The sequence below is a fragment of the Micromonospora chalcea genome, assembly GCF_028768405.1.
GTDB classification, from domain to species: domain Bacteria; phylum Actinomycetota; class Actinomycetes; order Mycobacteriales; family Micromonosporaceae; genus Micromonospora; species Micromonospora chalcea.
This window is the reverse complement of sequence record NZ_CP118233.1, coordinates 57672-519044: the sequence shown is the minus strand read 5'-3', so window position 1 is coordinate 519044 and position 461373 is coordinate 57672. Positions and strand designations below refer to the sequence as shown.

418 protein-coding genes, 5 pseudogenes and 1 riboswitch (2 of these 424 running past the window's edge) are annotated in these 461373 nt (G+C 73.1%); of the genes and pseudogenes, 191 read left to right on the top strand and 232 right to left on the bottom strand.

Annotated features, from left to right (window positions below):
* Positions 1-262, bottom strand: partial view of a 3-dehydroquinate synthase gene (gene aroB / locus PVK74_RS02395; RefSeq protein WP_043324955.1) — the 5' end (the start) only. Its footprint begins 815 nt before the window's first position; 262 of the gene's 1077 nt are visible here — the first part of the coding sequence; it begins with the start codon at positions 260-262; its stop codon lies beyond the left edge, outside the window.
* Positions 263-354: 92 nt separating this feature from the next.
* On the opposite strand from aroB, the gene PVK74_RS02390 reads away from it, so the two are divergent.
* Together PVK74_RS02390 and PVK74_RS02385 are read left to right on the top strand one after the other, a co-directional pair.
* On the top strand, positions 355-897 hold the full coding sequence (locus tag PVK74_RS02390) for a DUF2243 domain-containing protein (protein WP_043324956.1): 543 nt from the start codon (positions 355-357) through the stop codon (positions 895-897).
* Positions 894-1682 carry a cytochrome c oxidase assembly protein gene (locus tag PVK74_RS02385; protein WP_187693650.1) on the top strand — a complete coding sequence of 263 codons (789 nt, stop codon included), beginning with the start codon at positions 894-896 and terminating at the stop codon, positions 1680-1682. The genes PVK74_RS02390 and PVK74_RS02385 overlap by 4 nt, the downstream gene beginning before the upstream one ends.
* A gap of 223 nt (positions 1683-1905) precedes the next feature.
* Here the strand turns inward: PVK74_RS02385 and PVK74_RS02380 are convergent, their stop codons facing one another.
* From PVK74_RS02380 to PVK74_RS02330, 11 genes are all read right to left on the bottom strand, one after another.
* Positions 1906-2415 carry a shikimate kinase gene (locus PVK74_RS02380; protein WP_043324958.1) on the bottom strand — a complete coding sequence of 170 codons (510 nt, stop codon included), beginning with the start codon at positions 2413-2415 and terminating at the stop codon, positions 1906-1908.
* Positions 2416-2470: 55 nt separating this feature from the next.
* Positions 2471-3649 carry a chorismate synthase gene (aroC, locus tag PVK74_RS02375; RefSeq protein WP_069087703.1) on the bottom strand — a complete coding sequence of 393 codons (1179 nt, stop codon included), beginning with the start codon at positions 3647-3649 and terminating at the stop codon, positions 2471-2473.
* Positions 3650-3806: 157 nt separating this feature from the next.
* Positions 3807-4619 carry a shikimate dehydrogenase gene (locus tag PVK74_RS02370; protein ID WP_064448514.1) on the bottom strand — a complete coding sequence of 271 codons (813 nt, stop codon included), beginning with the start codon at positions 4617-4619 and terminating at the stop codon, positions 3807-3809.
* Complete coding sequence (mltG, locus tag PVK74_RS02365) at positions 4619-5821, bottom strand: endolytic transglycosylase MltG (protein WP_043324960.1); 1203 nt, start codon at positions 5819-5821, stop codon at positions 4619-4621. Before mltG ends, PVK74_RS02370 begins: the two co-directional genes overlap by 1 nt.
* On the bottom strand, positions 5818-6279 hold the full coding sequence (gene ruvX / locus PVK74_RS02360; protein WP_043324961.1) for a Holliday junction resolvase RuvX: 462 nt from the start codon (positions 6277-6279) through the stop codon (positions 5818-5820). The genes mltG and ruvX overlap by 4 nt, the downstream gene beginning before the upstream one ends.
* Positions 6280-6405: 126 nt before the next feature.
* Positions 6406-9087 carry an alanine--tRNA ligase gene (gene alaS, locus PVK74_RS02355; RefSeq protein ID WP_064448515.1) on the bottom strand — a complete coding sequence of 894 codons (2682 nt, stop codon included), beginning with the start codon at positions 9085-9087 and terminating at the stop codon, positions 6406-6408.
* A complete protein-coding gene (locus PVK74_RS02350; protein ID WP_013285491.1) occupies positions 9084-9389 on the bottom strand; it encodes a hypothetical protein in 306 nt (101 codons plus the stop codon). The genes alaS and PVK74_RS02350 overlap by 4 nt, the downstream gene beginning before the upstream one ends.
* 31 nt (positions 9390-9420) lie before the next feature.
* A complete protein-coding gene (locus tag PVK74_RS02345; RefSeq protein ID WP_274478054.1) occupies positions 9421-9882 on the bottom strand; it encodes a DUF948 domain-containing protein in 462 nt (153 codons plus the stop codon).
* 146 nt (positions 9883-10028) lie between these two features.
* Positions 10029-10646 (bottom strand): hypothetical protein, encoded by a 618-nt coding sequence (locus PVK74_RS31120; RefSeq protein ID WP_043330338.1) that lies wholly within the window; start codon positions 10644-10646, stop codon positions 10029-10031.
* A 2522-nt stretch (positions 10647-13168) separates the two neighbouring features.
* Entirely contained in the window at positions 13169-14659 is a 1491-nt protein-coding gene (locus PVK74_RS02335) for a replication-associated recombination protein A (RefSeq protein ID WP_043324963.1), read from the bottom strand.
* A 74-nt stretch (positions 14660-14733) separates the two neighbouring features.
* On the bottom strand, positions 14734-14946 hold the full coding sequence (locus PVK74_RS02330; RefSeq protein ID WP_018785054.1) for a hypothetical protein: 213 nt from the start codon (positions 14944-14946) through the stop codon (positions 14734-14736).
* A gap of 132 nt (positions 14947-15078) precedes the next feature.
* On the opposite strand from PVK74_RS02330, the gene PVK74_RS02325 reads away from it, so the two are divergent.
* Positions 15079-15819 carry a GNAT family N-acetyltransferase gene (locus tag PVK74_RS02325; protein ID WP_274478051.1) on the top strand — a complete coding sequence of 247 codons (741 nt, stop codon included), beginning with the start codon at positions 15079-15081 and terminating at the stop codon, positions 15817-15819.
* A gap of 251 nt (positions 15820-16070) precedes the next feature.
* Here PVK74_RS02325 and PVK74_RS02320 read toward each other — a convergent pair whose 3' ends face one another.
* The 4 genes from PVK74_RS02320 to aspS all read right to left on the bottom strand — a co-directional run bounded on the left by PVK74_RS02320 (position 16071) and on the right by aspS (position 20836).
* Positions 16071-17483, bottom strand: a complete 1413-nt coding sequence (locus PVK74_RS02320) for an MFS transporter (RefSeq protein WP_113973147.1) — start codon at positions 17481-17483, stop codon at positions 16071-16073.
* The gene (locus PVK74_RS02315; RefSeq protein ID WP_104115176.1) at positions 17480-18091 is read right to left on the bottom strand and encodes a winged helix-turn-helix domain-containing protein; all 612 of its coding nucleotides are present in this window, start codon (positions 18089-18091) and stop codon (positions 17480-17482) included. Before PVK74_RS02315 ends, PVK74_RS02320 begins: the two co-directional genes overlap by 4 nt.
* 61 nt (positions 18092-18152) lie before the next feature.
* Positions 18153-18962, bottom strand: coding sequence for a sugar nucleotide-binding protein (locus tag PVK74_RS02310; RefSeq protein WP_274478049.1), 810 nt, complete (start codon positions 18960-18962; stop codon positions 18153-18155).
* Positions 18963-19030: 68 nt separating this feature from the next.
* A complete protein-coding gene (gene aspS / locus PVK74_RS02305) occupies positions 19031-20836 on the bottom strand; it encodes an aspartate--tRNA ligase (RefSeq protein WP_274479238.1) in 1806 nt (601 codons plus the stop codon).
* Positions 20837-20985: 149 nt separating this feature from the next.
* On the opposite strand from aspS, the gene PVK74_RS02300 reads away from it, so the two are divergent.
* Entirely contained in the window at positions 20986-21684 is a 699-nt protein-coding gene (locus PVK74_RS02300; protein ID WP_274478048.1) for a DUF998 domain-containing protein, read from the top strand.
* Positions 21685-21742: 58 nt separating this feature from the next.
* Here PVK74_RS02300 and PVK74_RS02295 read toward each other — a convergent pair whose 3' ends face one another.
* Positions 21743-22789, bottom strand: coding sequence for a S1 family peptidase (locus tag PVK74_RS02295; RefSeq protein WP_069087664.1), 1047 nt, complete (start codon positions 22787-22789; stop codon positions 21743-21745).
* Between the two features lie 261 nt (positions 22790-23050).
* Complete coding sequence (locus PVK74_RS02290; RefSeq protein ID WP_043324969.1) at positions 23051-23524, bottom strand: winged helix-turn-helix transcriptional regulator; 474 nt, start codon at positions 23522-23524, stop codon at positions 23051-23053.
* A gap of 55 nt (positions 23525-23579) precedes the next feature.
* Here PVK74_RS02290 and PVK74_RS02285 point away from each other — a divergent pair, with 55 nt between their 5' ends.
* Positions 23580-24080 carry a PaaI family thioesterase gene (locus PVK74_RS02285; protein ID WP_064448524.1) on the top strand — a complete coding sequence of 167 codons (501 nt, stop codon included), beginning with the start codon at positions 23580-23582 and terminating at the stop codon, positions 24078-24080.
* 122 nt (positions 24081-24202) lie between these two features.
* On the opposite strand, the gene PVK74_RS02280 is transcribed toward PVK74_RS02285, so the two are convergent.
* The 3 genes from PVK74_RS02280 to PVK74_RS02270 are packed head-to-tail and all read right to left on the bottom strand — an operon-like array spanning position 24203 to position 27290.
* Positions 24203-25138 (bottom strand): acyl-ACP desaturase, encoded by a 936-nt coding sequence (locus PVK74_RS02280; RefSeq protein ID WP_274478047.1) that lies wholly within the window; start codon positions 25136-25138, stop codon positions 24203-24205.
* Between the two features lie 51 nt (positions 25139-25189).
* Entirely contained in the window at positions 25190-26530 is a 1341-nt protein-coding gene (gene hisS, locus PVK74_RS02275; RefSeq protein ID WP_113973154.1) for a histidine--tRNA ligase, read from the bottom strand.
* A gap of 40 nt (positions 26531-26570) precedes the next feature.
* Positions 26571-27290 carry an MBL fold metallo-hydrolase gene (locus PVK74_RS02270; RefSeq protein ID WP_030502528.1) on the bottom strand — a complete coding sequence of 240 codons (720 nt, stop codon included), beginning with the start codon at positions 27288-27290 and terminating at the stop codon, positions 26571-26573.
* A gap of 237 nt (positions 27291-27527) precedes the next feature.
* Between PVK74_RS02270 and PVK74_RS02265 the strand changes: the two genes are divergently transcribed.
* Both PVK74_RS02265 and PVK74_RS02260 read left to right on the top strand, forming a co-directional pair.
* Entirely contained in the window at positions 27528-28397 is an 870-nt protein-coding gene (locus PVK74_RS02265) for a peptidylprolyl isomerase (protein WP_064448526.1), read from the top strand.
* Positions 28398-28488: 91 nt separating this feature from the next.
* Entirely contained in the window at positions 28489-29331 is an 843-nt protein-coding gene (locus PVK74_RS02260) for a peptidylprolyl isomerase (RefSeq protein WP_043330340.1), read from the top strand.
* Positions 29332-29402: 71 nt separating this feature from the next.
* On the opposite strand, the gene PVK74_RS02255 is transcribed toward PVK74_RS02260, so the two are convergent.
* From PVK74_RS02255 to ruvC, 8 genes are all read right to left on the bottom strand, one after another.
* A complete protein-coding gene (locus PVK74_RS02255; RefSeq protein ID WP_043324973.1) occupies positions 29403-31874 on the bottom strand; it encodes a RelA/SpoT family protein in 2472 nt (823 codons plus the stop codon).
* A 226-nt stretch (positions 31875-32100) separates the two neighbouring features.
* Positions 32101-32667 (bottom strand): adenine phosphoribosyltransferase, encoded by a 567-nt coding sequence (locus PVK74_RS02250; RefSeq protein ID WP_043324974.1) that lies wholly within the window; start codon positions 32665-32667, stop codon positions 32101-32103.
* Between the two features lie 98 nt (positions 32668-32765).
* Positions 32766-33953 (bottom strand): protein translocase subunit SecF, encoded by a 1188-nt coding sequence (gene secF, locus PVK74_RS02245; RefSeq protein ID WP_166456344.1) that lies wholly within the window; start codon positions 33951-33953, stop codon positions 32766-32768.
* A gap of 1 nt (position 33954) precedes the next feature.
* Complete coding sequence (gene secD / locus PVK74_RS02240) at positions 33955-35856, bottom strand: protein translocase subunit SecD (RefSeq protein ID WP_181373716.1); 1902 nt, start codon at positions 35854-35856, stop codon at positions 33955-33957.
* A gap of 223 nt (positions 35857-36079) precedes the next feature.
* The gene (yajC, locus tag PVK74_RS02235; RefSeq protein ID WP_036343450.1) at positions 36080-36424 is read right to left on the bottom strand and encodes a preprotein translocase subunit YajC; all 345 of its coding nucleotides are present in this window, start codon (positions 36422-36424) and stop codon (positions 36080-36082) included.
* 140 nt (positions 36425-36564) lie between these two features.
* Complete coding sequence (gene ruvB, locus PVK74_RS02230) at positions 36565-37629, bottom strand: Holliday junction branch migration DNA helicase RuvB (RefSeq protein ID WP_064448528.1); 1065 nt, start codon at positions 37627-37629, stop codon at positions 36565-36567.
* Complete coding sequence (gene ruvA, locus PVK74_RS02225; protein WP_043324978.1) at positions 37626-38228, bottom strand: Holliday junction branch migration protein RuvA; 603 nt, start codon at positions 38226-38228, stop codon at positions 37626-37628. The genes ruvB and ruvA overlap by 4 nt, the downstream gene beginning before the upstream one ends.
* Entirely contained in the window at positions 38225-38752 is a 528-nt protein-coding gene (gene ruvC / locus PVK74_RS02220) for a crossover junction endodeoxyribonuclease RuvC (protein ID WP_030502538.1), read from the bottom strand. The genes ruvA and ruvC overlap by 4 nt, the downstream gene beginning before the upstream one ends.
* A 184-nt stretch (positions 38753-38936) precedes the next feature.
* Between ruvC and PVK74_RS02215 the strand changes: the two genes are divergently transcribed.
* Together PVK74_RS02215 and PVK74_RS02210 are read left to right on the top strand one after the other, a co-directional pair.
* A complete protein-coding gene (locus tag PVK74_RS02215) occupies positions 38937-39719 on the top strand; it encodes a 3-hydroxybutyrate dehydrogenase (RefSeq protein ID WP_030502539.1) in 783 nt (260 codons plus the stop codon).
* A 14-nt stretch (positions 39720-39733) separates the two neighbouring features.
* The gene (locus tag PVK74_RS02210; RefSeq protein WP_064448548.1) at positions 39734-41653 is read left to right on the top strand and encodes a helix-turn-helix domain-containing protein; all 1920 of its coding nucleotides are present in this window, start codon (positions 39734-39736) and stop codon (positions 41651-41653) included.
* Positions 41654-41677: 24 nt separating this feature from the next.
* Here PVK74_RS02210 and PVK74_RS02205 read toward each other — a convergent pair whose 3' ends face one another.
* The 6 genes from PVK74_RS02205 to PVK74_RS02180 all read right to left on the bottom strand — a co-directional run bounded on the left by PVK74_RS02205 (position 41678) and on the right by PVK74_RS02180 (position 47938).
* A complete protein-coding gene (locus PVK74_RS02205) occupies positions 41678-42283 on the bottom strand; it encodes a TetR/AcrR family transcriptional regulator (protein ID WP_030502541.1) in 606 nt (201 codons plus the stop codon).
* A gap of 11 nt (positions 42284-42294) precedes the next feature.
* Positions 42295-43863: an MFS transporter gene (locus PVK74_RS02200; protein WP_064448531.1), complete on the bottom strand. Its 1569-nt coding sequence runs from the start codon at positions 43861-43863 to the stop codon at positions 42295-42297.
* Positions 43864-43996: 133 nt separating this feature from the next.
* Positions 43997-44632: a transcriptional regulator gene (locus PVK74_RS02195; RefSeq protein ID WP_223201133.1), complete on the bottom strand. Its 636-nt coding sequence runs from the start codon at positions 44630-44632 to the stop codon at positions 43997-43999.
* Positions 44633-44720: 88 nt separating this feature from the next.
* Entirely contained in the window at positions 44721-45797 is a 1077-nt protein-coding gene (locus PVK74_RS02190; RefSeq protein WP_231915646.1) for an alcohol dehydrogenase catalytic domain-containing protein, read from the bottom strand.
* Positions 45794-47236: an aldehyde dehydrogenase family protein gene (locus tag PVK74_RS02185; RefSeq protein WP_064448532.1), complete on the bottom strand. Its 1443-nt coding sequence runs from the start codon at positions 47234-47236 to the stop codon at positions 45794-45796. The genes PVK74_RS02190 and PVK74_RS02185 overlap by 4 nt, the downstream gene beginning before the upstream one ends.
* 48 nt (positions 47237-47284) lie before the next feature.
* Positions 47285-47938, bottom strand: a complete 654-nt coding sequence (locus PVK74_RS02180) for a TetR/AcrR family transcriptional regulator (RefSeq protein WP_043324983.1) — start codon at positions 47936-47938, stop codon at positions 47285-47287.
* 87 nt (positions 47939-48025) lie between these two features.
* On the opposite strand from PVK74_RS02180, the gene PVK74_RS02175 reads away from it, so the two are divergent.
* A complete protein-coding gene (locus PVK74_RS02175; protein WP_043324984.1) occupies positions 48026-49198 on the top strand; it encodes an acyl-CoA dehydrogenase family protein in 1173 nt (390 codons plus the stop codon).
* Positions 49199-49219: 21 nt separating this feature from the next.
* On the opposite strand, the gene PVK74_RS02170 is transcribed toward PVK74_RS02175, so the two are convergent.
* Both PVK74_RS02170 and PVK74_RS02165 read right to left on the bottom strand, forming a co-directional pair.
* Positions 49220-50257, bottom strand: a complete 1038-nt coding sequence (locus PVK74_RS02170) for an aminotransferase class V-fold PLP-dependent enzyme (RefSeq protein ID WP_069087659.1) — start codon at positions 50255-50257, stop codon at positions 49220-49222.
* A gap of 337 nt (positions 50258-50594) precedes the next feature.
* Positions 50595-51548 carry a hypothetical protein gene (locus tag PVK74_RS02165; protein WP_274478044.1) on the bottom strand — a complete coding sequence of 318 codons (954 nt, stop codon included), beginning with the start codon at positions 51546-51548 and terminating at the stop codon, positions 50595-50597.
* A 754-nt stretch (positions 51549-52302) separates the two neighbouring features.
* Between PVK74_RS02165 and PVK74_RS31180 the strand changes: the two genes are divergently transcribed.
* The gene (locus PVK74_RS31180; RefSeq protein WP_420800529.1) at positions 52303-53253 is read left to right on the top strand and encodes a golvesin C-terminal-like domain-containing protein; all 951 of its coding nucleotides are present in this window, start codon (positions 52303-52305) and stop codon (positions 53251-53253) included.
* A gap of 24 nt (positions 53254-53277) precedes the next feature.
* Here the strand turns inward: PVK74_RS31180 and dnaE are convergent, their stop codons facing one another.
* Positions 53278-56811, bottom strand: a complete 3534-nt coding sequence (dnaE, locus tag PVK74_RS02155) for a DNA polymerase III subunit alpha (protein ID WP_064448535.1) — start codon at positions 56809-56811, stop codon at positions 53278-53280.
* A gap of 184 nt (positions 56812-56995) precedes the next feature.
* Here dnaE and PVK74_RS02150 point away from each other — a divergent pair, with 184 nt between their 5' ends.
* On the top strand, positions 56996-57337 hold the full coding sequence (locus PVK74_RS02150) for a PadR family transcriptional regulator (protein WP_113973159.1): 342 nt from the start codon (positions 56996-56998) through the stop codon (positions 57335-57337).
* Entirely contained in the window at positions 57334-58275 is a 942-nt protein-coding gene (locus PVK74_RS02145) for a permease prefix domain 1-containing protein (protein WP_113973160.1), read from the top strand. Before PVK74_RS02150 ends, PVK74_RS02145 begins: the two co-directional genes overlap by 4 nt.
* Positions 58276-58337: 62 nt before the next feature.
* Here the strand turns inward: PVK74_RS02145 and PVK74_RS02140 are convergent, their stop codons facing one another.
* Positions 58338-58898 (bottom strand): GNAT family N-acetyltransferase, encoded by a 561-nt coding sequence (locus PVK74_RS02140; RefSeq protein ID WP_274478040.1) that lies wholly within the window; start codon positions 58896-58898, stop codon positions 58338-58340.
* A gap of 87 nt (positions 58899-58985) precedes the next feature.
* Between PVK74_RS02140 and PVK74_RS02135 the strand changes: the two genes are divergently transcribed.
* From PVK74_RS02135 to PVK74_RS02120, 4 genes are all read left to right on the top strand, one after another.
* Positions 58986-60275, top strand: a complete 1290-nt coding sequence (locus PVK74_RS02135; protein ID WP_043324994.1) for a sensor histidine kinase — start codon at positions 58986-58988, stop codon at positions 60273-60275.
* Positions 60272-60949: a response regulator gene (locus tag PVK74_RS02130; RefSeq protein WP_274478039.1), complete on the top strand. Its 678-nt coding sequence runs from the start codon at positions 60272-60274 to the stop codon at positions 60947-60949. The genes PVK74_RS02135 and PVK74_RS02130 overlap by 4 nt, the downstream gene beginning before the upstream one ends.
* Before the next feature lie 81 nt (positions 60950-61030).
* The gene (locus tag PVK74_RS02125) at positions 61031-61924 is read left to right on the top strand and encodes an ABC transporter ATP-binding protein (RefSeq protein ID WP_043324996.1); all 894 of its coding nucleotides are present in this window, start codon (positions 61031-61033) and stop codon (positions 61922-61924) included.
* Positions 61921-62982 carry an ABC transporter permease gene (locus PVK74_RS02120; protein WP_113973161.1) on the top strand — a complete coding sequence of 354 codons (1062 nt, stop codon included), beginning with the start codon at positions 61921-61923 and terminating at the stop codon, positions 62980-62982. The genes PVK74_RS02125 and PVK74_RS02120 overlap by 4 nt, the downstream gene beginning before the upstream one ends.
* Before the next feature lie 67 nt (positions 62983-63049).
* On the opposite strand, the gene PVK74_RS02115 is transcribed toward PVK74_RS02120, so the two are convergent.
* The 7 genes from PVK74_RS02115 to pgsA form a co-directional block, all read right to left on the bottom strand.
* Positions 63050-63799, bottom strand: a complete 750-nt coding sequence (locus PVK74_RS02115) for a YebC/PmpR family DNA-binding transcriptional regulator (protein WP_043324998.1) — start codon at positions 63797-63799, stop codon at positions 63050-63052.
* Positions 63800-64033: 234 nt separating this feature from the next.
* Positions 64034-64639: a pyridoxal 5'-phosphate synthase glutaminase subunit PdxT gene (pdxT, locus tag PVK74_RS02110; RefSeq protein WP_274478038.1), complete on the bottom strand. Its 606-nt coding sequence runs from the start codon at positions 64637-64639 to the stop codon at positions 64034-64036.
* Between the two features lie 73 nt (positions 64640-64712).
* Positions 64713-65624 (bottom strand): pyridoxal 5'-phosphate synthase lyase subunit PdxS, encoded by a 912-nt coding sequence (gene pdxS, locus PVK74_RS02105; protein ID WP_043325000.1) that lies wholly within the window; start codon positions 65622-65624, stop codon positions 64713-64715.
* Between the two features lie 125 nt (positions 65625-65749).
* The gene (locus tag PVK74_RS02100) at positions 65750-66253 is read right to left on the bottom strand and encodes a hypothetical protein (RefSeq protein ID WP_043325001.1); all 504 of its coding nucleotides are present in this window, start codon (positions 66251-66253) and stop codon (positions 65750-65752) included.
* Between the two features lie 83 nt (positions 66254-66336).
* Positions 66337-67497 (bottom strand): glycosyltransferase family 4 protein, encoded by a 1161-nt coding sequence (locus PVK74_RS02095; RefSeq protein ID WP_124779022.1) that lies wholly within the window; start codon positions 67495-67497, stop codon positions 66337-66339.
* Positions 67498-67509: 12 nt separating this feature from the next.
* Complete coding sequence (locus PVK74_RS02090) at positions 67510-68442, bottom strand: phosphatidylinositol mannoside acyltransferase (protein ID WP_064448893.1); 933 nt, start codon at positions 68440-68442, stop codon at positions 67510-67512.
* Positions 68439-69059 (bottom strand): phosphatidylinositol phosphate synthase, encoded by a 621-nt coding sequence (pgsA, locus tag PVK74_RS02085; RefSeq protein ID WP_043325003.1) that lies wholly within the window; start codon positions 69057-69059, stop codon positions 68439-68441. The genes PVK74_RS02090 and pgsA overlap by 4 nt, the downstream gene beginning before the upstream one ends.
* Positions 69060-69311: 252 nt before the next feature.
* On the opposite strand from pgsA, the gene PVK74_RS02080 reads away from it, so the two are divergent.
* Positions 69312-71468 (top strand): elongation factor G-like protein EF-G2, encoded by a 2157-nt coding sequence (locus PVK74_RS02080; RefSeq protein ID WP_166456349.1) that lies wholly within the window; start codon positions 69312-69314, stop codon positions 71466-71468.
* 30 nt (positions 71469-71498) lie between these two features.
* Here the strand turns inward: PVK74_RS02080 and PVK74_RS02075 are convergent, their stop codons facing one another.
* The 4 genes from PVK74_RS02075 to thrS all read right to left on the bottom strand — a co-directional run bounded on the left by PVK74_RS02075 (position 71499) and on the right by thrS (position 76058).
* A complete protein-coding gene (locus PVK74_RS02075; protein WP_274479237.1) occupies positions 71499-72500 on the bottom strand; it encodes an aldo/keto reductase in 1002 nt (333 codons plus the stop codon).
* A gap of 264 nt (positions 72501-72764) precedes the next feature.
* Complete coding sequence (locus PVK74_RS02070) at positions 72765-73433, bottom strand: CG0192-related protein (RefSeq protein ID WP_274478036.1); 669 nt, start codon at positions 73431-73433, stop codon at positions 72765-72767.
* Between the two features lie 32 nt (positions 73434-73465).
* Entirely contained in the window at positions 73466-74026 is a 561-nt protein-coding gene (locus tag PVK74_RS02065; RefSeq protein WP_043325006.1) for an HIT family protein, read from the bottom strand.
* A 10-nt stretch (positions 74027-74036) separates the two neighbouring features.
* Complete coding sequence (gene thrS / locus PVK74_RS02060; protein WP_043325007.1) at positions 74037-76058, bottom strand: threonine--tRNA ligase; 2022 nt, start codon at positions 76056-76058, stop codon at positions 74037-74039.
* 202 nt (positions 76059-76260) lie between these two features.
* On the opposite strand from thrS, the gene PVK74_RS02055 reads away from it, so the two are divergent.
* On the top strand, positions 76261-77202 hold the full coding sequence (locus PVK74_RS02055; RefSeq protein ID WP_274478035.1) for a YcnI family protein: 942 nt from the start codon (positions 76261-76263) through the stop codon (positions 77200-77202).
* A 140-nt stretch (positions 77203-77342) separates the two neighbouring features.
* Here PVK74_RS02055 and PVK74_RS02050 read toward each other — a convergent pair whose 3' ends face one another.
* Positions 77343-78272, bottom strand: a complete 930-nt coding sequence (locus tag PVK74_RS02050) for an ADP-ribosylglycohydrolase family protein (protein WP_274478034.1) — start codon at positions 78270-78272, stop codon at positions 77343-77345.
* Between the two features lie 73 nt (positions 78273-78345).
* Between PVK74_RS02050 and PVK74_RS02045 the strand changes: the two genes are divergently transcribed.
* The 3 genes from PVK74_RS02045 to PVK74_RS02035 all read left to right on the top strand — a co-directional run bounded on the left by PVK74_RS02045 (position 78346) and on the right by PVK74_RS02035 (position 80954).
* Positions 78346-79035 carry a response regulator transcription factor gene (locus PVK74_RS02045; protein ID WP_064448739.1) on the top strand — a complete coding sequence of 230 codons (690 nt, stop codon included), beginning with the start codon at positions 78346-78348 and terminating at the stop codon, positions 79033-79035.
* A gap of 29 nt (positions 79036-79064) precedes the next feature.
* Complete coding sequence (locus tag PVK74_RS02040) at positions 79065-80453, top strand: HAMP domain-containing sensor histidine kinase (protein ID WP_176722905.1); 1389 nt, start codon at positions 79065-79067, stop codon at positions 80451-80453.
* A gap of 225 nt (positions 80454-80678) precedes the next feature.
* The gene (locus PVK74_RS02035; RefSeq protein ID WP_113973165.1) at positions 80679-80954 is read left to right on the top strand and encodes a hypothetical protein; all 276 of its coding nucleotides are present in this window, start codon (positions 80679-80681) and stop codon (positions 80952-80954) included.
* On the opposite strand, the gene PVK74_RS02030 is transcribed toward PVK74_RS02035, so the two are convergent.
* Positions 80911-81936, bottom strand: a complete 1026-nt coding sequence (locus PVK74_RS02030; protein ID WP_274478033.1) for an adenosine deaminase — start codon at positions 81934-81936, stop codon at positions 80911-80913. The two genes, PVK74_RS02035 and PVK74_RS02030, sit on opposite strands and share 44 nt — an antisense overlap.
* Positions 81933-82724 (bottom strand): trans-aconitate 2-methyltransferase, encoded by a 792-nt coding sequence (locus tag PVK74_RS02025; RefSeq protein WP_209961139.1) that lies wholly within the window; start codon positions 82722-82724, stop codon positions 81933-81935. Before PVK74_RS02025 ends, PVK74_RS02030 begins: the two co-directional genes overlap by 4 nt.
* A gap of 84 nt (positions 82725-82808) precedes the next feature.
* Here PVK74_RS02025 and PVK74_RS02020 point away from each other — a divergent pair, with 84 nt between their 5' ends.
* Positions 82809-83792, top strand: coding sequence for an aldo/keto reductase (locus PVK74_RS02020; RefSeq protein ID WP_064448742.1), 984 nt, complete (start codon positions 82809-82811; stop codon positions 83790-83792).
* 82 nt (positions 83793-83874) lie between these two features.
* Complete coding sequence (locus PVK74_RS02015; RefSeq protein WP_043325011.1) at positions 83875-84063, top strand: hypothetical protein; 189 nt, start codon at positions 83875-83877, stop codon at positions 84061-84063.
* An 81-nt stretch (positions 84064-84144) separates the two neighbouring features.
* Here PVK74_RS02015 and PVK74_RS02010 read toward each other — a convergent pair whose 3' ends face one another.
* From PVK74_RS02010 to PVK74_RS01980, 7 genes are all read right to left on the bottom strand, one after another.
* Positions 84145-84348, bottom strand: coding sequence for a cold-shock protein (locus PVK74_RS02010; protein ID WP_007075740.1), 204 nt, complete (start codon positions 84346-84348; stop codon positions 84145-84147).
* Positions 84349-84635: 287 nt separating this feature from the next.
* Positions 84636-84908, bottom strand: a complete 273-nt coding sequence (locus PVK74_RS02005) for a DUF4235 domain-containing protein (protein ID WP_043325012.1) — start codon at positions 84906-84908, stop codon at positions 84636-84638.
* On the bottom strand, positions 84905-85246 hold the full coding sequence (locus PVK74_RS02000; RefSeq protein WP_043325013.1) for a DUF3618 domain-containing protein: 342 nt from the start codon (positions 85244-85246) through the stop codon (positions 84905-84907). The genes PVK74_RS02005 and PVK74_RS02000 overlap by 4 nt, the downstream gene beginning before the upstream one ends.
* The gene (locus PVK74_RS01995; RefSeq protein ID WP_043325014.1) at positions 85243-85677 is read right to left on the bottom strand and encodes a phage holin family protein; all 435 of its coding nucleotides are present in this window, start codon (positions 85675-85677) and stop codon (positions 85243-85245) included. Before PVK74_RS01995 ends, PVK74_RS02000 begins: the two co-directional genes overlap by 4 nt.
* 242 nt (positions 85678-85919) lie before the next feature.
* Entirely contained in the window at positions 85920-87116 is a 1197-nt protein-coding gene (locus PVK74_RS01990; RefSeq protein ID WP_043325015.1) for a mechanosensitive ion channel family protein, read from the bottom strand.
* Between the two features lie 78 nt (positions 87117-87194).
* A complete protein-coding gene (locus tag PVK74_RS01985; RefSeq protein WP_043325016.1) occupies positions 87195-88016 on the bottom strand; it encodes a DUF1206 domain-containing protein in 822 nt (273 codons plus the stop codon).
* A gap of 66 nt (positions 88017-88082) precedes the next feature.
* Positions 88083-88442, bottom strand: a complete 360-nt coding sequence (locus tag PVK74_RS01980; protein WP_030499883.1) for a hypothetical protein — start codon at positions 88440-88442, stop codon at positions 88083-88085.
* A 99-nt stretch (positions 88443-88541) separates the two neighbouring features.
* On the opposite strand from PVK74_RS01980, the gene PVK74_RS01975 reads away from it, so the two are divergent.
* On the top strand, positions 88542-89768 hold the full coding sequence (locus tag PVK74_RS01975) for a cysteine desulfurase-like protein (protein WP_274478031.1): 1227 nt from the start codon (positions 88542-88544) through the stop codon (positions 89766-89768).
* Positions 89765-90052, top strand: a complete 288-nt coding sequence (locus PVK74_RS01970) for a GNAT family N-acetyltransferase (RefSeq protein WP_064448745.1) — start codon at positions 89765-89767, stop codon at positions 90050-90052. Before PVK74_RS01975 ends, PVK74_RS01970 begins: the two co-directional genes overlap by 4 nt.
* A gap of 45 nt (positions 90053-90097) precedes the next feature.
* Here the strand turns inward: PVK74_RS01970 and PVK74_RS01965 are convergent, their stop codons facing one another.
* Positions 90098-91597, bottom strand: a complete 1500-nt coding sequence (locus PVK74_RS01965) for a glycoside hydrolase family 3 protein (protein WP_069089896.1) — start codon at positions 91595-91597, stop codon at positions 90098-90100.
* Between the two features lie 139 nt (positions 91598-91736).
* Between PVK74_RS01965 and PVK74_RS01960 the strand changes: the two genes are divergently transcribed.
* The 4 genes from PVK74_RS01960 to PVK74_RS01945 all read left to right on the top strand — a co-directional run bounded on the left by PVK74_RS01960 (position 91737) and on the right by PVK74_RS01945 (position 95296).
* On the top strand, positions 91737-91859 hold the full coding sequence (locus PVK74_RS01960; protein ID WP_255358596.1) for a hypothetical protein: 123 nt from the start codon (positions 91737-91739) through the stop codon (positions 91857-91859).
* Positions 91860-91927: 68 nt separating this feature from the next.
* Positions 91928-93559, top strand: coding sequence for a RecQ family ATP-dependent DNA helicase (locus PVK74_RS01955; RefSeq protein WP_064448747.1), 1632 nt, complete (start codon positions 91928-91930; stop codon positions 93557-93559).
* A 64-nt stretch (positions 93560-93623) separates the two neighbouring features.
* Positions 93624-94127 (top strand): hypothetical protein, encoded by a 504-nt coding sequence (locus tag PVK74_RS01950; protein ID WP_064448748.1) that lies wholly within the window; start codon positions 93624-93626, stop codon positions 94125-94127.
* Positions 94128-94252: 125 nt separating this feature from the next.
* A complete protein-coding gene (locus PVK74_RS01945; RefSeq protein WP_043325022.1) occupies positions 94253-95296 on the top strand; it encodes an AraC-like ligand-binding domain-containing protein in 1044 nt (347 codons plus the stop codon).
* A 170-nt stretch (positions 95297-95466) separates the two neighbouring features.
* On the opposite strand, the gene PVK74_RS01940 is transcribed toward PVK74_RS01945, so the two are convergent.
* Genes PVK74_RS01940 through PVK74_RS01905 form a run of 8 tightly spaced genes read right to left on the bottom strand, consistent with a single transcriptional unit; the run spans position 95467 to position 104163 of the window.
* A complete protein-coding gene (locus PVK74_RS01940; protein WP_274478030.1) occupies positions 95467-96456 on the bottom strand; it encodes a DNA topoisomerase IB in 990 nt (329 codons plus the stop codon).
* Positions 96440-97399 (bottom strand): glycosyltransferase family 9 protein, encoded by a 960-nt coding sequence (locus PVK74_RS01935; RefSeq protein ID WP_069089899.1) that lies wholly within the window; start codon positions 97397-97399, stop codon positions 96440-96442. Before PVK74_RS01935 ends, PVK74_RS01940 begins: the two co-directional genes overlap by 17 nt.
* Complete coding sequence (locus PVK74_RS01930) at positions 97396-98097, bottom strand: SDR family oxidoreductase (protein ID WP_043325024.1); 702 nt, start codon at positions 98095-98097, stop codon at positions 97396-97398. The genes PVK74_RS01935 and PVK74_RS01930 overlap by 4 nt, the downstream gene beginning before the upstream one ends.
* Before the next feature lie 43 nt (positions 98098-98140).
* Positions 98141-99637, bottom strand: a complete 1497-nt coding sequence (locus tag PVK74_RS01925) for a PfkB family carbohydrate kinase (protein WP_274478029.1) — start codon at positions 99635-99637, stop codon at positions 98141-98143.
* Entirely contained in the window at positions 99634-100326 is a 693-nt protein-coding gene (locus PVK74_RS01920; protein WP_274478027.1) for a D-sedoheptulose-7-phosphate isomerase, read from the bottom strand. Before PVK74_RS01920 ends, PVK74_RS01925 begins: the two co-directional genes overlap by 4 nt.
* Positions 100326-101543 carry a glycosyltransferase gene (locus PVK74_RS01915; protein WP_043325028.1) on the bottom strand — a complete coding sequence of 406 codons (1218 nt, stop codon included), beginning with the start codon at positions 101541-101543 and terminating at the stop codon, positions 100326-100328. The genes PVK74_RS01920 and PVK74_RS01915 overlap by 1 nt, the downstream gene beginning before the upstream one ends.
* A complete protein-coding gene (locus PVK74_RS01910; protein WP_064448753.1) occupies positions 101528-102502 on the bottom strand; it encodes a glycosyltransferase in 975 nt (324 codons plus the stop codon). Before PVK74_RS01910 ends, PVK74_RS01915 begins: the two co-directional genes overlap by 16 nt.
* The gene (locus PVK74_RS01905; RefSeq protein ID WP_113973171.1) at positions 102499-104163 is read right to left on the bottom strand and encodes an HAD-IIIA family hydrolase; all 1665 of its coding nucleotides are present in this window, start codon (positions 104161-104163) and stop codon (positions 102499-102501) included. Before PVK74_RS01905 ends, PVK74_RS01910 begins: the two co-directional genes overlap by 4 nt.
* 175 nt (positions 104164-104338) lie before the next feature.
* Here PVK74_RS01905 and PVK74_RS01900 point away from each other — a divergent pair, with 175 nt between their 5' ends.
* Positions 104339-104860, top strand: a complete 522-nt coding sequence (locus PVK74_RS01900; protein WP_307189071.1) for an SRPBCC family protein — start codon at positions 104339-104341, stop codon at positions 104858-104860.
* Between the two features lie 15 nt (positions 104861-104875).
* Entirely contained in the window at positions 104876-105643 is a 768-nt protein-coding gene (locus tag PVK74_RS01895) for a polyprenol monophosphomannose synthase (protein ID WP_043325031.1), read from the top strand.
* Between the two features lie 829 nt (positions 105644-106472).
* Here PVK74_RS01895 and PVK74_RS01890 read toward each other — a convergent pair.
* Positions 106473-108065: a phytoene desaturase family protein gene (locus tag PVK74_RS01890; protein ID WP_274478024.1), complete on the bottom strand. Its 1593-nt coding sequence runs from the start codon at positions 108063-108065 to the stop codon at positions 106473-106475.
* A 72-nt stretch (positions 108066-108137) separates the two neighbouring features.
* On the opposite strand from PVK74_RS01890, the gene PVK74_RS01885 reads away from it, so the two are divergent.
* A complete protein-coding gene (locus PVK74_RS01885) occupies positions 108138-109571 on the top strand; it encodes an aldehyde dehydrogenase family protein (protein WP_274478023.1) in 1434 nt (477 codons plus the stop codon).
* Positions 109572-109631: 60 nt separating this feature from the next.
* Here the strand turns inward: PVK74_RS01885 and PVK74_RS01880 are convergent, their stop codons facing one another.
* Positions 109632-110036: a ChaB family protein gene (locus PVK74_RS01880; RefSeq protein WP_043325033.1), complete on the bottom strand. Its 405-nt coding sequence runs from the start codon at positions 110034-110036 to the stop codon at positions 109632-109634.
* Positions 110037-110178: 142 nt separating this feature from the next.
* On the opposite strand from PVK74_RS01880, the gene PVK74_RS01875 reads away from it, so the two are divergent.
* Genes PVK74_RS01875 through PVK74_RS01865 form a run of 3 tightly spaced genes read left to right on the top strand, consistent with a single transcriptional unit; the run spans position 110179 to position 112193 of the window.
* On the top strand, positions 110179-111201 hold the full coding sequence (locus PVK74_RS01875) for a YihY/virulence factor BrkB family protein (protein ID WP_064448758.1): 1023 nt from the start codon (positions 110179-110181) through the stop codon (positions 111199-111201).
* Between the two features lie 57 nt (positions 111202-111258).
* On the top strand, positions 111259-111675 hold the full coding sequence (locus tag PVK74_RS01870) for a DUF2795 domain-containing protein (RefSeq protein ID WP_043325035.1): 417 nt from the start codon (positions 111259-111261) through the stop codon (positions 111673-111675).
* Between the two features lie 56 nt (positions 111676-111731).
* Positions 111732-112193 (top strand): SRPBCC family protein, encoded by a 462-nt coding sequence (locus tag PVK74_RS01865; RefSeq protein ID WP_030499861.1) that lies wholly within the window; start codon positions 111732-111734, stop codon positions 112191-112193.
* A 17-nt stretch (positions 112194-112210) separates the two neighbouring features.
* Here PVK74_RS01865 and PVK74_RS01860 read toward each other — a convergent pair whose 3' ends face one another.
* Positions 112211-112882: an alpha/beta fold hydrolase gene (locus PVK74_RS01860; RefSeq protein ID WP_274478021.1), complete on the bottom strand. Its 672-nt coding sequence runs from the start codon at positions 112880-112882 to the stop codon at positions 112211-112213.
* A gap of 46 nt (positions 112883-112928) precedes the next feature.
* Between PVK74_RS01860 and PVK74_RS01855 the strand changes: the two genes are divergently transcribed.
* The 5 genes from PVK74_RS01855 to PVK74_RS01835 all read left to right on the top strand — a co-directional run bounded on the left by PVK74_RS01855 (position 112929) and on the right by PVK74_RS01835 (position 115849).
* The gene (locus tag PVK74_RS01855) at positions 112929-113576 is read left to right on the top strand and encodes a winged helix-turn-helix transcriptional regulator (RefSeq protein ID WP_274478020.1); all 648 of its coding nucleotides are present in this window, start codon (positions 112929-112931) and stop codon (positions 113574-113576) included.
* A 164-nt stretch (positions 113577-113740) separates the two neighbouring features.
* On the top strand, positions 113741-114751 hold the full coding sequence (locus PVK74_RS01850; RefSeq protein WP_274478019.1) for a sporulation protein: 1011 nt from the start codon (positions 113741-113743) through the stop codon (positions 114749-114751).
* 104 nt (positions 114752-114855) lie between these two features.
* Complete coding sequence (locus PVK74_RS01845; RefSeq protein ID WP_018788305.1) at positions 114856-115077, top strand: hypothetical protein; 222 nt, start codon at positions 114856-114858, stop codon at positions 115075-115077.
* A 130-nt stretch (positions 115078-115207) separates the two neighbouring features.
* The gene (locus tag PVK74_RS01840) at positions 115208-115471 is read left to right on the top strand and encodes a hypothetical protein (RefSeq protein WP_030270328.1); all 264 of its coding nucleotides are present in this window, start codon (positions 115208-115210) and stop codon (positions 115469-115471) included.
* A gap of 165 nt (positions 115472-115636) precedes the next feature.
* Entirely contained in the window at positions 115637-115849 is a 213-nt protein-coding gene (locus tag PVK74_RS01835) for a hypothetical protein (protein WP_030499856.1), read from the top strand.
* A gap of 1 nt (position 115850) precedes the next feature.
* Here PVK74_RS01835 and PVK74_RS01830 read toward each other — a convergent pair whose 3' ends face one another.
* Positions 115851-116297 (bottom strand): hypothetical protein, encoded by a 447-nt coding sequence (locus PVK74_RS01830; RefSeq protein WP_030499855.1) that lies wholly within the window; start codon positions 116295-116297, stop codon positions 115851-115853.
* A 162-nt stretch (positions 116298-116459) separates the two neighbouring features.
* Here PVK74_RS01830 and PVK74_RS01825 point away from each other — a divergent pair, with 162 nt between their 5' ends.
* Positions 116460-116822: a DUF6401 family natural product biosynthesis protein gene (locus tag PVK74_RS01825; protein ID WP_064448772.1), complete on the top strand. Its 363-nt coding sequence runs from the start codon at positions 116460-116462 to the stop codon at positions 116820-116822.
* Between the two features lie 76 nt (positions 116823-116898).
* Here the strand turns inward: PVK74_RS01825 and PVK74_RS01820 are convergent, their stop codons facing one another.
* Positions 116899-117759, bottom strand: a complete 861-nt coding sequence (locus PVK74_RS01820; protein ID WP_043325037.1) for a mechanosensitive ion channel family protein — start codon at positions 117757-117759, stop codon at positions 116899-116901.
* 200 nt (positions 117760-117959) lie between these two features.
* On the opposite strand from PVK74_RS01820, the gene PVK74_RS01815 reads away from it, so the two are divergent.
* The 3 genes from PVK74_RS01815 (at position 117960) to PVK74_RS01805 (ending at position 122190) form a co-directional block, all read left to right on the top strand.
* Positions 117960-120113, top strand: a complete 2154-nt coding sequence (locus PVK74_RS01815; RefSeq protein ID WP_069089906.1) for an ATP-binding SpoIIE family protein phosphatase — start codon at positions 117960-117962, stop codon at positions 120111-120113.
* 9 nt (positions 120114-120122) lie between these two features.
* Complete coding sequence (locus PVK74_RS01810) at positions 120123-120800, top strand: HAD family hydrolase (protein WP_043325039.1); 678 nt, start codon at positions 120123-120125, stop codon at positions 120798-120800.
* A 100-nt stretch (positions 120801-120900) separates the two neighbouring features.
* Complete coding sequence (locus PVK74_RS01805; RefSeq protein WP_043325040.1) at positions 120901-122190, top strand: cation:proton antiporter; 1290 nt, start codon at positions 120901-120903, stop codon at positions 122188-122190.
* 12 nt (positions 122191-122202) lie between these two features.
* On the opposite strand, the gene PVK74_RS01800 is transcribed toward PVK74_RS01805, so the two are convergent.
* Entirely contained in the window at positions 122203-123141 is a 939-nt protein-coding gene (locus PVK74_RS01800) for an NAD(P)/FAD-dependent oxidoreductase (protein WP_274479236.1), read from the bottom strand.
* A gap of 101 nt (positions 123142-123242) precedes the next feature.
* Here PVK74_RS01800 and PVK74_RS01795 point away from each other — a divergent pair, with 101 nt between their 5' ends.
* Positions 123243-123467: a DUF3072 domain-containing protein gene (locus tag PVK74_RS01795; RefSeq protein ID WP_013474820.1), complete on the top strand. Its 225-nt coding sequence runs from the start codon at positions 123243-123245 to the stop codon at positions 123465-123467.
* A gap of 4 nt (positions 123468-123471) precedes the next feature.
* On the opposite strand, the gene PVK74_RS01790 is transcribed toward PVK74_RS01795, so the two are convergent.
* Both PVK74_RS01790 and PVK74_RS01785 read right to left on the bottom strand, forming a co-directional pair.
* Complete coding sequence (locus PVK74_RS01790) at positions 123472-123972, bottom strand: metallophosphoesterase family protein (RefSeq protein ID WP_274478017.1); 501 nt, start codon at positions 123970-123972, stop codon at positions 123472-123474.
* An 89-nt stretch (positions 123973-124061) separates the two neighbouring features.
* A complete protein-coding gene (locus PVK74_RS01785; protein WP_274478016.1) occupies positions 124062-125852 on the bottom strand; it encodes a glycoside hydrolase family 15 protein in 1791 nt (596 codons plus the stop codon).
* Between the two features lie 112 nt (positions 125853-125964).
* Between PVK74_RS01785 and PVK74_RS01780 the strand changes: the two genes are divergently transcribed.
* Positions 125965-126552 (top strand): general stress protein, encoded by a 588-nt coding sequence (locus tag PVK74_RS01780; protein ID WP_113973176.1) that lies wholly within the window; start codon positions 125965-125967, stop codon positions 126550-126552.
* Between the two features lie 39 nt (positions 126553-126591).
* Here PVK74_RS01780 and PVK74_RS01775 read toward each other — a convergent pair whose 3' ends face one another.
* Positions 126592-127179 (bottom strand): DUF1684 domain-containing protein, encoded by a 588-nt coding sequence (locus PVK74_RS01775; RefSeq protein WP_274478014.1) that lies wholly within the window; start codon positions 127177-127179, stop codon positions 126592-126594.
* Positions 127180-127293: 114 nt separating this feature from the next.
* On the opposite strand from PVK74_RS01775, the gene PVK74_RS01770 reads away from it, so the two are divergent.
* Positions 127294-127776, top strand: a complete 483-nt coding sequence (locus tag PVK74_RS01770) for a MarR family winged helix-turn-helix transcriptional regulator (RefSeq protein ID WP_043325045.1) — start codon at positions 127294-127296, stop codon at positions 127774-127776.
* A gap of 11 nt (positions 127777-127787) precedes the next feature.
* Positions 127788-128774, top strand: a complete 987-nt coding sequence (locus PVK74_RS01765) for a pirin family protein (protein ID WP_069089910.1) — start codon at positions 127788-127790, stop codon at positions 128772-128774.
* 44 nt (positions 128775-128818) lie between these two features.
* Here PVK74_RS01765 and PVK74_RS01760 read toward each other — a convergent pair whose 3' ends face one another.
* On the bottom strand, positions 128819-128947 hold the full coding sequence (locus tag PVK74_RS01760; protein WP_255292629.1) for a hypothetical protein: 129 nt from the start codon (positions 128945-128947) through the stop codon (positions 128819-128821).
* Between the two features lie 139 nt (positions 128948-129086).
* Here PVK74_RS01760 and PVK74_RS01755 point away from each other — a divergent pair, with 139 nt between their 5' ends.
* Positions 129087-130676 carry a phospholipase D family protein gene (locus PVK74_RS01755; protein ID WP_274478012.1) on the top strand — a complete coding sequence of 530 codons (1590 nt, stop codon included), beginning with the start codon at positions 129087-129089 and terminating at the stop codon, positions 130674-130676.
* Here the strand turns inward: PVK74_RS01755 and PVK74_RS01750 are convergent.
* Positions 130625-131362: a hypothetical protein gene (locus PVK74_RS01750; protein ID WP_274478011.1), complete on the bottom strand. Its 738-nt coding sequence runs from the start codon at positions 131360-131362 to the stop codon at positions 130625-130627. The two genes, PVK74_RS01755 and PVK74_RS01750, sit on opposite strands and share 52 nt — an antisense overlap.
* Before the next feature lie 288 nt (positions 131363-131650).
* Here PVK74_RS01750 and PVK74_RS01745 point away from each other — a divergent pair, with 288 nt between their 5' ends.
* Both PVK74_RS01745 and hrpB read left to right on the top strand, forming a co-directional pair.
* Positions 131651-132472: a SigB/SigF/SigG family RNA polymerase sigma factor gene (locus PVK74_RS01745; protein ID WP_043325049.1), complete on the top strand. Its 822-nt coding sequence runs from the start codon at positions 131651-131653 to the stop codon at positions 132470-132472.
* A 139-nt stretch (positions 132473-132611) separates the two neighbouring features.
* On the top strand, positions 132612-135116 hold the full coding sequence (gene hrpB, locus PVK74_RS01740; protein ID WP_274478010.1) for an ATP-dependent helicase HrpB: 2505 nt from the start codon (positions 132612-132614) through the stop codon (positions 135114-135116).
* 3 nt (positions 135117-135119) lie between these two features.
* Here the strand turns inward: hrpB and PVK74_RS01735 are convergent, their stop codons facing one another.
* A complete protein-coding gene (locus PVK74_RS01735) occupies positions 135120-135845 on the bottom strand; it encodes a PP2C family protein-serine/threonine phosphatase (RefSeq protein WP_043325052.1) in 726 nt (241 codons plus the stop codon).
* Between the two features lie 215 nt (positions 135846-136060).
* On the opposite strand from PVK74_RS01735, the gene PVK74_RS01730 reads away from it, so the two are divergent.
* Both PVK74_RS01730 and PVK74_RS01725 read left to right on the top strand, forming a co-directional pair.
* Positions 136061-138667, top strand: coding sequence for a glycoside hydrolase family 9 protein (locus PVK74_RS01730; protein ID WP_274478009.1), 2607 nt, complete (start codon positions 136061-136063; stop codon positions 138665-138667).
* A gap of 44 nt (positions 138668-138711) precedes the next feature.
* The gene (locus tag PVK74_RS01725) at positions 138712-139032 is read left to right on the top strand and encodes a DMT family transporter (RefSeq protein ID WP_043325054.1); all 321 of its coding nucleotides are present in this window, start codon (positions 138712-138714) and stop codon (positions 139030-139032) included.
* A 12-nt stretch (positions 139033-139044) separates the two neighbouring features.
* Here PVK74_RS01725 and PVK74_RS01720 read toward each other — a convergent pair whose 3' ends face one another.
* Positions 139045-139557 (bottom strand): DinB family protein, encoded by a 513-nt coding sequence (locus tag PVK74_RS01720; protein WP_166456374.1) that lies wholly within the window; start codon positions 139555-139557, stop codon positions 139045-139047.
* Between the two features lie 334 nt (positions 139558-139891).
* Between PVK74_RS01720 and PVK74_RS01715 the strand changes: the two genes are divergently transcribed.
* The gene (locus tag PVK74_RS01715) at positions 139892-141211 is read left to right on the top strand and encodes an MFS transporter (RefSeq protein ID WP_274478008.1); all 1320 of its coding nucleotides are present in this window, start codon (positions 139892-139894) and stop codon (positions 141209-141211) included.
* Positions 141212-141234: 23 nt separating this feature from the next.
* On the top strand, positions 141235-141768 hold the full coding sequence (locus tag PVK74_RS01710; protein WP_274478007.1) for a GNAT family N-acetyltransferase: 534 nt from the start codon (positions 141235-141237) through the stop codon (positions 141766-141768).
* Between the two features lies 1 nt (position 141769).
* Here the strand turns inward: PVK74_RS01710 and PVK74_RS01705 are convergent, their stop codons facing one another.
* From PVK74_RS01705 to PVK74_RS01685, 5 genes are read right to left on the bottom strand one after another with little or no spacing between them, the layout of a single operon-like run.
* A complete protein-coding gene (locus PVK74_RS01705; RefSeq protein ID WP_043325056.1) occupies positions 141770-142027 on the bottom strand; it encodes a UBP-type zinc finger domain-containing protein in 258 nt (85 codons plus the stop codon).
* The gene (locus PVK74_RS01700; protein ID WP_187694026.1) at positions 142024-143604 is read right to left on the bottom strand and encodes a Na+/H+ antiporter; all 1581 of its coding nucleotides are present in this window, start codon (positions 143602-143604) and stop codon (positions 142024-142026) included. The genes PVK74_RS01705 and PVK74_RS01700 overlap by 4 nt, the downstream gene beginning before the upstream one ends.
* A gap of 37 nt (positions 143605-143641) precedes the next feature.
* Positions 143642-144607 (bottom strand): TIGR03885 family FMN-dependent LLM class oxidoreductase, encoded by a 966-nt coding sequence (locus PVK74_RS01695; protein ID WP_043325058.1) that lies wholly within the window; start codon positions 144605-144607, stop codon positions 143642-143644.
* A 41-nt stretch (positions 144608-144648) separates the two neighbouring features.
* On the bottom strand, positions 144649-146061 hold the full coding sequence (locus PVK74_RS01690; RefSeq protein WP_064447512.1) for an NADP-dependent succinic semialdehyde dehydrogenase: 1413 nt from the start codon (positions 146059-146061) through the stop codon (positions 144649-144651).
* A gap of 12 nt (positions 146062-146073) precedes the next feature.
* Positions 146074-146337, bottom strand: coding sequence for a DUF6343 family protein (locus tag PVK74_RS01685; protein WP_043325060.1), 264 nt, complete (start codon positions 146335-146337; stop codon positions 146074-146076).
* Positions 146338-146501: 164 nt separating this feature from the next.
* On the opposite strand from PVK74_RS01685, the gene PVK74_RS01680 reads away from it, so the two are divergent.
* Both PVK74_RS01680 and PVK74_RS01675 read left to right on the top strand, forming a co-directional pair.
* A complete protein-coding gene (locus PVK74_RS01680) occupies positions 146502-147095 on the top strand; it encodes an antibiotic biosynthesis monooxygenase (protein WP_043325061.1) in 594 nt (197 codons plus the stop codon).
* 100 nt (positions 147096-147195) lie between these two features.
* Positions 147196-148038, top strand: coding sequence for a GDSL-type esterase/lipase family protein (locus PVK74_RS01675; protein ID WP_274478006.1), 843 nt, complete (start codon positions 147196-147198; stop codon positions 148036-148038).
* 44 nt (positions 148039-148082) lie between these two features.
* Here PVK74_RS01675 and PVK74_RS01670 read toward each other — a convergent pair whose 3' ends face one another.
* The 3 genes from PVK74_RS01670 to PVK74_RS01660 form a co-directional block, all read right to left on the bottom strand.
* Positions 148083-148823: an EcsC family protein gene (locus tag PVK74_RS01670; RefSeq protein ID WP_069089921.1), complete on the bottom strand. Its 741-nt coding sequence runs from the start codon at positions 148821-148823 to the stop codon at positions 148083-148085.
* A 39-nt stretch (positions 148824-148862) separates the two neighbouring features.
* Positions 148863-149009, bottom strand: a complete 147-nt coding sequence (locus tag PVK74_RS01665) for a hypothetical protein (protein ID WP_166456378.1) — start codon at positions 149007-149009, stop codon at positions 148863-148865.
* 93 nt (positions 149010-149102) lie between these two features.
* Complete coding sequence (locus PVK74_RS01660; RefSeq protein WP_064447510.1) at positions 149103-149948, bottom strand: hypothetical protein; 846 nt, start codon at positions 149946-149948, stop codon at positions 149103-149105.
* A 393-nt stretch (positions 149949-150341) separates the two neighbouring features.
* Here PVK74_RS01660 and PVK74_RS01655 point away from each other — a divergent pair, with 393 nt between their 5' ends.
* Genes PVK74_RS01655 through PVK74_RS01645 form a run of 3 tightly spaced genes read left to right on the top strand, consistent with a single transcriptional unit; the run spans position 150342 to position 152437 of the window.
* Positions 150342-151262, top strand: coding sequence for a proteasome assembly chaperone family protein (locus PVK74_RS01655; protein ID WP_043325065.1), 921 nt, complete (start codon positions 150342-150344; stop codon positions 151260-151262).
* 37 nt (positions 151263-151299) lie between these two features.
* A complete protein-coding gene (locus PVK74_RS01650; protein ID WP_043325066.1) occupies positions 151300-152097 on the top strand; it encodes an exodeoxyribonuclease III in 798 nt (265 codons plus the stop codon).
* 25 nt (positions 152098-152122) lie between these two features.
* On the top strand, positions 152123-152437 hold the full coding sequence (locus PVK74_RS01645) for an antibiotic biosynthesis monooxygenase family protein (RefSeq protein WP_043325067.1): 315 nt from the start codon (positions 152123-152125) through the stop codon (positions 152435-152437).
* A gap of 97 nt (positions 152438-152534) precedes the next feature.
* Here the strand turns inward: PVK74_RS01645 and PVK74_RS01640 are convergent, their stop codons facing one another.
* Both PVK74_RS01640 and PVK74_RS01635 read right to left on the bottom strand, forming a co-directional pair.
* Positions 152535-153242 carry a class F sortase gene (locus PVK74_RS01640; protein WP_274479235.1) on the bottom strand — a complete coding sequence of 236 codons (708 nt, stop codon included), beginning with the start codon at positions 153240-153242 and terminating at the stop codon, positions 152535-152537.
* 332 nt (positions 153243-153574) lie between these two features.
* On the bottom strand, positions 153575-154156 hold the full coding sequence (locus PVK74_RS01635) for a hypothetical protein (protein WP_043325069.1): 582 nt from the start codon (positions 154154-154156) through the stop codon (positions 153575-153577).
* 79 nt (positions 154157-154235) lie between these two features.
* Between PVK74_RS01635 and trmB the strand changes: the two genes are divergently transcribed.
* The 4 genes from trmB (at position 154236) to PVK74_RS01615 (ending at position 159782) form a co-directional block, all read left to right on the top strand.
* Entirely contained in the window at positions 154236-154922 is a 687-nt protein-coding gene (trmB, locus tag PVK74_RS01630; protein ID WP_274478005.1) for a tRNA (guanosine(46)-N7)-methyltransferase TrmB, read from the top strand.
* Positions 154923-154983: 61 nt separating this feature from the next.
* Positions 154984-157488 (top strand): DEAD/DEAH box helicase, encoded by a 2505-nt coding sequence (locus PVK74_RS01625; protein WP_064447507.1) that lies wholly within the window; start codon positions 154984-154986, stop codon positions 157486-157488.
* A 120-nt stretch (positions 157489-157608) separates the two neighbouring features.
* Positions 157609-158256: a hypothetical protein gene (locus PVK74_RS01620; protein WP_043325072.1), complete on the top strand. Its 648-nt coding sequence runs from the start codon at positions 157609-157611 to the stop codon at positions 158254-158256.
* Positions 158257-158522: 266 nt separating this feature from the next.
* Positions 158523-159782: an Nramp family divalent metal transporter gene (locus PVK74_RS01615; protein ID WP_274478004.1), complete on the top strand. Its 1260-nt coding sequence runs from the start codon at positions 158523-158525 to the stop codon at positions 159780-159782.
* A gap of 55 nt (positions 159783-159837) precedes the next feature.
* On the opposite strand, the gene PVK74_RS01610 is transcribed toward PVK74_RS01615, so the two are convergent.
* From PVK74_RS01610 to PVK74_RS01595, 4 genes are all read right to left on the bottom strand, one after another.
* A complete protein-coding gene (locus PVK74_RS01610) occupies positions 159838-160782 on the bottom strand; it encodes an ABC transporter substrate-binding protein (protein ID WP_274478003.1) in 945 nt (314 codons plus the stop codon).
* Between the two features lie 32 nt (positions 160783-160814).
* Positions 160815-161657 carry an ABC transporter ATP-binding protein gene (locus PVK74_RS01605; protein ID WP_069089928.1) on the bottom strand — a complete coding sequence of 281 codons (843 nt, stop codon included), beginning with the start codon at positions 161655-161657 and terminating at the stop codon, positions 160815-160817.
* On the bottom strand, positions 161654-162643 hold the full coding sequence (locus PVK74_RS01600; RefSeq protein WP_274478002.1) for a FecCD family ABC transporter permease: 990 nt from the start codon (positions 162641-162643) through the stop codon (positions 161654-161656). Before PVK74_RS01600 ends, PVK74_RS01605 begins: the two co-directional genes overlap by 4 nt.
* Before the next feature lie 152 nt (positions 162644-162795).
* Entirely contained in the window at positions 162796-163842 is a 1047-nt protein-coding gene (locus tag PVK74_RS01595) for a FecCD family ABC transporter permease (RefSeq protein ID WP_069089930.1), read from the bottom strand.
* A gap of 102 nt (positions 163843-163944) precedes the next feature.
* Here PVK74_RS01595 and PVK74_RS01590 point away from each other — a divergent pair, with 102 nt between their 5' ends.
* The gene (locus PVK74_RS01590) at positions 163945-164304 is read left to right on the top strand and encodes a YciI family protein (RefSeq protein WP_274478001.1); all 360 of its coding nucleotides are present in this window, start codon (positions 163945-163947) and stop codon (positions 164302-164304) included.
* 9 nt (positions 164305-164313) lie between these two features.
* Here PVK74_RS01590 and PVK74_RS01585 read toward each other — a convergent pair whose 3' ends face one another.
* Positions 164314-164781: a cytidine deaminase family protein gene (locus PVK74_RS01585; protein ID WP_233607707.1), complete on the bottom strand. Its 468-nt coding sequence runs from the start codon at positions 164779-164781 to the stop codon at positions 164314-164316.
* A gap of 142 nt (positions 164782-164923) precedes the next feature.
* Between PVK74_RS01585 and hrpA the strand changes: the two genes are divergently transcribed.
* A complete protein-coding gene (gene hrpA, locus PVK74_RS01580; RefSeq protein WP_274478000.1) occupies positions 164924-168919 on the top strand; it encodes an ATP-dependent RNA helicase HrpA in 3996 nt (1331 codons plus the stop codon).
* A gap of 36 nt (positions 168920-168955) precedes the next feature.
* Here hrpA and PVK74_RS01575 read toward each other — a convergent pair whose 3' ends face one another.
* Both PVK74_RS01575 and PVK74_RS01570 read right to left on the bottom strand, forming a co-directional pair.
* The gene (locus PVK74_RS01575; protein WP_051611076.1) at positions 168956-170611 is read right to left on the bottom strand and encodes a D-glucuronyl C5-epimerase family protein; all 1656 of its coding nucleotides are present in this window, start codon (positions 170609-170611) and stop codon (positions 168956-168958) included.
* 101 nt (positions 170612-170712) lie between these two features.
* A complete protein-coding gene (locus PVK74_RS01570; protein ID WP_043325079.1) occupies positions 170713-171651 on the bottom strand; it encodes a LysR family transcriptional regulator in 939 nt (312 codons plus the stop codon).
* A 134-nt stretch (positions 171652-171785) separates the two neighbouring features.
* Between PVK74_RS01570 and PVK74_RS01565 the strand changes: the two genes are divergently transcribed.
* The 6 genes from PVK74_RS01565 (at position 171786) to PVK74_RS01540 (ending at position 178599) form a co-directional block, all read left to right on the top strand.
* Positions 171786-172418: a succinate dehydrogenase cytochrome b subunit gene (locus tag PVK74_RS01565; RefSeq protein ID WP_043325080.1), complete on the top strand. Its 633-nt coding sequence runs from the start codon at positions 171786-171788 to the stop codon at positions 172416-172418.
* Between the two features lies 1 nt (position 172419).
* Complete coding sequence (locus PVK74_RS01560) at positions 172420-174357, top strand: fumarate reductase/succinate dehydrogenase flavoprotein subunit (RefSeq protein ID WP_043325081.1); 1938 nt, start codon at positions 172420-172422, stop codon at positions 174355-174357.
* Positions 174354-175106 (top strand): succinate dehydrogenase/fumarate reductase iron-sulfur subunit, encoded by a 753-nt coding sequence (locus PVK74_RS01555; RefSeq protein WP_030499798.1) that lies wholly within the window; start codon positions 174354-174356, stop codon positions 175104-175106. Before PVK74_RS01560 ends, PVK74_RS01555 begins: the two co-directional genes overlap by 4 nt.
* Before the next feature lie 142 nt (positions 175107-175248).
* On the top strand, positions 175249-176433 hold the full coding sequence (locus PVK74_RS01550) for a zinc-dependent alcohol dehydrogenase (RefSeq protein ID WP_274477999.1): 1185 nt from the start codon (positions 175249-175251) through the stop codon (positions 176431-176433).
* Positions 176430-177371, top strand: coding sequence for an SDR family NAD(P)-dependent oxidoreductase (locus PVK74_RS01545; protein ID WP_274477998.1), 942 nt, complete (start codon positions 176430-176432; stop codon positions 177369-177371). Before PVK74_RS01550 ends, PVK74_RS01545 begins: the two co-directional genes overlap by 4 nt.
* 82 nt (positions 177372-177453) lie before the next feature.
* Positions 177454-178599 carry an MBL fold metallo-hydrolase gene (locus tag PVK74_RS01540; protein WP_274477997.1) on the top strand — a complete coding sequence of 382 codons (1146 nt, stop codon included), beginning with the start codon at positions 177454-177456 and terminating at the stop codon, positions 178597-178599.
* Positions 178600-178633: 34 nt separating this feature from the next.
* On the opposite strand, the gene PVK74_RS01535 is transcribed toward PVK74_RS01540, so the two are convergent.
* Complete coding sequence (locus PVK74_RS01535) at positions 178634-180145, bottom strand: deoxyguanosinetriphosphate triphosphohydrolase family protein (RefSeq protein ID WP_043330360.1); 1512 nt, start codon at positions 180143-180145, stop codon at positions 178634-178636.
* A gap of 62 nt (positions 180146-180207) precedes the next feature.
* Between PVK74_RS01535 and PVK74_RS01530 the strand changes: the two genes are divergently transcribed.
* Together PVK74_RS01530 and PVK74_RS01525 are read left to right on the top strand one after the other, a co-directional pair.
* Positions 180208-182646, top strand: a complete 2439-nt coding sequence (locus tag PVK74_RS01530; protein ID WP_274477996.1) for a Tex family protein — start codon at positions 180208-180210, stop codon at positions 182644-182646.
* A gap of 431 nt (positions 182647-183077) precedes the next feature.
* Positions 183078-183512, top strand: coding sequence for a hypothetical protein (locus tag PVK74_RS01525; protein ID WP_043325086.1), 435 nt, complete (start codon positions 183078-183080; stop codon positions 183510-183512).
* Here the strand turns inward: PVK74_RS01525 and PVK74_RS01520 are convergent.
* Entirely contained in the window at positions 183475-184485 is a 1011-nt protein-coding gene (locus PVK74_RS01520; protein WP_274477995.1) for a DUF389 domain-containing protein, read from the bottom strand. The two genes, PVK74_RS01525 and PVK74_RS01520, sit on opposite strands and share 38 nt — an antisense overlap.
* Before the next feature lie 772 nt (positions 184486-185257).
* Here PVK74_RS01520 and PVK74_RS01515 point away from each other — a divergent pair.
* From PVK74_RS01515 to PVK74_RS01500, 4 genes are all read left to right on the top strand, one after another.
* Entirely contained in the window at positions 185258-186445 is a 1188-nt protein-coding gene (locus PVK74_RS01515) for an aminotransferase class I/II-fold pyridoxal phosphate-dependent enzyme (protein WP_338020354.1), read from the top strand.
* Between the two features lie 123 nt (positions 186446-186568).
* A complete protein-coding gene (locus PVK74_RS01510; RefSeq protein ID WP_274477994.1) occupies positions 186569-187612 on the top strand; it encodes an ATP-grasp domain-containing protein in 1044 nt (347 codons plus the stop codon).
* Positions 187605-188828 carry a GNAT family N-acetyltransferase gene (locus PVK74_RS01505; protein WP_274477993.1) on the top strand — a complete coding sequence of 408 codons (1224 nt, stop codon included), beginning with the start codon at positions 187605-187607 and terminating at the stop codon, positions 188826-188828. Before PVK74_RS01510 ends, PVK74_RS01505 begins: the two co-directional genes overlap by 8 nt.
* Positions 188825-189775, top strand: a complete 951-nt coding sequence (locus PVK74_RS01500) for a 1-aminocyclopropane-1-carboxylate deaminase/D-cysteine desulfhydrase (RefSeq protein WP_274477992.1) — start codon at positions 188825-188827, stop codon at positions 189773-189775. Before PVK74_RS01505 ends, PVK74_RS01500 begins: the two co-directional genes overlap by 4 nt.
* A 63-nt stretch (positions 189776-189838) precedes the next feature.
* Here the strand turns inward: PVK74_RS01500 and PVK74_RS01495 are convergent, their stop codons facing one another.
* The 3 genes from PVK74_RS01495 to PVK74_RS01485 are packed head-to-tail and all read right to left on the bottom strand — an operon-like array spanning position 189839 to position 193229.
* Positions 189839-191077 (bottom strand): glycosyltransferase family 4 protein, encoded by a 1239-nt coding sequence (locus tag PVK74_RS01495; protein ID WP_274477991.1) that lies wholly within the window; start codon positions 191075-191077, stop codon positions 189839-189841.
* The gene (locus tag PVK74_RS01490; RefSeq protein WP_274477990.1) at positions 191074-192195 is read right to left on the bottom strand and encodes a polysaccharide biosynthesis C-terminal domain-containing protein; all 1122 of its coding nucleotides are present in this window, start codon (positions 192193-192195) and stop codon (positions 191074-191076) included. The genes PVK74_RS01495 and PVK74_RS01490 overlap by 4 nt, the downstream gene beginning before the upstream one ends.
* Positions 192192-193229: a polysaccharide biosynthesis protein gene (locus PVK74_RS01485; protein WP_274477989.1), complete on the bottom strand. Its 1038-nt coding sequence runs from the start codon at positions 193227-193229 to the stop codon at positions 192192-192194. Before PVK74_RS01485 ends, PVK74_RS01490 begins: the two co-directional genes overlap by 4 nt.
* 288 nt (positions 193230-193517) lie before the next feature.
* On the opposite strand from PVK74_RS01485, the gene PVK74_RS01480 reads away from it, so the two are divergent.
* Complete coding sequence (locus PVK74_RS01480; RefSeq protein WP_274477988.1) at positions 193518-194918, top strand: hypothetical protein; 1401 nt, start codon at positions 193518-193520, stop codon at positions 194916-194918.
* A 20-nt stretch (positions 194919-194938) separates the two neighbouring features.
* On the opposite strand, the gene PVK74_RS01475 is transcribed toward PVK74_RS01480, so the two are convergent.
* The 4 genes from PVK74_RS01475 to wecB (PVK74_RS01460) all read right to left on the bottom strand — a co-directional run bounded on the left by PVK74_RS01475 (position 194939) and on the right by wecB (PVK74_RS01460) (position 200366).
* Positions 194939-196135, bottom strand: coding sequence for a glycosyltransferase (locus PVK74_RS01475; protein WP_274477987.1), 1197 nt, complete (start codon positions 196133-196135; stop codon positions 194939-194941).
* Positions 196132-197511, bottom strand: a complete 1380-nt coding sequence (locus tag PVK74_RS01470) for a glycosyltransferase (protein ID WP_274477986.1) — start codon at positions 197509-197511, stop codon at positions 196132-196134. The genes PVK74_RS01475 and PVK74_RS01470 overlap by 4 nt, the downstream gene beginning before the upstream one ends.
* Positions 197498-198799 carry a lipopolysaccharide biosynthesis protein gene (locus PVK74_RS01465; RefSeq protein ID WP_274477985.1) on the bottom strand — a complete coding sequence of 434 codons (1302 nt, stop codon included), beginning with the start codon at positions 198797-198799 and terminating at the stop codon, positions 197498-197500. The genes PVK74_RS01470 and PVK74_RS01465 overlap by 14 nt, the downstream gene beginning before the upstream one ends.
* A gap of 301 nt (positions 198800-199100) precedes the next feature.
* Positions 199101-200366: a non-hydrolyzing UDP-N-acetylglucosamine 2-epimerase gene (wecB, locus tag PVK74_RS01460; protein ID WP_274477984.1), complete on the bottom strand. Its 1266-nt coding sequence runs from the start codon at positions 200364-200366 to the stop codon at positions 199101-199103.
* A gap of 421 nt (positions 200367-200787) precedes the next feature.
* On the opposite strand from wecB (PVK74_RS01460), the gene PVK74_RS01455 reads away from it, so the two are divergent.
* Positions 200788-201711 (top strand): NAD(+)/NADH kinase, encoded by a 924-nt coding sequence (locus PVK74_RS01455; protein WP_274477983.1) that lies wholly within the window; start codon positions 200788-200790, stop codon positions 201709-201711.
* Between the two features lie 3 nt (positions 201712-201714).
* On the opposite strand, the gene pgm is transcribed toward PVK74_RS01455, so the two are convergent.
* Together pgm and glgC are read right to left on the bottom strand one after the other, a co-directional pair.
* The gene (pgm, locus tag PVK74_RS01450; RefSeq protein WP_210869576.1) at positions 201715-203358 is read right to left on the bottom strand and encodes a phosphoglucomutase (alpha-D-glucose-1,6-bisphosphate-dependent); all 1644 of its coding nucleotides are present in this window, start codon (positions 203356-203358) and stop codon (positions 201715-201717) included.
* A gap of 33 nt (positions 203359-203391) precedes the next feature.
* The gene (gene glgC / locus PVK74_RS01445; protein ID WP_043325096.1) at positions 203392-204624 is read right to left on the bottom strand and encodes a glucose-1-phosphate adenylyltransferase; all 1233 of its coding nucleotides are present in this window, start codon (positions 204622-204624) and stop codon (positions 203392-203394) included.
* A 94-nt stretch (positions 204625-204718) separates the two neighbouring features.
* Between glgC and glgA the strand changes: the two genes are divergently transcribed.
* The 4 genes from glgA (at position 204719) to glgB (ending at position 211220) form a co-directional block, all read left to right on the top strand.
* Entirely contained in the window at positions 204719-205912 is a 1194-nt protein-coding gene (gene glgA / locus PVK74_RS01440; RefSeq protein WP_064447489.1) for a glycogen synthase, read from the top strand.
* Positions 205913-206001: 89 nt separating this feature from the next.
* Positions 206002-206730 carry a class I SAM-dependent methyltransferase gene (locus PVK74_RS01435; protein WP_064447488.1) on the top strand — a complete coding sequence of 243 codons (729 nt, stop codon included), beginning with the start codon at positions 206002-206004 and terminating at the stop codon, positions 206728-206730.
* A gap of 297 nt (positions 206731-207027) precedes the next feature.
* On the top strand, positions 207028-209124 hold the full coding sequence (locus PVK74_RS01430) for an alpha-1,4-glucan--maltose-1-phosphate maltosyltransferase (RefSeq protein WP_166456400.1): 2097 nt from the start codon (positions 207028-207030) through the stop codon (positions 209122-209124).
* Entirely contained in the window at positions 209112-211220 is a 2109-nt protein-coding gene (glgB, locus tag PVK74_RS01425) for a 1,4-alpha-glucan branching protein GlgB (protein WP_274477982.1), read from the top strand. Before PVK74_RS01430 ends, glgB begins: the two co-directional genes overlap by 13 nt.
* Positions 211221-211288: 68 nt before the next feature.
* Here the strand turns inward: glgB and PVK74_RS01420 are convergent, their stop codons facing one another.
* Complete coding sequence (locus PVK74_RS01420) at positions 211289-211648, bottom strand: winged helix-turn-helix transcriptional regulator (protein ID WP_069089950.1); 360 nt, start codon at positions 211646-211648, stop codon at positions 211289-211291.
* An 81-nt stretch (positions 211649-211729) separates the two neighbouring features.
* On the opposite strand from PVK74_RS01420, the gene PVK74_RS01415 reads away from it, so the two are divergent.
* A complete protein-coding gene (locus PVK74_RS01415) occupies positions 211730-212710 on the top strand; it encodes a zinc-dependent alcohol dehydrogenase family protein (RefSeq protein ID WP_274477981.1) in 981 nt (326 codons plus the stop codon).
* Positions 212711-212801: 91 nt separating this feature from the next.
* Here PVK74_RS01415 and PVK74_RS01410 read toward each other — a convergent pair whose 3' ends face one another.
* Entirely contained in the window at positions 212802-213842 is a 1041-nt protein-coding gene (locus tag PVK74_RS01410) for an App1 family protein (protein ID WP_043330371.1), read from the bottom strand.
* Between the two features lie 119 nt (positions 213843-213961).
* Between PVK74_RS01410 and PVK74_RS01405 the strand changes: the two genes are divergently transcribed.
* From PVK74_RS01405 to PVK74_RS01390, 4 genes are all read left to right on the top strand, one after another.
* Positions 213962-215566 (top strand): hypothetical protein, encoded by a 1605-nt coding sequence (locus PVK74_RS01405; protein WP_274477980.1) that lies wholly within the window; start codon positions 213962-213964, stop codon positions 215564-215566.
* A gap of 16 nt (positions 215567-215582) precedes the next feature.
* Positions 215583-216386: a peroxide stress protein YaaA gene (yaaA, locus tag PVK74_RS01400; protein ID WP_166456433.1), complete on the top strand. Its 804-nt coding sequence runs from the start codon at positions 215583-215585 to the stop codon at positions 216384-216386.
* A gap of 109 nt (positions 216387-216495) precedes the next feature.
* Positions 216496-217149, top strand: a complete 654-nt coding sequence (locus PVK74_RS01395) for a hypothetical protein (protein WP_030499746.1) — start codon at positions 216496-216498, stop codon at positions 217147-217149.
* Between the two features lie 54 nt (positions 217150-217203).
* Positions 217204-218145, top strand: coding sequence for a TAXI family TRAP transporter solute-binding subunit (locus tag PVK74_RS01390; RefSeq protein WP_083297126.1), 942 nt, complete (start codon positions 217204-217206; stop codon positions 218143-218145).
* Positions 218146-218155: 10 nt separating this feature from the next.
* Here the strand turns inward: PVK74_RS01390 and PVK74_RS01385 are convergent, their stop codons facing one another.
* Both PVK74_RS01385 and PVK74_RS01380 read right to left on the bottom strand, forming a co-directional pair.
* Entirely contained in the window at positions 218156-219607 is a 1452-nt protein-coding gene (locus PVK74_RS01385; protein WP_064447481.1) for a sensor histidine kinase, read from the bottom strand.
* Positions 219608-219617: 10 nt separating this feature from the next.
* Positions 219618-220274: a response regulator transcription factor gene (locus tag PVK74_RS01380; RefSeq protein ID WP_043325105.1), complete on the bottom strand. Its 657-nt coding sequence runs from the start codon at positions 220272-220274 to the stop codon at positions 219618-219620.
* An 83-nt stretch (positions 220275-220357) separates the two neighbouring features.
* Between PVK74_RS01380 and PVK74_RS01375 the strand changes: the two genes are divergently transcribed.
* Both PVK74_RS01375 and PVK74_RS01370 read left to right on the top strand, forming a co-directional pair.
* Positions 220358-220696 carry a DUF952 domain-containing protein gene (locus PVK74_RS01375; protein ID WP_043325106.1) on the top strand — a complete coding sequence of 113 codons (339 nt, stop codon included), beginning with the start codon at positions 220358-220360 and terminating at the stop codon, positions 220694-220696.
* A 65-nt stretch (positions 220697-220761) separates the two neighbouring features.
* The gene (locus PVK74_RS01370) at positions 220762-221304 is read left to right on the top strand and encodes an acyltransferase (RefSeq protein WP_030499741.1); all 543 of its coding nucleotides are present in this window, start codon (positions 220762-220764) and stop codon (positions 221302-221304) included.
* A 56-nt stretch (positions 221305-221360) separates the two neighbouring features.
* Here PVK74_RS01370 and PVK74_RS01365 read toward each other — a convergent pair whose 3' ends face one another.
* The 3 genes from PVK74_RS01365 to PVK74_RS01355 form a co-directional block, all read right to left on the bottom strand.
* Complete coding sequence (locus PVK74_RS01365; protein WP_274477978.1) at positions 221361-223109, bottom strand: CDP-glycerol glycerophosphotransferase family protein; 1749 nt, start codon at positions 223107-223109, stop codon at positions 221361-221363.
* Between the two features lie 188 nt (positions 223110-223297).
* Positions 223298-224581, bottom strand: a complete 1284-nt coding sequence (locus PVK74_RS01360) for a nucleotide sugar dehydrogenase (protein WP_043325107.1) — start codon at positions 224579-224581, stop codon at positions 223298-223300.
* Between the two features lie 3 nt (positions 224582-224584).
* Positions 224585-226144 (bottom strand): glycosyltransferase, encoded by a 1560-nt coding sequence (locus PVK74_RS01355; protein ID WP_043325108.1) that lies wholly within the window; start codon positions 226142-226144, stop codon positions 224585-224587.
* A 309-nt stretch (positions 226145-226453) separates the two neighbouring features.
* On the opposite strand from PVK74_RS01355, the gene PVK74_RS01350 reads away from it, so the two are divergent.
* Entirely contained in the window at positions 226454-227620 is a 1167-nt protein-coding gene (locus tag PVK74_RS01350) for a hypothetical protein (RefSeq protein ID WP_274477976.1), read from the top strand.
* 9 nt (positions 227621-227629) lie between these two features.
* On the opposite strand, the gene PVK74_RS01345 is transcribed toward PVK74_RS01350, so the two are convergent.
* Positions 227630-229507, bottom strand: a complete 1878-nt coding sequence (locus PVK74_RS01345) for a DUF6311 domain-containing protein (RefSeq protein ID WP_274477975.1) — start codon at positions 229505-229507, stop codon at positions 227630-227632.
* An 11-nt stretch (positions 229508-229518) separates the two neighbouring features.
* The gene (locus PVK74_RS01340; protein ID WP_274477974.1) at positions 229519-230979 is read right to left on the bottom strand and encodes a glycosyltransferase family protein; all 1461 of its coding nucleotides are present in this window, start codon (positions 230977-230979) and stop codon (positions 229519-229521) included.
* 176 nt (positions 230980-231155) lie between these two features.
* Here PVK74_RS01340 and wecB (PVK74_RS01335) point away from each other — a divergent pair, with 176 nt between their 5' ends.
* Complete coding sequence (wecB, locus tag PVK74_RS01335; RefSeq protein ID WP_274477972.1) at positions 231156-232244, top strand: non-hydrolyzing UDP-N-acetylglucosamine 2-epimerase; 1089 nt, start codon at positions 231156-231158, stop codon at positions 232242-232244.
* 75 nt (positions 232245-232319) lie between these two features.
* On the opposite strand, the gene PVK74_RS01330 is transcribed toward wecB (PVK74_RS01335), so the two are convergent.
* From PVK74_RS01330 to PVK74_RS01315, 4 genes are read right to left on the bottom strand one after another with little or no spacing between them, the layout of a single operon-like run.
* Positions 232320-232925 (bottom strand): hypothetical protein, encoded by a 606-nt coding sequence (locus PVK74_RS01330; protein ID WP_064447476.1) that lies wholly within the window; start codon positions 232923-232925, stop codon positions 232320-232322.
* On the bottom strand, positions 232922-234304 hold the full coding sequence (locus tag PVK74_RS01325) for a glycosyltransferase (RefSeq protein WP_030499733.1): 1383 nt from the start codon (positions 234302-234304) through the stop codon (positions 232922-232924). Before PVK74_RS01325 ends, PVK74_RS01330 begins: the two co-directional genes overlap by 4 nt.
* Positions 234301-234864: a hypothetical protein gene (locus tag PVK74_RS01320; RefSeq protein WP_051611092.1), complete on the bottom strand. Its 564-nt coding sequence runs from the start codon at positions 234862-234864 to the stop codon at positions 234301-234303. The genes PVK74_RS01325 and PVK74_RS01320 overlap by 4 nt, the downstream gene beginning before the upstream one ends.
* Positions 234865-234892: 28 nt before the next feature.
* Positions 234893-236107, bottom strand: coding sequence for a glycosyltransferase (locus PVK74_RS01315; RefSeq protein WP_223201138.1), 1215 nt, complete (start codon positions 236105-236107; stop codon positions 234893-234895).
* A 119-nt stretch (positions 236108-236226) separates the two neighbouring features.
* Between PVK74_RS01315 and PVK74_RS01310 the strand changes: the two genes are divergently transcribed.
* Positions 236227-237867, top strand: coding sequence for a glycosyltransferase (locus tag PVK74_RS01310; RefSeq protein WP_274477970.1), 1641 nt, complete (start codon positions 236227-236229; stop codon positions 237865-237867).
* A 41-nt stretch (positions 237868-237908) separates the two neighbouring features.
* On the opposite strand, the gene PVK74_RS01305 is transcribed toward PVK74_RS01310, so the two are convergent.
* The 3 genes from PVK74_RS01305 to PVK74_RS01295 form a co-directional block, all read right to left on the bottom strand.
* Positions 237909-238952, bottom strand: coding sequence for a Gfo/Idh/MocA family protein (locus PVK74_RS01305; protein ID WP_043325113.1), 1044 nt, complete (start codon positions 238950-238952; stop codon positions 237909-237911).
* Between the two features lie 56 nt (positions 238953-239008).
* Positions 239009-240115: a DegT/DnrJ/EryC1/StrS family aminotransferase gene (locus tag PVK74_RS01300; protein ID WP_043325114.1), complete on the bottom strand. Its 1107-nt coding sequence runs from the start codon at positions 240113-240115 to the stop codon at positions 239009-239011.
* A 149-nt stretch (positions 240116-240264) separates the two neighbouring features.
* Complete coding sequence (locus PVK74_RS01295; protein WP_043325115.1) at positions 240265-240897, bottom strand: TetR/AcrR family transcriptional regulator; 633 nt, start codon at positions 240895-240897, stop codon at positions 240265-240267.
* Positions 240898-241051: 154 nt separating this feature from the next.
* Between PVK74_RS01295 and PVK74_RS01290 the strand changes: the two genes are divergently transcribed.
* The 4 genes from PVK74_RS01290 to PVK74_RS01275 all read left to right on the top strand — a co-directional run bounded on the left by PVK74_RS01290 (position 241052) and on the right by PVK74_RS01275 (position 246047).
* Complete coding sequence (locus PVK74_RS01290; RefSeq protein ID WP_166456408.1) at positions 241052-241954, top strand: ABC transporter permease; 903 nt, start codon at positions 241052-241054, stop codon at positions 241952-241954.
* The gene (locus PVK74_RS01285) at positions 241947-242747 is read left to right on the top strand and encodes an ABC transporter ATP-binding protein (protein WP_030499725.1); all 801 of its coding nucleotides are present in this window, start codon (positions 241947-241949) and stop codon (positions 242745-242747) included. The genes PVK74_RS01290 and PVK74_RS01285 overlap by 8 nt, the downstream gene beginning before the upstream one ends.
* Positions 242748-242851: 104 nt before the next feature.
* A complete protein-coding gene (locus PVK74_RS01280) occupies positions 242852-244351 on the top strand; it encodes a bifunctional cytidylyltransferase/SDR family oxidoreductase (protein ID WP_043325117.1) in 1500 nt (499 codons plus the stop codon).
* A 19-nt stretch (positions 244352-244370) separates the two neighbouring features.
* Entirely contained in the window at positions 244371-246047 is a 1677-nt protein-coding gene (locus PVK74_RS01275; protein WP_274477969.1) for a CDP-glycerol glycerophosphotransferase family protein, read from the top strand.
* An 8-nt stretch (positions 246048-246055) separates the two neighbouring features.
* Here PVK74_RS01275 and PVK74_RS01270 read toward each other — a convergent pair whose 3' ends face one another.
* The 5 genes from PVK74_RS01270 to PVK74_RS01250 all read right to left on the bottom strand — a co-directional run bounded on the left by PVK74_RS01270 (position 246056) and on the right by PVK74_RS01250 (position 251071).
* Complete coding sequence (locus tag PVK74_RS01270; protein ID WP_069089958.1) at positions 246056-246802, bottom strand: alpha/beta fold hydrolase; 747 nt, start codon at positions 246800-246802, stop codon at positions 246056-246058.
* 262 nt (positions 246803-247064) lie between these two features.
* The gene (locus tag PVK74_RS01265) at positions 247065-247898 is read right to left on the bottom strand and encodes a C39 family peptidase (RefSeq protein ID WP_064447544.1); all 834 of its coding nucleotides are present in this window, start codon (positions 247896-247898) and stop codon (positions 247065-247067) included.
* A 206-nt stretch (positions 247899-248104) separates the two neighbouring features.
* Positions 248105-248245, bottom strand: a riboswitch (cyclic di-AMP (ydaO/yuaA leader).
* A 300-nt stretch (positions 248246-248545) separates the two neighbouring features.
* Positions 248546-249310 (bottom strand): hypothetical protein, encoded by a 765-nt coding sequence (locus tag PVK74_RS01260; RefSeq protein WP_274477968.1) that lies wholly within the window; start codon positions 249308-249310, stop codon positions 248546-248548.
* A gap of 139 nt (positions 249311-249449) precedes the next feature.
* The gene (locus PVK74_RS01255; RefSeq protein WP_274477967.1) at positions 249450-249782 is read right to left on the bottom strand and encodes a hypothetical protein; all 333 of its coding nucleotides are present in this window, start codon (positions 249780-249782) and stop codon (positions 249450-249452) included.
* A gap of 80 nt (positions 249783-249862) precedes the next feature.
* Positions 249863-251071, bottom strand: a complete 1209-nt coding sequence (locus PVK74_RS01250; protein ID WP_113973220.1) for an acyltransferase family protein — start codon at positions 251069-251071, stop codon at positions 249863-249865.
* Positions 251072-251219: 148 nt separating this feature from the next.
* Between PVK74_RS01250 and PVK74_RS01245 the strand changes: the two genes are divergently transcribed.
* From PVK74_RS01245 to PVK74_RS01235, 3 genes are all read left to right on the top strand, one after another.
* The gene (locus PVK74_RS01245; RefSeq protein ID WP_166456415.1) at positions 251220-252545 is read left to right on the top strand and encodes a polysaccharide pyruvyl transferase family protein; all 1326 of its coding nucleotides are present in this window, start codon (positions 251220-251222) and stop codon (positions 252543-252545) included.
* A 66-nt stretch (positions 252546-252611) separates the two neighbouring features.
* On the top strand, positions 252612-253223 hold the full coding sequence (locus tag PVK74_RS01240) for an alpha-ketoglutarate-dependent dioxygenase AlkB (protein ID WP_064447542.1): 612 nt from the start codon (positions 252612-252614) through the stop codon (positions 253221-253223).
* Between the two features lie 95 nt (positions 253224-253318).
* Positions 253319-254656, top strand: a complete 1338-nt coding sequence (locus PVK74_RS01235) for a uracil-xanthine permease family protein (protein ID WP_043325123.1) — start codon at positions 253319-253321, stop codon at positions 254654-254656.
* A gap of 637 nt (positions 254657-255293) precedes the next feature.
* On the opposite strand, the pseudogene PVK74_RS31115 reads toward PVK74_RS01235, so the two are convergent.
* The 4 genes and pseudogenes from PVK74_RS31115 to PVK74_RS01225 all read right to left on the bottom strand — a co-directional run.
* Positions 255294-257375: pseudogene (locus PVK74_RS31115) on the bottom strand (DNA gyrase subunit A); the annotation flags it as partial.
* A 393-nt stretch (positions 257376-257768) separates the two neighbouring features.
* A pseudogene (locus PVK74_RS31110) lies at positions 257769-258602 on the bottom strand (LAGLIDADG family homing endonuclease); the annotation flags it as partial.
* Positions 258582-259070, bottom strand: a pseudogene (locus tag PVK74_RS31105) (DNA gyrase subunit A); the annotation flags it as partial. The pseudogenes PVK74_RS31105 and PVK74_RS31110, both read right to left, overlap by 21 nt.
* Positions 259071-259102: 32 nt before the next feature.
* The gene (locus PVK74_RS01225; protein ID WP_210868851.1) at positions 259103-261217 is read right to left on the bottom strand and encodes a DNA gyrase/topoisomerase IV subunit B; all 2115 of its coding nucleotides are present in this window, start codon (positions 261215-261217) and stop codon (positions 259103-259105) included.
* Positions 261218-261506: 289 nt separating this feature from the next.
* On the opposite strand from PVK74_RS01225, the gene PVK74_RS01220 reads away from it, so the two are divergent.
* Complete coding sequence (locus tag PVK74_RS01220; RefSeq protein WP_043325125.1) at positions 261507-262763, top strand: SGNH/GDSL hydrolase family protein; 1257 nt, start codon at positions 261507-261509, stop codon at positions 262761-262763.
* A 41-nt stretch (positions 262764-262804) separates the two neighbouring features.
* Here the strand turns inward: PVK74_RS01220 and PVK74_RS01215 are convergent, their stop codons facing one another.
* On the bottom strand, positions 262805-263437 hold the full coding sequence (locus PVK74_RS01215; protein WP_043325126.1) for a class I SAM-dependent methyltransferase: 633 nt from the start codon (positions 263435-263437) through the stop codon (positions 262805-262807).
* Positions 263437-263874, bottom strand: a complete 438-nt coding sequence (locus PVK74_RS01210; protein WP_064447467.1) for an RrF2 family transcriptional regulator — start codon at positions 263872-263874, stop codon at positions 263437-263439. Before PVK74_RS01210 ends, PVK74_RS01215 begins: the two co-directional genes overlap by 1 nt.
* A 155-nt stretch (positions 263875-264029) precedes the next feature.
* On the opposite strand from PVK74_RS01210, the gene PVK74_RS01205 reads away from it, so the two are divergent.
* The 5 genes from PVK74_RS01205 to PVK74_RS01185 all read left to right on the top strand — a co-directional run bounded on the left by PVK74_RS01205 (position 264030) and on the right by PVK74_RS01185 (position 268983).
* Entirely contained in the window at positions 264030-265241 is a 1212-nt protein-coding gene (locus PVK74_RS01205) for a globin domain-containing protein (protein ID WP_274477965.1), read from the top strand.
* A 400-nt stretch (positions 265242-265641) separates the two neighbouring features.
* Positions 265642-266859, top strand: coding sequence for a glycosyltransferase (locus PVK74_RS01200; protein WP_113973412.1), 1218 nt, complete (start codon positions 265642-265644; stop codon positions 266857-266859).
* Between the two features lie 50 nt (positions 266860-266909).
* Positions 266910-267767: an alpha/beta hydrolase family protein gene (locus PVK74_RS01195; protein ID WP_113973226.1), complete on the top strand. Its 858-nt coding sequence runs from the start codon at positions 266910-266912 to the stop codon at positions 267765-267767.
* A 99-nt stretch (positions 267768-267866) separates the two neighbouring features.
* Complete coding sequence (locus PVK74_RS01190; protein ID WP_274477964.1) at positions 267867-268496, top strand: hypothetical protein; 630 nt, start codon at positions 267867-267869, stop codon at positions 268494-268496.
* A 103-nt stretch (positions 268497-268599) separates the two neighbouring features.
* Complete coding sequence (locus PVK74_RS01185) at positions 268600-268983, top strand: hypothetical protein (protein WP_274477963.1); 384 nt, start codon at positions 268600-268602, stop codon at positions 268981-268983.
* Positions 268984-268987: 4 nt separating this feature from the next.
* Here the strand turns inward: PVK74_RS01185 and PVK74_RS01180 are convergent, their stop codons facing one another.
* Both PVK74_RS01180 and PVK74_RS01175 read right to left on the bottom strand, forming a co-directional pair.
* Entirely contained in the window at positions 268988-269197 is a 210-nt protein-coding gene (locus tag PVK74_RS01180; RefSeq protein ID WP_274477962.1) for a GTPase activator, read from the bottom strand.
* Positions 269198-269233: 36 nt separating this feature from the next.
* On the bottom strand, positions 269234-270124 hold the full coding sequence (locus PVK74_RS01175) for a DUF72 domain-containing protein (protein ID WP_274477961.1): 891 nt from the start codon (positions 270122-270124) through the stop codon (positions 269234-269236).
* 145 nt (positions 270125-270269) lie between these two features.
* On the opposite strand from PVK74_RS01175, the gene PVK74_RS01170 reads away from it, so the two are divergent.
* A complete protein-coding gene (locus tag PVK74_RS01170) occupies positions 270270-270962 on the top strand; it encodes a hypothetical protein (RefSeq protein ID WP_113973229.1) in 693 nt (230 codons plus the stop codon).
* A gap of 25 nt (positions 270963-270987) precedes the next feature.
* A complete protein-coding gene (locus PVK74_RS01165; RefSeq protein WP_274477960.1) occupies positions 270988-271704 on the top strand; it encodes a Pr6Pr family membrane protein in 717 nt (238 codons plus the stop codon).
* Between the two features lie 15 nt (positions 271705-271719).
* On the opposite strand, the gene PVK74_RS01160 is transcribed toward PVK74_RS01165, so the two are convergent.
* The 3 genes from PVK74_RS01160 to PVK74_RS01150 all read right to left on the bottom strand — a co-directional run bounded on the left by PVK74_RS01160 (position 271720) and on the right by PVK74_RS01150 (position 274837).
* Complete coding sequence (locus tag PVK74_RS01160; protein WP_274477959.1) at positions 271720-273798, bottom strand: amylo-alpha-1,6-glucosidase; 2079 nt, start codon at positions 273796-273798, stop codon at positions 271720-271722.
* Positions 273795-274169: an SCP2 sterol-binding domain-containing protein gene (locus PVK74_RS01155; RefSeq protein ID WP_064447459.1), complete on the bottom strand. Its 375-nt coding sequence runs from the start codon at positions 274167-274169 to the stop codon at positions 273795-273797. The genes PVK74_RS01160 and PVK74_RS01155 overlap by 4 nt, the downstream gene beginning before the upstream one ends.
* Before the next feature lie 161 nt (positions 274170-274330).
* Positions 274331-274837, bottom strand: coding sequence for a mycothiol transferase (locus PVK74_RS01150; RefSeq protein ID WP_043330388.1), 507 nt, complete (start codon positions 274835-274837; stop codon positions 274331-274333).
* A 100-nt stretch (positions 274838-274937) separates the two neighbouring features.
* Between PVK74_RS01150 and PVK74_RS01145 the strand changes: the two genes are divergently transcribed.
* The 9 genes from PVK74_RS01145 to PVK74_RS01105 all read left to right on the top strand — a co-directional run bounded on the left by PVK74_RS01145 (position 274938) and on the right by PVK74_RS01105 (position 285296).
* Complete coding sequence (locus PVK74_RS01145) at positions 274938-275453, top strand: 2'-5' RNA ligase family protein (RefSeq protein WP_064447458.1); 516 nt, start codon at positions 274938-274940, stop codon at positions 275451-275453.
* A 571-nt stretch (positions 275454-276024) separates the two neighbouring features.
* Positions 276025-277134: a hypothetical protein gene (locus tag PVK74_RS01140; protein WP_274477958.1), complete on the top strand. Its 1110-nt coding sequence runs from the start codon at positions 276025-276027 to the stop codon at positions 277132-277134.
* A gap of 23 nt (positions 277135-277157) precedes the next feature.
* On the top strand, positions 277158-277985 hold the full coding sequence (locus PVK74_RS01135; RefSeq protein WP_043325135.1) for an MEDS domain-containing protein: 828 nt from the start codon (positions 277158-277160) through the stop codon (positions 277983-277985).
* Positions 277982-278944, top strand: coding sequence for an anti-sigma factor RsbA family regulatory protein (locus PVK74_RS01130; RefSeq protein ID WP_043325136.1), 963 nt, complete (start codon positions 277982-277984; stop codon positions 278942-278944). The genes PVK74_RS01135 and PVK74_RS01130 overlap by 4 nt, the downstream gene beginning before the upstream one ends.
* Before the next feature lie 135 nt (positions 278945-279079).
* Entirely contained in the window at positions 279080-280543 is a 1464-nt protein-coding gene (locus tag PVK74_RS01125; RefSeq protein ID WP_274477957.1) for a coiled-coil domain-containing protein, read from the top strand.
* Positions 280544-280667: 124 nt separating this feature from the next.
* Positions 280668-281042 carry an SH3 domain-containing protein gene (locus tag PVK74_RS01120; RefSeq protein ID WP_104115104.1) on the top strand — a complete coding sequence of 125 codons (375 nt, stop codon included), beginning with the start codon at positions 280668-280670 and terminating at the stop codon, positions 281040-281042.
* 64 nt (positions 281043-281106) lie between these two features.
* Positions 281107-282051 carry a prolyl aminopeptidase gene (gene pip / locus PVK74_RS01115; protein ID WP_274477956.1) on the top strand — a complete coding sequence of 315 codons (945 nt, stop codon included), beginning with the start codon at positions 281107-281109 and terminating at the stop codon, positions 282049-282051.
* On the top strand, positions 282048-282869 hold the full coding sequence (locus PVK74_RS01110) for a metallophosphoesterase family protein (RefSeq protein ID WP_274477955.1): 822 nt from the start codon (positions 282048-282050) through the stop codon (positions 282867-282869). The genes pip and PVK74_RS01110 overlap by 4 nt, the downstream gene beginning before the upstream one ends.
* A 165-nt stretch (positions 282870-283034) precedes the next feature.
* Positions 283035-285296 (top strand): catalase, encoded by a 2262-nt coding sequence (locus tag PVK74_RS01105; RefSeq protein ID WP_274477954.1) that lies wholly within the window; start codon positions 283035-283037, stop codon positions 285294-285296.
* A 78-nt stretch (positions 285297-285374) separates the two neighbouring features.
* On the opposite strand, the gene PVK74_RS01100 is transcribed toward PVK74_RS01105, so the two are convergent.
* Together PVK74_RS01100 and PVK74_RS01095 are read right to left on the bottom strand one after the other, a co-directional pair.
* Positions 285375-286352 carry a DUF2804 domain-containing protein gene (locus PVK74_RS01100; protein WP_113973233.1) on the bottom strand — a complete coding sequence of 326 codons (978 nt, stop codon included), beginning with the start codon at positions 286350-286352 and terminating at the stop codon, positions 285375-285377.
* 70 nt (positions 286353-286422) lie between these two features.
* The gene (locus PVK74_RS01095; protein WP_043325141.1) at positions 286423-287181 is read right to left on the bottom strand and encodes a peptidylprolyl isomerase; all 759 of its coding nucleotides are present in this window, start codon (positions 287179-287181) and stop codon (positions 286423-286425) included.
* A 224-nt stretch (positions 287182-287405) separates the two neighbouring features.
* Between PVK74_RS01095 and PVK74_RS01090 the strand changes: the two genes are divergently transcribed.
* The 6 genes from PVK74_RS01090 to PVK74_RS01065 all read left to right on the top strand — a co-directional run bounded on the left by PVK74_RS01090 (position 287406) and on the right by PVK74_RS01065 (position 291057).
* Positions 287406-288539, top strand: a complete 1134-nt coding sequence (locus tag PVK74_RS01090) for an RNA ligase RtcB family protein (RefSeq protein ID WP_274477952.1) — start codon at positions 287406-287408, stop codon at positions 288537-288539.
* Positions 288536-289141, top strand: coding sequence for a peptide chain release factor H (prfH, locus tag PVK74_RS01085; RefSeq protein WP_274477951.1), 606 nt, complete (start codon positions 288536-288538; stop codon positions 289139-289141). Before PVK74_RS01090 ends, prfH begins: the two co-directional genes overlap by 4 nt.
* A 95-nt stretch (positions 289142-289236) precedes the next feature.
* Positions 289237-289401, top strand: coding sequence for a hypothetical protein (locus PVK74_RS01080; RefSeq protein WP_274477950.1), 165 nt, complete (start codon positions 289237-289239; stop codon positions 289399-289401).
* The gene (locus PVK74_RS01075; protein WP_274477949.1) at positions 289398-289574 is read left to right on the top strand and encodes a hypothetical protein; all 177 of its coding nucleotides are present in this window, start codon (positions 289398-289400) and stop codon (positions 289572-289574) included. Before PVK74_RS01080 ends, PVK74_RS01075 begins: the two co-directional genes overlap by 4 nt.
* Positions 289571-290200 (top strand): hypothetical protein, encoded by a 630-nt coding sequence (locus PVK74_RS01070; protein WP_274477948.1) that lies wholly within the window; start codon positions 289571-289573, stop codon positions 290198-290200. The genes PVK74_RS01075 and PVK74_RS01070 overlap by 4 nt, the downstream gene beginning before the upstream one ends.
* A gap of 29 nt (positions 290201-290229) precedes the next feature.
* Positions 290230-291057, top strand: a complete 828-nt coding sequence (locus PVK74_RS01065) for a DUF72 domain-containing protein (protein WP_274479338.1) — start codon at positions 290230-290232, stop codon at positions 291055-291057.
* Between the two features lie 62 nt (positions 291058-291119).
* Here PVK74_RS01065 and PVK74_RS01060 read toward each other — a convergent pair whose 3' ends face one another.
* Entirely contained in the window at positions 291120-291914 is a 795-nt protein-coding gene (locus tag PVK74_RS01060) for a DUF3152 domain-containing protein (RefSeq protein WP_274477947.1), read from the bottom strand.
* 121 nt (positions 291915-292035) lie between these two features.
* On the opposite strand from PVK74_RS01060, the gene PVK74_RS01055 reads away from it, so the two are divergent.
* The 3 genes from PVK74_RS01055 to PVK74_RS01045 all read left to right on the top strand — a co-directional run bounded on the left by PVK74_RS01055 (position 292036) and on the right by PVK74_RS01045 (position 294801).
* Positions 292036-292554: a SigE family RNA polymerase sigma factor gene (locus tag PVK74_RS01055; protein ID WP_223201141.1), complete on the top strand. Its 519-nt coding sequence runs from the start codon at positions 292036-292038 to the stop codon at positions 292552-292554.
* Between the two features lie 5 nt (positions 292555-292559).
* Positions 292560-293279: a hypothetical protein gene (locus PVK74_RS01050; protein WP_274479337.1), complete on the top strand. Its 720-nt coding sequence runs from the start codon at positions 292560-292562 to the stop codon at positions 293277-293279.
* A 475-nt stretch (positions 293280-293754) separates the two neighbouring features.
* The gene (locus tag PVK74_RS01045) at positions 293755-294801 is read left to right on the top strand and encodes a zinc-dependent alcohol dehydrogenase family protein (RefSeq protein WP_274477946.1); all 1047 of its coding nucleotides are present in this window, start codon (positions 293755-293757) and stop codon (positions 294799-294801) included.
* A 64-nt stretch (positions 294802-294865) separates the two neighbouring features.
* Here the strand turns inward: PVK74_RS01045 and PVK74_RS01040 are convergent, their stop codons facing one another.
* On the bottom strand, positions 294866-298096 hold the full coding sequence (locus PVK74_RS01040) for an Ig-like domain-containing protein (protein ID WP_274477944.1): 3231 nt from the start codon (positions 298094-298096) through the stop codon (positions 294866-294868).
* A 209-nt stretch (positions 298097-298305) separates the two neighbouring features.
* Complete coding sequence (locus PVK74_RS01035) at positions 298306-298860, bottom strand: winged helix-turn-helix domain-containing protein (RefSeq protein WP_274477943.1); 555 nt, start codon at positions 298858-298860, stop codon at positions 298306-298308.
* Positions 298861-299121: 261 nt separating this feature from the next.
* On the opposite strand from PVK74_RS01035, the gene PVK74_RS01030 reads away from it, so the two are divergent.
* The gene (locus tag PVK74_RS01030; protein WP_274477942.1) at positions 299122-303522 is read left to right on the top strand and encodes a S8 family serine peptidase; all 4401 of its coding nucleotides are present in this window, start codon (positions 299122-299124) and stop codon (positions 303520-303522) included.
* Between the two features lie 192 nt (positions 303523-303714).
* Here the strand turns inward: PVK74_RS01030 and PVK74_RS01025 are convergent, their stop codons facing one another.
* Positions 303715-304233 (bottom strand): winged helix-turn-helix domain-containing protein, encoded by a 519-nt coding sequence (locus tag PVK74_RS01025; protein ID WP_043330395.1) that lies wholly within the window; start codon positions 304231-304233, stop codon positions 303715-303717.
* Between the two features lie 219 nt (positions 304234-304452).
* On the opposite strand from PVK74_RS01025, the pseudogene PVK74_RS01020 reads away from it, so the two are divergent.
* Positions 304453-304686: pseudogene (locus tag PVK74_RS01020) on the top strand (hypothetical protein); the annotation flags it as partial.
* 30 nt (positions 304687-304716) lie between these two features.
* Here the strand turns inward: PVK74_RS01020 and PVK74_RS01015 are convergent.
* On the bottom strand, positions 304717-305751 hold the full coding sequence (locus tag PVK74_RS01015) for a sigma-70 family RNA polymerase sigma factor (RefSeq protein WP_043325152.1): 1035 nt from the start codon (positions 305749-305751) through the stop codon (positions 304717-304719).
* Between the two features lie 95 nt (positions 305752-305846).
* On the opposite strand from PVK74_RS01015, the gene PVK74_RS01010 reads away from it, so the two are divergent.
* Together PVK74_RS01010 and PVK74_RS01005 are read left to right on the top strand one after the other, a co-directional pair.
* The gene (locus PVK74_RS01010) at positions 305847-306674 is read left to right on the top strand and encodes an alpha/beta fold hydrolase (protein WP_274477941.1); all 828 of its coding nucleotides are present in this window, start codon (positions 305847-305849) and stop codon (positions 306672-306674) included.
* 66 nt (positions 306675-306740) lie between these two features.
* Positions 306741-306968 (top strand): hypothetical protein, encoded by a 228-nt coding sequence (locus PVK74_RS01005; RefSeq protein ID WP_043330397.1) that lies wholly within the window; start codon positions 306741-306743, stop codon positions 306966-306968.
* Positions 306969-307016: 48 nt separating this feature from the next.
* Here PVK74_RS01005 and surE read toward each other — a convergent pair whose 3' ends face one another.
* The 3 genes from surE to PVK74_RS00990 are packed head-to-tail and all read right to left on the bottom strand — an operon-like array spanning position 307017 to position 309033.
* A complete protein-coding gene (surE, locus tag PVK74_RS01000; RefSeq protein WP_140946120.1) occupies positions 307017-307847 on the bottom strand; it encodes a 5'/3'-nucleotidase SurE in 831 nt (276 codons plus the stop codon).
* Positions 307837-308778, bottom strand: coding sequence for a 1-phosphofructokinase family hexose kinase (locus tag PVK74_RS00995; protein WP_247660207.1), 942 nt, complete (start codon positions 308776-308778; stop codon positions 307837-307839). The genes surE and PVK74_RS00995 overlap by 11 nt, the downstream gene beginning before the upstream one ends.
* 42 nt (positions 308779-308820) lie before the next feature.
* Positions 308821-309033, bottom strand: a complete 213-nt coding sequence (locus PVK74_RS00990; RefSeq protein WP_210871059.1) for a hypothetical protein — start codon at positions 309031-309033, stop codon at positions 308821-308823.
* A 178-nt stretch (positions 309034-309211) separates the two neighbouring features.
* On the opposite strand from PVK74_RS00990, the gene PVK74_RS00985 reads away from it, so the two are divergent.
* A complete protein-coding gene (locus tag PVK74_RS00985; protein WP_210871482.1) occupies positions 309212-309916 on the top strand; it encodes a hypothetical protein in 705 nt (234 codons plus the stop codon).
* A gap of 9 nt (positions 309917-309925) precedes the next feature.
* Here PVK74_RS00985 and PVK74_RS00980 read toward each other — a convergent pair whose 3' ends face one another.
* Positions 309926-310114 (bottom strand): hypothetical protein, encoded by a 189-nt coding sequence (locus tag PVK74_RS00980; protein ID WP_043325157.1) that lies wholly within the window; start codon positions 310112-310114, stop codon positions 309926-309928.
* Between the two features lie 67 nt (positions 310115-310181).
* On the opposite strand from PVK74_RS00980, the gene PVK74_RS00975 reads away from it, so the two are divergent.
* Complete coding sequence (locus tag PVK74_RS00975; RefSeq protein ID WP_064447440.1) at positions 310182-310463, top strand: hypothetical protein; 282 nt, start codon at positions 310182-310184, stop codon at positions 310461-310463.
* A gap of 9 nt (positions 310464-310472) precedes the next feature.
* On the opposite strand, the gene PVK74_RS00970 is transcribed toward PVK74_RS00975, so the two are convergent.
* Complete coding sequence (locus PVK74_RS00970) at positions 310473-311012, bottom strand: hypothetical protein (RefSeq protein ID WP_274477940.1); 540 nt, start codon at positions 311010-311012, stop codon at positions 310473-310475.
* Between the two features lie 54 nt (positions 311013-311066).
* On the bottom strand, positions 311067-312011 hold the full coding sequence (locus tag PVK74_RS00965) for an FAD-dependent oxidoreductase (protein ID WP_274477939.1): 945 nt from the start codon (positions 312009-312011) through the stop codon (positions 311067-311069).
* 147 nt (positions 312012-312158) lie between these two features.
* Here PVK74_RS00965 and PVK74_RS00960 point away from each other — a divergent pair, with 147 nt between their 5' ends.
* The 6 genes from PVK74_RS00960 to PVK74_RS00935 are packed head-to-tail and all read left to right on the top strand — an operon-like array spanning position 312159 to position 314988.
* Complete coding sequence (locus PVK74_RS00960; RefSeq protein WP_043325160.1) at positions 312159-312572, top strand: YbaB/EbfC family nucleoid-associated protein; 414 nt, start codon at positions 312159-312161, stop codon at positions 312570-312572.
* Positions 312569-312895: a hypothetical protein gene (locus tag PVK74_RS00955; RefSeq protein WP_274477938.1), complete on the top strand. Its 327-nt coding sequence runs from the start codon at positions 312569-312571 to the stop codon at positions 312893-312895. The genes PVK74_RS00960 and PVK74_RS00955 overlap by 4 nt, the downstream gene beginning before the upstream one ends.
* A gap of 3 nt (positions 312896-312898) precedes the next feature.
* Positions 312899-313393, top strand: coding sequence for a WXG100-like domain-containing protein (locus tag PVK74_RS00950; protein ID WP_043325162.1), 495 nt, complete (start codon positions 312899-312901; stop codon positions 313391-313393).
* On the top strand, positions 313386-313913 hold the full coding sequence (locus PVK74_RS00945; protein ID WP_210871478.1) for an endonuclease: 528 nt from the start codon (positions 313386-313388) through the stop codon (positions 313911-313913). Before PVK74_RS00950 ends, PVK74_RS00945 begins: the two co-directional genes overlap by 8 nt.
* On the top strand, positions 313910-314455 hold the full coding sequence (locus PVK74_RS00940; protein ID WP_166457531.1) for an SUKH-4 family immunity protein: 546 nt from the start codon (positions 313910-313912) through the stop codon (positions 314453-314455). Before PVK74_RS00945 ends, PVK74_RS00940 begins: the two co-directional genes overlap by 4 nt.
* On the top strand, positions 314452-314988 hold the full coding sequence (locus tag PVK74_RS00935; RefSeq protein ID WP_274477937.1) for an SUKH-4 family immunity protein: 537 nt from the start codon (positions 314452-314454) through the stop codon (positions 314986-314988). Before PVK74_RS00940 ends, PVK74_RS00935 begins: the two co-directional genes overlap by 4 nt.
* A 30-nt stretch (positions 314989-315018) precedes the next feature.
* Here the strand turns inward: PVK74_RS00935 and PVK74_RS00930 are convergent, their stop codons facing one another.
* Positions 315019-315633 carry a dihydrofolate reductase family protein gene (locus tag PVK74_RS00930; RefSeq protein WP_069089984.1) on the bottom strand — a complete coding sequence of 205 codons (615 nt, stop codon included), beginning with the start codon at positions 315631-315633 and terminating at the stop codon, positions 315019-315021.
* Between the two features lie 158 nt (positions 315634-315791).
* Here PVK74_RS00930 and PVK74_RS00925 point away from each other — a divergent pair, with 158 nt between their 5' ends.
* Positions 315792-316154 carry a hypothetical protein gene (locus PVK74_RS00925; protein WP_043325166.1) on the top strand — a complete coding sequence of 121 codons (363 nt, stop codon included), beginning with the start codon at positions 315792-315794 and terminating at the stop codon, positions 316152-316154.
* 48 nt (positions 316155-316202) lie between these two features.
* Here the strand turns inward: PVK74_RS00925 and PVK74_RS00920 are convergent, their stop codons facing one another.
* Positions 316203-316940 carry a VOC family protein gene (locus PVK74_RS00920; RefSeq protein ID WP_274477936.1) on the bottom strand — a complete coding sequence of 246 codons (738 nt, stop codon included), beginning with the start codon at positions 316938-316940 and terminating at the stop codon, positions 316203-316205.
* Between the two features lie 144 nt (positions 316941-317084).
* On the opposite strand from PVK74_RS00920, the gene PVK74_RS00915 reads away from it, so the two are divergent.
* Entirely contained in the window at positions 317085-317510 is a 426-nt protein-coding gene (locus PVK74_RS00915) for an iron chaperone (RefSeq protein WP_043325168.1), read from the top strand.
* Between the two features lie 8 nt (positions 317511-317518).
* Here the strand turns inward: PVK74_RS00915 and PVK74_RS00910 are convergent, their stop codons facing one another.
* Both PVK74_RS00910 and PVK74_RS00905 read right to left on the bottom strand, forming a co-directional pair.
* Positions 317519-318472 carry an FAD-dependent oxidoreductase gene (locus tag PVK74_RS00910; protein WP_069089986.1) on the bottom strand — a complete coding sequence of 318 codons (954 nt, stop codon included), beginning with the start codon at positions 318470-318472 and terminating at the stop codon, positions 317519-317521.
* A gap of 92 nt (positions 318473-318564) precedes the next feature.
* Positions 318565-319302: a hypothetical protein gene (locus PVK74_RS00905; RefSeq protein ID WP_274477935.1), complete on the bottom strand. Its 738-nt coding sequence runs from the start codon at positions 319300-319302 to the stop codon at positions 318565-318567.
* Positions 319303-319461: 159 nt separating this feature from the next.
* On the opposite strand from PVK74_RS00905, the gene PVK74_RS00900 reads away from it, so the two are divergent.
* The 5 genes from PVK74_RS00900 (at position 319462) to PVK74_RS00880 (ending at position 321943) form a co-directional block, all read left to right on the top strand.
* Complete coding sequence (locus tag PVK74_RS00900; protein ID WP_208635315.1) at positions 319462-319923, top strand: MarR family winged helix-turn-helix transcriptional regulator; 462 nt, start codon at positions 319462-319464, stop codon at positions 319921-319923.
* Positions 319920-320735: an NAD-dependent epimerase/dehydratase family protein gene (locus tag PVK74_RS00895; protein ID WP_210872542.1), complete on the top strand. Its 816-nt coding sequence runs from the start codon at positions 319920-319922 to the stop codon at positions 320733-320735. Before PVK74_RS00900 ends, PVK74_RS00895 begins: the two co-directional genes overlap by 4 nt.
* 62 nt (positions 320736-320797) lie before the next feature.
* Complete coding sequence (locus tag PVK74_RS00890; protein ID WP_064447430.1) at positions 320798-321130, top strand: ArsR/SmtB family transcription factor; 333 nt, start codon at positions 320798-320800, stop codon at positions 321128-321130.
* On the top strand, positions 321127-321603 hold the full coding sequence (locus tag PVK74_RS00885; RefSeq protein WP_064447429.1) for an SRPBCC family protein: 477 nt from the start codon (positions 321127-321129) through the stop codon (positions 321601-321603). Before PVK74_RS00890 ends, PVK74_RS00885 begins: the two co-directional genes overlap by 4 nt.
* Positions 321581-321943, top strand: a complete 363-nt coding sequence (locus PVK74_RS00880) for a nuclear transport factor 2 family protein (protein WP_043325175.1) — start codon at positions 321581-321583, stop codon at positions 321941-321943. The genes PVK74_RS00885 and PVK74_RS00880 overlap by 23 nt, the downstream gene beginning before the upstream one ends.
* On the opposite strand, the gene ftrA is transcribed toward PVK74_RS00880, so the two are convergent.
* A complete protein-coding gene (ftrA, locus tag PVK74_RS00875; RefSeq protein ID WP_274477934.1) occupies positions 321916-322908 on the bottom strand; it encodes a transcriptional regulator FtrA in 993 nt (330 codons plus the stop codon). The genes PVK74_RS00880 and ftrA overlap by 28 nt on opposite strands.
* Positions 322909-322970: 62 nt before the next feature.
* On the opposite strand from ftrA, the gene PVK74_RS00870 reads away from it, so the two are divergent.
* Both PVK74_RS00870 and PVK74_RS00865 read left to right on the top strand, forming a co-directional pair.
* A complete protein-coding gene (locus PVK74_RS00870) occupies positions 322971-323435 on the top strand; it encodes a rhodanese-like domain-containing protein (RefSeq protein WP_043325177.1) in 465 nt (154 codons plus the stop codon).
* A 55-nt stretch (positions 323436-323490) separates the two neighbouring features.
* The gene (locus PVK74_RS00865) at positions 323491-324069 is read left to right on the top strand and encodes a dihydrofolate reductase family protein (protein ID WP_104115279.1); all 579 of its coding nucleotides are present in this window, start codon (positions 323491-323493) and stop codon (positions 324067-324069) included.
* Here the strand turns inward: PVK74_RS00865 and PVK74_RS00860 are convergent.
* The 3 genes from PVK74_RS00860 to PVK74_RS00850 all read right to left on the bottom strand — a co-directional run bounded on the left by PVK74_RS00860 (position 324051) and on the right by PVK74_RS00850 (position 326267).
* On the bottom strand, positions 324051-324761 hold the full coding sequence (locus PVK74_RS00860) for a helix-turn-helix domain-containing protein (RefSeq protein WP_043325179.1): 711 nt from the start codon (positions 324759-324761) through the stop codon (positions 324051-324053). The genes PVK74_RS00865 and PVK74_RS00860 overlap by 19 nt on opposite strands.
* Before the next feature lie 72 nt (positions 324762-324833).
* On the bottom strand, positions 324834-325346 hold the full coding sequence (locus PVK74_RS00855) for a hypothetical protein (RefSeq protein WP_274477933.1): 513 nt from the start codon (positions 325344-325346) through the stop codon (positions 324834-324836).
* Positions 325347-325373: 27 nt separating this feature from the next.
* Complete coding sequence (locus tag PVK74_RS00850) at positions 325374-326267, bottom strand: sulfotransferase domain-containing protein (RefSeq protein ID WP_274477932.1); 894 nt, start codon at positions 326265-326267, stop codon at positions 325374-325376.
* A gap of 492 nt (positions 326268-326759) precedes the next feature.
* Here PVK74_RS00850 and PVK74_RS00845 point away from each other — a divergent pair, with 492 nt between their 5' ends.
* Positions 326760-327185, top strand: a complete 426-nt coding sequence (locus PVK74_RS00845; RefSeq protein ID WP_166457565.1) for a VOC family protein — start codon at positions 326760-326762, stop codon at positions 327183-327185.
* Positions 327186-327188: 3 nt separating this feature from the next.
* Here the strand turns inward: PVK74_RS00845 and PVK74_RS00840 are convergent, their stop codons facing one another.
* Together PVK74_RS00840 and PVK74_RS00835 are read right to left on the bottom strand one after the other, a co-directional pair.
* Positions 327189-328163: a BtrH N-terminal domain-containing protein gene (locus tag PVK74_RS00840; RefSeq protein WP_274477931.1), complete on the bottom strand. Its 975-nt coding sequence runs from the start codon at positions 328161-328163 to the stop codon at positions 327189-327191.
* An 11-nt stretch (positions 328164-328174) separates the two neighbouring features.
* Positions 328175-329302, bottom strand: a complete 1128-nt coding sequence (locus tag PVK74_RS00835; RefSeq protein ID WP_274477930.1) for a DUF3800 domain-containing protein — start codon at positions 329300-329302, stop codon at positions 328175-328177.
* 93 nt (positions 329303-329395) lie between these two features.
* Here PVK74_RS00835 and PVK74_RS00830 point away from each other — a divergent pair, with 93 nt between their 5' ends.
* Positions 329396-330337, top strand: a complete 942-nt coding sequence (locus PVK74_RS00830; protein ID WP_274477929.1) for an ATP-binding cassette domain-containing protein — start codon at positions 329396-329398, stop codon at positions 330335-330337.
* Positions 330334-331080 carry an ABC transporter permease gene (locus PVK74_RS00825; protein ID WP_274477928.1) on the top strand — a complete coding sequence of 249 codons (747 nt, stop codon included), beginning with the start codon at positions 330334-330336 and terminating at the stop codon, positions 331078-331080. Before PVK74_RS00830 ends, PVK74_RS00825 begins: the two co-directional genes overlap by 4 nt.
* On the opposite strand, the gene PVK74_RS00820 is transcribed toward PVK74_RS00825, so the two are convergent.
* The 4 genes from PVK74_RS00820 to PVK74_RS00805 are packed head-to-tail and all read right to left on the bottom strand — an operon-like array spanning position 331064 to position 336082.
* Positions 331064-334189 (bottom strand): ATP-binding protein, encoded by a 3126-nt coding sequence (locus PVK74_RS00820; protein ID WP_274477927.1) that lies wholly within the window; start codon positions 334187-334189, stop codon positions 331064-331066. The two genes, PVK74_RS00825 and PVK74_RS00820, sit on opposite strands and share 17 nt — an antisense overlap.
* Positions 334190-334242: 53 nt before the next feature.
* Positions 334243-334929 (bottom strand): ABC transporter permease, encoded by a 687-nt coding sequence (locus PVK74_RS00815; protein ID WP_274477926.1) that lies wholly within the window; start codon positions 334927-334929, stop codon positions 334243-334245.
* Positions 334926-335747, bottom strand: coding sequence for an ATP-binding cassette domain-containing protein (locus PVK74_RS00810; protein ID WP_174533404.1), 822 nt, complete (start codon positions 335745-335747; stop codon positions 334926-334928). Before PVK74_RS00810 ends, PVK74_RS00815 begins: the two co-directional genes overlap by 4 nt.
* Entirely contained in the window at positions 335744-336082 is a 339-nt protein-coding gene (locus tag PVK74_RS00805; RefSeq protein WP_174533405.1) for a PadR family transcriptional regulator, read from the bottom strand. Before PVK74_RS00805 ends, PVK74_RS00810 begins: the two co-directional genes overlap by 4 nt.
* 136 nt (positions 336083-336218) lie before the next feature.
* On the opposite strand from PVK74_RS00805, the gene PVK74_RS00800 reads away from it, so the two are divergent.
* A complete protein-coding gene (locus tag PVK74_RS00800) occupies positions 336219-337064 on the top strand; it encodes a hypothetical protein (RefSeq protein WP_274477925.1) in 846 nt (281 codons plus the stop codon).
* Between the two features lie 56 nt (positions 337065-337120).
* On the opposite strand, the gene PVK74_RS00795 is transcribed toward PVK74_RS00800, so the two are convergent.
* The 5 genes from PVK74_RS00795 to PVK74_RS00775 are packed head-to-tail and all read right to left on the bottom strand — an operon-like array spanning position 337121 to position 342753.
* The gene (locus PVK74_RS00795; RefSeq protein ID WP_420800543.1) at positions 337121-338257 is read right to left on the bottom strand and encodes an acyl-CoA dehydrogenase family protein; all 1137 of its coding nucleotides are present in this window, start codon (positions 338255-338257) and stop codon (positions 337121-337123) included.
* A 38-nt stretch (positions 338258-338295) separates the two neighbouring features.
* Entirely contained in the window at positions 338296-339243 is a 948-nt protein-coding gene (locus PVK74_RS00790; protein WP_064447416.1) for a hydroxyacid dehydrogenase, read from the bottom strand.
* An 8-nt stretch (positions 339244-339251) separates the two neighbouring features.
* The gene (locus tag PVK74_RS00785) at positions 339252-340679 is read right to left on the bottom strand and encodes an aldehyde dehydrogenase family protein (protein ID WP_274477923.1); all 1428 of its coding nucleotides are present in this window, start codon (positions 340677-340679) and stop codon (positions 339252-339254) included.
* A 2-nt stretch (positions 340680-340681) separates the two neighbouring features.
* Positions 340682-341719, bottom strand: a complete 1038-nt coding sequence (locus tag PVK74_RS00780) for an ABC transporter ATP-binding protein (RefSeq protein WP_043325187.1) — start codon at positions 341717-341719, stop codon at positions 340682-340684.
* Positions 341719-342753, bottom strand: coding sequence for an ABC transporter ATP-binding protein (locus PVK74_RS00775; protein WP_274477922.1), 1035 nt, complete (start codon positions 342751-342753; stop codon positions 341719-341721). The genes PVK74_RS00780 and PVK74_RS00775 overlap by 1 nt, the downstream gene beginning before the upstream one ends.
* A 120-nt stretch (positions 342754-342873) precedes the next feature.
* Between PVK74_RS00775 and PVK74_RS00770 the strand changes: the two genes are divergently transcribed.
* The 4 genes and pseudogenes from PVK74_RS00770 (at position 342874) to PVK74_RS00755 (ending at position 347487) form a co-directional block, all read left to right on the top strand.
* Complete coding sequence (locus tag PVK74_RS00770) at positions 342874-343404, top strand: Lrp/AsnC family transcriptional regulator (protein WP_030499629.1); 531 nt, start codon at positions 342874-342876, stop codon at positions 343402-343404.
* Positions 343405-343483: 79 nt separating this feature from the next.
* On the top strand, positions 343484-344371 hold the full coding sequence (nikB, locus tag PVK74_RS00765; protein WP_197494923.1) for a nickel ABC transporter permease: 888 nt from the start codon (positions 343484-343486) through the stop codon (positions 344369-344371).
* Positions 344361-345266, top strand: coding sequence for an ABC transporter permease (locus tag PVK74_RS00760; RefSeq protein ID WP_274477921.1), 906 nt, complete (start codon positions 344361-344363; stop codon positions 345264-345266). Before nikB ends, PVK74_RS00760 begins: the two co-directional genes overlap by 11 nt.
* Before the next feature lie 36 nt (positions 345267-345302).
* A pseudogene (locus PVK74_RS00755) lies at positions 345303-347487 on the top strand (thiamine pyrophosphate-dependent enzyme).
* A gap of 63 nt (positions 347488-347550) precedes the next feature.
* Here PVK74_RS00755 and PVK74_RS00750 read toward each other — a convergent pair.
* The 16 genes from PVK74_RS00750 to PVK74_RS00675 all read right to left on the bottom strand — a co-directional run bounded on the left by PVK74_RS00750 (position 347551) and on the right by PVK74_RS00675 (position 366724).
* Complete coding sequence (locus PVK74_RS00750; RefSeq protein ID WP_064447412.1) at positions 347551-348531, bottom strand: D-2-hydroxyacid dehydrogenase; 981 nt, start codon at positions 348529-348531, stop codon at positions 347551-347553.
* On the bottom strand, positions 348528-348728 hold the full coding sequence (locus PVK74_RS00745) for a tautomerase family protein (protein ID WP_018786431.1): 201 nt from the start codon (positions 348726-348728) through the stop codon (positions 348528-348530). The genes PVK74_RS00750 and PVK74_RS00745 overlap by 4 nt, the downstream gene beginning before the upstream one ends.
* A gap of 1 nt (position 348729) precedes the next feature.
* Positions 348730-349596: a tetratricopeptide repeat protein gene (locus PVK74_RS00740; RefSeq protein WP_043325191.1), complete on the bottom strand. Its 867-nt coding sequence runs from the start codon at positions 349594-349596 to the stop codon at positions 348730-348732.
* 64 nt (positions 349597-349660) lie between these two features.
* A complete protein-coding gene (locus PVK74_RS00735) occupies positions 349661-351274 on the bottom strand; it encodes an ABC transporter substrate-binding protein (RefSeq protein WP_158559980.1) in 1614 nt (537 codons plus the stop codon).
* Positions 351275-351305: 31 nt separating this feature from the next.
* Complete coding sequence (locus PVK74_RS00730) at positions 351306-352361, bottom strand: dipeptidase (RefSeq protein WP_274477920.1); 1056 nt, start codon at positions 352359-352361, stop codon at positions 351306-351308.
* 283 nt (positions 352362-352644) lie between these two features.
* Positions 352645-354072 (bottom strand): NAD-dependent succinate-semialdehyde dehydrogenase, encoded by a 1428-nt coding sequence (locus tag PVK74_RS00725; protein WP_274477919.1) that lies wholly within the window; start codon positions 354070-354072, stop codon positions 352645-352647.
* Positions 354069-355346 (bottom strand): iron-containing alcohol dehydrogenase, encoded by a 1278-nt coding sequence (locus tag PVK74_RS00720; protein ID WP_274477918.1) that lies wholly within the window; start codon positions 355344-355346, stop codon positions 354069-354071. The genes PVK74_RS00725 and PVK74_RS00720 overlap by 4 nt, the downstream gene beginning before the upstream one ends.
* A complete protein-coding gene (locus PVK74_RS00715; protein ID WP_274477917.1) occupies positions 355339-356112 on the bottom strand; it encodes an SDR family NAD(P)-dependent oxidoreductase in 774 nt (257 codons plus the stop codon). Before PVK74_RS00715 ends, PVK74_RS00720 begins: the two co-directional genes overlap by 8 nt.
* 179 nt (positions 356113-356291) lie before the next feature.
* Entirely contained in the window at positions 356292-358307 is a 2016-nt protein-coding gene (locus tag PVK74_RS00710; RefSeq protein ID WP_274477916.1) for a nuclear transport factor 2 family protein, read from the bottom strand.
* 274 nt (positions 358308-358581) lie between these two features.
* Complete coding sequence (locus PVK74_RS00705; protein ID WP_274477915.1) at positions 358582-360615, bottom strand: nuclear transport factor 2 family protein; 2034 nt, start codon at positions 360613-360615, stop codon at positions 358582-358584.
* A 369-nt stretch (positions 360616-360984) separates the two neighbouring features.
* A complete protein-coding gene (locus PVK74_RS00700) occupies positions 360985-361755 on the bottom strand; it encodes an IclR family transcriptional regulator (protein ID WP_158559983.1) in 771 nt (256 codons plus the stop codon).
* Between the two features lie 49 nt (positions 361756-361804).
* Positions 361805-362878, bottom strand: a complete 1074-nt coding sequence (locus tag PVK74_RS00695) for an extracellular solute-binding protein (RefSeq protein WP_104115297.1) — start codon at positions 362876-362878, stop codon at positions 361805-361807.
* Positions 362879-363039: 161 nt separating this feature from the next.
* On the bottom strand, positions 363040-364173 hold the full coding sequence (locus PVK74_RS00690; protein ID WP_274477914.1) for an ABC transporter ATP-binding protein: 1134 nt from the start codon (positions 364171-364173) through the stop codon (positions 363040-363042).
* 7 nt (positions 364174-364180) lie between these two features.
* Entirely contained in the window at positions 364181-365038 is an 858-nt protein-coding gene (locus PVK74_RS00685) for an ABC transporter permease (protein WP_104115299.1), read from the bottom strand.
* Positions 365035-365901 carry an ABC transporter permease gene (locus PVK74_RS00680; protein ID WP_158559984.1) on the bottom strand — a complete coding sequence of 289 codons (867 nt, stop codon included), beginning with the start codon at positions 365899-365901 and terminating at the stop codon, positions 365035-365037. The genes PVK74_RS00685 and PVK74_RS00680 overlap by 4 nt, the downstream gene beginning before the upstream one ends.
* A 40-nt stretch (positions 365902-365941) precedes the next feature.
* Positions 365942-366724, bottom strand: coding sequence for an IclR family transcriptional regulator (locus PVK74_RS00675; protein ID WP_274477913.1), 783 nt, complete (start codon positions 366722-366724; stop codon positions 365942-365944).
* Positions 366725-367084: 360 nt separating this feature from the next.
* Here PVK74_RS00675 and PVK74_RS00670 point away from each other — a divergent pair, with 360 nt between their 5' ends.
* The 7 genes from PVK74_RS00670 to PVK74_RS00640 all read left to right on the top strand — a co-directional run bounded on the left by PVK74_RS00670 (position 367085) and on the right by PVK74_RS00640 (position 372948).
* Entirely contained in the window at positions 367085-368008 is a 924-nt protein-coding gene (locus tag PVK74_RS00670; RefSeq protein ID WP_274477912.1) for a DUF6282 family protein, read from the top strand.
* Complete coding sequence (kce, locus tag PVK74_RS00665) at positions 368005-368937, top strand: 3,5-dioxohexanoate:acetyl-CoA acetone transferase (RefSeq protein WP_104115303.1); 933 nt, start codon at positions 368005-368007, stop codon at positions 368935-368937. The genes PVK74_RS00670 and kce overlap by 4 nt, the downstream gene beginning before the upstream one ends.
* 30 nt (positions 368938-368967) lie before the next feature.
* Positions 368968-369885 (top strand): cupin domain-containing protein, encoded by a 918-nt coding sequence (locus tag PVK74_RS00660; protein WP_199496027.1) that lies wholly within the window; start codon positions 368968-368970, stop codon positions 369883-369885.
* Positions 369882-370682 (top strand): HpcH/HpaI aldolase family protein, encoded by an 801-nt coding sequence (locus tag PVK74_RS00655; RefSeq protein WP_113973278.1) that lies wholly within the window; start codon positions 369882-369884, stop codon positions 370680-370682. The genes PVK74_RS00660 and PVK74_RS00655 overlap by 4 nt, the downstream gene beginning before the upstream one ends.
* Before the next feature lie 8 nt (positions 370683-370690).
* A complete protein-coding gene (locus PVK74_RS00650; RefSeq protein ID WP_274477911.1) occupies positions 370691-371149 on the top strand; it encodes an acyl-CoA thioesterase in 459 nt (152 codons plus the stop codon).
* 20 nt (positions 371150-371169) lie between these two features.
* Positions 371170-372147 (top strand): cyclase family protein, encoded by a 978-nt coding sequence (locus tag PVK74_RS00645; protein WP_158559987.1) that lies wholly within the window; start codon positions 371170-371172, stop codon positions 372145-372147.
* A gap of 165 nt (positions 372148-372312) precedes the next feature.
* Positions 372313-372948, top strand: coding sequence for a helix-turn-helix domain-containing protein (locus PVK74_RS00640; RefSeq protein ID WP_245255176.1), 636 nt, complete (start codon positions 372313-372315; stop codon positions 372946-372948).
* A gap of 70 nt (positions 372949-373018) precedes the next feature.
* On the opposite strand, the gene PVK74_RS00635 is transcribed toward PVK74_RS00640, so the two are convergent.
* The 19 genes from PVK74_RS00635 to PVK74_RS00545 all read right to left on the bottom strand — a co-directional run bounded on the left by PVK74_RS00635 (position 373019) and on the right by PVK74_RS00545 (position 395602).
* Positions 373019-374119 carry an alpha/beta hydrolase gene (locus tag PVK74_RS00635; RefSeq protein ID WP_274477910.1) on the bottom strand — a complete coding sequence of 367 codons (1101 nt, stop codon included), beginning with the start codon at positions 374117-374119 and terminating at the stop codon, positions 373019-373021.
* A complete protein-coding gene (locus tag PVK74_RS00630) occupies positions 374116-375114 on the bottom strand; it encodes an LLM class flavin-dependent oxidoreductase (RefSeq protein WP_043325196.1) in 999 nt (332 codons plus the stop codon). The genes PVK74_RS00635 and PVK74_RS00630 overlap by 4 nt, the downstream gene beginning before the upstream one ends.
* Positions 375111-375440, bottom strand: a complete 330-nt coding sequence (locus PVK74_RS00625; RefSeq protein WP_043325197.1) for a TIGR04076 family protein — start codon at positions 375438-375440, stop codon at positions 375111-375113. Before PVK74_RS00625 ends, PVK74_RS00630 begins: the two co-directional genes overlap by 4 nt.
* Positions 375437-376441 carry a zinc-binding dehydrogenase gene (locus PVK74_RS00620; protein ID WP_064447408.1) on the bottom strand — a complete coding sequence of 335 codons (1005 nt, stop codon included), beginning with the start codon at positions 376439-376441 and terminating at the stop codon, positions 375437-375439. The genes PVK74_RS00625 and PVK74_RS00620 overlap by 4 nt, the downstream gene beginning before the upstream one ends.
* Positions 376438-376851, bottom strand: coding sequence for a nuclear transport factor 2 family protein (locus PVK74_RS00615; RefSeq protein ID WP_064447407.1), 414 nt, complete (start codon positions 376849-376851; stop codon positions 376438-376440). The genes PVK74_RS00620 and PVK74_RS00615 overlap by 4 nt, the downstream gene beginning before the upstream one ends.
* Positions 376848-378113 (bottom strand): amidohydrolase family protein, encoded by a 1266-nt coding sequence (locus tag PVK74_RS00610; RefSeq protein ID WP_274477909.1) that lies wholly within the window; start codon positions 378111-378113, stop codon positions 376848-376850. The genes PVK74_RS00615 and PVK74_RS00610 overlap by 4 nt, the downstream gene beginning before the upstream one ends.
* On the bottom strand, positions 378110-379780 hold the full coding sequence (locus PVK74_RS00605; RefSeq protein ID WP_274477908.1) for a hydantoinase B/oxoprolinase family protein: 1671 nt from the start codon (positions 379778-379780) through the stop codon (positions 378110-378112). The genes PVK74_RS00610 and PVK74_RS00605 overlap by 4 nt, the downstream gene beginning before the upstream one ends.
* Complete coding sequence (locus PVK74_RS00600) at positions 379773-381461, bottom strand: hydantoinase B/oxoprolinase family protein (protein ID WP_274477907.1); 1689 nt, start codon at positions 381459-381461, stop codon at positions 379773-379775. Before PVK74_RS00600 ends, PVK74_RS00605 begins: the two co-directional genes overlap by 8 nt.
* Positions 381458-383509 carry a hydantoinase/oxoprolinase family protein gene (locus PVK74_RS00595; RefSeq protein WP_043325203.1) on the bottom strand — a complete coding sequence of 684 codons (2052 nt, stop codon included), beginning with the start codon at positions 383507-383509 and terminating at the stop codon, positions 381458-381460. Before PVK74_RS00595 ends, PVK74_RS00600 begins: the two co-directional genes overlap by 4 nt.
* On the bottom strand, positions 383506-385539 hold the full coding sequence (locus tag PVK74_RS00590; RefSeq protein WP_274479335.1) for an ABC transporter ATP-binding protein: 2034 nt from the start codon (positions 385537-385539) through the stop codon (positions 383506-383508). The genes PVK74_RS00595 and PVK74_RS00590 overlap by 4 nt, the downstream gene beginning before the upstream one ends.
* A 2-nt stretch (positions 385540-385541) precedes the next feature.
* Positions 385542-386429: an ABC transporter permease gene (locus PVK74_RS00585; protein WP_064447403.1), complete on the bottom strand. Its 888-nt coding sequence runs from the start codon at positions 386427-386429 to the stop codon at positions 385542-385544.
* Positions 386429-387439 carry an ABC transporter permease gene (locus tag PVK74_RS00580; protein WP_043325205.1) on the bottom strand — a complete coding sequence of 337 codons (1011 nt, stop codon included), beginning with the start codon at positions 387437-387439 and terminating at the stop codon, positions 386429-386431. Before PVK74_RS00580 ends, PVK74_RS00585 begins: the two co-directional genes overlap by 1 nt.
* Before the next feature lie 15 nt (positions 387440-387454).
* Positions 387455-389110, bottom strand: coding sequence for an ABC transporter substrate-binding protein (locus PVK74_RS00575; RefSeq protein WP_043325206.1), 1656 nt, complete (start codon positions 389108-389110; stop codon positions 387455-387457).
* Between the two features lie 310 nt (positions 389111-389420).
* Positions 389421-390209, bottom strand: a complete 789-nt coding sequence (locus PVK74_RS00570; protein ID WP_274477906.1) for an ATP-binding cassette domain-containing protein — start codon at positions 390207-390209, stop codon at positions 389421-389423.
* Complete coding sequence (locus PVK74_RS00565; protein WP_274477905.1) at positions 390209-391465, bottom strand: alanine racemase; 1257 nt, start codon at positions 391463-391465, stop codon at positions 390209-390211. Before PVK74_RS00565 ends, PVK74_RS00570 begins: the two co-directional genes overlap by 1 nt.
* A 19-nt stretch (positions 391466-391484) precedes the next feature.
* A complete protein-coding gene (locus PVK74_RS00560; protein WP_064447400.1) occupies positions 391485-392465 on the bottom strand; it encodes an ABC transporter permease in 981 nt (326 codons plus the stop codon).
* Positions 392466-393431 carry an ROK family protein gene (locus PVK74_RS00555; RefSeq protein ID WP_274477904.1) on the bottom strand — a complete coding sequence of 322 codons (966 nt, stop codon included), beginning with the start codon at positions 393429-393431 and terminating at the stop codon, positions 392466-392468.
* Positions 393431-394423 carry a phosphotriesterase family protein gene (locus PVK74_RS00550; protein ID WP_274477903.1) on the bottom strand — a complete coding sequence of 331 codons (993 nt, stop codon included), beginning with the start codon at positions 394421-394423 and terminating at the stop codon, positions 393431-393433. Before PVK74_RS00550 ends, PVK74_RS00555 begins: the two co-directional genes overlap by 1 nt.
* 63 nt (positions 394424-394486) lie before the next feature.
* Positions 394487-395602: a substrate-binding domain-containing protein gene (locus PVK74_RS00545; RefSeq protein ID WP_043325211.1), complete on the bottom strand. Its 1116-nt coding sequence runs from the start codon at positions 395600-395602 to the stop codon at positions 394487-394489.
* Positions 395603-395945: 343 nt separating this feature from the next.
* Between PVK74_RS00545 and PVK74_RS00540 the strand changes: the two genes are divergently transcribed.
* The 13 genes from PVK74_RS00540 to PVK74_RS00480 all read left to right on the top strand — a co-directional run bounded on the left by PVK74_RS00540 (position 395946) and on the right by PVK74_RS00480 (position 413498).
* Complete coding sequence (locus tag PVK74_RS00540; RefSeq protein WP_274477902.1) at positions 395946-397133, top strand: ROK family transcriptional regulator; 1188 nt, start codon at positions 395946-395948, stop codon at positions 397131-397133.
* Positions 397134-397486: 353 nt separating this feature from the next.
* The gene (locus PVK74_RS00535; protein ID WP_274477901.1) at positions 397487-398803 is read left to right on the top strand and encodes a CE1 family esterase; all 1317 of its coding nucleotides are present in this window, start codon (positions 397487-397489) and stop codon (positions 398801-398803) included.
* 329 nt (positions 398804-399132) lie between these two features.
* A complete protein-coding gene (locus PVK74_RS00530; protein WP_274477900.1) occupies positions 399133-400608 on the top strand; it encodes an arabinofuranosidase catalytic domain-containing protein in 1476 nt (491 codons plus the stop codon).
* Positions 400609-400658: 50 nt separating this feature from the next.
* Positions 400659-403067 carry a ricin-type beta-trefoil lectin domain protein gene (locus PVK74_RS00525; RefSeq protein WP_274477899.1) on the top strand — a complete coding sequence of 803 codons (2409 nt, stop codon included), beginning with the start codon at positions 400659-400661 and terminating at the stop codon, positions 403065-403067.
* A gap of 124 nt (positions 403068-403191) precedes the next feature.
* The gene (locus PVK74_RS00520) at positions 403192-404931 is read left to right on the top strand and encodes a family 43 glycosylhydrolase (protein WP_113973425.1); all 1740 of its coding nucleotides are present in this window, start codon (positions 403192-403194) and stop codon (positions 404929-404931) included.
* Between the two features lie 11 nt (positions 404932-404942).
* Positions 404943-406067, top strand: a complete 1125-nt coding sequence (locus PVK74_RS00515) for an RICIN domain-containing protein (RefSeq protein ID WP_043325219.1) — start codon at positions 404943-404945, stop codon at positions 406065-406067.
* A 104-nt stretch (positions 406068-406171) separates the two neighbouring features.
* A complete protein-coding gene (locus PVK74_RS00510; protein ID WP_030499597.1) occupies positions 406172-406588 on the top strand; it encodes a PPOX class F420-dependent oxidoreductase in 417 nt (138 codons plus the stop codon).
* Positions 406589-406631: 43 nt separating this feature from the next.
* On the top strand, positions 406632-407222 hold the full coding sequence (locus PVK74_RS00505) for a DinB family protein (RefSeq protein ID WP_166457553.1): 591 nt from the start codon (positions 406632-406634) through the stop codon (positions 407220-407222).
* Positions 407223-407310: 88 nt separating this feature from the next.
* Entirely contained in the window at positions 407311-409122 is a 1812-nt protein-coding gene (locus tag PVK74_RS00500) for a hypothetical protein (protein WP_187692477.1), read from the top strand.
* A gap of 55 nt (positions 409123-409177) precedes the next feature.
* Complete coding sequence (locus tag PVK74_RS00495) at positions 409178-410254, top strand: glycosyltransferase family 2 protein (RefSeq protein WP_223201151.1); 1077 nt, start codon at positions 409178-409180, stop codon at positions 410252-410254.
* Positions 410255-410368: 114 nt separating this feature from the next.
* Positions 410369-411511 (top strand): SPFH domain-containing protein, encoded by a 1143-nt coding sequence (locus PVK74_RS00490; RefSeq protein WP_030499593.1) that lies wholly within the window; start codon positions 410369-410371, stop codon positions 411509-411511.
* A 46-nt stretch (positions 411512-411557) separates the two neighbouring features.
* The gene (locus tag PVK74_RS00485) at positions 411558-412646 is read left to right on the top strand and encodes a TFIIB-type zinc ribbon-containing protein (protein WP_274477898.1); all 1089 of its coding nucleotides are present in this window, start codon (positions 411558-411560) and stop codon (positions 412644-412646) included.
* Between the two features lie 159 nt (positions 412647-412805).
* The gene (locus tag PVK74_RS00480; protein WP_069090016.1) at positions 412806-413498 is read left to right on the top strand and encodes a DUF4386 domain-containing protein; all 693 of its coding nucleotides are present in this window, start codon (positions 412806-412808) and stop codon (positions 413496-413498) included.
* A 5-nt stretch (positions 413499-413503) separates the two neighbouring features.
* Here PVK74_RS00480 and PVK74_RS00475 read toward each other — a convergent pair whose 3' ends face one another.
* The gene (locus PVK74_RS00475; protein WP_104115323.1) at positions 413504-414283 is read right to left on the bottom strand and encodes an SDR family NAD(P)-dependent oxidoreductase; all 780 of its coding nucleotides are present in this window, start codon (positions 414281-414283) and stop codon (positions 413504-413506) included.
* A gap of 86 nt (positions 414284-414369) precedes the next feature.
* Between PVK74_RS00475 and PVK74_RS00470 the strand changes: the two genes are divergently transcribed.
* The gene (locus PVK74_RS00470) at positions 414370-415209 is read left to right on the top strand and encodes a helix-turn-helix transcriptional regulator (RefSeq protein WP_274477897.1); all 840 of its coding nucleotides are present in this window, start codon (positions 414370-414372) and stop codon (positions 415207-415209) included.
* Positions 415210-415230: 21 nt separating this feature from the next.
* Here PVK74_RS00470 and PVK74_RS00465 read toward each other — a convergent pair whose 3' ends face one another.
* The gene (locus tag PVK74_RS00465) at positions 415231-416502 is read right to left on the bottom strand and encodes a cellulose-binding domain-containing protein (protein ID WP_274477896.1); all 1272 of its coding nucleotides are present in this window, start codon (positions 416500-416502) and stop codon (positions 415231-415233) included.
* 413 nt (positions 416503-416915) lie between these two features.
* Between PVK74_RS00465 and PVK74_RS00460 the strand changes: the two genes are divergently transcribed.
* Both PVK74_RS00460 and PVK74_RS00455 read left to right on the top strand, forming a co-directional pair.
* Positions 416916-418421: a TldD/PmbA family protein gene (locus PVK74_RS00460; RefSeq protein WP_043325233.1), complete on the top strand. Its 1506-nt coding sequence runs from the start codon at positions 416916-416918 to the stop codon at positions 418419-418421.
* Complete coding sequence (locus tag PVK74_RS00455) at positions 418418-419791, top strand: metallopeptidase TldD-related protein (RefSeq protein WP_274477895.1); 1374 nt, start codon at positions 418418-418420, stop codon at positions 419789-419791. The genes PVK74_RS00460 and PVK74_RS00455 overlap by 4 nt, the downstream gene beginning before the upstream one ends.
* Here PVK74_RS00455 and PVK74_RS00450 read toward each other — a convergent pair.
* The 16 genes from PVK74_RS00450 to PVK74_RS00375 form a co-directional block, all read right to left on the bottom strand.
* On the bottom strand, positions 419775-420557 hold the full coding sequence (locus tag PVK74_RS00450) for a hypothetical protein (protein WP_064447388.1): 783 nt from the start codon (positions 420555-420557) through the stop codon (positions 419775-419777). The two genes, PVK74_RS00455 and PVK74_RS00450, sit on opposite strands and share 17 nt — an antisense overlap.
* Positions 420558-420568: 11 nt before the next feature.
* Complete coding sequence (locus PVK74_RS00445) at positions 420569-422296, bottom strand: ABC transporter substrate-binding protein (protein ID WP_113973290.1); 1728 nt, start codon at positions 422294-422296, stop codon at positions 420569-420571.
* Positions 422293-424005: an ABC transporter substrate-binding protein gene (locus PVK74_RS00440; protein WP_043325235.1), complete on the bottom strand. Its 1713-nt coding sequence runs from the start codon at positions 424003-424005 to the stop codon at positions 422293-422295. The genes PVK74_RS00445 and PVK74_RS00440 overlap by 4 nt, the downstream gene beginning before the upstream one ends.
* Positions 424002-425234 carry a DUF885 domain-containing protein gene (locus PVK74_RS00435; RefSeq protein WP_274477894.1) on the bottom strand — a complete coding sequence of 411 codons (1233 nt, stop codon included), beginning with the start codon at positions 425232-425234 and terminating at the stop codon, positions 424002-424004. Before PVK74_RS00435 ends, PVK74_RS00440 begins: the two co-directional genes overlap by 4 nt.
* A complete protein-coding gene (locus PVK74_RS00430; protein WP_069090020.1) occupies positions 425231-426931 on the bottom strand; it encodes an ABC transporter substrate-binding protein in 1701 nt (566 codons plus the stop codon). The genes PVK74_RS00435 and PVK74_RS00430 overlap by 4 nt, the downstream gene beginning before the upstream one ends.
* On the bottom strand, positions 426928-428265 hold the full coding sequence (locus PVK74_RS00425) for an aminotransferase class V-fold PLP-dependent enzyme (RefSeq protein WP_043325239.1): 1338 nt from the start codon (positions 428263-428265) through the stop codon (positions 426928-426930). The genes PVK74_RS00430 and PVK74_RS00425 overlap by 4 nt, the downstream gene beginning before the upstream one ends.
* Before the next feature lie 360 nt (positions 428266-428625).
* Entirely contained in the window at positions 428626-429279 is a 654-nt protein-coding gene (locus tag PVK74_RS00420; protein WP_274477893.1) for an NHL repeat-containing protein, read from the bottom strand.
* Between the two features lie 63 nt (positions 429280-429342).
* Positions 429343-430245, bottom strand: coding sequence for a homocysteine S-methyltransferase family protein (locus PVK74_RS00415; protein WP_064447383.1), 903 nt, complete (start codon positions 430243-430245; stop codon positions 429343-429345).
* A gap of 38 nt (positions 430246-430283) precedes the next feature.
* Positions 430284-431423, bottom strand: a complete 1140-nt coding sequence (locus PVK74_RS00410; RefSeq protein WP_274477892.1) for a trans-sulfuration enzyme family protein — start codon at positions 431421-431423, stop codon at positions 430284-430286.
* Positions 431424-431445: 22 nt separating this feature from the next.
* On the bottom strand, positions 431446-432723 hold the full coding sequence (locus PVK74_RS00405) for an aminotransferase class V-fold PLP-dependent enzyme (RefSeq protein ID WP_274477891.1): 1278 nt from the start codon (positions 432721-432723) through the stop codon (positions 431446-431448).
* Positions 432724-432971: 248 nt separating this feature from the next.
* Positions 432972-433676, bottom strand: a complete 705-nt coding sequence (locus tag PVK74_RS00400; RefSeq protein ID WP_043325247.1) for a crotonobetainyl-CoA--carnitine CoA-transferase — start codon at positions 433674-433676, stop codon at positions 432972-432974.
* A 92-nt stretch (positions 433677-433768) separates the two neighbouring features.
* On the bottom strand, positions 433769-435055 hold the full coding sequence (locus tag PVK74_RS00395) for an ABC1 kinase family protein (protein WP_274477890.1): 1287 nt from the start codon (positions 435053-435055) through the stop codon (positions 433769-433771).
* Positions 435056-435060: 5 nt separating this feature from the next.
* Complete coding sequence (locus tag PVK74_RS00390) at positions 435061-435702, bottom strand: NHL repeat-containing protein (protein WP_043325250.1); 642 nt, start codon at positions 435700-435702, stop codon at positions 435061-435063.
* The gene (locus PVK74_RS00385) at positions 435702-436598 is read right to left on the bottom strand and encodes a 50S ribosomal protein L11 methyltransferase (protein WP_043325252.1); all 897 of its coding nucleotides are present in this window, start codon (positions 436596-436598) and stop codon (positions 435702-435704) included. Before PVK74_RS00385 ends, PVK74_RS00390 begins: the two co-directional genes overlap by 1 nt.
* Before the next feature lie 128 nt (positions 436599-436726).
* Positions 436727-437926, bottom strand: a complete 1200-nt coding sequence (locus PVK74_RS00380; protein ID WP_030499571.1) for a DUF6004 family protein — start codon at positions 437924-437926, stop codon at positions 436727-436729.
* 206 nt (positions 437927-438132) lie between these two features.
* Positions 438133-440034, bottom strand: coding sequence for an AfsR/SARP family transcriptional regulator (locus PVK74_RS00375; RefSeq protein ID WP_274477889.1), 1902 nt, complete (start codon positions 440032-440034; stop codon positions 438133-438135).
* 372 nt (positions 440035-440406) lie between these two features.
* On the opposite strand from PVK74_RS00375, the gene PVK74_RS00370 reads away from it, so the two are divergent.
* Positions 440407-442890 (top strand): ATP-dependent Clp protease ATP-binding subunit, encoded by a 2484-nt coding sequence (locus PVK74_RS00370; RefSeq protein WP_113973295.1) that lies wholly within the window; start codon positions 440407-440409, stop codon positions 442888-442890.
* Here the strand turns inward: PVK74_RS00370 and add are convergent.
* Together add and PVK74_RS00360 are read right to left on the bottom strand one after the other, a co-directional pair.
* A complete protein-coding gene (gene add / locus PVK74_RS00365) occupies positions 442881-443858 on the bottom strand; it encodes an adenosine deaminase (protein WP_199496029.1) in 978 nt (325 codons plus the stop codon). The genes PVK74_RS00370 and add overlap by 10 nt on opposite strands.
* Positions 443858-444664 (bottom strand): helix-turn-helix domain-containing protein, encoded by an 807-nt coding sequence (locus PVK74_RS00360; protein ID WP_233514702.1) that lies wholly within the window; start codon positions 444662-444664, stop codon positions 443858-443860. Before PVK74_RS00360 ends, add begins: the two co-directional genes overlap by 1 nt.
* Positions 444665-445077: 413 nt before the next feature.
* Here PVK74_RS00360 and PVK74_RS00355 point away from each other — a divergent pair, with 413 nt between their 5' ends.
* Genes PVK74_RS00355 through PVK74_RS00310 form a run of 10 tightly spaced genes read left to right on the top strand, consistent with a single transcriptional unit; the run spans position 445078 to position 458496 of the window.
* Positions 445078-446049 carry a DUF1702 family protein gene (locus tag PVK74_RS00355; protein ID WP_113973297.1) on the top strand — a complete coding sequence of 324 codons (972 nt, stop codon included), beginning with the start codon at positions 445078-445080 and terminating at the stop codon, positions 446047-446049.
* Positions 446050-446053: 4 nt separating this feature from the next.
* Positions 446054-448006: a CRTAC1 family protein gene (locus PVK74_RS00350; RefSeq protein ID WP_043325262.1), complete on the top strand. Its 1953-nt coding sequence runs from the start codon at positions 446054-446056 to the stop codon at positions 448004-448006.
* Entirely contained in the window at positions 448003-448974 is a 972-nt protein-coding gene (locus PVK74_RS00345; protein WP_043325264.1) for a hypothetical protein, read from the top strand. Before PVK74_RS00350 ends, PVK74_RS00345 begins: the two co-directional genes overlap by 4 nt.
* 32 nt (positions 448975-449006) lie before the next feature.
* Complete coding sequence (locus PVK74_RS00340; protein WP_274477888.1) at positions 449007-454778, top strand: type I polyketide synthase; 5772 nt, start codon at positions 449007-449009, stop codon at positions 454776-454778.
* Position 454779: 1 nt separating this feature from the next.
* Complete coding sequence (locus PVK74_RS00335) at positions 454780-455229, top strand: acyl-CoA thioesterase (RefSeq protein ID WP_030503316.1); 450 nt, start codon at positions 454780-454782, stop codon at positions 455227-455229.
* Positions 455222-455785 carry a flavin reductase family protein gene (locus PVK74_RS00330; protein WP_233514703.1) on the top strand — a complete coding sequence of 188 codons (564 nt, stop codon included), beginning with the start codon at positions 455222-455224 and terminating at the stop codon, positions 455783-455785. The genes PVK74_RS00335 and PVK74_RS00330 overlap by 8 nt, the downstream gene beginning before the upstream one ends.
* Positions 455782-456345, top strand: coding sequence for a hypothetical protein (locus PVK74_RS00325; RefSeq protein WP_051611104.1), 564 nt, complete (start codon positions 455782-455784; stop codon positions 456343-456345). Before PVK74_RS00330 ends, PVK74_RS00325 begins: the two co-directional genes overlap by 4 nt.
* Positions 456342-457037, top strand: a complete 696-nt coding sequence (locus tag PVK74_RS00320; RefSeq protein WP_064447373.1) for a copper resistance CopC family protein — start codon at positions 456342-456344, stop codon at positions 457035-457037. The genes PVK74_RS00325 and PVK74_RS00320 overlap by 4 nt, the downstream gene beginning before the upstream one ends.
* 26 nt (positions 457038-457063) lie before the next feature.
* Positions 457064-457924 (top strand): class I SAM-dependent methyltransferase, encoded by an 861-nt coding sequence (locus PVK74_RS00315; RefSeq protein ID WP_209960939.1) that lies wholly within the window; start codon positions 457064-457066, stop codon positions 457922-457924.
* A 29-nt stretch (positions 457925-457953) separates the two neighbouring features.
* Positions 457954-458496, top strand: a complete 543-nt coding sequence (locus PVK74_RS00310) for an EF-hand domain-containing protein (protein ID WP_030503321.1) — start codon at positions 457954-457956, stop codon at positions 458494-458496.
* A gap of 55 nt (positions 458497-458551) precedes the next feature.
* Here PVK74_RS00310 and PVK74_RS00305 read toward each other — a convergent pair whose 3' ends face one another.
* The 3 genes from PVK74_RS00305 to PVK74_RS00295 form a co-directional block, all read right to left on the bottom strand.
* Positions 458552-459895, bottom strand: coding sequence for a cytochrome P450 (locus PVK74_RS00305; protein WP_043325274.1), 1344 nt, complete (start codon positions 459893-459895; stop codon positions 458552-458554).
* 86 nt (positions 459896-459981) lie between these two features.
* Positions 459982-460527, bottom strand: a complete 546-nt coding sequence (locus tag PVK74_RS00300) for a pyridoxamine 5'-phosphate oxidase family protein (RefSeq protein WP_030503323.1) — start codon at positions 460525-460527, stop codon at positions 459982-459984.
* Positions 460528-460600: 73 nt separating this feature from the next.
* Positions 460601-461373, bottom strand: partial view of a DegT/DnrJ/EryC1/StrS family aminotransferase gene (locus PVK74_RS00295; RefSeq protein ID WP_274477887.1) — the 3' portion only. Its footprint extends 337 nt past the window's final position; only the last 773 of its 1110 coding nucleotides appear in the window; the start codon falls outside the window, past its right edge — the gene reads right to left on this strand; its stop codon occupies positions 460601-460603.

The window sequence follows — 461373 nt, the reverse complement described above, 5'->3', positions numbered from 1 at the left end:
CGAGCCGCTCCCAGCAGGCCGCCGCCACGTCGACGTGCTTGCCCGCCTCGGCGTCCGGCACCTCGATCAGCAGCGGCGTCACGCCGCCCTCGCGGACCGCGTCGGCGAGCCGGTCGGCGAGCGCCTTGAGCGGCGGCGCGTGCAGGAAGGCCACCCGCTCGGCGCCCGCCAGCAGCACCGGCGGCGGGTCCAGCAGGTCACGTCCCACCAGCACGTCGTACGGCCGCTCGCCGCCGACCGGGATCCGGGTCACCTCGTCCATCGCGGGCAGCCTAGTCCAGCGCGCCGCCCCCGCGCGGCCGTTGTCCACTGGCTGGGTGTTTGTCCGGCCACATCGCGGGTAGGGCGGCCGGAATGAGTGAGACGACGGCACACGCGACCCGACCGGAGTCCGCGACGAGCATCCGGCTGCCCGCCACGATCCTCGGCGTCGGGCTCGGCGGCTTCGTCGACGGCATCGTCCTGCACCAGGTCCTGCAGTGGCACCACATGCTCAGCAGCACCGGCAGCGACCGGATCGGCGTGCGCGAGTACCCGGTGGACACCGTGCCCGGCTTGCAGATGAACACGCTCTGGGACGGCCTGTTCCACGTGGTCACCTGGGTGGCGGTGCTGACCGGCCTGGCCCTGCTCTACTCCCGGGTCACACACTCGCGGGGCCGGCTGTGGCGCTCGCCGATGCTGTGGGGCTGGGCGCTGATCGGCTGGGGCCTGTTCAACCTGGTCGAGGGCGTCGTCGACCACCACCTGCTCGGCATCCACCACGTCCGCGGCGGCCCGAACCAGCTCTGGTGGGACCTCGGGTTCCTCGCGCTCGGCGTGGTGCTGATCGCTGTCGGCTGGACGATCCAGCGCCGGGCCCGCGCGGTGGACCTCTGCGCGCCGGAGCGCCGGTGAGCCTGGCTCACGCCGGGCACGCCGACGGCGGCTTCCCGGCGATCGCGCTGATCCCGGCGGCGCTGTTCTGGGCGTACCTGGCCGCCGCGCTGCGGCTGCGGGACCCGGGCGGGCCCGGCTGGCCGCACGCCCGGACGGCGAGCTTCGGGCTGGGCGCGCTGCTGCTGGCGGGCGGGCTGGCGTGGCCGGCCGGCGACTTCGTCGGGCACATGTGGCAGCACCTGCTGATCGGCATGCTCGCGCCGCTGGCGCTGGTGCTCGGCGCCCCGGTCACGCTGCTGCTGCGCACGCTGGACCGGCGTACCGGCCGGGCCCTGGTCCACCTGCTGCGGCATCCGACAGCACGGGTGCTCGGCCACCCGGTGACCGGCCTGCTGCTCACCGCGGGCGGGCTCTGGCTGCTCTACCTCACCCCGCTGTACCGGGCCACGCTGGACAGCCCGGCCCTGCACACGCTGGTGAACGTGCACTTCCTGCTCAGCGGCTGCCTGTTCGCCTGGTCGATCGCCGGTCCCGACCCGGGCCCGCACCGCCCGCGCGTACCGGTGCGGCTGGTGGTGATCGGGGTCGGGGTGGCCGCGCACGCCACCATCGCCCAGCTGCTCTACGCCGGGCTGTTCGTGGACGTGCCGGCGACCGCCGCCGAGCTGCGGGCCGGCGCCACGCTCATGTACTACCTCGGCGACCTGGCCGAGATCGCGCTGGCGCTGGCGCTGCTCGCCACCTGGCGACCGGAGCGGAGCCCTCGCCGCAGGGCGGCCGGGGCCGTTGCGGCAAATACCTGACCGGCCCCTCCCGACACGTTTCCCACGCACCCATGGCGTTCCACCCACCGACGCCATCGACGCCGGCTGGAACGCCACGGGTGCCATAACGCTCGGGAGACACCCACGGCGTTCCACCCACCAACGTCATCCACGCCGGGTGGAACGTCATGGGTGCCACGACACCCCGGAGACACCCACCGCGTTCCACCGAGGGCGGGAGCCGGGCGCGGCAGTGCGGTTGTCAGGGCTTGAGCAGCGCGGCGATCTCCGCAGCCAACTCCTCCGGCGTACGCCCGTCCGTCACCACGGTCGCGGTCGCCACCTCGGCGTAGAGCGGGCGGCGCTGGTCCATCAGGTGCTTGAGCGTGGCGCGCGGGTTCAGCGCGAGCAACGGACGCCCGGCGCCCAGACCGACCCGCTTGACCGCGTCCGGCAGCTCCACCGACAGGTGCACCACGGTGTGGCCGATCAGCGCGGCCCGGTTCTCCTCGGCCAGCACCGCGCCGCCGCCGATCGCGAGCACGCCCGCGTGCGACGCGAGCGCCGCCGCCACGGCGGCCCGTTCGAGGGTACGGAAGTGCTCCTCCCCCTCGTCCACGAAGATCTCCGGAATGGGCTTGCCGGCGAGGTTCTCGATGTCGGCGTCGGTGTCCCGGAAGTCGACGCCGAGCGCCTCGGCCAGCGCCGTGCCGACAGTGGTCTTGCCGGCACCGGGCGCACCGACCAGCACGCAGATCGGCCGGGTGCTCATCGTTGCCACCTCTCGTTCGCGACTGCGGGACTCCGCTGCGCTGCGTTCCTCGCGCTCACCGGATCACCAAGCTGTCGAGGTAACCGGTCAGGTTGCGGCGCATCTCGGCGACCGAGTCGCCGCCGAACTTCTCCACCGCCGCCTCGGCCAGCACGAGCGCGACCATCGCCTCGGCCACCACCGCCGCCGCCGGCACCGCGCACACGTCGGAGCGCTGGTTGATCGCGGTGGCCGGCTCGCCCGTGGTCACGTCGACCGTGGCCAGGGCCCGGTTCAGCGACGAGATGGGCTTCATGGCCGCCTTCACCCGCAGCGGCTCACCGGTGGTGATGCCACCCTCCAGGCCACCGGCCCGGTCGGTGATCCGCCGCACGCCGGTGGCGGTGGGCACGATCTCGTCGTGCGCCTCCGAGCCGCGCGAGCGGGCCTGCTGCCAGCCGTCGCCGATCTCCACGCCCTTGATCGCCTGGATCGACATGAGCGCGGTGGCGAGGCGCGCGTCGAGCTTGCGGTCCCACTGCACGTGGCTGCCCAGGCCCGGCGGCACCCCGTACGCGAGCACCTCGACCACGCCGCCGAGCGTATCGGCGGCCTTCTTCGCGGCGTCGACCTCGGCGACCATCCGGGCGCTGGCCTCGGCGTCGAGGCAGCGCAGCGGGTCGGCGTCGATGCGGGCGGCGTCCTCCGGGGTGGGGCGAAGCCCCGGCTTGACCGCAACCGGGCCCAACTCGACCACGTGGGAGACGATCTCGACGCCGAGCGCCTGACGCACGAGCGCCTTGGCGACGGTGCCCACCGCGACCCGGGCGGCGGTCTCCCGGGCGCTGGCGCGCTCCAGGATCGGCCGGGCGTCGGTGTGCCCGTACTTCTGCATGCCGGCCAGGTCGGCGTGACCCGGGCGGGGACGGGTCAGCGGCGCGTTGCGGGCCTGGCTCGCCAGCTCCTCCGGGTCGACCGGGTCGGCGGCCATCACGGTGCGCCACTTGGGCCACTCGGAGTTGCCGACCCGGATCGCGACCGGGCTGCCGAGCGTCACGCCGTGCCGGAGCCCGCCGATGATCTCGACCTCGTCCTGCTCGAACGACATCCGGGCACCCCGGCCGTAGCCGAGCCGGCGCCGGGCCAGCTCGCCGGAGATCTCCCCGGTGGTCACCTCGATGCCGGCGGGTACGCCCTCCAGCATCGCGACGAGGGCGGGTCCGTGCGATTCACCTGCAGTCAGCCAGCGCAACACGACGGTCAGTGTGTCACGCCCGGTGGTCACCGGCGTACGCCGCCCGCCGCATCCCGCCCACCGGACAGGCCGCCTCCGCGCCGATCTGCCGCCTCGTGGGGCGAGGCGTTAACAAGGGGCCCTTCCTCTACCGGAGGAGTTAATAAGGGGCCCTTCCTTACACCGGCAGGGCAGCGCGCATCGCGGCGCGTGGGGCGGTGACGCCGGTGAAGTGCTCGAACTGGCCGTACGCCTGGGCAAGCAGCAGGTCCAGCCCGGAGACCACCCGGCACCCGGCTGTCAGCGCCGCCGCCGCGAGCGGCGTGGGCCACGGATCGTAGACGACGTCGAAGAAGACCGACTCCGGTCGCCAGTCGAAGTTGTCGGCGAGCGGGTCGGCCACGCCCTTCGGCACCGTGGAGATCACCAGGTCGGCGCGGGCGTGCGCGGGCGCGCCGTCCCACTCGGCCCCGGCCAATGGCACGCCGGCCGCCGCCGCGACCGGGCGCAGCTCGTCGACCGCCTCCGGGCGGCGGGCCACCACAGTCACCTCGGCCGCCCCGATCCGGGCTGCCGCCGCGATGGCCGCCCGGGCGGTGCCACCGGCGCCGAGCACGGTGACGACCGCCCCGGCGACGCAGCCCGCGCCGGTGAGCACCTCGACCATGCCGGTGACGTCGGTGTTGTCCGCGTACCAGGTGCCGTCGGCGCGTCGTACCAGCGTGTTGGCGGCGCCGACGGCGGCGGCGGCCGGTGAGACCTCGTCGGCCAGCGCGAGCGCCGCCTCCTTGCCCGGCATGGTCACCGACAGCCCGGCCCATTCCGGGCCGAGGCCCGCGACCAGGCCGGGCAGGTCGTCGGCGCCGGCTTCGATCTGGGTGTACGACCAGCCGCTCAGCCCGGCCGCCGCGTACCCGGCGGTGTGGATCACCGGGGAGAGCGAGTGGGCGATCGGCTTGCCGACCACCGCGGCGCGGCGGGGATCGGCCATCAGATGATCCCGGCCTCGCGCGCCTTCTGCTCGTTGCGTTGGTGCTCGGCGTAGGTCTCGGCGAACGCGGAGCGCCCGTCCTTGCTGATCGCCACGAAGAAGAGCCACTTGCCCGGCGGCGGGCTGAGCGCGCCCTGCAGGGCGTCCTTGCCCGGGTTGTTGATCGGGGTGGGGATCAGGCCGCGCAGCTTGCGGTTGTACGGGTTCTTCGGGTCGTCCAGCTCGGCGGCGGTCATGTCCTTCGACGCCTTGGTCGGCCGCCCGGTCAACTCCAGGTAGTAGTTGACGGTGACGTCCATCTCCAGACAGCCGCAGTCGAAGTTGCCCTTGTAGACCCGGTTGTAGGCGACCTGAGCGACCTTGCCCAGGTCGACCTTGTTGCCGGCCTCGGCCTGCGCGAGCGAGGCGACGATCAGCGCCTCGTACGGGGTGATGCCACCGCGGTCCTGCTGCACCTTCTCGGCGTACTGCATGTTCGAGGTGACGGTGAGGAAGTTGTTCACCATCAGCTTGAGCACCGTCTCGGCGGTGGCCTTCGGCGGGATCTCGTAGGTGTCGGGGAACAGGAAGCCCTCGATCGACGGCTTGACCTTCTTGCCGTCGGAGCGCTTGAACCACCAGTCCGGTACGCCGAGCGCCTCCGGATCCTTCGCCGCCGCCTCGAAGTCCTTGACCGGGATGTCGGTCTTCTCGGAGAGCCGCTTGTAGACCGTCTTCGCGGTGAGCCCCTCGGGAATGGTGATCCCGTTCACGATCCGGTTCTTCAGGTCCAGCATGGCCGCGACCGCCGCGTCGCCGCTCATCTGCTTGCGCAGCTTGTACGTGCCGGGCTGGATGTTCTTGCTGCGCGAGTTCTCCTCGGCGGCCTCGATGAACGCCTTGGTGCTCTTCACCACGTCGGCGGCGACCAGCGCGTCGGCCATGTCGGCGAGCAGCGCGCCCTGCTTGATCTCGACTGTCACCTCGCCGGTGCCGGAGCCGTCGTAGTCGGGGGTGACGAAGTAGTTCTGGACCCGGTCGAAGCCGTAGAACGCGCCGCCGCCGATGCCGCCCAGCAGGATCAGCGCGAGCGCGAGGGCGAGCAGGGTCTTGCCCCGGCCGCCGCCGGACTTGCCCTGCCGTCGGCGTACCGCGCCGCGCCGGTGCCGGCCCTTCTCCCCCCTGTCCTGCTCGTCGAAGCCCAGATCAAGGTCGTCGATCATTGCGTCCGCCTCCGCTGTGCGTCCAGCCAGCTCTGCAGAATCTCCACCGCGGCGGCCTGGTCGACCACCGCCCGTTGGCGCTTTCCCCGGACGCCCCGTTCGGCCAGCCTACGACTCGCGACGACGGTAGACATCCTCTCGTCCGTCAGCGTCACCGGAATCGGCCTCATTACATCAGCCAATCGGCTGGCATAGGCTGATACGTTCACCGCCGCGGGGCCGTGCTTTCCGGCGAGGTTGACCGGTAGCCCGACGACGATTCCCACCGCCTCGTGCTCGGCGGCGAGCCGGACCAGCTCGGCCATGTCGGCGGGCACCGCGTCCGGTTCGGCGGTCAGGTCGCGGGCCAGCGTGACCAGGGGCGTGGCGAGGATGCCGTGCGGGTCGCAACGGGCCACACCCACCCGGACCTGGCCCACGTCGACGCCCAGCCGGACGCCACGGGACAGCTCGGCCACTATCGGACACCTCCCCGCCGGTACGGGCCAGGGCGGACCGGGTGGTCCGCCCTGGCGTCGATCGGTGCGCTCATGCCGTATCGCCAGGCATGCGCTCACGGCCCTCGCTCCGCTCGGTGCGTTCACTCATGCCGTACCGGCGACCGCCTGCTCGACGGTGACCAGCAGGTTCGGCGCCTCCGCCGCGGGCAGGCCGCCGCCCTGGGCCAGGTCGTCGCTGCCGCCGCCCCGGCCGGAGAACGCCGCCTTCACGAGGTCCTTCGCGCTCAGGCTCCGCCCCCGGGCGGCCTGGTTGACGGCCACCACCAGGGACGCCTTGCCGTTGGCCCGGGCCGCCACCGCGACCACCGCCGGGCGGGCCGGGTCGATCCGGCCCCGGATCTCCTGAGCGAGGGTCCGCACGTCGTTCGCAGCCGCGCCCTCGGGGGCCTCGGTGCCGACGTACGCGACGCCGCGCACGTCCTTGGCCTGCGCGGCCAGGGCGCCGGCCCCGCCGAGCACGAGCTGGGCGCGCAGCTTCTCCAGTTCCTTCTCCGCGTCGCGAAGCTGGGTGACGGTCTGCTCCACCCGGTCGGCGACCTGCTCCCCCGGCACCCGGAACAGCTCGGCCAGCCGGGACACCAGCAGGTGCTCGCGGGCCAGGAAGCCGAACGCGTCCATGCCGACGAGCGCCTCGATCCGGCGTACCCCGGAGCCCACCGACGCCTCGGAGAGGATCTTCACCAGGCCGAGCTGGGCGGAGCGGGCCACGTGCGTACCGCCGCACAGCTCCCGGGCGTAGTCGCCGACCTCGACGACCCGGACCCGCTCGCCGTACTTCTCGCCGAACAGGGCCATCGCCCCGATCCGGCGCGCCTCCTCCTGGCTGGTGACGAACGCGTGTACCTCCAGGTCGGCCAGCAGCACCTCGTTGACCTGCTGCTCCACGTCGTGCAGCACGCTCGGCGCCACACCCGTCGGGGTGTTGAAGTCGAACCGCAGCCGGCCCGGCGCGTTCAGCGATCCCGCCTGGGTGGCCGACTCGCCGAGGAAGTTGCGCATCGTCTGGTGCACCAGGTGCGTCGCGGTGTGCGAGCGGGAGATCGCCCGGCGGCGGGACACGTCGATCTCGGCGTACCCGGTCTCCCCGGAGCGGACCTCGCCGCGCACCACCTTGGCCCGGTGCACGATCAGGCCGGGCACCGGCTGCTGCACGTCGAAGACCTCGACCTGGCCGCCGCCGACGGTGATGAGCCCCTGGTCGGGCTGCTGCCCGCCGCCCTCGGCGTAGAACGGGGTGGTGTCGAGCACCAGCTCGATCGTGTCGCCCTCGACCGCGGCGGAGATCGCGGCGCCGCCGGACAGCAGCGCGCGGACCCGGGACTCACGACTCAGCTCGGTGTAGCCGGTGAACTCCACCGGCCCGCCGCCGTCGAGCACCGACCGGTACGCCGACACGTCGGTGTGCCCGGTCTTGCGCGCCTGCGCGTCGGCCTTGGCCCGGCTGCGCTGGTCGGCCATCAGCCGGCGGAAGCCCTCCGCGTCGACCTGCAGCCCCTGCTCGGCCGCGATCTCCAGGGTCAGGTCGATCGGGAAGCCGTACGTGTCGTGCAGCTGGAACGCCTTGTCACCGGAGAGCGCCGCCTTGCCGGCCGACTTGGTCTCCGCGATCGCGGTGTCCAGGATCGTGGTGCCGGCGCGCAGCGTGGCCAGGAACGCGTCCTCCTCGGCGTACGCGTACTGGGAGATCCGGCCGAAGTCCTCGGCCAGCTCCGGGTACGACGGCGCCATGCAGTCGCGGGCCACCGGCAGCAGCTCCGGCAGCGCCCGGTCCTGGTAGCCCAGCAGCCGCACCGCCCGGATCGCCCGCCGCATGATCCGGCGCAGCACGTAGCCCCGGCCCTCGTTCGACGGGGTCACGCCGTCGCCGATGAGCATCAGCGAGGTGCGCACGTGGTCGGCGATGACCCGCAGCCGTACGTCGTCCGGGTGCGACTCGTTCGCCGCGTGACCGGAGTGCACGCCGTAGCGCTTGCCGGTCAGCTCGGCGGCCTTGTCGAGGATCGGGCGGACCTCGTCGATCTCGTAGAGGTTGTCCACGCCCTGCAGCAGCGAGGCCATCCGCTCCAGGCCCATGCCGGTGTCGATGTTCTTCGCCGGCAGGTCACCGAGGATCGGGAAGTCCTCCTTGCCGGTGCCCGGGCCGCGCTCGAACTGCATGAAGACGAGGTTCCAGAACTCCAGGTAGCGGTCCTCGTCGACCTCCGGACCACCCTCGCGGCCGTAGGCCGGGCCGCGGTCGTAGTACAGCTCGGAGCACGGGCCGCACGGGCCGGGGATGCCCATCGACCAGAAGTTGTCGGCCTTGCCGCGGCGCACGATCCGCTCGGCCGGCACGCCGGTGGCGCGCCAGATGTCGTACGCCTCGTCGTCGTCCAGGTAGACGGTGGCCCAGATCCGCTCCGGGTCCAGCCCGAAACCGCCCGCCTCGACCGACTTCGTCGCCAGGTCCCAGGCGAGCGGGATCGCCCCGGACTTGAAGTAGTCACCGAAGGAGAAGTTGCCGTTCATCTGGAAGAACGTGCCGTGCCGGCTGGTCTTGCCGACCTCGTCGATGTCAGGCGTACGGATGCACTTCTGCACGCTCGTCGCCCGCGCGTACGGCGGGGTCTGCTGGCCCAGGAAGTAGGGCACGAACTGCACCATGCCCGCGTTGATGAACAGCAGGTTCGGGTCGCTGATGGCGGGCAGCGGAGCGGACGGAACCACGGTGTGCCCGTTCGCCTCGAAGTGGGCGAGGAACCGCCGCTTGATCTCCGCCGTCTTCATCGCTGGTGGTCCTCCGGGAAAATCTCTCGGTCGCCGATGCGCGGGTCCTCCCGCAGCTCGGCGAACTGGTCGTCGTACACCTCGCCGCGGGCGAAGGCCTCGTGGATCTCCTGCTCACGCTCGGCCATGCCGACCCGGACGTCGTCCACGAACGCCCGAAGCGACTCGACCAGACCGCCGGCGGACTCGGACAGCCCGCTGGCGATGCCGGCCGGGGTGTACGCCTGCGCGGTCCGGGTGGCCTTGCGCACCACCAGGACGCCCACGGCCAGCCCGATGCCCAGCCAGAACAACCGCCTCATGCTCTCATCCTCCCGCGTACGCCGGTCGGGGTCAGCGGTTGCCGCGCTTGGCGGCGCGACGCTGCTGCTTGATGGTGTCGCGCACCTCGCGCTCGGTCTCGGCGTGCCGGCGCGCGGAGGCGGCGCGGCGCACGCCGTACCCGAACGCGGCCACCTTCACCAGCGGGTTCGCGGCGGCGGCCGAGACCACGGTGGCCAGGTTCGCCACGTTCGCGGTGACGTTCTGCGCGTGGCTGGTCATGGTGTCCACCTTGGCGAGCTGGAGGTTCACCCCGTCCAGCGAGGTCTGCACCTGCTCCAGCGCCACGTTGACGTTCTTCACCGTGTTGTTCACGTCCCCGAGCAGCGGCGCGGTGCGGTCGTTGAGCTCGTTGATCATGCGGGTCGTCGCGTCCACGGTGTGCCGCAGCCGCAGGATCGGCACCGCCAGCACGAGCACCAGCATCAGGAACGCGCCGGCCAGGACCAGCCAAGCGACCTCGCTACCGTTCACGCGCACGTCCTCCTCAAGCAGTGTCCCGGAACCCGACGCCCCGGAACGCGCGACCGTACCTACCCACTTCGCGCCACGCCGACCCGGTCACCGGGCGCGGACGGGCGTGCCAGCCCCAGACCCTACCGTCCGTGATGAAAGTCGGCTCACGACGGTGAGGGAGTCGCCTCGCCCAGCGGGTCGTCGGTCAGCGTCGGGAACGGATCCTCACCGGTGAGTGACGGATCGGTGGTCGGCGTCGGCCCGGTGCGCTCGTCGTCGATCGCGTTGCGCACCTTCACCGACACCAACGAGCCGGTGCACGTCGCCGCTGCGGGCGCGGCCGGCGCGGAGGGCGCGGGCGCGCCGTCGATCGGCGGCGGCGTGCAGGCCGGGTCGCGTACCCACAGGTCAAGCGTGAGTTCGTCGCGACGCCAGCAGGTGTAGCTGCCCTCGACCTTCTCCTCCGGGCAGCGTTCGACGCTCCACCGCCGCCAGCCGTCCTTTGCCAGCGCCTGCTCGTAGACGGCGACCGTCTGCTCCCATCCCTGCTCCGACTCGACCGCGCGTTCCCGCAGCCGGCAGTCCTGCAGGCACCAGCGGCTGCCGCTGACGTTGTCGACTGTCTTCTTCTCGGCCCAGGCGGGCACGTCGAGCGCGTCGAGGGTGTCGAAGACCGGATCGCGGCTGAGCGTCCGCATGCCGAAGTAGAGCGGTACCGCGCCCAGCAGCAGGAGGCTCACCAGCGCGAGGACACCCATCCGCAGGCGGCGCCGCTCGCGCATCTGCCGCCGCAACTCGGACCGGGCGCCGCGCAGGCCACCGGCCTCCGCGTCGGTCTCGTCCACGCCGGGACCGGCGGGTCGCGGCGCGGGCATGCCGTCCGCGCCGGGCCGTGGCCCGGCAGCCTCCCCCGGGGGTACGACAGCAGCCGCCCGCGCCACCGCCGGAGCGCCCGGAGGCGGCGCCACGCCGGCCGGGTTGCCCGGACCGCTGCGGTCCGGCTCCGGTCCGGGGCCGGCCGCCCGGCCGGTGGTCCGCTCGTCCGGCCCGACCGGTCGCGCCACACCCGCCGCCGCGCGGGCGGCAGGCGCCGGTCCGGCGGCCGCGCCCCGGGCGCCGGGCGCCACCGGTGGACGGGGTCCGCCACCGGGCGGAGGTGCCTCACCGGGCCGGACCGGGCCGGACCCGCCGGGCCCCTGCCGGGGCGGATGCGGGCCGGGACCGCCGGGTCCCTGCCGGGGTGGGTGCGGGCCGGGACCGATACGGCCACCGTCGCCGCCGGGCGGACCGGCCGGACGCGGCGGGCCACCACCGGGACGGCCACCACCGATCGGCACACCACCCGTGCGCTCGACGTCGCTCTGCGGGCCGCCACCGGGTGGTACGCCGGGGCGGGCGGCGCCCCGGGCCGGGCCGGGACGGGCGGGGTTCGCGGCCGGGGCGGGCATCGGAGGACCCGCCGGGGGCGCGATCGGGCCGGACTGATCGGGCCGGACCGGTGCAGCCGGAGGGCCTGCCGCCGCGCCACGCGCCGGCCCACCCGGTCCAGCCGGCGCGGGCCGCCGCGACGGCGTACCCGGATCGGCCGGTTCGGGGCGGACCGGTGGGACGGCGGCGCCGGTACGGCCGGTCGGCTCGTCGGCCGGGCGGCGGGTCACCGGCATGGCGGGGTCGGTGTGTGGCGCGCGACCGGCCTGCCGCAACCATTCGCCCGGCCGCTGCGGGCGCGGGTCGCCGGTGTCGTCAGGCGCCGCGCGACGTCCGGGCCGCGCCGCCTCGGCCGCGGCGCCGGGTTCGGCCGGCCCGTCGGGAGCGGCCCTCCGGCCACCCGGCGCGGCGCGGCGCGGCGCGTTCGCCGGGCCGCCGGACACGGGCGCGCCGGGCAGGTCCGGCGCGTTTCCGCTGCGCGGCACCACCGGCGGGCGGTCCGGTTCCGGGGCGGCCCGGCGGCCACCCGCCGGGGGCACGACGCCCTCCGGCGCGGCGCGGCGGCCGGCGCCGGAGACGGGGCGGGTGCCGGGCGGAACGTCGTCCGGCCGGGCACGACGGCCCGCGCCCGACACGGGCCGGACGCCGGGCGCTACGTCGTCCGGTCGCGCGCGACGGGGCCCGCCGGAGACCGGCTGGACGCCGGCGGTGTCGTCGGGCCGGGCCCGGCGGCCGCCGGGCGGCGAGGTGACGGGCGGGTTGGCCGCGGCCTGGTGCGCGCCCTCCGGCACGCCGGCGCCGTGCCGGCCGCGCGGTGTCGGGGGCCGGTGCTCGCCGTCGACGGGCGGGCGGCCCGGCTCGGCGGGTACCCGGCCGGGTGGCGGCCCGGCGGGCGCGCCGGGCGGCGGCGAGACGCCGGTGACCGGCGGCTGCTGGCCGGTGGGGCCGTCCGCGCCCCGGCGGGCGGGTGCTCCCGCCGGACGACGGGCCTCGGGCACGCCGGGCCAGGGGCCGTCGACGGGCGGGCGCGGCGCGCCGCCCTCGGGACCGCCGGGGCGCACCGGCGGCGCGGCCGGGCCGAGCTGGTCGGGACCGCGCCGGGTCACCGGAGGACGCGGACCGGGCCGGCCGCCGGGCATCGGGGGCGGCGCGTCAGCCGGGCGGCCGGGTGGCATCTCCGGACTGGGCCGGGCGGCGCCCGCGTCCGCTGCGGAACGCCCGGCGACAGGTGGTACGTCCGCGCCGGGCCGGACGTGACCGGGCCCGGCCGGTCCTCCGCGGCCCACGCCCGGCGGGGACGCCGGGCCGCCACGACCGGAAACGGGCGGTTGCGTCGGGTCGGTGCGGCCGTCCGGCACCGGCCCGGCCGGTTGGGGACGGCCGGGGGGCGGGGCGGCGGGAGACGACGGACCGGGCCGGGCGGACGACGGAGGCGCCGCCGGGCCGGGCCGACCGGAGACGGGTGGCTGCGGGCCCGGGTGACCGGCCAGGGGCGGCTGCGGGCCCGGGTGACCGGACGCGGGCGGCTGCGGACCCGGCCGGCCGGGTGGTTGCGGGCCCGGCGCCGGGGGCCGCGGAGCGGACCGGGCGGGCATCCCCGGCCCGGCGTCGGGCGGAGGCATGCCGGGCCCGGCGGCCGGGCCCGGTGCTGCTCCCGGCCGGCCCGGCGCGGGCGCGGAGGAATCCCCCTCCGGTCCGAGTTCGCCGCCCTGCTGCTTGGCGGTACGCAGATCGTCGATCCAGCCGAGTTCCTCGCCGACGACGGTCGGGTCGAGCTCGGGCTCGGCCCGGCCGCGTCCCCACCGGCGGCCCTTGGCCCGCGGATCGCGCCGCTCGTCGGGGCCGTCCGCCGGCCGCTCCGGACCACGCGCCATCACTACTGACCCCCCTCGGCGGCGTCGCTGCCGCCCTCACTCGCCCCGCTGGCCTGCTCGCCGCCGCCCACCCGGGCCCCGTTCACGGCGGCCGGGGCGCCGGCCTCCGCCCGGGTCGCCGGTGCCGGCAGCCCACGGACGATCCGGCGCAGCAGCGGCAGCCGGGTGGCCACCGCCCGCTCCGCGCCGTGCCCACTGGGCTGGTAGTAGTCGGTCCCGACGAGGTCGTCCGGAGCGTACTGCTGGGTGACCACCCCCCGGTGGTCGTCGTGCGGGTAGCGGTAGCCGGCCCCGTGCCCGAGTCCGCGCGCGCCGGAGTAGTGGGCGTCGCGCAGCCCGCGCGGCACCGGGCCGCCACGACCGGCGCGTACGTCGGCGACAGCGGCGCCGATCGCGGCGGTGGCCGAGTTCGACTTCGGCGCGGTGGCCAGGTGGATGACCGCCTGGGCCAGGTTGAGCTGCGCCTCCGGCAGGCCCACGTACTCGACCGCGTGGGCGGCCGCCGTGGCGACCGTCAGCGCGGTGGGATCGGCCATGCCGACGTCCTCGCTGGCGAAGATCACCAGCCGGCGGGCGATGAACCGGGCGTCCTCGCCGGCCACCAGCATCCGGGCCAGCCAGTGCAGCGCCGCGTCCACGTCGGAGCCGCGCATGCTCTTGATGAACGCGCTGGTCACGTCGTAGTGCGCGTCGCCGTCGCGGTCGTAGCGCACCGCCGCCACGTCGACCGCCTGCTCCGCCACGGCCAGGTCGATCCGGCCGGCGCCGAGCGCGGTCGCGGTGGCCGCCGCCGCCTCCAGCGCGGTGAGCGCCTTGCGCACGTCGCCCCCGGCGAGCCGGACCAGGTGGTCCTCCGCCTCCTCGGCCAGCACCAGCGCGCCGCCGAGGCCGCGCTCGTCGGCGACCGCGCGGCGCAGCAGCCCGCGTACGTCGTCGTCGTCGAGGGCCTGAAGGGTGAGCAGCACGCACCGCGACAACAAGGGCGAGATGACCGAGAAGTACGGGTTCTCCGTGGTCGCCGCCAGCAGCGTGACAGTACGGTCCTCGACGGCGGCGAGAAGCGAGTCCTGCTGGGTCTTGCTGAACCGGTGCACCTCGTCGATGAACAGCACCGTCGGCGGGCCGCCGGAGCGGCGCTGCCGCCGCGCGGTCTCGATCACCGCGCGGACGTCCTTCACGCCTGCGGTCAGCGCGGACATCGCCACGAACCGCCGGTCGGTGGCCCGGGCCACGAGATGCGCGATCGTGGTCTTGCCGCTGCCCGGCGGCCCCCAGAGGATGACCGACATCGGCGCCGCGCCCTCGACCAGCTGACGCAGCGGCGCGCCCGGTGCGAGCAGGTGCTCCTGCCCGACCAGTTCGTCGATGCCGGCCGGCCGCATCCGCACCGGCAGGGGCGAGTCCGCCCGGGCGTCGGTGAAGCCGTCGGCGCCGCTCGCGCCCGCGGGTGCTCCGGCGGGCTCGCCGAGGGTGAAGAGGGCGTCCGATTCCATCACGAGAACAGTACCGGGCCGGGCCGACGGCGCCGGAATCGCGCCGCCGACCCGACCCGGGTGGTCGTTTCCGGTCAGCCGCGACCCGGCCGCCGGCCCCGGTACCAGCGGCCGCCACCGCCGCCGCGCGGGCCGGAGCCGACGCCGGCCAGGTAGAGCGAGAGCAGCAGGAAGCCGATGAGCATGAGCGTCGAGGTGCTGAACAGATCGGGCGCGCCGAGGTCGGTGTTCATGAAGTCGAGCAGCAGCGCGAAACCGAACACGATGGCCGCGAGAATGGCGAGCATGTCGTTCCTCCGGTGGGGGTTCCCAGCAGGTCGGCGACGGATGTACCCAATCGGTCTGTTCGTCAATCTCCACCCTGGAACAGGAGATGGGCGGCCTCCGATACGGGCCGCGGGTGCTCGTAGGCTGGCGCAATGATCACTGTCGACGAGGCGCTGACCGGGCGCGGGGCGCTGCTCGCCGCGGCCGGCGACCACCCGTACGCCCGGCACGCGCTGCGGCGCGACCAGGCCGTACGCGGATGGCGGCACGGCGGCGCGGTCGGGTGGCTGCTCCCGCCGGGCGAGTGGTCGGCCGGCGGGGCGGTCGGCGCCCCCGGCCCGGCGATCGACGTCTTCGCCGCCCACCGGGCGGACGGGACGCTGCGAGCCGGTCAGTCGATCAACCTGCCCCGCGCCGACCCGGACGAGGTGGCCGCGCGGCTGCCGGTGGCCCGGCTGATCGAGTGGGACTTCCTCTGGACCACCGCGCCGCCGCCGCACCAGCCGGAGCAGGAGCGGGTGGAGCGGCTCACCGCTGCCGACCACCCCGCCCTGACCGCGCTGATCGAGGAGGCGTTCCCGAGCACCACCTCCCGGCCGGGCGAGCCGGGCATCATCGACTGGTACGGGATCCGCGACGGGGACCGCCTGCTCGCCTGCGGCGCGGATCGCAGCCGCGCCGACATCGGCTTCCTGGCCGGGTTGACCGTCGCGCCCGGGCTTCGCGGCCGGGGGCTGGGCGCGGCGCTGACCGCCGGCATGACGGGCGCGCTGTTCGCCCGGTACGACACGGTGGCGCTGGGCGTCTACCCGGACAACGTGGGCGCGATCCGGCTCTACCGGCGGCTCGGCTTCACCGCCACCGAACGCCGCACCTCGATCAAGCTGGCCTGACGCTGCCGGCACCCGGCCAGGGCTGCGATCGGAAGCGGGCGCGTCGAACCGGTGAGTGGAACGTCATGGGTGTCAAACGGGAGCCGAGACACCCATGACGTTCCACCCGCGGGGCGGTGACCCGCACGGCGATGCCGGGAACGTTGCCGCCGACAACGCCGGCACCACTCGGCCGCCGCCGGGCGACGCCCGCCGTCGGGACGCCGGGACGCCGGGACGGCCCAACCACTGCCGGGCGACGCCCGCGGGGCTCAGTCGCGGCCGGGTGACGCCGGCACGACCACCGGCCCGGGCCCGCCAGTGACGGCAGCCGCGTCCGCGCCGACGGCGGCGCCACGGTCCGCCGCGTCGAGGGGCGGCTCGGACGCCAGGCCGGCGTGGCCGGGGCCGCCGCCCGTCACCTCCGGCGTCACGTCGACCGCCGAGGGGGTACGGCGGGCGGCGCGCCAGGCCGGCAGGTAGAGCGGCGCGGCCACGGCGAGCACCACCCCGCCGACGATCATGGCGGTGCTGACGCTCGTGGCGTCGGCCAGCGCGGTGAGCGTGACCGCGCCGAGCGCGCCGGCCGGCTGGCCGGCCATCGAGTTGAGCGACAGCACGCTGGTGCGGTACGGCCCGTCGACCTGCCGGTGCAGCAGTCCCATGTGCAGCGGGTTCGACGCGCCGTGCACGGTGTAGCAGGCCAGGTACGCGATGAGGATGCCGACCGGCCCGGCCAGCAGGCCCATGCCGACCACTGTGACGCCCTGGAGGATCCGCATCAGCGCGGCGGCCGGGGCGGCGCCGAGGCGGCGCAGCAGGAACGGGGTGAGCGCGGCGCCGGCCGCGTTCGCGAGCCAGGCCGCGGTGCCGGCGGGGCCGAGCAGCGCCGCGGCGCGGGCCGGGTCGTCGAGCACCTCGGCGAGGCGTACCGGCAGCAGCGACTCGAAGGTGACCATGCCGAAGCCCCAGAACAGCTCGACGGCGACCAGGGCCGCCAGCACCCGGTTTCGGCGCAGCAGCCCGACGGCCTGCCCGACCATCCGGGGCGCGTCGACCACGGAGGCGCGCAGCGCGGCCGGGCCGGACGCGGGCCGCCGCTCGGCCATCAGCGCGAGCAGCGCCACGATGGACACGGCCTGGAGCACGGCGGCGACGATCACCGGCAGCGCGAGGGCGCTGACCGGGCCGATCGGGCCGAGCGCGACGAGGCCGCCGCTGAGCAGGGCGCCGGCGCCGATGGCGACACCGATCACGGTGCCGGCCCAGCCGAGGCCGCGTTCGTACTCGGCTTTCGGGTCGGCGGCGAGCGTCGCGTCGACGTACCAGGATTCCATCGGGCCGCTGTCGAGCGCCCGGTAGACGCCCTGCAGCGCCCAGACCAGGAAGAACATCCAGAACGAGTCGGCCACCGCCATCAGCGCCAGCGAGCCGAGGCCGATGGCCCAGGCGGCGACCAGCACGGGTTTGCGGCCGAGCGCGTCGGCGAAGCCGCCGGTGGGCAGTTCCAGCGCCAGCACGACGAGGCCCTGGGCGGTGGCGACCAGGCCGATCTGGGACAGCGTGAGGCCGCGCTCCTGCATCAGCAGCACCATCACCGGCATGAGCAGGCCGCTCGGTAGCCAGCGCAGGCCGTACAGCGTGAGGTAGCGGATCCGGATCTGGCGTACGGACAGCGCGGTCACGGCTTCTCCTCGGCGGGTGGCGGGGTGGACCGGGGGAACGCCGCGTCCATCGGGAGGGCGGCGAGGTAGAGCTGGACCGTCTCGGCGTCGGGGTCGTCCGGGTCGGTCTCGTCGCGGTGCCGCTCGAAGACCGCGAAGACCTCCTCCTGGATCGCCTTGAGGCGGTCCACGGGGATGCGCATGAAGAAGTCGCCCATGCCGAACGCGTCACGCCAGGCCGGCGACCACCGGTGCCGCTGGGCGAACCAGCGTTCGGCGTGCCCGGCGAAGAAGCGGACGTAGTCCGCCTCGACCCACTCGATGGCCGCCCGCGAGTCGGGGTCGTCGTCGAAGTCGCTGGACTCCCAGCTGGTGACATCGTGCGCGGCCCGCCAGTAGCGCTGCCGGCCGGTGCCGAGGCTCGGGTCCTCGACCACGAGGCCGACCTCGGCGAGTTGGCGCAGGTGGTAACTGGTCGCGCCGCTGTTGGTGCCGAGCGCCTCGGCGAGGGCGGTGGCGGTGGACGGGCCCACCACGCGCAGCGCCCCGATCAGCCGCATGCGCAGCGGCTGGGCCAGCGCGCGGACCTGACGGTGGTCGATGCGTACGGTGCGCTTCTTCTCCTCCATGAGATGCACAATATCTGTGCACACTTTCGATGCACAAGATACTTGCAAAGAATATGTGCAACTAGCCGTACAGCTCGGTGATCCCGCGCAGCCGGGTCCGCAGCAGTCCCGCGGCGCGGGCGGAGTCCAGCACCACCTCCCCCGGGCGGCGCAGCCCGGCGGCGGCGATCGTGGTCGTCCGCAGCCCGCCCGTATCCACCCCGTCGTGCCGGGCCACCAGCAGCCCCAGCTCGGCGCGGCTCACCGCGTCCGGCCCGGCCACGTTCAGCAGCCCGGCATAGTCGCCCGGCACCAGCTCCAGCACCGCGCCGGCGAGGTCGGCGACGTGCACCGGGCAGCGCAGCTCGTCGGTGAACAGCGTGGCCCGCCCCGCGAGGGCCTCCCGGCAGAGCTGGATCTGCTTGCTGCCCTCCCCCACGATCAGCGAGGTACGCACCAGCGCCGCGCCGGGATCGACCGCCCGCACCGCCGTCTCCGCCGCCGCCTTCGCCGCCCCGTACGCGTGCAGCGGCGTGGGCACGTCCTCGTCCGCGTACGGCGCAGGCCGCCCGGCGTGCAGCGCGTCGCTGGACAGGTGCACCAGCCGGGCGTCCACCTCGGCGGCGGCTACCGCGATGTGGGCCGCCCCGTCCGCCGTGACCGCCCAGTCGTCGTACCGGTAGGGGGTGGCGACGACCGCGTCGGGGCGTACCCGGGTCAGCAGCTCCCGCACGGCGGCGCGGTCGGTCACGTCGAGCCGGTGCGGCGCGACGCCGGGCACCGCGACGGCGGAGCGGTGGTACGTGCCGGCGACCCGGTGCCCGGCGGCGACCGCCTGCCGGCACACCTCGGCGCCGAGGAAGCCGCTGGCTCCTACCACGAGCAGGTTCATGTCGTCTCCCCCGAAGATCGAAAAAGGCCCGCGTCATCATGACGCGGGCCAGTTCCGGAAAGCGAGGATCAGACGGGGTCGGCCACCGGGGCGGCCGGGCCGGCGGTGCCGGCGTGCGGACCGGCCGGGGCCTTCGGCTTGGCGTCGATGCCGGCCTCGGCGCGCTGCTGCCCGGTGATCGGGGTGGGCGCGCCGGTCAGCGGGTCGAAGCCGCCGCGGGTCTTCGGGAACGCGATGACCTCGCGGATCGAGGCGGCGCCGGCCAGCAGCATGCAGACCCGGTCCCAGCCGAACGCGATGCCGCCGTGCGGCGGGGCGCCGTACTTGAACGCCTCCAGCAGGAAGCCGAACTTGTCCTGCGCCTCGTCGGCGGTGATGCCGAGCAGGTCGAACACCCGCTGCTGCACGTCGCCGCGATGGATACGGATCGAGCCGCCGCCGATCTCGTTGCCGTTGCAGACGATGTCGTACGCGTACGCCAGCGCCCGGTCCGGCGCGTCCTCGAACCGGTCCACCCACTCGGCGTTCGGCGAGGTGAACGGGTGGTGCACGGCGGTCCAGCCACCCTCGTCGGTGCGTTCGAACATCGGCGCGTCGACGACCCAGCAGAACGCCCAGGCGCTCTCGTCGATCAGGTTCGACCGCTTGGCGATCTCGATCCGGGCCGCGCCGAGCAGCTCCTGCGCCTCGCGGGTGTTCGTGCTCGCGGCGAAGAAGATCGCGTCGCCGGGCTTCGCGCCGACCGCGTCGGCCAGGCCGGACAGGTGCGCCTCGGACAGGTTCTTCGCCACCGGGCCGCGCGGCTCGCCGGTCTCGGCGTCCAGCACCACGTACGCCAGGCCGCGCGCGCCGCGCGCCTTGGCCCAGTCCTGCCAGCCGTCCAGCTCCTTGCGGGTCTGCGCCGCGCCGCCGGGCATGACCACCGCGCCCACGTAGCCGCCCGCGTCGATCGCGCCGGCGAACACCCGGAACTCGGTGCCGCGCAGGTACTCGGTCAGCTCGGTCAGCTCCACGCCGTAACGCAGGTCCGGCTTGTCCGAGCCGTAGCGGGACATGGCGTCGTGCCAGGTGATGCGTGGGATCGGCCGGGCGATCTCGTAGCCGGCGAGGTCCTTCCACAGCGCCGAGACGATCGCCTCGCCGAGGTCGATCACGTCGTCCTCGGTGACGAACGACATCTCGATGTCGAGCTGGGTGAACTCCGGCTGCCGGTCGGCGCGGAAGTCCTCGTCGCGGTAGCAGCGGGCGATCTGGTAGTACCGCTCCATGCCGCCGACCATGAGCAGCTGCTTGAACAGCTGCGGCGACTGCGGCAGCGCGTACCAGCTGCCCGGCTGCAGGCGCACCGGCACCAGGAAGTCGCGGGCGCCCTCCGGGGTGGACCGGGTCAGCGTCGGCGTCTCGATCTCCAGGAAGTCCCGCTCGTGCAGCACGCCGCGGGCGATCTGGTTGGCCCGCGAGCGCAGCCGCATGGCCTTCGCCGGGCCGCCCCGGCGCAGGTCCAGGTAGCGGTACTTGAGCCGGATGTCGTCCCCGGCCTCGATCTGGTCGTCCACCGGCAGCGGCAGCGGCGCGGCCTCGGAGAGCACCTCCAGCTCGGACGCGGTCACCTCGACCTCACCGGTGGGCAGCTCCGGGTTCTCGTTGCCCTCCGGGCGGCGGGTCACCTCGCCGGTGACCTTGACGCAGAACTCGTTACGCAGCGCGTGCGCGTCCTCCTCGCGGAAGACCACCTGCACGACGCCGGAGGCGTCGCGCAGGTCGACGAAGATGACACCGCCGTGGTCGCGCCGGCGGGCCACCCACCCGGCGAGCGTCACCGTCGAGCCGGCGTCCGCGGCGCGCAGGCTTCCGGCATTGTGGGTACGGATCACGGCTGGCGTCTCCTCAATCTGGTCCACTCACTGCTCCCCCGCATTCTGTCAGGGCGGGCGAGTCCGCTCCCGGGCACCCGTCGAGCCGGTCCGCCCCGGCGGTGGCGAAAGCGCCGTGCGGGCCGGGTCCGGCGTTCTACCGTGGCCGGGTGCGTGCCGTACCGAGCTGGGCCGTGGTGACCGCGGCCGCCGCGCCCGCGCTGCTGGTGGCGGGCTGGACGGTCGCGGGCGCCCGCCAGGGGGCGGGGTACGACCCGGTGCGGGACACGATCAGCGAGCTGGCCGGCGAGGGCGCGACCGATCCGTGGCTGATGGGCGGCGCGCTGGTGCTGCTCGGCTGCTGCTACGCCGCCACCGCCGCCGCGCTGCACGCCGCCGGGCTGCCCAGCCGCTTCCTGCTCGCGGTCGGCGGGGTGGCCACCGTCGCGCTGGTCGCGTTCCCCCGCCCGCAGGTTGGTGGCTCCCCGGCGCACGGCGTGGTCGCGACGGTGGCGGTGCTCGCGTTGTCGCTGTGGCCGGCCGGGACGGCGCTGCGGCTGCCCCGCAGAGTCCCGCGCGAGGTGGCCGCCTCCCCGGCCGGCACGCCGCCGTGGGCGTTCCGCCGGCCGGTGGCGCTGGCCGTGACGGCGGCGCTGCTGGCGTTGTTCGGCTGGTCGGTGGCGGAGGTGACAGGCGGCTCCCGGACCGGGCTGGCCGAGCGGGTGGCAGCGCTCGCGGTGACGCTCTGGCCGCTGGCGGCGGTGCTGTCGGCGCGGCGGGCCCACCGGCACTGGACGGCCCGGCCGTCGGACCCGCCCCGCCCGGACGGGCCGCCGATCGGCCCGGGCCGTCTTGGAGCGGGCGCCTGAGCGGGTACGCGGAACGGGCCGCCGGTCGCCCGGCGGCCCGTTGGATGCGATGCGTGGATCAGAAGACGCTCACGCCGTAGACGCTGAGCGGCTCGGTGACCGGCTGGAAGTAGGTGGTACCGCCGGAGGAGCAGTTGCCACTGCCGCCGGAGGTGAGGCCCAGGGCGGTGGTGCCGGCGAACAGCGAGCCGCCGCTGTCGCCCGGCTCGGCGCAGACGGTGGTGCGGATGAGACCGGAGACGCTGCCCTCGGCGTAGTTCACGGTCGCGTTGAGCGCGGTCACGCTGCCGCTCTTCACGCCGGTGGTGCTGCCGGAACGGCGGACGGACTGGCCGACGTAGGCGTTGCCGGCCGAGGTGATGTCCTGGGTGCTGCCGTTGTAGAGCGAGACGTTACCGGCCGCGTTGGCCGAGTTGCTGTGCCGGACGATGCCGTAGTCGTTGCCCGGGAAGCTGGTGCCGGTCCGGGTGCCGAGCACGGTGGTACGGCTGGAGTTGGAGTACCAGGTCGAGCCGATGTTGGTGCAGTGCCCGGCGGTGAGGAAGTAGTACGTCGAGCCGCTGCGCACGTTGAAGCCGAGCGAGCAGCGCCCGCCGCTGGCGTAGATCGCCTGGCCGCCGGAGATCCGGGTGCTCAGCACGCCCGCCTCGGCCTCGATGCGGATCGCGCCGTTGTGCCGGGCGGCGGCCGCCTTGACCCGCTCCAGCTTGGCGCCGGTGACGGTGCTGTCGACGGAGACGACGACCTGGTTCGTGGCCGGGTCGGTCCACCAGGCGGTGCCGGGGATCTTGGCGGAGCGCTCCAGCTCGCCGGTGGCGGCGTTCAGCTTGTCCGCGCCGCGCGCCACGATCTTCGGGATGGCGCCGGCGTCGCGCACCTGGCGAGCGGTCGCGGTGTCGGTCACCGTGACGATCATCTTGCCGCTGGCGTCGGCGTACGTGCCGGCCGCGCGGGCGCCGAGCTTCTCGACGAGGGTGGCGGCGGCGTCCGGCGAGAGGGCCGCGGGGGCGGCCTGCGCGGGGGCGCTGAGCAGCGAGCCGGTGACCAGGGTGCCGGCAACGGCGACTGCGGCGGCGCGGCGGAGCGTGGACCTCGTGGGTCGCATGTAACAACCTCCGAATGGGGGTGAACGGGCGCTGTCATGGGGGCGCGCCCGAGGACAACCCGGGCGACCTGGGGAAACCGCCCGGGTGCCCAAAGTATTCACACATTTAAGATCGTAAACAAGACATGGCTTTGCCCGGATTCGCACCAGCGCCCGATGTAACGCCCCAGCAACAACATCGACTCAAGGTGTCAGAGCCGGGGATCGACCCGCGTCGACGTGCTGGGGCAGGCGCGGCGAACGGTCAGGCGCGCGGGGCGGTCAGGCGCGGCGGTGGGCGCCGGGGCCGGGACGGGGCAGCACGTCGCGCGCCTCGGTGATCTCGTGCCCCTCGGCGCAGCGCAGCTCGACCCGGACCTCGGCGCCACAGTCACGATGCGCCACGCTCAGCGGGGAGCCCTCCGGGTCGGCCAGGTAGCGGTCACCCCAGCCGAGCACGGCGACGAGCACCGGCCACAGGTCCAGCCCCATCTCGGTGAGCCGGTACTCGTGACGCGGCCGGCTGCCCGGCTCCCGGTACGGCTCGCGACGCAGCACCCCGCGCTCGACGAGCATGGCGAGCCGGTTGGTCAGCACCTGGCGCGGGATGCCGGTACGCACCCGCATGTCGTCGAAGCGGCGTACGCCGTTGAAGACCTCGCGCAGCACGACCAGGGTCCACCGCTCGCCGAGGACCTCCATGGCGCGCGCGATGGTGCAGTTCTCCACCGACCAGTCCAGTGCCGCGGGTCTCATCCGACCAGGCTAGGTCTGATTGACAGACTCAGCAACGCGCTGCCAGGCTGAGTCCATGACGCAGACGCAGGAACGCTCGCGCACGTTCACCTGGTCCGACCCGGCCGCCGGGGCCGCCCACCTGGGCCGGCGCAGCGGCCTGGAACTGATGCGGGCGATGATCGCCGGCGAGCTGGCCGCCCCGCCGATCATGCACCTGATCGACATGTCCCGGATGGAGGCCGAGGAGGGGCGCGTGGCGGTCGAGCTGCTGCCGCAGGAGTTCCACTACAACCCGCTCGGCACGGTGCACGGCGGCGTCCTCTCCACGCTGCTGGACACCGCCGCGGCCTGCGCCGTGCACACCACGCTGCCGCCCGGGGTCGGCTACACGTCGCTCGACCTCAACGTGAAGTTCCTGCGCCCGGTAACAGTCGACACCGGCACGCTGCGCTGCGAGGGCACTGTGCTCCAGCGGGGCCGCCGCACCGCCCTGGCCGAGGCCCGCCTCACCGACCCCGCCGACCGCCTGGTGGCCCACGCCACCTCAACCTGCCTGATCTTCCCCCTCCCCTGACCACCGCACCCCGCGCCCCCGCCGCGCCCGGCGATCTTGCGGTTGCGGCCCCCGCAGCGCCGGTTTCGCGGCATTCGCGGGGGCCGTGAGTGCAAGATCGCGCGGGAGAGAGGGGGGTGGGGTCAGCGGGTTGCGGCCAGGCGGGCTGCTCGGGCTGCGCGCTTCTCCTCGAAGCGGGACGCCTGGGTCTCCAGCATGTCCAGGTGGGCGGCGATCTGGTCGCGGGCGGCCTCGCCGTCGGCGTTCAGGCCGGTCACGTCGAACAGGTTCCACTGACGCAGCACCGGCATCACCACCTCGTCACGGTGCTGGCGCAGGTCGTAGATGCCGGCCAACGCGATCGCCACCGACTTGCGGGCGAAGCCGTCGATGCCCACGCCCGGCATCTGGAAGTTGGCCAGCACGTCGGCGACCGCCCGCATGGCCTGCGACGGGGCCAGCTCGAACGCCGCGCCGAGCAGGTTGCGGTAGAAGACCATGTGCAGGTTCTCGTCCGCCGCCACCCGGGCCAGCAGCGCCTCGCACGTCGGGTCGCCGGTGGCCCGGCCCGTGTTGCGGTGCGAGATGCGGGTCGCCAGCTCCTGGAACGACACGTACGCCAGCGAGTGCAGCATCTCCTGGTCGTGGACGTTCTGGTAGCCCGCCGACATGTGCACCATGCGGGCCCGCTCCAGCGCCACCGGGTCCACCGCCCGGGTCACCGTCAGGTAGTCGCGGATCGCCGTGCCGTGCCGCCCCTCCTCGGCGGTCCACCGGTGCACCCAGGTGCCCCACGCGCCGTCGCGCCCGAACAGGGTGGCGATCTCGTGGTGGTACGAGGGCAGGTTGTCCTCGGTGAGCAGGTTGACGATCAGCGCCGTCCGGGCCACCTCGGGCAGCGTCGAGTCCTCCGGTGACCAGGCCTCGCCGCCCAGCGGGCCGTCGAAGGTGCGGCCCTCGCTCCACGGCACGTACTCGTGCGGGAACCACTCCTTGGCCAGCGACAGGTGGCGGTCGAGGTTCTTCTCGACCACCGGCTCGAGTTCGGTGAGCAGAGCGGTCTGGCTGAGCACGGTCACGACGTTCTCCCTACGGTGGCGTAACTTACGCCACCGTAGGTCCAAACGCCTTCAGACGCCAGTGCCGGCCGGGCCGACCAGCGGCTTCAGGTCCGCCCGGGGCGGCGTCCACTCGCCCGCCGAAGCGGCCACCTGCTCACCGGAACGGATGTCCTTGACCTCGTCGCCGTCCGCGCCGGGGAACCAGACGTACGGGATGCCGCGCCGCTCGGCGTACCGGATCTGCTTGCCGAACTTGGCCGCCGACGGGGACACCTCGGTCGGCACACCGCGCGACCGCAGCGCCGCCGCGACCGCGTCACTGGCCGCCCGGTCCTCCTCGGCGGTGACCGCCACCAGCACACAGGTCGGCACCGAACGGGACACCGACAGCGCCTCGGCGCCGAAGAGCAGGCCGAGCAGCCGGGTCACCCCGATCGAGATGCCCACCCCGGGGAACCGGACGTTGCCGGAACTGGCCAGGTTGTCGTACCGGCCGCCGGAGCAGATCGACCCGAACCGCTCGTAGCCGATCATCTGCGTCTCGTAGACCGTACCCGTGTAGTAGTCCAGGCCCCGCGCGATGCGCAGGTCGGCCACGCAGAGGCCGGGCGCGTGCGCGGCGGCGGTCTCCACCACGGCGGCCAGCTCCGCGACGCCCTCGTCCAGCAGCGGATCGCTCACCCCGAGGCCGCGCACCGCGTCGGCGAAGGAGGCGTCCGGCGCGGAGATCTCGGCCAGCGACAGCACGGCCTTGGCCTGCGCCTCACTCGCCCCGGCGGTGCTCGCCAGCAGCTCCGTCACCCCGGCCGGGCCGATCTTGTCGAGCTTGTCGACGGCGCGCAGCGCCGCCTCCGTGTCGGTCAGCCCGATGCCCCGGTAGAAGCCCTCGCAGATCTTGCGGTTGTTGACCTGGATACGCACCGGCGGGATCGGCAGCGACCGCAGCGCGTCACCGATTACCAGCGGCATCTCCGCCTCGTAGTGCGCCGGCAGCGTGTCCCGGTCGACGATGTCGATGTCGGCCTGGAGGAACTCCCGGTAGCGGCCCTCCTGCGGGCGCTCACCCCGCCACACCTTCTGGATCTGGTAGCGGCGGAACGGGAACTGCAGCTTGCCGGCGTTCTCCAGCACGTAGCGGGCGAACGGCACGGTCAGGTCGAAGTGCAGGCCGAGCGCGTCGTCACCGGCCGGCCCGTCGGCGTCGGCCTGCAACCGGCGCAGCAGGTACACCTCCTTCGAGGTCTCCCCCTTGCGCAGGAGCTGGTCCAGCGGCTCGACCGAGCGGGTCTCCAGCGGCGCGAAGCCGTACAGCTCGAACGTGGCGCGGATCCGGTCGAGCACGAACTGCTCGATCATCCGCTGCGCCGGCGTCCACTCGGGGAAGCCGGAAATGGGCGTGGGCTTGCTCATCACGAACTCCTTGAGAACCCGCGCGGGCGCGGGTGAGGGTCTAGAGGCCTCGGGTGGGCGCGGCCGGGCGCGCGCCGCCGGTGCCCGCCACCTCGACGAGGTACGGGTTGGTCGCGCGCTCGCGGCCGATAGTGGTCGCGGGGCCGTGGCCGGGCAGGACGACTGTGTCGTCGGCCAGCGGGAGCACCTTGTCCCGCAGGCTGGACAGCATCCGGGGCATGCTGCCGCCCGGCAGGTCGGTACGGCCGATCGAGCCGGCGAACAGCACGTCACCGGAGAGGCAGATCTGCTCCGCCTCCCAGGGCGAGCCGGCGCCGGGCAACCGGAACAGCACCGACCCGCCGGTATGGCCGGGGGCGTGGTCGACGGTGATCTCCAACCCGGCCAGCGACAGCGTCGCGCCGTCGGTCAGCTCGGCCACGTCGTCCGGCTCGGCGTACGGCAGCCGGCCGCCGAACAGCTGGGTCAGGTCCATCGACAGCGCCTTGCTCGGGTCGGCCAGCAGCTCCCGGTCGTCCGGGTGGACGTAGGCGGGGATGCCCCGCGCGCCGCAGACCGGGGCGACGGAGAACGTGTGGTCCAGGTGGCCGTGGGTGAGCAGCACGGCGGCCGGGTGCAGGCGATGCTCGGCGAGCACGGCGTCGAGCCGGTCGAGCACCCCGATGCCGGGGTCGACCACCACGCACTGCTCCCCCGGAGCGGTCGCCACCACGTAGCAGTTGGTGCCGAAGGCGTCCGCGGGAAAGCCGGCCACGAGCACGTCGCTCCCCTTTCCGTCCGGTCGTCGTCTGCTTGCAGCCTAGTCGTAGCGGCGAGCGAGTTCCGCCCGCCACCGGGCCCGTCCGCCCCGGCCGGGCTGAGATGACGGGACCTCGTACACGACATTCACAGTCGCTACCCGTACACTCTGGCGGGCGTGTGGCGTGGCGCACCCCGACCGGAACGGCGGCCGGCGCCCGGCGCCGGCGGCGATTCAGGCAGAGGAAGGGGAGCGCACGTGGCTTCCAGCAGGGACCGGCAGCGCAAACTGGCGCGGGCCAAGCTCGACCGGCAGCTCGCCCGGCGGGCGGCGGCCGCGAAGCGCCGCCGGCAGATCCGGGCCGGTGTGGGCGCCGCGGTGGTGCTCGTGCTGATCGTGGCCGGTTCCGCCTGGGCGCTCGGCGCGTTCGACTCGGAGCCGGAGAAGCAGGCCGCCGAGGACGTCTGCCTCTGGACCGCGCAGGACGGCGCCGTCAACACCAACCTCAAGGACGTCGGCGAGCCGCCCACCACGGGCCTGCCCACCTCGGGCACCCGGCCGATGACGATCACCACCAACCAGGGTGGCCCGATCACCGTCGAGCTGGACCAGACCGACGCGCCGTGCGGCGCGGCGAGCCTGAGCTACCTGGCCGGCCGCTCGTTCTTCGACAACACCACGTGCCACGAGATCACCGCCGAGGGCGCGCTGCGCTGCGGCGACCCGACCGGCACCGGGCTCGGCGGACCGACCTACTCGTTCTTCGACGAGAACGTGCCGGCCGCGCCGGAGCCCAGCCCGTCGGCCTCCCCGGCCCCGGGGCAGCCGGCGACGTACCCGAAGGGCACCGTCGCCATGATCGGCAACCCGCCGGGTAGCAACGGCAGCCAGTTCCTGATCTTCTTCAAGGACGCCAGCCCGGAGAAGCCGGCCTACTCCGTGGTCGGCAAGGTCACCGGCGGGCTCGACGTGGTGGAGAAGATCGGCGCCATGCCGACGGAGGACAACGGCAACGGCGCCAAGGTCAAGCCCAAGACGCAGATCCTGGTGCAGAGCGTCACCGTCGGCGAGCCGGGCGCGGCTCCGGCCGACAGTCCCGCGCCCTCGCCGAGCGCCAGCGCGGGCTGACCGACCCAGAGCCGGCGGCAGCCCGCCGGCTCACCCACACGTGACCGGCGGCGCGCGCGCCGACCCCAAACGCAGCAGGTGAGGAGTGACCGTGACGTCCACCAGAGACCGCCAGCGCGCGGCGGCGCGGGCCAAGCTCGAGCGGGAGATGGCGGAGCGGGCCGGCAAGGCCCGCAAGCGCCGGCAGACCCAGGCGATCGTCGGCGCCGCGGCCGTGCTGGTGCTCGTCGTTGCCGGCACGGTGTGGCTGGCCACCTCGCTCGGCGGCGACGACGACGAGCAGACGGGCGGCACGACCACTGCCGACGCCGTGCAGTGCGCGTACACGGAGGTGCCCAAGGAGGGCCGGCCGCCGCAGATCAAGGACGTCGGGCTGCCGCCGACCCAGCAGGCCGGCAAGGGCTCCCAGACGATGACCATCGACACCAACCTGGGCCCGATCACCGCCAAGATCGACCGTGCCGCCGTGCCCTGCACCGCGGGCAGCTTCACGCACCTCGCCAGCAAGGGCTTCTTCGACAACACCAAGTGCCACCGCCTGGTGACCGAGGGCATCAAGGTGCTCCAGTGCGGCGACCCGAGCGCCACCGGCAAGGGCTGGCGGGACACCGACGGCACCGGCGGGCCCAGCTACAACCTGGCCGAGGAGAACCTCCCCACCAACAAGCGCCCGCCGTACCCGGAGGGTGTCATCGCGATGGCCAACTCCGGGCAGCCGGGCAGCACCGGCAGCCAGTTCTTCATCGTGTACGGCGACTCGCCGCTCGACCCGAACTACACGGTGCTGGGCACCATCACCGGTGGCATGGACGTGGTGAAGCAGGTCGCCGCGGCCGGTGACGACGGCGCGTTCGCCAAGCAGGCCGGCGGTGGTCACCCGAAGAAGGAGATCACCATGACCAAGGTGACGATGAGCCCGGTCGAGGGCGGCTGACCGCACCGGTACGACGACGAAGCGCCCGCCGGCTGATCGCAGCCGGCGGGCGCTTTCGCGTACGTGGTGGCTCAGGCCCCGGAGGTGACCCGGTACGCGTCAAACACGCCGTCGACCTTGCGTACCGCGGCCAGCAGGTGGCCCAGGTGCTTCGGGTCGGCCATCTCGAAGCTGAACCGGCTCACCGCCACCCGGTCCCGCGTGGTGGTGACGGTCGCGGAGAGGATGTTCACCCGCTCCTCGGACAGCACCCGGGTCACGTCGGCGAGCAGCTTGTGCCGGTCCAGCGCCTCGACCTGGATGGCGACCAGGAACGTGGACGCCGAGGTGAGCTTCCAGCTGACCTCGACCACCCGCTCGGGCTGGGCGCGCAGGTCCTCGGCGTTGGCGCAGTCGTCCCGGTGCACGCTGACCCCGCCGGAGCGGGTGACGAAACCGAACACCGAGTCCGGCGGCACCGGCGTGCAGCAGCGGGCCAGCTTGATCCAGACGTCGCTGACGCCGCGGACGACCACGCCCGGGTCGGCGCTGCTCTGCCGGCTGCGCGGCGGCCGGGTGGCGACGGCGGTCTCGGCGATGTCCTCCGCCGCGCCCTCCTCGCCGCCGTAGGAGGCCATCAGCTTCTGCACGACCGACTGCGCGGAGACCTGGCTGTCGCCGACCGCCGCGTACAGCGAGGCCACGTCGGCGAGGTGCAGGTCCCGCGCGATCGCCATCAGCGCGTCCGAGGTGAGCATCCGCTGCAACGGCATGCCCTGCTTGCGCATCGCCTTGACGATCGCGTCCTTGCCGGCCTCGATCGCCTCCTCGCGCCGCTCCTTGTTGAAGTACTGGCGGATCTTCGTACGCGCGCGCGGGCTCTTCACGAAGCCGAGCCAGTCCTGCGTCGGGCCGGCCGTGTCGGACTTCGACGTGAAGATCTCGATCACGTCGCCGTTGGAGAGCGTCGACTCCAGCGGCACCAGCTTGCCGTTCACCCGCGCGCCGATGCACTTGTGCCCGACCTCGGTGTGCACCGCGTACGCGAAGTCCACCGGCGTCGACCCGGTCGGCAGCGGGATGACGTCGCCCTTGGGGGTGAAGACGTACACCTCCTGGCTGGACAGGTCGAACCGCAGCGCGTCCAGGAACTCGCTCGGGTCCGCCGCCTCGCGCTGCCAGTCCAGCAGCTGCCGCAGCCAGGTCATCTCGTCGATGTGCGCCGGCGGGCCCACCACCGGCGTGCCCTTGTGCTCCTTGTACTTCCAGTGCGCGGCGATGCCGAACTCGGCGGTGCGGTGCATCGCGTACGTGCGGATCTGCATCTCCACCGGCTTGCCGGTGGGCCCGATGACAGTCGTGTGCAGCGACTGGTACATGTTGAACTTGGGCATGGCGATGTAGTCCTTGAACCGGCCCGGCACCGGCTGCCAGTTGGCGTGGATGACCCCCAACGCCGCGTAGCAGTCGCGCACCGTGTCGACCAGGATCCGCACACCCACCAGGTCGTAGATGTCGTTGAAGTCGCGCCCCCGCACGATCATCTTCTGGTAGATCGAGTAGAGGTGCTTGGGCCGCCCGGTCGTCTCCGCCTTGATCTTGGCGGCCTTCAGGTCGGTGGACACCTTCTGGGTCACCTGGCGCAGCAGCGCCTCCCGCTGCGGCTGGTGCTCCCCGATCAGCCGGTTGATCTCCTCGAACCGCTTCGGGAACAGCGTGCCGAAGGCGAGATCCTCCAGCTCCCACTTGATCGTGTTCATACCGAGGCGGTGCGCCAGCGGCGCCAGGATCTCCAGCGTCTCCTTGGCCTTCTGCTCCTGCTTGGGGCGCGGCAGGAAGGTCAGGGTCCGCATGTTGTGCAGCCGGTCGGCCAGCTTGATCACCAGGACCCGGGGGTCCTTCGCCATCGCGACGACCATCTTGCGGATGGTCTCGGCCTTGGCCGCGTCGCCGAGCTTGACCTTGTCGAGCTTGGTGACGCCGTCGACGAGCAGCGCGACCTCGCCGCCGAAGTCGGCGCGCATCGCGTCGAGCGTGTATTCGGTGTCCTCGATGGTGTCGTGCAGCAGCGCCGCGACCAGCGTGGTGGTGTCCATGCCCAGGTTCGCCAGGATGGTCGCCACCGCGAGCGGGTGCGTGATGTAGGGGTCGCCGGACTTGCGGTACTGCCCCGAGTGCCACCGCGCGGCCGTGTCGAAGGCGCGCTGCAGCAGCCGCGCGTCGGCCTTGGGGTGGTTCTCCCGGTGCGTCGCGATCAGCGGCTCCAGCACCTCACTGACCTGCGAGGTCTGCCAGGGCGCGTTGAACCGGGCCAGCCGGGCGCGTACCCGCCGGCCGGTGGGCGCGTTGGAGAGCGCGAACCCGCCGCTGGTCGCCGCGTCGGCGGCAGCCTCGGTCGGGAACGGCACCACGACCGCCCCGCCGTCGGCCGTCGCGTCGGGCGCGCCGCCGGTGGCGCCGGTCGCCCGGGCCTGCGGGTTGCCGCTGCGCTCGGTCACCGAGCCGTCCGCGTCGCCTGTCGGGTGCACCGTGCCCTCCACCGGAGGGACGACATCGTGGGACACCGGCCTCCTCACCGCTCGCCGGGATGCGCCGGCCGTTCGGCCGACGTCTGGTTCAACCGGCCCGGGGGCCGGTGTTGTTCCGCGCGGTCACCGGGGCCGGGCCCCGGCGCCTTCGCCGCCCCGGACACCTCGGCCGGGTCGGGCAAAGCGCAATGCTACCCGTACGCAGGGTACGCCACCGCTCCCCCGGACGGTCGGCGCCGACCGGCCCGACGGCCGGGCCGGGTCAAACGGTCAACAGGGCGTGGACCGGACGCGGCGCGAGCCGCTTGCGGCCTTCCAGGAAGCCCAGCTCCAGCAGCACGGTGAACCCGGTCACCGTGCCACCGGCCCGCTCCACCAGGTCCAGCGTCGCCTCGGCGGTGCCGCCGGTGGCGAGCACGTCGTCGAGCACCAGCACGCGGTGGCCGGCGGTGAAGGCGTCCTGGTGCACCTCCAGCGTCGCCTCGCCGTACTCCAGCGCGTAGGAGGCGGAGTGCGTCGCCCGGGGCAGCTTGCCGGCCTTGCGCACCGGCACCACGCCGACCCCGGTGGCGTACGCGACGGCCGCGGCGAGCACGAACCCACGCGCCTCGATGCCGGCGACGGCGTCGAACGAGTCGCGCCCGTGGTACGCGATGATGCCGTCGATCACCTCACGGAACGCCGTACCGTCGGCGAACAGCGGCATCAGGTCCTTGAACACGACACCCGGCTTGGGGAAGTCCGGCACGTCCAGCAACCGGCTGGCGACGAGCTGGGCGACCTCCGGGCCGCTGTCTCCGCGTACGCCCGTGGTGTGGGTCTCCGTCACAGTGCGTCCCATGTCCTCTCGAAACGACGACGGCGTCCGTCATGCCGTGAGTCCAGCATGACGGACGCCGTCGTCGCGACTACGTCCGGGCCCGTGGTTCAGCGGCGCTTGCCGCCGGGCCGGTTGCCACCACCGCCGGCGGGCCGCCCGCCGCGGGCGCCGCTGGGACGCTTGCCGGCCGGGCGGGCGCCGACCTTGGGGGCGGCGCCGGCGAGCGCGGCGGCCTCCGGGTCGATCGGCTCGTCGGCGGCCGGGGCGGCACGCGAGGCGCCCTTCGGGGTGATCTCGCCCCGGGCCAGCGCGGCCCGGCGGGACAGCACCCGCTTGTTGTGCGCGCTGATCCGCGGGTCCATGTTCTTCAGCAGCACCAACAGCGGGGTGGCCAGCACGATCGAGGTCAGGAACGCCACCGCCATACCGACGAACAGCACCAGGCCGAGGTCCTTCAGCGTGCCCGCGCCGAGCAGGCCGGCGCCGATGAAGAGCAGGCCGCCGACCGGCAGCAGCGCCACCACCGAGGTGTTCAGCGACCGCATGAGGCTCTGGTTGAGCGCCAGGTTGGACGCCTCGCCGTAGGTGACGTTGTTGTTCGCGGTGATGCCGCGTGTGTTCTCCTGCACCTTGTCGAAGACCACCACCACGTCGTAGAGCGCGAAGCCCAGGATCGTGAGGAAGCCGATGATCGTCGACGGGGTGACCTCGAAGCCGACCAGCGAGTAGATGCCGGCGGTGAGGACCAGGTTGGTCAGCAGCGAGGTGATCGCCGCGACCGCCATCCGCCACTCGAAGCGCAGCACCAGGTAGATCGACACCACCGCGATGAAGATCAGCAGACCGAGGAAGGCGCGGGAGGTGACCTGGCTGCCCCACGCCTCGGAGACCTGGCTGCCGCTGATCTGGTCGGCCTGGATGCCGAACTCCTCCGCCATCGCGGCCTTGGCCGCGTTGGCCTGCTCGGCGCTGAGCTGCCCGGTGCGCATCTCGTAGAACTCGCCGCTGGTGCTGCCGACCTTCTGCGCGCTCACCACCTCGACGCCGGGCGCCTCGTCGGCCAGCACCTCGTCGACGGTCTGCTCGGCCCGGTCCAGCGTGCCGACGCTGGCCGGCACCTGGAACGTGTTGCCGCCGGCGAACTCGATGCCGAGCTTGAAGCCGCTGATCGCGAAGCTGAGCACCGCGATCAGGACGAGGACGCCCGCCACGCCGAACCACAGGTTGCGGCGGCCGACGATGTTGAGATCCGCCTCGCCCCGGTAGAGCCGGGCGGCCAGACCGTTCTTAGCCATCTCAGGCCTCCTTGACACGCGGGTTGCGGGCGGTGCCCGACTCGGCCGACCGGGCCGGCAGAGCCCGGCCCAGACCGCTGACCCGCGGCGACAGGAACGCCCGGGTGCGGGCGAACATCGTCATGATCGGGTGGCGGAAGAGGAACACGACGACCAGGTCGAGCACTGTCGCCAGGCCGAGCGCGAAGGCGAAGCCCTTCACCGCGCCGACCGACACGATGTAGAGCACCACCGCCGACATCAGCGTGATCGCGTTCGCCGAGATGATCGTCCGGCGGGCCCGGATCCAGGCGCGCGGCACCGCGCTGCGTGGGCTGCGGCCCTCCCGGATCTCGTCCTTCAATCGTTCGAAGTAGATGACGAACGAGTCCGCCGCGACGCCCAGTGAGACGATCATGCCGGCGATGCCGGCGAGCGTGAGCGTGAAGCCGATCGAACGGCCGAGCACCACGAGCGCGCCGAAGACCAGCAGCGCGGAGAGCACCAGGCTCAGGAAGATGACCGAGCCGAGCAGCCGGTAGTAGAAGAACGAGTAGATGATGACCAGCAGCATGCCGATGCCGGCGGCCAGCAGACCCGCCTTGAGGTGGCTGTCGCCGAGCGTGGCGGTGACGTTCTGCTGCTCCTGCGGCTCGAACGTGACCGGCAGCGCGCCGTAGCGGAGCTGGCTGGCGAGCGCGTTCGCGGTCTTGTTGTCGAAGCTGCCGGTGATCTGCGAGTCACCGGTCAGCACGCCCTGGATCTCCGGGGACGAGACGATCTCGTTGTCCAGGACCACGGCGACCCGGCACTTGCCGTCCTGGCCGAGCGCGGTCTGGTCGCAGGCCTGGCCCTCGTTGTTGAACGCCTCGCGGGTCAGCGCGGTCCACTTCTCCTGGCCCTTGCCGGTGAAGTTGAGGCTGACCACCCAGGAGCTGGTCTGGTCGAGCTGGGCGGAGGCGTTCTTGACGTCGGTGCCGAGCACCTTCGCCACGTCGAGCAGGTATTTCGCGCCGGACTCGCAGGCGACCGCCTTCTGCTTCTCGTCCTTGATCGAGGCGGCCGGGCGCTTGTCGAGCTGGGCGCAGGTGATGGTCGGGACGTTGAACTGCATCTCGACCGGCAGGACCGCGACCTCCTGCGGAGTGAGCGTGCCGAACGGCTTGAGCTTGTCGGCGAGCGTCGGGTCGGTGGTGAGGTCGGCCGGGGCCTGCAGGCCCGAGGCGGCGGCCCAGGCGGCCGCGCCGACCTTCTGCTCGACGGCCTTGCGCTGCTGCTCGATGCTCTGCGGCACCGGCTCGGCGCTGGCGCTGGGGGACGCGGCGCTCGGCGAGGCCGACGGGGTGGCCGAGGCGCTGGCGCTCGGGTTCGGGGCCATGCCGCCCTGTCCGCCGGCGCTCGGCGACCCGCTGACCTTGGGGCTCGTGGTCGCCTGCGGCGACGCGCTGCCCGACGGCGCCGGGCTGGCGGTCCCGGACGGAGCGACGCTCGGGGTCGGCGCGGGCGCGGCGGCGGCGCCGCTGCCGTCGGTGGCCTTGAGGACCTTGCGGAAGCGCAGCTCGGCGGCGCTGCCCACGTCGGTCAGGTCCCGGTTCTGGCCGGGCAGGGAGATGACGATGTTGCGGTTGCCCTCGGTGACCACCTCGGCCTCGGCCACGCCGTAGGCGTTGACCCGGCTCTCGATGATCTGGCGCGCCTCCTCGAGGTTGCCGGCGGTCGGCGGCTTGCCGTCCACGGTGTTTGTGGCCTCGAGCGTCAGCCGGGTGCCGCCGACGAGGTCCAGGCCGAGCCGGGGCTCCAGCCGGTCCTTCCAGCCACCGCTGGCGCCGCCCGAGAAGAACACCAAAAGATAGAGGACGACGAAGATGAGCCCGAGCACGGCGAGCTGCCGTCCGGGCCGCATCTGTCCCTGAGGTGGTGCCACGGCTGTCCTGTCTCCCTGTACGGTCGCGCCGCTTCCGCGGCGGCGACAACTGTCGGGCCGGGGGTGTCCGCCCGACTGCTCCGGCGGATCGGCACCGGCCGACGGCACGCCGACCGGGGCACGGCGCGGGGGCACCGCACGGCCTGGCCGGGTGCCGGCGCCGGGCGCCGACCCCAACTATCCACTTGTACCGATGATTCCGCTGCCCCGTCCGGGGCGGCAGTCACTCCTTGACCGGCTCGGCTTCCTCGCTGATCGTCTCGGCAGCCGGCGCCTCGGCGCGCTTGATCACGCGGGCCACGGCGGGGCGGGCGTACCGGGTCTGCACCCCCGGGGCCACCTCCAGCAGGACGGTCTCGTCCTCGACCGCGGTGACAGTGCCGTGCAGGCCGCCGATGGTGACCACCTCGTCGCCCGGGGCCAGGGCGGACTGCATCTGCTCGGCCTCGCGGCGGCGCTTCTGCTGCGGTCGGATCATCATGAAGTACATGACGACGAAGAGCAGAGCGATCATCAGGATCGGCGTCAGACCGCCGGCTCCCCCGCCACTCGCTGCTGCGTAAAGCACGGTGTAGACCTTCCGGTTGGCCTCCGTCCCGGCGCCGGAGGGCGCCGCAGCGGAAGCGGATTCTCACGTCCTGTACAAACCGCGGCGAAGTCTAGTCCCTGCTCCTGAGAAGACCGAATGCGGCACAGATCACGAACGGATCACGGCTGGTCGGTCTGTACCGAGAAGAGATCGGGCCCCGAAGAGGTATCCGCACCAAATGTACCATTCGGCGGGTTGCGGCCCAGATGCCGCCAAGCGGCCTCCGTCGCCACCCGCCCCCGCGGCGTACGCGCCAGCAGGCCGGCCCGCACCAGGAACGGCTCGCAGACCTCCTCGACCGTGTCCGGCTGCTCCCCCACCGCGACCGCCAGCGTGGACAGGCCCACCGGGCCGCCCCGGAACGAGTCGACGAGCGCGGTCAGCACCGCCCGGTCGAGCCGGTCCAGGCCCAGCGCGTCCACGTCGTAGACGGTCAGCGCGGCCCGGGCGGTCTCCAGCGTGACCACGCCGTCGGCCCGCACCTCGGCGTAGTCGCGCACCCGGCGCAGCAGCCGGTTGGCGATACGCGGGGTGCCGCGGGACCGGCCGGCGATCTCGGCCGCGCCGTCAGCGGTGATCGGCACGCCGAGGATCCGGGCCGACCGGTGCAGCAGCGTCTCCAGGTCGGCCGGGGCGTAGAAGTCGAGGTGCGCGACGAAGCCGAAGCGGTCGCGCATCGGCCCGGTCAGCAGGCCGGACCGGGTGGTGGCGCCGACCAGCGTGAACGGCTCCACGTCGAGTGGGATGGCCGTCGCGCCCGGGCCCTTGCCGACCACCACGTCGACGCGGAAGTCCTCCATGGCGCTGTAGAGCAGTTCCTCGGCCGGCTTGGCGATCCGGTGGATCTCGTCGATGAACAGCACGTCGCCCTCGGCGAGGCTGGTCAGGATCGCGGCCAGGTCGCCGGAGCGCTCGATGGCCGGGCCGCTGGTCACCCGGATCCCCGCGCCCAGCTCGGCGGCGACGATGTTGGCCAGGCTGGTCTTGCCCAGGCCCGGCGGACCGGACAGCAGGATGTGGTCCGGCGGCGAGCCACGCCGCATCGCGCCCTGCAGCAGCAGGTCGAGCTGGTCCCGGACGCGGTCCTGGGCGATGAACTCGGCCAGCCGCTTCGGCCGGACGCTCGCCTCCGCGTCCCGCTCGGCGTCGTCGACGTACGCCGAGACCAGGTTCTCCCCGCTCATCGGGTCCGGCCCAGGAGGCGGATCGCCTGCTTGAGCAGGACCGGCACCGGCGGCGTCTCACCGTCCACGGTCTCCGCCACCGCGGCCACCGCCTGCTCGGCCTGGGCGGCCGTCCAGCCCAGCCCGACGAGGGCCTGGCGGACCTGCTCCGGCCAGGCGCCGGCGGTCACCCCGGCCGCGCCGTCGGCGCCCACCGGCACCGGGCCGATCCGGTCGCGCAGCTCCAGCACCAGCCGCTCGGCGCCCTTCTTGCCGATGCCCGGCACCCGGGTCAGCGCCGCGGTGTCGGCGTTGGCGATGGCCTTGCGGACCGCATCCGGCGTGTGCACGGCGAGCACCGCCTGGGCCAGCCGGGGACCGACCCCGCTGGCGGTCTGGAGCAGCTCGAACAGCTGCTTGGCGTCGTCGTCGGCGAAGCCGTAGAGGGTGAGCGAGTCCTCCCGGACGACCAGGCTGGTCGCCAGCCGGGCCGGCTGGCCCACGCGCAGCTCGGCGATCGTGCCGGGGGCGCACTGCACGGCCAGGCCGATGCCGCCCACCTCCACCACCGCGTGATCCGGGCCGGTGGCGGTCACCGTGCCGCGTACGCTCGCGATCATCGCGTCCCTCCTCGTCGGGCCCGCTGCGCGGCCTCGGCCAGCTTGGACCGGGTGCCGCCGCGCCACACGTGACAGATGGCCAGCGCCAGCGCGTCGGCGGCGTCGGCCGGTTTCGGCGGCTCGGGCAGCCGCAGCAGCCGGGTGACCATCGCCGTCATCTGCGCCTTGTCGGCCTGGCCGGAGCCGGTCACCGCCGCCTTCACCTCGCTCGGCGTGTACGTCGTCACCGGCAGCCCGGCCCGGGCCCCGGCGAGCACCGCGACGCCGCTGGCCTGCGCGGTGCCCATCACGGTGCGGACGTTGTGCTGGCTGAACACGCGCTCCACGGCGACCGCGTCCGGGCGGTGCTCGGCGACCAGGTCGGTGAGCGAGCGGTCCAGGTGCAGCAGGCGCAGCGGCAGGTCGTCGGCCGGGTCGGTGTAGACCACGTAGTAGGCCACGAGCGTGCAGGGGCGGCCCGGCACGCCCTCGACCACGCCGACCCCGCACCGGGTCAGCCCCGGGTCGACGCCCAGCACGCGCACGCCGCCTCCTCCCCGAGCCGCCAGCAGTACGTGTGTTCGACACACCCTACTGGTGCCCGCCGACGGCGGGTCGGCCGGACACGCCGGGCGCGGCCGGTGACGCGGCGCACCACACACCCGAGCGGTGGAGTATGTGTCGCCGCCCCATGTGCCAGGGGGCACCCGGCTCGTACGTTCATGCGCCATGACGGCAGAACCCGTGGTGGTCCCCCACGTCGTACACGTCGACCTGACCGGCCGTACCGCGCTGGTCACCGGCGGCGGCAGCGGCATCGGACGCGCCTGCGCCCTGCGCCTGGCGGCGGCCGGCGCGACAGTGGTGGTGCTGGACCGCGACGAGGCGGCGGCCGGGGCGGTGGCCGCCGAGGCCGGTGGCCGGGCCGTCGGGATCGACCTGGCCGACCCGGCGGCGGTGGACCGCCTCGACGTCGACGCCGACATCGTGGTCAACAACGCCGGCCTGCAGCACGTCTCGCCGGTGCAGGACTTCCCGGTCGAGCGCTTCGAGTACATCCAGCGGGTGATGGTCGAGGCGCCGTTCCTGCTGGTGCGCCGGGCGCTGCCCCGGATGTACGCGAACGGCTGGGGCCGGATCGTCAACATCTCCTCGGTGCACGGGCTGCGCGCCTCGCCATTCAAGGCCGCGTACGTCTCGGCCAAACACGCGCTGGAGGGCCTGTCCAAGGTGGTCGCGCTGGAGGGCGCCGCGCACGGCGTCACCGCCAACTGCATCAACCCGGCGTACGTGCGGACCGCGCTGGTGGAGAGCCAGATCGCCGACCAGGCGGCCACGCACGGCATCGGCGAGGACGAGGTGGTCGAGAAGATCATGCTGGCCCGGGCGGCGATCAAGCGGCTGATCGAGCCGGAGGAGGTGGCCGAGCTGCTGGCGTACCTGTGCTCCCCGCCGGCCGCGTTCCTCACCGGCGCCTCGATCGCCCTCGACGGGGGCTGGACGGCGAACTAGTGGCGCCACGCACAATGTCGGTCATGTCGTCGCCGGTCGAGTTCCTGGAGTTGCTGGCGCGCGAGGCCGCCGCGGTCGAGTTCGAGGGTCCGCTGGTGGCCGCGCGCGCCGCCGGGCTGCCCGCCGACCGGCTGGCCGAGCTGGAGCAGGCGAAGGTGGTGGCGCTGCGGGTACGGGCGCTGCTGGCCCGGCGGCGGCGCCGGGAGACCGAGCTGTCCGGCCTGTACGACACCGCGAGCGACCTGGCCGGGCTGCGCGACCTGGACGACGTGCTGCACGCGATCGTGCACCGGGCGCGGATCCTGCTCGGCACCGACGTGGCGTACATGACGCTCAACGACGAGGAGCGCGGCGACACGTACATGCGGGTGACCGACGGCTCGATCTCGGCCCGGTTCCAGCGGCTGCGGCTGGAGCTGGGCGACGGCCTGGGCGGCCTGGTGGCGCAGACCGGCACGCCGTACGTCACCTCGAACTACCAGGAGGACGAGCGGTTCCGGCACACCGGCGAGATCGACGGCGGGGTGGGCGAGGAGGGCCTGGTGGCCATCCTGGGCGTGCCGCTGCGGCTGGGCTCCAGCGTGATCGGCGTGCTGTACGCGGCGAACCGCTCGGCCCGGCCGTTCGCCCGGGAGGAGGTTTCGCTGCTGGTGTCGCTGGCGGCGCACGCGGCGGTGGCGATCGACACCGCGCGGCTGCTGGCCGAGACGCGGGCGGCGCTGGCCGAGCTGTCGGCGGCGAACAGCACGATCCGGGCGCACAGCAGCTCGGTGGAGCGTGCCGCCGCCGCGCACGACCGGATGACCGCGCTGGTGGTGCGCGGCGGCGGGATGGAGGACGTGGCCGCGGCGGTCACCGAGGTTCTCGGCGGCGCGCTGTTGGCGCTGGACTCCGAGGGCCGGCGGCTGGCCCGGGTCGGCGAGATCGAGGAGCCGGACCGGGCGGACATCGTGGAGGCGGTCGCCGCGTCGCGTACCGAGGGGCGCAGCGTGCGCCGGGGTCCGCTCTGGTACGCCGCGGTGGTGGCCGGCGCGGAGAACCTGGGCGCGCTGGTGCTGCGCCCGGACGACGAGCTGGTCGACGCCGACCAGCGCATCCTGGAGCGGGCCGCGCTGGTGACCGCGTTGCTGCTGCTGTTCCGCCGCACGGTGGCCGAGGCGGAGGGGCGCGTGCGCGGCGAGCTGCTGGACGACCTGATCGCCCGGCCGCTGCGCGACGCGGACGCGCTGCGGGCGCGGGCCCGCCGCATCGGGGTGGACCTGGACGCGCCGCACGTGCTGGTGGCGGTCGGCGACGACGCGTTCGCCGAGACCGGTTCGGCCCGGCAGCGGGTGCTGTCCTGGGCCACCACGTACGCCTCGACCCGGGGCGGCCTGGCGGCGGCGCGCGACGGGCGGGTGGTGCTGATGCTGCCGGGCCGGGACGCGGGCGGCGCGGCCCGGGCGGTGGCCCGGGACCTGTCGCGGGTGACCGGGCGGCCGGTGACGGCGGGGGCGAGCGGCCCCTCGACCGGGCCGGCGTCGCTCGCAGTCACGTTCGCCGAGGCGGAGCGCTGCCTGTCCGCGCTGGGCGCGCTGGGGCGGGCCGGGCAGGGGGCGAGCACCGCCGAGCTGGGCTTCGTCGGGCTGCTGCTGGGCGCGGTGGGCGACGCCGGGGACCGGGACGTGGCCGGATTCCTCACCGCGACAGTGGGTCCGGTGGTGGACTACGACGCCCGGCGGGGCACGGCGCTGGTGAAGACGCTGGAGGCGTACTTCGGGGTGGGCGGCAGCCTGGCCCGGGCCGCCGAGCAGCTGCACGTGCACGTGAACACGGTCACCCAGCGGCTGGAACGGGTCGGGCAGCTGCTCGGCGCGGACTGGCAGCGCCCGGATCGGGCGCTGGAGGTGCAGCTCGCGCTGCGCCTGCACCGGCTGCGCACGCCCACTCGCTGAGCGGCCGGGCACTGCGACCCGGTCTCAGCGGACGCGCAGGCCGTCCAGGACGGTGTCCACGATCCGCTCGGGCACCACCCGCTCGTCCCCGGCGTGCCAGTGCAGCATCCGCTGGGTGAGCATCGGCGCGGTGAGCAGCGCCATGGTCACCTCGATGTCGATGTCGGCGCGGAGTTCGCCGCGCTCGATCGCGCGGCGCAGCACCTCGCGCAACGCCTCGCGGCGCGGCTCGACGATCGCCTCGTACGCCTGCCGGTGGGCCGAGCTGCGGTTCACCTCGGGCACCAGGCACGGCATGATCTTGCGGGCCCGGGGGTCGGCGTGCTGGCCGACGGCGCCGACGAGCAGCACCAGGTCGTCGCGGACGGAACGGCCGGCGCAGTGCGGCGCGGGCCCCTTGAGCGTGCGCAGCGCGTCCAGCAGCAGCGCGTCCTTACCCGGCCAGCGGCGGTAGATGGTGGCCTTGCCGACTCCGGCGCGGGCCGCGATCGCCTCGATGCTCAGCGACTCGACGCTGTTGCCCTCGGCCAGCAGGTCGAGTGTGGCGTCCACGATCGCCTCGTCCGCGCGGGTGCTCCGCGGTCGTCCGGGCGACCGCGGAGCATCCGCCGTGGAAGTCATGTCAGACATTGTCCACGAACCTACGCGGCCCCGGCCAGCTCCCGGTCCGTGGCGGGGGTCGCACCACCGGCGGCGGCGACCGGCCGGCCGGGCATCCAGCGCAGCACGATGACGAGGCCGAGCGCGGCCACCACCGCCGAGACTCCGGCGGCCCAGTGCATGGCCGAGACGAAGGAGTCGTTCGCCGCGTCGATGAGTCGCGGCGCGGCCGGGCCGAGCCGGTCGGCGACCGCGTACGCCCCGGAGACCGACTCGCGGGCCGCGTCGCGTACCGGCGCGGGCAGGGCGGCCACCGCCGGGGCGACCTGGTCGCGGTAGACGGCGGAGAGCACCGAGCCGAGCACCGCCACGCCGAGCGCGCCGGCGACCTGCCGCACGGTGTTGCTGACCGCCGACCCGACACCGGCCTTCTCCCGGGGCAGCGACGACATGATCGACTCGGTGGCCGGGGGCATGATGTTGGCCATGCCGGCGCCCTGGAGGAAGCCGAGCGCCGAGAAGATCCAGATCGGGGTGTCCGCGTCGATGAAGACGAACGCGCCCAGCGCGGTGGCGGTGAGCAGCAGTCCGACCGCCGCCACCGACCGGCCGCCGTAGCGGCGGACCATCGCCGCGCTGCGCGGGGCGAAGATCAGCTGGGCCACCGCGAACGGCAGGAACAGCAGGCCGCTCTCCAGCGGGCTGTAGCCGCGGACGAGCTGCAGGTAGAAGGCGCCGAAGAACATCACGCCCATGGCGGCGAAGAAGACCAGCCCGACCAGCGCCACCGGGGCGGCGAAGCGGGGCACCCGGAACAGCCGTACGTCCAGCGACGGGTGGTCGCTGCGCAGCTCGTGGGCGATGAACCAGCCGAGCACCGCGAGACCGCCCAGCACCGCTACCCACACCTGCGGCCGGTCGAAGCCGTGCTCGCCGCCGTCGATGATGCCGTACGTGAGCGCGACCAGGCCGACCACCGACAGCAGCACTCCGGGCACGTCGACCCGGCCGGGCTTCGGGTCGCGGGACTCCGGCACCAGGGCCGCGACCAGCACCACGCCGAGCGCCACCACCGGCACGTTGATCAGGAAGACCGAGCCCCACCAGAAGCGCTCCAGCAGCGCGCCGCCGAGCACCGGGCCGATCGCCACGCCGAGGCCGACCGCGCCGGCCCAGACGCCGATCGCCTTGGCCCGCTCGCGCGGGTCGAAGACGTTGGAGATGATCGAGAGCGTCACCGGCATGATGGCCGCGCCGCCGACGCCCATGAGCGCGCGGGCCGCGATGAGCTGGGCCGGGTCCTGCGCGTACGCGGACAGCAGCGAGGCCAGCCCGAACAGCGCCAGGCCCAGGACCAGGAAGCGGCGGCGGCCGAGCCGGTCACCGAGCACGCCGAAGGTGAACAGCAGCCCGGCGAAGACGAGCGTGTAGGAGTTGATCGCCCATTCCAGCTCGCCCTGGGTGGCGCCGAGGCCGTGCACCGGGTCGGCGAGGGTGCGCAGCGCGACGTTGAGGATGGTGTTGTCGAGGACGACCACGAGGAGGCTGATCACCAGCACCCCGAGGATCGCCCACCTCCTCGGGTGTCCGGTGTTCCCGTGTGGTTCCACTGCAGGTTCTCCCCCCGGCTCCCCCGCGTCGAAATACGATACGGGTCAGACTCGTAACGGTGACGAGCGTAGGCGCGAGGATTTCGATACGGAACCGGTTCGTATCGAATGTGTGCCAGGTCACTTCTCGGCGTCAGGCGGCGCTACGCAGGCAGGCCAGCGTGGCCTCGCCGAGCGTGGTGAGGCGCTGCGGCACGGCCGAGGTGGGCGGGAACGGCTCGATCCAACCCGGGCCGGCGGCGAGCACCCGTACCCCCGGCAGGTCCCGCCGCAGCCGGACCAGGCGGTACGCGCGGCCGGTCACCGGGGTCTGCGACCAGACCACCACCACCCGCGGACGGACCCGCGCCGCCGCGCTGGCCAGCGCCGACCAGGGCAGGGCCGGGCCGAGGTGCAGCGCGCCGCGCCCGCGCTCGCGCAGCGCCGCGGCGAGCGCGTGCAGCCCGAGGCAGTGTGTCTCGTGCTCGGCGCCGGCCAGCAGCACACCCTGGGCGGGCAGCGGCCGGGTCGGCTCGCGGCCGAACACGTCCAGCCCGACCCGCAGCCCCTCGGAGAGGGCGTGCTCCATCGCGATCTCGGCGGCGCTGTCGCCGCGCAGCGAGCCGAGCAGCGGCAGGCAGACCTGTTCCCAGGCGGGCACCACGCCGGCCTCGGCGGCCAGGTCGAGCAGCAGCCCGGCGACCTGGTTGTCGTCCAGGTCCTCGGCGGCGGCGGTCAGCCGTTTGCGGGCCGTCTCGGCGGCCCCGGCCGGCATGTTCTCGGTCAGCAACGGACGTACCCCCGGGTAGCTCTCCTACCCAGGGGTTCGCTCGCACCGGCCGATCCGGATGCGCCGACGGCGGATCCGGATCGGCCGGTCAGTCCGGGAAGGTCACCACCCAGCGGGCGCCCTCGCCACGGGACAGCCGCGAGAGTGCCTCGGGCGCCTCCGCCAGCGGCACCGTGCCGCTCACCAGCGGGCCGAGGTCGAGATCACCGGCGGCGAGCGCGGCGGCCAGCTCCGGCACCTCCCGGTCCGGGTCGGTCGAGCCGTACACCGAGGAGCGCAGCGTGCGGGCGGAGTGGAAGATGTCCAGCGCGGAGAGGCTGAGCATGTCGTCCTTGCCGCCCATGCCGACCACGGTGACCGCTCCCCCGCGCCGCGTCGCCCGCCAGGCGGCGCGGATGGTGGCGGACCGGCCGACGCACTCGAAGGCGTGGTCCACGCCGCGCCCGTCGGTGCGCGCCCGGATCTGCTTGCCCAGCGTGTCGTCGGAGCGCAGGAAGTCGGTGGCCCCGGCCGCGAGCGCCAGGTCCCGCTTCGCCTCCACCACGTCCACGGCGAGGATCGGCGACGCGCCGGCCCGCCGCGCGGCGGTCAGCACGGCCAGGCCCACCCCGCCGAGCCCGATCACCGCTACCGACTCGCCGGGCGCGACCCGCGCGGTGTTGCGGACCGCGCCGACGCCGGTGAGCACCGCGCAGCCCAGCACGGCGGCCTGCTCCGGCGGCAGCCCGGCCGGCACCGGTACGGCGGCGCGCTGCGGCACCACCACCTCCTCGGCGAGCGCGCCGAGCCCGAGCGTGACCGCGAGGGGCTCACCGGCGGCCGTCTCACCCCGGGGTGTCGACGGGTTGGGATTGGCCGCGCAGAGCCACGGCTCACCGTGCCGGCAGTGCCAGCAGTCCCGGCAGGCCGGCGCCCAGTTGAGCACCACTGGCGTGCCGACCGCGATCGTCGTGTCCGGCCCGGCCTCGGCCACCACGCCGGTCGCCTCATGACCCAGCACCAGCGGGTACGCGGGCGCCAGCGTGCCGTCCACCATGGCCAGGTCGGAGTGGCAGATGCCGGCGGCGCGGATGCGTACCCGCAGCTCGCCCGGGCCGGGGGCGGGCAGGCGTACCTCCTCGACCGCCGGGGTCTCGCCCCGGCCGCGTACCACCAGCGCCCTCACCGCTGGATCGCCTTCAGCTCGGTGAACTCCTCCACGCCGTACGCGCCCAGTTCCCGGCCCAGGCCGGACTGCTTGTAGCCGCCGAACGGGGCGAGCGGGTTGAACGCGCCGCCGTTGACGTCCACCTGACCGGTACGCATCCGCCGGGCCACCGCCAGCGCCGCGTCGGGGTCGGCGGACCAGACCGCGCCGGCCAGCCCGTACCGGGAGTTGTTGGCGATGGCGACCGCCTCGTCGGTGTCAGCGAACGGGATCACCGCGAGCACCGGGCCGAACACCTCCTCCTGGGCGAGCGCGCTGTCCGGGTGCACGTCGGCGAAGACGGTGGGCGCGACGAAGTGCCCCTGCGGCGGCAGCGGCGCGTCCGGTCCGCCGGCGACGAGCCGGGCGCCGTCGGCGAGCGCCCGGTCCACGTGGTCGCGTACCCGCCGGGCCTGCGCGGCGGAGGCGAGCGGGCCCAGCCGGGTGGCCGGGTCGAAGGGGTCGCCGAGCCGGTAGCCGGCCACCGCCGCCGCGACCAGGTCCAGGGCCTCGTCGTAGCGGTCGCGGTGTACGAGCATCCGGGTCCAGGCGGTGCAGGTCTGCCCGGAGTTGAGCAGCGCGTTGCCGACGCCGACCTTGACCGCGGTGGGCAGGTCGGCGTCGGCCAGGACGATGTTCGCGGACTTGCCGCCGAGTTCCAGCGACACCCGGGCGATCCGCTCGGCGGCCAGGTGGGCGATGCGCCGGCCGGTGGCGGTGGAGCCGGTGAACGAGACCAGGTCGACGTCGGGGTGCGCGGCCAGCGCCTCGCCGACCACCGGGCCGGTGCCGGGCACCAGGTTCACCACGCCGGGCGGCAGGCCGGCGTCGGTGATCGCGTCGAACAGCAGGTACGCGGTGAGCGGCGTCAACTCGCTGGGCTTGAGCACCACTGTGCACCCGGCGGCGAGCGCGGGCGCGACCTTCGCGACCACCTGGTGCAGCGGGTAGTTCCACGGGGTGATCGCGCCGACCACGCCGACCGGCTCGCGGACGACGAGCGAGTTGCCGACCGTGTGCTCGGCGGCCGGGCGGGCGGCCAGGTCGACCATGCTCCGCAGCACTTTGAGCGGCAGCCCGGCCTGGACGCGGGTGGCGAGCTTGAGCGGGGTGCCCAGCTCGGTGGCCACGGTGCGGGCGATCTCGTCGGCGCGCGCGGCGAGCGCGGTGTGCAGCCGGTCCAGGTGCGCGGCCCGCTGCTCGGGGGCGGTTGCGGCCCAGCCGGGGAACGCGGCGCGGGCGGCGGCGACCGCGCGGTCCACGTCGGCCGGCGTACCGGCCGGCACCTCGCCGATGATGCTCGCGGTGGCCGGGTTCTCCACCGGGACGGTGTCGTCCGACGACGGGTCGGCCCAGTCACCGGCGATGTGCAGGTGGCGGCGCGTCAGCAGGGCGGGCGGGGCGGCGGCGAGATCCATGGCGTCCTTCGGGGGCGGCGGTGGAAACTAGCGGTGGGAGTTTGGACGCTACTCCGGACCGCCGACCCGTTCCAGCGGGGCGACGGTGGCCGCGTACTCGGCGGCGAGGCCGTGCAGCAGCGCGTCCAGGCCGAGCGCGAACGCCCCCTCGTCCACGCTGCGCTGGTGGCCGGCGAGGCGGTGCGCCTGGTTGAGGTGCGGGTGCGCGGCGTAGAGCGAGGGGTCCTCGACGAAGCCGCGGGCGAACGAGCCGAGCGCGGACCCGGCCACGAAGTAGCGCATCGCGGCCCCGATGTGGGTGGCCCGCGCGGGCGGCCAGCCGGCCCGGACCAGCGCGCCGTAGACCGCGTCGGCCATGGCGAGCGCGGCCGGACGGCGGCCCGGCCCCTGCGCCAGGTACGGCACGATGTTCGGGTGCGCGGCCAGCGCGGCCCGGTACGAGCGCGCCCAGCGGCCGAGCGCGTCGAGCCACTCGTACTCGTCGAAGACGCCGATGTCCACGGTCGCCGCGACGCCGTCGGCCACCGCGTCGAGGATCTCCTCCTTGGTGGCGAAGTGGTTGTAGAGCGAGGGGCCGCGTACGCCCAGCGCGGCGGCGAGCCGCCGGGTGGAGAGCGCGTCCAGCCCGTCGGCGTCGATCAGCGCCAGCGCGGTCTCGACGATCCGGTCGCGGGTGAGCAGGGCCTGTCGGGGTCGGGGCACCTGATCATCATCCTCCTTTCGACATCGGGTCTGGACGCGGGAAAACTTCCAGCGCTAGTTTATAGCCAGTCGACCTGAGGGGGAACCGTGGACTTCGCACTGTCCGACGAGGAACGCGCGATCCGGGACACCGTTCGCACGTTCGTCACCCGCGAGGTGATGCCGCTGGAGGCGGAGGTGCTGCGCCGCGAGCGCGCCCACCAGCCCGGCCTCGACCGCTCCGAGCTGCGCGAACTGCAGCTCAAGGCGAAGAAGTTCGGCTTCTGGGGGCTGGCCACCCCGGAGGAGTACGGCGGCATGGCGCTGCCGGCGGTCATGCAGTCGCTGATCTGGACCGAGCTGGGCCGCACCTTCGTGCCGTTCCGCTTCGGCGGCGAAGCCGACAACATCCTGTTCCACGCCACCGAGGAGCAGAAGCGCGAGTTCCTCATCCCCACCATCGAGGGGGAACGGATCTCCTGCTTCGCCATCACCGAGCCCGGCGCGGGCTCCGACGCGGCGAACATCAAGCTGCGCGCCCGCCGCGACGGCGACGACTGGATCCTCGACGGCGAGAAGACGTTCATCACCAACGGCAACGACGCCGACTTCGCCATCGTGGTCGCGGTGACCGACCCGGAGAAGGGCGCCCGCCGCGGCGGCGCCACCGCGTTCCTGGTGGACCGCGCGATGGGCTGGCGCTCGGAGTTCATCCAGACCATGGGCGAGGGCGGCCCGGCCTCGCTGATCTTCGACGGCGTACGGGTGCCGCACCGCAACATCCTCGGCGAGATCGGGCAGGGCTTCACGCTCGGCATGGAGTGGATCGGCAAGGGCCGCTACACCATCCCGTCGCACGCCGTCGGCATCGCCGAACGAGTCCTCCAGATGGCGATCGACCACGCCAACACGCGGGAGACGTTCGGCGCGCCGATCGCCACCAACCAGGCCATCCAGTGGATGATCGCCGACTCGGAGACCGAACTGGAGGCGGCCCGCTGGCTGATCCTGCGCTCGGCCTGGACGGTCGACCAGGGCCTCGACCCCCGGCACGCCTCCTCGATGGGCAAGCTCTACGGCGCCGGCATGGTCAACCGGGTGGTGGACCGCGCGCTGCAGATCCACGGCGGCATGGGCTACACCCGCGAGCTGCCGATCGAACGCTGGTACCGGCAGGTCCGGCTCTACCGGATCTTCGAGGGCACCGACGAGATGCAGCGGCTGATCATCTCCCGGGACCTGCTACGCGGCTACACGAAGATCGGCGGCCACCTGGCCTGAGCTGTCACCCGACCGCAGCGGTCAGCCGGTCAGCGCCTCGACCGCCCGGTCCACGTCCTCCTCGGTCGTGTAGAGGTGGAACGAGGCGCGGACCCGGCCCGCCCGTACCGCCGCGCGCACCCCGGCGCGGGCCAGCCGTTCCTGCGCGTCCGGCACGTCCACGGAGACGATCGCGCTGTCGCCGGGCGGGCGGCCCAGCCCGGTCAGGAACCGGTTGGCCAGCCCCACGTCGTACGCGCGCACCTCCTCCGGATCGAGGTCGGCGAGCAGCTCCAGCGCGGGCGCGGCCCCGACGTAGCACAGCCAGGACGGGGAGATGTCGAAGCGCCGGGCGTCGTCGGCCAGGCGAAGCGGCAGTCCGTAGTAGGAGGCGTGCGGGTCCTTGCCCGCGAACCACCCGGCCGCGTCCGGGCGAATCCGCTCGCGCAGCTCCGGCGCCAGGTAGGCGAAGGCCGCGCCGCGCGGCGCCATCAACCACTTGTACGCCCCGACCACCACCGCGTCCGCCCGGTCCGCGGCGAACGGCAGCCACCCGCACGCCTGCGTGGCGTCGACCACCACGACGGCGCCGTGCGCCCGGGCCGCCGCGACGATCTCGTCGTACGGAGCCACGACGCCGTCGGCGGACTGCACCACGCTGAACGCCACCAGGTCGGTGCCGGCGTCGATCGCGTCGACCAGGCCGGCCAGCGGCACGGTGCGGACCCGCACCCCGCGCTCCTGCTGGACGAGCCAGGGGAACAGGATCGAGGTGAACTCGCTCTCGGGCACCACCACAGTCGCACCCTCCGGCAGGCTCGCCGCGATCGGCGCGACCAGCTGCGACACGGCGGAACCGATGCTCACGTCGGCGGCGTCCACGCCGGTCAGCCGGGCGAACGCGGCCCGGGACCGGTCCACCGACTCGTCCCACACCTCGAACGACACCCGTCCGCCCCGCCAGTCGGCGAGCACCCGCTGCACGGCGTCCCACACCGGCTCGGGCGGCAGCCCGTAGGTGGCGGTGTTCAACCAGCCCGGTTCCGGCTGCCACAACTTCCGTGCCTGCTCCAGCTCCATCCCCCGACGCTAACCACCCCCACCCCACCCCCGACACCACCAATCCCACCCCCGTGGCCCCCGCACCGCCCACCCCCACGCCCGCCCCCGGCCGGCCCGCCCGACCCCGGCGATCTTGCACTTTCGGCCCCGGCGAATCGGGGCAAACAGGCCATCGGTGGGGCCGAAGCTGCAAGATCGCGGCAGAACGAGGGCGTTGGGGGCGGCGAGATGTACAAAATCGCGCGGCGGAACGAGGGCGAGGGGCGGAACGTGCAAGATCGCGGGGCCAGGCGGGGCACCAGCGCGCCAACTCCCCGTCCCGTCGATCATGAAGTTGGCGGCGACAAATCGGACGTCAGGTGCCGTCAACTTCATGATCGACGCGGTGGGGTGGGGAGGTCAGGGGGGGTGGGGGGAGGTTGGGGAGTGCGGCAGTGAGCTCCTCGCGGACCCGGGGCAGGGGCCAGGTGGCCAGGTCTCGCAGGGAGTGGTGGCGGCGCAGGTGTCGTACCACGGTCAGGCCGACCAGGTAGCCGCACCGCTTGGGCAGGCCGTCGGCCAGCAGCGAGTCCCGCATCAGGAAGTACGGGGCGTGGTGCTCGACGTCGGTGGCGTCGAGGTCGGCGCGGACCCGGCGCAGGATCTCCGGCCACCGGCGGCGGCACTCGTCGAGCCACTGCCGGTGGCCGGGCCGGCCGAACCAGAGGTACTCCTCGTCCGGCCGCCCGGGGTCCAGCTCCGCCGTCACCTGGGTGGCGAGCCCTTCGGTGAACAGGGCGTTCGCCACGCCGTACTCGGGCCAGTCGCGGATCGCGGCGCCGCGGTCGTGCACCACGTGCGCGGCCTCGTGCCGTACCAGCAGGTCGAGATCCTCGGGCGGGCCGAGCTGTTCCACGGCGAGGAAGAGCGCGTACCTGCCGTTCAGCTCACCGGCCCAGCCGTTGGCCTGGTTGCGCCCGACCAGCACCACGCACTCGACCGGCCCGCCGTCGCCGGACCAGCCCAGCGCGCCGGCCACCGCCGCGACGCCGCCGGGCAGCAGCGCGCGTACCGTCTCGGCTCGTGCCGCCAGCTCGGTGGCGCGGCCGCGGAGCCCGTCCAGGGCGGCGGCCACGCCGGCTGCGTCGGACCAGCCGCCGTCGCGGCGCAGCGCCCGGACCACGTCCGGGTGCCCGGCCAGGTAGCGGGAGGTCCACGGCGGGCCGGACCGTTCGGCGCGGGCCAGGAAGTCGGGCACCAGGTCACGGACGAGCAGCAGGTCGGTGGGCGGCATCCGCACGATGCTGCCCGGCCGCGGCGCGGCGGGCAAGACCGCGACGGTACGGGGACAGCTCCGCATCTGAAGGAAGTCTTCAGCAAACTGCCCTTCGACGCAAGGTATCGACATAGACGAACGTCACGCTATAAGGTGCGGCGAACCGGCGACGGGAGCCAGTCGCCCCATGCAGTCGACGAGGAGTGACGTGACAGTTCGGAGACCCTCGCGCCGGGTGAGCCACCTGCTCGGCGGCGCCGTGATCCTCATGATCGGCCTGACCGGCCAGCCGGCCCACGCCGCGCCTCAGCATGACGCGCAGCCGCTCGCCGCGGCCTTCGACCGGGCCGCCGCCGGCTCCGACGTGCCGCGCGACCTGCTCGCCGCGCTCGGGTACGCCGAGACCCGACTGGACGGTCACGGCGGGCAGCCCAGCGCCTCCGGCGGATACGGCGTGATGCACCTGACCAGCAACCCGAAGGTACGGACGCTGGACGAGGCCGCACGCCGGACCCGGCTGGACCGGGCCGACCTGCGTACCCGGGACGCGGCGAACGTGGCCGGCGCGGCGGCCGTGCTGCGCTCCTACGCCGACGAGGCCGGGCTGACCGCGGCGCAGCGCGACGACGTCAACCAGTGGTACGTCCCGATCGCCCGCTACGGCGGCTCGGCGGACGCGGCCACCGCCCGGCTGTACGCCGACGCCGTGTACGACCTGCTCGCCCGGGGCTTCATCGCTACCACGGCTGGCGGCGAGGTCAGCGTGGACGGCCGTCCGGTCGCGCCGCAGCGGGGCCGGTACGCCGCCGTGGCGCCGCTGGGCACCGGCGACTTCGGCACCCTGAGCACCGACTACGGCCCGGCCGCATGGGTGCCGGCCAACTCGTCCAACTACACGGTCTCCAGCCGCGAGTCGGCGTACCCGATCAACTACATCGTCATCCACACCATGCAGGGCAGCTACGCCGGCTCGATCAGCTGGTTCCAGAACGCCGCCGCCGGCACCAGCGCGCACTACCTGCTCCGCTCCTCCGACGGCGCGGTGACCCAGATGGTGCGGGACAAGGACATCGCCTGGCACGCCGGCAACTGGACCTACAACACCCAGTCGATCGGCATCGAGCACGAGGGGTACGTCGACAACGCCTCCTGGTACACCGACGCGATGTACCGGTCGTCGGCGGCGCTGACCCGGTACCTGTGCGACAAGTACGGCATCCCGAAGACCCGCACCAACATCATCGGGCACAACCAGGTGCCGGGCGCCACGCACACCGACCCGGGGTCGAACTGGAACTGGACCTACTACATGCAGCTCGTCACCGGCGGCACCACTCCCCCGCCGACCGCCTGGTCGACGATCGTGGACAACACCACCGCCGGCCGGTTCACCGCGAGCGCCAACTGGGGCACCTCGACGTACTCGGCGCAGCGCTACGGCGCCGACTACCGGTACGCCAACCCCGTCGCGGCCAGCGACACCGCCTGGTACAAGGTGAACATCCCGGCGACGGCCACCTACCGGGTGGAGGTCTGGTATCCGGCGGTGGCCGGCTACAACACCTCCACGCCGTACATCGTCGCGACGACGAGCGGCAACCAGACGGTAGCGGTGAACCAGAGCGCCAACGGCGGTGCGTGGCGGTCACTGGGCACCTTCACCCTGGCCGCCGGTGACGCCAACAAGGTCGGTGTCAGCAGGTGGTCCGGCAGCACCGGGTACGTGATCGCCGACGCCATCCGCGTCACCCGCGTCTAGCCGGCACGTCCCCGCTCGGCCCGGTCAGCTCACGTTGGCCGGGCCGAGCACGCTCTTCAGGTCACCCATCAGCGCAGTGGTCGGCGCGACCCGGAACGGGCCGAGGCGCAGCGTGGTGACCTTGCCGCCGTTGAGCAGCTTGACGTGCACCTCGGTGTCGCCGGGGTGCAGCACGAGCGTCTCCTTGAGCCGTTCCACCAGCGGCGGCGTGCAGCGGTGCACCGGGATGGTGAGCGTGACCGGCTTGTTCGCCGGGTTGCTGGTGACGTCCGGCATGGACATGTCCATCGCCATGATGCGCGGGGTGTCGTCGCGCCGGTCCACCCGGCCCTTGACCACCACGATCGCGTCCTCGGCGATGTACTGGCCGATCACCTCGTACGTGTTCGGGAAGAACAGCGTCTCCACGCCACCGGCGAGGTCTTCGAGGGTGGCCGACGCCCAGGCCCGGCCCTGCTTGGTGACCCGGCGCTGCACGCCGGAGAGGATGCCGGCCAGGGTGACCACCGCGCCGTCGGGCACCGTGCCCTCCTCCGACAGCGCGGCGATGGTGGTGTCCGCGGCGGCGCCGAGCACGTGTTCCAGGCCGAACAGCGGGTGGTCGGAGACGTACAGGCCGAGCATCTCGCGCTCGAACGCGAGCTTGTCGCGCTTGTCCCACTCTCCCTCGCCGATGACCGGCATGACGGTGGTGGTGCCGCCGGTCTCGGACTCGCCGAAGCCGGCGCCGAACAGGTCGTACTGGCCGACCGCCTCCTTGCGCTTGACGTCGGCGTACGCGTCGATGGCGTCGGCGTGCACTGCGAGCAGGCCCTTGCGCGGGTGGCCGAGCGCGTCGAACGCCCCGGCCTTGATCAGCGATTCGATTGTCTTCTTGTTGCAGACCACGGCGTCGACCTTGGACAGGAAGTCGTAGAAGTCGGCGTAGTCGCCCTTCTCCTCGCGGCACCGCATGATCGAGGCGACCACGTTCGCGCCGACGTTGCGTACCGCGCCGAGACCGAAGCGGATCTCCTCGCCGACCGGGGTGAACGGCCCGGCCGAGGTGTTGACGTCCGGCGGCAGCACCTGGATGCGCATCCGGCGGCACTCGGACAGGTACATCGCCATCTTGTCCTTGTCGTCACCGACGGAGGTGAGCAGGGCGGCCATGTACTCGGCCGGGTAGTGCGCCTTGAGGTACGCGGTCCAGTAGGAGACCAGGCCGTACGCGGCGGAGTGGGCCTTGTTGAAGGCGTAGCCGGCGAACGGCACCAGCACGTCCCACACGGCCTGGATGGCCTCGTCGGAGTAGCCGCGCTCGCGGCAGCCGTCCCGGAACGGGATGAACTCCTTGTCCAGGATCTCCTTCTTCTTCTTGCCCATCGCCCGGCGCAGCAGGTCGGCCTGGCCGAGCGTGTAGCCGGCGAGGATCTGCGCGGCGCGCTGCACCTGCTCCTGGTAGACGATCAGGCCGTAGGTGGGCGCGAGGATCTCGCGCAGCGGCTCCTCCAGCTCCGGGTGGATCGGGGTGATCTCCTGGAGGCCGTTCTTGCGCAGCGCGTAGTTGGTGTGCGAGTCCACGCCCATCGGGCCGGGCCGGTAGAGCGCCAGGACGGCGGAGATGTCCTCGAAGTTGTCCGGCTTCATCAGCCGCAGCAGCGAGCGCATCGGCCCGCCGTCGAGCTGGAACACGCCGAGCGTGTCGCCGCGGGCCAGCAGCTCGTACGCCGGCTTGTCGTCCAGCGGCAGGCCGAGCAGGTCCAGCTCCCGGCCGTGGTTGAGCTGGATGTTCTTCACCGCGTCGTCGATGATCGTCAGGTTGCGCAGGCCGAGGAAGTCCATCTTCAGCAGCCCGAGCGACTCGCAGGTCGGGTAGTCGAACTGCGTGATGATGACACCGTCGGAGTCACGCCGCATGAGCGGGATGTGCTCGATGATCGGCTCGGCGGACATGATGACGCCGGCGGCGTGCACACCTGTCTGCCGGATCAGGCCCTCGATGCCCTTGGCGGTCTCGATGACCTTCTTGACGTCCGGGTCGGACTCGTAGAGGCCACGGATCTCGCCCGCCTCGGCGTAGCGGGGGTGCTTCGGGTCGAAGATGCCGGACAGCGGGATGTCCTTGCCCATCACCGCCGGGGGCATGGCCTTGGTGATCCGGTCGCCGACCGCGTACGGGTAGCCGAGCACCCGGGCCGAGTCCTTGATCGCGGCCTTCGCCTTGATCGTGCCGAACGTGGCGATCTGCGCGACCTTGTCCTCGCCCCACTTGTCGGTCACGTACTTGATGACCTCACCGCGCCGGCGCTCGTCGAAGTCGATGTCGACATCGGGCATGGAGACGCGCTCGGGGTTGAGGAACCGCTCGAAGATCAGGCCGTGCGGGATCGGGTCGAGGTCGGTGATGCCGAGCGCGTACGCCACGAGCGAGCCGGCCGCCGAGCCACGCCCGGGGCCGACCGCGATGCCCTGGCTCTTGGCCCACTGGATGAAGTCTGCGACCACGAGGAAGTACGACGGGAAGCCCATCTGGATGATGACGCCCAGCTCGTACTCGGCCTGGACGACGTGGCCCTCGGGGATGCCGTTGGGGAAGCGGCGCTTCAGCCCGGCGAAGGTCTCCTTGCGGAACCAGGACTCCTCGGTCTCGCCCTCGGGGATCGGGAAGCGCGGCATCAGGTTGTGGAACGTGAACATGCCGGCCGGGTCGACCTTCTCGGCCACGAGCAGCGTGTTGCGGCAGCCCTGCTGCCACAGCTCGGAGGAGTCGACGGCGCGCATCTGGTCGGCGGACTTGACGAAGTAGCCGCCGCCCTCGAACCGGAACCGGTTGGGGTCGGCCACGTTGCTGCCGGTCTGTACGCAGAGCAGCACGTCGTGCGCCTCGGCCTGCGCCTCGTGGGTGTAGTGCGAGTCGTTCGTGACCACCGGCGGGATGTCGAGCTTGCGGGCGATCTCGGTGAGCCCGTCGCGGACGCGGCGCTCGATGTCGAGGCCGTGGTCCATGATCTCCAGGAAGTAGTTGTCCTTGCCGAAGATGTCCTGATAGGCGGCGGCGACCTTGAGCGCCTCGTCGAACTGGCCCAGCCGCAGCCGGGTCTGCACCGCGCCGGACGGGCAGCCGGTGGTGGCCATGATGCCCTGGGCGTGCTCGGCGATCAGCTCCATGTCCATCCGGGGCCACTTCACGTAGTGGCCCTCCATGGAGGCGCGGGAGTTGAGCTTGAACAGGTTGTGCAGGCCGTCGCGGTTGGCCGCCCACATGGTCATGTGGGTGATCGCGCCGTTGCCGGAGACGTCGTCGCTCTTCTGCTCGGGGCGCCCCCACTTGACCCGCGCCTTGTGGAAGCGCGACTCCGGCGCGACGTACGCCTCGACGCCGAGGATGGGCTTGACCCCGGCGTCCATGGCCTGCTTGTAGAAGTCGTTCGCGCCGTGCATGTTGCCGTGGTCGGTGATCGCCACCGCCGGCATGCCGAGCCGCGCCGCCTCGGCGAAGAGGTCCTTGAGCCGGGCCGCCCCGTCGAGCATCGAGTACTCGGTGTGTACGTGCAGATGCGCGAACGAATCGCCCATGCGTGGCGCCCCCCGGGTTGTGGATCAAGCTGCGTCGGAGTCGACCGACCCACCCTACCGAGGTGATCTCGCGGGCTCCACCGTCCGCGCCGGGCGTGGCCCGGGTCTCTCCGGCCGGCCGGTGTGCGGCACGCGATGTTCTTCTCTATTGCAATGGTGTGTGGCACACACTATCGTGTTGAGCATGGTCAGCGAAGAGGTCCTCCGGACCCACCTCCAGGAGCTACGGCGCGGCACTGTCGTGGTGGCCAGCCTGGTCGCCCTGCGCCGCCCCGACTACGGATACGCCCTGCTGCAACGGCTGGCCGCGCACGGCTTCGCGGTCGACGCCAACACGCTCTACCCGCTGCTGCGCCGGCTGGAGGACCAGGGCCTGCTGACCAGCGAGTGGAACACCGAGGAGAGCCGGCCGCGCAAGTTCTACCGGACCAGCGGCGACGGCGAGTCCGTCCTGAACCGCCTGCTCGACGACATGACCGCGGTGCGGACGTCCGTCACCGACCTGATCGAAGGAGCGGAACGATGAGTTCCCTGACCGACCGTTACGTCGCCGCCACCATGCGGGCCGTGCCCGCGCAGCGCCGCCTGGAACTCGCCGAGGAACTGCGCGGCTCCATCGCCGACATGATCGACGACCGGACCGCGGGCGGGCAGGACCACGCCTCCGCCGAACGCGAGGTGCTCACCGAGCTGGGCCACCCGGAGAAGCTCGCGGCCCGCTACAGCGACCGCACGCTGCAACTCATCGGCCCGCGCTACTACCTGACCTGGTGGCGGCTGCTGCGACTGCTGCTCACCTGGATCCCGGCGATCGTCGGCGTGCTCTCCGGCGTCACGAAGGCGCTCGTCGACGGCGAGCCGGGCGCGGCGATCGGCGCGGCGATCGTGGCCGCCATGCAGACCGCGGTGCAGATCGCGTTCTGGGTCACGCTGGTGTTCGCCGTGCTGGAACGCACCCGCACCCCGCTCGGCCTGCCCGAGTGGACCGTCGACCAGCTCCCCGAGGAGACCCGGGAACGGCAGATCAACCACTCCGACAGCATCGCCTCGGTGGTGTTCCTGCTCGCCACCATCGGCCTCCTGATCGGCCAGCACTTCCAGCGCTGGACCACCGACGACGGCACCCGGCTGCCGGCGCTCGACCCGGCGCTCTGGAGCTTCTGGCTGCCGGCCCTGATCGTGGTGCTGCTGGCCACCGTCGGCCTGGAGATCGCCAAGTACCGGTCCGGCCGGTGGACCTGGCCCCTGGTGGCGGTCAACGCGGTGCTCAACGTCGCCTTCGCCGCCCCGGTGCTCTGGCTGCTCGCCACCGACCGGCTGCTCAACCCGGAGCTGGTCGAGCGGTTCGCCTGGCTGCGCGACGGCGGCACCGTCGAGTTCGCCCGGGTGGCGGGCGCGGTGGTCGTGCTGGTCGCGATCTGGGACGTGATCGACAGCGCGGTCAAGGCCGCCCGCGCCACCTGAGCCACGCCCGGCCCGGCACGCCCCGTCGAGGGCGTGCCGGGCCCTTCCGGGTACGCGGGCAGTCAGGCCGCCGCCCGCCACTCCCGGGCCAGCAGAGCGTAGACCACCTCGTCGGTCCACTCCCCCTTGACGAACTCGTTCTCCCGCAGGTGCGCCTCCCGGCGCATGCCGAGCCGCTCCAGCAACCGGGCCGAGGCGGTGTTGCGGGCGTCCAGCCGGCCGACGATCCGGTGCAGGCCCAGCCCGTCGAAGCCGATCCGCAGCAGTTCCCGGGCCGCCTCGGTGACGTACCCGCGGCCGGTGTGCGCGGGATGCGCCACGTACCCGATCTCGCCCTGCCGGTGCTCCCCGCTGGTCCAGCTCAGCAGCACGTCGCCGACGAACTCGCCGGTGTCCGCGACCGTCACGGCGAGGTTGAGCACGTCGCCGGGGGCGCGCAGCGCGGTCCGCCGGACCAGCCGCTCGATCGCGGCCCGGGCGGCGCCGTCGTCGTACGGCTCGTGGTAGAGGTAGCGGGTGACCTCCGGGCGGCCCCGGTAGTCCCGGAGCACGGTCACGTCCGTGGCGGTGAAGGCGCGCAGCAGCAGACGCTCGGTACGCAACGGCAGATCAGGCACGAACACCCCGGCAGGCTACGTCGGCACTGTCGTCCGGCCCACCCGATTACGCCCCGGCCACCGCGACGGCCCGGTCGGTGGCATGGTCGTACGGTGAGCACCGCACCCACCACCGCCTGGCGCCGGCCGGCTCCCACGGCGGCGCAGTTCCGCGCCGACCTCTGGGTCGGGCTCGCGGTCACCGTGCTGGCCCTGTTCGAGCTGACCCTGGCGTACAGCACCGGGGCGTTCCTGCTCGGGCCGCCGCCGAGCGTCGCCGAGCAGGTCTGGTGGACCGTCGCGGTGACCGCCCCGCTGGCCGTACGGCGGCGCTGGCCCGCCACCGTCGCGGTGATCGTGGCCGTCGCCTTCGTCGCCGGGCAGGCCCGGGCGGTCCCGCTGGCCCAGATCCCGTCGGGCGCGCTGTTCGCCGCCCTGTTCACGCTCGGCGCGTGGGGCACCGACCGGCGGCTGGCCGGGCGGCTGCGGGCCGGCATCATCGTGGCGATGTTCGCGTGGCTCTGGCTGTCCCTCGCGTTGCGGGCCGACCAGATCTCCGCTGCCTCCTTCGCCGACGCCGCCGGCCCGGTGCCGCCGGTGCTCGCCGCAGTGGTGAACGGTGTGCTCTACAACGTGCTGTTCTTCGGCTTCGCCTACTACTCCGGGCAGACCGCCTGGGTGGCCGCGCGCCGCCGGCACGAGCTACGCGAACAGGCCGAGCAGCTGCGCCGCTCCCAGGCGGAGGCGCGCGAGCGCGCGGTGATGGGCGAGCGGGTCCGCATCGCCCGCGAACTGCACGACGTGGTCGCCCACCACGTGTCGGTGATGGGCGTGCAGGCCGCCGCGTGCCGGCGCGTGTTCGACCGGGACCGGGACAAGGCGCGTACCGCGCTGGCCGCCATCGAGCAGACGGCCCGCACCTCCGTCGACGAGCTGCGCCGGATGCTCGGCGTGCTGCGCGACCCGGACGCCGCGGCCGGCGCGGTCACCGCGCCGGAGGACACCGCCGGCATCGACCAGGTCCGCGCGCTCGTCGACCGGGCCCGGGAGACCGGGCTACGGGCCGACCTCGGGGTGTACGGGGAGCCGGTGCCGCTGCCGCGCTCGGTGTCGCAGGCGGCCTACCGGATCGTCCAGGAGGCGGTGACGAACGTGGTCAAGCACGCCCACGCCACCACGCTGGACGTGCGCATCCGCTATCTGGCGAGGGAGTTGGAGATCGACGTGAGCGACGACGGGCAGGGCGGCGCGCCGGCGGCCGGGACCGGGCTCGGCCTGATCGGCATGCGGGAGCGGGTCGCCGCCCACGGCGGTGAGGTGGAGGCCGGGCCGCGCCCCGGCGGCGGGTTCCGGGTCCGGGCCCGCATGCCGCTGCCGGTCGAGGCCGCCGGGCGGGCGGCGTGAACGCGCCGGTACGGGTGCTGCTCGTCGACGACCAGCACCTGGTCCGGACCGGTTTCCGGGTCATCCTGGAGGTCGAGGACGACATCGAGGTGGTCGGCGAGGCCGCCGACGGGCAGCGCGCCGTGTCGATGGCGTCCGCGCTGCGGCCGGACGTGGTGCTGATGGACGTGGAGATGCCGGTGCTCGACGGGCTGGAGGCCACGCGCCGGATCACCGGCGACGCGACGCCGGGCGGCCCGGCGGTGCTGATCCTCACCACGTTCGACCGGGACGACTATCTGTTCGCGGCGCTGCGCGCCGGGGCGAGCGGCTTCCTGCTGAAGAACGGCACCCCGGAGGACCTGGTCGAGGCGGTGCGGGTGGTGGCGCGCGGCGAAGGGCTGATCGCGCCGGCGCTGACCCGGCGGGTGATCTCCACGTTCGCCCGGCCCGGCGGGGCGCCGCCGGACCCCCGGCACGACGCGGCGACGGCGGACCTGACCCCGCGCGAGCGGGAGGTGCTGGAGCTGGTCGCGAGCGGCGCCAGCAACGCCGAGATCGCGGACGTGCTGCGCGTCGGCGAGGCGACGGTGAAGACCCACGTCAGCCGCGTCCTGGCCAAGCTGGGGCTGCGCGACCGGGTGCAGGCGGTGGTGTTCGCGTACGAGCACGGGGTGGTCCGGCCCGGCGGATGACGCCGGTCCGTCGCAGGGCGGACCACGTGATCGTTCCGCGGTGGGACGACGGGTGCGGGCGCCAGCCGTAGCGTCGGGATCATGACCAGCGTGCTCCGCCTCGACGGCGTCGACCGCAGCTTCGGCGGCCGTCAGGTGCTCAAAGACGTCTCCTTCGACGTGACCGCCGGGCGCATGACCGGGTTCGTCGGCGGCAACGGCGCCGGCAAGACCACCACCATGCGCATCATCCTCGGCGTGCTCGCCCCGGACGCCGGGCAGGTCACCTGGCGGGGACACCGGCTCACCCGGGAGGACCGGGCCCGGTTCGGCTACATGCCCGAGGAACGCGGCCTCTACCCGAAGATGACGCCCCGCGAGCAGGTGGTCCACCTCGGCCGCCTGTACGGGCTGGACGCCGCCGGGGCGCGCCGCCGCACCGACGCGCTGCTGGAGCGGGTCGGTCTCGGCGAGCGGGCCGACGACCTGCTGGAGACGCTGTCGCTTGGCAACCAGCAGCGCGCGCAGATCGCCGCCGCGCTGGTGCACGACCCGGAGGTGCTGATCCTGGACGAGCCGTTCTCCGGGCTCGACCCGCTCGCCGTCGACATGGTGGTCGCGGTGCTGCGGGAACGTGCCGCCGCCGGAGCGCCGGTGCTGTTCTCCAGCCACCAGCTCGACGTGGTGGAGCGGCTCTGCGACGACCTGGTGCTCATCGCCGGCGGGACGATCCGGGCCGCCGGCGCCCGCGAGGAGCTGCGCGCCGCGTACACGTTGCCCCGGTTCTCGCTCGTGGTGGACGGCGACGCCGGCTGGCTGCGGGACCAGCCCGGCGTGCGGCTGGTCGACCTCGACGGCGCGCGCGCCGTGTTCGAGGTGGACCCGCCCGCCGACGACCAGGCGGTGCTGCGCGCGGCGCTGGAACGCGGCCCGGTACGCGCGTTCGGCCCGGTCACCCCGTCCCTCGCCGAGATCTTCCGAGAGGTCAACCAGTGAACACGTTCCAGGCCACCCGGCTGGTCGCGGCCCGCGAGATCAAGGTCAAGGTCCGCGACAAGACGTTCCTCTACAGCACGCTGATCTTCCTGCTGCTCGCCGTCGTGGCCACCGTGGTGCCTGCGATGCTGAGCAGCGGCCCGTCCACGGTGGCGGTGACCGCGGCCGGCGCCGAACCGCTGCGCGCGGCCGGGCTGGACGTCCTGCTGGTCGCCGACGACGGCGCCGCCGAGCAGGCGGTACGCGACGGCGACGCGGACGCCGCGGTGGTGGCCGGTCCGGTGGTGGTCGCCGACGAGCGGGCCCCGGACGACGTGGTCGCCGCGCTCAGCGCGGCCCCGCAGGTGAAGCTGCTGGACCCGGACGCGGTGGATCCACTCGTCGCGTACCTGGTGCCGTTCGCCTTCGCGTTCGTCTTCTTCTTCATGTCCCAGACGTTCGGGTTGCAGATCGCGCAGAGCGTCACCGAGGAGAAGCAGACCCGGATCGTGGAGATCCTGGTGGCCGCCGTGCCGGCCCGGGCGCTGCTGGCCGGCAAGATCCTCGCCGCGGGCGCGCTGGCGCTGGGGCAGATCACGCTGATCGCGGCCGTCGCGCTGATCGGGATGCGCCTGACCGACGGCGGTGACCTGCTGGGCCTGATCGCGCCCGCGATCGGCTGGTTCGTGCCGTTCTTCCTGTGTGGCTTCCTGCTGCTGGCGGCGATGTGGGCGGCGGCCGGCGCGCTGGTGAACCGGCAGGAGGACATCGCCGGGGCGTCCACCCCGGTGCAGCTCGCCGTGATGGCGCCGTTCTTCGCGGTGGTGTTCCTCAACGACAACGCCACCGCGATGCGGGTCCTGTCGTACCTGCCGATCTCCGCGCCCACAGCGATGCCGGTACGGCTGTTCACCGGTGACGCGGCGACGTGGGAGCCGTTCGTGTCGCTGGCGCTGCTGCTGCTCGCGGCGGCCGGGTTCCTGCTCGCCGGGGCCCGGGTCTACGAGGGCTCGCTGCTGCGCACCAACGGGCGGACCTCGGTGCGGGCGGCGTGGCGGCAGCGCGAGCCGATCGGCTGACGACGGCATACGCCGAGCGCCGGCCACCCCGCAGCGGGGAGCCGGCGCTCGGCACGTCGGACCGGGGTCAGCCGACCGCGGCCATCACCTCGTCGGACACGTCGAAGTTGGCGTAGACGTTCTGCACGTCGTCGCAGTCCTCCAGCACGTCGATCAGCTTGAAGATCTTGCGCGCGCCCTCCTCGTCCAGCGGCACGTTCACGCTGGGGATGAGGGAGGACTCGGCCGACTCGTACTCGATGCCGGCGTCCTGCAGCGCGGTGCGGACCGCGATCAGGTCGCCCGGCTCGGACACCACCTCGTACGCCTCGCCGAGGTCGTTGACCTCCTCCGCGCCCGCGTCGAGCACTGCCATCATCACGTCGTCCTCGGTCGTGCCGCCCTTGGGGACGATCACCACCCCCTTGCGGGAGAACATGTACGACACCGAGCCGGCGTCGGCCAGCGAGCCGCCGTTGCGGGTCAGCGCGGTGCGCACCTCGGTGGCGGCACGGTTGCGGTTGTCGGTGAGGCACTCGATCAGCATCGCCACGCCGTTCGGGCCGTAACCCTCGTACATGATCGTCTGCCAGTCTGCGCCGCCGGCCTCCAGGCCGGAGCCGCGCTTGACCGCGCGGTCGATGTTGTCGTTCGGGACCGAGTTCTTCTTCGCCTTCTGGATGGCGTCGTAGAGAGTCGGGTTGCCGGCCGGGTCACCACCGCCGGTACGGGCGGCCACCTCGACGTTCTTGATCAGCTTGGCGAACATCTTGCCGCGCTTGGCGTCGATGACCGCCTTCTTGTGCTTGGTCGTCGCCCACTTTGAGTGGCCGGACATCTGTTACCTCCGTTGCTACCCGCCGTCTGCATCGACCGCACCACACGCCCCGCTCCCCCGCCGGCGCACGCCGACGCCGAGGTGCCGTGATCTCTGCTGGGAGCCGCGGCGGGCTGATGGCCCTGCCGAATCTCGGCAATCCTACCGGCGGGGGCCGGGTCACTGTCACGCGCCGCACGGCAGCGGCCCGCCCCGGGCCGCCCGAACCGGCACAATCAGGGACGGACCGGCCGCTCAGCGGCTCGCCCGGACCAGTTCCACGAAGTGGCGGTGCAGGCGCAGGTCGCCGGTCAGCTCCGGGTGGAACGAGGTGGCCAGCAGGTTGCCCTGCCGTACCGCGACGATCCGGTCCGCGGCCGGGCCGTCTGTCACCCGGCCGAGCACCTCGACGTCGGGGCCGACGCGCTCGACCCACGGCGCCCTGATGAACACGGCGTGGAACGGGCCGCCGTCGACGCCGGTGAGCGCCACCGGCGCCTCGAACGAGTCGACCTGACGGCCGAACGCGTTGCGCCGCACCGTCATGTCGACGCCCGCGAAGCCGCGCTGGTCCGGGCGGCCGTCCAGCACCTCGACGGCCAGCATGATCATGCCGGCGCAGGAGCCGTAGACCGGCATGCCGGCGGCGATCCGCTTGTCGATCGGCTCGCGCATCTCGAAGATGTCCACCAGCTTGCTGATCGTGGTCGACTCGCCGCCGGGCACCACCAGGCCGTCGACCGGGTCCAGCTCGCCCGGGCGCCGCACCGGCCGGGCGTCGGCGCCCGCGCCGGTCAGCGCCGCGACGTGCTCGCGTACGTCGCCCTGCAGCGCGAGCACGCCGATCACCGGTACGGTCACGCCGCTCCTCCCGGGGTGTTAACAAGGGGCCCCGCCTCTACCGGAGGCGTTAACAGGGGGCCCTTCCTTTCGCTCACCAGCCGCGCTCGGCGAGGCGGTGCGGCTGCGGGATCTCGTCGACGTTGATGCCGACCATCGCCTCGCCCAGCCCGCGCGACACCTTGGCCAGCACGTCCGGGTCGTCGTGGAACGTGGTCGCCTTGACGATCGCGGCGGCCCGCTGCGCCGGGTTGCCGGACTTGAAGATGCCCGAGCCGACGAAGACGCCCTCGGCGCCGAGCTGCATCATCATGGCCGCGTCGGCGGGGGTAGCGATGCCGCCCGCGGTGAACAGCACGACCGGCAGCTTGCCCTGCTCGGCGACCTCCTTGACCAGCTCGTACGGGGCCTGCAGCTCCTTGGCCGCCACGTACAGCTCGTCGTCGGGCAGCGACTGGAGCCGGCGGATCTCCTGCCGGATCTTGCGCATGTGGGTGGTGGCGTTGGAGACGTCACCGGTGCCCGCCTCACCCTTCGAGCGGATCATCGCGGCGCCCTCGGTGATCCGGCGCAGCGCCTCGCCCAGGTTCGTCGCGCCGCACACGAACGGGACGGTGAACGCCCACTTGTCGATGTGGTTGGCGTAGTCGGCCGGGGTCAGCACCTCGGACTCGTCGACGTAGTCGACGCCGAGCGCCTGGAGGATCTGCGCCTCGACGAAGTGGCCGATGCGGGCCTTGGCCATCACCGGGATCGAGACGGCGGAGATGATGCCGTCGATCATGTCCGGGTCGCTCATCCGGGACACCCCGCCCTGCGCGCGAATGTCGGCCGGCACCCGCTCCAGCGCCATCACGGCCACCGCGCCGGCGTCCTCGGCGATCTTCGCCTGCTCGGGGGTGACCACGTCCATGATCACACCGCCCTTGAGCATCTCGGCCATGCCGCGCTTGACGCGGGCGGTGCCGACGGCGGTGGCGGGGGTCGGGGCTGCGGACTCAGACACGGGACATCGCTCCTCGGCGTGCTCGGGAGGTGACTGCGCAGGAATGCTACGACCGTCGCGACGCCGCTCCGAGCGCCAATCGAACCCCCGGTGGCCTGCCGTGTGGCCCCGGTCACGACCGGCGGTCAGCCGGTGGTCACGTCCGCCGGGGAGGCCAGCGTGGGATCGTCGATGTCGAAGTAGCGGGGCCACTCCCGCCCCCGCCCCATCCGGAACAGCCGCACCACCGGGCGGCTGCGCGCCGAGCGGGCGTCCCGGACCAGGTCGGTGTGCACCTGCCGGGCCAGCGCCAGCCGGCGGCTCGCCGCGATCACCGCCGCGCAGCCCGGGTCGTCCGGGTCCAGCCGCACCGCCCGCAACTGCCGGGTCAGGTCGTTCTCGGCCGCCTCGCGCTCCTCCGGGGCGGCGTCGAGCGCGATCCGGGCGGCGGCGTACAGCTCCACGCCGTACCGCTGCTCGGCCAGGACCGCGGCGGCGGCCGCGCGGCGCAGCAGGTGCGCCTCCAGCGCGCGGGCCGCCGAGTCCGCGCGGACCTGCAGCCGCTGCACCCGGCCGGAGGTCCAGATCAGGTACGCCGAGACCAGCCCGAGCACACCGACCGCGCCCACCACCCACCACATGCCCGGCATCGTAGTGCTGCTCCTCATCCCGCCCGCCCGGCGCGGGGCACCGGTCGACGCGCTCGTCACAGCGGCCGCAGCGGCCACCCCGGTCAGCCCAGTCCCGCCCACTCCTGGTCCATGACCCGGCCGTCGGTGGCCTCGATCGCGGCTGCGTATACCTCCAGAACACGGCGGGCAACCACGGGCCAGTCGAAATTCGCCACCACCTGGTCGCCGCAGGCGGTCAGCCCGGCGCGGCGGCCGGCGTCGTCGAGCAGCTCGGACAGCGCGCCGCCCAGCGCCGCCGCGTCGCCGGTCGGGAACAGCCGCCCGGCCCGGCCGCCGTCGAGCACCCGGCGGAACGCGTCCAGGTCGCTGGCGACCACAGTCGTCCCGGCGGCCAGCGCCTCGGTGAGGATCATCCCGAAGGATTCCCCGCCGGTGTTCGGTGCGACGTACAGGTGCACGCTGCGCAACATGCGTGCCTTGTCCGCCTCGGAGACCAGGCCGAGGAACGTGACCCGGTCGCGCAGGGCGGCCGGGAACCGCCCGTACAGCTCGTCGGCGTCGCCCGGCCCGGCGACCAGCAGGCGCAGCCCGGGGCGGTGCGGCGCGAGCGCGACGAACGCGTCCCGCAGGATCGGGAAGCCCTTGCGCGGCTCGGTGAACCGGCCCAGGAAACCCAGCGTGCCGCCGGTGCCCGGCGCGCACTCCCCCGGCCAGCCGGGCAGCGGCGGCACCCCGGCGAACTTCGCCACCGCCACCCCGTTGGGGATCTCCACCGCGCCGCCGTCCATGTGCTCGACCTGCACCTTGCGGGCCAGCGCGCTCACCGCGATCCGGGCGGTGATCCGCTCCAGCACGATCTGCAGCGCGCCCTGCGCGGCCGACAGCACCCGGGAACGGGTCATCGCGGTGTGGAACGTGGCCACCACCGGGCCGCGGGCGCAGAGCACGGCCAGCATCGACAGGCTCGGCGTGAGCGGCTCGTGCACGTGCAGCACGTCGAAGTCGCCCCGGGTGATCCAGCGCCGCACCCGGGCGGTGGAGACCGGGCCGAACGCGATCCGGGCCACCGACCCGTTGTACGGCAGCGGCACCGCCCGCCCGGCCGACACCACGTACGGCGGCAGCGCCGAGTCCTCGTCGGCCGGCGCCAGCACGCTCACCTCGTGGCCGAGCCCGAGCAGCGCCTCGGCCAGGTCCATGACGTGGTTCTGCACCCCGCCCGGCACGTCGAACGAGTACGGGCACACGATGCCGATACGCACTGCGCCCTCCCCCTAGACCGTCCCGGTGGTGGCCGGCGGCGCCGCCGACGTGGGCGTACCGTCCCGGCCCTGGTCCAGCCACATCCGCTGCAACATGTGCCAGTCTTGCGGATGCCGGGCGATGCCCGCCGCCAGACCGTCGGCAATCCGCTGCGTCACCGCGCGGACCCGCTCGTCCAGCGGGGCGCTGTCCGGGTCCGGCAGCGGCAGCGGGCCATCGATCGACGCGCACGCCGCGTCCGGCTCGTACCACATCGAGGCCACGTAGAGCGGCGCGCCGGTGCGGATCGCCAGCAGCGCCGGCCCGGCCGGCATCCGGGTCCGGCCGCCGAAGAAGTCGACCTCCACGCCCCGGGCCGACAGGTCCCGGTCGGCCAGCAGCGGCACCACATAGCCGGCGCGCAGCCGGTCCACCAGCACGTCGAACGCGGGACGCGGGCCGCCGGTGTTGGGCAGGATCTCCATGCCCAGCCCTTCCCGGAACCCGACGAACCGCTCGTAGACGCCGTCCGGGAGCCGCTCGGCCACCGTGGTCATCGGCCAGCCGGTGGCCGCCACCCAGGCGCCGGCCGCGTCCCAGTTGCCGGCGTGCGGCAGCGCCACCACCGCGCCCCGCCCGGCCGCCACGTCGGCGGCGAGCAGTTCCTGCCCGTCCAGGCGGAACCCGGCGAGGATCTGCGCCCGGCTCAGGCCGGGCAGCCGGAACGCCTCCATCCAGTACCGGGCGTACGAGCGCAGGCCCTCGCGCACCAGCGCGTCCAGCTCCGCGTCGGGCAGTTCCGGGCCGACCACCCGGCGCAGGTTGGCGCGCAGCCGGCGCGTACCCCCGCCGTCCTTGCGGTGGGCGCGGTCGGCGCCCGCCCGGAAGGCCGCGGCCGCGACGGGCCGGGGCAGCGCCCGGATCAGGCGCCAGCCCGCGACGAAGCCCGCCTCGGTGAGGTTCACTCGACGCCGACCTGCTGGGCCTGGCGGTACACGTGGGCCATCCGCTGCCCGACGGTGAAGATCGAGACGGCGGCGAGCAGCCAGAGCGCGATCTCCAGCGCCAGCGGTACGCCGAGGCCGGTGAGCAGGCCGCCGACGCCGACGATGAGCAGCCGCTCGGTGCGTTCGGCGATGCCCACGTTGCAGGTCATCCCGAGGCCCTCGGCGCGGGCCTTGACGTAGGAGACCAGCCCACCCGCGGCCAGGCAGATCAGCGCCGCCGCCACGCCCGAGTAGTCGTGCTCGGTGGCCAGCCAGTACGCGACCGCGCCGAACACCGCGCTGTCGGCGACCCGGTCCATGCTCGAGTCGAGGAACGCCCCGAACCGGGTGGACCCGCCGCTCATCCGCGCCATCGTGCCGTCGAGCAGGTCGGTGAGGGCGAAGACCGTGACGATCAGCGCGCCGGCGACCAGATGGCCGCGCGCGCCGAAGCCGAGCGCGCCGACGAGCACGCCGACGGTGCCGGTCACGGTGACCGCGTTGGGGGACACGCCCGCACGCAGCAGCGCACGGGCGATCGGCTCCACGACGCGGGTCATGCCCGCGCGGGCCGTCACTTGGAAGATCTTCGCCATGGCGGTCCCACGATAACGGCCCGCAACCGCCGGGGACACAGCCGGGCACACGACCCGCCCGACGGCCCTTGTGCCCGCCCCCGTGCGGGTGTGAGATCGAGCCAGGAGGTGAGCCAGTTCACCGGATCACCGGTCCGCGTTCCCGGCCAGCAGGAGATCACCGGAAGATATCGCCGCGGCGCCCGTCCCGGGTCCGCTCCCCCGTCGCCCGCGGCGGTCGCCACCACCACCGGTTGAGGGAGGTGCGCCGCGATGGCGCAGAAGAACGAGAAGGGTGTCACCGGCGGCGCGCCGGTGGTGACCGAGCCCGGCAGGGTTCGCAACGTGGTGCTCGTCGGGCACTCCGGCGCCGGCAAGACGACTCTCGTCGAGGCGCTGCTGGCGGCCAGCGGCACGATCGGCCGGGCCGGCGCCGTCACCGAGGGCACCACCGTCTGCGACCACGACCCCGCCGCCGTACGGCAGCAGCGCTCGGTCAGCCTGGCCTGCGCGCCGCTGGTGCACCGCGACGTCAAGGTCAACCTGCTGGACACGCCGGGCTACGGCGACTTCGTCGGCGAGCTGCGCGCCGGGCTGCGCGCCGCCGACGCGGCGCTGTTCGTGGTCTCCGCCGTCGACGGCATGGACGCCGCCACGGCCGCCCTGTGGGAGGAGTGCGCCGCCGTCGACATGCCCCGCGCGGTGGCGGTCTCCCGGCTGGACCACCCGCGGGCCGACTTCGACGAGGCGGTGGCGCTGTGCCAGCGCGTCTTCGGCGACAACGTGCTCCCGCTCTACCTGCCCATGCTCGGCGACGACGGCGAGTCGGTGGCCGGCCTGATGGGGCTGATCACCCGCCGGGTGTACGACTACTCGGCCGGGCTGCCGCCGGAGGTACGCGAGCCGGACCCGGAGCACCTGCCGGCCATCCAGGAGTCCCGCAACGAGCTGATCGAGGGGATCATCGCCGAGAGCGAGGACGAGACCCTCATGGACCGCTACCTCGGCGGCGAGGAGATCGACCCCGAGGTGCTCATCACCGACCTGGAGACCGCTGTCGCCCGCGGCCACTTCTACCCGGTGGTGCCGGTCTGCGCGGAGACCGGCGTGGGCCTGGACGCGCTGCTCGACGGCCTGGTCGCGGCGTTCCCGTCGCCGCTGGAGCACGACCTGCCGGCGGTCACCGGCGTGGACGGCTCGCCCCGCCCGCCGCTGACCTGCGACCCGGACGGCCCGCTCGTCGCCGAGGTGGTCAAGACGACAGTCGACAGGCACGTCGGGCGGGTCTCGCTGGTGCGCGTCTTCTCCGGCACGCTCCGCCCCGACCAGGTCATCCACGTGTCCGGTCACGGCATGGCCGAGCGCGGCCACCCCGACCACGACGCCGACGAGCGGGTCGGCCACGTCTACACCCCGCTGGGCGCGACGCTGCGCGAGGTGGCCGCCTGCGTCGCCGGTGACCTGTGCGCGATCACCAAGTCGGGCAGCGCGGAGACCGGCGACACCATCTCGGCCAAGGACGACCCGCTGCTGGTCGCGCCCTGGGAGATGCCCGAGCCGCTGCTGCCGGTGGCGATCGTGGCGCGCAGCCGGGCCGACGAGGACGCGCTGGCCCGCAACCTGTCCCGGCTGGTCGCCGGTGACCCGACGCTGCGGCTGGAACGCAACGCGGAGACCCACCAGCTGGTGCTGTGGTGCATGGGCGAGGCGCACGCCGACGTGGTGCTCGACCGGCTGCGCGGCGGCGGGGTCGAGCTGGACACCGAGCCGGTCCGGGTGCCGCTGCGCGAGACGTTCGGCGCCGCCGCGCGCGGGCACGGTCGGCACGTCAAGCAGTCCGGCGGCCACGGTCAGTACGCGGTCTGCGACATCGAGGTGGAGCCGCTGCCCCGGGGCGCCGGCTTCGAGTTCGTCGACCGGGTGGTCGGCGGCGCGGTCCCGCACAACTACATCCCGTCGGTGGAGAAGGGTGTACGGGCCCAGATGGAACGCGGCCTGGTCGCCGGCTACCCGGTGGTGGACCTGCGGGTGACGCTCGTGGACGGGAAGGCGCACAGCGTCGACTCCTCCGACGCCGCGTTCCAGACCGCCGGCGCGCTGGCGCTGCGTGACGCCGCCGAGAAGGGCCAGCCGACCCTGCTGGAGCCGGTCGACGAGATCACCGTGCGGGTGCCGGACTCGTCGGTCGGCGCGGTGATGGGCGACCTGTCCGGGCGGCGCGGCCGGGTGCTCGGCACCGAGCCGGACCCGGACGCCGAGGGCCGCACGCTGGTCCGCGCCGAGGTGCCCGCCACGGAGCTGCTGCGGTACGCGGTGGAGCTGCGCTCGATGACGGCCGGCACGGGCACGTTCCGCCGCGAGTTCGCCCGCCACGAGCCCATGCCCGCCCACCTGGCCGACCAGGCCCGCAAGGAGTCCACCTCCCACTGACCCCGCCCGCCCCGCCCACCCGCGGCGGGGTCAGGGGCGGACGGCGGGGACCGGGGGCATCGGCCAGTGGGGGCGGTCGGCGTCCCGGAGGGCTGCCGAGCGTACCGCCGCCAGCTGCCGCTCCACCTCGGCGAAGTGGTCCGGGGCGAGCGGACCCCAGCTCAGCGCTGCCGCGTTCTCCTCGACCTGGGCGACGGTACGGGCGCCGGGGATCGGCACCGCGCGGTCGCTGCGCGCCCAGATCCACCCGATCGCCCCCTGGGCGAGGGTACGGCCGTCGGCGGTCAACGCGTCGCGGACGGCGGCGACCCGGCGCAGCCACTCCGGCGCGGGCCGGCCGCTGCGGAACCACTCCAGCCAGGTCGGCCCGAGTCCGCGTACGTCGTCGCGGGGCAGCGTCGACTCCGGCGTGTACTTGCCGGTGAGCAGCCCCATCCCGAGCGGTCCCCGGGCCAGGCTGGCCAGGTCGTGCTTGTCGCAGGCGTCGAGCATGGCCGGGGCGTCGCGGAGCACCGACAGCGCGTGCTGCACGGCGGCGGCGCCCCGGGCGACCTGGGCGAACGCGGCGGCCCGGTCGGCCCGGTCGGTACTCCAGCCGTACCCCCGGATCAGGCCGTCGTCCATCAGGTCGTCGAGCGTGCCGATGAGCGCCTCGGCCCGGGGCAGCGGCAGGTCACCGAGGTGCAGCTGGTAGAGGTCGATGTGGTCGGTGCCCAGCCGGCGCAGCGAGTCGGTCACCGCCCGGCGCAGGTAGTGCGGCGAGGCGTTCTCCCCGGTGGCCTGCCGGGCGCTCTCGTCGAACGTGTAGCCGAACTTCGTGGCGATCACCGCCTCGCCGCGCCGCCCGGCGAGCGCCCGGCCGAGCACCCGCTCGCCGTGCCCGGCGCCGTACGTGTCGGCGGTGTCGAACAGCGTGACACCGAGGTCGAGCGCGCGGCGGATCGCGCGTACCGACTCGTCGTCGTCGACCTGGCCCCAGCCCAGCGGGCGGGCGCCCTCGGCCCAGGGGCCGCCGATGGCCCAGCACCCCATACCGAGGGCGCTCACCTCGATGCCGCTGCGCCCCAACTGTCGCTTGTCGACTGCCACCGCCGCATCCTGTCATCTTCCCGGCGATCGCGGGCCGGTTCGTAGCCGAAGAGTCCGTGCGCGATCACGCCGCGTGATGCCAGGCGGTGGACGGTCGCGGTGAACGCGATATGCCTGAGAGTCATGAATATGCCTCTGAGGCATATCGGTCCGAGGTCATCCCTCCCGATCCGGCTCTGCGGAGGAACGCCGCCGCCCGGCGAGCCGTCAGCGGGCGTAGGCCAGCAGCACCGGCTCGTCCTGGCCGGACCAGGTGCCGGTGAGCCCACCGGAGCCCGGCACCTCGGCCGGTACGGGCCGCCGGACCACCGCCAGCTCGACATCCCCGACCCGGACCACCGTCACGCCGCCGTCACCCGGGCCGGCCGAAACCGAACCCGTCGACACCGCACCAGCCGACACCGCACCAGCCGAAGCCGGACCCGTCGGCACCGGACGGCCGGTACGGCTGCCGGTCAGCGTCATGCTCGCCGGACGCATCTCACGCTTGCCGTCGACCTCGAAATACTCCTCGGCCTGGCCGGCGTCGGCGAGCACTGCGGCAGCAAGCAGCGGCGGGTACACCGGGTCGCCGCAGGCGTCGTACACCCAGCGGCGGCCGAGCACCGAGTGCTCGACGAGACCCACGAGGAAGTCGTCCGCCCCGGCCAGCGGCGCGCCCCGGTAGGTCAGCGGCACCTGGAGCACCGGGCCGTCACCGGCGCGCACGAGCAGCGTCTCGACGCCCACCTCACCGGCCGGATCGTCGAACCGGTACGCCGCGACCCGGGTGACCTCCGCGCCCGCCTCCCCGGCGAACCAGGACCGGCCGGGCAGCCAGGGTACGAGCAGCTCCAGTTTCGAGGGGCGCAGTTCCGCGCGGTGCAGGAGAGCCATGCGCAAGATCGTACTGTCGGAACGGGCCGGCGTCAGGCCGCCGCCCACGCCTTGGCGAGCAGCTCCCGGGTGTCGGCGAGCAGCTGCGGCAGCACCTTCGTCCGGCCGATCACCGGCATGAAGTTGGCGTCGCCGCCCCAGCGCGGCACCACGTGCTGGTGCAGGTGCGCGGCGATGCCCGCGCCCGCCACGCCACCCTGGTTCATGCCCAGGTTGAAGCCGTGCGCGCTGGAGACGTGCCGGACCACCCGCATGGCGGCCTTGGTGAACGCGGCCAGCTCGACCGTCTCCGGCTCGTCCAGCTCGGTGTAGTCGGCCACGTGCCGGTAGGGGCAGACCAGCAGGTGCCCGGGGTTGTACGGGTAGAGGTTGAGCACCGCGAAGACGTGCTCGCCCCGGGCCACCACCAGGGACTCCTCGGCCGGCAGCCCGGGCGCGAGGCAGAACGGGCAGCCGGCCGGCTTCTCGTACCCGCCCTCGGGCCGGTCCTCGCCGGAGATGTAGGTCATCCGGTGCGGCGTCCAGAGCCGGTCCAGCCCGTCCGCCAGACCGTTGTCGCCGCCGTACCCGGTGTCCCGCTCCGCCCCTGTCACACCGGCGATCCTACGATCCGGCCCGCTCGGCGGCAGGACCGGCGTTGGTGCGCGACTCCACCACCTCGCGCACGTGCGCGACCGCCTCGTCGATCGGCACGCCGTTGCGCTGCGAGCCGTCCCGGTAGCGGAACGAGACGGTGCCGGCGGCCACGTCGTCGTCCCCGGCGATCACCATGAACGGGATCTTCTGCTGCTGCGCGTTGCGGATCTTCTTCTGCATCCGGTCGTCGCCCAGGTCCACCTCGGCCCGGACGCCGTGCCGGCGCAGCGTCGCGGCGAAGTCGACCAGGTAGTCGCCGTGCTCCTCGCGGATCGGGATGCCGACCACCTGCACCGGCGCCAGCCAGGCCGGGAACGCGCCCGCGTAGTGCTCGGTGAGCACGCCGATGAACCGCTCGATCGACCCGAACTTGGCGCAGTGGATCATCACCGGCTGCTGCCGGGTGCCGTCGGCCGCCTGGTACTCCAGCCCGAAGCCCTTCGGCTGGTTGAAGTCGTACTGAATCGTCGACATCTGCCAGGTCCGGCCGATGGCGTCCTTGGCCTGCACGGAGATCTTCGGGCCGTAGAACGCCGCGCCGCCCGGGTCCGGCACCAGCTCCAGCCCGGTCTCCAGCGCGCACTGCTCCAGCACGGCGGTAGCGGTCGCCCAGTCCTCGTCGGACCCGACGAACTTGTCCGGCTTCGAGTCGTCGCGGGTCGACAGCTCCAGGTAGAAGTCGTCGATGCCGAAGTCGCGCAGCAAGCTGAGCACGAAGCCGAGCAGGTGCTTGATCTCGGCCGGCGCCTGCTCCTTCGTGCAGTAGGAGTGCGAGTCGTCCTGGGTGAAGCCGCGCACCCGGGTCAGGCCGTGGATGACGCCCGACTTCTCGTACCGGTAGACCGTGCCGAACTCGAACAGCCGCAGCGGCAGCTGCCGGTAGGACCGCCCGCGCGACCGGTAGATCAGGTTGTGCATCGGGCAGTTCATGGCCTTGAGGTAGTAGTCGCTGCCCTCCATCTCCATCGGCGGGAACATCGTGTCCTTGTAGTAGGGCAGGTGTCCCGACGTGTGGAAGAGCCCTTCCTTGGAGATGTGCGGCGTCCCGACGTAGTCGAAGCCCTCCTCGACGTGCCGCGCCCGGACGTAGTCCTCCATCACCCGCTTGAGCACGCCACCCTTGGGGTGGAAGACCGGCAGGCCGGAGCCAATCTCGTCGGGGAAGCTGAACAGGTCGAGGTCCGCGCCGAGCTTGCGGTGGTCGCGGCGGGCGGCCTCCTCCAGGAGCTTCAGGTACGCCTTGAGCTCGTCGCGGGTCGGCCACGCGGTGCCGTACACGCGCTGCAGCTGCGGGTTTTTCTCCGACCCGCGCCAGTACGCGGCGGCCGAGCGCATCAGCTTGAACGCGCCGATCAGCCGGGTGTTCGGCAGGTGCGGGCCGCGGCACAGGTCCGACCAGCAGACCTTGTCCTCGTTCGCGGCGAGGTTGTCGTAGATGGTCAGCTCGCCGCCGCCCACCTCCATCACCTCGGAGGAGTCCAGCCCCTCCCCCTTGACCTCGATCAGCTCCAGCTTGAACGGCTCGGCGGCCAGCTCGGACCGCGCCTCGTCCAGGTCGGCGAACCGGCGGCGGCGGAACCGCTGGCCGGACTTGACGATCTCCTGCATGCGCTTCTCGAGCTTGGCCAGGTCGTCCGGCTGGAACGGCTTGTCGACGCCGAAGTCGTAGTAGAAGCCGTTCTCGATCGGCGGGCCGATGCCGAGCTTCGCCTCCGGGAAGACGTCCTGCACCGCCTGGGCCAGCACGTGCGCGGTGGAGTGGCGCAGCACGTTCAGCCCGTCCGGGCTGTCCAGCGCGACCGGCTCGACCGCGACCTCCTCGGCCGGACGCCAGTCCAGGTCGCGCAGCTGGCCCTGCGGATCGCGGACCACCACGATCGCCTTCGGCCCGCTCATCGGCAGGCCGGCCGCGGCCACCGCGTCGGCCGCCGTGGTCCCGGCGGCGACGACGACGGGGTCGGCCACGACGGGGGTACGGGGTGCGGACACGGTGACTCCTAGTCGTCGACGGTACGGATCGGCCGGTGACCGGCCCCTGCGATGCTATCGGTCGCCCCGAGGCGTGCCGTCGCCGACGCCGCTGCCCGCCGGCAACGAGTTCGGCCCGCGTTGAACCTTTTCGCCCCGCCGCCCGAACTACCAGGTGGGGCCGGAGCCGGACCGGCCCCGGTCGAGATGGATGGGGGCCACGATGAGGATGATTCGTCAGGGCCGGTGGGCGGCGGCGCTGCTGGCCGCCGCGCTCGCCGGAGCGGTGAGCTGGCCGGGCGCGGCGAGCGCGGCCGGGGTGACGGTCACGACCTCACCCGCCGAGGTACGCCAGGGCGACGCGATCCAGCTGTCTGTGGTGGTGCCGGCGGACCGCCCCGGCACCCGCACCACGAAGATCGAACTGACCATGCCCCCGGACGCCCCGATCGGCGAGGTGTACCCGCTGTCGGTGCCGGACTGGGCGCCGACCATCACCACCCGCACCCTGGACCAGCCGGTCCCCGGCATGCACGCGGCCGAACTGAACCAGGTGACCCATTCGGTGACCTGGCTGCGGGTGCCCGGCACCGGCGCCGGAGCGGCCCGGCTGCCGCTCGGCATGGGTCCGATGCCCGCCACCGACCGGCTCACGTTCACAGTGACCCAGACGTACGCCGACGGCACCGTCGTGCAGTGGGCCGACCCGGCGGGCGGCAAGCACCCGGCGCCGACCGTCGACCTGCTGCCGCCGCTGCCGGGCACCATGACGCACAACGGCGACCCCGGCACGAACGGCGGCGCGCACGGCGGTCACGGCGCGGCGGGCGGAGCCCAGGGCGGGGTGCAGGGCGGTGCTCAGAACGGTGCCCCGAACGGCGCGCCGACGGCCGGCACGGTCGACGACGGGCCGAGCGCGGACCTGCTGCTCGGCGGCGGCCTGCTCGCCGGACTGGCCGGCGGCGCGGCGATCGGCTGGCTGCTCAGCCGCCGCCGGCGCGACGCCATGACCCTGCCGCTCGACGACACCACCGCGGCCCCCGACAGCCGCACACCTCCCGACGCCACCGCGACCCAAGACAGCGTGCCCCGCGTCGGCAACGCGGCCCTCGAGAGCGCGACCTCCGAAGCCGTCACCGCCGGCACCGCCTCCTCGCGCCCCTGACCGCCGCCCGCCCAGAAAGCGGGAGCACCGCGAGACCACAGTAGATCTTGGTACGGAACGGCCCCCAGGAGGGCCGTCCCGTACCAAGATCTCGGACTCCTACGGCGGCGGACCGCGAGCGCGGGTGCGGGTGGGAGGGGTCAGGCGGGGGTGGTGACCCAGCCGGGAAGGGGCTCGCGCGCGGTCAGCCAGTCCTGCGGCACGCCGCCGGGCCCGCCGACCCCGGTGTACGCGGCAACGATCCCGCCCACGATCGCGGCTGTGGTGTCCACGTCGCCGCCCGCCTCCACGCAGACGCGGATCGCGGCGGGATAGTCGTGCAGCAGCGTGGCCGCCACCCAGAGCGTGAACGGCACGGTGTCCTGCGCGGTGACCCGGGATCCGTTGCCGAGCGCGTCGGCCGCCTCGACGGCGGGACGACCGAGCAGCGTGGCGGCCCGGCGTACCCCCTGGTGCACCTCCCCGGCCGGGTCGAGCGCCCCGGCGACGGCGCTGAGCAGCCGGGCCGGCTCGGGCCGGCCGCCGTCGAGGCGGGCGCGGGCGGCGAGCGAGGCGGCGACAGCGACCGCCACCGCGCCGGCGACGCCCTCCGGGTGGGCGTGGGTCACCTCGGCCGACGCCCGGGCCTGCTCGGCGGCGCGCCGGGTGGAGTCGGCGTGCCAGGCGCCGAGCGGCGCGACCCGCATGGCCGCGCCGTTGCCGCAGGAGCCCTGCCCGTCGAACGCGGACGCGGCGGCCACCGGCCACGGCGTGCCGGTACGGATCAGCCGCAGCACCCTCACCGCGCCTGGCCCGTACCCCCGGTAGGGCTCGCAGCGCTGCGCGAACGCCAACGCCAGCCGGTCCCTGTCGATCCGTGCCCCGGCAGCCAGTTCGGCCACCACCGAGCAGGCCATCTCGGTGTCGTCGGTCCACTCCCACGGCGGCGCGGGCAGCCGGCCGGCGGCGAGGTCGTCCGGGCGCCGGCCGGGAACGAAGAACTGGGAGCCGAGGGCGTCGCCCACCGACAGGCCGGCCAGCGCGTCGCGGGCGAGCGTGAGGCGGGTGTCGGGGAAGAGCGTGAACGTCATCGCCGTCCCAGCTTGCCCGCTTCGCCGGACCGCCGCAACGCGACCGGCTTGCCACGACGAGTACGGTGCTGACGTGGCAACCGTCCTGCTGGTCGAAGACGACCACGTCGTGCGCGGCGCCATGCTGCGGTCGCTCACCGACCGGGGGCACGCGGTGCACGCCGTCGGCACCGCGCTCGACGCGCTGCGCCGGGTCGCCGCCGAGACACCGGATTTGGTGGTGCTCGATCTCGGTCTGCCCGACCTGGACGGCTCGGACGCGCTGCGCATGCTGCGTGGCATCACCGACGTGCCGATCATCATCGCCACCGCCCGCGACGACGAGCAGTCGGTGGTGCGTCTGCTGCGCGCCGGGGCGGACGACTACATGGTCAAGCCGTTCACCGGCGCACACCTGGACGCCCGGATCACCACTGTGCTGCGGCGGGCCGGGCGGGCCAGCCGTACCGTCGCGCCGGCCGTGCACACGGTCGGCGGCCTGCGGGTCGACGTGGGTGAGCGCAGCGCGGTGCTGGACGGGGAACCGCTGGCGCTGACCCGTAAGGAATTCGACCTGCTGGCGTATCTCGCCGCGCGTCCCGGCCGGGTAGTGTCCCGGCGGGAACTCTTGGAGGAGGTATGGCGGCAGCCATCGGTCGGCGAGGACCAGACCATCGACGTGCACCTGTACTGGCTCCGCCGCAAAATGGGCGAGTCCGCGGCGAAGCCGCGCTACCTGCGCACCGTGCGGGGGGTCGGCTTCCGGCTGGTGGCGCCGGACTGAGGCTGACGCTGGCCGGGCTCACCGCCGGCATGTGCGGCCTGATCGCGCTCGCCTTCCTCGTCCCGCTCGGGCTCACCCTCGCCGACCGGGCCCGGGAGGCGGAACTGGCCGACGCCGCGCGTCGCGCCGCGCTGGTGACCGGCGCCCTGGCGGTGAGCACCGACACCGCTGCTGTCGAGCGGGCGGTGGCCGCCGCGGCCGGCGACGACCCGGCGCTGCGCCCGGTGGTGCACGGCATCGGGGCGGACGAGTCCGCCGGCCGGGCCGACGCGGCAGCTCTCGCCGACGCCGCCGCGCAGCGGCGTTCGGTGGTGACCGAGGTGGACGGCGGGGTGCTGCGGCTGGACCCGGTGGTGCTCGGCGAGCGGGTCGCCGTGGTGGAGGTCTTCGTACCCGACGAGGCGCTCGACGAGGGCGGGGGCCGCTGGCTGTTGCTGCTCGGGATTGCGCTGGCGCTGGTCGGCGCGGCGGTGGTGGTGGTCGACCGGGTGGCGGCCCGGGCCGTGGACGCCACCGGCGACCTGGTCAAGGCGGCGCTCGCGGTGGGTGACGGCGAGCTGGGGGTACGGGTCGAGCCGACCGGACCGCGCGAGCTGGCCGAGGCCGGGCACGCGTTCAACCGGATGACGGAACGGCTGGTGGCGTTGCGTGCCGACGAGCACGAGCTGGTCGCCGACCTGTCGCACCGGCTGCGGACGCCGTTGACCGCGCTGCGGCTGGACGCCGAGGCGCTGGAGTCCGACGACACGAGCATCGGCACGTTCAGTGAGGCGGAGCTGGACCGGCGGCGTGGCATCCGGCGTATCCGGCAGGCGATCGTCACGCTGGAGGGCGAGGTCGACCAGCTGATCAAGACGACCCGCAAGGCGGTGAGCCAGGAGTCGGCGCCGGCGTCGTGCGACGTCAGCGAGGTGGTGCGGGACCGGATGGTGTTCTGGTCGGCGCTGGCCGGGGACCAGAACCGCCCGCACCGGGTGGTCGGTGCGCAGTTGCGCATCCCGGCGCCGGTGCCGCGCGCCGAGCTGGCCGCCGCGCTGGACGCGGTGATCGGCAACGTGTTCCGGTACACGCCGCAGGGCACCGCGTTCGAGGTGGCGGTGAGCCGCCGGGACGGCTGGGTGGCGATCCGGATCGACGACGCCGGGCCGGGCATCCCGAACCCGGACCGGGCGCTGCGCCGGGGCGAGAGCGACCAGGGCTCCACCGGGCTCGGGCTGGACATCGCCAAGCGGGTCGCGTTGCAGGCCAACGGTTCGGTGAGCATCGACCGGGCCCGGCTGGGCGGGGCCAGCGTGGTCATGTTGCTGGCCGACCCGGACGCGGCGCCCCGGCCGGTGAACCGGTTCGGGCTGGTCGGACGGATGGCCCGGGACGCCCGCGAGCCGCGTGCCGGGCGGCGCTGGCCGCGTCCGCGCTGACGCCTTGACTGTGGGCCGGCGCAAGTTCTCCTTAAAGGTGGTTTAACGACGGCCGGGAAACCGCCGTGAACTGCCAGGATTACCGACAGAACCCATCAGTTCCGTCGGCCGGGACGCCCCGTAACACCTTTCGGCCGACGGATCGGTGCGCGCGGCGGGAGTTCGGTCCCCCCACACCTCGCTCCCGTCGCGCGCTCTCCCGTCGTTCCGGGCGAGGTGACCGTCATGACGCCGACCGTCGGCCGTCTGCTCCGCTGGGCCGCCGTGATCGGCCTGGGCATCGCCCTCACGCTCGCCTTCTGGCAGGACCCGGTGCTCGCCCACGGCCCGGTCCGGCCCGCGGCTGTCGCATCAGGTCCGGCCGCCGCGCTGTCCGCGCTGGCCCTGGCCGGGGTGATGCTGACCGCGCGGCGTCGGCCGCCCCGGGGCTCCCGGCGGCCGACGCCGGTACGGCCGCTCAGCGTGCCGCGCTCACCCGGTACGCGTCGATCTCGGCGCTGATCCGGGCCTGCTCGGCCGGGGGCAGGAACGCAGCGGCGACCGCGTCGCGGGCCAGCGCGGCGACGCCGTCCGGACCGAGTCGCAGCAGCCTGGCGGCCACCGCGTACTCGTCGTTGAGCGTGGTGCCGAACATCGGCGGGTCGTCGGAGTTGATGCTGACCGGCACGCCGGCCTCGACGACCCGGGGCAGCGGGTGCGCGTCGATGCTCGGCACGGCCCGGGTGCGCACGTTGGAGGTCGGGGAGATCTCCAGCGGGATCCGCCGCTCGGCCAGGTAGGTCAGCAGCGCCGGGTCCTGCACGGCGGAGATGCCGTGGCCGATCCGCTCGGCGCCCAGTTCGCGCAGCGCGTCCCAGATCGTCTCCGGGCCGGTGGTCTCGCCGGCGTGCGGCACCGAGCGCAGCCCGGCCGCCCGCGCCTGGTCGAAGTACGGCTTGAACTGCGGCCGGGGCACGCCGATCTCGGGGCCGCCGAGGCCGAAGCTGATCAGCCCGTCGGGTCGTTCGTCGAGCGCGATCCGCAGCGTCTGCTCGGCGGCGGGCAGGCCGGCCTCGCCGGGGATGTCGAAGCACCAGCGCAGCGCGATGCCGAAGTCGGCCTCAGCGCGTTTGCGGGCGTCCTCGATGGCCTCGCAGAACGCCGGCGCCGGGATGCCCCGGTTCACGTGCGAGTACGGCGTGACGGTCAGCTCGGCGTACCGGACCTGCTGGCGGGCCAGTTCCCGGGCGACCTCGTGGGTGAGCAGCCAGACGTCGTCGGCGTCGCGGATCAGGTCCACCACGCTGAGGTAGACCTCGATGAAGTGGGCGAAGTCGCGGAACGCGAAGTAGTCGGCGAGCGCCTCCGGGTCGGCCGGCACCGGGCTGCGCCCCTCGTGCCGGGCGGCCAGCTCGGCGACGATCCGGGGCGAGGCGGAGCCGACGTGGTGCACGTGCAGCTCCACCTTTGGTAGTCCGGCGATGAAGGTGGGCAGGTCGGTCACGAGTTCTCCTCTGCGCGGGCGCCGGTGCGGGCCACCATGAAGATCCGGCGGAACGGGAAGTACACCTGACCCTGCCGCACCGGGTACGCCTGCGCGAGCCGTACCCCCAGCTCGGCGCGGAAGGCGGCCCAGCCGGCGGCGTCCAGCGCGGCGCGGACCGGGCGCAGCGCCGTGCCCTCCATCCAGGCCAGCACCGGGTGGTCGGCGCCGGTGGCGGGCAGCAGATGCACGTACGTAGTCTCCCAGGCGTCGACCGCGCAGCCCGCGCCGGTCAGCAGCGTGGCGTAGCCGACGGGTTCGTCGACCGGCGCCTCGCGCAGCTTGCCGGCGAGCGCGTCGCGCCACGGTTCCCGCGCGGCGACGGAGCGCAGCAGCCGGTGCGACGGCGCGTCGAAGTTGCCCGGCACCTGGAACGCCATCCAGGCGCCGGCCGGCAGTGCGTGCGCCCAGCGGCGGAGCAGGTCGCGGTGTTCCGGCACCCACTGGAGCACGGCGTTGCCGACCAGCACGTCGACGTCGGGCTCGGGCCGCCAGTCGCGGACGTCGGCGACGGCGTAGCCGACCGGTCCGCTCTCGGCGCTCGCCCGGGCGATCATCTCCGGGGAGGAGTCGAGGCCGGTGACGCGGCTGCCGGGCCAGCGGCCGGCGAGCGTGGCGGTGAGCGTGCCGGGGCCGCAGCCGAGGTCGACCACGGCACGCGGGTACTCGGCGCCGACGCGGGCCAGCAGGTCGTGGAACGGCCGGGAGCGCTCGTCGCCGTAGCGCAGGTAGGTGCGCGGATCCCACATGACAGCCTCCAAACCGTACGTACGTCTTGTTAGACCGTACGGCCCGCCGCGCGCCACGGCAAGCGGCTCACTAGGCTCGGCCGGGTGGAACAGCGCAGCTTCGACCGGCTCGGCCGGCACGTCGGCATCATCGGACTCGGCGCGTGGCAGCTCGGCGCGGACTGGGGCGAGGTCAGCGAGGACGCGGCGCTCGCCGTGCTGGCCGCCGCCGTCGACGCGGGCGTCACCTTCCTGGACACCGCCGACGTGTACGGCGACGGCCGCAGCGAGGCGCTGATCGGCCGGTTCCTGCGCTCCCGCCCCGGACACGGGCTCACCGTGGCCACCAAGATGGGCCGACGGGTGGAGCAGACGCCGGAGGCGTACACACTCGACAACTTCCGGGCCTGGACCGACAGGTCCCGCGCCAACCTCGGCGTCGACACGCTCGACCTGGTGCAGTTGCACTGCCCGCCCACCGCCGTCTTCGCCGACGACCGGGTCTTCGACGCCCTCGACACGCTCGTCGCCGAGGGGCGCGTGGCCGGGTACGGCGTCAGCGTGGAGACCTGCGACCAGGCGCTCACCGCCATCGCCCGGCCCGGGGTGGCGAGCGTGCAGATCATCCTCAACGCGGTCCGGCACAAGCCGCTGGAGCAGGTGCTGCCCGCCGCCGCTGCCGCCGGGGTCGGGATCATCGCCCGGGTGCCGCTGGCCAGCGGCCTGCTCTCCGGCCGCTACGACGAGAACACCACGTTCCCGGCGGACGACCACCGCACGTTCAACCGGCACGGTGAGTCGTTCGACGTCGGCGAGACGTTCTCCGGCGTCGACTACGACCTGGGCCTGGCCGCGGTGCGCCGGCTCGCGCCGCTGGTCGGCGACGACCGCACGATGGCGCAGTTCGCGCTGCGCTGGATCCTCGACCAGCCGGGCGTGACGGTGGTGATCCCCGGCGCCCGCTCCCCCGAGCAGGCGCGGCGCAACGCGGAGGCAGCCGGCCAGCCGGCACTGACCGACGTGGAGCTGGCCGCGGTGCGGGCCGCCTACGACGAGCTGATCCGCCCGCAGGTGCACGACCGGTGGTGAGCCGGCCGGTCGGCGCGGCGTCGCCGGCCGCCCGCGCCGCCGGGCATGCTGGAGCGGAACTGTCGTCGTCGGAGGGGGAACGATGAGGGGCTGGTTCCGGCTCACAGTGGGGCTGCTCGCCGTGGTGCTGGGTGCGCTGTGGACGGTGCTCGGGCTCGGGTATGTCGAGGGCAGCGCGCTGAGCGACGAGCGGCTCTGGGCGTACGTGGGCGCGGTGCTGATCCTGATCGGACTCGTCGGGCTGTGGTGGGGCATGCGTGCCCGCCGCTGAGGAGCCGGGCAAGGCGAAGCCCCGCCTCCCGTACGGGATGCGGGGCTTCCGGCACCGGCCGGCGCGGCCGGTGCGGTCAGCTCAGATGGGGCGGACCTGCTCGGCCTGCGGACCCTTCTGACCCTGGGCGATCTCGAACTCCACCCGCTGGTTCTCCTCCAGCGTGCGGTAGCCGCTGGTCTGGATGGCCGAGAAGTGGACGAACACGTCAGCACCCCCGCCGTCGACGGTGATGAAGCCGAAGCCCTTGTCAGCGTTGAACCACTTCACGGTTCCCTGCGCCATGTGTATCTCCTTCTAAAACTGGCGGCCGAGCACGCCGTGCGGCCGATTGGCCGTTTTCGAGCAGCGGCGCCTGAGGCGGCCCCCAGTACCGGAGACTTCTCTCAACCCACGCGTCTCTCAACAGCGTGAGACAGCAAACCACGTACGCAAAAACTTCGCACAGCCTAGCGGACGAAATTCTCCGACATGTGACCTGAAGGTCGCGCCGACGCCGCTGCGCGGCCCCGCCGAAGCCATGCGAAAGGCCCCTTTCCCGCGCTCGGGAAAGGGGCCTTTCCGGCCTTTCGTCAGTCCGGCCAGCGACCGGTCAACCGGCGCACGCCCACCGCTCCACCTCGGTCGACGGCGGCCCGCACCACCGAGAAGATGGCGCCCTGCAGCGCTGCGGCGGCGAGCACCTCGCCCCAGCGGCGGTCCTCGTCGGTGGCGCTCGGCGCCTCGCCGTCGCCCGCTGTCAACTTCCAGACCTGGCGGAAGATCACGCCGGCGACGGTACCGGCGGCCAGGCCGAGCAGCACCCCCACCGGTTTGTACGCCGCCTTGCCGATCTTCCCGCTCACCTGCGCCTCCCTCGGACGATCGCCAGCACCACCACCGTCACCAGGGCCCCGGCCGCGACGGCCGCCCACGGCAACGGGTTACGCCCGACCGCCTCACCCTTCTCGTACGCCTGCGCCCGGACCAGCCGGGCCCGCTCCGCCGCCCGCCCGCGCACCCGGGCCGCGGTCAGCGACGCCTGCTCGCGCATCCGCGCCTTCGCCGCCTCGGCGGAGTGCCGCACCAGCGCCTTCGGGTCGGCCCTGGCCGCGAGCAGCTCCATCGTCTCACCGAGTTCCACCCGGGTCCGGCGGATCTCCTCCCGGAGCGCCGCCACGTCCCCGGTTCCGTTGCCGGTCATGCCCGTCTCCCGTCCTTCACCGCGGCGGTGACCGTGTCGACGTCCGCCCGCACGCTACGGACGGCCGCCTCGGGCACCGGCGGGACGGCACGGCTGACCTGCTTCTTGCCCACGAGCGCCAGGATCCCGGCGAGCAGGAACAACGCCACCGCCACGATCAGGGCCGCCAGCCACGCCGGCATGACCAGCGCCAGCAGCAGGATCACGGTGGCGACCAGGGCGCCGGCGCCGTAGAGCGCCATCACCCCGCCGCCGCCGAACAGACCGATCCCGATCCCGGCGTGCTTGCCCTTCTGGGTCAGTTCCGCCCGGGCCAGCGCCAGCTCGTCCCGTACCAGACGGGTGACCTGCTCGGTGGCGCGCTGGACCAGTTCCGCGGTGGACGGCTCGTTCCCGGTCCGGGACGTGCTGCGACTCGCGACGTCAGCCATGCTGTCCTCCTTTCGTCATCACCGCGCTGTATGCCCGGAGTCGCCGCCCGTCAATCCTGCGCGGCGCGGCCGGTCCGCCCGGCCGCGCGCCGCCGGAACCCGGCGCCGTGAGCGCCGGATCCGGGGCGTGCGCACCACGTCCCCCGCAACCGTCCGGCCAAACCCGTCCGGCCGGAAAGCCGCCCGAACGCGGGAACCCCCGGCGCCGTGGGCAGCCGGGGTCCCCGATCGGGGGTACGGGGTCAGCGACGCGCCTCGGCGTGGTCCTCGCGGCCCACGAACACCTCGCTGCGCGCCTCGCCGTCGTCGCTGCCGCCGAAGACCCGCGCGTCGTCGGGCGCCTCGGTGCCGGCCGGGCGGCGGACCGGGCGGCGCGGCTGCGCCGCCTGCCAGGGCAGCGGGCCGGTGGCGTCGCCCACCTCGGCGCGCAGCCGGGGCAGGGCGGTTGGGCGCTGGTCGCGTACCCAGGTCACCAGGTGCTCACGGACCAGGCAGCGCAGGTCCCACAGGCTGCCCGCGTCGGCGGCGCTGACCAGCGCGCGGACCTTGACCATGCCGCCGGTCGCGTCGGTCACCTGGAGCACGCAGACCCGCCCGTCCCACAGCTCGGTGCCCTCGCACAGGCGGCGCAGCTCCTCCCGCATCGCCTGCACCGGGATGGCCCAGTCCAGGTCGAACTCGGCGGTGCCGAGCACCGCCGCCTCGGTCCGGGTCCAGTTCTGGAACGGCCGGCTGGTGAAGTACGAGGTGGGCAGGATCAGGCGGCGGTCGTCCCAGACCTGCACCACCACGTAGCTGAGCGTCAGCTCCTCGATCCGGCCCCACTCGCCCTCGACCACCACCACGTCGTCCAGGCGCACCGCGTCGCTGAACGCGAGCTGGAGACCGGCGAAGACGTTGCCGAGCAGGCTCTGCGCGGCGAGCGCGGCGACCGCGGCGATCACACCGGCGGAGGTCAGCACACCCGCGCCGACGCCGCGTACGGCCGGGAACGTCATCAGCATGACGCCGACGGTGAGGATCACGATCACCGCGATGGTCAGCCGGCGCAGCAGCACCACCTGGGTACGCACCCGGCGGGCGTGCCGGTTGTTCGGCACGTCCACCCGGAACCGGGCCAGCGCGGTGTCCTCCGCCACCACCAGCAGCGAGGCCACCAGCCAGGCGGTGGCGGCGATCATCGCCAGCACGAGCGTGTGCAGGACGAACTGCCGCCACGGGCTGCCGACCGCGTACAAGGTGGTGAACCGCACCGCGATCTGCACCGCGACCACTGTGGCGGCCACCTGGAACGCGCGGTGCGCGTGCTCGGTCAGCTCGGTCATCAGCAGCGAGCGGCGGCCCAGCCGGCGGGTGACCCGGTGCACCACCTGGGCCAGCACCAACGCGATCGCCGCCGCGGCGAGCGCGGCGGCGATGGTCACGACGTAACTCTGCACGAACTCTCTCTCCCTCCGACCGGGCGGAATCGGGCGCAAAGGCCCAATGGTGCCCGGCGGCCCGGGTATCGACCAGGATCAGACCTTGCGGTACCGGGACTGGAAGAAGCAGTAGACGCCGAACGCGGCGATGCCCAGCGCCATGAGCGCCAGCAGCCACGGCCCGTACGACTGGTCGCGCAGCGTCCGCAGCGCGGCGTCCAGGCCACGCGCCTTCTCCGGGTCGTAGTTGACCGCGGCGACCACGACGAGCACGCCGGCGATGGCGAACACGGTGCCCCGGGAGGCGTACCCGGCCATGCCGAGACGGCGGGTGAGCTGGCGGGTCTTCGGGCTCATCTCGCCGGTCTTGAGGTTGCGCTCGAACTTCTTCTTCAGGCCGTAGATCACCATGCCGACGCCGAGCGCGGCGAGCGCAAGTCCGGCCAGCCCGACCAGCCACCGGCCGCCGTCGGAGGCCATCAGCTTCTCGGAGAACTGCTGCTGCTGGTCCGAGGCGTTGGCGCTGGCGTCCTGGAAGACCTTGATCGCGGTCCAGCCCAGCCAGACGAACACGACGACCCGGACCGCCGAGGCGATCCGTTCGAACGTGCGTTCCTTGCCGGTCCGGGAGACGTGGCCGGAGATCGCCTCGAAGGCCTGCCAGATCGCCATGGCGAACAGGCCGACCGCCATCGCGATCAGGAGGAACTTCCCGAGCGGCTGTTCACCGAGGGTGCGCAGCGCGCCGTTCTGGTTCCCCTCCTCGCCGGACTTGCCGAAGGCGATCTGCAGCGCCAGCCAGGCGAGGAGAAGGTGCACGATTCCGTATCCGATGAAGCCGCCACGGGTCAACAGTTCGAGCCACCGGCTGTTTCGAGCCTGGGCGGCGGTGGCTCCGGCATTCCGGGTGAGAGACATGAGCCCTCAATCTCCCGGCGGGCGATTTTCCAAACGTCCGCGCCCGCCGGGAGCGGCCGAAACGGATCAGCCGGCGAGGTCGCGGGCGACCCGCAGCACCACCTGCTGGTCGGTGACGCTGTCCAGGCTGACCTGGAAGCCGGCGACCTCGGTGGCCTGCTGGCCCACGGTCAGGGAGAGCTGTTCCCCGGCCACCTCGACGGTGACCTGGTCGCCCTGGGCGCCGACGAGCTTCGCCTCGACGCCGAGGATCCGGGCGCTGGCTTCCACGCCGCGGTCGAAGGTGATCGTGCAGGCGTCGAGGCCGCAGTCGGTCTCGGCGCCTTCGGAGCTGCATCCGGCGAGCAGCGCGGCGCCGAGGGCGAGGCCGGCGAGCAGACCGGCGGCACGGCGGGCGGGGGCGGAGGTGGCGCGTCGGATCGTCACCCGCCCAAGGATAGGCGGACTGCGCCAGCGCGCCGTCGCGCCCGGGGCCCGCGACGGCACGCCGGGCGGGGCGTCCGGGGTGCGCGCTAGGGTGCCGGAATGGCTTTCGACGTCGCCCGGGTCCGGGCCGCCTACCCCGCCCTGGCCGAGGGATTCGCCCACTTCGACGGCGCCGGGGGCACCCAGACCGCGGCCGGCGTGATCGAGGCGGTGACCGGCGCCATGCGCGCCGCCACCGGCAACCGCAGCGCCGCTTTCGTACCCGGCCGCCGGGCGCTGGAGCTGGTCGCCGGGGCGCGGGCGGCGGTCGCCGACCTGCTCGGCGCGCAGCCGTCGGGCGTGGTGCTCGGTCCGAGCGCGACCGCGCTGACGTACACCCTGGCCCGCACGCTCGGTGCCGGCTGGCGGCCGGGCGACGAGGTGGTGGTGTCCCGGCTGGACCACGACGCGAACGTCCGGCCCTGGGTGCAGGCCGCGCAGGCGGCCGGCGCCACGGTGCGCTGGGCCGAGTTCGACCCGGTGAGCGGCGAGCTGCCCGCCGGCCAGTACGCCGACCTGGTCACCGAGCGGACCCGGCTGGTCGCGGTGACCGCCGGCAGCAACGCGATCGGCACCGTGCCGGACGTGGCGGCGATCGCCAAGACCGCGCACGCGGCCGGCGCGCTGGTGTGCGTGGACGGCGTGCACTCGGTGCCGCACGGCCCGACCGATCTGGCCTCGCTCGGCGCGGACTTCCTGGTGACCAGCGCGTACAAGTGGTCCGGGCCGCACCTCGCGGCGATGGTGGCCGACCCGGCGCGCTGGGAGGCGCTGCGCCCGGCGAAGCTGCTTCCCTCCGCCGATTCGGTGCCGGACCGGTTCGAGTACGGCACGCCGAGCTTCCCGCTGCTGGCCGGGGTGACCGCCGCGGTGGACCACCTGGCCGGCCTGGATCCGGCCGCGACCGGCGACCGGCGGGAGCGGGTACGCGCCGGGCTGGCCGCCGCGCAGGCGCACGAGGAGGCGGTCTTCGAGCGGCTGTTCGCCGGGCTGACCGGCCGGTCGTTCGTGACCGTCTACGGCGCACCGGCCCGGCGCTGCCCGACGGTGTCGTTCCGGGTGGCCGGCCTGGCCCCGGCGCAGACGGCGGCGGCGCTGGGCGAGGCGGGGCTGTGCCTGTCGCACGGCGACTACTACGCCTACGAGTACTTCCGCACGATGGGCCTGCGCGCCGACGGCGGCGCGGTCCGGGCCAGCGTCTACCACTACAACACGGTCGAGGAGGTGGACCGGCTGCTGACCGAACTGGACCGGCTGGCCGGCCCCGGAGGGAGAATGGCCCGGTGAGCTTTCAGGTCGAGGACAACCCCGCCAAGCGTCGCTTCGAGATCCTGGTGGACGACGCGCTGGCCGGGTTCGCCGCGTACACCCCCGGCGACGGGGTGCTGGTCTTCACGCACACCGAGGTCGACGACCGGTTCCAGGGTCAGGGCGTCGGCGCGGCGCTGGTCCGGGGCGCGCTGGACGAGGTCCGCGCCCGGGGCGGCCGGATCGTGCCGAGCTGCCCGTTCGTGGCCGCGTTCGTCAAGCGTCACCCCGAGTACGCCGACCTGGTGGCCGACCCGGCGTGAGGCCCGGGCCGGCCGGGGGACCTCCCCGCCCGGCCGGCCCGGGAGTCAGCGGGCGCCGCTGAGCACCTCGGCGGCGGCGCGGGCCGCGGCGGCGGTGGCGCCGTGGGTGGCCAGGTGCACCGCGCCGGTGACCAGCTCGGGCACGCCCAGTTCGACCACCACCGCGTCCGGGCGCGCGGCGAGCGCCCGGCGCACCGCGTCCCGCATCCAGTCGTGCCGGTGCAGGTCCCGCACCACCAGCACGAGCGGCCGTCCGGCCGGCAGGTCGCCCGGGTCGGCCGGTACGGCGTCGGCGGCGTAGCGGGCGGTCGTGGTGCCCGGCGCCAGGCTGGCCAGGGGCGCGGCGATCCCCCACGGCGTCTCCTCGCCGATGGCGATGTTGCGCGGCGGCGCGAACTCCACCACGTGCGCCGGCCCGGCCAGCGGCAGCAGCGCGGCGTCGCCGCTGACCCGGACCGCCCGGCGGGCGGCGGCCAGCCCGATCGGTGAGCCGTCGGCCGGTGGCGTGCCGGCGACCCGGCGGGCGCGGGCGGCGACGCTCCAGGCGGCGAGCTGACCGACGCGCTTGGCCGCCTCGGCGAGCCGCTCCTCGGGCAGCTGGCCGCTGATCACCGCGGCGACGATCGCGTCGCGCAGCTCGCGGGCGTCGGCCTCGGTGGCCCGTTCCCCGCCCACGCAGATCGCGTCCGCGCCGGCCACGAGCGCGCGCACCGCGGCGCCGGTGAAGCCGTACCGGTCGGCCACCGCCCGCATCTCCACCGCGTCGGTGACCACCACGCCGCCGAAGCCCATCTCCTCGCGCAGCAGCCCGCCCAGCACGCGCGGGCTGAGCGTGGCGGGCAGTTCCGGGTCCAGCGCCGGCACCAGCAGGTGGCCGGTCATCACCGCCTGCGCCCCGGCGGCCACGGCGGCCCGGAACGGGGCCAGCTCGACCGCGTCGAGGCGGGCCCGGTCGCCGCCGATGCGGGGCAGGTCGTGGTGCGAGTCGACCCGGGTGTCGCCGTGTCCGGGGAAGTGCTTGGCGCAGGCGGCGACGCCGCCGGACTGCAGGCCGCGTACCCAGGCGGCGGTGTGCCGGGCGACCAGGTCCGGGTCGGCGCCGAACGCGCGCACCCCGATCACCGGGTTGGCCGGGTTGGAGTTGACGTCGGCGTCCGGGGCGTAGTCCAGAGTGACGCCGACGGCTGCCAGTTCGGCGCCGAGGTCGCGGGCGACCTCCTCGGTCAGCGCCGGGTCGTCGATCGCGCCGAGCGCGTAGTTGCCGGGCCGGGAGCTGCCCCGGGCGGACTCGATCCGGGTGACGTCGCCGGCCTCCTCGTCGATCGCCACGATGACGTCCGGCCGCTCGGCCCGCAGGTTCGCGGTGAGCGTGGCGACCTGCTCGTGGTCGACGACGTTGCGGGCGAACAGGACGACCGAGCCGAGCCCTTCGCCGAGCCAGCGGCACACCCACGGCGGCGGCGTGGTGCCGACGAACCCCGGTTGCAGGACGGCGGCGGCGAGCGCCGCCAGATCTCCGGTCGATCCCTCGGTCCGCTCGCTCATGTGCTGTCGTACCCCCGTCTCCCCCACGGACCCGCCGGGGCCGGCGGGTGCTGACATGGTCACACCGCGCAGCTAAATAGTCAACAATCCTTACTGTTAGGCGGTGGCGTCCCGCGACCTCCCGTGGGAGAGTTCCCACATGTCCGCCCTGCCGCTCGCCGACGCCACCAGCGCCGCCGACATCCCCGGCGTACGGCTGCTCGGCCTGATCGTCGGCGGCCTGTTCCTGCTGATCGCCATCCGCGCCATGTTCCGCCGCTGATCCGCACCGGGCGGGTGAGCGGCGCAGGCGGTTTCGCGCGGGATCGCCGGGGGTAGCTGAGGCGCTTGATGAAACTGACCACTCACTCCTCCAGCCTGCGCCGGGCGGCACGGAACCTGTTCGGCTGGACCGCGCTGCGGCCCAACCAGCTCGCCGCCATGCGCGCCGTGATGAAGCGCCGCGACGCGCTGGTGGTGCTGCCCACCGGCGCCGGCAAGTCGGCGATCTACCAGATCCCGGCCAGCCTGATCCCCGGCCCCACGGTGGTGATCTCCCCGCTGCTGGCGTTGCAGCAGGACCAGATCGCCGCGCTCAACGAACGGCAGCGTCCGGAACTGCGCGCGGTGCGGATCAGTTCGGACGAGAGCGCCGCCCAGCAGGCCGAGGCGATCGAGGACATCCGGGCCGGGCGGGCGGAGTTCCTGTTCATCACGCCGGAGGCGCTGAGCAACCCGGACCGGCTCGCCGAGGTCCGGGAGCTGAAGCCGGCGCTGGTGGCGATCGACGAGGCGCACTGCATCTCGGCGTGGGGCCACGACTTCCGCCCGGACTACCTGGCGCTGGGCCACCTGATCGACGGCCTGGGCCGCCCGCCGGTGGTGGCGCTCACCGCCACCGCCTCCCCGCCGGTACGCGACGACATCATCGCCCGGCTGCGGCTGCGCGAGCCCGAGGTGGTGGTCTCCGGGCTGGACCGGCCCAACCTCTTCCTCGAGGTGGCCCACTGCCCCACCGACGACTACCGGTGGCGGCGGCTGATCGCGCTGCTGCGCGACGACGAGCGGCCCGGCATCATCTACGTGCCGACCCGGCGCGCGGCCGAGGAACTGGCCGAGCGGCTCACCGGCGCCGGTTTCCCGGCCGAGTTCTACCACGGCGGCATGCCCACCGCGGCCCGGCACGAGCTGCACGAGGCGTTCCTCGCCGACCGGGTGCCGATCATGGTGGCCACGTCGGCGTTCGGCATGGGCATCGACAAGCCGAACATCGCCTGGGTGGTGCACATGGCGCTGCCCGACTCGCCGGACAGCTACTTCCAGGAGATCGGCCGCGCCGGGCGCGACGGCTCACCGGCCCGGGTGCTGCTGCTGTGGCGCGCCGAGGACGTCGGCCTGCAGCGCTACTTCAGCGGCGGGCTGCCGGACGAAAAGGAGCTGACCGAGCTGGCCGCGGTGCTGCGCGGCAAGGCCCGCAACCGCAAGGAGCTGCGCGAGCTGACCGGGCTCGGCCCGCGCAAACTGGGCCAGTACCTGTCCCTGCTGGAGCAGGTCGGCGCCGCCGAGCCGCGCGCCCGGCAGCGCATCGGCGCGCCCCGGTACGCCCCGGCGGCCGCCGAGTCCGGCCGGGCCGCGCTGGCCGAGGCGGAACGGCAGCAGACGGTGACCCGGTCGCGTACCGACATGATGCGCGCGTTCGCCGAGACCACCGGGTGCCGGGGCCAGGCCCTGCTGGCGTACTTCGGCGAGCAGATGCACGAGGTCTGCGGGCACTGCGACAACTGCCACGCCGGCACCAGCGTGGCCGGAGACGGCGCGGTCGGGCCGTTCCCCGTGCACAGCCAGGTGCGCCACCCGGAGTGGGGCGCCGGCCTGGTGCTCAGCTACGAGGAGGACCGGATGACTGTGCTCTTCGACGAGGTCGGTTACAAGACGCTCTCCGTGCCCGTGGTGTCCGAACAGGGACTGCTGGAACTCGACTAGCCTGACCCGGGCGCCGCGGCGGCGCCCGTCGACGAACGACGACCACGGCGAAAGGGGCCTGATCGTGATCGAGCAGCCGGCGTACACCCGGTTCGGCGTCTCCGACGAGGAGTGGGGGCTGCTGGTGGGGCTGCCGCAGTCGGTGCTCACCGCGGCGGCCGCCGCAGAGTCCGACGGCACCCGCCGCACCATGGCCGAGAACGCCGCCGGGCTGCAGACCATTGCCGCCGGCCGCGAGTCGGCGAGCCCGCTCGTCGCGGCGGTGGCCGGCGAGATCGTCGACCGGGTCGGCGACCCGGAGACCGGCGCGGAGCTTCCGGTGCTCACGCCGGAGGACCCGAAGGCGATGATCGAGGACGTGCTGGCCCGGGCCGGCCAGGCCGCCGCCCTGCTCGCCGCCCGGGTGGACGAGGGTCAGGCCGGGGCGTACCGGCACTGGCTGGTGGACATCGCCGAGCAGGTGGTGGGCGCGGCCTCCACCGGCGGCATCCTGGGCCTCGGCGGCGACACGGTGACCGACTCGGAGCGGCGGTTCCGGGACCGGCTGGCCCAGGTGCTGAACGACTGAACGGACTGCTAACAGAAGGCTCCCCGGTCCGTCAATGACGGACGTCACGGCCCCACGGGTGTCGCTTTTCGGCCCCGTGGGGCGTCCTGGTTCTAGCAGGTGTGACGAACCACGGGGGTCGGTTGATGGACGGGAAGCTGCGCCGGCAGGTGCTCGACACGGAGGATCTGCCACCACGCGAGCGCTTCGGCATGTGGCTGGACATGATGGCCAGTACCCCGACGCCGCTGCGGGTGCACACCGCGCACGCCGACGACTTCGTCGCGCGGGCCGAGTTCGTCGAGCTGGGCCGGATGCGGCTCATCCGCTACCGCTACCCGTCGGTGGACTGCGTCCGCACCTCGAAGCTGATCCAGCGCTCCGACCCGGACTACTACCTGCTCGCGCTCACGCTCACCGGGACCAGCCAGGCCGACCAGGCGGGGCAGCGGGCCTGCTGCCGCCCCGGCGACCTCACCTTCTACGACTGCTCCCGCCCGCACGAGGTCAGCCACCACGCCGACCCGGCCGGGCCCGCGTACGCCCGCTCGATCGTGGCCCTGATGCCGTACGACGCGCTGCCGCTGCCGCGCCGCCGTCTCGCTCCCCTGTTCGCCGGGCGGATGTCCGGCTCCGAGGGCGTCGGCGGCCTGCTCGCCGACTTCCTCGTCCGGATCACCGCGCACCCCGAGCAGTACCACGCCGCCGACGCCGAGCGGCTGGGCGGGATCGGCCTGGACCTGGTCGCCACGCTGCTCGGCCGCAACCTGGTCTCCGAGGAGGCGGTCCCCACCGAGATCCGGCGGCGCGCCCTGCTCGCCCAGGTGCGCTCGTACGTGGAGCAGCACCTCGGGGACGCCTCGCTGGACCCGGGCCGGATCGCCGACGCGCACCACATCTCGGTGCGCTCGCTGCACCGGCTCTTCGAGGACGAGGAGACCACCGTCGCGGCGTACATCAGGGACGAGCGGCTGGCCCGGTGCCGGCGCGACCTCGCCGACCCGGCGCTGAGCGACCGCTCGATCCAGCTCATCGCCGCCCGCTGGGGGTTCCGGGACAAGGCACACTTCAGCCGCGCCTTCCGGGCCGCGCACGCGGAGACACCGCAGGCATTCCGGGCCCGTCATCTGGAACCGGCACGGATCGTCAACACCACGGCATCCGCAGTCAACTCGGCGCGGACATACTGAACGCAGGGCTGAGACCGCTCCCAGCGGTGGCCCACTGGTATCGGGGGGCCGTGGCGTGGCGTCCGCGGCGGCCCGGCCGCGGGCGGCCGCCCCGGTGGCGGTCTCCCCGCATCCGCGCCGGACGAGGTTTCCGGCCCCGTCGCGCTTCCCCCCAGGACCGACGGGGCCGGTCAGCCGGCCTCCTCCTCCAGCAGCGCCAGCACCGACTTCTCCACCGCCTCGCGCGGCATCTCCGGCTGCACCGGCGCCAGCACCCCGTCGTGGTAGAGGTCGACCACCCGCGGGTCCACGTAGGAGGCCCGCGCCACCGTCGGGGTGTTGCCGAGCAACTCGGCCACCGACCGCATCACCCCGGCCACCGCCCGCCTGCGGGCGGTGGCGGAGCGCTGCGGGCCCACGTTCGCCAGCTCGGCCGCCGCCAGCACGGTGGCGTGCCAGGTACGGAAGTCCTTCGCGGTCATCTCCCCGCCGCTGGCGTCGCGCAGGTAGTCGTTCACCTCGTCGCTGCGCACGTCGCGCCAGGACCGGCCGTCCCAGTAGCCGAACAGCCGCTCCTGGGCCCGCCGCCGCCGGCGCAGGTTGAGCAGCACCCGGCACAGCTCCGCGTCCTCGATCCGGCGGACCTGCTCGATGCCGCCCTTGGCGGGGAACTCGAAGACCACGCACCCGCCCCGGGAGCGGGTGTGCTCGGGGCGCAGCGTGGCCACCCCGAAGGTCGGGTCGTCGCCGGTGGCGTACTGGTCGCTGCCGACCCGGAAGGCGCCCATGTCGAGCAGCCGGGCGACGGTGGCGAGCACCCGCTCCCGGCGCAGGCCGCGCAGCGCCAGGTCCTGCGTGACCCGGTCCCGTAGCGCGGGCAGCCGGTGGGCCACCTCCAGCACGTGGTCGAACTTCGCCTCGTCGCGCTTGCGCCGCCAGCGCGGGTGGTAGAGGTACTGCTTGCGGCCCGCCGCGTCGATGCCGGTGGCCTGGATGTGGCCGTTCGGGTACGGCGAGATCCACACGTCCTGCCAGGCGGGCGGGATGACCAGCTCGCGCAGCCGGGCCAGCTCCCCGGCGTCGCGCACCGGCTCGCCGGCCGGGTCGAGGAACAGCCAGCCCTTGCCGCGTCGCCGGCGCGCGTACCCCGGCCGGCCCGGATCGCTACGCCGCAACCGCACCGGATACCCGTTCCACGTCGGCCACCGCGGCCACCACCTCGTCGATCCCGATGGCATTCAATGTCGGGTGGCTTCCTACCCCGCGTGACCCGGTCGAATCCGGGTTGACGTGCGTGGGCTCGATCGCACCGAGGGCGCGGTGGCGAGGCCGGTCCGCCGGTGGCCCCCAGTGCGCCGCCGGCACCGGCCCGAACAGCACCACCGAGGCGGTGCCGTAGCCGGTGGCCAGGTGCGCCACGCCGGTGTCCCCGCTGACCACCAGCCGCGCGCCCGCGACGAGCGCGGCCAGCTCGGCCAGCCCGGTCCGGCCGGCCAGCACCGCCTCCGGCGGCAGCCCCCCGTCGCGGGCGACCCGCTCGGCCAGCGCCCGCTCGCCGGCAGATCCGGTCACCGCCACCCGGTGACCGCGCGCGGTCAGCTCCCGGGCCAGCCCGGCGAACCGCCGCGCCGGCCAGCGCTTCGCCGGGATCTTGCTGCCCGGATGCAGCAGCGTCAACCCGGCCGGTACGCCACCCGCCGCCGGACGGCGCAGCGCGAGGTCTCCCGGGTCGGCCGGCAGGCCGTACGCGTGCAGCAGGCGGCACCAGCGGCGCACCTCGTGCTCGTCGTCGTCCCAGGCCGGGCCGTCCGGGTGCCCGGCGTCCGGGTTGCGGTGGGCGAGCAGCCGGCCGGGGCGTACGGCGGCCAGCGCCCGGTGCGACTGCGGCCCCCGGCCGTGCAGGTTGACCGCCACCTCCGGCGGCGGTCCGGTCCACGCGATCCGGTCCGGTCCGGTGGTGGGCAGCACCCGGTCGACCGCCCCGGTCAGCTCCGCCAGCGGCGCCAGCCAGTCCGGCGCGGCGAGCACCAGTTCCCGGCCCGGCAGGCCGGCGCGCAGGCCACGCAACGCCGGCACGGCGGTGACCAGGTCGCCGACGCCGAGCGCCCGCAGCACCAGGATCACGGGTACGAGGACTCCTGCGCGGCGCACACCACCATCTCGCGTACCGCGCAGCCGGCCGGCTGGGAGAGTGCGAACATGACCGCGGCGGCGGTGTCGGACGGCTCGTTGAGCACCGCGTCCGGGCCGGGGCGGTACTGCGCGTCCCGCTCGTCGAAGAACGCGGTCCGCATCCCGCCCGGGATCAGCAGCGTCACGCCCACAGTGCCGGCCAGCTCGGCGGCGAGCGCCCGGGTGAAGCCCACCACCCCGAACTTCGCCGCGCAGTACGCCGTCGCGTCGCTCACCGCCTTCACGCCCAGCGTCGAGGCCACCGTGACGATGTTGCCGCGGGACGCCTCCAGCCAGGGCAGCGCGGCCCGGATCACCGCGGCCGTGGCGAGCAGGTCCACCGTGACGATCCGTTCCCAGGTCTCCGCCGGGATGTCGGCCAGCTTCCCCGGCACGTCCATGCCGGCGGCGGTGACCACGGCGTCCAGCCCGCCGGAGCGTTCCGCGAGATCGCGCGTGGCGGCCTCGGCGGCTCGGGTGTCGGCCAGGTCGCACTCGGCCCAGGGCACACCGTCGGCGGGACGCTGCCGGTCCAGCACCAGCGGGCGTCCACCGGAGCGGGCCACCGCGGCGACCACCGCCGCGCCGAGCCCGCTCGACCCGCCGGTGACCAGGACCGCGGGCCCGGCACCGGGAGCGGGGGCGTTCATGCCGCCGCCCGCGCGACCGCGCCGGATCGGATGCGTCGCTCGTTCATCGTGCTCCCTTCGCCGTGGACCGGACCACCGTCTGCGCGACGGCCTCCGCCGGGTCGAGCGTCGTGGCCGGCCAGCCGCCGCTGCCCCGTCCCGCCCGCGCGGCAGCGATCATGTCGGTGGTCGAGCGCCCGTCGAGGTACGGCACCACCACCGTGTGCCCGCCCCAGCGGGCCAGGATCTCCGACTCGGGCAACGTCTCGGCGCCGCCGCCGCTGGCGTAGTCGCCGCCCTTGACCCAGATGTCCGGACGCAGCCAGGACAGCGCCGCCTCCGGGGTCGGCTCGTCGAAGATCAGCACCGCGTCGACGCAGCCGAGCGCGGCGAGCAGCCGGCCCCGGTCGCCCTGCGGCACGACCGGGCGCTCCGGGCCCTTGAGCCCGGCCACACTGGCGTCGGAGTTGAGGCAGACCACCAGGCAGTCGCCGAGTTGCCGGGCCGCCTGCAGCGTCGCCACGTGCCCGGCGTGCAGCAGGTCGAAGCAGCCGCCGGTGGCGACCACGGTGCCGCCGGCCGCGCGTACCCGGGCCACCACCTCACCGGCCGCCCCGGCGCCGACCCGGTCGCCGCCGCCGGTGACCACCGCCGGGGCCACCGCCCGTACCGGGGCCGGCAGCGCGGCGGCCACGCCACCCCCGGCCACGTACGCGGACGCCTGCGCGACCGCCTCCTGCACCGCCTCGGAGACCAGCGCCCCACGGGCCAGCGCGAGCGTCGCGGTGGACGCGAAGCGGTCCCCCGCCCCGCAGGTGTCCCCCTCGGCCGGTGGCGCCGGCACCACCAGGGGCGTGGATCCGGCGTGACAGAGCAGCGCGCCGTCCCCGCCGAGCGTCACCGCTACCGCGCGCGCCTGCCAGCGGCGGCGCAGCGCCTGCGCGCTGCGGGACGCGGCCGCGAGGCGGGACCCGCCCGGCGGCGTCTTGGCCAGGTCGCGGGCCTCCGGCTCGTTCGGGGTGGCCAGGTGCACCCCGGGTACGGCGGCCGGTCCGCGCGGATGCGGGTCCCAGACCACCGGCGCCCGGGTGGCGGCCAGCGCGGCGCGCAGCGCGGGATGCCCGGCCACGCCCCGGCCGTAGTCGCTCACCAGCACGGCGGACGCGTCGGCGATCAGCCGCAGCACGGCGTCGCTGGGCTGACCGGGCACACCGGCCGCGCCGCCCCGGTCGTGGCGCAGCAGCACCCGGCCGCGTACCCGCAGCCGGACCTTCTCCGGGGTGGCGCCGGCCAGCGGCAGCGCGTACAACCGCACCCCCGCGGCGGCGAGCAGCGTGCCGAGCCGGGCCCCGCCGGCGTCGTCGGCGACCGCTGTGACCAGCGCGACCTCGGCGCCCTGAGCGGCCGCGAACACCGCGGCCAGGCCGGCGCCGCCGGGACGGTCGACGGAGGAGGTCTCGTCCAGCACCGGCACCGGGGAGTCCGGGCAGAGCCGGTTCACCAGACCCTCGACGTCGCGGTCCAGAAGCGTGTCCCCGAGCACCACCACCGGCCCCCTCATGCCCGGCCTCCCGGTCCGGCGGGCGCCGCCGGGTCCGGGTCGCCGAGCACCACCTCGACGCCGGTACGCACCGGTTCGGCCGGCGCCGGGGCGGCGAGCGCCGCCGGCAGCGCCCGTTCGACGTACTCGCAGAGCACGTGCGAGGCCACCAGATGCAGCTCCTGCACCACCTGCCCGTCCGGCGAGTCGATCGCCAGGTGCTCGTGGCAGAGGTCGGCGAGGGGGTTGGGCGCGGGACCGGTGAAGGCCCAGGTGCGCAGGCCGGTCTGGTGGGCGGCGTGGGCGGCGGTGAGGAGGTTGGTGCTGGTGCCGCTGGTGGTGAGAAGCAGGAGGATGTCGTGGGGTCGGCCGTGGGCGCGTACCTGTCGGGCGAAGGTTTCGTCGTAGCCGTAGTCGTTGGCGATGGCGGTGAGGGCGCTGGTTTCGGCGTGGAGGGCGATGGCGGACAGGGGTTGGCGGTCGTGGCGGAGTTTGCCGACGAGTTCGGCGGTGAGGTGCTGGGCTTCGGCGGCGCTGCCGCCGTTGCCGGCCACCAGCAGCCGCCCGCCGGCGGCGAGCCGCTGCGCCAGATCCTCACCCCAGCGGGCCAGCATCCCCTCCGACTCCCGCAGCGGCAGCAGCGCGGCGGCCAGCAGCGCCAGATGGTCCTCCAGCAGCGTGCCGCCGGCGGCCGGCGGGGTCGCCGTCATCAGGCGACCACCCGGGTGGGACGGCCGACGCTGGCCACCTCGCCGTACAACTCGGTGAGGCGGTCGGCGGTGGTGGCCCACGAGTAGCGGGTGCGCGCCCGCTCCAGCGCCGCGGTGGCGTAGGCGAACCGGCGGATCCGGTCACCGAGCAGGCCCCGGATCGCCGCGCCGAGCGCCGCCGGATCGCGGGCCGGCACCAGGTCGCCGGTGCGGCCGGGCACCACCGTGTCGATGAGCCCGCCGACCGCGGTGCCGACCACCGGCACGCCGCACGCCATCGCCTCCAGCGGGGTGAGCCCGAACGGCTCGTACCAGGGGGCGGCGACGAGCACGTCGGCGGACCGGTACCAGCGGCCCATCTCCTCCCGGGGGACCGCGCCGACCAGCCGTACCCGGTCGGCGACGCCGAGCGAGCGGGCCAGCGTCCGCAGGCGCAGCGCGTACGGGTCGGTCTCCAGCAGTCCGGCCGGCGGGCCGCCGACCACCACGCACTCGGCGTCCGGCACCTCGGCGACGGCCCGGATGACGTCCTGGAAGCCCTTGCGCTCGACCAGCCGGCCGACGGTGAGGATGCGGGCCCGGCCGCCGTCACGGTCGGCGACCGGGCCGAGCGGGGCGAACGTGGACAGGTTCACCCCCGACGGCACGACTGTCATCCGGGAGCGGGGCACACCCATCCGGACCAGCTCGGCGACCTCGTCCTGGCACTGGGCGACCACCCGGTCCACCGAGCGGCCCAGCTTCCGCTCGTGCTCGACCCGGCCCGGCGGGCTGGTGTCCTGCGCGCCCTGGTGGCGGCGCTTGACGGTGCCGAGCGCGTGGTAGGTCTGCACCACCGGCACGCCCGCGCGGCGGGCCGCGGCGAGCCCGGCCAGCCCGCTCATCCAGAAGTGCGCGTGCACCACCTCGGGCTGCCAGTCGCCGGTGCGCCACCGGTCGGCCAGCCAGTTGCCGAACGCCGGCATGTACGGCAGCAGGTCGTCCTTGGCCACCGGCTCGGCCGGCCCGGCCGGTACGTGCACCACCTCGTACCCGTCCGGGGCACGCACGCTCACCGGCAGGTCCACCGCGTCGAGCCGGGTGTAGACCCGTACGTCGTGACCGGCGGCCGCGAGCGCGGCGGAGAGCTCCGCGACATGCGTGTTCTGGCCACCGGCGTCCTCCCCGCCGAGGACGGCGAGCGGGCTGGCGTGCTCCGAGATCATCGCGATGCGCATACTTCCTCCTCCAGCAGCCGGTCCCAGTCGGCGAGGAAACGCTCCAGGCCGTAGCGGCCCCGGGCGGCGGCCCGCGCCGCGGCGCCCGCCCGGCGGGCGGACTCCCTGTCGTCCAGCAGGCCACGGGCGGCCTCGACGAGCGTGTCGACCCGGGTGGACAGCGCGCCCGCCTCCGGCGGGACGGCTTCCACCGCTTCGGTGGTGGCCAGCGCCACCACCGGCATGCCCATGGTCATGGCCTCGACGAGGCTGAGGCCCAGTGAGGTCCAGCGGCACAGGTGCAGGTAGGCGCGCCGTTTGGCGAGTTCGGCGTGCATGGCGTGCTGGGGTACGTCGTCGTGGCTGGTCAGCCGGTCCTCGGGCAGTCCGAGGTGAGCGGCGAGACCGGCCACCTTCATGCCGTAGACGTCGAGCGGGGCGAGCGCGGCGAACCGGGCGAGCAGGTCGGTGCCGGTGACGCGCCAGCGGCGTACCGGCTCGTTGATGACCACGGCGAGGCGGTCGAGTTCGCCGGTCCATTCGACGGCGGGCGGTACGACGCCGTGGTCGACCACCGTGGTGCGGGTGCCGCCGTTGTCCCAGAACAGCTCGTTGAACGCGGTGACGTGGGTGAGCAGCAGGTCGTCGCGGTCGGCCATGGGATGACGGGTGTTCGGCACGTCGCCTTTCGGCGTGTTGTGCTCGACGTAGATCGCCGGGACGTCGCGTCCGGGGCGGCGGCCGAGCCACTCGGCGGCCAGGTCGAGTTCCTCCGGGCGCTGCAGGATCACCAGGTCCACGTCGGCGCCGCGCAGGTCTTCCGGCGTGACCTCGACCGCGCTGTCCGGCCACGGGTAGGTGCGCGCCCGGCCCAGCCCGTACGGGCCCCGGTCCGGCGTGACCGGCACCAGGTAGCGGTGCTTGCCGTGCACGAAGGACGTCGTCCACGACCCGTGGACGTGCCACAGCAGGATGTTCATCCGACCACCCCGCCCGCCACCGGCGCCGGCACGCCGAGCAGCCGCAACGCCTCCAGCACCCGGCCCGGCTCGACCGCCGACAGGCACGGGTGCCCGGGGACCGGGCAGACGGTGGCGCGGGTGTCCCGGCAGGGCGCCGCCGCGTCGCCGAGGCGCACTGTCGGCACCCGGTAGGGCCCCCACTGCCCGAACGGCACAGTGGGCGCGAACAGGCTCACCACCGGCACGCCGAGCGCGGCGGCCAGGTGCGCGGGGCCGGTGTTGCCGACCACCAGCGCGCCGGCGCCGGCGACCACAGCGGCCAGCTCCGCCAGCCCGGTACGCCCGCCGAGGTCGACGCCGCCCGCCGCCGCGACCCGGGCGGTCAGCTCCCGCTCGTCCGGCCCGCCGGTGACCACCACCCGGTGACCGGCCGCGCCGAGCACCCGGACCACTCGCGTGGCCAGTTCCTCCGGGCAGGCGCGGGTCTCCACCGAGGACCCGGGATGCAGCACCACGTAGCCGGGCGCCCCGGCCTCGGCCGCGGGCGGCGGAAGCCGGTCGGAGCGGATGCGCAGGGCGGGTTCGTCGTGGCCGGGCAGCGCGAATCCGGCGGCGGCGGCGAGGGACAGGGCACGTTCCGGTTCGGGTACGCCGGCCGGGACGCGGTGGCGCACGTCGAGCAGGCTGCCCGGGTAGTCGTCGCTGATCGCGCTGATCCGGGGCACCCCGGCCAGGCGCAGCAGCAGCGCCAGCGGCAGCGCGGACTGGTGGAAGGAGGTGAAGACGACGGCTTCGTCGGCGCGTACGGCCGCGAGCCGGTCGGTGAGCGCGCGCATGTCGCCCGGGTCGACGGGTGGGGCGGGCGCGTCGATCCACGGCAGCGGCGCTTCGATGATCTCGTCCACGCCGGGCAGCAGTTCGGCCGCCGCCCGGCCGCGTGGCCCGCACAGCAGCACCACCCGCTGCGCGCCGGCCGCCACCGCGCGGATGCCGGGACCGGTCACCAGCACGTCACCGGCGGCGTCGCTGCGGACCACGAGGACCGTGCCCCGGCGGTTACGGCCCGCGCGTTGCGGCGCGGCCGTGAGGCGCATCCGGGCCAGCACTGTGCTCACCGCGTCCGGCAGGTCGGCGGCGACGGTCGGCGCGGCGGCCACCTCGGCGGCCCGGGTGGCCGGCGTGGGCACCATGATCGTGGCAGCGCCGGCCGCCGCGGCGGCGGCCGTGTCCGCGCCGATGTCGCCGATCAGCACGCACCGGGTCGGCGTGGTGCCGAGCGCGCGGGCTGCCTCGTGTACGAGCCCGGGCGCCGGCTTGCGGCAGGCGCACCCGTCGGCTTCCGCGTGCGGGCAGATCGCCCAGTGGTCGAAGGGCCCGAGCAGTTCCTCCACCCGGGCGTTGACCAGCCTCAGCTCGTCCGCGGTGAAGCAGCCGCGGGCCAGGCCGGACTGGTTCGTCACCACGGCGAGCCGCAACCCGGCCGCCCGCAACCGGTCCAGCGCCTCCCGGGCGCCCGGCACCGGCCGTACCTTCTCCGGGTCGCCGTTGTACGGCACGTCCTCGATCAGCGTGCCGTCCCGGTCCAGCAGCACCGCGTCGTAGAGGCCGGACGGGAACCGGTCAGCACCCGGGTCAACCCGGGCTGACCTGCACTGATCCCGCTCCTGGTCCCGTCGCACGGGCGGCGGGTTCCCGAGCCCCCGAGGAGTAAACGTCGACGTCGGCGCCAGGCGTGCCCCGCCGGTGCCGGCGCACACGTTGCCACGACCGTTCCGGTCCGGCGATACCCGCCGCCCCCGAGAAGCTAACCCGCATCGCCGTTAGCGGCGGCCCGGGGCGGGGTACCGGTTGGTGATGGCGGTTGTGGAGAAAGTGATCGACGCGCCTCCGGAGCAGGTCTTCGAGGTGCTCGCGGACGGGTGGACGTACAGCGACTGGGTGGTGGGCACCGTGCACGTGCGGGACGTGGACGACACGTGGCCCCGGGTCGGCAGCAACCTGCACCACCGGGCCGGGCCCTGGCCGTTCTCGCTGCAGGACAAGTCCACCGTGCTGGAGTGCCAGGCGCCGCACCGGCTCGTGCTGCGCGCGGGGTTGTGGCCGGCCGGCGAGGCGACAGTGGCGTTCGCTCTGGAACCGCTGGAGGACGGCCGGACGCGGGTGACCATCGGCGAGGACTTCGCCGCCGGGCCGCTGCGGTGGGTCCGGACCAAGCTCAACGACCTGGTGCTGCATCTTCGCAACCGGGAGACGCTGGCCCGGCTGTCCGACATCGCGACCCGGCAGAAGCCGGAGCGGGATCGATCCCTCGGCGGGGCGTCTGTGCGGCCGCCGCACGGCCCACTGGATACCCTCTCAGATGAACCTGTCCGCTGACCGAGGATGTCCGTGATGATCGAACCCGTGCAGTTACCCTCCCCGTGGGGGGATGCGCGCCTGACCGTCGTCGTTCCGACCTACAACGAGGCGGGCAACCTCCCGGTGCTGGTCGAGCGCCTGCTCGCGCTGCCTCTGCCGGGGCTGAAGGTGCTGGTCGCGGACGACAACTCCCCGGACGGCACCGGTGAGGTCGCCGACAAGCTGGCCATCGAGCACCCGGACCGGGTGACGGTGGTGCACCGCCCGGGCAAGGAGGGTCTCGGCCGGGCGTACGTGGACGGCATCGGCCGGGCGCTCGACGACGGCGCGGACTTCGTCGCCCAGATGGACGCCGACCTGTCGCACCCGCCGGAGGCGCTGCCCGGCATGCTCGGCGCGCTGCTGTCCACGCAGGCTTCGGTGGTCATCGGCTCGCGGTACGTGCCCGGCGGTGAGCTGGACGAGAACTGGCCGCTGTACCGGCGCGCGCTCAGCGGCTGGGCCAACCTGTACGTGCACACGCTGCTGCGCGTGCGCATCCGTGACCTGACCGCCGGCTTCAAGATCTGGCAGGCCGAGGCGCTGCGCGCGATCGGGCTCGACCGGGTCCAGTCGAACGGCTACAGCTTCCAGGTGGAGATGCACTACCTCGCCACCAAGCTGGGCCACACCATCCTGGAGGTGCCGATCCGCTTCGAGGAGCGCCGTGACGGCGACTCGAAGATGACCACCGCCACCAAGATCGAGAGCGCGTTGATGCCGTTCAAGCTGCGCAGCCGGCACCGCAACCTCGACTCCTGATCCGCCCTGCCCTGCCGCGCGCCCGCAACGCGCCCTCACGCCGCTGTCACGGCGCGTGAGGGCGCGCTCGCCCCGCCATGTCCCGCACCCCGCGCCTTTGCTCTGCCGCCACCGGCGCAGCACCGCGTTGACCTGGGGCGCTCTCCCGGCGCCACGGCCCCACCTCAGGCGCAATCAAGCACGCTGCGTAACCAACGCCGCATGCCTCACCGCTCCACCCCGCCACCCCGCCACCCCGCCACCCCGCCACCCCGCCACAGGCGCGATCTTGCAGTTTGGTGCCCGGCAAAGCCTGGCAAAACCGGCACCCCTCGGGCGCCAACTGCAAGATCGCGCGGGACGGTGCCGCTTCCCGCCCTCATCTCGCCAAGTGAGATCAGCAACCCGCATCCCGGGAACTGGCGCAGATCTTGGTACGAAACGGCCCTCATGGGGGCCCTTTCGTACCAAGATCTGCGGGCCGCGCCCGTGCCCGGTGACGTACTGACTGCGGTTAGGTGCCTGATCGTCGCGCGGGTGTGTCAAGGGAGTGTTCGGCCAGCCTGCCCGTGCCGGGTCACCGTGTTCCGAGGGGCGAGACCGCCAGCCCGCCCCTCGCCAGCCGCCACGCCGCACGCCCACCCGCCTGTCGGTGGCGAGCTTCCGGTGCCAGGCGTCCTGCGGTTGGCGGGGTCGGGCGGTCAGCCGCAATGGGTGCGACCGGAGGTCAGCCAGGGCGAGCGGACGTCGGCGGAGGTCAGCCGCAGCGGGTGCGCTGACGCGGGCCGGACCCCACTGCCGCGAGGGCGCGGAGGACGGCAGCGGCGAGGGTGGTGCCGCGCAGACGCGGTCAGCGGTAGACGGCGCGGTGGGCGGCGGCGATCGTGCGGGCGTACACCGCGCCGGTGACGGCCCGGTCGCGGGCCAGCGCGGCCCGCGCCGCGTTCGCCCCCGGCGCGCCGTGCACACCGCCGCCGGGGTGGGCGGAGGCGCTGGCCAGGTAGAGCCGGTCCACCGGGGTGTCGGCGCGGCCCAGGCCGGGGATCGGCCGCAGGAACAACTGCTGGTACGCGGCGGCAGTGCCACCGCCGAGCGCGCCGCCCACCAGGCTCGGCTCGGCGGCCTCCAGGTCGGCCGGGGCGGCCACGTGCCGCCCGACGACCGAGGCCCGGAAGCCCGGCGCCGCCTCCTCCAGCACCTCCTCCATCCGCTCCACGTGCCCCGCGACGTCCTCGGCCCGCCAGTCCCGGCGGAACGGCAGGTGCGTGTAGGACCAGAGCGACTCGGTGCCCGGCGGCGAGTGGTTCGGGTCGGCCACCGACATCTGCCCGACCAGCAGGAACGGGTCCCGGGGCAGTTCTCCGCGGGCCAGTTCGGCCGCGTACGTGGTGAGCCCGTCGAGGTCCGCGCCCAGGTGCACGGTGCCGGCGCCGGCCAGTTCCCGGTTCTTCCACGGCACCGGCGCGGACAGCGCCCAGTCGACCTTGAGCGTGGAGCCGTCCCACTTGAAGTGCGCCAGGTCCTCGACCATCCGGGGCGGCAGCGCCGCCGCGCCGACCAGGTCGAGGAAGAGCGCCGGCGCGGGCACGTCGGCGAGCACCGCGCGGCGGGCCCGCCAGTCGGTTCCCCCGGCGGTACGGACGCCCATCGCGCGGCCCCGGGCGGTGAGCACCCGCTCGACCCGGGCGCCGTACTCGATCCGCCCGCCCCGCTCGACCAGCCGGGCCACCAGCGCGTCGGTGATCCGCTGGGCGCCGCCGACCGGCACCGGCCAGCCCACCTGCTGGCCGAGCATGGCGAGCAGCCAGCCGTACACGCCGGAGCCGGCCTCCTCCGGGGACAGGTCGGTGTGCAGGGCGCAGCCGGCCAGCAGGACCGTGCCGCCCTCGCCCTCAAACAGTTCCGCGCCGAGCTTGCGGACGGGCAGCAGGAGGCGGCGGGCCAGGCGGAGCGCGCCGCCGACCCGGAGTTGCCGCAGCAGGCCCAGCCCGCCGCGTACCGGCGGGAACGGGGTGGTGATGGTCTGCAGCATCGGCTCGGCCACCTGGCGCCAGTCGGCGTACGCGTGCCGCCAGCGCTCCCCGTCGCCGGGCGCGAACGCCTCCAGCGAGGCCGCTGTGGTGTCCAGGTCGCGGTTGACCACGGCGGCCCGGCCGTCTGGAAGCAGGTGCGCCAGCACGTCCGGGGCGTGCGTCCAGGACAGGCCGTGCCGTTCCAGGCTCAGCCCGTCCAGGACCGGAGATGCGTACCCGAGCGGGTAGAAGGAGCTGTAGAGGTCGCTGAGGTAACCGGGCGCTGTCACGTACGCGGAGCGGACGGCCCCACCGGGCGCCTCGGTGGCCTCCAGGACGGTGACGTCCCAGCCGGCGTCCACCAGCAGGTTCGCGGCCACCAGCCCGTTGTGCCCGGCTCCGATGACGACGGCGTCGGCGGTCGAGGTCATCGGATCCGCCTACCCGGCCGGTCACCGGGCGAAACGCGTTTGCCCGGCCCAGGCCGGGGCAAGCAGGGCCGCATGTACACGGTTGCGCAGCTCATAGGTGGAGTGTGGGGTGCCGGCGGCGAGGGCGGCGAGCTTGTCGTCCACGATCCGGCGGACGGGTCACCGGTGACCCGGACGCCGGTGGCGACCGCCGACGAGGTGGCCAAGGCGGTGGAGGCGGCCCGGGGCGTGGCGGCGGAATGGGCCGCGACCCCGACCGCGGAGCGGGCCGCGGCGCTGCACCGGGCCGCGGACGCGGTCGAGGCGGCGGCCGGAGAGCTGGCCGAGGCGACCACCGCGGAGATGGGCAAGCCCCTGGAGGACGCGCGGGGCGGGGTGGCGGCGGGCATCGGCACGCTGCGACAGTACGCCGAACTGGCGCCGGTCCGGGGCGGCCGGACGCTGCACGGCGCGCACGACGCGCTGGACTTCATGGCCCCCGAGCCACGCGGCGTGGTCGCCGCGATCACCCCGTGGAACGACCCGGTGGCGGTGTCGTGCGGCCTGCTCGGCGCGGCCCTGGTCACCGGCAACGTGGTGGTCCACAAGCCGAGCGAGCGCACCCCGGCCACCGGCTGGCTGCTCGCCCGCGCGCTGGACTCGGCGTTGCCGGCCGGGGTGCTGTCGCTGCTCAGCGGCGGCGGCGAGGTGGGGGCCGCGCTGTCCGGGCAGGACGTCGACGTCGTCGCCCACGTCGGTTCCACTGCGACCGGCCGGGCGATCGCCGCCGCGGGCGCCCGTACCGGCGCGAAGGTGCTGCTGGAGAACGGCGGCAGCGACCCGCTGGTGGTGGACGCGGACGTCGACCCGGTCTGGGCGGCCGAGCAGGCGGCGCTCGGGTGCTTCGCCAACGCCGGTCAGATCTGCGTGGCGGTGGAACGCGTCTACGTGCACCGGCACGTCGCCGAGGGCTTCCTGGACGCGCTCGTGGCGCGCGCCGAGGCGCTCACCGTGGGCCCCGGCCGTGACCCGGAAACGCAGCTCGGCCCGCTGGTGGACCGGCGGCACCGGGACCACGTACACGGGCAGGTGACGGCCGCGCTCGCCGACGGCGCCCGGGTACGCGCCGGCGGTGTGCTGCCGGAGGGGCCGGGCGCGTTCTACCCGGCGACAGTGGTCGAGGGGTGCCGGCACGACATGGCGCTGGTCCGCGAGGAGACGTTCGGGCCGGTCGCCGCGGTGGTGGTGGTCGACTCGTTCAGCGAGGGGCTGCGCTGCGCGGCCGACTCCCCGTACGGTCTGGCCGCCACCGTGCTGACCGGCTCGATGAGCCACGCCCAGCGCGCCTGGCGGGAACTGCCGGTCGGCACCGTGAAGATCAATTCGGTGTTCGGCGGGGCACCGGGGGGCGCGGCCCAGCCGCGCCGGGGCAGCGGTCAGGGCTTCGGGTACGGCCCGGAACTGCTGGACGAGTTCAGCACCGTCAAGGCGGTGCACCTTCAGGCGCCGGGCGGCGGCCACTGGTGAGACGGCACGACACGAGCCCGGGACCGAGGCGGTCCCGGGCTCGACGCGTACCCCCAGGGGTCAGCGACCCCCGCGGGCCTTGCGGGTCGCGTTGTTGTTTGCCTTCTCGATCGCCTTGACCAGTTCCGGCTTGGTCATCCGGGACCGGCCGCGCACGTCCAGTTTCTTCGCCACCTCCATGAGGTGGTCCTTGCTGGCGTTGGCGTCCACCCCGCCGGCCGTCGGCGCGCGCCGGGCCGGGCCGCCGCCTTCGGCCTGCTCGTCGCTGGGCCCCTTGCGGCCCTTGGGCTCCCAGTGGTCGCCCACCTTCTCGAACTCGTGCTTGACCGCGGCGAAGGCGGTGCGGTGCGCCCGCTCCCCCTCGCCGTACGTCTCGACCGCCGAGTCGTGCGTCTTCTCCCAGGTCCGCTGCGCCTTCGCCGGGGAGCGCCGCAGCGTGCTGGGCAGTACCTCGCGCCCGGGCATCTCGTCCTCCTCCTGGAGTCTCGATCGGCTGCCTGGTGTGGTTCCCTCCCGTCCGGCGGGCAAACCGGCGCCCCGGTTTGTCGATTTCCCCCCGGGGGTACCGCCCGGCCACGCCCGGTGGCGGAGCCTGGAGGAGGCGGACATGACCGTGACGACACCACAGACGGTCGGCGGCCGGACGCGGTCCCGTCTCCCCCGCCGGATCCGCCAGCTCAACTGGCGTACCTGGCGGGGCGTGCTGGTGCGCAGCGGCAAGGGTTTCGTCACCGACAACTGCGCCGACTGGGCGGCGGCGCTCACCTACTACGGGGTGCTGGCGCTGTTCCCGTCCACGATCGTGGTGGTGGCGCTGGTCGGCCTGGTCTCCGACGGCCCGCGCACCGTCGACACCGTGATCGACCTGGCCGGGGAGATCGGCGCCGGCTCGGTGGTCGGCAACGACGCGTTCGTGGGTGTGGTGCGCAACGTGGTCGAGCAGCAGGGCTCGGCGAAGGTGCTGCTCAGCTTCGGTCTGCTCGGCGCGCTCTGGTCCGCGTCCGGGTTCATCGGCGCGTTCACCCGCGCCTCCAACGCGATCTACGGGGTGCGGGAGGGCCGTCCGTTCTACCGCCTGCGCCCGTTGCAGATCGGCATGGCCGCGGTGACGATCGTGCTGCTCGCGGTGGTGGCCACGGGGTTGATCGTCAGCGGCCCGGTCACCGACGCGGTGGGTGACCTGCTGCACGCCGGCGCGGTGGCCCGCACCACGTGGTCGGTGGCGAAGTGGCCGCTGCTCGCCGTGGTCGCCATGACGCTGCTGTCGCTGCTGTTCTGGATCGCGCCGAACGTGCAGCAGCCGCGGTTCCGCTGGCTCACCCCGGGCGGCGCGCTGGCGCTCGTGGCCTGGGTGCTCGCGTCCTTCGGCTTCGGCCTGTACGTGGCCAACTTCGGCTCGTACGACGTCACCTACGGCAGTCTCGGCGCGGTCATCGCGTTCCTGGTGTGGCTCTACCTGTCCAACTGCGCGTTGATGCTCGGCGTGCAGGTCAACGCCGAGCTGCAGCGCGGGCGGGCGATGCAGGCCGGGGTCGAGGAGCCGGACGACCCGGTGCTGCCGCCGCGCGCCCCGGCCGACGACGAGAAGGCGGACGGGCAGCGGCCGGCCGACCGGTTGCCGCCCGGATGACCGGCTCTCCCGGCCGGCGCCGGTTTACCGGCGGTCCCCCGGGGCATCTCCCAAGGCATGGAACGTGGCAGCAGCAAGCACTCGCCCAGGGTCGACGACCAGATGAGCAGCGAGGTCAGCGGTCTCGTCCAGAGCGCCGGCACCGGCGGTTCGCGGGCCGAGGAGTTCCGGATCCCGGAGCCCGCCGGCGAGGACCAGCCGGAGGCCACCACGGCGCCGGCCGGGGAGCTGCGCAGCGGCACGCCGCAGGGCATGAGCTCCGAGGACGTCGAGGCGCGCAGCCGTCTGGGGCGGTTCATCACGATGACCGCCCTGCCCGGCGACCGGGAGGCGCTGCTGGCGAACGCGCGGGAGAACGAGGCGCCGACGGACATCGTCGCCGCCCTGGAGACCCTGCCCGCGGACGCCCACTACCAGACGATCTCCGAGGTGTGGGCCGCACTCGGGCACAGGAACGAGACGACGCGCTGGTGAGCGGGCCGGCCCACGGCCCGTACGAGACACACCGGCGGAACAGGAGGAACCCCGACATGAGTGGCGTTACCGAGCACGTGGACGTGGACGTCCCGATCCGGACCGCGTACGACCAGTGGACCCAGTTCGAGGAGTTCCCCCACTTCATGGACGGCGTGCAGGAGGTGCGGCAGCTCTCCGACACGATGACCCACTGGACCGTCGAGATCGCGGGCGTGAAGCGCGAGTTCGACGCCGAGATCACCGAGCAGCTGCCGGACGAGCGGGTGGCCTGGCGCTCCACCGGGGGCACCCAGCAGGCGGGCGTGGTGACCTTCCACCGCCTCGACGAGGGGCACACCCGGGTCACGCTGCAGATGGAGTTCGAGCCGCACGGCGCGGTCGAGCAGGCCGGCGACAAGCTCGGCGTGGTCGACCGGCGCGCCAAGGGCGACCTGGAGCGGTTCAAGCAGTTCATCGAGCGGCGCGGTCAGGAGACGGGCGCCTGGCGCGGTGCGGTCGACCGGCCCATCCCCTGAGGCAACCTCCCCCGCCCTCAGCGGTCCAACGCGGCAGCCAGCGCCTCGGGCCGGCTGAGGGCCAGCAGATGCCCGCCGGGCAGGCGCTCGGGCGTGACGCCGAGCCGCTGATGGGCCACCCGGGTCTGGAACTCGGTCGGGAAGAACCTGTCCGCGCCGCCGCTCAGGACCTCGGTCGGCACGTCGGGCCACGCATCAAGCGGCCAGGGCTGCGCGAACGGCGTGCCCGACTGCGGTGACCCACCCGCCATGGCCTGGTCGGTGATGTCCTGCGGCACGTCGTGGAAGAAGTACACCAGCGGATCGAACGGCCCGTCGGGAGAGCGGCCCTCGCGCCTGTCGCACTCCCGGCGGGCCTGGTCCTGCCCGGTGTTGGTCCACCAGTCGCCGCCGGTCTCACCGGGCGCCGGGATCATCGCGTTGACCAGGACCAGCCGTGAGACCGGCAGCCGACTGCAGACCAGTGGCGCGGTCAGGCCGCCCATCGACTGGGCCACCACCACCAGGTCTCCGCGGTCACCGGCCGCCTCGACCACTGTGTCCGCGTACTCAGGCAGTCCCGCGCTGTCGTCCGCGGCCGGGAGGTCGACGGCGATCGCCTCGTGGCCGCGCTGCTCCAGCAGGGGAACCAGGCGGTGCCAGTACCAGGCGTCGCCGCCGGCTCCCGGGATCAGGATGCACGTCGTCACGGTGCGAATTTAGCACCAGAGAGTGCTGTAGCGATACCATCAGCGGATGGCGCGCGCATACGACGATCCCTGCGGTCTGGCCCGGGCGCTCAACCTGGTCGGCGACAGATGGGCGTTGCTGATCGTCCGTGAGTTGCTGCTCGGACCGAAGCGCTTCACCGACCTGCGGCGCGGCCTGCCCGGCGCCAGTCAGAGCATGCTCACCGCCCGGCTCGCCGAGTTGGAGGAGGCGGGAGTGGTGCGCCGGCGGCGTCTCGGACCACCGGCGGGCGTCCGGGCGTACGAGCTGACCGAATGGGGGCGGGACCTCGAACCCGCCCTGCTGGGGCTGGCCAGGTGGGGCAGCCGGGGTCCGCTGACCTCGTCGGCGCAGCTGAGCGTCGACGCGCTGGCCCTCGCCATGAAGACCACCTTCGACCCGGCCGCGGCGCGCGACTTCGCCGTACGGTGTCAGCTTCTTCTCGACGGCGACAGCCTGCTCGTCACCGTCGAGGACGGACGCGTCGACGTGGTACGCGCCGACGCCGCCGATCCCGACCTGGTGATCCGGGCCGGCGCCGGGACCTTCCGCTCGCTCATCTTCGGTGGCGTGCCGTTGCATGCCGCCGACGTCGCCGTCCGGGGCGACGGCGAGGTCGCGGCCCGCCTGCTGCGGCTGTTCCGGCGCCCCACGCCGGCCGATGGCCCACAGTGACGAAGCGAATGCTTTCAGCTACCTCTCAGGTGGCGTTGGTAGTCTCCCCGCGCGGCGTGATCCATTATGGACGCCGTTGATCTCGTTGCGGCACAAGGGTTCCAGGTGAATCTCTCCCCGGATCCCGGGTGCCGCACGTCCGGTGGCCGTCAAGGGAGATGTTCGTGGTGTTCAAGAGGATGCTGGGCGCGTTCGGGGTGGGCGGCCCCGCTGTCGACACGGTCCTGGCCAATCCGGGTACCCGCCCGGGGCTGATGCTGGGCGGGCAGGTGAACCTGACCGGCGGCAGCCACGACGTGGAGATCGACCACATCACCGTCGGGCTGGTCACCCGGGTGGAGATGGAGGGCGCCGAGCAGGAGTACGACGCCCTCGTGGAGTTCCACCGGGTCCAGGTCGCCGGCGGTCTGCGCCTGTCCGAGGGACAGCAGATGTCGCTGCCGTTCCAGGTGGCGATGCCGTGGGAGACGCCGGTGACCGACCTGTACGGGCAGCGCCTGCACGGCATGACGATGGGACTGCGCACCGAGGTGGCGATCCGCGGCGCCGTGGACAAGGGCGACCTCGACCCGGTGTACGTGCACCCGCTGCCGGTGCAGGAACGCATCCTGGAGGGCTTCGGCCGGCTCGGATTCCAGTTCAAGGGCGCCGACCTGGAACGCGGGCACATCTCGGGCCTGCGCCAGAGCCTGCCGTTCTACCAGGAGATCGAGTACTACGCCGCCCCGCAGTACGCCCACGCCGTCAACGAGGTCGAACTGACCTTCGTCGCGAACGAGTACGGCGTAGACGTCGTGCTGGAGTTCGACAAGCGCGGTGGCCTGTTCTCCGGCGGCCATGACTCCTTCGGCCGCTACCACGTCGCGCACACCGACGCCGACCAGGTCGACTGGGCCGCTCAGGTCGACGCGTGGGTCCGCCAGGCCCTCGACGGCTACCAGAGCATGCACGCCGGCCACGGCTACGGGCAGCCCGCCTACGGCGCACCCGGCTACGGGCACGCCGCGTACGGCCACCACAAGGAGGAGCACCACGAGCGGCACGGCGGCCCGGGCATGGGCGCCGTCGCCGCGGGCGTGGTCGGCGGCGCCGCGCTCGGCTTCGCCGGCGGGATGCTCGCCGACGAGGTGTTCGACTCCTTCGGCGACGACGAGGGCGGCGACGAGGAGGAGTGAGCCCCGGGATCCACAGTGGATCTCTGGTACCGCTTCATGATCTAATTCCGTCAGGTTTGTCCGCAACCGGTCGGATTGTCTGGCCGGAACTCGAAGGAGTGTGCATGCCCGTCACCGCCGACCTCACCAAGCTGGTCGACAAGGCCTACCAGGACAAGACCCTCACCGAGATCGTCGACGCCCCGGTGTCCGCCCTCGCCGGGGTCAGCGACGGCGACGCCAAGCTGCTCAAGGACGCCTTCAACATCACCACCGTCGGCGACCTCGGCCGCAACCCGTACTTCCGCACCGCCAACGCCCTGGTGGCCCTCACCGGCGCCAAGTAGCGCCATCGCCGATGCCCGGTGGCCCGGGAAGCGTTCCGGGCCACCGGGTGTCGGGATCGAAACGAGCCGGGACCGCGGCTGTCGCCGTGCCCGGCCGTTTGCGATCATCCGGTCCGGGTACCGCAGGGGAATGACCGACAACGACCGCCACGTGTGGCGCGACGAGGACCGCACTCCCCTGCACGAGCTGGACCAGGCCATCGCCCGGTCGGCCACGGACGGCCAGGGCGACGACGTCACCGCCAACGACGCCGGCGAGGAGGCCGCGTTCGGGCACGGCCCGGAGGCGGTGGACCGGGGCGCCGGCCCGGAGGCCGAGCGGCGCGAGATGACCGATGCGGACCGGGCCTACCGGCCGTCGACGATCGGGCGGACCGGCCCGGACAGCATGTGATCCCCGGACGGCTGCGGGCACCCGCGCCGATGCCCGTGGCCGCCGGATTCATGCTCGGCCGATACGACAAAAAGTGCGGTACGGACAGCCAGGAAAACGGACAGCCCATCCAGAATCGGCCGAACGGCTGACGGCACTCCCCCTGTCGCGCGCAAGACTTTCGGGATGCAACAGGGCTCCGGTTTCCTCTCCAACCGTCAGCGCAAGCTCGCTTGGCTGGGCTTCCTGCTCGCCGCGATCCAGGCTCCGGTCTCCGCCCGGTTCACCGAGGACAGCTCCTGGCTGTTCAGCCTGGTGGTCGCGCTGATGGTCGCGACCGTGATCATCGCCGACGACGGCGCGCGCCGCCGTCCGGCCGACGCCCGCTCCTCCGACTGAGTCAGCGTGTGCCGGGGCGCGCCTCGTGCCCCGGCATCCCCCGGCTGCGGCGGCGTTCCTTCATCTCGGCCTCGTAGAGGTGCCGCCGGCCCTCGACCAGCTCGTCGCGGGCCTGCCGGTCCAGCTCCCGGAAGAGCGCGTAGTACCCGTCGTCGAAGTCCTCGACGATCTGGAACGTCCACCGCCCGGCGATGACGTTGCGCCCGAGCAGCTCCCGGTCGATCCGCTCGGCCAGGCCCGGGTGCCCGGCGCGGCGGAACATCTCCACGGCGTCGTCGAGCATCAGATCGGCGTGGCCGATCAGCTGATGCAGCTCGTAGAGGTGCCCGCGTGCCCGCTCGACGCACTCCAGGGCCTCGCTGAGCCTGCCCAGCGCCTCGACCGTGGCGTCACTCACCCCGTCGGGGCGGCGGTGCGCCCGGTCCGGGCCGTCGGCCAGATGTCCCATGGTGTCCCTCCGTGGGGCTGCTGCGTGCTCCTCGTGCCGGACTTCTGCCCCCGCACGGGCGACTCAATCCCCGCGGACGACGTGGCCGCTCTCCCGGACGACCCCGCAGTCCGCCGGTCGGCCGAGGTCGGTCCGCACCGGGCGGCGTTAGCCTCGGACACCATGCGCGTGCCGAACAACCGGGTCGCGACCCGCTCCGCGGCAGTGGCCGCGCGGTCGACCCTCACCACGCTGACCGCCGCCGTCGGCACCGCCGGCCTCGCCGCGGCCCACGCGAACCCCGGGCTGCTCGCCGAGGTCGACCAGCACGCCGCCGGGGTACGCGACAGCCTCCACGGCGACCGCCACCCGCTCACCGTGGCGGCGCTCGCCGGATACGCCGAGGGGCTGCGCGACGCGGCGGCGGAGCACGGCTGGACGCCGCCGGCCGAGCCGGTGGACTGGTCCGCGCCGGACTGGGTGCTCACCCGCCTGCTGGCGGTCTGCCTGCTGGCCCGCGGACTCGACCCGCGTCACCTGGCCTGACCGGCAGCCGGCCGGACCCGGACACGGTTTCGGGGCGCCCGCCACCATCCCGCGGACACCCCGTCACCCGTTGCCGTCAGCCTCCCGGCCGGCGGAACTGCTGCGTCTCGTCGCCCATCTCGCCGGAGCGGTACGTACCCGCGCCCGACATCGACGACTGCGGCGCGGCCGGCGTCGGCTGCCCGCCCCGGTCGGCCATCTTGCGTTCGTAGTCGCCCCGGCCGGCCTGCTGCGCCTGCCGCTGCTGCCGGATCGCCCGGGACTCCTCGGCGGCCCGGTGCAGCCAGCCGTCCCAGCGGTCCTGCATCGGCTTGACCAGACCACCACCGACACCGACGATCAGGATGCCGGCCACGGTGGCGAGGAAGGCCACGAGCACCGGTGTGGTCACCGTGGTGGCGATACCCACCTGGTTCAGCGCGGCGATGATGCCGAGCGCCAGGATGAAGATCGCTGTCACGTCGGCCAGCACCCGGCCGTACGAGAGCCCGCCGAGCGCGCCGGAGACCAGGTCCCGGACGGCGTTGGCGATGGCGGCGGCGATCACCACGATCACGATCGCCACGAAGGCTCTCGGCAGCCAGGACACCACCCCGCGGATCAGGTCGCTGATCGCGTTCGGCCCCCACACCCCGAAGGCGAACTGCAGGGTGAACAGCAGGACCGCGTAGTAGGCCAGTTTGGCCAGGATGTCGCTGGCGTCGTACTTGGTGCGTTCCAGGGCCCGTTTGATACCGCCCCGTTCCACGGCGCGGTCGAACCCGACCCGTTCCAGTGCCGCGTCCACGATTTTGAGTACGGCTCTAGCGATGAGCCAACCCACGACGAGAATCGCGATGAACGCGATCGCCCGCGGTACGAAGAGCAGCACCGACCTCCAGAAGTCGGTCCAGGCCGCACCGATGTCGACCTGCCCGACCGCGAGGGTTTTCGGCATGATGTCCCTCCTGTCGCGTGAACTGCGCCGCCCGCATACCCGGTGACCTGGGCAGCACTCCGAGCCGGACCGGGCCAATTTCCCGACATGGGTGATCGAACCGGCCGTGACCTGCCCGAACGTCCGCGCCGCCGGAAGCCGGGACCCGCCACGAACGCATGATCGGAACCAGCCCGCCACGCTCCGGTTAGGCTGCGGTCATGCCAGGCACCGTCGGTCGGGTTCCCACACCGCCCGCCCCCGCACCGGGAGCGCCCGCCGATCCCGTCGTCCACGGGCCGCCCGCGCAGACCGGTCATCCGTGGGCCGGCACGCCGCTGGGCGCACCGCAGGGCTGGGATCCGGCAGTACGCGCCGTGATGGACGTGGTGCTCGCCTCCCCGGTGCCGATGGCGCTGCTCCTCGGCGACGACCTCGTCGTCTTCTACAACGACGGGTACGCCGAGCTGATCGGCGACCGGCACCCGCACGCGCTGGGCCGGCCGGCGGCCGAGGCGTTCGCCGAGGTGTGGCGTGATCCCGGCGCCGGCGAGGCGCTGGAGCGCGTCTACCGGCACGGTGAGCCGTTCCTGCAGCGGGAGGCGGTGCTGCCCGCCGACCGGCAGGGTCCGGCCGAGCCGGCCGTGTTCACCCGCGGGCACTGCGCGGTACGCGACTCCACCGGCCGGATCGTCGGCGTGCTCACCGTCTCGGCGCAGACCACCCAGCTGACCCAGCAGTTGCAGAGCCTGAGCGACTTCGCGGCGGCGCTGTCCGGCACGCTCACCCTGGACGACGTGGCCCGGGTGACGCTGCGCTACTGCCTGCACTCCTTCGACGCGGACCGGGTGTCGTTCGCGGTGGACGAGGGCAGCGCCTGGCGGCTGGTCCGCCGCATCCGCGGCGAACTGCTCGACGAGGCCGACGAGCGGCTGCCCCCGCTGTGGCGGCGGATGTCCGCCGAGTCGGCGCTGCCGGCGGTGGTGTCCGCGCGCAGCGGCGTGGCCTCGTTCACCGCCGACGGCCAGCCGCTGCGCGGCGTCGCGGCGGACCGGCACGACGAGAAGATCCGCGCGCTGGCGGCGCTGCCGCTGCGCACGAGAGTGGTCCGTGGCTCGCTCACCATCGGTTACCGGGAGCCGCGTCCCTGGTCCCCCGCGGAACGGGCGCTGCTCGCCGCGTCGGCGGAGCTGGTCGGCCAGGCCGCCGAGCGGGCCCGCCGCTTCGAGACCCAGCACGGCACCGCCCAGATGCTGCAACGCAGCATGCTGCCGGAGCGGCTGCCGGACCTGCCCCGGCTGCGTATCGCCGCCCGGTACGACCCGGGCGTGGACGGCAACGCCGCCGGCGGCGACTTCTACGACGCGTTCCTGCTGCCCACCGGCGCGCTCGGGGTGGTGCTGGGCGACGTGGCCGGGCACGACGTGCAGGCCGCCGCCCGGATGGGCCAGGTGCGCGCCGCGCTGCGCGCGCTCGCCCTGGTCGACCCCCGCCCGGACGCGGTGCTCGACGGCCTGGACCGGCTGGTCGCCAGCCTCGGCGTCGAGGGCGGCACCCAGGAGCTGTTCGTCACAGTGGTGTTCGGCGTGATCGACGCGGACCGGGAACTGGTCACGCTGGCCAGCGCCGGGCATCCCGCGCCGCTGATCCGGCGCGCCGGACCCGACGCGGCGGTGGCCGAGTTCGTCGACGTGCCGCCCGCTCCTCCGCTGGGCCTGGGCGGGCGGGCGCGTACCGCCACCGTGCCGTTCCGCCCCGGTGACACCCTGCTGCTCTACAGCGACGGCGTGGTGGAGCGCCGCTGGCAGGACGTGGCCGCCGGAATGGCGGGGCTGGGCGCGGCGGTGACCGGAGCGGCCGGCGGGGACCCGCGCGCGCTGTGCGCTGTCGCGACCGCCGCGGTGCCGGGCGCCACCGAGGACGACGTGGCGGTGCTCGCGGTGGAGTACGCGGTCCGGCCGAGCCGGTCGGCGAGCATGGAGGTGCCGGCCGAGCCGACCGCGCCGAGCCGGGTCCGGCACTGGATGACCGCGCAGCTCACCGAGTGGCAGGTGCCCGAGGCGGTGATCGGCGCGGCGGTGCTGTGCACGAGCGAGCTGACCACGAACGCGCTGCTGCACGCCGGCACCGCCGCCCGGGTCGAGGTCGACCTGTCCGCGGAGCGGCTGCTGGTGTCGGTGGCCGACTCGGGCACCCGGGGTCAGGTGACCCGCGCCCAGACCGACACGCTCAGCAGCCGGGGCCGTGGGCTCGGCCTGATCGAGGAGCTGAGCGACGCCTGGGGGACCGACCCGACCGTACGCGGATCGACTGTGTGGTTCGAGATCCTCATCCCGGCGGACGGACCGCGCGTCGGCGACGCCCCGGCCGGGTAGGAGCCGGACATGACCGACGACAAGCGCCGCGGTGTCCTCTTCGACGTGGACGGCACCCTGGTCGACACCACGTACCTGCACACGGTGAGCTGGTGGGAGGCGCTGCGCCAGGCCGACCACCGGGTGCCGATGGCGCGGATCCACAGGTCCATCGGCATGGGCTCGGACAAGCTCCTCGACCACCTGCTCGGCGCGGAGCGCGACCGGGACGCCGACGGCCGGCTGCGCGACGCGCACGACGCGCTCTACGGCGAGTACTGGGAGCGCCTCACGCCACTGCCCGGGGCGCGGGAGCTGCTGCGCGCCTGCGCGGAGCGCGGGCTGCGGGTGGTGCTCGCGACCTCGGCCGCCGAGCACGAGGTGACCGCGCTACGGGCCGCGCTGGACGCCGACGACGTGATCGACTCGGTCACCTCGTCGGCCGACGCGCGGGAGAGCAAGCCGGCGCCGGACATCCTGGTCGCCGCGCTGGAGCAGTCGGGGCTGGCCGCCGAGCGGGTGGTGTTCGTCGGCGACTCGGTCTGGGACGTCGCCGCCGCCGGCAAGCTCGACATCCCCTGCATCGGGCTGACCTGCGGCGGCACCGGCCGCGCGGAGCTGGCCGGTGCCGGCGCGGTCGCGGTGTACGACGACCCGGCCGCGCTGCTGGACGCCCTGTCCGACAGCGCCATCGCCTCGCTCGGCTGAGCGGCGGTCAACCGGCGGGCGCGCGCAGGCTTAGCCGGGTCCGCTTCGGGGCACTGCTGGACTCCACCGCCCGGCCGCCGGGCGTCGGAAGGGTGGTGCCGTGGAACCGGTCGATGTCGCGTTCGCTCTGCTGGGCGTCGGTGCGCTGCTGGCCGGGGTGCTGCCCCGGGTCCTGGAGCGACGGCCGCTGTCGATGCCGATCGCGTTCCTCGGGCTCGGCATGCTCGTCTTCGTGCTGCCCACCGGTCTGCCCACACCGGATCCGCTGCGCTGGCCGGAGCTGACCACCCACCTCACCGAGGTCGGCGTGATCGTCGCGCTGATGGGCGCCGGCCTGAAGATCGACCGTCCGTTGAGCTGGGCCCGCTGGTCGTCGACGTGGCGGCTGCTGGCGATCGCCATGCCGCTGTGCATCGCCGCGGTGGCGCTGCTCGGCTGGTGGTGGGCCGGGCTGGTGCCGGCCGCGGCGCTGCTGCTCGGCGCGGCGCTCGCGCCCACCGACCCGGTGCTCGCCTCCGACGTGCAGGTGGGCGAACCGACCGACGTGGAGGACTCCGAGGACGAGGTGCGCTTCGCGCTCACCTCGGAGGCGGGCCTGAACGACGGGCTGGCCTTCCCGTTCGTGTACGCGGCCATCGCGATCGCCACCACCGGGCTCGCGCCGTCCGGCTGGCTCGGCGAGTGGTTCGCCGTCGACGTGCTCTACAAGCTCGCCGCCGGGGTGGGCGGCGGGTTGCTCGTCGGCTGGCTGCTCGGCAAGCTGTTCTTCCGCGCCCCGAGCAAGCTGCGGCTGGCCCGGCACTCCGAGGGGTTCCTCGCGCTGGCCGCGACGTTCCTCGCGTACGGGCTGGTCGAGGTGATCGGCGGGTACGGCTTCCTGGCCGTGTTCGTGGCCGCCCGGGCGATCCGGGCCGCCGAGCGCACCCACGAGTTCCACTCCGTGCTGCACGACTTCGCCGAGCAGGTGGAGCGGCTGCTCACCGTGCTGTTGCTGCTGCTGTTCGGCGGCGCGGTGATCGGCGGGCTGCTCGCGCCGCTGACCTGGCCGGCCGCGCTGGCCGGGTTGGCCCTGGTGCTGGTGATCCGGCCGCTGGCCGGGTGGCTGTCGCTGCGCGGCGCGCCCGGCAAGCCGGCCGAGCACTGGGTGATCTCGCTGTTCGGCATCCGCGGCGTCGGCTCGTTCTACTACCTGGCGTACGCCACCAGCAAGACCGACTTCCCGCAGGCGGAGCTGGTCTGGGCCACAGTCGGTCTCGTGGTGGTGGTCTCGGTGGTGGCGCACGGCATCGCCGCGACACCGGTCATGCAGTTGCTGGACCGGGAGGGTGAACGCACCGGCGAGGACACGCGGGCCGGGTCGGCGGCGCAGCCGGTGGGCGCCACCGGCTGAGCGCGCCCCGGTTCAGCCCAGCCGGGCGGCGAGCGCGCGGCCGAGGTCCCGGCCGGAGCGCCAGGCGGTCTGCACGCGCGGGCGGCCGAACGCGTCGCCGGCCAGGCCGATGCCGTCGTCGTCCAGGTGGAACGTGGCATCCCCGGCGTGCGCGGCCGGGGTCGCGTACGTCCAGCGGTGCACGTGGGTCGACAGCGCCGGCTCGGGCAGCCCGAGCAGGTCGCGGACCGCCTGCTCGATCGCCTCGCGGGCGGCGGTGGGCTGGAGCAGGTGCCGGGCGGCGAACCCGGCGGTGGTGTGCGCTACGAGCACCGGCGCGCCGTCGCCGCGCCGGTCGCCGTCGTCGCAGACCAGGCTGAGCACCGGGTGGTCGTTGACGAACGCGCCCCGGAAGTCCGCCCAGCGGCGGGCCGGGAAGTGCAGCACCCCGGTCAACGCGGACGACCACCGCTGCGCGGCCACCGCCTGGGTCGCCTCGGCCAGCGCCGGGTCCAGCAGCAGCGCGGCCTGCGGGCCGGGCATGGCGAGCACCACCGCCTCGGCCTCGGCGCCGTCGGCCCGGGGGCCCGGCTCGACTGTCATCACCAGCCGGTTGTGGGTCACCGGAAGGTCGCCGGCCAGGTGTTCGACGAGCGAGCGCAGCCCGCGTGGGGCGGCCCACCGCATGGGGCCGGTGACCTGCTCGCGTCCGCCCGGCCCGTACGCGGCGAGCGTGTCGGTCCACTCCCGCGCCAGCCCGGCCGCCCGCCACCGGTCCACCACGGCGGCGAAGTCCGGGTCGTCGACGGTGAAGTACGCGGCGCCCAGGTCGGCCGGGCGGCCGTCGAAACGCTTGCTGGCCATCCGCCCGCCGGTGACCCGGGCGCGCTCGCGCAGCCGTACCGGGATCCCGGCCCGCGCCAACTCGGTCGCGCACGCCACTCCGGCGATGCCCGCGCCGACCACCACCACGCCCGCCCGGTCCGTCGTCACCAGGTGATCGTAGGCGGCGGCCGGCATGAACCCGGCGGCCCGGGGGTAGTGGAACACCTGTTCGAGGAGAGGTGATGAGCATGGCCGACCGCGCCAACACCAACGGCAGGAACGTGAACCCGGACGCCGCCGTCAAGGACCCGGACGACTGGGTCACCGGCGACGAGCCGCCCACCGCCGCCCAGGAGTCGTACCTGCACACGCTGGCGCAGGAGGCGGGCGAGCCGGTGCCGGAGGGCCTGACCAAGGCCGAGGCGTCCCGGCGGATCGACGAGTTGCAGGCGGAGACCGGCCGGGGCCGCTGAGCGGTCAGCGCGGGGGCAGGCGGTGCAGCTCGACCCGGTCGAGCCGCCCCGCCGCCACCCGCGCGGTCAGGTACGTGGCGTGCGGCTGCGCCCGCCGGTCGGTCGGCGAGCCGGGGTTGAGCAGCCGCAGGCCGCCCGGGGCGACGCTGTCCCAGGGGATGTGCGAGTGCCCGAAGACGAGCAGGTCGCAGTCGCCGTACGCGGCGGCGCAGCGCTCCTCGCGGCGGGTCTTCGGGCCGGTCTCGTGCACCACGGCGACGCGCAGGCCGTCCAGCTCGACCCGGGCCACCTCGGGCAGCCGGGCGCGCAGCTCCGGCCCGTCGTTGTTGCCGTACACGCCGACCAGCCGGCGCGACCGCGCCTCCAGCGCGTCCAGCAGCGCCACCTCCACCCAGTCCCCGGCGTGCACCACGACATCCGCGGCCTCCACGGCCGCCCACAGCGGCCCCGGAAGATCCCGCGCCCGCTTGGGCACGTGCGTGTCCGCCATGATCACCAGATCCACCCCCTCATCCTCCCCCACCCCGCTCTTTCCCGCGCCGATCATGAGGTTGGCGGCACTCGGGGAGATCGACTACGCCGTCAACTTCATGATCAACGCGAAGAGGCGGCGCGGGCGGCGGCGTCGGTGATGCGGCCGGCGGCGGTGATCAGGCCGATGTGCGAGTACGCCTGCGGGAAGTTGCCCATCTGCTCGCCGGTGCCCGGGTCGATCTGCTCGGCGTACAGGCCGAGGTCGTTGGTGCGGGCCGCCAGGCGTTCGAACAGCCGCCTCGCCCGGTCCAGTTCCCCCGCCTCGGCCAGGCAGGCGGCCAGCCAGAACGAGCAGATCACGAACCCGGCCGGGTCGCCGTCGAAGCGGCGCAGCAGCCCGTCGCGGGACAGCCGCCGCTCCAGCAGGTCCATCGTGGCGCGCATCCGCCGGTCGCCCGCCGGCAGGAAGCCGACCAGCGGCATGACCAGCACCGAGGCGTCCAGGTCGTCGGAGCCGAACGCACCGGTGTACGCGCCGACCCGCTCGTTCCAGCCCCGGGCGAGCACCGCCGCCCGCACCTCGTCGCGCGCGGCGGCCCAGCGGGCCACGTCGGCCGGCTCGCCGATGCGGGAGCCGAACCGGACCGCCCGGTCCAGCGCGGTCCAGCACTCCACCTTGGAGGAGACGTAGTGCCGCTGCGGGCCGCGCGTCTCCCACATCCCGGCGTCGGGCCGGTGCCAGCCGCGCTCGGCCTGGTCGGCGAGCGTGCGCAGCAGGTCACGCACCTCCGGTGACATGGGGTCGAGGTAGTAGCGCATCAGCCAGGCCGCATCCAGCACCTCGCCCAGCACGTCGTTCTGCCGCTGCCGCCAGGCGTCGTTGCCGACGAGCACCGGCCGGCTGCCGGCGTACCCGGCGAGGTGGTCGAGGTCGTGCTCGGTCAGGTCCCGCTCCCCCTCGACGCCGTACATGATCGGCACCGGCTCGTCGCCGATCCGGCCCATCGCCCGCGCCACCCAGGTGAACTGCCGGTCCGCCTCGTCCGGGCAGGCGGCCCGCCAGAGCGCCTGGAGGGTGAGGCTGAAGTCGCGCAGCCAGACGTAGCGGTAGTCGTAGTTGCGGTCGCCGCCGAGCCGCTCCGGCACCGAGGTGGTGGCCGCCGCGACGACGGCGCCGCTGGGCGCGTACGTCATGCCCTGCACCGCGAGCGCGCTGCGCCGCACCTCGTCGCGGTACTCGCCCTGGTAGTCGTGCAGCGCCGACCAGGACCGCCACCCGGCCACCGTCTCGGCGATCACTTCGGCGGCGTCGGGCAGCGCCGGTTCGGCGCCGGCGTACGTCGGGGCGTACCCGAGGGTGAAGCGGTGCGTGCTGCCGGCGCGGGCGGTGAACCGCCCGGTGGCGGCGCCCCCGGCGATGGTGAGCGGGACGTCGGCGCGCAACTCCAGGCGGCAGGCGCCGGCGGTGGCGCGGATCACGCCGTCGCGTTCGGTCAGGTAGGCGCCGACGCGGCCGTACTCGAAGCGGGGCGCGTAGTCGACGCGTATCGCCACCTCGCCGGTGAGCCCTTCCACCAGCCGGGCCAGCACCCGCGGCGAGCGCATCCCGATGTCGTGACCGCGCGCGCCGGGCTCCAGCGCCAGCGCGTCGGTGACGGCCACCGTGCCGGTCGCGGTGGCGAAGACGGTACGCAGCACGAGCGCGTCGTCCAGGTAGGAGCGCGTGCTCGTCGACTCCCCCTCCGGGCGGATGCTCCAGTGTCCCGCGTCCTCGTCGAGCAGGCGGCCGAACACCGACGGCGCGTCGAACCGGGGCGGGCACCACCAGTCGACCGAGCCGTCGCGGTCGACCAGGGCCGCGCTGCGCCCGTCGGCGAGGAAGCCGTGCTCGCTGATGTGTCGGGTCGGCACGGGTGTGGCTACCCGGCGCGGGGCGTCGGCATGCCTCGCCACATCGGTCCGGGCCGGTGCGTTACCGCTGCCCGGCGAGGGGAACGCGGCGGGTTGACGAAGGAGGATGCTCATGACCAGACCCTCGACTCCGACCACGGCCTGGCAACCCGGCATGCCGGGCAGCGACAACCTCCCGTCCGGCCCGGGCGGTCGCCCGACGCCGCCGAGCGGGGACGGGCACGGACCGCAGACCGGTTCGGCGACCGTCACAATCGGCTCGTACCCGGACTATCCGTCCGCCCAGCGGGTGGTGGACTATCTGGCCGACAACCGGTTCCCGGTGGAACGTACCTCGATCGTCGGTACGGACCTCACGCTCGTGGAGACCGTGATGGGACGGCTCACCACGGGCCGGGCGGCCCTGCTCGGGGCCGGCACCGGCGCCTGGTTCGGTTTGTTCATCGGGTTGCTCTTCGGCATCTTCACCGCCGGCAACTGGCTCGCGGTGATCCTGGTCGGCCTGGTGATCGGCGCGATCTGGGGTGCCGTGTTCGGCGCTGTCGCGCACGCGATGAGCGGCGGTCAGCGTGACTTCACGTCGGCCAGTTCGCTGCGGGCCGCCCAGTACGCGGTGACGGTGGACGCGGAGATGGCCGGGCAGGCCCAGCAGCTGCTCAGCCGGATGCACCTGACACCGACGGGCGCCACCGCCCGCTGACCGGCAGGGCGATGAGGGGAGGGCCGGGCGGCCCTCCCCTCATTCGTGGTACGCGCGCTCGCCGGCGCGCAGCGGCACGTCCACCCGGTTCTCCGGCGGGGCCAGCGGGCAGGCCCACCTGTCGTCGTAGGCGCAGCTGGGGTTGTAGAGGTAGTTGGCGTCCAGCCGGACCCGGTCGCCGGGCAGCACGGTCAGGCCGCGGCCGAACGTGCCCTTCACCGTGTCGGTGAGGTACCGGCCCCCGCCGTACGAGCCGTCGCCGCAGGTGGCGTCACGCACGGGCAGGAAGAGCCCGCCCCCGTACGCCTCGATCCACCAGAGCGTGAGCGGTCCCCACGGCGTCTCCGCGACGGCCACCCGCCGGTACGCGACCACGCCGTCCGGGCCGCCGGTGTCGATGCGCAGCTCGCCGGAGGCGGCGCGCAGCGGCGCCTCGACCACTGCCGACGGGTCGGGCGGGTACCAGCGCAGTCCGGTGAAGCCGGGCCGGTCGGCGGGCGGCACCGGGCTGCTGGGGTGGGTGCGGAACAGCTCGTCGCGGTCGGCCCGGAAGCCGGCCAGGTCGAGGTCGGACAGGTAGAGCGCCGCCACCCGCTCCCGCCAGTCGAGCAGGTCGAGATCGTCCATTCCCCGACCCTAGCCGGGCGGCCCGTTCAGGTTTTAAGAAGCCCCCTAAGGCGCGCTGGTCCGCGCACGCCAGGGCCACTTGTTTAAATTTTAAATAGTGCTACTCTCGGAGCCATGACGGAGAGCCTGGACGCCGAGCGGATGGCCTGCTGGCGCGCGTACATCGAGTCGAGCCAGCGGCTGTTCACCCGGCTCGAGGACGACCTGCGCGCCGACAGCGACCTGAGCTTCGCCGACTACCACGTGCTGGTGCTGCTCTCCGAGGCGCCCGGCCAGCGGCTGCGCATGGGGGAGCTGGCCGACCGGCTGGTGTTCTCGCCGAGCCGGCTGACCTACCAGATCACCACGATGCGCAAGCGCGGACTGGTGGCGAAGGAGGCGTGTCCGGCCGACCGGCGCGGCAGCGAGGCAGTGCTCACCGCGGCCGGCCTGTTCGCCCTGCGCGAGGCCGCGCCGCACCACCTGCGCTCCGTGCGCGCCCACCTGATCGACGACCTCGACGACGCCGAGGTCGCCTGCCTCACCCGGGTCTTCGAGCGGCTCGGCCGGCGCCTGCGCGCCGACCGCACCGCGTCGTCCGTCCCGGCCGACAAGTAAGGAGCCCCGCGATGCCCGCGATCACCGTCGACGACGTCCTCGTCCTGCCCCGCCTGCCGAAGCTCGGCGAGGCCACCGAATACCGCTCCGTCCGCCGGGTCACCACTGCCCCCAGCGGGTACGAGGGCGAGGGCTTCCCGGTCCGCCGGGCCTTCGCCGGCGTGCCGATGACCGAGCTGGACCCGTTCATCCACCTCGACCAGATGGGCGAGGTCGACTACGCGCCGGGCGAGCCGAAGGGTACCTCCTGGCACCCGCACCGCGGCTTCGAGACGGTGACCTACATGATCGACGGGATCATGGACCACCAGGACTCGACCGGTGGCGGCGGCACCATCACCGACGGCGACACTCAATGGATGACGGCCGGAAGTGGCCTGCTGCACATCGAGGCGCCGCCGGAGCACCTGGTGATGAGCGGCGGGCTGTTCCACGGCCTGCAGCTCTGGGTCAACCTGCCCAGCATCGCCAAGATGAGCGCGCCCCGCTACCAGGACATCCGCGGCCGGGAGTCGGCGCTGCTCACCACGCCCGACGGCGGCGGCCTGATCCGGGTCATCGCCGGGGAGGTCGCCGGGCACCAGGGTCCCGGCTCGACGCACACGCCGATCACCATCGCGCACGTCACGTTGCAGCCCGGCGCCGAGCTGAGCCTGCCGTGGCGGTCGGACTTCAACGCGCTGGTGTACGTGCTGGCCGGCCGCGGCACCGTCGGCACCGACCGGCGGCCGATCCACCTCGGCCAGCTCGCCGTGCACGGGCCCGGCGAGGCGCTGCGGATCACCGCCGACCGGACGCAGGACTCCAACGCCCCGGCGCTGGAGCTGTACCTGATGGGCGGCCAGCCGATCCGCGAGCCGGTGGCGCACTACGGCCCGTTCGTGATGAACACCCGCGCCGAGCTGATCCAGGCGGTCGAGGACTTCCAGGCCGGCCGGCTCGGGGTGATCCCGACCGGGCGGGTGCCGCACAGCGACGGCCAGGGCGACCGGCCCTGACCTGTCAGGGGCGCCCCGGTCCGCCGGGGCGCCCGGCCGCGGTCTCAGGAGACGGCGAAGATCCCGGCCACGCCGAGGATCACCATCAACAGGACCGCCACCAGCGCACCCCGCTCCCCCTCCACCGCCTGGTCGCGGTCGTCGGTCACGGTGTTCGTCGTCTCGGCGGGCATGTCGGTGCCTCCTCGGTGTCGCGATCCAGGGGTCCGGCGTACCCCTGGCGCGCGGCACCCACGCGACCTGCTGCTCGCCGTGCGGGGTCCTGCCGGGGGTCCTACCGTGTGAGGACGTCGTCGACCTCGGGGGTGGAACGTGACTCTGCGGGACTGGTTCCTCACCGCACAGGAACGCGCCAACCCGGGGTCTGAGTTACCCGTCTGGACCGATGGAAACCTCGCCGAGCCGTTGATTCACGGAGCCGCGTACTTCGACCGCCTGGTCAGCGAGGTGGAATCGCTCACCGCGGGCGATCATCTGTTCTTCACCGACTGGCGCGGCGACCCGGACGAGCGGATGCGCCCGGACGGCCCGACCGTGGCGCAGTTGTTCGCGCGGGCCGCCCAGCGCGGGGTGATCGTCAAGGGCCTGGTCTGGCGCTCCCACCTCGACACGCTGTCCTACAGCGAGGCGGAGAACCGCGACCTCAGCGAGGCGATCCGGGCGGCCGGCGGCGAGGTGCTGCTCGACCAGCGGGTCCGGCGCGGTGGCTCGCACCACCAGAAGCTGGTGGTGCTGCGCCATCCGGGCGACCCGAGCCGGGACATCGCGTTCGCCGGCGGCATCGACCTGTGCCACAGCCGCCGCGACGACGCCGGCCACGCCGGCGACCCGCAGCCGATCGGCATGTCCCCCCGGTACGGCCCCACGCCGCCCTGGCACGACGTGCAGCTCGCGGTGCGCGGGCCGGTCGTCGGCGCGCTCGACACCACGTTCCGGGAGCGGTGGACCGACCCGATGCCGCTGGACTCGGAGAACCCGATGGCGTACCTGCGGGACCGGCTGCGCGGCTCCGACCTGCGCCCCGACCCGCTGCCCGAACAGCCCGCCGACCCGCCGCCCTGCGGGCCGCACCACGTGCAGGTGCTGCGCACCTACCCGGCGGTGCGGCCCCGCTACTCGTTCGCCCCGGACGGCGAGCGCACCGTGGCCCGCGGCTACACCAAGGCGGTACGCCGGGCCCGGCGGCTGATCTACCTGGAGGACCAGTACCTCTGGTCGACCGAGGTGGCGGAGCTGTTCGCGCAGGCGCTGCACGAGCATCCGGACCTGCACCTGGTGGCGGTCGTGCCCCGGCACCCGGACGTGGACGGCCGGCTCGCGCTGCCGCCGAACATGGTCGGCCGGGAGCAGGCGCTGTCGCTGTGCCACCGGGCCGCGCCGGAACGGGTGCACGTGTTCGACGTGGAGAACCGCGACGGCACGCCGGTCTACGTGCACGCCAAGATCTGCGTGGTGGACGACGTGTGGGCCAGCGTGGGCAGCGACAACTTCAACCGCCGCTCCTGGACGCACGACAGCGAGCTGTCCTGCGCGGTGCTCGACGACACCCGCGACACCCGCGCGCCGGCCGACCCGGCCGGGATGGGCGACGGAGCCCGGGTGTTCGCCCGCGACCTGCGGCTGCGGCTGTGGCGCGAGCACCTGGACCGTGATCCCGGCGGCACGCAGGACGACGACCTGCTGGACCCGGCGGACGCGGTGGCGGCGATCACCGCGGCGGCCGACGAGCTGGACCGCTGGCACGCCGGGGGCCGGGCCGGTCCCCGGCCGCCGGGCCGGTTGCGGCCGCACCGCCCGGAGCGGCTGCCCTGGCGTACGCGGCTCTGGGCGCTGCCCGCGTACCGGCTGGTCTACGACCCGGACGGCAGGCCGCTGCGCGCCCGGCGGGCCGGCACCTGGTGACGGTCGCGCACCTCGTCGGGCACGCTCGGGCGGGCCGGATAGGCGAACGAGACCCGGGGCGAGTAGAACCCCCAGCACACGTGCAGCGGGTTGGCCGGCCGCAGCGCGTGGACCGGATGCTCCGGCGCCGGGAACTCCACCGACTCGACCTCGAACGGTGACACCGGCTCGGCCACGTACGGGTAGTCGGTGACGATCAGCTCGCCGTCGCGGCCGGTGAGGTAGCGGTGGTGGCCGTTGTGGACCTCGGTGCCGGTGTGCCCGACCCGGGCGGTGACCCGGATCAGCAGCGTGCCGTCGCCGGCCCGGGTCTCGGCGGTGAGCCGGTCGCCCCGCAGGTCCAGGCGCGTCTCCCCGGCGGCGGCGGGCGCGCCCCGTGCGGCGGCGTACCGCCGGACCCGCTCGCTGGAGGAGAAGTAGTGGGTCCACCAGCCACCCGGCGTCCCGCCGTCGGGCGGATCCATGTCCGCCAGTGAGACACCCAGGTAGGTGAGCGAGTACGCGCCGAAGCCGGAGGTCTGTGTCTCGTCGTCGACCACGTACTGGTTGACGAAGACCTGACGCTGCGGGTGCGGACGCAGACCGGCGGGCAGCAGGGTCTCGACCACGCCGGGATCCGCCGGGAGCCAGCTGAACAGCAGCGTCCGGGCGTTGATGACGAGTTGCGGCGCGGCGGGATCCAGCACGGTGCCTCCGTTGACGTGTCGCTACGGACGGTACGGGCGGTCCCGTCGGCGGGACAACGACAGAAAGGCGACACTTCGCCCACCTGTCGGATTCCGCGTTGACCGATCGGGGCGCGCTATGCCCGGAAAAACGAGGTCCATACCCCGCCACACCTTAAGTACATCGTACTTTCGGCTAGATTTCGGCAGCACGATCGGGCTATGGTGGCTCCCGAACGTACTACCGTCACCTAAACCTGAGCGTCACGTCTTTTTTCTTCCGCGGACGAGGTGCAGGGAGGACCACCCATGACCGCCCACACGATCAGCGCCCCGGCGACCACGCCGGCCGGCTCCGCGAAGCTCGACCCCCGCTCGCTCACCGACAGCGCCGCCGACCTGCTCGCCGCCATGGCCGCGCTGCCGGCCGGCCACCCCTCGCGGCCCGCGCTGCGCGACCGCGCCATCGAGGCGTGGCTGCCGCTGGCGAACCACCTGGCCCACCGCTACAGCGGCCGCGGCGAACCGAACGACGACCTGGCGCAGACCGCCGCGATCGGCCTGATCAAGGCGATCGACAAGTTCGACCCGTCGCGCGGCGTCGACTTCGCCGGCTACGCGATCCCCACCATCATCGGTGAGCTCAAGCGCCACTTCCGCGACCGCACCTGGGACATCCGCGTCCCCCGCCGGTTGCAGGAGCTGCGCCTGGCGATCTCCGACGCCAACAGCACGCTGCTCCAGACGCTCGGCCGCTCGCCGACGGTCGCCGACATCGCCGCCCACCTCAAGCTCACCGAGGAAGAGGTCCTCGAAGGCCTGGAGGGCGCCCGCGCCTACAACGCGGTGTCGCTGTCCACGCCGACCGGCGACGGCGAGCGGGCCACCGAGCTGGGCGACCTGCTCGGCGGCGAGGACGGCGAGTTCGAGCTGGCCGAGACGCGCGTCGCCCTCGGCCCGGCGCTGGCCACGCTCGACCAGCGCGAGCAGAAGATCCTCACGCTGCGCTTCTACGGCAACCTGACCCAGTCGCAGATCGCCGAGCAGATCGGCGTCTCGCAGATGCACGTCTCCCGGCTGCTGGCCCGGGCCCTGACCAAGCTGCGCGGTCAGCTCGACGGAACGTACTAGCAGGTGGCGGCGGCCGGGTCGGCGGACCCGGCGCAGCGGTCCACCCGGCCCGGTCGGCGGTGCGCCGGCCGGGCCGTTCCGTTTCCGCCCACCGGGGCCGGTGCGACAGCCCGCCGGGGGCGGGTGCGAGAGTGGGTCGGTGCTCGCCGACGTCGCCCTCGACCTGCCGGTCCGGCCGGTGCTGCCGGCACTCGTCGAAGCGCTGCGCGACCGGGGCGCCGCCGTGCTGGTGGCGCCGCCGGGCACCGGCAAGACCACCACCGCGCCACTCGCGGTCGCCGACGCCGTCGCCGGACGGGTGGTGATCGCCCAGCCCCGGCGGGTCGCCGCACGCGCCGCCGCGCACCGGATGGCCGCGCTGCTCGGCGAACGGGTCGGCGACCGGATCGGCTACGCGGTGCGCGGCGAGCGCCGGGCCGGGCCGCGTACCCGGATCGAGGTGGTCACCACCGGTCTGCTGGTGCGCCGTCTGCACCACGACCCGGAGCTGCCCGGCGTGGACGCGGTGCTGCTCGACGAATGCCACGAACGGCAGCTCGACGCGGACCTGGCGCTGGCGTTCAGCGTCGAGGCGCGCGGCACGCTGCGCCCGGACCTCTGGCTGCTGGCGATGTCGGCCACCCCGCAGGCGGACCGCTTCGCCGCGCTGCTCGGCGCTGGCGACCCCGCCCCCGTGGTACGCGCCGAGGCCGCCCTGCACCCGGTCGAGCGGGTGTGGGCGCCGCCGCCGCGCCCGGTGACGCCACCCGGCGGTGGCCGGGTCGATCCCGCGCTGCTGGACCACGTGGCCGCCACGGTCCGCCGGGCGTTGCGCGAACGCGAGGGCGACGTGCTGGTCTTCCTGCCCGGCGCGGGTGAGATCGGCGCCGTCGCGCGCCGCCTGGCCGACCTGCGCGACGTCACGGTGCTGCCGTTGCACGGACGGCTGCCCGGCCCGGCCCAGGACGCGGCGCTCACCCCCGCCGCCGGGCGGCGCGTGGTTCTCGCGACGGCGGTGGCGGAGAGCAGCCTGACCGTGCCGGGCGTCCGGGTCGTGGTGGACGCCGGCCTGAGCCGGGTGCCCCGTACCGACCTGGCCCGAGGGCTGGGTTCGCTGGTGACGGTGCCGGTGTCCCGGGCGGCGGCGACGCAGCGGGCGGGCCGGGCCGGGCGGGAGGCGCCGGGCGCGGTCTACCGCTGCTGGTCCGAGGCGGCACACGAGCGGCTCGCCCCGCAGCCCGAGCCGGAGATCGCCACCGCCGACCTGACCGGGTTCGCGCTGGAGCTGGCGGCCTGGGGCACCCCGGACGGCGCCGGCCTGGCGCTGCCCGATCCGCCGCCACCGGCCGCGCTGGCCGTGGCGCGGGAGACCCTGGGCACGCTCGGCGCGGTGGACGACGACGGCCGGATCACCGCGCGCGGCCGGGCGGTCGCGGCGGCAGGCACGCATCCCCGGCTGGCGCGGGCCCTGCTGGACGGCGCGCCCCGGGTCGGCGCGGACCGGGCCGCCGAGGTGGTGGCGATCCTCGGCGAGAACACGCTGGGCGGGACGGGGGACGACCTGCCCGCCCGCTGGCGGCGGCTGCGCGACGGCGTCGACCCGGCCGCCACCGCGCGCTGGCGCACCGAGGTACGCCGCCTGCGCGCCGCTCTGCCCGCCGACGACGCCGAACGGGAGCGCCTGCCCGACGATCTGGCCGCGGGGCTGATCGCCGGACTCGCGTACCCGGAACGGCTGGCCCGGACGCGGCGGCCGGGCGGGTCCGCGTACCTGATGGCCGGCGGGACCGCCGCGGAGCTGACGCCCGGGTCGGGGCTGGCCGGAGCGGCGTGGCTGGCCGTCGCGGTGGCCGACCGCTCCCCCGGCGCGCCGGCCGCGCGGGTACGGCTGGCCGCGCCGATCGACGAGGCGACCGCCCGGGAGGCCGGGGCGGCGCTGCTGCGTTCCGGACGGGAGGTGGCCTGGACCGGCGGCGACGTGGTGGCCCGGGAGGTGGACCGGCTCGGCGCGATCGAGCTGCGCGAGCGGCACCTGACCGCGCCGGAACCGGAGCTGGTCGCGGCGGCGCTGCTGGACGGGCTGCGGCAGGAGGGGCCGGGACTGCTGCGCTGGACGCCGGAGGCGACCGGGCTGCGCCGCCGGATGGCGTTCTGCCGCCAGGCGCTCGGCGGGGACTGGCCGGACGTCTCCGACGCGGCGCTACTCGACCGCGCCCCCGACTGGCTCGGGCCGGAGCTGATCCGCGCCCGCCGCCGGGCCGACCTGAGCCGGGTGGACGTGGTGGCGGCGCTGCGCCGGCTGCTGGACTGGCGGCAGGCCGCCCGGCTGGACGAGCTGGCCCCGGAACGGCTCGCGGTGCCCAGCGGGTCGCGGGTACGTGTCGACTACGCCGATCCGGGCGCGCCGGTGCTGGCGGTGAAGCTCCAGGAGACGTTCGGCTGGCGGGACGTGCCGCGCATCGCCGACGGGCGGGTGCCGGTACTGCTGCACCTGCTCTCCCCCGCCGGGCGGCCGGTGGCGGTCACCGCCGACCTGGCGTCGTTCTGGCGCACCGGCTATCCGCAGGTGCGGGCGGAGCTGCGGGGCCGCTACCCGCGTCACCCGTGGCCGGAGGACCCGACCACCGCCGAGCCGACCCGCCGGGCCGCTCCGCGCCGCCGGTGAGGGCTACTCCTCGACGACGTCGGCGATCACGACTGTGATGTTGTCCGGGCCGCCGGCCCGCAGCGCCAGGTCGATCAGCCGGGCCGCGCAGGCGTCCCGCTCCATCTGCTCGTTGAGGACCTCGGTGAGCGTGTCCGCGCGGACGACGTTGGAGAGGCCGTCGCTGCACAGCAGCCAGCGGTCGCCCGCGCGGGGCACCATCGTCGCGTACGACGGGGAGACCTGGTCGCCCTGCAACGCCTGGGTGACCACGGCCCGCCGGGGGTGGCTGCTGGCCTGCTCGGCGGTGATCACGCCCTGGTCGACGAGCATCTGCACGAACGTGTCGTCGCGGGTGACCTGCTTGAGCACGCCCTCGCGGAACAGGTAGGCGCGGGAGTCGCCGACGTGCGCCAGCGCCAGGCAGCTGCCGGTACGGGCGAACAGCAGCGCGGTGAGCGTGGTCCCCATGCCCTGACGTTCCGGGTCCTCCTCCACCGCCTGGCGGATCCGCGCGGTGGCCAGCTCGATCGCGCCCTGGAGCGCGGCGACGAGCGCGTCCTCCGGCGTCTCCACGTCCAGCGGGGCGATCGCGTCGATCGCGATACGGCTGGCCAGGTCGCCGGCCGCCATGCCGCCCATGCCGTCGGCCACCGCGACCAGCCAGGGGCCCGCGTGCTGGGCGTCCTGGTTGCCGCTGCGGATCAGCCCACGGTCGCTCGCTCCGACGGAACGAAGCTTCAGGGTCATGGGTCGCAGCCTGCCAGGTCGAGGGCTCGGTTGTCTGTAGGAGATCACCGACATCGTACGTGGCGCGCCGGACCCCTCCGCGAGCGGGCGCTCGGCCGAGCATCGGGCCGGATCGATTGACAGCGACGGAACGCGGTGGAAACATCGGCCTGATATTGGGAGCGCTCCCAGTTCCCGGTCTCCCCCCACCACCCCCGAGCACGGAAGGAACCTCCGTGACCCGATCCCGACGTCGGCTCGCCGCGCTCGCGGCCACCACGCTGGCGCTCACCGGCCTCACCGCCGGCCCGGCCCTTGCCGAGGTGCCGCCGGACGCCCCCGAACAACTCCGCAACGGCGACTTCAGCGCCGGTGTCTCCCCCTGGTTCTCCTACGGCACCGGCGACCTCGCTGTCGTCGACGGCCGGCTCTGCACCACCGTCGCGGCCGGCACCGCCAACCCGTGGGACGCCGGCATCGGCCAGGACGCGGTGCCGCTGATGCAGGGCGCCGAGTACGAGCTGTCCTTCGACGTCTCCGCCACCCCGGGCGCGGCCGTCAAGGCGGTGCTGCAGCTCGGCAGCGCCCCCTACACCACGTACGCGAGCGTCGACGCGACCGCCACCGGCACCTCGAAGCGCGTCACCACCACGTTCACCTCCCCGGCCGAGAACCCCACCGCCCAGCTGATCTTCCAGGTCGGCGGCAGCGCCGAGGCGCAGACGTTCTGCCTGGACAACGTGTCGCTGCGCGGCGGGGAGCCGGCGCCGCCGTACGAGCCGGACACCGGGCCCCGGGTCCGGGTCAACCAGGTCGGCTACCTGCCCGGCGGGCCGAAGCACGCAACTGTGGTCACCGAGGCCACCGACGCGCTGCCCTGGCAGCTGAAGTCGGGCAGCGGCGCGGTGGTCGCCAGCGGCCGGACCACGCCGCGCGGCACCGACGCCGCCTCCGCGCAGAACGTGCAGACCGTCGACTTCTCCGCGTACCGCAAGCCGGGCACCGGCTACACGCTGACCGTGGACGGCGAGACCAGCCACCCGTTCGACATCTCCGGCGCGCTCTACGACCGGCTGCGCGCCGACTCGCTGCAGTTCTTCTACGCCCAGCGCAGCGGCATCGAGATCGACGGCGACCTGATCGGCGAGGAGTACGCCCGCCCGGCCGGCCACCTCGGCGTCGCGCCGAACCAGGGCGACACCGACGTGCCGTGCCAGGCCGGCGTCTGCGACTACTCGCTGGACGTGCGCGGCGGCTGGTACGACGCGGGCGACCACGGCAAGTACGTGGTCAACGGCGGCATCGCCACCTACCAGCTCCTGAGCACCTTCGAGCGGACCAAGACCGCCGAGACCGCCGACGGCGGCGCCGCCCTGGGCGACTCCACGCTGCGGCTGCCCGAACGCGGCAACGACGTGCCGGACGTGCTCGACGAGGCCCGCTGGGAGCTGGAGTTCCTGCTGCGCATGCAGGTGCCGGCCGGCAAGCCGCTGGCCGGGATGGTCCACCACAAGATCCACGACCGGAACTGGACCGGCCTGCCGCTGCAGCCCCAGGACGACCCGGAGCCGCGTGAGCTGCACGCGCCGTCCACCGCCGCCACGCTGAACCTGGCCGCCGTCGCCGCGCAGTGCCAGCGGCTGTACGCCCCGTACGACGCCGCCTTCGCCGCGCGCTGCGGCACCGCCGCGAAGACCGCGTACGCCGCGGCCAAGGCGCACCCGGCGATCTACGCCTCGGCCAGCGACGGCACCGGCGGCGGCGCGTACGACGACTCCAACGTCAGCGACGAGTTCTACTGGGCCGCGGCCGAGCTGTGGCTGACCACCGGCGACAAGGCGTACCTGGCCGACGTCACCGGCTCGCCGCTGCACACCGCCGACGTGTTCGCCCCCAACGGCGCGTTCGGCTGGCAGAGCGTGGCCGCGCTGGGCCGCCTGGACCTGGCCACCGTGCCGAACACGCTGCCCGCCGCGGAGAAGACCCGGATCCGCGAGTCGATCACCGCCGCCGCCGACAGCTACCTGGCCACGATCGCCGGCCAGGCGTACGGGCTGCCGTTCCCGGGCAGCGCCGACGCGTACGTCTGGGGCAGCAACAGCAACCTGGTGAACAACGCGATCGTGCTGGCCACCGCGTTCGACCTGAGCCGGGACGCGAAGTACCGGGACGGCGCGGTGCAGGCCGCCGACTACCTGTTCGGCCGCAACGCGCTGAACATGTCGTACGTGACCGGGTGGGGCGAGCAGCACGCCCGCAACCAGCACAGCCGGATCTTCGGCCACCAGCTGAACCCGGACCTGCCGCGCCCGCCGGCCGGCTCGCTCGCCGGTGGCCCGAACGCCGCGCTGCAGGACCCGTTCGCGGCGAACCTGCTCGCCGGATGCGCGCCGATGTTCTGCTACGTCGACGACATCAACTCGTACGCGACGAACGAGGTGGCGATCAACTGGAACTCGGCGCTGGCGTGGCTCGCGTCGTTCCTGGCCGACCAGGGTGACGCCGGCGCGGTGCCGGCGCCGTCCTGCGCGGTCACCTACACCACGCACGGGAGCTGGCCGTCCGGCTTCACCACCCAGGTGACGGTGCGCAACACCGGCACGACGGCGGTGAACGGGTGGAGCCTGCGGTGGGCGTTCCTCGGCGACCAGAAGGTGGACCACGCCTGGTCGGCGCAGCTCGGCCAGAGCGGCGCCACGGTCACCGCGAAGAACCTGTCCTGGAACGCGAAGCTGGTGCCGGGCGCGTCCACCACGTTCGGCTTCAACGGCACCGCGTCCCGGTTCCCGAACCCGGATCCGGGGCTGGTCACCCTGAACGGGAAGGCCTGCACGGTCTCCTGACCGAGCTGACCGGACGCCATCGCAGGACCGGGTACGGTCCTGCGATGGCGTACCTCTTCCTGCTCGGCGCGATCACCGCCGAGGTGATCGGCACCAGCCTGCTCAAGGCCACAGACGGTTTCACCCGGCTCTGGCCCACACTGGGCCTGGCGGTGGCGTACCTGTCCGCGTTCGGGCTGCTCTCGCTGGCGGTGAAGGACATCCCGGTCGGCGTCGCGTACGCCGTCTGGTCCGGCCTCGGCACCGCCGCCATCATGGCGATCGGCGCGGCGTTCCTGGGCGAGCCGCTGAGCGTGGCGAAGGTGATCGGGGCGGGGCTGGTCATCGCCGGGGTGGTGGTGCTCAACCTCGGCGGCGCGCACTGAGCGCCACCCGGCTCAGGCCGCCGCGCGCAGCAGCCGGAGCTGCCCGATCTCGGCCACGTTCTTCATCAGCTCGGCGTTCACCCACGCGGCCAGGTGCGTCACGGTGAGACCGGCGTCGGCGGGCCAGGGGTACGCGGACGGCCGGTCCAGGTCGGCCTCGGCCAGCGCGCCCGCCCACTCCGTCCGCAGCTCCCGCAGCCAGGCGACCGTCTCCGCGCCCGGCCCGGGCCAGCGGATGTCGTCGCGTTCCCGCGCCGGGCGCTGCCGCACGTGGTCGGTCGCGACCGACCACCACCAGCCGATGTGCCAGGTCAGCCACCCGATCGTGGGTGCCGGGACCGGGTCCGGCTCGGTGTCGGCCCAGTCGGGACGCCACCCGCCGCCCCGGCCGGGGCGCATGGTCCAGCACAGCGCGGCCGGCTCCCAGAGGAAATCCGCCGGCTCCAGCCGGTCGAGGTGGTACTCGGCGAGCGCCCAGGTCAGGTCGAACTGCCAGCGCAGCAGGCCGGTCACGGAGGCAGGCATCGCGCGATCGTGGCACGGCCTGCGCCCGCGGTCGACCGGTTAACCGCTCCCGGCCCGCCTCGCGACGACGCCCCTCGCGACGTGGCGGCCCGGCGTGTCGTGGCGAGAACAAGGAACATCCAAAAAACGATATGACTGTGAGGCATAAATATGCCTGAGAGTCATATCGCTCGAGGCCTCACCTTTCCGGAGGGCCGCCGGCCGCCGTGACGCGCCCGGCCCGGGTCGAGGCCCAGCGCCGCCTCGCGGTGTGACGGGCGTCGCCCCTGGCGGGGCTCCGGGGGCGGGGGAACGGCCCTAGCGTCGATCACATGGCCCTCGCCGGACCCCGCTGATGGGGCGCGTCTCGCCGCTCCCGCCGCCCGGGCCGCTGCGCACCCTCGCGTACGCCACGCTGGTCAACACGGTCGGCGCGGGCCTGTGGCTGGGGGGCGGGGCGCTCTACCTGACCCGGGACGTGGGCCTCTCCGCCACCTCGGTTGGCGCCGGGCTCACCGTCGCCGGGCTGGTCGGGCTCAGCGCGAGCGTGCCGCTTGGCGCGCTGGCCGACAGGTCGGATCCGCGTACGCTCCGGGCCGTCCTCCAGGTGGGCCAGGCGGTCGCCGCGCTCGCGTACCTGCTGGTCGGCTCGTTCCCGGCGTTCCTGGCGGTGGCGGTGCCGGAGGCGCTGCTCGCGACCGGCAACCTGGCGGTACGGGCGGCGCTCGTGGCGGCGGTGGGCGGCCCGGACGGCCGGGTGCACGCCTTCGCCACGCTGCGCGCGGTGGCGAACCTGGGCATCACCGTCGGTACCGCGCTGGCCGGGATCGCGCTCGCGGTGGACACGCACCGGGCCTACCAGGTGCTCGTGGTCGGCAACGCGGCCACCTACCTGCTCTCGGCGGCACTGCTGCTGCGCCTGCCGCCGCAGCCGGCCACCGACGCGCGCCGGGCCACGGCGGCGAGACCGGCACCCGACGCGGAGACGACGCCCGGAGCGATGACGACCGGCGGTGGCACCCGACGCGGACCGGGCGCGCGGCGGCGCGGCGGACCGCTGCGGGACGGACGATTCCTCGCGGTCAGCGGCGCGTCGGCGGTGCTGAGCACGCACGTGACGGTGCTCGTGCTCGTCGTACCGCTGTGGACCGTGGACCGGGCCGGCGCGCCGCCACCCGTGGTGTCGGCGGTGCTGCTGGCAAACACGGTGCTCACCGTGCTGCTCGCGGTCCGGCTGAGCCGGGGCGCCGAGCGGGCCGCGCCGGCCGCGCGGAAGCTGCGCCGGGCCGGGCTCGTGCTCGCGGCGGCCACACCGCTGTACGCGGCGACAGCCGCCATGCCGGTGCTCCCGGCGGTCGTCCTGCTGCTCGTCGCGACGGCGGTGTGGACGGTGGGCGACCTGTGGCACGGCGCGGCCGGCGCGGGCCTCGCCTACGACCTGGCCCCGCCCGGGGCGATCGGGGCCTACCAGGGCGCGGATGGCCTGCTCGCCGGGTTGGCCCAGGCGCTCGGGCGGGGTCTGCTCACGCTGCTGGTGCTCGGCGGCGGTCCGGTCGGCTGGCTGGTGCTCGGCGTGGTCTTCGCCGCCGCCGGGCTGGCCGCCCCGGCGCTGACCCGCCGGGCGATCGCGAACCGGCGGGCACCGGAAACCCGGCCCGCCGGTGTGCCGGGGTGAACGGCGTGTAGCAGCATGACGGGATGACCGACCAGCAGAGCATCACGATCCGCCCCGGTGGACCCGGCGACGCCCCGACGCTGCTGCGGCTGCTCGACAGCGCCACCGCCTGGCTGGCCGAACTGGGGCGTACCGACCAGTGGGGCGCCGAGCCGGCGTCGATCGACCCGCGCCGCATCGCCCAGGCCGAGGAGTGGGCGGCCGGGGACGGCCTGTACCTGGCCGAGATCGACGCGACGGTCGCGGGCGCGCTGGTGGTGGGCGCGGCCACGAACTACGTGCCGCCGGCCACCGAACCCGAGCTGTACGTGAACCTGCTGGTCACCGACCGGGCGTACGCGGGGCGCGGGGTCGGTGCGGCGCTGCTGGCGTACGCGGCGGAGCTGGCCCGCGAACGCGGCGTCGGCCTGCTGCGGGTGGACTGCTTCCGCAGCCCCGACCGGGCGCTCGTGCGGTTCTACGAGAGCTGCGGGTTCACCGCCACCGAGCCGTTCACCGTGGAGCGGCCGGGCCGCCCGACGTGGACCGGGCAGGTGCTGGAGCGCCGGGTCGGCTGAGTCAGCCGATCTCCTCGTCCACGAAGCACCAGCGCCACGACTCCCCCGGCTGGACCGACCGCATCACCGGATGCCCGGCCGACTCGAAGTGCTTCGTGGCGTGCTGGTACGGCGACGAGTCGCAGCAGCCCACGTGCCCGCAGGTCAGGCAGGCGCGCAGGTGCACCCAGTCGGGGTTGCCGATCGCCACGCAGTCCGGGCACTCGGTGGTGGTGGCGGGCTCGGCCGTGCCCGCCTCGGCCAGGTGCCGGCAACTCATTCGACGACCTCCTGTCGCAGCAGTGACTCCTCCAGATCCAGGTCACGATAGGCGCGGGTGAGCACCTCCTCCGGGATCTGGCCGGAGTCGCGGGCGGCCCGGAACACCTCCCGCTCGGCGTCGATCATCTCCTGACGCAGGCGCGCGTACGCCTGGGAGGGGGTTTCCCGTTCGGTGCCGCCGAGCCGTTCCCAGGCCAGGTTGGCCCGGGTGGTGGTCAGCCCACGCAGGCGCTCCACCACCGCTTCCGGCGCGCCCCCGGCCAGTTCGTCGAGGCGTTCCCGGGCCGCCCGGCTCGCCCGCTGCTGCACCCCGGCGGCGGACAGCGCGTCCTGCACCGGGTCGTCCGGCGGCAGCCGCAGCCGCCGGGCCAGCCACGGCAGCGTCGCGCCCTGCCCGACCAGCGTCGCGACGATCACCGCGAACGCCAGCCAGATCAGCAGCGCGCGCGGGTACGGCGTGTCGCCGGCGAGGGTGAGCGGCAGGCCCAGCGCGGCGGCCAGCGTCACCACGCCCCGCATGCCGGCCCAGCCGATGACGACCGGGAACTGCACCGGCGGCGCCGGGTCACGGTGACGGATCCGGGGCACGAGCCGGGCCAGGTAGGTCGCCGGGAAGACCCAGACGAACCGGGCCAGGAAGACGGCGGCCAGCACCGCGGCGGTGATCGCGACGAGCGAGCCGAGCGGCTCCTCCAGGTCGCGTACCACCTCTGGCAGCTGCAGGCCCACCAGCAGGAACACCAGTCCTTCGAGGAGGAACCGGATCAGCCGCCAGAACGCCGTCACCTGCAGGCGGGAGGCGGCCGACATGAGCGTGGGCAGCTTGTGCCCGATGCCGAGGCCGGTCACCACCACCGCGACCACCCCGGAGGCGTGGATCTCCTCGGCGGCGAACACCACGGCGAACGGCACGATCAGCGACAGCGCGTTGTCCAGCACCGGGTCGGTGGCGCGTTTGTGCAGGAAGCCGAAGACCACCACGCCGAGCAGGCCGACCAGGACGCCGCCGCCGGCCGCGACCACCACCTCCCGGGCCACGTCGCCGAACCCGACGCCGCCGGTGGTGGCGGTCGCCGCGACGATCGCGACCCGCAGCAGCACCAGCGCGGTGGCGTCGTTGACAAGGCTCTCGCCCTCCAGGATGGTGACGATCCGCCGGGGCAGGCCGACCCGGCGGGCCACCGCGGTGGCGGCGACCGCGTCCGGCGGCGCCACCACCGCGCCCAGCGCCAGGCAGATCGCGTACGGCAGGTGGGGCAGGAACCAGTGCACGACGGTGCCCACCACGAACGCGGTGAAGATGACCAGCCCGACGGCGAGCAGCAGGATCGGCCGCAGGTTGAGCCGGAACGCCGGCACCGACGTCTCCACCGCCGCCACGTACAGCAGCGGCGGCAGGATGCCCACAAGCACCAGGTCCGGGTCCAGCCGCACGTGCGGGAAGAACGGCAGGAAGGACAGCGCGAGACCGAGCACCACGAGCAGGATCGGCGCGAGCAGGCCGAGCTTGCGGGCCAGCGCCGCGCCGAACGTGGCGATGGCCAGGAAGACCACTACCTCGAACAGAGCATCCACGAGCGTCGAGCCTATGCGCCGCGGCGTCGATGTGTGATCAGGCGGCGGAGCGCAGCTTCGGCAGCACCTCCGCGCCGAACGTGTCGATGAACGCGCGCTGCTCCTGCCCGACGTGGTGCAGCGCGATCTGGTCGAAGCCCAGCGCCACGTACTCCTCCAGCCAGCCGATGTGCCGGCCCAGGTCGGCGGAGACGTTCACGGTCTCGGCGACCGTCGACATCGGCACGTCGGCGCTCGCCACGTCGAAGTGCTCGGGGGTCTCCAGGTCCCAGCACACCGGCGGCGCGAACACGTTGCTGCGCCACTGGTCGTACGCGATCGCCTCGGCCTCGGCCTGCTCGGGCGCCCAGCTCACGTGCACCTGCAGGTGCAGCGGGCCGCGTCCGCCCGCGTCCCGGTAGGCGTCGATCATCCGGCGCAGGTGCTCGACCGGCGCGTTGACGGTGATCAGCCCGTCCGCCCACTCGGCGCACCAGCGTGCGGTGGCGACGCTGACCGCGGCGCCGACCAGCGCGGGCGGCTCCTCCGGCCGGGTCCACAGCTTCGCCCGGTCCACTGTGACGAGGCCGTCGTGGCTGACCTCCTCGCCGGCCAGCAGCGCCCGGATCACGTCGACGCACTCGCGCAGCCGCGCGGAGCGGACGTCCTTGCGCGGCCAGACCTCGCCGGTGATGTGCTCGTTCGCCGCCTCGCCGGTGCCCAGCGCGGCCCAGAACCGGCCCGGGTACATGGCGCCGAGCGTGCCGATGGCCTGCGCGATGATCGCCGGGTGGTAGCGCTGGCCGGGCGCGTTCACCACGCCGAAGGACAGGTTCGTGGCCTGGAGCGCGGACCCGAGCCAGGACCAGGCGAACCCGGACTGGCCCTGCCGCTCGCTCCACGGCGAGAAGTGGTCGGAGCACATGGCCGCGTCGAAGCCGGCGCGCTCGGCGTGGATCACCGCCTCCAGCAGCCGGGCCGGGTGGATCTGCTCGTGGGATGCGTGGAAGCCGAACGCCGTCATGGTGGGCACTCCTACCCGTGACGGCGTCCGGCCAATCGCGTCTACTCGGAGTGCGCGCCGGCGCCCGCGCCGGCCTGGCCCTCGCCGATCCACACGGTCTTGGTGTTGCAGAACTCGCGCATGCCGGCGGCGGACAGCTCGCGGCCGTACCCGGAGTTCTTCACGCCGCCGAACGGCAGCTCCGGATAGGACGTGGTCATCCCGTTGATGAACACGTTGCCGGCGTCCAGGTCGACGGCGAAGCGCTCCTGCTCGGCCGGGTCGTTGGTCCAGGCGTTGGAGCCGAGGCCGAAGCTGGTGCCGTTGGCCACTTCGATCGCCTCGTCGTACGAGCCGACCCGGTAGAGCCCGGCGACCGGCCCGAACACCTCCTCGGACCACATCCGCATCTCCGGGCGCAGGTCGGTGACCACGGTCGGCGGGTAGTACCAGCCGTCCCCGGCCGGCTTCTCACCGCCGCAGAGCACCGTCGCGCCCTGGTCCACCGCGTCGGTGACCTGGGCGTGCACCTCGTCGCGGCCACGCTCGCTGGCCAGCGGGCCGACGTCGGTGCCGTCGTCCATCGGGTCGCCGACGCGCAGCGCCGCCATCCGGGCGGCGAACTTCTCGGCGAACGCGTCGAACACGTCGGTGTGCACGATGAACCGCTTCGCGGCGATGCAGGACTGACCGTTGTTCTGGCAGCGGGCGGTGGTGGCCACCTCGGCGGCGGTGTCCAGGTCGGCCGAGGGCATCACCACGAACGGGTCGCTGCCGCCCAGCTCCAGCACCGTCTTCTTGATCTCCCGGCCGGCGATCTGGGCGATGGACCGGCCGGCCGGCTCGCTGCCGGTGAGCGTGGCGGCGCGTACCCGGGGGTCGCTGAGGATCCGGTCGACCGCGTCGGAGCCGACCAGCAGCGTGGTGAACGCGCCCTCGGGGAACCCGGCCCGCCGGAACAGGTCCTCCAGGTAGAGCGCGGTCTGCGGCACGTTCGAGGCGTGCTTGAGCAGGCCGGTGTTGCCGGCCATCAGGGCCGGGGCGGCGAAGCGCATGACCTGCCACAGCGGGAAGTTCCACGGCATCACCGCGAGCACCGGGCCGATCGGCTGGTAGCGCACGTACGCCCGCCTGGCCTTGACCGCGGCGGCGTCGGCCGGCTCGTCGGCGAGCATCGCCGGCGCGTTGTCGGCGTAGAAGCGGCAGGCGGTGGCGCACTTGGTGACCTCCGCCTTGGCGGCGGCGTACGTCTTGCCCATCTCGGTGGTCATCAGCCGGGCCGTCTCGTCGCGCTCGGCGTCGAGCCGGTCGGCGGCGGCGGTGAGCCACCGGGCCCGCTGCGCGATGGTGGTCTCACGCAACTGCCGGAAGGCCAGGTCAGCCCGCTCGATCGCGGCGTCGATCTGCTCGTCCGACATCGCGTCGTACGTCTTGAGCACCTGTCCGGTGGCGGGATTGGTGGTGGCGATGGGCATGTCGTCCTCCTGTCACTCGAACAGCGAGTGCCGCACGCCCGGCTCCTCCCGGCGGCGCGCGGCGCGGCGGCGCTGGATCACGACCAGGTCGACCACCGCCACCACGGCGAGCAGCGCGCAGACCACGCCCAGCCAGGCGATGCCGGCGGCGAACGCGAGCACCGCGAAGACGGTCATCACGACCAGACCGAACGTCGCCAGCACGAGCCGCAGGTTCAGGGCGCTGTTCGCGTGGCCGACCGTGCCGCGGGCGCGCCGGGGTTGTGATCGGGTCATTCCTGGGGCCTACCCCGGCACGGGCGGGGATAACCGGCCGGGGCGGGAACGCCGGTGATCCGGGACACCCGGCGGGCGGTCGCCGGATGCGCGCTGCGGGCGGGTGCGTTACTTCGGGGTGCCGGTTTCCGGCGGAGATCCCGCGGGCCGGTGGAGAGGATGGCATGACCACGACGCAGGCCGTACCCGTGACCGTCGCCGTGTCCCGGCGCGCCGACCCCGCGCGTACCGACGAGGTGGTGGCGTGGATGCGGGCCGGTACGGCGCTCGCGGAGAGCTTCCCGGGCTTCCTCGGCGCCGGTTTCGTCCGCAGCGCCCCCGGTTCCGGCGAGTGGCACGTGATGTACCGCTTCGCCGACGCGGACACGCTGCGCGGGTGGGAGGACTCGCCGCAGCGGCGCTGGTGGCTCAGCTCGGCGCAGGGCATCGTCGAGCACACCCGGGTCGAGCGGCGCACCGGCATTGAGGGCTGGTTCGACCCGCCGGTGGACCACGTGGTCGAGACGTTCGGCGAGCCGGAGCCGGCCGCGCCGCCGCGCTGGAAGCAGGCGGTCACGATCTGGCTGGCGTTCTTCCCGCTGAGCCTGGCCGCCACGCTGCTGACCGCCCGGTTCCTCGCCGACGTGCCGCTGGCCGGGCGGACGCTGCTGATGACGCTCGTGCTCACCCCGCTGATGACCTACCTGGTGCTGCCCCGGATCACCCGCCTGCTGCACCGGTGGCTGCACGGCCGGCCGGCGCCGACCCGACAGATGTGAACGACAGTGGTCTATGCCTGATAGCCGACAGAACCGCTTCCGGGACCCCGCCGGGGCATAGGGTCGACGCGCCCGTTGCCGCCGCCCGACGGGGGAACCCATGCCTCGACGCTGGATCGCCGCGCTGGCCTGCCTGGCGGCGCTCGTCGCGCTCGCCTGTGACGGCTCCGGCGAGGCGTCGCCCCGGCCCTCCGGCACACCCCGCCCCGGCGAGCCCCGGGTCCTCACGGCGCTCGGGGACTCGGTCAGCACCGGTTACGGCTCCTGCCTGGTGCTGGTGAGCTGCGAACGCAACTCCTGGTCGACCGGGGACGGCCTGCGGGTGGAGAGCATCTACCGGCGGCTGCGCGCCGACGCGCCGGGCCTGCGGGCGTACAACCGGGCCGCGCCCGGGGCCCGCGCGTCCGCGCTGACCGGCCAGGCCCGGTCCGCGGTACGCGACAAGGCCGACCTGGTCACCGTGCTGATCGGCGCGAACGACGCCTGCCGGGGCGACATCGACGACATGACGCCCGTCGCCACCTTCCGCGATCAGGTCGACGCGGCGCTCGGCGTGTTGCGCGACGGCCGGCCGAAGGCCCGGGTGCTGATGGTCAGCATCCCGGACCTGCACCGGCTCTGGCAGATCGGGCACACCGAGCCCCGCGCCGTGCGGGCCTGGTCGCGTGGCGTCTGCCCGGCGCTGCTCGCAGACGCCACGTCGACCGCGCCCGCCGCGGTGGCCCGCCGGGCCCGCGTCCGGGACCGGATCGAGGCGTACGACGGACAACTGCGCGCCGCCTGCCGGGCGTACGGGTCACGCTGCCGCTGGGACGGCGGCGCGGTGCACCGTCACCGCTTCACGCTGGACCAGGTGAACGCGCTGGACTGGTTCCACCCGAACGCGGCCGGGCAGGGCCAGCTGGCCGAGGTGGCCTGGAACGCGTCCGGCTGGGCGAGCTGACCGGCGCGGGCCGCCCGGACGGACGGGCCCGGGGCCGAGGAGGGTCAGGGCTGACGCGGGCCGGGAAGCGGCCGGGGACCACCGGCCCGGTAGAGGGCGCGCGTACGGTCGGCCAGTTCCTTCGTGGCCGACGAGTTGGCCCAGGTGCCGAGCACGATCGCGGCGCCCGGCACGACCTTGGCGAACATCCGCTTGGCGGCGCGTACCCCGGCCATCCGGGCCAGCCGGACACCGAGCTGGAGCATCACCCGGCCCAGCGCCCGATCGGCGGCAGCGCCGAACAACGCGCCGGCCCGCTCCCGGCCGGCGGCCACCCCGAGCGCCAGGCGGGCGGTCTGGGCGGCCTTGTGCACCCGCTGGAGCACCAGCAGATCGGTGGCCCGGTCGACGTGCGTCGGGTCGGCGCCGTACGCGGCCGCCACGTGCAGCACCAGCCGGGCCTGGGTCCAGGCCAGCACGCCCACGTCGATCACCGCGCCGGGCAGCCCGGCGGCGCCGGAGACCGCGCCGGAGAGCCGGGCGTGATTGACGAACTTGCGGACCGCCTGGTCCGCCAGCTGCTCGGGCGGCGCGTCCGGCCGCAGGGCGCGTTCCCGGGCCGCCCACTGCGCGGCCTCCGGCCCGAGCCGGCGTACCGCCTCCAGGGCCAGGTGCTCCGGGGCGTACTGCGGGTCCTCCCGCATCCGGTCCCAGAGCTTGGCCGGTGGCGCCTCGGGCGCGTCCACCGGCGGGGCGGGGGCGGCGGGGACGGCGTCGGGCTCCCCGACGGGGGCGGGGTCGGTCACGAAGGGCTCCGGGGGCTCGTGCGGCGGGGGTGACGCGGGTCAGCGCCGGCGCGACTGCAGCCGGGTCGCGATCTGCCGCAGCCGGGCCTGGTTCTCCGGCTTGGACATCTCACGCCGGCCGCGGTCGACCAACTGCTGGCCCCGCGGCGACCGCAGGAAGGCGGTGATCCGTTGCATCAGCGACATGGTGTCCTCCGTCCCGCGGTCCCCTTCATGTGTACCTGGGACCGGCAAGCCCCGTGATACCCGAATCGACCCTTCGGCAACCACTCGTCCGGCTCAGCCCAGGATCTCGGCCACCACCTCGCCGGCCCGCCACTCGTGCTGGGCGTACGCGTCCGGGAACGCCGAGATCTGCACCGCCTGGGCGGCCACCGACAGCGGCAGGTCCTGCCAGCCGGGGATCTCCTCCAACGCGGACAGGAAGGCCTTCGTCGCGTACTCCGGGTCCATGAGCTGCTCGACGGTGCCCCAGCCGCTGCTCGGCCGCTGCTGGAACAGCCCGACCGAGTCGTGGTCCCAGCCGATGGCCTGGTGCGGGTAGTTCTGCGACTCGGGCAGCACGCCGCTGGCGTAGTTGAGCAGCGTGCTCTCCTGCATGGCGGTCGCCACCGCGATGACCAGGGCGCGGCGCGGCACGCCCATCTCCTTGCCGGCCTGCACGATCTTCTTGGCGTTGTTCATCTGGGTCCGGTCCAGGCCGGCGACCGGGACGATCTGCCGGACCGTCTTCGTCGGCTTCGGCTTGGGCTTGGCGGTCGCCTTCGGGCTCGCCGTCGCGGACGGGGCGGCGGTGGTCGGCGCGGTGGTCGGGCGGGCGCTCGCGCGGGAGGCGACGTCGGCCTCCGCGCGCTCGGCGACCTCCGCCGAGGGCGCCGGGGCGGCGGCGCGCTCCGGCGCGCCGAAGCCGGCCTGGCTGACGCCGACCAGGCCGAGGCAGCAGGCCGCGCCGGTGGCGACCGCGAGCCTGGTCCGGCCGGGCCGGGGGTTCATGGGGGCCCAGAAGCGGGTACGCCGGAAGAGTCCCTGGAGCCTCGTCGAACGGTTGGTGGAGGGGGTATCGTCCGAACGGTCAGCCGGGCGGCCGGGGCCGAACGGGTCGTCGAGGGTGCCGTCGCTACGCATCCGACGAGGCTAGGCAGGGCAAACCGGGATCACCCAGGCCTGTTGAGTGGCCCTCGCCACACTTCGGCCGACCCGGGCCGGACACTCGCGGCCTGCCGCGCCCAGCCGACGACAGACCTCGGGAACCCGGCGAATCACCCGCCGGCCACGCGCCGAAACTCTCCCGGCACGAACCTCGTAGATGTCCCGCTCCCGCCCGATGATCGACTAACTCGTCCGTTCGGACGATCCGGATGTCGGCCGCCGGACCGGGGCGTAGCCGAATCGTGATCACCATCCGGGCATCAGAGGTGTCCGTAACGGAATGGACCACACCCCCCGGTACGTTTGCCGAACCGGGGAGACCGCACGTTCGGCGCTCCCCCGTACGCGTCGACAGGGAGGACCCCACCGGTGCTCGATCCACACGAGCTCTACGAACTCACCGACGAGCTGCCCGAGCTCGGCCAGCCGGTGCTGATCCAGGCGCTCACCGGCTTCGTCGACGCCGGCAACGCCACCCGGCTCGCCCGGGAACAGCTGCTCACCTCGCTCGACGCCCGGACGATCGCCCGCTTCGACGTCGACCAGATCTTCGACTACCGCTCGCGCCGCCCGGTGATGACGTTCGTCGAGGACCACTGGGCCGACTACGACGCCCCGGCGCTGGAGCTGCACCTCCTGCGCGACGACGACGAGACCCCGTTCCTGCTGCTCACCGGCCCCGAGCCGGACCTGCAGTGGGAGCGTTTCGTGGCCGCCGTCGCCGGCCTCTGCGCCCGCCTCGACGTCCGGCTCACCGTCGGGCTCAACTCGATCCCGATGGCGGTGCCGCACACCCGGCCCAGCGGCGTCACCGCGCACGCCACGCGCAAGGACCTGATCGCCGGCCACGAGCCGTGGCTGCAGAAGGTGCAGGTGCCGGCCAGCGTCGGTCACCTGCTGGAGTACCGCCTCGGCGAGCAGGGCCGCGACGCCCTCGGCTTCGCCGCGCACGTGCCGCACTACGTGGCCCAGGCCGAGTACCCGGCCGCCGCCGAGGCGCTGCTGTCCGCCGTGTCCCGCAGCACCGGCCTGCTGCTGCCGGTCGAGGACCTGCGCACCGCCGCCGAGGCGGTCCGGGTGGAGATCGACCGCCAGGTCACCCAGACCGAGGAGGCGGCCACGCTGGTGCAGGCGCTGGAGGAGCAGTACGACGCGTTCGCCCGCGGCCGGGGCGAGAAGAGCCTGCTCGCCGGCGAGACCGGTCCGCTGCCCACCGCCGACGAGCTCGGCGCCGAGCTGGAGCGCTTCCTGGCCGAGCAGACCCGCCCCGGCGACACCCCGGAGCGCTGAGGCGGCGGGACGGGCGGCGATGCGGCAGGCTGGGGCCATGCGCCTGGCGACCTGGAACGTCAACTCGGTGAAGGCCCGCCTGCCCCGGCTGCTCGACTGGCTGGCCACCACGAAACCCGACGTCGTGTGCCTGCAGGAGACCAAGTGCCCCGACGGGGCGTTCCCGGTCGCCGAGGTGGGCGAGCTGGGCTACGAGGTGGCCAGCCACAGCGACGGCCGGTGGAACGGCGTCGCCGTCCTGTCCCGGGTCGGGCTCGCCGACGTGGCGGTCGGCTTCCCGGGCGAGCCCGGCTTCCCCGAACCCGAGGCCCGCGCCATCTCGGCCACCTGCGACGGGCTGCGGGTCTGGTCGGTGTACGTGCCGAACGGCCGCACGCCGGACGACCCGCACTACGCGTACAAGCTGGCCTGGTTCGCGGCGCTGCGCGACGCCCTGGAACCGGAGGTCGCCGGGCCCCTGCCGGTGGCCGTCTGCGGCGACTTCAACGTCGCGCCCACCGACGCCGACGTCTGGGACCCCGCGCTGTTCGCCACCTCCACCCACGTCACCCCGGCCGAACGGGCCGCCCTGGCCGCGCTGCGTGACCTCGGGCTGGAGGACGTGGTGCCGACGCCGATGAAGGGGCCGCACCCGTTCACGTACTGGGACTATCGGGCCGGGATGTTCCACCAGAACAAGGGCATGCGGATCGACCTGGTGTACGCGAGCGCGCCGTTCGCCCGCGCGGTCCGCTCCGCGTACGTGGATCGGGAGGCCCGCAAGGGCAAGGGTCCCTCGGACCACGCCCCGGTGGTGGTCGACGCCGACCTGACGCCGGCCGTCGAGACGTTCTGAGTCCGAGGCTCGTTAGGGTGGACGTATGGCAGTCGTGAAGATCAACGCGATCGACGTCCCGCCCGGCGCCGGCGAGGAGCTGGAGAAGCGGTTCGCGGCCCGGGCCGGCGCGGTGGAGAACTCCCCCGGCTTCCTCGGCTTCGAGCTGCTGCGCCCGGTCGCCGGGGAGAGCCGCTACTTCGTGTACACCCGCTGGGAGAGCGAGGAGGCGTACCAGGCGTGGGCGCAGGGCCCGTCCCGGGCCGCGCACGCCGAGGGCGGCGAGCCGCGCAAGCCGGTCGCCACCGGCGCGAACCTGCTGGAGTTCGAGGTCGTCCAGCAGGTCCCCGCCAAGCCCTGACCCCTCCCCATCCCCCTTCTCCGTCGATCATGAAGTTAGCGGCGCTCGACGTCCGTTTTGTCACCGCCAACCTCATGATCGACGGGGCGGTGGCCCGTCAGGATGCCAGGGATGCGAAGACGATCACGTTGTCCTGGTAGCCGGTGCGGCCGCCGACCCACTCGCCGCCGCACGTGATCAGGCGCAGCTCGGCCGGACCTGAGTCGCCGTAGACCCGGGCGGCCGGCAGGTTCGACTTGTCGAAGTACTCGACGCTGTCCACCTTGAACGTCACCACGCTGCGGTCCGCGCGGGTCACCTGGATCCGCGCGCCGGTTTTGAGCGAGCGCAGCCGGTAGAACACGGCCGGGCCGCTCTTGGTGTCGACGTGGCCCACGATGATCGCCCGGCCGGGATCGCCCGGCACCGCTCCCCTGTCGTACCAGCCGGTCTGGTCGTGCTCGGTCAGCGGCGGCACGTCCACCGAGCCGTCCTTCGCCTGCCCGACCGGGGTGACCGGCGCGTTGACCTTGATGGCCGGCACCGCCAGGCGTACCGGCCGGCTCGCCGGCTTCCGGGCCGGAGCGGCAGCGTTCGCCGGGGCCGCCGCCGCGCCCGAACCGCCCGATCCGCTCGACTCGGTCGACGCGTCGGCGAAGTCGAACGGCCCGGCTGTGCGCCCCAGCCCGGCCCCGGTGGCGAACACACCGACCAGCACCAGCACCACTGCCAGCGGCTTCGACCAGGAGCCCCGGCCCCGGCCCCGCCCGCCCGGCGATGCCGGTGGCGGCTCGACAGGCGGCGGCCCGGCGGGGCGTGGGCGCAGGGCCGGCGGATCGGCCGACGGCGGATACCACGGTCGCGACGCGGCGGGCGGCGGCATCCACGGCCGCGACCCGGAGACCGGCACGGCAGACGATCCGGTCCCGGCGGACGGACCCGTCCCGGCGGCAGACCCACTCCCCGAGCGCGGGCCGGTCCGGGGCGCGGCGGCCGGATCAGCCCTGGAGAACCGGGCGGCGTCGGCGGGCGGCCCGGCCCGGGACGGCCGGGCCGAGCCCGTGGGCGGCGCGGCGGGCGGGGGCAGAGCCACGAACGGCCAGCCGGAGCGCCGGGATGCGGCGGGCGGCGGGACGAAGTGCTCGGCCATGGCGGGCCTCAGCGTCCGGCGGCGCCACGGGCGTGGCGGCGGGACGCGGCCACACCGAGCCCGGCGCCGACCATGGTCACTGCCAGTCCGACCGGCACCAGCAGGCCGCCGAGGCCGGGACCGGCCGTGCCGCCGAACCCGGTCGCCGGGCCGCGGCTGGGCAGGTGACTGGGCGGGTGGGTCGGCTGCCGGGTGGGCTGCCCCTGCTTGACCACCTGGAGCATGGTGGAGGCGGTCTCCCCGCCCGGGCACTCCAGCTTGACCCGGTAGTTGCCGGGCCGGGTGCGCTCGTGCACCATCGGCGTGGCGGTGAGCAGGCCGCGCTGCGGCTGCACCTGGATCTTGCCGAACGCGTCCGAGGTGACGATCGCCGGCACGGTGTTGTTCCGGCAGCTCGCCCGGATGCCGACCAGGTAGCCGGGCGACACGGTGCCCGGGGTGACCTCCACGAAGATCACGTCGGCCGGGGGCTGTTCCGGCACCGGCTCGGCGGCGCGCGGCGCGGCCTGGGCGGGCAGCGCGCCGACCAGCGGGGCGGCGCACGCGGCGACCGCGACCAGCAGCGCCTCACGTACCCTGAACGACCCCATGACCCCTCCCGGCGTACGGGATGAATCCTCTCACCCCCGGCCGCACATCACATCCGATCCGGGCTAGGCTCGGCTCGTTGTGACCCTCACCGACCTTCCCGCCGCCCGCATCCGCACCTTCCATCCGCGTCGCGGGCGGATGAGCGACCGGCAGCGCGACGCGCTGGACCGGCTCTGGCCCGCGTACGGCCTCAGGATCGCCGCCCTCGACGGGCCGTGCGATCCGGCGGCGCTGTTCGGACGGCGGGCGCCGCTGGTGCTGGAGATCGGCTCCGGCATGGGCGACGCCACCGCCGCCATGGCGGCGGCCGACCGGGACCGACACTATCTGGCGGTCGAGGTCCATACGCCGGGAATCGCCAACCTGCTCGACCTGGTGGAACGCCACGGTCTGGACAACGTACGGGTGGCCGAGGGCGACGCCCTGGACCTGGTCCGGGCCATGCCGGAGGGCTGCCTGGACGCGGTGCACGTCTTCTTCCCGGACCCGTGGCCGAAGACACGCCACCACAAGCGGCGGATCATTCAGCCGGCGCACGTGGCGCTGCTGCGGTCCCGGCTGGCGCCGGGCGGCACGTTGCACTGCGCGACGGACTGGGCCGAGTACGCCGGGTCGATGCGCGAGACGCTCACCGCCGACCCGGAGCTGGTCGACGTACACGGCGGCTACGCGCCGCGTCCGGCGCACCGGCCGGTGACGAAGTTCGAGCGCCGCGCGCTGACCGCGGGCCGGGAGGTCTTCGACCTGATCCACCTGCGGCGCTGAACCCGTTGCGCTGAACCCGGTTGGCGCGGCGCGGTGTGATCCAGGCACGATGGGAGCCGCCATGACTCTCACCGCCGCGCTGCCGAAGACCGCCGATCCCGACACCCTCTACGACGCGTTCGCCTCCTGGGCGTCCGAGCGCGGCCTGAACCTCTATCCCCATCAGGAGGAGGCGGTCATCGAGATCGTCTCCGGCGCGAACGTGATCATGAATACGCCGACCGGCTCGGGCAAGAGCCTGGTGGCGATCGCGGCGCACTTCGCGGCGCTGGCCGACGACCGCACGACCTTCTACACCGCGCCGATCAAGGCGCTGGTCTCGGAGAAGTTCTTCGCGCTCTGCGAGGTCTTCGGCGCCGAGAACGTCGGCATGCTCACCGGCGACGCCAGCGTCAACGCGGACGCGCCGATCATCTGCTGCACCGCGGAGATCCTGGCCAACCTGGCGCTGCGCGAGGGCCGCCGCGCCGACGTCGGCCAGGTGGTCATGGACGAGTTCCACTTCTACGCCGAGCCGGACCGGGGCTGGGCGTGGCAGGTGCCGCTGATCGAGCTGCCGCAGGCCCAGTTCGTGCTGATGTCGGCCACGCTCGGCGACACCACCCGCTTCGTCGACGACCTGAGCCGGCGCACCGGGCGGCCGACCGCCGTCGTCCGCTCGGCCGAGCGGCCGGTCCCGCTCCTCTTCTCGTACGCGACCACGCCGCTGCACGAGACGCTGGAGGAGCTGCTGGAGACCAAGCAGGCCCCGGTGTACGTGGTGCATTTCACCCAGGCCGCCGCGCTGGAACGCGCCCAGGCGCTGATGAGCGTGAACGTCTGCACCCGCGCCGAGAAGGACATGATCGCGCAGGCGATCGGGAACTTCCGGTTCACCTCCGGCTTCGGCAAGACGCTGTCCCGGCTGGTCCGGCACGGCATCGGCGTGCACCACGCCGGCATGCTCCCGAAGTACCGCCGCCTGGTCGAGACGCTCGCCCAGGCCGGCCTGCTCAAGGTCATCTGCGGTACGGACACGCTCGGCGTCGGCATCAACGTGCCGATCCGCACCGTGCTGTTCACCGGCCTCTCAAAGTACGACGGGGTGCGGACGCGCCTGCTGAAGGCCCGCGAGTTCCACCAGATCGCCGGCCGGGCCGGGCGGGCCGGATTCGACACGCTGGGCCGGGTCGTGGTGCAGGCCCCCGAGCACGTGATCGAGAACGAGAAGGCCCTCGCGAAGGCCGGTGACGACCCGAAGAAGCGCCGCAAGGTGGTGAAGAAGAAGCCGCCGGAGGGCTCGATCGGCTGGGGTGAGCCGACGTTCCAGCGCCTGGTCGAGGCCGAGCCGGAGCCGCTCACGTCCAGCTTCCAGGTCAGCCACTCGATGCTGCTCAACGTGATCGGCCGCCCCGGCGACGCGTTCGCCTCGATGCGGCACCTGCTCACCGACAACCACGAGGACCCGGCCGCGCAGCGCCGGCACATCCGCCGGGCCATCGCCATCTACCGCGCGCTGCGCGCCGGCGGCGTGGTCGAGGAGCTGCCCGAGCCGGACGAGACCGGCCGCCGGGTACGCCTCACCGTCGACCTCCAGCTCGACTTCGCGCTCAACCAGCCGCTGTCACCGCTGGCGCTGGCCACCGTGGAACTGCTCGACCGGGAGTCACCGTCGTACGCGCTCGACGTGCTCAGTGTGATCGAGTCGATCCTGGACGACCCGCGCCAGGTGCTGTCCGCGCAGCAGTTCAAGGCCCGCGGCGAGGCGGTCGCCGCGATGAAGGCCGAAGGCATCGAGTACGAGGCACGCCTCGAACTGCTCGACGAGGTGACCTGGCCCAAGCCGCTGGCGGAGCTGCTGGAGTCCGCGTACGAGATGTACCGGCAGGGCCACCCCTGGGTCGCCGACCACCAGCTCTCCCCCAAGTCGGTGGTCCGCGACATGTACGAGCGGGCCATGACGTTCCCCGAGTACGTCCAGTTCTACGGGCTGTCCCGCTCCGAGGGGCTGGTGCTGCGCTATCTCGCCGACGCGTACAAGACGCTGCGGCAGACCGTCCCCGAGGACGCGAAGACCGAGGAGCTGGTCGACCTCATCGAGTGGCTGGGCGAGCTGGTCCGCCAGGTCGACTCCAGCCTGATCGACGAGTGGGAGCGGCTGCGCAACCCGTCGGACGTGGCCGAGGTGGCCGCCTCGCTGGACGACCGGCCCCCGGCGGTGACGCGCAACGCGCGGGCGTTCCGGGTGCTGGTGCGCAACGCGATGTTCCGCCGCGTCGAGCTGGCCGCGCTGCGGCGCTGGGACCTGCTCGGCGAGCTGGACGCGGGCGACGGCTGGAACGCCGACGCCTGGGCCGACGCGCTGGAGCCGTACTTCGAGACGTACGACGCGATCGGGGTGGGGCCGGACGCGCGCGGGCCGGCGCTGCTGATGATCGAGCAGGGCCGCGAGAAGTGGACCGTACGGCAGATCCTGGACGACCCGGACGGCGACCACGACTGGGGCATCAGCGCCGAGATCGACCTCGCCGCCTCCGACGAGATCGGCGCGGCGGCGGTCCGGATCACCGACGTCGGCCAGCTGTAGGACTACGCGAAAAAGGGCCGCCCGGGATGTCCGGGCGGCCCTTTTCGTGCCCTGGGCGATTGTCAGACCCGTCGATTAGAATGTATGTACTAATCGAGCTGTTGACCTGGGAGGATGCTCGTGACTGCGCCCACCTCCGCGACCCCTGTCACCCCCTACGCCACCCTCCTCGGATTCACCCGGTACGTCGACCGCACCGGGCCCACCAAGGCCACCTTCGTCGGCGGGCTGCGCCGGCAGCGGGCCAGCCGGCACGGCTTCAACCCGCACGGCCAGTTCGTCAAGGCGCTCAAGGCCGACGTCGCGTTCCACACCGGCGGCACCCACCTCGCGCAGGTCGCCGATCTGGTCAAGCCGCGCTGGCGCCCGCTCTACGAGGCGCTGGTGCCGGGCGCGACCCGCTGGCTGCAGTCGCTGGGCGAGCCGGCCGGCGTCGACCTGGCGCAGACCCGCGACGCGCTGGCGATGCTGGGTGACCTGCCCGTGAAGATCAACCCGCAGTTCGGTGTGCGGTACGCCGACGGCCGGGCCGAGGCGATCCGGCTGCACTTCGACGAGGCCCCGCCGAGCGAGGAGGCGACCCTGGCCACGCTGCACCTGATGGCCCGGCACATGGACGCGGTGCTGCCGCACGCCGAGCCGGTCCTGGTCGACGTGCGGCGCGGCGAGGCGCACCGGATGCCCGCCGACGTCAAGCCCGAGCAGATCGAGCAGTGGCTGGCCGGTGAGGCAGCCGCGTTCCGCGCCATCTGGTCCACCGCCGCCTGACCGACCGATCCGACCCGGCTCACCGCCGCCCCACCGAACGGCCGTCCCGCACCCGGGACGGCCGTTCGGCGTGCTGCGCCCCGGGCGACCGACCGGGCCGGAGCAGCCGCCGCGGCGGGGCGACACCGTCCCTCGTGTGCGCTTTCCCCTCTGGGCTCAGGTTAGTGGCATATGTGAGTAATAGTCGGGAACAACCCGCCTGACTCCGCCTCGCCCCCGCCGGTCGTCGTCTCGTCCCGCCGCCCGTCGTCCGTCGAGGAGCACCAGTGGTAACAAACGACTCGCCTGTCGTACCCCCACTGCGGACCGCCCGCGCCCCGCGCCCGGTACGCGGACGCCTCATCCTGCTCGGGCCCGCGTTCGTAGCGGCGGTCGCCTACGTCGACCCCGGCAACTTCGCCACCAACTCCACGGCCGGGGCCCGGTACGGCTATCTGCTGGTCTGGGTGGTGGTGGCGGCGAACCTGGCCGCCATGCTGGTGCAGACGCTCACCGCCAAGCTCGGCCTGGCCACCGGGCGCAGCCTGCCCGAACTGTGCCGGGAGCACCTGCCCCGGCCGCTGAACCGGGTCATGTGGGCGCAGGCCGAACTGGTAGCCATGGCCACCGACCTGGCCGAGGTGATCGGCGGGGCGGTCGCGCTGTACCTGCTGTTCGGCGTCCCGCTGCTGCCCGGCGGCCTGATCGTCGGCACCGCCTCGTTCGCCATCCTGGCGCTGCGCTCCAGAGGTTTCCGGACGTTCGAGATCGCCATCGCGGTGCTGCTCGGGGTGATCGTGCTGGCGTTCGCGGTCAACCTGGTCACCGCGCAGCCAGACGTGTCCGACGCCGCGGCCGGCCTGCTGCCCCGCATGCAGGGCACCGACAGCATGCTGCTCGCCGCCGGCATCCTGGGCGCGACGGTGATGCCGCACGTCATCTACGTGCACTCGGCGCTGACGCCGAACCGCCTGCCCGCCGAGGGCGAGGCGCAGCGACGGGTGATCGCCAAGGGCCTGCGGGTCGACGTGCTGATCGCGCTCGGCGTCGCCGGGGCGGTCAACCTGGCCATGCTGCTGGTGGCGGCGAGCAGCTTCCACGGCACGTCGATCCCGGGCACCGACACCCTCGAAGGCGTGCACGCCGGGCTCGCCACCACGCTCGGTACGGCCGCCGCGGTCGGTTTCGCGGTCGCGCTGCTCCTGTCCGGCCTCGCCTCCACGAGCGTCGGCATGTACGCCGGTGAGATCATCATGCAGGGCTTCCTGCGCCGCCGGATCCCGCTGCTGATCCGCCGGATGATCACGCTGCTGCCCGCGCTGGCGGTGCTCGCGATCGGCGTCGACCCGACCCGGGCGCTGGTGCTGTCGCAGGTGGTGCTGAGCTTCGGCATCCCGTTCGCGCTGATCCCGGTGGTGATGTTCACCCGGCGCCGGGACCTGATGGGCAGCCTGGTCAACCGGCGGGCCACCACCGCCGCGGCGGTGGCGATCACGGCGTTCGTGGTGGCGCTCAACGCGTTCCTGCTCTGGCAGCTGGCCGTCTGAACACGCCAGCGCCCGTCCGGCCCGGTGCGGCTGGACGGGCGCTGGTGATCGGGGCTCAGGCGGACAGGTACTTCTCCAGGTCGTCCAGGATCTTGTTGGCGGCGCCCACGCCGATGCCGGTCATCCAGATCTCGTCGGAGACCACGTGCGCCTTGCCGGCCTTGACCGCGGACAGGCCCTTCCACAGCGTGCCGCCGGTGACCTTGGCCTGCTCGGCGGCGGCCTTCTCGCCGTACGCGGTCACGAACACCACGTCGCCGTCGGCCTCGGCGATGCGCTCCGGGCTGACCCGGTCCATCCGCTTGTCCTCCTTGCCGGCGAGCATCTGCCGCTCGGGGCGGCCCAGGCCGGTGTCGCCGACGACGATGCCGGAGAAGGAGTCCGGCCCGTACAGGCGGATCTCGGTCGGCATGAAGCGCACGATGGAGACCTTGCGGGACGCGGCGTCGCCGAGCTTCGCGCCGAAGTCCTTCGCCCGCTTCTCGTACTCAGCCAGCAGGTCCTTGGCCTGCTGCTCCTTGCCCAGCGCCGCGCCGTCGAGGAGGAAGTTCTCCTTCCAGGTGATGCCGACCTTCTCGGTGAACACGGTCGGGGCGATCTTGGACAGCTCGTCGTAGAACTTCTCCTGGCGGAACTTGCTGCCCAGGATGAGGTCCGGGTTGAGCGCGTTGATCGCCTCCAGGTCCGGCTCGGTGAGCACGCCGACCTCGGTGATGCCGGCGAGCTTGTCCGCGCCGAAGTAGGTGGGCCAGCTCTTCGCCTCACCGGCGGTGGCCGCGCCGACCGGGGTGACGCCGAGCGACAGCGCGGTGTCGATCTTGTCGGTGTCGAGCACGACCACGCGCTTCGGCTCGGCCGGCACCTTCGTGGTGCCCATGGCGTGGGTGATCTCCCGGGTCTCCCCGGTGCCGGCGCCGCCGACGGGATCGCTCTCCCCGCAGGCGGTGAGACCGACGCCGAGGGCGAGCGCGGCGGTGAGTGCGACGGCGAGACGACGCATGGTGTTCCTTTCGGTGGTGCGGGTCGGCGCGCTCAGGCGTCACCGACGGGGACGCCGGCCGTGGCCGGCGTGGCGGCCGGAACGGCCGAGGTCTGGGTGAGGGCCGGCACCACGAGCGGGGCGCCGCTGACCGGGCAGGGCACGACCACGCAGTCCAGCCCGAACACGTCGCGGACCAGGTCGGCGGTGAGGATCTCGCGCGGCTCGCCGGCGGCGACCACCGCGCCGTCGCGCATGGCGATCAGGTGACCGGCGTACCGGGCCGCCTGGTTGAGGTCGTGCAGCACGGCCACCACGGTCCGGCCCCGCTCGGCGCGCAGCCGGTGCAGCAGGTCCAGCACCTCCACCTGGTGGGCCAGGTCGAGGTACGTGGTGGGCTCGTCCAGTAGCAGCGCGTCGGTGTCCTGGGCCAGCGTCATGGCGATCCACACCCGCTGGCGCTGGCCGCCGGAGAGCGTGTCCACCGCCCGGTCGGCCAGCCCGGCGACGTCGGCCAGCCGCATGGCTTCCTCGACCGCCCGGCCGTCCTCGGCCGACCACTGCCGCCACCAGCGCTGGTAGGGCTGCCGGCCGCGCCCGACCAGGTCGGCCACGGTGATCCCCTCGGGCACCAGCGGGCTCTGCGGCAGCACGCCGAGCCGCCGGGCCACGTCCCGGGTGGGCAGGTCCCGGATCGCCGCGCCGTCGAGCAGCACCGCGCCCCGCCGGGGCGTGAGCAGCCGGGCCATGGTGCGCAGCAGCGTCGACTTGCCGCAGGCGTTCGGGCCGACGATCACGGTGAACGTGTCGGCCGGCAGGTCGAGGTCCAGTCCGTCCAGCACGGTCCGGCCCTCGTAGCCGACGACCAGGTCGCGGGTGGACAGCAGCGCGGTCACGAGCGCCTCCCTCGGGTGCGCAGCAGCACGAAGATCAGGTACGGCCCGCCGATCGCCGCGGTCAGCACGCCGGCCGGCAGTTGGGTGGGCGCCAGCAGCCGCCGGGCGCCCAGGTCGGCGAGCACCAGCAGCAACGCGCCCAGCAGCGCGGCGCAGAGCAGCGGCGGTCGCTCGGTCCGGGCCAGCCGGCGGGCCACCTGCGGGGCGACGAGCGCCACGAAGTCCACCGCGCCCACCTGGGCGGTGACCATCGCGGCGGCCAGCACGCCGGTGCCGGCCAGGCCGATGCGCCGGGCCACCGGCCGCAGGCCGATCCCCCGCGCGGTGTCGTCGTCGAGCGTGCTGCTGCGTAGCGCCCAGCCGGCCCAGAGGAGCACCGGCAGCAGCCCGGCGAGCGTGCCGGCGATCCAGGCCGCCTCGCTCCACCCCTTGCCGGCGAGCGTGCCGATGAGCCAGATCTGCGCGCGCAGCCCGTCGATCGGGTCGGCGGTGAGCATGACGACCTCGATCAGCGCCCGGAACGCGAAGGCCACCGCCACGCCGGCGAGCACGAACCGCTGGGCGGCCAGGCCGTGCCGGGCGCCGAGCGCGAACACCAGCACCGCCGCGGCCAGGCCACCGAGCAGCGCCGCCGGCGCCACCAGCACCGCCGCCGCCCCGCTGGTCAGCGCGATCGTGGCGGCCAGTCCGGCGCCCTGGGTGACGCCGATGACGTCAGGGCTGGCCAGGGGGTTGCGGGCCACGCTCTGGATCAGCGTGCCGGCCACGCCGAAGGCCGCCCCGGCGACCGCCGCGAGGACGGCGCGAGGCAGTCGCAGGTCGCGCACCACGAGGTCGTACGGGGTGCCCGCGCCGGAGAGCGACCGCACCACGTCGACGGGGGCCACGTACGGCGTCCCCAGCGACAGGCTGATCACCACCGCGAGGCAGAGCAGCACGAACAGCACCAGCGCCAGAACGACAGGACGCCACCGGAACGGCACCACCACCGCCGCCCCGACCCGCAGAACCCCGCGCCCGGCCCCCAGCGGCCCACGTCGTTGATCTTGCACTTGCTGCCCCGACCGCGCCGGGATCGCCCCTTTCGCCGGGGCGGCAAGTGCAAGATCGCGGGAGTCTGTGCGGGGGACCGGGGTGGTCATGTCGTCACCGTTTTGGCTCGGTGGACCAGGTAGGCCAGCAGCGGGGCGCCCAGCAGGGCGGTGATGATGCCCGCGGGGATCTCGCCGGGCGGGGCGACCAGGCGGCCCGTCACGTCGGCCGCCAGCACCAGCGCGGGGCCGAGCAGCGCGGCGACCAGCAGCGTCCACCTGTGGTCGGCGCCCACGAGCGCCCGGGCCAGGTGCGGCACCGCCAGCCCGACGAACGCGATCGGCCCGGCTGCGGCCACCGCGGCGCCGGTGAGCAGCACGCCACCGCCGCCGGCGGCGAGCCGGACCAGGGCGACCCGGTGGCCGAGCCCCCGGGCCACGTCGTCGCCGAGGGCGAGCGCGTCCAGACCACGCGCGGCCAGCAGGGCCAGCAGCACGCCGGTCACCACGAACGGAAGCACCTGACCGGCCACGCCGACGCCCCGGCCGGTCAGCCCGCCGACCACCCAGAAGCGGTACTCCTCGAACGTGCGGGCGTCGATGCTGAGCAGCGCGTACACGATGGCGCCGAGACCGGCGTCGAGGGCCGCGCCGACGAGCGCGAGGGTGACCGGGCTGGCGCCGTCGCGGGCGCGGTTGGCGACCGCGAACACGAGCAGCCCGGTGAGCAGCGCGCCGGCGATGCCGAACCAGACGTACCCGGCGAGCGTGCCGACCCCGAACACGGCGATGGCCAGCACCACGCCGAACGAGGCCCCGGCGCTGATGCCGAGGATGCGCGGCTCGGCCAGCGGATTGCGGGTGACCGCCTGGAACAGCACCCCGGCCAGCGCCAGCGCGAGGCCGACGACCAGCCCGAGGACGGTACGCGGCAGCCGCATGTCCCGGACGACAGTGGTCGCGTCGCCGCCGTCCGGTGACACCAACGCGTGCCACACCTGGTCGACCGGGATGTGCCGGCTGCCGAGCGCCAGGCTGGCCAGCAGCGCCAGCAGGAGCAGCAGCGCCGCCGCCAGGGTGACCGCGATGCGGCGGGGTGCGCCACGGCGGGCGGGGGCCCCGGCCCGCGCGGGCCGGACGGCGACGGTGGTCACGGGGTGGCACGCCTTCCGGTTAGGTACGCCTCACCTTAGCTGACCTGGTAAGGCGCACCTAACCCGCCGGTGTCGATGCCCGGCAACCCCTAGCCTGAGGGCATGCGATTCGACAGGCACACGGTGGTGCTCCTGGTCCGCCCGGACGACGCGCCGGACCTGCCGCAGGACGCGCTCGACCGGATCCAGGACGCCCACCTGGCGCACCAGGCCGGGCTGGTGGAGCAGGGCGCGGTGCTCGCGGCCGGGCCGTTCCTCGACGGCGACGACGAGCGGATCCGTGGCTTCGCGGTGCTGTCGGTGGACCCGCAGATGGCCCGCGAGCTGTACGCGAACGACCCGGCGGTCCGCGCGGGCCGGCTCGTCGCGCGGGTGAGCAGCTGGATGGTGCCGGAGGGGCAGGTCCGCTTCGAGCAGGTGCCGGTGCCCCGCTCGATGCTGGAGGCCGCAGCCGGCGACTGAGCGCGCGGGTCAGTCCTCGGCGGCCTGCCGGACGCCCGGCACCACAGGCGTCGGCCACAGCGGGGCGCGCGGTCCGGCCGGCACCTCGACCTGCTGGTCGGACCAGACGTACGTCTCGGGCAGCAGGTCGCTCACCGGCACCGCGCGCAGCCCGTCCGGCGGCCCGACTATCACCCGGATCGCCGGGAAGTAGTCGAGCAGCACCTGACGGCAGCGCCCGCACGGCGGGATGACGCCCCGGCCCCGGTCCCCCACCGCGACGATCGTCTCCAGCTCGCCGGCGCCCTGGGTCGCGGCGGCCCCGATCGCCACCACCTCGGCGCACGGGCCGCCGGTGAAGTGGTAGACGTTGACGCCGCTGAACACCCGGCCGTCGGTGCTGCGTACGGCGGCGGCGACGGTGTGGTTGTCGCTGCGGCAGCGCAGCTTCGCCACGGCGGTGGCGGCCTGCACGAGCGCCCGGTCGGTGTCCCGCATGATCATCCCCGCCCCTCGTCGGCCCCGTCGGCCCCCGTCGGCGGCAACTTTATCCCCGCCGGGCGGCCCGCCGGTGACGGCGCGCCCGTCGCCGGTAACCCGGGGGCGGTCCGCCGCGCGGCTGCCTATCCTTGGCGACGACATGCAGAAGCCAGCCGTACCCGCCGCCCCTGACACCGCCCGCGACCTGCACCGCCGCCTCGCCCCGCTGATGTTCCGCGACCAGCGCCGCCTCCAGCGGCGGCTCGACGGCGTGCGGCGGCTGCGTGACCCGCAGCGGCGGGACGCGGCGCTGGCCGAGATCACGGCCGAGGTGACCCGCGCGGAGGCCCGGCTGGAGTCGCGCCGCGCGGCCGTGCCGGCGATCACCTACCCGGCGCAGTTGCCGGTGAGTGAGCGCAAGGACGACATCGCGGCCGCGATCCGCGACCACCAGGTGGTGATCGTGGCCGGTGAGACCGGCTCCGGGAAGACCACCCAGCTCCCCAAGATCTGCCTGGAGCTGGGGCGCGGGATCGCCGGCCTGATCGGGCACACCCAGCCCCGCCGGCTGGCGGCCCGTACGGTCGCCGACCGGATCGCCGACGAGCTCGGCACCGAGCTGGGCGACGTGGTCGGCTACAAGGTGCGCTTCACCGACCAGGTGGGCGAGAACAGCCTGGTCAAGCTGATGACCGACGGCATCCTGCTGGCCGAGTTGCAGACCGACCGGATGCTGCGGCAGTACGACACGCTGATCATCGACGAGGCACACGAGCGCAGCCTCAACATCGACTTCATCCTCGGGTACCTCAGGCAGCTCCTGCCCCGCCGGCCCGACCTCAAGGTGGTCATCACCTCGGCGACCATCGAGACCGACCGGTTCGCGAAGCACTTCGCCGACGCCGAGGGCAACCCGGCGCCGGTGGTCGAGGTCTCCGGACGCACCTATCCGGTGGAGGTCCGCTACCGGCCGCTGGTCGAGGTGACCGAGGCCGAGGAGGAGGACGAGGCCGACGAGGAGAACGTCCGGGACCAGATCCAGGCCATCGGCGACGCGGTCGAGGAGCTGGCCGCCGAGGGGCCGGGCGACATCCTGGTGTTCCTCAGCGGCGAGCGGGAGATCCGCGACACCGCCGACGCGCTGGGCAAGCTGGTCCAGAAGAAGCGGTCGCTGCTCGGCACCGAGATCCTGCCGCTGTACGCCCGGCTGTCCACCGCCGAGCAGCACCGGGTCTTCGCCGCGCACTCCAACCGCCGGGTGGTGCTGGCCACCAACGTCGCGGAGACCTCGCTGACCGTGCCGGGCATCAAGTACGTGGTGGACCCGGGCACCGCCCGGATCTCCCGCTACTCCAGCCGGCTGAAGGTGCAGCGGCTGCCGATCGAGCCGGTCTCGCAGGCCAGCGCCAACCAGCGCAAGGGCCGCTGCGGGCGTACCTCGGACGGCATCTGCATCCGCCTCTACGACGAGCAGGACTTCGACTCCCGCCCCGAGTTCACCGACCCGGAGATCCTGCGCACCAACCTGGCCTCGGTCATCCTGCAGATGACGGCGATCGGGCTCGGCGACGTCGCCGCGTTCCCGTTCATCGACCCGCCGGACCGGCGCAACATCACCGACGGCGTGAACCTGCTGCACGAGCTGGGCGCGCTCGACCCGGCCGAGACCGACCCGGCGAAACGGCTCACCGCGCTGGGCCGGCGGCTGGCACAGCTCCCGGTCGACCCCCGGCTGGCCCGGATGGTCCTGGAGGGCGAACGCAACGGCTGCGCCACCGAGGTGGTGGTGATCGCCGCCGCGCTGTCCATCCAGGACCCGCGCGAACGCCCGGCCGACAAGCAGGCCCAGGCCGACCAGGCGCACGCCCGGTTCGCCGACAAGGAATCCGACTTCGTCGCGTACCTGAACCTGTGGCGCTACCTGCGGGAGAAGCAGCGGGAGCTGTCCTCCAGCGCGTTCCGCCGGATGTGCAAGGCCGAATACCTCAACTACCTCCGGGTACGGGAGTGGCAGGACATCGTCAGCCAGTTGCGCCAGGTGCTGCGAACCTCGGACAAGGGTGAGGGCCGGCGCGGCGCCGGCGCCGACCTGCCGGAGGAGATCGACACCCCGAAGGTGCACCAGTCGCTGCTGCCCGGCCTGCTGTCGCACCTCGGCCTCAAGGACGCGCAGAAGCACGAATACCTGGGCGCGCGGGGCGCGAAGTTCGGGATCTTCCCCGGGTCGGCGCTGTTCAAGAAGCCGCCGCGCTGGGTGATGGCCGCCGAGCTGGTGGAGACGTCCCGGCTGTGGGGGCGGGTGGCCGGGCGGGTCGAGCCCGAGTGGGTCGAGCCGCTGGCCCAGCACCTGGTCAAGCGCAGCTACAGCGAGCCGCACTGGGAGAAGAAGCAGGCCGCGGTGATGGCCTACGAGAAGGTCACGCTGTACGGCATCCCGCTCGTCACCTCGCGCAAGGTGAACTTCGGGCGGATCGACCCGGTGCTCAGCCGGGAGCTGTTCATCAGGCACGCCCTGGTGGAGGGCGACTGGCAGACCCACCACCACTTCTGGCGGGACAACCAGAAGCTGCTGACCGAGATCGAGGAGCTGGAGAACCGGGCCCGGCGCCGCGACATCCTGGTCGACGACGAGACCATCTTCGCCTTCTACGACCAGCGCATCCCCGCCGACGTGGTCTCCGGCCGGCACTTCGACTCGTGGTGGAAGAAGACCCGCCGGGAGCAGCCGGACCTGCTCACGTTCACCCGCGAGCTGCTCGTCAACGACGGCCGGGGCGGGGTGGACGAGGAGGACTTCCCGGACGAGTGGCGGGCCGACGGCGTGACGCTGCCGCTGACGTACACGTTCGACCCGACCGCGCCGACCGACGGCGTCACTGTGGACATCCCGCTGCCGCTGCTCAACCAGGTGCCGGCGGAGAGCTTCGACTGGCAGGTGCCCGGGCTGCGCGAGGAGCTGGTGATCGCGCTGATCCGGTCGCTGCCCAAGCCGGTGCGGCGCAACTTCGTGCCGGTGCCCGACTACGCGCGCGCCGCGCTGGCCGCGATCACGCCGGGCGAGGAGCCGCTGCTGGCCGCGCTGACCCGGCAGCTGCGCCGGATGACCGGCGTGACAGTGCCGCCGGACGCCTGGGACCCGGGGAAGCTGCCGCCGCACCTGCGGGTCACGTTCCGGGTGCTCGGCGAGGACGACAAACCGGTCGCCGAGGGCAAGGACCTGCCGGCGCTGCAACGCGAGCTGCGCCAGGAGGTACGGCAGGTCGTGGCCGCCGCCGCGCCGGACGTGGCCCGTTCCGGGCTGACCGAGTGGTCGATCGGCGCGCTGCCGCGCACCATCGAGCAGGTCCGCGCCGGCTTCGCGGTGACCGCGTACCCGGCGCTGGTGGACGAGGGCGCCACCGTCGGGGTGAAGGTGTTCGACTCGGCCGCCGAGCAGGAGGCCGCGCACTGGGCGGGCACCCGGCGGCTGCTGCGGCTGACGCTGCCGTCGCCGGCGAAGTTCCTCCAGGGGCGGCTGAGCAACGAGGCGAAGCTGGCGCTGTCCCGCAACCCGCACGGCAGCGTGCCGGAGCTGATCGAGGACGCGGCCGGCGCGGCGATCGACAAGCTGATCGGCGACGCGGGCGGCCCGGCCTGGGACGCCGAGGGCTTCGCCGCGCTGCGCGACAAGGTGCGGGCCGACCTGGTGGACACCGTGGTCGAGGTGATGGACCGGGTCCGCCGGGTGCTGGCCGCCGCGTACACGGTGGAGCAGCGGCTCGGCGCGACCCGCAACTTGGCGGTGGTGGCCGCGCTGGCCGACATCCGTGCCCAGCTCACCGGCCTGGTGCACAAGGGCTTCATCACCGAGACCGGCTACGCGCGCCTGCCCGACCTGCTGCGCTACCTCACCGCGATCGAGCGGCGGCTGGACCGGCTGCCCGGCAACCCGCAGCGCGACAAACAGCAGCAGGACCGGATCGCGGTGGTGCAGAAGGAGTACCAGGACATGCTCGCCGCGCTGCCCCCGCCGCGGCGCGCGACCCCGGCGGCCCGCCAGATCCGCTGGATGATCGAGGAGCTGCGGGTGAACGTGTTCGCCCAGGCCCTCGGCACCCCCTACCCGGTCTCCGAGCAGCGCATCTACCGGGCCATGGACGACGCCGAGGGCCGCTGATCCGCCGCGCCGGCCGACGCCGGCGCGGCGGTCCGGTCAGCGGCGGATCACCGCGCCGAAGCCGAGCCAGCGACCGGCGTACGGCCCCTCCACGAGGCGGACGTGCTCGCGGCCGTTGAGCACCGAGCGGCCGTCGATGGCCACCGCGTCACCGACCCGGTAGGTGGTGGGCACCGACTTCATCAGCCCGGCGGCGTCGATCGAGTACGCCGGTGGCGCGTCGACGGCTATCGTGCCGGGCCGGTGCAGCTTGTAGCCGAACCCGGCGCAGATGCCGACCTGGTACCGGTAGGGCGAGTACTCCTGCACGTAGTAGCCGGCCAGGGTGCCGGCGGTGATCGCGTACCAGATCCCGGTCTGCCGCATGATCTTCACGCGGTCGCCGGAGGGCGCGGCGCTGGCGCGGGCCAGCGTCATCTTCGTCCGCGCGGTCACCGTGCCGGCGCTGTTGAACTTGTACGCGGTGTGCGTGCCGGAGGAGAACCGGATGTTGCCCTTCACGCCGTAGGGCGGGTAGTCGGTGTACCAGAGGTCGGCGAGCTGGGCCAGGTACGTGTCACCGGTGATGGCGTACTGCTGGACGAACTGGAACATGTGGGTGGAGTGGTACTGGCCGGCGTCGATGCCGTGGGTCAGGCAGTAGCGGCTGCGCCAGTGCCGCACCCGGGTCTTCTCCCACACGTCCCGGTAGGTGGTGATCGCGCCCTGCAGCATGAGCTTGGCGTCGGCGTTGCGGGTGAGCACCCAGTAGTCGTAGAGGCCGTACGCGGAGAACATGTGCCCGTTGTAGGTGCGGTCGCCGCGGACCGCCTTCGGGTGCGGGTACTCCTCCAGCCACAGCAGACCGTCCACCACGTACACGCCCCACGGCTGGCCGGCCGCCGCGGGCAGCAGGTACGAGGCGAAGGTGGCGTCCGCGGCGCCCTTCCACTTCGTCTCGCCGGTGCGCTGGTAGAGCCGGGTGAACAGGCTCAGCGCCTGCCCCTGGGCCATCATCGAGTACCAGGGCGCCGGGTAGAGGTCGGGGCCGCCGTGCAGCCGGTGGTCGAACGGGTACGGATAGAACCACGCGCCGGAGCGCAGCGTGCGGCGGTCGATCAGGCGCTGCGCCTGCCGCTTCGCCCGGTCCAGGTATGTCAGGTTCCCGGTGATCCGGTGGGCCTCCATCAGGTGCAGGCCGTACTGCGCCTGCGCGACCGGGTGGTCGTAGAGCCGGCCGCCGAGGCGCACCATGCGCACCCCGGTGGAGTCGTGCACACCGGGATCGACGAGCGGGACCGGCGAGGTCATGTGGTAGGGCTCGATGCCGATCGGCAGTTCCCGGATCTCGAAGTCGTCGTACCGGAACTGGAACGGCACCGACGCCGCGCCGGCGTACCGGCGGGTCGGTCCGCCGACGCGTCCGGCGCCCGGGGTGGAGGCCGCGCGCGGGGCCAGCCGGGGCATGTCCCGGGCCGGGATCGCGGACAGATTCGGCAGTGGCTCGACCGGCCCCGGCGGGCCGATCTCCAGGGCCGGGTCGATGACCGGGTCCGCCGGCGCCAGGAGCGAGGTCGCCGGGGACGCCGCGGCCCAGGCGGGGCCACCGCCGAGCAGCGGGACCGAGGCGGCGGCCAGGGAGCCGGCGACGACGGCACGCCGGCTCAGTGCAGGTGTCGGGCCGGCGGCCCCGGACGGGTCTTGATGGCGCATGCGAACCTCCCGTGTCTTCACATGCCGGGCATCAGCCTTCCCATGCTGTTCCGGTCGGCCGGGACGAGCAAGGACATTCGTCGCGACATGTCGGAGATCCGTCAAATGGCGGCAAGCGGCTCGACACCGGCGGGGAGCTGGTCGGCGGCGGTGGCGTCGTGGACGTACTCCAGGAGGATGCGGCGCAGCTCGCGCCCGGCGTGGGTGGGGACCACGTCGCGGCGGCGGGCCACCGCGATGGTCCGGCGGACCCCGGGCGGTACGAGCCGGGTGACCCGGATGCCGGCGCGGCGGGCCACCACGATGCCGGGCACCAGCGCGACGCCGAGCCCGGCCTCGACGAAGCTGAGCACGGCGTCCATCTCTCCGCCGTCGACGGACAGGGTCGGCTCGAACCCGGCCGCCCGGCACGCCTGGAGCGTGGCGTCGCGCAGGTCGTAGCCCTCGCGGAACATGACCAGCGGCTGGTCGCGCAGGTCGGTGATGCGCAGCTCCCCGGCTTCCGAGGCGCCCGGCAGCGGGTCGACCGAGGCGACCACCAGGCTCTCGCGCAGGATCGGGTCGGCGCGCAGCCCCGGGTCGGTGCCGGCCGACGGCATGATGATCAGGGCGAGGTCGAGGTCGCCGCGGAGCAGGTCCCGGACGAGATCCTGCGAGCCGCCCTCCTCCACGCGCAGGTCGATCGTGGGGTGCGCGTCGCGGAACCGGCGCAGCACCGGCGGGGCGAGCGAGGTGGCCAGGCTGGGCGTGGCGCCGAGCCGGACCCGGCCCCGGCGCAGCCCCACCAGTTCCTGCACCTCGCGGGTGGCGGTCTCCACGTCGGCGAGGATCCGCTTGGCCAGCGGCAGCAGCACCTCGCCGGCCGCGGTGAGGGTGATGTTGCCCCTTACCCGTTCGAACAGCGGGGCCCCCAGGTCGGCCTCCAGCGCGTGAATTTGCTTACTCAACGAGGGCTGGGTTATGCCGACAAGATCGGCCGCCTGGGTGAAATGTCGTACTTCGGCGACCGCCACGAAGTACCGAAGCTGATGGAGCTGCATCTACATAGCCTACGGCTATCAACGCTGCGATTTCGATGCATTGGACGCCTGATCGAAGTGCTCCTAGCGTCGTTCGCGTGGTAATCACGAAAACTCGGTCGCCCATCCGCTCCAATGTCGGCCTCAAGGCCGTCATGGCGGTGACGGGCATCATTCTGGTGCTGTTCCTGATCGCGCACATGCTCGGCAACCTGAAGATCTTCACGGGCGAGACCTCGTTCGACCACTACGCGCACTGGCTGCGCGACATCGGCACGCCACTGCTGCCGACGACGTGGTTCCTGTGGATCCAGCGCACCGTGCTCACCGTCGCCGTGCTGGGGCACATCGGCGCGGCCACGCTGCTCGCGATGCGGTCCCGGGCCGCCCGCCCGGTGCGGTACGCGCACCGCCGCAAGATCCACGTGAACTACGCGGCCCGCACGATGCGCTGGGGTGGTGTGATCATCCTGCTCTTCGTGATCTACCACATCCTCGACCTGACCACGGGTCACCTGAACCCGCAGGGCGACCCGGCCAACCCGTACGGCAACGTCGTCGCCGACTTCGCGCCGGAGCGGTGGTACGTCACGCTCTTCTACACCCTCGCGCTGGTGACCCTCGGCTTCCACCTGCGCCACGGCGCGTTCAGCGCGTTCCGCAGCCTCGGCCAGCAGACCCCGAAGGGCGAGCGCCGGGCCAGGATCGCCGCGCTCGTCTTCGCCGTCGCGCTCGTCGGCGGCTACCTGCTGGTCCCGTTCGCCGTGATCACCGGATTGGTGTCCTGACATGGATCTGTACCGCGAAGGCGACCCGATCGCCGACACCCGGGCCCCGGACGGCCCGATCGAGACGCGGTGGGAGCGCCACCGCTTCGAGATGAAGCTGGTCAACCCGGCCAACCGCCGCAAGATGACGGTGATCGTGGTCGGCACCGGCCTGGCCGGCGGTTCCGCCGCCGCCACGCTGGCCGAGCAGGGCTACCAGGTGCGGTCCTACTGCTACCAGGACAGCCCGCGCCGGGCCCACTCGATCGCCGCGCAGGGCGGCATCAACGCCGCCAAGAACTACCGCAACGACGGCGACTCGGTGCACCGCCTCTTCTACGACACGGTCAAGGGCGGTGACTTCCGCTCCCGCGAGTCGAACGTGCACCGGCTGGCCGAGGTGTCGGTCAACATCATCGACCAGTGCGTGGCGCAGGGCGTGCCGTTCGCCCGCGAGTACGGCGGCCTGCTGGACACCCGCTCCTTCGGCGGCGCGCAGGTGCAGCGCACCTTCTACGCCCGGGGCCAGACGGGCCAGCAGCTGCTGCTCGGCGCGTACCAGGCGCTGGAGCGGCAGATCGGCCTGGGCAACGTGGAGATGAACGCCCGCCACGAGATGCTCGAACTGGTGATCGTCGACGGCCGGGCGCGCGGCATCGTGGTCCGCGACATGGTCACCGGCGAGATCAGCACCGAGATGGCCGACGCGGTGGTGCTCGCCACCGGCGGCTACGGCAACGTCTTCTACCTCTCCACGAACGCCAAGGGCTGCAACGTCACCGCCTCCTGGCGGGCGCACCGCAAGGGCGCGTACTTCGCCAACCCCTGCTACACGCAGATCCACCCGACCTGCATCCCGGTCTCCGGCGACCACCAGTCGAAGCTGACCCTGATGAGCGAGTCGCTGCGCAACGACGGCCGGGTGTGGGTGCCCAAGGCCAAGGGCGACCAGCGCAGCCCCCGGGAGATCCCCGAGGACGAGCGGGACTACTACCTGGAGCGGATCTACCCGTCCTTCGGCAACCTGGTCCCCCGCGACATCGCCTCCCGCGCCGCGAAGAACGTCTGCGACGAGGGACGCGGCGTCGGCCCGACCGGCCTCGGCGTCTACCTCGACTTCGCCGACGCGATCAACCGGCTCGGCCGCAAGGCCATCGAGGCCAAGTACGGCAACCTCTTCGAGATGTACGAGCGGATCACCGGCGAGGACCCGTACGAGGTCCCGATGCGGATCTACCCCGCCGTGCACTACACGATGGGTGGCCTCTGGGTCGACTACGACCTGCAGTCGAGCATCCCCGGCCTGTTCGTGATCGGTGAGGCCAACTTCTCCGACCACGGCGCGAACCGGCTCGGCGCCTCGGCGCTGATGCAGGGCCTCGCGGACGGCTACTTCGTGCTGCCGAACACGCTCGCCAACTACCTGGCCTCCTCCGGCCCGCTGGACAAGGTCGACGCGAGCCACCCCGAGGCGGTCGCGGCGCGTACCGACGTCGAGGACCGGATCAAGCGGCTGCTCGCGATCAACGGCGACCGCACCGTGGACTCGTTCCACCGTGAGCTGGGCCAGATCATGTGGGAGCACTGCGGCATGGAGCGCTCCGAGGCCGGGCTGCGCAAGGCGATCGACGAGATCCGCGCGCTGCGCGAGCAGTTCTGGCAGCGGGTGCGCGTGCCGGGCGACGGCGAGGGGCTCAACCAGTCGCTGGAGAAGGCCGGCCGGGTGGCCGACTTCTTCGAGCTGGCCGAGCTGATGTGCATCGACGCGCTGCACCGCGAGGAGTCCTGCGGCGGTCACTTCCGGGCCGAGCACCAGACGCCCGACGGCGAGGCGCAGCGCGACGACGACCGGTTCGCGTACGTGGCGGCCTGGGAGTACACCGGCACCGGTGAGCCCGTGCTGCACAAGGAAGACCTGACCTTCGAATACGTCCACCCCACGCAGCGGAGCTACAAGTGAACCTGACCCTGCGCATCTGGCGCCAGCACGGCCCCGAGGACAAGGGTCGGATGGTGACCTACCCGGTGCAGGACGTGTCCCCGGACATGTCCTTCCTGGAGATGCTCGACGTGCTCAACGAGCGGCTGATCCTCGACGGCGAGGAGCCGGTCGCGTTCGACCACGACTGCCGCGAGGGCATCTGCGGCATGTGCAGCCTCATGATCAACGGTGAGGCGCACGGCCCGCAGCGCGGCACCACCGCCTGCCAGCTGCACATGCGGCAGTTCTCCGACGGCGACACGATCGACATCGAGCCGTGGCGGGCCCGGGCCTTCCCGGTCGTCAAGGACCTGGTGGTCAACCGCAACGCGTTCGACCAGATCATCGCCGCCGGCGGCTACGTCACCGCGCCGACCGGCAGCGCACCGGAGGCGCACTCGGTGCCGGTGCCGAAGGCCGACGCCGACGCCGCGTTCGAGTCGGCCGCCTGCATCGGCTGCGGCGCCTGCGTGGCGGCCTGCCCGAACGGCTCCGGCATGCTGTTCACCGCCGCGAAGATCACCCAGCTCTCGCTGCTGCCGCAGGGCCAGCCGGAGCGCTACACCCGGGTGATCGGCATGGTGGACGCGCACGACGAGGCCGGCTTCGGCGGCTGCACGAACATCGGCGAGTGCGCGGCGGCCTGCCCGAAGGGCATCCCGCTGAACACCATCGGCCGGCTCAACCGGGACTACCTGAAGGCGACGGCCAAGCGCGCCGGCTCCTGACCGGACACGGCACGACCCACGCGACCGCCGCACCCGCATCCAGGGGTGCGGCGGTCGCGCTCGTACGGGGGCCGCCGCCGATTCAAGCCGCCTCTCGCGGGTAGCAGTCCGATGGACGGCACCGGAGAGGGGACATACAGGCATGAAGGCACTGACCTGGCACGGCAAGCGGGACGTTCGCGTCGAGGACGTCCCGGACCCCCGGATCGAGGAGCCGACCGACGCGATCGTCCGGATCACCTCGACCGCCATCTGCGGTTCCGACCTGCACCTGTACGAGGTGCTCGGGCCGTACCTGAAGCCCGGCGACGTCCTCGGGCACGAGCCGATGGGCATCGTCGAGGAGGTCGGGCCCGGGGTGACCCGGCTCAAGAAGGGCGACCGGGTGGTCGTCCCGTTCAACATCTCCTGCGGCTCGTGCTGGATGTGCGAGCGGCAGCTCTACGCCCAGTGCGAGACCACGCAGGTCAAGAGCCAGGGCAAGGGCGCGTCCCTGTTCGGCTACACCTCGCTGTACGGCTCGATCCCCGGCGGCCAGGCCGAGTACCTGCGCGTGCCGCAGGCCCAGTTCGGCCCGATCACGATCCCGGACACCGGCCCGGACGAGCGCTGGCTCTACCTCTCCGACATCCTGCCCACCGCCTGGCAGGCGGTGAAGTACGCGGACGTCCCGCCCGGCGGCACGCTCGCCGTGTTCGGGCTCGGCCCGGTCGGGCAGTTCAGCGCCCGGATCGGCCGGCACCTCGGCGCGGGCCGGGTGATCGGGCTGGACCTGGTCCCCGAGCGGCTGGAGATGGCCCGCCGGCACGGCATCGAGGTGCTCGACGTCAGCCAGCTCGACGACGTGCCCGGCACGCTCATCGACCTGGTCGACGGGCGCGGCCCGGACGCGGTGATCGACGCGGTCGGCATGGAGGCGCACGGCGCGCCGCTGGGCAAGATGGCCCAGACCGCCGCCGGGCTGCTCCCGGACAAGCTGGCCCAGGCGATGACCGACAAGGCCGGCGTGGACCGGCTCGTGGTGCTGCACGCCGCGCTCAAGGCGGTACGCCGCGGCGGCACCGTGTCGATCTCCGGCGTGTACGGCGGCGAGCAGGACCCGATGCCGCTGATGGAGATGTTCGACAGGGGCATCCAGCTGCGCATGGGCCAGTGCCACGTACGCCGCTGGGTCGACGAGATCATCCCGCTGCTGGAGCGCGACGACGCCCCGCTGGGCGTCGAGGACCTGCGGACCCACCGGCTGCCGCTGACCGACGCGCCGCGGGCGTACGAGATGTTCCAGAAGAAGGAGGACGGCTGCGTCAAGGTCGTGCTCGCGCCGTGACCCGGACGGTGGTCGTCACCGGCGCGACCAGCGGGATCGGCCGGGCGACCGCCCTGGAGCTGGCGGGCCGCGGGGACCGGCTGGTCCTCGCGGCCCGCTCCCCCGCCACGCTCGACGAGGTGCGCGACGAGTGCCGGGCCGCGGGCGCGCGGGCGATCGCCGTACCGATGGACGTGACCGAGCCCGGCGCGGTGGCCGCGCTCGCCGACGCGGCGCAGGCCGAGTACGGCCGCGTCGACGCCTGGGTGCACACCGCCGCGGTGATGGCCTACGGCCGTTTCGACGAGACGCCGGCCGAGGTGTTCGAGCAGGTGGTCCGCACCGACCTGCTGGCCGCCGCGGCGGTGGCCCGGGAGGCGCTGCTCCGGTTCCGGGCCGGCGGCGGCACGCTCGTGCTCACCGGCTCGGTGCTCGGGCACATCACCGCGCCCTACATGAGCGGCTACGTGGCCGCCAAGTGGGGCCTGCAAGGGCTGGCCCGCACGCTCCAGCAGGAGGCACGGGAGACGCCGGGCGTCGCGATCTGCCTGGTCAACCCGGGCAGCGTGGACACACCCGTCTACCGGCAGGCGGCCAACTACCTGGGCCGGGTCGGCCGTCCGCCGCCGCCGATCGCCTCGCCCGAACGGGTGGCGCGGGCCATCGCGCACTGTCTCGACCGGCCGCGCCGGGCGGTGTCGGTGGGGCGGCTCAACGTGGTCATGCGCTTCGGCTTCACCGCCCTGCCCGGGGTGTACGACGCGCTGGTCGGACCGCTGATGCGCCGGGCCGGGCTGACCCGGCAGCCGATCGCCGCCCACCGGGGCATCGTGTTCACGCCGAACCCGGCCGGTGAGGCGGTCCGGGGCGGGTGGCTGCCGGAGGTGTCCCAGGTGGTCCGGGCCGTGGGCGGACGCGCGGCGACTGTGGCGTCCGCGGTACGCCGCCGGCTGCCCTGACCGTGGCGTGGGTGGACGGCGTGCGGGCGGACCGGGACGACTGTGGTTACCGTGTACGGCGGGACACGGCGGAGGGACGAATATGCGGGAAGCAACGGGGCAGGAACCGGACCGGACGCGCGGCGGGCGGGTGTGGAAGCTCGCCGGGCTGGCCGCCGTCGCCGGGCTGGCCTGGGCGGCGCGGGACGTACCGGCGCAGCTCGGCGGACGGCTCACCGGCGCCCGGGCGGAACGGGCGGCCCGGTCACCGCGCTTCCGCGACGGCACCTTCCACAACCCGGCCGGCGCCAGCGCCACGATGGTCGCCGACCCGGGCCGCAACCTGCTCCGGGAGCTGGTCTTCGGCAAGCAGAAGCGGCGGCCGGGCAGCCCGGTGCCGCTGGTGCGCCCCGGCGCCGCGCCGGCCGCCGACCCGGCCCGCGAGCTGAACGTCGTCTGGTACGGCCACGCCTCCACGCTCGTCGAGATCGAGGGACACCGGGTGCTGCTCGACCCGGTGTGGAGCGACAGGTGCTCCCCGTCCGGGCTGGTCGGCCCGCGGCGCATCCACGAGCCGCCGGTCCGCCTCACCGACCTGCCCCCGCTCGACGCGGTGCTGATCTCACACGACCACTACGACCACCTCGACATGGAGACCGTCCGCACGCTGGCCGATCTCCAGTCCGCACCGTTCGTGGTGCCGCTCGGCGTCGGCGCCCACCTGGCCCGCTGGGGCGTACCCGAGCACCGGATCGTCGAGCTGGACTGGTCGGAGAGCCACCGCGCCGGCGGGCTGACGCTCACCGCCACCGCCGCGCAGCACTTCTCCGGGCGCGGACTGCGCCGCGACGGCACGCTGTGGAGCTCCTGGACGATCACCGGTACGCACCGGAAGGTCTTCTACACCGGCGACTCCGGCTACTTCGACGGGTACGCCGCGATCGGCGCCGAGCACGGCCCGTTCGACCTGACGCTGATGCAGATCGGCGCGTACGACAGGGCGTGGCCGCACATCCACATGTTCCCGGAGGAGGCGGTCGCCGCCCACCTCGACGTACGCGGCGGACTGCTGGTGCCGGTGCACTGGGGCACGTTCAACCTGGCCCTGCACGACTGGTCCGAGCCGGTGGACCGGCTCTGGGCCGAGGCGAAGGCGCGCGACGTGCGGCTCGCAGTGCCGCGCCCGGGCGAGCGGGTGGTGGTCGACGAGCCGCCGGCGGTCGACGGCTGGTGGCAGTCGGTCGCCTGACCCGGCGCTGCCGCACCTCGCGTTCTGACCCCGCTCAGAGCACGAAGGCGTCGGTCCAGAGCGCGCCGGAACGGCCCGACAGCGCGTCCAGCATGGCCACCGCCTGACCGTCGGTGAGCTGCGCGACGAAGTCGACGATCGCCCGGCCCCGGGCCCGGCCGATCCGGTCCGGGGTACGCGGGTGCAGCTCCGCCTCGGCCAGCTCCACCAGGTCGTGCAGCCGTCGCGGCAGCCGGGACTCCTCGTCCGGGTCCAGCAGCCACTCCCAGAGCGCCTCCACCAGCGTGCCCAGCAGCCGGGCCTGGCCGCGCTGGTGCAGCGCCAGGTCCGGGCGGGCCAGCACGAACCGGTGGTGCACGAACTTGAGCACCTGCACCTCGTGCCACTGCGCCTTGGCCAGCAGCACGTACCCGGAGCGGACGTGCGGGTCCGGGGTCACCGTGATGGCGTCCACGAAGCGGGTGGACCAGCGCGCGGAGAACCGGGCGACGTACTGCTCCGCCTCGATCGAGCCGTCGAACGGCAGCGCCAGCAGCCCCTCCACCAGCTCCTCGCGGACGTGTTCGACTGCGGCGGCGAACGCCTCGTCGTCGGCGATCCAGCCGTCCTTGCGGTGCAGTTGCCGGCGCAGCCGCTCGATCGCCGCGCCAGGGCGCCGGCCCGCCGCCTCCAGCGCGGACGCGGTGATCGACCGCAGGTGCCCGCACTCGCGCTGCCAGGCCATCAGCTCGGCCGCCACCGCGCCCTGCTGGAGCACCCCGACACGGTAGAAGTCCTCCACGTCGTGGATCGCGTACGCGATGTCGTCGGCGGTGTCCATCACCGACGCCTCGGGCGTCTGCTGCCAGTCCGGGATGCGGCCGGCGAACGGCTCCCGCGCCTGACGCAGGTCGTCCAGCTCGGTGCGATAAGCGCCGAACTTCACCGACCCGCTCTCCGGGTCCTCCGGCGGGGCCGCCGCGCCGCGGGGCGCCGGGTCGAGGTGCCGGGGGTGCGGGTCGGGATGGTCCAGGCGGGTCCACGGGTACTTCAGCATGGCGGCCCGGACCGCCGCGGTCAGGTCCAGCCCGGTGGTCGCCGCGCCGCGGATCTCGGTGCTGGTGACGATCCGGTACGACTGGGCGTTGCCCTCGAAGCCGTCGGCCAGCCCGAGCCGCTGCCGGGCCAGCCGGTCCAGCACCCGCTCCCCCAGGTGCCCGAACGGCGGGTGGCCGAGGTCGTGCGCGAGCGCGGCGGCCTCCACCACCTCCGGGTCGCAGCCGCCGAGCTTGTCCAGCAGGTCCCGGTACGCCGGGTCGGCCATGAGCCGCTCGGCGATCGCCCGCGCCACCTGGGCGACCTTGAGGCTGTGGGTGAGCCGGTTGTGCACCAGAAGCCCCGACCCGCCGGGACTGATCACCTGGGTGACGCCGTTCAGCCGGGCGAAGAACGGCGAGCCGACGATCCGGTCCCGGTCGGCCCGGAACGGGCCGGCCGCCAGGTCGCCGAGCGCCCGGGCGCTGCCCCCGAAGAGCCGCCGGGCCCGCGGATCCGCAGGTGCCTCCATGATCGCCACGCTAGCGCAGCGGGCGGCGGGCCGGGCACAGCCGGTCGGAGGCGAACGGCACAATGCAGGGCGGAAACCACCCGAGAAGGCGGATGACAATCGTGACCCAGTCAGTGCACCAGCGGATCGCCGAGGAACTCGGCGTCGCCGAACGTCAGGTGCGGGCAGCAGTCGAGCTGCTCGACGGCGGCGCCACAGTGCCGTTCATCGCCCGCTACCGCAAGGAGGCCACCGGCCTGCTCGACGACGCGCAGCTGCGCACACTGGAGGAGCGCCTGCGCTACCTGCGCGAGCTGGACGAGCGGCGCGCGGCGGTGCTGGAGTCGATCCGCAGCCAGGGCAAGCTCGACGAGGCGCTGGAGGCGCAGATCCTCGCCGCCGACTCGAAGTCGCGCCTGGAGGACATCTACCTGCCCTACAAGCCGAAGCGGCGCACCCGCGCGCAGATCGCCCGCGAGGCCGGGCTGGAGCCGCTCGCGGACACGCTGCTCGCCGACCCGGCGCAGGACCCGAAGGCGGTCGCCGCCGGGTTCGCCGACCCGGACAAGGGCGTCGCGGACGCCGCCGCCGCGCTGGACGGCGCGCGGGCCATCCTGATCGAGCGCTTCGCCGAGGACGCCGACCTGATCGGCACGCTGCGCGAGCAGATGTGGTCGCGGGGCCGGCTGGTCTCCCGGGTACGCGAGGGTCAGGAAACCGCCGGGGCGAAGTTCGCCGACTACTTCGACTTCGCCGAGCCGTACCCGAAGCTGCCCTCGCACCGCATCCTCGCCATGTTCCGGGGCGAGAAGGAGGGCGTGCTGGAGCTGACCATGGATCCGGAGGCCGACGGGGACGCCGACGCGAACCCGGGCCCCAGCCGGTACGAGGCCGCCGTGGCGGGACGCTTCGGCGTCAGCGACCAGGGACGGCCCGCCGACAAGTGGCTGGCCGACACGGTGCGCTGGGCCTGGCGTACCCGGATCCTCATCCACCTCGGCGCGGACCTGCGGATGCGGCTGTGGCAGGCGGCCGAGGAGGAGGCCGTGCGGGTCTTCGCCACCAACCTGCGTGACCTGCTGCTGGCGGCGCCGGCCGGCGCGCGGCCCACCATGGGTCTGGACCCGGGCCTGCGCACCGGCGTGAAGGTGGCGGTGGTCGACGCCACCGGCAAGGTGGTCGCCACCGACACGATCTACCCGCACGAGCCGCGCCGGCAGTGGGACGCCTCGCTGCACACGCTCGCCACGCTCGCCGCCGCGCACGGCGTCGAGCTGGTCGCGATCGGCAACGGCACCGCCAGCCGGGAGACCGACAAGCTCGCCGCCGACCTGATCAAGCAGCACCCGGAGCTGAAGCTGACGAAGGTGGTGGTCTCCGAGGCGGGCGCGTCGGTCTACTCCGCCTCCGCGTACGCCTCGCAGGAGCTGCCCGGTCTGGACGTCTCGCTGCGCGGCGCGGTGTCGATCGCCCGCCGCCTCCAGGACCCGCTGGCCGAGCTGGTGAAGATCGACCCGCGGTCGATCGGCGTCGGGCAGTACCAGCACGACCTGTCCGAGGTGAAGCTGTCCCGCTCGCTCGACGCGGTGGTCGAGGACTGCGTCAACGCCGTCGGCGTGGACGTCAACACCGCCTCCGCGCCACTGCTCACCCTGGTCTCCGGCATCGGCGCCGGGCTGGCCGAGAACATCGTGCTGCACCGCGACGCCAACGGGCCGTTCCGCACCCGCGCCGAGTTGAAGAAGGTGCCCCGGCTCGGGCCGAAGGCGTTCGAACAGTGCGCGGGCTTCCTGCGCATCCCCGGCGGCGACGACCCGCTGGACTCCTCCAGCGTGCACCCCGAGGCGTACCCGGTGGTGCGTCGCATCCTCTCCTCCACCGGGCAGGACCTGCGCGCGCTGATCGGGAAGTCGGCGATCCTGCGCGGCCTGCGCGCGACCGACTTCGTCGACGACACGTTCGGCCTGCCCACCGTCACCGACATCCTGGCCGAGCTGGAGAAGCCGGGCCGCGACCCGCGCCCCGAGTTCCGCACCGCCACGTTCGTCGAGGGCGTGGAGAAGATCAGCGACCTGACGCCGGGCATGGTGCTCGAGGGCGTGGTCACGAACGTGGCCGCGTTCGGCGCGTTCGTCGACGTGGGCGTGCACCAGGACGGTCTGGTGCACGTCTCTGCCATGTCGCACACGTTCGTCAAGGACCCGCGCGACGTGGTGAAGTCCGGCGACGTGGTGAAGGTCCGGGTGCTCGACGTGGACGTGCCGCGCAAGCGGATCTCGCTGACGCTGCGGCTGGACGACGAGGCGCCGGCCGGCGGCGGGCGCCCGGCGGGCGGCGACGGCCGGGGCGGCTCCGGTCCGCGGCCGGGCGGCCAGGGCCGGGGCGGCCAGGGCGGCGGCCAACGCGGTGGCGGGCAGGGCGGCGGGTCGCGCGGTGGCCAGCAGCAGCGGCCCGGGCGCGGTGGCGGCGCCCCGGTCAACGACGCCATGGCGGAGGCGCTGCGCCGCGCCGGCCTGGCCTGACACGTCCCGCTGCCGGGCCGAGGTCACGAACGCCTCAGCCCGGCAGCCCCGCCGGGGAACAGCGACGCGCCGGCCCGTGTCGCGGTCACGCGCCCCGGCAGGGCGACGGCCGCGGGGACGGGCCGAGGCACCGGCATGGAACCCTTGATCAACACGATCTCGCCGAGGTGGTGGCATCAGAGGCTCCGCGACACCACCACTTCGGCGAGCTGGAGTTGATCACACCGGGCAGCGCGCCGGGAAAGGGACGGGTCACGCCTGCCGGAGCCGCGAACACCACTCACCAGGCGCGTTGTTGACCAAGGAGTTCGTGGCCTGTTCAGGGCGTTCGACTGACACAAACCCCTTGATCGCCGCAGCCTCGGCGGTGCGCGCGCCGGGCCCGACGGCCTGTGCGCCGGGCGGGGCCGGTTCCGCGTACCCTCGCGGTCGTGGGCGGTGAGGACGACGAGCGGTGGCGGGAGCGGCGACGCCACGCGGTGCGGGCGCACGCGGAGGCCGCCGCCCGCGAACGCGAGGCCGAGCAGGCGGAGGCCGCTGAGCTGGTGGCCCGGTTCGCCGCCGAGGCGCTGCGGCGCGGGCTGCGCGCCGGCCGGCTGACCGCGACCGGGCACGACGGGCGCGGTCGCTACCGCACGCGGATCACCGGCTGGTACGTGGACCGGGCGCACAGCCGCGCGGTGGACACCGACGGGCGTTTCTACCTGCTCACCGTGCCGCCGGGCCTGCGGGCGCGGCTGCTCGGGGCGGACCCGCCGCCCAGTCCGCCGCCGCTCGTGGTCGGCCGGGGCGGCCGGGACGGCGAGTCGGTGCCGCTGGCGACCCTGCTCAGCCGTCGTCTCGACGCGGGCGACGACTGGCGCTGACCGGGGCCGGACGCCGGTCTGCCCGCTGCCGGGGCACCGCGTGCGCGGCCCGCCGGGCGACGTGCCGCCACCAGCACAGCTGGACCACGAGCGTGAGCAGCCCGGCGAGCACGATCGCGGCCAGGTTGATCACCAGTTGGAGGGCGGAGCCGGCGGCCTCGTGCCACACCCCGTACGCGGACGCGACGGCCACGTTCGCCGCCGCCGGCACGGTGGTCACCGAGATCAGCACACCCACCAGCGAACCGGACTTCTTCGAGGTCAGCGACAGCATGCCGGCCACGCCGGCGAGCAGGCCCACCACCCAGGACAGCGCGTCCGGACGCCAGATGAAGTCGGTCATCGGCCGTTCCGCCAGCAGCATGTCCCGGTCGACCAGGCCGGCCGCGGTGAGCGCCCAGGTGCTCAGCGCGGTGGCCGCCATGGCGACGAGGAAACCGACCGTCAGCGCCTTGACCGAGTGACCGACCACGCGCGGCTGACGCCGCAGCAACGCCACGCAGAGCGCGGCGAGCGGACCGAACTCGGGGCCGACCACCATCGCGCCGACGATCAGGATGGGCTGGTCCAGCAGCACGCCGATCCCGGCGATCATGGTGGCCACCACGATCAGGGCGAGGAACGTGCCGGTGAGCACCGTCTGCTCGCCGGTCTTCGCGGCGATCTCGTCCCACACCACGGCGTCCTCCCCGTGGCCGGGGGCTTCCTCGGCGGCCCGGTCGGCCGCCTCGGACAGAGTCAGCTCGACGTCGTCGGCGGCGATCCCGCCGCGTACGTCCACGTCGAGGTCCTGCAGGCGGCGCAGGACGTGGTCCGCGCTCTCCCGGACCACGTCGCAGAGGATCAGGTCGCCGGCGGGCCGGCGGGCGGCACCAGGCACGACGACCAGATGGGTCACGCCCGGCTCGGCCGTCAGCAGCTCGGCGACCCCACCCGAGCGGTCCGCGGGCGCGATCACCCGAAGGTGCAGCATCGAGGTCTCCTAGCAGGTGCCGGTGCGGGCGGCAGAACTCTACTCGCCCGAGCCGGCGCCGCCGCTCCCCTGCTCGGACGGGCAGGACGGGAATACCGCCCGGTCCCGGATCACTCGGCACCGACTCCCGCTTGGCTGCGGTGCCGAGGAACCCGCAGCCGGTGGCCGCCCCCGGTGCGGAGACGTCCTGCCGGGCGAACACCGCGCGCATCGTCGCGGCGCCCATGATGGCGGTCGAAGCCCCGCCGCCACTGGTGCTCGGGCGGGGCGGCCGGAAGGTCGAGTCGTCCCCTGGCGACGCTACTCAACGCGCGTTCTCGATGTGGCGACGACTGGCGCGCCGGTACAGACGCTCCACAATCATCCGGCTCCGGCACGGTCGTCGAGAAACGTAGGCGGCGTACGGCGCCGAGAGCCGAGGGCGCCGAGACCGGTCAGCACGACCACAGCTGGCAGCTCATGTTCGAATCCTGCAACCGGGCTGGGCAGCCCGAGCGCTCGACTGCCCGGCGCGCCCCGCCCCCCAACCCACGCTCCTGACCGTCTGCGAACAGGCGCCACGCTGAACGGATACTCCTCGCTCCGCACGCGATACCCGTGTCCTCCCCAGACGCTCAGCGGTTGACTTCAGCGGACGCGCGTTGACGACAAGACGCCTCCCGCTAGGAGCAACCCTCAGGCGACCGTTGTGGTTTGTGCCGTAAAAGGCGGTTAAATCTGCTAAAAAGGCATTTCGGATGTTTCGGATGGCTGCCGATCACAGGAGGTCCGGTTGAGAGAGCACCCCGGGAGCCTCGGCCCGCCGACGACGAACGATGCCGGTCAGCAAGGTCACCTAATTCACCTCTCGCCGCCCGACGTCGGCCCCCTAGAAGAGTCGTACCTGATCAGCGCACTGCGATCGGGGTGGGTCGCGCCGGCCGGGCCGGACTTGACCGCATTCGAGCGGGAGATGGCCGAGCGGCTGGGCGTCCCCGGCGCCGTCGCACTCTCCTCCGGTACCGCCGCGCTGCATCTCGCGCTACTCGCCCTCGGAGTCGGGCCGGGCCACGTGGTGGTCGTCCCCACTCTCACCTTCGTCGCGACCGCCAACGCGGTCGCCTACACCGGGGCTAGACCGGTGTTCATCGATTGCGATCCGGTGACCGGCAACATCGACGTCTCCCTGCTGCCTGATCTGCTCAGGCAGATCGAGCAGGCGGGCAAGCCGGTCGGCGCGGTGCTGCCGGTGGACATCTTTGGCACCTGCGCTGACTACACGGCCCTCCTACCCATCTGCGAGGCGGCCGGCGTCCCGGTCGTCGAGGACGCCGCAGAGGCACTCGGCGCCGCCCACAACGGCCGAGCAGCCGGCACCTTCGGAGCCGCCGCCGCACTGTCGTTCAACGGCAACAAGATCATCACCACGTCGGGTGGAGGCATGCTGCTCTCCCATGACACGACCCTTGTCGAGCGCGTCCGATTCCTGTCCACGCAGGCCCGGCTGCCTGTACCGCATTACGAGCACCCCGAGGTGGGATACAACTACCGGCTGAGCAACCTGCTCGCGGCGGTGGGACGCGCCCAGTTGCGGCGTCTTGACCAGATGGTGTCGCGGCGCCGGCAACTGCGGGAACTGTACGCAAAACTCTTCGCCGCTGTCCCCGGGGTCCGGCTGCTCGCAGACACCGATGATGCAGCCAACTGCTGGTTGACCTGCCTGGTCGTCGATCCTGAGCAGGCCGGCTGGCACGCCGCCGAGCTTGCAGCGCACCTCGCCGGGCTCGGCATCGAGACGCGCCCGATCTGGAAACCGATCCACCTGCAGCCGGCCTACCTAGGGTCGGCAGGGCTGCTGACCGGTTCCGCGCAACGGCTCTTCGAGACCGGACTGGCGCTGCCCAGCGGCTCGGCCTTGACCGACGGTCAGCGCGGCATGGTGCTGGAGACGATCAACGCCTTTTTGGCAGCACGCGTCTGATCGCGATCCTGCCGCCGCCCGCAGTCGTCAGGCAAGCACCTTCTCGGCAGTCTTCCGAGGCCCGCTGGTTCCCACACCGGATATATCGGTTACTTCGCCCTTGACCAACACGGAGGCATTTCGTTGAACATCCTTGTTACCTCGGCGGGGCGCCGCAACTATCTCGTCCAGTGGTTCTCCCAGGCGCTGGCGAGCAGAGGTCGAGGTGGCCGCACCTTGGCGGCGGATTCTGATCTCCGAGCGCCCGCGCAGGTCGCGGCCGATGCTTTCGTACAACTGCCGCCCTACCGGTCAGCCGAGTACGTCGCCACCTTGACCCGCGAGTGCATCCGGCACGAGATATCACTGCTGGTTCCTCTCAACGACTATGAGCTGTCGGCCCTCGCCGGCGAGCCGGCTGCCAAGCTCGAGGCGGCGGGAACTACGGTGTTGGCACCCCGGCACGAAATCCAGCGGGTCATCGAGGACAAGTACCGTTTCGCTGGTCTGATGTCGACCGTCGGCATCTCCGTCCCAACCACGCACCTCGCCTTGGACCTGCTGCGCGCCGAGGGCGACTCGCTTGGCCTTGCTGATCAGCTGGTCGTGAAGCACCGGTACGGCAGCGGTTCCTCCGGATTGATCTTCTGCGACCGCAATGATGTGAAGGCGCACCTGCGTGCCGCCGCACTCACCGCCCCTGACCGGTCCGGCAGCATTCCGCGCGGTGCTGATCAACCACGTTACGACCTGGTCGTCGTTCAAGACCGAATCCACGGCGTCGAGCACGGCATCGACGCGATCAGCGACTTCACCGGCCGCTACCGCGCCTGCCTGGCGCGACGGAAGCTCAGTATGAGGGCCGGCGAGACAGATCGTGCGGTCAGCGTAGACCCACACCCGTTCGCTCGACTCTCCGAGCGGATCGCCGAAGAAATCGGAGCACGCGGCCTGATCGACATCGATGTCATCGTCGACGACGCCGGCCAGGCTTACGTCATCGATGTCAACCCCCGCTTCGGCGGTGGCTACCCGTTCAGTCACCTGGCGGGCGCCGACGTGCCCGCCTGCTACGTGGCCTGGCACGCCGAGGCAGACCACGATCCCAAGTGGCTGACTGCGACGCCGGGCGTGACGGGTGCCAAGTACGAGTCGGTGACCACGGTCATGGGGGCCGATCATGGCTGAGACCGTCACACCACTCAGCCCTCTGGAACAGGTCGAACGCGAGCAACTCACCGCCGTCCGACGGCGGCTCCGGTCCCGCGCGGTTGTCAAGCGCGTCATGGACGTAATCTGCGGCGGCGTCGGCCTGGTCCTGGCCACACCGGTGATTCTCGCCGTCGCCGGCGCGATCTGGCTGCTGGACGGGCGGCCCGTGCTATTCCGCCAGCTCCGCCTCGGGCGCGACGAGGTTCCGTTCACACTGCTCAAGTTCCGGACGATGCGAGTGTCCGGCGGGCGACGACTCGCTGGACGAGACGATCGGCAGCGGCTCACTCCCCTCGGGCGATTCCTCCGCACCACCAGCTTGGACGAACTACCACAACTGTTCAACGTACTCCGTGGAGACATGTCCCTGGTCGGGCCACGGCCGCTGTACACGCACTACTTGCCGCACTACAGGGACGACGAACGGCTGCGCCACACCGTACGGCCAGGCATCACCGGGCTGGCCCAGGTGAGCGGGCGCAACCACATGGGCTGGGACGAGCGCCTTCGCACTGACGTCGAGTACGTCAGTCGACAATCGCTCGGCACTGATTTGCGCATCCTCTGGCGCACCATCGTCGGGGTCGTCCGGCGTGCCGATGTCGTCGTCATCCCCGGTGACCTGGGCGAACCTCTGGACATCGAGCGCACCTACCCGGTCCGCAATGGGCTGACCCTGAGACGGTTGCGCACCAGCGACCTCGAGCAGCGGGTGAGGTGGATGAGCCACCCAAGCACCCGACGCCACACCCGCATGGATCCTGTGAGTCTCGCGTCGACCCGGGAATGGTTCGACCGGGTGCGCCAGGATCCGAACCGGCACGACCTCGTGGTCATCGAGAATGCCAGCGGAAAGGTTCTCGCCATGGCGGGCCTCATCCCGCGCACTCCCGGCATCGCAGAGTTCTACGTCTTTGTCGACCCCGAGCGGTACGGCCAGGGTATCGGGCAGACCGCAACCGACCTGGTATGCCAGTGGTCCTTCGAACGGCTCCTTCTGGACGCCGTAATGCTGACGGTCCATCAGAACAACACGAGCGCATGCCGAATCTACGAGGCGCTCGGCTTTCGGGACGAATCCGTGACCGATGCCCGACGGACGATGACGCTCACCCGGGAGCGCTTCTTTGCCGCCCCCGAATCGGCAGGGGACCCGGGCCGCCGGCTTTCGTCGAAGGTCGGGACCGCATGACGGCGTTTCCCAGCCGGCCGGGCGTTCCCCGAACGACGCTGACCACCCGCTTTCCGCCCAGCCCTTTGGAATCCTGGGACCAGATCGGCCACCGGCTCGGGGTCCGGCTGCTCGTCAAACGGGACGACCTGCTGCCGTTCCCGCTGGCCGGTAACAAGGTCCGGAAGCTCACCCGGGAGCTCGCTACACGAGCGGTGACGACCGGAGATGTGTTGATCACCAGTGGTGGAGTTGACTCCAACCACTGCCGCACCGCCGCACTGCTGGGTGCGCGCTTGGGCATTCACGTCGACCTGGTTCTCCACAGCCGCGCCGGCAACGCCGCCCAGGATCGGCTGTCGGTACGTGTTGCGCGCGCGCTCGGTGCCGCCGTGCACGTCGTCTCCGCCGCAGAAATGCCCGACTGCATCGATGCGCTGCACAAGCTACGGATCGATTCGGGCAAGACCGTCCACGTCGTCCCCGGCGGTTGTCACACCAAGGCCGGCGTCGAGGCGTACGCCGATGCGGCCGGCGAACTACTCGACCAGATCGGTACGGCACCCGACGCAGTGGTGCTGGCGTCGGGCACCGGCGCGACCCAGGCCGGTCTAGTCGCCGGACTGGCCCGAGCGGGTTGCCGCACCCGCGTCATCGGGATATCCGTGGCGCGCCCCGCCGACAAAGGGTGCGCCGCCGTACGGGAGGCGCTGGCCTGGTCGAGCGATGACACCCAGACCCCGATCGAGTTCCTCGACAGCTTCGTCGATGGCGGGTACGGGTGCGCTTCGGATGCGACCCGGGATGCGGTGCGGCGGGCGTGGCGGCTTGGTCTGCCGCTGGATTCGACCTATACCGGCAAGGCGTTCCGCGGTCTGACCGAGCTGACTCTGACCGAGGCCATCCCCAGCGGTGCCACGGTCGTCTTCTGGCACACCGGCGGCCTGATGAACCAACTGGTTGAGTGAGCCGGAAGGGCGACATCCGCTGTCCGGGAGTCCGGTCGGCGGATGTCACGTAGCAACGGAAGATCAGGAACGGACGCGACCGCCGCACAGCTTCGTGAGGACGTCCTCCAGCTGATCGACGCCCGCCCGCCTCGACATCCGCTCCTGATACAGGAGACGGGCCCGCTGACCCAGGGCGCTCCGCTCCGATTCGCTCATCCCCGCCGCGGCGACGAAAATGCTCACCAGGGCCGGCACGTCCTCGGGCAAACAGGTCAGTCCGACCTGGGCCGACTCGACCAATGTCGCAACATCGCCGCGAGCGGCCACCAATACCGGACGCCCGCAAGCCAGGGCCGCTTGGAGCTTGGACGGTACGGTGCCGCGTAGGGCAGGCAGATCGCGCAGCATGACGAGTTGGAAGTCCGCTGCGGCGTACAGGTCCGCCATCTCATCGGGCCGGCGCCGCCCGAGGAAGCGAACGTTCGTGGCGCCGAGTTCCTCGGCTAGCCGACGAACCGATCTCTCCTCCGTACCCGAGCCGACCAAGACCAGATCGATGAGATCCGGCAAGGCGGCTGCCGCCCGTACCGCAACGTCTACTCGCTGGAACGGGCCCATGTTTCCAGCGAACATCACGGTACAACGTCCGCGGTACCCGATCGCCGTCCTGGCGGCTACGGTCGTCGGCCGCGGCTGAAACAGATCCTCGTTCGCCCAGTTCAAGACGACCCGAACGCGCTCGGGGTCGGCACCACGCTCTACCAGGAGCTGTCCCATGGCGGGCGACAGCGCGACGACCGCATCCGCACAACGGTAGAGCCGCTGCATGCCCGCTGCGAGCGTCCGGTCGACCAGGCGCCCGACCAGTCCCTCCGGAACCATCGACGAGGCCGTGACGGACTCCGGCCAGATGTCTTGTACGTGCAGCAGCAGCGGTGTACCGCGAAGCACCCTCGAGAGGATCGCGGCCGAAGCGGCGGTGGCTGGCGGGTGGTAGACGTAAATCGCCTCTACACCGGCCAGGTACCGCAGCCCAGCGGCGGAACTCGACACCGCGTAGGAGAGGAAGTTGCCCGCCCGGCGCAGGGCAGAGCCGTCATGGCTGGGATAGATCGGCACCCGCCGCACGGACAACTGCTGCCCGCCCTCGCGCACTCCCCACCGCTGCCGATACCCGGGATAGATGCGTCCGTCGGGGTAATTCGGGAAGGCGGTCAGGACCCGGACCTCATGCCCGCGGTTCGCAAGCTCACGGGCCAAGCCACCCGGGATCACGGCGGGCTCCGGCGGATAGAACTGGGAGACGATGCCGATCCTCACGCCGGAACCACGACCCGAGACGCGGTGTCAACAGCCTCTGGGTACGTGTCCGGGCAGGCCGGGTCGAACACCTCATTGGTCCAGAAGAGGGTCAGCAATTCGTCAGACCCTGTGTTGGTGATGTTGTGCACCCACATGGTTGGCATATCCACCACCATCGGCTCCTCGCCGGCGACACTGAACCGCACCACGTCATCGTGGCCGACGCGGCGCAGGCTGATCTCCGCGCTGCCACGCACAACCGCGAAACGCTCCACCTTGGCCATGTGGAAGTGCTCACCCCGGGTGATGCCCGGCCGGGTCGTCGAGTAGAAGGTCTGCCCTCCACCGCCGTACGACTTAACCGCTTCAACCAGATCGCCGCGGACGTCGGACCGTCGAAGCAGCAGGATGGGATAGTGCTGTGGGAAGCAGAACGAGCGATAGGTGTTGAACAACCGTATCGCGTGCCGGTCGGGCAGCGGCGGTATCTCACCACTTCGGTAACTGGTGGAATACGCCGTGAGCTGGTCGGCGAGTTCGCGGACCCCGGAACGCAACAGCGGCATCGCCGGATCCCATGAAGCCTCGGCCGGGGCGCCGATCAGGCGCGCCGCGGCATCCGTCACGTGCGCGAGGCTCAGCTCACGATCCTCGAATACCTCGGGCTCTTGTCCATCGGCGAGCAACCGGCAGAAGGTCGCCGTCAACGAGTTGTAGAAAGGCCGGCCGTGCTCCCCGTACAGGTTCGGCAGCCGCACATCAATCAAGTCCGGACGAACCTCGGCGAGGGTGGCCGCCGCAGCCGCCTTGGAGTCGCCGTACGGCGTTCCGTTCCCGGCCTGGATCGAATTCGCGAAAACAACCGAGCCGGGCGGGCTGACGCACCGCCGCAGGCCCCTGGCCAGAGCAAGGGCGAGTTGGACATTGCCTCCGGCCACGTCTGCCGGATCACCGCGGTTGACTCCGGCGATGTGCACCAGCCGGTCAGCGCCCTGAATCAGCGTGGCCACCCTGCCCGGGTCCGCCAGATCGGCACGACCGATGACGGTGGGGTCGGGCCACCCCAGTGCGCGCGCCAGCACCCGCACGTGCCAGCCGAGGAAGCCTTCGGCGCCGGTAACGGCGAGCCTCGTCACGAGAACACCGGGTCCTGCAACGCCAGTTCCGCCCGGACCTCCGGCAGAGTGAGTAGCAGGTCCATGATCTGACGCACGTCGAGACGGGTCGCGTTGGCAGAGTTGAAGTCCTCGGTAGGCCCCTCGGCGAGGGTCCCCTCGGAAACGTAAAGCGCATAGTTGAGGTCGCGGGCGTCCACCGGGACCCGGAAGTAGTCCCCGAAGTCCTCCGCCATGGCGAGTTCCTCGCGGCTCGCCAGCGTCTCATCCTGCTTCTCGCCGTGCCGGACCCCTATCACGTCAAGCTTTACGGGTACGTCGAACAGACGACATACCGCCTCAGCCAGATCACCGACAGTGCAGGCGGCCGCCTTACGGATGAAGATGTCCCCCGGACGTGCGTGCTCGAACGCATGCTCCACCAGGTCAACGGAGTCCCCGAGCGACATGAGGAACCGAGTCATGCCCGGGTCGGTCACCGTGGGCGCACGACCCGCTCGAATCTGCTCGATGAACAGAGGGATGACCGAGCCACGGGAGTACATGACGTTGCCGTACCGAACACAGGACACGATGGTCTGACTTCGCGGGTTGTTGCGAACGTGGCTCTGGGCGACCTTCTCCATCAGAGCCTTGCTCATTCCCATGGCATTCACGGGATAGACGGCTTTGTCGGTGCTGAGCACCACGACCGAACCTACGCCGTTCCGTTCCGCCGCTTCGATAACGTTCGCACTACCCAGCACATTGGTGCGTACCGCCTCCAACGGAAAGAACTCACAGGACGGGACCTGCTTGAGTGCAGCCGCGTGGAAGATGTAGTCGACACCTCGACTGGCCCGTGAAACCGATTCGAAATCTCGCACGTCGCCGACGTGGTAGCGGACACGCCCATCACCGAGCAGACGGCGCATCGCATCTTGCTTGGCCTCGTCCCGGCTGAGCACGCGCACCTCACCGACGCCGCCGCCGAGCAGTCGCCGCACCATCGTCTGACCAAAGGAGCCGGTGCCGCCGGTGATGAGGACCCGACGTCCGCTGGTCGAAATAGCCACTGAAACTCCCGATGTCTGACCGAACGTAGAACTCCCTACCGGGCGCGAGGGTGCGTCGCCCGTCGAGCCGGCGTCTCCCGGCCCGAACTGCGCAACGATCGAAAGGGCCGGAGGCTACTGAGAGACGGGGAGCTTCCCAATTTTCGGATAGGAGAAAAAATTGGCAGAGGCAGAACGTGAAAGCCCGGACACCCGGGTCTTCACCTGATAGAAACCTCAGACGAGAGTCGCCCGACGACGCGAAGGAAGCCACCGTGGACCGAACGGTGCCCATCGGTAGGAGGCTGCATGACGGCGCTGGACAGATTCGTATCGCTCGACGGGCATCGCACCGCCATGCCCCTTCATCCGTCGAGGGACGACCGGCGGCGTAGCACCGCGTCGCGAGGAGGTCCACGATACGGAGTGGTCCTCTGGCTGCCCTTGCTCATAGCTCTATTCTGGATGTTGGGCACCTTCGGAGCGTTCTGGCTGACCCGCTGGTCGCAGGAGGTCTCCAATCCCGAACAGCTCGTGTTCTTCGTGATCGCAGCGACGACACTCTTCACCATTGGGTACGTCGCTCGAATCGCAATGCATAAGCCGGAACCTGCCAGGCGAGTTGAGCCCTCCCGCACTTTGCTTGTTCGGCGACTCATTCTGGCCAGCGCGTGCTACTTCATGATCCTGGGATTCGTCCGCTTCCGCAGATCCGAATCAGTCGGGCTTGCAAACGTCTGGGACCGCATCCAGAACCCAGCTGACGGATATCTGCGCCAGCAGATGGCATACCTGGAAGCGGCGCCACCAACCAGCCCTTTGACAGTAGTTCTGGTGGCACTGGGCGCGCTCGGGACCGTACTCGCTCCACTGCTTGTGGTCTACTGGCGCTCGATTCCCACCTGGCTGCGCCTCATCGGTTTGACCGGGGTCGCCATCCACATTTCCTATTTCCTCTACATCGGGACATTGAAGGGCTTGGGAGATATCTCAGTCATGCTCGGAGCCGGCCTGCTAATCTTGGCAGCCAATCGAAGGGCACACTCCCCGGCCAAGCGCCACCGCAAACTACTCCTAGCACTGGCGGCTGCGCTCGCCTCGCTCTTCATCGCGTATATGGTCTACAACCAGGCCTCACGGGCGAATGAGTTCGACACCGTCGGACGATTGTCTCCGAACCCGACCGTGGAAAAGATCCTCGGCCGCGACGCCGCCGTTGGACTTGCGGTAACCATCTCCTATCCGACGCACGGGTACGCAGGCTTGGCCCACAATTTGGAAACCCCTTTCGAATGGTCGAACGGGCTGGGCAGCTCCCCTTCCATTGCGGCGCTAGCGCAGGAGCAACTCGGTGTCGACCACGAGGGCAGACCTTCCTATCCGCAACGAACCGAGGCGATCTCGGGGTGGCCCGCAGGCATGTACTGGGCGACGGTCTACCCTTGGCTGGCCTCCGACCTGACCTTCCCCGGCGCCGCTCTGTTCATGGCACTGGTCGGCTGGTTCCTGGCCCGATTCTGGACCGAGGCAGTCTTTCATCGACGCATTCTGCCGATGCTGTTGTTCGGACAGATCTGCGTATTTATCGCCTACATCCCGGCGAACAACCAACTGGGAATGTCGCCGCAGTCCGTGGCTGGACTGTTCACTCTGGCCGCCCTGTACATGCTGGGCTCAGTGCACAACCGAGGCAGGGCGAAGCTCCGCTGAATGGGCGGGAAATTTCTCACCTAGCGCCGAAGCTTGTCGAAGAACTCGCCTATCGCAGCACCGTGCTGTCGATAGTCGAATGATTTGAGAGCGCGGTTCCGCGCGGCCACGCGCATGAGCGCCCGCTCGGTTGCGGTTGACTGCGCCGCTACCCGGAGCGTCTCGGTCAACGCCTCAAGCGAATGGTCACGGCAGATGTAGCCTTCGACTCCGTGTCGCAGATAATCCCCCATGTCGCCCGTCAGATTGACGATGACCGGGGTGCCGTTGGCCAGGCTCTCGCAGAACTTGGTGGAAAAGCCGGCATTCGTCGAACGCTCCGGGCGCCGCACGAGGATGCTGAAGTCAGCCTCCTGCAGGACACCTGGGATGTCGTACTGCGGAATTCTACCTAGGACGTGCACGTTCGCCGGCAGGGTCCGCTCGTCGTGAAGCGCACGGACGTCCGCCGGCGAGGGGCCGAATATCCGAAGATTGAGCGGGGCACCGCCCCGGCACGCCTGGTCGACCGCTCGAATGATGGTGGCGAGGAGATCTTTCTTGTTGCGCCCGGGAGTGCCCGCGTACACCAGCGAGAGTCCCGGCGGTCCAGACGAGCCGTGGTGCTCAACCTTCAAGTTCTGAACGTCAAGCGTCGGCGGTACACGCAGGACGGGCAGCCCGTGGTTCCGGTAGTAGGTTTCCAGCAGCGTGCTGATGGCGATGACACCGTCGCATCGGGAATATTGACGCACCAGCGCGACTTTCAAGCTCAGGTTCAATGGCCCGAGCACTCCCCCACGAACGTAACGTCCGTTGTTCCAGTCGACGACATCGGCCACCAGCGGGACCTTGTTCCGTCGACACCACCGCTGAAGATGGAACATGTACTGCGCCATGCCCCCGTGGACGACGACGTGCGACGGACGCGGACTTTGGCGATCCAGCCACTCGGCGGTCTTCCGGCCCCACCGCAGGAACATCTGGGTGGAGCTGGCCAGCAGGCCTGATCCGGGCTGCGGCGCCTCGCCCACGCCGAGGTATGTGACCTTGCCCGGCCCGTCGATCTCGTCCAATCCAACCTCGTTCGCTGGACCAGCATCACCGCCAGCCACAACCACGTCGAAGCCCGCAGCCGCCAAGGAGCCCACCAGTCCATAGACCCGCCGCGAACCCGGTTCGCCCCAGGGGAACGCAAAGGGACCGACGAAGGCGATCCAGTTCGCTCGTCTGCTCATCTCTCTCCAGTCGCTCGGTCCAACAGCACGGCGGACCGGCCCACCCTTGACGCGGCCGGGGCGTCGACCGCTGATTGAAGGACGCTGGCGAAGTGCGCCGCTACCTGGCTCTTCCGGTGATGACGCACGGCGTACTCGAAGCCGTGACGACCGAACGCCTCCCGCTCGGCGTGCCGAGAGAGTCTGCGCAGCCCGTCCAGTAGCGCAGACGGCTCCTGGACGCCCACGATGACACCTGCGTCTGCGGTTCGGATGTGCGCCATCGAGGCGACCTCACTCGGCCCGAAGCCGAGAATCGCCCGCCCGGCTGCCAGGTACTGAGGGATCTTCGTCGACACCGAATATCTGGTGTACCGACGGAGGCGTTCGCCGAACGATTCGACGTGGATGAGTACGTCGGCCCCATGTAGGGCACCGGGCACCTCGTCGGGAAGGAGTGCCGGACCGACACGGGTGTGCGCCAAACCGTCAAAGAGGTGCCCATGCCGGGCCTGGTCCTCAGCCGGACAGTGCACGTGCAAGCTCATCGGCGTCCCTGCGGCAGTGATCGACTCCACCGCCGTGGCGATCGCGTGCAGGGAGCGCCAGCGTTCCAGATGCAGAGCTCCGACGTAGACCAACCTGATTGGCCGACCTGGTGCCGCGGGCTCGCTTTGTGTCGTTCGTGCCTGGAAGAACTCCTCACCGACAGAGTTCAAGAAGACAGAGAACGGGATGCCGTACCTCCGCTCGTACTCATCAGCCATCGGCCGGCTGATGGCCATTCCGAGCGGTGCGCTCTCGATGAGGCGCCCGATTGCCCTACGCACCGCTCGGGCCCCCGCCCCGAGAAACTCGCCGCCCGCATACAAGGTCGCTGGCCAGTCATCTGTGAAGTGTGGGACGACCGGAACGCGCGCGACGCGGGCGCAGTGGGCCACCAGCCGCGCCAGCCGGACGGACCCAAGCATGGAGTAGACGACATCGGGACGGAACTCGCGCACCCATCCGTCGAGCCGCGCCGTGAAGCGCGGTGGCGTCAGGTCGTCTGCCGCGCACAGGTACGAGTAGAGCCGCGCCGCCCCCCGCCGCCGGTCGGCCGCGTCTCGGACTGCAGCGATCGCCGGCATCTTCGGGAAGGACGAGCTGCCGTCCCAGCCGAGCAGGCGCAGCGTACGGTACTGCGCGGGCAGGTACCTTTCACTCGGACCGAAGTGGAAGTATTCGTCACAGACGTCCGTCGACGGAACGGCGTTCGCCGTGTAGATCTGCGCCAAGCGGTCCCTGGGCCAGCCGTGGAAGAGGTTCGACAGGGTCATCGAGGTTCCGGTCGACCTGCCGAAAGGCATTTGGTCGACCACGAGCACCCTCGGGTAATCCACATCAAACTCCCGCACCGGCAACCACCCTTTCTTTCGAAACCGGCATTCGCAGAACCCGCCGGTAGCCGTAGATGGCAGCTGGAACGACGGTCAGCAGGGAGCAGAGCACCCCGATGAACGGAATCGAGGCCACCCCGAAGAACGTAGATCCGTACCACTTCCCGCTCACTGCCAGAACCAGGTAGAGCGAATAGCCGACGATCTGTGGACGGATGAGGCCTGCCGCATTCTGCACCATGAAGAGCGGTGACAGGGCGGCCAGCAGAATCCACCACAGTCCGAGGCCTGCCAGCAGCCACCGGTTGCCCACGGGAACCGACAGCCAGGCCAGGAAGATTCGGTCGCCGAGCAGCACCAGGCTGACTGCGGGAACCGCCACGACCAGCGCGGAGACTCCGATCATCCGGCGGACCGTTCGCCGTACCCAGACCAAGTCGCCCGTGGCGAGCGCCTCTCCGTGCATCGGCCAGAAGGGCTGATTCACCAGCATGACCAGGAATCCGAGTTGCGCGAAGAGCTTCACGGCGACCGCGTACGTCGCCACGGTTGCCAGACCCCGCGTATGCGCGACGATGAGACTGTCTGCGTTGTCGGCCGTGGTCATGACGATCGTCAGCAGGAAGAACTGTCCGCCGAGTCGGATCAGCTCGCCGGCGACGCGCCGATCGACCAGCCGCAGGCGCGGCGCGATCTCCGGCAGGCACCGCCAGTACGTCCATAGGGTGTTGACGAGGTTGGTCAGGACCGGTCCAGCCACAGCACTCGCGACCACTACGACGGGTGGCATCTCGGCTCGAACGGCGAAAAACGCCAACGGCAGCGATGCCAGGACACCTGCAGCAAGCCACATGTTGCTCATGCCGATGCGCTGATATGCGTACTGAATGCGGTTGACCAGGGACAGCGGCACATTGAGCAGGAACGCGGTCAGGCATGCCAGGGCTATGCCACGCGCCTGCCCTGGCGTCACCGAATCCCCGGCGTTGAAGATCGAGGACCAGGGGATGGCGCCGGCCGCCAGCCACAACACGCCGCACGCGGCGACGGCTGCGAGTGTCACCATCACGTAGGCGGATGAGATGTATCGACGGGCCTTCTCGGTGTTCCCGGTGGCATAGCAGGTGGCGAGTTTGGTCATGAGGCCGTACCCGAGCCCGAGGTCCGTGAAGGCGGCCATGACCGTGACAGCGGCGACCGCCATCCACAGGCCGTACAGGTCGGCGCCCAGATAGGACAGGGTGAGCGGAATGAGCGCCAGAGGCGCCACCGCGCTGATCACTCGGCTCAGCGCGGCCGTCGCCACCCACGAGAGCAGACGGCGAAGTCTCCCGGCGCCATGCCGGGATCGCGCTGGAACCGGTCCTACGGTCGGGGCTTCGTCGATACGCCGCGCATCAGCTGGCGTGGTTTCAACGGGCTGGGACGGCGATACGACGTGGTTACGTGAGTACATTCGTCGCGCTAACTCGCCGTGTTGACAGAAGGTGTCGCGGCAGACGCGTCGCAGCGACGGACGGACACAGCTGTTTCGCACGCTTGTCCTGGAAGTCGCACGCCCACCCTCCTGACGTCGCCACGATGGAACACTGCGCCCGTGAAGGGGATCAGACCCGGATCCCGGACCACCCATGGTGCCTGCGGACGGTCGAGAGGATGAAGTCGACGACCCGGCGCGAGGTGTCCGGCACCTCGTAGTCCGCCGGGCATGGCACCCCGTCGGCGGCGACCTGATCAACCACGACCCGGATCGCCTCCACCACGCCGCGCGGGTCGAGCCCTGTCATGATGATGCCCCCCGCGTCGAGCGCTTCGGGGCGTTCGATCGACTCGCGCAGGGTCACCGCCGGGAAACCGAGGATCGCCGCCTCCTCGCTGATCGTGCCGCTGTCCGACAGGGTGCACCGGGCGGAGGCCTGCAGCCGGACATAGTCGAAGAGCCCGAACGGCTCGTGAAAGGCGATGCCCTCCAGCGCGGTGTCGTCGACCGCGAGCGCCTCCAGAGACTTACGGGTGCGTGGGTGGGTCGAGACCAGCATTGGCAAGCCCCACTCGTCACGGACTGCCCGAAGACAGTCGAGCAGACGGTTGAGTCGGTCGGGACGGTCGACGTTCTCCTCACGGTGCGCGCTGACCATGAAGTATCCGCCAGGTGTGAGTTCCAGCTGTTCGAGGACCGTGGAGCTGGCGATGTCAGCCCGGTAGTGGTCGAGCACCTCGCGCATCGGGGAACCGGTGTGCAGGATCCGGCGGGGATGCAGGCCCTCGGCGAGCAGGTTTCGCCGGGCATGCTCGGTATAGACGAGGTTGAAGTCGGCGACGTGGTCGACGAGCCGGCGATTGGTCTCCTCCGGCACGTTGAGATCAAAACACCGGTTGCCCGCCTCCATGTGGTAGACCGGCACCCGCATCCGGCGGGCCATGAGCGCGGCGATGCAGCTGTTGGTGTCGCCGAGCACCAGCAGCGCATCGGGTTGGAACGCGGAGATCGCCTCCTCCACACCGACAAGGACACCACCGAGGACCCGGCCCAGCGAGGAGGTGTCGACGCCGAGGAACCGGTCCGGACGGCGCAGCCTCAGTTCCGTGAAGAAGATGTCCGACAGGTTCGGGTTCCAGTTCTGTCCGGTGTGCACGAGCACGTGCTCGACCGTGCGGTCCAGCGCGTCCATCACCCTGGAGAGCCGGATGATCTCCGGTCGAGTGCCCACCACCGTCATGACGCGGGTCATCGCCCGTCCCCTCACCTCTTCGCCGACGCACGCCACCGTCGCGCACGATGACGCCACGGCACCTCCTACAGAGCAACGATCCGGCATGGACGAGGTTGTGCCGGCCGCCGCTTCCGCCGATTCATCACTGAGCCCGTGCATTATCTGCATGTAAGCGCTGTCGGTCTCTCGGAATGCGGAGGCGTTCTGGCGATCCCGTTACCAACGGATACGAAAGGCTGCGAGAGCTTTCCGCCGTCTTGCACCAGGGACAACGGACGCCGCAGAAAAACAGCTCCGGACAAGACGCCAGGCCTGGAGACGGCGCAGAGCAACCCAGATCCTGGTCGGCAGAACGGCGGCTGGCTCGGCTAACGCGCATGATGGCCGTAGAGTCAAAAGGTCTCCGCGCACGTCGCCAAGCTGCCTCACCGAGAATTCGACCCGGCGGGCGGCCGGTCGCTCGGCCGCGAGCTGTCCACCGACCCCGATCCGTGCGACCCGCCCCGCGGCGGAGCGTGTCGCGCCGGCCTGCCTGCCCGTACGTCCCGTCGGCTCGCTCCAGATGTGGTGAGCTGTACGGGTGGCGGGACTCGGTCTGGTGCTGCACCCCACCCGGGACGTTACCGAGGTGGTCGGGATCATCGAGCGGTGGGCGTCGCGCCACCGCATCACGCTGCTGGTCCGTGCCGAGGACCGGCAGCGCGTGCCGTCCGGTGTGGCGCCGGTGCCCGCCGATGAACTGGCCGCGCATGCCGACGCGCTGATCAGCATCGGCGGCGACGGCACCATGCTGGGCGCGCTGCGGATGGCCGTACGCGACCCGAAGCCGGTGCTCGGCGTCCACCTGGGCCGGGTCGGCTTCCTGGTCGAGGTGGAGCCGCCGGACCTGCCCCGGGCGCTGGAGCGGCTGGTGGAGCACGACTTCACAGTCGAGTCGCACGCCTGCCTGGCCTGCGACGTCTGCGGTGACGACGTGGTGGCGTTCAACGACATCGCCCTGGTCCGGCAGCCCGGCGCCGGGTTCGTCACGGCCACGCTGGCGGTGGACGGCCAGCGGTACGGCTACTACCGCTGCGACGCGCTGGTGGTGAGCACGCCGACCGGCTCGACCGCGTACAGCTACGCCGCCGGCGGCCCGTTGATCTCACCGGCCACGGAGGCGATGGTGGTGACGCCGTCCGCGCCGATGGCCGGGATCTCCCGCTCGGTGCTGCTCTCCGCGCACGAGACGGTGCACCTGGAGCTGCGCGCGGACTCGGCGCCGGTGGCGGTGGAGATGGACGGGCTGCTGATCCGGCAGGCGGCGACCGAGGGCTCGGTGCACATCCGGTACGTCAAGGACGCCGGCCGGGTGGTCCGCCTCGACCCGCGCCGCTACCAGGAGCGCAACCAGCTCAAGTTGAGCCTGCTGGACCTGCCGCTGCTGCCGGACCAGCTGCGCGAGCTGTTGCCGGACGGGTTGCGGGAGCAGCTCAACCGCCGGGAGCTGCCCCCGCCCCGGTGACCGTCAGGACGCCCCGAGCACCCCGTCGACGAGCGCCTTGGCCTCCTCCTGGATCCGGGCCAGGTGCTCCGGGCCCTGGAACGACTCGGCGTAGATCTTGTAGACGTCCTCGGTGCCGGACGGGCGGGCGGCGAACCAGCCCGACTCGGTGGTCACCTTGAGGCCGCCGATCGCGGCACCGTTGCCGGGTGCGGTGGTGAGGATCGCGGTGATCGGCTCACCGGCCAGCTCGGTCGCGGTGACCTGCTCCGGCGACAGCTTCGCCAGGACCGCCTTCTCCTCGCGCCCGGCCGGGGCGTCGATGCGGGCGTACGCGGGCGCGCCGAAGCGGTCGGCCAGCTCGGCCCAGTGCTCGCTGGGCGTACGCCCGGTGGTGGCGATGATCTCGGCGGCGAGCAGGCAGAGCAGGATGCCGTCCTTGTCGGTGGTCCAGGTGCCGCCGTCGCGGCGCAGGAACGACGCGCCGGCGCTCTCCTCGCCGCCGAAGCCGACGGCGCCGTCGAGCAGGCCGGGCACGAACCACTTGAACCCGACCGGGACCTCCAGCAGCGGGCGGCCGAGGTCGGCCGCGACCCGGTCGATCATCGAGGAGGAGACGAGCGTCTTGCCCACCGCCGCGGCCGGGCCCCACTGCTCCCGGGTACGGAACAGGTGGCCGATCGCGACGGCCAGGTAGTGGTTGGGGTTCATCAGGCCGCCGTCGGGCGTGACGATGCCGTGCCGGTCGGCGTCGGCGTCGTTGCCGGTGGAGACCGCGTAGTCGTCCCGGGCGGCGATCAGCGAGGCCATCGCGTTCGGCGACGAGCAGTCCATCCGGATCTTGCCGTCGCCGTCGAGCGTCATGAACCGCCACGTCGGGTCCACCAGCGGGTTGATCACCGTCAGGTCGAGGCGGTGCCGGTCGGCGATCTCCCCCCAGTACGCCACGCTCGCCCCGCCCATCGGGTCCGCGCCGATACGCACTCCGGCGTCGCGGATCGCGTCGATGTCCAGCGCGGCGGGCAGGTCGTCGACGTACCGGGCGAGGAAGTCGTACCCCCCGGTGGTGTCGGCGGCGCGCGCCCGCGCGTACGGGATGCGTCTCACCTCCTTGAGCCCGGCGGCGAGGATCGCGTTCGCGCGGTCCTGGATCCACTTCGTGGCGTCGGTGTCGGCGGGCCCGCCGTGCGTGGGGTTGTACTTGAAGCCGCCGTCGGACGGCGGGTTGTGCGACGGGGTGATCACGATGCCGTCGGCGAGGCCGCTGGTGCGGCCCCGGTTGTGGGTGAGGATGGCGTGCGAGACGGCGGGCGTCGGGGTGTAGCCGTCGCGGCTGTCGCGCAGCACGGTGACGCCGTTGGCGGCGAGCACCTCCAGCGCGTCGGCCTCGGCCGGCGCGGAGAGCGCGTGGGTGTCCCGGCCGAGGAACAGCGGCCCGTCGAGGCCCTGCTCGCGCCGGTAGTCGCAGAGCGCCTGGGTGACGGCGACGATGTGGTCGGAGTTGAACGCGTGGCGCAGGCTGGACCCGCGGTGCCCGGAGGTGCCGAAGGAGACCTGCTGCGCCGGGTCGTCCGGGTCCGGGTGCTCGGCGTAGTAGGCGGTGACCAGCCGGGGCACGTCGACCAGATCGTCGGGCTGCGCGGGCTGGCCGGCACGGGGGTGGGCCACTGCGGGATCCTCCTCGGGTTGCGGTGGTGCTGCTCAGGGCTCGACGCGCTGGCCCTTGCCGATCACGACGATGCCGTTGTCGGACACGGTGTAGCGCTGGCGGTCCTTCTCCAGGTCGACGCCGATCTCGGCGCCCTCCGGGACGTGGACGTTCTTGTCCAGGATCGCGCGCCGGACGACCGCGTGGCGGCCGATCTGGACGCCCTCCATCAGCACGGCGCCGTCGACGTGCGCCCAGGAGTGGACCTTCACCTTCGGCGACACGATCGAGTTCTCCACCAGCGAGCCGGAGATCACCGAGCCGGGCGACACCATCGAGCTGACCGCGCGGCCGACCCGCTCGCCCCAGGCGTGCACGAACTTGGCCGGCGGGTACGGCGGCTGCTCGGTGTAGATCGGCCACTCGAAGTTGTAGAGGTTGAACACCGGGTGCACGTTGATCAGATCCATGTGCGCGTCGTAGAACGAGTCGAGCGTCCCCACGTCCCGCCAGTAGCCGCGGTCGCGGTCGGTGCTGCCCGGCACCTCGTTGTCCTTGAAGTCGTAGACGTTCGCCTCGCCGCGCTCGACCAGCATCGGGATGATGCTGCCGCCCATGTCGTGCTTGCTGGTCTTGTCCGCCGCGTCGCGCTCGACCGCCTCGCACAGCGCCTTCGTGGTGAACACGTAGTTGCCCATCGAGGCGTAGATCTGGTCCGGCGCGTCGGGCAGCCCCACCGCGTCGGTGGGCTTCTCCCGGAACGCGCGGATGCGCTTGCCGTCCTCGCCGACCTCGATCACGCCGAACTGGTCGGCCATCGACAGCGGCTGCCGGATGCCGGCGACCGTCACCCCGGCGCCGGAGGCGATGTGGTCGTCGACCATCTGCCGGGGGTCCATCCGGTAGATGTGGTCGGCGCCGAAGACGATCACGTAGTCGGGCTGCTCGTCGTTGATCAGGTTGAAGCTCTGGTAGATCGCGTCGGCCGAGCCGGCGAACCACCACGGGCCGCGGCGCTGCTGCGCCGGCACCGGCGTGACGTAGTTGCCGAGCAGCGTCGACATCCGCCAGGTCTTGGTGATGTGCCGGTCCAGCGAGTGCGACTTGTACTGGGTCAGCACGACGATCTTGAGGAAGCCGGCGTTCGCCAGGTTGGACAGGACGAAGTCGACCATGCGGTACATCCCGCCGAAGGGGACGGCGGGCTTCGCCCGGTCGGTCGTCAGGGGCATCAGGCGCTTGCCCTCCCCGCCGGCCAGGACGATCGCGAGCACCTTGGCAGCCATGCTCAGACGCTAACGACCCGGAACCGACTTCACCACTCGGACGCCCACACTTGCGCACCGCGTGCGACACGCCGCTCTGCACTAGGGTGCGGGCATGGCACCGATGCGCGTCGACCTGCTCACCCGCGAGTACCCGCCGGAGGTGTACGGCGGCGCCGGCGTGCACGTGGAATACCTCGCCCGCGAGCTGCGCCGGCTCGCCGACGTGCGGGTGCACTGCTTCGGCGCGCCGCGCGACGAGCCCGGCGTCACCGCGTACGCGGAGCCGGCCGCGTTGGCCGGCGCGAACGCCGCGCTGCGGGTCATGGGCGTCGACCTGGAGATGGCCGCCGGCACGGCCGGCACCGACGTGGTGCACAGCCACACCTGGTACGCGAACCTGGCCGGGCACACCGCGAAGCTGCTGCACGGGGTGCCGCACGTGGTCACCGCGCACAGTCTGGAGCCGCTGCGCCCGTGGAAGGCCGAGCAGCTCGGCGGCGGGTACGCGCTCTCCTCCTGGTGTGAGCGGACCGCGTTCGAGGCCGCCGACGCGATCATCGCGGTGAGCGCGGGCATGCGCCGCGACGTGCTCACCGCGTACCCGGCGGTTAACCCGGACCGGGTCCGCGTGGTCTACAACGGCATCGACACCGCGCAGTACGCCCCGGACCGGAACACCGACGTGCTCGACCGGCTCGGCATTGACCCGTCCCGGCCCAGCGTGGTCTACGTCGGGCGGATCACCAAGCAGAAGGGCCTGCCGTACCTGCTGCGCGCCGCCCGCGAGCTGCCCGCCGACGTCCAGCTGGTGCTGCTGGCCGGCGCACCTGACACGCCGGAGATCGGCGCGGAGGTCGAGGAGCTGGCCGCCGAGCTGCGCGCGAAGCGGTCGGGGGTCGTCTGGGTGGCGGCGATGCTGCCCAAGCACGAGGTGATCCAGGTGCTCACCCACGCCACGATCTTCGTCTGCCCGTCCGTGTACGAGCCGATGGGCATCGTCAACCTGGAGGCGATGGCCTGCGAGACGGCGGTGGTGGCGACCGCCACGGGCGGCATCCCGGAGGTGGTGGCAGACGGCGAGACCGGGCTGCTGGTGCCGATCGAGCAGGCCGGCGACGGCTCCGGCACGCCGCTGGACCCGGAGCGTTTCGTGGCCGACCTGGCCGCGCGCATGAACGAGCTGCTGGCCGACCCGGAGCGGATCGCCGCGTTCGGGGCGGCGGGGCGGCGGCGGGCCGTGGAGCACTTCTCCTGGGACGCGATCGCCCGCCAGACGCTCGAGGTCTACCGCTCGGTGGGCGTGTAAGGAAGGGCCCCTTCTTAACGCCTGCGGTAGAGGAAGGGCCCCTTCTCAACAGCCCGCCCCTCGCGGTCGGCGGCGGATACAGTCCCCGGATGCCGGATGCGATCTTCGCCCATCCTCGGCTCGCGCCGGTCTACGACGCGTTCGACGGCGACCGGGACGACCTGGACGCGTACCTCGCGATCGCCGACGAGCTGGACGCGCGCGTGGTGCTCGACCTCGGCTGCGGCACCGGGAACCTGGTCCTGCTGCTCGCCCGGCACGGCCGTACCGTCGTGGGGGTCGACCCGGCCAGGGCGTCCCTCGCCGTCGCCCGGTCGAAGGACCGCGAAGGCCGCGTGCGCTGGGTGCACGGCGACGCCACGACGCTGCCACCGCTGCGCGCCGACCTGGCCGTGATGACCGGCAACGTGGCGCAGGTGTTCTGCGCCGACGACGACTGGGCGCGCACCCTGCGGGGCGTCCACGCGGCGCTGCGGCCCGGCGGGCATCTCGTGTTCGAGACGCGGCGTCCCGAGCGCCGCGCGTGGGAGGAGTGGGCGGCGGACACCGCGCCGGTGACCCGGGACGTGCCGGGCGTCGGGCCGGTGGAACGACGTCTCGAGGTCACCGCTGTGGACCTGCCGTTCGTGTCCTTCCGGTTCACGTACCGGTTCCCGGCCGACGGCGCCGTCGTCACGTCGGACTCGACGCTGCGGTTCCGCGACCGGGACGAGGTCGAGGCGAGCCTGGCGGCCGCCGGCTACCGGGTGCTCGACGTGCGGGACGCGCCCGACCGCGCCGGCCGGGAGTTCGTCTTCGTCGCCCAGCGGTCGACCTGAACGTCGCCGTCGGCGGGCCAGAGCGCCCGCAGCCCGCCGACCCTGTGCCCGAGGCGCGGAAAGAGGCCGTTCGTGGCACGGGGCCGGCCGCCGGAAGTCCGCCACCCGTTCGGTGGAACGCCATGGGTGCCTCAGCGCCCTTTTGACACCCATAGCGTTCCACTCACCGCAGCCCACGCTCGTTCGGTGGAACGGCACGGGTGCCTCACCGGCACGAACTCGACGCCCTCGTGAGCGGGTTGAGGGCTCAGGTGAAGTCGCCGAGCGCGAGAGGATCTCGCGCAGTAGGTTGAGCGGGTGACTGGACGGTTCCCGATCGAAGACGTCTCCCCCGTCGTCTCCTGCGGTCGCTACCCGGCCAAGGCGGTGGTCGGCGAGGTCGTGCCGGTGTCGGCGCGGGCCTACCGCGAGGGCCACGACGCGCTCGGGTGCAACGTGGTCTGGCTCGGCCCGGACGGCGCGGCCCGCCCGTTCACCCGGATGCGCCCGGGCGAACCCGGCCAGGACCGCTGGCACGCCACCATCCGCCCGGACGCGGTGGGCCTGTGGCGCTTCGCCGTGGAGGCGTTCCAGGATCCGTACTTAACCTGGCAGAACGCGGTCACCAAGAAGCTCGCCGCCGGCCAGGGCGCGGCCGAGCTGGCGAACGACCTGGCCGAGGGCGTACGGGTGCTGACCGCCGCGCTGGAGCTGGTGCCGAAGGCCGACCGGGATCGCGTACGCGAAGCCGCGCGGGCCCTGGCCGACGACGAGCGGGACCTGCCGCGGCGGGTGAGCGCGGCGCTGGACCTGGCCGACCTGCTCTGGGAGCACCCGGTGCGCGAGCTGGTCACCACCGGCGAGGAGCGCACGCTCTGGGTGGACCGGCCCCGGGCGCTCTTCTCCGCCTGGTACGAGTTCTTCCCCCGCTCCGAGGGCGCGGTCCCGGCGACAGTCGACGCGCCCGCCCGTTCCGGCACGTTCGCCACCGCCATGGAGCGGCTGCCGGGTGTCGCGGCGATGGGTTTCGACGTGCTCTACCTGCCGCCGATCCACCCGATCGGCCGGGTCAACCGCAAGGGCCGCAACAACGCGCTCACCGCCGGGCCGGACGACGTGGGCTCGCCGTGGGCGATCGGCGCGGCCGAGGGCGGCCACGACGCCATCCACCCCGACCTGGGTACGCCTGAAGACTTCCGCGACTTCGTCGCGGCCGCCGCCGAGCAGGGCCTGGAGGTGGCGATGGACCTGGCGTTGCAGTGCGCGCCGGATCACCCGTGGGTCACCGAGCATCCGGAGTGGTTCACCACCCGCGCCGACGGCAGCATCGCGTACGCGGAGAACCCGCCGAAGAAGTACCAGGACATCTATCCGCTGAACTTCGACAACGACCCCGAGGGCATCCGGGCCGAGGTGCTGCGGGTGGTGCTGCACTGGGTCGGCGAGGGCATCCGGATCTTCCGGGTGGACAACCCGCACACCAAGCCGTTCGACTTCTGGCACTGGCTGATCGCCGAGGTCAAGAAGGTCGACCCGGACGTGCTGTTCCTGGCCGAGGCGTTCACCCGGCCGGCGATCATGCACGGGCTCGGCAAGATCGGCTTCACCCAGTCGTACACCTATTTCACCTGGCGCACGACGGCGGCCGAGATGCGGGAGTACTGCGAGGAGCTGGTCGCCTCGGTGGACTGGATGCGGCCGAACTTCTGGCCGAACACGCCGGACATCCTGCACTCGTCGTTGCAGCACGGCGGCCCGCCGATGTTCAAGATCCGGGCGGTGCTGGCGGCGCTGCTCTCCCCCTCCTGGGGCATGTACGCCGGGTTCGAGCTGTTCGAGCACGTGGCCCGGCCGGGCGCCGAGGAGTACCTGGACAACGAGAAGTACGAGCTGCGGCCCCGGGACTGGGACGCCGCGCTGGCGCAGGGCCGGTCGCTGGCGCCGTTCATCACCACGCTGAACCGGGTACGCCGGGACAATCCCGCCCTGCACCGGCTGCGCAACCTGCGGTTCCACGACATCGACAACCCGGCGCTGCTGTGCTGGTCGAAGCACGACCTCCAGACCGGCAACACGGTGATCGTGGTCTGCTCGTTCGACTCCCGCGAGGTGCAGTGGGGCAACACCACGCTCGACATGCCGGCGCTCGGGCTGGACTGGCACGAGCGGTTCACCGTGCGCGACGAGCTGACCGGCGCCGAGTACGACTGGGGGCAGCGCAACGCGGTACGCCTCGACCCGTACCTGCAACCGGCGCACGTGCTCACCGTGCGCCGCCCGGCCGCACCGGCCCCCGCCGAACCGGAGCAGCCGGCCGCACCAGACCTGACAGTCGAAGACGTACCCGCCGACCTCTCCGGCGGCACCGCCCCGACCGCACCGGCCGACAAGGACGACGCCCGATGGACCAGCTGATCACCGGCGAGGTACACGACCCGCACGCCGTGCTCGGCGCGCACCCGGCCGGCGGGAGCACCACGATCCGGACGCTGCGCCGGGGCGCCGGCGAGGTGACGCTGCTCGTCGACGGCGAGGCGCACCCGATGAAGCGGGTGCACGACGCCGGTGTCTTCGAGGCGGTGCTCCCCGGCGAGGTGCTCGACTACCGGGTCGAGGTGGACGGCACGACGCACGACGACCCGTACCGTTATCCGCCCACGCTCGGCGACCTCGACCTGCACCTGATCGGCGAGGGCCGGCACGAGCGGCTCTGGGCGGCGCTCGGCGCCCGGGTCTTCGACGAGGGCGTCGCGTTCACCGTCTGGGCGCCGAACGCCCGCGCGGTGCGGCTGATCGGCGACGTCACCGGCTGGGCGCCGGACGACGGCTGGCCGATGCGGTCGCTCGGGTCCAGCGGCGTGTGGGAGATCTTCGTGCCCGGCCTGCCGGTGGGCACCCGCTACAAGTACCGCATCCTGGGCGCCGACGGCAGGTGGCGGGACAAGGCCGACCCGATGGCCGCGCGCACCGAGGTGCCGCCGGCCACCGCGTCGGTGGTGCACGAGTCACGGTACGAGTGGGGCGACGCGGACTGGCTCGCGCGCCGGTCGCGGCAGGCGCCGCACCAGGAGCCGATGAGCGTGTACGAGGTGCACCTGGGCTCGTGGCGGCCCGGCCTGGGCTACCGGGAGCTGGCCGAGCAGCTCACCGCGTACGTGCTGGAGATGGGCTTTACCCACGTGGAGTTCCTGCCGGTGATGGAGCACCCGTTCGGCGGCTCGTGGGGTTACCAGGTCACCGGCTACTACGCGCCGACCGCCCGGTTCGGCGACCCGGACGACTTCCGCCACCTGGTGGACCGGCTGCACGCCGCCGGCATCGGCGTGCTCCTGGACTGGGTGCCGGCGCACTTCCCCAAGGACGAGTGGGCGCTCGCGCGCTTCGACGGCACCCCGCTGTACGAGCACCCCGACCCGCGTCGCGGCGAGCACCCCGACTGGGGCACGTACGTCTTCGACTTCGGCCGCAACGAGGTCCGCAACTTCCTGGTCGCCAACGCGCTGTACTGGCTCGACGAGTTCCACATCGACGGGCTGCGCGTGGACGCGGTGGCCTCGATGCTCTACCTGGACTACTCCCGTTCCGACGGGCAGTGGGCGCCGAACGTGCACGGCGGCCGGGAGAACCTGGAGGCGATCGCGTTCCTCCAGGAGGTCAACGCCACCGTCTACCGGCACCACCCGGGCGTGCTGATGATCGCCGAGGAGTCCACCGCCTGGCCCGGCGTCACGAAGCCCACCTCCGAGGGCGGGCTCGGGTTCGGGTTCAAGTGGAACATGGGCTGGATGCACGACACCCTGCTCTACACCTCGAAGGACCCGATCTACCGGCAGCACCACCACCATCAGCTCACGTTCTCGCTGGCGTACGCGTGGAGTGAGAACTACGTGCTGCCGATCAGCCACGACGAGGTGGTGCACGGCAAGGGCTCGCTCGCCGGCAAGATGCCCGGCGACACGTGGCAGCGGCTGGCGACGGTGCGGGCGCTGCTGGCGTACATGTGGGCGCATCCGGGCAAGCAGTTGCTCTTCATGGGCTGCGAGCTGGCCGACGACAGGGAGTGGAGCGAGGAGCGCGGCCTCGACTGGTACCTCACCCACGACCCGGCCCGCGCCGGTGTGCAGCGGCTGGTCGCCGACCTGAACCGGGTCTACCGGGCCAGCCCGGCGCTCTGGGCGCAGGACACCGACCCGGCCGGCTTCCGCTGGATCGCCGGGGACGACGTCGCCAACAACGCGGTGTCGTTCATCCGGATCGCCCCGGACGGGCAGACGCTGGTGTGCGTGGCGAACTTCTCCGCGCTGCCGCTGGACGACTACCGGATCGGCCTGCCCGCGGCCGGTACGTGGGCCGAGGCGCTGAACACCGACGCGAACCACTACGGCGGATCCGGGGTGGGCAACCTGGGCGAGGTGCACGCGGAGAACATCCCCTGGCACGGCCTGCCCGCGTCGGCCTCCCTGCGTATCCCCCCGCTGGGCGTGCTCTGGCTCCTACCCGCAACTGCCTGAGTGCGAGTACCGCCAGAACAGCCACGGCGGCCGGCACTGAGACAGCGTCTTCGGTTGGGCGGGTTGGTTCAGCGCTCGTTCTGTTCCTGGAAGTCGATGATCGCTTCGCCGTTGTCTCGAGCCCAGTCGGTCAGAACCTTGATCGGCTCGACCAGGGTCTGCCCGAGTGGAGTGAGGCTGTACTCGACGCGTGGGGGTGCCTCGGCGTAGGCGTGGCGTTCGACCAGGCCGTATGCCTGCAGGCGGCGCAGGGTCTGGGTGAGAACCTTGTGGGAGATGCCGCCGATGAGTTGGGCCAGCTCGCCGGGGCGCCGGGGTTGCAGGCTGAGTGCGAACAGCACGATCACCGCCCACTTCTCGGTGATGATCTCGACGGCCAGGCGGGTGGGGCAATCGGCGAGGAAGACCGGGCCCGGGGTGTCGTGCACAAAGTCGAAAGGTACCAGCGGGTTCCTATCGGCTCCGTAGCGTCTTGCGGCGAAGCCCTTCAGGAACGCAAGGAGCCATTCATGCCACGAGTAGTCGTGTTCGACGAGACCGGCGGTCCGGACGTTCTGCGCGTCGTCGACGAGCCGGTCGTCGAGCCCGCGGCCGGCGAGGTACGCGTACGGATCGAGGCCTTCGCGGTCAACCCGCTCGATCAGATGGTCCGGGCCGGGCAGTCCCCGCGGCCCGTGCCGTTGCCGCACGCGCGGCTGGGCGTCGAGGGGACCGGTGTGATCGACGCGCTCGGGTCCGGGGTGACCGGGCTGGCCGTCGGCGACCCGGTCATCCTCGGTGCGATACCCGATTTTGAGACCAGGGGCGCGTACGCCGAGTACACAGTGCTGCCGGCCGACCGGGTCGTGCCACGGCCCGCCGGGCTGGAGCCCGTCGCTGCGGCGGCGCTCTGGGTGTCGTACTTCACCGCCTACGGCGCGCTGGTGGACAGAGCCGGGATGCGGCCCGGGGACCAGGTCCTGATCACCGCGGCGTCGGGCGGTGTCGGGCGGGCCGCGATCCAGATCGCCAACCAGATCGGCGCCGTGCCGATCGCGGTCACCCGGCAGAGCGCCAAAGTGGAGAGCCTGTTGGCCGCCGGAGCCGCCGCGGTGATCGCCACCGACCGGGAGGACATCGGGGAGGCCACCCGGCGGCACACCGGTGGGGTGGGCGCCGACATCATCCTGGACGCTGTCATGGGCCCGGGCCTGGCCGAGCTGTCGCTGGCTGCGAAGCTCGGCGGCACCCTGGCCACGGTGGGCTGGCTGGACCCGCGCCCGGCGTCGTTCCCGGCGAATCCGTCACTGACCATCTATCGCTACATAAGTTTTGCGGACATGGTCGACCCGGTGACCGCCCGGCGCGTCGCCGCGTTCCTGGCCGCTGGTGTCCGCACCGGCGTGCTGCAACCGATGGTGGACCGGGTGTTCACGTTGAACGACATCGTCGAGGCGCACCGGTACCTGGAGAAGGGAACGGCGACGGGCAAGATCGTGGTGACGCCGTGACAGTCGGCCGCCGATCATGAGGTTGACGGCAGTTGTCGATCTCTACAAGGCGGTCAACCTCATGATCGACGCGAAGAGGAGGGGCCGGCGGTCAGACCAGGTCGGCTTCTCGGAGGAGCTTCCAGAGGCCGGCGCCGTCGGGGGCGCTCAGCCACTTCTGGCCGACCGGGCCGGACGACGGCCGTCCGGCGGGGGCGGGCAGGCTGCCCGCCAGCACCGACTGCGTCGGCGACAGCTGCCGGATCGCCACCCCGGCGACGTGGTCCGGGTGCGCGGCGGCGAACTCCCGGTAGATCTCCGGGTCGTGCTGCCCGTCGTCGCCGATCAGCAGCCACCGCACCTCGGGGAACTCCCGGGACAGCCGGGCCAGCGTGGCCCGCTTGTGCTCCCGGCCGCTGCGGAACCACCGGTCCGCGGTCGGCCCCCAGTCGGTGAGCAGCAGCGGCCCGGCCGGGTAGAGGTGGCGGGACAGGAACCGGGTCAGCGTCGGCGCGACGTTCCAGGCGCCGGTGGACAGGTAGAACACCGGCGCGCCCGGGTGGGCGGTGGCCAGCCGCTCGTACAGCACCGCCATGCCCGGCACCGCCGTGCGGGCGTGCTCGTCCAGCACGAACGTGTTCCACGCGGCCAGCAGCGGCCGGGGTAGCGCGGTCACCATGACGGTGTCGTCGATGTCGGAGAGGATGCCGAACCGGACGGCCGGGTCGAGCACGCGGACCAGCGCCTCCACCGGTTCGGCGTCGGCGACGCTGAGGCGTACGCAGCCCCAGCCGGGGGTGAAGTCGGCCTCGATCACGGTGTCGACGAACCCGCTGCGGTCGGCGGTCACCTCCTGGCGCACGCCGTCGGCCTCGATGGTCACCCGGATGTGCTTGGCGGGCAGCGTGGCGAAGCTGCGCCAGCCCCGCACCTTGTCCAGGCGGCCCCGCCGCCGGGTGTCCGGGCGGCCCAGCAGCACCCGGCAGAGCACCCGCGCCCAGCCCGGGGCGCCGTAGCCCGCGTACGCGATGATGTTGGGCTGCCACCCGGTGCGCCGCAACCGGCGCTCGACCAGGCCGTGCACGGCGTCCTCGAAGCGCGCGGCGCGGTGCAGTCGCGGTACGGCAAGCTGGTCCGGTGGTGTGGGTGGCACGCTGCAACACTGCCACACCCGGCCGGGCCCGGCCACGCGAGTGATCCACACCGATCGGCCCTCGGAGCCGCGTTCCGCCGTGACAGACTGCGGTCGGGGCGACGACGGGGGCGTTGGTCGTGTCGACGACGAAGCGGGACCGGGTGCGGCCGCGTCCGGACGCGCCGGCGCTGGTGGCGTTGCTGCTCGGTGTGGCCGGAGTCGGCTACCGCCTGGTGCTGACGCTGCTCACGGTGCCCGCGTCGAACAGCGACGAGGCCACGTTCGGGCTGGCCGCGCTGCACATCGCCGAGCGCGGTGAGCGGCCGGTCTTCCTCTACGGCCAGCGCTACATGGGCGTGCTGGAGTCCTACCTGGCCGCGCCGCTGGTCGGCTGGGCCGGGCCGAGCTGGCCGGTGCTGCGGCTGCCGCTGCTCGCGCTCTTCGCGGTGTTCCTGTGGCTGGCGTACCGGCTGACCCGCCGCCTGTTCTCCCCCTGGCTGGCGGTCGTCGTGGTGGGCCTGCTGGCGCTCGGCTCGGAGCGGGTGGTCCGCGACCAGCTCACAGTGGTCGGCGGCCGTCCGGAGGTGAAGCCGGCGGTGCTGGCGATGCTGCTGCTCGCGGTCGCGCTCGGCGAGGAGCGGGTCCGGCACCGCTGGCTGGCCACCGGCGCGTTCGGGCTGCTCGCCGGGCTGGCGCTCTGGTCGGACTGGCTGATCGCGCCGTACCTGCTGGTGGCGGGCGTGGTGCTGGTCCTGGCCATGCCCCGGGAGCTGATCGGCTGGCCGGGCGTGCTGCTGGTGGCGGGCTTCGCCGCCGGGATCGCGCCGGTGGTGAAGGACAACATCGTCGCGCCGGCCGGGCAGGACTCGCTGTCGGTGTTCCGGGAGATCAGCACCAAGGAGGGCGTCGCGCCGTCGCTGGCCGAACGGCTGCGCGGCGGACTGCTGGAGGGGGTGCCGCTGGCGTCCGGCCTGTGCCCGATGGACGGCTGCGCGCGCTGGACGCAGTGGTTCGGCGTGCTCTACCCGGTGCTGCTGCTGGCCGCCGCCGCGCTCGGGCTGGTCGCGTACCGCCGGGCCGCCGACCACGCCGCGCGGGTCCGGGCCGCGGCGATCCTCGCGCTGGTAGTGGGCGCGGCGTTGACCCTGCTGGCGTACGTGCGCAGCCCGCTCGCCGCGACCGACCCGCTCGGCAACTCCCGGTACCTGTCGGTGCTGCAGATCTCGCTGCCGGCCGTGCTGTGGCCGCTCTGGCTGGCCGCCGCGCACGCGCTGCGCAGAACCGCCGGTCCGGCCGCCCGGCTCGGCGGCGCCACGGCGGCGGTGGTGCTGGCCGGGCTGACCGCCGCCACGGTCGCCGGGACCGTGGCGTTCCTGGCCGGCGTGCCGGGCGTACGGGACGAGGAGCGCACGGCCCGCCGCCTGGCCGACACGGTGCGGGACGCCGGTCTGCACGAGGTGTACGGGGACTACTGGACCTGCAACCGGCTGATCTTCAACACCGGGGAGACGGTCGCGTGCGGCGTGCTCGACGGGGCGCTCACGCCCGGGCAGAACCGCTATCCGGCGTACTGGCAGCGGGTGGCGCGCGCGCAACGGCCCGGGTACGTGCTGGACGTCGGCTCCCCCGCCGAGCGCACACTGCGGCGGCTGCTTGGTGACCGCGCCGACGCGGCGGTGGTGGCCGAGGTGGGCGGCAGTCGCGTATACCACCCCGACCGTGCCGTGCGGCCGTGGCGCTGAGCCCGGCCCGTACGCTGTGCCGGTGCTCATCCTGCTGCCCCCGTCGGAGGGGAAGGCCGAGGCCGGCACCGGCCGCCGGCTGGACCTGTCCCGGCTGTCCCTGACCGAGCTGAACCCGGCCCGGGAGGCGGTGCTGACCGCGCTCGTCGACCTGTGCGCCGGGCCGGACGAGGCGGCGGCCCGGGCCGCGCTGGGCCTCACCGAGGGGCAGCGCGGCGAGCTGCGCCGCAACGCCCGGCTGCGGGAGGCGGCGACCGCCCCGGCCGGGCGGCTCTACACCGGCGTGCTCTACGAGGCGCTGGGCCTGGACACGCTGCCGCCCGACGCGCAGCGGGCGGCCCGCCGCCAGGTGCTGATCAGCTCCGGGCTGTGGGGCGCGGTACGCCTCGCCGACCGGATCCCGCCGTACCGCTGCCCGATCGGGGCGCGGCTGCCCGGGCTCGGGGCGCTGTCGGCGTACTGGCGTGGCGCGCTCGGGCCGGTGCTGGAGCCCGCCGCCGGACGCGGCCCGGTGCTGGACCTGCGCTCCGGCGCGTACGCGGCCACCTGGACGCCGCGCGGCGCGCTCGCCGAGCGGACGGTGACGGTGCGGGTGCTGCACGAGCGGACCGTGGACGGCACGCCGACCCGGTCGGTGGTGAGCCACTTCAACAAGGCGACGAAGGGGCGGCTGGTGCGGGATCTGCTGCTCGCCGACGCCCGGCCGCGTACCGCCGACGCGCTGGTGGGGGCGCTGCGGGAGCTGAAGTACACGGTCGAGGAGGCGCCCCGGGCGGCCGGGCGGCCCCGGCAGGTCGACCTGGTGGTCACCGAACTCTGACCGGCGGGCTTCCCGCAAATTTTGCTCAAGGCTCGGCCGCATCGGTTCCCGACCCGGCCGTTGGCGGCAACGGTAGAGGTACCCCGACTCTGACCGAGGAGCTGCGCCGATGCTCGCCGAGCCCACCTCGCTGCTCGACCGCCCCCGCCCGTCCCCGCCGCTGGACTGGCTGACCCTGACCGACGCCTTCGAGATCGCCTGCATGGTGCGCTGCACGCCGCCGCCGGCCGCCGACGTACGCCGCCTGGACCCCGGACCGCACCGGGGCGGGATCGCCGAGTTCAACCGCGAGGACGCGGCGCACCGGATGCGGCAGCTGCTGGGTCGACTCGACGTGCCGGTGCAGCACGAACTGACCACCGGTGGCCTGCGCCGCCGCTACGAGCTGCACCGGCTGGCGGTGCCGCCGCAGCACCGGGCGGCGTACGCGAATCTGCTCACCACCGGCTGGCGGCAGGGCCGCCGGGAGCTGCTCGGCGGGCCGTTCCCGGGCGCCTCGGCGGCGCGGCGGCTCTGGCGGCCCCGGCTGGCGGCGGCGGCCTGGCGGGCGGCGCTGCTCGCCGGCGGCCGGCACGTACGCCGGCACTGCCTCGGCATCCGGCTGGCCGACCGTGACCTGGCCGCGGTGCTGGTCCGCAGCGCGGCGCTGCTGGAGGTGCCGGCGGCGTTGCGGCCGGGCGCGGGCTGCTTCCTGGTGATCGTGCCCAACGGGGAGCACCGGACCCGGATCACCGAGAGCGCGGAGCTGGCCGCCGCCGGCTGACCGGCCCGGCGGCGGGCTTGCGCGGCGGCGGGTGCACGGCGCAGAGTGCAGCCCGTGAGCCGACACTGGCCTGTGCGCGCCGCCGCCCCGCTCGTGCTGGTGCTGCTGCTCGTCTCCGGCCTGGCCGGATGCCGGGACGAGCCGGCCGAGCCGACCCGGATCCGCATCGCCACCGGCAGCCCGACCGCCGTCTACCACGCCTTCGGCCAGTCGCTCGCCGCCGTGCTCAACCGGGAGCTGCCCGGGGTACGGGCCGAGGTGGTGGTCACCGCCGCCTCGGCGCAGAACGTCCGGCTGGTCGGGTCCGGCGCGGCGGAACTGGGCTTCACCCAGGCCGACGTGCTCCCGGCACGTGAACCCGAGCATCCGTCGGTGCTCGCCGTGGCCCGCGTCTACGACGACCTGCTGCACCTGGTCACCCGCGCCGGCGGCCCGATCCGCACGCTCGCCGACCTGCGCGGCCGGCGGGTCTCGGTGGGCGCCGACGGGTCCGGCACCGAGATCACCGCCACCCGCCTGCTGGAGGTGGCCCAGCTCGACGGCGACCGGATCCGCCAGGAGCACCTCGGGCTGGACGACTCGATGACCGCGCTGCGGGAGGACCGGATCGACGCGTTCTTCTTCTCCGGCGGACTGCCCGTACGCGGCGTCGCCGACCTGGCCGAGCGGACCTCGCTGCGGATCGTGGACCTGGGCGAGTGGACCGAGGCGCTGCGCCGCGGGTACGGGCAGGTCTACGTGACCCGGGACATCCCCCGCTCCATGTACCAGGCGGAACCTGTCAGCACGGTGGCGAACCCGAACTACCTGATCGTCCGCGCCGACCTGCCCGCCGCGCTGGTGCGCGACGTGACCCGGCTGCTGATGGAGCGCCGGGCGGAACTGGCCGCCGCGCACCCGGCGGCGGGACGGATGAGCCAGCGGTCGGCGATCGTCACCACCCCGCTGCCGCTGCACCCGGGCGCGGCGCAGTGGTACCGCGCCGCGAAGCCCTGAGCCCGCGCGGTCAGCGGGTGGCCGGCTCGCCGTCGTGTCGCGGGCCCACCGGCTCGGCGGTCTCGGCCTCCCCGCCGGCCTCACCCGGATCGTCGGCGGGCGCCGGGAACCACAACTCGGCGACCAGGCCCCGGGGCTCGCCCCGGCGCATGGTGAGCCGGCCGTCCGAGGCGTCCACGAGCACCGCCGCGATGGTCAGCCCGAGGCCCGCGCCGTCCACGTTCTGCACGTCCGGCGCCCGCCAGAACCGTTCGGTGGCCTGGTCGAGCTGGCTGGCCGTCATGCCCGGGCCGGTGTCCCGGACGGTGAGCGTCGTACCGCCCTCGGCGGCGCGGACCGTCACCGTCACCTCTCCCCCGGCCCCGCTGAACTTCACCGCGTTGTCGATCAGGGCGTCCAGCGCCTGGTCGATCGCGGTGGGTACGGTGCGGGCGTACACCGGCTCGCCGTCCGCGTCCAGGCGCAGCGCGACGTCGCAGTGCCGGGCCAGCGGCAGCCAGGCGGACACCCGGGACGCGGCGGTGGCGGCGGCGTCCACGGTGACCCGCTGGTTCTCCTCCCGCTCGGCGCGGGCCAGGGTCAGCAGCGCGTCGAGCACGGTGGCCAGCCGGTCGGTCTCCTCCAGCGCCAGCCGGTGCTCGGCCCGCCCGTCCGCGTCGCTGAGGCTGGGACCCAGTTCCTCGACCCGCAGCCGCAGCGCGGTCAGCGGGTTGCGGAGCTGGTGGCTGGCGTGCGCGACGAAGGCGCGCTGCCGGTCCATCACGTCGGAGACCGCGTCGGCCATGTCGTTGAAGCTCGTCGCGAGCCGGCGCAGCTCGGGTGGGCCGAGCCGGGGGCGCACCCGCGCGGTCCGGCGGCCCTCGGCGATCTCGTGGGTCACCGCGTCCAGCTCGGTCACCGGGCGCAGCACCCAGCCGGCCAGCCCGAACGCGGTCGAGACGCAGGCCAGCACCGCGAGCAGGCCGATGCCGGCCAGCAGCAGCCACCACGCGCTGACGGTGCGGCGCACCCCGTCCGCCGGGCTGGTGGTCACCACCGCGCCGAGCACCTCGCCGCCGTCGTTGATCGGCACGGCCGTCACCACCGGCCCGCCGTCCCACGGCCAGACCGACTCGGGGCCGCTGAACTGCTGCCCGGACAGCGCGGTGTCGAGCGCCGCGCCGGTGCCCGCGCCCGGCTCCCAGGCCGACGAGGCGGCGACGGTACGGCGCTCCCGGTCCACCACCGCGGCACCGATGCCGTAGAGGGCGTCGTAGGCGGCCAGTTCCCCGTCGAGCGGACCGGGGCTGCCGCCGCGCAGCGCCGGGCCGGCGAGCGAGGCGAACCGGGTGGCGTCGGCGAGGCGGTCGGCGCGTACCCGGTCGGTCTCCCGGGAGGCCAGCGTGAACGCCAGCGGCGTCTCCAGGGCGATCAGGACGAGCACCATCAGCAGCAGGTAGCTGATCACCAGTCGGCGCCGCACGGGCCCCTCCTCACGCGCCGCGGAGCCGGTAACCGACCCCGCGCACGGTCTCCACCAGCGTCGCGTCGCCGAGCTTGCCGCGCAGCGACCCGACGTGCACCTCCACGGTGTGCCGATCGGCCCAGGTGGTGCCCCACACGTCGAGCAGGATCCGCTCGCGCGGCACCGCCACCCCCGGCTGGCGGGCCAGCGAGAGCAGGATGTCGAACTCCTTGCGGGTGAGCGACACGTCCCGGCCGTCCACGCTCACCGTCCGGCCGCCGACGTCGATGCGCACCGGCCCGGCCTCGATGAGGTGACGCTCCGGGACGGTGTGCGCGGCGCGGCGCAGCACCGCCTCGATCCGCGCCTGCAACTCCACCATCGAGAACGGCTTGACCACGTAGTCGTCGGCGCCCAGCCGCAGGCCCAGCACCCGGTCGCGTTCCTCGCCACGGGCGGTCACCGCGATGATGCCGAGCTGGCTGCTGCGGCGGCGCAGCTCGCGGCACACCTCGGTGCCGTCGCCGTCGGGCAGCGTCAGGTCGAGCAGCACCAGGTCGCAGGGGGCGGCGGAGAGCGCCGCGGCGACTGTGGCGGCGTGTTCCACCTGGTAGCCGCGCCGGGTCAGCGCGGACGACAGCGCGGCGGCGACCCGACGGTCGTCCTCGACCAGGAGGATCCGCACCCGTTCCTCCCTCCGCTCGACGTGTGCCCTGCGAATGGTGGCAGACGCGCCGCCGGGACGCGAGGCCGCTCTAGGCTGCTGGCGTGATCTACAAGATTCTCTCCGACGACGAGTGGGCGCGGGCACGGGCGGACGGGCGGTTCGCCGGCACCGCGATGGACCGGCAGGACGGCTACGTCCACCTGTCCGCCGCCGACCAGGTGGTGGAGACCGCGCGGAGGTTCTTCGCCGGGGTCACCGGCCTGACCGTGCTCGCGGTGGACGAGTCCCGGCTCGGCGACGCGCTGCGCTGGGAGGCCTCCCGCGGCGGCGCGCTGTTCCCGCACCTGTACGCCGCGCTGCCGGTGGACGCGGTGGTCGCCGCGCATCCGCTGCCGGCCGACCGGCCCGCCGCCGACGCGGTGGCCGAACTGCTCGGGTGAGCGCTCGTTATGCTGCGTCGAGCCCGCCCGACGGCGCGACGCGCCCTGCCACGATGCGAGTTGAGATGACTGACAGCAACGACCGGTCCGCCTCCGTCTTCGTCCACCCGACGGCCGACGTGGAGGACGGCGCCAAGGTCGGCGACGGCACCAAGGTCTGGCACCTGGCGCACATCCGGTCGAGCGCGCAGGTCGGCGCCGGCTGCGTGATCGGCCGCAACGTCTACGTCGACGCGGGCGTCACGGTGGGCGACCTGGTGAAGATCCAGAACAACGTCTCGGTCTACCAGGGCGTGACCATCGAGGACGAGGTGTTCGTGGGTCCCTGCGCGGTGTTCACCAACGACTTCCGCCCGCGCGCACAGAATCCGGACTGGACGATCACGCCGACGCTGATCCGGCGTGGCGCCTCGATCGGCGCGAACGCCACGCTCGTCTGCGGCATCGAGGTGGGCGAGTACGCGATGATCGCCGCCGGTTCGGTGGTGACCCGCGACGTCAAGCCGTACCAGCTGGTGGCCGGCAACCCGGCCCGGCCGAAGGGCTGGGTCGACGCCAAGGGCGAGGTCGTCTCCCGCGACGTCGACAACCCGCCGCACCAGGGCTGACCAGGCGACGAGGGGCGACGACCAGGCCGGTCGTCGCCCCTCGTCATGGGTACGTCTCAGCCGCAGAGCCGGCCGATCTCGTCCCGGAAGCGGTCCATCGGGTTCGACCCGGCCGGGCCGAGCAGGTACTCCTTCAGCTCCCGTCGCGCCCCGGTCATCGGGTCGTCGCCGGACCGCGTCACGTCGAGGATCTTCGCCAGCTCGCCGCAGTCCGCCGAGAGCAGGTACGCCGCGCGCGCGGTCGGGAACTGCCGGCGGAACTCGTCCTCGGACAGACCGGCCGGGTTCGCCACCACGTACGGCCGCTCGCTCTGCACGAAGTCGGAGACCACGCTGGACACGTCGCTGACCAGCAGGTCGGTGACGTTGAAGCAGTCGAACAGCCCCGGCGTGCGGCCGGTGACCACCAGGTGCGCGGTCCCGTCCAGCGAGGACGGATCGGTGTCGCCGCCGGCCGCCTTGATCCGGCCCACGATGCGCTCGTGCACAGCCCGCGCCTTCGCCGACCGGCTGCCGGTCAGCGGGTGCGGCTTGTAGATCACCCGCACGTCACCGGCGGCGAGCAGCCCGGAGACGATCCGCTCCCCCATCAGCACCAGCGAGGTGTGGTACGGGTCGTCGTCGAGCCAGCCCTCCCAGGTGGGCGCGTAGAGCACGGTGAAGCGGTGGTCAGCGGCGCCGGAGCCGAACGTGTGCACCCCGGCGAGCTGCGGCCGGCCGACCTCCACGATGTCGCGGTCCAGCACGCCGACGTCGGCGCGCGCGTACCGCTCCCGCCCGGCCGGCCCGGCCACCCAGACCTCGTCGTACACCTTGCTGTACGGATTCACGCTCGCCTGCTTGTCGCTGTCGCCGTGGCCGACGAAGACGTGCTTGACGCCCGGTTCCCGCAGCAGGTGGATGTTGGCGCCGACGTTCGCGGCGTACAGGGCCACGCGCAGCGAGCTGAGGTCGAGGTTCATGAAGTCGACGCCGGCCGGCACGCAGATGACCGGCAGCCGGGTGTCGGCGAGCTGCTCGAACGCGTCAGCGGCGCGCAGCAGAACCACCGCGCGGCGGCCGGTCGCCTCCACCGGCGCGAGCCACATGTTGGCCTGGTAGACGTCCTTGGCCGGGCCGGCGAAGTAGAGCGCGACCTCGGGCCGTTCCCGGGCCATCCAGTCGTGCACGGCCGGCAGCACGCCCGGCTGGCTGCCCCGGCCGCGCAGCGCGGTCAGCGCCAGCACCGCGGCGGTGACCAGGCCGGCGGCGAGCGTCACCAGGCCGGTGACCACCACCGGGGCGACCTGGTCGAGCGCGGCGGCCGCCACCGCCGCCGGCACCAGCAGCACGTTGAGCAGCGGCATGTTCAGCCCGGCCAGCCGCCGCGCCCAGGCCGGCGGCACCGGGACGCGCCGCAGCGCGCCGAGGTCGATGTTGCGGGTGTACGCCGGGGGGTCGACCCGCCCGTCGATCACCTTCGTCACCGCGTTCGTGGCTACCGCAACGGTCCAGAGCGCGGCGGGCAGCAGCAGCACCGCGATCGTGCCGGCCACGCCGGGGCGGGCCGAGACGACCACCAGCAGGACCACCGACAGGTCCCGCACCAGCTGCCGGAAGGTCTCGCCGAGCCCGGCCTTGTCGAGCAGTTCGGCGGTCGGAGTGTGCCGCCCGGCCAGGGCCAGTTCACCGGCGAAGGCGACCACGGCGGCCACCGCGAACGGCACCACCAGGCCGAGTACTCCGGAGAGGACCATGACCGCGTAGCCGAGGAGCGTCGCGCCCACCGCGGCGAGACCCTGCTGGCTGCGAATTCTGCTCAACAACGACACGCTCCCTGTCTGCCCCGACGTCGGCCAGGTTCGATTCGGACCGCTGCGACCCTAAACGGGTCACATGACACAAGTATTGCCGGGGTGTCCGGCAGGTGAACGGCGGACGCCGATCGGCTGGTGGCGACACGCGACGGGCCCCGGCCGTGATCACGGCCGGGGCCCGGTACGCGCGTGTGCGGTCAGCCTCCGATGACCACCCGGCGCACGCCGGTCCAGCGCTCCGGGTCGGTGACCCGCCGGCCGTCCACGAGCACCGTCACGCCGGGCAGGTCGGCCGGGGACAGCGTGCGGTACTCCGCGTGGTCGGCCTGGATCACCGCGGCGCCGAGCGGCTCGCCGTCGTAGCCGGGCAGGCCGTGCGCGGCCAGCTCCTCGTTGCTGTACATCGGGTCCGACACGTACGGCACCGCGCCCCGGCGGCGCAGCGCCTCGACGGTCGGGAAGACGCCGGAGAAGGCGGTCTCCTTGACGCCACCGCGGTAGGCGGCGCCGAGCACCAGCACGCCGACCCCGGTCAGGTCGCCGTACGCGGCGGCGAGCAGGTCGACCGCGTACTCCGGCATGGCCGCGTTGGCCTCGCGGGCCGAGCGCACCACGGTGGCGGCCGGGTCGTTCCACAGGTACATCCGCGGGTAGATCGGGATGCAGTGGCCGCCGACCGCGATGCCCGGCGAGTGGATGTGGCTGTACGGCTGCGTGTTGCACGCCTCGATGACCTTGGTGACGTCCACGCCCACGGTGTCGGCGAAGCGGGCGAACTGGTTCGCCAGGCCGATGTTCACGTCCCGGTAGGTCGTCTCGGCGAGCTTGGCCAGCTCGGACGCCTCGGCCGAGCCGAGGTCCCACACGCCGTTGGGGCGGTCCAGGTCGGGCCGCTCGTCGAAGTCGAGCACCGCCTCGTAGAACCGGACGCCGTGCGCGGCCGACGTCTCGTCGATGCCGCCGACCAGCTTCGGGTAGCGGCGCAGGTCGGCGAAGACCCGGCCGGTGAGCACCCGCTCGGGGCTGAACACGAGGTGGAAGTCGGTGCCGGCGGTGAGGCCGGAACCCTCGGCGAGCATCGGCGCCCAGCGGTTGCGGGTGGTGCCGACCGGCAGCGTGGTCTCGTAGCTGACCAGCGTGCCCGGCTTCAGCCCACGGGCGATGGCCCGGGTGGCGTCGTCCATCCAGCCGAAGTCCGGCACGCCCTCGGCGTCCACGAACAGCGGCACGACCACGACGACCGCCTCCGACTCGGCGACCGCGGCGGCGGTGTCGGTGGTGGCCGACAGCAGGCCGGCGGCGACCGTCTCCTTCAGCTTGACGTCCAGGTCGGCCTCGCCCGGGAAGGGCACCGCACCGTCGTTCACCAGCTGGACGACCCGCTCGGAGACGTCGGCGCCGATCACCCGGTGCCCCTTGGACGCGAACTGCACGGCCAGCGGCAGACCGATCTTGCCGAGCGCGACGACGCAGATGTTCATGAACTACTTTCCTCCTCGGGGGAGCCGGCGCCGAAGACGGGCCGCGACCCGGCGAAGCGTCACCGGCCAGACGGTGAACGCCAAGTGACCTTTGTGGTTGTTGTTGATCGTGACCAGATGCAGTCGGGTGCCGTCGCGGTACACCACCCGGTGGATCAGCGGCGGCCGGAACCCCCGCACCGGGACGGCGGCGCTGTCCGCCACCCGGACCCGGACCGCCCGGGTCGTTCCCGCCGGACCGAGGTCGGCCGCCAGATCCGGGAGCCGGAACGTGGCCTCCACAGTCGTGCCCATCGGGTCGGCCGGCAGCAGCCGCACGGCGGCCTCCGCCTCGCCCACCCGCACGGACATGTCCCCGCCGACCAGGTCGGCGAGATCCGGCCGGGGACTGCGGGCGAGGATCTGCACCCGCCGGTCACCGTCGGGCCCGGTCACCGAGCGTACCGAAACCGCGGTCAGCGCGGCGAGCCACCGGCTCGCCGCCGGCTCCAACTCGTACCATTCGTCACTCAGGCCACCCGCCTCACCGAAGCCCGGGAACGCGGCGAACCAGCGCTGGTCGCGGACCACCGTCGAGGGCAGGCCGTCGGCGGCGGTCAGCCGGATGATCGCCACCAGGTCCTCCGGCCGGCCGTACGCGGCCGTGCCGACGAGCACGCGGGTGGCCGCGTCGAGCCGGTCGCGGATGCCGTCGGTGAGGTACTCCCGGACCAGCTTGCCGACCCGCGACCGGACCTGCTCCCGGGTCTCGGCGTCGAGCTTGAGGTAGTCGGGGCGGAACAGCTTCGCGATCTCCCAGGCGAAGTGGCGCCGCAGCACCGCGTCGCGCCGCTGCCCCGGCTCCACCATGTCGGCCACGAACCGGACGATGCGCTCCACACACTCCAGCCGGGCGAGATGGTCGCTGCGGTAGGTGATGTTCGTGGAGTTGAGGCGCTTGACCGCGAAGTAGTAGTCGTAGTCGGCGAGCACCGAGATGCGGGCCGCCCGCAGGCACGCCTCCAACGTGAACGGCTGGTCGCTGCCGACCGCCATGTCCTCCGGGAAGCGCAGGTGGTGACGCTCGATCAGGTCCCGCCGGAACAGCTTCGTGTTCGACAGCGAGAACGGCAGCGGCGAGTCGAACAGGTCGATGTCGGACCGGGTCCGGTCGTAGATCTCCTGGTGCACGTAGCGCTTGTTCACGCCGACCATGCGGCCGAGCACCACGTCCGAGCCCCACCGGTCGGCCGCCGACACCAGCCGCTCCAGCGCCTCGCGGCCCAGGTGGTCGTCGGCCCCGATGAAGAACACGTACCGGCCGGTGGCCAGGTCCAGCGCCCGGTTGCTCGGGGCGGCCGGCCCGCCGGAGTTGGGCTGGTGCACCACCGTCAGGACCGAGGGGTACGCCGCCGCGAACCGCTCCAGCTCCGCGCCGCTGCCGTCGGTGGAGCCGTCGTCGACCGCGACGATCTGCAGCCGGTCGTGCCCGATCGTCTGGTTGACGAGCGACTCGAGGCAGGTGGTGAGGTCCGGCATGGTGTTGTACACCGCGACGACGACCGTTACGTCCGGCCGGCTCACCGCCCGGCCGCCGTCCGGGCCGAGTTGTCGATCGTGACGGCGCCCCGTGCCGCGGCTGCCGCCCTCAGGTCCGCCGCAGAGATCGCCCCGTCAGAACCCATGCCCGTCCGTCTCCGTGTCAACCGCTGTCGCACGTGCGACCCGAGCGAGTGTACGACAAGCGCCGCACGGGAGGCCGGTGCCCGGCCGCGCCGGGAAACCGGTGTCGCCGTTGCTACCCTGCACCCGGCTCCGGGCGAGCGCTCCCGCCGGTCGCCGACGCCCCGGACGCCGACGCCGGGGGCGAAGATCACTCGGACAGGACCACGCATGACCGCACCGACGCGCGGCCACCAGCCGCCCGCGGAGACGGTTTCCCAGCACCGGGCCTCCTTCGGGCACCGGCTGGCGACCGCCTTCCGCAACGCCCTGCCCGCGCTCGTCGGCTACGTCGCCGTCCGGGCCGTCGGGCTGGTCACGCTCTGGCTCTGGGCCCGCGCCACCGGGGCCCGGCCGGCCGTGCTGCTCACCGGGTCCGACGGCGTGTGGTACCTGCGGATCGCCCGCGACGGCTACGACGGCTACGCCCGGGTCCAGAGCGACATGGCCTTCTTCCCGCTCTATCCCCGCCTGGTCGGGGCGCTGGAACCGTTGACCCCGCTCGGCGCGCGCGCCACCGCGCTGGCGGTCGCCGCCATCGCCGCGCTCGCCGCCGCCTGGGGCCTGTTCGCCGTCGGCGAGCGGCTGTACGACCGCCGCGTCGGCATCCTGCTCGCCGTGCTCTGGGGCGTGCTGCCGCACAGCATCGTGCAGAACATGAGCTACAGCGAGGGGATCTTCACCGCGTTCGCCGCCTGGTCCCTGTACGCCCTGCTGCGCCGCTCGTGGCTGCTCGCCGCCGTGCTCAGCCTGTGCGCCGGACTGACCCGGCCGACCGGCTCCGCGTTGCTCGCCGTGGTCTGCCTCGCGGCGCTGATCGCGGCGCTGCGCCGCCGCGACGGCTGGCGCCCGTGGGCCGCGCTGGTGATCGCCCCGGCCGGCTGGGTCGGGTACCTGGCCTGGGTGGGTTGGCAGACCGGGCGGCCGGACGGCTGGTTCCACATCCAGGACGCCGGCTGGGGCACCACCTTCGACTTCGGCGCCGACACGGTCCGGGTGGCGCAGCGCGTGCTGGCGCAGCCCACGGCGCTGACCATGTACGTGGTGACGCTCGTGGTGCTGATCGCGCTGGCGCTGTTCGTGCTCAGCGCCCTCGACCGGCAGCCCTGGCAGCTCCTGCTCTACAGCGGCCTGATCCTGCTCACCACGCTCGGCGCGGCCGGCTACTACCACGCCAAGGCGCGCTTCCTGCTGCCCGCGTTCCCGCTCCTGCTGCCGGTCGCCGTCGCGCTGGCCCGGGCCGGCTGGGCCCGGGCCGTCACCGTGCTGGCCCCGCTGCTGATCGTCTCCGCCTACTTCGGCGGCTACGTCCTGATCATCTGGAACCGGTCGCCGTGACCGCGCCGCTCAGTTGCTGAACGGCCGCACGTCCCAGAGCCACACGTCGTCGACCTGGCGGCCCGGCCCGTACAGGGCGTCGAGCACCACGCGCAGGTCTTCCTGCCGGCGGTGCTTGGGCAGCGCCACCGCGTCCGCACGCCAGTAGCGGGCGTCGGCGCGGGCCTGGGCGACCTCGGCCGGCGTCACGTCGGTGCCGCGCTTGCCCTCCGCGACCAGCGTGAGCAGCTTCGCCGTCGGCTGCGGCTCGACGCCCCACCGCCCGGTCGGGTCCTCCTTGGACGTGGGGGCGAGGAAGTAGCCCTGCGGGACCGCGAACTCGGCCAGCGCCGCCGAGCCCCAGTAGACCGAGGTCATGTTCGCCACCGGCACCGGCACCAGGGTGCGGCCGGGGGCCACGTGGTCACGCCAGGTGCCGGCGGTGACGAAGTCCGGCACCGCGGGACGGCCCTGGGCCGGCAGCGGGGTGGGCAGGATCGGCACCAGCGCGGCAGCCACCGCGACGACAGCGATCCGGGCCGGCAGCCGGTCCTCGTCACGCGCGAGACTCGCCACCCGGTCCAGGGCCAGCGCCAGCAGGACACCCACGGCCATGGTGGTGATGAACCCGAAGCGGGCCACCACCACGGCGTCGAAGACCGGAAGGTGCTGCAGCAGCGCGAACGGCGCCGGGATCGTGGTCCGCTCGGTGCCCCAGGTCCAGGTGGTGCCCATCGACAGCAGCGCGCACACCACGGCGACCAGGGTCAGCACCCGGACCGTGACCTCCCTGCGCAGCCACCACGCGGCGGCGACCGCCACCACCACCAGCGACCAGCCGAAGAAGCTGACCTGCTCGGTGGTGTTCGGGCCCCACCCGCCGGCGCTGGTCGGGCTGCCGGCGATCGACTCGGTCGCGTAGCGCACGTAGGAGCCGAGCTTCAGGGCGTAGACGTCGGGGCCGCCGGGGTGCCCCATCCGGTGCTGCGGCCCGAAGAACTGCATCCACAGCGGGTACGCGGTGACGACAGCGACCAGCGCTCCGGCCACCCCCAGCCCGCCCAGCAGCCGGGGGGCGCGTCGCAACGCGACCTTCGGCGCCAGCGCGAGATGGGCCAGCGCGGCGAGCAGGCAGCCGAGCGCGAGCAGAAAGAGGATCTCCACGCTGATGAAGAACTGTGCCGCGATCAGCGCGCCGAGCACCAGCCCGTCCCGCAGCACCCGGACGCCCCGGGCCAGCGCCAGCACCCGCCAGCCGATCAGCGGCACCAGCCACTGCGCGGTCATGTGCGGGTGCCCGTTGCTGTGCGACACCAACGCCGGCGCGAACGCGCAGAACAGGCCGCCGACGAACGCGGCGGCGCGGGACCGCACCACGTGCCGGGACAGCACGTGGTACCAGGCGTAGCCGGTGCCGACCAGGTTGAGCGTCATCAGCAGCACGTACGCCGTCGGGGCGCCGAACAGCAGCGTCACCGGCGACAGCAGGATCCCGGGCAGCTGCATGCCGACGTTGGTCATCAGGTTCACGCCGTCGGGGGCGTTCTGCGCGGTGGTGAAGAACGGGTTCTCCAGGTGCCGGACCGCGTGCGCCGCGTACGCCAGCATCCACTCGTTGAATCCCTGGTCGTCCGGGCGGCTGCCGAGCAGGCGTCCGTCCGGGTTGCGCCACCCGCGGGCGGTCACCAGGAGCGCCCAGGCCAGGTAGACCGCCGCGACGACGCCGTCCCACCGGCTCCACCGCCGGACCGGCCGCTCGCCGGTCCCGTCGCCGGCCTCGGTGCGGCCGCCGTCGTCCGTCCCGGTCTCCGCCGGCTCCGGCGCCCGGCGGACCTCCGTGTCGCCGGGCGAGGTGTCGCCGGGAGTGGCCGCAGCGGGGTCGGTGGGACGGGTGTCCGGAACGGTCATGAGGCAGGAGTTTACGGCTGCGCGGCGTCGTCGCCCGGCACCCCCCGGGCCGCCCGCCCGGCGCGTCTCCACGGCCTGGTCAGCGCCGCGTCGAGCGCCGCCACGGCCAGCACCACCAGGCTGATCCGCAGGTAGATCGCCTCCTGGATGCCGAACCGGCTGTACTCCCCGGCGGACAGCATGAGGCTGGCGAGCACACTGACCAGGCTCACCACCACACCGAGCACGCCGGCCAGGACGAGCCACGGCCGCCGGCGGACCGCGCCGGTGAGCACGCACGCCAGCACTGTCGCCACGACGGCGCCGGCGAGCAGAGGAAGCACCAGGTCGCGGCGCGGGTACCAGACCCTCTCGACCGCGTCCGGCAGCATCGACACCGGGCGGCCGTACGTGTGCAACTCGGTGCTGCCCAGCGCCATCGGCAGGATCCGGCCGACCATGATCTCGCGGTAGTGATCCGGCTCGGCCATCGCGTACCGGAAGCCGATTGCCATCTCGTGCTCCTCGGCCCACCGCTGCAGTTCGGGGCAGTTCGCGTACGCCTCGGAGAACTTGCGGACGTTCCACCGCCGGACCAGGCTCGGGTCCTCGATCGCCACGCACCGCGGCATGCCGAGCTCGCGGTGGTAGACCTGCCGAATCTCCGGGTCGCGCTGCACCTCGACCATCAGCCGGTAGAGGAACGTCTCGTCGGTCTGCGAGCGGCCCGACGCGCTCCACTTGGCGAACGTCTCGTCGGTGGGACCGAGCAGCGCCGCGTTCCAGCCCAGCCCGGCGCCGATCGCGACCAGCGCCACCACCGCCGCCCAGCGGTGCGGACGGCTGCGCCACGCCAGCACCGCCAGCACCGCCGGCACCAGCGCGATGAACAGCAGCATGTCCTGCCGGACGAACATCCACCACACGGTCACCACGACCGTGGCGGCGAGCAGCGGCCACGAGCGCCGGCGCACCCAGAGCACCAGCAGGCCGAACGCGAGCAGGCCGAGGCTGATGGAGAGCGACTCGGCGGTCAGCGTGTGGTCCCACACGTAGACCGCGCGGGTCAGCGCCAGCACGAACAGCGCGACCCCGGCGCAGACCCGGGCGGTCGTGCCGCGCAGCATCGTCCAGAGCGCCAGCACGAGCACCACCCACGCCGCGGTGCTGATCAGGGCCTGCGCCCACGCGCGGGCCGGATCGCTGCCGGCGAGCGTGTAGAGCAGCGGCGTGCCCCACAGTCGCGGCGCGTGCCCGGTGAAGGAGAGCGTCGCGGTCGGGTTCGGCCCGTCGAGCAGCCCGGCGTACGACCGGGTGTCGAAGGTGCGGAACGCCTCGGCCCGCGCGGCGATACTCAGCCGCGCGGCGACGAACGCGACGACCAGGCCCGCGAGCACGAGCTGCGCGGGGCGCGGCCGGGGACGCGGCCGCCGGGCGGCGGGCGGCTCAGCCGGCTCCTGCGGGCGCTCTTGAACGACCGACGACTCGACCATGACGGGATTTCCTCGCGCTCGTGCCGGCCTTGTCGGCGTCCAGAAGCGGAATGCCCCGATGTTAGCCTGGATCGCCCGCGTGGGGGTTCCCCTCACCGGCCGGCGCAGCCGGTTCCGCGGGGCGCCCACGGACGCCGCCCCGGTCGGACGGACAGTCAATCGGAGGGATCACCCACATGAAGGTCGTCAGCATCGTTGGCGCCCGGCCCCAGCTGGTCAAACTCGCACCGATCGCCGCGGCGTTCGCCGCCACGGAGCACGAGCACGTCATCGTGCACACCGGGCAGCACTACGACGCCGACCTCTCCGACGTCTTCTTCTCCGGGCTCGGCATCCCCGACCCGGACGTGCACCTGGGCATCGGTTCCGGCAGCCACGGCGTGCAGACCGGCAAGACACTGGCCGCCCTCGACCCGGTGCTCGCGGCCGAACGACCCGACTGGGTGCTGGTGTACGGCGACACCAACTCCACCCTCGCCGGCGCGCTGTCCGCGGTGAAGATGCACCTGCCGGTGGCCCACCTGGAGGCGGGCCTGCGTTCGTTCAACCGCCGGATGCCGGAGGAGCACAACCGCGTCCTCACCGACCACTGCGCCGACCTGCTGCTGGCGCCCACCGAGGAGGCGGTGCGCCACCTGTCCGCCGAGGGCCTGGCCGCCCGTTCCGTGCTGGTCGGCGACGTGATGGTCGACGTGTGCCTGCGGGTGCGTGACGCCGTGCTGGCCGGTGACCAGCCGCGCCCCGAGCTGCCGGCCGGCATCGACCCGGACGCCCCGTACCTGCTGGCCACGCTGCACCGGGCGGAGAACACCGACGACCCGGCGCGGCTGGCCGCGCTGGTGGGCGCGCTCGCCGAGCTGCCGGTGCCGGTCGCCCTGCTGGCGCACCCGCGCCTGCTGGCCCGCGCCGAGGAGCACGGCATCAAGCTGGGTGGCGGCGCGCTGCACGTGGGCCGGCCGCTGCCGTACGGCGGCATGGTGGCCGCGGTGCTCGGCTCCGTCGGTGTGGTGACCGACTCGGGCGGCCTGCAGAAGGAGGCGTACCTGCTGGACCGGCCCTGCACCACGCTGCGCCCGGAGACGGAGTGGGTGGAGACCCTCGCGGACGACTGGAACCGGCTGGTTCCGGACCCGTCCGCGCTGGGTGCCGACGGCTGGGTGCGGACCGCCACCCGGCCCCGGCCGGCCGCCGCGCGCGGCAACCCGTACGGTGACGGCCACGCGGCCGAGAACGTGGTCCGGGTGCTCGCCGAGCACGCCCGCTGAAATCGGACCGGCCCGCCGGGCGCCGTCGCGATCGACGGTGCCGGCGGGCCGCTTCACGTGGTGCGGCAGGCGGCGTCAGGCCGCCGCGGTGAGCTGCGCCAACGGGGGCGGGTCGAGCGAGGTGGTGGCGACCACGTTCGGGAAGCGGCGGGCCAGCCGCCAGCCGAGCGTGATGGACAGCGCGTCGGAGGCCACGATCAGGTCGACCGGGTCGCGCTCCAGGTCCAGTTCGGACAGCCGCTTGTCGGCCAGCCGGGACAGCACCAGCGGGCGCACGTTCGAGTACGCCTTCATGAACACTCGCTTGTGGAACGCCCGGCTCAGGCGCTCCTGCCGCCGGCTGAGCCCGCTCGCCGTGCCGCCGCCGGCCAGCCGGCTCAGCCCGCGGGCCACTCGCCGGGGCCCGCTGGTGACCACGATCCGTTCGGTACGCAGCAGCGGATGCCGCTTCTCCGCGGCGCCGAGGGTGAACAGCCGCACGTTGGGCCGGCCGGCCAGGTCCGCCCAGTTGGTGTCGCTGAGGACCACCACGTCCAGCCGGGCGCCCTCGTCGAGGAGCCGCTCGGCCAGCGCCACGACCTTCTCGTGCGGTTTGTGGTTGAACGCCAGCAGCAGCGCCCGCGGCGTGCGGGACGCGCCCGCGGTGGGCGGCTGGTTGCCGGCTGCGTCGTCGAACGTCACGATGCGATCCTTCCCGCCTCGATCTTGCGCCGCACCATCGAGCGCAGCCTGGCCTCCAGCGGCGCCGTGACCGCCTGCCGGGTGAACGTGTCGGCGTGCGCGCGCGCCTCGGCACGCTGCTTCGCCGACATGTCCCGGGCCGCCTTGCCGGCGGCGATCATCGACTCGGCGATGTCGTGCACGTCGAGGCTCTCCGGGTTGAACCAGAGGGGATAGCCGGCCAGCACGTCCTGCGCGGCGATGCCGGGCGCGTGCACCGAGACGATCGGGCTGCCGCTCGCCATGTACTCGAAGATCTTCCCGGAGGTGACGTACCGCGCGCCGCCGGCCAGGAAGACCAGCACGTCGCTGTCCTGGTAGACCTTGCCGACCTCGGTCTTGGAGACCGGGCCCCGGTAGTGGATGCCGTACTCGGGCAGCGCGTGCCCCTGCTCGCCCTCGACCAGGCCGAGCCGCGCGATGAGGTCGGTCTTGCCCTGCTTGAAGTAGCCGAGGTGACCGTGGATGTTCAGCTCCGCGTCGGCCAGGTCGGGATGCCGCCGGGCGATCTGGAACGCCTCGGCCATCTGCTCCACCGGCTGGGTGCTGTTCATGGTGCCGAGGAAGGAGAAGCGCAGCGGGCGGTCGCGGTCCGACTCGGACGGCGGCGTGGGCGCGTCGAGCTGGGTCAGCAGATCCGGGTCCCAGCCGTTGGGGACCACCATCATCCGGTCCGCGGCGTTCGGGTAGCGGTCGGCGTACCAGGCCAGCAGCGGCTGGTTGACGAAGATCGAGGCGGAGGCGTCGCGCAGGATCCGGCGCTCCCAGCGCCAGGCGGGGTGGCCCGGCTCGTACCCCGGCTCCTCGGTGAACATGTTGAGCGTCCAGGCGTCGCGGTAGTCGACGGCGAACGGCACGCCGGTGGCCTTGTGGATCATCCAGGCGGCGGCGAACGAGGCGAACGGGTTGCCGGTGGCGAGCACCACGTCGAAGCGCCGCCGGGCGTGCATCCGCAGCGCCTTGCGCACCGACGCCAGCGCCCAGGACAGGTAGTGCTCGGGGAAGAACTTCTTCAACCCGAAGTTGTAGAGGTTGCGGGCCAGGATCGGCGACATGCCCCGGAACCGGCCGTAGGCGTGCAGGTCACGTTCCCAGGCGAAGTGGCTGATGTTGGGCCGCTCCACCTGGACCGACGGGTGCACGGTCTCGGCCAGCTGCTCGTCGACCGAGCCGATCACGCGGTGCAGGAACGACAGCGGCGACGCGAAGGCGGTCACGTCCCAGCCGTGCTCGGCCAGGTAGTTCGCGGTGGCCCGGGCCCGGTACACGCCGCTGGCCCGCGACGGCGGAAAGTAGAAGGACAGGTACAGGATGCGCGGTCGGCGCGTCGGGCGCGTCATGGATTGTCCCCCTGGGCGGAATCCGGGTCGGGTCGGTTCTGGCCATCGGTCGCCACTCCAGAGTAGTCGTAACTGAAGCAGACTCTCGGGCTCGCGTGACCGCGTCGGCGCTCCAGCAGGCGCACCGCGTACGGCATCGCCACCGGATCGGTGACGACGAGCACATCCACCGTGGGACGCGCGCAGGCCCGGGCGAGAAGCCGGTCACGCTGGTCGCCGCGCATCCGCACGAACGCCCGGTGCGCCGGGTCGGCGAGGCGCCGCTGGAACGCGCGCTCGGCCCGCTTCGACACCTTCCGCAGCGGACCGCGGCCGATGGTCCGCAGCAGCTTGCGGGGCGCCTTGTACAGCGCCGCCTGTTCGACCCGGTCGGCCGGCAGCCGACGTTGCAGGGCGGCCAGGTCGATCACCCGCACGCCGGTGGCGAACGTCTCACGACTCCAGGGGCCCATCTTGTCGACCACCACGGTGGCGGCGCCCCCGTCGGCGATCACCTGGCGGGACTCCTCCACGACCGCGCGCCGCCGGACCGACCCGACGGACAGGAAAAGGACGTGCATCTCACTCCATCAGCTGCGGCGCCCGGCGTCAGACCGCCGGGTCGGCCTCGTCGGAGAACCACAGGCGGCGGTGCGTCTCGGCGACGGCGGCGTAGCCGTACCGGTCGGCGAGCGCCTTACGGGCGTGGGCCGGTTCGAGGTCGTCGGGGAACCGGGACCGCAGCCGCCGGTATCCGGCGACGATCGTCTCCGGGTCGTCTGTCACGTCGATCATCTGACCGGCGGCGTCCTCGATGCCGGCCAGCGTCCGCTCCGGACCGCCGCAGCGGGTGACCAGGACGGGCAGCCCGGCCGCGATCGCCTCGATGACCGCCACCCCGAACGTCTCGCGGCGGCTCGGGTGCACCAGCAGGTCGTGCTCCCGCATCAGCTCCAGCGCCCGCTCGGGCGGGACCGCCCCGGTGAACGTGACCGCGTCGGCCACCCCGAGCTCGGCCGCCCGGGCGGTCAGGCTCGCCAGCAGCGCGCCCTCCCCCACCAGCGTCAGCGTCAGTGCCGGGTCGTCCTGCCGGCACCGCGCGAACGCCTCCAGCAGCAGCGGTACGCCCTTGAGCTCGGAGAGCGCGCCGACGAACAGCCACCGGCGCAGCGCGGTGATCGGCGTCGGACGGGGCCGGTCGAAGGAGATCGGGTTGGCGATCGCGCCGATCCGGTCCGCGTGGTGCGGGAACGCCTCGACCAGCGGGGCCCGGACGCCCTCGCCCACGGCGAGGAAACCGGCGCACCGGTCGAGCACCTCGTCGTACATCTCCCGGCCGCGGGCGGTCTCGAGCACCTTGTCCAGGAAGCTGGCGTGCTCGGTCACGTAGACCCGGGTGTCCGGGCCGGCGTTGCGGATCGCCGCCCAGCCGCTGGGCAGCCCGACGTGGGCGTGCACGACCGGTGCGGTGAGCGGACGGCCGCCGAGGGCCGCGCGCAGCGCCTCGTCGTGCCGGTCGGCGATCTCCGCGTGCCCCAGCCCGCGGGGCACCGGCACCGGGACGTAGACCAGGTCGGCGCCGCCGACGGTCGGGGTGCGGTGCCGGGCGTGGCCGAGCAGGACGCGGTGGGCGTCCTTGACCCGGCGCTCAGCCGCCGGATCGAGGGCGGCCACCCAGGCGTCGCAGTGATAGACGGTCATCCGGTCGGAAACCGGTGCGGTCGCGTCGACCATCGCCTGGACGAACGAGCCGCGGAAGGGCAGTTCGCGGGTCGGGAACCAGGGCGTGAGGACGACGACGTCCCGTGCTGAAGTTGCCGGCACCCGAACCTTCCTCGCCGCAAGTAGGGACCGCGCCACGTTAACATGCACGAACCGCGCTCGCCGACCACGCGGGTCGGCGTTGCGGCGCCAGCCTCCGCGATCGGAAGGACCCAGCCCAGATGGGCAGCAAGCTCGCAGCCGGCGTGCTCCGTCGCGTCACCGCTCCCCGGGTGGTGCGTCACCGCGCGGCGGCCCGTCTGATACACGGCCTGGCGGCCGCGCCGCTGCTGCCGGCCGGCGCGCGGTCGTCGCTGGCCCGCCGCCTGCGCGCCGGCATGGTCCGGGCCGGCTGGCCGGCGGCGGAGTCCCGGGCCGCGCTGGTCGCGGTGGCCGGTGGCGTGGGCCCGGCCGCCCGTGCCGACCTGCTCGCGCAGGAGGCCGCCGACGAGATCGCCGAGGGACGCACCCCGGCCCACCTGACTGCCGCCGTCGAGGCCGACCTGGCCGAGGCGGACCGGGCGTACGCCCGGGGTGACGGCGAGGCGGCGGCCCGGCGGCTGCACCGGGTGCTGCACACCCAGTTCCACCGGGTGATCCACTTCGACCAGCTCGACTCGCCGCTGGCGGACGATCCGGCGGCGTTCCTCGCGCCGCTGCACGGCAGCGCCGTGGGTCGGGCGCTGCTGACGCCGCGCGGCCGCCGGCAGCCGGCCGCGCCGCCGCCGACGGACCGGCCGCAACGGGTGCTGCTGCTGCTCAACGGAAGCGCGCACTTCGTGCAGGCGATCCGGGAGCGCTACGCCGCCCACCCCGATGTGGAGCTGCGTTACGTGCGGCTGGACGACGACCCGGTGGCCGGGCCGCTGATCCGGCAGTCCAGGCGCATGACCGCCGAGGCGCTGCTGCGCGACACCGAATACGGCAGGCAGGTCGAGGCCTGGCTGCGCCCGCACCTGGACTGGGCCGACACGGTGTTCGTCGACTGGGCCGTGGCGACCGCTGTGATGGTCGGCCTGGTCGACCCCGGCGACACCCGGGTGGTGGTCCGGCTGCACAGCTACGAGGCGTTCGGCAGGTGGCCGAACCTGATCGACTTCAGCCGGGTGGACGACGTGGTCTTCGTCTCCGAGCACCTGCGTGACTTCACGCTCCGGGTGGCGCCCGGGCTCACCGGCGCGCACGCGCCGCGTACCCACGTGTTGTGCAACGCGATGGACCTGGCCCCGTTCGCGCGGCCGAAGGACTCCGCGGCCCGGTTCACGCTCGGCCTGGTGGGCACCAGCGCGGTCGCCAAGGACCCGCGGTGGGCGATCGAGGTGCTGCGGCTGCTGCGCGCCGCCGACGAGCGGTACCGCCTGCTGCTGGTCGGCGGGAGCATCGACACCGGGATGAGCCGGGCGGCGCGCGACTACGCGGCGGCGCTGGAGACGGATCTGGCCGAGCTGGCGCCCTCCGGCGCGGTGACCCGGCTCGGCCACACCGACGACGTGCCGGGTGTGCTGACCGGCATCGGCGTGGTGCTCAGCAGCTCGGTGCGGGAGAGCTTCCACTGTGCCGTAGTGGAGGGCGCCGCGAGCGGCGCGGTGCCGGTGGTGCGGGACTGGCCGTTCTTCGCCGGCGGGGAACACGGTGCGCGTACCGTCTTCCCGGCCGACTGGGTGGTCGCGACGCCGGCCGAGGCCGCCGCCCGCGTCCGTGCGGTCACCGCGGACGAGCAGGTCTGGCGGGCCGCCGGCGAGGCCGCGGCCAAGCACGCCTCGGCCACCTGGGACTGGTCGGTGAACGCACCGGGCTTCGACCGTCTGCTGGGGATCGACTGACCGGGCCGGCCGGGCGTCGGTGACGCCCGGCCGGGCCGGTGTCAGGCCGGGGTCGGCTGCAGGCCGCGCCCGTCCCGGTCGGCGGCGGCCGGGCCCACGGCCACGGTACGGCCGTCGGACGCGGACTCCAGCAGGGCGGCGGCGACCTGGACGGTACGCAGGCCCTGCCGCAGGGTGACGATGTCGCTCTGCTTGCCCTCCACCGCGTCGCGGAACCGCTCGTGCTCGACCAGCAGCGGCTCCCGCTTCGGGATGGCGTAACGGACCATGTCGCCCTCGGCCACGCCGCGGAACGCGCGCAGCGCCTCCCACTCGGTGTCGATGGCGGCGTTGGCGTAGAAGGTGAGGTCGGCGGTGAGCGTGTCGGCCACGAAGCAGCCCTTGTCGCCGGTGACGACGGTGGACCGCTCCTTGAGCGGGCTCAGCCAGTTGACCAGGTGGTTGACCATGGTGCCGTCGGCGAGCTGGCCGACGACGGCGACCATGTCCTCGTGCAGCCGGCCGCTGCGCGAGACCGTGCGGGCGGAGACCGAGGTGTACTCCTGGCCGGTCACCCACGCGGTGAGGTCGATGTCGTGGGTGGCCAGGTCCATCACCACGCCGACGTCGGCGATCCGGTGCGGGAACGGGCCCTGGCGCCGGGTGACGACCTGGAACACCTCGCCCAGCTCACCGGCCTCCAGGCGGGTGCGCAGGCTCTGCAGCGCCGGGTTGTAGCGCTCGATGTGGCCGACGCCGGCGACCAGGCCGGCGGCCTCGAACGCCTCGACCAGCCGGGTCGCCGCGTCGACGGACTGCGCGAGGGGCTTCTCGATCAGCGCGCAGACGCCGTTGGCGGCCAGCTCCATTCCGATCGGCTCGTGCAGCGCCGTCGGGCAGGCCACCACCGCGTAGTCGACGCCGAGGGCGAGCAGGTCGCTCAGCTCGGGTACGACGGGCGCGCGCAGCGTCCCGGTCACGTCGCCGGCCGGGTCGACCACGCCGACCAGCTCGACGCCGTCGAGGTTGGACAGCACCCGGGCGTGGTTGCGCCCCATGGCGCCGAGGCCGATCAGACCGGCGCGCAGCTTGCGACCTTCACTCACTGAGCTGTCCTTCGTTCGCGACTGCGGGGCTCGCAAACCCGACTCACTCCTCGCGCTCACCGGGCACCGCCGGCCAGGTTCGCGCCCTCGGCGATCCGCTCCAGGTCGGCCTGGCTCAGCGACGGGTGCACCGGCAGCGAGACGACCTCGGCGGCGGCCCGCTCGGTCTCCGGCAGGTCCCACGCGCCCGGCTTGCCGTCCACGAGGTACGGCTTGAGCCGGTGGATCGGGGTCGGGTAGTAGACCGCGTTGCCGATGCCCAGCTCGGTGAGGCGGGCCTGGGCGGCGTCCCGGTTGCCGGTGACGCGCACGGTGTACTGGTGGTAGACGTGCCGGGCGCCGTCGGCGACCGGCGGGGTGACCATGCCGGTGATCGCCGAGTCGAGGAACTTGGCGTTGGCGCGGCGCTGCTCGGTCCACTCGCCGAGCTGGGTGAGCTGCACCCGGCCGATGGCGGCGGCCACGTCCGTCATCCGCATGTTGGCGCCGACGATCTCGTTGGCGTACCGCTGCTCCATGCCCTGGTTGCGCAGCAGCCGCAGGGTACGGGCCAGCTCGGCGTCGGCGGTGCTGATCATGCCGCCCTCCAGGGCGTGCATGTTCTTCGTCGGGTAGAAGCTGAAGCAGCCGGCGGTGCCGAACGCGCCGACCGGGGTGCCGTTCAGCTCGGCGCCGTGCGCCTGCGCGGCGTCCTCGACCACGGCGAGGCCGTGCTGCTGCGCGATCGTCATGATCCGGTCCATCGCGGCCGGGTGGCCGTAGAGGTGTACCGGCATGATCGCGACGGTCTTCGGCGTGACGGCGGCGGCGACCGCCTCCGGGTCGACGCAGAAGCTGCCCGGCTCGATGTCCACGAAGACCGGCTCGGCGCCGACCAGCCGCACCGCGTTGGCGCTCGCGGCGAAGGAGAACGAGGGCACGATGATCTCGTCGCCCGGGCCGAAGCCGAGCGCCATCAGCGTCAGCTGCAGCGCGGAGGTGCCGGAGTTGACGGCGACGCAGTGCCGGCCGCCGACCAGGTCGCCGAACTCCTCCTCGAACGCCGCGACCTCGGGGCCCTGCACGACCCGGCCGCTCCGCAGCACCCGGACGGCCGCCTCGATCTCGGCCTCGCCGATGATCGGCCGTGCGGGGGGAATGAACTCTGGATGCGGCCCGGCCATGGGGCTTCCTCCTGTCGACACGTGGTTCATGGGAGACATTTCGGGGGATGCTACCGCTCTGTCAGGAAAACAATCGGGTCGCGCTGATTGTCCGACTGGATGTGACGTTCTGTTCATGATCGACGACGGCCCTCCGGGGGCGACCCGGGTCAGACTTCCACCTCGTCGCGCACAGGCCCCACGCATGCTACCCGCAGGGCGGCGACGATCGCGGCCGCCATCCGGGGCACCTCGGCGGGCTCCAGCGGGGCCCGGGAGATCGCCATCCGCCAGTACACCGGCCCCACGATGAGATCGACGGCGGCGCGCCGGTCGGTGTCCGGGGACAGCTCGCCGCGCTCGACCGCCCGGCCGATCAGGATCCGCCCCACCGCCTGCTGGTAGTCGTCCAGGGCGGCCTGCAGCTTCTCCGCGATCTGCGGGTTGCGGGCCGCCTCGGCCAGCAGGTCCGGGATGATCTGCGCGGCCAGCCGGTGACGCAGCGCACGCGCCATCACGTGCAGCAGGATCTCCAGGTCACCGAGCAGGCTGCCGGTGTCCAGCAGCGGGATGTTGCGGCCCGCCACGGCGGAGACCATGTCCAGCACCAGGTCGAGCTTGGACCGCCAGCGGCGGTAGATGGCGGTCTTGCTCACACCGGCCCGGCGGGCCACCGCCTCGATGGAGAGGCGACCGTAGCCGACCTCGGCCAACTCCTGCATCACGGCGGTACGGATGGCGCTGGTGATCTCCCCGCGCAGCACCGCCGCGCCGGCCGGGGCACGCCTCTTCTCGGTCGTCACGTGGAACAATGTAGCGCAACGACGGTACGGTTGCGTCCCGACGTTCGGTGGACTACCTTCCATGCAGCAGCGAGGCGGCTCCTCCCCGCCGGGCCACGCTGGATCTGTTCACCGCACTGCTCCCCATCAGCACGAAAGATCGGAGCGCCTGATCATGGCCAACACCGCGGTGGCCGACCCCGAATCCGGACTGAGCCGGGCCGAACTGGCCCGGCGGTACGGGTTGCGGGTCGCCGGGGAACGACCACCACTGGGCGAGTACACCCGCCGGTTGTGGGCGTACCGGCACTTCATGACCGCGTACTCGCGGGCGAAGGTCGCGTCCTCGCTGAGCAACACCCAGCTCGGGCAGCTCTGGCAGGTGCTGACACCGCTCACCAACGCGGCGGTCTACTTCCTGATCTTCGGCGTGATCCTGTCGCAGAACCGGAACGTGTCGAACTTCATCGCGTACCTGTGCACCGGCGTGTTCATCTTCATGTTCACCCAGACCGCGGTGTCGAACGGCACCAGCGCGATCACCGGCAACCTGGGCCTGATCCGGGCGCTCCAGTTCCCCCGGGCCGCGCTGCCGATCACGGTCACGCTGGTGCAGCTCCAGCAGCTGCTCATGTCGATGGTGGTGCTGGGCGCGATCGTGCTGTTCACCGGCGAGCCGGTGACCTGGCGCTGGCTGCTGCTCGCCCCGACGCTGCTGCTCCAGACGGTCTTCAACATCGGCCTCACCATGATCATGGCCCGGATCGGCTCCAAGATCACCGACCTCAAGCAGATCATGCCGTTCGTGATGCGCACCTGGCTGTACGCCTCCGGCGTGCTCTACCCGGTGGCGCTGTTCCGCGAGCACCTGCCGCACTGGGCCGCGAGCCTCCTGGAGTGGAACCCGCCGCTGGTCTTCATCGAGCTGGCCCGCTACTCGCTGCTCGACTCCCACCAGGCCCACCTGGTCAGCTCGCCGCCGAAGCTCTGGGCCCTGGGCCTGTTCTGGGCGGTCGTCATGGGCATCGGCGGGTTCGTCTACTTCTGGCGCGGAGAGAAGGAGTACGGCCGTGGCTGAGCAGACCCTGCCGCTGAACGCCGGTCCCGTGATCGACTCGGGTCGCGTGCCCACAGTCGTGGTGGACGACGTGCACGTGATCTACCGGATCCACAAGGGCGCGAGCGGCGGCACCACACCGGTCTCCGCGCTCAAGCGGATCGTCTCGCGCACCAAGGCGCCGAACATCCGCGAGGTGCACGCGGTCAAGGGCGTGAGCTTCACCGCGTACCAGGGTGAGGCGATCGGCCTGATCGGCAGCAACGGCTCCGGCAAGTCGACGCTGCTGCGGGCCATCGCCGGGCTGCTCCCGCCGGCCCGCGGCGCGGTCTACACCCAGGGCCAGCCGTCCCTGCTGGGCGTCAACGCCGCGCTGCTCAACGACCTGTCCGGCGAGCGCAACGTGGTGCTCGGCTGCCTCGCCATGGGCATGCAACCGGACCAGGTCAAGAAGATCGCCCCGGAGATCATCGAGTTCTCCGGCATCAACGAGCGCGGCGACTTCGCCTCGCTGCCGATGCGCACGTACTCCTCCGGCATGGGCGCCCGGCTGCGCTTCGCCATCTCGTCGGCGAAGAAGCACGACGTGCTGCTCATCGACGAGGCGCTGGCCACCGGTGACCGCAAGTTCCGGGTCCGCAGCGAACAGCGGGTCCGCGAGCTGCGCGACAGCGCCGGCACCGTGTTCCTGGTCAGCCACTCCATCGGCTCGATCCGGGACACCTGCGAGCGGACCATCTGGCTGGAGGGCGGCGTCCTGAGGATGGACGGCCCCACCAAGGAGGTCTGCGACGCGTACGAGGGCCAGAAGTAGCCCGCCGGAGCGCACCGGTCCCGGGATCGCCCGGATCGGTGCGCTCCGCCGTCCGCGTTAAGGTTTTCGGATCCATCCCCTTTCACCCAGAGTGAGGTACGGCAATGACGCAGGACCACACCACCGCACCGGACGCCGCGCCGGCGAGCCCGGCACCCTGGCGACCCGCGCGTACGGTGGCCGTGATCCTCGCCGGGGGGACCGGCACGCGCCTCGGGCTGGGCATCCCGAAGCAGCTCCTCAAGATCGCCGGTAAGCCGATCATCGAGCACACCCTGGCCGTCTTCGAGGCCGCGCCGGAGATCGACGAGATCATCGTGCTGATGGCCACCGGTCACGTCGACGACGCGCGGCGCATCGTCGCCGACGCCGGCTTCCGCAAGGTCACCAAGGTGATCGAGGGCGGCGAGACCCGCAACGACACCACCCGGATCGCGCTCGACGCGGTCGGCGAGGGCGACGTCAACATCCTCTTCCACGACGCGGTACGCCCGCTGGTCAGCGCCCGGATCGTGCGCGAGTGCGTGAACGCGCTCTGGACGTACTCGGCCGTCGACGTGGCCATCCCGTCCGCCGACACGATCATCCAGGTCGACGCGGACGACTGCATCACCGACATCCCGGTCCGCTCCCGGCTGCGCCGCGGCCAGACCCCGCAGGCGTTCCGCTCCGGCACCATCCGCGAGGCGTACCGCCGTGCCGAGGGCGACCCCGACTTCGCCGCCACCGACGACTGCGGCGTGGTGCTGCGCTACCTGCCCGGCACGCCGATCAAGGTGATCGACGGCTCGGACGAGAACATCAAGGTCACCCACCCGGTCGACGTGCACCTGGCCGACAAGCTGTTCCAGCTCGCCGCCGCCCAGGCGCCCCGGCTGACCCACCGCGGCTACGCCGAGGAGCTGACCGGCCGGACCATCGTGGTCTTCGGCGGCAGCTACGGCATCGGCCACGACCTCGCCGAGCTGGCCCGCGGCTACGGCGCGCAGGTCTTCCCGTTCAGCCGCTCCACCACCGGCACCCACGTCGAGCGCGCCGAGGACGTCACCGCCGCGCTGAAGACCGCGTTCGAGGCCACCGGCCGCATCGACCACGTGGTGGTCACCGCCGGCATCCTGGAGAAGGGCGCGCTCGCCGAGATGGACTCCGAGACGATGGACCGTCTCCTGCACGTCAACTTCGTCGGCCCGGTCACCATCGCGCGCCAGTCGCTGCCGTACCTGCAGCAGACCAAGGGCCAGCTGCTGCTCTACACGTCCAGCTCGTACACCCGGGGCCGGGCCCGCTACGCGCTCTACTCGGCCACCAAGGCCGCGCTGGTCAACCTCACCCAGGCGCTCGCCGACGAGTGGGCCGAGTTCGGCGTACGGGTCAACTGCGTCAACCCGGAGCGCACCGCCACCCCGATGCGGACGCGGGCGTTCGGCGAGGAGCCGGAGCACACGCTGCTCTCCTCCGAGGCGGTCGCGCAGGCGTCCCTGGACGTGCTGATCTCCGAACTGACCGGCCAGGTGGTCGACGTGCGCCGGTCCCCCGGCGAGCAGGTCGCCGCCGTACCGGCGCAGCCCGGCGCCGACCGGTCCGAGCTGTCCACCGGCGCCTGAGACCGACGGGACGTGCCAGATGCGTGGTGACCTGGTCCGCAAGCTGCTCGCCCGAGTACTGACCACCGGGCTGGCGGTGCTGGCCTTCCTGGTCGTGGCGCTCACCGGCGCCACCGGCTGGGGCCTGGCCCTGGCCGTCGCGGCGCTCGCCGCCACCGCCTGGGAACGCCGGGTCCGGCCGTCCGCCGACGGTCTCGCCGAAACGGTGCTCGTCGCCGCCGGCATCCTCGTCGGCTACGCCCGGCACCTCGACGACGGCTTCGACCCGGCCCTCGCCGCCACCGCGCTGGTCCTGCTCGGCCTGGTGCTGCTGGTCGGCCCGCTGCGGCAGGCCGGCGCGCTGGAGATCCGGGCGGCGAACCTTCCGGTACGCACGTGGACGCCGCTGGTCGCCGCCCGGCTCGGTGACGCGCTGCTGGTGCTGCTCGCCGTGGTGGCGCTCGCCGCCGCGCTGGCCCTGCCCGCCTTCACGGCGCTCGCCGCCGCGCTGCTCGTCGGCGCCGGCTGCGGGGCGGTCGCGCTCGACCTCGCCCGGCGCCGGTTCCGGCCGCCCGCCGGCGGGGGCCCGGTCGGCCGCGCGCTGCGCCGCCACCAGCCCGAGTTCGTGCTGCACTTCTCCGCGCCGCCCGGCTCCGAGTACCAGGTCACCATGTGGCTGCCGTACCTGGAACGGATCGGCCGCCCGTTCATGGTGGTGCTGCGCGAGCCGGAGCTCCTGCCGGCCGTCGCCGCCGCCACCCGCGCCCCGGTGGTCCTCTGCCCCACCCTGAAGGCGCTCGACGAGGCGCTGGTGCCCAGCCTGCGCGTCGCCTTCTACGTCAACCACGGCGCGAAGAACGCCCACCTGATCCGGTTCAACCAGCTCACCCACGTGCAGCTGCACCACGGCGACAGCGACAAGGCCCCGAGCGCCAACCCGGTCTCGGCCATCTTCGACAAGATCTTCGTGGCCGGGCAGGCCGCGATCGACAGGTACGCCCGCGCCGGCGTGGAGATCCCCGCCGACAAGTTCGTCGTGGTCGGCCGGCCCCAGGTCGAGGCCATCGAGGTACGCCGGGAGCCGGTCGCCGCGTCGGCGCACCCGACGGTCCTCTACACCCCAACGTGGACCGGGCACCACGCCGACGCCAACTACTGCTCGCTGCCGGTGGCCGAGACGCTGATCCGCCGGCTGATCGACCGCGGGGCGGCGGTGATCCTGCGCGCCCACCCGTACACCGACAAGAACCCGGCCTCGGCCCGCCAGCTCGCCCGGCTCACCGAGCTGCTCGCCGCCGACCGGGCCAAGACCGGCCGCCCGCACCTGTTCGGCGCCGCCGCGGCCCGCGAGCTGACGCTCACCGAGTGCGTCAACCGCGCCGACGCGCTGGTCTCCGACGTCTCCGGCGTCATCTCCGACTGGCTCTACTCCGGCAAGCCGTACGCGGTCACCGACACCGGCGCCGACGGCGAACACTTCGTCGAGCGGTTCCCGCTCGCGGCGTCCGGCTACGTGCTGCGGCGCGACATGTCCAACGTGGACCAGGTGATCACCGACCTGCTCGACGCCGACCCGAAGGCCGCGCAGCGCTGGGCGGCGCGCACCCGCTACCTGGGCGACTTCCCCGCCGACGCCTACGCCGAGGCGTTCCTCGCCGCCGCCCGCCGCGAGCTGGAGGCCGACTGGGCGGTCCCGGCGCAGCGCGCCGTCGTGTAGGCCCCGCTCTACAGGTACGCGTCGAGCAGGGCGAGCACGGCGGCCGGGTCCTCGACGTGCGCGTTGTGGCCCAGGCCGGGCAGGGTGGCCACCGGCACGCCCAGCTCCTTGAGCTGCGCGTCGCTCACCATCGGGTCCTGCTCGCCGCGGGCCAGCAGCACCGGCACGCCGGTCGCGGCCAGCTGGGCGGGCAGCCGAGGCTCGCCGACCGCGAACGCGGCCGGGTCCATCGCCAGCCGCCAGCGGCCGTCGACCCGCCGCAGCCCCGCCTCCACCACCGGGTGGTCCGGGGCGAACAGCCCGGCCAGCCCCGAGACGCGCAGGTAGCGGCGGGCCGCCTCGTCCCGGGTGGCGAACCAGGTGACCGGCCGGGCGGCCAGCTCGCTCGCCTTCGCCAGCTCGGCCGGGGACCAGACCGCCTTGATGCCGAGCCCCACCACCGCGTCCACCGGAAGAGCCCGCTGCCGGGCCGCGAGCGCCAGCGCCACCACCCCGCCGAGCGAGTGCCCGAGCAGCACCAGCCGGTCGTGCGGGCCCAGCCGGAGCGGACCGAGCCCGTCCGCGACGCGCTGGGCCAGGGCGTCGAACGAGTAGCCGTCGAGCGGCGGCGACCAGCCGTGGCCGGCCAGGTCGGGGGCGAGCCAGCGCCCGGGCCAGCGGCGCTCCAGCAGCGGCGCCCAGGGCAGCCACACCTCGCCGGTGGCGCCCATGCCGTGCAGGAGAATCAGGTGCCGGTTCCCCGTCGCATCGCCCATTGGCGCAGTCTGCCACCGCCCGCCCCGGACACGCGAGACCGAACCCGCCCGACCCGCCCCCACGCCCCACCCCGCCCCCGCCCCCGCCCTCGCCCTCGCCGCCGATCTTGGAGTTGTGGTGCCTTCCATAGCGGGCGAGCCGGGCATACCAGGCGCCACAAGTCCAAGATCGACGCGCCGAGAGGGCGGCGGGCCAGGGCGGGTGGGGACGGGGAAGGCCGGCGCCCCGGGAGGGGTGCCGGCCTTCCGGGGGTGCGGAGGGTCAGGCGGAGTAGCCGCGGCTGGCGATCCAGTGCGCCAGGTCGATCGTGGTGAGCCAGTACGACGGCAGCGACGGGTCGGCCGAGTCGGCGATCCGGACGGTCCGGCCGTCGTCCTTGTAGCCGATCACCGCGACGTAGTGGCCGCCGGGGAACGAGTGCCAGCCGCCGTTGGTGTCGGTGGCGGTGCCGGCGACGTTCGCGACGACCCCCCGGCCGTTGCTGATCGCCTCGACCACGTCGGCCTGAAGCCGGTCCATCTGGGCCGGGCTGGCCGAGCCGGGAATCATCCGGGTCCGGTACGGGTTGCCCTTGACCTGCTGGTTGAGCACGCGCGTGGTGTCCTCGGCCGAGTTGGTGCCCATCTCGGTGGTGCCGAGCGGGCCGGCGAGGGCGTCCTGGCTGCGCTCGATGCCGGTGGCGCTGAGCGCGTTGCGCACGGCGGCCGGGCCGCAGTAGTAGTAGTTGATCTGCGCCTGGTAGTCGTAGTCCAGCGTCTTGCTCGACGGCGGCTTCGGCGCGGCCTTGGTGACGTCCGGGTCCGCCGCGGCCTTCTTCGCCGACGGGGAGGCGCTGGGCGACTTGCTGGGCTCGGCGCTCGGCGACGCCGGCGGGACGCCGATACGCGCCTCGCTGCGGCTGGCGGGCTCGCCGAGCCGTGCGCCGAGTTCGGCGACCGAGGCGGTGTTCTCCTGCTGGACCGGGGCGTCCTCACCGGCGGCGAGGGCGGTGCCGGCGCCGGCGGCCAGCACGAGCGCCGCGGCCGATCCGGCGATGATCTGGTACGGGCGTTCGGTGGCGATCCGCCGCAGCTGACGCTTCAGGTGGTGCTTCACGAAATCCTCCACGGGGGGCGTGATCGGCACACGCCGGCCCGGCACGTGGAGGGGTTCACACGTGCTGGCAGGCCGGATGGGCCGGGGGAACGGGTACGCCCGCGATGCCGGGCGCCCAGGGGCGGTTTGCCGGTCGCGTCAGGCGAGCGCGGGTACCGCGGAGCCGTGGAGGCGGGGGGACGATCGAGGGGTGGGCACGAGGATGGGACTCCTTCCGTGGCCGCCGACCGGGTTAGCTGACGGATTCGGGCGGGAAGTACGCCCTACCGCGGCAGTGGCCGCGGATTCACCCCGATGGTGCTCATGGTTCCCCGGTTCGTGATGACACGATTAGGCGGGTCGGCGCGGCGTCGCCTTCTGCGATCGGTTACCGCACCGGACGCGCCGACACTACCGGCGGGTACTGCCCCTGCCAAGCGCTCCCACCTGCGTAAACATGATCCCCGGTAACGGATTTCGGAACAGCCGGTTACTCACTTCACTCAATGGGACAAGCGGTGGTGACGGCGCCCGGGAGGCGAAAAGGGGACAGACGGCGAGCGCGTGACCGGCAATGGCGCGGCTCATTGGCCCGTTCTGCGCTCCACGCCCGTTTCGGCGCCGGGGGTGAGCCGGCTCACCACATTCCGGGTAACAATTCGGTCGCCTCAGCCGACCCGGGCCGGACGCCAGCGGGCGTTGCGGACGAACGCGCCGACCGGCAGGGGGATCGTCGCCGCGCCGCGGGACACCGGGGCGGGCCGCACCGCCAGGGTGGCCGCGTACGCCTCGGCGGCGAGCGTACGGGCGGCCTCGGCGGCCAGTTCGGCGTCCCGCCACGCCTGCCGCTCCCGCTCGGCGGCGCTCTCCCAGCCGGCCCGGCGCCGGTCCCGTACGGCCCGGGCCAGCACGATCTCCTGCTCGGCCGGGTGCCGGCGCGGGTCCCACCCGTTGCGGCGCGCCAGCACGTCGGCGAGTTGCCGGGCGGACAGGTCGCCGCGCCAGTGCGCCGTCATGGCGGCGTGGTGCAGCCAGCGCTCCCGGGCCGCGTACTCCGCCGGGGTGCGCGGGGTGCGCGGGGCGGCCAGCGCGGCGGCCCCGGCCAGGCGGCGGGCGGCGCTGTCCGCCTCGTCGTACGCGGTCCAGGCGCGTTCCGCCTCGTCCTGCGCGGCCAGCCACCGTTCCCGGCGGCGACGGGCCGTCTGGGCGGCCCCGGCGGCGGCCACCGCCACCTCCTCGGCGTACCGGACGAGGTCGTCGCGGCGCGCGGCGTCCTGGTCCACCGGATCGGCGGCAGCCTCGGCGACGCCGTCGCGCTCGGGCCGGGCCACCAGCGCGGCGAGCAGGCCGAACGCGAGCAGCATCAGGAAGGACCAGATGGCGGCGGCCTCGGGGACCGCGGTGAGGAAGTGGTAGAGAGCGGTCTGCGACATGGTCGGCACCTCACGGGAAGAACCTGGCGGGAGACTCCGCACGGCCGGTCGGGGCGCGGCGCGGGGTTGCCGGGCCGGCGAAGGGCGGGTGCGGGATGACGTTCGGTGGGTGCGGTGACGGGCGCGGCCCGTGGGCGGATCAGCGGGCGGGCGGGGCCCGCAGGCCGACCGGCGCGGTGATCCGGCCGGCCGGGACCGGCTGCGGGTCGTTCGGGAGCGTGTCGGTGGCCCGTGCGGCGGGCGCGGGTGCGCCGTCGGGACGGGCCTGCCGCTCGGCGGCGCGGTCGGATTCCGGTCGCGGGGCGGCCGGCGTGCTCACGTACGCCGGGCCGGGCGCGGCGGCCGGGGCCGCGGCGGTCGGCAGCGTGGCCGCGCCGAACGAACAGGCGACGACCACGGCGAGACTGGCGAGCATCCGGGCGGTCCAGCGCGCCACCCACCACACGGGGCAGGTGAGCGCGATCGGAAGCACGGGTACAAATTACCGCCGAACCCCCACTGACGCACCGCCGCACGGCGTGTCGCGGACCGACCGGCCGGCGTGTGCGCGTGTCAGTCCGGGCGACGCCGCCCGGCGTACTCGATGTCCTCGGCCGGACCGGAGACGGACCGCGCGCCGCCGTCGGCGGCCGCGCCCTCGGCGGGCCCGCGCGGAGCCGGCACGGCCGGTGCGCGCGACGCCGCGCGGGCCCGGCGGGACGGGCCGAGCAGGCGCATCATCGGCACCTCCACCCAGCGGTGCAGCGCGGCGGCCAGCGCGAGCGTGAGCAGCAGGAAGCCGAGCACCGCCAGCGGCCCCCGCCAGCCGGGCAGGCCGGTCCCCCAGTCCCCGGTCAGCCGCAGCACGGTGACCATGACCAGCACGTGCACCAGGTAGAAGGCGAACGAGACCTCACCGAGCCAGATCATCGGCCGGGACCGCCAGGGGGTGGGCCGGCCGCGCACGTCGGCGTCCGCCGCCGCGGCGATGACCAGCAGGTACGCCACGGCGAGCAGCGCCGCCCAGAACTCGGCCGGGATCCACAGCGCGGCGACCACCCAGGTGGTGACGAACAGGCCGGTGGCGACCGCGAGGTTCGGTCCGCGCCAGCGGTGGCGGCGCATCAGCTCGGCGGCGGCCACCCCCATCCAGAACTCCAGCGACCGGGTCACCGGGAAGATCTGGGTGAACCACCACCGCTGCTCCTCCGGCACGAGCTGCTGGCCCGGCCACAGCGCCAGGATGAGCAGCGGCGCCGCGACCAGCACGGTCCGCAGCACCCCGGTACGGGCCCGGCGCAGCCACGGCACCACCAGCGGCAGGCACAGGTAGAACGCCAGCTCGCAGGAGAGCGACCAGCTCACGTTGTTGACGCTGTAGAAGTAGCCGTTCAGCGGGATCCACGCCTGGACCAGGAAGAAGTTGCCGATCGCCGCCCACGGCAGGACCGGGTCGGCGAACCAGGCCGCGACCGCCAGCGCCGCCACGAACGTCACCACGTGGTTCGGGTAGATCTTGGCGAGCCGTCGGCGCAGGAACGTCCACGCCCGCTCCCCGTCCCGGTACGACCAGACCAGGACGAACCCGCTGAGGATGAAGAAGAACTCGACGCCGGACAGGCCGAGGCTGAACGCCTTGTCCACCACCGCCTTCAGGTGCGGCTCGGCGACGATCCCCATGGTCCCGGCGTGGAAACCGAAGACCAGCAGCGCGGCGATCCACCGCAATCCGGTCAGCGACGGCAGGCGCGGGGCACGGGTGACAGTCGGCGCGCTGGTCATTCCGGGCACCCTACCCCGGAGTACCGGGACGTTCCCGGCGAGCCGACGGCCGCCGGGTCACCCAGGGACGGCGGATAGGATTTCCGTTCCTGCACGCGCGGGCGACGCCCGCCGGCACGCCGTGCCGTACGGAAGGTGAGCGAACCGGATGCACCAGCGGATCCTGCTCCGCGCCCGCAAGGGCCCGTTCGACGTCCTCACGCCGGAGGAGACGTTCGCCGGCAACTGGATCGGGGACAACAGCGGAAACCTGGTCTTCAGCCACGCCGCGCACAAGCTGCTGGCCACCTCCGCGGCGGAGATCACCGCGACCCGCACCCCGGCCGACCCGCGCCTCGCCGACGAGATCAACGAGCGGTACGACGTGTTCGTCGTACCGCTGGCGAACGCCTTCCGTCGCAGCTTCGTGCACCGCCTCGCCCCGCTGACCCGGCTGATCGAACGGCTGAAGATCCCGGTGGTGGTGCTCGGTGTCGGCGTGCAGACGAACGTCGACGGCGACCGCGAGTACCTGCGCCCGATCGACGAGCCGGTGCGCGCGTTCTGCAAGGCCGTGCTGGACCGGTCGCACAGCATCGGCGTACGCGGCGAGGTGACCGCGAGCTACCTGAACACGCTCGGCTTCTCCGACGTGGAGCAGATCGGCTGCCCGTCGATGTTCCTGCACGGCGACACGTTCCAGCTGGCGAAGAAGCAGCCGGAGCTGACCGCCGAGTCGAAGGTCGCGCTCACCATCTCGCCGTACGTCCGCTCGATGGCCTCGGTGGTCCGCCACCACCACGAGCGCTACCCGAACCTGTGCTACGTGCCCCAGGACCTGCGGACGCTCGGCACCCTGCTCTACGGCGACGCGCCCGAGCACCGCGGCCAGAGCAGCGACATCCCGCTGCACACCTCGCACCCACTGTTCGTCGAGGACAAGGTGCGCATGTTCGTCGACCCGTGGACCTGGATGGACCACCTCTCCGGGTACGACTTCGCGTTCGGCACCCGTATCCACGGCACCATCACCGCGCTCGTCGCCGGCACGCCCGGCTACCTGTTCGCGCACGATTCGCGCACGCTGGAACTGGCCCGCTACTTCGACATCCCGCACCGGATCATGCGCGACGTGCCGGCCGACGTGGACGCCGCCGACCTCTACGCCGAGGCCGACTACACCGCGCTCACCGAGGGCCACAAGGCCCGCTTCGAGACCATCACCGCGTTCCTGCGCAAGCACGACCTCGGCATCTCGTTCGACGACGACGACAGCGCCGCCCGCTTCGACCAGCGGGTCCGCGAGACGGTGTTCCCGCCGGCCGTCCGGCCCGCTGCCACCACCCCGCCGGCCGAGCTGCTGACCCGCATCGAGCGGCTGCGCGACGAGAACGCCAAGCTCACCGGGACCATCGACGCGCTGCGCTCGCAGCAGCTCCGGGAGCGGATCAAGCAGGCCGTCCCGGGCAAGGTCCGCCGGATGCTGCGGCGCTGATCGTCGTACGCCTGTTCTAAACAGGGTACGATCGGCGGCGTGCCCGACGTCGCGTACCAGCCCTCGATGCTCGACCTGGCCGAGCAGGGCCCGACCCTGGGCCCGCTCGCCGGGGCAGTGCGCCGCCACGAGCTGAGCCGGGGCGCCTGGGTCGACCACCTGCCCGGCTGGGTCCGGGGCTCCGACGCGGTGCTCGACACGCTGCGCCACGACGTGCCCTGGCGGGCCGAGCGCCGCACCATGTACGACACCGCTGTCGACGTGCCCCGGCTGCTCTGCTGGTACGCCGCCGGCCGGCCGCTGCCGCACCCGGTGCTCACCGCGGCCCGCGACGCGCTCACCCGGCACTACGCGCCCGAGCTGGGCGAGCCGTTCGTCACCGCCGGCATGTGCCTCTACCGCGACGGGCGCGACAGCGTGGCCTGGCACGGCGACACGCTGGGCCGCTCCGCGCACACCGACACCATGGTGGCGATCGTCTCGTTCGGCTCCCCGCGCGCGCTGCTGCTCCGCCCTCGCGGCGGAGGCGGCGGCAGCCTGCGGTTCCCGCTCGGCCACGGCGACCTCGTGGTGATGGGCGGCTCCTGCCAGCGCACCTGGGAACACGCGGTACCGAAGACCACCCGCCCGGTCGGCCCCCGCGTCAGCGTCCAGTTCCGTCCCACCGGCGTCGCCTGAGCCCGGGCCGGGCCCACATCGCCGCTGGGCACGTGCTAGAAACAACTCCCAGGGTCGATCACGCCCCCGTCACCCGATGACGCGAAGGGCGACCGATGACCCAGTCCCCCACCTCCCGCTGGTCCCCGTGGACGCTGCACGGCGACGGCCGCCAGGTACGCCCCGGCGACGTGGTCGCGCCCGACGAACGGCTCTCCTGGCCGCGCACCGTCGGCGTGGGCGTGCAGCACGTGGTCGCCATGTTCGGCGCCACCTTCACCGTCCCGCTGATCACCGGCTTCCCGCCCGCCACCACGCTGCTCTTCTCCGGGCTCGGCACACTGCTGTTCCTGCTGATCACCGGCAACCGGCTGCCCTCGTACCTCGGCTCGTCGTTCGCGTTCATCGCGCCGGTGCTCGCCGCGAAGACCGACGGCGGCATCGGCGCGGCCCTCGGCGGCATCGTCGTCGCGGGCGTCGCGCTCGCGCTCGTCGGCGTGGTGGTGCAGGTGGCCGGCTCCCGCTGGATCGACGCGCTGATGCCGCCCGTGGTCACCGGCGCGATCGTCATGCTGATCGGCCTCAACCTCGCGCCGGTGGCCTGGGACGGCGGCGGCGCCGGCACCGGCGTGAAGGCGCAGCCGCTGATCGCTGTGGTCACGCTCGTCGCGATCCTGCTCACCACTGTGCTGTTCCGCGGCTTCGTGGCGCGGCTGTCGATCCTCGTCGGCGTGGTGGTCGGCTGGGTGCTCGCCGCGCTGACCGGCAACCTCGACCAGCAGGCCGTACGCGGGCTGCGGCAGGCCGCCTGGGTCGGCTTCCCCGAGTTCCACACGCCGAGCTTCGACGCGCGCGCCGTCGTGCTGGTCATCCCGGTGATCCTGGTGCTGATCGCGGAGAACGCCGGGCACGTCAAGGCGGTCGCCGCGATGACCGGCCGCAACCTCGACCGCGACATGGGCCGGGCGCTGCTCGGTGACGGCGTCGCCACGGTGCTGGCCGGCTCCGGGGGCGGTTCCGGCACCACCACGTACGCGGAGAACATCGGCGTGATGGCGGCGACCCGCGTCTACTCCACCGCCGCGTACTGGATCGCCGGCGGCACGGCGATCCTGCTCGGCCTGTGCCCGAAGTTCGGCGCGCTGATCCTCACCGTCCCGGCCGGCGTGCTCGGCGGCGCCACCACCGCGCTGTACGGCCTGATCGCCATCCTGGGCGCCCGGATCTGGATCGAGAGCCGGGTCGACTTCCACGACCCGATCAACCTGTTCACCGCGGCGGTGGCGGTGATCATCGGCGCCGCCAACTACACGCTGACCGCCGGTGACCTGTCGTTCAACGGCATCGCGCTGGGCACGGCGGCCGCCCTGATCATCTACCACGGGATGCGCCTGATCGCGCGGCTGCGCGGCACCACGCCCGAGTCCCGCCAGTCCCCCGACCCCGAACTCTGACCCCTCCCCTCTCCTCCCCTTCCGCCCGGCCCGGCCCGGCCTCGTTGATCATGAGGTTAGCGGCGCAAATTGTCCGACTCACACCCGCCAACTTCATGATCAATGGACCACTTGGCGCGCGATTGGGGCCGGCCCACGCGAGCGGGACACCCAGAGGGCCCGAAGTGCAAGATCGCGCGGGTGCCCCAGCGGCCCGACGCCCTCGCAGCCAGGGCCAGCCAGCCCTCAACCACGTCGATCATGAAGTTAGCGGCGCCCGGTGTCCGTTTTGTCGCCGCTAACCTCATGATCGACCGTGCAGGGCCGAGGTCTTCCGCCAAAACACCCGGAATGTGCCCCATTACCCCTGGGGCAGCCCTGCCCCCGGAGTGCCCGGGCGCGTTGATCAAGGAGTTTAGGGCCTGCAGAGAGCGCGAAAAGGCCGCTAACTCCTTGATCAACGCGCGATGGGGGTGCAGCCGGGCACACGAGCGCACGGATCCCGTCAGCAGCTCCGGGTGCCCGGCCCGCTGACGCGCTCACCTCGGTGATCAAGGAGTTTAGGGACTGCAGAGGACACGAAGAGTCCGCAAACTCCTTGATCAACGCGTCGGGGCGGGAGGGGGCGGTCTCCCGCCGCCCTCCCCCAGCTGGCTCGTCAGTCGCGGTCGATGTGGTGACCCACCACCGTCGGGCCGAGCATCACGGCGAAACCGGAGCCGTCCCGGCGCGGGTCGGCCGGCGGCAGCTCCACCGGGTCGCCGGTCGCGGTCGCGCCCACCGGCCGCGGGCCGATCCAGGCCACCGACAGCTCCACCTCACCCTTGAGGAACCGCTGCGCGCGTACGCCGCCGGTCGCCCTGCCCTTCGCCGGGTACGCCTTGAACGGCGTCACCTTCACCGTGGCGCCGGTCGAGGTGACCACCATCGGCTCACCGTGCGCCGTGTCGTCGGTGCGGATCGCGCCGAAGAACACCGCCCGCGCCCCGGCGGGCAGGTTGATGCCGGCCATGCCGCCACCCTTGAGCCCCTGCGGGCGTACCACCGAGGCGGCGAAGCGCAGCAGCGACGCCTCCGAGGAGACGAACGCCAGTGTCTCGGCGCCGTCGGTCAGCCAGGTCGCGCCGATCACCTCGTCGCCGTCCCGCAACGAGATCACCTCGAACTCGTCGGAGCGGACCGGCCAGTCCGGCGCGCACACCTTGACCACGCCGGCCCGGGTGCCGAGCGCCAGCCCGGGTGAGCCCTGCGCGGACGACCCCAGCGGGGCCAGCCCGACGACCGTCTCGCCCGGCTCCAGCGGCACCAGTTCCGCAGCCGACATGCCGCCGCGCAGCGACACCGTGCCGGACTGCTCCGGCAGCACCGGCAACGGCAACACGTCGATCTTGAAGGCGCGCCCGGCGCTGGTCACCAGCAGCACTCGGCCCCGTGCGGTGGAGTGCACGATCGCGCGTACCGCGTCGTGCTTGACCCGGCCGCTGCGCCGGCGCGCCTCGGCGGCCTCCTCCGACTCGGCCGCGGTCCGCGCCACCAGCCCGGTGGCGGAGAGGATCACCTGGCACGGGTCGTCGGCCACCTCCAGCGGGCCGGCCGGCACCGAGGCGGCGAGCACCTCCTTGAGGTCGCCGTCGACGAGCGTGGTGCGCCGCGGCGCGCCGAACTGCTTGACCACCGCGGCCAGCTCGTCGGAGACCACCTTCCGAAGCACCTTGTCATCGTCCAGGATCTTCGACAGCTCGGCGATCTCGCCGCGCAGCTTCTCCTGCTCGGCCTCCAACTCCAGCCGGTCGTACTTGGTCAGGCGGCGCAGCGGAGTGTCCAGGATGTAGCTCGCCTGGATCTCGGAGAGCTTGAACTTCTGCATCAGGCCGTCCTTGGCGGCCTGGGCGTCCTCGCTGGCGCGGATCAGCTTGACCACCCGGTCGATGTCGAGCAGGGCGATCAGCAGGCCGTCGACCAGGTGCAGGCGTTCCTCCCGCTTGCGCTTGCGGTACGCGCTGCGCCGGGTCACCACCTCGTAGCGGTGCGCCAGGAACACGTCGAGCAGTTCCTTGAGCCCGAGGGTGCGCGGCTGCCCGTCCACGAGCACCAGGTTGTTCACGCCGAAGGACTGCTCCAACGGGGTGAGCCGGTAGAGGTCGGCCAGCAGCGCCTGCGGGTTGACGCCGACCTTGCACTCGACCACCAGACGGGTGCCGTTCTCCCGGTCGGTGAGGTCCTTGACGTCGGCGATCCCGGTGAGCCGCTTGGTCTTGTTCACCTCGTTGGTGATGGCCGCGATGACCTTCTCCGCGCCGACGCCGTACGGCAGCTCGGTGACGGTGATGGCCTGCCGGCCGCGGCTGCCCTCCAGCGGGCCGATCTCCACCCGCCCGCGCATGCGCACCACGCCGCGCCCGGTCTCGTACGCGCGGCGCACCTCGTCCAGGCCGAGCAGCAGCCCGCCGGTGGGCAGGTCGGGGCCGGGCACGAACTCCATGAGCTTGTCGAGCGTGGCGTCCGGGTGGTTGATCAGCCAGCGGGCGGCCTGGACGACCTCGCCGAGGTTGTGCGGGATCATGTTGGTGGCCATGCCGACCGCGATGCCGGATGCGCCGTTGACGAGCAGGTTCGGGAACGCCGCCGGCAGCACCGTGGGCTGGGTCAGCGAGCCGTCGTAGTTCGGCTCGACGTCGACGGTGTCCTCACCCAGCTCGCCGGTGAGCAGCATCGCCTCCCGGGACATCCGGGCCTCGGTGTTGTGGTTGACGAAACCACCGGCCAGGAAGGAGTGGTCGGCGGATTCCACTCGAACGGAATAGACCTCCGCCGGCTCGTCAGGAGAGACCGCGACGACCTTCTCGTACCGATAGCCCGCATCCATCACGGGCAGGATCGTGGCAAGGATCTCGGTGTCCTTGATGCGGTCGATGATGCGGAGTCGTTCGGTTTCCCACCGCTCGACACGATCGAAGTTGTGGCTGGTGAGCCACTTGCGTCCGCTGCCCCGACGATCGAAGTCGATGCTGCTGCGCACGTAGTCGGCCACAAAGGGGACGTGGTCCTGACTAAGCCGATGCGGGCGCAGCGGCGCATGCCGCAGCATCTTGGCCAGCACCGCCTGCTTGGTACGGAGGAAGCCGACACGAGTTGCGAAAGCCCTGATGTTTCGCGTCCCGGAAACCACCAGGCGGTGCTCCACCGAGCCACTGGGCCGGGTGTAGTGGCGTCGACAGGCGATCACGCCGAACTCCGCGAGCAGTTCCTGGACCTCCCGAGTCAGACGCTCGCTGTAGCTGGTGTACTGGATGGTGAAGCTGCTGTTGGCGACGCGGACTCCGCCGTCGCCTTCGAAGAGGGCCATCAGGAAGGCCCGCTTGATGCCCCACCCCCCTGCCCAGACGAACTCCGGCACGAACTTGTCCCTCGCCTGGTGACCGATCAGCTCGGCGAGTGGGCTCGCCCGAAAGGCTTCCATCCCGCCGGCGACGTCCTGGACGTCAAGTTCGTGTATGCGGCGACGGTCTCGGCGCGTGTGCCGGTCGCTGACGTAGCGTCGTCCACCCACGACCTGGTCGTAGGCATGCAGGACCTCGCCGAAGAAATGCTCATCGGTATTGCTGAATCCTGCCCGCGACTCGCTCGCGAAGCCTTCAGAGACCCAGGCGCCACCGAGCACGCCGAGCATGTATTCGCGAGCGGTGGGGACGACCTGCTTCCATGCGTTCCGCGCGATACAGACCACCGAGCCCGGCGTCACCTCGTCGAGCCGACGCCACTGGAAGACAGGGACACCCACCGGAGCTTCGAGGCAGAGAACCAGATGATTCTCACTACCACGGAGGGAGAATCCGGTCTCAGTCGTGATCCGGAGCGTCGGGTGGACGCCCGAGTTGAAGACCTTGTTGACGCGAACCGCTTTGCCGTCCTTGTCGAGGACTTCGAAATCGGCCTCCGCCTCGCTGTTCGGCGGCAGGTCGACCACATCACCGATTCGTGGGCTGCTGCCATCGGCCAGGCGGATCCGGGTGTCACCCACGACGCAGTAGCGCGCCGCAGCCGGGCCGTCGTCTGGCGAGCCGAAGTTGCCGTGCCCGTCGATGAGCGGGACGTTGAGCGAGAAGTCCTGTGCCAGCCGCACCATCGCGTCGTAGATCGCGGTGTCGCCGTGCGGATGGTACTTTCCCATCACATCCCCGACAATTCGAGCACTCTTGACGTGGCCGCGGTCCGGCCGGTGGCCCTGCTCGTACATCGACCACAGAATCCGCCGGTGCACCGGCTTGAGCCCGTCGCGCGCGTCGGGCAGCGCGCGGGAGTGGATGACCGAGAACGCGTACTCCAGGTAGGAGTCCGAGACCTCGGTGACCAGCGGGTTGTCGAAGACGCGAGCGCCGGCCTGGTCGAAGGCGGCCAGATCCGCCTTCGCGCGGTCGTCCTTGCGGCGTGCCATGGTGCGGTTTCCTTCCGAGACGAACCCGTTGGTCAGGCGTCGATGGCGTCGCGGTCGACCCGGTCGGCGGAGTCGATCAGCCAGTTGCGGCGGGGCTCGACCTTCTCCCCCATGAGCAGTTCGAGGATCCGCTCGGCGGCGTCGACGTCGTCGAGCGTGATGCGGCGGACCGCCCGGGTGGCCGGGTTCATGGTGGTCTCCCACAGCTCGTCGGCGTCCATCTCACCGAGGCCCTTGAAGCGCGGGATCGGCGTGACGATCTGCTTGCCGGACTTCTCCAGCTTGCGGACCGTCGCCTCCATCTCCGCCTGGGTGTAGGTGTAGACGGTCTGCGGGTTGCGCCCCTTCGTGGTGATCTTGTGCAGGGGCGGCATCGCCGCGAAGAGCCGCCCGGCCTCGATCAGCGGCCGCATGTACCGGGCGAACAGCGTGATCAGCAGGGTACGGATGTGCGCGCCGTCGACGTCCGCGTCGGCCATGATGAGCACCCGGCCGTAGCGCAGGGAGGACAGGTCGAACGTGCGGCCCGAGCCGGCGCCGAGCACCTGCACGATCGCGGCGCACTCGGCGTTGTCCAGCACCTGCTGGAGGTTGGCCTTCTGCACGTTGAGGATCTTGCCGCGGATCGGCAGCAGCGCCTGGTATTCGGAGGACCGCGCGAGGCGCCCTGTCCCGAGGGCGCTGTCCCCCTCCACGATGAACAGTTCGCTTCTCTCGATGCCCGCGGCCCGGCAGTCGACGAGCTTGGCCGGCATGGCCGCGCCCTCCAGCGCGGTCTTGCGGCGGGCTGCGTCCTTCTGCTGCTTCTGGGTGAGCCGTACCCGGGCCGCGTCGACGATCTTCTGGAGCACCGTCCGGGCCTCGGCCTTGGTGCGCCGGTCGTCCAGCCAGCTCTTGAGGTGCGCCTCGATCAGGCCCTGGAGCACCTTGGTGATGCCGGCGGTGGACAGTTCGTCCTTGGTCTGCGAGGTGAACTGCGGCTCCGGGATGCGCACGTGCACCACGGCGGTCATGCCCTCCAGGACGTCGTCCAGGGTGGGCGCGTCCTCCTTGGGCTTGAGCAGGCCGCGGGCGTTGCGGGCGGCGTCGGCGAGGGTACGCGCCAGCGCCCGCTCGAAGCCCTTGCGGTGGGTGCCGCCGTGGGCGTTGCGGATGGTGTTGGTGAAGCACTCGACGGTGCGCTCGTAGCCGGTGCCCCAGCGGAACGCCACCTCGACCTCGGCGCGGCGCTGCACGTTGGACTGCATGACGCCGTTGGCGTCGGCGGCGTTCTCCCGGTAGGTGCCCTCGCCGGTGACCAGCAGCGTGCCGGAGACCGGCCGGTCGCCGGCCGGGGCGAGGTATTCCACCATGTCGGTCAGGCCGTTGGGGAAGTGGAAGCGTTCCTCGACCGGCTCCTCGCCGGTCTCGTCGCGCAGCCGGTAGGCCACGCCGGGGACGAGGAAGGCGGTGTTGCGCAGCTTGAGCCGGACCGCCTCGGTGTCGAGCGCGGCGCCGGTCTCGAAGTAGCGGGGGTCGTGCCACCAGCGGATCGAGGTGCCGGTGCGCTGGCCGCGCTTCATCGCGCCGACGATCTGCAGGCCGGGACCGGGGGTGAACGGCGCGTCGGGGCCGGCTCCGTCGAAGACGCCCGGCACGCCGTGGCGGAACGACATCGCGTGGATCTTGCCGCCGCGCCGGACGGTGACGTCGAAGCGGCGGGACAGGGCGTTGACCGCGGAGGCGCCGACGCCGTGCAGGCCGCCGGAGGTCTTGTAGCCGGAGCCACCGAACTTGCCGCCCGCGTGCAGGCGGGTGAGCACCAGCTCGACGCCGGAGATGCCGGACTTGGCGTGCACGTCGGTGGGGATGCCGCGGCCGTCGTCGTCGACCTGGACCGAGCCGTCGGCGTGCAGGATCACGTCGACAGTGGTGGCGTGACCCGCGACACCCTCGTCGGTCGAGTTGTCGAGGATCTCGTTGACGAGGTGACCCACGCCACGGCTGTCGGTCGAGCCGATGTACATGCCGGGGCGCTTGCGGACGGCGTCGAGGCCCTCCAGGTGCGTCAGGTCGTCGGCCCCGTAGAGGGTCTCAGGCTGTGCGGTCAACTGGTCGTACTCCCAGGTCTCGGCGGTGTGGTGCCGTTCACCGTGTGACTCCCCCACGATGATCGCCGGGCGCGGCGCGCCGGAGCGAGCCTAGCCGGATGCCCTGACAGGTCGGCGGTACCGGGGCGGTGCGTTGCGCGATCGGCCTCGCGGCCGGGTCCGCGCCGCCGCCGCGTACGGCGGTCCGGCGGGCGGACGGGGCGTCCAGGCGGCACAACGATCCGCACGCCCGATGTCTTCCCCGGCGACCCGTCGCAGGTGTCAGGGCATTGACGCCCGTCACACGCGCGTGATCTGATCGCCATCCCAAAGAATCTTTCACGTTTCGATGTCTGGGAGGTCGGGCATGTCCGTGTTCCGTCGTTCCGCGCTCGCGGCGGCGCTGGCGCTCGCCGCGGTGGCGTTACCCGCCGCCGCGGCGCCCGCCCAGCCGGCTGCCGCCGCGCTGCCCACCGCCGCGGTGGCGCTGGGAGACAGCTTCATCAGCGGCGAGGGCGCCGGGGCGTACGCGCCGGTGGTGGACGTCAACGGGGTGGCCCAGGGCTTCCCCGGCTGGTCCGCCGCCAACGCCAACGCCTACTTCTGCCACCGATCGCCGAACGCCTCGCTGTTCCAGGCGAACCTGCCCGGCATCTCCGCGCGGTTCAACCTGGCCTGCTCGGGCGGCCAGCCGTACGACATCGCGAACGCCTCGTCGACGCGGGCCAAGGGGCGGCAGGTGGCCGCCCAGCTCGACCAGCTCCGGTCGGTGGCCCGGACCCACGACATCGACCTGGTGCTCGTCGGCCTCGGCTCGAACAACAGCTCGTTCACCTTCGGCAGCGTGGCGGAGAAGTGCGCCAACCGGTTCATCGCCGACGCCTGGACCGGCTGGTGGGAGTTCTGGGCGTACCTGGGCGGGCCGGTGGAGCAGAAGCCGTGCACCGACGCCGACCTGGGCACCGCCGCGCAGTTCGCCGCCGCCACCGCGGAGACCACCACGGCGCTGCGGCAACTGCTCACCACGCTGGACGAGATCGACGCCGACGGCCAGCACCGGGTGGTGTTCCAGGACTACACCAACCCGCTGCCGTTCGAGCTGGAGCAGAGCTACTGGACCGAGGACAGCCGGGACGACACCCGGGACAAGTTCCGCGCGCTGGGCGCCGAGCGGTACGCGGCCGGGTGCCCGATCCACCGGGCCAGCCTGGCGCCCGGGCACCGTTTCTCGCAGGGGCTCGGCACGCTGGTCAGCTCGGTGCGCGGCACGCTCGCCAACGAGTTCCCGCAGGACGACCTGGTCTACCTGAACGTGCAGCGCGCGTTCGACGGGGCCCGGCTCTGCGAGTCGACCGGTAGCCCGGGCAACGCCCTGGCCACGCCGATCCGGCTGATGGACGGCCCGACCGGCACGTTCGTCACCAGTCTCTCCGGGTTCGACAAGCTCGACATCCAGCGGATCGCCAACGCCTGCGGCACGTACTTCCAGACCTGCCAGGAGTCGTGGCACCCGAACGCCGCCGGGCACAAGGTGCTCGGCCGGTGCCTGGCCGGGGCGGCGGCCACCGGCGCCCGTACCGTCTCCTGCGTCCGTGCCCCGGACGGCACGGTGAATGTGAGCTGAGCACGCCGGACCGGGCCGGGACGAACCGGCCCGGTCCGGCGTCAGGCCCGGATCGCGGCGCCGAGCACGTGCGGCGAGGCCGGGGCCGGCAGCCCGGTCGGCGGGAAGCGGAAGCGGTCCAGCGCGGTCACCTCGAAACCGGCGGCGCGGATCGCGGCCACCGTGTCCCGGGCGGTGTGGCAGCCGGCGCAGAACAGCGGCCAGAGCGTGGCGTCGGCCAGGCGCTGGGCCCGGCGCAGGCCGGGCGTGGCGGCCACCACGTGTTCGTAGAAGCGCAGCTCGCCGCCGGGCCGCAGCACCCGCCGCGCCTCGCGCAGCGCGACCGCCTGGTCCGGCACCGAGCAGAGCACCAGTGACACCACCACCGCGTCGGCGGCGCCGTCGGCGACCGGCAGTTCCTCGGCCAGCCCGGCGGCGACGGTGACCGGGACCGGGGCGCCCGGCGCGGCGGCGTGGGCCAGCGCGCGCAGGTGGGGTTCCGGCTCGACGGCGAGCACGCCGGTCACGCTCGCCGGGTAGTGCGCGAGGTTGCGCCCGTTGCCGGCGCCGACCTCGACCACCCGGCCGCGCAGCCCGGCGACCAGGCGGGCCCGGTGCCCGGCCACGCCGGCCTGGTCCATGGCGACGCTGGCGCGGGCGAAGAGCCGGGCGAAGATCGGATGGGAGACGGCCATCAGCGACCGGCCGGTGGCGCGCCGAGGCTGAGCAGGAGCGGGCCGGCGGATCCGTCGACCAGGTCGCCGAGGCGTACGCCGTCGAGCACGGCGAGGAAGGCGGCCTGGGCGCGGCGCAGCTCGCCGCGCAGCCGGCACTCCGCGATGAGCGGGCAGACCGGCTGCGCGCAGTTGACCACCTCGCCGTCGCCCTCGAAGGCGCGGACCACCTGGCCGACGGTGAGGTCACCGGCGTGTTCGGCGAAGGCGACGCCGCCGGAGCGGCCTCTGATGGTGACCAGGACGCCGATGCGTTGCAGCCGCTGCACCACCTTGGCGACGTGGCTGCGGGGCAGCGCGAGCCGGGTGGCGAGTTCGTCGACTGTGGCCCGGACCGGGGACGCGGCGGTGAGCATGGCGATCCGCAGCGCCATGTCTGTCGACCGGTTGAGCCTCACGCACCGACCCTAGCCATTCGGTGCCCTCGGCGACACAGGCAGATTCACGGTGACCCATGCCACCGCACTCCCGGGACCTTCGACCCTAAAAGAGGAATCCAGAAATCCTGTTTCGTGGGGATCGACCTGTTCGAGCCCCGGAAGGAGATTCGGTAGTGCTCACGGAATCCTCAGCAGCGATCGTGACCGCCACCCTGCCCGTCGTGCGGGCACACGGCGAGGCCATCACCGGCCGCTTCTACCAGCGGATGTTCGACGCCCACCCGGACCTGCTGGACCTGTTCAACCGGGGCAACCAGGCCACCGGCGCGCAGAAGGCCGCGCTCGCCTCGGCGGTGGTCGCGTACGCGGCGCACCTGACCGGCGACGGCGGCATGCCGTGGGGGCCGGTCCTGGACCGGATCGCGCACAAGCACGCCTCCCTCGGCATCACCGCCACCCAGTACCCGATCGTCGGCCGGCACCTGCTCGCCGCCGTCGCCGAGGTGCTCGGCGACGGCGTCACCCCGGAGGTGGCCGCCGCCTGGGACGAGGTCTACTGGCTGCTGGCCTGCGAGCTGATCGCCCGCGAGGCGCGGCTCTACGCGGGCGCCGGCGTACCGGAGGGCGGTCCGGTGTGGCGGGACTGGCGGGTCACCGGCCGGACCCGGGAGAGCGCCGACGTCGTCTCGCTCACCCTCGCGCCGGCCGGCGGCGGCGCCGCGCCCGGCTTCACCCCCGGCCGGTACGTCTCGGTCGCCGTCGACCTGGACGGCGGCCGGGGACAGCAGATCCGCCAGTACAGCCTCTCCGGCCGTCCCGGCGCCGACCAGTGGCGGATCACCGTGAAGCGGGTACGCGGCGAGGGCGGCGCGCCCGACGGGATGGTCTCCGGTCACCTGCACGAGCGGGTGGCGGTCGGCGACACGCTGCGACTGAGCCCGGCGTTCGGCGAGGTTGACGCGGCCGGCGGCGACGGGCCGCTGCTGCTGGTCAGCGCCGGGATCGGACTCACGCCGGCGATGGCGGCGCTGGCCCACCTGGCCGACCGGGATCCGGGACGCCGGGTGACGCTGGCGCACGCCGACCGCGCCGCCGAGGCGCACGCGCTGCGCCACGAACTGCCGGCGCTGCAGCAGCGGCTGCCGAACCTGGCCCTCCACCTCTGGTATCTCGACGCCGCCGGGGCCGACCTGCCCGGCCTGAAGGCCGAGGTGTCCGCCGGACTGATCGACCCGGACCGGCTCGCGCTGCCCGCCGGGGTGACCGCGCACCTGTGCGGCCCGGTGGCGTTCATGAACCTGGTCCGGGCCAACCTGCTGCGCCGGGGCGTGCCGGGCGAGCGGATCGCCTACGAGGTGTTCGGCCCGGGGATGCTGCCGGGCTGACGCCCGGCGGCGAAACAGGACCTCCGTGGACCCGTTCTTCGGTACGGGGCACGCGTCGATGCCCTGGCCAGGGCCGCGAGCCTCCACAGCGGAGCGGGCGGCGCGCGGAGAAGTCGACGATCTCCTGGTTAGGGGCGCAAGCCGAGGGTACGGGTCCCTCCATGCGCGTCCCCGGCATCAACGCGATCTTCCGGCCCCCACGGAAGCGGTGGACGCCGTCCCACCGGAAGCCGGGGCGCCGGCCACCCGCGTCGACACGCTCGTGGAGGCGGCGCGCCGGCTGACCGAGGGCGCCGACGCCGCGCACCGACTCGGCGCACGGGCACGCGAGGTGGCGAGTAAGCGGTCCGGTCCGGACCGCTTACTCGCCGACTGGGACCGGATCCTGGAGGACGAGAACATGCGCATCGCGATGATTTCCCAGCACGCCAGCCCGCTCGCCGCGCCCGGCGCGGAGGACGCGGGCGGCCAGAACACGCATGTGGCGGAACTCGCGTCCGCGCTCACCGTCGCCGGCCACGACGTCCGCGTCTACACCCGTCGTGACTCCCCCGCGCTGCCCGAGGCGGTCGACGCGCCCGACGGCTATCAGGTGTGCCACGTGCCGGCCGGTCCCGCGCGGCGGGTGCCGAAGGCCGACCTGCTGCCGTACACGGGCGAGTTCGGGGGCCGGCTGGCCGACACCTGGCGGCGCGGCGGCTGGACCCCGGACGTGGCGCACGCGCACTTCTGGACGAGCGGGCTGGCCACCGTGCACGCGAGCCGTCGCACCGGCGTGCCGACCGTGTTGACGTACCACTCGCTCGGCACGGTCAAGCGTCGCCACCAGGGCGTGCCGGACACCGGTCCACCGGGGCGCGCCGGTTACGAGCGGGCGCTCGGCAGGGCCGTGGACCGGGTCGTCGTGCAGTGCTCCGACGAGGTCGCCGAACTGGTCCGGATGGGCGTACCCCGGTCCCGGATGGCCCTCGTGCCGTCCGGCGTCAACGAGGCGGTGTTCCGCCCGGACGGCCCGGTCGCGCCCCGCGACCCGGCCCGCCCGCGCATCCTCACCGTCGGGCGGATGGTCGAACGCAAGGGCTTCCTGGACGTGGTCCGGGCGCTACCAGCGGTGCCGGACGCGGAGTGCGTGGTGGTCGGCGGCCCGCCGGCCCACCTGCTGCCCGCCGACACGTTCGCCCGCCGGCTGTCCGCGCTCGCCGACTCGTGCGGCGTGGCCGACCGGGTACGGCTGCTCGGCGGCGTGCCGCGCGAGGAGATGGCCGCCTGGTACCGGTCGGCGGACGTGCTCGTGGCCGCACCCTGGTACGAGCCGTTCGGGCTCACCCCGCTGGAGGGCATGGCCTGCGGTGTGCCGGTGATCGGCACGAACGTGGGCGGCATCGCCGACAGCGTGGTGGACGGGCTCACCGGCGACCTGGTGCCGCCGCGTGACCCCCGCGCGCTGGGCACCGCGCTGCGGCGGCTGCTCGGCGACAACGTGCGCCGGTTCGCGTACGCCACCGCCGCGCTCGACCGCGTCCGCAGCCGGTACTCCTGGAGGCGCTGCGCGGAGCAGCTCGTCGCCGTCTACGGCGCGCTGACGACCGCGGCCCGGCCCGCACCGGCGGTGGCGTGAGGCGACCCCTTGCTACCCACCGGTAGGGTTCGGGCCGTACCCTGATCCGGGTGAGCGGGGACTACATCCAGGAGTTCGTGGACGTCGACGGCGCGCGCATCGGCGTGCAGGTCTACCCGGAGCCGGCCGGTCCGCCCGGCGCGCCGGTGGTGCTGATCTGGCCCGCGATGGGTGTGCGCGCCCGCTACTACCGGCCGTTCGCCGCCGCGCTGCGCGAGGCCGGGCTGGCGGTGATCGTGGCCGACCTGCGCGGCACCGGCGAGAGCACCCCCGCGCCGTCGCGCGCCTGCCGGTACGGCTACCAGGAGATGGCCGCCGACGTCGGCGCCGTGCTCGACGCGCTCAAGCCCCGGCTGGACGGCCGCACCCGGCTGCTGCTCGGGCACTCCCTGGGCGGTCAGGTGGCGGTGCTGCACCAGGCGCTGGACGACGACGACCGGGTGGACGGGCTGGCCCTGGTGGCGGTGGGGCTGCCGTGGTGGCGGACGTACCCGGGTCTGCGCGGGTGGGGCGTGCTGCCGTACACCCAGGGGATCGCCGCGACGGCGCGGCTGCTCGGCGTCTGGCCCGGCTGGGGTTTCGGCGGCCGGCAGGCCGCCGGCGTGATCCGGGACTGGGCGCACACCGCCCGCACCGGCCGGTTCCCGGCGCTGGACGGGGTGGACACGGAGGCCGCCGTGCGGCGGATCCGCACGCCGGTGCTCGCGGTCAGCGTCGACGACGACCAGTACACGCCGCACGAGACGCTCGACCACCTCTGCGGGAAGCTGGCCGGCGCGCCGGTGACGCGGCACCGCTACACGGTCGCCGAGGCGGGCGCGCCGCTCGACCACTTCACCTGGGTACGCGCGTCGGCGCCGCTGGCCGCCCGGATCGCCGCGTTCGCGGGCACGCTCCCCCGCCGCTGAGCCGAGCCGGCACGCTCCGCCGACGGTGAGCCACGCCCGGGCGTGAGTCGCCCGATCGTGGGTATGCCGCACCGCCCGAACACGGCGGAGGGGGATCTGATGTCAGAACGGCACACCACGCTGCGCTCGATGCACGACCTGGGCCTGGCGGCCTGGTTCGGCGGTTCCCTGATGGGGGCGCTGGGCGTGAACGGCGCGGCGGCGCGGATCAACGACACGACCGAACGGCTGCCGGTGGCCTCGGCCGGGTGGGCGCGGTGGACGCCGGTCAACGCGGCGGCGATCGGGGCGCACCTGGCCGGCGCGGTCGGTGAGCTGGTCACCGAGAGCCCGCGGATGGCCCGCCAGGCGGGCGTGGGCAAGATGAGCGCGGTGAAGACCGCGCTGACGGTCGGCGCGCTGGCGGTGACCGGTTACAGCCGGTTGGTCGGCAGGCGGCTGGAGCGGGCCGGCGGTCCGCCGGTCGAGGGGACCACCGAGCCGAACCACCACACCCCGGCGAACGTCGCCGCCAGCCAGCGGCAGATGAAGCTGCTCCAGTGGGCGGTCCCGGCGATGACCGGCGCGCTGGTAGTGGTGTCGGCGTACATGGGTGAGCAGCAGAAGCCGGGGCAGGTGTTCCGGGGCATGCTGGACCGCGCGGGCGGGATCATGTCCGCGCCGAAGAACATCGGCAAGGTCGCCGCCGTGGGCGCGGCCGGCCGTCACCTGGTCGGAGCGGCCCGCTGACCACCGCGCGGCCGACGGCCCACATCGGGGTGGGCCGCCGGCCGCGCGGTGCACCGGGACCGGACCGGCCACGCCGGTCGCCAGCAGCCAAGGTGAGGTGACTATGACCAGCACGGACCGCCCGGGTACGGGCGACGGGCGCGGGCCGGAGTCGGCCGCGCCGTGGGGCACCACCGGCGGCTTCGACGCCGACCCGCCGTGGGGCGCGGGCGAGGACGACCCGATGGACGAGGGCAGCGAGGAGACGGCGGTGCCCGAGGGACGGCTCGGTGAGCGCCGGGCGGCCGGGGCCGGACCGGGCGGCCCGAAGGCGGGCCGGCACGGATTCGGGACCATCGAACCGACCCGGACGCCGGAGGCCGGACCGGGCGCGCCGCCGGACCCGGCCCCGTCGGCGCGGACGTTCCCGGACGACCGCGCGGACGGCGACCTCGGCGACAACGCGCTGGAGGAGGCGACCGGAATGCGTCCGGAGACGCGTCAGTGAGAGCTCAGGAGCCGGTGCCGTCCTCGTCCGGGCCGCCGAGCGCGGACGGCTCGTTGTCCGGCACCGGTGACTCCGCCACCGGATGCCCGGTGTCGTCCACCAGGCCCGGTGCCATGCTGCCGCCGTGCGCCTCCTCGGCCTCCCGGGTCGCCCGCGGGTCCCGCTCGTCCTCGTCGCGCCGCTTCTCCACCGATCCCCCTTCGCGGTCGTCCACGAACCCGGCGGTACCCGCAAGGAAGCCGGGAAAACCTCAGGCGCGCGCGGCGGCCGGCGCGACGCCGAGCAGGTCGGCCAGGCTCGCGGCGTCGCGCTGGGCCTGGTCGCCGCAGCAGTTGTTCATCAGCACGTGCAGTTCGGCGCACTGGTCGGCCAGCTCGCGCAGCAGCACCGACCAGTGCCGCAGCTCCCGCTCGCCGTAGGCGTAGCGGAACCGCTCCTGCTTGTCGCCGCTCTCCCAGGCCGTGCTGTGCCCGTGGAACCGGATCCCGGCCAGATCGGTGGTGGCGACCAGGACCGGCGGCACCGAGGAGACGTGCCCCTGCGGCATGTCCACGCAGGCGTACCCGAGGTCGTGCTCGCGCAGGAACGTCACCGTCTCGGCCATCGCGTCCCCGTCGAACCAGGAGGAGTGCCGCAGCTCGACGGTGACCGGCCAGGGCCGGCAGCGGCGCGCGGCGTCCAGGATCCGCCGCCGGGCCGCGTCGCCGCGGGCCAGCCACGGCGGGAACTGCAACAGCACGGCGCCGAGCCGGTCGGCCGCCGCGAGCGGCGCCAGCGCCGCGTGGAACCGGACCCACAACTCGTCGTACGCCCCGGCGGGCAGGTCGCGCCAGCGGATCCGGTTCGGGCCGCCGGCCGGGCGCAGATCCTTCGGCAGCGCGTCGATCGGGGTGTGGTGGCCGGTGAACAGGCGGAACGCCTTGACGTCGAAGGTGAATCCGTCCGGCGTCGCGGCCGCCCAGGCAGCCGTGGTCTCCGGCGCCGGCACCGCGTAGTACGACGTGTCCACCTCGACCAGTCCGAAGCGCTCGGCGTAGAAACCCAGCCGGCCGGCGGGCGTGTTGACGCCGCGCGGATACCACCCGGAACGGACCAGCATCTGGTCGGCCCAGGAGGACGTGCCCACCTTGATGACACCCATGTAATTCAGTTCACCGCGACCGCCGGACATCGGCAACCGGAGATGCCGCGCGGGCCGTGACCGGCACCGGGGTGACCGGCCTCACCGGCGTTCCGCCGCGCCGAAGTGTGACGCGGGGCCGGGTGGCGGCGCTGAGGGTCACGAGATGGACGCATCCGGCCTGGACCAGGAAACCGTCGAGCGGCTGCTCGCCGGCCGCCCCGGCGACACGCCGTCCGCTCCGCCGGGGCTGGTGGCTGTACTGGCCGCGGTCCGGACCGCGCCCGGCACGGGCGAACTCGACGGGGAGGCGGCAGCCGTCGCGGGGTTCCGGGAGGCCCGGCGGGCACGCCGTCGCCGCCGCGTCCGCTTCGGCGTCCGGGTGGCCGTGTCCGCGCTCGCCGCGTCCCTCACCGGCGGCGTCGCGCTCGCCGCGACCGGGAACCTGCCGCACGTCGCGCGCCCGGCGGCGACGCCGGTCGGCGCCGCGCCGCCCGTGCCGTCGGCCCGCCCCGCCCTGCCGGCCCTCTCACCGGCTACCCGGGCGGCGCAGCAGTCCGCGCCGCCCGGACTCTGCGTCGCGTACCGGGCCCTCGCCGAAGCGGACCGGAGGCGCGCCCTGGCCACCCCCGCGTTCAGCGACCTCGTCGCCGCGGCCGGGGGCCACGAGCGCGTGCCGGACTACTGCGCCGCGCTGCTGGGCGACGACGACCCGCCGGGGAAGGCCGACGGCGGGCGGGGCGGCGGCAGATCCGCTCATCCGGTCCAGCCGTCGGTCGGGCCGCCGGGGGCGGACGTCCTCCCGCCGGGGCAGGCGAAGCGGCCCGATGGCACCCCGCCCGGGCGGCGTACCGGCTGACGACCGGCTGGTAACTTGTGCCTCCGTGACCCCCCGGCGTCGCCGACCGGCGATCCTTCTCCGCCTCGCAGTGGTGCTCGCCGTGCTGGCCGGCATCGTGCTCACCGCGCTCGGCCCGGCCACGCTGACCGGCCTGCTGCCGTACTTCACCATCCAGAGCAACGTGGCTGTCGGCGTGCTCGCCGGCTACGCCGCCTGGTGCGCGCTGCGCGGCCGGCCGGAGCCGCCGAGCGTCCTCAAGGGAGCGGTGACCCTCTACATCACCATCACCGGCACGGTCTACCACCTGGTGCTGGCCAACCCGGCCAGCCCGTTCGCCATGGCGCAGCCGGACCGGCAACCGGGCGAGTGGTGGGGCAACCAGTTCCTGCACACGGTGGTGCCGCTGCTGGCGATCGCCGACTGGGCGCTGTTCGACAGACGTGGCCGGTTGCGCCCGCGCTACGCCGCCTGGTGGCTGGCGTTCCCGCTGGCGTATCTCGGGTTCGCGCTGGTACGCGGACTGGTGGTGGACCGTTACCCGTACCCGTTCCTGGACGCGGGCCAACTCGGCTACGACGGCGTGACGGTGAGCGCGATCGGGTTCGCCCTCGCGTTCTGGCTGCTGGGACTGCTGTTCGTGGGCGTGGACCGGCTGCTCGCCCGGGCCGGGACGGCGCAGTCCCCGCCGTCCGCGCCCGCGTCGGCCGACCCGCTGGCGCCGGTCCGGCCCGCCTCGCGGGAACCCACCGGCTCGGGCTGACGGACGCCGGGCGGGTCAAGCGGCCGGCCGGGCGTCCACGCCCGCCCGCAGCCGCCGGCTCGTGCCGCGCTCCCGGCCGTACGCGTCGGCCCGTCCCCACCGGCCCGGCACGTCGAGCAGCTCGATCCGCCCGTACCCGGCCGGGACCGCCGGGTTCACCAGCAGGTTGTCTCCGCAGGGGCGCAGCCCCAGCATGGTCGAGAGCAGCATCAGCAGGCCGCTCGCGGCCCACGACTGCGGCCGCCCGGCATCCGGCATCTGCACCGGGTACTTGGTGACCCCGCGGGGGTAGCCGGCGAAGGCCTCCGGGATCGAGCCTCCGAGCGTCTCCGCCGCCGCGAACACGCCGGCCGCGATGTCGCCCGCCTCCGCCTCGTAGCCGTACCGCCGCAGGCCCGCCGCGACGATCGCGTTGTCCCACGGCCAGACCGCGCCGAGATGCGCGCCCACCGGGTTGTACGGCAACTGCCCCTCGGCGTAGGTGCGGATGCCCCAGCCGGAGTACAGGTCCGGCCCGCACAGGTGCCCGGCCAGCGAGTCGGCGCGTTCCGGCTCGACGATGCCGCTCCACAGCAGGTGGCCGAGATGCGAGGTGAGCGCGTCGACGGGCTCGCCGTCCGGGGTGAGGGCCAGCGCGTAGTAGCCCCGGTGCGGCAGCCAGAAGTCGCGATCGAACCGTTCCCGCAGCCGCGCCGCGTCGGCCTCCAGGCGCTCGGCGTAGCCCGGGTCGCCCCAGAACTCCCGCGCCAGCCGGGCGCCGCGGATCCGCGCGTCGTACGCGTACCCCTGAAGCTCACAGGTGGCGCGCGGGTACGGCGGCACGACGCCGTGCCGGTCGACCACCGAGTCCGGGGAGTTGCGCCAGGTCTGGTTGGCCACTCCGCTCGCCGTGTTGCGCGGGTGGTAACGCAGGTAGCCGTCGCCGCACAGGTCGCCGTAGCGGCTCAGCCAGTCCAGCGCCATCCGGGCCGGATGACGCAGCTCGTGGATCAGGTCGACGTCACCGGTCCAGCGCTCGTACTCGTCGAGCAGGATCACGAACAGCGGCGTGGTGTCGGCCGCGCCGTAGTAGAGCGCGGTGGGCTGCTCGTCGAACGCGGCCGCCTCGCCGTACCGCAGCTCGGCGAGGATCTTGCCGGGCTCCTCCTCGCGCAGGTCGTCGAGCCGGCCGCCCTGCAGCATCGCCAGCATGTGCAGAGTGGCCGGGGTCAGCTCGGGCGTGAACGGGAGCGTCTGGAGGCAGGTGATCAGCGCGTCCCGCCCGTACAGCGTCATCGCCCAGGGCAGCCCGCCGACCGGCACCCGGTCGACGTACGCCAGCGGCGTGTACCGCAGCGCGGCCAGGTCGTTCAGCGCCTGCCGGTAGGCGGCGGTCAGCGCCGGGCGGTCGGAGACCAGTTGCGGGGCCTGGTCGAGCCACCGCCGCAGGTCGTCGCGCATGTCCTGCCGGACCTGCTGCCGGTGGGAGTCGATGCTCGCCCGCAGGTCCCGCCCCCGGGCCCCCTTGATGATCATCTCGACGTGCAGGTCGACGTGCCACGCGCCCTGCGGCTCGACGCGGATCCGGAAGGTCATCCCGCTCCGGTCCACCTGCGCCGGGGCCGAGCTGGAGACGCACGTCCCCCGGGAGAACCGCCCGCGCTCGTACCGGATCCACAACCGCTGCCCGGCCGGATCGGGGACGATCGTCGGCCGGCGCGGGCCGGGACGCAGGATCTCCGACGTGTCGGCGAAGTCGCTGCCCATCTCCAGCCGCACCGTGTACTCGGCGGGCTCGGGTGAGTGGTTGAGCACCGTGATGCTCTCGTGGTACGCCTCGTCGATGAGGCGGTGCCGGATCACCGACACGTCGGCGTCCACATAGTGGCTGGCTGCGCCGGGCACCAGCACGAAACGGGTCTCGAAGTAGGTCAGGTCGTCGCGGGACAACGCGTTCAGCCGCTCGCCGTCGACGGTGAGCACCCAGTGGCTCAGGAACCGGGTGTCGAAGGAGAAGAGACCGATCGGCGCGCTGGGGTCGATCTCCATGTCGCCCTGCGCGTCACTGACCGCAAAGGCGTTTCCGGCGAGGACGTGGACCAGCTCCTGCTTCATCGGGCCACCGCCTGCCCGGCCGCCTCCCGGGGATGCCGGGCGTCCGGGTGCCCGGGGAAGATCCGGCGCAGCACCATCAGCAGCTTGAGGTCGCCCTCGACGGCGATGTCGTTGCGCAGCAGCGCGGCGGCCGGATGCAGGAGGCCCGCCGCCATCCGGTCGAACACCTCCCGGTCCGCGCGGACCACCAGGTCGGCGTCCGCGGAGAGCCGGTCCACCCGGACGTCCTGACGGTCGACGGTCAGGTACCAGTGCTCGGTGCGGCCGTCGTCGTGCAGGTCCAGGCGAATGGTGCCGCAGGTGGTCTCGGGCAGGTCGGGGTTCCGGCCGGCGGCGGCCCGGGTCAGGTGTTCCGCGGCCGAGACGCTCATCGGGCCTCCTCGTCGGTCGTCGCGGCCACCCGCCTGACGGCGCCGCCCGTGCCGCGAGGATCCCCCCGCCCCGGGTGAGGCGAACTCACCCGGTCCGGGTGAGCCGCGGCGGTGACCCGGCAGCGGCCGGACGGGCCCGCTGGGACGGGGCCGGGCGGCGCTCAGCCCAGGATGAGCCCGCGCACGTAGGCGGCTTGGCCGACGTGCTGGAAGTCGTCGTCGAGCACGCTCACCAGCCGCACCCCGAGCGTCACCGGCGGATCCCAGTTCTCGTCCACCACCCGGTCCAGGTCGGCCGGGCGCAGCCCGCGCAGGTAGTCCAGGCTCCGGTCCACCACCGCCCGGTGGTAGTCCAGCAGCACGCCGCCGTTCTCCGGGCGTACCGCGGCGATCTGCTCCGGGCCGTGCCCGAAGCCGGTGTCGGCGCGGTCGGGCCGCAGACCGCACCGCGCCGCCCAGTCGCCGCCGGCCCAGAGCTGTGGCTCGCCCATCACGTCGGCGACGTGGTCGTCCTGGATCCGGGTCAGGTGCCAGACCAGCCAGCCGACCGGGTTCGCCCCGTCGGCCGGCGCCCGCCGCAGCTGGGCCGCGTCGAGCCCGTCGAGCGCCCCGGCGACCAGATCGGGCAACCGCCCGTACGCCTCGATCAGCACATCCGTCGCGTCCACGCGCACCTCACTCCCCTGCCGTCTCGTGCGTCTTCCCGGGCAGTACCGCCCAGCGTGCCCGGCAAACCTCGTCGCGGGACCCGACATCTACTGTGATCGGGTGGTCGCGGCGCTGGAGCTGTATCTCGACACCGACGCCACCCGGCGGATCCGGGTGCTGTGGGACCTGCTCGAGTCCGACGGGGTGCCGAGCCTGCGGTCACTGCTGGCGCAGCGGCACCGCCCGCACGTCTCGCTCGCGGTGGCGCCCCGCCTGGACCCGCACCGCGTCGCCGAGGCACTCGCCGAAACCGTGGTGGCCGCGCCGCTGCGGCTGGAGTTCCAGCACGCCGGGCAGTTCGTCGGCCGGGTGCTCTGGCTCGGTCTCGCGCCGACGCCCGAGCTGCTGGCGCACCACGCCGAGGTGCACGACCGGCTGGCCCGGGCCGGCGTCGAGGTGGTGGAGCACTACCGGCCGGGACGCTGGGTGCCGCACTGCACGCTGTCCATGCGGGTGCCGAACCCGCTGATGGGGGCGGCGGTGCGGCGGTGCCTGGAGGTGCTGCCGCTGACCGCGACGGTGGTCGGCGCGGCGGTGGCCGACCACGCCCGAGACATCTCCCACCCCCTCCCCTGACGCACTCTCCCACCAAGATCGACACCATCTCGGCGAGCTGGCCGCATCAGACCACCTCCGATGCAGCCACCTCCCCGAACCGGTGTCGATCTTGGGCGGGTCACTGCGGGGTGAGGTCGAGGAGGAACGTCGGGTGGTCCGGCTGTGGGCACGGGTCGCCCCGATGACCGAGCCGCTCGCAGGCGCTGTGGCCGATGCTGCGGGACATGGGCGTCGGCGACTCACCGCCGCAGGTCCACCGACGCGCACCGCACCGTACGCCTGCACGCCGGTACGGCGTTCCGGACCGGCGACGTGACGGGGTGGGCCGTTCCTTTTTCACGGCGGTGCGCCGCCGGGCCGGCGGCCGGGCGGTTCTGCAGTCCGGAACGCGCGTTCCCCGCACGGTGCCCGACATCGGTTCAGGATGCGGGCGCGACAGCGTGGCGGGACCGGGTTTCGCGCCATCTGCGGCTGCCCTGACGATCGCGGCAAAACCGACGCAAGCTGGTAAAAGCGCAGGTCAGAGCCATTCTGGCCACCCGAGGACGTGCGGCTGGAGCGGCAGCGAAACACGTCGAAGGAGAGCCTCATGGCCGCACCCGTCGTCCGTTCCGTCACCCCCGACCAGACCGTCCTGCTGCCCGGGCAGTCGACCACCGTACGGGTCGACGCCTACCACCCCGACTCGCGGCTGCTGACGCTCGCCGGCCGGGTCAGCGACCCCACCGGCGTCACCTGGGACAGCCCGGTCCGGGTGGATCTGAGCGTGCCACTGACGATCCAGCTCGCCAGCGCCTCGCCGGGGGTGACGGTCACACCCAGCAGCGCCGAACCGGGCCGCTTCACAGTCACCGTGCTGGCCGGCCGGGGCACGGTGACGCTGACCGCGACGGCGCGTGACGGCGCCGGCCGCACCGGCACGGGCACCACCACGCTGACCGTGCCGCTGCTGGTCGGGATGAGCGCCGAGAAGGGCGCGCGGACCCAGCGGGCGGTGGCCGACTACCCGGGCATCCGTTACATGCGCGACTTCGGCACCGACGGTCCGGACGCGGACACGCTGCCGGAGCTGCCCGCGCTCAACGCCGGCAAGTTCGCCGACGCGCCGTCGGCCGTCATGCACGTCAGCTGGAAGGACGACGTCGAGCAGTTGGCGAGCTGGCTCGACGGCGTGAACCGCCCGATCTACCTGACCTGGTACCACGAGCCGATGGGCGACGTGGCGCCGGCGACGTACCGGGCGACGGCGAGCCGGGTGACCCAGATCGTGGCCGCGCACCGCAACCGGCGGTGGGTGCTCGGGCACGGCCCGATCGTGACCCGCTACTGGCTGGACGAGGGACGCGGCAACCCGACCGACTGGGGTTATCCGGGCATGACCCACTACGGCGTGGACTGCTACTCGCGGGACACGGCCGCGTACTGGCCCGCCTCGCGGATGTTCGGGGTGGCCTTCGGCAAGGTGCGCGCCGCGTACCCGGGCATCCGGCTGCTGGTCCCCGAGTACGGGCTGACCCGCGTCGCCACCGACACCACCGGCGCGGGCCGGGCGCGCACGATCCGGGACCACGTCACCTGGCTGCGCCAGCAGAACGACGTGGACGCGATCGCGTACTGGAACAACTGGGCCGAGTTCGAGCTGGGCGACCCGCCGCCGGAGGCCACGGCCTGGCGCGATCTCCAGGTGGGCCCGGCATAGACTGGGCCGATGAGGCGGAGTCGGTGACCAGCGGGAGCGTGTCGTACCCGGGCTACACCCATGGCTGCCTCGCCTACGACGACCCGGCCGCGCTGCGCGCGCTGACGGTCGAGCAGGTCAGCGCCGGTCTCGCCGCCGGTGAGCAGGTCTGGGTGGTCTGTCCGGAGGATCGTGCCACTGTCACCGGCTGGCTGGCCTCGGTTCCCGGTCTCGACGCCGCGCGCCGGCGGGACGCGCTACGGCTGGTTCCCGTCGGCGAGGCGTACCGGCACGACGAGATCGTCGACCCCAACCGGCAGGTCGGGGCGTACGTGCGGGCCACCACCGAGGCGCTGACCGCCGGGCACACCGGCCTGCGGGTGCTGGCCGAGGCGACGAGCCTGGTCCGCACCCCGGCCCAGCGGGACGCCTTCGCCCGTTACGAGCACCGCATCGACCACTGGATGCGGCACCGGCCGATGTCGGCGATCTGCGCCTACGACCGCCGGCAGCTCGGCGACGCGGCAATCGCCGAGCTGGCCTGCCTGCACCCGGTGACGAACGCGGACGTGCTGTTCCGGCTGCACGCCGGCGACGGCGACTCGGTGGTGGCGCTGGCCGGCGAGCTGGACCCGACCAACCACCGGGACTTCGCCGCCGCGCTGGAGCGGGCCGACCCGCGGCCGGTGGCGGGCCGGGTCGTGTTCGACGCCGCCGAGCTGCGTTTCGTGGATCACCGCAGCCTGCTGCACCTGCGTGACCACGCCCGCCGCCACGACGCCGTCGCGGTGCTGCGCACCCCACACCGGACCCCGGCCCGGCTGGTCGAGCTGCTCGGCCTGACCGGGGTACGGGTGGAGGTGCTCGGATGAGGAGCGGCGCGGCCTCCGGTCACGTGGGCTACTTCCACGAGGCGTTCGTCTACGACTCCGACGAGGAGCTGCTGGCGGTGGCGCTGCCGTTCCTGCTGGACGGGGTCGCGGCCGGCGAGCCGACGGCGGTGAATCTGGACGAGCGCAACGCGGAGCTGGTGCGCCGGGCGCTGCCCACCGGCGCCGAGGTCACGTTCCTGCCGGTCGGGGACCTCTACGCCCGGCCCAGCGTCGCGCTGCGCTCCTACCGGGAACTGCTCGCGTCTTACGTGGCGGCGGGCGCGGCGCAGATCCGGATGGTCGGCCAGCTGCCGCCGGTGCTGCTCGGCTCGACCTGGGACTGGTGGGCCCGCTACGAGTCGGCCATCAACCACGTCTACGACGACTTCCCGCTCTGGGGCATCTGCGCCTACGACCGCCGCAGCACCCCGTCGCACGTGCTGGCGGACGTGGCGCGTACCCACCCCCGGGTGGCGCGGCCGGACGGCGGGCACGAGACGGCCGATCTCTACACCGACCCGATGAGCTACCTGACCGAGCCCCGCCCGGTGCCGCTGGACCCGGTGCAGCGGACGACGCCGCTGGTCGAGCTGATCGACCCGACGCCGGCCCGGGCCCGGGCGGAGGTGCGTGCCGCCGACGACGGCCTGCTCGCGCCGGACAGCGCCGACGGGCTGGTCATCGCGGTGAGCGAGGTGGTGAGCAACGCGCTGCGGCACGGCGAGCCGCCGGTGCGGATGCGGCTGTGGCGCGCGCCCGACCGGATCGTGGTCACCGTCCACGACCGGGGCCCCGGGCCGAAGGATCCGTACGCCGGACTGTTGCCGGCCGGTGACGGCTCCGACGGCGGGTTGGGTCTCTGGATCAGCCACCAGAGTTGCGACCACGTGACGCACCACCGCGACGCGGGCGGCTTCACCATCCGTCTGACGGCGGGGAACCCGCACTTCCCGGTCTGACCGCGACGCCGGTCGGCCGGGCAGGGGCGGGGCGGGGCGAGACGCGCGCGCGGACGCGGTACCGTAGCGCCTCATCGTGCCCTGCGGGGCGGTCATCCGCCGGCCTGGCGCTGGCGAACCGACGGAGGATGGCGCATGTCCAACGGCGACGATCCGTTCGCACCCCACGACGACGTGTCCGCGCGCCCGCGCTTCGATCCGGCGCTGCGCGGCTACGACAAACGTCAGGTGGACCGGTACGTCGAGCAGGTCGACGCCGAGGTCAGCGCGCTCACCGCCGCGCGGGACCGGGCGTACGCGCAGGTGCGTGACCTGACCGCGCAGGCGCAGCGGGCGCAGGCCGAGGCGGCCGAGTTGCGCGAGCGTCCGGCGGCGGCGGTGGACCGGGCGTCCTTCCGGGACCTCGGCCCGATGGTCGACCAGATCCTGGACCTGGCCGAGAAGCAGGCCGGGCAGATCACCGACGTGGCCACCCGGCGCGCGGAGGAGTTCCAGGCGCAGGCGGAGAAGCTGCTGGCCGCGGCGCAGGAGCAGGCCGCGCGGGAGCGGCGCGAGCTGGACGAGGAACTGTCCGCGCGCCGGGCCGAGCAGGAGCGGGTGGACGAGGAGCGGCTGGCCGCGGCGCAGGCGGAGCTGACCGCCGTGCGGGAGCTGGCGGAGAAGCTGCGCGTCGAGGGGCAGGCCGCGCACGACCGGGCCCAGCAGGAGGCGAAGCGGATCACCGAGCAGAGCGCGCAGCAGGTCGAGCAGGCGCGTTCGGCGTCCGAGGCGCTGGTGAAGGCCGCGCGGACGCAGATCCAGCAGGAGGTCCAGGCCAACCGCAGCAAGGCCCAGCAGGAGCTGGCCCAGTGGCAGGCCACGATGGCCAAGGAGCTGGACGAGCGGCGGGCCGCCGCCGAGCAGGAGCTGGCCGACCGGGCCGCCGCCGCGGAGAAGGACATCGCCGCGCTGGTCGCCGAGGCACAGCAGTACGCCACGGAGGTCCGGGAGCGGGCCGACGAGGAGACGACGGCGCACCAGGAGCAGCTCGCCGGCGTGCAGCGGGAGATCCAGCAGCGGCAGGAGACGCTGACCGGGCTCAAGGCGGAGCTGGAGACGGTCTCCCGGAAGCTGGAGGAGACCCGCCGGGAGATCGGCACGATCGAGCGCAGCGGCGCGGAGCTGGAGGAGCGGCTGGTCGGCGTACGCCGGGAGCTGGCCGCCGAGAGCAGGCGGCTCGACGAGGCGCGGCGCGCGGCGGACCTGGCCGAGCAGCACGCCAAGGAGACCCGGGCCCGGGTGCAGCGGGAGGCCAAGCGGGTCGCCGACCTCGCCGCGGCGGCGGTCATGGCGGCGGCCGCGGGCGGCGGGGAGACCGCCGAGTACCCGCAGGTGTCGGCGCGTCCGGCGGTCACCGTCGCGCCCGACGCGGCGCCGCGGACCGGGGACGGGCGGACCGAACCGGACGCGGCCGAGCCGGAGCAGCCCGTCGTGGAGCCGTTCGTCGAGCGGCTGGACGGGCCGAGCTTCGACGCGTTCGCGGTCCGCACGCCGGCTCCGCGCGGGGCGCCCGAGGTGGAGACCACGGGTACGGACAACGGCGTGCCGGCTACCGCCTGAGCGATCGGCGCCACCGGTCCGGGCCGGGCCGGTGGCGGCGCATCTTGCCCATCGACCTTGCTCTATGCAAATATTTGGATCGATCTGCTGGTGCATCTCGATCTTTATTCGGGGGTTGACGGGTATGCGGAAGATCTCCTCCATCGGCGCCGCCGTCGTCCTGACCGTCGCCACGGCGGGCGCCGTGGTGACCGGTACGGCCGGACCGGCGAGCGCCGGGTGCAGCCACTCGCACTCCAACGTCGACAGCAAGTTCGGCCAGCTGTTCAACGCGACGAACGTCAACATCCGCACCGGCCCGCACACCACCTGCGCCTCGCTCGGGTACGGGCAGCTCAACCACAACGTCGACTTCCACTGCTTCGCCAGCGGCGACCGGGTCACCGCCAACGGCAAGACCACCTACACGTGGACGTACCTGCGGGACGTCACCACAGGTGTCTCCGGCTGGGTCGCCGACGCGCTGCTGGACAACCTCGGCGGCAACGTCGCCTGCTGAAGACGGGCAGGTCGAGCCGTACGCCACCCACCGGATCCCGGTCGGTGACGGCCACGTCCTGTACGTGGAGGAGGTGGGCCGGCCGGACGGCGTACCCGTGGTGTTCCTGCACGGCGGGCCCGGCGGCGGGCTGGTGCCGGCGGCGCGCCGGTTCTTCGATCCGGAGCGCTACCGGGCCGTGCTGTTCGACCAGCGAGGGGCCGGCCGCAGCACCCCGCACGGCGAGGTGCGCGCCAACACCACCTGGCATCTGGTGGACGACCTGGAGACGATCCGGCGGCGGCTGGGCATCGGCTCGTGGCTGGTGTTCGGCGGGTCCTGGGGCACCACGCTCGGCCTGGCGTACGCGCAGGCGCACCCGCAGCGGGTCACCGGCCTGGTCCTGCGCGGCGTGCTGCTCCTGCGCCGCGCCGAGCGGGACTGGTTCTACCAGGGCGGACTGCGGCATCTCCAGCCCGAGGAGTGGGAACGGTTCGTCGCACCGGTCCCGCCGGGCGAGCGCGACGACGTGCTGGCCGCGTACCACAGGCGGCTGCACGGCCCGGACGAGGCGCAGGCCCGGGTCTGGGCGCGGGCCTGGGGACGCTGGGAGGCGGTCAACTCGTCGCTGCGCCCCGACCCGGAGCTGCTCGCCCACTTCACCGCCGACGAGCACGCGCTGCCGGTGGCCCGGATCCTGTCGCACTACGCCGTGCACGGCGGCTTCCTCACCGAGGGCCAGCTGCTCGACGGCGTGGACCGGATCCGCCACCTGCCCGCCGTGATCGTCAACGGCCGGTACGACCTGTGCTGCCCGCCGGTGTCCGCGTACGACCTGGCCCGCCGGTGGCCGGAGGCGACGTTGCGGATCGTGCCCGGTGCCGGGCACTCCGCGGCCGAGCCGGCGATCGCCCGCGAGGTGCTGCGCGCGCTCGACGAGGTGACCGCGAGGGTCGAGAGCCCGGCCGGCGAGCCTGGTCATGGCGAGCCTGGTCATCCGGAAGCGCCGCTGGCAGGATCGGCCGGGTGACGGGTGGGCTGTACGCGGTCAGCGACCTCCATGTGTCGTACGCGGAGAACCGCGCGGTGGTGGACGGCCTGCGACCGGAGACGGCGGACGACTGGCTGATCGTGGCCGGCGACGTGGGCGAGGTCTTCGCCGACATCGAGCGGACGCTGCGGCTGCTGCGCGACCGGTTCGCGACAGTGGTGTGGGCGCCGGGCAACCACGAGCTGTGGACCCACCCCAACGACCCGGTGACGTTGCGCGGGGTGGCCCGCTACGACGCCCTCGTCGCGATGTGCCGCGAGCTGGGCGTGCTGACCCCGGAGGACGAGTACGCGGTGTGGCGGGGCGACGGCGGCCCGGTCACCGTGGCGCCGCTGTTCGTGCTCTACGACTACTCGTTCCGCGCGCCCGGCACCACCACCAAGGAGGAGTCGCTGCGCGTGGCGTACGACGCCGGTGTGGTGTGCACCGACGAGATGCTGCTGCACCCCGACCCGTACCCGGATCGGGAGTCCTGGTGCGCGGCGCGGCTGGAGCAGACGCGGCGGCGGCTGGAGGCCACCGACCCGGCGCTGCCGACGGTGCTGGTCAGCCACTGGCCGCTGGTGCGCCAGCCCACCGAGGTGCTCTGGTTCCCGGAGTTCGCGCAGTGGTGCGGCACCGACCGGACGGCCGACTGGCACGTGCGGCACCGCGCCGCCGTCGCCGTCTACGGCCACCTGCACATCCCGCGCACCACCCACTACGACGGGGTGCGGTTCGAGGAGGTGTCGCTGGGCTACCCGCGCGAGTGGCGGCGTCGCGGCGACGAGCCGGCGCCGATGAAGCGGATCCTCTGACGTCCTGGACGGCCGCTGGCTGCTCACCGGTGGGCTGCTGCTCACCGGCGTGACGGTGCCACGCCGGTCCTGACCAGTGATTCCGCGATTGTTCCGGTTTGCCCGCCCTCAGCTGGGGTACGGCCGAAGGGGCCTGGACATTTAGCTGTAGGAGGACAGGTCCTGATGGAATCCAGCAAGCCCGCCCAGATCGTCAAGGGTGTCGTCGAAGCCGCCGTCGAGAAGGTCGGCGACGCGCTGACTCCGGACGTGCCGGGCGCTCCCGGCAGCGCGCCACCACCGCTGGAGGAGCCGACCACGCCGCACGGGCCGCTGCCGCCCAAGGCCGAGCAGGGCGCGCCGGACACCCGGACCCCGACCGGCGCCGAGACCGGCGTACCGAAGATCGCCAAGGGGCAGCAGGGCGCGTACCTCACCACCGCCAACGGCGCCCGGCTGCGCGACACCGACCACTCGCTCAAGGCCGGTCCGCGCGGCCCGGTCCTGCTCCAGGACCACCACCTGCGGGAGAAGATCACCCACTTCGACCACGAGCGGATCCCGGAGCGGGTGGTGCACGCCCGGGGCGCGGGCGCGCACGGCACGTTCGTCGCCAACGGCGCCGCCGAGAAGGTCACCCGCGCCGGTTTCCTCAAGCAGGGGCGCGAGACGCCGGTGTTCGTCCGCTTCTCCACCGTGCTGGGCTCGCGCGGGTCGGCCGACACGGTCCGCGACACCCGCGGCTTCGCCACCAAGTTCTACACCGACGAGGGCACGTTCGACCTGGTCGGCAACAACATGCCGGTGTTCTTCATCCAGGACGCGATCAAGTTCCCGGACGTCATCCACGCCGGCAAGCCGCACCCGGACCGGGAGATCCCGCAGGCGCAGAGCGCGCACGACACGTTCTGGGACTTCGTCTCGCTGCACACCGAGGCGCAGCACCACACCATCTGGAACATGTCCGACCGGGGCATCCCGCGGTCCTACCGGACCATGGAGGGCTTCGGCGTGCACACGTTCCGCCTGGTCGACGAGGCCGGCGCGACGGTGCTGGCCAAGTTCCACTGGAAGCCGAAGCTCGGCGTGCACTCCCTCACCTGGGAAGAGGCCCAGATGATCAGCGGCATGGACCCGGACTTCCACCGCCGCGACCTGTACGACGCCATCGAGGCCGGCGCGTTCCCCGAGTGGGAGCTGGGCATCCAGGTCTTCCCGGACACGCCGGAGGAGACGTTCGCCGGGATCGACCTGCTCGACCCGACGAAGATCGTGCCGGAGGAGCTGGCGCCGGTGCAGGCGATCGGCACCCTCACCCTCAACAAGACGCCGCGCAACTTCTTCGCCGAGACCGAGCAGGTGGCGTTCCACGTCGGACACCTGCCGCCGGGCATCGACGTCACGAACGACCCGCTGATGCAGGGCCGCCTCTTCTCGTACGTGGACACGCAGCTCACCCGCCTGGGCGGGCCGAACTTCACCCAGATCCCGATCAACCGGCCGCACGCCGACGTCAACGACATGCTGCGGGACGGCTTCCACCAGCACGCGGTGCACGCGGGCGTGGCGCCGTATCGGCCGAACTCGCTCGACGGCGGCAACCCGTTCCCGGCCGGCGACCGGGAGCACGCGTTCGTGGACACGCCGGTGACGGTGGCCGAGGCGCCGAAGGTGCGGGCCGCGCCGGCTTCCTTCGACGACCACTACAGCCAGGTACGCCTGTTCTGGCAGAGCATGTCGCCGGTGGAGAAGGAGCACATCATCCGGGCGTACACGTTCGAGCTGGGCAAGTGCTACCACCAAGCGATCAAGGAGCGGCAGCTCCAGTGCCTGGCCAACGTCGACCCGGTGCTGTGCGAGCAGGTCGCGACCGGCCTGGGCCTGCCGGTGCCGCAGCCCACCGTGCCGCTCGCCGAGGTGCAGCCCAGCCCGGCGCTGTCCCAGGTGGGCCGGGAGTGGCCGGCCGACGGCCGGATGGTCGGCATCGTGGTCGACGCCCAGGCCGACCTGGGCGACGTGCACGAGGTACGCCGGGAGGTGTTCGCCGCCGGCATGGTGCCGCTGCTGATCGCCGCGCACGGCGGCACCGTCGACGGGCTGCCGGTGCAGCGCACGTTCGCCACCGGCCGCTCGGTCGAGTTCGACGCGGTGCTGCTGGCCGGCGCTCCGGCCCCGGCGCCGGACGCGCTGCCGGCCCGCGACGCCAAGGCCGGCGCGGCGGGCTCGGCCACCGTCGACCCGCGGGTGCTGCTGCTGGTCGAGGAGGCGTGGCGGCACGCCAAGGTGATCGGCGCCTGGGGCGCGGGCGCCGAGGTGCTGAACCAGGCCGGTGTCACCGGCACGCCGGGCGTGGTCACCGGTGGCTCCGGCGCCGAGGTGCTCGCCGAGGCGCAGCGGCTGATGGCGGCGCACCGGGTCTGGGAGAGGTTCCCGGCCTCGGTCGCCTGACCTCGAAGTCGCGCGTGGGGCGGTCCCGGACGGGGCCGCCCCACGCTGTGCGTACGGCCCGCCCGGCGGGGACCGGCCTCACCAGCGGTTGCGGGCCTCCTCGGCCCAGCCGACCAGGCCGTCCAGATCCACGCGCCCGCCGTCGTCGGTAGCGGCCCAGCCGGTGAAGTGGCCGAAGCACTGGTGCGTCTCCCCGGCCAGCACGACCAGGTTGGTGCGCGCCACCCGCTCGTGGAACGGGTGGAACGTGACGTCCACCCGGTCGCCGGTGATCCGCCACGGCCGCAGCCAGTCGGCGCGGTCGTACTCCCAGGTCAGATCCGCGCCGATCTTGTGCAGCCGCCCGTCGACGAAGACCGCGTTCTCGGTCGAGCCGGTGCCGTCGGTCCACTTGCCGCCGAGCTGGATCGACCGGCCCGGCCCGCTGCCGGCCGCCCAGTTCCACCGCACCGCGTACCGCCACTTGCCCCGGCCGTGGTCGAGCGCCGCGTACGACCCCTCCCCCACCGGGTACGCCGTGCCGTCCACGGTGATCGTGCCGTGCACCGGACGGCCGATGTCCTTGACCGTGTACTGGAACCGGCGGGTGCTCCACGGCACCACCACGCCGAGCGACTCGTGGCCGGGCGGCAACGGCACGGTCAGGTCCACCTCGACGCCGGGCGCGCTGGCGCGCAGCGTACTGCCGTCGGGGCCCTGGTCCACGGCGATGGTGAGGTTCCCGCCGCGGGCCCGGACCGGGCCGTCGCCGCTGACCGGCGGCAGCACGGTGCCCCGGGCGAACGGCACCACCGCCTCCGCCGTGGTCTCCCGGCCGGTGCTCCGGTCGAGCAGGTAGAGGCTCTGCACCCCGGCGTAGTCAAGTGACGACGCGACCAGGCCGAGGATGTGCGTCGGCGTGACCACGCCCCAGTGCTCCCACCGCTTGGCCCGGCCCCAGCCGCGCAGGTTCGCCCGGTGCAGCGGCCGGCGGCTCCAGCCGACCGCGTCCGGGTTCAGCCGCCCGTCCGGCCGGCACAGGTCGACCGGCTCGGTGATCTCCCGCTCATGCGTCATCGCCGCAGGCTACCGGCGGCGACGCGGGCCCGGCGGGCGGCCTCGTCAGCCGTCCCGCCGGGCCGTTACGTCAGCGGCCCTGCTTGGCGCGGCAGATCTCCACCGGCACCGCCGGGGCGCCGTCGACCGGCGCCGGGTCCTCCGGCGTGGGCGCGATGCCGCCGGCCGAGATCCGGTCCAGCGTGGCCAGCCCGGCCGCGTCGACCTGACCGAACACCGTGTAGTTGGGGCGCAGCGCCGAGTCGGCCTGGACCAGGAAGAACTGGCTGCCGTTGGTGTCCGGGCCGGCGTTGGCCATGGCCAGCGTGCCGCGCGCGTACAGGCGGCGTACGCCGGTCGGGTCGGTCGGCGCGGGCGGCAGGTCGGTGGGCAGCTCGTCGCGGTAGCGGTAGCCCGGGCCGCCCTCGCCGGTGCCGGACGGGTCGCCGCACTGCAGCACGGTCAGCGTCGGGTACGCGGTGAGCCGGTGGCAGGGCGTCCGGTCGTAGAAGCGCTTACGGACCAGGTGCAGGAAGCTCTGCACCGTGCACGGCGCCTGCTCGCGGTCCAGCGTCAGCCCGATCGGCCCCTGGTTGGTGCGCAGCGTGACCCGCACGGTGCCCCGGTCCGGCGTGCGGCGCGGGTCCGGCGGCAGCGACACCGGACGGGCGGCCGGCTCGTCCGGCGTCGGCGTGTACGCGCACGGCCCCTTGGTGGGCGCCGGGTCGGCGGCGGGCGCCGCGGTCGCGGCGACACCTGCGGCGGCGACGATCGTCGCGGCGGCCACGCTCACCCCGGCGAGGCGGGCCAGCAGGGGTAATGCGGCGTGCGTTCGGGTTTCGCTCGACACGGTGGTCCTCCCTGGACTCGTGGTACCAGAACGACCGGAGTCTATGGATCGGGTGGGGTGATGTCGACGCGCACGCCTCACGGGTCGCCGGGAAAGTCGGTTGCCCGCCCGCGCCACCTCCGCGAGGCTGAGCGGCATGACGTTCTGACGGATCACACCCCGCCCGCAGGCCCCTCCTCGCCGCCTGCCGTTCCCGCTTCTCCTTTCCGCAGAAACGAGCGTCTGTGTCCGCGTACCCCTCCGGGAGGGCCGTCGTGCCCGCCACCGTCTCCGTCTTCTCCTCCCCCGGCAGCTGGATCGAGTCCGCCGCGCTCGACCAGTGCCGTCAGGTCGCCGCCCTGGACGGCATGGCGCACGTCGCCGCCATGCCCGACCTGCACCCCGGCAAGGGCGCGCCGATCGGCGCCGCGATGTCCTCGACCGTGCTGTATCCGTTCCTGGTCGGCTCCGACATCGGGTGCGGCATCGCGGTGTTCCCGATCGCGCTGCGCCGGGTCGTACCGGAACGGCTCGCGGCCCGGTTCCCCGACCTGGACCGGGCGCTCGACCCGGACGCCGACGACCCGGCGTGGTCGGTGCTGGACGGCGACATCCCGGCCGGGCACCTCGACGGGCTCGGCACCGTCGGGCGCGGCAACCACTTCGTCGAGCTGGCCCGCGTCGGGCCGATCCTCGCGGCGGAGCACGCCACGCGGCTCGGGCTGGACGCCGGTGACCTGGTGCTCGTGGTGCACTCCGGATCACGTGGGCTGGGCGAACGGATCCTGCGCGAGCACACCGAGACGCACGGCGCCGGTCCCGCGCCCGACCCGGACGCCTACCTGGCCCGGCACGACGCGGCCGTGCGCTGGGGTTCGCTCAACCGGCGGCTGCTGGCCGCGCGGGTCGCGTACGCGCTCGGCGCCGAACCCACCGAGCCGGTCGTCGACCAGTGCCACAACCTGGTCGAGATCCGCGACGGGCGCTACCTGCACCGCAAGGGCGCGGCGCCGGGCGACGGGCGGGACGTGCTGATCGCCGGCACCCGTGGCACGCCCTCCTATCTGGTGGCCGCGCACGCCGGGCCGGACGCCGGCTACTCGGTGGCGCACGGCGCCGGGCGCAAGATGTCGCGCGCCGACGCGCTGCGCCGGGGCCGGGCCAAGCACACCGTCGAGGAGCTGCGGCGTACGCCGGTCGGCTCGATCGTGGTGTGCGGCGACCGGCAGCTGCTGTTCGAGGAGGCGCCCACCGCGTACAAGCGCATCGAGCAGGTCGTCGGCGACCTGGTGGCGCACGACCTCGCCACCCCGATCACCACGACGGTTCCGCTGGTCACCTACAAGACGCCGGACGTGGGCCGCAAGGGCCGCCGGTGACCGAGCTGCTGCTGTCCGCCGGGCGCGGACCCGCCGAGTGCGCGTGGGCGCTGGCCCGGCTGCTGTCCCGCCTGGAGGCCGAGGCGGCCCGGCGGGGCCTGCGTACCGCGCGGGTCGAGACGGTGCCCGGCGACCGGGCCGGCACCTACCGGTCGGTGCTGGTCCGGATCAGCGGCGCCGGGGCGGAGGCGTTCGCGGCCGGGTGGACCGGCACGCTCTGCTGGCAGGCGCCCAGCCCGTACCGGACCGGCCACGGGCGCAAGAACTGGTACGTCACCGCGCGCCCGTGCCGGACCGACGTGGTGGTCACGCCGTTCCACGAGGCGGACGTCGAGTTCGTGCCGTGCCGCACCGGCGGGCCGGGCGGTCAGCACCGCAACAAGGCCAGCACCGCCGTCCGGGCCACGCACCGCCCGTCCGGCCGGACCGTGGTGGTGGACACCGAACGGCACCTGCACCTCAACCGCCGGATCGCGGTCGAGCTGCTGCGACAGCGGATCGCCGCCGACGACGAGGCGGCCCGGCGCACGGGCGTCGACGCCCGCTGGCGGATCCACGACGACCTCGTGCGCGGCGACCCGGTACGGGTGGAGCGGCCCTGACGCGGCCCGATCCGACGTCGCTGACCGGCCCGGCTACCGTGGTCGCGGCGACCGGGCGGCCCCGGCCCGCCGCGGCGCGAGCGCGAGGAGGACGGATGCGACGGAGAAGGACCGGTCTGACGGCGGCGCTGGCGACAGGGGTTCTCTCGCTCGCCGCCTGCGGCGGGGATGCCGGTACCGATCCCGAGACCTACCTCCGCGACGCGATGCGCGAGGCCGTGTCCGTCAAGCAGGAGACCGGGCAGTTCCCCGGGGCGTGAGCGACCTGTCGGTCGGGGACTACGACGGCGTCGGCGTCGTCACGTTCGTCACCGACAACGACGCGTCGGCGCTCTGCGTGCAGCTGTCCGTGCCGGACGCCAAGCGCAGCGTGTACTCCTCCGACCCGGGGCAGGTCACCGACGGCGCCTGCGACATGGACCGCGTCCGGTGAGCCCGCTCGTGCGGCGCTTCCGCGCCGTGGTCGCCATGTGGATCTTCGTCGGCGCGGGCGGGTTCCTGCTGGCCGGGTTCCTCGGCCTGGCACTGCTGACCCAGACGGGTCCGTTCGCGGCCGCGTCGACCTTCTCCGCCGCCGCCGAGTTCGCCCCCGGCGCCGAGATCAAGGTGCGGGACACCGGCGTACGCCCCGGCAACATCCTGATCCTCGCCACCCCGGCCACAGTCGACCCCGCCACCGTGCGGTGCACCGCGAAGAGCCGGGTCTACTCCACCGGCGAGCAGCGGACCAGGGAGCTGACCGGGGCCCGGCCCGAGGGGACCGCGGCGGTGATGCGCGACCGCGGCGACCCGCGGCAGTTCACTCCGGTGCTGGCCACCGACGGCATCGGCTGGATGGGCACCGACTTCGTGAGCTGCACCGGCGCCGGTGCGGAGGCGTTCGCGCTGACCACCGCCGAGGGCATCCAGAGCGACAGGTTCCGGCTCGGCGCCGGACTGCTGCTCATGCTGCTCGCCCCGGTGTTCGCCGGGCTCGGCTGCCTCGCGCTGTACTTCACCCGGAAGTGGAACCGGGAGGCGGCGCTGCGCGGCGGCTCGACGAGCTGGCCCTACCGGTGACCGGGCTGCGCCTGCACGTCGGCTGTGCCATGTGGACGCACAGGTCCTGGTCCGGCCGCTTCCTGCCGCATCCGCTGCCCGCACACGAGCGGCTGCGCGCGTACGCCGGGTGGTGCGACGCCGTCGAGGGCAACACCACGTTCTACGCGACCCCGGCCCGGGAGACGGTGGCGTCCTGGGCCGAGCAGACCGGCCCGGCCTTCCGCTTCCTGCCGAAGCTGCCGAAGGCGGTCACGCACGAGCGCCGGCTCACCGGCGGCGAGGCGGAACTACGGGCGTTCCTGCACGCGATGGAGCCGCTCGGTCCCCGGGCGGACGCGCTCTGGATCCAGCTGCCCGGCTCGTTCGGCCCCGGCGACGTGCCCGACCTCGACCGGTTCCTGCGCACGCTGCCCGACACCCACAGGTACGCCGTCGAGGTCCGCCACCCCGCCTTCTTCACCGAGCCCGGCGCGGTACGCGCGCTGGAGGCCACGCTGCACCGACACGGCGCGGAGTGGGTGCCGTTCGACACCACCGCGTTCTTCCGTACGCCGCCCACCAGCGACGCGGAGCGGGAGGCGTGGACGCGCAAACCGCGCCTGCCGCTGCGTACCCGGGCGCTGACCGACCGGCCGATCGTGCGCTACCTGGGCCGCGACGACCCGGCCCGCACCGTCGAGGGCTGGCAGCCGTGGCTGGACGTGGTCACCGGCTGGCTGCGGGAGGGCCGCTCGCCGACGGTGTTCGTGCACACGCCGGACAACGCCGACGCGCCCGAGCTGGCCCGCCGCTTCCACGACCAGGTCCGCGAGCGCGTGCCCGGGCTCGCGCCGTTGCCGGAGCCGGAGCCGGTCGGCCCGGCCACGCTGTTCTGAGCGCCGGCGTGGGTCCGCCTGCGCGGCCGGGCTGCGCGTGCCCGGCCGCGCGGACCCGGACCTCAGCCCGGCCGGCCGCCCTCCGGCGGGGGCAGGCGGTCGTCGTACACGCCGGAGCGGCCCGCGTACCGCTCGCCGCGCAGGAACGGCAGCGGGTTCGGGGTGCAGCCGTGCAGGCCGAGCGTCTGCTGCTGCATCACCGGCGCCGGGCGGCCCCGCCCCGGGCAGCGCTCGTGCCCGTGACCCAGGCGGTGGCCGACCTCGTGGTTGACCACGTACCGGCGGTACGCGGCGAGGTCGCTGCCGTACGCGGGCGCGCCGAGTACCCAGCGGGCCACGTTCACCACCACCCGGTTCCCGTTGCGGCAGGACGTGTACCGGTCCAGCCCGTCCCCGCACAGGTAGTCGCGCGTACCGGGGGTCGCGAGGTAGACGGTGAAGTCGGCGGGCCCGTCGGCGCCGACGCGACGCAGGGCGATCCGCCCGTCGGTCGTCCAGCCACCCGGGCCGGCGAGGATGCCGGTGACCTGCGCCCCGAAGTCGGCCGCTGGCAGACCCGTGATGTCGCGCTCCACCGCCACCCGGTAGCGCAGCAGCCGGCCCGTACCCCCTGTGGTGGCCGGCTCGGCGGCGGCGAACCGCCACCGGTTGCCGCCCTCGGCGGGATAGCCGATCCGCGCCGGCCGGGGCCGGACGGGCGCCGCCGCCGACGCGGCCGGCGCGGCAGCGGACGGCCCGGCCGGCTCGGACGGCGTGGCTGCGGGCTGGTCGGCCACTGCCGGTGTGCAGCCGGCCAGCGCCACCGCCAGCGCGAACACCGCCGCGCCACCGCGTGTCCGGTCCACGGTCCTGGTCATCTCGACTCCCCTCGGTGCCCGGTCGGGGGCACGGGGATGAGGACGGGTGGCCCGTCGCGAAAGTTGGTGCGGCGAGGACTCAACCTTTTCCGCTGCCCGCACGTCCCTACCGGGGTGAGAGGTGCAGAGGACCGGCATGGCCCGGGGTGACGCGGAGTTCGTCGAGTTCGCGCGGGCGTGCTCCGGGCGGCTGACGCACGCCGCCTTCCTCATGACCGGCAACCACCACCACGCCGAGGATGCCGCGCAGACCGCGCTCGTGCGCACGTACGCGTCGTGGTCCCGGATCCGCAACGGCGACCCGTACGGCTACGCCCGGTCGGTGCTGGTGAACCACCTCGTCGACACCTGGCGGCGGCCGATCCGCGAGTACCCGAGCGACGACCTCCCGGAGCGAAGCGGCGGCGACCTGGCCGAGGAGGTGGCGACGCGGCGGTGGCTGGTCACCGCGCTCGGCACGCTCACCGCGCGGGAACGTGCCGTCGTCGTCCTGCGTCACTACTTCGACCTGCCGGAGGCCCAGGTGGCCCGCGAACTCGACGTGTCCGTCGGCACCGTCAAGAGCACCTCGTCCCGGGCGCTGGAGAAGCTGCGTACCGCCGGCCTGTCCGCGCCCCGACCGCAGGAGACGTGCCGGTGACCGAGATGGACGAGCTGCGCCGGGCCATGCGGGCGACCGAGCGGGCCGACGGCCTGGACCTCGACGACATCATGCGCCGGGGGCGGCGGCTGCGCCGGCGACGGCGGGCCGGCGCAGCCGTGGCGGCGATGACGGCGGTGCTCGCCGTGGCGTTCGGCGTCGAGGCCGTGGCGACGCGGCCCGGCCCGCCGAACCTCCCGGGCGGGGAGCCGGCCGCCACCGCGTCCGCCGGCCCTCCAGCGCCCACGCCGACGGCCGCGCCGGCCCCGACCCAGTCGCCGCTACAGCCGCTCGGGACCGTCGTGGACAGCGGCATCCGGTACGGCGCCGAGGCGCGCGTGTTCTTCATGGTCCCGATCGACGTGCCGGAACTGCCGCGTGTGACGATCGGCCTGGTCGCCGGCCGCCGCGCGCCGGACGGCCACCTGACCTCCGACTTCCTGCTCAACGACGTGTCCGGCAGCGACCGCCGGGCCGGGTTCCACGAGATCGGGTACGACCAGCAGCGGGCGCCCACCGACACGTCGATACCGACGTTCGGCTACTTCGTCGGGCCGGCGGCCCGCATCGTCGGGACAGTCGACGGCCGGCAGGTCGACGCGAAGCTGGCCAGGTGGAGCGAGGACCCCCAGGTGGTGATCTTCTGGTTCGACCCGAAGACCCTGACTCCGGGAACCCGCCTGGACGGCATCACCGCCCGAGACCCCCAGGGCCACCGCCTGTAACCCCACCCGCCCGCTCCCTCCCCCGCGTCTTGCGCGTTGATCAAGGAGTTTGCGGACTGGCACCGCCCCGACAAGGACACAAACTCCTTGATCACCGGGAAGGGAGGGGCCGGGCGTGAGAGCCCATCCCGCCCCGAGCTCCCTGGTTCGCCGACTCGAGCCGCCCCGCGCGCCCTCCCTCGCCTCGGCGCCCCGAGCCACCCGTAGATCTTGGTACGAAACGGCCCCCATGGGGGCGCTCTCGTACCAAGATCTACGACTGCTCCCGGGATACGGACCACGGATCTCGGGTCATGGGAGACCCGACGCGCCTGGGACGGGCAGGCGAGGCTGGCACCGGCCCTCGCCGGCGATCTTGCACTTTCCGCCCGGTCAGATGGGGCATTCAGGACATCTACCGGCCCGCAAGTGCAAGATCGCGGGAGCGGGGAGGGGGCGGGAGGGGGCGCGGGGTGGGGGTGTGAGGATCGGGGGCATGCGTGCTGTGGTGTTCGAGCGGTTCGGGGTGCGGCCGGAGGTTTGCCGGGTGGATGATCCGGTGCCGGCGCCTGACGGGGTGGTCGTCCGGGTCGGCGCTACCGGGTTGTGCCGCAGCGACTGGCACGGCTGGCAGGGCCACGACCCGGACATCCGCCTGCCGCACGTGCCGGGGCACGAGTTCGCCGGCGTCGTCGTGGCGGCCGGCGCGGACGTACGCGGCTGGCGGCCCGGCGACCGGGTCACCGCGCCGTTCGTCTGCGCGTGCGGGCGGTGCCCGTCGTGTCTCGCGGGCGACCAGCAGGTCTGCGAGCGGCAGACGCAGCCGGGCTTCACCGGCTGGGGCTCGTTCGCCGAGCTGGTCGCGGTACGGCACGCCGACGTGAACCTGGTCCGGCTGCCGGACGAGCTGGACGAGGCGGCCGCCGCCGCGCTCGGCTGCCGGTTCGCCACCGCGTTCCGGGCCGTGATCGCGCAGGGCCGGGTGGCCGCCGGTGAGTGGGTGGCGGTGCACGGCTGCGGCGGCGTCGGCCTGTCCGCCGTGATGATCGCGGCGGCGAGCGGGGCGCGGGTGGTGGCGGTGGACGTGTCGCCCGGCGCGCTGGAACTGGCCCGCCGCAGCGGCGCCGCCGTCTGCGTGGACGCGAGCACGCTGGGCGGTCCCGCCGAGGTGGCCGCCGCGATCCGGGACGCCACCGGCGGGGGCGCGCACCTGTCGCTGGACGCGCTGGGCGCTCACGCCACCTGCGTGGCGTCGATCGAGGGCCTGCGCCGGCGCGGCCGGCACGTGCAGGTCGGGCTGCTGCCCGCCGCGCAGGGCCGCCCGGCGCTGCCGATGGACCTGGTGATCGCGTACGAGCTGGAGCTGCTCGGCAGCCACGGCATGCCGGCCCACGCGTACCCGGAGATGCTGCGGCTGGTCACCGCCGGGGTGCTGCGCCCGGCCGACCTGGTCACCCGCACCATCGACCTGGACGCCGCGCCGGACGCGCTGGCCACCATGCACCGGCCGGCCGTTGCCGGGATGTGCCTGATCCAGCCCTGAGAACGGGCACGGGCCGGCCCGGCGCCGGGAGACCCGGCGCGGACCGGCCCGCGAGGCCGTCCGGTCAGTCGGTGACGGTCACCGTGACGGTACGAGGCGGCTGCTGGTACTGCCCCCGGTTGTCCATGCCGCGGATCGTCACCGTGTACGTGCCGGCCGGGATCACCGGCGACGTGTACGCGAAGTTCGACCCCGGCGAGCCCGGGCTGGTGAGGAACGTGGCGATCCACGGCCAGCTGGTCGGCGCGCCCGCCCGGCCGAACGTGCCGGCCGAGTTCATGCCCTGCCCGGCGCTGTTGCCGATCTGCACCTCGACCTTCTGCATCCCGCCGTCGTCCACGGCCCGGCCGGTGATCACGATCCGGCCGCCGGTGTACGCCTGGCCCTCGACCGGCGTGATGCTCGGCTCCAGCGTCGGGTCGGTGTCACCCGGGTAGACCAGGTAGCGGGCGGTCGCGCCGCTTGTCGAGTTGTCCTGCTGACCGGCGGTGTCCACGGCCCACGCCTCGACGCTGTACGTGCCCCGGGTGGGCAGGTCGATCGAGAGCGTGAACGCGGTGCTGGTCGCGCCGGGCGAGGCGAGCGTCGCGTCGACAGTGGCGAACGCGGCGGCCATGGTGCCGTTTGGCTGCACGTACCGGCCGGTGTCCAGGTCGCGCAGCGCGATCCGGACCGCCCGTACGCCCTTGTCGTCGGTGGCGGTGCCGGCCAGGTCCAGGTGCAGCTGGTCGATGTCCTGGTTGGTGCCGGTGAAGCTGAGCAACCCGTTGGGGAAGGCGTCGCCGGGCACCTGAGCGGTGACGGTGAGCCGGCCCATGTTGTTGCTGGAGGTGGTCAGGCCGAGCTTGTCGGTGGCGCGTACCCGGAAGTCGTAGACGCCCGGGGTCAGCGGCACGGTGGTGAACGACCAGTCGAACGTCGCGGCGTCGAGGTTGGCCGGGGAGATCCGGTGGTAGCCGGCGACCGAGTCGGCGCCCCAGGTGCCGTCGCTGGCCAGCGCCTCGCGGGTGGTGTTGTTGCGCAGGTAGATCTCCACCGACTTGAGCGCGTCGTCGTCGTTCGCCGTGCCGGCGAACGTGATCGTGCCGCCGGGCGCGACGGTGAGCGGCGCCGGGTTGCCCGGCGGGGTCATCGCCACCGGCGAGGTGATCGCCACTGTGGGCGGTACGCCGTTGGCGGAGACGGTCCAGTCGCGGGTGTCGCCGCGCAGGTCGCTCTGCCCGGTGGTGTCGACGGCGGTGGCGGTCATCTTCCACTGCCCCTCGGTGGGCAGCGTGACCTCGTACTGCCAGGTGGTGGACGTCGCGCCGATCACGTCCGGCTCGCCGCGGAACGTGTTGTAGACGGCGGCGACGGTGCCGTCGTCCTGCAGGTACCTGTTGTCCGGCGTGCGGAACGAGTAGATCAGCGAGTTGACACCCTTGTCGTCGGTGGCGGTGCCGGAGGCCACGAACGTCTGCGTGGCGAGCAGGCCGGCCGACGGTGAGCTGATCCGGGTCGACGGCGGCAGGTCGTCGAAGCGGAACGTCTCGATCTTCTTGACCGCCTTTGTGGTGTCGCCGGCACCGTTGCGGTCGAACGTCTTGGCCTGCAACTGGTAGACGCCGGCCGGCAGCGTCACCGGCAGGCTCCACGTGGTGGAGGTGGCGTTCGGCGCGGCGAGCGTCGTGTTGATCGCCTTGAACGCGCCCCAGGTGGTCATGTCGGCCTGGAGGTACTTGCCGCTGTTGCGGTCCTGGATCTCCAGCTGGACGCGGGCCACTCCGGCGGGGGCGAGCGCCTGGCCGCTGATGGTGAACTCCTCGCCGGCCGGCTTCACCGCGCCCTCGATCGGCGTGGTGACTGTGGTGTCCAGCGGCGCGGGCGCGGGCTCCTTGGAGAGGTCGAAGAAGGCCACCCGGCCGGTGGTCTTGCCGCCCTTGACGTTGCCGTCACCGCCGACGAGCAGGCCGCGCGAGGTGGCGATCATCGCCTTCTCGCCCTCGTACGAGTTGGAGCCGGGGTTCCACTCCAGCGCGGTGCCGGTGAGCGGGTCCAGCGCGCCGAGGTGGTCGCGGCGGACCACCTGGTCGCCGAGGCCGTAGCCGCTGAGCCCCTGGCCGGTGCCGTAGCCGACGTTGTCCAGGCCGGGCCACGGCACGTTCGACGTGGGCGACTCCTGCCAGCTGAAGTGCCCGCCGACGTAGACGGCGGTGTCGGTGATCGCGACCGAGTAGATGCTGTCGAAGTGCCGGGAGATCCAGAGCGGCTCGACGTGGTCGTTCCCGGTCAGCGGGTACGCGATGGCGGTGTCGTTGATCGGCGGCCGGTCGCCGCCGGAGCCGCTGGTGACCACGAAGTACGAGTCGTCCGGCGCGATGTCACCGGCGAAGACGCGCTGGATGCCGCCGACGAAGGAGAGGTTGTCCTCCCACAGCCGGGTACGCCAGGGCAGCAGCGCCTTGCTGGCCGTACCGATCAGGGCCACGCCGTAGCGGTCCTGGCCGGCGATCTGGCGGCCGGTGTGCACGACCAGCAGCTTGCTGCGGTCGTGGGTGAGCTTGAGCTGCTGCACGGTGAGCATGCCGCCGACGCCGATGCCGCCGGTCAGCGGCAGGTTGAAGCCGGTGTCGACGGCGCCCGTGGTGGGGTTGAGGGCGGCCAGGCCGCTGCGGCTGACCCCGTTGACGGTCGCGAACTGACCGCCGACGTAGACCGCGTTGCCGCTCACCGCGAGCGCGGTGGCCCGCGCGTTGGCGGTGGCGGTGAACGCGGCGATCGGCGCGCCGGTGGTCGGGTTCAGCCGGGCGATCTTGCGCTTCGTGACGCCGTTGATCGTGTTGAACGTGCCGGCGATGTAGAGCGACGAGCCGTCCGGTGACGCCTCCACCGCGGTGACCGCCCCGTCGATGACCGGCTTGAACGCGGTGTCCACCTTGCCGGTGTCCAGGTTGTACGACGCCAGGGACTTCTGCGCGATCGCGGACCCGCCGACGTTCGCGATCGAGGTGAACGTGCCGGCGATGAAGACCCGGTTGCCGATCACCTCGATGTCGGTGATCTCGCCGTTGGTGATCCGCGGCGTGTCGGTGCGGGGCGTGGTCGGCATCAGCCGGGTGTCCCCGGGGGTGACCAGCGCCCGGGTGGCGGTGGTACGCGCGGCGCCGAGCGCGGCGCTGCTCCCGGTCGCCTGGGCGCCGGTCCGGCCGGCCGCGCCGGCGTCCCGCACGACGACGGTGCCGGCGAGCGCCGGTACGCCCACCACCACGACCGCGCCGGCGGCGATGACCGCCACCGCGCGACTCCAAACTCGCATCGAGATGACTCTCCCTGTCCGCCGGGACGGCCCCCCTCGGGTGATTCCCGGGTCCCTCCGTCCGCGTGCCGGACGCCACCGTAGGAGGCAAAGACATTTCGCGATACGTGCCGCACCGGTAATCGACCGGTCGCCATCAATTCCGGCCACACCGGCAGGCCCGCTCCTCCGATCGGGTCACCCGTGCCGCCGTCCGGCCGCCGCAGCGGTCAGTCGCCCCGCACCCGGGGGTGGCGGTGGTCGGTGAGCCGCAGGCCGACACCGCGTACCGCCGCGATGGTGACGCCGGTGCCCAGCTCGTCGAGCTTGCGTCGCAACCGCTTCACCAGGGACTGCACGTCGGCCCGGCCGTGCGTCGGCGCGTCGCGCCAGACCGCCCGGTGCAGCTCGGCGTAGCTCCACACCCGTACCGGCTCGGCGGTCAGGCAGGTCAGCAGGTCGCGCTCCAGCCGGGTCAGGGCGGTCTCGCGGTCGCCCCACCGGGCGGTGGAGCGCGCTGCGTCGATCACCAGCGCGCCGTCCGGCGCGGGCTTCGGCTCGGGTACGGGCGGACCCGGCGCGCCGGCCGGGTCCGGCGCGTCCGCTGTGATCAACTCGCGCAGCTCGTCCAGATCGGCGACCATCAACAGTGGCGCGACGCCGTCGAGCAGCTCGGTCAGCCGCAGCCGTTCGGCCGGGGACAACGTCACGCCGATGACGAGCGAGAAGGGCCGCTCCGGCGGCTCGGTGCCGGAGTTCGCCGCGTTCGTGCCGTCAGTCGTCACCGCGCCCCACCGTGACAAAAACTGTCAACAAGCCATCCGGTCCGGGGGCCTGTTGGTGACATGTTGCTCACGTACGGTCATTGATCGTTCCCTCATGTCGATCATAGTGTCCATTCAGGTGACCGGCGTAGACCCGCACGGACACCTAGGGGGCCTGGGGGGTTCTGGTAATACCGGTGCGACCAGTCGGGAGAGCGCGTCTCCTGGCCCTTCTGCCATGGCTCGATCATCAGCGGGTCATCGGAACAGGAGGCAGCACCGATGCTGAGACGTCCACACAGATGGGGCCCGGCCCGGCGGCTGGTGAGCGCGGGCGCCGCCCTGGTGCTCGCCGCGACCGCGCTGGCCGCCACCGGCACTGGAGCACAGGCCGGCACGGGTACCGGCGCGTCGGCCGGCGACAAGATCCGCCCCGAACTCACCCGGCAGCTGGAGGGCAAGAGCGAGGGCGACTTCTGGATCCACTTCTCGGGCAAGGCGGACCTGGGCAAGGCCACCGCGATCAAGGACTGGAACGAGCGCGGCGCCGCCGTCGCGGCGGCGCTGAAGAAGACCGCCGCGGAGAGCCAGGCCAAGATCCGCGCCGAGCTGGACCGCTCGGGCACGAAGTACCAGAGCTTCTGGGCCACCAACGCCATCAAGGTCACCGACGGCTCGCTGACCATGGCGCAGAACTTCGCCGCCCACTCCGAGGTGGACGGCCTGTACGCGCCGATCGAGTACAAGCTCCCCGAGACCATCCCGGGCACCGACGAGAAGTCGGCGAACGCGCTGGAGTGGGGCATCGCCAACATCAACGCCGACGACGTCTGGTCCCAGTACGGCGTCAAGGGCGCCGGCATCACGGTGGCCAGCATCGACAGCGGCGTCCAGTTCGACCACCCGGCGCTGGTGAACTCGTACCGCGGCAACAACGGTGACGGCACCTTCGACCACAACTACAACTGGTTCGACGCGGCCGACGAGTGCGCCACCGCGCCGTGCGACTCCGACGGCCACGGCACGCACACCATGGGCACCATGGCCGGCGCCGACGGGGCCAACCAGATCGGTGTCGCCCCCGAGGTCAAGTGGATCGCCGCGAACGGGTGCTGCCCGTCCGACGCCGCGCTGGTCTCCTCCGGCCAGTGGATGCTGGAGCCCACCGACCTCAACGGGCAGAACCCGGACGCCAGCAAGCGGCCGAACATCATCAACAACTCGTGGGGCACCAGGACGCCGTCGAACGAGCCGTTCATGGAGGACGTCACGAACGCCTGGACCGCGTCCGGCATCTTCGGCGTCTGGTCCAACGGCAACAACGGCCCGTCCTGCCAGACCAGCGGCTCGCCGGGCAGCCTGGCCAGCAACTACTCGGCCGGCGCGTACGACGTCAACAACAACATCGCCAGCTTCTCGTCCCGGGGCACCGGGCAGAACGGCGAGATCAAGCCGAACATCTCGGCGCCCGGCGTCAACGTGCGCTCCAGCGTGCCGACCAACTCGTACGCCAGCATCAGCGGCACCTCGATGGCGGCGCCGCACCTGGCCGGCGCGATCGCGCTGCTCTGGTCGGCGGCGCCCACCCTGGTCGGCGACGTCCCGGCGACCCGCGCGCTGCTCGACGACGCGGCGATCGACAAGGGTGACACCCAGTGCGGCGGCACCACCGACGACAACAACGTCTACGGCGAGGGCCGGCTGGACGCGCTCGCACTGCTCGCCGCCGCCCCGATCGGGGACAACGGCACGCTGGCCGGCAAGGTCACCGACGCCGCCACCGGCGCGGGCATCGCCGGCGCCACCGTCACGCTGTCCGGCGCGGCGGACCGCACGCTGACCACCGGCGCCGACGGCACGTACTCCTCGCTGCTGCCGGCCGGCGACTACCAGGTCGTCGTCTCCACCTTCGGGTACGCCACGCGCACGCTGTCCGCGACCGTCACCGCGAACACGACCACCACGCTTGACGTCGCGCTCACCGCGGTGGCGAGCGTGACGGTCAGCGGGCAGGTCACCGACGGGTCCGGGCACGGCTGGCCGCTGTACGCGAAGGTGAGCGTCGAGGGCACGCCGATCTCCGACTACACCACGCCCACCACCGGCCGCTACAGCCTGTCGCTGCCGTCCGGGGCGACCTACCGGCTCACTGTCGAGCCGCAGTACGCCGGCTACCTGACCACCACCAAGGAGGTCACCGTCGGCTCGGGCAACGCCGTCGCCAACATCGCGGTGCAGGCGAACCCCGAGGCGTGCACCACCGCCCCCGGCTACACCGTCAGCTCCGACGGCGAGTACGAGACGTTCGACGGCACCGGCGTGCCGGACGGCTGGACCGTGGTGGACAACGCCGGCACCGGCCAGGTCTGGGAGTTCACCGACGCCGGTGAACGCGGCAACCTGACCGGCGGCAGCGGCAACTTCGCCATCATCGACAGCGACAACTACGGCAGCGGCGGGCAGCAGGACACCTCGCTGGTCAGCCCGGTCGTCGACCTCACCGGCGTGACCACGCCGGTGATCCGGTTCAACCAGGACTACAACTGGCTCAACAGCGACCGCGCGGACGTCGACCTGAGCCTCGACGGCGGCACCACCTGGAGCAACGTGCTGCGGCAGGCCGCCGACGTACGCGGCCCGCGGGTGACCGAGGTGCCGATCCCGCAGGCGGCCGGCCAGTCGCAGGTGCGGGTGCGCTTCCACTACTACGAGGCCAGCTGGGAATGGTGGTGGCAGGTCGACAACGTCCTCATCGGCAGCACGCTCGTCTGCAAGCCGGTCAAGGGCGGCCTGGTGCTCGGCCACGTCCGCGACAAGAACGACAACAGCTACGTCAACGGCGCCACGGTGACCAGCAAGGACCGCCCGGCGGAGAAGGCCACCACGGTGGCCACGCCTGACGACACCGAACTGCCCGACGGCTTCTACTGGATGTTCTCGTCGCTGACCGGCAAGCACCCGTTCACCGCCGGCGCGGGCAACTACGTGAGCCAGACCAAGCAGGTCACGGTCGAGGAGGACTGGGCCACCGCGGCCAACTTCCAGCTCGCCGCCGGCCGGCTGTCGGTGAAGCCCACCTCGATCACCGGCACGGTCCGGATGCCCAGCGGGAAGGTCAGCAAGACGTTCACCGTGACCAACACCGGCGGGGCGCCGGTCAACGCCGAGTTCAGCGAACGCGACGGCGGGTTCGTGCTGCAACGGGCCGACGGTTCCCAGTTGTCCCAGCAGGCGCTGCTCGGCTCGACCGGCGCGCCGGTCCAGCGGCTGACCGCCGCGACGTCGTTCGCGGCCCGCTCGTCCGGCAAGTCGTCCACCGGCATCGGCGCGGCGGCGGCCCCGCAGGCGGACCCGTGGACCACCATCCCGGGCTACCCGTCGAACGTGATGGACAACCGGGTCGTCAGCGTCGACGGCAAGGTCTACTCCATCGCCGGTGGCGACGGCACCACGTCGAGCGCCAAGAACTACCGGTACGACCCGATCGCCCAGGCGTGGACCGGCATCGCCGACCTGCCCGGCGCGCGTAACGCCATGACGGTCGGCGTGCTCGACGGGAAGATCGTCGCCACCGGTGGCTGGGGTGCCGCCGGACCGGACGCCGCCACCTTCTCGTACGACCCGGCGGCGAACACCTGGACCCGCAAGGCCGACAACCCGGCGCCGCGCTCGGCGGCCGGCCAGGCGGTCGCGGGCGGCAAGTTGTACGCGATCGGCGGCTGCACCACCGCCAGCTGCACGCCGATGTCCAACTCGGTGGTCCGCTACGACCCGGGCGCGGACGCCTGGGAGACGCTGCCCGCGTACCCGAAGTCGGTGGCGTTCCTGTCCTGCGGCGGGATCGACGGCACCGTCTACTGCACCGGCGGCAACGACGGAACCACGTCGCAGAAGGCCGGGTACGCCTTCGACCCGGCCGCGAACGCCTGGACCGCCATCCCGGACGCGCCGGCCGACAGCTGGGCCTCCTCGTACGCGGTGGCGAACGGCAAGCTGCTGGTCGTCGGCGGGTCGCAGGGCGGCGCCATCACCAACGCCGGCTTCGCCTTCGACCCGGCGACCAACTCGTGGGCGAACCTGCCCAACGCCAACACCCCCCGTTACCGGGGCGGCGCGGCCTGCGGGTTCTACAAGATCGGCGGCTCGTCGGGCAGCTTCACGGCCACCAAGGACAGCGAGGTCCTGCCCGGCTTCTCCGAGTGCTCGGAGGCCGCCGCCGACGTGAGCTGGCTGACCGTCGACAAGTCGAAGGTCACGCTGGCGCCCGGTGAGAAGGTCACCGTCACCCTCACGATGACGGCGAACGTCGACCAGCCGGGCACGTACTCGGCGTCGGTGGCGATCAAGGAGGACACGCCGTACACCGTGGAGCCGGTGGCGGTGACCATGATCGCGCAGCCGCCGAACACCTGGGGCAAGCTGTCCGGCACGGTCTCCGGCAAGAGCTGCCAGGGCGCGACGGCGCCGCTGGCGGGCGTGACCGTGCAGGTCGACTCCTGGGCGAACTCCTACACCTTCACCACCGACGCCCAGGGCCGGTACGCCTACTGGATGGACCGGCGCAACAACCCGCTCACGTTGATCGTCGCGAAGGACGGCTGGAAGCCCCAGACGCGCCAAACGAAGATCAACAGCAGCACGCCCACGGTGGAGGACTTCACCCTCTCCCCCACCCGCTGCTGACCCGAAACACACATGAGTCGGCCCGCCCGGTGCCCCGCACCGGGCGGGCCGCCCCACGCCACCCCCTCTCCCCCGCGATCTTGCACTTACCGCCCCGGCAAGGCGCACAAAAGCCCCACCCGAGGGGCCGCAAGTGCAAGATCAGCGGCGCGGGGCGCGGGCGGGGCGGGGTCAGGGTGGGGGAGGGCGGGGTCAGGGTGGGGTCAGGCGGAAGCCGACGCCTCGGACGGCGTGGATGGTGGCGGGGACGTTGAGGCGGGCGAGCTTGCGCCGGATGCGGCGTACCACCGAGTGCATGTCCGAGCCCCGCCCCAGGTGGTCGTTGCCCCAGACCGCGCGGTGCAGCCGGGCGTACGTCCACACCTGACCGGGCGTGCCGGCCAGGCAGACCAGCAGGTCGTGCTCCAGCGGCGTCAACCCGACCTCGCGCTCCCGCCAGCGCAGCACCCGCCGGTCGGAGTCGACACCCAGCTCCAGCCCGGACGACGGGACGGAGGACGCGCCGGACGACGGAGCGGGCGGCTCACCGGCGGGTTGCGGCCGGGACGGCGGCGGGCCGGACGGACGACGGACCAGGTCGAGGAATCGGCGGGCCTGGTGGACGCTGGAGACGATCAGGAACGCCTCGGTGCCGCCGAGCAGCTGGGCGAGCTGCCGTCGCTCGGCCGACGAGGACGCGACGCCGATGACCAAGGACGGCATCCCTGTCATCCGTTCCCACCTTTCCGGCAGGTTGAACCGCAACGCCGGGCGGTCGCCAGGCACGACGATGCGGGGCACCTGGCTTGCGGAGTTCGACCCGAGGGGTGCGGGGAGCTGCGGTTTCGTGAGGCTTCGGGGTGAACTACCGGGATCATATAGCCGAGCACCGATGATTGGTATAGCAGTTAACGTCGATGTAACTGCACGCGGTTCGGCACGCGCGTACCGATGAGAGCCGGGACGTACGCCGGTCCAATGCGTGTGATCACGCACATGCTCTCCCTGGCCGGCGGGACGCCGACCCGCGCGGACATCGCCGCCCGCTGCGCCGAACTGGCCGAGGCGCTGCGCGGCCGAGACCGGGGCGTGGTGGTGTGCGACGTGTCCGCTGTCGCCGCGCCCGACCTGGTCACGGTCGAGGTGCTGGCGCGGCTGCGCCTGACCGCGCGCCGCTTCGGCTGGGGGCTGGAGGTACGCGGGGCGGGCGACGACCTACGCGAGCTGGCCGGCCTGCTCGGGCTGGCCGGCGCCCTCCTCCAGCCGGTCGGGCAACCCGAACAGCGGGAACAGGCGGTCGACGTCGAGGAAGTTGTTGAGCGACGTGATCCGGCCGCCGGAGACGCCGATGACGATCAGCGCCCACGGCACATGTCCTGAGCCGTCGGGGTCACGCCGGTAGTGCCCGAACGCGGGCATTCCGTTGGCGGCCGTCGGCACCAGCCGGGACCCGCGGCAGCCGCTGCCGGTGCCGGCCATCCAGTCCGCGATGTGCGCGGGGCCGCGCAGCCACAGCGGCAGCGGCGGCATCGACAACGTCGCGTCCTCGTGCAGCAGCGCGGTCAGCGCCGTCAGGTCGTACGCCTCGAACGCGCGCACGTAGCGGGCGAGCAGCGCCTGCTGCTCCTCGTCGAGCGGACGGCGCGCGTCGGCCTCGGTGTCGGCCGAGGCGATCGTGGCCCGCGCCCGCTGCAGCGCGCTGTTGACGCTCGCCACCGACGTGTCCAGCAGATCGGCGACCTCCTGGGCGGACCAGGCGAGCACCTCGCGCAGGATCAGCACGGCGCGCTGCTTCGGCGGCAGGTGCTGCAACGCCGCGACGAACGCCAGCCGCACCGACTCGCGGCCGGCGACCACCTCGGCCGGGTCGGCGACCTCGGGCAGGACCCGGTCGTCGGGCGCCGGGCCGACCCAGATCTGCTCCGGGCGCGGCTCGCCGGGATGGGTGGCCGTGCCGACGCCCGCCGGGCCGAGGTCCATCGGCCGGACCCGGCGCTGCGCGCTGGTGGCCATGCTGAGGCAGACGTTCGTGGCGATCCGGTAGAGCCAGGTCCGCAGCGCGGACCGCCCCTCGAACTTGTCGAAGTTGCGCCAGGCCCGGACGAAGGTGTCCTGCACCGCGTCCTCGGCTTCGAAGGCCGAACCCAGCATCCGGTAGCAGTAGCCGGTCAGCTCCGACCGGTACGCCTCTAGTTGTGCCTCGACGGGAACGCTCGCCACCTCGCTCACCCGGCTGAAACTAGCCCACATGCTGCATGAACGCGAGTACCCCGGGCGCGCGGCGATGAGTACGCCCCGTCCGCCCGGTCCACCGGTGGTCAGGTCAGCACATCCGAGGAGCACCGATGACCACCACCGAGCGCGACGAGAACCACGCCCCCGGGCGGTACGCCGACGTCAACGGCGTACGCCTCTACCACGAGACACACGGCAGCGGACGGCCGATGATCCTGCTGCACGGCGGCCTCACCTCGGGCGAGATGTTCGCGCCGATCCTGCCCGTGCTCACCGCGAAACACCAGGTCGTCGTGGTGGACCTGCAGGGGCACGGCCGCACCGCCGACGTGGACCGGCCGCTCGACATGGCGCTGATGGCCGACGACGTCGCCGCGCTGATCGACCACCTCGGGCTGGACCGGCCGGACGTGGTCGGCTTCTCCCTCGGCGGCGGCGTCGCCCTGCACGTCGGTTTCCGGCACCCGGAGAAGATCGGCCGGCTGGTCGCCGCGTCCGCGCACATCCGCCGCGACGCCGTCTACCCGGACATGCTGGCGCAGCAGGGCCAGGTCAACGGCGCGGCGGCCGAGTACCTGAAGGACACCCCGATGTACGAGCTGTACCAGCGGGTCGCGCCGCGTCCGGAGGACTTCCCCCGGCTGCTCGACAAGATCGGCGAGGCGATGCGGAAGGACTTCGACCTCGCCGACCAGGTGCGTGCCCTGCGGGTGCCGACGCTCGTGGTCGCCGCCGACGCCGACATGGCCCCGCCGAGCCACTTCGTGGAGGTGTTCGAGCTGCTCGACGGCGGCCGGCGCGACGGCGGCTGGACCGGCGAGGGCCGCCCGGCGGGCGGGCACGCGCTGGCGATCCTGCCCGGCCTGACCCACTACGACATCGACCAGTCGCCGCTGTTCGCCGCGGTCACCCTGGACTTCCTCGACCGGGACCGCTGACCCGCGCGTGTGCCGCGTCCCGTACCGGGGTACCGCTTCCGGAGGAACACCGGTGAGGAGGACGAGATGACCGACCCCAGGTACGCACCGATCGGGCTGGCCACCGCCGGGCAACTGGTCCCCGACGACGGACAGACCGGCGGCGGTGAGGTCGTCGGCGCCGACGACGCGGCTGCCGACGCCGCCCGGGCCGGCGCCGACGTGGACCTGTCCGGGGCCGACCGCGACAGCGACGGCACCCCGGTGGGCGCCGCCGACGCCGAGGCCGACCGGCGGCGCGCCGCCGGCGAGTGACGCTCTCCGCCCCGCCGCCCGCACGAGGTGGCGGGGCGGAGCCGTCCCTCACCGGTCGACCGGCAGTTCGACGTCGGGCAGGTGCCCGAGCGCCCGGATCGCGGTGACGGCGGCGTACCCGTCGGCCAGCCAGGCGATGTCGGTGCCGGGGACCGCGCGGACCGCGTTCTCCTCCACCGCCGTACGCACGAACCCCTCGCCACGCTCGGCGACCGACACCTGCACCTGACCGAACGGCGCGAGTGTCGCCTGCCGCAGCCCGGCCACCTGATCGGCCGGCAGGTCGGGCACGTTGAGGTTGAGCACCGTGCCCGGGTCCGCCTCGGCCAGCCAGGGCAGCAGCGTCGCGGCCAGCTCGGCGGCGGTCGCCCAGTGGCGGGACTCGTCGTCCACGCTGTCCAGCACCGCTATCGCCGCGCCACCGCTGCCCGCGCTCGCCGCCGCCGGGGTGAGCACGTCGAGCGACACGGCCAGCGCGCGGATGCCGTTGTTGCCCGCGGTCAGAGCCGCGCCGACGGTGCCGGAGTGCAGGACCGCGTGGCCGGCGTTGGCGCCCCGGTTGATGCCGGACAGCAGCAGGTCCGGCACCGGCCCGAACACGCCGAGCCCGGCCAGCACCGCGATGTACGCGGGTGAGGCCGCCACCGCGTACGCGGGCACGTCGGGCAGGCCGTCCAGCTCGGTCTCGCCGAACACCAGCCGCCCGTCCTCGGTCACCGCGGACAGCGCCGCGCTCATCCCGCTCGCCTCGTGCTGCGGCGCGGCGACCACCACGTCCAACCCACGTTCGTACGCGGCCCGGGCCAGCGCGCGGATGCCGGGGGCGTGCACGCCGTCGTCGTTCGTCACCAGCACCCGGGGTGGCCGGTCAGCCGTCATCGTCGCCACCGTCCAGCGGGGTCAGCCGCACCCGGCCGGCCAGTTCCCGTACCGCCTCGGCCCGGCCGGTGCCCAGCCCGTGCCGGGTCACGTTCAGCGCGCCCGCGGCGGCCCCGACGTGCAGCGCCTCCCGCATGTCGCCGCCCCGGGCCAGCACCGCCGCCACCCCGGCGGTCATCGAGTCACCGGCGCCCCGGTGGTCGGCCGGCTCCAGCGGCGGGGCGTGCACCAGCAGCGCCTCGCCGTCCTCCGGCAGCGCCAGCGCGGGCTCCCCGGCCCGGCTGATCAGCACCGTCCGCGCGCCCCGATCCTGGCAGCGCCGGCCGGCGTCGCGCAGCGCCTCCACGCTGTCGTCCTTGGCCAGGCCGTCGTCGAGCAGTTCCTCGTGGCTGACCTTCAGCACACTCACCCCGCCGTCGAGCACCGCCTCCAGGTACGGCCCGGACAGGTCGGCCACCACGGTTCCGCCGTTGGCGCTCAGGTCGGCGGCGAGCCGCCGGTAGATGTCCGGGTCCACCACACCCGGGTCGGCCGGTCCGCTGAGCACGCTCACCGGGGCACGCAGCCCTTCGGTGAGCGTCACCGTGTACAGCTCGTCGATGTCGTGCCGCACCATCGGCACGCCCGGGTTCTCGGCGATCTCGGTCCGCTCGCCGTCCCGCCGGTCGTGCACATACCAGCCGGTGCCGGACTCGCGCCGCACCATCCGTACCGTGACGTCCTCGTCGTCGAGCAGCTTGCGGACCGCGTCGCCGACCTCGCCGCCGAGGCCCACGCACATGGTCACCGGCACGCCGAGCGCGGCGATCATCCGGCTCTGCCACACGCCCTGCCCGCCCGGGTGCAGATGCAGCTCGGTCGCTTCGCCCTGCTGCTCGATCGTCACCGTCAACAGCGGGGCCGGGGCGAACACCATCACCTTCTGGTCCATCCGCCAGTGTTGCCCGCTGACCGGCCCCGGTAATCCCCCAGGTCAGCGCGGGCGCGCGGCGGCGCGGCGGCGCCGCAGGTACGGCAGCGCGAACAGGTAGAGGCCGCTGATCAGGAGCAGGGCGAGCGGGAGCAGCGGCACGTAGGAGACCCACACGATCGGGTCCTTCTGCGCCAGCGCCACGAAGGTGATCACGACGGTCACGGTGAAGGCGATGGAGAGCCAGCGGTGCAGTTGGCGGATGCGCGTATCCATTGATGCCTACCTCCCGGCGGTGGCCTCCCCGGCGGGGAGGCCCGTGCCGGAAACGCTAGGTCGGGGCGCCCGCCCAGGGCTTCTCGATTCCTGACCGGTCCGCGCCGCCGTGCGCACGGGACCTTTGCCCGGCCGCCCTACCCTGCCGACAAGAGCAGCCGAGCCACGGGGGGCAGGCATGCAGATCATCGAACACAGCGTCATCGGCACCCGCTCGGCCGTGCTCCGGCTACGCCGGCCCGGCAGCCGGTTGGAGTTCCTGGTGTTCCCGATGCTCCACGTGGCGAGCCCGGGGTTCTACGCAGCGGTCACGAAGCGGCTCCGGGAATGCGACCTGCTCGTCGTCGAGGGCGTCAGCGGCCGGTCGGTGGTCGGCTCGGCGTTGACACTCACCTACCGGGCCATGCCGGCCAACCGGCGCTCCGGCCTGGTGACGGACCCCATTCCGTACGCGTCCCTCGGTGTCGAGGTGCTCAACCCGGACGTGTCGGCGGCGGAGTTCGCCGAGGGCTGGCGGGCGATGCCGCTGCGGTACCGCCTCCAGATGTGGCTGGTGATCCCGTTCGTGACGGTGATGCAGTTCTTCGGCGGCACCCGGCGTCTGCTCTCACCGGAGATCGAGGTGAACGACCTGCCGTCGGCCGCCGACGAGCGGTACGCCGACCACGAGTTCACCGAGCACGCCGAGCGCGCGTTCGGCGGCGAACGCGACGAGCGGCTGCTCGCCGCGTTGTCCGAGCTGATCCGTACCCGGTCCTCCGAGCGCATCGACGTGGCGGTCGTGTACGGCGCCGGGCACGTGCCGGCGATCGTGCGCGGGCTCTTCGAGCTGCACGGATACCGTCCCCGCGCAGCCGAATGGCTCACCGTTCTGGAGCGGTGAGCCGGACGCTCAATCGGCGGCCAGCTCCGGCCGGTGTTCCTTGATCCACTCCTGGACGTCCGACTTCAACCAGACCTTGCCCTGCACGAGGTCGGCCACCGGCTCCGGGAAGTTGCGGTTACTGGTGATCACGTAGACCCGCTGCTTGCTGATGCCGCCCAGCATCACGCGAATCTCGGCTGCGCCCACCAGCTCCATACGCCGGACGCTAGACAGTTGACCTGGCTCCTTGACTCAGGTCAACGCCTCGGTCACCGTATGGGGTATGCCGACATCCTCGCCGCCGGGCCGCCCGCCCAGAACGATCCGGCCGCACGTGGCGATCCGGCCGCTGTGGCTCTGCCGGGTCTGCGCCGGCCCGTGGCCGTGCCAGCCAGCGCGCCTGTTGTTGCTGCTGGAATACCGGCGGGACCGGGTGGCGCTGTCGATCTACATGGCGACATGCCTGTTCGACGCCGCCGCCGACCTGCTGAGACTCAACCCCGATCCGGGCCCACGTCCCGACGAACTGTTCCAGCGGTTCGTCGCGTGGACGAGGCACACCTGAGCGGACAGGTCACTCTCGTCCCGCCGGGCCCGCTGACCAGTCGTCCACCCGCATCCGCGACGGCGACCTCGCTGTCTCAGAGCGCCGCACGAACCCGGCGACGGCGAGCGCGCTCATCGTGGTGGCCACGGCAGCGGCGAGCACCAGGAGGGTGGTCTCCACCTGCACCGTGCGCATGTACTCGCCGCCGTTCGCGCTGGCCGACGCGTAGCGCACGGCCGCGAGCGGGTTGAGCAGCACCGCGGCGATGCCGGCGGTCCAGGCCACCCTCGGTAGCCGCTCGTCGCCGGGACTGACGGTCCGCCGGGCGGCCCAGCAGCCGAGGGCCGCGAACGTGACGAGCAGCGTGACCGGCAGCAGCCAGAGCACGGCGGGCAGCAGGTCGCGGAGGGGCACCACGGCGTCGAGCAGCTCCACCGGGAAACTGGCGCCGTCGTGGGTCACCACGCCGATCCGGTGGCGGTAGGCCGCGAGCGCGACCAGCGTGCAGCCGATGTGGACGGCGATCAGGGCGACGAGGGCGGACAGTGCGGCGCGGCGGGCGGACACCGGGCCGAGGCTACCGCCCGCGCGCTCCGGCGGGGGGCCGCCCGCACCGCGCGGTCAGACACTCAGGGCGAGATCGGCGACCTCGGCCGCGCAGCCCCAGGACAGCGTCACCCCGGCGCCGCCGTGGCCGTACGCGTGCACCAGCCGCCCGTCCGCCGGGTCGATCTCGACCCGGGGGCCGCCGTGCCGGGCCGGCCGCAGCCCGATCCGCTCCCCCAGCACCGGCGCGTCCGCGAGTTGCGGCACCAGCGCCACGCACCGGCGGCGGATCGCCGCCGCCTCCTCCGGGTCGGGACGGGTGTGCCACACCCCCGCCTCGTAGGTGCCGCCGAGCACCACGTCGTGGCGGCGCGGATGCACGTACGTGATGCCGGCCGGGTCGCCCTCGTCGCGAACCGAGACGGTCAGGCCGGGGTTCGCCACCAGCACGACGTGCCCGCGCGCCGGGTACACGGCCGGGTCGGCGGCGAGCCGCCCGGCGGCCAGGCCGGTCGCGTTCACCACGACCGGCGCGACCTCGTACGCCTCGGCGAGCGTGCCCAGCGCACGGCGGACGACCCGGCCGCCGCCCGACTCCAGGCGCTCCCGCAGCCAGGTGAGGTACGGGGTCATCTCCACCGACGGGGCGGTGAACCGCAGCAGCGCGGTGTACGGCGGCTCCGCCGGCTCGGCCGTCAGGTCGCCGCAGGCGTCGGCCCACCAGGGCGGCCCGGCGAAGGGGTGGCGCAACCACATCCGGGTGGGCCGGTCGACCACCCCCGGCACGCCGTCGGCCGCCTGGCGGCGCAGTTCGGCGTGGGTGTCCCGGGCCCAGCGCAGCACCCGTGGGTCCTCGTCGGTGTGGCTCGGGTACCAGACGGCGGCGGCCACGGTGGACACCGTGTCGGCCGGGTCGTGGGCGGTCAGCACGGTGACCCGGGCACCCAGCCCCTGGAGCGTGAGCGCTGTCGTCAGCCCGACGACGCCGCCGCCGACCACCACCACGTCCGCCTCGGTCATGTTCCGCTCCCGTCGCCCGTACCCGTGTGTTCCTGCCGATGGTGGCCGCCCGGACGCCCGGTGTCCAAGACGGATCGGGCGGCGCACGGGACAAATCGCTCTGTCCGTCTCGGTTACGCTCGTGGCGTTTGGCCTTGGGGAGGTCTCATGAGTGCGGATCCTTCGATGAGCGGCGACTTCACCCGCATGCTCGACGCGACGATGGCGGCACTTCGGACGGTGGGTCCGCCGCCGGCGGACGAGCCGGAGACACCGGCGGTCGGCGAGGCCGCCGACGGGCAGGTCCGCGCCGAGATGGGACGCGACGGCAAGCTCCACGCGCTGCACGTCGAGCCGCGGCTGATGCGGCTCGGCTCCGAGGAGCTGACCGCGCACATCGTCAGCGCGGTGAACGCGGCGATCGACGGGCTGCGTACCGGCGAGAATCCGCAGGTCGCGGACATGTCGCAGTTGCGGGAGCAGTTGCAGGAGGTACGGGACACCGCCGTTCCCCGGCTCGGGTCGTTCCTCGACGCGCTGACCGAGGCGCAGGAGCGGATGGCACGCGGCGGGCAGCGATGAGCGGCGGTTTCGAGGTGCACCCGCCGCTGATCCGGGCCGCCGGGCGGGGCGTCACCGACGCGGCCAAGCGGTTCACCGGCGAGCTGGAGGCGTTCGAGGCACGGATGCAGGGCTACGGCGAGCCGTGGGGCGCCGACGACATCGGGTCGCTCATCGGCATCGCCTACACCGAGGTGGCAAACTACATCTTCGACTGCGTCGGCATGGCCGCCGACGAGTTCACCGCAGCCGGCGCCGACATCGCCGGGATGGCCGACTCGTACGAGCGGGTCGACGAGGACGGCGCGGGCGCCATGCGTTCGCTGGCCGGCGGGCTGGGCTGAGCCGTGGGACTGCAACTACCGGGTGAGCTGGTCACCGCGCTCGGCTGGATCGGCTACACCTGGCCGGCCGCCGACGAGGAGAAGCTCTTCGAGATGGGCCAGGCGTGGCTGGAGTTCGGCGGCCGGATCGGGGCGGCGGCCGGCGCGGCGGACGCGGCTGCCGCGCAGGTGTGGACGCAGAACGTCGGTCCGGCGATCGCGGCGTTCCAGAAGTGGTGGGGCGGCGAGCAGAACGGGCCGGTCGTGCTGCACGACAGCATGCCCGCGGCGATGCTGCTCGGCGCCGGGCTGATCATCTGCGCGGCGATCGTCCTGGCGCTGAAGATCGCGGTGATCGTGCAGCTCGCCATCCTCGCGTTCGAGGTCGCCCAGGCGATCGCCACCGCCGTGGTCACGTTCGGCGCCTCGCTGGCCGAGATCCCGATCTTCCAGATCATCACCCGGGAGATCGTCGGCGCGCTCATCGACCAGGTCATCGGGAGACTGCTCGATGCCTAGCCCGAGGCGCGGCCGGGGCGCCGCCGCGAAACCGGCGGCCGGCAAGATCGTCCGCAAGGCGGTCGAGAAGCTGGAGAAGCCGATCGTCCGGGTCACCGGGCCCAACCGGAGCCTGCCGACGAAGGTCGTCCGGGTGCAGCGCCGGGACTTCCACGCCACCGCCCAGTTCCGGCGCAAGATGGCCGCGCTGAAGAAGCTCAGCGACGACGGCAAGCTCTACAAGGCCACCAACCCGGTGGCCCGCGACAAGAACCTCACCGACGGGTACAAGGACCGGATCCGCCAGAAGATCTGGGACAAGTACTGGCCGCACGACAAGGACCTCGCCAACCGGCTCAGTCAACGGCTCAGCGACTACCACCCCGACCACGTGTGGGAACTGCAGCTCGGCGGGCCGGACACCGTCAACAACCTCAAGCTGCTGCATGGTAGAACCAACACGGACATCGGCTCCCAGATCTGGGGGCAGATCCAGAATCTGCCGGACGGAACCCCGATCCGAATAGAGGTAGTGGATTGACTTCCGATCTCGCGCAGCTTCTCGCCGAACTCCGCGCCGACCTGGCCGCGGACGAGCCGGCCAGTCTCGCGTACGGGCAGATCGGCGACCCGGCCGACGAGGGCGACGTGCCGGCGGAGCTGCCGGACGGCGTCCGCGAGTTCCTGCTCGTGGCCGACGGGCTGCGGGCCGGCGCGTTCGAGCTGGCCTCGACCGGCCGGCTGCCCGGTGTCCAGTACTTCCTCGACTACGCGCCCGACTTCTCCCCCATCGGCCAGGACAAGGGCGGCTGGCTGGTCGTCGGCACACGCAGCGACGAGCCGATCTTCCTGGAGCGCGCCACCGGCGCGGTCTGGTACTTCCCGCCGACCGGCACCGAGTGGTTCATGGGCGACAGTTTCGAGGAACTGGCGCCCGACCTCGACTCGTTCGTGCACTACTACGTGCTCGGCCCCGGCTACGCCGAGCTGGTCACCGACGACGACGGGTGGTACGCGTTCCTCGACCGGCAGGGCCTGCTCGACGAGGCCGAAGCCGAGGACGAGGACGAGGCGCAGCCGTGACGGTGACCCGTGAGCAGCTCACCGCGCTGTGGGGTGAGCGGGGTGTCGTCTACTTCCCCGACCAGCGTTTCGACGCGATCCTCGGGCCGCTCGGGCCGGAGGTGTTCCCGCCCGACGGCGCGCTTCCGGTCGAGGTGCCGATCCTGTTCACAGTGGACGTCTCGGTCCCCGACGTCGAGCTGTTCTCCACGCTGTCGATCGAGCTGGGCGACCAGGGCCCCCGCCCGTACGTCGTGCTGGGCGCCTCGCCGGAGGACCCGGCGCTGCTGTTCTGCCTGGACGCGGGCACCGGCGCGGTGATCCTGCTGGACCTGGAGACGCCGAACCTGGAGACGGTGAACAGCACGTTCGCCGCGTTCGTGGAGTTCCTCTACCGGCTCGGCCAGCTCATCGCCACCGACCCCGGCGGGCGGGAGCGGGCCGCGCGGGCGGCGGCGATCCGCGACGACCTGCGTCCGGTCGACCCGGTCGCGTTCGCCGAGCCGGAGTCGTGGTGGAACATGGCCTTCGACGAGCTAAAGTCGACCGCCTGAGGTCAACCGGCCGCCGCCGCCCCGTGATCGTCAGCTGCCGGCCGGCACCTGGTCCTTGATGTCGTCGTACCCGGCCGCGCCCGGCGCCGGCGCCGGGGTGTAGATCACCCGGATCACGCCGGTCGGGTACGCCTCCGTCGCGGCCACCCGCAGGTGGTACGGCGCGTCGCCCTCGTCGAACAGCCGGCGGCCCTTGCGGGCGGCGACCGGGTGCACCAGCAGCCGCAGCTCGTCCACCAGGCCCGCGGCGAGCAGTTGCTGCACCACCGAGATCGAGCCGGGAATGAGGATGCCCTTGATGCCGGCGTCGGCCTTGAGCGCGCGCACGGCGTCGGTCAGGTCACCCTGGATCAGCTCCGAGTTGCGCCAGGAGAACTCCAGCGGCTGGCGGGACACGACGACCTTGCGCATGTCGCCGAGCTGCTTGGCGAACGGCGCGTCCTCACCGCCGGCGGCCTCCCGGTCCGGCCAGGCGCCGGCGAAGCTGTCGTACGTCTCCCGGCCGATCAGCAGCACGTCGGAGGTGTCGTAGTCCTCGGTGACGGCGCGGCCCATGTTGTCGTCGAAGTACGGGAAATGCCAGTCGGGGTCGATCTCGGCGACACCGTCGGCCGAGATGAACAGCGTGGAGATGACTTTGGCCATCGCGGTGCTCCCTACCTGTCTGTCTGGGATGTCGAAGGGTGGACCGCCGAGGCTTCGCGAACTCATCGCACCCGCTGTCGATTCTGCTGCCGAAACCCGATGGCCGGTCGCGGCGCGCCGCCGGTACGGTGCCATGACCGTGGCAGAAGGGGTGCGTGGTGACGGAGACGACGACGCTGTGGCGCCCGACCGGCCCACGGGAGCTCGACCTCGTCCGCGCCTCCGGCTGGCGGGCCTGGCCGCCGCGGCTGCCGGACCAGCCGATCTTCTACCCGGTGCTCAACGAGCAGTACGCCGTCATGATCGCCCGGGACTGGAACGTGCCGGCGTCCGGCGCCGGCTACGTGACGCGCTTCCACGTCGAGCGCGCGTTCGCCGCCCGCTACCCGGTCCGGCAGGTGGGTGGCCGGGACATCCTGGAGCTGTGGGTGCCGGCCGAGGAGCTCGACGAGTTCAACCGGCACATCGTCGGGCCGATCGAGGTGGTCCACGAGTTCCGGGCGGAGAACCGGCCGGCCTGACCGACGCCGGGCGGGCGGTCGTACCCGCCCGGCGCCGCGGTCCGCGGGTCAGCCCGGGGTGAGGACGCAGAACTCGTTGCCCTCCGGGTCGACCAGCACCCGCCACGGGATGTCGGCCCCGCCCAGGTCCGCGTCGGTGGCGCCGAGCGTCCGCAGGCGGGCGACCTCGGCGTCCAGGTCGTCGCCCGCGTAGGGGCGGACGTCGAGGTGGACGCGGTTCCACCCGGTCTTCGCGTCGGCGCTGCGGGCGAACCGCACGTACGGGCCGACGCCCTGAGCGGAGCGCAACACCGCCTGCCGGTCGGTCACCTCGTGCACGGTCCAGTCGGTGGCCCGGCCCCAGAAGTCCGCCATGGCGCGCGGGTCGGCGCAGTCGACCACCACCTCGGCGATCGGCCCGGTGTCCGCGCGCCGCGGGTCCGGCTCCCGTACGCAGAACTCGTTGCCCTCCGGGTCCGCCAGGACCGTCCACGGCACGTCGCCCTGGCCCACGTCTGCGGGGGTGGCGCCGAGCGCGGTCAGGCGCGCGACCAGCTCCGTGTGGTGCGCGGGCGAGGTGGTCGCGAGGTCGACGTGGACGCGGTTCTTCGCCGTCTTGGGCTCGGTGGAGACGACGAGGTCGACGTAGAGGGCGCGGGGGTCCGGGTAGGTGAGGCCCGCGGGTTCGAGGTTGGTCACGCCGGGCCCCTCGCTGGACATCTCCCAGCCGAGCACCTCCGCCCAGAAGCCGCCGAGCGCCACCTCGTCGTGTGCCTTCATGTTGATCTGTACGAGCCGGGTTGCCATGGCCGCGATGGTAGGTGCCGCGCCGGGTCGCCGTGGTCCCGGCAGGTGGTCAGGAATCGAGAAGCGGGCGCCCACCGCCGGGCCATAGCGTTGCTGCCAGGCGGTCGGCACCACGCGGACCGCGAGTCACGAGGGGGGATCGAGATGTCCGACGGGTTCACTGCCGAGGAACGCGCCGCGATGAAGGAGCGCGCGGCCGAGCTGCGCGCCGAGGGCAGGAAGGGCGCCAAGAAGGCCGACGACCTGCAGGCGGTGCTCGACCGGATCGCGCAGATGGCGCCGGAGGACCGCGAGCTGGCCGAGCGCGTGCACATGACGATCATGTCCGCCGCGCCGGAGCTGGCGCCGAAGACCTGGTACGGCATGCCCGCGTACGCCAACGCCGCCGGCAAGATCGTCGTGTTCTTCCAGGACGCGGGGAAGTTCAAGTACCGCTACTCGACGGTGGGCTTCCAGGAGGCGGCGAACCTCGACGACGGCGACATGTGGCCGGCGTCGTTCGCGCTGGTGCGGTGGAGCCCGGAGGTGGAGAAGAAGCTCGCCGAGCTGGTGCGTACCGCCGTGTCCTGACCGTGCCGTCAGGCGGACGGCGCGGCGCCGAGGGCGAGCGCGGCGGCGTCACGGGCGCAGCCCCAGGACAGCATCACGCCGTTGCCCGCGTGGCCGTAGTTGTGCACGACGAGCGCGTCGCCGCGCCGCTGCGCCGCCACGCGCGGCGCCGCCCGGCCGGGACGCAGCCCGACTGTGTGTTCGAGGACCTCGGCGGCGGCCAGGGCGGGTTCGATCGCGACGCACCGGGCGAGGACGTCGGCCTCCTCGGCCGGATCGGGGGTGGTGTCGTCGCTGCGTCGCTGGCCGCCGCCGAGCACCACGTGGTCGCCGTGCGGGAAGATCGACGCCCAGGCCGGCGCCATCGGCGCCTCCATGAAGAACCGTTCCAGGCCGGGGTTGCGCACCACGATCCGGGGGCCGCGCACCGGGTACAGGCCGGTGTCGCCGGTCAGGGCCCGCGCCGCCAACCCGGCGCAGTTGACCACCACCGGGGCCAGCGTCGCCGCCTCGTCCAGCGAGCCGACCGGCTCCTGGCGCACCTCGCCGCCGCCGTCGCGGAGTCGCTCCAGGAGGTACGCGAGGTAGACCGGCATGTCGACCAGCGGCAGGCGGACGGTGAACGCGGTGCCGAAGCCGGCCGGCCGCTCGTCGTCGCCGAGCTGCCGGAAGCCCGGCGTCTGCTCGGCGTACGGGGGCGTCGCCCCGGCCGGCCGGGCGGCGAGCGTGCCGTCGCGCCACACCACGCCCGGCATGGGCTCGGCGCCGAGCACCCGCAGCGTCTCGTCGGTCCAGGCGCGTTGCGGGTCGCCGGGTGGCGACAGGTTCGGGCCGACGAGCGCCGACGCCAGCGCCGAGGTGGTGCGGGCGGGCGGCGCCGCCGTGCGGACGAGCACCCGGGCGCCGCTCTCGGCCAGCCGGATGCCGGTGCTGAGCCCGCTCACGCCGGCTCCGAGGACGACGACGTCCGGATGTGCGGTCATGGCGGGCCCCCATCGCGTCGCGGCTGCGGTCGCCCGCCCATTCTGCCCGGCGATCCCGCTCCCGTTTGCCCCGTCCGGCCGCCGTCAGTCGCTCAGCGCTGCCAGGAGTCGAGGCCGCGGACCGCGGCGGCGGCGATGTCGTCGGACAGGCCGGGGTCGTTGCTGGTGCCCTCCCAGCCCTGGTCGTGCACGACGGTGACCGCGTCGGCGACCCGGATCACGATGATCTGGCTGGTGGCCTGCCCTTCGGCCGGGCTGCCGTCGAGGCCGGTAGCCGGTCGCGTCACCGTCACCAGCAGGGCTTCGTCGCCGGTCCGGGCCATCGGCTCGGACCGGACGGTGACGGTGCCGCCCGACTCCTGGAACGACCGGCAGGACTCCATCGCCCCGCGGACCCGGCGCAGGTAGTCGGCGGCGCCGGTGCCCTCGAACGCGAAGACGGTCTGGTGCAGCGTGCCGAAGGGGACGTTCTCCGGCGGGTCCGTCGGCTTCTTGTAGGCGCTCGTCATGGCGGCGCTCGCGGTGACCGACCGTCCGCCGCTGCGGAACTCCTGGTCGCACAACTCGGGCAGCGCGTCGGTGACCTCCATCGGCTGCGCCTCGGTCTTGCGTAGCTCCGGCGGCAGGTCGGCGAAGGCGGACGTCGGGATCGTCACGCGCCCGCCGGACGACTGCGACGTCTCCGGCGTCGCGGGGGCGGTGGCCGAGGTCGCGCTCGGGTCCGCGGCGCCGCCGTCGTCCCCACCGCCGTCGGCGCACGCGCCGGCCAGCAGCGCGGTGACGAGCAGGGGTACGCCAAGCATCCGCCTGCGGCGACTCGGTGTCCTCATGTCGACCTCCGTCCCGTGCCCGTCCCGACGACGTTCCCGATGCCACGCCGCCCGAAACGGCGCGTCAGTCCCCTGCTCCCCCAACTGCCGGGCGCCCCGTGGCGTTCCGGCGCGCAGCCACCTCTTGACATGTCGTTAGGCACCTGACAATGTTGTCAGGTGCCTAACGACATGAACGCCTACGAGCTGGCCGCTCCGGGCGTCTGGGCGAAGAAGTACTTCCTCGCCAGCCGGGCCCTGATGGAGTCCGTGCTGCGCCCCTACGATCTCGGGAACACCCAGTGGTACGTGTTGTACCGGCTGAGTGAGGGCCGGCCGGTCGGCCAGCGCACCCTCACCCGCGAACTGGAGGTCGAACGGGCGACCCTCAGCGCGGTGATCGCGGCGCTCGTCCGCAAAGGGCTGATCGAACAGGTGCCCGACCCGGACGACCAGCGTCAGAAGCAGCTGCACATCACGCCGGCCGGCGTGAACCTGTGGAACTCGCTCCCCGATCCGATGGCGTTGATCGCGGAGGTCGCCTTCGGCGGGGTCGACCCCGCGGACATCGAGACCATGAATCGCGTCCTCAGCGGCGCGACCAGACGACTGATCGACTACCGGAAGGAGCACGGGTCATGACCGTTCTCGTGACCGGCGGAACGGGCCTGGTCGGCCCCCGCCTGCTCGGGCGACTCACCGCGGCGGGTATCGAGTGCCGCGCCCTCGTCCGTCCCGGAAAAGCAGTGCCCGACGGCGTACGGCGCGTCGAGGGTGACGTCCTCAGCCCCGAATCCCTGCCGGCAGCCGTGGAAGCCGTCACCGCGGTCATCCACCTGGCCGCCGTCTTCCGCACCCCCGACGACGAGCAGATCTGGGCCGTCAACCGTGACGGCACCCGCAACCTGATCGCCGCCGTCGAGAAGCACGCGCCGCAGGCCCGGTTCCTGCTGGCCAGCACCTCCCACGTCTACGGCGCCGACAGCACGCACCCCGGGCGTGAGGACGACCCCGTCGCGCCGACGCTGGCCTACCCCGCCAGCAAGATCGAAGCCGAGCAGCTGCTTCGCGCCAGCGGGCTCACCTGGGGCATCCTGCGCCTTCCCTTCATCTACGGCGACCGGGACGGGCACCTCGAATCGTTGCCCGAACTCGCGGCCGGCATGGGGTGGCACCCGGCACAGAGGCTGAGCGTCTGCCACCACGCCGACATCGCCACGGCGTTCGCACTGGCCCTCACGGGCGCGTTCGACAACCGCACCGTCAACATCGCCGACGAGTCGCCCCTGAGCATCTACGAGATGTCCCAGCTCGTCGGCTACTCCTACGGCTCCTCCGCCGAACCGCTCCGTCAGCCGTGGCGGGGGCAGATGGACGTCAGCCTCGCCCGCAGCCTCGGCTTCACACCGACGATCAGCACCATCTACGAGGCCGTCCGCAGCGGCGCGCTCTGACCCGGCGCCAGCATAAACAAAGGGTTGTTTGCGCAAACGTGTATTTGCGCTAGCGTGAGGGCATGCGCTCCGATCCGGACCTCGATCTCGCCTTCGCCGCGCTCGGCGACCCGGTCCGCCGCGCCCTGGTGACCCGCCTCGCGCGCGGGGAGGCCACCGTGGGCGAGCTGGGTGAGCCGTTCGACCTGACGCCGCAGGCGATCTCCCACCACGTCGGCGTGCTGCGCCGGTGCGGCCTGGTCGAGCAGCGGCGGGAGGGCACCCGGCGACCCTGCCGGCTGCGCGTCGACCAGCTCACCCGGCTCGGCTCGTGGATCGACGAGCAACGCCGCGCCTGGGACGACCGTCTCGACGCGCTGGAGACGCACCTCTCCGACCCGGAGGCGACCCGGTGACGACGCGCGTCGAACGGCACGGCGACGAGCTGATCGCCCGGCGGCACCTGCCCGCCGTGCCGGACCGGGTCTGGGCGGCCTTCACCTCGCCGGCGAGCATCGCCGCGTTCTGGGGCGGGTCGCACGCCGACGTGCCGCCGGGCTCGGTGACCGTCGACCTGCGGCCGGGCGGGGAGTTCGCCCTCGACACACGCGCGCCGGACGGCCGGACCGGGCGGCTCCGGTTCGTCTACGTCAGCGTGGACCCGCCACGGGAGCTGGTCTTCGACGAGCCGGTTACCGGCCTGCGTACGACCGTCACGCTCCGGCCCGCGCGCGACGGCACCGACCTGACGGTGCACCAGCGCAAGCTTCCGCCCGAGTTGCGTACCGACCAGGCCGCGGACGGGCTCGCCTCGATCCTCGACGCGCTCGCCGCCCACCTCCGACATCACGACGATGGAGACGACAGTGCCCCGAGCAACCCAGCGTGACCTGGTCGCGGAATACTTCGCCGGCTTCCGGGCGAGCGACCACGAGCGCATCCTCGCCACCCTCACCGACGACGTGGAGTGGGTCATCCACGGCCACCGCACCACCCGCGGCCGGGCCGAGTTCGACGGCGAGATCGAGAACCCTGCGTTCACCGGCAGTCCACGGCTCGACGTCGAGCGCGTGATCGAGGACGGGCCGGTCGTCGTGGTCACCGGCGAGGGCCGGGGCGCCACCGTCGCGCACGGGCCGTTCCGCTTCGCCTTCAACGACCTGTTCACGTTCCGGGACGGGCTCATCGCCCGCGTCGACTCCTACGTCGTACCGCTGCCCGGGGCGTGAGCGCCGCCTGACGCCCCGGTGAAGGCCCGCCGGTACGCCGACGGCGAGGTCCGCATCGCGGCGGCGAAGTGGTGCCGGAACGTCACCGCCGTCTCGAACCCCACAGTGGCGGCGACCTCCTCGATCGGCGCGCTCGTCGTCTCCAGCAGCGGCAGGCTGGCCTGGACGCGCCGGTCGATCAGCCAGCGGATCGGCGTGGTGCCGGTGGCCCGCGCGAAGTGCCGCAGGTACGTGCGGGGCGACATGTGCGCCTGCCGGGCCAGCCGGGCCACGGTGATCTCGGCGGTCAGGTTCGCCAGCGCCCACGACATGCTCGCGGCGAGCCGGTCGTCGCCGGGGTCGGCCGGGACCGGCGCCTCGACGAACTGCGCCTGGCCGCCGTCGCGGTGCGGCGGTACGACCAGCCGGCGGGCGACCGCGTTGGCGATCGTCGGCCCGTGGTCGCGGCGTACCAGGTGGACGCAGAGGTCGAGACCGGCAGCGCTGCCGGCGCCGGTGAGGACGTCCCCGTCGTCGACGTACAGCACGTCCGGGTCGACGCGGACCGCCGGGTGCCGCCGGGCGAGCAGGTCGGCGTACCGCCAGTGGGTGGTGGCCCGGCGGCCGTCGAGCAGGCCCGCGCCGGCCAGGGCGAACGCGCCCGAGCAGATCGACACGATCCGGGCGCCGCGCCGGTGCGCGGCACGCAACGCGGCGGTCAGCCGGGGCGACGGGTCGGCGTGCACGTCGGCGACGCCGGGCACGATCAGCGTGCCGGCGCCGGCGAACACGTCGAGGCCGTGGTCGGTGTGCAGCGTGGCGCCGCCGACCAGCCGCACCGCGCCGGGTGCCTCCGCGCAGACGGTCAGCTCGTACCAGGGCACGTCGAACTCCGGGCGGGGCAGGCCGAAGACCTCGGTGACGATCCCGGTCTCGAACACCGACATGCCCTCGTACGCCAGCACCGCCACAGTGGCACGGTTCATGGCGGGATGTTAGCGAAGGGCGGCGCTCACGCCACTGGGGCGGCCGGACGGCGGTCGGCACGATGGGTGCCATGTCGAACGTCCTGCGCATTCCCGCCGCCCGCCCCGCCGACGCCGTCGCCCACTACGCGGCCCGGCTCTCCTTCCAGGCCGACGTCAGCGACGTGCACGCCGATCTGGAAGCGGGCGTGACCGGCCTGGTCGTGGTCGACTCGCGCAGCCTCGCGGCGTGGCGGCAGGGGCACATCCCCGGCGCCGTCCACCTGCCCACCGCGCAGATCGCCGACCGGGCCGCCGAGCTGATCCCGGCGGACGCCACAGTGGTCACCTACTGCTGGGGACCGGGCTGCGACGGCGCCACCCGTGCGGCGCTGGAGTTCGCCCGGCTCGGCCGGCCGGTCAAGGAGATGATCGGCGGATACGAGTACTGGGTGCGGGAGGGCTTCCCGGTACGCACCGACGCGGGGCTCGTCCGCCGGCCCGCCGACGACCTCACCGCGCCGGCCGGGGCGTCGTGCGGCTGCTGAGGGCGTGTCGGTTCCGTACAAGACACCGGGTGGCGGGCGTTCCTAGCATTGCCGCATGCGTGATCTTGTCTACACCGGATTCATGTCGCTCGACGGCGTGGTGGACTCCCCCGGCGGCGGCCCGGGCGAGGACCACCGCAGCGGCGGCTGGGTCGTCAAGGACGTCGAGTTCCTGCCCGAGGCGTTCTCCCTCAAGGGCGAGGAACTGGCGCAGACCACGGCGCTGATGTTCGGCCGGCGCAGCTACGAGGCGTTCGCGCCGACCTGGCGCGACTCCGAGGACCACGCCGCCTACCGGGACCTGCCGAAGTACGTGGTGTCGTCCAGCCTGCCCGACGACGCGCTGGTCGACGGCTGGGGACCGACGACGATCCTGCGCTCCACCGCCGACGTGGCCGCGCTCAAGCGGGGCGACGGCGGCGACATCTTCATCCACGGCAGCGCGGAACTCGCCCGCCGTCTCGCCGAGGCGGACCTGATCGAGCGGTACCACCTGCTCGTCTTCCCGGTGCTGCTCGGCGCCGGCAAGGGCCTGTTCACCCGGGCGGACCGGGACCGGCAGACGCTGCGGCTGCGCGACAGCGCCGCCTACCCCAACGGCGTCGTCAAGCTGATCTACGACGTGACCCGCTGAGCCGGGTCCAGCGCGATCGCGCCACCGGCGCCCGCGCGCAGCTCACCGGCCGTCCGTCCGACGTACCGGCGCAGCGCGCGGGCCAGGTGCGGCTCGTCCACGTACCCGAAGGTGGTGACCGCGTCGGCGGGCGGGCCGCCCGCGGCCAGCAGCACGGCGGCCCGGCGCGCTCGGTCGATCTGCCGCACCGCGCCCCGGGTCAGCCCGGTCGCCGCCCGGAAGCGGCGTTCGAGGGTACGCGGTGACGCCGGTGGACGGCCGCCGCGCAGGGTCTCGGTGACGAGCGGGTCGCGGACCACCACGCCGGCCCGGACCAGCCGCTCGACCAGGGCCTCGGCGTCGTCCGGGCCGGGTGTCTCCCACCAACCGCCGTCGAGGCGGAACGTCCGGCGGCTCACGTCGGGCAGCTCGGCGCCGCTGTCCACAAGCTCAGGCGTGGGTACGAGCCGCAGCGAGGTGCCGACCGCGAACTCGATACCGACGAAGCTCGCGCCCTCGGGCACCGGCGCGGCGCCGGTGGCGGTCTCGGGGCCGGAGACGGCCGCGTAGGAGCGCCCGTCGCGCTGCCAGAACACGAGCCCCCAGCACGGCGTCGCCACCGAGGTCATCTCGTCGACCCGGTCGCTGACGCAGGTCCACACGGTGTCGATCCAGGCCGAGTCGGACGCGCGCGTGGTGAACCGCAGCTCCACGGCAGGAGCATACGGCGACCACGGGGTACGAGCAGTCGGGCGCCCGGGGAACGGCCGTTTTGGCTCTCCGACTCAGTCGCGCAAACCCATCGCCCGGCGGATCGGCTCGGCCATCGTCGGATCTGCCAACCTCATGACGCTGATGAAGCCGTTCCAGGTGGTCGCGCCGACGATCACACGCTCGTCCAGCGCCATCATGACGAAGCCGGGTCGCCCCGAAGGGCCTCCCAGGACACCCCAGTCCACGCCCTTGCCGATGACGTCCCATGCGTCGCGCAGCCGCACCCGGGCCCAGTGCGGCCTCGCTGACGGCTCTCCGTCGACCGGCCCGACCGAGACGAGAAAGCACCCCTCTTCGTCGAACAACCGGCCCGTGTACGCGAAGTCCCACCACGCCGCGTTGGCGCCCTCGATCAGGCGGGAGTCGTCGAACATGAACTCGACCTCCTCCCTGCCGTCCTCGGTGGAGCAGGCGGAAAGCATCCAGGCCGCGAAGGCCGGGAGCCCGGCGGAGTCCCAGTGGAAGTCGATTACCTCCACCCCGGCGGTATCCAGGGAGGCAATGATCATCCCCCGGTTCGGCATGCTTCTCACCCAGCCCTGTCGCCCGCACTACCGGGCGGCGGACTCCTGCCCGTTCCGCTCGTCGTCCCGGGCGGGGTAGCCGAGGATCTCCGCGAGGTCACCGGCCGCCTTCGTGTACGCGGCGTAGATGTCGTCGTCGAAGTGGTTACGCCAGTCGCCGGACGCGCCCTTGCGGTAGTGGGAGATCCGCCCGGGCGTCTCCTTCGACTTCTTCATCTTGGTGAAGCTGTAGCGGGCCAGCAGGGCCTCCAGCTCGGCCGGCGGCAGCGTGATCCCACAGTGCCGCAGAAGCTGGTCGACCTCTTCGGTCTGCCGCTCGCCGGTCAGGTCCTCGTAGCGGAACAGCCGGAACGTCTCGTCGCTCGGCGCGACCGCCCAGGACCGCATCTGCCCGAACTGCTTCTTGTCGCGCAGCCGGTCGATGACGTAGAGCATTCCCTCCTTCTTCGGCAGTTCCTGGAGGGCCTTGCGCGCCTGCGGGATGTCGCCCATCGGGGCGTGCGAGTTGCGCAGCGAGAAGTAGCTGGACACGACCACGTCGCGCGGGTCGCGGATCACGAAGAACGCGCGGTAGCTGCCGGCCTTGGGCACCGCCTCGAACCGCTTGTGGGAGAGGAAGATCGCCAGGCCGACGCGGCCGGCCGGCACCGGCGCGGTCGCGCCGCCGGAGTAGAAGCGCGGGTCGTAGGGCAGCAGCCCGCAGTGGCGGTAGACGGCCGGATCGCTGAACAGCGCCTTGATCCACTGGCTGCCGGTCTTGCGGACGGTGCAGTGGAAGATGTTGGCGAACTCGCTGCGGGCCGCCACCGGAACGGTGAGTCGCATACGGGCGTTGCGCGCTTCCATCTGCGCCCGCCGGGCCTTGACGCGCAGAGAATTCGGCGAATTGTGCTTGGCGAATTCAACGGCCCGATTAATCATTTCCCAACCTCATCCGGACCCCGCGGAGCAGGGGCAGCACGAACACCTTTCCGCACGTCACGCAGGTGAAATCCGCAGACCTCGCCTGCTCCGCCCCGCGCCCCGACGCGCCGCTAGGAATATCCCCGACGGTCCGATTAATGTCAATCCCGGCCACCTGGGAGAACGCTGAAAATCTACAATTTCTCTAGGAATTGCGGAATAAGGGCGAGGGTCAGGTCGCGGCGCGCAACACGTCCGCCATCGTCTGCTCATCGCGACGGCGGCCCGACCCGGCGGTCCTCGCCGGGCGCGGCGACCTGGCCGGGCGGGCTGTTCGCGGTGACGCTCGTGGCGCACGGGTCGGAGTTCGGCTGGAGGACGCCGTGGCGGGACCTGCTGATCGGGTTGCGCCGCCATCCGGACGCGGACGTGCGGGAGGCGGCGTACACGCTCGACATGAGCTGACCAGGCCGGACGTCGCCCTATGCTCGGGGCGTGACGCTTCAGCGGATGGACCACGTCAGCGTCGTGGTGGACGACCTGCCGGCCGCGATCGCCTTCTTCACCGAACTCGGCATGGAGGTGGAGGGCGAGATGCCGGTCGAGGGGGCCTGGGTGGACCGGGTCAACGGCATCGACGGCGTGCGTGTCGACATCGCGATGATGCGCACCCCGGACGGCCACGGCAAGCTCGAACTGACGCGGTTCCGGGCGCCGGCACTCGTCGCCGCCGAACCGCCGGCCGCGCCGCCGAACACGCTCGGCCTGCGGTCAGTCATGTTCGCCGTCGACGACGTCGACGACACGGTGGCCCGGCTGCGGGCCCACGGCGGTGAGCTGATCGGTGAGGTGGCGGACTACGGGGACGTCTACCGGCTGTGCTACCTGCGCGGCCCGGCGGGCGTCATCGTGGCGCTGGCCGAGCAGCTGAGCTGACGCCTACCGCGCGTCGACCGCGGCCAGCACTGTCATCGCCTCGCGTTCGCGTACGGCCAGTTCGGCCAGGACCGCCGACGCGCGGGCCAGGTGGCCGGCGTCGCCGGTCCGCCCGGCGGTGGCGATGTGGTCGGCGACGGCGGTCCACAGCGGCGCGATGTCGGCGTACATCAGCTGCGCCCGGCGTAGCTGGGCGTCGCCGGTGACGGTGGCGGCCTCGGCGAGGAAGTCCCGGTACATGGCGCGGAACAGCGCGCCGCCGGTGCCGCCGCGTTCCATCAGCGTCGCGGCGAGCGGCAGGTCGCGGGCCGGGTCGGCGGCGCGGTCCAGCCAGCGGGTCACCCGGGCGGCGGCGGTGGCGATCCCCCGGTGGCCGAGGTTGGCGATCGGCGGGTCGAGGAACGCTGCGGCGTTGGCGCGTACCGCCGCGCGGATCGCCGTGCCCAGGTCCGGCGGGCCGTCGGGCGCGGTGAGCGTGTACGACAGGTGGCGCGCGGTCATCGGCCCCCGCGCGGCACGGGCCCGGGCCAGGCTGTCCAGCGTGGTGGTCACCGCGCCGCCCTGCTGGGCGGTGTCGATCAGGTGGGCGTGGGTGTCGTCGTAGCCGTAGATGGCGACGGTGTGCCCACCGAAGTGGACCCGGGTGGTGAAGTAGTCCAGGTGGTACGAGCCCAGTTGCAGGCCGACCGGCTGCCCGGCGTCCAGCGCGTCGGTGACGTCGCGCCACGCCTTCGCCGCCGACGTCGTCTCCCGTACCCGAAGGTCCAGGCCGAGGCGGTGGGCGGCGGCGCGGGTCACGCACAGCGGCTTGGTGCGCCCGCCGAGGAACGGCACGTCCATGCTCTTGGCGTCCCAGTAGACGAAGCCGAGCCCCTCGCCGAGGCCGAACAGCATGGGCTCGGAGAGGTCCAGGCCCGCGTGCCGGGTCAGCACGCCGAGCGTGGTGGTCTCGCAGTGCAGTCCGGGGCGAGGCGTCACGCCACTCAGGATCACGTAGCCTCCTGTTCCGCCGGCTCGGCTGCGGCGTTCGGGGCGGGTGGGGACAGCAGCGGGCGCAGCGGCCCGTCGCCGGGCATCCGGCGAGCCACGCCGGCGAGCAGGTCGGCGGCCTGGACGCGCGGGTCGTCGCGCGAGTCGGTCATCACCAGCCCGGCCAGCGGCGACGGGCCGGCCGGGTCGCTGGCGGCCAGCGCCGCCTGGAGGCGGCGGAGCCGGCCCTCGGTGAGCGCGCTCTGCTCGTCGTGGACCACCAGCACCCGCCGCCGGCCGGCGCTCCAGTGCAGGACGGTCTCGGCCAGCGCCGGCAGCAGCGGCTCCAGCGGCGGCGGGATCGTCCGGTCGCCCGCGTACAACCGGGCCTGCACCGCTGCCACCCGGGCCGGGTCGAGCGCGTCGAGGACCGCGCCGGCCCGCGTGTCGTCGACGTGGCGCCGCAGCACGTCGCGCGCGGCGAAGAACCGCTCGACGCTCCGGTCGTCCGCGCGGTCCCGCCGCTTGGTGCGCAGCATCTCGACCACTGCGGCGAGGAAGGCCGCCCAGTCGGGCCCGGCCGCCCGCCCGGCCCGGTGCAGCGCCGCCGCGGCCGGACGCCGGTCACCGGCGAGGCGAGTGCCCGCCGCGTACGAGGGCTCGGCCAGCAGCAGGTCGACGACCCTGGTGGCGAGGAAGAACTCCTTGTCGACGAGGTGCACGTGGGCCCGGCCGCGTAGCGCCGCCAGGAACCACTGCACCGCCTCGGCGGCTTCGCGGCGGCGCAGGAACTGCCGGGACTTGACCTCGTCGGGCGAGAACCGGAACCCGGACCGCAGCGTACGGATCAGCTCGGCGGCCTCGTCGCGGCCCAGGTCGACACTGGCGTGGACGATCACCGGGGTGGCCGGGTCGAGCAGGTTGGTGCCGGAGAAGCCGGACTCGTCGCAGGCGATCTCCCGCACCGCGCCGGTCAGCGCCTCGCCGGGTGGCAGCCCGCCCTGAAGCGGCAGCCTCGCACCCGTCGAACCGGCCATGCCGACATGCTCGCCGACCTGGCGCGCCGGGGCCAGCCGATTCGGCGACGCCGGGACGGGAGCAGCGCGGTCGGCGGCGTCGAGCGCCTCCCGGAACGTCTCCCGATCCACGGCGGGACCGTACGCCGCCCCACCGACAAGCTGTCAGCGGCCGTGTCAGCGCCGTGTCAGGGCGGTGGCGGTACGGCCGCCCATGGTGGTCGCATGACGAGTTCAGCGATAGCGGCCTCCGGGCTGCGCAAGGCGTACAAGGACAAGGTGGTGCTCGACGGCATCGACCTGGACGTCCCCGCCGGCACGATCTTCTCCCTCCTCGGCCCGAACGGGGCCGGCAAGACCACGACCGTGAACATCCTGACCACGCTGATCCGCGCCGACGCCGGATCGGTGCGGGTCGCCGGGCACGACGTGGTCACCGAGGCCAGGGCGGTACGCGCGGCGATCGGCGTGACCGGGCAGTTCGCGGCGGTGGACGAACTGCTCACCGGGCGGGAGAACCTGCAACTGATGGTCGACCTCGGGCCGCGCAACCGGGTGACCGGCAAGCGGGTCGTCGCCGAACTGCTGGAACGGTTCGACCTGGTCGAGGCCGCCGACAAGCTGGTGTCGACGTACTCCGGGGGCATGCGCCGCAAACTGGACCTCGCGATGACGCTGGTCGGCGAGCCGCGGATCATCTTCCTGGACGAGCCGACGACCGGGCTGGACCCGCGCAGCCGCCGGACCATGTGGTCGATCATCAGGGAGCTGGTCGCAGGCGGCGTGACAGTCTTCCTCACCACCCAGTACCTCGACGAGGCCGACCGCCTCGCCGACCGGATCGCGGTGCTCGACCAGGGCCGGCTGGTCGCCCAGGGCACGCCGGAGGAGCTGAAGCGCCGGATCCCCGGCACGCACGTGCGGTTGCGGTTCGGCACCGGCGCCGAACTGGACGCGGCGGCGCTGGTGCTGCCCGAGGCGGTACGCGACGAGGAGGCGCTGGCCCTGCGCGTGCCCACCGACGGCGGAACGGCGGCGCTGCGCGCCCTGCTCGACCGGCTCGACGCGCACGCGATCAGCGCCGACGACCTGTCCGTGCAGACCCCCGACCTCGACGACGTCTTCCTGGCCCTGACGGGCCGTACCCCGGAGGTGGCCGCCAAATGAGCCGCAACCACTCGGTTGTCATGCTGCGCCGCAACCTGACGCACCTGCGCCGCAACCCGACCTCGGTGTTCAACGCCGTGCTGATGCCGATCATCGTGATGCTGATGTTCGTGTACATGCTCGGCGACGCGTTCTCCGTCGGCGTCGACTACGTCGACTACGCGACGCCGGGCCTGATGCTGCTGGCGGTCTGCTACGGCCTCGGCGGCACCGCGACGTCGGTGAACTCCGACATGACCAAGGGCATCATCAACCGGTTCAAGGTCATGCACGTGTCCCGGGGCGCGGTGCTGACCGGCCACGTGGTGGCCACCGTGCTGACGAACGTCCTCGCGGTCGTGGCCCTGGTCGGGGTGGCGTTCCTGCTCGGCTTCCGCCCGGCCGCCGAGCCGCTGCACTGGCTCGGCGCGGCCGGCGTGGTGGTGCTGCTCAGCGTCGCGGTCAGCTGGTTCACCGTCGCGCTGGGCCTGTTCGCCAAGTCGCCGGAGTCGGCGGGCATGGCCTCCGTGCCGCTGGTCCTGCTGCCGTTCTTCAGCAGCGCGATCGTGCCCGCCGACAAGATGGGGCCGGGCCTGCGGCAGTTCGCCGAGTACCAGCCGTTCACGCCGATCATCGAGACGCTGCGCGGCCTGCTCGAGGGCGCGCCGTCGGCCGGCGACGTGATCCCCGCGCTCGCCTGGTGCGCCGGCATCGCTGTGGTCGGCTACCTGTGGGCGCGGTCCACGTTCACGAAGCGAGCGTGACCTCGACCAGTCGCTCCCAGCCGGTCTCCCGGCCCTGCGCGACCGCCTCGGCGAAACCCGCGTCGCCGAGGCGGTCGCGCGCCGCCGCCTCGATCCGGGGCACGTCGGGGTGGGTGCGGTCGGGCTGGCCGCGTACCGCGGTGGCGGCGCCGAGCAGCCGCGCCGCCTGGTCCGGCCGGTCCAGCCGCACCGCCAGGTCCGCTACACCGACGAGCACCTGCGCGGTCAGCGGCGCGTAGCCCCCCTCGCGCGCCGCGCGGCACGCCGCCGCCCGATGGGTACGCGACAGCTCGACGTCCTCGGCCAGGTAACCCAGCAGATCCTGGGTGCCCGCCCGGACACTGGCCAGGTCCGCCTCGTCGCCGAGCAGCGCCGACACGGACCGCAGCTGCGCGTACGCCTCGTCCGCGTCACCGTCGTGGCGGGCCAGGTACGCCCGGACCAGCGCCAGTTCGGCCAGCGCCCCCGGCCAGGCGACCCCGGCGGCGAGCCGGTACGCCTCGGCCAGCGCGTCGGCGCTCGCCGCCTCGTCGCCGCCCAGCCGGTACAGCCAGGACAGCCGTGCCCGCATCCGGATCACGTCCTCGACGGCGCCGACCTCGGTGACCGCCGTGACCGCCTGCTCGTAGTAGTCGCAGGCGGCGGCGACGTCACCGCGCACGGCGATCAGCTCGGCCAGCTCGCTGAGCGCGAACGAGATCCCGAAGCGTTCGCCCACCGCCCGGAACTCGGCGAGCGCCTGCCGCAGGCACGCCTCGGCCTGCGCCGCCTCCATGCCGAGGATGACCCGCAGCTTGCCCAGGTGCAGCCGGGCCAGCGCGCGTACCCACGGGTCGTCGTGGTCGAGCAGCGACTCCCAGGCGGGCAGCAGCGCGTCCGGTTCCCGCAGCATCCGCTCCATCGGCACGACCAGGGCCAGCTCCGGGTGGCCGCCGCGGCCCTCCCCGCTCAGCCGGTACGCCTTGTGGATCCACTCGGCCGCGTGCTGCGCGTCGCCCGGCCCGGAGCTGAGGAACAGCACCACCAGTCCGTACACCACGGCCCGGGTGTCGTCGGGCACCTCACCGGGCGCCTCGGTGGCCGCGGTGATCAGCTCCATGCCCTCGGTGCGGTGTCCGCCGAGCCACCAGTACCAGCCGGCGCCGGCGGCGAGCCGCATCGCCTCGGGTCCCTCACCTGCGGCGAGCGCGCCACGCATCGCGGCGGTGATGTTGTCGTGTTCGGCGCCCAGCCGGGCGAGCCAGGTGAGCTGGTCGGCGCGGCGCAGCCGCGGCTCGGCGGTCTCGGCCAGCGCGGTGAAGTACGCCAGGTGCGCGCGGCGCGCGGTGTCCGCCTCCCCCGCCTCGGCGAGCCGCTGCGCGGCGTACTCCTTGATCGTGCCGAGCATCCGGTAGCGCGGCGCGACGTCGCCGGCGGCGACCAGCAGCGACTTCTCGGTCAGCGCGGTGAGCAGGTCGAGCACGTCGCCCGGCGCGACGGCGCCACCGGCGCAGACCCGCTCGGCCGCGTCCAGGCCCGCCCCGCCGGAGAACACCGACAGCCGGCGCAGCACCGCGCGTTCGGCGTCGCTGAGCAGTTCCCAGCTCCAGTCGACCATTGCGCGCAGCGTCCGGTGCCGGGGCAGTGCGGTCCGGCTGCCGCCGGTGAGCAGCCGGAACCGGTCGTCGAGCCGGGTGGCGAGCTGGTCGACGGACATGGCGCGCAACCGTGCCGCGGCCAGCTCGATGGCCAGCGGCATGCCGTCGAGCGCGCGGCAGATCCGCGCCATGGTCACCGACGTATGGCCGTCGTACGCCAGGTCGCGGCGGACGGCGGCGGCCCGGTCCCGCAGCAGGCGCACGGCGGGCGACGACTCGACCTCGGCGGCAGTGGCGTCGCCGCGGGGCAGGCCCAGCGGCGCGACCGGCCACAACGCCTCCCCGGTGATGCCCAGCGGCTCCCGGCTGGTGGCCAGGATCCGCAGCCGCCGGCACTCGCCGAGCAGCCGGTACGCCAGCGCCGCCGCCGCCTCGACGACGTGTTCGCAGTTGTCCAGGATCAGCAGCATCTCCCGGTCCCGGATCGCCGCCACCAGCCGGTCGACCGGCTCCGCGCTGCCCGCGTCGCCGAGCAGCGCGTCCCGCAGGCCGAGCCCGGAGATCGTCGCCTGCACCACGTCCCCGTCGGCGCTGACGGCCGCGAACTCCACCAGCCACACGCCGTCCGGCAGGTCGCCGGTCAAACGGCGTCCGGTCTCGGTGGCCAGCCTGGTCTTCCCGGAGCCGCCCGGGCCGGTGAGCGTGGTGAGCCGGTGCTCGGCCACCAGCGCACCGACCGCGGCGAGGTCGGCGTCCCGGCCGACGAAGCTGGTCAGCTCGGCGCGCAGGTTGGTCCGGCGGGTGTCCTCCCGGCGTACCGTCTCGCCGCGCAGCAGCGCGACGTGCAGCGCCGACAGTTCCGGGGACGGGTCGGTGCCCAAGGCGTCGGCGAGCGCGTCGGCGGTGCGCCGGTAGACGAGCAGCGCCTCGGTGTCCCGGCCGGCCGCGACGAGCGCGCGCATCAGCGCCATGGCGAGCCGCTCGCGCACCGGATGGGCGGCCACCAGGTCGGTCAGCTCCGGGATCAGGTCGGGCCCGGTCTCCGCGTCGTACCGGTCCTCGGTTGCGGTCAGGCGCAGCCGTTCCAGCCGGGTGGCCGCCGCGTCGAGCGCCGGGCTGTCGGGCAGGCCGATGTCGCGCAGCGCGTCGCCGCGCCACAGCCCGAGCGCCTCGCGCAGCAGCCGTACCCGCTGCGGCCCGTCGCCGTCGCGGGCCCGCAGCAGCAGGCGTTCGAACCGTACGGCGTCGACGGCGTCGGGCTCGACGGCGAGCCGGTAGCCGTCGGGCAACCCGTCGACGACGCCCGCCGGCAGCGCCTTGCGCAGCCGGGAGACGAGGCGTTGCAGCGCGTTGGCGGCGTCGGCGGGCGGCTGCTCGCCCCAGATCCAGTCGACGAGCGTCGCCTTCGGAACCACCCGGCCGGGCTGGAGCGCGAGGGCGGCCAGCAGTCCGCGCAGCCGCGCGCCCGGCACGTCGGCCGGGACGCCGCCGTCGAGGGTGACCTGGAACGGCCCGAGCAACCCGATCTGCACCCGGCCGATCCTGCCACGCCCCGCGGTTCGATCCGGTCCGCCGGGCGCGGGGGTCAGGTGGCCAGGCGCAGGTGCCGGCGCTGCCGCAGTCGCACCGCGGCGGCCACCACGACCAGCACCGTGAGCGCGACAGCGAAGACCAGCCCGTGGGTCAGGCCCCGGGTGAGGTAGCCGCCGTCGGTGTGGTCGACGGCGTACGTGGCGAGCTCGCGGCTGAACCAGAACGGCAGCGCCCGGGTGGCGCTGCCCGCCGGGTCCATCACCATCTGGAGACCGACCACCGTCAGCAGCACCAGCGTGCCCTCCAGCTCGCGCGGCAGCACGGCGCTCAGCAGCAGGCCGAACGGCGCCGACACGAACACGGTCAGCACCATGATCAGCGCGATCGCGCCGTACCGGACGTCGCGCTGGTCGGCCAGGACGAGCAGGAAGTACGGCGTGGACAGCAGCACGCCGACGGTCCAGAGCGCGAGCAGCCGGCCGAGCACCAGGTGCCGGCTGCCGTAGCCGGAGAGCCGCAGGCGGGGTTCCATGCCCCGCGCCGCGCTGCCCGCGAACAGCGCGGCGGTGCTGAGCGCCCAGCCCAGGCCGAGGCAGACGAAGCGGATCGACTGCCCGAGAAAGTCGCCGCGGCGGCTCAGGTAGAAGGCCAGCGGCATCAACAGCAGGATGACCAGCACGGTACGGCGGCGCAGCAGCTCGCGCAGGGCGGCCTCGGCCACCACGAGGGTCCGGCTCATGCGTTCCGCTCCCCGGAAAGGTCGAGCACGACGTCGACGCGGTCGAGCTGGTTGAGCAGGTGGGTGACGACCACGACGGCCTTGCCGGCGTCGCGCCACCGCCACACCTCGTGCCAGAAGTCGAGGTAGGTGCCCCTGTCGAACCCCTGGTAGGGCTCGTCGAGCAGCAGCACGTCCGGCTCGCCGAGCCGGGCCAGCACCAGGTTGAGCTTCTGCCGCGTGCCGCCGGAGAGGTGCCGCGCCTGGGTGCGCCGCGGCGGCGTCCACTCCAGGCCGGCCGCCTCCGCGCGCCCGGCCCGCCGCGCCGCCGTGCGGCCCAGCCCTCGGCCGGCGCCGATCAGCACGAAGTGCTCGTCGGGACTGAGGAACTCGGCGGTGCCGCCGTCCTGCGGGCAGTAGCCGAGTGTGCCGTGCACGTCGACGGTGCCCGCGTCCGGGCTCAGCAGGCCGGCGCAGATCCGCAGGAACGTGCTCTTGCCGGCGCCGTTGGCGCCGACCACCGCCGCGATCTCGCCCGCCCGGACGGTGAGGTCGACCCGGTCCAGGACGGTCCGCCCCCGGTAGCGCTTCGTGATGCCCCGCGCGGCGAGCCGCACCGGTCCGGGCTGGCGGCGCGGCGGACGCACGTCGGGGCCGCCGAGGCTGTCGACCACCGCCTGGGCGTACGTCTGCGGCGCGCCGAAGACCCGCAGGGGCGGTTCCCCGCTGTCGAGCAGGTGGGTGGCCGCCTCGGCGACGACGTGACCGGTCAGGTCGGGCCCCACCCCGTGCCGGCGCAGCTCGCCGGTGAGGGCGGCGAGCCAGAGGTCGTGGTTCACCGCTTCGGCTCCTCGCTCAGTATCGTGCCGACGCTCGACGCGAAGGCGCTCCAGTCGTTCGCGGCCGCCCGCAACGCCGCGCTGCCCTCCGGGCTGATCCGGTAGTACTTGCGCGCGGGGCCGGTTCCGCCCTCCCGCCAGTGGGCGGTGAGCAGGCCGGAGCGCTGCAACCGCAACAGCACCGGGTAGAGGGTGCCGCCCTGTACCGCGCCCAGCCCGTGGGCGCGCAGCGCCTGGGACAGCTCGTAGCCGTAGGACTCGCCCCGGCTCAGCAGCGCGAGCACGCAGAGGTCGAGCACTCCGCGCAGCCACTGCGCCCGCCGTTCCTGGTTCATCCCGCTCCTGACGCGACGTTCACACCGGACGACGGTAGCGCCGCCATCTAGGTAGCGCAACCATCTAGTACGGGCATCCCCGGGCGGCGGATCCTGATAAGTTGCGCGCTCGCACGGGTTCGACGGGGGAATGCGCATGTCCGACACGGGGGCCGGATCGGATCAGGGAGCGGCGGGGGACGCGGAGCCACCCGCAGTGGTGGCGTGGTCGGCCCCGCCGTACGGGCCGTACCCTCCGCCCGGTCCGCCGTCGACCGGCCGCAACCGCGGTCTGGTCATTGCCGTCGCGGCGCTGAGCGTGCTGCTGCTGGTGGCGTGCTCGGGCCTGATCGGCGGCGCGTTCCTGCTGGGTTCCTCACCACGCGAGGTGGCCGAGCCGGAGCCGGCCGCGCCGCCGGTGGCGCCCTGGCGGTCGTCCGGCGCGACGCCAACTCCGGGTGCGACGGCGAGCGTGGAGCCCTCGACGCGCGGGCCGCAGCCCAGCGACTTCCCGGCGGCGCAGATCTCCGACCTGAACGACGTGTGCGACGGCGTCCTCTACTTCCCGCAGTCGCCGAAGCGCGCCGGGGCGGCGCCGCACCCGGTGGCGCTGCTCGTCGGCACCGACACGGGCACGGGCCGCCGCCACGACCAGGTCTACTACTACGACGAGGGCCTGTCGAAGCGGGTGGAGCGGACATGGGCGTCGGAGGACCCGAAGGCCGTGCAGATGGTCGCCTGCCTGGACCGCACCAGCACCGGCGCGACGATCCGCAAGTGCCGCTACGACGACCCGAAGCCGGACACGCTGACGCTGCTCAAGGCCACCTACCGCCTGCGGGTGTACGAGGTGGCGACCGGCCGCCGGCTGCTGGACAAGACCATGGGCGGCGACGACCAGCAGTGCCCGTATGTGGTTCTGTACGGACCGGACAAGAAGATCTATGCCGAGGTCAGCCACCGGTCGCTGCTGTCCGCGCTGCGCAACCTGGTCAAGCGGTAGGCCGCGTGCCCGGCCCGATCACGGGCCGGGCACGCGGTCACCGGTGGCCCGGCCGGTCAGCGGAAGGCCGCGTGACCGGTGAGCGTCTGCCCGATGATGAGCTGGTGCACCTCGGAGGTGCCCTCGTAGGTGAGCACCGACTCCAGGTTGTTCGCGTGCCGCAGCACCGGGTAGTCGAGCGTGATGCCGGCCGCGCCGAGGATCGTCCGGCACTCGCGGGCGATGGCGATGGCCTCCCGCACGCTGTTGAGCTTGCCCAGGCTGATCTGCCGGTGGTCCAGCGTGCCGGCGTCCTTCAGGGCGCCGATCTGCATCGCCAGCAGCATCCCCTTGCCCAGTTCCAGCGCCATGTCGGCGAGCTTGAGCTGGGTGGCCTGGTACGCGGCGAGCGGCTTGTCGAAGATCTGCCGGCTGCGGGCGTACGCGACGGTGGTCTGCAGGCAGTCGTGCGCGGCGCCGAGCGCGCCGAAGACGATGCCGAAGCGGGCCTCGTTGAGGCAGGTCAGCGGCCCGGACAGGCCGGCCGCGCCGGGCAGCATCGCGTCGGCGGGCAGCCGGACGTCGTCGAGGACCAGCTCTGAGGTCACCGACGCGCGCAGGGAGAGTTTGCGGGTGATCTCCGGCGCGGTGAACCCGGGCGTGCCGGCCGGTACGACGAAGCCGCGGATGCCCTCGTCGGTACGCGCCCAGACGACGGCGACGTCCGCGACCGAACCGTTGGTGATCCACATCTTGGTGCCGTTGAGCACCCAGTCGCCGCCGTCGCGGCGGGCCCGGGTGAGCATGCCGGCCGGGTCCGAACCGAAGTCCGGTTCGGTCAGCCCGAAGCAGCCGATCGCGTCACCGGCGGCCATCCGGGGCAGCCACTCGCGCTTCTGCTCCTCGGAGCCGAACCGCCAGATCGCGTACATGGCCAGCGAGCCCTGCACCGAGACCAGGGACCGCAGGCCCGAGTCGCCCGCCTCCAGTTCGAAGCAGGCCAGGCCGTACGCGACGGCCGAGGTGCCGGCGCAGCCGTAGCCCTCCAGGTGCATCCCGAGCACGCCGAGTTCACCGAGTTCCCGGGCCAGTTCCCGTACCGGCAGCCGGCCCGCCTCGTACCAGCCGGCGATCTCGGGCCGGATCCGCCGGTCCACGAAGCCGCGCACGGCGGCCTGGAGTTCCCGGGTGTCGTCGTCGACGAGCGTGTCCACACCGAAGTAGTCGAGGGCGGACGCGGGGACGGTCAGTGTCACGTACGGGTTCCTTCCAGGTGGGCGAGGACGCCGCGCGCCACGGCGACGGCCATCGCGTCGAGCGCGTCGGTGGTCATCGCCGCCATGTGCGGGGTGGCGAGGACGCGGGGGTGGTGCAGCATCGGGTCGTCGGCGGCGGGCGGTTCGGGCGCGAACACGTCGACCGCGTAGCCGCGCAGCCGGCCGGCGTCGAGCGCGGCGAGCACCGCCGCGCCGTCGACCACGCCGGCCCGCGCGGTGTTGACGAGCAGCGCGTGCGGCCGCATCCGGGCCAGGGCGGCGGCGCCGATCAGGCCGGTGGTCTGCGGCGTCTGGGGCACGTGCAGGCTGACCACGTCCGATTCGGCGAGCAGCCGGTCCAGGTCCACCAGGTGTACGCCGTCCGGCGGCTCGGTGACCGCCACGTCGTACCCGAGGACCGTCATGCCCATCCCGCGGGCGCGGGCGGCGACGCCCCGGCCGATCGCGCCGAGGCCGACGAGTCCCAGCGTGCGGCCGGTGAGCATGGTGCCGGTCAGTCCGGCGGCGACGACCGAGCCGGGCAGTGACCGGCCGGGCGGGAAGCCGCCGGCGGCAAGCGTGGTCACGGCGGGGGTGAGCTGCCGGGCGAGCGCGAGCGCGGCCAGCACGACGAACTCGGCCACCGACTCGGCGTTGGCGCCGGGCGTGCCGACGACGGGGACGCCGAGCCGTTGCGCGGCGGCCAGATCGATGCCGTCCAGCCCGGCGCCGTGCCGGCCGACGACCTTGAGCCGGGGCGCGGCCTCCAGCATCGCGGCGGTCACCGGTGAGGAGCGCACCACGAGCGCGTCGGCGGTGGCGAGCGGCCCGGCGGCGAGCGCGGCGGGGTCGGTGAGGTGGGCGACGCGTACCTCACCGGCGGCGTGCAGCAGCCGCATCCCGGCCTCGGCGATGGGCTCGGTGAGCAGGATCTGCGGGGACATTGCCGTCCTTACCAGCCGGTGTAGCAGGTCACCGGCACGCTGTAGAAGTCGCGGGCGTAGCCGCCCTGCTCGCGGGGGCCGTGGTTGGACGCCCCGGTGCCGCCGAACGGCAGGTGCAGTTCGGTGCCGGCGGTGGGCAGGTTGACGGTGACGATGCCGGCGCGGGCGTCGCGCTTGAACCGTTCGGCAGCAGACAGGGAGGTGGTGACGATCCCGGCGGACAGCCCGTAGTCGGTGTCGTTCGCCAGCTCGATCGCCTCGTCGAGGTTCTCGGCGCGGATCACGCAGGACACCGGGCCGAAGATCTCCTCCCGGGCCACCCGCATGTCGTTGTGCGCGCCGACGAGCAGGGTGGGCCGCATGAACTGCCCGTCGTGCGTACCGCCGGCCGCCACCGCCGCGCCCTCGTCGCGTCCGATCCGGACGTAGTCGAGGTTCTGGTCGAGCTGGCCGGCGCTGACCACCGGGCCGAGCTGGCTGTCCGGGTCGAGCGGGTCGCCGACCCGCAGCGCCTGCGTCGCCTCGGCCAGCGCCGCGACGAACCGGTCGTGGATGCCGGCCGTCACGATCAGCCGGCTGGACGCGGTGCAGCGCTGGCCGGTGCTGAAGAAGCTGCCGTCCAGCGCGCAGCGCACCGCCACGTCCAGGTCGGCGTCGTCGCAGATTACGAGCGGGTTCTTGCCGCCCATCTCCAGCTGGAACCGCTTGTTGCCGTGAGCGATGCAGCGCTGGGCGACGTGCGCGCCGGTGCGGGTGCCGCCGGTGAACGAGATGCCGTCGAGGCCGTCGCTGGTGAGCAGTTCCTCCCCGACCACCGAGCCGGCGCCGACGACCAGGTTGAACACGCCGGGCGGGACACCGGCGTCGGCGATGATCCGGGCGAGCTCCCCGGCGCTGGCGGGTACCAGCTCGGCGGGTTTGAGCACGACGGTGTTGCCGTACGCGAGCGCCGGTGCGACCTTCCACGCCGGAATCGCCAGCGGGTAGTTCCACGGCGTGATGATCCCGACCGCGCCCAGTGGACGGCGGCGGACCTCGGCGTGCACGTTCGGGCGGGTGGAGGCGTAGACCTCACCGGTGGGCTGGAGCAGCTGGTGGGCGTAGTAGCGGAACGTCTGGCCGGCGCGGACGACCTCGCCGCGGGCCTCGGCGAGCAGCTTGCCCTCCTCGCGGGCGAGCAGCGTGGCGAGGTCGTCGGCGCGGTCCAGGATGGTGGCGCCGATGCGGTCCAGCATCCGCATCCGGTCGCCGACGGGCAGCTTCGCCCATCCGGGACCGGCCCGGCGGGCCGCTTCGACCGCCGCGCGGGCGGTGTCCCGGTCGGCGACCGCGTACTCGCTGACGACCTCGCCGGGGCGGGCCGGGTTGAGGTTCGGCCGGCGTTCGCCGTCGACCCACTCGCCGTCGACCAGGTTGCGGTGGTACGGAACGGACACGTCTACCGCCCCGCGCCGGCGGCGGCGAGCGGCTCGCCCCGCGGGTCGGTGTTCTCCGGGAAGTGGCAGGCGACCTGGTGCCCGGCGCCGGTGAGCTTCGGCGTCTCGGTCGCGCAGATGTCCTGCGCCTTCCAGCAGCGGGTCCGGAAGCGGCAGCCGGACGGCGGGTTCAGCGGGCTGGGCACGTCACCGCTGAGGATCACCCGCCGGCGCTCGGTCTCGACCAGGGGGTCGGGGATCGGCACCGCCGAGAGCAGGGCCTGGGTGTACGGGTGGCGCGGCCGGTCGTACATGTCCTCGCACTCCCCCACCTCGACGACCGAGCCGAGGTACATCACCGCGATGCGGTCGCAGAGGTGCCGGACGACGGCCAGGTCGTGGGCGATGAACATCATGGTCAGGCCCAGTTCCTCCTGGAGTTCCTCCAGGAGGTTGACGATCTGCGCCTGCACCGAGACGTCGAGCGCGGAGACCGGCTCGTCGGCGACGATGAACTGCGGGTTGCTGACCAGGGCGCGCGCGATGCCCACGCGCTGGCGCTGGCCACCGGAGAACTCGTGCGGGTACCTGTCGTGCCACTTCTCGCTGAGCCCGACCATCTGCATGGTCTGCAGCGCCTTGGCCCGCCGCCCGGCCGCCGGCAGGTCGGAGTGCACGAGCAGCGGCTCCTCGATCAGCTCGCCGACGGTCATCCGGGGGTTCAGCGAGGCGAACGGGTCCTGGAAGATCATCTGCATCTGCCGGCGCATGGCCCGCATCCGCCGCCGGTCCAGCGTGGTCAGTTCGGTGCCGTCGAACGTGACGGTGCCCTGGCTGGGCTTGAGCAGCTGGAGAATGGCGCGGCCGGTGGTGGACTTGCCGCAGCCGGATTCACCGACCACGCCGATGATCTCGCCGCGCCGGACGTCGAGGTCCACGCCGGAGACCGCGCGCAGCCGGGCCGGCAGCATCGAGCCGCGTACCGGCACCTTGAAGTCGACGGCCAGGTCACGCACGCGCAGCAGCGGGTCGGGGGCGGTGTCGGGGGCAGGGGTCGTCATCAGCGCACCTCCGCGCTCTGCTCGGCGAAGCGGTCCTCGGTGGTCAGCCAGCCGCCCTGGTCCGCCGGGCGCATGCCCCAGCAGCGGGTGAGCTGGTCGCGGGCCGGGACGGTGGTCAGGCCGGGCGCCTGGTCCTGGCAGACATCGCGGGCGTGGACGCAGCGCGGCGCGAAGCGGCAGCCGGGTGGGATCTCCGACAGCTCCGGCGGGCGGCCGGCGATCGGGCGCAGCTTGCCGCCGCGGGCCTGGTCGAGGCGGGGCACCGAGCCGAGCAGACCCCAGGTGTACGGCATCTGCGGCTGGTGGAACAGGTCGACGGTCCCGGCGCGCTCGACGATCTGGCCGGCGTACATGACGTTGACGCGTTCGGCCATGCCGGCGACCACGCCGAGGTCGTGCGTGATGAACAGGACCGCGGTGCGCGTCTCCAGGGCCAGTTCCCGCAGCAGGTCCAGCACCTGCGCCTGGATGGTGACGTCGAGCGCGGTGGTGATCTCGTCGGCGAGGATCAGCCGCGGCCGGCAGGAGAGCGCCATGGCGATCATGACGCGCTGGCGCATGCCGCCGGAGAGCTGGTGCGGGTACGAGCTGAGCCGGGTCTCCGCCGCCGGGATCCGCACCATGTCCAGCAGCTCGACCGCCCGCTTGCGCGCGGCCCGGCGGCTCATCCCGAGGTGCAGTTCCAGCGCCTCGGTCATCTGCCGGCCCACGGTCAGCACCGGGTTCAGCGAGGTCATCGGATCCTGGAAGATCATCGAGATGCCCTTGCCGCGCACCGCGCGCAGGTCCCGTGCGGACAGTTTCAGCAGGTCCCGCCCCTCGAAGAGCACCTGGCCACCGGTCACCTGGCCGGCCGGCGGCACGATCAGCCCCATGATGGACTGAGCGGTCGCCGACTTTCCGCAGCCGGACTCGCCGACGAGGGCGACCATCTCCCCTGCGTCGACAGTGAACGACACCCCGTCCACCGCCGTCACCGAGCCCCGCGCGCCGCGGAATTCGGTGCGCAGGTCCCGGACCTCCAACAAGGCCATCGATCCCCCTGAGTTAGACTCCCGAACGCCACCATTCGTCATCCGGGAGTGTTGCACAGACGATGTTCGTCGTCTAGGCTCCCGGCAGCGACGAATTCCGTCACTAAGAGTTGGAGCGAGATGGCATCCAAGAGCTCGATCGAGAAAGATCGCAGCATCATCCGGGAGCTCGTTCAGGATCCACGGCAGACGAACGTCGCGCTGGCGGCGAAGGTCGGCCTCTCCGAGGGATCCGTACGACGCCGGGTGGAACGACTTGTCACCGAGGGTCAGCTGCAGTTCGCCGCGATTCCCAGCGCCGCCTTCATGGGGCGGCCGGTGCACACGCTGTTCGAGATCCAGAGCGCTCCGGGTGCCACAGAAAGGCTCATCGACAAGCTCGCCGGGATGCCGGAGATCGCGTACGTCTACCACGTGACCGGCCAGTTCGACATCATCGCCGTCGGCTACTTCGCCTCCAGCAACGCCATGCGGCGGTTCTGGACGGAGCGGCTGGGCAACCTCGACGGGGTGATGGAGAGCCGGTCGGTGATGGTGCTACGGGTCGCCAAGCGCGCGCACGAATGGGCGCGCGACATCGCCGTCACGGGGGACGAGGAAGCCGGCTGGGACGCGGAAGCCGACCCCGGCACACCCGGCGCTGACACCTGACCGACCGGAGAAACCCGCAATGCTGCGCATCACGTTGACCCGTCTCTTATCGGTTATTCCAGTCCTTTTCGGGATCTCGGTGATCTCATTCCTGGTCATCCGCATGATCCCCGGCGACGTGATCAGCTCGATCATGGGTCAGGACTTCGGCGACCCCGCGATCGAGGCGGAGATGCGCCGCTACTTCGGGCTCGACATGCCCGTGTACGAGCAGTTCCTGAGGTGGCTCGGCGCCCTGGTCCAGGGCGACTTCGGCACCTCGATGCGCACCGGCCAGCCGGTGCTCGAAGAGATCATGCAGCGCCTTCCGTCCACGCTGCTGCTGGCCGTGTCGGCGCTGCTGGTCTCGATCCTCATCTCCATCCCGCTCGGCGTGCTCAGCGCCACCAAGCGCAACGGGCTGCTGGACGCCACCACCCGGGTCGGCTCGCTGGTCGGGCTGTCGCTGCCGAACTTCTGGCTCGGCATCCTGCTGGTGTACGTCTTCTCGGTGTCGCTGGGCTGGCTGCCGTCCCAGGGCGCGGGTGAGGGTGAGGGCTTCTGGGGCACCCTGAAGCACCTCATCCTCCCCGCCGTGACGCTCGGCTCCAGCCTCGCCGCGATCAGCATGCGGATGACCCGCTCCAGCATGCTGGAGGTGCTCAACCAGGACTACGTACGCACCGCCCGGTCCAAGGGCCTCGGCGAGCGCGTGGTCATGACCCGGCACGCGCTGCGCAACTCGCTGATCCCGGTCGTGACGGTGCTGGGCATCCAGGCCGGCGCGCTGCTGGGCGGCACCGTCATCGTCGAGCAGGTGTTCGCCTGGCCGGGCCTGGGGACGATGGTCATCCGCGGCATCTCCCAGCGCGACTACCCGGTCGTCCAGGGCACCCTGCTCTTCCTGGCCTTCTTCTACGTCGTCGTCAACTTCCTCGTAGACCTCATCTACACCTACCTGGATCCGAGGTTGCGCAGTGGTCACTGACACCGCCCCCGACCGCCGCCCCGCCGAGGCGGCGTCCACTCGCCGGACCCCCCGCAGCCTGGAGTTGCTACGCCTGATCTGGCGCGACCGGGTGGGCGCCATCGGCCTGGTCATCGTGGTGCTGATGGTCGGCGCGGCGGCGCTGGCCCCGCTCATCGCCCCGTACGACCCGACCGCCATGTCCAACCAGCGGCTCGCCGCGCCCGGCGGCGACTTCCTGCTCGGCGCCGACGAGGCCGGCCGCGACCTGCTCAGCCGCGCCCTGTACGGCGCACGCACCTCGCTGACGGTCAGCCTGATCGTGGTGACCTGCGCGGGCGCGATCGGCGTCCTGCTCGGACTGCTCGCCGGCTTCTACCGGGGCTTCCTCGACGCGATCATCACCCCGGCCACCGACATCATGTTCGCCTTCCCCACGTTGCTGCTCGCGCTGGCGGTCGTCGCCGCCCGGGGCCCCGGCACCGAGAACCTGATCCTGGCCCTGATCCTCGTGTTCATCCCGAGCTTCGCCCGGGTCGTACGCGGCACGGCGATGTCGGTGCGCCGCGAGCCGTACGTGGAGTCCGGCCAGGCGGTCGGGCTCACCAACGCCCGGCTGATCTTCAAGTACATCCTGCCCAACTCGGTCGCCCCGATCGCGGTGCAGTTCACCACGAGCCTGGCCACCGCCATCCTGGTCGAGGCGTCCCTGGGATACCTCGGGCTCGGCGTGCAGCCGCCCCAGCCGTCCTGGGGGTCGATGCTCTCCAGCGGCAAGGCGTTCATGGAGATGTCGATCTGGCCGTCGGTCGTCCCCGGCGTCTGCATCATGATCGCGGTGCTGGGCTTCAACCTGCTGGGCGACACCCTCCGCGACGTGCTCGACCCGCGACTGCGCGGCCGTTCCAGCCGCTGACCCCTCGCACCCCCGACAAGGAGCAACGTGGAAACCATCGACGAACACCTGGTTCGTCAACTGTCAGAATGGTCGGCGGGCGCGCGGCGCCCCCGACCCGTCGCCGGACGTCGAGATCGACGCCGGCCTGCTGCTCGACTACTTCGACGCCCAGATCCAGAGCCGCCACCTCGACCTCGCGTTGCGCTGGCTGCAGTCGAAACGGGAGGGCTTCTACACGATCGGATCCAGCGGCCACGAGAGCAACGCCGCCGTCGCGCTGGCGCTGCGCCCGACCGATCCGGCGCTGCTGCACTACCGGTCCGGCGGCTTCTACGCCGCCCGGGCCGGGCAGGTCCCCGGCTCCACCCCGATCACCGACGTGCTGCACTCCGCCGCCGCGTCCCGGCGGGACCCGATCTCCGGCGGCCGGCACAAGGTGTTCGGGCACCGGGCGCTGAACGTCATCCCGCAGACCTCGACGATCGCCTCGCACCTGCCCCGCGCGATGGGCATGGCGTTCGCGCTGGAGCGGGGCGTCGGCGACACCGGTTACCCGGCCGACGCGGTGGTGGTGTGCAGCTTCGGCGACGCCTCGGCCAACCACTCCACCGCGGCGGGCGCGCTGAACGCCGTCGGGTGGGCCGCCCACCAGGGGCTCGGGATGCCGGTGCTGTTCGTCTGCGAGGACAACGGCATCGGCATCAGCACCCGGTCCCCGCACGGCTGGGTGGACCGGATGCTGTCCGCGCTACCAGCCCTGGACTACACCGCCGTCGACGGCGCCGATCCCGCGCGGCTGCTCGCCGTCGCGGGCGAGGTGGCCGATCGGGTACGCGCCGGACGCCGCCCTGCCGTGCTGCACCTGCGCACGGTCCGGTTCATGGGCCACGCCGGTTCCGACGCCGAGCTGGCGTACCGGTCCCGGTCGGAGATCCTCGCCGACTACGCCCGCGACCCGCTGCTGGCCACGGCGGCGGTGCTGGCCCGGCGCGGCATCCTCGCCCCGGCCGAGAGTCTGGCCCGCTACGAGCAGACCCGCAAGCTGGTCATGGACCAGGCCGAGGCGATGCTCGGGCGGGTCGAGCGGCTGCCCGACGCGGCTGCGGTGACCGCTCCGCTGACCGAACGCCGGACCGACCGGGTCAGCGCGGCCGCCGGACGGGCCGGCGCCGGACGGGAGAAGGTGTTCGGCGGCCGGCTCCCCGAGTCGCGCGGACCGCTCACGCTCGCCCAGTCGGTCAACGCCGCGCTGCACGACGCGCTGCTCACCTGGCCGCAGGCGCAGGTCTTCGGCGAGGACGTGGCGCGCAAGGGCGGCGTCTACGGCGCCACCCGCGGGCTGCGCAAGGCATTCGGCGCGAACCGCGTGTTCGACACGCTGCTGGACGAGCAGACCATCCTCGGGGTGGCGCTCGGCGGCGCGCTGGCCGGCACGCTGCCGATCCCGGAGATCCAGTACCTCGCCTACCTGCACAACGCCGAGGACCAGCTGCGCGGCGAGGCCGCCTCGCTGCGGTTCTTCTCCGACGGGCAGTACGGCAACGGCATGGTGGTCCGGATCGCCGGGCTGGCGTACCAGAAGGGGTTCGGCGGGCACTTCCACAACGACAACTCGGTGGCGGTGCTGCGGGACATCCCCGGCCTGGCGCTGGCTGTCGCCTCCCACCCGGCCACCGCGCCGGCGCTGCTGCGGCAGTGCCTCGCGCTGGCCGAGCAGGAGAAGCGGGTCTGCGTGTTCCTGGAGCCGATCGCGCTCTACCACACCCGTGACCTGCACAGCGACGGCGACGGCGGCTGGCTGGCCCGGTACGCCCCGCCGGACGAGTGGGCGGCCACCGAGACGCCGCTCGGACAGGTCCGGACCGTACGCGACGGCGACGACCTGGCGCTCGTCACGTTCGGCAACGGCGTGCCGATGAGCCTGCGGGTGGCCGAGACGCTGGCCGCCGAGCGGGGTGCCGGCACCCGCGTCGTGGACCTGCAGTGGCTCGCGCCGCTGCCGGCCGCGAGCATGCTCGCCGCGCTCGACGGCGTACCCCGGGTGCTGGTGGTGGACGAGACCCGGGCCGGCGGCGGCGTCTCCGAGGCGGTGGTGGCCGCCCTGGTCGACGCCGGTTACCCGGGGCGGATCTCCCGCGTCAACAGCGTCGACAGCTACGTCCCGCTGGGCCCGGCGGCCGACCACGTCCTGCTCGGTGAGCACGACGTGCTGACTGCGGCCCGCGCGCTGCTCGACTGACGTACGGCACGACGAAGGCGGCCCACCGGATCGATCCGGTGGGCCGCCTCTCGTTCGGCCGCCTCAGTACCCCAGGTCGGGCTGCCGCTTCAGGCCGGCCAGCTGCTCGCCGGCCAGGTAACGCTCCAGGTTGACGCAGAAGTCGGCGTAGAGCCGCTGGAGGTTGCCGGTGCCGCGGAACGACGTGTGCGGGGTGATGGTGGTGTTCGGCAGGTCCCACAGCCGGTGGTCGGCCGGCAGCGGCTCCTCCTCGAACACGTCCAGCACCGCGCCGGCGATCCGGCCGGACCGCATCGCGTCGACCAGGGCGTCCTCCACCACGAGAGCGCCCCGCCCGACGTTCACCAGCACCGCCGACTCCTTCATCGCCGCGAAGTGCTCGGCGTCGAAGAAGTAGCGGTTCTCGGTGGTCAGCGGCATGGCCAGGACCACCGAGTCGGCCTCCGGCAGCACGGCCATGTGCTCGGCGTACGGGATCACCCGGTCGAAGCCCTCGGCCGGAGTGCCGGAGCGGTTCACCCCGATCACGTCGACGCCGAGCGCGCGGGCCCGCCAGGCCACCTCGCCGCCGATGCCGCCGGTGCCGAAGACGAGCATCGTGCTGCCGATGAAGTCCCGGCCGGTGATCCGCACCCACTCCCGGCGCTCCTGCGCCTCCCGGTGCTCCGGGAACGCGCGGAAGCGCATCAGCACCGCGCCGATGGCGTACTCGGCGATCGGCACGTTGTAGGAGTTGGGCGACCGGGTGTAGAGCAGCCCCTCGGCGAGGCGGCGCTGCATCAGCTCGCCGCCCACCCAGTCGAACCCGGCCGCGGTGATCTGCACCCACCGCAGCCGGTCGCACTTGGCCAGCAGCTCGTCGAAGGTGTCCTCGTTCATCGCGCTGCGCAGGATCACCTCGGCGTCGAGCCACTCGTCGCGTACCGGCTCACCGTCCGGTACCGGGCTGAACCGGCACTGCGGGAACCGCTCCCGCAGCTGCGGGAGCAGGTCCGACAGGTTGGGCGTGAGCAGGATGTGCGGTCCCGCGGCGGCGCCGGTCACGAGGACTCCTGCGCACGCTTCCGGTTGTTGTACGTCACGCCGCCCTTGGCCCAGTTGTCGTACGACACCTCGTAGAGCAGGACGTGGGTGTTCTCGCGCGGCGAGCCGTACTTGACCAGCACGTCGGTCAGGTCGGCGATCATCGCTTCCTTGGTGGCCTGGTCCCGCTTGCCGATCTCGGCACGGATGATTGCCATCTCAGTTCTCCTTGCTCGTGGTCGCGAAGTCCGGGTTGCGCTCGTACTCGGCCTTGACGGCCAGGTACGCGAAGGCGTGCGTGACGCGGGTCTTCAGCACCCCGTCGAACACCTCACGCGCCTTGTCGACGTCACCGTTGTAGTAGTGCCAGTTACCGAGGCCGTACCCCTGGGTGACGGTCTTGAGGCTGTTGCCGTCGCACATCGCCCACAGCTCGTCCGGGCCGATCTCGCCGGTGTAGAGCTTCATCCGGCCCTCGTAGCCGACCAGGTGCGGCTCGTCGACCAGGTCGACAGTGCGGAACCGGTCGAGCACCTCCTCGGCCTCGGCGGTCCGGCCGAGGCGCCGCAGCGCCATGTACTGCCAGTCTTGCGACGCGACCAGGCCCTCCTGGTGCCGGGACGCCTTCTCCGACTCGGCGAAGCTGGGCAGGCAGCCCTCCAGGTCACCGGCGAGGTACTGGGCGACGCCCAGGTGGTACCAGACGGAGGCGTGCAGCGTGGTGTTGTAGCGGCCGAGGATCTCCGGGTTCGCGGCGGCGTCGGTGTCGCTGAGGTGCTGCGGGCGCACGTCCTCGGGCCGGCCGAGGATCAGGCTGACGACGTCCTTCTCCACCTCCGGCTGGTACATCTCGTACTCGTCCTCGACGCCGGCGAGCTGGTCGGCGGCGGCGCGCAGGTCCGCGATCGCGCCGGCGTAGTCACTGATGGAGATCCGCCGGTGGCCGCGGAAACGCAGCAGGCGAGGGCTGTCCGGTTCCAGTTCGAGCGCCTCGGTGAGCAGCGCCACGGACTCCTCGTGCTTGCCCAGGTAGCCCTTCAGCCGGGCGGCGATGACGTAGCGATGGGTCAGGGGTACGGCCGTCATGGATTGCCTTTCGTCGCGGTGCGGCGGAGGGGACGCCGTGGGCCGGCGTCCCCTCCGCGACTCGTCAGCGGTCGAGCCAGAGGTGCCGGTAGAAGCGGTAGGTCGGCGTGGGGTCACCCCGGTAACCCATGACGTCCTTCTGCACGACGTCGAAGTCGGCGTTCAGGAAGGTCATGGCCACCGGGCCCCGCTCGGCCAGGATCTTCTCGGCCTGCTGGTAGAGCTGGGCGCGCTTGTCCTTGTCCAGCTCGGAGCGGGCCTTGACGATCAGGTCCTCGTACTCCGGGTCGGACCAGTTGCCGTAGTTCAGGCCGCCGCCCTTGAGGAAGCTGGCGGTGAACCGCTCGTCCGGGTCGTAGGTCAGGCCGAAGCCGGACTGGTACATGTCGAAGTCCCCGGACTTCGTCTTGGTGTCGGCGATGGTGGACTCGACCGACTCCAGCGTCACCTTGATGCCGATCTTGGCGAGCTGCTGCTGCTCCACCTCCGCCGAGCGCACCTGGAACGCCGAGGTGGCGATCACCATGAGCTTGGCGTCGAAGCCGTTCGGGTAACCCGCCTCGGCCAGCAGCGCCTTGGCCTTCTCGATGTCGGGCTTGCCGTACACCGGCTCCTTCAGCGCGCCGAAGCGGTCCGGCGGCAGGTAGCCGGCGTTGAGCGCGGTGCCGAAGCCGGAGTTGGCGACGTTCAGGATCTCCTGCCGGTCCAGCGCCAGGTAGATGGCCTGCCGGACCTTGACGTTGTCGTACGGCGCCTTCGAGGTGTTCAGCCGCAGGTGCAGCGACAGCGAGCCGGAGCCGCCGTACCACTTGAGCTTCTCGTCGCGCTTGAGCGCGTCGATGAACTCCGGCGCGGGCCGCCACAGGAAGTCGACGGTGCCGCTGCGCACGGCGGCGGCGCGGGCGTTGTCGTCCGGGTTGAACGTGAAGTCCAGCCCGTCCAGGTACGGAACCCCGGACTCCCAGTACTTGTCGTGCTTGTCCAGCTTGATGGCCTGGCCGGTGGTCCGGGCGGCGAGCTTGAACGGCCCGCTGCCGCCGTCGACGCTGCCGTTGAGGTCGCCCTGCTTCTCGACCACGGTCCGGTCGACGATCGACGACGCGGCGGTGGACAGCAGGGTCAGGATGGCGGCGTTGGGCTTGGCCAGCTTCATCACGACGGTGCGCTCGTCGGGCGCCTCGACCGAGGTGATGCCCTCGTAGCTGCGGGCGCGCGGCGCCCGGGTGGCCGGGTCCTTGATCCGCTCGATCGAGTACTTCACGTCGGCGGCGGTCACCTTGCGGCCGCTGTGGAAGTACGCGTTGTCGCGCAGCTTGAACGTCACGGTCTGGCCGTCCGCGCTCAGCTCCCACGACTCGGCGATCGCCGGCTTGATCTCGCCCCGGTACGACTGCACGAGCGACTCGTAGATCTGCTCGTTGATGACGAAGGCCGAGGTCTCCGACATCCGGTGCGGGTCGAGTTCGTTGGCGTCCAGCCGGATCATGATCCGCAGGCGGCCACCGGACTTCGGCGTGCCGGCTGCCTGCGTCTCGTCCTCGAGCTTGACGTTGCTGGTGAGGCCGTCGCTGGCGTTGCCACCGGACTTGCCCGACGGCGGCTCGCCGCCTCCGCAGCCGGCCGCGAGCGTCGTCACGACGCCCACCGCCAGCGCTCTCATCAGAATTCGGGTACGCATCAGTCTCCTTGGCAGTGTCACGATTAGCGCTTCATCGCGCGGCCGGCTTCCATGCCTCCCCATAGACCCGAAGCCAGTTGCCGCCGAGGATCTTGATCACGTCCTCCGGCGAGAATCCGCCGGCCAGAAGCGCCTCGGTGATGTTGGGGAAGTCCGCGGCGTCGTCCATGCCGATCGCCCGGCGCTCCTCCCATCCGAAGTCACCGAGCAGGTTCTGGTGCTCCTTCGAGTTCGCCTGCGCGATGCTCTTGAGCTGCGCGATCCGCATCTCCTCGGTCCACGTCTCGTCGTAGTCGGTGGCGACGGCGACGTGGTCGACGCCGGCCACCTCCACCACACGGCAGACGTGCTCCACGAAGCGGGTCAGGTCCGGACGACGGGACGGGTCCTCCGGGTGGTACAGGAACCCCGACAGGGTGGTGATGCCCATGACGCCGCCCTGCTCGGCGAGGCGCCGCAGGTATCCGTCCGACTTGGCGCGGATGTGCGGCGACAGCGCGTCGCAGAAGGCGTGCGTGACGACGACCGGCTTGTCCGAGGCGTCCATCGCGTCCAGGCCGGTGCGCTCGCCGCTGTGCGAGACGTCGACCAGCACGCCCAGCTCGTTCATCGCCTTGACGAAGGCGCGGCCCCGGTGCGTCAGCCCCGAGTCGGTGTCCTCGCCGCAGCCCGCGCCGAGCAGGTTCTGCCGCTGGTAGGTCAGCTGAAGGATGCGGACGCCCAGGTCGTGGAACGTGCCGAGCAGGTCGAGGTCACCCCCGATCATCTCGGTGTCCTGCGGGCCGAGGATGACGGCCTCCTTGCCCTCGGCCTTGGCCCGGTGGATGTCGTCCACGGTCAGGGCGAGCAGCACCTCGTCCGGGTGCGCGTCGATCCACCTGCGGCAGCGGTTGACCTCGCGCAGGGCGGTGACGGTGTCCGCGTACGGCCGGGTGACCGTGTGGTTGACCGCGGTGACGCCTCCTCGCCGGATCCGGTCGAGGTGGGCGTCGCTCAGCTCGATGACCGTGCTTCCGTCCACCACTGTTGCGGCGGCGTGCAGGTTGGCGGCGGAACGAACGGGTTGGGCGGTGGCGGCAGTCTTCACGTCATCTCCAGATCATCGGAAGATGCCGAGACTCTACGAGCCACGCCAGTTGTTGTCCATGAAATCTCAGCAACTCGTCGGTAGATAGCTTTGAACCGACGAATTTCGTCGTTATAGCTCTAGCAAACCGATCGAGGGTGCCCGTCCGGCGCGAATCCGCCATAGCGCGAGAAAACCCTTATGGAAGACAAATGCGGCATGGTGCACAGTGGACCGGCGCGGGTCACACCGGACACGAGAAGCGCCCGGCCGGAGCCGGGCGCTTCGTCGAGAGGTTCGACCTTCACGCGGTGAGCGCGATGTACTTCTCCTCCAGGAACTCCAGGATGCCCTCGGAGCCGCCCTCCCGGCCGAGGCCGCTCTGCTTGACCCCGCCGAACGGGGCGGCCGGGTCGCTGACGACGCCCCGGTTCACGGCCACCATCCCGGCTTCCAGACGCCGGGCGACGGCCATCGCCTCCCGCTCCTCACCGAAGACGTACGCCATCAGGCCGTAGACGGTGTCGTTCGCCATCTCGACCGCGTCGTCGACGTGGTCGAAGCGGATCACCGCGGTGACCGGCCCGAAGATCTCGGTCGTGGTGATGGTGGAGCCGTGCACCACACCGGTCAGCAGCGTCGCGTCGTAGAACGCGCCGCGGCCCGGAGACCGTCCGCCGCGCACCACGGTGGCCCCCTGCGCGACGGCGGTCCGGACCAGGTCCGCCACCTTGTCCCGCTCGGCAACCGAGACGAGCGCGCCCAGGTCGTTCGCCCGGTCGAGCCCCGGCCCGACCGACACCGCGGCGAGGGCGGCGTCCATCCGGGCGACGAACTCGTCGTGCACCGAGGAATGGACGTAGAAGCGGTTGGCCGCGGTGCAGGCGGACCCGCCGTTGCGCATCTTGGCCAGCAGAGCGCCCTCCACGGCGGTGTCCAGGTCCGCGCTCGGCAGCACGATGAGCGGGGCGTTGCCACCGAGCTCCATCGACGTGCTGACCACGCTGTCCGCGCAGGCGTGCAGCAGCTCACGGCCGACCTCGGTGGAGCCGGTGAAGGAGAGCTTGCGGACCTCGGGACGGTCGATCATCCGCTTCACCAGCGGGCCGGTCGGCACCGGAGTGACCAGGTTGACCACGCCACGCGGCACGCCGGCACGGCGCAGGACCTCCACGACGTAGGCGGCGGTCAGCGGCGTCTCCCGCGCGGGCTTGAGGATGGTCGTGCACCCGGCCGCCAGCGCCGGGCCGAGCTTGCGCGTGGCCATCGCGGCCGGGAAGTTCCACGGCGTGACCAGCAGGGACACGCCGACGGGTTGCCGGTCCACGACGATCCGCTTGTCCCCCGCCGGGGAGAGGCGGTAGTCGCCCGGCACCCGGACGGCCTCCTCGGCGAACCAGCGGAAGAACTCCTTGGCGTAGTTGGCCTCGCCGATCGCGTCCGCCCACGACTTGCCGTTCTCCCGCACCATCAGCTCGGCGAAGACCTCCACCTCGTCGGTGAGGATCTCGTACGCCCGGCGCAGCAGCTCACTGCGCTCGCGCGGCGCGGTCGCGGCCCAGGCGGGCTGGGCCGCCGCCGCGGCGTCCACGGCCGCCATGCAGTCCTGCTCCGTCGCGACGGCGAACCGGGCGATGGTGGAGAGGTCGGCGGGGTCGGTCACGCCGAACCGGCGGCCGTCGGAGCCGGGCCGCCACTGCCCGTCGATGAAGAGGTCCGCGAGCAGGTTCACCTGAGACTCCCATTCGCCAGGGCGCCGTCGTGGGCGCGTTCCAGGATGTCGAGCAGCAGCTCGCGGGACGGGTCCACCGGCGCGGCCGCGATCAGCCGGGTGGACCTGAGCCCCAGCTCGGCGATCTGCGGAAGCTGGCTGCGCGTCAGCCCGATCTCGGCGAGCGTGCGCGGCACGCCGATCTCCTGGTTGATCTCGACCACCCGGGCGAGCGTCCGCGCCGCGGAGGCGTCCGCGGCCGGGACCGCTTCGAGCGCCGCGCCGAGCGCCGCGAGCCGCTCGGCGACCGCCGGCTGCGCCGTCAGCGTGTCGATGACGTACGGGAGCATCAGCCCGGTGCCGAGCCCGTGCGGAGTCTTGGTGAGCGCGCCGATCGGGTACTGCAAGGCGTGGCACAGGTGGGTGCCGGTCGCGCCGAACGCCATCCCGCCGAGCAGCGAGCCCAGCGCCACCTCGTGCCGTGCCCGCCGGTCGCCGGGCCGGTGGACCGCGACCGGCAGCCAGGGGCCCAGACGCGCCGCCGCCTGCAACGCGACCGACTCACTCAGCACGTTGCGTCCGGTGAACACCGGGAGCACGCCCGACCAGTCGAGGTCGACCGGCCGGGCCGTGAACGACTCGACCGCGTGCACCAGCGCGTCGATGCCGGACCAGGCGGTCACCGTCGCGGGTGTCCCGAGCGTGAACTCCGGGTCGACCACGGCGGCCGACGGCACCAGAAAAGGGCTGGAGATGCCCACCTTGAGCTCGCGGTCGGGGTCGGACACGACCGCGACGGGTGTCACCTCCGACCCGGTGCCCGCGGTCGTCGGCACCGCCACCAGCGGCACGATCGGCCCGGGCACGAGGTTCTCGCCGTAGTAGCGGTGCGCCGGCCCGCCGTAGGCCGACAGCAGCGCGATCAGTTTGGCGGCGTCGAGCGCGCTGCCGCCGCCGATCGCCAGGACCACCTCCGCGCGGTAGTCGCGGGCGGTCGCGACCGCGGCGTCGAGGGTGTCGACCGGGAGTTCCGGCGTGATGTCGGAGTGGACCAGCACGTCCAGCCCGGCCCCGGTCAGGGCGTCCACCGTCTCGCGGAAGATCGGCGTCCGCACCAGGAACGGGTCGACCACGGCGAGTACGCGCCGGCCGTGCACCCGGACGACCTCCGGCAGGTGCCGGCGGGCGCCGTACCCGAAGTGGATCCGTGGCGGAAGGCGGAGCGTGCCGACGGCGGCGGAGCGGAGGTCGTCGCCGTCGCCGGTCGGCGCGGTCACCGCGGTCTCGTCAGGCACTGAAGCCACCGTCCACCGGGAGCACCGCCCCGCTGATGTGGCTGGCCCGGTCGCTCAGCAGGAACGACGCGGTCGCGCCGACCTCCGTCCCGGTGCCCGCCTTGCGCAGTGGGGTCGCCGCGATCCGGGCCTCGACGCCGCCGGGAATCGCCAGCCGGGTCTGGGCCAGCATCGGCGTCTCGGTAGGGCCGGGCGCGATCACGTTCACCCGGATCCCGAGCGGGCCGAAGTCGTGCGCGGCGGTGCGGGTCAGCCCGATGACCGCGTGCTTGGTCGCCTGGTACGCGCCCAGGCCGGAGCTGCCGCGCAGTCCGCCGATGCTGCTCACGTTGACGATCGAGCCGGCGCCCCGGCCGAGCATGACCCGCACCTGCTCGCGGACGCACAACCAGGTGCCCTTGACGTTCACCGCCATGATCCGGTCGAAGTCCTCCTCGGGGACCTGGTCCAGGCGGCCGCCCTGTGTCATCGCGGCGTTGTTGAAGGCGCCGTCGAGCCGGCCGAACCGCTCGACGGTCCGGTCCACGACGCGGGCGACGTCGCGGGCGACGGAGATGTCGCCCGCGACGTGGTCGACGTCGTGCCCGGCCGAGGCGAGTTCCAGGGCGATCTTCTCCAGTGGCCCCTCGGAGCGGGCGACGAGCATCAGCGAGGCGCCGTCGGCGGCGAACACCCGGGCGGCGTCGGCGCCGATGCCCGCGCTGGCGCCGACGACGAGGACGACCTTGCCCGCCAACGGGAGAGGGCGGTTCTGCGGGTCCGGCATGGCTTCTCTATCCCTCTTCTCGACGGCTGCCGGTGAGCAGCAAATGTTCGGATAGCGCAACCGAAGTTCATATTACGGAGCGCGGTCTCGTGTGTCCACAGGCGTCGTGACGGCGGAGCGCCCCTCCCGACCGGAGTCGGAAGAGGCGCTCCCCCACTGACGGCGCGGTGTCGCCCGGGTCAGCCCAGGTCCACTCCGTCGACCTGCGGGCCGAGCGGCGGCTGCTGCCAGCCGTGCTCGGTCATCCGCCAGTCCGGCCGCACCTCGCACGGCGCGCACTGCGGCCAGTAGAACTGCGGCTCGCGCCCGCTGACCGGGTTCTTGTAGTGGAACCACATCGGCACGATCCCGGGCCACGCGATGTAACCGGGGGAACCGCCCTGGAACCCGCGCGAGCGCTCACCCATGCTGCTGAGCAGCACGTCCGGCGGGTACCGGGTCACCAGCGTGCTGGGCGCCGGGTCCGGCAGCTCCGGGTTGCGCGGGTTCGCCGCGGCCCAGCCGCCGGCCCAGTTCGTCGACTGCCAGTAGAACTCGTCGATGGTCAGGCTCCAGATGCGCCAGATGCCGTTCTCGAGCACGAACTCGTCGTTGTACATCGCGCCGTTGAACGCGCCGGCGCTGGTCCTCGACGTCCGCGGCTGGAGCAGGCGGGCGCGCATCGTCGCCGACCGTCCGTCCTCGGACACGAGGATCACCGGTTGCGGCCGCCAGTGGTACGAGATGCTGGCGCGCATCGTCGACGGGTTGGTTCCGTAGACCGTCACCCCGGCCTGCCGGATCCGCTCCGGGCCCTGGAAGTAGCCGGCGAACGGCGACAGCTTGTGGCCGAACTCGGCGTGGATCTGCGCCATGTCGTAGATCCGGAGGTCGTCCAGGTAGGCGGTGTACGCCATCGAGACGTTCTCCGCCCCGTCGAACGCCAGCGACCGGGCCAGCCGGCGGTCGAGGTCGGTCAGGTTCCGGTTCGACGACGCCGCGCCGCCGGCGTTCTTCTGGCTGCGCGCCTGCACGTCGAGGAAGGCCGGCACCCGGGTCGGCGCCGGCGCGATGCCGCCGTCACCCCAGCCGGTGGAGTACGGGGCGATCACCAGCGGCGTGATGTTCATGTCCTTGAGCTTCCACAGCCCGCCCTGCTTGACGAAGTGGTTGTGGAACACGGAGATCTCCCACGACGCCTCGCGGGTGTTGGCGTCGCCGACCATGGCGAACTCGATGCCCCGGGCGGTCGCCTGCGTGCCGCTGGTGTGCACGTCGACGATCGTGTCGAACTGGATACGCTCGTTGAGGATGCCCTGGCTGAGGTTCTCCGGGCCCATGCGCTCCATCGCCTGGCGGACGCCGGCGGCGCCCCGGAACGTGCCCACGTTGTCGATGGTCACCGTGGCGCCGTTGGCGAACAGGTCGACCACGTCGGACCACATCCGCCGGTCGACGTAGTAGCCGTAGGCGTGCTGGAGGTTGCGGACCGAGTCCTCGCTGTTGAGCTTGTCGATGCGGGCCGCCACCTTGTTGACGGTCGTGCCGGCCGGCGGCGCCGGACCGACCGGCTCCGGGATCGGCACGCCCGCCTCGTCCGGAGTGAAGTGGTACGGGACGATCGGCAGCAGCTCGAGGTCCTTGTTGCGCCAGCCGGTGGCGTAGTCCCCCTCGTACTGCGGGTAGTAGTGCAGCAGGGAGATCCGCCAGCGGCCGTTCTCGAACACGTACTCGTTCTCGTAGATGCCGCCCTCGATCCGGGCCGCGCCCGCGCCGTCACCGAGGAAGCGGAAGCCGTTCCAGCGCGCCTTCGCGGACAGGCCGTCGACGGAGAGGTTCACCAGCGGCTGGTCGACGATCACGGTGTGCAGGGATCCCGGGTTGATGCCGTTCATCGCGCCGGCGTCGGCCTCCAGCCAGTCGCGGATCGCGGCGCGGCCGGTGACCGTCTCGTCGCCCCAGCGGAAGGTCGCGTTGGCGCTGAACAGCGCCGCCATGTCCGACCATCTGCCGTACTGCGCCAGGTGCGCGTACGTGCGCTGCACGTCCTTGACCTCGCGCAGCGACTCGACGCGGACCAGGTCCCGGGCGAGGGAGTTCAGGGTGATCGTCGGGGTGGTGGCCGCGGCCGGGGGCGCCTGGAGGGCGACCATGCCGGCGGCGACCAGCAGCAGTGCGGAGGCTGTCGCGGTCAGCCGTCTTGTCAGACGTCTCATCTTCACATCCCTGTCCGTTGCTGGCGTATGTGGAATCCCCGTGGTCGGCGGGCGGCCGTGGAGGTCACGACCGGAGGCAGTTGCCGGAAACGTACGGGACATGTTCGCAGGGCGCAAGAGCTATTACGCCAGATGAACTTTGCCCAACCCACACCATCTCGCCGCCGGCTGGGGGACACCGGAGTGCGGCGGGCGCGCGGAGGCGCCCCTCCCCACGGGATGCGGGAAGAGGCGCCTCGGAACGGACGCGGCGGCAGCCGCCGTCACTGACGGATCAGCCCACCTCCAGCCCGTCGATCTGCGGTCCGGTCGGCGGCAGCTGGTAGCCGTGCCGCGTCATGCTCCAGTCCGGACGCACCTCGCAGGGCGCGCAGTCGTACCAGAAGTGCGGCGGCACCCGTCCGCTGACCGGGTTGCGGTAGTGGAACCACATCGGCACGATGTCCGGCCACTGGATGTATCCGGGGCTGCCGCCGCGGAAGCCGCGCGACCGCTCGCCCAGCGCGCTGTGCAGGACGTCCGGCGGGTAGGTGTTCACCAGATTGCTCGGCGGCGGGTCGGGCAGGCTCGGGTCACGCGGGGCCACGCCACCCCAGCCCTGGGCCCAGGTCGGCGACTGCCAGTAGAACTCGTCGATGTCCAGGCTCCAGATCCGCCAGACGCCGTCCTCCAGCACGAACTGGTCGTTGTACATCGCGCCGTTGATGTACCCGGCGTTGACCGTCGAGGCGTTGACGTGCATGAGCCGGGCCCGGACCGACGCCGACCGGCCGTCGTGCGAGACGTCGATGACCGGCTGCGGCCGCCAGTGCAGCACCAGGAAGGACTTCTGCGTCGGCGGTGGCGTGTTGCCGTACGTCGAGACCACCGAGCCGAGAATCCGTTCGCGCGTCACGTTCCAGCCGGCGAACGGGGACAGCTTGTGGCCGTTCACCGCGTGCACGGCCGCCATCTCCGGCCACCTGCTGTCGTCGATGTAGTAGCTGTAGGCCGCCGAGACGTTCTCCGCTCCGTCGAACGCGACCGAGCGGTTCAGCCTCCGCTGGAGGTCGGCCAGGTCCGCCTTCGGGCCCTTCGGCGCGCCGGCCGCCTTGCCGGGCTTCGGCGCCGGGGTACGCCCGGCCACGTCGAGGAACTTCGGCGGCTTGACGGAGGCGACCGGGCCGGTCCCGCCGTCGCCCCAGCCGGTGCTGTAGGGCGCCGTGACCAGCGGCGTCAGGTGCATCTCCTTGAGCTTCCACAGGCCACCCTGCTTGACGAAGCGGTTCGTGAAGACGGAGAACTGCCACGAGGCGCCGCCGGCGTCGTTGAGCATGCCGACCTCGATGCCCCGGGTGGTCGCCTTCTTGCCGTTGTCCTCCACGTCGACGATCGTGTCGAACAGCGGCCGGTCGTTGAGCACGCCCTGCGTCAGGCCCTCCGGCCCCATCCGCTCCATCGCCTGGCGGACACCGGCGGCGTTGCGGAACACGCCCACGCCGTCGATGGTGACCTTCGCGCCGTCGGTGAACAGGTCGACCACGTCGCTCCACATCCGGCGGTCGACGTAGTAGCCGTACGTGTGCTGCAGGTTGCGCACCGAGTCCTCGTCGTTGAGCGCGGTGATGCGGTCGGCCAGCTCCTTCGCGTTGAACCGGGTCTTCGGCGCGGGCCCGGTCGCCGCCGGGATCGGCACGCCGGCCACGTCGGGCGTGAAGTGGTACGGCACCACCGGCACCGGCTGGCGGTTGATGGTCCGGAAGCCGGTGGCGTAGTCGCCCTCGTAGAGCGGGTAGTAGCGCAGCAGCGAGATCTTCCACTCGCCGTTCTCCAGCACGTACTCGTTCTGGTAGATGCCGCCGTCGATGCGCGCCGCGCCGGCCCCGTCACCGAGGAAGCGGATCCCGGACCAGCGGCCCTTCGCGGTACGGCCGTCCGGCGACAGGTTGACAAGCGGCTGGTCGATCACCGTGGTGTGCAGCGCGCCCGGCCGGGCGCCGTTCATGTCCCCGGCCTCCGCCGCGAGCCATCCCTTGATGGCGTGGTGGCCGCTCACCACCTGACTTCCCCACTGCAGCGTGCCGTTCGCGCTGAACAGCTTCGCCATGTCCGCCCAGCGCCCGAACTGGGCCAGGTGGGCGTACGACCGCTGCACGTCCTTGACCTCGCGCAGCGACTCGACCTGTTCGACGTCCCGGGCCAGCGAGTCGATGCTCACCGGCACGTTTCCGCTCGCCGCCGCGTGCGGCGCCCGTACCGCGATGTTCACGCCGACCACCAGCAGGAGCCCGGTCGCCGCCGCCGTCAGCCGTCTTGTCAGAGGTTTCATCGTCACATCCCTGTCCGTAGATGCCGTGCGAAGAGCTCTGGCATCGCCAGGTCCGGCCGGAGGGCGATGCGAGGAACGTACGTGACGTGTTCACCTACCGCAAGAAGCATTCCGGCATACGAACTTCCAGCCGCCCAACGGGCCCCTGACGCCGTCGATCATGAAGTTGACCGCGATTCTCGCCCGTTTTCTCCCGGCCAACTTCATGATCAGCGCGTGGGTCCTCGCGCGCGGGGTGGGTGGCGCGCGCCGGGGTGCCGGTGATCAAGGAGTTAGGGGTGCGGGACCGGGCGGATCTGGACACAAAGTCCTTGGTCAACGAGTGGGGCGGCCCGGAGAGCGCGGGCGGGGCGGGAAAGATCGGGCCCGTTACTCGTCTGCCGTCGGCGCGCTGTCTGCGGGGGCGCCGAGTTCGCTGGTCAGGGTGGTGGCGGTCGCCACCAGCAACTCGATGGCGGCGGACAGCTCGGCGATGTCGCCGGCGCCGAGGAGTGCGACAGTGGCGCACAGCCCCTTCTCGTCGAAGACCGGGGCGGCCACCGCGAACAGGCCGCCGCTGTGCCGGGCCACGCTGTAGCCCTGCCGGCGTGCGGCGTAGACCTCGGAGTCCAGCCGGGCGCGCTCGGCCGGGGACATGCCGGCGGCCACCAGGTCCATCACGGCCTCGTCGGCGTACGCGAGGTACACGTGCGTCTGCGCGGCGCTCGCGTCGAGCTTGGTGCCGGGATGCACGGTGACCACGACCTGGCGGCTGGTGTCCTCCTCGACCAGGGTCACCACCGGCCCCTGGGCGCCACGGACGCTGAGCACCGCCGTCATTCGCGCGTCGGTGCTCAGCTTCCGCAGGTGGGGCCCGGCGATCTCGACGATCCGCTGGCGTCCCAGCGCCCGAATTCCCAGTTCCAGCATCAGTCCGCCGAGGGCGAACGTCCCGCGGCGCGTCCCCCGTTCGAGAATGCCGGCGGCAGTCATCGACGCGCAGTATCGGTAGGCGGTGGTGCGGTTCAGACCCGTCCGTTCGGCGACGTCCGCGGCCGTGAGCTCGACGACCCGGGGACCGAAGAGCGCGCAGATCTGTCCCACGCGCGCGACCGCCCGGATGTCCGAGTTCGAGGCTTCGTTCGGATCAAAGTTCGCCACCCCCGAAGCGTAGTTCACATGACGGACGAATCGCTACCTGGGGGTCACCTCAGCCGGCGAGCCAGTTGGTGAGCTTGGCGGTGACCTCGTTGAAGTTGTCGGCGTACCACTGGACGTCCTGCAGCACGGTCTTGCCGGTGTTGGCGTCGCCGTAGACTTCGACCTTCTTCGCGTTCTCCGACAGGTTCGGCTTGGCGGCGAGGTTCACCGGCGCGGTGCCGAGCGCCTCGGAGATGCCGGCCACCGCCTCCGGGCTGACCACCGTGGACAGGAACCGCTCCGCGGCCACCTTCTTCGGCGACCCCTTCGGCACGGCGAAGCAGTTGATCGAGGCCACCGTCACGTCCCACACCACTGTGATGTCCGCGCCCTCGTCCATCAGCGGCACGAGCCGCGCGTCGGCGAGCAGGAACATGTCGACCTGCTTGGAGCCGACCGCCTGCTGGAGCGCGCCGACGTTCGGGGCGAACGTGGTCACCTTGCGGATCGTGTTGAGCTTCTTCAGCGAGCGGTCGACGTCGAGCGGGTAGAGCGCGTCCGGCGCCACACCGTCGGCGAGCAGCGGGTATTCGAGGATGCCGTTCTGCAGGTTGGTCAGGATCCCGCGCTGGCCGGGGAAGTTCTGGACGTCGAAGAAGTCCTTGATGGTCTTGGGCGCCTTGCTCGGGTCCGGGAACGCCTCGGTGCGGTAGGCGAAGGGCGAGGCGTTGATGAAGTTGCCGATGTAGCACTTGCCGATCGTGCCCTCGGCCAGGTTGCTCTTGTCAACGCCGGAGAAGTCGAGCGGCTCGAACAGCGTCCCGCAGTTCTGGGTCGCGGCGGCCGGCGCGGTCGCGACCACGTCCCAGAGCACCGCCCCGCTCTCGACCTGGGCCTTCACCTGCGCCACGTCGGGCGGCGAGGTGTTGGTGAAAGTCACGTTCGGGTGCGCCTTGGTGTACGGCTCCTGGTAGTGCTTGATCATCGCGTCCTGGCCGACGCCGCCGTAGGCGACGAACGTGAGCTTGACGTCCCCCTCGGGGTCCACCGCGGCGGCCGGCTCGTCTCCGCCGCAGGCGGCGGTCATCGACACGACTGCGGTTGCCACGAGGACCGCGAGGACGCGGGATGTTCTCAACACCATGTCACTTCCTTCGGCTATGGCCCGCGAACGCGGGCGTACTGTTCGGAATATGGATTGGTGCTTCGTATAGTGAACAGTAGCGAGGGCGTAACGTGCCCAACAAGAGCGTGGAACCTGTTCGTTACCAAAGAGCGCGGTCGAATGTGCGTATGGTGAACGAGCTACCCCGCGACGACGCGCTGCCGGTCGACTCGCCACCAGGCGACCACGGGCTGGCCGATCCGCAGGTCGCTCTCCAGCGCGTCCAGCCGGGCGCGGCCCATCACGTCGCCCGCGCCCCCGAGCGACAGCATGGCGGTCCGGTACGCCCCCATGTACTCGATGTCGCGGACGATCGCCGCCGCGCAGTTCGCGTCCGGCGGAACCGCGTCCCGGTCGGCCGCGATCCGGACGTCCTCCGGCCGTACCACCAGGGCGGCCGGGCGGCCCTCACGCACCAGGCCCGACACGGTACGGCTGTCGACCGACCACACCTCGCCCTCCCAGACCGCCGTCGTACCGGTCGCCTGCGACAGCGTGAAGACCGTCGAGTCACCGAGGAACCGCGCGGTGAACAGCGTCTCCGGCGACCGGTAGAGCGCCTCGGGGCGGCCCAGCTGCTCGATCCGCCCGTCGTTGAACAGCGCGATCCGGTCGGACAGGTTCATCGCCTCCTCCTGGTCGTGGGTGACGAAGACGAACGTCGAGCCGACCTCCCGGTGGATGCGGCGGATCTCCAGTTGCAGCGTGGCGCGCAGGTTGCGGTCCAGCGCGCCGAGCGGCTCGTCCAGCAGCAGCGCGGTCGGGCCGAAGACGATGGCCCGGGCCAGCGCGACCCGCTGCTGCTGCCCACCGGACAGCTGCGCCGGGTAGTGCCCGTCCCGGCCGGTCAGCTGGACGAGTTCGAGCACCTCCGCGACCTTGCGCGCGATGTCCGGCTTGGACATGCGGCGTTCCCGCAGCGGATAGGCGACGTTCTGGGCGACTGTCATGTGCGGGAAGAGCGCGTAGTTCTGGAAGAGCATGCCGAGGTTGCGCTTGTGCGGTGGCAGCCGGCTCACGTCCACGCCGTCGAACGAGATGGCGCCGGTGGTGAGCGTCTCGAACCCGGCGATGAGGTTGAGCGTGGTGGTCTTGCCCGAGCCGCTGGGCCCGAGCAGGGTCATGAACTCGCCCGGCTCGATGGTCAGTGAGACGTCGTCGACGGCCGGATGGGTCAGTCCGAAGTCCTTCGTCACGTTGCTGAGCCGGATCTGGGTCCCGGCCCGGGTGGACGCCGGCACGGGCTCGGCCGTGCGGAACGTGGATGCGGACATGATGCTCCTATCGGCTCTTTCGGTTGCCCACGAACAGCACGAGGCAGATGACGGTGACCGCGACGACGACCAGGCTCGACGACGCGGCGATGGTGGGGTCGATCTCGACGGTGACGCTGTTGTACATCTGCACCGGCAGCGTCTGGAACGTCGGCGCGCGGAGGAACAGCGCGATCACCACCTCGTCGAACGAGGTGACGAACGCGAAGATGGCGCCGGTGACGATCCCCCGGCTGATCAGCGGCATGGTCACGAACAGGAAGGTCCGGATCGGCGTCGCGCCCAGCGACGCCGACGCCCGCAGCAGCTTCGGGTCGAAGCCGCTGAGCGCGCTCGTCACCGACACCAGCACGAACGGCACGCCGATCGCGGCATGGGCGAGGACGTACCCGCTCAGCGTGCCGACTAGGTGCCACTTCAGGAACGAGATGTAGACCGCTACCGCGATCACGATCGACGGCGTGACGATAGAGACCATCAGCAGCGTCCGGGCGAGCCGCGCGAGCCGCCCGGTCAGGCTGTGCAGGCCGATGGCGGCGGCGGTGCCGACCACTGTGGCGAGCGACGCGGCGAGCACGCCGACAAGCACCGAGGTACGCAACGACGCGAGCCAGGTCGGGTCGGTGAAGAAGTTCTCGTACAGCTTGAGCGAGAAGCCGGTGGGCGGGAACTGGAACGTCGACGCCGTGCTGAAGCTCATCGGGATGACGAACAGGGTCGGCAGGATGAAGTAGAGCGCCACCAGGGCGCCGACGAGCTTGAGCCACCAGGGGATCGGGTCCACGGAGGTGGCGCGGCGGCGCCGACGGGCCGGGGCGGGTCGCCTCTGCGTACCCGGAGGGTTGTCGGTCTTCGTCGCGGTCATGGCTGGTCCTTCGTCCTGGCGGCGGCGACGACGCCGATCGCCGAGATGGTTCCGCCGAGGCGGTTCGCCCAGGCGACTAGCACGAGGGTGACGACGAGCACGAGCATCCCCAGCGCGCCGGCGCCCGAGAAGTCGAGCAGCAGGGTGGTGCGCTGGCCGAGCAACTGCGCGACGAGGGACTGCTGCGGCGACCCGAGCAGGGCCGGCGTGACGTAGAAGCCGAGGCTCAGGGTGAACACGAGGATCAGGCCCGCGACCACGCCGGCGCGCGACAGTGGCCAGTAGATCTTCCAGAACGCGACCAGCGGGTGGGAGCCGAGACCGCGCGCGGCCAGCAGGAGCCGCCGGTCGATGCCGGACAGCGCGCTGAACAACGGCAGCACCATGAACGGGAGCAGCACCTGGCTCATCGCGACCGTCACGCCGGCCACCGTCCCGTACAGCACGACGTCCAGGCCGAACAGTTCGAAGAAGGAGTGCACCGGTCCGTTGCGTTGCAGGATGACGATCCAGGCGTAGTTGCGGGCCATGACCGACGTCCAGAACGGGATCAGCACGATGATCAGCAGCACGCCCCGCATGCGCGGCCCGACGCGGGTCATCAAGTAGGCGTACGGGTAGCCGAGCAGGAAGGCGATGACGGTGACCGCGGCCGCGGTCAGCGCGGTGCGGACGAGCACCCGCATCGTCACCCCGTCGGTGAACAGCGACTCGTAGTGCCGCAGGGTCCAGTCGCCGTTGCCGACGCTGCGCAGGAAGCTGTTCCCGAGCGGCACGAGCAGGATCCAGGCGAGCAGGGTGAGCGCCGGCACGAGGAGCAGCCACTGCGGACGCGGCCGGAGCCGCCGTAGGAGACCTGGCATGTCTGTTTCCGCCTTCCGCCCGGCGTCCCGGGCTCGCCTTTCATGCATGGCTGGTCGCGATCATGGAGCCCAGGGTCTCGGCCGCCTGTTCCAGCGCGGCGACGCGCGCCGAGGACCGCTCCGCGGGGTTGAGCATCTCCGTCGTGCCGAGCAGGCCCATCGCGGCCTGCACGTCGTAGGTGGCGAAGATCGGCACCGCCACCGAGGCCAGACCGGCCCGGTCCAGGTCCGCCCAGGCGATCCGGTGGCGCCGTACCCGGGCCAGCGCCTGCCGCTCCACCGCCGCCTCGGCCGGGGTGAGGCTCGCGTGGGCCCGGGTCACGGTAGCCGGGTCGGCCTGGAAGGCGAGCAGGACGCGGGTCTGCGCGGCCTTGAGTTCCAGCACCGTCCCGATCCGGGCCGTCAGCACGATGGTGCCCTGGTGCGGCTCCTCGACGAGCGTCACCACCGCGCCGGAACGTCCGAGGAAGCTGAGCACTGTGGTGAGGCCGGTCGTGTCCGAGAGCTGCCGCATGATCGCCGGCGCCAGCGTGAGGAGCTGCTGGCGGACCGAGACGAGGGCGAAGAGCTGGTCGAGCAGCGGGCCGGGGCCGAACGACGCGCTCAGGAAGCCGGCCCGTTGCAGGGACTGGAGATAGCGGTGCGCGGTCGTGCGGTTGAGGCCGAGGCGCTCGGCCACCAGGCCGGGGGCGAGACTCCGGGTGTGCTGATCGAGTAGCGCGAGGACGTTCGCGGCCCGGTCGATGGACTGGATCATGGTGCGATCCGTCTCCACCGTCGCCGGCCCGGGGCCGGTTCGCTGGGGGTCAGGATCGGTGCTCATCGTCACCTCCTTACCGGACGCATCCGTTCGAGGACCCGGTCCAGGGCAAGCGAAAGTTCGCATGCGGGCAAAGGCATGCACGATGCGAACGACGGCTCTTCCGTTCGACGCCTCGACGAGCACGCCGACGAGGCGCTGGCGCTGGGCGGATCCGGCACGACCGATGGTTGACCCGAGATCGGGCGTTCGTTTTGCGAGCTCCCGCTTTCGGTATGCGGACGATAACCGGTAACCCGCACGCAACACAATGGTCCTTTCGCGGGCCTGGCGCAGCTGTTACGCCGCTCGGCCACCCATGGACACGACCGATGCTCGTCCGTATGCTGAACGCCAAGTTCATGGGACGAACAGGAGGAGTCGATGGGCGTCTCGAAAGGTCACCAGCCGGTCCCCCCAGGGCTGTTGAAGGTCCTGGATGGCACGGTTGACCTGCACTGCCACTCCGGCCCGAGCCCGTTCCCGCGGCGGATCAACCACGTCGAGGCGTCGTACGACGCCGCGCGCATCGGCGTGCGGGCGCTGCTGGTGAAGTCGCACCACCACAACACCGTCATGGACCTGCTGGCCATGGGGCCCTGGCTGAAGGAGGCGCCGACGCCGGTCTACGGGGGCGTCGCGCTGAACTCCGAGGTCGGCGGCATCAACCCGTCGGCCGTCGCGATGAGCCTGCGGATGGGCGGCCGGTGCGTCTGGGCGCCCACCGTGTCCGCGCGCCAGCACATCGAGCACCACAGCCACGAGCACGGGTTCCCGACCTCGGGCCTGGACCTGCTGGAGAGCGAGGTCTCGGTGTTCGACGACAGCGGGTCCGTCTCCGCGCAGACCGAGCAGGTCGTCGAGGTCGTCGCGGACGCCCACGCGCTGCTGACCGGCGGCCACCTCGACGCCGACTCGATGAAGGCGCTGTTCACGGTCGCCGTCGACAAGGGCGTGCGCCGGCTTCTCGTCCAGCACCCCGACTTCATCGTGGGCGCCTCGGACGGCGACATCGAGGATCTGCTGCGGATGGGGGCGTACGTCGAGCACGAGATCGCGATGTACCACCCCGGCGTCCCGAAGCCGGGCTGGCCGATCGAGCAGCTGGTGCGCTGGATCGAGCGCGTCGGGCCGGAACGGACCACCATCGGCTCGGACCTGGGCCAGCAGGGCAACCCGCTGCCGGTCGACGGCTACATCTACCTCGTGCAGCGCCTGCTCGACCACGGGGTGTCCGAGAAGGACGTCCGGCGGATGATCGCCGGCAACCCGGCCTACCTGCTCGGTCTGGAGGACAGCCCGTCGTGATCAGGGCGGACAGGGTCATCATCAGCGCGGCGGTCACCGGGTCCGTGCACGTGCCCTCGCAGAGCGACCACCTTCCGCTCTCCCCCGAGCAGGTGGTGCGGTCGTCGCTGGAGGCGGCGGAGGCCGGCGCCGCGGTCATCCACCTGCACGCGCGGCACCCGGACGGACGTCCCGCGTTCGAACCGGAGACGTTCGAGCAGATCATCCCGCCGATCGTCGAACGATGCGACGCGGTCATCAACATCACCACCGGGGGCGCCTCGTCGATGACGATCGAGGAACGGCTCGCCGCCGCGGCCCGGTTCAGCCCCGAACTCGCCTCGCTGAACATGGGGTCGATGAACTTCGTCTACTCCGGCATCGCGGACCGGGTCAGCCGGTGGAAGCACGACTGGGAGAAACCCTACGTCGAGAACACCTACCGGCAGCCCTTCATCAACACGTTCGCCCAGATCGAGTACGCGCTGCGCGAGATCGGCGAGAAGGGCGGCACCCGCTTCGAGTACGAGTGCTACGACATCGGGCACCTCTACACCCTGGCCCACTTCGTGGATCGCGGTCTCGCCCGGCCACCCCTGTTCATCCAGGGCGTCTTCGGCATCCTCGGCGGCATCGGCGCGGACCACGCCAACCTGACCCACATGATCGCCATCGCCGACAAGCTGTTCGGCGCCGACTACCACTTCTCCGCGTTCGCCGCGGGCCGGCATCAGATGCAGTTCTGCACCCACAGCGCGTGGCTGGGCGGGCACGTCCGGGTGGGGCTGGAGGACAACCTCTACATCGGCAAGAGCGAACTCGCCACCAGCAACGCGCAGCAGGTCCGCAAGGTCCGGTCGATCGTCCAGGACCTGGGCCGCACGATCGCGACGCCCGACGAGGCCCGGGCGATCCTCGGCCTCAAGGGCGGCCGGAACATCAGCCGTTGACGCCACCGACACCTCGCAGGGACTGATGACATGACCATGTATGCCAAGGACGACATCCGGTCGCAACTGGCCGCGGCGGCTCCGTCGCGGACTGTCGACCCGTCCACGCCCGTCCGCCCGGCCCAGTACCTCGCGCTGTACGACACGGCACCCACAGCGGTCACCGAGGCGGGCAGCCGGACCTGGCTGGTACGCGGCCAGCACCTCGTGCTCTCCTGGACCGAGGCGGTGGCCGGCGACCGGTTCGCCCGCTCCGCGCAGCCGGACGAGTACGCGGTGCTGATGTACTCCGGCAGCGCCCCGGTACGGGTGCGCGCCGGCGACGGCTCCGCCGAGGTGGCGCAGGAGGCGTTCGTGGTGGTGCCGCCCGGCGACAGCGTGGTCGAGGCGCTCGCCGACGGCCCGGTGATCCGGGTGTTCTCCACAGTCGCCCCGGATCTGGCCGGGGCGGCCGCAAACGCGGCGGCGTACCGCGAGCCCGACCCCCGGTGCGCGCCGCTCGTGGCCTGGCCCGACCCGGTGGACGGGTTCCGCCTGCGGGTGTACCCGCTCGCCGAGCACCCGATCGAGCCGGGCCGGTTCGGGCGTATCTTCCGCACCACCAACATGATGATCAATTTTCTGGCCGAGGAACCCACGCCACGGGACCCGCTGCGCCTGTCCCCCCATTCGCACGACGACTTCGAGCAGCTCTCGTTCGGCGTCAAGGGCGAGTTCGTCCACCACATCCGCTACCCCTGGGGCCCCGACTCCACCCGCTGGCGCCCGGACGACCACGGCCGCCTCGGCGTGCCCTCGCTCTGCGTCATCCCGCCGCCGACCGTGCACACCACCCAGGGCGTCGGCGACCACCAGCAGCTGATCGACATGTTCGCGCCGCCGCGGGCGGACTTCTCCGCCAAGCCCGGCTGGGTACGCAACGCCGACGACTACCCGATGCCGTCATGAGCACCGACGTGGCCGCGCCGAGGCGCAGCCGGTTCCGGGCGGCGCTCGCCCGCCCGGACGCCCCGGCGCTGGGCACCTGGGTGAAGCTGCCGGTGATGGAGAGCGTGGAACTGCTCGCGCTCGCCGGGTTCGACTTCGTCGTCGTCGACCTGGAACACGCCCCGATCGACCTGCAGACGGCCTATCAGCTGATCGGCACCGCCAACCACCTCGGGCTGGCCCCGATCGTCCGGATCCCGGCGCTCGACCCGGGCCTCACGCAGCGGATCCTCGACGCGGGGGCCGAGGGCGTGATGGTCCCGCACGTGGACACCGTCGAGCAGGCGCGAGCCGCTGTCGCAGCGGTACGGTTCCCGCCGCTGGGCGCCCGCGGCGTCGGCAGCACGAGCCGGGCCGGCGCGTGGGGCGCCATGCCCCGCGCCGAGTACCTGCGCTACGGCCAGGAGGAGGTGGTGCTGGTCGTCCAGATCGAGAGCGCCCGGGCCGCCTCGTCCGCCGGGGCCGTCGCGGCGGTGCCCGGTGTCGACGCGCTGCTCGTCGGGGCCGCGGACCTGTCGACGTCCGAGGGCACGACCGAGGACGATCCACGGGTCGTCGCGCTCGTCGGCTCCGCCGTCAAGGACTGCCTCGCCGCCGGCGTACCCATCGGCAACTCCGGCGGGGCGGACGCCGACGCGGTCCGGCGGGCGGCCGACGCCGGCTTCGCCTTCACGCTGCTGAGCAACGACGCCAGCCTGCTCGGCGCGGCGGCCCGGGCCGCCGTCCAGGCGGGCCGCACCGTGCGGTACCGGCGCTGAGGCACGCCGTGGCACCCCTCACGACGACGCTGCACCTGCGCTGGGCCGACACCGACCACTACGGCCACGTCAACAACGTCACCTGGCTGCGGTACGTCGAGGAGGCCCGGATCCGCACGTTCGGGCTGCCGGACCTGCCCGGCACGTTCGACCCGGACCGGCCGCCGGCGCTGGCCGTGCTCGGCGCCGGGACGTTCACCATGACGGCGGCGGCCCGGCTGGAGTTCACCGGCGAGCTCGCCTACCACGGGCAGTCGATCCTCGCCGACGCCTGGCTGTCCCGTACCGGTTCCCGCAGCCTCGACCTGAGCTTCCGCTTCCTCGACCTGGCCCGCACGTCGACGTACCTGCTCGCGCAGACCACGCTCGTGGTCTGCGACCTGGCCGACCGCCGGCCCCGGCCGCTGACCGGCGCCGAACGCGAGGGGCTGGCGCCCTACCGGGGCGAGCCGCTGACCTTCCGTTGAGCCGCCCGAAAGGAATCACCGTGCCGACCTACGACGAGCTCTCCACGGCCGCGGTGCCCGGCGCCGCCTGGGACGTCTTCGGGCCGGGCGACCAGCTCGGCAGCATCAACCGGCTGACGCCCGAGCGCGTGACCGCCGCCGCCCGCCTGGTACGGCGGGGCGAGCGGTTCAACCTCGACTACCCGGTCAACGCCTTCGAGCCCTACCCGACCGGCACCCGGCGTCCCACCGAGCACCACGTCTTCGCCAACAACCCGCTGCATCGCGACGACTGGATCGACTCGTTCTACCTGCAGTCCAGCTCGCAGCTCGACTCGCTGCGCCACATCGGGCACCCCGCCCACGGCTTCTACGGCGGCCTGTCCGCTGACGACAACAACCAGGGCTCCACCGCGCTGGGCATCCACCACTGGGCGGAGGCCGGGATCGCCGGGCGGGGTGTGCTGCTCGACGTCCCCCGGCACTTCGCCAGCGAGGGCCGGCCGTACGACTGCGAGCAGACGATCGCGCTGGACGAGACCGTGCTGGACGCCGTCGCGCAGGCGCAGGGCGTGTCCTGGCGCGGCGGCGACATGCTGCTGCTGCGTACCGGGTGGGCGGAGAACTACCTGGCCAAGTCCGTCGAGGAACGGATCGAGTTCAACACGCGCAACCGCTCCCCCGGGCTCGCCCAGCGCGAGTCGGTGCTGCGCTGGTTGTGGGACCACGAGATCGCGCTCGTCGCCGCCGACAACCTGGCCGTGGAGGCGGATCCGGTGCTGGATTCGGACTTCCGCACGCCCGACGACCGGCCGCCGCCGCGCGGGGTCGACCACAGCGGCATGCTGCACCGGCCGCTCATCGCGCTGCTCGGGATGGCCCTGGGCGAGCTGTGGAAACTCGACGACCTCGCCGCCGACTGCGCCGCCGACGGCGTCTACGAGTTCTTCCTGACCTGCAAGCCGCTGAACCTGCCCGGCGGCGTCGGGTCGCCGCCGAACGCGCTCGCGTTCAAGTGAGCGGCCGGCGACGCCGGCCGCACCGCTGTCCACCAGGGATGACACCGCCGGAGCGGACCAGGAAATCCCCCGGCCACCCCTCGCACAAGTGCGGGCATGTTCGATAGGATCGAACATCCCGGGCGGATCCCCCCGCCACCGCAACAGGAGGTCCCCGTGCGGTCCATGGACAGTCAGCCGCCGTCGGAGCAGGCCGCCTCCGGCGGCCCCGCGGACGAGAGCACCCCGGCGGGGGTGGTCGGCGCCCGGATCCGGCGCTACCGCAAGGAGCGCGGGCTCACCCTGCGCGGCCTCGCCTCCCGCTCCGGCCTGTCGATCGGCTTCCTGTCCCAGGTCGAGCGCGGCATCTCCTCGATCGGCCTGACCGCGCTGGGCAGCGTCGCCAAGGCCCTCGACAAGTCGGTGGCCGACTTCTTCGACGCCGGCAACGGCACGTCCGACAGCAACGTCTCCCAGCTTCCCCGGCACTTCACGCTGACCAGGGCGGAGACGTCGGCAACGCAGTACGTGTCGGGGCAGCAGACCTACCGCATGCTCTCCGACCGGGGGCCGGACCTGGTGCTGGAGCCGATGCTCGTGCACATCGCGCCGGGCGGGCGGCGGGAGAACGCGTACGGCCACCGGGGCGAGGAGTTCGCCTACGTCATCTCCGGCGAGCTGCTCTACGAGGTCGAGGGCGTGGAGCACAGGCTGTGCCCGGGCGACAGCGTGCACCTGCGCTCGTCGGTGCCGCACCAGATGTACAACGACACCGACTCGGTCACCACAGTGGTCTCGGTGGTCACGCCCCGGCTGTTCTGACCGGCGTCACCAACCGCCCTCCGTGTTCATCTACGTGAACTCGGAGGGCGATTCGGTTGCGGGCGCGACGTCAGCTACCGAGGCGGGCGTCCACTGCCGTCATGGTGTCCCGCCAGATGTCCGACGCCGGGTCGATGACGGCGAAGTGGTCCCCCGGCTGTTCCAGGTGGCGGATCTCGTCGCCCGCGGCTGCCGCCGCCGCGGCGTAACGCCGGTTGGCGTCGACGAGGTCGAGACTGTCCGCGGTCCCCTGCACGAGCAGCGTGGGCACCCCTGTCGGCAGCCGCAGCATCGGGTCGCTCTCGGCGTACCGGCGCGGGGCCGTGGCCGGTGAGCCGCCCAGCGCCGCGGCGACCGCGCCGTCACCGAGGTAGCGCCGCTCGCCCTCGGTGAGGTCGAGCACCCCGGCCAGCGAGACCGCGAGCGCGACACGTGGCCCGCCCGTTCGCGCGGCGAGGTCCGCCGCGGCGCGCAGCGCGAGCTGCCCGCCGGCCGAATGGCCCAGCACCACGATCCGCTCCAGGTCGATCGGCCGGTCGGCGGCGAGGTCCCGCAGCGCGGTGAGGCCGGCTTCGACGTCCTCCGTGGTGGCGTCCCAGCCGTGCCGGTCCGGACGCCGGTACTCCAGGTTCCAGGACGCGTAGCCTCGGGCAGCCAGGTCGACGGCGAGCGCGTCCATCAGGTCCGCGCCCCAGACCGACCGCCAGAATCCGCCGTGCAGCAGCACTGCGACCGGCGCCGGCCCGGTGTGCGGGTCCGACGGCAGCCGCAGGTCAGCCCACTGCTCCGGGCCGGGACCGTAGGCGATCCGATCGGCCGGCGCGCGGAAGCGGTGCACGGCGTGCCGGATCGCCCAGGTCACGCCCCACAGTCCCCGGCCGGCCAGGTGGACCGCGCCGGGGACCGGCGTCTCGACGGTGAGGTCGTACCAGACCGCGTGCGGCGGCTGCGCGCCGATCAGGGCGCGGGCCGGTGTGGTGGGGCCGGGCAGCACCACAGTCGGGCCCTGCGCCGCGGCGAGCAGCGAGCGCAGCTCGTCGGCCGAGGCGGCGGTGACGACCGTGCCGGTGCTGTCCAGCTCGGCGCTGCTGGTGGCGACGAGCGACGCCAGCAGTTCGGTGTCGGCCACCAGGCCGGGGCCGACCACGACGGTGAGCCGCACGGCGCTCACCTGCGCAGCAGGGGCAGGACGGCGGAGCCGAGCAGGTCCACACCGCGCTCGTCGGTCAGGCCGTGCGGCGTGCCGAACTCGACCCGGCGCACGCCGGCGTCGATGAGCGCCTGGGCCTGGGCGGCGACCTGCTCCGGGGTGCCGGAGAAGGCGAACCGGTCCAGCACGTCGTCCGGGATCAACCGGCCCGCCGCCTCGTCCTCGCCCGCGTCGACCAGGTCGCCGACGCGCTTGACCAGGTCGTCGGGGAGCACGACGGTCGGGTCCAGTTCCGCCACCACCGCGAGGTACATGGCGACCTCGGTGCGGGCCTTGGCGCGGGCGGCCGCGCCGTCGGTGTCGACGACTGTCACCGCGCCGAGCACGATGCCGACGTCCGCGACGTCGCGCCCGGCCTTCTCCGCGCCGGTCCGCAGCCGCTCGCGGATCACCGGGACCATGTCCGGGTTGGCGCTGCCGCCCACCTTGATCTCGTCGGCGATCCGGCCGGCCAGCGCAGCGCCCTGCGGACCCCACGCGCCCAGCAGCAGCGGCGGGTCGGGCCGCTGCACGTCGTAGCGCAGCGCGGTGCCGGCCTCCAGCGAGAAGACCTTTCCGGTGAAGCCGCTGCGGTCGCCGCGCAGCAGGCGGTAGACGACCTGGACGGCCTCCTCGATGGTGGTCAGCGGCCGCGGCTGCGGCAGGCCGACCGAACCCAGCCAGGTCCCCCGGGCCAGGCCGAGGTAGGCCCGCCCGTGCGAGGCCAGGTCCAGGGCGGCGAGCTGACCGGCGATCTCGTACGGGGCCATCGAGTACGGGTTCAGGCAGGCCGCGCCGAGGCGTACCCGTTCGGTCGCCTGCGCCATCTCCAGCAGCGGGAAGATCGGCGGCTGGTACATCAGGTCGCCGAAGACGGTGAGCACGTCGAAGCCGTGCGCCTCGGCGGCGCGGGCCAGCCGGGCGTACGCGCCGGCCGGCTTGTCGCTCTGCAGGCCGAGTCCGATCTCGACGGTCATGTCAGGTCCGCCGAGTTCATCGTGCGCCGGCAGGTCCGTTCCACCTTCATGACGAGCCGCTCCTCCGGGTCGGGGCAGATGAAGTGGGAGTCCTGGGCCAGCCAGTCCCCCGGCGCCAGGTCACGCTGCTTGGCGGCGAGGAAGGGCAGCACGGACGCGAGCGCGTACACGCAGAAGTGCTTGCCCTCGGGCAGCCGCAGGTGGGCGCTGTTGGTCAGCTCGAAGGAGTCGCCCACGGCCATGCCGCACACCGACCGGCCCTCGATCCGGTCGACTGTCACCTTCAGGTCGTAGATCTCCATGTCGCCGTCGGCGGTGTCGCTCACGGCCCCTCCCCTTCGTCGATCCGTACGATGATCTTGCCGGTGGTCCGGCGTTCGGCCAGCTCGGTGAGCGCCGCGGGCGTCTCGTCCAGCGACACGACGCGGCTGACCGGCGGCCGGACCGCGCCGGAGGCGCACATGTCGAACAGTTCCTGGTAGGCGGCCTCGACCGCGGACGGGCGCTGCCACGGGTACTGCGAGCCCCAGGACAGGCCCACCAGCGTCGCGTTCGCCGCCATCAGCCGCAGCGGATCGACGGGCGGCGGCGCGCCACCGGCAGCGCCTACCGCGACCAGGCGGCCCTCGAAGGCGAGGCACTCCCAGGAGCGGGCGAACACGTCGCCGCCCACCGGGTCCACCACGACGTCCACGCCCCGCCCGCCGGTGGCCTCCCGCACGGCGGCCACGAAGTCCTCCGCCGTGTAGTCGATCGCCACCTCGGCGCCCTGGTCGCGGCAGATCGCCGTCTTGACCGGGCCGCCGGCGGTGGCGAGGACCCGGGCGCCGCGGGCGACCGCGAGCTGGATGACGGAGATGCCGACACCGCCCGCGCCGGCGTGCACCAGCACCGTCTGCCCGGCGGTGACGCCCGCCCGCTCCAGCGCGAACCACGCGGTCTGGTAGGTGACCGGCAACGCCGCCGCGGTGACCGGGTCGACTGTGGACGGTCGCGGCACCACCACCGCGGCGTCCACTGTGACTGTCGTGCCGAGCGCGCCGCGCGGCAGCGCCGGGCAGGCCAGCACCTCCTGACCCAGCAGGTGCCCGGCCCCGTCGCCGGCGGCGACGACCCGCCCGGCCGCCTCCACCCCCGGCGTCATCGGCGGATCCGGCCGCACCGGGTACTCGCCCCGGCAGAGCATGACGTCCAGGAAGTTCAGCCCGACCGTACGGACGGCGAGCCGCACCTGGCCGGGGCCGGGCGGCGGGTCGTCGGGCAGCTCGGCGACCGACAGCACGTCCGCCGGTTCACCGGTCCGCCCGGCGACCAGCCGCCGGATCATGCCGCGCCCACCGGTTCCCGGACCAGCTCGGCGTGGTGGTGCACGATCACCCAGCGGCCGTCGACCCGGCGCACCACGTCGGTGACCCGGGTGATCTCCGGCTCGTCGTCCGGGCCGAGCTGCGCGACCAGCTCGTACCGGGCCACGCCGAAGTCGTCCCACACGTCGATGCGCTTGCCCCGCGCGGCGAGCACCGCCAGCCGGGGCCGCTGACCGGCGGCGTCCCGCTGGGCGCGGTACTCGTCCAGCTCGGCCCGGGTCCGCAGCGGTCCCGGCAGGTGCGTCTCCCAGGTGGTCACCTCGGGGTCCAGGTGCGTGTCGAACCGCTGCTGGTCCCCGGCGAGGAACGCGTCGTACATGTCGTCGATGCCGGCGGCGATCTCCGCCGCGCCTGCCTGCGCGAAGGTCATCGCGTCTCCTCCTGGTTGCGGTCGTCGCGGGCGATCTGCCCGCCCTTCATCACCCACCGCACGTCCCGGAAGGCCGAGGTGTCGGCCAGCGGGTCGGCGTCCGTCGCGATCAGGTCGGCCAGCTTGCCGACCTCGACGGTGCCGAGGTCGGACTCCGCGCCGAGCCACCGGATCGGGCCGAGCGTGCCGGCGTGGATGGCCCGCGCGGCGCCGATCCGCTCGGACATGTACTCCAGCTCCCGGATCGAGGCGGTGGTGCCCTCGAACTCCCAGAACGGGGGCATGTCGCTGCCGAGCAGGACCTCCACCCCGGCGGCGATCGCCATGTCGAAGCTCTCCAGGTGCCGGGGGCCGGCGCCGAGCGAGCGGCACTGCATCCACTCCGGCACGCCCAGCTCGTCGAAGAACTCCTTGCAGCGGGTCACCAGCAGCGTCGGCACGAGCGCCGTGCCGCGCTCGGCCATCCGCGCCGCGACCTGCGGGGTGAGCTGGTAGCCGTGCTCCACGCAGTCCAGTCCCAGCTCGACCGCCGCGCCGATCACGTCGGCGGGCCCGGCGTGCGCGGTCACCTTCCGGCCCCACGCGTGCGCCGTCTCGATCACCGCCGTCATCTCGTCGGCGAACAACTGGGGCGTGTGGATGCTCTCGTGCTCACCGGCGATGCCGCCCGAGATCATCACCTTGATCAGGTCCGCGCCGGCCTTGATCTGGCTGCGCACGCCGTGGCGGAAGCCCACCGGGCCGTCGCACTCGAGCGTGTCGTTGCTCTCGTGGCCGTGCCCGCCGGTGCACACCAGCGCCCGGCCCGCGGTGTAGATGCGCGGACCGGGGACCCGCCCGGCGTTGATCGCCCGCCGCAGCGCGAAGTCCGCGTGGTCCTTCTCCGCGACGCAGCGCACGGTGGTCACGCCGGAGTACAGCGTGCGCCGCGCCCCGTCGGCCATGTAGTGGGCGAGGTCGTACGCGCCCATCCCCTTGACGCCCTCGCCGGCGGAGCCGGGCAGCGACAACGAGAAGTGGGTGTGCATGTTGACCAGGCCGGGCGTCACGTAGGCGCCGTCGAGGTCCACCTCGGTCAGCCGGCCGGCGGCCCGCGCCTGCTCGGCCACCTCGGCGTACGGCCCGACGGCGGCGATCCGATCACCCCGGACCCACACCCCGGCACCGGTCACCGGCGCCATGCCGTCCACCACGCGGGCGTCGAGCACTGTGCAGTTGCCGAGCAGCGTGCTCGGCTGCTCGGGCGAATAGGCGGCACTCACGCGATCACTCCATAAACGTCTCGGGCGGCCCGCGCGGAGACGTAGCCCTCGGCCACGTCCCGTCGCACCGCCTCCGGATCCCGACTCCCCGGGTCGCCGTGCCCGCCGCCACCGGCGGTCAGCAACGTCACCCGATCCCCCACCGCCACCGCGGTACGCCGTGTGCTCACCCGGTGCTCCCGGTCCGTGCCCGGGAAGACGATCACCTGGTTCGGCTCCGGCTGTGCGCCGCCGGCCAGCGCCCACGGCGCGCTCTTCGTCTTCTTGATCACGGTCAGAAACTCGCCGGGCGTCACGAACCGGATGTCCCGCCGCAGGCCGCAGCCGCCCCGGAACCGGCCCGCGCCACCGGAGTCGGTACGGATCTCCACCCGCTCGAAGAACATTCCCGTCTTCGACTCCAGCACCTCGACGGGCGTGTTGCGCGCCTGGGTCTGGCACAGGTGGTTCGCCGGCCCGATCCCGTCGTGCCGGGGCGTGCCGCCCCAGCCGACCGGGTCGTTGTTGCTGACCGCGAACATGTCGCCGGTGTCCGGGTGCCGGCCGACCATCATGAACCCGGGCACGTCGCCGCCGGAGGAGGCGGCCAGCCGGTCCGGCATGCCCTGGGCCAGCGCCTTGAGGATCAGCTCCAGCGCGACAGTGCCGGTCCACTGGGTGAACGTGGCGGCCGGGTACTGCGCGTGGAACAGCGTGCCGGGCTCGGCGCGTACCCGAAGGGGCGCGAAGTGCCCGGCGTTCGTCTGCTCGTGCGGCGTGGTGACGCCCTTGAACGCGACCCGGCAGGTGGCGATGGTGGCGCCCAGCGGCAGGTTCACCGGCCCGGGCACCGCCGGCGACGAGCCGGCGAAGTCCACTGTGAACTCGCCGTCGGCGACGGTGACGGTGACCCGCATGAGGATGGGATCGTCGCTGACGCCGTCGTCGTCGAGCCAGTCCTCGGCGGTCCAGCTGCCCTGCGGCAGCGCGGCCACCGCCTCCCCGGCGCGCTGCGCGGCGACGTCGATCACCCGGTCGATCACCGCGTCGACCACTGCGGGGCCGTAGTCGCGGTACAGCTCGGTCATCCGCCGCTCGCCGGTACGCAGCGCGGCGATCTGCGCGTTGAGGTCACCGATGACCAGTTCCGGCATCCGCGAGTTGAAGCGGATCAGCTCGTGGATCTCGCGCACCGGCTCGCCCCGGTCGTACACCTTCGTGCCGGGGAAGATGATCCCCTCCTGGTGCATGTCCGTGGAGTCGAGCACGTACCCGGGGTCCTTGGCGCCCAGGTCCATCCAGTGCGCCCGGATGCACAGGAAACCGATCAGCTCCTCGCTGTCCGGCAGGACGACCGGCGCGAACATCGTCGCGTCGTACGTGTGCGCCGCGTTCCAGTACGGGTAGTTGAGCAGCACCACGTCGCCGCGGCGCAGGTTCTCCCGGCCGACGTACTCCACGCCCTTGCGCAGCGAGTAGTCGTTGGCGCCGAGGAAGCGGGACAGCCCCGTGGACTCCGCGACCAGCCGCAGCTGCCGGTCGTAGATGGAGATGCCGAAGTCGTACACCTCGTAGATCACCGGGTTGAACGCGGTGCGCACGAGCGCGGCCCGCATCTCCTCGGCGGCCGAGACGAGATGGCTGCGGACGACCTCGACGGTTGCCCCGTCGACCGTCGGCTCACCCATCGACGTCCACTCCGTAGACGTCCCGGGCGGCCTCCCGGGAGACGTAGCCCTCGGCCACGTCCCGCCGTACCGCCTCCGGGTCGCGGCTGCGCGGGTCGCCGTGCCCGCCGCCACCGGCGGTCAGCAGCGTGACCCGGTCGCCCGCGGCCACCACGGTGCGCTTGGTGCTCACCCGGTGCTCGCGGTCGGTGCCCGGGAAGACGACCACCTGGTTCGGCTCCGGCTGCTCGCCGCCGGCCAGCGCCCACGGCGCGCTCTTGGTCTTCTTGATCACGGTCAGGAACTCACCGGGCGTCACGAACCGGATGTCGCGGCGCAGGCCGCAGCCGCCCCGGAACCGGCCCGCGCCACCGGAGTCGGCGCGGATCTCCCAGCGCTCGAAGAACATCCCGGTCTTGGCCTCCATGACCTCGATCGGGGTACCCCGGCCGGTGCTGCCGGAGACGTGCGTGGCGGCGTCCATGCCGTCGTGCGTCGCGGTGCCGCCCCAGCCCACCAGGTCGTTGTTGCTGACCGCGAACATCTTCCCGGTGTCCGGGTGCAGGCCGACCATCATGAAGCCGGGCACGTCGCCGCCGGAGGAGGCGGGCAGCAGGTCCGGCATGCCCTGGGCCAGCGCCTTGAGGATCAGCTCCACCGCGACGATGCCGGTCCAGAGCGTGAACGTGGGCTGCGGGTAGACGGCGTGGAACAGGCTGCCCGGCTCGGCCCGCACCTCAAGCGGCGCCACGGTGCCGGCGTTCGACGGCTCGTCCCGCGACGTCAGCGACTTCAGCACGACCTTGCAGATCGCCTCGGTCGCGCCGAACGGCATGTTGATCGGGCCGCGGGTGGCCGGGGCCGAGCCGGCGAAGTCGACGATGAAGCGCCCGTCGTCGATGGTGACGGTGACGCGCATCTTCACCGGGTCGTCGGTGATGCCGTCGTCGTCCACCCAGTCCTCGGCGGTCCAGGTGCCCTGCGGCAGCGTCGCCAGCGCCGCGCGGGCGCGGGCCTCACCGTCGGCGATGATCCGGTCGATCGCCTGGTCCACGGTGTCCCGGCCGAACTTCTCGATGATCTCCAGCATCCGGCGCTCGCCGGTGCGCAGCGCGGCGATCTGCGCGTGCAGGTCACCGAGCACCGCGTCGGGCATCCGCGAGTTGAAGCGGATCAGCTCGTGGATCTCGCGCACCGGCTCGCCCCGGGACACGACCTTGGTGCCCGGGAAGATCAGCCCCTCCTGGTGCATGTCGGTCGAGTCGAGCACGTAGCCCGGGTCCTTGGCGCCCAGGTCCATCCAGTGCGCGCGGACGCAGAGGAAGCCGACCAGGTCGCCGTCCGCGTCCGGGTCCGTCTCGTCCGGCCGGAACACCGGGGCGAACAGCGTCGCGTCGTACGCGTGCGCCGCGTTCCAGTACGGGTAGTTGAGCAGCACCACGTCGCCGCGGTGCAGGTTCTCCCGGCCCACGTACTCCACGCCCTTGCGCAGCGAGAAGTCGTTCGCGCCGAGGAAGAACGTCAACCCGGTGGCCTCGGCGACCAGCCGCAGGTCGGCGTCGTACATCGACAGGCCGAAGTCGTGCACCTCGTAGATGACCGGGTTGAACGAGGTACGGATGAGGGTGGCCCGCATCTCCTCCGCGGCGGACAGCAGATAGCTGCGGACGACCTCGACCTGGGCTCCGTCCAGCGTGGTCATGCGGCTTCCTCCAGGGTGACGAGCAGGTATCCGTGGTCGTCGACGGTGACCCGCTGGCCGCTGGGCACCACTGTGGTGGAGGTGCCCTCGTCGATCAGCGCCGGTCCGTCGAAGGTGTCGCCCGGCTCCAGGCGGGCCCGGTCGTAGACCGCGAACGGCACCACCGCGTGCTGCCCGAAGTCGTAGGCGTCGCGGTGCGTCAGCAGCGCCTGCGACGGGTCGCCGTCGCCGCGCGGCAGGGTCTGCAGCTCGGGACGGTCGGTGCGCCCGATGCCGCGCACCCGCAGGTTGAGGATCTGCAGCGGGTTGCCCATGGTGTGGCCGTACCGGGCGCGGTGCGTCTCGTCGAACGCGGCGCGGATCGCGTCGCGGTCCAGCTCGCGCCCGACGGTGACCATCAGGCTGTGCTCCTGGCCCAGGTAGCGCAGCTCGAACTGCCGCTCCAGCACCGCCTCGCCGGCCGGCACGCCCTGCGCCACCAGCGACGCGACCGCCTCGGCCTCGACGGCCTTGAACAGCTGCTCCAGCTCCGCCAGGTCGGCGTCGTCGAGCGTGGCCATCACGGTACGGCTGAAGTCGTTGACGATGTCGGCGGAGAGCATGCCCCAGGCGGAGAAGCCGGACGGCGCGAACGGCACGATGACCTCGCCGATGCCCATCTCGCGGGCCAGCAGCGGGGCCAGCAGCGGCCCGGCGCCGCCGAACGCGAGCAGCGCGAACTGCCGGGGGTCGTGACCCCGCTCGACGGTGATCTGGCGGACCGCGCCGACGGTGCGGGCCAGCAGCACGTCGAACACGCCGGCGGCCGCGTTCTCCACGGTGAGTCCGAGCGGCTCGGCGAGTTGCTCCTGGATTGCGGCGCGCGCCTCGGCGTCGCGCAGGCCCATGGTGCCGGCGAGGAAGCGCTCCGGGTCCATGTAGCCGAGCACCACAGCGGCGTCGGTGACCGTCGGCTTGGTGCCGCCCCGGCCGTAGCAGACCGGGCCGGGGTCGGCGCCGGCGCTCTGCGGGCCGACCTTGAGCAGGCCGTGGTCGAGCCAGGCGATCGAACCGCCGCCGGCGCCGATGGTGCGGATGTCGTACGTCGGGATGAGCAGCGGGAAGTGCTCCAGCTGAGCCTCGTACGCGGCGACCGGGTTGCCGCGCTCGATCACGCAGGCGTCCAGCGAGGTGCCGCCGATGTCGAACGTGAGCACGTTGTCCCGGCCCAGCTCGGAGGCGACGTACGCGGCGCCGACGATGCCGCCGGCCGGGCCGGACAGCACGGTGTGCGTGGGGGCGGTCTTGGCGACCGCGCTGGTCATCGAGCCGCCACCGGACCGCATGATCAGGAAGCGCCCGGCGAAGCCGCGCTCGGCCAGGCCGGACTCCAGCTCGTCCACGTACCGCTCGAAGATCGGCCGGATGTACGCCTCCAGCACCGTGGTGCTGGTCCGCTCGTACTCCCGGTACTCGCGCACGATGTCCGTCGACAGCGACAGGCTGACCTCGGGGAACTCCTCGTGGATGAGGCGCGCGGCCTCCCGCTCGTGGCTCGGGTCGAGGAACGAGTGCAGGAAGCAGATGGCGATCGAGGTGACCTGCTGGTCCACCACGAGCGTACGCGCGGCCGCCCGGACGCTGTCCGGGTCCAGCGGCTCCACCACCCGGCCGCGGTAGTCGAGCCGGCCCCGCACCCCGGCGGTGAAGCGGCGCTGCACCAGGCTCTCCGGCCGCTGGTACTGGAAGTCGTACATGTGGTCGGAGGGCACGTTGCCGCGCCCGATCAGGAAGATGTCCCGGAAGCCCTCGTTGGTGATGATTCCGGTACGGCCACCGCGACGTTCCAGCACCGCGTTGAGGCCGAGCGTGGTGCCGTGGATGAACAGCTCCACCTCGGACAGGTCGGTGCCGAGCGCGCTGATCGCGTTGAGGACACCGTCCGCGGGCCGGGCCGGGGTCGTCGCCGCCTTGCGGAAGCGGACCCGGTTGGTGCGCGTGTCGAGTTCCATGGCGTCCACGAAGGTCCCGCCGATGTCGACGGCGAGCCGGATGGGGCGACGGGTCATGGCGTGACAGCCTGCCTTCCGATGAGGGCGGGAAGCTCGGGAACGCGCCAGCAGGCGGCCCGGCTCTCGCCGTACGACTGAAGCTCCTGCTGCTCCGATCGGCACCGGTCGGTGACGAACGGGCACCGGGCGGCCAGTGGGCACCCGGTTGCGGCGTCGGCTTCCTCCAGGTCCTTGACCAGCTCGACGGCCTCGCCGTCGGACCCGGCCGTCCCGCCGAGGCGGGGGGCGCTGCCCAGCAGCGCGCGGGTGTACGGGTGCCGGGGCGTGTCGAAGACGACGTCCACCGGACCCTCCTCGACCACCCGGCCGAGGTAGAGCACCACGACGCGGTCGGCGAAACCGCGCACCGTGGCCAGGTCGTGGGAGATGAACACCGAGGCGCGGTCGGCGTCGGCGGCCACGTCGGCGATCACGTCGAGGATCTGCGCCTGGACGGTGACGTCCAGGGCCGAGGTGGGCTCGTCGAAGACGATCAGGTCCGGCTCGCCGACCAGCGCGCGGGCGATGCCGATGCGCTGGGCCTGGCCGCCGGACAGCTCATGCGGGTACCGCTGCAGGATCGAGCGGTCCAGCTCCATCCGGTCCAGCACGGCGGTGACGCGCTCCTCCCGCTGGGCCGGGGACAGGCCCGCGGCGCGCAGCGGCTCGGCGATGGAGTCGCCGACGGGACGGCGCGGGCTCAGCGAGCCGATCGGGTCCTGGAACACCAGCTGGGCGCGGGTCCGGGCCCGGCGCAGCGCCCGGCCACGCGGGCGCGGCCGGCCCGGCTGCTTGACCAGGGCCTGTCCGGCGACTGTGACGGTGCCGGAGGTGGGCGCGACCAGGCCCATGACGAGCTTCGCGAGGGTGCTCTTGCCGCAGCCGCTCTCGCCCACCACGCCCAGCGTCTCACCCGGTGCGAGCCGCAGCGTGACGCCACGCAGCGCGTGGTGACCGCCGGAGCCGAACCGGCTGCGGTAGACGACGTGGGCGTCCTCGATCTCCAGCACGGCGGGCTTCGGGTCCGCAGCCACCGGCTGGGCGCCGCCCGCGTCCGGTGTGTGCGGCGTGGACGGCAGGTCGGCGTCGAGCGGCCGGGTCTGCGGGTGGAAGCAGGCCAGCGACCATTCGCGGCCGCCGGGGATCGGCTGGGTGCCCGGCCGCCGGGACGAGCAGGTGCGGTCGGCGTGCGCGCAGCGGGCGACGAACGGGCAGTTCTCCGGCGCCTCGGTGAGCAGGGGCATGGCGCCGGGGGTGGCGACGACCGGCCGGCCGCCGACGTCCGGCACCGACCGCAGCAGCGCCCGGGTGTACGGGTGCGCGGGCTCCCGCAGCACCTGCGCGGCCGGGCCGCTCTCCACCACCGTGCCGGCGTAGAGCACCACCACCCGGTCGCAGACCTCGGCGATCGAGGCGAGGTCGTGGGAGATCAGCAGCACGCCCCGGCCGTCGGTGTCGGCGGCGTGCCGGAACTGGCGCAGGATCTCCCGGGTCAGCGTCACGTCCAGGCCGGTGGTCGGCTCGTCGGCGATCAGCAGGTCCGGCGCGCAGCCGGTGGCCAGCGAGATCATCACCCGCTGGGCCATGCCGCCGGACAGCTCGTGGGCGTACGCGTCGAGCCGCCGCTGCGGGCTGCGGATCCCGACCGCCTCGAACAGCTCGCGCGCCGCCTCCCGGGCCCGGTCGCCGGACATGTCCTGGTGCGTGGCGAGCCGGTCGACGAGCTGCTTGCCGATGGTGCGGGTGGGGCTGAGCGCGCCGCGCGGGTTCTGGAAGCAGATCGCCACCCCGCGTCCGCGGTGGGCGGCAAGCGCGGCGTCGTCCATGCGCAGCACGTCCGAGTCGCCGCACAGCACCCGGCCGGTGGCGTGCGAGCCGCCGGGCAGCAGCCCGACGATGGCGCGGGCCACCATGCTCTTGCCGCCGCCGCTCTCCCCGACCAGGCCGACGACCTCACCGGGGCGTACGGCGAAGGTGACGCCGCTGAGCGCGGCCACCTGCCGGCCGGGTCGCCGGATGGTCACCGAGAGGTTCTCGATCGACAGCATGGTCACCGCCGCTTCGCGTTGGCGCGGTCCTGCAGGCCTTCGCCGAGCAGGCTGAACCCGAGGACGCAGACGAACAGGGCCAGGCCGGGTGGGACGGAGGTCCACCAGCGGCCACCGACCACGTCCGCGGCGCCCAGGCTGATCATGGCCCCCCACTCCGCCTCGGGGATGCTTACGCCCAGGCCGAGGAAGGAGAGCCCGGCCAGGGTGAGCATCGCCCAGCCGCAGTTCAGCGGCGCGATCACCCGGACCGGGGTGAGGCTGTTGGGCAGCAGGTGCCGCCAGAGCACGCCCACCGGCGACGCCCCGGAGGTGATGGCGGCGTCCACGAACGGCAGTTCCCGCAGCGACCGCACCTCGGCGCGGACCAGCCGGGCGTACGCCGGCGCGTTCACCGCCGCGATCGTGATGATCAGGTTGATCGTGCCGTTGCCGAGCAGGGCGGCGACCGCCAGCGCCAGGATGAACGTGGGGAACGACTGGAAGATGTCGACCACCCGCATCAGCACGTCGTCGAGCCAGCCGCCGAAGTAGCCGGCGACCAGGCCGAGCAGCGTGCCCACGACCACCGCGAGCGCCACCGCGGCCAGGGCGATGCCCAGGTCGAGCCGGGCGGCGTAGAGCACCCGGCTCCAGATGTCCATGCCGTTGCCGTCGGTGCCGAGCAGGTGGTTGCCGCCCGGCGCCACCAGGGTGTTCGCCGGGTCGATCTCGGTCTCGCCCCACGGGCTCAGCAGCGGCGCGAACACCGCCACCAGCGCCACCACCGACAGGATGGTCGCACCGACGATGATCATGCGGCGGGCGAACCGGCTGTCCCGGTCGCCGCCGGCGACGACCACCGGCGTCTGTGCGGAGTCGCCGCTGACGGCGGCGCGCAACTCGGCCATCAGAGCCTCACTCTCGGGTCGAGGATCGCGTGGACCACGTCGGCGATGAGGAACACCAGCACGTAGCACAACGCGATGACCAGCACCGACGCCTGAACCACCGGGTAGTCCCGGTAGAGCAGGCCGCGCAGGGCCCACTGGCCGAAGCCCTGCCACGAGTACACGTACTCGACGAGCACGGTGGAGCCGATCGCCGTGCCGAAGACCAGCGCCGCCAGCGACGGCAGCCGGACCAGCGTCGCCCGCAGCAGGTAGCCGTAGTGCAGCGTGCGGTCGCGCAGCCCGTGCGCCTTCGCCGCGGCGTACGACTCCGAGTGCAGCACCTCCAGCGCGGAGGCCCGGACGCTGCGCAGCAGCGGCGCGACCACGCCGACCACCAGGGTCAGCACGGGCAGCACCAGGTACGCCGCGGCGGAGGCGATCGCCGGGCCGTTGGCGGTGAGCACGGCGTCGACGAGATCGGCCCCGGTGAGCGGGGTCAGGTTCGTGTCCGGGTCGACCCGCCCGTTCGGCGCCGGGAACCAGCCGAGGATGCTGTAGCCGACCAGCACCAGCACCAGGCCGAGCCAGAACTCGGGGATCGAGTTGCCGACCAGGGCGAACATCCGCACGCTGTGGTCACCGACCCGGTTGGCCCGTTTGGCCGACCAGATGCCCAGGACCGTCGCCACGACGAGCGCGATGCTCACGGCGATGACGACGAGTTCCAGGGTGGGCCCCACCCGGAGCGCCATCTCCGATCCCACGGAGTTGCCGCTCTGGATGGAGGTCCCGAAGTCACCGGTGACCAGTCCCCTGAGGTAGTCGAGGAACTGCTGCCACAGCGACTGGTCCAGCCCGAAGCGGGCCCGGGCGGCGGCGGCGTCCTCCTCGGTGGCGTTCTGCCCGAGGATGCTGCGGACGGGGTCGCCCGGCAGCACCCGGACCAGGAGGAACGCCAGGACGACCACTCCGAGCAGAACGGGGATCAGCTGGAGCAGTCGCCTGACGACGAAGCGGAAGATTCGCATGGGCGGTTGACGTTCCTAGGCCGACGCGCTCAGGTAGCGCAGGCGGGCGAGGCCGTCCATCGGCTGCACCCAGCCGGCGACGGACTCCCGGACGGGCAGGTTGAAGTTGGGCTGGCAGATGACCACCCACGGCACGTCGGCGGCGAGGATCTCCTGGACCCGCTTCCAGAGCGCGTTGCGGGCGGCCGTGTCGACGGTGGTGTGCGACTTCTCGTAGATCTGCTCAATCTCCGGGTTGCTGTAGTTGGAGTAGTTGAGGTTGGCGCCCTTGACGAAGCTCGTCGCCAGCATGTACTCGACGTCGTCCACCCAGAGCTGCCCGGAGGTGATCTGCAGCGGGATGTTCTTCTTGGTCCGCCGCTCACCCAGGGTGGCCGGGTCCAGCGGGGTCAGCTTGAGCCGGATGCCCGCCTTCGCCGCCTCGCTCTGCACCTGGACGGCGATCTTCTGCTGCTCCTCGTTGTCGGCCTCGAAGACCAGCTCGGAGTCGAGCGACGACCGGCCGGCGGCGGCCATGGCGGCCTTCGCCTTGTCCAGGTCGTAGGTGAACGGGTAGCCGCTCTCGTCGTAGCCGGGCATGTCCAGCGGGACCGGGCTCTTGGCCGCGCGGGCGTCGCCGCCGTACACGTTGTTGATGATCTGCTCGTAGGGCACCGCGTACGCGAGCGCCTTGCGCACGTTCACGTCGTTGAACGGCGCGGCGGTCACCGACATCTGGATCGCGACCTGGCGGTTGCTGGCGGCCGAGATGACCTTGATGCCCGGGGCCTTCTTGAGGTCCTGGATGTCGCGCTGGCTGATGCCCAGCGCGATGTCGATGTCACCGGCCTGCAGCTGCAGCCGCTGGTTGGACGCGGCCGGCACGACCGAGATCCGGATGGTCGGCGTCTTGGCCGGGTCCGGGCCCGGGTAGTCGGTGTTCGCGCTGAGTTCGATCTCCTGGCCCTGGGTGGCCTTGGCGACGTTGAAGTAGCCGCCGGTCGGCGGGTTCTTCGCGAACCACTCCTTGGCCCAGGGGTCGCTGGAGCTGGCGCGCTTCTTCGCCTCGACCGAGTCGAAGACGTACAGCGAGATCGCCTGGATCTGCCGGGTGAGCGCGCTGGGGAAGGCCTGGTGGAACTCCACCGTGTAGTCGTCGACGACCTTGACCTGGTCGGCGCTGGTCAGGCCGATGGTGCGGTAGACGCCGGCGACGTTGGCCTGGGCGGCGAACGCGCGGTCCTTCGACCACTTCACGTCCGCGGCCTTCATCTCGTTGCCGCTGGCGAACTTCACGCCGCGGCGCAGCTTGAGCGTCCACACCTTCTGTTCGGCGTCGGGCTCGAAGGACTCGGCGAACGTGGGGGTGATGTTCTGGGTGTCGAGGATCTGGCTGCCGCCGGCGTTGGTGACGCCGTAGTCGATCAGGTATGGGAAGACGTTCTTGTAGAGCATCAGCGCGGTCAGGTCGAAGCCGACGAAGTCCTGGTCCCAGCTCGACAGGTAGCTGGAGACGGCGATGCGCAGCGTCTTGGCGGCGGCGCCGCCGGACTTGCCGTCGGTGGACTTGTTGCCGCTGTCCGCGGCGCAGGCGCTGGTGGCGAGCAGGAGCGCGACGCCACCCCCAAGCTGCAGGACGCCGCGGCGGGAGAGCGCGGGCGAGGAGGCGCCCGGACGGGGTGAACGAGCCATGAGAAGTCCTCCTAGAAGCACGAGGCAGATGGCCCGAGCAGCGGACCTATCAGGAGTTCTACCGGATTTAGCAGCAGTGAACAATAGGGTGAACGGCGTTCACTGAGCCCTCATGGACTCGGCTTGATAACGCTCCCGAACTGCGAGACAACGCACGAAGCCGCGTTCACACAAGTTCACACGACCGTTACGCACGGGCCGTCCGCCATCGGCGTTGATCATGGAGTGCCGCCCCGCGAACCGGACGCGGAACGCCGATGACCCCGGGAGGGACACCCGGGGTCATCGTGCGCGCGGCCGGCCGCGCGGTTCAGGGACGGGCGGTCTCCTCGGAGGCGCCGGTGATCATCGAGACGATCTCGTTGCGGCTGGTCCCGGTGATGCCGCGGACGCCGACCTGGCGTCCCCGGCGCAGCACCGCCACCCGGTCCGCGATCCGGAACACCTGGTCCAGGTTGTGGCTGACGACGAGCACGGCGGCGCCCCGCTCCCGCAGCTTCAGGATCAGCTCCTCCACCTTGGCGGTCTCGGCCACGCCCAGCGCCGCTGTCGGCTCGTCCATCAGCACCAGGCCGCTGGCCCAGTGGGTGGCGCGGCAGATCGCCACCGCCTGCCGCTGGCCGCCGGACAGGTCCCGGATCGTCGCCTTCGCGCTGGGGATGCGTACGTCCAGCGCGTCCACCAGATCCTGGGTCTCCCGGGCCATCCGGCGCCGGTCGAGCAGGCGCAGCGGGCCACGGGTGAGTTCCCGGCCCAGGAACATGTTCATGTAGACCGGCTGCGAGTCGGCCAGGGCCAGGTCCTGGTAGACCACCTCGACCCCCTGCCGGCGGGCGTCGGAGGCGTCCCGGAACGTCACCGGCCGCCCGTGCATCTCCAGCTCACCCTCGGTCGGCTGGTACACGCCGGAGATGATCTTCACGAGGGTGGACTTGCCGGCGCCGTTGTCGCCGACCAGGGCGGTGATCTCCCCGGCGGCCAGTTCCAGGTCGAAACGCTCGATCGCGACGACGCCGCCGAACTGCTTGCGGATGCCGCGCAACCGCAGCGCCGGGGCGCCCGCCCGGGTCGCGTCGTCCTTGTGGATGACAGTGCTCATCATGCCCTCCCTGCGCGGCGAGCCGCCTGGATGCCGGGGCCGTCGCCCGCGGCGGTGTCCTCCAACCTGATCGGCGCCGAGCCGTCGGCGGCGTACACCCCGGCCACGGCCGGCGCGCCGGACCGGATGCCGGTCACGCCGGCGGTCAGCGCCCGGGTGACGAACGCCTGCGGCCGGAAACCGAACAGGACCGTGTCACCCGGGGCGCACCCCGGCGCCGCGCTGACGTCGGCCATCGCGTAGTAGTCGATCGCCTCCGGCGCGGGCATCTCCACGTCGACCAGGTACGCGTCGTCGAGACCACCGCCCCGGGGCACGATCAGCGCCCGGGTGCCGCCCAGGCCGAGCACCGGGTCGACGTAGAGGCCGCCACCGAAGACGTACGCCCGGCCGTCCCACAGGTGCGACACCTCGCTGACGTAGAGCACGGCGGGCTCCTCGACCAGGTCGGTCACCGCGTGCCAGGGCGTCGTGCCGGTGAGCCCGTGGCCGGGCTCGACCTGCGTCACGCCCGCCTCGGCCAGCGTGGCCAGGATCGCCGCCGACGTCGTACCCGGGGCGTTGATCTCGACGTGCGACCGCCCGGCGGCGCGCAGCGCGGCGGCGGCGCGTCGCAGGGTGCCGAGGTTGGGCGTCGGCACGACCCGTCCGGCGGCCGTGTCGAACAACTGGGTCGGGAAGCTGGTGACACCCGCGAACCGGGCGCCGGGAAGGGCGTCGAGCCGGTCGGCGACCGCGACGATCTCGTCGGCCGCCCAGCCGCCCTCGTGGCCCCGGTAGAAGCGGTCGCCGGGCGCGGCGATCCGGGCGAGCAGCGCCTGCTCCCGCCCGGCCGCCGCGCTCGCGCCCGCCGCCTCGGCGGCCTTGGCGTCGTTGAAGACCGTCCAGTACGCGGGCGCGAGCGCGGCGGCGACCGCCGCCTCGTGCCGGGGGATCTGCACCAGGTGACCGAGGTGACCGATGCCGAGCCCGCCGTGCCGGTCGGCGAGCGCGCACTGGAGGTCGACGCCGACCGCCTCGGTGATGCCCGCGTCGCGGACCGTCCGGCAGAAGTCGGGGTTGCGCCCGACCTGCTTGGTCATCGCGTAGACCGACAGACCGAAGCGGTCGGCCTCGCGGCGGATGGCGGCGGCGTTCGCCGCGACCGTGTCGAGGTCCAGCGCGTAGGAGTTCGCCGGCAGGTCACCGCTGTCGTGCAGGTGCGCGGCGGCGGCGAGCAGGCCCGGATTGCGGCGTCGCAGCAGGTCCAGAAACATGCGGTTGCTTCCTTCCGGGTCAGCTTCGCCGCTCGCGCAGCGAGAGGGAGACGGCCACCAGGATGATCGCGCCGCGCGCCATCATCTGCTGGGACACGGACAGGCCGGCCAGGATCAGGCCGTTGTTGAGCATGCCCATCAGCAGGCTGCCCAGCACCGCGCCGACGATCGAGCCCTTGCCGCCGAAGAGGCTGGTGCCGCCCACGATCACGGCGGCGATCACGGACATCAGGTCGGCCTCGCCGAGGGTGTACCGGGCGCCCTGGAGGCGTCCGGCGTACAGCAGGCCGGCCAGGGCGGCGCACATCGCGCTGCCCATCAGCACCATGATCTTGACGCGGATCACCTTGATGCCGCTGACCCGGGCCGCTGCCACGTTGTCGCCGATGGCGAGCGTGTGCGCGCCGTACCGGGTCTGGCGCAGCACCAGGTACCCGACCACCGCCGCCGCCACCGACCAGAGCACCAGCCCGGGGATGCCGAGGATCTCGCCCTGGCCGAAGAAGGAGAGGAACGCGTCGTTGCTGACCGGCACCGACTGCAGGCCGGTGACCTCGCGGGCCAGGCCCGCCACCGCGCCCATGGTGGCGAGCGTGACCAGGAAGGAGGGCAGCCGGACCAGGGTGACGAAGACGCCGTTGACCAGGCCGACCGCCGCGCCGGCGGCGAGACCGGCGGCCACCCCGAGCAGCATGTTGTCGGTCTCCCGCAGCGTCACCGCGCCGACCAGCGCGGAGAGCGCGACGACCGAGCCGATCGACAGGTCGATCTCGCCGGCGGCCAGCACGAAGACCAGCCCGACCGCCATGATCGTGATGGGCGCGGTCTGGATGACGATGTTTGTGAGGTTGCTCGTGGTCAGGAAGCCGTTGCTGCCCTGGGTGACGGCGAAGAACAGGAACACGACCGCGAAGCCGATGTAGACCACGTAGTCGCGCCAGTTGATCCGGCGCCAGGCCGGGGCGGCGCTGGTCTTCACCGCCGCATCGGTGTGGGTCATCTATCGTCCCTCCGCTGTCTGGAAAGAGGTGGTCGTGCCGTCGTGGACGCCGGCCTCCCGGCGGGCGACCGCGACGGCGCCGAGCAGGCCGGCCCGGTCGCCGAGCAGGCTGGTCTTGATCAACGGAACGCCCGTGCTCAGCGCGGCGACCCAGCGCCGGACCGGCTCGACGAGCTCGGTCCGGGAGCCGATGCCGCCGCCCAGGATCACCGCCTCCGGGTCCAGGACGGCGGTGACCGCGACGACCGCCAGGGCGATCAGCCGGGCCTCCTCGTCGATGGCCGCCAGCGCGACCGGATCGCCGGCGGCGGCCCGGTCGAAGACGTCGGGCACGCTCGCCTGCTCGCCGGACACCGCCCGGTACCGGGCGGCGAGGGCGGCGCCGGCGACTGCCTCCTCCAGCGCGCCCTTCACCTGGTTGTCCGGGTCGAACGGGTCGGTTCCCAGCGGCAGGTAGGAGATCTCCCCCGCCGCGCCGCGCGCGCCCCGGACCAGCTCACCGTTCAGCACGATGCCCATGCCGACTCCGGTGCCGACCGCCACGAACACGAAGTGCCGGTGGGTACGCCCGCTGCCCAGCCACCGCTCCCCGGCGGCGGCCATGTTGACGTCGTTGTCCAGCACGACCGGGTGCCCCAGGCGGCGGGTCAGCTCGGCCCGCACGTCGAGCGCCTCGAGGTCGGAGACGTTCGGCGACAGCTCGATCGCGCCGGTCGCCGGGTCGGGCACGCCGGGCAGGCCGATCGCGCTGGCCCGCACGTCGGACCAGTCGACGCCGGCCCGGGCGGCCAGTTCGCGCAGCAGCGTGTCGATCTGCGCGGCCACCGCCGTGCCGCCCCGGGGGTCGGTCGGCTGCACCTGCTCGCTCACGACGAGACCGTCGAGGTCGGCCAGCGCGGCCCGCAGCTTGGTGCCGCCGAGGTCGACGCCGGCGACGTAGCCGGACGGACGCGGATGCGCGGCCATCAGCCGACCGTCAGGAGTCGGGCCGGGTTGGCCGCCAGCATCTGGTCGATCGCCTCCGGCGGCACACCGAGGCGGGTGAGACCCGGCACGATCTCCCGGCCGAGGTAGGAGTAGCCGAGCCGGCCGTGCGTACGCGGGTTCAGGTACGCCTCCGCGCCGGTCAGGTCCATCGAGAGCAGGATCCGGTCGGCGTAGCCGTCGCGGACCAGCCCGGCGAGCATGTCGAGCCGGGCACGGTCGGGCCGGTGGTACGCCCGCTTGCCGAACTCGCCCTCCGGCGGATTCTCCGGCAGCGGGGCGAGCACGAAGTCCCAGAACTGCTTGCCGAGCGTGTCGAAGGCGATGTTGACGCCGGTGGCCAGCACCGCCCGCAGGTAGTCCGGGTCGGGGTTGATGTCCAGGTGGCCGATGACGACGCGGGAGGGGTCCATCTTCTCCTCGCGCAGGATCTCGACCTGCTCCAGCGCCATGGTGCCGTGCGTGGTGTGCGTGTTCAGCGCCAGGCCGGTGGCGACGGCGGCGCGGGCGGCGGCACGCAGGCACTTCTCCTCGTGCGCGGTGATCTCGTTCAGCCCGGTGGCCTGCTCGCCGAAGATGCCGACCTTGATCCCGGTGTCCCCGACGCCGACGGTGGCGTCGGCGACGAAGCGTTCCCGCATCTCGTCGACGCTCGCGCGCAGCGCCCAGCCGGGCGAGTACGGCTCCAGGTAGATCGCCGATCCGGCGACCACGTGCAGGCCGGTACGCGACGCCACCTCGCGCAGCAGCGTCACGTCGTGACCGACCACCTCGTACGGGGACAGGTCCACGATCGTGCCGAAGCCCAGCTCGGGCAGGTCGCGTACCGCCCCGGCGGCGAGGTCCGCGCGGTCGTCGGCGACGCCGCCGGACAGCCACGGCCCGGGCACCAGCGCGCCGAGGTGCTCGTGACTCAGCACCCGGCCGAGCGACTCGGGAGGCACCGGTCCGAGGACTGTCTGGACGTACCCCATGTGCTTCTTCCTCTCGTCTCGCGGTGCTCGCGGACCCGGCGGTGGGCCGGACCGCGCCCGGCGTCAGTTGCCGAGCACCTCGGCCGGGGGCTCCTGGCCGTAGTCGTCGCGCCAGGCGTCGGCGATGTTGTCCTTGGTCGCGGCCATCGGCGATCCGACGACCAGCTCCGGGGCCTTCTTGCCGAGCAGGCCGTACGCGGCGACGACGCCCAGGTTCTGGCCGAGCCGGGTCGAGCCGTTGGCGACGATGCCGGCGACGTTGCCGCCCTTGACCATGTCGGCGGCGAGGTTCGCCTCCAGGTCGTTCGTGACGATCTTGACGTCGGTGCGGCCCTGCTGCCGGGTCGCGGCGAGCACGCCCTCGGCGGCGGTGGCCCAGGCGACGTAGACGCCCTTGAGGTCGGCGTGGCGGGTCAGCATCGCGGTGGCGATGTCCTCGGTACGCGCCGGGTCGGAGAACCCGGCCTCCTCGACGATCTCGATGTCCGGGTAGAGGTAGCCCAGCCAGTCCTTGAACGCCTTGTCCCGCTGGTTGGTGAACCAGAAGTCGGCGTCGTGGTAGACGTAGCCGACCTTGCCCTTGCCGCCGAGCGCCTTGCCGAGCATCTCCGCGTTGGCCTTGCCGAACGCGGTCAGGTCGGCGGTGACGATGCCGACGATCTGCTGCCCGGACTTGTAGTCCTTCGGCGGGGTGGTCATCACGACGAGCTTGACGCCGGCGTCCACGGCGGGCTTGAAGGCGGCGGCCGCAGCGGTCGGGTCGACGGCGATGGTGACGATCAGGTCGGGCTTGAGCGCCAGCACGGTCTGCACGTTGTTGGCCTGCCGGGCGGCGTCGAACTCGGCGCTGGTGCTGGCGAGCACCTTGATGCCGAGCTGGTCGAACTCCTTGCGGACGCCGGACTCGACGGCCTTGGTCAGCGCGGAGCCCTCGTGCCAGACGAAGGCGGCGGAGTAGTTGCCGTCCTTGACCTTCTGCCGCTCCTCGTCGGTCAGCGAGAGCTGGTCGGCGGCGGTCGGCGTCTCGCCGCCGGGGCCGACGAACGACAGGCTGGGTTCGGTACGCGGGCCGCTCGACGCGCCGCCGCTCCCGGAGGTCTCGTTCGAGCAGGCGCCGACCATGAGCGCCAGGGCGCAGAGCGCGCCGAGGGCGGCGCCACGTCTACGGCTGAGAATCATTGCTCTTCCCTTCACAGCAACGGGGTCCGGAACCGGGATTCCGGACTGACACGGGGGTCCGATGCGACCGGCACGGCGCGTACGGGGGCACGCGCCGCCTCCCTGGGGCCGGCGACCTCTATTTCCGTTCAGGGTGAAAGTATTATCGCGGTCATCACAGTCCGTCAAGAGCGCTGGTCAGAGATTCGACCCACTCGGTTCAACCGTCACCACCGGCCTCACCTCGGAATTCAGTGGGATCCGTCGCCCGGGTGCGGGCCGGAAGGCCACATGGTCCGGGTGGTTGCTCATCCAGCGGCGTGGCTTTAACATTCGGGCGGAAAGAAAATCGGCGGAGGTGGGCGTGGAATCTCGAGCACCACGGGCGGCGAACCGGTCCACAGTGCTGGCCCACGTGCTGACCCACGGCCCGGTGAGCCGCACGGCCATCGGCCACGAGACCGACCTCTCCCCCGCCACCGTGTCGCGGATCGTGGAACAGCTGCTCGACGAGGGGCTGCTGACCGAGACCGACGGCGCACCCACCACCAACCGGGGCCGCCGGGCGACCCAGGTCGCGATCGCCGCCGGACGCGGCGTGGTCTGCGGCGTCGACGTCGGCGGCTCCAACGTCCGGCTGGTGGTCGCCGATCTCGCCGCCCGGCCGCTGACCGGCCGGACCGTGCCCACACCCGCCGACTACGACGCGCCCCGGCTGGCCCAGTGGCTGGCCGACCTGATCATGCGGACCGTCGGCGCCGACCGGGAGCGGCTCGACTGCGTAGCGGTGGGCCTGCCCGGCGCCGTCCGGCAGGGAGACCGCGCCGTCTCCAACGCCCCGAACCTGCCCCAGGTGGAGGACCCGCTGTTCCTGCGGCTGCTGGAGAAGCACCTGGGCGCCGCGGTCGAGGTCGACAACGACTCCAACTACGCGCTGCTCGGGGAGCTGCGCTTCGGCGCCGCCCGGGACGCGCAGACAGCGGTGATGCTCACCATCGGGGCCGGACTCGGCGCCGGCGTCGCCATCGACCGCCGGCTGTTCCGGGGCCGCAGCGGCCTGGTGGGCGAGTTCGGCCACCTGCCGGCCGGCCCGCTCGGCGCGCCGCTCGAACGGATCATCAGCGGGTCCGGCATCCTCGCCCGCGCCCGCGAACTCGGCCTGTCGTTCGACAACGCGGCCGACGTGTTCCGCTCGGCCGACCCGCGACTGGCGCCGGTCAAGCAGTACGTCGAGCAGGCGCTGCTGGTGGTCCTCACCGCGGCGGTGGTCGCCTACGAACCGGAGGTGATCGTCCTCGGCGGCGGCGTCTCCCACGCGCTCACACCCGACCTGGTCCGGCTACGCGGCCGGCTGCACGAGATCGTGCCGGCCGCCGAGGCGGCAGTGCACGGCGCGGAACTCGGTGACCTCTCCGGCGCGCTGGGCGCCGTGGTCGCGGCGCTGCACACCGCGTACCGGCGGCTCGGGCTCGCCGAGGCGGACCTCGCCCGCGTTCCCCAGCCGGACGCCCTCGCCGGCTGCGACCTGCCGGCCCTGGCCGACCACGCCTGAGCAGGCGGCAGCGCCCCCGCCGGGCGCTGCTGTGAGCGTTCACCCGGCGGCCGGCCCGCTCCTTCTCCGGAACCGACCGGTTGAACATGTTATCGATAACCTGCTATGTTCCGGCACGGGAGCGAAGGGCACGCTCCCCGTCACCCCCGCAATCGGCACGGCGCACGAGGGTCCCCTCGCCGTCCGGCCGATCGGTGACCAGTCCGGGCCGCTCCGCCGATGCACGCCGACGCAGGCGGCCACCGGACGACTTCGGCCCAGCCGCACGCACGGCTCCGCGCCCTCTTCGCAGGCGACGTCGGCATCGACGGACGGCCCGGCCTGCACCACCACCCAGGGCAAGGAGTCCAGCAATGGCGAAACGAACATCCCTTCTCTCCTCCGTCGCCGCCGCGGCCGTGCTCCTCGCGGCGGCGGCCGGCGGCGCGCTCAGCGCCGACCTCGGCGAGACGGCGCAGGCGTCGACAAACGGCACGCTCGCGGCGACCGCCGGCTGCGGCAAGGCGCCGACGCTGTCCAGCGGAACGCGCACCATCTCCAGCGGCGGGCAGAACCGCAGCTACATCCTGCGCATCCCGGACGGGTACGACCGCAACCACCCGTACCGGCTGATCTTCGGGTTCCACTGGCTGAACGGCTCGGCCAACAACGTCGCCTCGGCCGGCTACTACGGCCTGCTGCCGCTGTCGAACAACAGCACGATCTTCGTCGCGCCGCAGGGCATCGACAACGGCTGGGCCAACACCAACGGCCGGGACCTGACGCTGTTCGACGACATCTCCCGGCAGATCGAGAACGACCTCTGCGTCGACACGTCCCAGCGGTTCGCGCTCGGCTGGAGCTACGGCGGGGCGATGAGCTACGCGGTGGCCTGCGCCCGGCCCAACGTCGTCCGCGCGGTCACCGTCATCTCCGGCGCGAACCTGAGCGGCTGCAACGGCGGCACCCAGCCGGTCGCCTACTTCGGCATCCACGGCATCTACGACAGCGTGCTGAACATCTCCATGGGCCGCTCGCTGCGCGACACGTTCGTCCGGAACAACGGCTGCACCGCGCAGAGCCCGCGCGAGCCGAGCCGGGGCAGCCTCACCCACATCACCACCACGTACTCCGGTTGCCGCGAGGGCTACCCGGTGCAGTGGGCCGCGTTCGACGGCGACCACACCCCCAGCCCGGTCGACGGGTCGTCCAGCCCGAACGACTCCCGGACCTGGACCTCGGGGGAGATCTGGCGGTTCTTCAGCCAGTTCGCGTCCACCACGCCGCCGACCACGGCGCCGCCGACCTCCGTGCCGCCGACCACGCCGCCGGTGACCACCGCACCGCCCACGACTCCGCCGGTCACGACCCCGCCGCCTGGTGAGCCGGGCGCCTGCACCGCGACCTACCGGACCGTGAACACCTGGCCGGGCGGCTTCCAGGCCGAGGTCACGGTGGCCAACAACGGCGCCACCACGCTCAACGGCTGGACCGTACGCCTGACCCTGGCCTCCGGCCAGGCGATCAGCAGCCTCTGGAACGGCGTCAACACGGGCACCTCCGGCTCGGTGTCGGTCCGCAACGCCGACTACAACGGCACGGTCGGCGCGAACGGCTCGACCACGTTCGGGTTCACCGCCACCGGAAACGGGGCCACCGTGCCCAGCGGAGTCAGCTGCACCAGTCCCTGATCTCCGTATCGCCGAACCCCCGCACGGGGAGCCGGGCCGTGGGTGGCACGCCGCCGCCCTCGGCCCGGCACCGCCGGGACAACTGAGGTCCCGCCGGACGCCGGGATGTGCTCTAATTAACTCTGGTCGATGTTCGCGCTAACATTTACGACCCCACAGGCCACCACCACCGACATGTCGGGGCCGCCGCCACACCACTGTTAGCGCTTACACCGACGGCCATCCACAACTCGCGAGGCACCGTGCCGGACGGTCGGGTGCTCGCGCGTATCCGAGGAGCCGTCATGGCGATCCCCCGTCCCCGGTCCGTCCGATCCGGACCACCGCGTATGACCATCTCCGCCCTGGTGCTCGTCCTGGCCGTCGCCGGCGCCGCCGTGGCCGCGCAGACCCGAAGCGCCGTGGCCGCCCCCGGGCCCGGCTCCATCGTGGGCGTGCAGTCCGGCCGCTGCGTCGACGTCCCCAACGGCAGCACCACGAACGGCACCCAGGTCCAGCTGTACGACTGCACCGGCGGCACGCCGCAGAGCTGGACGTACACGTCGGCGAAGCAGCTCACGGTGTACGGCAACAAATGCCTGGACGCCAACGGCCAGGGCACCAGCCCGGGCACGACGGTGATCATCTGGGACTGCAACGGCCAGGCCAACCAGCAGTGGAACATCACCTCGGCCGGCACCGTCACCGGTCAGCAGTCCGGGCTGTGCCTGGACGCGACGAACGCGGGCACCGCCAACGGCACCAGGATCATCCTGTGGACCTGCAACGGACAGACAAACCAGCGGTGGAACGTCTCGACCACACCGTCGTCACCGCCGCCCACCTCGACGCCGCCGCCCGGCGGCCGGCCGTGCGACATCTACGCCGCGGGCGGCACCCCGTGCGTCGCGGCGCACAGCACCACCCGGGCGCTCTTCTCGGCGTACGGCGGCAACCTCTACCAGGTCCGCCGCTCCTCGGACAACGCCACCCGCAACATCGGACTGGTGAGCGCGGGCGGCTACGCCGACGCCGCTGCGCAGGACGCGTTCTGCTCCGGTACGAGCTGCGTGATCACCGCCGTGTTCGACCAGTCGGGACGCGGTAACGACCTGTGGTACCAGGGCTCCGCGCAGGTCCCCGGCTCCACCTCCAGCCGGCCCGCGAACGCGACGAGCGAGTCGCTGACGGTCGGCGGCGCCCGGGCGTATTCCCTCTACATCAACCCTGGGAACAGCTACTGGCGGGACGGCCACCTGACCGGCGTCCCCACCGGCTCCGCCCCCGAGGGCATGTACATGGTGACCAGCGGCACCCACGTCAACAGCGGCTGCTGCTTCGACTACGGCAACAGCGAGACCACCCGCAGCGCCGACGCGGCGGGGGCGATGGACGCGATCAACTTCAGCACCAGTTGCTGGTTCGGCGGCTGCTCCGGCAGCGGCCCCTGGGTGCAGGCCGACCTGGAGTGGGGTCTCTACCCGGGCGGCAGCCAGTCCTGGAACCCGAACCAGCGGGCGTTCACCAACCGGTTCGTCACCGCCACCCTGAAGAACAACGGCACCTCGCGGTTCGCCATCAAGGGCAGCAACGCCCAGTCCGGCGGCCTCTACACGCTCTACGACGGGTCGTTGCCGGCCGGTTACAGCCCGATGCGTAAGCAGGGCGCGATCATCCTGGGCAGCGGCGGCGACTGCTGCAAGCCCGGCGGCGGCGCGAACCTCAGCGCCGGCACCTTCTACGAGGGCGCCATGGTCGCGGGCTATCCGTCCGACGCGACCGAGAACGCCGTCCAGGCCGACATCGTCGCCGCCGGCTACCGCTGACCGGCGAGCCACTCGGCGACCACACTCCGCATCTCCCGAAAGGACTCGTCATGTCCGAGCCGAGATCGATACGCCGACTGCTGGCGGCGTTCGCCGTCACCGTCCTGGCCGCCGCCGGCGGCCTGATCCTCACCGCCGGCCCCGCACAGGCCGCCACCTCGATCACCGTCAACGGCGCCTCCGGCGGCCAGACGTTCGACGGGGTCGGCGCGGTCAGCGGCGGCGGCGGCAACAGCCGGCTGCTGATCGACTATCCGGAGCCGCAGCGCGGGCAGATCCTGGACTACCTGTTCAAGCCCGGATACGGCGCCGCGCTGCAGATCCTCAAGGTCGAGATGGGCGGCGACACCAACTCCACCAGCGGGTCCGAGCCGAGTCACGAGCACGTCCGGGGCGATCTCAACTGCAACCGCGGCTACCAGTGGTGGATCATGGAGCAGGCAAAGGCCCGCAACCCCGCCATCAAGCTGGCGGCCCTGCCGTGGGGCGCTCCCGGGTGGATCGGCAACGGCAACTTCATGTCCCAGGACATGATCAACTACTTCGTGGACTGGCTGGGCTGCGCGCGGCAGCACAACCTGACCATGGACTACATCACCGCCGCCCAGAACGAGAAGCGGACGGACGCGAACTGGACCATCAGCCTGCGCCAGGCGCTGAACGCCAACGGCTACAGCGGCGTGAAGATCATCTACGGGGACGACTACCCCGGTAGCTGGGGCCCGGCCAACGCCGTCGCCGGCAACGCCACGCTGCGCAACAGCATCGACGTGCTCAGCGGCCACTACCCGTGCGGCTACCTCAGCGCGCAGACCACCTGCACCGTGTCCTCGACAGCCACCTCCACCGGCAAGACGCTGTGGAACAGCGAGGGCGGCTCGCAGGACTACAACGACGGCGCCAAGCCGCTGGCCCGCGGCATCAACCGCGGCTACATCGACGGCCGGATGGTCGCCTACCTCAACTGGGACCTGATCGCCGCCATCACGCCGAACCTGCCCTGGTCCACGGTCGGGCTGATCCTGGCCAACCAGCCCTGGTCCGGCTGGTACTCGGTCGGCAAGAACACCTGGGCGCTGGCCCACACCACCCAGTTCACCGCGCCCGGCTGGCGCTACCTGGACTCGGCCTCGGGCTACCTGGGCGGCAACCGCAACAACGGCAGCTACGTGTCGCTGCGCTCGCCCACCACCGGCGACTACAGCACCGTCATCGAGACCATGGACGCCACCGCGGCCCAGCAGGTCACCATGACCGTCACCGGCGGGCTGTCCACCGGCCAGGCGCACATCTGGGCCACGAACCTGAACTCGACAAACCCGAACGACTTCTTCGTCCGCACCGCGGACGTCACCCCGTCGGGCGGGTCGTTCACGTTCACCGCCCAGCCCGGCCACCTCTACACCGTCACCACCACGACCGGGCAGGGCAAGGGCACCGCCACCAGCCCGGCGCAGGGCTCGCTGGGCCTGCCGTACCGCGACGACTTCGACAGCTACGCCAGCGGGCGGTTCCCGAAGTACCTCCAGGACATGCAGGGCGCGTTCGAGATCGTCGGCTGCGGCGGCGGCCGGTCCGGCATGTGCCTGCGCCAGATGTCCGCGCAGGCGCCCATCACCTGGAAGACCCTCGCCGACCCGGCGACCTACGGCGGGAACCTGAGCTGGGGCAACTACACGGTCTCCGCCGACGTCCTGCTCGAACAGTCCGGCTACGCCCAGATCCAGGGCCGCGTCGGCAGCACCAACCTGGACCCGATCGGCCGCTACAACGCCTACTTCCTGCGGGTCACCGACGCCGGCGCGTGGTCCATCCTGCGCAACAACACCGCCGGGCAGCTCACCACGCTGCGCAGCGGGAACGTGGCGGCGCTCGGCACCAACCGCTGGCACAGCCTCGCGCTGGGCTTCGCCGGCACCACCATCACCGCCACCATCGACGGCGCCACGGTCGGCACGGCCACCGACTCCACCTTCGGCTCCGGCCAGGTCGGCTTCGGCACCAGCCAGGGCGAGACCGCGCAGTTCGACAACCTGTCGGTGGTCGCCGGCCCGGGTGGCAACCCCGGCGGTACGAGCGGCGCGTGGCTCAACCCCAACTCCAGCCGCTGCCTCGACGTGCCGAACCAGTCCCAGACCAACGGCACCCAGGTGACGTTGTGGGAGTGCAACGGCGGGACCAACCAGCAGTGGACGGCGACGTCGAGCCGGCAACTCCAGGTGTACGGGAGCAAGTGCCTGGACGCCGAGGGGCAGGGCACCTCGTCCGGCACCCGGGTGATCATCTGGGACTGCAACGGCGGCGCCAACCAGCAGTGGAACGTCAACACCGACGGCACGATCACCGGCGTCCAGTCCGGACTGTGCCTGAGCCCGAACGGCGGCGGGACCGGCAACGGCACCTCGATCATCCTGTCCGCCTGCACCGGCGCGAACAGCCAGAAGTGGAGCCGGGCGTGACGGCCCGACCCTCGCCGACCACACCATCCGCCGCGGCGCGGCCTACCCCGGGAGATGACCTGTGACGTCAACGCTATGGAGAACCGACCGCCGGACCAGACGATGGCTCGCTCTGGCGGTGACCATGCTCGCCCTGCTCGGGCTGGCCCCGGCCATCGCCGGCGGGCTGAGCCCGACCGCCGCCCGGGCGGACAACCCGATCGTGCAGACCATCTACACGGCCGACCCGGCCCCGCTCGTGTACAACAACCGGGTCTACCTGTACACCGGCCACGACGAGGACAACTCGACCTGGTTCACCATGAAGGAGTGGCGGGTCTACTCGTCCGACGACATGGTGAACTGGACCGACCACGGATCGCCGCTCAGCCTCGCCACGTTCAGCTGGGCCAAGCAGGACGCGTGGGCCGGCCAGGCGGTCCACCGCAACGGAAAGTTCTACTGGTACGTGCCGATGGTCGTGCGGGCCACCGGCCAGATGGGCATCGGGGTGGCGGTGGCGGACAGCCCCACCGGGCCGTTCCGGGACGCCATCGGGCGCCCGCTGGTGAGCAACGGTGAGATCGACCCGACCGTGTTCATCGACGACGACGGCCAGGCGTACCTGTACTGGGGCAACCCCCGCCTGTGGTACGTCAAGCTGAACGCGGACATGATCTCGTACTCGGGCAGCCCGACCCAGATCCCGCTGACCGCGGCGGGTTTCGGCGCACGGACCGGTGACGCGAACCGGCCGACCCTCTACGAGGAGGGTCCGTGGGTGTACAAGCGCAACGGCCTCTACTACATGGTCTTCGCGGCCAAGTGCTGCTCGGAGTTCATCGCCTACTCCACCGCGCCCGGGCCGCTGGGGCCGTGGACGTACCGCGGCACCGTCATGCCCACCCAGGGCAGCAGCTTCACCAACCACCCCGGCATCACCGACTACAAGGGCGGCTCGTACTTCTTCTACCACAACGGCGCGCTGCCCGGCGGCGGCGGTTTCACCAGGTCGGTGGCGGTGGAGAAGTTCTCCTACGGCGCTGACGGCTCGATCCCGACGATCAACATGACCACCACCGGCGCGCCGCAGATCGGCACGCTCAACCCGTACATCCGGCAGGAGGCCGAGACGAGCGCCTGGGCGTCCGGCGTGGAGACCGAGCCGGCCAGCGGCGGCGGGATGAACGTCGGCTTCATCGACAACGGCGACTACCTCAAGATCAAGGGCGTCGCCTTCGGGTCCGGCGCGACCTCGTACACCGCCCGGGTGGCCTCCGCGGGCAGCGGCGGCACCATCGAGCTGCGGCTGGACGGCACCAGCGGCCCGGTGGTGGGCACCTGCCGGGTGTCCGGCACCGGCGGCTGGCAGACCTGGGCCGACACGACCTGCGCGGTCAGCGGCGCCACCGGCACCCACGACCTCTACCTGCGGTTCACCGGCGGCAGCGGCTCGCTGTTCAACATCGACCACTGGCGGTTCACCCCCGCCGGGAGCACGCCGCCGCCCACCGACCCGCCGACCACCACGCCGCCGCCGATCGATCCCCCGCCGACCACTGCGCCGCCCACCACGCCGCCGCCGGGCGGTGGCGCCTGCACCGCCACCTACCGCACCACGAACTCCTGGTCGGGCGGCTTCCAGGCCGAGGTGACAGTCACGGCCGACGCCGCGGCGCTCAACGGGTGGTCGGTGCGGTGGAACCTGGCCGGTGGCCAGAGCATCAGCCAGGTCTGGAGCGGCACGCTGAGCACCAGCGGCTCCACCGCGACAGTCAGCAACGCCGCGTACAACGGCTCCGTGCCCGCGTCCGGCTCCACCACGTTCGGCTTCATCGCCAACGGCTCGCCGACCACCCCGTCCCTGACCTGCACCACCCCGTGAAAGGAGCACACATGCGTACCACTGTGCGGAGATGGCTCACCGCGGGCGCCGCGCTCGCCGTGCTGGCCGCCGGTGTGCTGACGGCGACCGGACCGGCGGCCGCCGAGTCCAACGGCGGCACCCGCGTGATGCCGCTCGGTGACTCCATCACCGAGGGCACCCAGGTGCCGGGCGGCTACCGGATCGGCCTGTGGCAGCGGCTGGCCGGCGGCGGCTACCGGGTCGACCTGGTCGGCTCCCAGTTCAACGGGCCGGGCAACCTCGGCGACCACGACCACGAGGGCCACCCCGGCTGGCGCATCGACCAGATCGACGCCAACATCACCGGCTGGCTGAACGCCTACCAGCCGCGCACCGTGCTGCTGCACATCGGCACCAACGACATCCTGCAGAACTACAACGTCTCCACCGCGCCGAACCGGCTCTCCTCGCTCATCGACCGCATCACCAACACCGCGCCGAACGCGGACGTGTTCGTCGCGCAGATCATCCCGCTCGCCAACTCCGGCCAGGCGGCGGCGGTACGCACGTTCAACGCCGCGCTGCCCGGCATCGTGCAGTCGAAGGTGAACGCCGGCAAGCGCGTCCACCTGGTCGACCAGTACTCGGCGCTGACCACCGCCGACCTGATCGACGGCATCCACCCGACCGCCACCGGCTACGACAAGATGGCGGCGGTCTGGTACCGGGCGTTGCAGTCGGTGTCCGGCAGCATCGGCACCCCGGGCAGCGGCGGCGGCACGTACCAGAACGTGCAGCTCGTCGGCGCCGGCTCCGGCCGGTGCCTGGACGTGCCGAACGGCAGCACCACGAACGGCACCGCGGTGCAGCTGTACGACTGCTGGGGCGGCACCATGCAGCGCTGGACCTACACCTCGGACAAGCAGTTGCAGGTGCTCGGCAACAAGTGCCTCGACGCCAGCGGACGGGGCACCGCGAACGGCACCAGCGTGATCATCTGGGACTGCAACGGCCAGCCCAACCAGCAGTGGAACCTCAACGCCAACGGCACGATCAGCGGCGTCCAGTCCGGGCGCTGCCTGGACGCGGCGGGCTACGGCACCGCCAACGGGACGAGGATCAACCTCTGGGACTGCCACGGCGGCACCAACCAGCAGTGGAGCGCGCGCGCCTGACCGGCGTGCGACGGGCTCCCCGGCGGACGCCGCCGGGGAGCCCGTCCGGGCGGCGCCCGCCGCATGACCAGCGGCGGGCCCGGCGGGTACGTAGAGTGAGAGCCATGTCGAAGCCGCCGCTGCCCGAGCCCGCCGTCGCCATGCTGGGCAAGCCGAATCCCGCCGTCATCGCCACGCTTCGCGACGGCCAGCCGGTGTCCGCGGCCACCTGGTACCTCTGGGAGGACGGCCGCGTCCTGGTGAACATGGACGAGGGCCGCCGCCGGCTGGCACACCTGCGCAGCGATCCCCGGGTTTCCCTGACCGTGCTGGACGAGGGGAACTGGTACACCCACGTCAGCCTGATCGGGCGGGTGGTCGAGCTGCGCGACGACGAGGGCCTGGCGGACATCGACCGGATCTCGCAGCACTACACCGGGCGGCCGTACCCCCGGCGGGACCGCAAGCGGGTCAGCGCGTGGATCGAGATCGAGCGCTGGCACGGGTGGGGCGCGCACAAGGACAACAGCCAGACCGGCTGACGGCGCCCCCACGATGTCCGACCCATGCGGAAGAGTGTCGGGCATGAGTGAGCCGTACGACCCGAAGGCAACGCTGCACCACTACCTGCGCGCGATCCGGGAGAATCTGATCTGGAAGCTCGACGGGCTGAGCGAACGCGAGGCCCGGCTTCCCCGCACCGCGACCGGCAACAACCTGCTGGGGGTGCTCAAGCACTGCCTGAACGTCGAGGCCGGCTACTTCGGGCCGACGTTCGGCCGCGAGTTCCCCACACCGGCGGAGCTGGTCGCCACCGAGACGTTCGACGCCGACCCGCAGGCCGACTGGTACGCCCGCGAGGACGAGACCAAGGACGGGCTGATCGACCTGTACCGCCGCGTCGCGGCGTTCGCGGACGAGACGATCGACACGCTGCCGCTGGACGCGCCGGGGCGGGTGCCGTGGTGGCTGCCCGGCCGGCAGGACGTGACGCTGCACCAGGTCCTCGTGCACGTCTGCGTCGACCTGGCCCGGCACGCGGGGCACGCCGACATCCTGCGCGAGCAGCACGACGCCGCGATCGGGCTGGGGCAGGAGAACCGGAACGTCCCCGAGGGCTACGACTGGCCGGCGTACGTCGACCGGCTGTCGGCGCTCGCCGACCGGTTCGCGTAGGCGGTTTTCCGGTAATGCGGCCGGAAGTTTCAACCACATTTCGGACAGTGGATCGACAGGACCAGCAGCATCGTGAAGCATCTATCCCATGAAGATCCGGCCCGCCGTCGCCCCGCCGACCGCTGAGGACACCGGTCCCGAGCAGCCTCCCGCCGACCGGCCCTCGGACGACCGCCCCTCCGACGAACGGCCTGTGGACGGCAGACGCCGATGGCGGCCGAACCCGGAGTGGACGCTGGCGATCCTGGGCAGCCTGCTGCTGGCGGTGGTGCTGACCTGGCCGACGATGCGGCACCCGGCGACCACCATCCCCGGCGACCTGGGCGACCCCACGTTGCAGGCGTGGCAGGTCGCCTGGTCGGGGCACGCCCTGCTCAACGACCCGGCCAACCTCTGGCACTCGAACACGTTCTTCCCGGAGCGCTACACCTACGCCTACAGCGACACGCTGCTCGGCTACGCGCCGTTCGGGATGGTCGGCTCCGGCTTCGAGGCCGCCGTGATCCGCTACAACGTGCTCTACGTGCTGCTGCACGCGCTGGCGTTCCTCGGGGCGTACGCGCTGGCCCGGCAGCTCGGCGCGAACCGCTGGGGCGGCGCGGTCGCCGGGATCGCGTGGGCGTACGCGCCCTGGCGGCTGGCGCACTCCGGCCACCTGAACATCCTGTCCAGCGGCGGGATCGCGCTGGCCCTGGCGATGCTGGCCCGGGGTCACGGCTGGTCGCTGCGCCACGGCTACCGGCCGGAGCGCCGCCGTCCCGGCTGGGCGGTGGCCGGGTGGCTCGTCGCCGCCTGGCAGGTCACGCTCGGCTTCGGCATCGGGCTGCCGCTCGTCTACTTCCTGCTGGCCGCCGTGCTGGTGGCGGCCGGCTGCTACGGCTGGTCCTGGTGGCGCAAGCGGGAGCGTCCGCCGTTCGGCCGCCGGCTGCTGATCGCGGACCTGGCCGGCGGCGCCGTGTTCGGCGCCGTGACGCTGCTGCTCGGCCTGGTCTACCTGCGCGTCGTCGACCTCAACCCGCAGGCCGTCCGCTCGCTGGACTGGACCAAGATGTTCTCCCCTCCGCTGATCGGGTTCATCACCGCGCCCGGCGACTCGTGGCTGTGGGGGGAACGGCACGCCGCCGCCCGGGAGCAGCTGACCTGGCCGCCGGAGATGGCGCTGCTGCCCGGGATGACGCTGATCGGGCTGGCCGCGGCGGGGCTGTTCGTCTCGTCGTTCCCGGTGCGGCACCGGGTCGCGCTGGGGCTCGGCGTGCTCGGCACCGTGCTGCTCGGCCTGGGCGCCACCCTCGGCGGGGACGGCGACCCCGGCTATCTGACGCTGTCCACGCTCCTGCCCGGCTGGGACGCGCTGCGCACGCCGGGCCGGATGATGCACTGGACCAGCCTGCTGCTGGCGGTGCTGGCCGCCGGGCTGGTCACCGCGCTCGCCGAGTCCTGGCACCGGCCCTCGGCCCACCGCTGGTCCCGGGCCGTGGCGCCGCTGGTCCTGCTGGTGCCGCTCGCGCTGGTGACGCTGGAGGGCGTCAACCGCACGCCGCACCCGGTCGTGCCGACGCCGCCGGCCGCGATGCGTACCGCGCCGGAGCCGATGCTGGTGCTGCCCGCCGGCGGGATCGGCGACCTGAACTACATGCTCTGGTCCACCGACGGGTTCCCCCGGATCACCAACGGGCTCGGCGGTTTCGAGCCGGTCACCCAGGCGCAGACCCGGGTCGCCGTGGCGACGTTCCCCGACGCGGGCAGCGTGGCGTACCTGCGCGGCATCGGCGTCCGGTCGGTCGTCGCGGTGCCGAGCCGCGCGGCGGGCACGCCGTGGGAGGGCATCGAGAACCGGCCCGTTGACGGATTGGGCATCACCCGGGAGGACCTCGATGGCACGCTCGTCTACCGGCTCTGACGCCGCCGGCGCCGGAGGCCCGCGCCCGGGCGCCGGGCCGGGCGGGACGACGCCGATGCGGCTGTCGGTGGTGGTGCCCTGCTTCAACGAGGAAGAGTCGGTGGAGCGGCTGCACGAGATGCTCAGCACCGCGCTCGCCGAGCTGCCCGACGTGGACGTCGAGGTGGTGTACGTCGACGACGGCAGCGAGGACGGCACGCTCGCGGCGCTGCGCCGGCTCGCCGCCGCCGACCCGACGGTCTGCTACACGTCGCTGAGCCGCAACTTCGGCAAGGAGGCGGCCATGCTCGCCGGGCTGCACCGGGCCACCGGCGACGCGGTCGTCATCATGGACGCCGACCTGCAGCATCCGCCGCGCCTGCTGCCCGAGATGGTCGCGCTCTACCGCCAGGGCTTCGACCAGGTGATCGCCCGCCGCGACCGGCGCGGCGACCGGTTCATCCGGATGGTCGCCTCACGCTCGTTCTACCGCCTGGTCAACTGGTGGATAGACGTCCGCCTGCTGGACGGCGCGGGTGACTTCCGCCTGCTGTCCCGGCTCGCGGTGAACGCGATCCTGGCGATGCCCGAGTACAACCGCTTCTCCAAGGGCCTGTTCTCGTGGATCGGCTTCCGCACCGTGGTGGTGGCGCACCGCAACGAGAGCAGGCAGGCGGGGCGGAGCCGGTGGACGTTCGGCAAGCTGTTCAACTACGCGTTCGACGGTCTGCTGTCGTTCAACAACCGGCCGCTGCGCCTGGCGATCTACGGCGGGCTCTTCCTCACGCTCATCGCGGTGGGCTACATGGCGTGGGTGGTCGCCGACGCCGTGGAGAAGGGCATCGACGTGCCCGGTTACACCACCATCATCGTCAGCGTGATCGGCCTCGGCGGGATTCAGATGATGATCCTGGGCGTGATCGGCGAGTACATCGGCCGGATCTACTACGAGACCAAACGCCGGCCGCACTATCTGGTGCAGGAGACCGAACGTCCGGTCCCGGAGACCGGCGGCCCGCCCCGGCTGCCGAACCAGCGCGCCGCGTGGTCCACCGACCGGGGTCCACGTGCGGCGCCGGCTTGGGAGGATCCGTCCCGAGATGCCTCCCGGCGTCACGGGGGCGGGGAATCGATGAGCGGCGACACCGGCTGAACGACGGCGATCGGTGAGCGCCGATCAGCGCACCATTGTTCTCTTTTCGCAGGTGGCGGGGGGTTGCTATCGTCGCCCGCGACGCCGGAGAACGGCGCCGAGGAAAGGGTTGCGATGGGGCTGATGGACAAGCTCCGGGGCGAGCTCATCGACATCGTCGAGTGGCTGGACGACAGCCGGGACACGATCGTCTGGCGGTTCCCCCGGTATCAGAACGAGATCAAGATGGGCGCCAAGCTGGTCGTCCGGGAGTCCCAGACGGCGGTGTTCGTCAACGAGGGGAAGATCGCCGACGTCTTCCCGCCGGGAACGTACACGCTGGAGACCCGCAACCTGCCGATCCTGTCCACCCTGAAGGGCTGGAAGTACGGCTTCAACTCGCCGTTCAAGGCCGAGGTGTACTTCGTCAACACCCGGCAGTTCACGGACATGAAGTGGGGCACCCAGAACCCGGTGATCCTGCGCGACGCCGAGTTCGGCGTGGTCCGGGTGCGGGCGTTCGGCGCCTTCGCGGCGCGGGTGGTCGACCCGGCGCAGCTGCTGCGTGAGCTGGTCGGCACCGACCCGCAGTTCCGCACCGAGGAGGTGCAGGAGTACCTGCGGCAGCTGATCGTGGGCCGGCTCGGCGGCGCGCTCGCCACGGCCGGCGTGCCGCTGCTGGACCTCGCCGCGCACCAGGACGCGATCGGCCGGCGGCTGGCCGCCGTGCTGACCGAGGAACTGGCCGAGGTCGGTATCGCGATCCCCAAGTTCGTCATCGAGAACGTGTCGGTGCCGCCGGAGGTCGAGCAGGCGCTGGACAAGCGGACCAGCATGGGCGCGGTCGGCGACCTGGACCGCTACACCCGCTTCCAGGCCGCGAACGCGATGGAGGCCGCGGCGAACAACCCGGGCGGCGAGGCGGGCGCGGGCATCGGCCTGGGCCTGGGCATGGCGATGGGCCAGCAGATGGCCCGGACGATGGGCGGCGGCGGGGCCACGCAGCCGGCGCCGGCCCCCGCGCAGCCGTCGGCCGCGCAGCCGGGCGCCGCCGAGCCGCCGCCGCTGCCGGGCCAGGCCCAGTGGTACGTCGGCGTCGGTGGCCAGCGGCAGGGCCCGTACGACCTCGGCGGGCTGGCCGAGCAGGCGGGCGCCGGCGCGCTCGGCCCGGACACGCTGGTCTGGCGTGCCGGGATGGCGCAGTGGCAGCCCGCCGGACAGGTGCCGGAGCTGGCGTCGGTGCTGGCCAGCGTCCCGCCGCCGCTGCCGCCGCAATGAACGCACGTCAGCGGGTGAGTCGTCCCCGCACCGGGCAGGTGCCGGGATGAGCGACACGACTGTCTCCCCGCCCTCGTACCGGTGCGGGGGTTGCGGGGCCCGGGTGGAGTTCGCGCCGGGCACGACGACGCTCAGTTGCCCTTACTGCGGGCACCGGCAGGAGATCGCCGGCGCGGGCCGCGAGGTGCGCGAGCACGCGTACGCGGATCTCGCGTCGTTGCCCCGCAAGCCGGTGGCGAGCGTCGGGGCGCACACGTTCGTCTGCCCGGGCTGCGGGGCCCGGACGGAGAGCGACGTGCTGGCGCAGCGCTGCCAGTTCTGCGCCACGCCGCTGGTGGCCGACGCCGCGGCGGGCGAGCTGATCGCGCCGGAGGCGGTGCTGCCGTTCTCGGTGGACCGCAACGGCGTACGGACGGCGCTGGGCCAGTGGTGCCGCAGCCGCTGGTTCGCGCCGGGGAGCCTGAAGAAGGTCAGCGAGGCGGAGACGCTGAAGGGCACGTACCTGCCGCACTGGACGTTCGACGCGCGGACCGTGTCGGACTACCGGGGTCAGCGGGGCGAGTACTACTACGTCACCGAGACGTACACGGTGACCGTCGACGGCAAGCAGGAGACGCGGACCCGGCAGGTGCGGCACACCCGGTGGCATCCGGCCGCCGGCACCGTCAGCCGGGACTTCGACGACGTGCTGGTGCCCGCCACCACCCACCTGCCCACCGAGCAGCTGGACAAGCTGGCGCCGTGGCCGCTGACCGAGGCGGCCGCGTACCACGGCGACTACCTGGCCGGATACCAGGCGCTGCGGTACGACACCGAGCCCGAGGCGGGCCTGACCGAGGCGAAGGCGCGGATGGCGCCGGTCATCGAGGGGGACTGCCGGTCGGACATCGGCGGTGACGAGCAACGGGTGTCCGCAGTGGACACCACGTACTCCGACGTGTCGTACAAGCTGATCCTGCTGCCGGTGTGGATCGCCGCGTACCTGCACGCCGGCCGCTCGTACCAGGTGCTGGTGAACGCGCGCACCGGCGAGGTGATCGGTGAGCGGCCGTACAGCGCCGCGAAGATCGCGGCGGCGGTGTTCGCCGCGCTGGTGCTCGTCGCCGTAGTGGTGGCGCTCATGATGAACCGTTAGCGTCGCCGCGCTGTCGTACGCCCACGGGCCACCGGTATCCGTTACCGGTGGCCCGTGCGCATCGCGCGAGGAGTCTGACCGAGCGGCCGATTCGCCGCCGCGCCCATCCGCCGCAGAGTGAGGTAACGACCACCGGCCGAGCGGCGGAGGGCAGCCCCGATGGACTCACTGCGCAAGACGTCGCTGGTCGCGGGCGGGTTCTACCTGCTCACCTTCGTCTCGATCCCGACCCTCACGCTGTACGCCCCGATACGCGAGGCGGACTACATCCTCGGCGGCACGCCGGACACCCCTGTCGTCGTCGGCGGCGTCCTGGAGGTGATCGTCGCCCTCGCCTGCATCGGCACCGCGATCGCGCTGCACCCGGTGCTCAAGCGGCAGGGTGAGGCGCGTGCGCTGGGCTTCGTCGCCGCCCGCGTGCTGGAGGCCGCCGGCATCTTCATCGGCGTCGCGAGCATCCTGACCCTGGTCGCCCTGCGGCGGGCCGGCGCCGAACCGGACGCGCTGGTCACCGGCCGAACACTCGTCGCCTTCTACGACTCGGTGTTCCTGCTCAGCCAGGCGCTCCTCCCGGCCGTGAACGCCCTGCTGCTGGGCTCCCTGCTCTACCAGTCCCGCCTGGTGCCGCGCATCCTGCCGGTGCTCGGGCTCGCCGGGGCGCCGCTGCTCGTCGCCTCCGATCTGGGCACGCTGTTCGGCGCCTGGGACCGGCTGTCCCCGGTGGCGGCGGTCGCCGCGCTGCCCATCGCGGTGTGGGAGTTCTCGCTCGGCGTCTACCTGGTCGTCAAGGGCTTCAAGCCGGTCACGGACGGCACGGTCGCGCCCCGGCCGGTCCAGGACGCCACCGTCTGAGCCGGTCAGGCCCGCGCGCCGCCGTCGACCCGCAGCACCGTACCGGTGACGAAGGAGGCGCGGTCGCTGAGCAGCCACGCGGCGGCCTGGGCGATCTCGTCGGGTTCGGCGGCCCGGCGCAACGGGCTGGCGGCGGCGAGCCGCTCGATGATCCCGGGTGACTCCGCGTCCCAGGCGCGCATCATCTCGGTGAGCGTGCTGCCCGGGGCGATCGCGTTGACCCGGATGCCCTCCGGGCCGTAGGTGATCGCCGCGGATTCGGTGAGGCTGTTCACCGCGCGCTTCATCGCGCCGTACGCGGGCAGCGCGGGGTTGCCCATCAGGCTGCCGACGCTGGAGTTGTTCACGATCGCGCCGGTGCCGGCGGTGGCCCGGATCGCGGCGACCTCGGCGACCATGGCGAGCCACGGTCCCTTGAGGTTGACGGTGTAGAGGTGGTCGAAGTCCTCTTCGCGCACCCGGTCCATCGGTCCGGGCGGCACGATCGTCGCGCCGTTGTTGAAGGCGACGTCGAGGCGGCCGTACACCTCGACGACGCGGTCCACGGCGGCGCGCACGCTCGCCGCGTCGGCCAGGTCGCAGACGACGTACTCGGCGGTGCCGCCGGCGGCCCGGACCTGTTCGGTGACCGCCTTCAACTGTTCCTCGGTCCGGGCGGCGAGCAGCACCCGTGCGCCCTCGGCGGCGAACAGCCGGGCCGCCGCGGCGCCGATGCCCCGCCCGGCGCCGGTGATGAACGCGACCTTGTCTGCGAGCAGGCCCTCAGTGGTTCGTGTGGTGTCCATGCGGCAAGCCTGCGGCCGGGCGCGGAGCCCATCCAGGCACCGGCGGTACCTGGCTACCAGCCGCCGCGCACGGGCACACTGGGGTCGTGGACCGACGTGAGCTGGCAGTGTTCCTGCGCAGCAGGCGGGAGCGGATCGCCCCGGCCGACGTGGGCCTGCCCGCCGGGCGGCGTCGCCGCACCCCGGGGCTGCGCCGCGAGGAGGCGGCGCGGCTGGCGTTCATCTCGACCGAGTACTACACCCGGCTGGAGCAGGGCCGGGCTCCGCGTCCGTCGCGGGAGGTGCTGGCCGGGCTGGCCCGCGCGCTGCGGCTGTCCGACGCCGAACGCAACCACCTCCACCACCTGGCCGGGGAGCCGCCCGCGCCGCCGCCCGGGCCACCCCGGGAGGTACGGCAGAGCGTGCTGGACCTGCTGCACCGGCTGCCGCAGGCGGCGGCGTTCGTGACCTCGGCGACGTTCGAGGTGATCGCCTGGAACGACCTCGCGGCGGCGCTCATGGAGGACTTCTCCGCGGTGTCCCGGCGGGACCGCAACCTGGTCCGTCGGGCGTTCCTCGGCCCGCACCTGATGTACGGCGTGTCGGACGCGAGCGAGTTCGCCCGCCACTCGGTCGGGCGGCTGCGCGCCGCCGCGGCCCGCTATCCGGACGACCCGGAGATGGCCGCGCTGATAGCGGACCTGCTCGCCGGCAGCGCGGAGTTCGCCCGCCTGTGGGCCTCCCACGACGTCGGCGGCGCGCGGACGCTGTGCAAGACGTTCCGGCACCCGCTGGTCGGGCCGGTGACTGTGAACTGCGACGTCCTCGACATCACCGACCGCGACCAGCAGGTGGTCATCTACACCGCCACGCCCGGCTCGCCCTCGGAGGAGGCGCTGCGGCTGCTCTCCGTGATCGGCACCCAGCGCATGACCGCCGAGCGCTGACCCGGCCGCCCCGGCGGACCGTCAGCAGCCGATGCGGGTGGCGCCCATCGCCACGTCGTCGTACCAGAGGGTGTCGGCCCCGCCGCCGTAGCTCTCCCAGCCCAGCTTCAGGTCGGTGAGCTGCGGTCGCCAGGTGCGGTTGTACCACTGGCCGTCGATGTCGTGCGTCGGTACGCCGTCGGCGGTCAGCCCGGTGACTGCGACGCCGTCCAGCCAGGTGCGGAGCTGACCGGCCGAGCCGTCCACCATGAACTCCAGGCAGGCCCAGCGGTTGGTGGGCAGCGGCACGCTCTGCGCCACCCCGGCCGGGCTCTGCTCGGGCAGCGTGGCGTCGTCGGAGGCGCGGTTCCACTGCAGGGCGCCGTTCTGGCCGCCCAGCCGCAGGTCGCGGTTGCCGTCGGCGGCGTCGGACATGGTGATCATCGTGGTGTGGTCGGTGGGCTGGGCGGTGGTGTGCCGCACCCAGATCCGGGCGTACCTGACGCTGCCCAGGGCGCTGAGGTTCTTCGTGGTCCGCACGAAGACGTGGTTGCAGTAGCCGGCGGCGCCGTTGATCCGGATCGCGCGGCTGCCGCTGTGCGTGGTGGACGTGTCGATGGTGGCCGTGCCGGCGCCGGAGCAGTCCGGGCTCACCACGCTCCAGTCGCCGGACGGCGTCGAGCCGGTCTGGTTCTCGAAGCCGTCGCAGAGCACCGCCCCGGCGCATCCGCTCGGCGGCGGGGTGGTCGGCGGTGCGCTGGTGGGCGGCGCCGTCGTGGGCGGAGCGGTGGTCGGGGGCGCGGTGGTCGGCGGGGCGGTGGTGGGTGGGGCGGTCGTCGGCGGGGCGGTGGTCGGAACCGCCGTGGTGGGCACCACTGTCGGCGACGGCGCGGCGCCGTTGCACGGGACGCCGTTGAGCGTGAACCCGCCCGGCGCGCCGCCGGCGGCGCTGAACGTGCCCTGCACGCCGAACTCGGTGGAGCCGCCCGCCGGGATGCTGCCGTTGTACGACATGTTGCGGGCGGTGACCGTCGCGCCGGACTGGCTGACGGTGGCGTTCCAGCCGTTCGTGACGCGTTCGTCGCCGGCGTACGTCCAGGTGACCGTCCACCCGGAGACGGCGGTGTCGCCGGGTGAGACCTTGACGCTCGCGGTGAACCCGCCGGGCCACTGGTTGGGTGTGTAGTCGACCCGGCAGCCCTGCGCCGCCGTGGCCGGGCCGGCGAGTAGGGCCGTCGCGGTGGCGGCCACGACGGCGGCCAGCGCGGTCACCGCCGCCAGGGCCGGGCCGGAACGGGTACGGAGAATCGTCATGGGAAGTCCTTCTGCGTCGGGCGGCGCGACGCGACGACGCGCGTCCGGACGGACGGCGGCGCGGCGACGCGCTCGGGTGGCGGCGCGTCGATGCGCCACTGTGAGAAGTCGGTGCGTACGACCGACGTGCCCGGCTCGGGACAAACCTGTCAGCCGCCGGCGGCCCGGTCGTGCGGACCTCGGCGGCGCCCGCCCTCAATCTATTGAGCGATGCCAATCAATTCAAGCGCGCCCCGGCGCGGCAGCAGTCTTCTTCCCGATTGCTCTGTTGCGCGGCGACGGCGCTGGTCGGCCGCCCGGCCGCCACGCGGGCCCTGTGCCGGGGCGGCACGCGGCACTAGTCTCCTCACCGCAACCCCCGGGCCGCCGCGCCACCGGCGCGGACGGCGGCACCCCGGCGACCGGAGGCGCGTGTGCCCGACGAGATCGACGACTCCTTCCTCGCTCTTCCGCTGGCCCGCCTCGCCGACGCCGCCCTGTCCCGGGCCCGGCAGCGGGGCGCGCGATACGCCGCGCTGCGGGTGCAGCGGGTCCGCTCCGGGCGCACCGTCGTGCACGACGGGGCGCTGCGGGCGAGCGAGGAGGAGACCGAGACCGGCCTGGCGGTACGGGTGCTGCACCGGGGCGCGTGGGGCTTCGCCGCCACGCCCGAGCTGACGCCGGAGGCGGCGGTACGCGCCTGCGACGACGCGCTGGCGCTGGCGCGGGCCTGCGCCGACGTCGGCGGCGCGCCCGTCGCGCTCGCGCCCGAGCCCGCGTACCCGGAGGCGACCTGGCGCTCGCCGTACCGGATCAACCCGTTCGAGGTGCCGGAGAGCGAACGGGTGGAGCTGCTGAGCCACTGGTGCGCCGGGCTGCAGGCACACGAGTCGGTGGCGCACGTGCTGGCCCGCGCCACCGCCGCCCAGGAGAACACGTACTACGCCGACCTGGACGGCACCCGCGTCACCCAGCAGCGCGTCCGGGTGCACCCGCAGGTGCTGGCGGTGGGCCGGCGCCCGCGCGACGGCGGCGTCCAGACGCTGCGCACCGTCGGCCCGCCGGTGGCCCGCGGCTGGGAGTACCTGCACGGCGAGGGCTGGGACTGGGCCGGCGAGCTGGCCGAACTGCCGGCGCTGCTGGCCGAGAAGACGCAGGCGCCGGCGGTGCGGCCGGGCCGGTACGACCTGGTGATCGACCCGTCGCAGCTCTGGCTCACCATCCACGAGTCGGTCGGGCACGCCACCGAGTACGACCGGGCCCTGGGCCACGAGATGTCCTACGCGGGCGGCACCTTCGCCACGCCCGACGCCGCCGGGCGGCTCCGGTACGGCTCGGCGCTGATGAGCGTGGACGCCGACCGGTCGGCCCCGCACGGGCTGGCCACGGTCGGGTTCGACGACGAGGGGGTGGCCGCGCAGTCCTGGCCGCTGATCGAGGCGGGTGTGCTCGTCGGGTTCCAGCACGACCGCGCCTCGGCCGCGCGGGCCGGCCTGCCGCGCTCCGCCGGCTGCGCGTACGCCGAGTCGTACCGGCACACGCCGATGGCCCGGATGCCGAACGTGTCGCTGCGCCCGGCGGTGGACGGGCCGGACACCGCGGCCCTGATCGCGGGCGTGACGGACGGCTTCTACCTGGCCGGCTCGGACAGCTGGTCGATCGACATGCGGCGGCGGCAGTTCCAGTTCACCGCCCAGCGCTGGCACCGCATCCGCAACGGGCGGCTGGCCGGGCAGGTGTCCGGCGCCGCGTACCAGGCGGAGACCACCGCGTTCTGGTCCGCGCTGTGCGGGCTGGGCGGGGAGGGCACGTGGCTGCTCTCCGGCGCCGACATGTGCGGCAAGGGTCAGCCGGTGCAGGCGGCAGCGGCCAGCCACGGCTGCCCGTCCGCGGTGTTCCGTGGCATCGACGTCGTCGACACCGGAGGGCGGGACGGGTGAGCGGGATCCAGGACGCCCTGGAAGCGGCGCTGCGGCACCGGCGTGACGCCGACGAGCTGCTGCTGATCGCCGACGAGACGGCCGCCGCGCACCTGCGCTGGGCGGGCGACGCGCTGACCACGAACGGCAGCGTCCGGTCCCGCCGGGTGACAGCGGTGGCCGTACGCGACGGCGCGGCCGGCGTACACGTCGGGCTGGTCGGGCACGGCGGCGCGCTCGGCGACGCGCTGCCCGGCCTGGTCCGCGCGGCCGAGCGGGCCGCCCGCGACGCGCCGCCCGCCGCCGACGCGGCGCGGCTGCCCGAGCCGTGGCGGACGCCGTCCTGGGCGGAACCGCCCGGCGGCACCTCGGTCGACGCGTTCGGAGACGTGCTGCCCGGCCTGGCCGACGCGTTCGCGGCGGCCGGGCAGCGGCGGCTCTACGGCTACACCGAGCACCGGGTGGTCACCACCTACCTCGCCGCGTCGACCGGCGCCCGCCTGCGGCACGCGCAGTCCACCGGCCTGTTCGACCTGAGCGTGCGCGACTGCGACGACTCGACGTGGGCCGGCGTGACGGCGCCCGACCTGACCGGACTGGACGTGCCGGCGCTCGCCGCCGAGCTGTCCGCCACGCTGGCGCGGCCCGGCCGCCGGGTCGAGCTGCCGCCGGGACGGTACGAGGTGCTGCTCACCCCGAACTGCGTGGCCGACCTGATGCTCCACCTCTACCTGGCCGCCGGGGCGCGCGGCGCGCTGGACGGGCGTACCGCGTTCAGCCGCCCGGACGGCCGGCTGCCGCTCGGCGAGCGCCTCACCGCGTTGCCGCTGACGCTGCGCAGCGACCCGGACCATCCGCTGCTGCCCTGCGCCCCGTTCACGGTCAGCCGGGGCACCGACGACCTGACCGCAGTGGTCGACAACGGGCTGCCGCTGCGGCCGACCCGCTGGATCGACGAGGGTGTGCTGACCGCGCTCGTGCAGACCCGGCACACCGCCGAGCAGACCGGCGCGCCGCTCACCCCGATGGTGGACAACCTGGTGCTGGAGGGCGGGCCGGACGCGCCGACGCTGCCCGAGATGGTGCGCTCCACCCGGCGCGGCCTGCTGCTCACCTCGCTGTGGTACCTGCGCGACGTCGACCCGGCGTCGCTGCTGCTGACCGGCCTCACCCGCGACGGCGTGCGGCTGGTCGAGGACGGCGAGATCGTCGGCACTGTGCACAACTTCCGGTTCAACGAGAGCCCGCTGTCGCTGCTGGCCCGGGCCACCGAGGCCGGGCGGCCGGTGCCGGCGCTGCCCCGGGAGTGGGGCGACTACTTCACCCGGATGGTGATGCCGCCGCTGCGGGTGCCCGACTTCCTGATGTCGGCGGTCAGCCCGGCGACGTGAACAGCGCGGCGAACCGGTCCAGGGTGCGCCTGTCGTACACGAGCTGTTTCTGCGGCGGGTACGGACGCCGTGGCGGCGGCACGTACCCGGGCTCGCCGCGCCGGGGCAGCGTCCCGTCCGGGCGGCGCAGGTGCGGCCCGTGGAAGAACCAGCAGAGCTGGCCGACCAGCTCGGCGAAGACCAGCGGGTGCAGGTCGGGCGGGTACATCGCGAGGTGGCAGCGGGTGGCCCGGAACTCGCCGCGCGGCCCGAACGTGTTGCCGAACAGGACGTGTCCGAAGACGTCGTGCACCGCCCGGAAGATGTCGTTGTGCAGCAGTTCCTCCCCGCCGGCCCGGACTCCGGCGGGGGCGCGCAGCGGATGGTCGCCGTCCGCGCCGGCCGGTCCGTGCCCGTGGCGGGTGAGGAAGACGTGCAGCAGGCCGGTGGCGCGGACCCGCGCGACCAGGTCCCGCGAGTCCCGGTACGGCTGCCCCGGCCCGGTCCACGGCAGCACCCGGATGCCCGCCTCGCCGATCAGCCGGAACTGCCGCAGGTTCTCCGCGGCCAGCCGGGCGTACCCGCGGGCCGTGCCGGCGGTGACCATCGGCGCGGCGTCGTAGCGGTCGGCCACCTCCCGGCAGAAGTCCTCGTCCAGGCGCAGCGGCTCGGCGGCCAGCCGGTCCAGCCGGACGGCGGGCACGCCCGCGCGCGCCGCCGCCCGGTCGGCGTGGGCCTGGGCCAGCTCGCCGAGACGTACGGTGAGACGGTGGTCGTCGCCGCTCATCGGCCCGGGCGTCAGTCCTCCCCCAGCCACAGGTTGGTCAGGTCGCCGTTGAGCACCGGGTACGGCAGCCAGTTGCGCACCCGGTGCCCGCGCAGCCAGTACTGGTGGGCGAAGAGGATCGGCACCACCGCGCAGTCGCGCAGCACCTCCCGCTCGGCGGCCCGCCAGTGCTCGTTCGCGGCCCTCTCGTCGGCGCAGCTCAGCGCCGCGTCGATGTGCTCGTTGACGACCTCGTTGTGGTAGTGGCCGAAGTTCGACCCCCAGTCGTCGTTGCCGGAGACGCCGGAGCTGTCGAAGAGGGCCTGGAGATAGACGCGGGCGTTGTTGCCGTGCCAGTCCGGCTCCCAGCCGGACAGCGCCACGTCCCAGCGGCCCTCGCGGGCGCCGTCGGCCCGGCCCAGGTATGTGCCGAACAGCTCGGTGATGCCGGCCGGGACGAGGTCGAGGGTGATGCCGGCCCGGGCGGCGGCGGACCGGACCACCCGCGCGGTCTCCGGGTGGATGTCGCGGTCCCGGTAGACCAGCTTCAACGTGAGCCCGTCGGGGTAGCCGGCGTCGGCGAGCAGCCGGCGGGCCAGCTCCGGGTCGCCGGCGCCGTCGTTCGCCGCGTACGGCGCGAACGGCCGGTGCGCGCGGCACAGCGGCGGCAGGATCTGCTCGGCGATGTCGTTGAGGCGACGCCCGCCCCAGACCTCGGCCACGGCGGTCTTGTCGATCGCGTACTGCAACGCCTCCCGGACCTCCCGGCGGCCCAGCGCACCGCCCTCGTTCGGGCTGAGCACGTTGATCACCAGGTACGGGCTGAACAGACCGGCCGGGCAGACCTCCAGCCGGGGGTCCCCGGCGGCGAACATCTCCGGCAGCCGCTCGGTCAGCGGCTGGATGTCCCACAACATGTCGGCGTCACCGAGGATCACCATGTCGTGGCAGGTCTTCTCGTCCAGCCCCTGCCGCACCTCGATGCGGTCCACGTGGGCGGCACGGACCGGGTCGGTGGCCGGGTCCCAGGTGCGGCTGCGCTCCAGCGTGATCAGCCGGTCCGGCTCGTAGGCGGTGATCCGGTACGGCCCGATCGAGCCGAGTCGCTGGTCCAGCTCGGGGCTGCCGGGCACGAACCAGAGGTACTCCTCCGGCGCCGGGGAGGCGAACGGCAACGCCAGGAGGTTGAGGAAGTCGGAGGTGGGGCGGCGGGTGGTCAGCTCCACCGTCCGGTCGTCGAGCACCCGCAGCCCGGGCACCTCGGCGGCCTCCAGGTAGGGCGCCACCACGTTGAGGTCGCGGGGCAGGGTGAGCAGGTCGTCGCGGAACTCGGCAAGCCCTTCGACGGTGCTCAGGTAGTAGGGCAGGCCGGGGCTGGGCGCCATCGGGTGGGCCAGCCGCTTGATGCCGCGTACCACGTCGGCGGCGGTCAACGGCCGGGGTCCGTTGGGCAGGTCCCAGCGCAGCCCGTCGCGCAGCGTGAACCGGTAGCGGCGGCCCTCGGCGTCGTACGGCCCGTCCGCCGCCACCGCCAGGTCCGGCACCAGGTCCCCGGCCCGCCGGTGGTCGCGGGTCGACGGGTAGGTGACCAGCTGCCGGGTGTACGCGCGGACGATCCCCCGGGTCACCGTGTGGTACGCCAGCGCCGGGTCGAGGTGGTCGACGTCGCCCGCGCCGACCAGGGTGAGCGTGCCGCCGCGGCGCGGGCCGTCCGCGCCGGGGATCAGTCCGAGGTCCGTCGATGCGTCTGCCGTGGTCATGCGGACTCCTCCAGCCAGAGGTTGGACAGGTCGAACCAGCGGTCCACCGTGGGCATGGCGATCGCGTTGCGGACCCGCCGGCCCTTGCGGTGCGGGATGGTCGGGGCGTGCACGAGGATCGGCACGATCGCGGCGTCCCGCATGACGCACAGGTCGACCTGGTGCCACAGTTCGGTGGCGCGGGCCCGGTCGGTGGCGCCGAGCGCCTCCTCGATCAGCCGGTCGACCTCCGGATTGCTGTAACCGCCGTAGTTGCTGGTGCCGCGGGACGTGTTGGTCTGGAACATCGGCTGGACGTAGGTGCGCCCGTTCGGGCCGAACCAGTCGGGCGTCCAGGACGGGGCGGAGATGTCCCAGGCGCCGGCGCGGGCGTTGGCCGGGTCGCGCAGGAACTGGTAGTACTCGGCGTGGCCGAGCGAGACCAGACGGACGCTGATACCGCCCTTCTCCAGGTCGGCGGCGTAGGAGCGGGCCACCTCCGGGTTGGCGTCCACGTCCCGGTGCACGGCGGTGAGGGTGAGCCCGTCCGGGTAGCCCGCCTCGGCCAGCAGCGCCCGGCAGCGCTCCGGGTCGCCCCGGTCCCCCGGTGTCGGGTACAGGTTGAAGTCGACGTGCCCGTCGTTGCCGGGCGGGATCGCCGTGTGCCCGGACAACATCACCGTCCCGGCCTCCAGGCCGTGGTAGATCTCGGCGATCGCCGCCTTGTCTATCGCGTACGCGATGGCCTGACGCACCTTGAGCTTGCTCATCGCCCGGTCGGCGTTCGGGCTGAGCAGGTTGAACACCAGGTACGGGTTGAGCGCGTAGCCGAGGTCGTTGCCCGGGTCGGTGGGCGCCACGTCGTACGGCTCGGTGATCGGTGACGCCCAGGACAGGTCGGCGCGGCCACTGTCGATCACCTCCCCCACCTGCTGCGGGCTGGCGATCTCCATGGTCACCTCGACCCCGTCCAGGTACTGCTGGCGCACCGGGTCGGACGCCTTGCGCCACACCGGGTTGCGGTCCAGCCGCACCGACTCGCCGTGGGCGTAGTGGGTGATCCGGTACGGCCCGTTGGAGCGCACCCGCCGCCGGAACTCCGCGCTGTCGGGCAGCACCTCGTCGTACTCGACCGGGGCGGCGGAGGCGCACTGCAGCGCCAGGATGTGCAGGAAGTCCACCGCCGGGCGGATCAGGTCGAAGACGATCGTCCGGTCGTCGACGGCGCGGACGCCGGCGATCTCGTGGTTGTTCTGGAACGCGGCCAGCTCGGCGGCGGCCGGCTCGGCCGAGGTGATCGCGGCGGCGTACGCGTCGCAGTACTCGGCCATCCCCCGGATGGTGCTGGTGAAGTAGCCGATCCCGCCGGCCTGCAGCACCGGGTTGGCCATCCGCTTGAAGCCGCGCACGAAGTCCCCGGCGGTCACCTCGCGGGGCGGGTCGGTGTCCCAGTACACGCCGGGGCGCAGCCGGATCGTGTAGCGGGTGTGGTCGGCGCTGATGCCGCCGTTGTCCACTGTCGGCACCGCCTCGGCCACGTCGGGCACGGGCGTGACGGCCGACGGGTCGCGCAGGTCGGCGACCGGCCGGTAGGTGAACAGCTGGCGGGCGAAGAGCCGGATGATCTGCCCGCCGAGCATGTAGTAGGCGCAGGCCGGATCGAGATGGTCCATGCTGCCGGGCCCGTAGAGCCGCAGGATTCCCCCGTACCGGGGCTGGCCGCCGTTCATCGACACACACCTTTCGTCGTCTCTGCGGTCCCCGCCACGTCGGCGCGCAGCTGCGACGGCAGCAGCGGCTCCCGCAGCAGCGTGTCGAAGCGGTCGGCGAGGCTGGTGTCCGGCTCGCGGGCGGCCAGCCAGGCGTCGACCAGCCGGCCGCCCTCGGAGTAGGTGACTGAGTACGCGCGCCACAGCGGGTCGGCGGCGAACGTGACCATCTGCTCGGCCCGGTCGGGTGGCAGCAGCATCCACCGCCGCAGGTAGGCAAGTGCCTCCGCCCGGTCGCCGCCCTCGTCGTGCAGGAGCAGGGCGGCGTCGATGCGGGCCGGCAGCAGGCGCACGATCAGGCCGCGCATCCGCTCGACCCGCTCGCCCTCGACGTGGACGCCCTCCCCGGCCAGGATGCCGGCGGTCCACTCGCCCCAGCCGGGGCCGAGCACCGCGTCGACCGCCGCCTCGGCCAGGCCCTCGGTGACCAGGCACCGGGGTGTGTCGACCAGGGCGATGGTGTGCTCGTCCTGGCCGCCGTCGCGGACCAGGCCGGCCTCCTTCAGGCAGTGCTCGGTGTGGTGGCCGGGGTACGACTCGTGCGCCACGATGATCGGCAGCGCGGCCACCGACCGGCCGCTCGCCGCGTTCAGCGCCACGGCGGAGCGGAAGCCGCCCAGGTAGCTGTTGTACGCGTTCCACGGCGCGTCCCGGACCACCGTGTACTCGACGCGCTCGGTCCCGGGCAGGCCGAACCGGTCCCGGGTCCGCTCGCGCAGCGCGTCGGAGACCGCCTGCACGCAGCGGTGCAGCCGTTCCGGCGGGACGGTGTTGCGCCGGTAGAACTCCTCCACCCGGTCCACGAGCGGTCCCGGCCCGGGCAGCAGCGCGTCGATCTCGTCGTGCACCGCCGCGTACCGCTCCGGCGGGGTGCGGGTCACGTCGACGTCGTAACAGGCGCGCACCTCGTCCCGGAACGACATCGGCGTGCCGGCGAGCCGGTCGGCGACCGCGCGCAGCGCGGCGAGCTGGGCGGTGAGGTACCGGCGGCGGGCCGGTTCGAGGTCGCTGTCGTCGAGGGCGGCGAGCGTCCGGCCGGCCTGGCGGGACAGCTCGCGGGGGTCGGGCGGCGGTTCGGCGGCGACCTGGTCGCGCAGCGCCGGGTCACCGTAGTAGCAGTCGACGAGCCCGTCGACCAGCCGGCCGAGGCGCAGGCCGAGCAGCAGGTAGTCGCGGACCAGCGGGTTCACTCGTCCACCCCCGGGCGTGCGGCGGTGAGGTCCACCGCGTACCCCTGCGGGGGCAGCGGCGTGATCCCGTCGACCCGGTCCGGTCGCCTCGGCGCGGCCACCGGCGCCCGGTGCAGGATCGGCACCACCGCCACGTCGGCGACCGCGCGCTCCGCGGCGGCCCGCCAGGCGGCGTCGGCCCGCCACGGCTCCGGCGCGTCGAGCGCCCGCTCGATCAGCGCGTCCACCTCGGGTGCGGCGTAGCCGCCGTGGTTGGCGCCGCCGGGCACCGGGGTCGCCTGGAGCATCGCCTGCGCGAAGACCCGCCCGTTGTGCTCCAGCCAGTCGGGTACGCGCGCCGCCACCGCGAGCTGCCAGCCGCCGGCGGTGGCGGGGGCGCGCAGCGCCTCGGTGTACGCGGCGTCGGCGAGCCCGACCGCCCGGGTCGGCAGGCCGGCCCGGGTGAGGTCGCTCGCGCAGGCGTGCGCCACCTCGGGTCCGAGGCCGGAGTGCGGGTGGATCAGGACCAGCGGCGTGCCGTCGGCGTGGCCCGCCGAGGCGAGCAGTTCGCGGGCCCGCGCCGGATCACCGGTGGGGTACGGATCGGCCGTGTCGTGCCCGGCGTTGCCCGGCGGGATCAGCGAGCCCGCGATCCGTACCGGCACGCCGGGGCGGTGCCGCCGGTACAGGTCGGCCACCGCGGCCTTGTCCACGGCGAGCGCCACGGCCTGCCGTACCCGGGGGTCGGCCCAGACCGGGTCGCGCAGGTTGAGCAGGAGGTACGGGTCGAGCGCCCAGCCGAGGGCGCCGTCGCCGTCGACCGGCTCGGCGGCCGGCAGCCCGCCGACTGCGGGCGCGACCGGCACCTCGGCCGGCGCGTCGGTGGGCTCCGCGTCGGCGCGGCCGGCGCCGTCGCTCAGGCGCAGCTCCACCCGGTCGGCCTCGGCCCGCCGGTACGGGTCGGCGGCGGGCTCCCAGGCCGGGTTGCGGACCAGTTCGACCCATTCGCCGGGCCGGTGCCGCCGCACCCGGTACGGCCCGTTGGCGCGCAGGTGGGCGGCGGCCTCGGGGCTGCCGGGGACGAACGCGTCGTGCTCGACGGGCACCGCCGACGCCGCGGGCAGCGCGAGCATGTGCACGAAGTCCAGCGCCGGCCGGGCCAGCTCGATGACGAGCGTCTCGTCGTCGAGCGCGAAGACGCCGGGGATCTCGTGCGCGTTCTGGTACGCGGCGAGCGTCGCCGCGTCCCCGGCCCGGTGGGTGGCCTCCGCCGCCCAGGCGGTGGCGAAGTCGGCGAGGCCGCGCACGGTGCTCGCGAAGTACGCGAGCGACGGTGAGGGCCGGACCGGGTTGCACATCCGTTTGAAGCCGCGGACCACGTCGTGCGCGGTGACCGGACGCCGGTCGGGGGTGTCCCAGCGGACGCCGGGGCGCATGTGGAACACGTAGCTGCGGTGGCTGGCGCCGAGCCCGGCGTTCCAGGTGGAGGGGACCTCCAGGGCGAGGTCGGGCACCGGCGTGACGGCCTGCCAGTCGCGGACGTCCCGGGCGGTCTGCCAGGTGACGAGTTGCCGGGTGTGCAGCCGGACGAACGGGGCCGCCGACGCGGGGGCGCAGCTGGGGTCCAGCGGTGCGGCGTCGGTGGGCGCGACCACCCGCAGCACGCCGCCGCGCCGCCGCGCGGTGGCCGGCTCCGGCCGGTACGGGGCGACGGTCATGACAGCTCCCGGACGAGGTCGGCGATGGCGTCGACGGCGAGGTCGACCTCCTCGGCGGTGTTGTAGAGGTGGGTGCAGATCCGGGCGGCGTAGTGCTGGTGCGGTGAGCCGGCGACGTCGAACTCGGTCCACCGGGTCCAGATCCGGTGCCGGCTCTCCAGCTCGTCGACGAGGCGGGCGAATTTGGTGATGTTCCAGCCGTCGGCCCGGTCGGGGAACGGGTTGAACGCCACCAGCGGCGCGGTCAGCCGGTCGTCGGTGAGCGGTGAGTACAGCGACTCGACGCCGAACCGCTCGACGATCCGGGCGCGGGTGTGCGCGCCGAGCGCCACCGCGTGCCGCTCGATCCGGTCCCGGCCGATGCGGTCCCACAGCTCGCACGCCTTCGCCAGGGCGGCGCCCCGGGCGATGCTGGCACTGCCGGCGCTCTGCAGGTAGTCGCCCATGTTGTAGCTCTCCACCCGGGTGGTGGTACGCGGTGGCGGGGCGCCCATCATCGGGTACCAGGTGGAGATGACCGGCCAGAACGTCGGCAGCGGCAGCGGGTTGTGCTCGGGGTGGACCTTGTTGCGGACGTAGAGCAGCCCGGTGCCGAGCGGCCCGCACTGGAACTTCGAGCCGGAGCAGGTGACGAAGTCGGGTCCGAGCGCGCGCAGGTCGGTGTCGAACAGGCCGGGCAGCAGCGCGCCGTCGACCACTGTGGTCAGGCCGTGTTGCTGGGCCAGGTCGCAGAGCTGGCGCACCGGCATCCGGGTGCCGGTGAACAGCGTGACGGCGGCGAACGCCAGCACCTTCGTCCGCGGCGTGATCGCCCGGGCGAACATGTCGACGATCTCCTCGGCGGTGACGTCCGGCCCGACCGGCGGGGTCAGCACGGTGAGCGTGATCCGGTGCCGGTTGCGCAGCAGGTTGAAGTTGGACAGCACCGAGTAGCACTCGTGGCTGGTGGTGATGACCTCGTCGCCCTCGTGCAGGTCGAGCCCGTTGATGACGCGGGCCACCCCCTCGGTGGCGTTGTGGCAGATCACCATCTCGTCCTGGTCGACGCCGAACGCCCGGCCGATGGCGGCGCGGTGCTCGGGGTACATGCCGGGCGGGTAGACGTTGCGCAGTCCGCCGTTCCACTCCCGGGTCACCCGGTCGTTGACGTCCAGCACCTCGTACGGCATCACGCCGATGGTGCCGGTGTTGAGGTGGACCGCGTCGGGCTCCATCGCGAACAGCGACCGCAGCTCCGCGAAGGAGGCGGCGCGCAGCGGGTCGGCCGGTGCGGGCGGCCCGCCGGTGCGGGCGGCCGTCGTGGTCGCGGGGTCGTCGGTCACGCTGACGCGCATGGCGTCCCTCCTGTCAGGAGCTGGCACCCGCCAGCGAATTTACCATATGATTCTCAAGTAAATAGTCGTCCCGCTGCCCGCCCCGTCCGACCGCGCCGGGCTCTCCGGCGCGTCCCACCGCAGAGCAGGGAGAAGCGATGATCGCGTGCCACACCGGCGGTTGGCCGGACACCGAAGATCCTCAGCGGACGGAGCCGGCTGCCTCCGGCTGCTCGTGCGGCTGCGCCGGCCGCTGCCGGCCGCCGTCCGCCGGCGCCGTCGGCGACCGCGACCGCCGGCAGGAGCAGTTCGACGCGCGCGACCGGGTGCCCTGACGCCGGGCGGGTGGGGGCGGCCGGGCCGCCGCCCCCACCGGGCCGGTCAGCCGCCGAGCACGTCCGGCAGCCGGACCGCCTTGAACCGCCGGTCGGCGAAGTCGCAGTACCAGACCAGCTCGCCGTCCCAGGCCAGCCCGGTCGGATGCCCCGGCAGCCGCACCGTGGCGACCAGCCGGCCCGACTCCGCCTCGACCGCGTGCAGCAGGCCGTCCTCGAACTCGGCGTAGAGCACGTGACCCTCGGCGTACGTGAGGCCCGAGGGCGACCCCACGACCGGGTGCTCCCGCTGCACCGTCATGGTCTCGAAGTCCCGTAGCTGGATCACCGCGGGCGCGCGCAGGCAGAGCCACACGCCCTCGGGCCCGGTCTCCATGCCGGTGACCCGGCCGTTGGAGGGCCGTACCGGCTTCGACCCGACGGTCTGGCCGGTGGCCGGGTCGATCAGCAGGATCCGCTTCGGCCGGCCGCCGATCTGGCACAGTTTTCCGTCCGCGTATCCCAGGTCGGCCCGCACGTCCGGGTACGCGAACGACCCGCGTACCGCCCCGTCCGCCGGGTCGATCGCGAAGATCCGCGCGGCGTCCTGGTCGGAGTGCCAGAGCCAGGTGCCGTCCCAGGTCAGGCCGCACATGTAGCCGGCCGGGCCGGGCAGGCTGCGCACCACCTCGACGGGCGGTGCGATCGTCGAGCCGCTCACCGTCTCGTTCTCCCTTCGTTGGCTGACCCGGCCCGCGCCGGGCCGGCGGACCTGCGGGCGGCGTCAGTCGACGGCCGCCACCGGAGCGTTCAGCCGGGCCGTCAGCGCGGCGATGTGCGCCGGCGACGCGCCGCAGCACCCGCCGGCCACGGCGAGCCGGTACTCCACCGCCCAGCCGGCGACCAGGTCGCCGAACTCGGCGGGGTCGAGCAGCGGGCGCGGCCCGGGCGCGCCGTCGCGGCGGTCCTCCAGGTTCGGGTACGCGCCGATCGGGCCGTCGTCGGCGTCGCGCAGCGCCCGCAGGCACCGCTCGGTCGCCTCCGGGGCGGTGCAGTTGACAAGCACCACCTCGGCCCCGGCGGCGCGCACCGCGCGGGCGGCGTCCACCAGGGAGTCGCCGGACAGCAGCCGGCCCTGGTCGTCGCAGACGAAGGCGGCCCAGGCCCGGGCGCCCACCTCGCGTACCTGCTCCACCGCGATGCGTGCCTCGCGGGCGGTGTTCATGGTCTCCACCAGCACCAGCTCCACCCCGGCCCGGACCAGCTCCACGGCCAGCCAGCGGTGTTCCTCACGCAGCTCGTCGTCGGCCGGCACCAGGTCCGGCCGGTAGCAGTCCTCCACCGGAGCCATCGACGCGGCGATCCGGGTGCCGGGCGCGCCGGCCGTGTTGCGGGCGGCGAGCGCGACGCCGACGGCCGCGTGCACCATCCAGCCGAGGCCGGCGTCCTCCAGTCCGGCGCGGCGCAGCGCCCGCAGGTTGCAGCGCAGCGTGTTCGCCGTGAGCACCTGCGCCCCGGCGGTCAGGAACCGCTCGTGGACGTCGCGCAGCACGCGCCGCCGGCTGTCCGCCAGCAACGCCGCGGTGCCCCACCACGGGGGCTGGTACGGCAGCCCGGCGCGCTGCAACTCGGTGGCGAGTCCTCCGTCGAGCACCACCGGGGCGCCGCCGGTCGTGAATGCGGACATGTCTCCTCCTTCGCGGGGCGGTAATGCCGGTCAGCGGGTCAGGCGCCGTCACGCAGCGCGGTGACCAGGTCCTCGACCAGGTCGGCCGGGTCCTCGATGCCGGGTGAGATCCGGATCAGCCGGTCGGTCAACCCGAGACGCCGGCGTACCTCGGGCGGCACCGGGCGGTGGGTCATCAGCGCCGGGCACTCGATCAGGGAGCGGACGCCGCCGAGGCTGACCGCGGCGGTGAACAGGCGTACCCGGTCGAGCAGCTTGGCCGGGTCGCCGCGGTACTCGAAGGCGGCGAGCGCGCCGGGCGCGGTCATCTGCCGGGCCGCCACCGCGTGCTGCGGATGCGTGGGCAGGCCCGGATAGCTGACCGTCGCGACGCTCGGCTCGGCCAGCAGAGCCGCCACCACCGCGCGGGTGTTCTCCACCTGCCGGGCGGTGCGCAGGGACAGCGTCTTCAGACCGCGGTGGGTGAGGTAGCAGTCGAAGCCGCCGGGGGCGTTGCCGGCCACCGTGCGGTAGGCCAGGAACCGCCGGTGCAGCTCCTCGTCCTGGTAGACGAGCGCGCCGCCGAGCACGTCGAGATGACCGGCGACGGACTTGGTGGTGCTGTAGAGCGTGATGTCCGCGCCGTGCGCGAGCGGTCGTTGCAGCACCGGCCCGGCCAGCGTGTTGTCCACCACCACCAGGGCGCCGTGCCGGTGCGCGAGGTCGGACACCGCGGCGATGTCGGCGACCTTGAGCAGCGGGTTGGTGGGCGTCTCCAGCCACACCATGGCCAGCTCGGGACCGCATTCGGACAGCGCGCGGTCCCGCTCGGCCGGGTCGGCCAGGTCCACCGGCCGGACCGTCACGCCGCGCTCGGCGGCGGCGGCGAGCAACTGGTGGGTGCCGCCGTACACGTCGTCGGAGGCGAGCACCAGCCGGCCCGGCGGCACCAGCGACAGCGCCGTCGTGGCGGCGGCCTGCCCGCTGGTGTAGACGGTCGCGTGCCGGGCGTCCTCCAGCGCGGCGAGGCACTCCTCCAGCGCCTCCCGGTTGGGCTGCTCGCCCCGGGCGTAGAAGTAGCGCGGCGGGTCCTGGGCGGTGCGGTCGTAGGTGGTGGCGAGGTGGATCGGCGGCACCACGTCGCCGGTGCCGGGCACTGGTTGCTGGCCGACGTGCACCAGCCGGGTGTCGAACCTCATGACGCTCCCTTCCGGGCGCTGCTCAGAGGAACCGGACGTCGGGGTGGTCGGCGGTCCAGGGACCCGGTCGTACGCCGGCGAGCAGCTCGCCGACGAGGTCGATCTCGGCGGTGGTGTTGTAGACGCCGAAGGAGAGCCGGACCGTGCCGAGCAGGCCCATCTCGTCGAGGAAGGTGCTGGCGCAGTGCACGCCGCAGCGCACCGCCACGCCGTGCCGGTCCAGGTGCGCCCCGACGTCGTACGGGTGGATGCCGTCGACCACGAACGAGACGATGCCGCTGGGGTCGGCGGCCGGGTCACCGACCACCCGCACCCGGTCGATCGCGGCGAGCACGTCGACGGCGTGCCGGACCAGCGCCCGGTCGTGCCGGCGGATCGCGTCCCAGCCGAGGTCGCGCAGGTAGTCCAGGGCGGCGGCCAGCCCGACCGCGCCGGCCACGTGCGGCGTGCCGGCCTCCCACCGGGCCGGCCCGTCGAGGTAGCGGACCGGCTGGTCGGCCGCGACGCCCTTCACGGTGCCGCCGCCCACCTGGTACGGGGGCAGCCCGGCGAGCAGGTCCCGGCGGCCGTGCAGTACGCCGACGCCCATCGGCCCGTACGCCTTGTGCCCGGAGAAGCAGTAGAAGTCGGCGTCGAGGTCGCGCACGTCGACCGGCCGGTGCGGTACGGCCTGGGCGCCGTCGACCACCACCAGCGCGCCGGCCCGGCGGGCGGCGGCGGTCATCTCCCGTACCGGGTTGACGGTGCCGAGCACGTTCGAGACGTGGGTGACCGCCACCAGCGCGGTGTCCGGGCCGAGCGCGGCGGCGAACCGGTCGGCCCCGACCCGCCCGTCCGGTCCGGCCGGCACCACTGTGAGCGTGGCGCCCGTACGGTCGCAGAGCCGGCGCCACGGCAGCAGGTTGCTGTTGTGCTCCATGCCGGTCACCACGACCCGCCGGCCCGGCCCGGCCACCCGTTGCCCGGCGGTGTCCGCGACCAGGTTGACCGCGGCGGTGGTGCCGGCGGTGAAGAGCACCTCCTCCGGCTGCGCCGCGCCGATCGCCCGCGCGACGCTCTCGCGGGCCTGCTCGTACCGCTCGGTGGACTCCAGGCCGAGCCGGTGGTAGCCGCGCCCGACGTTGCTGTTCGCCCCGGTGTAGTAGTCGGTCATCGCGTCCAGGACGACGCGGGGCTTCTGCGTGGTGGCGGCGTTGTCCAGGTAGGCGACGAGGTCGCCGGCCCGGCGGGCCAGCAGGGGGAAGTCGTCCCGTACCGCCCTGGGCAGCGCCTCCGGATCGTGTCGCACCGTGTCCGTCATGCCGGCTCCTGTCGCTTGACGGCCGGTCGTCGGTGCCGGCGTACGCGCCGCGCGGGGTCGCCCCCGCGACGCGCACGGACGCCGTCAGGCGCTCGGGCGACGGAGGGCGGACCGGTCGTCCCCGTGGGACCACAGTGCTCGGGAGGTGCCGCACGGGCGCGGCGTGCCGGACGACGACGGGCCCCGACGAACGCCGAGGCTAGTTCAGAATAATATAGTGATCCGGTCCCGTCACCCCCTGGCGCGGGTCAGTGACCGGAGGTCGTCTGAGCGGCGGGCGCGGCGCCGGCGTCCAGGCCGAGCAGCTCGCAGCAGCGCAGCACCGCGTCGATGTCGCCCTCCAGCTTGAGCTGCCCGCCGACCATCGCCATCAGCGGCGTGACCCGCCCGGCGCCGATGCGCACGAACGTGGCCGCGTCGGTGGTCGCCACCATCGCCGGGTCGTCGGACGGCCCCTTCGCCACGCGCGGCACCCCGCCGGCGACATCGATGCGGAAGACCTCGTCGTCGACCTGGAACTGGTAGCTCTCGTCGATCGGGGAGATCTTGTCCCACTGGAACATCGCCTCCACGGCGAGGAAGCCCCAGTGCGGGCGGACCGTGTCCTCGGCGTTCAGGTCACCGACGAACTCCAGGCCCCAGTGCGCGAGCCCGAGCACCATCGGCCGCAGCGCCTGCCCGGTCGGGGTCAGCTCGTAGGAGAGCCGGCCGCCGGTGCCGTGCACGTCGACCTGCCGCAGCACGCCCGAGTCGACGAGGAACTTGAGCCGGTCGGCGAGCAGGTTCGTGCCGATGCCGGGCAGGTCCGCGAGCAGTTCGCTGTAGCGCCGGGGACCCATCAGCAGCTCCCTGATGATCAGCAGCGTCCAGCGTTCGCCCAGCACGTCGAGCGCGGACGCGAGCCCGCAGTACTGGTGGTAGGAGCGCTTGCCGGCGAGGCCAGTCTGTGCCATTCCGCTATCGTATATTTTAGTCGGCTGTTTGCGCAGGTGGGGCCGCGCTGTCGAAGCGACCGGCCAGGCCCGGCGGACCGTTCGGCCAGCGGTCAGGCGGCGGCGCGGCGGCCGAAGAGGCCGCGCATCAGCACCGGCTTGGCCAGCTCCTGGAAGTCGAGGTCGGGGTCGAGCTCGCGTACCGTCCCCTCGATCACCAGCAGCGACAGCAGCGGGAAGATGAGTTCCGGCGCGGCGTGCACGCCGTAGCGGCGTTGCAGGTCGAACATCTCCGCGGCGAACGCGATCAGGCTGAACTCCCGGGCCGGCAGCCCGTGGCTGCGCTCCACCAGGTCGGCCATCCGGACCAGGAACGTCTCCACGTCGGCGTCCGGCCGCAGGCCGGTGCCGCTGCGCACCACGATCTCGGCGCAGTACCGGCCGCGCCCGATCGACATGTTCATGAAGAACTCCGCGAACAGCCGGCGCAGCTCCTCGGTGAGCTGCACGCTGAACCCGGCGTCGAGCACCACCACCTGGGCGCCCCGGGTGAAGTAGAGGTTGCCCGGGTGCATGTCGCAGTGGACGAATCCGTCCACGAAGAGCATGTGGTAGATCGCTGTCATCGCGGAGGCGGCGAACCGCTTGCGCACGGCCGCCGACATCGACCGCGCCACGTCCACGTCGAGGTCCGGCATGAACTCCATGACCAGGCAGCGCGGCCGGCAGGCGTCGTCGCGTACGCCGGGCACCCGGACCCGGGGCACCACGGCGAGGTTCTCCTTGAGCCGGCGCAGGTTCTCCGCCTCCCGGGCGAAGTCGAGCTGGCCGAACACCGCTCCGCACATGTTCTCGACCACCTCCCGCACCGGGACGCCGCGCAGCATCGGCAGCCGGGCCATCACCCGGGCGCCGTGCCGCATCAGCGCGAGGTCGAGGGCCATCGTCGACTCGATGCCGGGACGGCGCAGCTTGAGCGCCACCTCGGCGCCGTCGGGCATCCGGCCGTGGTAGACGCAGGCCACGCTGCCGCTGGCCACCGGCGTCGGGTCGATCTCCGCGAACTCCGCGGGCGTCTCGCTGCCGTACGCCTCGGCCAGCGCCCGGCTGGTCTGCTCGGGGGTCATCGGGTCGACCCGGTCCTGGAGCACCGACAGCTCGTCGCAGAGCGCGGCCGGCAGCACGTCGCGCCGGGTGCCGAGCACCTGCCCGGCCTTGACGAACGTCGGGCCGAGCCGCATCAGCAACGTGGTGAGACGGCGGTACAGCAGCCGGCGGGCCGCCGCCCGGTCACCTCGGACCGCCTTGACCAGCGCCGCCGGCAGCACCGGCAGCAGGTGGGCGGCGCCGACCGCGCCGATCCGGGTCGAGCGGGCCAGCAGAGCGCGCGTGGTCGCCATGGACGTCAACCCTTCGTGATGCCCGGCACCTCGATCGCCCGGAGCTGCAGGGTGGTGAAGTCGCAGTACCAGATGCGGCGGCCGTCCCAGGTGATGCCGGTCGGGTTGCCCGCGACCGAGTAGGCGGCCACCTCCCGGCGGGCCGCCACGTCGTACAGGTTGATGGTGGCCGCGTCGCGGTCGGAGTAGACGAGGTAGCTGTCCGAGACGGTCAGGCCGGCGATCGGCTGCCGGACCGGGAACGTGTCGATCAGCCCGAAACCGTCCGGGTCGCGCAGGTCGACCTGGCGCAGGTCCTCGTAGCCCAGCCAGAGCCCGTGCCGGGTCGCCTCCAGCCCGCACAGCACGTTGCCGGGACGCGGGTTGCCGAACTCGCCGAGCAGCTCGCCGTCCTCGGGATCGACCAGCCGCAGCACGCGGTCGTCGCCCGCCACCTGCAGCAGCCGCCCGCCGATCGTGGTCAGGTCGGTGCGCACGCCGGGGCAGTCGAGCCGGCGGACCACCTTGCCGCTGATCGGGTCCAGGGAGGCGATCTGGCTGGAGACCGCCTCGGAGAACCAGAGGCACTCCGCGGACCAGGTCAGGCCGCAGAGCTTGAGAGCGCCACGGACGGGAATGTCGCGGACGGTACCCACCGCGAAGGGCATCAGGACCTCCTCTGCCGGGACAGGCCGCACTCCAGCCGCCAGCCGGTCACGGCGCGGACGTCGCGCCGGGCCGGCCGGCGCAGGGCGACGGACAGCTCGTCGCCCTCGGCCACGTCGGTGTGCCGCAGCGGCCACACCCAGACCGCCCAGTTGCATCCGGGGTACGACGGGAAGTTCGACAGCGTCACGTCGTCGGTGAAGTCGGCGGTGAAGAAGCCGAGCACGGCGTGCAGCCTCCCCGGCGCGATGACCGGCAGCCGCTGCCGCAGCGTCTGCCGGGACGGCGACCGGCCGTCGAGCGCCTGGTCGAGCACCACTGTGGGCTCGGTCAGCAGCTTCGGCGGACGCTGGAAGAAGTGCAGCTGGGCCGCCGGGGCCACGAGCTCCTGCACCGGGTCGAGCCGGTAGCCGTAGAAGTCGCCGCCCCACAGCCCCCAGCCCTCGTCGGCGAACTCGGCCGCGGCCAGCCAGGTCCGCAGCCGCCGGGGCACCACCCGGCCGCCGGGGCGCAGGTGGCGGCGGGCGATCACGTGCAGCACCTCGGCCATCTCCTCCTCCGGGCCGAGGTTTCCCATCATCTCGGAGACCAGCACGTCCGCCTTGCGGGGCAGCCGGACCGTACGGGCGTCGCCGGTGACCAGGGTGAGCCGTCCCTTGAGGTCGTTGGCCTCGATGATGCGGGCCGCCGCCGCGGCGGTGGCCGGGTCGGCCTCGACCGCGTACACGTGCTCGGCGCCGTGCCGCAGCGCCAGCAGGGAGAGCGCGAGCAGCCCCGCGCCCACGTCGACCACCACGTCGCCGGGGGTGACGGCCTCCTCCAGCGCCCTGTCGTACGCCCGCAGCCGGGGCGCGTCGCCGAGCATCATCTGGTGCATGAGCAGCAGCCGCTGGTCCACGCGGTACCCCCTGAGCGCGCGTCCCTCCCGACCGCCGTAGCAGCCGGGAGGGACATCGTGACGGTACGTTGCTATTGGTTTTACTAGTAGAACCTCTGGCCGGCAGGCCCGTCAAGCGGACCCGTCGGTCAGGCGTTCACCGCGGCGTGCTCGCCGACCAGCGCGTCCCGCATCACCAGGTTGACGCCGGTGAGGCGAGCCTTCGGCTGCTCGTCCACGGTGACCAGGGCGGTGTCCGAGCCGTCCAGCTTGAGCTCGGTGCCGGTGGCCTCCATGCCGCGCATCTTGCCGTTGACGTGCACGGAGTTGGCGGCGTAGAGCGTCTCGTGCGGCGTGACCAGCTCGAACTCGGCGTCGATGTGCAGGTCGCCGGGGAACTTGAGCCGGCTGAGGCTGTCCTCGTTGCCCTCGCCCAGCGTGCCGCCGGAGACCCGCGGCCAGCTCGCCCGCAGCATGACCCGGCCACCCAGCTCCGGGCTGTGTCCGACGACCGCGACGCGGGCCAGCTGGGCGAGCACGCCCGGGCCCTCGTCGTGCTTGTCCGGGCCGAAGAGCAGCACCTCGGCACCGGCCGCCTTGCGGTAGTCCCCGGCCAGGTCGACCCGCACCGTCTTGCCGTTGACCTCGACCTCGATCTGCCCCTCCAGCGAGGTCTGCATGATCATGGACGGGTCGACCAGCATGGACATGCACGGGCCGGCGCTGGGCGCGAAGAACAGGTTCGGCGTGATCCCGACCGGCTGGTTCTCGTCGTTGGCCGGGTACCACGCCTCCGGCAGCGTGGTGCCCTTGACGACGTTCGGCGCGGCCATCACGTCGAAGGGACCGTCACCGCGCGGCTTGCCCAGGTAGGGCCCGGTCAGCGGCTTCTTGAACGGCGGGACGCTGTCGACCACGCCGTAGATGTCGATGACGTTGCGGTGGGCGAGCCGCAGCGTGCTCGACTCCAGGATGCCGAAGCGGCGGATGTAGAACTCGGCCGGGAAGTTCTTGCCCGGCACGATCTGCCGCACGTGCCCGCTGTTGGGCAGGAACGGGTTGGACAGGACCTGGATGCGGTCGTCCAACTCGTAGCTGAACCCCTTGATGCCCACCTCGGGCGCGCTGATCAGCTCGGTGGCGAACTGCGCGTAGCCGTTCTCGTCGACCTTGTGCTCGAAGCCCGGCATGGGCCACTTGTTGAGCTGCACGAAGCCGGACAGGTTGATCGTCTCGCGGCGGCCCGAGTAGTAGTCCTCGCCGAAGACCACGGTTGCCGCGGCGAGGATGTGCGGGCGGATCGGCTTGGGTTCGAGGTTCAGGGACTCGTAGGTCTCTCTGGTGCTCAAGCCAGACACCTCCAATGTCTGTCGGCAGGGGTCAGCGGCGGTCTGAGGGCCGCTGGTGGACCGGACCCGACCGGTCCCGCCGAACTTCAAGCTATGTGTTTTTAAAGCGTGCTGTCAATGCCTGAGGCATCGTCAGGTGTCATCGGCCTCCAGAACACGACGGCCCGCTCCCCCGGCGGGGAGCGGGCCGTCGTGGCGGCCGCCGGTCAGTCCGGCACGGCCGCCGCGCCGGCCGGCAGCAACGGCCGGGACAGCGGCAGGGGCAGTTCGGCGGCGGGACTCGTCGCGGCCCCCGGGGTGCCCGTCTCCAGCGCCAGCCGGCGCAGCAGGCCGAGCATCCGGTACCGGCCGCCGGTCGTCCCGACCGGCATCACCAGGGACTTGTCCACCAGGGCGGCGAGCACCACCCGCACGTCGGTGGGCCCGGACGGATGGGGCCGCCAGAACCGCTGGGCGGCCGCCAGGTCGAACACCCCCGGCAGCAACGCGACGCGCTGGAACAGACAACGCTCGGCCACGTCGAGGCGCTGGACGCTACGGTCGAGCATCGCCTGCAGCGACGTGTGGCGTGACTCCGGTCCGGCGGCGGGCGGGCGCAGTCCGTCCAGCGGTCCCTCCAGCTTGCGCAGCACCCCGTCCAGACTCTCGGTGGCCAGGCACGCCGCCGCCATCTCCAGGGCCAGCGGCAGGCCGTCGAGCCGGCGGCAGATCTCCACCGCGACCTCCGCGTCCCGCCGGTCGAGGCGGAACCCGGGGCGGGCCTGGGCCGCCCGTTCGGCGAGCAGCGCGACCGCCGGATTGGACAGGACCGACGGCCATCCGCCCGGCTGCGGCACCGGGAGCGGATGCAGGCGCTGGACCCGCTCGTACGGCAGCCCGAGCGGCTGACGCGAGCCGGTCAGCACCGCCACGTCCGGGCACGCCAGCAACAGCCGGTCGGCGACCACCGCACACGCGTCGACCAGGTGCTCGGCGTTGTCCAGCACCACGAGTGTCGGCTGGTCGCGCAGCAGTTCGACCGGATCCTCGGCGCCGTTGCCCCCGAGCATCCGGGCCAGCCGGCGTTCCAGCTGCCGCCGGTCACTGAGATCGAGCGTGTCCACCGTCAGGACCCCGCCGGTGAAGACGCGGGCGGCCTGGTGGGCGGCGCGCAGGGTCACCGCCGACTTGCCACAGCCGGGCGCGCCGGTGACGGTCACCGCGCGGTACTTCGCCAGCAGGGCCGCCAGGTCGGCGATGTCCCCGGCCCGCCAGTGCAGCGGCCCGGAGATCGGCCCGCAGCCGGGCCTGCGCCTTGCGGCCGGCACCGCCGGCGCCGGCCGGGGCACCGGTGGACGGCCGGCCGGGCGCACCAGCGCCCGGTGCACCGCCCGCAGTTCCTCCCCCGGGTCGACGCCCAGTTCGGTACGGAGCCGCTCGGTGATGTCGGCGTACCGGTGCAGGGCCACGGTCCGGTGCCCGCTGCTGCCGAGCACGGCCAGATAGTCGGCCTGGATCGCCTCGTGCAGGGGTTCCAGCCGGGCCAGCCGGGTGGCGGTGTCGAGCACCGCCGCGGCGCGTCCCAGCCGCAGCCCCAGACCGACGTAGCTGTGCGAGGTCGCCACCCAGGCCGCACCCAGGGCCTCCACCTCGATGTTGTCGTGCAGCAGCGAGCGCAGCTCACCGAGGGTCGGGCTGCGCCACAGGTCCAGCGCCTGCCCGAGCAGGTGGAACGCCTCCTCACGGCAGCCCTCGCCGATCCGCTTCTCGGCCTCGGCGACACAGCGGCGGAACCGCGCGACGTCCGTCTCGACGGTCTCGGCGCGCAGCGAGTACCCGGTGACGGTCGAGGCGATGACCCGTACCCGGCGCCGCGGCGGATGCTCCGGTTCGAGGACCTGGCGCAGCCGGGCCACGTACGTGTGCACGAGCGACCGGGCGCTCGGCGGGACTACGCCGCCCCAGACCGCCTCCTCCACCTCGCTCACCGGGACGCTGTCGCCCAGGCGTAACGCCAGAAGCGAGAGCACCGCCCGCTGCTTGGCCGGTCCGGGCTCCACCGGATGCCCCTTCCGCCGCACGCGCAGCGGACCCAACAGGTCGACCCGGTAACAGGCGCGACTCTCCATCATCTATCCCCCCAGGCTCAGCGTGAGCCCGAGACTGGCACATCCGGTTACCACGTCGCCACACTCAGCTATTGCTCAGGAAACTCGGCAGGCCAGGCCGCCAACCCGCCCGAGCAGCGTGATCACCGCCCGGGACGTGCGTAAAGGCCGCCGGGCGGAACGACGACGGCGGGGAGTTCTTTTTCATATGGCGAAGCTATTGATAGAAGTTGCGGGCCGTGCCGGGTTGCGTGACCCGGTTCCGACGAAGGCCCACCCTGAAAGGGATGCCGCCCACCTGGAGGCCCGTGTCGAGCATCCAGGATAGACAGAATGCTATATGAAATCTTAGTATTCTGATGGCCGGATGACTCAGGTGAGGAGCACGAGGGCATGTTCGAGCGGTTCACCGACCGAGCGCGACGGGTTGTCGTCCTGGCCCAGGAAGAGGCCCGGATGCTCAACCACAACTACATCGGTACGGAGCACATCCTGTTGGGCCTGATCCACGAGGGTGAGGGTGTCGCGGCGAAGGCTCTGGAGAGCCTCGGCATCTCCCTGGAGGGTGTGCGTCAGCAGGTCGAGGAGATCATCGGCCAGGGTCAGCAGGCGCCGAGCGGGCACATCCCGTTCACGCCGCGGGCGAAGAAGGTGCTGGAGCTGTCGCTGCGCGAGGCGCTGCAGCTGGGCCACAACTACATCGGCACCGAGCACATCCTGCTCGGCCTGATCCGCGAGGGCGAGGGCGTCGCCGCCCAGGTCCTGGTGAAGCTGGGCGCGGACCTGAACCGGGTCCGCCAGCAGGTCATCCAGCTGCTCTCCGGCTACCAGGGCAAGGAGCCGGCCGCCGCCGGTGCCGCGCCGGGTGAGGCCGCGCCGTCGACCAGCCTGGTGCTGGATCAGTTCGGCCGCAACCTGACCCAGGCCGCCCGGGAGGGCAAGCTCGACCCGGTCATCGGGCGGGAGAAGGAGATCGAGCGGGTCATGCAGGTGCTGTCCCGCCGCACCAAGAACAACCCGGTGCTGATCGGCGAGCCCGGCGTCGGCAAGACCGCCGTGGTGGAGGGCCTGTCGCAGAAGATCATCAAGGGTGAGGTGCCGGAGACGCTGAAGGACAAGCAGCTCTACACGCTCGACCTCGGTGCGCTGGTCGCCGGTTCCCGCTACCGCGGTGATTTCGAGGAGCGGCTGAAGAAGGTGCTCAAGGAGATCCGCACCCGCGGTGACATCATCCTGTTCATCGACGAGATCCACACGCTCGTCGGTGCGGGCGCGGCCGAGGGCGCGATCGACGCCGCCAGCATCCTCAAGCCGATGCTGGCCCGGGGTGAGCTGCAGACCATCGGCGCCACCACGCTGGATGAGTACCGCAAGCATTTGGAGAAGGACGCCGCTCTGGAGCGTCGTTTCCAGCCGATCCAGGTGGGTGAGCCGTCGCTGGCGCACACCATCGAGATTTTGAAGGGTCTGCGGGACCGCTACGAGGCGCACCACCGGGTGTCCATCACCGACGCCGCGCTGGTCGCCGCTGCGACGCTGGCCGACCGGTACATCTCGGATCGGTTCCTGCCGGACAAGGCGATCGACCTGATCGACGAGGCCGGCGCCCGGATGCGGATCCGCCGGATGACCGCGCCGCCGGACCTGCGCGACTTCGACGAGCGCATCGCCCAGGTGCGCCGCGACAAGGAGTCCGCGATCGACGCGCAGGACTTCGAGCGGGCCGCGCAGCTGCGGGACACCGAGAAGCAGCTGCTCGGGCAGAAGGCGCAGCGGGAGAAGGAGTGGAAGGCCGGTGACCTGGACGTCGTCAGCGAGGTCGACGACGAGCAGATCGCCGAGGTCCTCGGCAACTGGACCGGTATCCCGGTCTACAAGCTGACCGAGGAGGAGACCTCGCGCCTGCTGCGCATGGAAGACGAGCTGCACAAGCGCGTCATCGGCCAGGAAGACGCGGTCAAGGCGGTCTCGAAGGCGATCCGCCGTACCCGGGCCGGGTTGAAGGACCCGAAGCGCCCGTCCGGGTCGTTCATCTTCGCCGGCCCGTCCGGCGTCGGTAAGACCGAGCTGTCCAAGGCCCTCGCGGAGTTCCTGTTCGGGTCCGAGGACGCCCTGATCCAGCTGGACATGTCGGAGTTCCACGACCGGTACACCGTGTCCCGGCTCGTCGGTGCCCCGCCCGGCTACGTCGGCTACGACGAGGGCGGGCAGCTGACCGAGAAGGTACGTCGCCGGCCGTTCTCCGTGGTCCTCTTCGACGAGATCGAGAAGGCCCACCCGGACGTGTTCAACACCCTCCTGCAAATTTTGGAGGACGGGCGCCTCACCGACGGTCAGGGCCGGATCGTGGACTTCAAGAACACGGTCATCATCCTGACCACCAACCTCGGCACCCGCGACGTCGCCAAGGCGGTGTCGCTGGGCTTCCAGGCGTCGGAGGACTCCGAGTCGAACTACGACCGGATGAAGCAGAAGGTCAACGACGAACTCAAGCAGCACTTCCGGCCCGAGTTCCTCAACCGCATCGACGACACCATCGTCTTCCACCAGCTGCGCGAGACCGAGATCCTCTCCATCGTCGACATCATGATCCAGCGCATCGAAACCCAGCTGCGCAACAAGGACATGGGCCTGGAACTGACCGACAACGCCAAGAAGTACCTCGCGAAGAAGGGCTTCGACCCCGTCCTCGGCGCACGGCCACTACGCCGCACGATCCAGCGCGACATCGAAGACAACCTGTCCGAACGGATCCTGTTCAACGAGCTGACCCCGGGTCAGATCGTGGTCGTGGACTGCGAAGGCGACCCCGACGACACCGACACGTCCACACTCGTCTTCCGGGCCGGCAAGCCGGTGCCGACGGGTCAGCCGTAGGCCCGCCGGCCCACCGCCATCAGATGATCACGCGTCGCGTCGTCGCAGAGCGCCCCGGCCACCCCGGCGGCGTACGCCCGCTCGGGCCCGAGCCCGAGACGCGCCGCCAACTCGTGCTCACGGCCCAGATCGGTACCGAACATCGCCGGGTCGTCGGTCCCGACCGAGCAGCGCAGACCGGCGGCGACGAGGCGGGGCAACGGATGCGCGGCCTCGGACTCCACCACCCGGGTCCGCAGGTTCGACGTGGGGCACACGTCCAGCACCACACCCCGGTCCCGCAGCTCGGCGAGCAGGTCGTCGTCCTCGGCGGCCCGGATGCCGTGACGGATCCGGGCCGGAGCCAGCTCCAGCAGGTCGCGTACCGAATCCGGCCCGCCCGCCTCGCCGCCGTGCGGGACGAACGCCAGACCGCCGTCGCGGGCGATCGCCACCGCCCGGGCGAACGCCTTCGCCGGCGCGGCCAGCTCCGGCCCGCCCAGACCGAACCCGACCACGCCCCGGTCCCGGTACCGCACGGCCTGGCGGGCGCACTCCTCCGCGTCCGCCGGCGGCAACTCGCGGTCCACGTCGGGCGTCAGCAACACCCGTACGCCGTGCCGCTCGTACGCCTCGGCCGCGCCGTCGGCGTACCCCTCGAAGATGTCCGCCCAGCCGACGCCCCGGCGCACCCGCTCGGCCGGCGAGAAGATGCCCTCCAGGTAGACAGCGCCGTGCGTGGCCGCCTCGGCGGCGTACGCCACCACGATGCGCCGGAAGTCGTCGGCCGTACGCAGGCAGTTGGTGGTCAACACCCAGGTGCGGACGAAGTGGTCGAAGTCGGTGAACTCGTAGAGCTGACGCAGACCCTCGACCGTCTCCGCGGGCAGCCGCTGACCGTTGCGGCGGGCGATGACCAGGAGCGTCTCCGGCCGTACCGTCCCTTCGAAGTGGACGTGCAGCTCGATCTTCGGGGCCGGCACGGCCATCAGGCGGTTCGGAGCGCGCGCCGCTCGGCCATCACCGGCGTCCGCCCCCGCCAGCCGGCCTGCGACACGCCCAGCAGCCAGCGCAGCGGCGTGGCCGAGAGCAACGGCGGATCGGTGACCCGCACCTGCCGCACCGGCACCGTGAGCGTGGCCCGCGCGACGGCGATGCGCTGGGTGCTGCCCGTCTCGGCCGGTATCCGCAGGTCCGCGTCGCCGATCAGGAAGCTGTCCGGCGCGCCGTCGACGAGCGCCGAGGTGGCGTCCCGGTCCGGGCGCAGCAGCAGGACCCGGGCGCGGTGCTCGCCCGGCGGCACGGTGGCGGGCAGCGCGGCCGGCAGTGGACGCGGCGCGGCCGTCCACCATTCGTTGCGCCCCCCGTCGTGGGGTGCCACCGCGGCGAGCAGCAGCCCCGGCAGGTCCACGGTGTCGAGGTGCATCAGCGCCCGGGGGCCCTGGCCGGCGACTATCGCGCGGCTGCGGATCACCGGCAGCAGCGCCGCCACCGACACGCCCGCCAACTGCCGGGCGAGCTGGCGGAACCGCTCCGGGGGCAGACTCACCCAGCGCCGGAACTGGGTGGTGAACGTGCCGACGCTGGAGTACCCGACCTGGGCGCTGATCGCCGTGACGGTGAGCGAGGAACGCAGCAGCAGCCGTCGCGCCTCGGCCATCCGCAGGGCGGCCAGGAAACGTGCCGGTGTCATCGAGGTGGCCTGCTTGAACACGCGATGGAAATAGAAGGGGCTGAACGGGGCAAGGCGCGCCAGCGTTTCCAGCGGCAACGGCCTGCCGAGCTCTCTTTTCATGTGCTCAATCACCCGGACAATGGCGGCCGACCGGCCGTCATGTTCCTTGCAGTCGGCACCTGAAAACTGCCCCATGGCCCCTCCATCGCTACCCGGAAACCGTGACCAATAGTGCTGTGCGGCTCTTGAACGAGTCTTGATTTGCCGCACGCGGGCCGCTCGGGCGCCCTCGGCGGCGGGCGATACGTGCTGGCCGGAGCCGGTGCGGGACCCACTTCCAGGCTTGCGCGCACCCGGCTTCGCGCGCCCGCCCAAGCGGTGCCGACGGTCACCTGAGGCAACACAGCAACCTGCGAGAAGACAGTCGCCGAGGCGTTCCGCGAGTATTGGCCAGAGCGGGCACGCCAATCGAAGAACTTCTCTGCAGGCGAGCAGGATCCGCACGCGTACACCCACGGCGAATTGGACTTGCCATGGCCCGAATATTGTTGGCACTGCGACAACGAATCCTGACGCCGGATAAGCGCGAGGCGTTGTTTGACAAACGCGGCTTCCATGTCAAGAACGACGCCGCGCGGCAGGCCCTGGAAAGCGCCGGGCAGAGTTTCATCGGCGGTTTCGGTGACGCCGCCGGGGCGCCGGAGCCCCGGGCCGCCGAGGAACTGCTGGAAAGCCGGCCGGCGCCGCTGCGCGGCTTCGCCTACGAGGGCGCCGCGATGGCGTACGCCCTGATGGACGGCCTCCGCCCCGGCGGCGGCCGGGGCATGGCGCGGTTCCTGGCCGGGCGCGGCGACGCGCACGTCTACATGGCCCACGTGGGCGCCGGCTGGGCCATGGCCCGGCTGCCCCGCTGGCGCCGGCCGGCCATCCTCCCGCCCGACCCGCTGCTGCGCTGGCTCGCCCTCGACGGCTACGGCTTCCACCAGGCCTACTTCCACACCGGCCGGTACGTCCACGCACGGCACCGCGACCCGGCGCACATCTGGCCGGCGGAGCTGCGGCACTACGCGCCGCACGCGGTGGACCAGGGCATCGGCCGGGCGCTGTGGTTCGTCGCCGGCGCCGACCCGGCCGAACTGGTCCGGCTGCTCCACCGGTTCCCCGCCGACCGGCACTCCGACCTGTGGAGCGGGGTCGGCCTGGCCGCCAGCTACGCCGGTGGCGCCGATCTGACGGAACTGCGAACGCTGCGCGAGGCGGCCGGCGAGCACCGGGCGGCGCTCGGCCAGGGCGCCGCGTTCGCGGCCAAGGCCCGGATGCGGGCCGGACACGTGCCGACGCACACCGCTGTCGCGGTCGGCGCGTTCTGCGTCACCAGCATCGAGCAGGCCGCCGCGATCACCGATGCCGCCCTGACCGATCTGACCGACTCGGCGTCGCTGCCCGCCTTCGCGGTGTGGCGTCAGCGGATCGCCGACCATCTCGTACTGCTGGGGAGGTGCTGACCGGGTGTCCATGATCCTGGGTTGGGGCCGACGTCATCTCGCCGGGCTGACCGCCCTGCTGCTGATCGTCGGCCTGTTCCTGATCGCCGAGCCGGCCACTGCTACCGACGAGGAACGGCGACGGGTGGCCGCGGGCTACCGGTTCACGCCGCTGTCCATCGCGATCCCGGGTGGTCTGCCGCAACAGAGCATCCGCCGGGTCAACAAGGAGTACACGCACATCGACGCGTGGATCTCGTCGGTGGGCGCCGGGGTCGCCATGAACGACATCGACGGCGACGGCCTGGCCAACGACCTCTGCGTCACCGACCCGCGGATCGACCGGGTGGTGGTCACGCCGACGCCCGGGGCGCGCCAGGAGCGGTACCAGCCGTTCGTGCTCGACCCGGCGCCGCTGCCGATGGGGCCGCACATGGCGCCGATGGGCTGCGCGCCCGGCGACTTCAACGAGGACGGCCGCACCGACCTGCTGGTCTACTGGTGGGGCCGGACACCGGTGATCTTCCTGGCCCGCCCGGACGCCACCGGTCTGTCCGCGGCGGCGTTCCAGCCGGTCGAGCTGGTCCCCCGGCCCGCCGCCGCCGACGGCGGCTACACCGGGCCGCGGTGGAACACAAACACGGTGAGCGTGGCGGACTTCGACGGCGACGGTCACGAGGACGTGTTCGTCGGCAACTACTTCCCCGACGGCCCGGTGCTCGACCACACGGTCAGCGGCGGCGTGGCGATGAACAGGTCCATGTCGGCCGCGTACAACGGCGGACGCGACCATGTCCTGCGCTGGACCGGCGCGACCGCCGACAGCGTCACCTTCGCCGACGTGCCGGACCTCTTCGACGACGACGTCTCCCGCGGCTGGGCACTCGCGTCGACCGCCACCGACCTCGACGGCGACCTGCTGCCCGAGCTGTACGTGGCGAACGACTTCGGCCCCGACCGGCTGCTGCACAACCGCTCCACGCCGGGCCGGGTGCGGCTGGCCCTGGTCGAGGGCGAGGGCAGCCGGCTCACCGTGCCCAAGTCGAAGATCCTCGGGCACGACTCCTTCAAGGGCATGGGCGTGGACGTCGGCGACCTGGACGGCGACGGCCTCTACGACATGTACGTCGGCAACATCACCACCTCGTTCGGCATCCAGGAGAGCAACTTCGCCTTCGTCAACCAGGCCCGGGACACCGACGACCTGCGGCAGCGGCTCGCCGACGGGCGGGCGCCGTTCGTCGACCGCAGCGCCCCGCTCAACCTCGCCTGGAGCGGCTGGAGCTGGGACGTCAAGATCGCCGACCTGACCAACAGCGGCCGGCCCGACATCGTGCAGACCAGCGGCTTCGTCAAGGGCGAGGTGAACCGGTGGGCGCAGCTGCAGGAGCTGGCCACCGCCAACGACACGCTGCTGGAGCACACCTCGGCGTGGCCACGGGTCCGGCAGGGCGACGACATCGCCGGCGGGCAGCCGCTGCGCCTGCACGCCCGGATGCCCGGCGGCGCCTACGCCGACATCGCCGGCCAGCTCGGCCTGGCGGTGCCCATCCCGACCCGGGGCATCGCGCTCGGCGACGCCGACGGCGACGGCCGGCTGGACATGGCGGTGGCCCGGCAGTGGGACGCGCCGGTGTTCTACCGCAACGACAGCCCCGGCACCGGATCGCAGCTGTCCCTGAAGCTGAACCGGCCGCCGGCCGGCGACGCCGCCACCGGCTCCCCGGTGATCGGCGCGGACGTCACCGTCCGCACCCCGGACGGCCGTGTGCTGCGCGGCCGGGTCGACGGCGGCAGCGGCCACTCCGGCCGGCGCAGCTTCGAGGTGCACATCGGCCTCGGCGACGTAACCGGGCCGGTCCAGGTCGACCTGGCCTGGCGGGACCGCACCGGCGCGCCACGCGCGCAGACGGTGACGCTCACCCCCGGCCGGCACGCGCTCACCCTCGGCACCCAGGCACAGGAGGCGAGTTCATGACGAAGCCACGCGACCCGCGAGTGACAGCGCTGCGCCGCTTCGCGATCTCGATCACCGTCCTCAACATCCTCGGCTACACGGTCCTCGGCTTCGAGCAGCCCGCGCTCTGGCCGGTGTACGCCGTGCTCACCGCGTACGCCGCCGAGCTGCTGCTGGAGGCGGTGGGCGCCCGAGGTGAGGGCCGCGCCCCCCGGTACGCCGGCGGCGTGCGCAACCTGGTCGAGTTCCTCTTCCCCGCGCACATCACCGCGCTGGCGGTGAACATGCTGCTCTACACCAACGACCGGGTGCTGGTGATGCTCTTCGGCGTGCTGGTGGCGATCAGCGGCAAGTGGCTGCTGCGGGCGCCGGTCAACGGGCGGCTGCGGCACTTCATGAACCCGTCGAACTTCGGCATCGCGATCGTGCTGCTGCTGTTCCCGTGGGTCTCCATCGCGCCGCCGTACCACTTCACCGAGAACCTCTCCGGCCCCGCCGACTGGGCGATCGTGGCCGTGATCCTCGTCCTGGGCACGATGCTCAACGCGAAGCTCACCCGCCGGATGTGGCTGATCGCCGGCTGGCTGTCGATCTTCGTGGTGCAGTCGGTGGTCCGGGGCCTGGTGCTGGACACGTCGATCGTGGCCGCGCTGGCCACCATGACCGGTACCGCGTTCGTCCTGTTCACCAACTACATGATCACCGATCCGGGCACCACGCCGAGCCGGCCCGCCGCCCAGTTCGCGTTCGGTGGCGGCGTGGCGCTGGTGTACGGCGTGCTGACCGGCGCCTCGGTGACGTACGGGCTCTTCTTCGCCACCGCGATCGTCTGCCTGGTCCGCGGCACCTTCCTCTGGTCGCTGCACGCCTCGCGCCGCGAGCAGCGGCGCCGCGAGCAGGACCAACCCGTCTCGCCCGCAACGCCCGGGACACCGGCCACCGCCGGTCCCGTCTCCGCGGACAACGGCAAGCGGCCCGTGCCCGCCTGATCCGCGAATCGCACAACCCCAGGAGTGACGACATGAGCAGAATCGCGGTCGTCGGCATGAGCTGCCGCTACCCGGAAGCCGATTCGGTGGCCGACCTGTGGCGCAACGCCCTCAGCGGACGCCGCGCGTTCCGCCGGCTGCCGCCGGAGCGGATGAGCCTGGAGGACTACTGGGACGCCGACCCGGCCACCCCGGACCGTTTCTACAACCGGCACGCCGCCGTCATCGAGGGGTACACGTTCGACCGGATCCGGCACCGGATCGCCGGCAGCACCTACCGCTCCACCGACCTCACCCACTGGCTGGCGCTGGACGTGGCCGGCGAGGCGCTCGCCGACGCCGGCTGGCCGGACGGCGCCGGGCTGCCCCGGGACCGTACCGCCGTGGTGGTCGGCAACACCCTCACCGGCGAGTTCTCCCGCGCCAACGTGCTGCGGCTGCGCTGGCCGTACGTGCGCCGGGTGCTGGCCGCCGGGCTGCAGGAGCAGGGGTGGCCCGACCGGCGGATCGCGGAGTTCCTGGCGCTGACCGAGGAGCGGTACAAGAGCCCGTTCCCGCCGATCGACGAGGACACGCTCGCCGGTGGTCTCTCCAACACCATCGCCGGGCGGATCTGCAACCACTTCGACCTCGGTGGCGGCGGCTGGACGGTGGACGCCGCCTGCGCCTCCAGCCTGCTGTCCGTGGTCACCGCCGCGCGCGCCCTGGCCGATGGCGAGGTCGACGTGGCGGTGGCGGGCGGGGTGGACCTGTCCATCGACCCGTTCGAGATGGTCGGCTTCGCCAAGGCCGGCGCGCTGGCCCGCGACGAGATGCGGGTGTACGACGAGCGGTCGCAGGGCTTCTGGCCGGGCGAGGGCTGCGGCATGGTCGTGCTGATGCGCCACGACGACGCGGTGGCGCAGGGGCGCGTCGTGCACGCGACGATCGCCGGCTGGGGCGTCTCCTCCGACGGGCGCGGCGGGATGACCCGGCCCGAGGCACAGGGCTACCGGCTGGCGCTGGACCGGGCGTACCAGCGGGCCGGCTTCGGCATCGGCACGGTCCCGCTCTTCGAGGGGCACGGCACCGGCACCGCCGTCGGCGACGCCACCGAGCTGCGTGCCCTCTCCGCCGCCCGGCGCGACGCCGGGGCCACCGATCCGGCCGCCATCGGCTCCATCAAGGCGCTCATCGGGCACACCAAGGCCGCCGCCGGGGTGGCCGGGCTGATCAAGGCGACCATGGCGTTGCGGCACGCCATCGTCCCGCCCACCGCCGGGTGCGCCCGTCCCCGCGCGGAGCTGACCGCCGCGGACCGTACGCTGCGCGCCGCGCCGGTGGCCGAGCCGTGGCCGGACGGGGCGCCGCTGCGCGCCGGGGTCACCGCGATGGGCTTCGGCGGGATCAACACCCACCTGGTGCTGGAGGCCGGCCCGTCCGCCGTGCCGGAACGTGTCCGGCGGCAGCAGTTGCGGCTGGCCCGGCACACCCAGGACGCCGAGCTGCTGCTGCTCGACGCGGCCGACCCGGTGGCGCTGCGGGAACGGGTGGCCGCGCTGCTGGATCCGCTGGCCCGGCTGTCGTACGGCGAGCTGACCGACCTGGCCGGCGCTCTGGCCGGCGAGGTACGCGGCCGGCCGATGCGGCTGGCGGTGGTCGCCGCCTCCCCCGCCGAGGCGGTGGACCGGTTCGAGCGTGCCCTGGCGGCGCTCGACCGGGGCGAGGAGGAGTTGTTCGCCGACGGGCTGGCGTTGCGGCGCACGCTGCGCCCGGCCCGGCTCGGGTTCCTCTTCCCCGGCCAGGGCTCCGGCCGCGGCGTCGACGGAGGCGCGCTGGCCCGGCGTTTCCCGGCCGCCGGCGAGGTGCACCGCCTGGCGGCGCTGCCGGCCGACGCGGACCCGGTGGCCACCGAGGTGGCCCAGCCGCGTATCGCCGCGGGTTCCCTGGCCGGCCTGCGGGTGCTCACCGAACTGGGCGTCGAGGCGCGGGTGGCGGTCGGGCACAGCCTCGGCGAGATCACCGCGCTGCACTGGGCCGGCACCGTCGACGCGGAGGCGCTGCTGCGGATCGCCGCGGCGCGCGGCGCGGTCATGGCCGGCTGCCGGGAACCGGGCACGATGGCCGGCATCGCCGCCGACGACACCGTCACCGCCCGGCTGATCGGCGCCGAACCGGTGGTGGTGGCCGGCTACAACGGGCCGCGGCAGACGGTGGTCGCCGGCCCGTCCGACGCGGTCCGGCGGGTGTGCGAGCGGGCCACCGACGCCGGTGTGCACTGGGCGGACCTGGCCGTCTCGCACGCGTTCCACTCCCCGCTGATGGCGTCGGCCGCCCGCGAGTTCGGCGACTGGCTGGAAGGGGTCCGCCTGGCCCCGCCGCGCCGGCCGGTGGTCTCCACCGTCACCGGCGCGGAGCTGACCTCCGGCACCGACCTGGCGGCGCTGCTGCGCCGGCAGATCACCGAGCCGGTGCGCTTCGCCGCGGCGGTCACCGAGGCCGGCCGGCGGGTGGACGCGCTGGTCGAGGTCGGTCCCGGCCAGGTGCTCGCCCGGATGGCCCGGGACCTGGTCGACGTGCCGGTGTTCGCCACCGGCACGGACGCGCCGACGCTCGCCGGGTTCCTCGGCACTGTCGGCGCGCTCTGGACGCTGGGCGCGCCCGTGGACCACGCCGCGCTGGTCAGCGACCGTCCGATCCGTCCGCTCGACCTGGCCGCGCGGCGGCGCTTCTTCGCCAACCCGTGCGAGGCCGCGCCCGCCGTGGCCGTGGCGGCGGCGTCCCCGACCGGGGCCACCCCGCAGGCCGCGGGCGGGCCGGTGACCGTCGACGAGACGGCCCCGGCCGGAGGCGGACCGGCGGCCGACCCGCTGGCGGTGCTGCGCCGGCTGGCCGCGTCCCGCGCGGAGCTGCCGCCCGAGAGCGTCGGCGCGGACACCCGGCTCCTCGACGGTCTGCACCTCAGCTCGATCGCCGTGGGACAGCTGGTGAACGAGGCCGCCCGGGAACTGGGCCTGCCCGCGGTGCAGGCGCCGACGAACTTCGCCACCGCCACGCTGCGGGAGATCGCCGACGCGCTGCGGGAACTGGACCCGGCCGCCCCGCCCGCCGACCGGCGGGTGGACGGCGTCGCCCCGTGGGTGCGCGGTTTCACAGTCGAGCTGGTCGAGGAACCGGTGGAGCCGGCCGGCGCCGGCCCCGGCGGCCCGGGTGCCTGGCAGTGGTACGCGCCGGCCGGGCACCCGTACGCGGAGGCGCTGCGCGACGCGCTCGCCGGTGCGGGCGTCGGCGGCGGCGTGCTGCTCTGCCCGGGCGAGGAGGTGGACCTGGACCTCGCGTTGCGCGCCGTCCAGGCGGCGGTGGCCCAGCCTCCGGGTGCCCGCCTGGTGGTCGTCCAGCACGGCCGGGGCGTCGCCGGGCTGGCCCGTACCGCCCGGCTGGAGGGCTCGGGCCTGCACGTGACGCTGGTCGAGGCGGCCCCGGCCGACGACCTGGTGGACCGGGTGGTGCGCGAGGTGGCGGCCACCGACGGGTACGCCGAGTCGCACCTCGGCCCGGACGGCCGGCGGCGGGTCCCCCTGCTGCGGCCGCTGCCGCCGCCCGGCCCGGCACGCCCGGGTCCGGCCGGTCCGCCGCTGCGGCCGGACGACGTCCTGCTGGTGACCGGCGGCGGGAAGGGCATCACCGCCGAGTGCGCGCTCGCCGTGGCCCGGGACACCGGGGCGCGGCTGGCCCTGCTCGGCCGGGCCGACCCGGCCGCGGACCCGGAGCTGGCCGCGAACCTGACCCGGATGCGGGAGGCGGGGGTGCGCCTGCGGTACGTGCGCGCCGACGTCACCGACCCGGAGGCGGTACGCGCCGCGGTGGCGCAGGTACGCGCGCACCTGGGCCCGGTCGCCGGGGTCCTGCACGGTGCCGGGGTCAACCGGCCGGCCGCCCTCGGCGCGCTGGACCCGGACACCCTGCGCGCCACGCTGGCGCCGAAGGTGGACGGCCTGGCGCACGTCCTCGCCGCGGTCGAGCCGGACGAGCTGCGGTTGCTGGTGACGTTCGGCAGCGTGATCGGGCGCGGCGGTCTGCCCGGGGAGGCGCACTACGCGCTGGCCAACGACTGGCTGGCCCGGCTGACCGCCGAGGCCGGCCGGCGCTTCACCGGATGCCGCGCCGTCTGTCTGGAATGGTCGGTCTGGTCCGGCGTCGGCATGGGTGAACGGCTCTCCGCCGTCGAGTCGCTGCTGCGCGCCGGCATCACCCCCATCCCGCCGGACGAGGGCGTCCGGTTGCTGCGCCAGGTGCTGGCGCTGCCCCGGCTGCCCGCCTCGGTGGTGGTCACCGGCCGCACCGACGGGCTGGACACGCTGCGGCACGAGCGGCGGGAGCTGCCGCTGCTGCGCTTCCTGGAACGTCCGCTGGTGCAGTACGACGGCGTGGAGCTGGTGGTCGAGGCGGACCTGTCGGCCGAGAGCGACCCGTACCTCGCCGAGCACGACCTGGACGGCAACCTCCTGCTGCCCGCGGTGCTCGGCATGGAGGCGATGGCGCAGGTGGCCACCGCGCTCGCCGGCGCCACCGGCGTGCCCGTGCTGACCGGCGTCAGCTTCCCCCGGCCCGTGGTGGTGGCCCGCGGCGGGCGCGTCACCGTCCGGATCGCCGCGGTGCAGGCCGAGGCGGGCGTGGTGGAGGTGGCGATCCGCAGCGACGAGACGGGCTTCGCGGCCGACCACTTCCGGGGCACCGTCCGCTTCGAGCCGGACGAGGGCGACCGGGAGGCGCCGGGCGTGACCGGAGGGCTGCCGCCGGTGCCGCTGGAGCCGGGCCGGGACCTCTACGGTGACCTGCTCTTCCAGGGCGACCGGTTCCGCCGGCTGGTGCGCTACCACCGGGTCGCGTCCCGGCGGGCCGAGGCGGACGTCGCCACCACCGAGGACCTGCGCTGGTTCCACGCGTTCCTGCCGCAGCGGCTGCTGCTCGGCGACGCGGGCGCGCGGGACGCCTTCCTGCACGGCATCCAGGTCTGCGTGCCGGACGCGACGCTGCTGCCGATCGCCGTGGACCGGGTGGAGCCGGCCGGGCCGAAGCTCGCCGCCACCGAGCAGGTCCGCTTCGTGGCGGTGGAGCGGGAGCACCGCGACGACACCTACCGGTACGACGTGACGGTCCTCGGCGCGGCCGGGACGGTGGTGGAACGCTGGCTCGGTCTGCGCCTGCGCGCGGTGCGCCACCGCCCGGCCGCCCTGCCGTGGCCGCCGGCGCTGCTCGGACCGGCGCTGGAGCGGCGGCTGGGCCGGCTGCTCGACGCCGACCTGGCGGTGGTGGTGGAACCGCGTCCGGACCGGACCGGCGGAGCACGACGGGAGGTCACCGCCGTCGCCGTCGGACGGGCCGTGGGACGGCCGGTACGGCTGCGGTACCGGCCGGACGGGCGGCCCGAGGAGGTCAACGGCCGGCACGTCTCCGCCGCCCACAGCGACGTCGCCAGCCTGCTGGTGGCCGGCGCCGGGCCGCTCGCCTGCGACCTGGAGGTGGTCCGGCCCCGGCCCGCCGAGGTGTGGGCCGACCTGCTCGGCCGGCACGCCGGGCTGGCCGGGCAGATCGCCGCCGACCTCGGCGAGGACGCCGACGTCGCCGCCACCCGGGTCTGGTGCGCCAAGGAGTGCCTGGTCAAGGCGGGGCTGCCGGTGGACGCCCCGCTCACGGTGGCCGGCGGCGACGGCGAGTGGGTGCTGGTGCGCAGCGGCCGGGTCACGGTGGCCACCGGCCCGGTCCGTCTGACCGGCGAGCCACAGCCGGTGGTCGTCGCCGTCCTCACCGCGACGGGGGTGTGACATGTCCGCCTGGTACGAGTACCGCCACGTGGTCGGGTTCGAGGAGACGAACCTCGTCGGCAACGTCTACTACGTCAACTACCTGCGCTGGCAGGGCCGCTGCCGGGAGATGTTCCTGCGCGAGCACGCCCCGGCGGTGGTCGACGACCTGCGCGCCGGGTTGAAGCTGTTCACGCTGCGGGTGGACTGCGAGTACCTCGCCGAGCTCGACGCGTTCGACGAGCTGCGCATCCGGATGAGCCTGACCGAGCTGACCCAGACGCAGCTCGGCCTGGCCTTCGACTACCTGCGCGACGGCCCGGGCGGGCTGGTCCCGGTGGCCCGGGGGCACCAGCGGATCGCCTGCATGCGGGAGGTCGCGGGGCAGGTGGTGCCGACCCGCGTGCCGACGCCGCTGGTGCGGGCGCTGGCGCCGTACCGGGCGGCCGAGGGGGTGGCCGGCCGTGCCTGAGCGCGCCGTGGACGCGCCGCCGGCCACCGCCGCGCTGCGTACGGTGCTCGGCGAGTTCGTCACCGGCGTGACGGTGCTGACGGTCGGTGGTCCGCTGCCGCACGGGATGACGGCGAACTCGTTCACCTCGGTCTCGCTGGACCCGCCGCTGGTGCTGCTCTGCGTGAGCCGGGACAGCCTGATGTCCGCCTGTCTGTCCGACGCGGACGGGTTCGGCATCTCCGTCCTGGCCGGGGGGCAGGAGCGCCTGGCCCGGCACTTCGCCGACCGGCGCCGGCGGCCCGGACGCGCGCAGTTCGCCACTGTCGGCTGGTCGCCGGGCGAGCGGACCGGCGCGCCGCTGCTGCACGGGGCGCTGGCCTGGCTGGAGTGCCGGCCGTGGCGCTGCCACGACGGCGGCGACCACGTGATCGTGGTGGGCCGGCTGGTGGCCGCGCGCACGGCTGCCGACAGCGACGCCCTGATCTTCCGGCGAGGCCGGTTCGACAGGTACGGGAACTCCCACCCGGCCGCCGGCCGCCGGCACGTCCAACCGCTCCTGAAGGAGGCGCAGTGACCCTGTCGGACAAGCGCGACGCCGGCGCTTCGGGGCTCGATCTGAACGGCAGCCGGCACCGGGCGGCCCTGCAGATCTTCCTCGTCGTCGTCATCGCCCACTGGGCCGAGCACCTGGTGCAGGCCGCGCAGATCTGGGTGTTCGGCTGGTCCCGGCCGGAGGCCCGGGGCGTACTCGGCATGCCGTTCCCGTGGCTGGTGGAGAGCGAGTGGCTGCACTACGGGTACGCGCTCGTCATGCTCGCCGGTTTCTGGCTGCTGCGCGGCGGCTTCGTCGGCCGCGCCCGGACCTGGTGGATGGCGGCGCTGCTGATCCAGGTGTGGCACCACCTGGAGCACCTGCTGCTGCTGGTGCAGTCGCTGACCGGCAGCAACCTGGCCGGGCAGCCGGTGCCGACGAGCCTGCTGCAACTGGTGGCGCCCCGGGTGGAGCTGCACCTGTTCTACAACGCGGTGGTGTTCCTGCCGATGGTGGTGGCGATGTACCTGCACCGCACGCCGCTCGCCGACGAACTGGCCCGGATGCGGTGCAGTTGCCGCCGGGTGGCCGAAGTCCGGTGAGGCGCGGGCCGGGGCTGAGGTGGCTGGCGGCGGGACTGCTCACGCTGCTCGCGCTCGGCCTGGCCGGGCTGACCCTGGCGGCGCAGCTGCGGCCGGCGCGGTTGGTGACCACCGACCCGCCGGCCGGCGCCCGGCTGACCACGGCGCCGGCGGCGGTGACGCTCACCTTCAACGGCCCGCTCGACGCCGAGCGGACCCATGTCTGGTTGATCGGTCCGGGCGGCGCGTTCGGCGCGACGGGCGCGCCGCGCTACCGCGACAACGGCGTCGAGGTGCCGGTGACGGTCGTGGGTGACGGGCGCTACCGGGTCGGCTACCACGCCCAGCTCGCCACCGGGCAGACCGCCACCGGCGTGGTCCCGTTCACCGTCGCCGCCGGGCTCGGCGCGCCGCCGCGGGCCGCCCCGGCCGCGTCCCCGCCGGCCACCGCGCCGCCGGACGGGTCCGCCGGGGGCGGCCACCACGGGGGTACGGGCGGAGCGGCTGGCCTGGCCCTGCTGCTGGCGCCGGTGGTCACCGGAGCGGTCCTGCTCGTGCTGATGGCGCGGGGACGGCGTGACCGGCCCGCCGGCGGCACGCCCTCGTCGGCCGGTCCGGGGCCGGGCGGGCGACGGCGGGCCTGGGTGCTGCGGGAGCCGGAGGACGCCGGCGACCGGCCTGCCGACCGCGAACCGGCCCGGCCGGGCGGGTGACCTGACGGACCACAGGAGGGAAAGCGATGTCCGTATCGACAGATGCCGCCGCGGTGAAGGCCGAACAGCGGCGGACCTGGGACGCCGTCAGCGACGGCTGGACCCGCGAGTGGGAGACCTTCGAGCGGGGCGGCGCGGCGCTCACCGCGCGGCTGCTGGCCCTGGGTGGCGTACGGCCGGGGCACCGTGTCCTGGACGTCGCGACCGGTCCGGGGGAGCCGGCGCTCAGCGCCGCCGACATCGTCGGCCCGGCCGGCACGGTCACCGGCGTCGACCTCTCCCCCGCCATGCTCGCCGTGGCCCGCCGCCGGGCCGAGGGCCGGCGCAACGTCAACTTCCTCGTCGCCGACCTGGAGACGGTGGAGCTGCCGCCGCACGCGTTCGACGTGGTGCTCAGCCGGCTCGGCCTGATGTTCGCCGTCGACCCCGGCGCCGCGTTCGGCCGGATCGCTCGGCTGCTCGTCCCGGGCGGCGTGCTCGCCGCGGCGGTGTGGGCGCCACCGCCGCGGGTGCCGCTGATGTCGCTCGGGTACGGCGTGCTCGCGCGCCGGCTGGACCTGCCGTCCGGGCCACCGGACGCCCCCGGCCCGTACCGCCTGTGCGATCCGGAGGCGCTGGCGGCCGGGCTGACCGACGCCGGCCTGCGGGACGTGACAGTCGAGGAGTACCCGGTCCCGTTCCGGTTCCACGACCCGGCCGAGTACGCGCGGTTCACCCGGGCGGTGGCGCCGCCACCGGTACGCCGCCGGGTCGAGGCGCTCGATCCGGCCGGGCGGGACGCGCTCTGGGCGGAGGTGGCCGCCGCCGCCGAGGGACGCGCCGGCTCGGACGGACTGGTCGACCTGACCTCGACCGCGCTCACCGTCCGCGCGGTCGCCCCGGCCTGACCTCCATCCATCGCTACGAAAGGACCGAGATGACCACCGAACTGCAACGCCGCAAGCTGGAGAAGGTCTTCGCCTCGTACGACGCCGACGGGGACGGCGTCATCGACGGGCTGGACATCACCGCGATGGCCCAGATCTGGTGCGACACGTACGGCGTGGCGCCGTACTCGCCGGGCTGGCGGCGGATCCACGGCGCGGCGGCCCGGATGTGGCGCGGTATGCGCGGCAGCGACGGGCCCGACGGCGAGAAGCGGGTGACGGTCGCCGAGTGGGTGGCGTGGGCCGACAAGCCGGAGTTCCCGGAGTTCGTGACGAACGCGGCGGTGCCGTTCAGCCTGGCCGTGTTCGACGTGGCCGACGCGGACCGGGACGGGCGCATCAACCACGCGGAGATGTTCGCGGCGCAGAGCAAGAGCGGCATGCGCTCGGAGGACACGCAACGGATCTTCGACCGGCTCGACACCGACCGGGACGGCTATCTCACCAGCGAGGAGTACGGCCGGGCGGCGCACGAGTTCTACCTCAGCGCCGACCCGGACGCGCCGGGCAACGTGATCGCCGGGGAGCTCTGAGCGGCCGGACGCCCGGCCGCCGGTCCGTGTGGGCCGGTGGCCGGGCGTCGGTCGTTCAGCGGGTACGGCGGCGCGCGGTCATCGGCAGCGCGTCGACGGGCATGGTCATGGCCGGCACGGGCTTCGGCTCGTGGCCGGGCACCGGCTCCAGCCGCCAGCGGGCGGCGATGCTGGCCAGCGAGACGATCATCTCGGTCCAGGCGAACTGGTCGCCGATGCAGCCGTGCACGCCGGTGGCGAACGGCATGAACGCGCCGCGGGGCAGCGTCCGGGCCCGTTCCGGCAGCCACCGGTCCGGGTCGAAGAGCTCGGGCTCGGGGTAGATGCGCGGGTTGTGGTGCACGGCGTGGAAGCTGTAGAGCACGTCCGAGCCGGCCGGGATCAGGTAGCCGCCCAGCTCGGCGTCGCGGGCGGTGACCCGGTTGTTGAACAGGCCCTGGGTGCGCAGCCGCAGCGTCTCGGAGAGCACCTGGCGGGTGTACTCCAGCGCCGGCACGTCGGCGTAGCCGGCGGCCCGTCCGTCGAGCACCCGGTCGACCTCGGCGTGCAGCCGCCGCTGCACCTCGGGGTCCGCGCCGACGTGGTGCAGCGCCCAGCAGAGCGTGTTGGCGATGGTGTTGCTGCCGGCGATGAAGAACGTCATCACCTCGTCGTGGACCTGCTCGTCGCTCATCGCGGGCCGGCCGTCCTCGTCGCGGGCGAAGAGCATCATCGACAGCAGGTCGCCGTGGTCGGTGCCGGCCGCGCGGTACTCGGCGATGACCCGGCGGATGGTCGCCCGCAGGTATTCGGCCGCGGTGTCGTAGTCGCGGTTGGCCTGGGTGGGCAGGCGGGTCAGCACGCCCGTCACGTCGGTGATCCGGCGGAACAGTCCGCCCAGGACGGTGGTGGTCGCGGCCATGAACCGGGCTCGGTCCAGGCTTCGGTCACCGGCGAAGACGACCTCGACGACGTTGGTGAGGGCCAGCTCGTCCATCTCCTTCTCGACCGCGAGGCGCTGGCCGTCGCGCCAGGAGTCGAGCTTGCCGGCGACCGTCCGGCTCATCAGCTCGGTGTAGTGGATGACCTTGTTGCGGTGGAAGGCGGGCTGGATCAGCGCCCGCTGCCGGCGGTGGAACTCGCCCTCGGAGATGCCCAGGCCGTTGCCGAACATGGACCGGAAGCGCTCGGTCATCGGCCCGCCCCGGACGAAGGTGTCGCCGTCGCGCAGCAGCTCCCGCATCAGGGTCGGGTCGTTCACCACGTACGCCGGGCGCTTGCCGAGCGCGATGGTGACGACCGGCTCGCCGGACTGGAGTTCGAGCAGGAACTCGGCGGGTCGTCGTTTCATCTGCAGGCCGTGCCCGAGCACGGGCAGGCGGCCGGGCGCCGACGCGGGTGTGCGCAGGGTGGTGGTCATGGTGCGTTCCCTCGGTGTCGGGCCGCGCGGCTCGCCGCGTCGGCGGTGACGGGCCGGTCCGTCGTGCGGCGGCGGCCCGGTCGGGATCAGCGGGAGAGCAGCGCGCCGGTGGACGCGGGCCGCCCGGCGGCGTGCCAGACCCGCGACGAGCCGATGGTCTGGCCGTTGGCCAGGTCCTGAAGGGTGATCTGGACCCGCCAGGGGTCGAACTGGAGCACCTCGAAGCCGGCGTCGGCGGGGCCGTCGGGCCAGACCGCGTACGGGTCGAAGCCGCGCTGGGTCGCCTCGGCGGCGACGAGGTCCCAGACGTGGCGTTTGGTGTCGCCCGGCTCCAGCCAGGTGGCGCGGCAGTCGACGAAGACGGCGTCGTGCGCGGGTGTCCAGTAGCTGCACGAGACGTACGGGTTGCGGGCCAGGTGGGCGGTCTTGACCGGGGTGCGGGAGGTGCTGACCCAGCCGGTCGGGCCGGCGTCGCCGACCTCCCAGGAGACGTGCATGATCCGGCTGCGCGGCCGGTCGCGTCCGTCCACAGTGGCGACGGTGCACCAGCCGATCTCGGTGGTGAGCCGCAGGAAGTCGTCACGGAGGTCGGCGAAGTCGCCGACCGGGGTGCTGAACGTGGAAGGCTCCATGCCGAGATGGTAGATCCGCGCGAGCGCAGTTTGCTATATGATTCTCAATTCTTGCGTTGCCCGCTTCGGAGCGTCACCAGGCCCGCAGAATCGTGCGCAGCGCGTCGATCACCCGGGCCTGCGCGCCCTCGTCCAGCGACGGGTAGATCGGCAGCGAGAAGATCTCCCCGGCGAGCCGCTCGGTCACCGGCAGTGACCCCTCGGTGTAGCCGAGGTGGGCGAAGCCGCGCATGGTGTGCACCGGCCAGCGGTAGCTGACGTTCAGCTCGATGCCGTGGCGACGCAGCGCCGCCAGGATCTCGTCGCGCCGCGGGTGCCGCACCACGTAGAGGTAGTAGACGTGCTCGTTGCCGGGCGCGGTGACCGGCAGGCCCAGGCCGGTGCCGGCGAGCCCCTCGTCGTAGCGGCGGGCGATCGCGCGGCGGGCGGCGACGTAGCGGTCCAGCCGCCGCAGCTTGCGGCGCAGGATCTCCGCCTGCACCTCGTCCAGGCGGCTGTTGCGGCCGGGCGTCTCCTCGACGTAGTAGCGGTCCTCCATCCCGTAGTACCGCAGCCGGCGCAGGCGCCGCTCCACGTCCGGGTCGGCGGTGATCGTCGCGCCGCCGTCGCCGTACGCGCCGAGCACCTTGGTCGGATAGAAGGAGAAGGCGGCGGCGTCACCGAGCGACCCGGCCACGCGGCCGTGGTGGCGCGCGCCGTGCGCCTGCGCGCAGTCCTCCAGCACCGCGAGGCCGTGCGCGGCGGCGAGCGCCCGCAGCGGCGCCATCTCGACGCACTGCCCGTAGAGGTGCACCGGGAGCAGCACCCGGGTACGCGGCGTGATCACGTCGGCGACCCGGTCGACGC

Bases quoted from the DNA above. Each gene is read 5' to 3' on its own strand.
- PVK74_RS02390 (WP_043324956.1), top strand. From the start codon at position 355: ATGAGTGAGACGACGGCACACGCGACCCGACCGGAGTCCGCGACGAGC.
- PVK74_RS02380 (WP_043324958.1), bottom strand. From the start codon at position 2,415: ATGAGCACCCGGCCGATCTGCGTGCTGGTCGGTGCGCCCGGTGCCGGC.
- PVK74_RS02370 (WP_064448514.1), bottom strand. From the start codon at position 4,619: ATGGCCGATCCCCGCCGCGCCGCGGTGGTCGGCAAGCCGATCGCCCAC.
- mltG (WP_043324960.1), bottom strand. From the start codon at position 5,821: ATGATCGACGACCTTGATCTGGGCTTCGACGAGCAGGACAGGGGGGAG.
- alaS (WP_064448515.1), bottom strand. From the start codon at position 9,087: ATGAAGACGGCGGAGATCAAGCGGCGGTTCCTCGCCCACTTCGAGGCG.
- PVK74_RS02350 (WP_013285491.1), bottom strand. From the start codon at position 9,389: ATGAGGCGGTTGTTCTGGCTGGGCATCGGGCTGGCCGTGGGCGTCCTG.
- PVK74_RS31120 (WP_043330338.1), bottom strand. From the start codon at position 10,646: ATGCGCGAGCGGCGCCGCCTGCGGATGGGTGTCCTCGCGCTGGTGAGC.
- PVK74_RS02335 (WP_043324963.1), bottom strand. From the start codon at position 14,659: ATGGAATCGGACGCCCTCTTCACCCTCGGCGAGCCCGCCGGAGCACCC.
- PVK74_RS02330 (WP_018785054.1), bottom strand. From the start codon at position 14,946: ATGCTCGCCATTCTCGCGGCCATCGTGTTCGGTTTCGCGCTGCTGCTC.
- PVK74_RS02325 (WP_274478051.1), top strand. From the start codon at position 15,079: ATGATCACTGTCGACGAGGCGCTGACCGGGCGCGGGGCGCTGCTCGCC.
- PVK74_RS02315 (WP_104115176.1), bottom strand. From the start codon at position 18,091: ATGGAGGAGAAGAAGCGCACCGTACGCATCGACCACCGTCAGGTCCGC.
- PVK74_RS02310 (WP_274478049.1), bottom strand. From the start codon at position 18,962: ATGAACCTGCTCGTGGTAGGAGCCAGCGGCTTCCTCGGCGCCGAGGTG.
- PVK74_RS02295 (WP_069087664.1), bottom strand. From the start codon at position 22,789: ATGCGACCCACGAGGTCCACGCTCCGCCGCGCCGCCGCAGTCGCCGTT.
- PVK74_RS02290 (WP_043324969.1), bottom strand. From the start codon at position 23,524: ATGAGACCCGCGGCACTGGACTGGTCGGTGGAGAACTGCACCATCGCG.
- PVK74_RS02285 (WP_064448524.1), top strand. From the start codon at position 23,580: ATGACGCAGACGCAGGAACGCTCGCGCACGTTCACCTGGTCCGACCCG.
- hisS (WP_113973154.1), bottom strand. From the start codon at position 26,530: ATGAGCAAGCCCACGCCCATTTCCGGCTTCCCCGAGTGGACGCCGGCG.
- secF (WP_166456344.1), bottom strand. From the start codon at position 33,953: ATGGCTAAGAACGGTCTGGCCGCCCGGCTCTACCGGGGCGAGGCGGAT.
- ruvB (WP_064448528.1), bottom strand. From the start codon at position 37,629: ATGAGCGGGGAGAACCTGGTCTCGGCGTACGTCGACGACGCCGAGCGG.
- ruvA (WP_043324978.1), bottom strand. From the start codon at position 38,228: ATGATCGCGAGCGTACGCGGCACGGTGACCGCCACCGGCCCGGATCAC.
- PVK74_RS02215 (WP_030502539.1), top strand. From the start codon at position 38,937: ATGACGGCAGAACCCGTGGTGGTCCCCCACGTCGTACACGTCGACCTG.
- PVK74_RS02210 (WP_064448548.1), top strand. From the start codon at position 39,734: ATGTCGGTCATGTCGTCGCCGGTCGAGTTCCTGGAGTTGCTGGCGCGC.
- PVK74_RS02205 (WP_030502541.1), bottom strand. From the start codon at position 42,283: ATGTCTGACATGACTTCCACGGCGGATGCTCCGCGGTCGCCCGGACGA.
- PVK74_RS02185 (WP_064448532.1), bottom strand. From the start codon at position 47,236: ATGGATCTCGCCGCCGCCCCGCCCGCCCTGCTGACGCGCCGCCACCTG.
- PVK74_RS02170 (WP_069087659.1), bottom strand. From the start codon at position 50,257: ATGGAGCTGGAGCAGGCACGGAAGTTGTGGCAGCCGGAACCGGGCTGG.
- dnaE (WP_064448535.1), bottom strand. From the start codon at position 56,811: ATGGGCGATTCGTTCGCGCATCTGCACGTACACACCGAGTACTCGATG.
- PVK74_RS02150 (WP_113973159.1), top strand. From the start codon at position 56,996: ATGGTCAGCGAAGAGGTCCTCCGGACCCACCTCCAGGAGCTACGGCGC.
- PVK74_RS02145 (WP_113973160.1), top strand. From the start codon at position 57,334: ATGAGTTCCCTGACCGACCGTTACGTCGCCGCCACCATGCGGGCCGTG.
- PVK74_RS02125 (WP_043324996.1), top strand. From the start codon at position 61,031: ATGACCAGCGTGCTCCGCCTCGACGGCGTCGACCGCAGCTTCGGCGGC.
- PVK74_RS02115 (WP_043324998.1), bottom strand. From the start codon at position 63,799: ATGTCCGGCCACTCAAAGTGGGCGACGACCAAGCACAAGAAGGCGGTC.
- PVK74_RS02100 (WP_043325001.1), bottom strand. From the start codon at position 66,253: ATGCCGGGCATGTGGTGGGTGGTGGGCGCGGTCGGTGTGCTCGGGCTG.
- pgsA (WP_043325003.1), bottom strand. From the start codon at position 69,059: ATGGCGAAGATCTTCCAAGTGACGGCCCGCGCGGGCATGACCCGCGTC.
- PVK74_RS02080 (WP_166456349.1), top strand. From the start codon at position 69,312: ATGGCGCAGAAGAACGAGAAGGGTGTCACCGGCGGCGCGCCGGTGGTG.
- PVK74_RS02075 (WP_274479237.1), bottom strand. From the start codon at position 72,500: ATGGGGTGCTGGGCCATCGGCGGCCCCTGGGCCGAGGGCGCCCGCCCG.
- PVK74_RS02070 (WP_274478036.1), bottom strand. From the start codon at position 73,433: ATGGCTCTCCTGCACCGCGCGGAACTGCGCCCCTCGAAACTGGAGCTG.
- PVK74_RS02055 (WP_274478035.1), top strand. From the start codon at position 76,261: ATGAGGATGATTCGTCAGGGCCGGTGGGCGGCGGCGCTGCTGGCCGCC.
- PVK74_RS02050 (WP_274478034.1), bottom strand. From the start codon at position 78,272: ATGACGTTCACGCTCTTCCCCGACACCCGCCTCACGCTCGCCCGCGAC.
- PVK74_RS02040 (WP_176722905.1), top strand. From the start codon at position 79,065: ATGTGCGGCCTGATCGCGCTCGCCTTCCTCGTCCCGCTCGGGCTCACC.
- PVK74_RS02035 (WP_113973165.1), top strand. From the start codon at position 80,679: ATGACGCCGACCGTCGGCCGTCTGCTCCGCTGGGCCGCCGTGATCGGC.
- PVK74_RS02025 (WP_209961139.1), bottom strand. From the start codon at position 82,724: ATGTGGGATCCGCGCACCTACCTGCGCTACGGCGACGAGCGCTCCCGG.
- PVK74_RS02015 (WP_043325011.1), top strand. From the start codon at position 83,875: ATGAGGGGCTGGTTCCGGCTCACAGTGGGGCTGCTCGCCGTGGTGCTG.
- PVK74_RS02010 (WP_007075740.1), bottom strand. From the start codon at position 84,348: ATGGCGCAGGGAACCGTGAAGTGGTTCAACGCTGACAAGGGCTTCGGC.
- PVK74_RS02000 (WP_043325013.1), bottom strand. From the start codon at position 85,246: ATGACCGGCAACGGAACCGGGGACGTGGCGGCGCTCCGGGAGGAGATC.
- PVK74_RS01995 (WP_043325014.1), bottom strand. From the start codon at position 85,677: ATGGCTGACGTCGCGAGTCGCAGCACGTCCCGGACCGGGAACGAGCCG.
- PVK74_RS01985 (WP_043325016.1), bottom strand. From the start codon at position 88,016: ATGTCTCTCACCCGGAATGCCGGAGCCACCGCCGCCCAGGCTCGAAAC.
- PVK74_RS01975 (WP_274478031.1), top strand. From the start codon at position 88,542: ATGGCTTTCGACGTCGCCCGGGTCCGGGCCGCCTACCCCGCCCTGGCC.
- PVK74_RS01965 (WP_069089896.1), bottom strand. From the start codon at position 91,597: ATGAGCGAGCGGACCGAGGGATCGACCGGAGATCTGGCGGCGCTCGCC.
- PVK74_RS01960 (WP_255358596.1), top strand. From the start codon at position 91,737: ATGTCCGCCCTGCCGCTCGCCGACGCCACCAGCGCCGCCGACATCCCC.
- PVK74_RS01955 (WP_064448747.1), top strand. From the start codon at position 91,928: ATGAAACTGACCACTCACTCCTCCAGCCTGCGCCGGGCGGCACGGAAC.
- PVK74_RS01945 (WP_043325022.1), top strand. From the start codon at position 94,253: ATGGACGGGAAGCTGCGCCGGCAGGTGCTCGACACGGAGGATCTGCCA.
- PVK74_RS01930 (WP_043325024.1), bottom strand. From the start codon at position 98,097: ATGAACGCCCCCGCTCCCGGTGCCGGGCCCGCGGTCCTGGTCACCGGC.
- PVK74_RS01925 (WP_274478029.1), bottom strand. From the start codon at position 99,637: ATGAGGGGGCCGGTGGTGGTGCTCGGGGACACGCTTCTGGACCGCGAC.
- PVK74_RS01920 (WP_274478027.1), bottom strand. From the start codon at position 100,326: ATGACGGCGACCCCGCCGGCCGCCGGCGGCACGCTGCTGGAGGACCAT.
- PVK74_RS01915 (WP_043325028.1), bottom strand. From the start codon at position 101,543: ATGCGCATCGCGATGATCTCGGAGCACGCCAGCCCGCTCGCCGTCCTC.
- PVK74_RS01910 (WP_064448753.1), bottom strand. From the start codon at position 102,502: ATGAACATCCTGCTGTGGCACGTCCACGGGTCGTGGACGACGTCCTTC.
- PVK74_RS01900 (WP_307189071.1), top strand. From the start codon at position 104,339: ATGGCGGTTGTGGAGAAAGTGATCGACGCGCCTCCGGAGCAGGTCTTC.
- PVK74_RS01895 (WP_043325031.1), top strand. From the start codon at position 104,876: ATGATCGAACCCGTGCAGTTACCCTCCCCGTGGGGGGATGCGCGCCTG.
- PVK74_RS01890 (WP_274478024.1), bottom strand. From the start codon at position 108,065: ATGACCTCGACCGCCGACGCCGTCGTCATCGGAGCCGGGCACAACGGG.
- PVK74_RS01885 (WP_274478023.1), top strand. From the start codon at position 108,138: ATGTACACGGTTGCGCAGCTCATAGGTGGAGTGTGGGGTGCCGGCGGC.
- PVK74_RS01880 (WP_043325033.1), bottom strand. From the start codon at position 110,036: ATGCCCGGGCGCGAGGTACTGCCCAGCACGCTGCGGCGCTCCCCGGCG.
- PVK74_RS01875 (WP_064448758.1), top strand. From the start codon at position 110,179: ATGACCGTGACGACACCACAGACGGTCGGCGGCCGGACGCGGTCCCGT.
- PVK74_RS01870 (WP_043325035.1), top strand. From the start codon at position 111,259: ATGGAACGTGGCAGCAGCAAGCACTCGCCCAGGGTCGACGACCAGATG.
- PVK74_RS01865 (WP_030499861.1), top strand. From the start codon at position 111,732: ATGAGTGGCGTTACCGAGCACGTGGACGTGGACGTCCCGATCCGGACC.
- PVK74_RS01855 (WP_274478020.1), top strand. From the start codon at position 112,929: ATGGCGCGCGCATACGACGATCCCTGCGGTCTGGCCCGGGCGCTCAAC.
- PVK74_RS01845 (WP_018788305.1), top strand. From the start codon at position 114,856: ATGCCCGTCACCGCCGACCTCACCAAGCTGGTCGACAAGGCCTACCAG.
- PVK74_RS01840 (WP_030270328.1), top strand. From the start codon at position 115,208: ATGACCGACAACGACCGCCACGTGTGGCGCGACGAGGACCGCACTCCC.
- PVK74_RS01835 (WP_030499856.1), top strand. From the start codon at position 115,637: ATGCAACAGGGCTCCGGTTTCCTCTCCAACCGTCAGCGCAAGCTCGCT.
- PVK74_RS01830 (WP_030499855.1), bottom strand. From the start codon at position 116,297: ATGGGACATCTGGCCGACGGCCCGGACCGGGCGCACCGCCGCCCCGAC.
- PVK74_RS01825 (WP_064448772.1), top strand. From the start codon at position 116,460: ATGCGCGTGCCGAACAACCGGGTCGCGACCCGCTCCGCGGCAGTGGCC.
- PVK74_RS01820 (WP_043325037.1), bottom strand. From the start codon at position 117,759: ATGCCGAAAACCCTCGCGGTCGGGCAGGTCGACATCGGTGCGGCCTGG.
- PVK74_RS01815 (WP_069089906.1), top strand. From the start codon at position 117,960: ATGCCAGGCACCGTCGGTCGGGTTCCCACACCGCCCGCCCCCGCACCG.
- PVK74_RS01810 (WP_043325039.1), top strand. From the start codon at position 120,123: ATGACCGACGACAAGCGCCGCGGTGTCCTCTTCGACGTGGACGGCACC.
- PVK74_RS01795 (WP_013474820.1), top strand. From the start codon at position 123,243: ATGGCCGACCGCGCCAACACCAACGGCAGGAACGTGAACCCGGACGCC.
- PVK74_RS01780 (WP_113973176.1), top strand. From the start codon at position 125,965: ATGACCAGACCCTCGACTCCGACCACGGCCTGGCAACCCGGCATGCCG.
- PVK74_RS01775 (WP_274478014.1), bottom strand. From the start codon at position 127,179: ATGGACGATCTCGACCTGCTCGACTGGCGGGAGCGGGTGGCGGCGCTC.
- PVK74_RS01770 (WP_043325045.1), top strand. From the start codon at position 127,294: ATGACGGAGAGCCTGGACGCCGAGCGGATGGCCTGCTGGCGCGCGTAC.
- PVK74_RS01765 (WP_069089910.1), top strand. From the start codon at position 127,788: ATGCCCGCGATCACCGTCGACGACGTCCTCGTCCTGCCCCGCCTGCCG.
- PVK74_RS01760 (WP_255292629.1), bottom strand. From the start codon at position 128,947: ATGCCCGCCGAGACGACGAACACCGTGACCGACGACCGCGACCAGGCG.
- PVK74_RS01745 (WP_043325049.1), top strand. From the start codon at position 131,651: ATGACCGCCCACACGATCAGCGCCCCGGCGACCACGCCGGCCGGCTCC.
- PVK74_RS01735 (WP_043325052.1), bottom strand. From the start codon at position 135,845: ATGACCCTGAAGCTTCGTTCCGTCGGAGCGAGCGACCGTGGGCTGATC.
- PVK74_RS01725 (WP_043325054.1), top strand. From the start codon at position 138,712: ATGGCGTACCTCTTCCTGCTCGGCGCGATCACCGCCGAGGTGATCGGC.
- PVK74_RS01720 (WP_166456374.1), bottom strand. From the start codon at position 139,557: ATGCCTGCCTCCGTGACCGGCCTGCTGCGCTGGCAGTTCGACCTGACC.
- PVK74_RS01715 (WP_274478008.1), top strand. From the start codon at position 139,892: ATGGGGCGCGTCTCGCCGCTCCCGCCGCCCGGGCCGCTGCGCACCCTC.
- PVK74_RS01710 (WP_274478007.1), top strand. From the start codon at position 141,235: ATGACCGACCAGCAGAGCATCACGATCCGCCCCGGTGGACCCGGCGAC.
- PVK74_RS01705 (WP_043325056.1), bottom strand. From the start codon at position 142,027: ATGAGTTGCCGGCACCTGGCCGAGGCGGGCACGGCCGAGCCCGCCACC.
- PVK74_RS01695 (WP_043325058.1), bottom strand. From the start codon at position 144,607: ATGACGGCGTTCGGCTTCCACGCATCCCACGAGCAGATCCACCCGGCC.
- PVK74_RS01690 (WP_064447512.1), bottom strand. From the start codon at position 146,061: ATGCCCATCGCCACCACCAATCCCGCCACCGGACAGGTGCTCAAGACG.
- PVK74_RS01685 (WP_043325060.1), bottom strand. From the start codon at position 146,337: ATGACCCGATCACAACCCCGGCGCGCCCGCGGCACGGTCGGCCACGCG.
- PVK74_RS01680 (WP_043325061.1), top strand. From the start codon at position 146,502: ATGACCACGACGCAGGCCGTACCCGTGACCGTCGCCGTGTCCCGGCGC.
- PVK74_RS01675 (WP_274478006.1), top strand. From the start codon at position 147,196: ATGCCTCGACGCTGGATCGCCGCGCTGGCCTGCCTGGCGGCGCTCGTC.
- PVK74_RS01665 (WP_166456378.1), bottom strand. From the start codon at position 149,009: ATGTCGCTGATGCAACGGATCACCGCCTTCCTGCGGTCGCCGCGGGGC.
- PVK74_RS01660 (WP_064447510.1), bottom strand. From the start codon at position 149,948: ATGCGTAGCGACGGCACCCTCGACGACCCGTTCGGCCCCGGCCGCCCG.
- PVK74_RS01650 (WP_043325066.1), top strand. From the start codon at position 151,300: ATGCGCCTGGCGACCTGGAACGTCAACTCGGTGAAGGCCCGCCTGCCC.
- PVK74_RS01645 (WP_043325067.1), top strand. From the start codon at position 152,123: ATGGCAGTCGTGAAGATCAACGCGATCGACGTCCCGCCCGGCGCCGGC.
- PVK74_RS01635 (WP_043325069.1), bottom strand. From the start codon at position 154,156: ATGGGGTCGTTCAGGGTACGTGAGGCGCTGCTGGTCGCGGTCGCCGCG.
- PVK74_RS01625 (WP_064447507.1), top strand. From the start codon at position 154,984: ATGACTCTCACCGCCGCGCTGCCGAAGACCGCCGATCCCGACACCCTC.
- PVK74_RS01610 (WP_274478003.1), bottom strand. From the start codon at position 160,782: ATGCGTCGTCTCGCCGTCGCACTCACCGCCGCGCTCGCCCTCGGCGTC.
- PVK74_RS01590 (WP_274478001.1), top strand. From the start codon at position 163,945: ATGCGATTCGACAGGCACACGGTGGTGCTCCTGGTCCGCCCGGACGAC.
- PVK74_RS01585 (WP_233607707.1), bottom strand. From the start codon at position 164,781: ATGCGGGACACCGACCGGGCGCTCGTGCAGGCCGCCACCGCCGTGGCG.
- hrpA (WP_274478000.1), top strand. From the start codon at position 164,924: ATGCAGAAGCCAGCCGTACCCGCCGCCCCTGACACCGCCCGCGACCTG.
- PVK74_RS01575 (WP_051611076.1), bottom strand. From the start codon at position 170,611: ATGCGCCATCAAGACCCGTCCGGGGCCGCCGGCCCGACACCTGCACTG.
- PVK74_RS01570 (WP_043325079.1), bottom strand. From the start codon at position 171,651: ATGCAGCTCCATCAGCTTCGGTACTTCGTGGCGGTCGCCGAAGTACGA.
- PVK74_RS01565 (WP_043325080.1), top strand. From the start codon at position 171,786: ATGGCGGTGACGGGCATCATTCTGGTGCTGTTCCTGATCGCGCACATG.
- PVK74_RS01560 (WP_043325081.1), top strand. From the start codon at position 172,420: ATGGATCTGTACCGCGAAGGCGACCCGATCGCCGACACCCGGGCCCCG.
- PVK74_RS01550 (WP_274477999.1), top strand. From the start codon at position 175,249: ATGAAGGCACTGACCTGGCACGGCAAGCGGGACGTTCGCGTCGAGGAC.
- PVK74_RS01540 (WP_274477997.1), top strand. From the start codon at position 177,454: ATGCGGGAAGCAACGGGGCAGGAACCGGACCGGACGCGCGGCGGGCGG.
- PVK74_RS01535 (WP_043330360.1), bottom strand. From the start codon at position 180,145: ATGGAGGCACCTGCGGATCCGCGGGCCCGGCGGCTCTTCGGGGGCAGC.
- PVK74_RS01530 (WP_274477996.1), top strand. From the start codon at position 180,208: ATGCAGGGCGGAAACCACCCGAGAAGGCGGATGACAATCGTGACCCAG.
- PVK74_RS01520 (WP_274477995.1), bottom strand. From the start codon at position 184,485: ATGCTGCACCTTCGGGTGATCGCGCCCGCGGACCGCTCGGGTGGGGTC.
- PVK74_RS01505 (WP_274477993.1), top strand. From the start codon at position 187,605: ATGGCTGAGACCGTCACACCACTCAGCCCTCTGGAACAGGTCGAACGC.
- PVK74_RS01500 (WP_274477992.1), top strand. From the start codon at position 188,825: ATGACGGCGTTTCCCAGCCGGCCGGGCGTTCCCCGAACGACGCTGACC.
- PVK74_RS01480 (WP_274477988.1), top strand. From the start codon at position 193,518: ATGACGGCGCTGGACAGATTCGTATCGCTCGACGGGCATCGCACCGCC.
- PVK74_RS01475 (WP_274477987.1), bottom strand. From the start codon at position 196,135: ATGAGCAGACGAGCGAACTGGATCGCCTTCGTCGGTCCCTTTGCGTTC.
- wecB (WP_274477984.1), bottom strand. From the start codon at position 200,366: ATGCACGGGCTCAGTGATGAATCGGCGGAAGCGGCGGCCGGCACAACC.
- glgC (WP_043325096.1), bottom strand. From the start codon at position 204,624: ATGGCTGCCAAGGTGCTCGCGATCGTCCTGGCCGGCGGGGAGGGCAAG.
- glgA (WP_064447489.1), top strand. From the start codon at position 204,719: ATGGCACCGATGCGCGTCGACCTGCTCACCCGCGAGTACCCGCCGGAG.
- PVK74_RS01435 (WP_064447488.1), top strand. From the start codon at position 206,002: ATGCCGGATGCGATCTTCGCCCATCCTCGGCTCGCGCCGGTCTACGAC.
- glgB (WP_274477982.1), top strand. From the start codon at position 209,112: ATGGACCAGCTGATCACCGGCGAGGTACACGACCCGCACGCCGTGCTC.
- PVK74_RS01415 (WP_274477981.1), top strand. From the start codon at position 211,730: ATGCCACGAGTAGTCGTGTTCGACGAGACCGGCGGTCCGGACGTTCTG.
- PVK74_RS01395 (WP_030499746.1), top strand. From the start codon at position 216,496: ATGCTCGCCGAGCCCACCTCGCTGCTCGACCGCCCCCGCCCGTCCCCG.
- PVK74_RS01370 (WP_030499741.1), top strand. From the start codon at position 220,762: ATGACTGACAGCAACGACCGGTCCGCCTCCGTCTTCGTCCACCCGACG.
- PVK74_RS01360 (WP_043325107.1), bottom strand. From the start codon at position 224,581: ATGAACATCTGCGTCGTCGCGCTCGGCAAGATCGGTCTGCCGCTGGCC.
- PVK74_RS01350 (WP_274477976.1), top strand. From the start codon at position 226,454: ATGACCGCACCGACGCGCGGCCACCAGCCGCCCGCGGAGACGGTTTCC.
- PVK74_RS01345 (WP_274477975.1), bottom strand. From the start codon at position 229,507: ATGACCGTTCCGGACACCCGTCCCACCGACCCCGCTGCGGCCACTCCC.
- PVK74_RS01340 (WP_274477974.1), bottom strand. From the start codon at position 230,979: ATGGTCGAGTCGTCGGTCGTTCAAGAGCGCCCGCAGGAGCCGGCTGAG.
- wecB (WP_274477972.1), top strand. From the start codon at position 231,156: ATGAAGGTCGTCAGCATCGTTGGCGCCCGGCCCCAGCTGGTCAAACTC.
- PVK74_RS01325 (WP_030499733.1), bottom strand. From the start codon at position 234,304: ATGACGCGCCCGACGCGCCGACCGCGCATCCTGTACCTGTCCTTCTAC.
- PVK74_RS01320 (WP_051611092.1), bottom strand. From the start codon at position 234,864: ATGCACGTCCTTTTCCTGTCCGTCGGGTCGGTCCGGCGGCGCGCGGTC.
- PVK74_RS01310 (WP_274477970.1), top strand. From the start codon at position 236,227: ATGGGCAGCAAGCTCGCAGCCGGCGTGCTCCGTCGCGTCACCGCTCCC.
- PVK74_RS01300 (WP_043325114.1), bottom strand. From the start codon at position 240,115: ATGGCCGGGCCGCATCCAGAGTTCATTCCCCCCGCACGGCCGATCATC.
- PVK74_RS01290 (WP_166456408.1), top strand. From the start codon at position 241,052: ATGGCCAACACCGCGGTGGCCGACCCCGAATCCGGACTGAGCCGGGCC.
- PVK74_RS01280 (WP_043325117.1), top strand. From the start codon at position 242,852: ATGACGCAGGACCACACCACCGCACCGGACGCCGCGCCGGCGAGCCCG.
- PVK74_RS01275 (WP_274477969.1), top strand. From the start codon at position 244,371: ATGCGTGGTGACCTGGTCCGCAAGCTGCTCGCCCGAGTACTGACCACC.
- PVK74_RS01270 (WP_069089958.1), bottom strand. From the start codon at position 246,802: ATGGGCGATGCGACGGGGAACCGGCACCTGATTCTCCTGCACGGCATG.
- PVK74_RS01260 (WP_274477968.1), bottom strand. From the start codon at position 249,310: ATGTCGCAGACCGCTCTCTACCACTTCCTCACCGCGGTCCCCGAGGCC.
- PVK74_RS01250 (WP_113973220.1), bottom strand. From the start codon at position 251,071: ATGACCAGCGCGCCGACTGTCACCCGTGCCCCGCGCCTGCCGTCGCTG.
- PVK74_RS01245 (WP_166456415.1), top strand. From the start codon at position 251,220: ATGCACCAGCGGATCCTGCTCCGCGCCCGCAAGGGCCCGTTCGACGTC.
- PVK74_RS01240 (WP_064447542.1), top strand. From the start codon at position 252,612: ATGCTCGACCTGGCCGAGCAGGGCCCGACCCTGGGCCCGCTCGCCGGG.
- PVK74_RS01235 (WP_043325123.1), top strand. From the start codon at position 253,319: ATGACCCAGTCCCCCACCTCCCGCTGGTCCCCGTGGACGCTGCACGGC.
- PVK74_RS01220 (WP_043325125.1), top strand. From the start codon at position 261,507: ATGTCCGTGTTCCGTCGTTCCGCGCTCGCGGCGGCGCTGGCGCTCGCC.
- PVK74_RS01215 (WP_043325126.1), bottom strand. From the start codon at position 263,437: ATGGCCGTCTCCCATCCGATCTTCGCCCGGCTCTTCGCCCGCGCCAGC.
- PVK74_RS01200 (WP_113973412.1), top strand. From the start codon at position 265,642: ATGCGCATCGCGATGATTTCCCAGCACGCCAGCCCGCTCGCCGCGCCC.
- PVK74_RS01190 (WP_274477964.1), top strand. From the start codon at position 267,867: ATGTCAGAACGGCACACCACGCTGCGCTCGATGCACGACCTGGGCCTG.
- PVK74_RS01185 (WP_274477963.1), top strand. From the start codon at position 268,600: ATGACCAGCACGGACCGCCCGGGTACGGGCGACGGGCGCGGGCCGGAG.
- PVK74_RS01175 (WP_274477961.1), bottom strand. From the start codon at position 270,124: ATGGGTGTCATCAAGGTGGGCACGTCCTCCTGGGCCGACCAGATGCTG.
- PVK74_RS01170 (WP_113973229.1), top strand. From the start codon at position 270,270: ATGGACGCATCCGGCCTGGACCAGGAAACCGTCGAGCGGCTGCTCGCC.
- PVK74_RS01160 (WP_274477959.1), bottom strand. From the start codon at position 273,798: ATGAAGCAGGAGCTGGTCCACGTCCTCGCCGGAAACGCCTTTGCGGTC.
- PVK74_RS01155 (WP_064447459.1), bottom strand. From the start codon at position 274,169: ATGAGCGTCTCGGCCGCGGAACACCTGACCCGGGCCGCCGCCGGCCGG.
- PVK74_RS01140 (WP_274477958.1), top strand. From the start codon at position 276,025: ATGGCCGCACCCGTCGTCCGTTCCGTCACCCCCGACCAGACCGTCCTG.
- PVK74_RS01130 (WP_043325136.1), top strand. From the start codon at position 277,982: ATGAGGAGCGGCGCGGCCTCCGGTCACGTGGGCTACTTCCACGAGGCG.
- PVK74_RS01125 (WP_274477957.1), top strand. From the start codon at position 279,080: ATGTCCAACGGCGACGATCCGTTCGCACCCCACGACGACGTGTCCGCG.
- PVK74_RS01120 (WP_104115104.1), top strand. From the start codon at position 280,668: ATGCGGAAGATCTCCTCCATCGGCGCCGCCGTCGTCCTGACCGTCGCC.
- PVK74_RS01105 (WP_274477954.1), top strand. From the start codon at position 283,035: ATGGAATCCAGCAAGCCCGCCCAGATCGTCAAGGGTGTCGTCGAAGCC.
- PVK74_RS01100 (WP_113973233.1), bottom strand. From the start codon at position 286,352: ATGACGCATGAGCGGGAGATCACCGAGCCGGTCGACCTGTGCCGGCCG.
- PVK74_RS01080 (WP_274477950.1), top strand. From the start codon at position 289,237: ATGCGACGGAGAAGGACCGGTCTGACGGCGGCGCTGGCGACAGGGGTT.
- PVK74_RS01065 (WP_274479338.1), top strand. From the start codon at position 290,230: ATGTGGACGCACAGGTCCTGGTCCGGCCGCTTCCTGCCGCATCCGCTG.
- PVK74_RS01060 (WP_274477947.1), bottom strand. From the start codon at position 291,914: ATGACCAGGACCGTGGACCGGACACGCGGTGGCGCGGCGGTGTTCGCG.
- PVK74_RS01050 (WP_274479337.1), top strand. From the start codon at position 292,560: ATGGACGAGCTGCGCCGGGCCATGCGGGCGACCGAGCGGGCCGACGGC.
- PVK74_RS01045 (WP_274477946.1), top strand. From the start codon at position 293,755: ATGCGTGCTGTGGTGTTCGAGCGGTTCGGGGTGCGGCCGGAGGTTTGC.
- PVK74_RS01040 (WP_274477944.1), bottom strand. From the start codon at position 298,096: ATGCGAGTTTGGAGTCGCGCGGTGGCGGTCATCGCCGCCGGCGCGGTC.
- PVK74_RS01030 (WP_274477942.1), top strand. From the start codon at position 299,122: ATGCTGAGACGTCCACACAGATGGGGCCCGGCCCGGCGGCTGGTGAGC.
- PVK74_RS01025 (WP_043330395.1), bottom strand. From the start codon at position 304,233: ATGACAGGGATGCCGTCCTTGGTCATCGGCGTCGCGTCCTCGTCGGCC.
- PVK74_RS01015 (WP_043325152.1), bottom strand. From the start codon at position 305,751: ATGTGGGCTAGTTTCAGCCGGGTGAGCGAGGTGGCGAGCGTTCCCGTC.
- PVK74_RS01010 (WP_274477941.1), top strand. From the start codon at position 305,847: ATGACCACCACCGAGCGCGACGAGAACCACGCCCCCGGGCGGTACGCC.
- PVK74_RS01005 (WP_043330397.1), top strand. From the start codon at position 306,741: ATGACCGACCCCAGGTACGCACCGATCGGGCTGGCCACCGCCGGGCAA.
- surE (WP_140946120.1), bottom strand. From the start codon at position 307,847: ATGACGGCTGACCGGCCACCCCGGGTGCTGGTGACGAACGACGACGGC.
- PVK74_RS00995 (WP_247660207.1), bottom strand. From the start codon at position 308,778: ATGGACCAGAAGGTGATGGTGTTCGCCCCGGCCCCGCTGTTGACGGTG.
- PVK74_RS00990 (WP_210871059.1), bottom strand. From the start codon at position 309,033: ATGGATACGCGCATCCGCCAACTGCACCGCTGGCTCTCCATCGCCTTC.
- PVK74_RS00985 (WP_210871482.1), top strand. From the start codon at position 309,212: ATGCAGATCATCGAACACAGCGTCATCGGCACCCGCTCGGCCGTGCTC.
- PVK74_RS00980 (WP_043325157.1), bottom strand. From the start codon at position 310,114: ATGGAGCTGGTGGGCGCAGCCGAGATTCGCGTGATGCTGGGCGGCATC.
- PVK74_RS00975 (WP_064447440.1), top strand. From the start codon at position 310,182: ATGCCGACATCCTCGCCGCCGGGCCGCCCGCCCAGAACGATCCGGCCG.
- PVK74_RS00965 (WP_274477939.1), bottom strand. From the start codon at position 312,011: ATGACCGAGGCGGACGTGGTGGTGGTCGGCGGCGGCGTCGTCGGGCTG.
- PVK74_RS00960 (WP_043325160.1), top strand. From the start codon at position 312,159: ATGAGTGCGGATCCTTCGATGAGCGGCGACTTCACCCGCATGCTCGAC.
- PVK74_RS00955 (WP_274477938.1), top strand. From the start codon at position 312,569: ATGAGCGGCGGTTTCGAGGTGCACCCGCCGCTGATCCGGGCCGCCGGG.
- PVK74_RS00945 (WP_210871478.1), top strand. From the start codon at position 313,386: ATGCCTAGCCCGAGGCGCGGCCGGGGCGCCGCCGCGAAACCGGCGGCC.
- PVK74_RS00930 (WP_069089984.1), bottom strand. From the start codon at position 315,633: ATGGCCAAAGTCATCTCCACGCTGTTCATCTCGGCCGACGGTGTCGCC.
- PVK74_RS00920 (WP_274477936.1), bottom strand. From the start codon at position 316,940: ATGGCAACCCGGCTCGTACAGATCAACATGAAGGCACACGACGAGGTG.
- PVK74_RS00915 (WP_043325168.1), top strand. From the start codon at position 317,085: ATGTCCGACGGGTTCACTGCCGAGGAACGCGCCGCGATGAAGGAGCGC.
- PVK74_RS00910 (WP_069089986.1), bottom strand. From the start codon at position 318,472: ATGACCGCACATCCGGACGTCGTCGTCCTCGGAGCCGGCGTGAGCGGG.
- PVK74_RS00905 (WP_274477935.1), bottom strand. From the start codon at position 319,302: ATGAGGACACCGAGTCGCCGCAGGCGGATGCTTGGCGTACCCCTGCTC.
- PVK74_RS00895 (WP_210872542.1), top strand. From the start codon at position 319,920: ATGACCGTTCTCGTGACCGGCGGAACGGGCCTGGTCGGCCCCCGCCTG.
- PVK74_RS00890 (WP_064447430.1), top strand. From the start codon at position 320,798: ATGCGCTCCGATCCGGACCTCGATCTCGCCTTCGCCGCGCTCGGCGAC.
- ftrA (WP_274477934.1), bottom strand. From the start codon at position 322,908: ATGAACCGTGCCACTGTGGCGGTGCTGGCGTACGAGGGCATGTCGGTG.
- PVK74_RS00870 (WP_043325177.1), top strand. From the start codon at position 322,971: ATGGGTGCCATGTCGAACGTCCTGCGCATTCCCGCCGCCCGCCCCGCC.
- PVK74_RS00865 (WP_104115279.1), top strand. From the start codon at position 323,491: ATGCGTGATCTTGTCTACACCGGATTCATGTCGCTCGACGGCGTGGTG.
- PVK74_RS00855 (WP_274477933.1), bottom strand. From the start codon at position 325,346: ATGCCGAACCGGGGGATGATCATTGCCTCCCTGGATACCGCCGGGGTG.
- PVK74_RS00850 (WP_274477932.1), bottom strand. From the start codon at position 326,267: ATGATTAATCGGGCCGTTGAATTCGCCAAGCACAATTCGCCGAATTCT.
- PVK74_RS00845 (WP_166457565.1), top strand. From the start codon at position 326,760: ATGGACCACGTCAGCGTCGTGGTGGACGACCTGCCGGCCGCGATCGCC.
- PVK74_RS00830 (WP_274477929.1), top strand. From the start codon at position 329,396: ATGACGAGTTCAGCGATAGCGGCCTCCGGGCTGCGCAAGGCGTACAAG.
- PVK74_RS00825 (WP_274477928.1), top strand. From the start codon at position 330,334: ATGAGCCGCAACCACTCGGTTGTCATGCTGCGCCGCAACCTGACGCAC.
- PVK74_RS00815 (WP_274477926.1), bottom strand. From the start codon at position 334,929: ATGAGCCGGACCCTCGTGGTGGCCGAGGCCGCCCTGCGCGAGCTGCTG.
- PVK74_RS00805 (WP_174533405.1), bottom strand. From the start codon at position 336,082: ATGAACCAGGAACGGCGGGCGCAGTGGCTGCGCGGAGTGCTCGACCTC.
- PVK74_RS00800 (WP_274477925.1), top strand. From the start codon at position 336,219: ATGTCCGACACGGGGGCCGGATCGGATCAGGGAGCGGCGGGGGACGCG.
- PVK74_RS00790 (WP_064447416.1), bottom strand. From the start codon at position 339,243: ATGTCCCCGCAGATCCTGCTCACCGAGCCCATCGCCGAGGCCGGGATG.
- PVK74_RS00780 (WP_043325187.1), bottom strand. From the start codon at position 341,719: ATGACGACCCCTGCCCCCGACACCGCCCCCGACCCGCTGCTGCGCGTG.
- PVK74_RS00775 (WP_274477922.1), bottom strand. From the start codon at position 342,753: ATGGCCTTGTTGGAGGTCCGGGACCTGCGCACCGAATTCCGCGGCGCG.
- PVK74_RS00770 (WP_030499629.1), top strand. From the start codon at position 342,874: ATGGCATCCAAGAGCTCGATCGAGAAAGATCGCAGCATCATCCGGGAG.
- PVK74_RS00745 (WP_018786431.1), bottom strand. From the start codon at position 348,728: ATGGCAATCATCCGTGCCGAGATCGGCAAGCGGGACCAGGCCACCAAG.
- PVK74_RS00740 (WP_043325191.1), bottom strand. From the start codon at position 349,596: ATGACGGCCGTACCCCTGACCCATCGCTACGTCATCGCCGCCCGGCTG.
- PVK74_RS00735 (WP_158559980.1), bottom strand. From the start codon at position 351,274: ATGCGTACCCGAATTCTGATGAGAGCGCTGGCGGTGGGCGTCGTGACG.
- PVK74_RS00715 (WP_274477917.1), bottom strand. From the start codon at position 356,112: ATGCCGGACCCGCAGAACCGCCCTCTCCCGTTGGCGGGCAAGGTCGTC.
- PVK74_RS00710 (WP_274477916.1), bottom strand. From the start codon at position 358,307: ATGAGACGTCTGACAAGACGGCTGACCGCGACAGCCTCCGCACTGCTG.
- PVK74_RS00705 (WP_274477915.1), bottom strand. From the start codon at position 360,615: ATGAAACCTCTGACAAGACGGCTGACGGCGGCGGCGACCGGGCTCCTG.
- PVK74_RS00695 (WP_104115297.1), bottom strand. From the start codon at position 362,878: ATGGTGTTGAGAACATCCCGCGTCCTCGCGGTCCTCGTGGCAACCGCA.
- PVK74_RS00690 (WP_274477914.1), bottom strand. From the start codon at position 364,173: ATGTCCGCATCCACGTTCCGCACGGCCGAGCCCGTGCCGGCGTCCACC.
- PVK74_RS00685 (WP_104115299.1), bottom strand. From the start codon at position 365,038: ATGACCGCGACGAAGACCGACAACCCTCCGGGTACGCAGAGGCGACCC.
- PVK74_RS00680 (WP_158559984.1), bottom strand. From the start codon at position 365,901: ATGCCAGGTCTCCTACGGCGGCTCCGGCCGCGTCCGCAGTGGCTGCTC.
- PVK74_RS00675 (WP_274477913.1), bottom strand. From the start codon at position 366,724: ATGAGCACCGATCCTGACCCCCAGCGAACCGGCCCCGGGCCGGCGACG.
- PVK74_RS00670 (WP_274477912.1), top strand. From the start codon at position 367,085: ATGGGCGTCTCGAAAGGTCACCAGCCGGTCCCCCCAGGGCTGTTGAAG.
- PVK74_RS00660 (WP_199496027.1), top strand. From the start codon at position 368,968: ATGACCATGTATGCCAAGGACGACATCCGGTCGCAACTGGCCGCGGCG.
- PVK74_RS00655 (WP_113973278.1), top strand. From the start codon at position 369,882: ATGAGCACCGACGTGGCCGCGCCGAGGCGCAGCCGGTTCCGGGCGGCG.
- PVK74_RS00640 (WP_245255176.1), top strand. From the start codon at position 372,313: ATGGACAGTCAGCCGCCGTCGGAGCAGGCCGCCTCCGGCGGCCCCGCG.
- PVK74_RS00630 (WP_043325196.1), bottom strand. From the start codon at position 375,114: ATGACCGTCGAGATCGGACTCGGCCTGCAGAGCGACAAGCCGGCCGGC.
- PVK74_RS00620 (WP_064447408.1), bottom strand. From the start codon at position 376,441: ATGATCCGGCGGCTGGTCGCCGGGCGGACCGGTGAACCGGCGGACGTG.
- PVK74_RS00615 (WP_064447407.1), bottom strand. From the start codon at position 376,851: ATGACCTTCGCGCAGGCAGGCGCGGCGGAGATCGCCGCCGGCATCGAC.
- PVK74_RS00605 (WP_274477908.1), bottom strand. From the start codon at position 379,780: ATGGGTGAGCCGACGGTCGACGGGGCAACCGTCGAGGTCGTCCGCAGC.
- PVK74_RS00600 (WP_274477907.1), bottom strand. From the start codon at position 381,461: ATGACCACGCTGGACGGAGCCCAGGTCGAGGTCGTCCGCAGCTATCTG.
- PVK74_RS00595 (WP_043325203.1), bottom strand. From the start codon at position 383,509: ATGACCCGTCGCCCCATCCGGCTCGCCGTCGACATCGGCGGGACCTTC.
- PVK74_RS00590 (WP_274479335.1), bottom strand. From the start codon at position 385,539: ATGCTGTCGATCGAGAACCTCTCGGTGACCATCCGGCGACCCGGCCGG.
- PVK74_RS00585 (WP_064447403.1), bottom strand. From the start codon at position 386,429: ATGGCCGAGTTGCGCGCCGCCGTCAGCGGCGACTCCGCACAGACGCCG.
- PVK74_RS00580 (WP_043325205.1), bottom strand. From the start codon at position 387,439: ATGCGAATCTTCCGCTTCGTCGTCAGGCGACTGCTCCAGCTGATCCCC.
- PVK74_RS00575 (WP_043325206.1), bottom strand. From the start codon at position 389,110: ATGGCTCGTTCACCCCGTCCGGGCGCCTCCTCGCCCGCGCTCTCCCGC.
- PVK74_RS00570 (WP_274477906.1), bottom strand. From the start codon at position 390,209: ATGAGCACTGTCATCCACAAGGACGACGCGACCCGGGCGGGCGCCCCG.
- PVK74_RS00565 (WP_274477905.1), bottom strand. From the start codon at position 391,465: ATGTTTCTGGACCTGCTGCGACGCCGCAATCCGGGCCTGCTCGCCGCC.
- PVK74_RS00560 (WP_064447400.1), bottom strand. From the start codon at position 392,465: ATGACCCACACCGATGCGGCGGTGAAGACCAGCGCCGCCCCGGCCTGG.
- PVK74_RS00555 (WP_274477904.1), bottom strand. From the start codon at position 393,431: ATGGCCGCGCATCCGCGTCCGTCCGGCTACGTCGCCGGCGTCGACCTC.
- PVK74_RS00550 (WP_274477903.1), bottom strand. From the start codon at position 394,423: ATGGGGTACGTCCAGACAGTCCTCGGACCGGTGCCTCCCGAGTCGCTC.
- PVK74_RS00545 (WP_043325211.1), bottom strand. From the start codon at position 395,602: ATGATTCTCAGCCGTAGACGTGGCGCCGCCCTCGGCGCGCTCTGCGCC.
- PVK74_RS00535 (WP_274477901.1), top strand. From the start codon at position 397,487: ATGGCGAAACGAACATCCCTTCTCTCCTCCGTCGCCGCCGCGGCCGTG.
- PVK74_RS00530 (WP_274477900.1), top strand. From the start codon at position 399,133: ATGACCATCTCCGCCCTGGTGCTCGTCCTGGCCGTCGCCGGCGCCGCC.
- PVK74_RS00525 (WP_274477899.1), top strand. From the start codon at position 400,659: ATGTCCGAGCCGAGATCGATACGCCGACTGCTGGCGGCGTTCGCCGTC.
- PVK74_RS00520 (WP_113973425.1), top strand. From the start codon at position 403,192: ATGCTCGCCCTGCTCGGGCTGGCCCCGGCCATCGCCGGCGGGCTGAGC.
- PVK74_RS00515 (WP_043325219.1), top strand. From the start codon at position 404,943: ATGCGTACCACTGTGCGGAGATGGCTCACCGCGGGCGCCGCGCTCGCC.
- PVK74_RS00510 (WP_030499597.1), top strand. From the start codon at position 406,172: ATGTCGAAGCCGCCGCTGCCCGAGCCCGCCGTCGCCATGCTGGGCAAG.
- PVK74_RS00505 (WP_166457553.1), top strand. From the start codon at position 406,632: ATGAGTGAGCCGTACGACCCGAAGGCAACGCTGCACCACTACCTGCGC.
- PVK74_RS00500 (WP_187692477.1), top strand. From the start codon at position 407,311: ATGAAGATCCGGCCCGCCGTCGCCCCGCCGACCGCTGAGGACACCGGT.
- PVK74_RS00495 (WP_223201151.1), top strand. From the start codon at position 409,178: ATGCGGCTGTCGGTGGTGGTGCCCTGCTTCAACGAGGAAGAGTCGGTG.
- PVK74_RS00490 (WP_030499593.1), top strand. From the start codon at position 410,369: ATGGGGCTGATGGACAAGCTCCGGGGCGAGCTCATCGACATCGTCGAG.
- PVK74_RS00485 (WP_274477898.1), top strand. From the start codon at position 411,558: ATGAGCGACACGACTGTCTCCCCGCCCTCGTACCGGTGCGGGGGTTGC.
- PVK74_RS00480 (WP_069090016.1), top strand. From the start codon at position 412,806: ATGGACTCACTGCGCAAGACGTCGCTGGTCGCGGGCGGGTTCTACCTG.
- PVK74_RS00475 (WP_104115323.1), bottom strand. From the start codon at position 414,283: ATGGACACCACACGAACCACTGAGGGCCTGCTCGCAGACAAGGTCGCG.
- PVK74_RS00465 (WP_274477896.1), bottom strand. From the start codon at position 416,502: ATGACGATTCTCCGTACCCGTTCCGGCCCGGCCCTGGCGGCGGTGACC.
- PVK74_RS00450 (WP_064447388.1), bottom strand. From the start codon at position 420,557: ATGAGCGGCGACGACCACCGTCTCACCGTACGTCTCGGCGAGCTGGCC.
- PVK74_RS00445 (WP_113973290.1), bottom strand. From the start codon at position 422,296: ATGACCACGGCAGACGCATCGACGGACCTCGGACTGATCCCCGGCGCG.
- PVK74_RS00440 (WP_043325235.1), bottom strand. From the start codon at position 424,005: ATGAACGGCGGCCAGCCCCGGTACGGGGGAATCCTGCGGCTCTACGGG.
- PVK74_RS00430 (WP_069090020.1), bottom strand. From the start codon at position 426,931: ATGACCGTCGCCCCGTACCGGCCGGAGCCGGCCACCGCGCGGCGGCGC.
- PVK74_RS00425 (WP_043325239.1), bottom strand. From the start codon at position 428,265: ATGCGCGTCAGCGTGACCGACGACCCCGCGACCACGACGGCCGCCCGC.
- PVK74_RS00415 (WP_064447383.1), bottom strand. From the start codon at position 430,245: ATGTCCGCATTCACGACCGGCGGCGCCCCGGTGGTGCTCGACGGAGGA.
- PVK74_RS00410 (WP_274477892.1), bottom strand. From the start codon at position 431,423: ATGAGGTTCGACACCCGGCTGGTGCACGTCGGCCAGCAACCAGTGCCC.
- PVK74_RS00405 (WP_274477891.1), bottom strand. From the start codon at position 432,723: ATGACGGACACGGTGCGACACGATCCGGAGGCGCTGCCCAGGGCGGTA.
- PVK74_RS00400 (WP_043325247.1), bottom strand. From the start codon at position 433,676: ATGGCACAGACTGGCCTCGCCGGCAAGCGCTCCTACCACCAGTACTGC.
- PVK74_RS00395 (WP_274477890.1), bottom strand. From the start codon at position 435,055: ATGGCGACCACGCGCGCTCTGCTGGCCCGCTCGACCCGGATCGGCGCG.
- PVK74_RS00390 (WP_043325250.1), bottom strand. From the start codon at position 435,702: ATGCCCTTCGCGGTGGGTACCGTCCGCGACATTCCCGTCCGTGGCGCT.
- PVK74_RS00375 (WP_274477889.1), bottom strand. From the start codon at position 440,034: ATGGAGAGTCGCGCCTGTTACCGGGTCGACCTGTTGGGTCCGCTGCGC.
- PVK74_RS00370 (WP_113973295.1), top strand. From the start codon at position 440,407: ATGTTCGAGCGGTTCACCGACCGAGCGCGACGGGTTGTCGTCCTGGCC.
- add (WP_199496029.1), bottom strand. From the start codon at position 443,858: ATGGCCGTGCCGGCCCCGAAGATCGAGCTGCACGTCCACTTCGAAGGG.
- PVK74_RS00360 (WP_233514702.1), bottom strand. From the start codon at position 444,664: ATGAAAAGAGAGCTCGGCAGGCCGTTGCCGCTGGAAACGCTGGCGCGC.
- PVK74_RS00355 (WP_113973297.1), top strand. From the start codon at position 445,078: ATGGCCCGAATATTGTTGGCACTGCGACAACGAATCCTGACGCCGGAT.
- PVK74_RS00345 (WP_043325264.1), top strand. From the start codon at position 448,003: ATGACGAAGCCACGCGACCCGCGAGTGACAGCGCTGCGCCGCTTCGCG.
- PVK74_RS00340 (WP_274477888.1), top strand. From the start codon at position 449,007: ATGAGCAGAATCGCGGTCGTCGGCATGAGCTGCCGCTACCCGGAAGCC.
- PVK74_RS00335 (WP_030503316.1), top strand. From the start codon at position 454,780: ATGTCCGCCTGGTACGAGTACCGCCACGTGGTCGGGTTCGAGGAGACG.
- PVK74_RS00315 (WP_209960939.1), top strand. From the start codon at position 457,064: ATGTCCGTATCGACAGATGCCGCCGCGGTGAAGGCCGAACAGCGGCGG.
- PVK74_RS00310 (WP_030503321.1), top strand. From the start codon at position 457,954: ATGACCACCGAACTGCAACGCCGCAAGCTGGAGAAGGTCTTCGCCTCG.
- PVK74_RS00305 (WP_043325274.1), bottom strand. From the start codon at position 459,895: ATGACCACCACCCTGCGCACACCCGCGTCGGCGCCCGGCCGCCTGCCC.
- PVK74_RS00300 (WP_030503323.1), bottom strand. From the start codon at position 460,527: ATGGAGCCTTCCACGTTCAGCACCCCGGTCGGCGACTTCGCCGACCTC.